Below are 461373 nucleotides of genomic sequence, written 5' to 3' on the forward strand. Positions count from 1 at the left end.
GACAATGAAGTAGCCATCAGTATGACAGAGAAAGGAGATCCTTATGAAAATGCAATAGCAGAGCGGATGAATGGCATTCTGAAATCAGAGTTTGACCTGGCAAGACAGTTTAACAACTACGAAGAAGCAGCCAGCGCTGTTACAGCAGCTATCCGGATTTACAACCAGCAACGGCCTCATGCCAGCTGTAATTATCTGACGCCGGAGCAGGCCGCTACTCAGAAGGGAACCCTACTATCCCGATGGAAAACAAGAAAAAAACGAACTGTAAACCAAAATCAGGATTACAGCAAGCTATTGTAAACTTCAAACAGGATTATTTAACCAACGTGTAAACCTATTCCAGGACAAGACAGATTGTCTTGCCATTATCTTTACCATAAACTATAGATAAGCCCTGGATAACTCACCTCTTATAAGGGGAAGCTTATAGAAGGCTTACAGGAGGAGTAGGGGACTTATCTCTTTATTGCAACCGGTTGTTTCTACTGGAACAGGAGGGAGCCGCATCCTCAGATCAGCTAACAAACCCCGATATTTTTTATAACTTACCGCCCTTCAATTAAAAGCAGTGAATGTGAGCTTACCAGCCGGCAATCGTTATTTATTAGCTATTTTATTCCTACTAGTGATAAACGGCAGCTATGCCCAAACAAAAGACCCAATAGCTTATGTAGATCCCTTTATTGGTACCGCCAAAAGCAGCGTGCTTACCAAATGGGGGAGCGAAGGAGGCACCTATCCCGGCGCCGCAGCACCCTGGGGTAATATGCAGCTAACGCCGGAAACCCGTGTTAGCGGGGCAAGAGGGTATGATTACAGTGATACTTCCATTTACTACTTCAGCTGCCTGCGCCACCACAGCGGCTTTCCCGGTGGCTCCGCAGGCCAGCTATTCATAATGCCGGTAAATAGTAACGACAGCTTTCAGCTGGGTACTTATCACCGCCGCTTTTCACATGCAGGGGAAAAAGCATCGCCGGGGTATTACCGGGTGCTGTTCCCGGATAATAACACCCTGGTAGAGGCTACGGCCACCACCCGCACAGGCCTGTTCCGTTTTACATTTGCGCCGGGCGTAATACCGCAGCTGTTCATTGGCGATGGCCGGCACTTTAATACTGTTACCCGTTTTGACCTGGCCTATACCCATAAAAAGGCCGTGGAAGGTGGTACCCTGTTTACGTTTGCAGCGGCAGCCGCCGGCCCTACTACGTTAATACTAAAGCTAAGCACCTCTACCGTAGGGCAGGAAAGTGCCGCGCGTAACATTGCCGTGGAGCTGGATAGCGCCTTTGACCGCATCCACGCACGTACCCATGCCGCCTGGGCCAAAGCCTTATCAGTAGTAGAGGTAAAGGATAGTGATGAAGCGCATAAAACTGTTTTTTATACCGCCTTATACCACGCCCTGTTAATGCCCTGGATCATTTCCGATACAGATGGCGGCTACCGGGGCGCTGATGGAAATATTTACCCGGTAAGCGGTGCCGCACAATACGGCGGTTTCTCCCCCTGGGATACCTTCCGTTCCCTGCACCCGCTGTTATGCCTGTTGTTTCCCTCCGTACAAAGGGATATGGTACTATCCATGCTGGATGTGTACCAGCAAACCGGCCACCTGCCGGTAGAGTCCATGACCGGCAACCATGCAGTACCCATTATTACTGATACTTACCTGAAAGGCATACCGGGCATTGACAGTAAGCTGGCTTACAAGGCCCTGCAAAAAAGCCATGCTGATACGCCTTTCCTGCAGCCCGACCTGGCAGTGTACCAGCAGCAGGGTTACATTCCCTATACCTTGCCGGAATCTGTAACCCGCACCGTGGAGTATGCCTATGATGATTGGGCGCTGGCGCAGTTTGCAGAAAAGGTGATGCACCGTAGCGGGGATGCCGCCGCATACCTGCAAAGAAGCTATGCCTACCAGAATCTTTTTCATGCAGGGGAAATGTTTATGCTGCCGCGTGCCGGGGATGATTATAAGCTGCAGCCCGGTACCACCGGGTATAAGGAAGGGGATGCATGGATCTACTCTTATTTTGTGCCGCAGCACCCGCAGGACTTAATAAACCTGATGGGGGGCCGGCAGCTGTTCACCCAGCGGCTGGATGCTGCGCTTACAAACGGGCAGATCATTTTTGATAATGAAACCGTATTCCATGTGCCCTGGCTGTTCAATGAGGCCGGCGCAGCGCCGTATACGCAAAAATGGATCCACGATATTTTATACCACCGCTTTGCGCCCACTCCTGGCGGGCTGCCGGGCAATGATGACCTGGGCAGCACCTCCAGCTGGTATGTGTTCAGCGCCCTGGGCCTTTACTCCACTTGCCCGGGTAAACCGGAGTACAGCATAGGCGCGCCCTTATTCCAATCTGTAAAGCTGCATCTGGAGAACGGTAAAACGTTCACCATTAAACGCAGCACAGCGCCGGGCGCTTACATCCGTTCTGTAAGCCTGAATAAGCAGCCGTATGGCCACATCCATTTGCCGCATGCACAGGTGATAGCAGGCGGAGAAATGGTGTTTAATACAGCAACAGCGCCGGTGCAGCAATGGCCGTTGCAGGATAGCTTAACGGGTGAGCAGCCGGATCTGCAGCTGAAGGAATATCACCTTTCTGCAAATAAGGTAATACCGCATGAACTTTTTTACCTGCATTTTACCCTGGGCAATAACGGCAGCATAGGTACCAAACAGGTACAGGTGCTGGTGAACGGGCAGGCATATGCGTATAAGAATTGTTTGGTGAATAAAGGAGCCAGCGTAACAGATAGTATACCGCTGCGTTTATACAAGACCGGTACAGCCAGTATAACCCTAAAAGGCTTGCCTGCAAAGGCAGTAACCGTTATAAAGCCACAAACGCCTTACCCGGCCTTGCCGGAAGTGCAGCAGCTGGCCATACAGGCCCTGGTGCAAAAAGGCGATACGCAGCGCCTTACTTTTACTGTGCAGAATATTGGCGGCGAGGCCCGCAGCTTTCAGCTGCCCATCCGCTTACAGGATAGTGTGATCAATACCCTGAAGCTTACCCTGCAACCGGGCCAGCAAAAGAACATTACGCAGCAGTTTATTGCAAAGCAGGCCGGCTGGCAGCAGCTACAGGCAGGAGATGTAAAAGAAAAGTTCAGGGTACATACCACACCCCTGGAAACCCTGCTGCTGGACCTGCAGTTTCAAAAAACAGACAGCCTGGTTACGGATCATTCAGGCTTTAATAACCACGGGCGTATTATTTCCACACAAGCCGCCACAGACACTGCAGGGCTTTTATTGGGCAAACAGTGTTATGTAGAAGTGCCCAATGCGCGCAGCCTGGATGTAATGGGTAATACCATTACCATGATGGCCTGGGTATACCCGGTAGCGTCAGGAGATAACGGGCTTACAGATGTTTTCACCAAAGGGGATGCCCATGTGCTGCAGGTAGCCGGTAATAAAGACCTTACCTTTTTTGCCGGCGGCTGGGGCCGGGGCGATGTGAGCGCACCTTTGCCGGAGAACTGGTTGGGGCGCTGGCACCATATAGCAGGGGTCTGCGATGGTACCAGCTTACGCATTTACATAGATGGTGTGTTAAAAGCCACTACCCAACTGGATGCTCCTGTGAACCTGTCCATTACCAACAAATGGACGCTGGGCCGTAATGAAGAATTTCCCAACGCCCGCATTTTTAACGGGTATATGGATCATGTAAAAGTATTTGCCGCAGCGCTTACCACACCGGAAATTATCAAGGTAATGGAAACGGCGCCCCGGCTTAGGGGCATGCAGTAAAATAGTCTAATTTTACATCCCTTAATAAATACCATGCATATGTCAACTGTAGCCGTACGTCCTATACAACCGGAAGATAATTTAAAGCTGGCCACCATTGTACGCAATGCACTGGCCGAACATAAGCTCAATAAACCAGGTACGGTGTTTACAGACCCTACTACGGATAACCTGTATAAGCTTTTTGATATTCCGCGTGCAGCCTACAACGTTGCCCTGCTGGATGGGGAAATAGTTGGCGGTGCAGGCATACACCCGCTGGATGGGGGCGAGCCGCAGGTGTGCGAGCTGCAGAAAATGTACCTGGCGCCGGCCGCACGCGGCAAAGGCATTGCCCGCAACCTGATTGAGCAATGCCTTGAGTTTGCCCGCAACAACGGCTATACGCATTGTTACCTGGAAACCATGCCGGAGCTGGCGCAGGCCCGCCGCCTGTATGAGCACTTTGGCTTTTATTACCTGGATGGCCCTATGGGCAATACCGGCCATTACGCCTGCGATAACTGGATGTTAAAGGAGCTTTGACGTACATAATACCAGCCCAATACCAGGCCAAGTATAATAGCCGTTAAATGAGGGTATATCCTGGCCGTTTCATAGCCCGGGTGAGATGCAACCACCCAAAGATCCACAGAGGGCACTAATGAGCCTATAAGCAGCATTACACCCAATGCGCGGTACTGCTTCAGGAGCAGCAGCACAATAAACATCGATCCCGAAACAAGATCGCGGCCCCCCTTAATGTAATGGAAAGAGAAATCGCCATTGGTTTGGGTATTAATGCCAAAGGCTGTTTCTGCCAGCTGCGGCATGGCAAAAAAGCGGAGGCCGATAAAAACAAGCAGTGCGCCGCTTAAGAAGGTAAGCCACCACATGGTAGCACTGGTAATTCTTTTCATAGTACTTGTGTTTTTGATCACAGTACAAAGTTCTATTCCGGCCTTCCCAATTCCGTTCACCTGGGTTAATAAATCAGGATTGTGCCAGCCGTTTGCGGATGCGGCTGAGCGAGGGTGGTTTTACGCCTACATAAGAAGAAATATAATACTGCGGTATGCGCTGCTGAATATCGGGATACAGCTGTAAGAACTGCCGGTAGCGCACTTCCGGCGGCTCGCTGTACAGGGAGGCCAGCTGTTTTTTGGCGCGTACAAAAATGCTTTCCACTATCAGCCGCCCAAACCGGTCGCCGGCAGGCACCTGTTTGTAAAAGGTTTGCAGGTCATCAAAAGAGATCGCCAGCAGGGAAGTATCTTCCAGCACCTGTATGCTTTCATCGGAAACAGATTGATCTAAAAAGCTCGCATAGTTGCAAATAAATTCACCTTCTTTTCCAAATTCATATGTAAGCTCCTGACCGTCTTTGTTCAGGAAATATCTCACCAATCCCTGCTGAATAAAACCTACCTGTTTGCAGGTATAGCCTTCCTGTACAAAGTACTCGCCTTTGCTAAGCTGTTTTACTTTGAACAGCTGGCGGATCAGTGCTGCATCCGCTTCTGTGAGCGGGATAAAATGCCGGATGGTATTCAGAAGTGCTTCCATGATGCTTACAAAATACAGGTAATAAATAATCCTGGCAAATGCGTTTTGCTAAAACATAACTGTTGTGATAAACAGTGATTTTTATAATAAATAAACTTTCACTTTAAGATAACTTTAACGGTTGGCCCTGTTAAACTTCAGGCATATGCAATGATCTAAAGAGGGAAGCGTTTAAAAGAAAAGAAGAACATGCTGATATCCGCTTCATTAAATTCTTTTACAATGAAACAGAGATCATATATACTGGGAGCGCTGCTGTTACTGGCAGCTACATTAACAGCAGGAGGCGCCTACGCACAGCGTGGGCATGTGCGTGTAGGCGTGGGAGCACATTTTTATGGCGGTGGCGGACGCATAGCATTTGGCGGCGGAGGATATTACGCACCGCGTTATTACAGGCCGGTACGGGTATACCATCCCTACGTGGGCGCTTATTATCCCTACTACCGTTATCCGGTAGGTTTTAGATTAGGGGTATTGCCTTATGGGTTTATGACCTTTGGAACGCCCTGGGGGCCTTACTTTTACTTTGATGGTACTTTTTACCGGCATCCTGATAACAACGATACGCAGTATGAAGTAGCAGAGCCGCCCGTTGGTGCAGATGTGCCCTCATTACCTGCTGGCGCTAAACAGGTAACAATTGATGGGAATACTTATTACGAATACAATGGTACCATTTACCAGGAAGTGATCAAACATAACGAGCGCCGTTATGCAATAGTAGGTAAGAACGGGCAGCTGAATATGGGCGGTGATGATAGTGATAATAACAGTAATAACGCAGCGCCTGATAACCAGGCCACACAGCCGGATGATGTAGTTTCACAGCTTCCGGATGGCAGCCATAAGGTAGAGATAAACGGCCAGCAGCTATACGTTTCACCGGATGGAATGTATTATCAACAGGTACAGCTGGATAGTAATATGACAGGGTATAAAGTAGTCGGGAAACAAACAGCAGATTAACGTATAGGCGTTACTGCAGCTGGAAAGCACTTTCTCATCATGAGGGAGTGCTTTTCGTTTTTTACAGGAAAATTTTTCAAAAAACTTATCCACTTAATGCTCACAATTGCGCTGTGGCATTTGTGCTGTCTTTCAATGCATACAAGTGGTATATACGAAAACTGTCCCCCAGGAATGGGGGACAGGGTTAGATAACTATCCTATGAAAACTTGCTTTCGCAAGCTAATCCTGTTAGTTTTGAGTTATAGAGAGTATGTTTAAATATTATTAATATGCCAGCTTTTGCCGGCATTGCATTCGCATAGCACACCAGGGGCTAGCCGGTGGTATTTTTATACTGCATTGAATACTACGCTACTTAGCTTTTTTTGGTCGTGTACAAAAATGCAAAAGAGTGGCCAACCATTTTAATGATTTTTAGCGTGTAGCCGAAAATTGAGTGCATACTCCCAATATTGGGAACTAGTACCCAAATTGGTGTAAAGCCGTTCTGTAAGCGTATAGTGGCGCCCGTTATTTGTGAACACGATTGGGTAATCAAGGGTATACAATACACCTCAAAAATTTGTAATCCATTGAATAACAAAAACTTAAAGCTATATTGGCGCTCTTTATCCCGTGCCTGTTAGTTAAACTATGGTGATAACAAAATCGAATTGCCAACACAAAATGAAAATGTTGCCCGTGTAGTCAGTTAGCTTTTTAGGCTGCCTGGAATCTTACCAATGCTAACTGCTTCAAACATATTGTCTGATGACTGACAGTTCCCGTAAAATACTGCTTGTGGACGGGAGCCATATATTCATTAAGCAAGTCAGTCAATTGCTGATCCCGCATTACGAGATAATCACCGCGTTATCGTCCGAAGAGGGGTTAGGCATTGCATTGGAGCAATTACCCGATTTGATCATTTGTGGCATGGAGCTGCGGGATGGCAGCGGTCACCACTTTTTAATGGCCCTGCGGGATGATCCCCGGCTGGCCCATTTGCCGTTCATACTGGTCAGCAATAAGGATACTAAAGAGGATATGCGCATGGCTATGAACCTGGGGGCTGATGATTACCTGGTACAGCCGTTTAAACGGCAGGACCTGCTTTCCAGCATCCGCTCCCGTATTTCCCGCTTCTCTATTTTTAATAATATGCGCCGGGCCGTTGAAACCAACCCCGAAACCCCCATGGCCATTCCCCTGGTACCGGCCGATGTTCAGGATAAGCTCAGTAAAACGGAAGCCAGGGTTATTCGCCTCATTGCAGAAGGCAAAAACACCAAGGAAATAGCCCAGGACCTGTACGTGAGCGTAAAAACCGTTGAAAATCACAAGTATAACATTGCCCAGAAGCTGGGGCTTACCGGCCGCAACTCCCTCACAGAATACGTTATCAAGAATATTATACAGCCCTATAAAAGCTCCTGATCCAACTCATTGATCTGCCAACACTTTGGGTTTCTATTCACAACAGGTGTTAATAACTTACCACATTAACGACAAATAATATTATTTTATTTAATAAATATTCATAATTTTATATATTATAATACGAATAATTAATATTTGGTTTGAGATAAACAGGGGGTGCTTTTAATGACTACAAAGTGTTACGGCAATTGTTGTGAACCGCAGCAGTTGCTTTGTCGTAAACGCTTGTTATGCTGTAACTTATGAGTGCGAAACACTATAGAACCTTATGCTGCACATTCGCTGCCTTTATACTGGCAGCCAGCCAGTTATTGGCTGCTGATAACCCCGTTAAGCTTCACAGAAAAGGAAAGCGGATCCAGACCATTAGCACCGGCAACCCGATAGACGCCAATGAGAACGGGGGATATGGAGGGATGGATATCTTATTATCCGAAGGCCCGGCCACGGAAGACATCTCCATTACCTTTACGGTTTCCGGTACGGCTACAGCCAATACAGACTATTATACCAGCATATGGACCGGCACCACCACCATCTTTGCCGGGGAAGATTATATACACCTGCCTTTAGAGGCTATTAATGATGACCTGATAGAAGGGGATGAGGACGTAGTGGTAACTATTACCGGCGCCACCGGTTTAAGCAGCGCCACGGCCTATGCACTGGATCCGCATATTACCGAAACCCTGAAGATCATTGATAACGATAACGTTATTACCGCCTATCCCACCACAGGGCAGGCCGGGGAGCCATCCGCACCCATTACCGCCAAATTTGCACTGCCCGGCTCATTACTGGCGCCGGAGGATATTACTATTAATTATTATGTAGATGGCGGTACAGCCACCAATGGGGTTGACTACCAAACACCTTCCGGGCAGATCATTTTGCCGGCGGGATCCAACTATGTAGTACTTACCATACCGGTAATAGACGATAAGACCATTGAAGGGAACGAGACCGTGAGGATCACTATGTCCAGCGCCACCGCGGCCAGCTTTAACGTGCAGCTGTCGTCCAGCCGTTCTGTGAGCTCCTCCATCCTGGATGATGACTCCGAACTAAGCATTGGCATTGTAGGCACCATTAACGGTAAGGAAAAGCCCACCACATCGGGCGCCTTTACCATTAGCCTGCCGCCGGGGGTAAAAGCCGGGGAAATTGTTACGGTGGTATACTCCATTGGAGGCACCGCCACTGCCGGCAGCGACTATAAAGCCCTTACAGGTAAAGCATTCATATCCGCCGGTAAAAGCAGCGTACTGGTGCCCATCACCATGTTCGACGACCAGGTGATAGAAGGCCAGGAGGATATTGTGATCACCGTATTAAGCGGCAGCTCCAATAACCTGGCTACCTATGCCATCAGCACTACCAATAATACCACTACAGTTAGTATAGAGGATGATGATAATGTGCCGGCCAACTGCCAGATCAACGCCATTACTGTGGCCGACGGCAGCGAATCCAGCGGCGATGGCAGCTTTAAGCTGGCCCTGCCCGGTACCTATACCTTTAAGCAGGATATGGCCGTAACCTACCAGGTAAGCGGTACTGCTATGCCTGGCACGGATTATACCACCTTAGCCGGCACAGCTACCCTGGTAGCCGGGCAGAACAGTGTGCTGGTACCAGTACCGGTATTAAATGATGCCCTGATAGAAGGGGATGAATCCGTGATCATTAAACCCCAGCCGGTAACCAGCGGCGGCATTAACTTTGCCGGCGGCGATACCTGCGTGGTAATGATCCTGGATGATGATGATGATAACCTGAAAGTTTCAGTAAGCGCCTATGATCCAAGCGCTACTGAGCCTACTGATACCGCGGCCTTCCGTTTAAGCCTGCCCAATGGCAATGCCGCATCCGTACCCGTAACCGTTACTTACCAGGTAGGCGGCACCGCCGCCAATGGTACTGACTATACCAGCCTAACCGGCACCGTTACCATTGAGGCCGATAGCACCGGCGCCTTTATACCGCTGCAGGTACTGGACGATAACCTGATAGAAGGGGACGAAACAGTGACTATTAAATTACTGACGGTAACCTCAACCTTACCGTTCACGATAGATCATACTAAAGATTCAGCCGCCATCACCATTGATGATGATGATGTAGCCAACATGGATATTATTGCCGGCACCAGTGTGAAAACAGGTGCAGAACCAGCCACCAATGGCCAGTTCACGGTAAGCATAGCCTCCGGTAAAATTACCAGCGTACCCATTACCGTTACTTATACTACCGCCGGTACCGCTACCAGTGGTACAGATTATACCGCCTTGTCTGGCACCGTAACTATTGCCGCCAATAGCAGCAGCGCTACGGTAGATGTGCCTGTGAAAGACGATAACCTGGTAGAAGGGGATGAAACCGTGATCATGACCCTTACAGGCGCCACAGCCGGCCTGCCCTTTGTAATAGGCGCCCATAGCAAAGACACGGTGATCATTGATGACGACGATGATGTGAACATGGGGATCATAATTGAAGCCAGCATCCCGGATGCAGAAGAACCGGCTACCAATGGTGAGTTCACCATTAAGCTGGCCTCCGGCAAAACACCGCTGGTACCCATTACCGTTACCTACACAGTTAGCGGCAGCGCCGTTAGCGGAACAGACTTTACACCGCTTACCGGTACAGTAACCATCCCGGCCAACAGCACCAGCGTAACCTTCCCGGTAAAAGTGATGAATGATACGATTGCGGAAACCGCCGAAACAGTGATCGTTACGCTCAATACCATTACATCCACCATGCCTTTTGTAAAAGGCGCAGCTGATAAAGATACTGTTACCATTTATGATGATGATACCGAACAGGTGATCATCAGCGCCAGCGACCCGGATGCCGCTGAACCGTCAGACGGCGGCCAGTTCACCATCCGCATAGCTTCAGGCAAACCGGTAACAGCCGATGTGGTCCTGGACCTTACCATCACCGGTACAGCCACCAATGGTACGGATTACGCCAGCATACCGCTTACCATAACCATCCCTAACGGCAGCAGCAATGTAACCATACCGGTAACGGTGATTGATGATAACAGGGTAGAAGGCAAAGAAACCGTGATTGTTACACTTACCAAGCTTACCTCAGCTGTGAAGTACGACATAGGTAAGCTGAAGACCGATACCGTAACCATTACCGACGAGGATGCCGCTAACATGGCCATAGAAATGGTAGCCACCAAGGCAGATGCCGCAGAACCGGGTGATGGCACTACAGACAAGGGCGAATTTACCGTGCGCCTGGCCTCCGGCAAGCTGGCTGATAAGCCTATTACCGTACAGTATGAAGTAAAAGGCAGCGCGCAGAACGCCGTTGATTATGATAGCATACCCGCCCAGGTAGTGATACCTGCCGGCAGCAACGGAGTTAAGATCCCGATCACTGTAATTGACGATACCAAGCCGGAAGGCGTGGAAGCTATTACGCTTATCATTAATAAAATTACCGCTTACCTGGCCTTTACCGGGTTAAACAGCTCTGCCACTGTGCAGATAGCCGATAACGATACGGTAACAACCGCTGCCTGGATGAGCACTGATGTAACCGGCAAGGTAAGCTCAGGCAACTCCATCCGTTACACCATCCACATCAGTAATGGCAGCGATACCAACCAGGTGAACGTGATCATTAAAGACCTAGTGCCCGCTTACACGGTATTCGTATCAGCAGAAGATGGTATTAAACCGGATGCCAGCGGCCTGTTAACATGGACCATTCCGGTAATTGCCCCTGGTATAACTGTTACCCGTGAGCTGCTGGTAAGGGTGGCCGATGACCTGACCGGCGCAGACAGCATTGTGAATACAGCCACCATTGACCTGAGCGACGGTGTGGGCGACCAGCCCGTGCACCCGGCAGACCCGCTGAATCCCAACTTCCCGAACCTGAGCTCCGGGCCTAATGATCCGGCAACTGTGGTGTACGTGAATAAATCCGGCGGCTTCAATACCTGGAAAACCGTGAAGAACGATGATAATACCGCCGTAGCCAAACCGGCGCAGGAGCTGTTGTACAGGATCTACATCCGCAATACAGGCGGGGTGCAGTTAGCCAATGTAACGATCGTAGATACTATACCCGCGCATACGAAGTATGTAAGCAATGCCACGGGCGGCGTGTATAATGCGGCCTCCAATACCATTAGCTGGACGCGTGCCACCATAGGCGTAAAAGTAAAAGACTCAGTGAGCTTCCTGGTAAGAACAGATGATGACCTTACCGGCGTAGCGCAGATAGAAAATATAGCAACGGTAGGCACTGCCGATACCGTGCGCCGTACAGGCATCTGCGATCCGTTTACGGACGCCAGCTGCCCCGGCACACCTGCACCGGCTGTTATACTGGTGGAAAACAAGCCGGTGAACCTGGACCTGGTATTCCCGAACGTATTCACACCTAACGGCGACGGCCTGAACGAATATTTTAAAATAGCCGGCCTGGAAAGTTATACTGCACCGGAGTTATATGTGTATAACCGCTGGGGCGGACAGGTATATGCTTCCCAGGACTATCATAACGACTGGGATGGCAACGGAGGAAAGCTGAATGAAGGAACTTATTACTATGTGCTGAAGGTAAAAACATCATCTGACGAAGAGAAACTTTATAAGGGATGGGTGCAAATACTGAAATAATGAAGCAGGCTGCCATGCCAAAAAGAGCTGTTATGCGTAAGCTGTATGCATGCATAGTAATGCTGCTGCTGGCTTACACCGGTAATGCGCAGCAGAACCTGCAGTTTAGCCAGTACATTTTTAATGAGCTGAGTGTGAACCCGGCTGTTGCAGGCAATAAGGAAGACTGGTACCTGAATGCCACTTACCGGCAGCAATGGGCCGGCTTTCCCGGCGCACCCCGTACGGGAGGCGTATCGGTTGACGGCCTGGTGCGCGGAGATGATAATGATCGTCGTGTAGGCATTGGCGTGCAAATGATGATGGATAATTTAGGGCCGCAGCATGCCTACTCCATATACGGCTCTTACGCCTACCGCATTCCTATGGATGAGGAGAACCTGAGCCGCCTGTGCTTAGGCCTGGGTATTGGTGTTACACAATATGGTATTGACGGCAGCACCTTCATGTATACAGATGCCAATGACCCTGTGATTCCCGTGGCGCCTGCAGCTTCCATAGCGCCGGATGCCCGCTTTGGCATCTATTATTACAGCCCGCAGTTCTATTTCGGGTTATCTGTAATGGATCTCTTATCTACCTACACCAATACCAGCTATTCCTGGAAAGGGTATAAGTTTGAGACCATCCGCAAAACACAGCACATTTATCTTACCGGCGGTACCCTGATACCTTTCTCAGAGAACTTTCAATTAAAGCCTTCCCTGATGGTGAAAACCGACATGAAAGGGCCCATCAGCATTGACTTTAATTCTTTTTTACTGATAGGGGAGGGCGCTAAATTATGGGTAGGCGGTTCTTACCGTACCACCAGCAACGTAAGCATTATGGGCGTGTTCAATGCGCCGCGTTTCCGCCTGGGGTATTCGTATGATATGAACATGAGTAAGCTTACCGGTACAGGCCCATCGCATGAAATATCTATCGGTATCCTGTTCCCATCCGGCAGGAATGATGATGCGGATCCGCGGTATTTCTAATTTATTTCTTTTCGTATTTCCAGTTACGGTTTTTTCCTTCCGCCAGCCATTCAATGGCAGTAGCTATGCGTTTCTCACGCGTGGCATCTGTTTTAGCTTCTGTGATCCATTCCACGTAATCCTTCTGATTGGTATAACTAAAGTCTTCAAAAGTTTTAGCCGCCTTTTTATTCTTTGCCAGGGCTTTTTGAAAGTAGTCCGGTATTTCCAGCTCCTTTTTATCTTTTTTAACAGCCGGCTTTGCACGGGGTTTAACGCCCTGCTCATTGAGCGCTGCAGCTTCTTTAATATAGGCGATCAGTATTTTATCGGCCGGCAGGTCTTTTACACTGGTAAGCTGTCCGAACTGCCCCATGCCTGAGTCCTCCTCCTTCTGCAATATTTTATGCGGATCGCTTAACATGCTGGCGCCCCAAAGCATAAAAGAGCAATGCTGCTTAAAGGCCGACATAGCGCAGAGTATGCCCTGGTGCTCAAAAAAGGGCCGGCCCCACTTGATGTTCTCTGTAGCGGAAGGGCAGGCCTTGTGTACCAATGCCCGTAAGTGTTGCAGGATGGGCTGTGCAAAGGGGGCCGCTTTTGCAATGTAGGCATCCACCCGGGGATCTGTGTGTTGCATACTATAAATTTAAAACTTCCGGCCTTATTAACATCTGATTAGGGCCCTGTTTCTTTGGGAGTAGTTAGATTTATATAAATCTTTAGTACACGCTTAAATTTTTATAGTCAGATGTTTCACTTGTATTGGAAAAGTAATAACCGCTCATTCCTGGGCGGTTTTTTTGTGGACATTCTCCACAACTATCCGAATAAATAGTTGCTAAAATTGTCAACTATACAATTTATCACACAAACGTGATATGTAATAGTTAGGGGCCTTTATATATTTTCGTCGCCATATAAATATCGTAAAATACAATTTTACATACACGGAACTTTATCACCATACCCCTGTACCCTGAATTAACCGGATAGCCTTACACCTCTGAAAAACAACGGAACACTGAATGTTTTATATATAACAGTGAACAATGAAAACGCACGAATGGAACCCCCATGCGAAGGAGCATCTTTTTTTATCTCCACAAAAAGTGCTTATATTTAATTGAAGCCAGGAATCTAAATCGTACCAAAAAGATCTAAATCGTTTTTAAATCCAAGCCAATTCGTACTAGAGCTATCTAAATCAGAAGAACCATATGAACAAAGCCCTCATGATTGCAGGTCTGCTATTGGCATGCCTGAACAGCTATGCCCAACATGTAGTAAAAGGAAAAGTAAGCGATAATACCGGCGCCCCCATACCCGGTGTAAGCGTATTTGAAAAAGGTACCAGCCGCGGCGCCACTACCGATGCTGCAGGTGCTTTTCAGCTGGAGGCTGGTAATGCCAACGCTGTAATTGTTTTCCGTGTGCTGGGTTATGCTACACAGGAAGTATCCCTGAATGGGAAAAACACGCTCAACGTATCGCTGGTAAGTGAAAGCACCGCTATACAGGGCGTGGAGGTAGTGGGTAGCCGCAGCCTGAACCGCTCTGTAACCCAAACACCGGTGCCTATTGACATTATCCCGGTTGCAAAGATCACCAACTCAGTAGGGCAGCTGGATCTGAACCAGCTGATGCAATTTGTAGCGCCCTCTTTTAACTCAAACCGGCAAACAGGCTCCGACGGTGCAGATCACATAGACCCCGCCACCCTGCGTGGTTTGGGGCCGGATCAAACACTGGTGCTTATTAATGGCAAACGCCGCCACCAGTCATCGCTGGTGAACCTGTACGGTACCCGTGGCCGGGGTAATACCGGTACTGACCTGAACACCATACCTGCTGCAGCTATTGAGCGTATTGAAATACTGCGCGATGGCGCTGCTGCGCAATACGGCTCCGACGCTATTGCCGGCGTAATTAACATAGTGCTGAAATCCAGCACAGATGGGCTTACCACCAACATTAACGGAGGCATAACCTCCAAAGGCGATGGTGAAAATGTAGGCCTGAACGCCAACTACGGTTTTAAAATAGGCGAGGGCGGTTTTATAAATGTAACAACAGATTATTTATACCGTGGCCGCACCAACCGGGCAGAGGATCCTGCCAAGGTAGGAGAAGATAATGTGCCGCGGCGCTTTTATGGCGATGCCATGATGGAGAACTATGCCGCCATGTACAATGCACGCATCCCTATTGCGGAAAAAGCGGAGATCTATTCTTTTGGCGGTTATAACCAGCGGCACGGTAACGCCTATGCGTTTACGCGTTATGCCGGCGACGACCGTAACATACCCTCCATTTACCCCAATGGTTTTGACCCGCAGATCATTTCTGATATTGGCGACCGTTCTATATCCGTAGGCGTACGCGGGGTAATGAAAGGCTGGAACGTGGATTTTAACAATACCTACGGCATTAACCGTTTTCATTATTATGTGGATCATACGCTGAATGCTTCTTTACTGGAGCAATCGCCCACCCGCTTTGATGCCGGCGGCTTTCAGCTGAGCCAGAACACCGCAGGGCTGCACTTTACCCGCTTTTTTGAAAATGTATTGCCCAAGGGTACCAACATTGCCTTTGGTACAGAGTTCCGCACAGAGAACTACCGCATTTTTGCAGGCGAGGAAGGTTCCTGGAAAGCATATGGCGCATACGACCTGGTGCCCAATGATAACGGCGGTATAGATACCGTGTACAAAGCTGCCGGCTCACAGGGCTTCCCGGGTTTTCAGCCTGCGAATATGGTGGATGAATCCCGTACTAACCTGGGCGTGTATGCAGATGGGGAGTTTAACTTCTCTTCTAACTTCATGATAGGCGCTGCCGGCCGTTATGAGCGGTATAATGATTTTGGCAGCACCATAAACGGTAAGCTGTCTATGCGGTATGAGATCTCGCCTGCGCTGGCTTTCCGTGGCTCTATAAGCACCGGTTTCCGCGCGCCTTCCCTGGCACAGATCTATTTTAATACCACCTATACCAACGTGGTAAGGGGAGAGGTCATTGAAAACCTGCTGACCCGTAACCAGAGCAATATAACCCGCGTGCTGGGCGTAGAGCCGCTGAAGCAGGAAAAGGCCGTGAACGCAAGTTTGGGCCTTACTTCCAGGCCGGCGCCGGGTTTAAGCATTACGGTAGATGGTTATTATGTGAAAATAAAAGACCGCATTGTGCTTACCGGTGATTTTACAGCGGACAATGCGCCGGAAATAGCCCCGGACCTGGACAAGCTGAATGTAAGCGTGGTAAAGTTCTTTACCAATGCGCTGGACACCAAAACCCTGGGCCTGGATGCTATTGTAACCTGGAACAAACGTTTCAGCGGCGGGCATGATTTTACCGCTACCCTGGCTGCTAACTTCAACGATCTGGAAACGGGCGATATTAAAACATCTGCCAAGCTGGCCAGCCGTAAGGATATTTACTTCAGCGACCGGGAACGCTCTTTCCTGGTAGCCTCCGCACCACCCAGCAAAATTAACCTTACGCTGGATTACCGTTACGGTAAGTTCAATACCAACCTGCGTTTTGTACGTTTCGACCGCATTCGCCTGCAGAACTATGATCTTGTATACGACATATATGACGCACGCATCGTAACCGACCTTTCCGTGGGCTACCAGATCATTCCGGCCGTTACCTGGGTGGTTGGCGCCAGTAACCTGTTTAACGTATATCCCACCAGGCACAATGCAACCCTTACCGATTCCGGTGGTATTTACGAGCCGCTGCAGATGGGCTTTAACGGCACTTATTTCTTTAGCAGGCTTTCGTTTAGATTTTAGATCTTAGATCATAAATTTTAAAGGCCTGATGGGTTACTGAAACCTGTCAGGCCTTTTTATTATATTGCTACCGGAAGCGGAAGACAAAAGAATTACGAATTAATAGAACAGCGTTTATCACCACTGTATTTAATTCGTAATTAGTAATTGAATAATTCGTAATTGAACATTATGTCTTCACTCAAAAAAGTTATTCTCCCCATACACCTTTGGGCTATTGCCGTGGGGCTGGTTATTTCAGGCGAATATTTTGGCTGGAACTATGGCTGGGGCGTAGCGGGTACCGTAGGCTTTTTAATAGCTACGTTCATTATCACTATCCTGTACCTCACTTTTATTTTCAGCTTTACAGAGCTAACCACCTGCATTCCGCATGCAGGCGGGCCCTTTGCTTACTCGCACCGCGCCTTTGGCCCCATCGGTGGGCTAATAGCAGGTTATGCTACGGTAGTGGAGTTCCTGCTGGCCACCCCCGCCATTGCGTTTGCCCTTGGTAGTTATATTCATTTCCTGTACCCATCCTTACCGGTGTTGTGGACCGCCATTGCCTTTTATGTAGCGCTTACCGGCATAAATATGCTGGGTATTAAGGAATCGGCGCTTTTCTCGCTGGTTATTACGCTGCTGGCAGTGCTGGAGCTGCTGATCTATATGGGTATTGTGGCCCCGGCATTTAAAGCGGAGAATTTTTTACATGATGCGATGCCCTTTGGTATAAAAGGCGTGTTTGCAGCGCTGCCCTTTGCCATTTGGTTATATGTGTGTATTGAAGGTATAGCCATGGTGGCCGAAGAAGTGAAAGATCCTGAAAAAAATATACCCAAAGGTTATATTTCCGGCATCTTAACCCTGATGCTGCTGGCCATTGGCGTAATGGTGCTTACCGGTGGTATTACCGACTGGAAAAGCCTTTCCGGCATCGACTATCCCTTGCCGGAATCCATTGGCATTGTGCTGGGCAGGCAAAATAATATTACCCGCATTTTTGCCGGCATTGGCTTGTTTGGTTTGCTGGCATCTTTTAACGGTATTATCATCAGCTACTCGCGGCAGCTGTTTGCACTATCACGCAGCCGGTATTTACCGGAAGGCTTATCCAAACTAAGCCGCAAACATCAAACCCCTGACCGGGCGCTTATAGCAGGCGGTTTGCTGGGTATTGTTGCCCTGTGTTTGGGCAGAACAGATCAGCTGGTGTTATTGTCTGTACTGGGCGCTGTTGTAATGTATATCCTGAGCATGGTGGCATTATTCATATTGCGTAGAAAAGAGCCTGATATGCCGCGGCCCTTTAAAGTACCGGGTTATCCCTGGGTGCCTTTGGTGGCATTGTTATTATCCATTCTATCGCTGGTTGCCATCATCTATTATAATGTTTGGTTAAGCCTGCTGTTCTTTGCCGGCATGGGACTTACGCTGATCGTATTTCTGCTGGCCGGTAAGCACAAACAAACACAGGAAGATATAACTTTATACCAGCTACCATCATAACATGGCTTACCAGTGTACTATAGGAAATACCAGCTACCGCTTTGAGGACCTGAAAACCTTACTGGCAAAAGCATCGCCCTACCGGTCCGGCGATGCGCTGGCCGGGCTGGCTGCCGGCAGTTACGAGGAAAGAGTGGCCGCACAAATAGCGCTTGCTGATGTGCCTTTGAAAACCTTTTTACAGGAAGCGCTGGTGCCTTATGAAACAGATGAAATTACCCGGTTGATCATAGATACGCATAACCCGGGCGCCTTTGCCCGTATTAGCCATATGACGGTAGGCGAGTGGCGCGACTGGCTGCTGGGCGATGAGGCAGATACCGCCACCCTGCAGCAATTAGCGCCGGGTATTACACCGGAAATGACAGCCGCGGTATCAAAGCTCATGCGCAATCAGGATCTGATCAGCGTGGCCCGCAAATGTGAGGTGGTTACAAAGTTCCGCAACACCATCGGTTTAAAAGGCCGCTTATCCACCCGCCTGCAACCCAACCATACTACGGACGATCCTAAAGGCATTGCCGCCAGTATTGTAGATGGATTACTGTATGGCAGCGGCGATGCGGTGATAGGTATCAATCCCGCTACAGACAGCCCTTCCGCCGTAATAACCCTGCTGGAAATGCTGGACCGTTTGCGGCAGCAGTTCGAGATCCCCACCCAGTCATGCGTATTATGCCATGTTACTACCGCATTGGAAATTATGCCGCAGGCGCCGGTGGACCTGGTGTTTCAATCCATTGGCGGTACGGAAAGAACGAACAGCAGCTTTGGCGTGAACATAGCATTACTGAAAGAAGCGCATGACGCCGCTTTATCATTACAACGCGGCACCATCGGCAACAACGTCATGTATTTTGAAACCGGCCAGGGCAGCGCTTTATCCGCCAACGCACATGAAGGGCTGGATCAGCAAACCTGCGAGGCCAGGGCCTATGCAGTAGCCCGGCATTTTGATCCGCTGCTGGTGAATACCGTGGTAGGCTTTATTGGACCGGAGTATTTGTTTGATGGTAAGCAGATCATACGCGCGGCGCTGGAAGATCATTTTTGCGGTAAGCTGTTAGGCCTCCCCATGGGAGTGGATGTATGTTATACCAATCATGCCGAAGCGGACCAGGACGATATGGACAACCTCTTAACCCTGCTGGGTGTGGCAGGTTGTAATTACATAATGGGCATACCCGGTGCAGATGATATTATGCTCAATTACCAGTCCACCTCATTTCATGATGCGCTGTATGTGCGTAAGGTGCTGGGTTTGCGCCCGGCTCCTGAATTTGAGCAATGGCTGTTGCAACAAGGTATTATGGATGCACATGGTAACCAGCTGCCCGTACATACGCACAGACTATTGGAAAATTTGTAATTAATAGTTAAGAATGAATAAATAATAATCGTAGGGAGATACTACGTGCAGATTTAGTGCTGCATTATTATTGTTAATTATTCATTCTTAACCATGCACAAACAACAATGCAGTGCTACAACTAAGCGTACTCCTGCATCCATTATTATTAATTATTCATTCATGGCCGATCCCTGGATACAATTAAAATCGTTCACGCCCGCACGCATAGCGTTGGGCAGAACCGGTACTGCTATTCCGTTGAAGGAAGTATTGCAGTTCCGCATGGCGCATGCCCATGCGCGGGATGCGGTATATTCCCTGGCAGATGTAAAAACCTTGCAGGATCAGCTAAGCGTATTCCAGCTGCCTGTACACGTACTCCATAGCAGTGCTGCCGACCGGCATGAGTACCTGCAGCGCCCGGATAAGGGGCGTAAGCTGGATGAAAGCTCTGCGCAATTATTAACGGCAACCAGCAGTGATGTAGCTATTATTATTGCAGATGGCTTATCTGCCACTGCAGTGAACAAACATGCAGTGCCCTTACTGCAGCAGCTGATCCCTTTGATACAGGGCGCTGGTATGAGCATTGCTCCCATTTGCCTGGTACAGCAGGGCAGGGTAGCTGTAGGTGATGAAGTAGCCGCTTTGCTGCAGGCAAAGGCCGCCATTATGCTTATCGGGGAAAGGCCGGGTTTAAGCTCCCCCGACAGCCTGGGTATGTACCTTACTTACCGCCCCAAAGTGGGGTTAACAGATGAGGCGCGCAACTGTATTTCCAATATACGGGAAGCAGGCTTATCTTATGAAGCGGCCGCAGCCAAAACTTTTTATCTGCTGCGCGAAGCAGTGCGCCTGCAGCTATCCGGTGTGCAGCTGAAAGACAATGAACATCTACTTTCCTGAAAACGTATATTTACATACGTGAGATACTCCCTTTGCATTTTCCTGTTGTTGTGTTGTACACAAACCCATGCGCAAAAGCCGCGCGTTACCTTAGTTAAGAGTGAGCTGATCATGCAAAACCCGCCCTTTGCGGCCTGCCATGCATCCACTATCACGCCTTTATCAAATAACCGCTTAATGGCAGCCTGGTTTGGCGGTTCGCGGGAGAGCGCCCCGGATGTATGTATCTATACCTCCACCTGGGAGAATGGACAGTGGAGCGCACCCCGGCGTGTAGCCGACGGCGTGATCAATGATACCCTGCGCTATCCCTGCTGGAACCCGGTACTGTTCCGCACAAGGGCCGGCCGCTTACTGCTGTTCTACAAGATAGGGAAGTCGCCCCGCGAGTGGTGGGGCGTAATGCGCACTTCCAGCGATGACGGCAAACATTGGTCGGCCGCGCAAAAGCTCCGGGATAGCCTGCTGGGGCCCATTAAGAACAAACCGGTGCAGCTGGCCAACGGCGATATCTTATACCCCTCCAGCACAGAAAGTAAAGATGAAAAACAGTGGCATATTCACCTGGAAAGGTCGGATGCAGAGGCACAGTACTGGCAATACCTGCCGGTTAATAACGATACCTTCGGCGTAATACAGCCCAGCATTTTATTTCATAAGGGCGATAGTTTGCAGCTGCTGTGCAGAAGCCGGCAGAACTATGTAGTACAAGCCTGGTCCGGTAACCAGGGAGCAACCTGGGGCCCTTTATCCAAAACAGACCTGCCCAACCCTAATTCCGGCACCGATGCCGTAACCCTGCGCAATGGCTTGCAGGTGCTGGTGTACAACCCGCTTAGCGCAGGCAAAGAGTGGTTTGAAGGCCGCAGCAAATTAAACGTAGCCCTCTCCGCTGACGGGCGGCACTGGAAAGACATCTATGCATTGGAAGATCAGCAAAAAGGAGAGTTCAGCTACCCCGCCATCATTCAAACACCGGATGGACTGTTGCATATTACCTATACGGCTGATAGAAAAAATATCAGACATGTAGTGTTACGTGTGAAATAGGTTCCTCAATATACCGTCATGTATACACACCTTTATAGGCACGCTATAGCGGTTTTATGTGGTATGTCATTTGCAGCTGTTCCCGTAGTTAATCGGGCATGAAGAAAACAATAATGATAACAGATGATGATCCGGGTATCCAGGATATTTACAAGCTAATACTTGAAAAGGCTGGTTATGCCACTGAACTGGTTCCGGATGGGGAGCGGATCATGAAGAACCGGTTTAAATGTCCTGTTATTTTTTTGCTGGATAAACAGCTGGTTGGCTTCGATGGGTTAGACCTTTGCCGCCATCTTAAAAGCCAGGAAAGCACCCGGCATATTCCTGTAATTATGATCTCCGCTACACCCGGTTTAAGCAGAGCTGCCCGGCAGGCCGGTGCAGATGCCTTTATGGAAAAGCCATTTCAACGGGATGAGCTGCTGGCCATAGTAGAGAAATATGCCGGTGCCCCGGTTTAATTACTGCAGCACACAGCACCATTTATTTTTCCATTATACTTTTGATCTCCTCAATAAAACGCTCAATCTTCCGGCTTTGCCGGATGGTTGACACTACTACTATCTGAGGCTGTTTTACATTAGGCGGTGTAAAATACATCTGCACCTCTGTGCCTGCATATACCATGTTGTAAGACTTACGCACGGTGCGGAATCCTGAGAAATCATCGAAGGCGTATTTTTTATTGCCAAGACCTATAGGGCTGATCCTTTCAATAGTACGGGCGGCAGGGTTTAATATAATACGTGTAAAAGCCGCCAGCAGGAATATCAGGCCTAAGCCAAAGCAGCAAAGGAGTAACACTATTCTGCCGGTGCTGCTGTCGGTCTTCATCCACGGAGTGCCGGTGCATTCATGAATACCTAATGCCAGCAGCGCAATACCCATAATGATGGTGCCGGCCTTTTGATTTTTTAGCGTATAAACACCGGCATTTTCATTAAAATATTGGTAGGCTGTAATAGTGCTGTTAGTATGTTCCGTTAGGGGCGCATACTGCGCTATATATTCATGGATCAGGGGAATCACTTCCTGGCTGAATGCAACTGCGTTAGGGTCTGTTTCTTTTCCGTAGCCTGATGAAATAGTAATGCCTTTTCCGTATTTATTGTTTTTGGAAAATATTCTGAAGTTAAAGCCGCCGTACTGTTGCGTAACTGTATTTACGCCATGTAAGCGGTCAAAAGGAATGTTCCTGACAGGGATCAGTCCCAATATTTTTTGCTGCATGGTGCCGGTGGCCCTGTCAAAAATGATCTGTGTTCTTGAATAGGCAAGGAACAGGATTACAATGGCTGCCAGTAAAAGGGCAACGGATCCCATAGTATTGGCGCTGCTGCGTTCTACGATTGTGAATAGAAAAAGCAATCCGCCAAAAAGAACGCCCAGCACTACACTAAAAATAAGAAATACCCGGTAGGGATAGATGATTATACGGGCGTCGTCAATAGTCCATCTTGTTTTGGTAAGGCCTTTTTGTGGCATGGGAAAGCAATAGTTTTTTATTGGTTAGAAATAAGTTAACAGTAGAAAAGATCCTGGCGTATAACAAACATCAAAAGCGTACCCTCGTTCCAGTAATATATTGTCCTCTACAATTTCGGGAGCTAATATACTTCCGTTTTTTTATAATAAAAAGCCGTTCCGGTATTTACCGGAACGGCTATACTATTTTAAGGCTGTAATGTTTAGAACAGGTTCTTTTTCACATAGTCTGCGCTTTGCTTAATACTTACGAAAGGATCAATGGTGATCTGGTCCTGCTCAACAAAAAAGTATTGTACGCCGGCGGTTTTAGCTTTTGCAAAAATAGCTTTGAAATCAATGGTGCCAGTACCTACTTCGGCGAACTTAATATCATTGGCAATTTTGCTAAGGTCTATGGTGCCGGTGTCTGCCACGGGCTGCGGCGCATCCTTGCTCATGTCTTTCACATGCCACATAGGAAAACGGCCGGGTGCTTTTTCAAATAGCTGAACCGGGTCCTGCCCGGCTTTTTTAGCCCAGAACAGGTCCAGCTCAAAATGTACCAGCGCGGGATCTGTTTCATTCAGGAGTATATCATACGCAGTAGACTTCCCATCAGCCAGCTTACGGAACTCCCAGAAGTGGTTATGGTACGCTACTTTCATGTTTGACTTTTTTAACAGCTCACCGGCCTTATTCAGCTGTGCGGCTACAAATTTATAATCATCTGCCGGCACAGGGTATTTGGCTATGAGGGCCATGGGTGGAACAGGTATGGTGAAATACTCCTGCCCCAGGGCCGCGGCCAGGTCGGCCTGCGCTTTCAGCGCTTCATCTTTACCATTGCCCAGGGTTAAGTAATCACCCAGCTGGTAATGTCCGCTGGGCGTGGTAAGGTTATGCTCTTTCAGCAGGGCTTTCAGCTGATCGGTGGTTAATCCCCAGAACGTAGAACCGGGACCGTTATACCCAAAATAGGTCTCCACCTGTTCATAACCAGCCTGTGCTACCTTTGCTATGGTATCTTTTACATCTTTGGTCAGCTGATCGCGCAGCGTATAAAGCTGTATGCCTAGTTTACGGCCACTCGCCTCTGTGGCGGGTTTACAGCCGAATATGGAGGAGGGGAGGGCTAAGCCGGCGGTCATTAATGCCACCTGCTGAATAAAAGACCTTCTGCTGTTGTTCATAACGATGGTTTTAAGCTAAGGATGAATAAAGAATGTGCACAATCTAATATTTTAATTACGAATTGTCAATTACGAATGCGAAGCATCATGAATACCATTGAAAATAATTATGATATGAATAATTACGGATTAAGGAGTGTGAAATATAACGTGTTGCGATTCATGGTAGTGTTTTGAGCATTATTGAAATAAAGCTGCCCCTTCGCACTACCAATTCGTAATTCGTAATTGACAATTCGTAATTACTCACTCCCGTCTCTATAATTCAGCGCCGGCTTCCTATCCCCCAGCAGGGCCTTGTACTGGAAATCTGCGCCTCTTACTTTCTGGTATTCCTGTGTGGCCTTTTGTATCAGTGCCGGATCAGAGAGCAGGTCTATGCCGGTTAAGGCCATGGTTTTAGCCGCTACCATCATGCCTTTGGCGCCAATGTCGGTTCCCCCGCTGGCTACCGCCTGCCAGCTATGCGCCGGTGTGCCGGGCACCCAGGTAGCTGCGCTTAACCCTACGGTAGGCACATTCCAGCTTACATCTGCCACATCTGTGGATCCGCTGATATCACCCTGGCCCCCGGATTGCAGAGTATCTATGGTAGCAGCTTCGCTGATTGCCGGTACTTTATAGGTAAAGCTGGTTTGTATCTTTTTCCCAAATTCAATTTCTGCAGGTGTGTAATTTACGCCGCCCACCTGCTGCAGGTTCTTATACATGGCTGCTATCAGCGTTTTGTTAGGTAGCAGATCATATACGCCGCCGGTAATTTCATATTCCACTTTGGTATCAGTGCCCAGAGCTGCGCCCCTGGCAGCATTCACCACTCTGTCAAAAACACTGCGCACAATATCGCGGTCCACGTTGCGTACATAATAATATACTTCTGCAAAATCAGGTACCACGTTAGGGGCTTTGCCGCCGTTGGTAATTACGTAATGGATGCGGGTAGAGGAGGGGATATGCTCCCGCATCATGTTCACCATGTTATCCATCGCTTCTACACCATCCAAGGCAGATCGGCCTTTTTCCGGTGCGCCTGCTGCATGGGCAGAGAGGCCATGAAAGCGGAATTTGGCGCTGATGTTGGCCATGGTGCTGCCCGTCATTACTCCGTTGTTATCGCCCGGATGCCAGTGCAGCACGGCATCCACATCCTTAAACAAACCGGCACGCACCATGTACACTTTGCCGGAGCCACCTTCTTCGGCCGGGCAGCCATATACTTTAACCGTACCTTTTAGTTTGCCATCGGCTATCAGTTTTTTCAGCTCTATGCCGGCAGCTATGGAGGCCACGCCAAATAAATGATGCCCGCAGCCATGCCCGGCGCTCATGCCGCTTTTAGGCTGTTTTTCCGGTACTGCTTCCTGCGCCAGGCCGGGCAGTGCATCATACTCCGCCAGGATGCCGATCACCGGCTTACCGCTGCCATAGGTAGCTACAAAAGCGGTAGGAATGCCTGCTACGCCGGTATCTACACTAAAGCCATTGTCTTTCAGCGTTTGCTGCAGCAGGGCGGTGCTTTTATATTCCTTATAGCCTACTTCTGCATAATTCCATATTTGCAGCTCGGTTTTTTTATAGAAGTCGTATTGCGACTGTATATCTGCGATAGCCGTTTGTTTTAAAGCAGCCGTACCCTTTTGCTGTGCCCAAACTGTAGAGGAAAGTAACAAGCTGGCACCGCCCAGCAATAGCAGGAAATTTTGTTTCATAGTTGCGACATTTTATTGAATAATAGTGGTCATGTAATACAGGTATAACATACCTGCATCCTTAAACCGTTTTCCTGGAAGGGAATGCTGTAAACGGTGTAGAAAGATTTTGGTTTGTGTTCTCTTCGTATAGCTGGGTACGTAACCCGGAACCTAAGTAACAAACAATTTCTCTCATTTTCACCTCCCCGGCATACATATTTATAAAGCTAAAATGTAGGGGCGAATCACCCTTAAATGACATGAATAAGCGATGTGGATATCTTTAATGTGGATAAATGTTACACGTGGAACATTTTGAAAAGTCATAACTAATTGTATTTCAGTATACAACTAAAATGTGAATAACTCTGTTGTGGAAAACATCTTTTGGTGTGAATAAGTGTAGGCGTCTTTTTCATGTTTGATGGGCATTTCCGGAAAGATGACCCTGCAAAAAGGGGATTGGTGGTGGATTTTCTGTAGAAAAAGGATCATTACAGGTAAACTATCCTGCTAAAATTTACAGCAGCGCTTCCTGAAATAACTATGGAAGTATACAACTAAACGGGGCTATTATTTAATATAGCAGTTATTTCTTACTTGTGGCTTCACCGGGAGGTTGGTCTTTGGAGTTAGACTTAATAGTAGCTGTTATACTTTAAGGTGTACAGGTGCTTCTGTACGCCTGGGAGTTAAATAATCAGCCTGTTGGTAATGTCCGGAGGAGACGTACATGCCGGTTTGCCCGGTAATACTTCAGCGTTGGCATTTCAGCTGCTAAACAGGTCCACTTACCCCTCCCTGGTTGGATCCCTCGTAAGGCCCGCTTGTGCCGGGGCTACGCTTTGTTACACCAGCGCATATAAGAATAGATCTTTGCGTTGTATATTCGCGCTGACCTGTTACTTGTCATTTATACATTTAAAACGTTCATGAAAACACTGATTTGCACTACGCCCGGGCAGTTTGCCTACGGAGAAAAGGAAAAACCGGTTCTAACAAAAGGCCAGGCTATCATCAAAATAAGCCGCATTGGCATTTGCGGTACGGACCTGCATGCATTTGAAGGCACCCAGCCTTATTTTGAATATCCCCGCATTTTAGGGCATGAGCTATCCGGTGAGTTAGTGGAAGCCGATGGTGCGCCCGGCTTTGAAAAGGGCGAAGCCGTAACCTTTATACCTTATTTTAATTGCGGCACCTGTATTGCCTGCCGCTCGGGCAAGCCCAATTGCTGCACCAGCCTGAAAGTATGCGGCGTGCATGTGGACGGGGGCATGGTAGAATATTTATCGGTACCCAGCCATACGCTGGTACACGGGCAGGGGCTTTCTTTTGATGAGCTGGCGCTGGTGGAGCCGCTGGCCATTGGCGCGCATGGCGTACGCCGGGCCGCCGTGCAACCGGGCGAGTTTGTGCTGGTAGTAGGCGCGGGGCCTATTGGCCTGGGCATTATGGAATTTTCCCGTATTGCCGGCGCACAGGTAATTGCCATGGATATTAATGAACACCGCCTGGCGTTCTGTAAAGATAAATTACAGGTTGCCCATACGGTGAATGCCACCTCCTCCGATGTGATGGAGCAGCTGAAACAGATCACTAACGGCGACATGCCTACGGTGGTAATAGATGCTACCGGCAGCTTAAAAGCTATTCAAAACGCATTTCAATATATGGCCCATGGCGCCCGTTATGTGCTGGTAGGGCTGCAGAAAGGGGAGATCAGCTTCTCGCATCCTGAATTTCACAAACGGGAATCGACCCTTATGAGCAGCCGCAACGCCACCCGTGAAGATTTTGAGCATGTAATAAATTCCATGAAAAAAGGACTGGTAAAACCAGCTACTTATATTACCCACCGCGTTGGCTTTGATGCAGTAAAGGATAATTTTGAAAGCTGGCTGGATCCGGCGAATGGCGTGATCAAGGCGATGGCATCGTTTTAATTACGGATGGTCAATGACGGTCCGCGAAACGGAAATGCCATTAAAAAATTAATTCGCATCAAAAGCAAATTAACCTTGTTTTTAGGAAAAAGATAACTACACTTGTATTGTAAGCTACAAGTGTAGTTTTGGCCATTAGAGGATCCTTTTTATATGCCTGCCGTTCGTGAAAAAGAGTATTAAAATATGTGGTAAGCCCCTGTGAAATTGTTAAACACGTCTGCAACCCCTGAATGGTCTTTTGAAGTATAATACCCAAAACTTAATATTCATGGAAGCGTTAAACCTGAGTAGCACAAATGGGATGCGCCAGCGCATCCGGTCTATCTTTTTGCTGGTTATTGCCTTTACAATATCAAACAGCCTGTCTGCACAAACATTGCCTGATTCCATCATTACAAAGATCAATGCACTTTTTGACCAATGGAATAATCCAAACAGCCCCGGTTGTGCAGTGGGCATCGTAAGAAATGATTCCCTTATTTTTTCCAAAGGATATGGAATGGCAAACCTGGAATACAGTATCCCTAATTCCGGTGAAACGATCTTCCACATGGCATCTGTATCCAAGCAATTTACGGCCTTTGCTATTGTGCTGCTGGCAAGGCAGGGTAAGCTGCAACTGGATGATGACATCCGCAAATACCTTCCCTGGTTCCCTGATCTGAAAGAAAAGATCACCATACGCCATCTTTTAAATCATACCAGTGGCATAAGGGATCAATGGCAATTGGTGGCCATCCAGGGTACCCGGCTCGATGATGTGATCACACAGGAGCATATCATCAAAATTTTGAGCAAACAGCAGGCATTGAACTTTAAACCCGGTGAAGAATACAGTTATTCCAACAGCAATTTTACCTTACTGGCAGAAATAGTCAAAGCTGTTTCAGGCCAGTCATTCAGGCAATTTACAGATTCGGCTATTTTTAAGCCCCTGGGAATGATGCATACACACTTTCATGATGATTATACAGAAATTGTAAATAACCGGGCAGACTCTTATAACCGGAAAGACAGTGCTCATTATGCGAAAAGTATCTTAAGCTATTCCAACGCAGGGGCAACCAGTCTTTTTACCAATGTAAAGGATATGTCGAAATGGATAAGCAATTTTTATGATCATAAAGTAGGAGATCAAAAGGACATTGATGTACTGACTACAAAGACAAGACTGAGCAACGGGAAGGAGCTAAGCTATGCTGCAGGGATCGTATCTGATACCTACAACGGCTGGCGGCAGTTTTCACACGGTGGGGGAGATGCCGGGTTCAGAACCTTTATTGCTGCTTTTCCGGACCTGAAAATGGGTGTTATTGTTTTCGGTAATGTGAATGATTTTAATCCTACCGGTAAAGCTCATCAGATTGCCGGGCTTTTTGCCGGCGATACAACGAAAAAGGTTCCTGACATTAAAGAGGAGAAAAAAGATGAAAGCGCTGCGGCCCTTTCAAACAATGACACGATGTTTTTACATAAATATCTTGGTAATTACGTGAGCGATGCGGGTATTACCCTTGCCCTGGAAATAAAAGACAGCAAGCTCTATTACCGCTCAGATGGCGGGCCATCGTTGATGAAAAAGGATTCAACCAACAAGTATTCCATGTTTTATGCCCCGGAGATCCGTTTTTCCTTTGACATGCATGCAAAAGACACTACCATCTCCGTTACCACACCCGACCAGAAATTTGTCTTAAAAAAGTATGTACCCATCCTGCCGGAAGATAAAGCGCTGCAGGCCTATACCGGCCGGTATTATAGCCCGGAGCTTGATTGCAGCTATGAAATAGTGCTGAAAGATCACCGCCTGTATCTGACCAATAATAAATATAATGATATGCCGCTTACCTTAGCCGGTCCTGATCATTTGCTCACGGAGTTTTGGTGGATGGATCATTTAACGGTGAAACGCAACAAATTAAATCAGATAACCGGCTTTGAAATAAGCAGCGGCCGTGTAATGCAGGTGGCGTTTAATAAAATGGGAAAGTAGCGGCTATTCGTAATTGATAATTATCTTCGCTGCATCCATTCGTAATTGACAATTCGTAATTTATGAGAAACGTCCTTCTCTACTTCTCCTGCCTCCTCCTCTGGGCCTGCAACGGCAAGCAATGCGGTAAAGCAACCGTTACAGATAAGGCCACCGATTCACTCCACACCGCTGAAAAATGGCAGGGCGTGATCCATGCCCTTACCTGCCAGGATATTGATGTGCAGCTTACCTTTACCCGCGCACGCGGCGCAGATACCGGCACTTACCAAATGAGCCAGCACTGCCGGGAAAACGATAACACCTTTACAGACAGCGGTACCTGGCAGGTGAAAAAAGGGAAGGACATGATCTATATGCTGCAAAGCAAAAGCGACGGTACCTCCCACAGCTACCGCATTAACGGTAACCGCCTGCTGGAGCTGGATGCAGACCGCAAAGAAGTGGATAGCTATTACCTGGAGAAAGTAGAGTAGCCGCGCCTTAATTAAATATCCCCTACCTTTATCCCCGTAATCCGTGAACCAGAATGGGGGGCCAATATTTACAATCTGCCATTAGGCGCTGTTCCACAATACTGTTCTTATGCCTGTTAATGATGGCGGTAATACCCACCCGCGCACAGCAGCCGGTAGCCATCAGCAATGCGCTGGAACAGCATATTTTTACTTTTGGAGAGATCGAATACCTGCAGGATCCATCCGGCGCCCTTACCATACAGCAGGTGAGCAGCCCGGCCTTTAACGGCTTTGCACCCAATAAACAAAGCACTCCGCAAAACCATCAGTTAGGAAAAGTATACTGGTACCGCATCAAAATAAAAAATGATCCCGCAGTAAAAAAGCATTTCATCCTGGAATACTTTGACCAGACCATTGATGAGCTAACGGCCTACATACCAGATGCAGACGGGCATTTTCGGCAGCTGCAAATGGGCGATCAATACCCTTTTAAGCAACGCATGTTCCTGCACAAGAACTTTGAGCTGGACCTGGATAACAGCATGGCAGGGGAGCAGGTGTATTACTTCCGCATCCGCTCTGCACAAATAGCAGACGTGATCATTGTGCTGCGCTCTGTTAACAAATTTGTGGGCTACGCCCTCAATGAATACTTCAGCTTCGGGATCTTTTATGGCATGATCCTGATCTTCAGCTTTTACAACCTGATCATGTTCCTGGCCGTACGGCAGCGCCAGTATTTATATTATGTATTGTATAACCTCAGCGTGGCGCTGTACGAGATGTGTACGGATGGTATTGCCTACCAGTACCTGTGGCCGCACGCCCCGGCCTGGAACCAGTATGCTTTTGCCATACCGCTATGCTGTATGAGCATTTTTGCCCTGCTGTTCACCCGCAAGCTGCTGTATGTAAGGTCAAGAGCGCCGTTGCTGAATAAGATCATCATGGGCATTATTGCCGCCCGCGTGTTATTCTTCCTGGCCGCCCTGGCGCTGAACCGTAGCTGGTTTAATTACAAATTCATAGAAATGCTGCCGCTGGCCGTTGCTTTTGGCACCGGCATTTATATATGGAGGCGGGGATACCGGCCGGCTCGCTTTTTTGTGCTGGCCTACAGCTTCCTGTTCGTGGGATTTATGCTTAAGTTCTTTATTATGCTGGGGTATGAGTGGCTGAATTTTGGGGTGATCAGCTATTACAGCCTGAGCTTTTGCTTTATCCTGGAAATGTTCTTCCTGTCCTTTGCCATTGGCGATAAGGTACGCCTGCTGAAAAAGAAGAAAGACAAGGCGCAGCGGCAGATCATTAGCCAGATGACGGAGAATGCCCGCCTGAAGGACACCCTGAACCGGGAGCTGGAATCGCAGGTAAAGGAGCGTACCCGGGAGCTGTTTGAGAAATCAGAGCTGATCGCACAGCAGAATGAGGAGCTGCAGCAGGCTAACCAGCTGCTGCAGGAGCAGTCCCTGGAAATATCCCGTATGAACGACCTGCTGGAACAGGATAACCGGCAGCTGCAAACCAATGTGGAAAAGGTATCCCGGGCCAGGGTGCTTTCTGCCCCGGTGGATTTTGAGGAGTTCAGCAAGATCTACCCCGATAAGGAAAGCTGCTTTAAGTTCCTGGCTGAGCTGAAATGGAGCCAGGGTTATGCCTGCCGGAAATGCGGGCACGATCATTATTTCAACGGGCATTTAATATACAGCCGCCGCTGCGCCAAATGCGGGTACGAGGAATCCGTAACCGCCAACACCATTTTACAGAATACCCGAATAGATATCAATAAGGCCTTTTACATGATCTTCCTGGTGTACTCCACCAAAGGCAAAATATCCTCCCATAAACTCTCCGAGATCCTGAACATCCGCCAAAGTACCTGCTGGTCTTACAGCACCCGTATTAAAAAAGTAATGGAGGAAAGGAAGAAAACCCTGCAAAATTCCGACGAAAAAGGATGGAGCAAGCTGGTTATGGAATATGATTAACCCCTTTTCAGGCAGGTAATCATCCGTATCAGTTTCTTGCAATTTACCCCCCGGCCGCGGGCGGAATGCCCTTGATTATCAGGGTCGTTCACCCGTTTCAATTTACGGTAGCCAAGCGTATCAAAATAATTATAACAACTTTATTATCAACAAGTTATAAAAAATATTTTTGGTTTTCAACTTAATTTTCAGATAACTTTACAGCAATAGTTCTACCGTAAGTTTTCCATGTTGTGAGATCAGAACCGCGAACGTTTATGAGATCCAACCAAAACAGATACTAAAACCAAAGACTCGTATTCTATTACATTTATGTTTATCCACATGCAAAAGAAGTTTACGCTTTTAATGGCCTTCCTGTTGCTGGCGGTGCTGTATGCCGGCGCACAGGATCTTGCCATAAAGGGGCACGTCCAGGACCAGCAGGGAAATCCCCTGCCAGGTGTGTCCATCTCAGTTAAAAATACCAGCAAGGGCGCCATTACCCAGCCGGATGGTAATTTCAGCATCCAGGCAGCCGCATCGGATGTGCTGGTATTTTCCTATATCGGGTTTGTTGCACAGGAGGTGCCGGTGAATAACCAAACCACCATCAACATTACCCTACAGGATCAGAACAAGCAGCTGAACGAGGTGGTCGTAGTAGGGTATGGCACCCAACGGAAAAAGGACATTACCGGTTCCGTATCCGTAGTAGGGGAAAAGGAATTTGCTTCCCGTCCCAATACCCAGCTGGGATCTGTGCTGCAGGGCAAAGCGCCCGGCGTGCAGGTGCTGGCCTCCTCGGGTAAACCCTCTGCCGGATTAAACATCCGCATACGCGGTACCAGCTCTATCAGCAGCAGCAGCAACCCGCTGTATGTAATAGATGGGGTGCCTACTACAGATACCCGTTCCCTGAACCCATCGGATATTGAAAGCGTATCTGTATTAAAAGATGCTTCCTCTGCCGCTATCTATGGCGCTTCCGGCGCTAACGGCGTAGTATTGATCACTACCCGCAAGGGAAAAACGGGCGATCCCCGGTTTGAGTTCAATGCCTACGGCGGTTACTCCTCTGTATGGAAAAGAATGGATGTGCTGAACGGCCCCCAGTATAAAGACCTGATGACCGAATTAGGCTACATCACCGACTGGAATAAATACAACCAGAACACCAACTGGCAGGATGAAATATTCCGCAAAGGCACTTCACAGAACTACCAGCTGTCTATGTCCGGCAAAACGGATAAAACCACCTATTACCTTTCCGGTGGCTGGGTACAGCAGAACGGTGCTATCCGTTCCGCTACCATGGACCGTTTTAACTTTAAGGTGAACCTGGAGCAAAAGGTGAACAACTGGCTTACCATGGGTACCAACGTGGCTTACAGCCGCTGGCACGATGTGGATGTTACGGATAACATTGGCGTGGATAGAGGCGGTGTGCTGTTAGGCACCCTGGCCACCCCGCCGGTAATAGGCATTTACAATGCAGATGGTACTTTTACCAGCAACCCTTTCCAGGACTGGGAAAACCCCGTTGCCAGCACCGATGGTGCGGACCGCGGTTATAAGCAACAGCGCCTGCTGGGTAATGTGTATGCAGAAATATACCTGCTGCCTGAGCTGAAGTTCCGCAGCAACTTTGGAGTGGATTATAATAACTCCGTGTACGATTATTTCCTGGACCCCTTCCGCACCAGCTATGGCCGGGCACAAAAGGGCAGAGGTAAGAATACAACCGACCTGGTAAACTACTGGATCGCAGAGAATACGCTTTCTTATAACAAAACCTTTGGCAAACATACCGTTGGCGCTTTGGGTGGCGTGGTAGCACAAAAAACCAAATGGGAAAGCGCCACTATAGAAAAAACAGGTTTTTCCGGCGGCAGCATTCCCACTACCAATGCCGGTTCTGTTTTTGTGAGCGCAGACAATACCAAATCAGAAAAAAGTAATGCCTCTTTCCTGGGCAGGATCAACTATAGTTATGCTGATAAATATTTGCTGACAGCTAACTTCCGTGCAGATGCATCTTCCATTTTCGGGCCAGCGCACCGTTGGGGTTACTTCCCCTCCGCATCAGTAGGCTGGCGTATTTCACAGGAAGAGTTTATGAAGGGCGTAACCGCTATCAATGACCTGAAGCTGCGTGCCGGCTGGGGTAAGGTAGGTAACGACCAACTAGGCGATAGCCGTTATGCATGGCTGGGCCTTGTAGGCAGCGGCAGCAACTATCCCATTGGCGGTGTGGTATTACCCGGTAGCACACCTTCCTCTTTCGAGAACAGGAACCTGAAATGGGAAGCTACCGAACAATATAATGTGGGTATAGATGTAGCCGTGCTGGATTCCCGTCTGAGCTTTAGTGCAGATGCTTATGTGAAAAATACTTCCGACCTGCTGCTGAATGTGCCCGTGCCTAAATCCACCGGTTTTGATATCTCCACCCAGAACGTTGGTAAGATCCAGAATAAAGGTTTAGAGTTCCTGGTAAGCTCCCGCAACTTTGTAGGCGAGTTCCAGTGGGAAACGGATTTCAATATTTCCTTTAACCGCAATAAGGTAGTAGACATTGTTGGGCAGGATATTTTTAACGCCAATGTATCTAACCGTGGTAACGTAAGCCTGGCGCGTGAAGGCGAGCCCCTGGGCGTGTTCTACGGTTATGTGGCTGCCGGCGTGGATCCGGAAACCGGTAACATGCAGTACCTGGATAAAACCGGTAAAAAAACCTTCGCACCTGCTGCAGAGGACCGCACGATCATTGGTAATCCCAACCCGGATTTCCTGTATGGGTTAACCAACAATTTCAGCTATAAGAACATCCGTTTAAGCGTGTTCCTGCAGGGCTCACAGGGTAATGATATGTTCAATGCCTCCCGCATAGAAACAGAATCTATGATAGACCCGCGCAACCAGAGCACAGCCGTGCTGCGCCGCTGGAAAACACCGGGCCAGGTAACAGATGTTCCCAAAGCGGTGGCTAATAATTCAGATAACTCCCGCATCTCTACCCGTTACGTGGAGAACGGCTCTTACATGCGGGTGAAATCCGCTACCCTGAGCTACGATCTGCCGGCGGACCTGCTGAGCAGAATTAAGCTGAAAAGCCTGCGTGTATACGTAACCGGTGAAAACCTGTTCACCTTTACCAAGTACACCGGTTTTGATCCGGAGGTGAATTTCCTGGGTAACAGCACCAACGCTACAGAAGCTAATACCTCTATGGGTGTTGACTTTGGTACTTACCCGCAAACGCGTAACCTGATTGTGGGCTTAAATGTTTCATTCTAATTCTTACAACTATGCAAGCAAGATATATTGTATTATGTGTGTTGGCATTAAGCCTGGGCGCCTGCAGCAAATTTGTGGACCTGTCGCCCATTTCAGATGCCACCACGGAAAATGCCTACCAGTCAGCCAGCGACGCGGAAGCCGCGCTCATCGGGGCTTACGACGCCTTTCAGCAGGAATATTATGTATGGGACAACATCAACTTTACGGATGTGGTATCCGATAACTATTATGCCGGCGGCGATAACCCGGAAATTTTCCAGATGGACCTGCTCACCTACACACCGGTGAACAGCCGCCTGTTTAATGCCTGGAGCCAGCTGTACACCGGTATTGCACGCGTTAACATCATCCTGGAAAAAGTGCCGGGTATTACGGATCCCAAGCTGGATGTGAATAACCGCAAAGAGCAGATCTTGGGGGAAGCATTTTTCCTGCGCGCTTATCACTATTACCAGTTAGTGAAAACTTTTGGTGGCGTGCCGCTGGTGCTGGAACCCGCTACCTCTTCAGATCCTGGCGAAACAAACAAGCCGCGTGCTACAGATGCGGAAGTATACGCACAGATCATTAAAGACCTGGAATTTGCTTTAACCCGCCTGCCGGATACTTATTCCGATGATGCCAGCGTAAACAAGGCACGCGCCACCAAAGGCGCCGTAAATGCGCTGCTGGCAAAGGTATACGCGCAGAAGTCGGACCGTGATTACAACAAGGTGCTGGAATACTGTAATGCTGTAACCAGCAGCCCGGCCGGTTATCAGCTTATTAATTATAATTTCCTGTTTGATGGTAACCATTATAACAATGATGAATCCATCATGGAAATACAGTACACCGGTGGGGCAGAAGCCAATTACGGCCCGCAGCTGCTGCTGCCGCCTTCTGTAAGCGGTGATACCTGGCGCAAATTCGTAACGCCCTCCCAGGACCTGGTAAAGGCTTTTGACAGCGAGAAGGACGTTATTCGCAAGAACGCCAGCATCCTGTTTGAGAACGTAAGCTGGACAGATGAATACTGGGCCATTGGCGGCGGCAGCGTGCCTTTTGCCTACAAGTGGAAAAGCGCTAATGGCTGGGCCAGCACCAACCGGCAATACCTGTTCCGCCTGGGCGATATTATACTGCTAAAAGCAGAAGCCCTGAACGCTTTGGGCCGTACGCCGGAAGCAGCCACTGAGCTGAATAAGGTGCGTGCCCGTGTTAACCTGCCTGGGACAACCGCCACTACCAAGGACGCCATGCAGCTGGCTATTGAAAAAGAACGCCGCCTGGAGCTGGCACAGGAAGGCCAGCGCTGGGACGACCTGCGCCGCTATAACCGCGCAGAAACGGTGATGAATGGACTGAATGAAATAGACCTGCGCAACAACCAGCGCGTGGACTATAAAATGACAAAGGAAAAGGAGCTGATGCCTATTCCGCAGCAGGAGCGCGACCGTAACAAACAGTTATCACAGAACCAGGGATATAACTAATATTTCCACGTCATTAATACCGCGGACCGGCCATCATTTACAAGCCCTGGCCGGTCCGCTTTTTATTTAATAGCATAACCAGTGTGTATGAAGATAATACCATACGGCATTTGCTGCCTGGTACTGGCCGCGGCTTGCGGTAAAAGCCCCGCAAAACAAACCACCACTCCGCCTGCAGATACTATAGCAGTTGCGGGTAAAGCCAAAGTTTGGGTAACCACCGGCAACCAGGTGAAGCTGCTGCAGCCGCAAAAAGACATTGACATTACTACCGGCGCTTCTTCAGCTGCTGCCATTATAAATATTGATTTTACAAAAAAGCTGCAGGAGATAGATGGTTTTGGCGCCGCCCTAACCGGGTCATCGGCCTACGTGATCAATAAGCTCAATAGCACACAGCGCCAGCAGCTGCTGCAGGACCTGTTTGATCCACAGCAGGGCATAGGCATCAGCTACCTGCGCTTAACCATGGGCGCATCGGATTTTTCCCTGGCGGATTTCACTTATGATGATCTGCCCGCAGGGCAAACAGATCCGGGGCTAACACATTTCTCTATAGAAAAGGATAAGGCCGATGTGCTGCCTGTGCTAAAGGCCATTAAAGCGCTGGCGCCCAACCTGCAGCTGATGGCCACACCCTGGAGCGCACCTGCCTGGATGAAGGATAATGGTAAGCTGGCCGGTGGCCGTTTGAAACCAGAATGGAATGCAACGTATGCTAACTACTTTGTAAAATACCTGCAGGCCATGCAGCAGGAGGGGATCACTATTAATACTATTACCCCGCAAAATGAGCCGCTGTTTGAAGCCAAATATCCCTCCATGTACATGGAGGCCGGTATGCAGGCCGCATTCATCAGAGATCACCTGGGACCGGCTTTCCAGAAGAATAAGCTTAACACCGGCATTATTGTGTATGATCATAACTGGAACCATCCGGAATACCCTATTAACATACTGAACGATGCGCAGGCCAAACAATACATAACCGGTTCCGCATTTCATGCCTATGCAGGCCAGGTAAGCGCTATGACGCAGGTGCATGCGCAGCACCCGGACAAAGGCCTTTATTTCACAGAAATTTCCGGCGGTGGCTGGGCCACGGATTTTGCATCCAACCTGGACTGGAACATGAGTAATTTATTCATTGGCGCTATGAACAACTGGTCTAAGATCACCTTGCTCTGGAACCTGGCGCTGGATAGCAACAGCGGGCCGCGTAACGGAGGTTGCCAGGATTGCAGGGGCGTGGTAACCATCGCCTCCGGCGGCACCATTACCCACAACGTGGAGTATTATGTAATTGGCCACCTGTCTAAATTTGTACGGCCCGGGGCTTTTCGTGTAACGATGACCGGTAGCGCCATTCCCGGCCTGGAAAGCGTAGCATTTTTGAATAAGGACAATTCCAAAGTGCTGGTAGTGCTGAACCGGGAGGAGGGGGCTAAAACCTTTGCCGTTACAGATGGTACGCATCGATATACATATTCTCTTGAAGGCAGGTCAGTAGCTACTTTTGTCTGGTAAGCTGCCGGGGCGCAAAAGTCGACGGATCATGGACTATGGACCATCGACTTTTTCACTATTTTTGCCCCCATAATTAACCATCTTATGCTACAGCTTTCCAACGACAAAATAAACCTCACCATTGCTGAACACGGGGCCGAGCTGCAAACCCTTACCCGTAAGGATATGCCCCTGGAATACCTTTGGAATGGCGATGCAGCGTTCTGGGGTAAAAAAAGCCCGGTGCTTTTTCCCATTGTAGGCGGCCTGCATAATAACAGCTACCGGTATAACGGTGAAACGTACACGCTGGGCCGGCATGGTTTTGCGCGTGACATGGTTTTTACAGTAGTGGAGCAAACAGCCACCAGCGCCACTTTGCGCCTGACAGATAATGCAGATACCTTAAAGGTATATCCCTTCCATTTTCAGTTTGAGGTAGCTTATATGTTGCAGGATGCCAGCTTAACCGTTACCTACCGGGTAAAAAATACGGGACAGGAAAAGCTGCTGTTCTCTGTGGGCGGCCATCCTGCCTTCAGGCTGCCTTTGGCAGATGGTACTGCTTATGAAGATTATTACCTGTATTTTAATAGAGAAGAGAATGCCGGTAAATGGCCCCTCTCTGCAGCCGGACTAATTGAGCGCACTACACAGCCTTTGCTGGAACATACGCATACCTTGCCCTTAAAACGATCCTTATTTTACCAGGATGCCCTGGTATTAAAGCACCTGGCTTCTGATACCGTTACCCTGAAAAGCGACAGAACGCCGCATGGCCTTACTTTTCATTTTAAGGGATTCCCTTACCTGGGTATCTGGGCCGCTAAAAATGCGGATTTTGTATGCATAGAGCCCTGGTGTGGAATTGCCGATCATGTGGATGCCAGCGGCAAACTGGAAGAAAAGGAAGGCATCATAGAACTGGCGCCGGATGCAGAGTTTGAGCGCGCATGGAGTGTGGAATTGTTTTGACGAGCTACTCTCTTTACCATGGATACCCATTGTATACAATACCTGTTACGCAAACCGGCAGAGTGAGCAATGCCGCACCGGGAGGCGTTTTAGCTGCCCCTTCCATAAACAGGCTGGCACTATTTTAGCGCTGTAAAAGTGGTTAAACGGAAACTATTTTTTAACATTAAAACTAATAGATATGCCGGCAAAAGACAGATCAATCGGAAGCCAGGGTTTAGAACAGGGCGGCCCTAACGTAGGGAATGATTATAGCCGCAATATTACCCGTGAGACACAAAAAAATGACATCTCAGATATTGCGATCCAGAAGAACAAAGCAAAAGACCGCCAGAAGTCCGGCCAACCGGCTAAACCCGGCAATACAAAAAGTAAATAATAACTATTATTAACCCTATACCAACATCCATCCCCAATAAAAAAGCAGGCTGTGTTCTATAAAGGAACACAGCCTGCTTGGTGTTTATCCGCTTCGTTATATTAATGATTCAATCGTCATTATTAATTCTTCATCTCCAGTAACACCACAGATTGTGGAGGTAAGCTCACATTCAGGTTATTGCCATTCTTTTTGGCGCCGTTGAATTTGGCAGGTTGCACGGTATGCGGTGCTTCAAAGGTATTTACAGCGGTGTATTTGGCTGCTGTTAATACTTGTCCGTCCACCGTTTTCCAGGAAAGATTACTGATCTGTGTAGATACATTAATGGTACGGTGTGGATCCAGGTTCACCAGTGTAACATGGATCACATTATTGGAATCCACAGAAGCAGATGCATTTACCGAGGGGATCTTTTCATCACCCATGCTGTACTCCGGGCTATTCAGTAAGATGGGCAGCAGCTTGGCATCCTGGTGCGCTTTAAACAGGTCAAACACGTAGTAGGTAGGCGTGAGCAGCATTTTTTCCTTGTCGGTCAGGATAAGGGCCTGCAGCACATTCACGGTTTGCGCTAGGTTAGCCAGGCGTACACGGTCGCAATGGTTGTTAAAGATGTTGAGTGTGGAAGCCGCTACCAGCGCATCGCGCAGGCTATTCTGCTGGTACAGGAAACCGGGATTGGTGCCGGGTTCTACGTCGGTCCAGATGCCCCATTCATCTACGGCCAGGGCTACACGTTTCTGCGGATCATAATGATCCATGATAGCGCTATGCCGGCTTACCAGCTCCTCCATATAAAGGCATTTCTTCATAGTGGTAAAATATTCCTGCTCATCAAACGCGGTGGCGGAACCTTTTTTCTGCCAGTTTCTGGGCACGGTATAATAGTGCAGGGAAAGGCCCCACATCTGGTTCAGCGGAATGTTCTGCATCTCGGTTTCCGTCCATTTATAATCATCACTGGAAGCGCCACAGGCAATTTTCTTCAGCGCGGCGCCGGGGTAGTTTTTGGCAAAGACAGCATAACGGCGGTATTCATCTGCATAGCGGGCAGCCGTCATATTGCCGCCGCATCCCCAGCTTTCATTGCCTACTCCCCAGAAATGCACATTCCAGGGCTCTTCGCGCCCGTTCTGTTTCCTCATTTTGGTCATAGGGCTTTCGCCGTTAAAGTTGAGGTATTCTACCCATTTATTCATTTCCTCTACGGTGCCGCTGCCTACATTGCCGCTGATATAAGGTTCGCAGCCCAGCAGACTGCAAAGCTCCAGGAATTCGTGGGTGCCAAAGCTATTATCTTCTGTAACGCCGCCCCAGTTGGTGTTCACCATTTTAGGACGTTGGTCGCGGGGGCCAATGCCATCGCGCCAATGGTATTCATCTGCAAAGCAGCCACCTGGCCAGCGCAGGTTGGGAATTTGTATTTTTTTCAGGGCCTCTACCACGTCCAGGCGGATACGGTCCTTTTTTTTCACCGGCAATTTTTCATCTACCCAAAAGCCGTCATAGATGCACCTTCCCAGGTGTTCGGAAAAGTGACCGTAAATATGCCGGCTGATGGTTGCCCCGGTATTATTTTGCTGAATAGTGAGCGTAGCATCGTTTTGCCCGGCTACATATAAAAAAGATAGCAAGGCCGCAAGGGAGCTGAGTATTTTTTTCATTATAACGTGAAGTTTGAGTCACTAAGCTAGGTATTATTTTTATAAATGTCAATTATACAATTAAAAGTTTTTGGTTAAGGAGTCCACAGTCGATGGTCCATGGTCCATTGCATATTACGTGGTGGCGGGACTGCAGTGGATCACAGTCAACCGGCAGCAGTCTACTGCCTGGGATAATAATCCATAGCCGATGGTTCGTAGTCCATTGCGTATTACGAAAAGCTGAAACAGCACGCAAAGCGATGATGGTGGCTGATGTGGGTGAAGGTGCGGTAATATTTACTGAACATGATGGTATTGCCTGCACAGGCAAGGCAAACGCAGTTCCATCTCCACACAACAGACCATAAACCGTGAATCACTGTACATCTATTCTCACGCGGCAGGCTGTGGCCCACGTCCGTGGACCTTTCCGCAGAAGGCCGTGACTGTGGACCGTGGCCTCCCCGCAGTAGGCCATGGACCATGGACTATGGACCATCGACTATGGACTATGCACCATTTTCCGTAACTTTAAGTAAAAGCGTGTTTTATGGCCCAACCTAACATTGAACTGATAGCCGCTTTACGTGAAACGGCCAAACGCCTGCAAAACGGGGCCCCGTATGCATGGGGCAACCATGGCACCTGCAACTGCGGCAACCTGCTGCAGGTAATTACAAACCTGAGTAAAGAGGATATCCTGTACTATGCCCAAACCGGCATAGGGGAGTGGACAGAGCTGGCAGAGGAGTACTGCGTGGTATCCAATGCCCCGGTAGCCATGCTGATCACCAGGCTGCTGGAAAAAGGACTTACGCCAACGGATATACATAATATTGAATATTTACAGGACCGGGATGTGCTGGACCGTTTACCAGGTGGTTTTCGCTGGTTAAAAAGGAACCAGCGGGATGATGTGGTGGTGTACCTGGAAACCTTTGCTATGTTATTGGAAGACAAACTGTTACAACAAGTGAACGTGCCCTATGAACAGTGGCTGCAACCCGTGGGTTTAACATATTCTTAACAGCGGGATTAACGGCCTGTTAACTACTGCTAAATCGATTAGCGTTATTTTTGGAACAGTCTACGCAATGAGAACAGCGTAATTGAACCGCTGTATTTAGCGCTATGCTTTCAGCTTCATTGTCATGGTATATTTTTCCTCAAAATGCTGTTCAAAATTTTAACTTATCACCAATTGGCACTAATCGATCAAATGGAATATACTCAGGAGCATATTTACGAATTGCTGTTACGTAAAAAGAAAGGGAACATTAACCATGCGGATAATCAGTACCTGGAACAGCTAATGGCAGGCAACGAAGACGTTAGCCGCTTATGGGACGATATCAGGCTGCACGATTTTGATGAGGATGTCTGGTATGAGATCGAGGATAATGAAGCTGCCTGGCAAAAAATTGAACCGGAATTGCTGCAGCCACAACATAAGATCAGGCGGTTCCCGATCGTAAAATGGCTGGCAGCCGCCTGCGTGTTGGGCATTATGGCCACCGGCGCGTATTTTCTCCTGAAACCGGCTGCACCCATGTCAGGTGCAGAAATGGCGGAGGCAGCCTCCCACGCAAAGGGACTGCGCTTAAAGCTCTCCAACGGTAAAACCATTCAGCTCCCTTACAACGAACCTTCACAGCAGATCACAGCCGGCAGCGTAGCGCTGAATGCCGGCGCCAGAACCCTGCAGTATACTACAGAAGACCATACCATGGGTGGTTTGAATACCCTCATTGTACCGCCTAAAATGGACTACCGCCTGATTTTATCCGACGGTACGGAAGTATGGCTGAATGCCACTTCCACCCTGAAATTCCCCTTTGCTTTCCGCGAAGGCCGCAGGGAAGTGTATTTAGAAGGGGAAGGATATTTTAAGGTAACCAAAAATGCAGAAAAGCCTTTTATTGTACATACACCGCAAACAGAGGTAGAAGTGCTGGGCACAGAATTTAACATTAATACCTACAAAACCGGCATCACCAGCACCAGCCTGGTATCCGGCGCAGTAGCCACCCACTCAGGCCCGTCTACCCTGGTATTAAAACCCGGTCAGGAAGCAGTATATACCGAGCACCTGGGCTTTACTGTACAGCAGTTTGATAGCGAGGTAGTGCTGTCATGGATGAATGGCGTTTTCCAGTTTGATAATACCCGCCTGCGCGACCTGGCGCCGGTGATCAAACGCTGGTTTGGCATAAATGTGGTGTTTGATGATCAGTCACTGGCCAACGCACCCTTTACCGGTGTGCTGGATAAACACCATGATCTGCCCTTTTTCCTGAAAAATCTGAAAAACACAGGCGCAGGAATAGATTTCTATTATGACAACGAAACCCTGCACCTGAAAGAAACGCATTAATCGTATTATTAATAACCATTACAAGGGTGAGTATGGAAGCTTGAAGCGGCTTTTATATCTCACCCTTCACTTTTTAACAGGGCTGCGATAATTAGTATATTAGTTATCATGAAAGCAGCAGCTGATGGCCCGCATATCTTTTACGAAGGAAATACCATCCTGGTAAAGTCCATTACCGGCAGGCAGGGGAAACCGGTTGCAGCCCTTCAGTCCTTTCCCCTGGCAGAAAAAGACCGCATAACCGTTCACTGCACTTTCCCGGAGCACCCGGAATGGAACTTTTCCACCCCCTTACAGCCTGTTTTACAGCCGCAGCCATCTGTTTATCCGGCTGCCGGGAAGCTGTTAGCTATTTCAGACATAGAAGGCAATTTTAACGCCCTGCGCGACCTGCTGCTGGCCAATGGCGTAATAGACCATCAATACAGCTGGACCTTCGGAAATGGGCACCTGGTGCTCACTGGTGACTGTATGGACCGTGGCCCGCATGTAACGGAATGCTTATGGCTGTTTTACAGCCTGGAAATAAAAGCCAGGGAGCAGGGTGGTTACGTGCATTTTATACTGGGTAACCATGAGATCATGAACATGACGGATGACCTGCGCTATGTGCCTGAAAAATACCTGGCCAATGCACGCCTGCTGCAGCACGACTATACGCTTTGGTACAAGCCCCACACAGAGCTGGGGCGCTGGCTGGCCACCAAGAACATTATTGAAAAAATAGGCGCCGTACTGTTTGTGCATGGAGGTATCAGCAGCCTGGTAAATGCCTTACAGCTCTCCATCCCGGATATGAATGAGCTTTGCCGCCCCTTGTACTTTACGGGCAGACCGCCCTGGCATCCGGCCTTATACCTGCTTATGTACTCACCGGCTTCACCCTTCTGGTACCGTGGGTATGCCATTGGGCAGGCCACCCCGCAGGAGGTAAACGACACCCTGCAGCGGTTTAGGGTGCAGCATATTGTTATTGGCCACACTACGGTAAATAAATTAACTACCTTTTTTGAAGGGAGGGTAATAGATGTGGATACGCTGCATGCAGAAGGCATTTCAGAAGGTGTGCTGTTTGAAAATGAGGCCATTTACCGGGTAGATAAACAGGGGAGAAGGGACCCGCTTACCGGCTAATATTTTTCCCCATTTGCCTTATTTGATTACATTTATTTGAATAATTGTCGAATTGACAATATATTAGTACCGTTAATACTGTAATTCACCGTTATGAACAAACTCGCACTTATAGACTACGTTATTTTTATTATCTACTTCCTGGTAGTAGCTTCTTACGGATACTGGATCTACCGGCGTAAGAAAAAGACCAGCATGGATACCAAGGATTTTTTCCTGGCAGAGGGTTCCCTTACCTGGTGGGCCATTGGCGCCTCTTTGATCGCTTCCAACATTTCGGCGGAGCAGTTCATTGGCATGAGCGGCAACGGTTTTTCTGTAGGCGTGGCCGTAGCCGCCTATGAATGGATTGCCGCTATTGCGCTGATCATTGTGGCAGTGTGGTTTATGCCCGTTTATCTGAAGAACAAGATCTTCACCATGCCGCAATTCCTGAAAACCCGTTATAACGAAACGGTGAGCCTTATTATGGCTATTTTCTGGTTATTCCTGTATGTGTTTGTAAATCTTACCTCCATCCTGTTCCTGGGCGCCCTGGCCATTAACAGCCTGGTAGGCCATGGTAATTTTCATTTGATCATGATCGGGTTATCGGTGTTTGCATTGCTGATCACACTGGGCGGCATGAAAGTGATTGGTTATACCGATGTGATACAGGTGGCTGTATTGATCATTGGTGGATTAGCCACTACGTACCTGGCGCTCACTATGGTGAGTGAGCACTTTGGCCTGGGCAGCAATGTGCTGGCGGGTTTCCAGGCACTCATGAAAGATTCTCCGGATCACTTTAAAATGATCATGCAAAAGCCGGCTGCAGATGCACCGCAACATGAGATCAATAAATACCTGATGCTGCCCGGTTTATCAATGTACTTAGCAGGGCAGTGGATCGTGAACCTGAACTACTGGGGATGTAACCAGTATATTACCCAACGTGCGCTGGGGGCCAATCTGCAAACAGCCCGCAACGGTATCCTGTTTGCCGGTTTACTGAAGCTCATGATGCCTGTAATTGTAATGTTACCGGGTATTGCAGCTTTTGTATTATATAGAAATGGCGCCTTACAAAATGAAATGGCGCCGGGCGGACATTTTAATGCAGATAATGCCTATTCTGCTATCCTTGGATTTTTACCCACCGGCCTCAAAGGCTTGTCACTGGCGGCTTTAACGGCAGCCATCGTAGCATCGCTGGCAGGTAAGGCCAATAGTATTTCTACCATCTTCACACTGGATATTTACAAAAAATATGTTCGTAAAGAGGCTAATGAAAAGCAGCTGGTATGGACCGGCCGCCTGGTGATCGTAGCAGCAATGTTGCTGGCTATTTTATTTACCTGGAATGATCTGTTAGGTATTGGCGGGGAAGGTGGTTTTACTTTCATCCAGAAGTACACCGGTTTTATTAGTCCGGGTGTATTTGCCATGTTCCTGCTGGGCATGTTCTGGAAGCGCACTACCGGCGCCGCCGCAGTGGCCGGCATTATTACGGGCTTCGTTTTATCAGTGGTATTTAACAACTACGCACCACAATGGTTTGGTAATGAAACACTTTTATACACCGCATTTCCTAACGGGAAGGGCAAATACGAAATTCCGTTCCTTATTTGCATGGGATGGGCTTTCTTTTTCACCGTTTTAGTGATGGTGCTTATGAGTTTAGCGGGGCCTAAAGTGAATCCGAAAGCATTTGAACTGGATGCCAGCATGTTCCGTGTAAAGCCTGCAACTATGGTGTTAATTGTAATTACATTATTGATATTGAGCGCGTTGTATGTACGCTTCTGGTAATAAATTACAAAGGCGCAATGGCTTACTGCTATTGGGTTTCAGCCGTTATGCATTCAGCATGAAGAACTTAGAGAAAATAAAAAAGGCGGTAGGAATACCGCCTAATTTTTTAACCATATCCTATGAAAAACCTATAACAAAGATATACGCTTAGCCTTACCAAACATTATACAATTGGTGAAGTGTGAGTTTTATCTAGTAAACGTGAATATTTGGCCTTTCTTAACGAGGAGTTAACAAACTTTGCGCTAAAAAGAACGACAACGTGCATACGAAAATATCCCCCATTATCCCCCGGTTATCCTCAGCGGCTCAAATCCGTTACAACGTCTGTTGTGTTTTTGTTAACTTTGCGGTCTATGAGAATAGAAGAAGCCATTAAGCAGGGCAAGTTCAGCAATAATTTCCACAAGGCCCTGGTCAACCTAATATTCACCAGCAACTGGCTTCGGGATGCAAATGCCGAAATTTTCAAAAAATATGACATCCTGCCTCAGCATTTCAATGCTTTGCGTATCATCAAAGGCCGGCATCCCAAACCGGTGTCTGCAGGAGAGATCAAAGAAGTGTTGCTGGATAAGGCTAGCGACGTGACCCGTTTGCTGGATAAGCTGGTAAAACAGGGGTATGTAAAACGCCAGCTTTGTGAATATAACCGCCGCAAAATGGATATTACCATTACCCCCGAGGGCCTGAACCTGCTGGAAGAGTTGGAAACGCCCATGAAAGCATTCTACGAAGACCTGGGCACCCGCATAACCAGCGAGGAAGCACAGCAGCTCAGCGACCTGTTAGACAAAATACGCACCTAAGGAATTAAGAATGAGTAATTAATAATTAATTTGTGCTGCAATAGCATCGGCAGCATAGTTATCTTATTAGCTGTTATTTCCTGAACCTTTAATTGTTTGCATGCATTTACCCGCACTTATTACAGATCTGGCATTAATACTGGCGGCCGCGGCCGTTACAACACTGATCTTTAAAAAGTTGCGGCAGCCGCTGGTGTTAGGGTACATTGTAGCCGGCCTGCTGGTAGGGCCGCATGTATCGCTGGTGCCTACGGTAACAGACGAAGCCAATATTCAAACCTGGTCCGAAATAGGGGTTATTTTCCTGCTCTTTAGCCTGGGCCTGGAGTTCAGCTTCAAAAAGTTAATAAAGGTAGGAGGCAGCGCCTCTATTACCGCCGTTATAGAGGTAGTTATTATGCTGGGGCTGGGGTATGCTGCCGGGCATTTGCTGGGCTGGTCTACCATGGACAGCATTTTCCTGGGTGGCATCCTGTCTGTTTCCTCCACTACCATCATCATCCGCGCTTTTGAGGAGCTGGGCATTAAAGGCCAGCAGTTTGCCGGCCTGGTATTTGGCATCCTGGTGGTAGAGGACCTGGTGGCTATTGTGTTGCTGGTGTTGTTATCCACCCTGGCAGCCAGCCGGCAGTTTGCCGGCATGGAAATGCTAGGCTCTGTAGTGAAGCTGCTGTTCTTCCTCATCATCTGGTTTGTGTCAGGCATTTTTTTCCTGCCCACTTTGCTGAAACGCACCCGTAAGCTCATGAACGAGGAAACCCTGCTGGTTACTGCCATTGGCTTATGCCTGTTGATGGTGGTGCTGGCTACACAGGCTGGTTTTTCACCGGCCCTGGGCGCCTTTGTAATGGGTTCTATACTGGCTGAAACTACGCAGGCAGAAAAGATAGAACACCTGGTAAAACCGGTAAAAGAGCTGTTTGGCGCCGTGTTCTTTGTATCAGTGGGTATGTTAATAGACCCGGCCATGATCCTGAAATATGCCATACCGGTAGCCATTATCACCGTTATTACGGTAATGGGTAAGGTGCTAAGCACCACTATTGGCGCACTGGTAGCAGGGCAGCCATTAAAGCCGGCAGTACAGGCAGGTATGAGCCTGGCGCAGATAGGGGAGTTCTCCTTTATCATTGCCACGCTGGGCGTAACATTAAAAGTAACCAGCGATTTCCTGTATCCCATTGCAGTGGCAGTATCGGCCGTTACCACCTTTACCACTCCTTATCTCATAAAAGTTTCAGAGCCGGTATACACACGTATTGCAGCTATATTACCGCATCGCTGGAAGACCACATTAAACCGCTATAGCGCAGCTACACAAACCATTGCAGTGGTAAGCGACTGGAAGCAGGTGCTGCGTTCCTACTTCATGAACATCATCCTGTTCTCCGTGATCATTGTGGCTATTGTGCTGCTATCTGCCTATTACATATTACCTATGACCGGTGGCAACACACCGGACCATCACTGGGCACGTATTGCCACTGCGCTGGTAACCTTGCTGGTATTATCGCCTTTTTTGTGGGCGCTGGTATTCCGCGGAGCCGGCAGCCAGGCAGCTGCTAACATCTGGCAGCAAAAGAAATACCGGGGGCCGCTGGTGCTGCTGCGTACTTTGCGGGTAGCAGTGGCGGTATTCTTTGTTGGGTTTTCTGTAGACCAGTTCTTTTCCACCACGGTAGCCCTGGTGGTTACATTGGTTATTATAGGGTTGCTGCTGATATTTTCCCGCAGGCTGCAGGCATTTTATGGCACTATTGAAGCGCGTTTCTTTTCCAACTTCAATGAAAGGGATGCCCGCGTGGGCAGCATCAACAAACAGGTGCTGGCGCCCTGGGATGCGCACCTGGCTGTAATTGAGATACAGCCTACCTCACCTGCCATTGGCAAAACATTACAGGAGCTGGCCCTGCGTGAAAAATTCGGGACCAATGTAGCATTAATAAAAAGGGGGCGGCAACAATTTGCGGCACCGGGTGGTACGGAACGTTTATACCCGGGTGATGTAGTAACAGTAATAGGTACGGATGAGCAGATCACGCAGCTCAATCATTTCCTGGAAGAAGCAGATGGCAGTATGGAAGGAAAGGCCATGCAGGGGCATGATATTGTATTGCGCCGCTACCTGGTAAAGGAAGGCATGCCATTGTTCCGCAAAACCATCCGCGAAGCAGGCATCCGGGAGAAAACACAGGGAATGGTATTGGGTATTGAACGCAGCGGGCAGCGTATCCTGAACCCTGAATCTACCACGGTATTGGAAGAAGGAGATATTGTGTGGGTAGCCGGAAGTGATAAGGGATTATCGGAGTTTTTTAAGAGAACAGAGATCCGCTGATCTGATTACGAATTATCAATTACGAATTACGAAAAAAAAACAGCATGCAACTAAAACATTCGTAACCCGTAATTGAATAATCCGTAATTAAATCATCCCCCCCTTTAATTAGTTCAACACAACAAAATCACATTCGTAAATTACTTCAGCATAATGCAATCAATTCGTAATTACTCATATTATAATTACTTTCAATGGTATTCATGACGCTTCGCATTCCTAATTATTCACATTCATGATTTACTTTCAATGGCGTTCATGAATGCTTCGCATTTCGTAATTCGTAATTGATAATTCGTAATTAAAACAAACTCACTCGTAGCTCAGTTGTGTTGTCTCCCTGCTCCCGTCAGCACCATAAATGGCCGTTACGCTGGTTGGATATTGAGCGGTATTATATTCGTATTTATAGCTGGTCGTTGTTTTATCAGTACCCTGTGTGCTGATGATTTGTTCGGTTAAAACATTGTTGTTGGATAAAAAGGCCGGCATAATGTCGGTAATGTAACACAGCCCATTGATGCGCTGCTGTGGATTCAGCTTTTTATCATAGCTGTACAACACAGTGCTGCTAAGCGCAAAGTTGCCACTGGTGCCCATTCTACCGTAATTATCCATCTGGATCACATTGCCTGCATTGTCCCAGGTGTAAGCCTGGTAATTATGATTTTCAAAATGATTGTTTACGTTTTTGCCGAAAAAGTAACGGGCGGTAATATGGCCGGTTTCGTTATATACCAGCGAATCATAAGCCTGGACGGTGCCTTCAGTATAATAACGGATCTTCTCTATGCGGCTGTAATCATCGGTGTAATCAAAAGAAGAAAAGAGCTGGCTGTCTTCCCCGTTCGCCCGGTCAGATACCAGGGTGCTTACCAGGCGGCCGCTTTCATACACCGGAATGCGTATATCGGTATACGTTTCTTCTACGGTGCGCTGTATGCGTGTTAGCCTGCTAATGGCATGCTGCGGATTGTAAGTGATCAGTGTAGTACTGGCATGACTGTTAATAGCTTGCAGGAAGGGGCGATCCGTATTACCCTCGTCATTGTTCCGGAATGATGTTAATGCGATGGCAGCAACTGTGGCAACCAGGGCCGCCCCCTCCTTAAAGCTGTTGGTCTTCATAGGTGTACAAGTCGGTTAATAGGAATATTGGAATAGTGACGTTTCAAAAATAATAAAAAACAGTAATATGTAGATATGGCATTTTAGTGGGATCTGTTGCCGGGCGGGATGAACATTTTATACACCGTACTGTTATAAGTATAACCATGCCACCCTAATGAAGAACTGTCGTACGCTACCATTCACATAAAATGATCGTAATGAGAAAGTTGCGGGTTGTTATGCTCGGTATAGGCATTGTTTTGGGCGCCTGCTCAGGTTCCACACGTATCACTGGCTCCTGGAAAAACCCGGAAGCCAAACCAGCTGCAAAAAGTTATAACAGCGTTTTTATTGCTGCCATGATCCGCAATCCGGAAGTGCGCGTGAAGCTGGAAAATGCCCTGGCCGTGCAGGCTGATATGCGCGATATTAAACCCGTCAAGAGTTCAGATTATTTATCTCCCCGTTTTGTAGAAATCCGTATGCCGGAGCGGCAGGAGCTGGTACAGAAGATCCAGGCCAGCGGTGCACAAGCTATTTTTACCGTATCCTTATTAGACAAGCGTAGTGAAACCCGTTATGTACCGGGCGCCATTACATATGCGCCGGTGCCTGCTTATGGATGGTACCGCGGCTTTTATGCCTATTATGCGCACTGGTATCCCTGGGTATATGATCCGGGATATTATGTAAAGGAAAGAACGTATTTCCTGGAGGCTAACCTTTATGATGCGGGTAATGAGCAGCTGTTATGGTCTGCCCAGTCTGAAACTATTAATCCTGCCAGTGTAGATCAGTTCGTGCGGGAATATCCGCAAAAGCTGGTCGCACAGCTGCTTAAGGACGGAGTTCTTAAGAATTAATACTAAAGAATGAATAATTAATAATCGTAGGAAAAGTACTTCACTAAATGTGTAGATGTGCAAATATGCAGAGGTGCAAATGATAAGTGATCTGCTCATTTCTGCATTATCAGAATAACATTCTTAGTCATCTATACATCCGCATATTTGCACACCTTCCACCTCTTCCACCTCTCGCACTCCCGCTATACGATTATTAATTATTCATCCTTAATTATAATTAGTACTTCATCGTGGTATCCTTCTTCTTCCAGTCCTTGTCTTTTTTCATTTTGTCCCCTTTCATTTTGTGTTTTCTCATGGAAGTGTCCCGCATAGAGGTGTCTTGCTGGTATGAACTTGTTGCTGCAACATTATGAGGCATGGTGCCCTGGGCTATAACAAGGCCTCCAAAGGCCATTGCCAAGCCTAAAACGGTGAGATGCTTTTTCATGACTTAAATTTTTATGATGAGTGATAAAATTCTTTTACCTATCAAAAGTTAATGCCTTGCTTTCTTTTAGAAATAACGGCTACCCGCTGCCAGGGGGAACCCTTTGTAAATTACAGGTTGTATACGGTCGCCAGGAGTAATAAAGCGGTAATGTGGAATTTTAAACACGGATTGTAAACGAATTCCCCCTTGCGTGTTAAAGCTGTACCAGCGAATACATTTACAATCCATGTGTTTTCTGAATTTGAGGTCAATCAACAAGCGAGGTTCTTACTGATCTTTGTCATTACCTTGTTTAGGGTCCCATTCAATGTTGTCAGCTTCTTCGTCTGACAGATCATTCTCTTCCAGGTCCGCTTCATCCAGGTCTGGTGTGTCATCATTTTCTTCGTCTTCCTCGTCCTCATTGGAGATATCCTGTGACCTTAGATCCTGGTCGTCCTGCGTATTAAGACCTGAATTTTTGCTGTTGGAGGGGTCCTGCAGGTCATTGTCCTGCTGACGCGGTTCGGTTTGTTTTTTCGTTTGCATAGTATAAATTTTAAAAGGTGATTGCTTTATTTTTCTTTCATAGTACCCTTCCTGCCACGGTAAGGCCACACGATATAAATGATCACTAACAAAAGGAAAATACCCAGCACAACTAATGAAGTAAGCATAACATTGAGTTTTGGTTACAATATGCTTATACAAGCATCAGGCCAGCCCAAACAGCAGCAGCCACAGGCGTAACACTCAAAATGGCCTAACCTTTTTAATGGACAATATTATTATCAGGTTACAGGGGTAAAACAGAAAGGCACCTGGAAATACCTTAATTATAAAGGGTTTTAGCCCTTTTTGCATGGCGGTGGGATGATGTACAAAAAGCGCAAGTAACAGCCTGGTAAAAATGCGGACAGGAGTAGTAATAGCGGGAAATGACCGCGCAAACTATTGTAGTGAAATGCGCGTTAATGCCTGTCAATATTGATGTTGCGGCAAAGGTGTTCATATGATTTATAACAGATCACACCTTTATAAAAGCAGTGCTGCCGGTATACATTAAAGGGCAAAAAAAATCGAAAAATTGTCCATCAATTGAAAAAGAATCTCTATTGTCAGCAGGCTGGGGGATAACGTAATTTAGCGTTGTTATGAAAAACGATACGTACAACCACCTTTACCTGTTTATTATTTCCATGATCTCCGCAATGGGCGGGTTCCTTTTTGGGTACGACTGGGTAGTGATAGGAGGGGCTAAACCCTTTTACGAACGCTTTTTTGGTATCACCGGATCACCGGCTGCACAGGGCTGGGCCATGAGCTGTGCCCTGGTAGGCTGTTTGGCAGGCGCGGCTATTTCGGGTATCCTCAGCGACCGGTATGGCCGTAAAAAACTGCTGATGCTGTCTGCTGCCTTGTTTCTGGTGTCCTCCTGGCTCACAGGTGCAGCGCATTCTTTCCAGAGCTTTGTGGTCTATCGCATTATTGGTGGCATTGGTATTGGCCTGGCCTCCAACCTGTCGCCTATGTACATTGCAGAAGTTACGCCAGCCCATTTGCGGGGCAAATATGTATCCATTAACCAGCTTACACTGGTAATAGGCATCCTGGCTGCGCAGATCTTTAACTGGCTGATAGCAGAACCGGTGCCTGCCGGCGCTACGGACGACTTTATCCTGCGGTCCTGGAACGGGCAAACCGGCTGGCGTATTATGTTCTGGGCTGCGCTGGTGCCCTCTGCATTATTCCTGCTGCTGCTGATCTGGTTACCGGAAAGCCCGCGCTGGCTGGCCACTAAAAATTATAATGACAAAGCCCGGCAGGTGCTCACCAAAATAGGCGGCGCAGCCTATGCGCAGGCAGAGCTGCAGGCCATTACACAAACTGCGGACGGCGATACCCGGGTGCGCTTACAGCAGCTGCTGAAACCGGGCGTATCGCGTATCCTGCTGATAGGGATCATCATCGCGGCATTTCAGCAATGGTGTGGCATCAATGTTATTTTCAATTATGCGGAGGAAGTATTTGCGGCTGCCGGTTACGGTGTATCGCAGATACTGCTAAATATTGTGATCACCGGCGGCGTGAATTTAATATTTACGCTGGTGGCCATGTACACGGTAGACCGTTGGGGCCGGCGCCGTTTAATGCTGATCGGGGCTGGTGGTTTGGCTATGATCTATGCCATTATGGGTCTGTTATACTTTATGCATTTCAGCGGCTGGCCTTTGCTGCTGCTGGTGGTAATGGCTATTGGCTGTTATGCTATGTCGCTGGCGCCGGTAACCTGGGTGGTGCTGTCAGAGATCTTTCCCAACCGCTTACGGGGTAGTATGATGTCTATAGCTACACTTTCCCTCTGGGCGGCCAGCTTTGGGCTTACATACACCTTTCCTTTACTGAACAGCGCCCTGGGCGCCTCCGGCACATTCTGGGGCTATGGGGTGATCTGCATTGCAGGTTTTATATTTATCAGGAGCACTTTACCCGAAACAAAAGGCAAAACGCTGGAGGAGATAGAACAATCCATTGGCACAACGGCTACTGCAGACAACCGGCATTTTGCCGCTAATTAACAAGCGTACATTATCTCATTTAAATACAACAATTTGTTATGGAAGTTAAAGCCTGGCAGCAGGCCGTTCGCATCCCAACCTATGGTATCGGGCAGCCTGAGAAACATCCGGTATTCCTGGAAAAAAGAGTATACCAGGGCAGCAGCGGTGCCGTATATCCGTACCCGGTAGTAGAGAAAATACTGGATGAAAAAACGGACCAGGAATGGCAGGCCGTTTTCCTGGAAAATGATTACCTGCTTATTATGATCCTGCCGGAACTGGGCGGCCGCATACAACGCGCCTATGATAAAGTAAAACAACGGCATTTTGTATATCATAACCAGGTTATAAAACCTGCGCTGGTAGGCCTTACCGGCCCCTGGATCTCCGGCGGCATAGAATTTAACTGGCCCCAGCACCACCGCCCCGGTACGTATGAGCCGGTTGACTGGAGCATTGAACGCTTCCCGGATGGCAGCGTAACAGTATGGTGCAGTGAGCTGGAAAGGATGTTCCGTACCAAAGGCATGGCCGGTTTTACGTTGTATCCAGATAAGGCGTATATGGAAATAAAAGTGCAGCTCTACAACCGTACCCCGTTACCGCAAACTTTTTTATGGTGGGCCAACCCCGCCGTGCATGTGAATGAGCACTACCAGTCTGTATTTCCACCGGATGTACATGCGGTGTTTGATCATGGTAAGCGTGATGTGTCGCGCTTTCCGGTAGCTACAGGCACTTATTATAAAGTAGATTATTCAGCCGGTGTGGATATTTCCCGCTACCGTAACATACCCGTGCCTACTTCTTACATGGCCATTACCTCTGACTACGATTTTGTAGGCGGTTATGAGCATGATACGCAGGGTGGTTTGCTGCATGTGGCCAATCATCACGTATCGCCCGGTAAAAAGCAGTGGACCTGGGGTAATAGTGATTTTGGACTGGCCTGGGACCGCAACCTAACGGATGAAGACGGGCCATATATAGAGCTGATGTGCGGTGTGTACACCGACAACCAGCCGGATTTTTCCTGGCTGATGCCCTACGAGGAAAAAAGCTTTACGCAGTACTTTATGCCTTACAGCCAGGTTGGGCTGGTGAAAAATGCCAGCAAAGACCTGGTGATGAACCTGGAGGTAAGTAACGGCACAGCTATGCTGAAGCTTTACGCTACCGGCGTTTTCCCGCAAAGCCGCATTGTGCTGTATGACCAGGGTACGGAGATCTGGAGCCGCACAGCAGACCTGTTGCCCGCCGCTTACCTGGAAGAAGCCATTGCGTTAACAGATGCCGGCGAAAGCACCCGTTACCGCATTGCCATTTATAACCAGCAGGGTAAGCTAATGCTGGAATGGCAGCCAGCACCGGATACTATACAAGCCATGCCCCTGGCAGCCCGCGCTGCACAGGCGCCGGCAGATATAACGGAGATAGAACAGCTGTACCTTACCGGCCTGCACCTGGAACAATACCGGCATGCCACTTTTAACCCGGTAGATTATTACCAGGAAGGCCTGCGCCGCGATCCGGGAGATGTGCGCTGCAATAATGCCCTGGGGAAATGGTACCTGCGCCGTTTGTTGTTAGAGGATGCAGAAAAATGTTTCCGCCGTGCTATTGATACTTTAACCACCCGGAACCCTAACCCTTATGATGGAGAGCCCTATTACAACCTGGGCCTGTGCCTGCGCTGGCAGCAGCGTTTAACGGAAGCTTACGGCGCCTTCTATAAAGGCGCCTGGAATGCAGCCTGGCAGCCCGCCGGTTATTACCAGCTGGCGCTGATATCTGCTACCCACCAGCACTGGGACGCTGCGCTGGACGAAGCCACCCGCTCCCTGCACGGCAACTGGCATCATCATAAAACACGCCACCTGCTGATCAGTATTTTACGGCAGCAGGGCAAACAGGCAGCAGCGCTGGAATTAGCCAATGCATCCCTGCAGCTGGATCATTTTAATACCGGTGCGCATTTTGAAAAATACCTGCTAACGAACGATCAAAAAGTATTGCAGGAGCTGCAGGTATTGTTACGCGGCAACATTCACAACTACATAGAGTTTGCATTGGATTACCAGGCCGCAGGCATGTATGCGGAAGCATTGCAGCTGCTGCAAACGGGTATTGACCAGCAAACCAGCGTATACCCCTTAGCGTGGTATTTTATGGCATCCGCTGCATGGGAAGCCGGTGATACAACAGCTGCGCACAGCTACTGGAAAAAAGCAGCACAGGCTGCGCCGGATTATTGTTTCCCGCATCAGCAGGAGGCTGCCCTGGCCTTACAGCTGGCGATACAGCAACACCCTGAAGATGCGCGTGCACCTTATTACCTGGGCAATTACTGGTACCATTTCCGCCAGTATGAAAAAGCCATTGCCTGCTGGGAAAAAGCCCGGCAGCTGGACGACCGTTTTACCACTGTGCACCGTAACCTGGCCTTAGCGCTGTATAACAAACGTAACCAGCCTGCAGAAGCCACGGCCAGCCTTGAAAAAGCTTTTGCGCTGGATGAAAGCGATGCCCGCATTTGTATGGAGCTGGACCAGCTGTACAAACGCCTGAATAAACCGGCCGCCACCCGCCTGCTAATGCTGGAAAAATACCCAGCGCTGGTAAATGACCGTGACGATCTGTTCCTGGAAAAGATCACCTTATATAACTTGTTAGGCCGCCATCAGGAAGCCTATGACCTGCTGATGCAGCGCAACTTTCATCCCTGGGAAGGCGGCGAGGGAAAGGTAACTTTCCAGTACGTGTATAGCCTGGTTTCCATGGCCAAGGCAGCCATTAACGCAGCTGACTATACGAAAGCATTGCAGCTTCTGGAACAGGCACGCCAATACCCGCATAACCTGGGAGAGGGCAAGCTGTATGGCGCGCAGGAAAATGATATTGATTACTGGAGTGGCTGCGCCTATGGCGGTTTGGGAAAAACCGCAGAAGCCAAAGCCTGCTGGGAGCGTGCTGCTACCGGGCAGGCCGTACCTTCGGCCGCTATGTATTATAACGATCAGCAGCCGGATAAGATCTTTTACCAGGGCCTGGCCCTGCTGCGGCTGAACCGTACTGCAGAAGCGCACAGCCGGTTTAATAAGCTGATAGATTATGGGGAGCAGCATTTATTTGATGATGTAAAGATCGATTACTTTGCCGTGTCACTGCCTGACCTGCTGATATGGGATGATGACCTGAACCGCCGTAACCGCCTGCATTGCCACTACCTGATCGGTTTAGGGCAGCTGGGATTGGGTAAAAAGCCGCAGGCTAAAAAAATGTTTGAGCAGATCCTGACAGCAGATCAGTATCATACCGGTGCGCATATTCACCTGGGAATGGTGTTGCAGCCTACTTTACAATTGAATTAAGCGTGTAGTTTGCTAAAAATACAAAGGGTCTTGGTGTATGCACCAGGACCCTTTGCTGTAAAAGAAAAAGGCAAAGCCTGCGCTTTGCCCTTTCAATTATTTTTACATGAACCCCAGCTCCAGCCGGGCTTCTTCCGACATCATTTCCTTGGTCCAGGGTGGGTCAAAAGTGAGGTGCACATCCACATCGCTTACCCCTTCAATAGCACGCACCTTTTGGTCTACCTCCATTATAATATCGCCGGCAACGGGGCAGCCGGGTGCAGTAAGGGTCATGGTGATGCCTATGCGGTTATTTTCGCCGATCTTAATTTCATATACCAGTCCCAGCTCAAAGATATTCACCGGTATCTCCGGGTCATATACGGTTCTGAGCGTGGCTTCTATCTGATCCCGTAAGCTAAGTTCTTCCATGTTTTCAGTATTGAATTGTACGTTAACTTTCCATTTTTGCCATGTAGGCTACTGCATACAGCTTCATTTGTTTAAGCATGCTCAGTAAGCCGTTGGAGCGGGTGGGGGACAGGTGGCTGCGCAGGCCGATGGCATCAATGAAATAAATGTCCGAAGCTGCAATATCTTTAGGTGTATGGCCGGAGAGTACGGATATCATAAGGCTAATGAGGCCTTTCGTGATCACGGCATCACTGTCGCCGGTGAAGAAAAGCTTTCCGTCCTTTAATTCCGTATGCAGCCATACTCTTGACTGACAGCCTTTTATCAGGTTATCGTCGGTCTTATACTGTTCCGCTATCAGTGGCAGCTCTTTTCCCAGCTGAATAATGTATTCGTATTTATCCATCCATTCTTCCATCATGGAAAAATCTGCTATCAGCTCATCCTGTTTTTCGTTGATCGTCATGGTCGTCGGTTATTTAGCGCAGCATGGCGGCAGCCCTGTTCACGGCAGCTACCAGCTTGTCCACTTCTTCAAAAGTATTGTAAAAGGAGAGGGAGGCGCGTACGGTGCCGGGTATCTTAAACAGGTCCATCAAAGGTTCTGTGCAATGGTGGCCCGTACGTACGGCAATGCCCTGTTTGTCCAGCAGCTCGCCCAGGTCATAGGGATGAATATCATCCACCAGGAAGGAGATAGCGCCGGAGCGGTGTGCGGCCTGTCCTATAAAACGGATGCCGGGTACCTGTTGTAATGCCTGTAAGGCATATTCTATGAGCTGCTCCTCGTATTGCTGTATTTTTTCCAGCCCTACCTGCTGCAGGTAGTTTAAGGCAGCAGCTAAGCCAATAGCGCCGGATACATCCGGGGTACCGGCTTCAAATTTATAAGGGAGCTCGTTATAGATCGTTTTGGCAAAGGTCACGGTCTTGATCATATCGCCACCGCCCTGGTAAGGGGGCATTTTATTCAGCCAGGCCTCTTTTCCATACAGCACGCCAATACCGGTAGGGCCGTATATTTTATGGCCGGAAAAGGCCAGGAAATCGGGCTGCAGGTCCTGCACATCTATGGTAATGTGCTGAATGGCCTGTGCTGCATCCAGCAATACGGGTATATTACGTGCATGCGCCTGTGTAATAATGTCCTTTACCGGGTTAACGGTGCCCATGGTATTGGATACATAGGTTACGGCTACTATTTTCACGCGCTCATTCAGCAGCCGGGAAAATTCGTCCATCAGCAGCTCGCCCCGTTCATTAATGGGGATCACCTTCAGCTCCGCGCCTTTTTCTTCGCAGATCATTTGCCAGGGAACAATGTTGGAATGATGCTCCATAGCGGAGATCAGCACCACATCGCCCGCCTGCAGGAAGGTGCGGCCAAAGCTGCTGGCTACCAGGTTAATACTGTCGGTAGTGCCTTTGGTAAAAATAACTTCGTGGCTGTATTGTGCGTTGATGTAAGCGGCGGCGGTTTTGCGGGCTTCTTCGTAAGCATCTGTAGCTTTTTGGCTCAGGTGGTGTACGCCGCGGTGCACATTACTGTTATACCCGGTATAATATTGCTCCAGCGTATCCAGCACTACCTGCGGCTTTTGGGTTGTAGCGCCATTATCAAAATACACTAAGGGTAAACCATATACGGTGGCTTGCTGCAACAGCGGAAAATCTTTCCGGATGCGTGCTACGTCCAATGCCGGAGCGGCGAGAGTTGATACGTTGTCCATACGATTACGATTTCAATTACGAACTACGAACTACGAATTACGAATTGAGGTCACAGTTGCTGCATTCATTCGTAATTCGTAATTGACAATCCGTAATTATTAATTACTGATCACAGTTCTGATCTCTTCTGTCAAATAGTGCTGCAGGGCGGGGATATGCACCTGGTCGGTGATATCAAAGGCAAATGCATTCACCAGCAGGTGTTTGGCTGCTTCTGCGCCAATACCGCGGGAGCGCAGGTAGAACAGGGATTCATCACTGAACTGACCTACGGTAAAACCGTGGCTGCATTTTACATCATCTGCATATATTTCCAGCTGGGGCTGGGAGTTGATGGTGGCCTTTTCGCTCAGCAGCAGGTTGTTGTTCTGCTGGAAAGCATTGGTTTTTTGTGCATCCTGGTGTACATGTATACGGCCGGTGAATACGCTGTTGGCGGTATCCAGCAGCACGCCCTTGTACAGCTCATTGCTGTTGCAATGGGGCACCAGGTGATCCACAAAAGTATGATTGTCCACATGCTGATTGCCGTTAGCCAGGTACAGGCCATGCAGGTCTGTTTCCGTATAGCTGCCGGTCAGCGCTACGCTGGTATTATTACGGATCATGGTAGCTTGCGGCAATGCAAAATTATAGTGGTGGTAACGGCTGTAGGTTTCCTGCCGGGCAGCGGTTTGGTTTACGTACCGGCTGTTCTGTACAGCGTTCTGGATGTTGTAATGCCATAGTTCGGCATTTTCTTCCAGCACCACTTCGTTCACGCTGTTCACAAAGGCTACTGCATCATTATGCAGGCCCAGGGTGCTTTCTATTACCGTAGCCGATGCATGCGGATGCGCGATCCACAGGTGGCGGGGTTGCAGGAAAGCATGTTGCGTAAGCGTATATACGTGAATGATATGTAAAGGTTTGTCCAGTACTGCGTTGGCTTTTAGTTCTATGAAAAGTCCGTCTGCAAAAAGCGCGGTGTTCAGCGCGGCAAAGGGCTGATCTGCCAGGTGCGGGTGCTTGTCAAAGAAGGTCTTAAAACCTTTTTGCTGGGTAGCTTCGCTTAGTTTGGAAATGGTAATGTCCTTAGCGGCAGGTAGCTCAGAGAGTTCCGGTTGCAGGTGTCCGTTCACCAATACTGCACGGTAACAGGAGAGCTCCGGGATAAAAGCGGGCGCCAGCTGTGCAGCCGTTACAGGTAATGCCTGCTGCTGCAGCACAAAGGGCTGTTCCTTTAAAACACGCTGAATGTTGGTATAGCGCCAGGCTTCTGTTTTCAGGTCGGGCAGGCCCAGTGTCCGGAACCGTGCCAGCGCATCCTGCCGCACGCCATACAGCACATCTTCTTTGGGTGTAAGCCCATTGCCCCCATCCAGGATATATTGGTAAAATGGTGTTGTTATATCGCTTGTCATCCTTTTTAATTAATAACTAATAAAGAATAATTAATAATAATGGTGGCCGGTTCACCCTGCAACATCCGTTATTGCAATTACTCGTTTATTAAAACGTAACGGTAAATAATTAATAATTAACGATTGATAATTAATAGTGAAGGCCGGCTGTTAATGGTACTACCTCTTCCTGGATTATTAATTATTCATTCTTTATTATTAATTAATCTAGACATGAACTTCCGCCTCTTTCAGCCAGTCGTAGCCTTTTTCTTCCAGTTCCAGCGCCAGCTCTTTGGTACCGGTTTTTACAATGCGGCCGTTGTACAGCACGTGTACAAAGTCGGGCACTATATAATCCAGCAGGCGTTGGTAGTGGGTAATAACCAGGAAAGATTTTTCCGGGCCACGCAGCTTGTTCACACCGCCGGCTACAATACGCAGCGCATCAATGTCCAAACCGGAATCTGTTTCATCCAGGATGCCTAATTTGGGATCCAGCATAGCTAACTGCAGGATCTCATTACGTTTCTTTTCACCACCGGAAAAACCTTCGTTCAGGGAACGGTTCATCAGGTTGGCGTTAAATTCTACCAGCTGTTGTTTTTCTTTGGTAAGCTTCAGGAACTCTTTTGCTTCCATAGCCGGTAAACCTTTATAGGCGCGTATTTCGTTCAGGGCTGTTTTAAGGAAGTTGATGTTGGATACACCGGGTATCTCTACCGGGTACTGGAATGCCAGGAACATGCCTTCACGGGCACGGTCTTCGGGCGACAGTTCCAGCAGGTCCTTGCCGTCAAAGTTCACTTCACCCTGTGTTACAGTATAATTTTCGCGGCCTGCCAGTACAGAAGCCAGGGAGCTTTTGCCGGAACCGTTAGGTCCCATAATGGCATGCACCTCGCCTTTGCGGATCTCCAGGTCTATACCCTTCAGTATTTCTTTTCCGTCTACTTCTGCGTGCAGATTTTTAATCGTCAGCATGATATTGTTTGTGTTTCTCTGTTGTTTTATTCGTTATAATTATCCTACGCTTCCCTCTAATGTGATGGACAGCAGCTTTTGCGCCTCTACGGCAAACTCCATGGGTAACTGGTTCAGCACTTCTTTAGCATAACCATTTACGATCAGTGCTACTGCTTTCTCCGTATCAATACCTCTTTGGTTCAGGTAAAAGATCTGGTCTTCCCCGATCTTGGAGGTAGTGGCCTCGTGCTCGACTGTGGCGCTTTTGTTCCGGGACTCAATGTAAGGGAACGTATGCGCGCCGCAACGGTTACCGATCAGCAGGGAATCGCATTGGGTGAAGTTACGGGCGTTGTGTGCACGGGGGCCTACCTGTACCAGGCCACGGTAGGTGTTCTCTCCCTGTCCGGCAGAAATACCTTTGGAAATAATGCGGCTGCGGGTGTTGCGGCCCAGGTGGTAGATCTTGGTGCCGGTATCTGCAATCTGTTTATTGCGGGTAACGGCTACAGAGTAAAACTCACCCATGGCATCATCGCCCTGCAGGATCACGCTGGGATATTTCCAGGTAATGGCGGAGCCGGTTTCTACCTGTGTCCAGGAGATCTTGCTGCTATTACCTTTACAGATACCGCGTTTGGTTACGAAGTTGTAAATACCGCCTTTACCGTCCTTGTCGCCGGGGTACCAGTTCTGCACGGTGGAGTATTTGATCTCCGCGTGGTCCATGGCTACCAGCTCCACAACAGCTGCGTGCAGCTGGTTCTCGTCGCGCATAGGGGCGGTACAGCCTTCCAGGTAGCTTACGTAGCTGTTGTCATCAGCAATGATGAGCGTACGTTCAAACTGGCCGGTGTTCTGTGCGTTGATACGGAAGTACGTGCTCAGCTCCATGGGACAGCGCACGCCTTTAGGAATATATACGAAAGAGCCGTCGGAGAATACCGCGGCGTTCAATGCTGCAAAAATGTTATCGGAATGAGGAACTACAGAGCCCAGGTATTTCTTTACCAGGTCCGGGTGCTCTCTTACCGCTTCCCCAAAGGAGCAGAAGATAACGCCCATTTCCTTAAGCTTGCCTTTAAAGGTGGTAGCAACGGATACACTGTCAAACACGGCATCTACGGCTACGCCTGACAATGCTTTCTGTTCATTCAGCGGAATACCCAGCTTTTCAAAGGTGGCCAGCAGTTCAGGGTCTACTTCATCCAGGCTGTTGAGTTGTTTTTTCTTCTTGGGAGCTGCATAGTAGGATACTTTCTGAAAGTCCATTTCAGGCATATCAAAATGCTGCCATTTAGGAAGCTGCATTTTCTTGAATGCCTGGTACCCTTTCAGACGCCATTCCAGCAGCCATTCCGGCTCTTCTTTTTTGGCAGATATAAAGCGGATCACGTCTTCATTAAGACCAGCCGGCGCTATATCCATTTCAATATCGGTGGTAAAGCCATACTCGTATTCCTTGTTGGCAATATCATCGATTATCTCGTTACTATTTCTCATACTGCTTTGTGTGATTTACGATCTTAGGTTGGTGATTTTAGTTTAATATAAGGATTGTTACACCCGGGCCTAAAATCGTAAACCTAAAATCCTTTAAACGGTTACTTCCTACCTTTTTAACCTTATACGGCAAAACTTTCCCCGCAGCTGCAGGTCCTGGTGGCATTCGGGTTGTTGAAATACAATCCTTTACCATTCAGACCGTCCGAATAGTCCAGTTCTGTGCCGTAAAGATATAAGAGGCTTTTCATTTGTACCACTATCTTCACGCCTTTATCTTCAAATACCTGGTCGCCGGCTTGTTCATCCTGTTCAAACTTAAGCACATATTCCAGGCCGGAGCAGCCGCCACCCTTTACGCCTACGCGTACAAAAGTGCCGGGTACATGATTTTCCCTTACCATCTGGTCCTTAATGTATTCACTTGCTTTTTCTGAAATGGTAATCATATATATTAAGCTTTTAGCTTTTAGAATTTAGCTATTGGCGGCGGTTTTCAGTTAACGGCCAACAGCTTTTATTATATGGCTACGGGCCTTGCATCGGCCAGCAGCGTTATCATCTGGTCAAATTTGGTCCGGTATAAAGGTGCAAAGGTACTGCTATCCGGCTCAAATAAATGATCTCTTAATACCGGTATTGAAAAAGGCAGCACCCATGCGCGTAATGCCTTGGCCACCGCATCCATGGCATTAATACCCTGCATGGCCTGGGTGCCATTGGCCCAACTCACCAAAGCTACGACCTTTCCCGTTAAATAGGGGCGGCCATGCCTGCTGGTAAGCTCCAGCCAGTCAAGGCAGTTCTTCATTACCCCGGTCATGCTGCCATGATATAAGGGGGTAAGCCATACCTGCAGCTCCGCTTTACAAAAAGCATCACACATGGCCTGCACGCCGGCTGGTATACCAGGCTTAGCCGGGTCAAAGAACGGTATCTCTGTGCTGGCCGGACTAAACACCTCTGTGGTAAAGCCTTTTTGACGGAATGCATCCTCAAAATAGCCGGTTACCCGCCCTGCTGTAGCATGTGGCCGGTCATCCATGGAGCCGTTAAATATCAGGACGTTCATTTAACTATCTAATTATCAGTTTGTTAATTGTTATAACGTGATAAGATCAGTTGGGATGCTTTCTCAAAGGTCGTATAACCCTACAACAATATTTTTTTGAATAGCACAAAATTACGACATTTACAATAAAACAAGCAAGTACTTGGAAAATTATATGCCAAAGATCAAAGCTGCGGCCGACCGGTTTCTGGTATTATTAAAGACCCGTGGACCGCAAACTGCTGCCTCCCTGGCTGCCGAACTGGGCATGACAGGAGAAGGGGCCCGTTTGCAATTGCTGAAACTGGCAGAAGAAGGCTTGGTGGCTGCTACTACAAGCGCCAAAGGCGTAGGCCGGCCGGTACAGGTATGGAACCTGACCGCGCAGGGGAATGCCCATTTTCCGGATACCCATGCTGCACTTACCCTGCAGCTGATGCAAACCATCCGTCATGAGCTGGGACAGGAAGCGCTGGACCAGATCATTAGCGCTCGGGAAAACCAGCAGCTGGAAAAATACCGTGCGGCTTTGGATGGTATTGCCGATGTAGGAGATAAAATCGCCCGTTTTGCTGCCCTGCGCACCGCCGAAGGTTTTTTGGCAGAGTGGCGTAAGGACGGGAACGGCTTTACCTTTATTGAGAATCATTGTCCCATATGCAGCGCTGCTGCTCAATGTGTAAATATCTGCCAATCAGAGTTAAGGACCTTCCGCACCATCCTGGGTGATGAAGTAAAGATCCGCCGTACGGATCATATTGTTTCCGGCGACCACCGCTGTGTATACCGTATTGATGTTATGGAGAACCTGGCACTTAAAGAAGACTAAGTGCGCTTTTACCGCTAAAAGATGAGCACCAATGTACCTCCTATAATTAATAATGCCCCGATGGCTGTTTTCAGGGTAAGCGCCTCATGCAGAAAGATCACAGACAGGGTGATCGTGAGCGCTACGCTCAATTTATCTACCGGGGCTACCTGGGATACTTTGCCCAATTGCAAAGCTTTAAAATAAAAGATCCAGGAAAGGCCGGTAGCTATACCGGATAATACCAGGAACAGCAGGTTGTGTTTAGACAGGCTGCTGAGTCCCTTTGCCTCCCCGCGGGCCAGTACAATACCCCAGGCCATTATTAATATAATAATGGTGCGGATGGCCGTGGCCAGGTTAGAGTTCACTGCTGATACGCCTATTTTGGCAAATATGGCTGTAAGTGCGGCAAAAAGCGCAGAGAGTAATGCATAAAGCCACCACATATTATTAAGGATTTAATGGTAATAATATGAATAAAAAAAACCTGTCTGTTCAGACAGGTTTTTGATAAATTGAAAAACGTATGAAATTATAAAGATTGCAAGAGCTTCATAAAGGTAGCGGCTTGCTCTTTGGTTTTAATTATTTTGTGCAAAGAGGACCCATTGCGGATAGCGCCTGACCCTTTAAGGTTAGCTCCATTTTCTTTGGCCTTTTTGGTGAGGGCCAATAATTTTGCTTCTATGGATTCTTTCATGAAGGTAAAGTTAAGAAAAAAATAGTAAGGCTAAAAAAATATATTGAGGGCAGGTACCTGCTATTCTGCAATTTTTGAATTGAAAATGAAATAGTTGTACATGACCGGTGGTGGCAGCCGGCTGCCTTTCAGGATCCGGTCCGGTACCGGTTGTATATCTGTAAAATCAAAAGGATTATCGTACTGGTTCTTACCAAAGCGGGTAATGCGCACATAATACTTAAGCCCATAAATATTGAAGTACTTGCTCAGATAGTCATAATTCCTTTGCAGGAACATATAATACATATAGGCCCGCGCATTGTCAGAGCCATCTATGCCCAGGTAATGACCTTTATTATTGTTCAGGAAATTAAGCCCATCGAACAGGATAGTAGAAAATACACGGGAATAATCCTTATGGGATAGCTGGGCCTTGTCATTGATCTCGCCTTTTTTATCCAGCGGGCCAAAGGCCAGGTTATACACATTGGGCAGCAGGGTATGGCATTCATTACTGATCTCCACTTTCAGCGGTAAATAGGTACCGTCTTCCAGTTCGGTTTTAAAGGTACTGATGCGGAGGTCTTCGGAAATGTGCTCTATCTCATACAGGTTCTCAAAGTCAATTTTTACGGATATGGCCATTTTACAATAGGGGTATGGTTAAAGCACACAAATTTAGGGATTGAAAGTATTGAACGATCATCCATTTAGCCCTTTACTTTTTTCCCTAATATTTTCAGGCTCCGTTTTACGCCGTCTAATTCAGCAATATCGGGCATGTGGGCCCATTCTTCAAAGCCCATTTTTTCAAACAATAACAGGCTGGGCTGGTTATGTGCAAAAATAAATCCCAACAGGGTTTCTACACCTAAAGCCGGGCATTGTTCCATGGCGTAGCTTAGTACGGCTTTGCCCAAACCCCTGCCGCGGAAATCAGGATGCAGGTAAATGCTGATCTCCACCGTGGCATTATATGCCGGGCGGCCGTAAAAAGATTGCAGGCTTACCCAGCCGGCTACCTGGCCATCTGCTTCTACCATCCATAAAGGACGCTTACCCGGTATATGGGCATGGAACCAGTTTTCACGGCTTTCAACTGTAACGGGTGCGGTATCGGCAGTTACCATCCGGGAGGGGATGGTGGTGTTGTAAATATCTACGATCAGCGGCAGATCGGAGAGGAGTGCATTACGGAAACTGAGTGACATGGTGGCCAAAAATACAAATTATCATTATGCAGGCAACTACTCTTTTAACGAATAGCGGCCGCTTAGGGATCCATGTATTTTTGGCAATGTGATGCAGCGGGGCCAGCGGCCTTATTCATCAGGTGTGGTGAGCTTTATCTTTTTCTTTTTAGGCTTTTCCGGCAGCTCGCCCAGCAGAATAGCCCAGGGCTGCATTACCTCAATGTGCTCAAAAATGATCTTCAGGATGGCAATAATAGGAATGGCCAGGAACATGCCGGGGATCCCCCAGAGCAGGTTACCGGTTACCACACCTATAATGGTTACCAGCGCATTGATCTTTACCTTGGAGCCCACAATACGGGGCAGCAGGATATTACTGTCCAGGAAATGCACGGTGAGCAATGCAATACCTACCTGCACGCTGGCGCCAAAGGTGCTGGTTGTCATGGTTACCACCATACTAATTATAATAGCGGTAAAAATACCCAGGTAAGGAATAATGTTAAAGACGGCTGCCATAATACCAAGCAGCGTGGCATACTTAATGCCCAGCGTCCAGAAAATGGCGCAGTTTACAATGGCTACTACCACCATTTCTATCATTAGCCCGCTCACGTAGCTTTTGATAATGATGCGGGTTTGTTTTATCACATCCAACAGCTTCTCACGGTGTTTTTCCTGGAAAAGCCTTACCAGGAAGGCTATGAGGAGGGAGCGGTATAACAGCAGAAAAAAGGAATACAGCAGCACAAAAATGATGAACACCAGCATGGATGATACGGCGCCTAAGGTTTGGCTCAGGAAAGTGGTGGCAGAGCCCAGGGTACCCATGGCCAGCTGCTCCAGGTAATCCATTTGCTTATGCGCGTTCATGTGGAACTTTACGTTTATCCATAGCTGTAAGGAGTCCAGGCTTTTTACCAGCTGTTGCTGTAAATGCGGAAAGTCGGATACAAAGGCTCCCATTTGCGTAGTAAGCAGGGCTACTACGCTGGATAAAAGTATGATGAAGATGAACACTGCGCAAAAAGCGGCCAGGCCCCGGGGAAAGCGGAAGCGCTCCAGCATGTTGGCCAGCGGCAGCAGCATGATGGCCACCAGAAAGGCAAACACCAGCGGAATGAGGATGGTGGCGCTGAAATGCGCAATGTAAATGATCAGTATAAGTGATAACAGGGTGAAGGCCAGGCGCGCATTAAAAGGGAGTCTGCTCTCGTTCATCTTATATAAAGATTTATTCAAAAATAACAGGATTATTGGTTAGTTGGTTTATCTATTTATTATTAGTAGTTTAAGTGCCCATCACATCATCAATGATTAAACCAATTTAACCAGATGCAAAAATTGCTATACCTGTTACCGCTATGCCTGATATTGCTGGTACATGCTGACAGCCATGCACAGTCCACGGCAAAATACAATCCAATAGACAGCCTGCCGGTGCGCGGATTCTGTATTGGCGCACCTTCTGTAAAGGGGCTGGATGAATTTATCACCTTTATTCACAAGGAGCTGGCGCCCCGCCATATTAATACTTTAGTGCTGCGCATAGATTATAATTACCAGTATAAAAGCCACCCGGAGCTGAGCGATCCCGGTGCATTATCCAAACAGGATGTGGCCAAACTGGTACAGGCCTGTAAGGAAGAGCGCATCCATCTGATACCACAGGTGAACCTGCTGGGGCATCAGTCCTGGGCAGGCAGCACCGGTACTTTGTTACGGGTATACCCTGCGTTTGATGAAAACCCGGAGGTGAAAATGCCGGCTAATTATGTATGGCCCAATGAAGATGGCCTTTATTGTAAAAGCTATTGTCCGCTGCACCCCGAAGTGCATAAGGTGGTGTTTGATGTGATGGATGAAATTTGCGATGCGTTTGAAACAGATGCTTTTCATGCCGGCATGGATGAAGTGTTCTATATAGGCAATGATAAATGCCCGCGCTGCGGCGGCCGTGATAAAGCGGAACTTTTTGCCGGCGAGGTACGTACGCTGCGCAATCACCTGGCAGAGAAGCACCGCGAGCTGTGGATCTGGGGCGACCGCCTGCTGGATGGTAAAACCACAGGCATGGGAATGTGGGAGGCCAGCATGAACAATACCCACCGCGCAGTAGACCTGATCCCGAAAGATGTGATGATCTGCGACTGGCACTATGACCGCCCGGATAAAACGCCGGTGTATTTTGCCATGAAAGGCCTGCGCGTGATCACCTGCCCCTGGCGCAAACCGCAGGTAGCTGTAGCCCAGCTGGATGACCTGGATCATTTCCGCAGGGATGCTACCAAAGAGCTGAAACCAATGTACCAGGGCATGATGCAAACGGTATGGTCGCCGGCAGAGGCTTTCCTGGATGAATACTATGGCCGCAAAACCAATGCAAAAGACGGGGAAAATACTTCGACCAACTGCTTTAAGGCAGTGTTTAAATAATGAGTTAATGTGCTGGTATTTGTTATGAATGCATCTACCAGCACATTAGTGTCTTATCAGATATTCTTCATGTAGGGAATATAGATCTCGCACAAATTGGGACCTGTGAGTGACATAAAGAAATGATTGCCGCTCATTTTATAAATGCCTTCGCGGCAGCAGCGGTTAATAAAGTCATACATGGGCACCCCGGCGCTTACAAAGTCCAGCGGCACCTGCAGGCGCAGGTAATGGCCGCCTGAAATGCGTTTCCGGATTAAATTCTTTACCTGCTCGCTTAACTGGATATTGGCCTGGGTATCCTTAACGGGAATGCATACACCGGCATACATGCTTAGTCTTTCATAATCGGTAACCGGCACGGCATCCAGGGTACCGGTAACAATTTTACCCTGGGGCAGATCCAGCAGATCCAGCATTTTGCGGAAGCGCTGCTCGTAGCGGCTCATTCTCATTACCAGCTGGGCTATGGGGTCCTGGCCGTAGGAAATGAGGGTGTAGTACATGATGGAATCGGGCAGTATTACATGTTCTGCCCTTTCAAAGCTGAAAAAGTTACCGATAGTGCTGCCTTGCTGGGCATGTACGGCTGTGATCATGGCCGTCATTTCCAGGGTTCTTTTTTCGTTAGGCAGCTCCTCAATCCGGCGAAAGTAACGTGGGCTGCCGCCGAAATGGTTGGTAAAGGCTTTGGTGAAAGCGGCCATGGTAGCGTAGCCTGAGAGGTCGCTGATCTCCCCGATATTATACCCGCTGTGGCGCAGCAGGCCGGCGGCCAGTTCCAGGCGATGGCGTTTTACGTATTGCCAGTAAGGTTCGCCCATGATCTCTGCAAAGATGTGATAAAAATAAGAGTAGGAGATCCCCAGCCAGTCTGATACTTCCTTCATGTTAAAGGACTCCATTACATGATCATCGGCATACCCCAGACCGCGCAGGGCATATTGCTCCAATTGATCTTTTGTGGGCGCTTTGGGCTTCATTAGCAGATAAAGGTTTTTAGTGAGGTTAGATTATGTTGTTGGCAAACAGTCGTTTATAGGTGTATGTAAAAAACAATAAATAATGTATTTTTGCCAATTAAAATAAAATTAATGTTTTTGGCAGGAATGGAGAAAAAATTATTAACGGGTAGCTGAAACTTATAACTTTATACTTTTTTTCAATTTTTTAACGTTATTAATAATAATTCTATTAGCCTCTTAAAAAAACCTTATCAAGTTGAAACAGATCAAATGGGTACTATTGCTTAGTTTTCTGGCCCCACTCAGCACGTTTGCACAAGACTGGCATATTGGTGGCTTTGCCGGAATCAGTAATTACAGCGGCGATCTTGCACAGCAGCGGGTAGATATGAAGTATACACGTCCTGCGCTGGGCCTGATGGTAAAAAGAGACATCAACCGTTATCTGACCTTACGGGCTGGTCTTAACTGGGGCCACATTGCAGGCGCCGACAGCACCAATGAAAGTAAGGCATTGATCGCGCGCAACCTGAGCTTCCGTTCTGTGATATGGGATGGGCATTTCATCGCAGAATTTAATTTCCTGGATATTTACGAGAAAGGGTTTACTCCCTATGTATTTGGGGGGATCGCACTTTTCCAGTTCTACCCTACTACAAAAGATTCGCTGGGCAATACGGTTCCTTTGCGCCGCCTGAGCACTGAAGGACAAAACCTTGCGGAATACCCGGACAGAAGGCAATATGCACTGCACCAGTTTGCCATTCCTTTTGGCGCTGGTATAAAGGTGATGCTGAATGATACCTGGACCCTGGGTCTGGAAATTGGTTTCCGTAAAACCTTTACCGATTACCTGGATGATGTAAGCAAAACCTATGTTGACGAAGCCACCCGGTTAAAATACTGGAGAGGGCAGGAGGCCGTTAACTTTGCCTACCGTGGCGATGAGGTGAACACCAAAGGCATTACGCCCGGCACTTACCCTGCAGACGGTACTATCCGGGGATCTGATAAAAATAAGGACTGGTACATTTTTTCCGGCTTAACCCTCACTTATCGTATAGGCGGTGGCGGTATGTTCGGCAAACAAAAGTTTTCCAGCTGTCCCAAATACTAAGTACAGCAGCACCCATTTTGGCATAGTACTTGTTGGTTATGCGTACAATCATTCGCCCCCAACAAAGTCCACAATAAAAAAAAGGTATCCCGTCAACTATCTTGTTGACGGGATTTTTTTATTTGGCATACTCTTTGAAATATATACAACAGAACAGGTGTATAAGAAGCGAATGACCCGCCGGCAACTGCCATAAGGATCAGAAAACGCGAAGAGAGTAAGAACCAGAAAGGCCCGCCAGGAGGGACGCTTCAACTACCTGTTATAAATATACACCGTATCATTGCTCACTTAAATCCATCAACCGGCAAACCGAAAAACACAATCCACCTTTGACCATTCTCTAGGTAGCATCCACCATCTGCTCACAACAATTACTAAGAACTAAAATTGAAACAGCATGAAACGCGTACTATTCATGATGCTGCTGTTAGGGGGCATCGTATTATCTGCTCAGGCACAACGAGGGGGCTGGGGTTATGGACCTCCGGGACATTACAAACATTGGAAAAGAGACCGTTGCGATGACCGCCGTTATTATGGCGGGTATTACAATGAGTGCAGGGACCGCAGGGTAGTAGTGTATGAACGCCCGGTAGTATATGGCCCGCCGGTATATGTTGCCCCTCCGCCACCACCACCTGTAGTTTATTACCCGGCAAGACCACGTGCACACGTGGTGATTAATGCGGGTGTTACATTTGTCCGTTAATTATATATTGTGAAAATGCCTTGTGCTGTCTGAAATGTTTAGATGAAGATTGAAATAGGTAAAGTCCCGTCATGGATTAGTTCCGTGACGGGACATTTTTTATTGACATATTTTTAAGCTTACTTTGTCTTTTCATTTCGCTATGTCATACAAGCATTTAAAACACTTCATTGATACGCTGGAAAAGGCGGGAGAGCTGATACGCATCAAAACTTATGTAGATCCTAAGCTGGAAATAGCTGAAATCACCGACCGGGTAAGCAAATCGCCGGGCGGGGGCAAGGCCCTGCTGTTTGAGAACACGGGATATGATTTTCCGGTGCTGATCAACTCAATGGGCAGCTATAAACGTATGTGCCTGGCGCTGGGCGTGCAGGAGCTGGATGATGTGGCCTCGGAGATCGAAGGGCTGTTTAAAATGCTGTCAAAACCCAAAGAAAGCATCCTGGATAAATTATCTATGCTGCCCAAGCTTAGCCAGTTTGCGTCCTGGATGCCGAAAGTGGTAAGCGGCAAAGGTAGCTGCCAGGAAGTAGTGATGGCCGACCCTGACCTTGCCAAACTGCCGGTAATGCAATGCTGGCCTAAGGATGGCGGCCCATTTATAACGCTGCCGGTGATACATACCAAAGACCCGAACAATGGCAGCCGTAATGTGGGCATGTACCGCATGCAGGTGTTTGATAAAACCATGACCGGTATGCACTGGCATAAACATAAAGTGAGCGCCAAACACTTTATGGAGTACAAAAAGCTTAACAAACGTATGCCCGTAGCAGTTATACTGGGTGGCGATCCGGTATATACCTATTCTGCTACGGCGCCTTTACCGGAAAATGTGGATGAATATATGCTGGCCGGTTTCCTGCGCAAGCGGAAAGTGGAGCTGGTGAAATGTATAACCCAGCCGGAGCTGGAAGTACCTGCGGATGCGGATTTTGTAATAGAAGGATATGTAGACCCCGGAGAAGAGCTGATATGGGAAGGGCCTTTTGGCGACCATACCGGTTATTATTCCCTGGCCGACTGGTACCCGCGTTTTCATGTAACCTGCATTACCCATCGCAAAGATGCCGTATATCCCTCAACGATAGTAGGCATACCGCCGCAGGAAGACGCCTGGATAGGCAAGGCCACTGAACGTATTTTCCTGGCGCCTATAAAAATGACATTGGTACCGGAAATAGTGGATATGGATATGCCGGTGGAAGGCGTGTTCCATAACCTGGTAATTGCGCAGATCAAAAAAGATTATGCCGGCCAGGCACAGAAAGTGATGAACGCCATGTGGGGCGCCGGGCAAATGATGTTCAATAAAATACTGGTAGTAACGGACGAAGGCACCGGCATACAGGATTATAAACAGCTGGCGCAATATGTGTTCCGCCACCTGAACCCCGCTACGGATATTTATTTAAGCCAGGGCCCTATGGATGTGCTGGACCATTCCTGTTCTAAAATGGGTTTTGGCGGTAAAATGTGTATTGATGGAACGAAGAAGTATGAAGAGGAAATAGATGAGAATTACGAATTAGGAATTACGAATTACGAATTGAAGGAAGCGGTTTTAATGGAGCGGTTTCCGGAAATAAAGGGAGTGAATGCAGCGCTGCTGAAAATGGATATTTCCTGTTTGCTGGTAGCAGTAGAAAAGAACCGGCCTTTTCATATTAAAGAGCTGAACGACCGTTTATATGAACTGCCGGAAATGGCAGGTATCAAAATGGTGCTGTATGTAGAGCATACCGTGGATGTAAGCGACCTGCCATCTGCCCTGTGGCGGTTTTGTAATAACCTGGATCCTAAACGCGACAGCTTTGTAGTGAACCTGCCATTGCCCAATGGCAAAAGAAGGGCGGGCATTGGCTTTGACGGTACGCTGAAAACCCGCATCCTGGATAACTTTGAGCGTGACTGGCCCAATATTATTGTGGCAGATGATGCTACCATCCGCAAGGTGGATGAAAAGTGGAAAGCGCTTGACCTGGGGCCTTTTATAGCATCGCCCTCCCTGAAATACAAACACCAGATATATGGAGAAGAAGCGGTGGTGCAGCAGTAGCCTGTTCCTGCTATTGATGCTGTGGGGCGCTACGGCTATGGGGCAGGCCCGTACCGAAAACTTTCATTATTTAAACCTGCTGGAAGGTACCTGGAACATGCGTACCCGGGAAAGTGTGATCACGGAGCAGTGGCATAAGGTAAATGACTCCACCTGGCAGGGGCACACCTGGCGTATTGTTGGCCGGGATAGCAGCCTGCAGGAAAGCATGCAGCTGGTGCGCGCCACAGACGGCATTTATTATATTCCTGTTATGACCGGGCAGGCTAATAATACACCGGCACGCGTTAAGCTCACCGTATTAAAACCCATTGGCTTTATAGCAGAGAATCCCGCCAATGATTTCCCTAAAAAGATCACCTATCGCTGGAAAAGTGAAACACACCTGGATGTGAAGGTGGAAGGCAAGCAGGGAAATACGGTGGGGGAGTTTTTGTTTCAGTATAACAAGGAAGAGAAGTAGAACGTTTTTAATTACGAATTGAATGCAGCGAATGAAGCCGTTGTATTGAATTATGACTAATTACAATTAGTACAGGAGGTTTTTGTGGTAATTACGAATTAGCAATACAATTGTGAATGTTCTCAACAAAACACAATCCATTCGTAATTTGTAATTAAGTAATTCGTAATTAAGGAAAGCCGCTCCCGGGAACAGGTGCGGCTTTTTTTGTACGACCAACTCAAATTAAACTACGTTGCTATTTCAAGAAAGCAAATTGCTTTACCACGTGTTAATTGAATGATGCAAAAATAAGAGTACACTGCATAAGGCATTTATGCATTCGGGAAAACGATTTACGCGAAGCGGAAAGATGCTTTTGCGGTAAAAGGTGTTTAGCCGTTAAGCCTTTGTGGCAACGGGTTGCGGTGCTACTGCCAGCGCCGCCATTTTCTTACGGAGCAAATAATGAGCTATTAGAATTTCTGCCAATGGAATGCATAGCAGGATGAAAAAGGTAATGAGGATACCTTTCTGAATACCTTTCAGGAAATGATCGGCCTGTATTAAGGTGATCTTTGCAAAGAACCCGGTACGTAATACTTCATCAATACGCGAAGCCATTAGTTCCTTGCTTACACTTTCATCAAGGCCCAGCTTTTCCTTTAACATTTTGTGGATGGTATTTTTCATGAGCCGGGCTATTCCCTGGCCTTTTGAAATTTTCAACGCCCAGGATAAAAGCAGGTTGCTGCCCTGTTTCAGGGAAGCTTGTTTTTCCAGCAGTATATTATACTGTGTGTAAATAACTTCTGCTACCGCATCTATCAGCTGATCTGAGCTAAGCGTTGCCAGGGAGATATGCTGATCCTGCAGGAATGCCTTTACGGCTGCAGATGTTTGCGCATCAAAGGTGGATGGAATATGACTGATATATATTGCTGTATGGGCTTTGATATCTTTCCGCATACTGTTAAAGAAGCCCCATTTCATGAAGAAGAAACCTGCCAGCAGCGGTAATAAGATAAAGTAGGTATAAGCCAGCACCTGTAAGACTTTGTGAGAGCGGGGCGCCAGTATTTTTTTACGGAAGATGATCAGTAATATCAGTGTGATCAGCAAGGCGGCAATACCATAAAATACAGCGCCTCCTATTACTTTTGCAGGGTTAAAAAACTCACCGTATTGGGATAGGGTTTGATAAATTTCCTTCATAAAAGCATACAAGATAAGCCGCCAAGATATATAAAATTACTTTATGTATCTTGGCGGTACTTATTATTTATGTATTTCCGAAGTAAAGTGAAACTCTATTTCCGGGTTGTTAGTACGTTCTGTATTCAGGTACCATTCAGACTGGGCCAGGTATACCAGGTGGCCGTCCTTATCCTCTACTATGTTAGCCTGTTTAAAACGGGTAAATTCTTCGATCTTCTGTTTGTTGCCGGTAATCCAGCAGGCTTTGTAAAAGGGCAGGGTATTGAACTGGCAGGCTGCTCCGTATTCCTGCAACAGGCGGTACTGGATCACTTCAAACTGCAGGTCACCCACGCAGCCTATGATCTTGCGGTTGCCACCATGCTGGGTGAACAGCTGGGCCACCCCCTCGTCCGTTAGCTGGCGGATACCTTTTTCCAGCTGTTTGGTTTTCATGGGATCCTTATTCACCAGCTCTTTGAACAGCTCCGGTGAAAAGCTGGGAATGCCGGTGAAGTAAAAAGATTCGCCTTCTGTAAGGGTATCGCCTATCTTAAAGTTGCCGGTATCAAAAAGGCCTACCACATCGCCGGGGTAGGCATCATCCACCACGTTCTTTTCACGGGCCAGGAAGGTGTAGGGGTTGCTGAAGCGCACATCTTTATCCAGGCGTACGTGGTGGTAAAATTTGTTACGCTCAAAGCGGCCGGAGCATACCCGCAGGAATGCAATACGGTCGCGGTGGCGGGGATCCAGGTTGGCATGGATCTTAAATATAAAGCCGCTGAACTTGTCTTCCCCTACGGCAATAGGGCGGGTGCTGGCTTCCCGGTCGCGGGGTACAGGCGCTATCTCCACAAAAGTATCCAACAGGTCTTTTACCCCAAAGTTATTCACCGCGCTGCCAAAGAACACGGGGGCCTGTTTGCCTTCCAGGTAGGGCTTATTATCAAAGGGATCATATACGCCTTCTATCAGCTCTACATCATTGCGCAGCTGGGCGGCATCTTTGGCGGAAAAGTGTTCATCCACATAAGATGAGCTGAGATCGGCCAGCGGCACAATATCATCATCTGTAGCCTTTTTATTGGGCAAAAAGGATACAAAGCTTTTGTTATAGAGGTTGTACACGCCTTTGAAATCTGTTCCGCCGTTAATGGGCCAGCTCAGAGGCCGTACTTTGATGTTAAGCTTTTCTTCCAGCTCGTCCAGCAGGTCAAAGGGGTTTTTACCGTCGCGGTCCATTTTGTTCACGAAAATGATCACGGGGGTATCGCGCATACGGCATACTTCCATGAGCTTTTCAGTTTGCTCTTCCACGCCCTTTACACAGTCAATTACCAGTACTACGCTGTCTACCGCGGTAAGGGTGCGGTAGGTATCTTCTGCAAAGTCTTTGTGACCGGGGGTATCCAGCAGGTTTACCAGCACATCGCGGTATTCAAAGGTCATCACGGAGGTAGCCACGGAGATACCGCGCTGCCGCTCAATTTCCATAAAGTCAGAGGTGGTGTGTTTCTTGATCTTATTGGATTTTACCGCACCGGCTGTTTGTATGGCGCCGCCGAATAACAGGAATTTCTCCGTTAAGGTGGTTTTACCGGCATCCGGGTGGGCTATGATGGCAAATGTTTTCCGTTTGTTGATCTCGCTGGAGTACTTCATTCGTAGTTTTTGTAAAATGGGTGCAAAAATAGGTAAAATTTTTGGGTCCATGGTCCATAGTCGATGGTCCATAGCCTGGATCGTGGTGAAGTGGCTCATGGCCTGGCCGGTAACGCAGCGGGGGTAGTATTGCAAACTGCCATGGACCATCGACTATGGACCATGGACTACTTAACTATTAACTTAATAGTTTATATTTGGAATATGTTAGCTACCCTTAAAATACTATGGAACAGCCTTAAAATGGCGCTGCTGGAGCTGAAAGTGAATAAGCTACGCACTTTTCTCTCCTTACTGGGCATTACCATTGGCATCTTTTGCATTATTGCCGTTTTTACCGTTACAGACAGTATGGAAAACAACATCCGCAGCGATGTACAGGCATTGGGCAGTGATGTGATCTATATACAGAAATGGCCCTGGGGCGGCGGGGGCGAATATCCCTGGTGGAAATACATGAACCGTCCGGAACCTGAGCACAAGGAGCTGAAGGTGATACAGGATAAAGTGCAGAGCGCTTCTTCTGCTGCATTTGCTTTTTCGGCCTACAGTAAAAAAATAGAGTACCGGGACGATTATATGGATGGGGTAGAGGTGATGGCGGTATCACAGGATTTTGATAAGATCCAGAACCCGGCGATCATTAACGGGCGTTATTTTACAGGTAATGAGAACAGCTCCAACGTAGTGATATTGGGCGCCAACATCTGGGAAGGGCTATTCGGCAGTTCGGAAGCCGCATTGAATAAGGTGGTGCAGGTGGCCGGCCGCCCCTGTAAAGTGATCGGACTGCTGAAGAAAAAGGGGGAAAGTCTGCTGGGCGGTATTAATTATGATAACGCCGTGATAGTGCCTTACGGTTACGGACGTACTATTATGGATGAACGCCGTTTTGGCGATCCTTATATTATGGTGAAAGCAGCGCCCAATGTGCCCCTGGTACAGCTGAAAGACGAGCTGCGGGGCGTTGAACGCGCCATGCACCGTTTACGGCCACGTGAGGAAGATGATTTCTCCCTGAATGAGATCACTACCCTGAGCGATAACCTGAACGGGCTGTTTTCTATCATGAATGTTGCCGGGGGGATCATCGCCATATTTGCCCTGATAGTGGGTGGCTTTGGTATTGCCAATATTATGTTTGTAACCGTGAAGGAACGTACCAACATCATTGGGCTGAAAAAGGCCATTGGTGCGCGCCGCAGCGTAATTATGATGGAATTTCTGCTGGAAGCAATTGTATTGTGCCTGATAGGCGGAGGCTTTGGATTGCTCATCGTGTATACGGGTACGTTACTGGCATCCGGCAGCCAGAGTTTTGCCATTACCTTATCCCTTAAGAACATTGTGCTTGGCCTGAGCATATCAGCTGTTGTAGGCATTGTGGCCGGGTTTATACCTGCTTTTTCTGCCTCCAAGCTGGATCCGGTGGTTGCCATCCGGAGCAATTAACATGAAAAGTGAGGGCGGAATATTAACTTCGCGCTTTCATGATCAAACATTGTCTGTGTATGAAACTTCGTATATACATTGCTGCCTTTTGCCTGGCCGCCTTTGCTTATTCCTGCTCTGCCACTAACCAGATCAATACCCGCGACTGCCGTTATGAAGGCATTGTAATGGACATGAGAGGGCTGGATGGCTGCGGGTTAATGATCGTACTGAACGACAGTGCGCATACCCGTTTGCAGCCATTAGCCATTATAGATACCAGCTTTCACCTGCAACCCGGCCAGCGTGTGCGGGTAAATTATACGGAGCTGCGCGGGCAAATGTCGGCCTGCATGTCAGGTAAGCTGGTGCGCATAGACTGTATTAAGGCGCAATAAAAGCTGCAAATGCTGTAGTTTTGCACCCATGTCCGTACATATTTTAGCTATAGAATCTTCCTGCGACGAGACCAGTGCAGCCGTACTTACTGACGGTAAGGTGTTAAGCAATATCATTGCCAATCAAACCGTACATGAACAATATGGGGGCGTGGTGCCTGAGCTGGCATCGCGCGCGCACCAGGAGAATATTGTACCTGTAGTGGATATGGCCCTGAAGAAAGCCGGCGTGGACCGCAGTGAACTGAGCGCCATTGCCTTTACCCAATCCCCCGGGCTGATAGGCTCCCTGCTGGTAGGCAGCTGTTTTGCCAAAGCCATGGCCCTGGCCTTAAATATACCGCTGATAGCCGTGCATCATATGCAGGCGCATGTGCTGGCTAACTTTATAGCCGATCCCAAACCCAGCTTTCCTTTTCTTTGTTTAACGGTATCCGGCGGTCATACCCAGATCGTGCGTTGCGATAGCCCGCTGTCTATGCAGGTAATCGGCGAAACGCTGGACGATGCGGCAGGAGAGGCTTTTGATAAAAGCGCCAAGCTATTGGGCTTGCCTTATCCCGGTGGCCCTTTAATAGATAAATATGCGAAAGAAGGGAATGCTGCCCGTTTCAAATTTCCCGAACCGCAGATACCGGGTTTAAATTTCAGCTTCAGCGGATTAAAAACCGCTATCCTGTATTTTTTGCAGGAGCACCAGCAGAAAGATCCCGGGTTTGTACAGGCTAACCTGGCCGACATTTGCGCATCGGTACAGGAACGTATTGTAAGCATACTGCTGCATAAGCTGGTAAAGGCCTCCAGGGAAACCGGCATTCAGCAAATAGCCATTGCGGGCGGTGTAAGCGCTAACTCCGGCCTGCGGAATGCTTTACAGCAATATGGCGAAAAACACGGCTGGCAAACCTATATTCCCAAATTTGAATATTGCACGGATAATGCCGCCATGATTGTCATGACGGCCTGGTATAAATACCTGGCAGGTGATTTTGCAGGGCTGGAAGCAGGGGTGAGCGCGAGAGCGGGTTTTTGAGTTAATTACGAATTGGAATGCAGCGGAGATTTGATTACAGCATGTTTAAGCCTCTGTATATTTTTTGATGGCCAATAACTATTTTCAGTTTAAGCAGTTTAGGGTTCAGCAGGATGAATGCGCCATGAAAGTGTGTACGGATGCGTGTTTGCAGGGGGCTTTTACAGCGCAATACCTGTTAACGCAGCCTGTAGGAACGATCCTGGATATTGGTACCGGTACGGGTTTGTTAAGCCTGATGCTGGCCCAGCAAATACCGGCCAGCATTACTGCTATAGAGCTGGATACTGCTGCAGCGGCGCAGGCGCGGCAAAACTTTACAGCATCGCCCTGGGCAGCGCATTTGCTGGTAACGCAGGCGGATATACGCGCATTGCCGGTTACCCAATTATACGATCATATCATTACCAATCCTCCCTTTTACGAAGGCAGCTTAAAAAGCGGCGATACCCTGCGCAACCAGGCCATGCACACTACCACACTTAGTTATGAGGCGCTGCTGCAAGCCATCAGCGCTCATTTGCAGCCGGGGGGCAGCTTTTCTGTGTTGCTGCCGTATGCGGCGTTCCCGGGCTTCAGGCAGCTGGCAGAAGCGGCTGGTTTTTATCCTCAACAAATACTGGAAGTGAAACAAAGCGTGCAGCACGGGTATTTCCGTGCCGTGGGTATTTTCAGCCGGCAGGCAGTTACGCCGGCAGTAACATCCTTAGCTATTTATGAAAAGCAAAATGTGTATACGCCGGAATTTGTGGTGTTGCTGCAACCTTACTACCTCTATTTATAAACCCTAATGTTCACTGACCGGCACATGAAAACTGCAGCTGGTAGTGCCTACGGACACTGGTACCAGGGTAGTACCGAACTCTCCGGGAACACCGGCGCCGTAAATGGTAATAGTTTGTATGCCCGTGGTGGTAAAAATGCCTACGTCGGAGAAGGTTATGCCATTGACAGTGCCGCTGACAACGGACCACCTGCCGGGAGTAATGACATTCACCTGCAGCGTTACCGTTTCATTTTCCGTTAAGTATTCACCGGAAACATACTTACCCTGCACCTGGAAATTGGCGCATTTCCCTTCGCTGACCACCAGCTCAAAGTTGGCAAAGCTATCGATGTTTACCAATGTATCCGGCGGAGTAGTGCCGGTTGTATCTGTGGTATCTGTCCCTGTGGTATCTGTAATGCCGCCGGGGTATGGTATCTCCTGGCTTAACTCTCTTTTACAGGCAAATATCATACAGCATAGCAATGCGATTACAATAATTGGGGCGTTGGCAATGCGCATAAAACTGTTCTAATTATAGAATAACGGGGAAAAGACTCTGATGTAAAGATACGTTTTCTATTCATTGGCCGGATACCCGATCCCGCACATATCCTTCCAGGTAAGCGAATCTTTCTGTGAGCTGCCCGTTTTTAGCGATGGTAGCATTTTCAATGATCGTGCTGTAGGGCTGCAGCAGCTCTTCAAACACGTATTTCATCAGCTGATCGCCGAAGTACTGGGAGGCATCGCGGGGAAGCTCATTAGGGAGGTTACTTACACACATCATGTCTATGGAGCGGGAGAGGCCTGGGGCCGTACGTTCCCGGCTAATACGGTCTACGCCGTACACGGGGTCGGCAATGGTAGAATCGCCCAGGTTGCAGGGGATGGAGCCGTTGGTGTCGTCTGTAATGTCGGCAATCACCTGTATGCGGAAGTTATCTTTAGCCAGATCGTTCCAGGAGAAAAGCGGGGCTATACCTTCTTCCCAATAGATGCCGTTCATCAAAATATCGCTGGCCGTAACGTAGGGCAGAAAGCGGCATTCATAATTTTCGGGGCTGGTGTGAAAATCGTCCCGGCTATAGGTTTTATCGGAGCGGCGCAGGTACAGCTCACCGGCTTTCAGCTGTGTGTACACGGGGTAAGCGTAGCTGTTAATGAGGAACTCCTCCGGGGTAATGTATTTTATACCCAGCATACCCATTACTTCCAGGATGCCTGCGGCTACGCGGCCGGAGCCGGTGATCACGATCTTTAGCGGCGGCAGCTTAATGCCAAAGTAATGTTTGATCAGCTCCTGCAGGTCATGGCAGGTATGCACCGGGCGGTAAGTGAACAGTCCTGTACGTTTGCCATAGGCCAGCAATCCATTATGCGCGCCTACCACGCCGGCAAAAAATCCGAAACCCAGAATGCGTTGCCCGTCTTCATGTACCAAGCACTCATAGTCCACCAGGGTAATGTGCTGGTCTATGATATGCTGTAGCATAGCCTGGTTATTAGACTGCTGTTTTTTGGTGTGGGAAAAGAAGAGGTAAGTTTTGCCGGAGAGCAGTTTTTCCTTGGGTACTTCTTTAATGCCCAGCAGAATGTGGCAGTGGGAGAGGTTCTCTGCCAGGGGAATACCCGCCTGCGTGTATTCGCTATCCGTGAAGCAGCGGTGTGGCGAGGGCTGTACGGTGATTTGTACGTTGGGATAATTCTGTAAGATCCATTGACATTGTTGTGGTGTAAATGCGGCCCGGTTATCGTGTGGTATTTTTTCTTCCCGTATAAGGCCGATGTGGATGGTGGAATCAGTTACTTGCATGGGCCAATTTACGGAATAACCTAATTCAGAATTTTTATTTGGGTTTCCGGGAAAATTTTCTACATTTGCGTCCCCGCGATTGCAGGATTGCCCAGATGGCGGAATTGGTAGACGCGCTAGACTCAAAATCTGGTTATCGCAAGGTAGTGCAGGTTCGATTCCTGTTCTGGGCACTGAAGGCGGAAAGGTCGGAGATATCTCCGGCCTTTTCTTGTTTTAAGGTATCAAGGTCCGCTCTGGACCGCGTTATTAGCTCTGTAGTACATTTTGTATCCTTTAATAGAACTTGTCATTTTTTGTTTCTGACATGGAGTTAGCTATATTTGTTTATTGGGATAATAATTAATATGTAATTAAAACTACCAGCAGGACGTAAAAAATACCAACTACCTGATATTTATAATCTGATTAGATTAATTATATTGCTCAACATCATGACCCCAGAAGAGAAAATACAACAACTGGAAGAGGAAAACACCAGGCTTAGGGATAGACTAGTTGACTTAAAGCAATTAGAAGAAGAACTTCTTGTCGATAAAGTATTCAAAAAAGCAAAGGAGAAACTCGTTAACTGGTATACAATGGGAGGCATCGCTTTGTTTGTAGCAGGGCTGATTGGTGTTAAATCTATCATTGACTACTCAAAAGACCTCGTGACAAAAAAGCTTGAAACCTTCAGCCAGGATAAAATAAATGCTATCATTATTAACGAAAGCCACAAACAAGTCGAAGTGCTTTTAATAAAGCAACAAGATACTTTATCCAAACAATTTCAAATCCTTTATGAGAATGCTAAAAGCAAATTAGATATATCGAAATATGGATATGGTAACTTCGATAAAATAGACACGACTGCTTTTTCTACGGTAAATCTCCCATTCATAGATCTCTCTCCGTTTGTAGGATCAGTAGGAGATCAGGGTGGTGAAGCAAGTGCATTAGGGTTTACGTTAGCGGATGCATTAGGGTACTATATATTCCGAAAGAATAATATTAGAATAACTTTTAGCCCACGATATATTTACAACAATATAAACCACAATTCAGACGAAGGAGCTTTCTTCTCTGATGGATTAAATTTCCTTACTAAAACAGGTGGCATTGAAGAAAAGATGTGGCCCTATAAAGCAGGCGATTTTGCTAAATCACCACCATCTTCAGCTGTTAATGCTACCCACTATAAAATTTTAGGTTGGAAAACAATAAAGACAGACCTGTCTACTTTGAAAAATTATCTCTCATCCAAAAACTGCATCATTGCTGGAATGGCAGTTTATCAATCTTTAAATTTAAGTACTGGTATCTATCCTACTCCTAAATTGAATGATCAAATTACAGGTGGCATCAGTGTGTTGCTGGTAGGATATAATGATAATTCGGAATTAGTTAAATTTAAAATGGCCTGGGGAAATGGTTGGGGAGATAAAGGGTACGGCTATATTAAATACAATGACCTCAATAAGCTTATTACTGACGCATATGTAATAGAGTAAAACTGACTAAACTGTTAGATCCGTAAGAGTTAAATTTCGGATCAAGATGAAATCTTGGGGGACCATAAGTTTAAGCACACAATTTAGCTAACCTGAACAAGAAGAATTCTACATCTCTGACCCCTCTCATAGTATTTGTAAAGGCTTTTATCTTAGAATTGAATGATTCAGCCGCTGCATTTGTAGTCCTGCTGTCAGGACTCTTTTTTGTTATGTTCATGTATCCTGCGGCAAAGATGGCGCTGCAGGGCCGCAAGGTCCTGTTGGTTCGGCTGGCCCGGAAGGCCCCAAAGGTGATAATGCCTCTGGCACTGTGATCTATTCAGAATGGCTGGATGTGCCGTTTAAGCCAAATACGATACATACAGCAGGCGGCGGTATTGATACAATAGGTTACTTTGCCGATATCGGTGTGCCTAAACTCACACCGACGCTGGTGAACACCGCAGATGTAAAGCTGTATATCAACAGTAAGGATGCAAGCGATCCTGTCATTTACCCGTTGCCTTATAATGCTCCATCAGGTCTTTACATACAGTTCTCGGCTTACGCGCAGGGGATTTCGTTGTACTCCAATGGGGACCTAGGTACTGTAACTACCAATGGTAAGAAATATCAGCAATTCCGATACATGATCGTGCCTGGGAATACCCAGGGAAGGTTAGCTGCTTCAATAAACTGGTCCGATTATGCCGCGGCAAAAGTGTATCTCGGGTTGAAAGACTAATATTTTGTCTTCGCTTGCAGGATATATGAAAACACGATTTATCGCAAAACGCCAGAGGTAATACCTCCGGCGTTTTTTGTTTTTACATGAAATTTAGCAGGGATCCACCCGCCAGTGTGCTGGTTGTGCCCTATCTTGTAAATGACGTACTCTGGCAACATGTACTGGGTGATATCCTCTTGAGCAAGCAGTTTCTTTAGCTTCACGCTGGGAAGAAAAATGTCCGGTTTCCTGTCCATTAACTACAATTACAAAGTGAGATGTAGGTACATGCTCACTTGAGGCGTGTGGTCTGTGTTCAATGTAAGATGCAGGCATAAACGTTGAATTTAATTTGTATATGGTGTGATGAATTTTCAATTGGAGAGTATAAAACTATTTTTAAGCATTGTCTGTATCTCTATATTTTCAACAATACAAATGTCATAGTTCCCCTATTTGCTTCCTTACGGTTTCCCGTAGTACGTACTATTTATTTTCAACTATTGTACTACTACAAAGATGGTGCTGCTCGAATTTCCTACAGGAGTTCCCTTAATAACATCTAGCACTCTTGTGAAATAAACCGGAGTTTTAACGAACTTAGTAGCAACTTACTGTCCATACATCTATGATGTAAGCATATATTTGGGAAAAGTAGCAATGACCTCAAACATTCTCCTCACCTGAAACGGAACAGGCTGTTGGCAAGATATAGAAGTACCTGGTTTGTTAGTACCTGTAAAAGTTGATTTGATCGGTAAAAATGGGATAGATGTTTTTGTTCAATCTATTGAAATGACCTCAAATCAGAACCAAATAATTAATGAAATATCCACCTTTTATTTATTAAAAGACACTTATAAAAGGAACAAAAAAGAGTGCAAAGACTTTATTCTCTCTCAAGAACCGCCGAAAGAATACAAAAAACAGCATGAGATATGGAATCAGCCTGTGGAATCACAACAGTTTAATTATGTAGATGTCACAGAGAGTGAAAAAATCATTGAATATGCTGAGCCCCATAATGTAAAATCTATATTTGGATCTATTGATCAGTCTAATTACGATGGATTGCCATTTTAAATCTTATCCTCAGTTAGTATAGACTTTTAGAAGTAAGAAGCCGGAGATATTTTCTCCGGCTTCTTTGCGTTCTACACTTAAATACCCGATTATTTAAACTGATCGGTATCTGACCATGAAGGATTTTTCGCCAGCGCTCTCCAAAACAACTGATCAAGGTCATTCGAGAAATTAGCCTGAAAACTGCGGGTATTCGTAAGAATAACAAAATTATAACCCTGGCTTGTGCACGCCTGTTCGGTCGCAGAACCCGGTAGGCTACCCTGGTGAAAATAATTACTGCCATTTACTGCCCATCCGCATGCATAGCCGCTGTTTGCAGCAGACGGTGTAAGCATCGTGGCCAATGTCTGACTTGATATGATATCTGGCCGTACCGTGAATCCATCTACATAAACAAGGAATTTAGCCAGATCCTTTGCAGAAGCCAGCCAACCTCCATGTGCGTCCATTCTTCGTATGTTATAGATATATGGATCCTCTCCTGACTGTCCATAATATTTTACTTCTTTAGGAAGTCTGTCGGCAAGCGTATTTCCACTGATGGTCATATCAGTAACGCCAATAGGTGTTAATACTAATGATTTTACAGCGGCTTCATAATTCTGCCCGGTGATTTTTTCAATGATCCTTCCTAAAATACAGTATCCAAAATTGGAATAGTCGTAGTGGGTGCCCGGTATATGATCCAACGGCCTGTTATTCAGCGTCCATGTAATCAATGCATCCGCCGTTAATGAAGGATTGGAAAACATAGGATCATTAATTGAGTTTCCCCAGCCACCCGAGGTATGGTGCAGTAACTGTCTTACGGTTATTTCTGTGATATGAGGGACATAGGGCGTTGTGCCATACTTTTCTCCCAGTAAACCACTTTTGCCAAATACGGTGGCGTCCAGTGAAATTTTGCCCTGCTCCAGTAACTTCAAGATGGCTACTGAGGTCAATTGTTTTGATAAACTTGCCAGGCGGTATAAGTCACCCGTGTCGGCTTTCTGGCTCTTCTCCTTGTCGGCCATACCATATGCTTTTACATAAACCAATTTTTCTCCTTTGGTGATGGCAATAGATAAAGCCGGAACATTGTAAGCATTCATGAACACATTTACCTGGCTGTCTACTGCAGTAATATCTGATTGAGTTGGCAGATGTGTGGTATCAGTACCATTGTTGTTACCTGTTGTGTCAGTACCATTTTCAGGTTTGCTGACGCCGTCTTTTTTTGAGCAGCTGGCCGCCATAATAATGTAGCAAAAGAAAATGAGTAACCATTGTGTGCGCCTAAACATATTAAATTGAATTTGATTAAACAATTTGGGGAATAATGTCACAAGTTAAAATATTGAGAGTAGCGGGGTAACAGTGTTGAGCAAATGGAGGTTTTTGTTATTAAGTGGTTTATTATTCTATTTTTCCGGTGTTAACAATACTTACATCGTGGCATGACAGCAGTATTGAAATGCTTTGATGACAAAGTGAATTACTTAAAAAAATAGTGTTTCAGATCATTCCCGGGATAATTGAGCCCTGATGATCTTATCCCTTTTATCACTCATCCCAAATAGAAACCTGGTTATACCGAATCTTTTAATAAATAAATAAACCGGTATTGAGATCATAAAGGTCGTTAAGACAATAAGAATAAATTCGAGAAGGCCATTGCCAACATATTTTATAATGAAAAAACCTCCAGCAACGATAATTGTTTGATGAATAATATAAACAGGCAATACACTTTTATTTAGCTCCGGTAATAATGTATTACTATAGTTGAACCTGCGGGAAAACAGGCTCACAAAGTACAGCGGCCAGGTGAAGGCTGAGCATCCCAGAAGGATAGAGATGATAACATGATTAATAGAATAAGATGGGTTAAAGGCTGCTTTTCTTAATGAGGGACTCAGTAAGCATCCTATCAAAAGTAAGGAGCTGGCAATGCCTGATATTAACAGCATAGTACTGTTCTTATGTAGAACAGGAAGGAGCTGTACATGCTGTTTGATAAAGAAGAATCCATACAAAAATATGATGGCATAAGTAATAAAGTCCGTCACACTGGTATATTCAGGAAAAATTGGCTTTAGCAGGATGAGTGTAAAAATGAAGGGCAGCACGAACAGCCATAGTAATTGTGGCCGCCGGGTAAGCACGCTTACGGCCGGAGACAAATTAATCCGGTTGAATAACGGATATAATGCTACCGTCATGATAAATAAAGAAGGTAAATACCATAGGTGAATGCCCAGCTCAAGCAGCCATTGAAAAATGTCGAATTTGTAAGGCCGGGATGCAATAAAACCCGGATAATGAGCTATGAAATTCAAAAATGAAGTACCGGGATACTTCTGTAATTTTTGAAAGTAATACTGGCAAGGTACAATTACAATGATCCCAAATATAAAGGGAATGATCAGCCTTTGAAACCTGTCCGTAAAAAACTTATTTCCCCGCGACCTTAAGGCCAGAAAAGTGCCTACACCGGAGACAAAGAAGATCAGGTATAGCCGCCAGGTATGGAAAAAGACCGTCAGAATATCTGCCAGCACCGTTTGGTAAGGGCTTTTTATCAGCCAATGAAAGCTATTAAATGGTTGCCACGAGTGAAAAAGTATCAGTAAAGCAAAAGCAGATATGCGCAGCCAGTCTAAATAATGGATTCTCTCTTTTTGATGCATAGGTGAATGTTTAAGGGTTAATGGAAGTGATTTTTATAAGCTGTAATAATTAAGATCTTTATCTGAGCCGGGTTAATATTTAAAACAGCCGGTGGTAATCGTCCGGCTGTTTTTCTTTAGCTAAAGATAATGTTTCTTCAAAAGCCTGTAAAAAGATTCCTTACAATCAGCATGCGAACGATAATTTGTGAGATGTTCTTCCTGGCGAGGAGGGGTTAGGATATACGGTTACCTGCGACGTTTGTTTGTCAATGGAGGAGTTGCTGACAAATGCCGGGGATGGTGATTGTGCTACGGGCATTGGCTGCAGCAGAGCCATTGGCCAGGATATCCGGAAGTGGGAGGCGACGGCTTTTTGGGTAACCTTTTAAAACAGTCATTGTTGCAATCAGCCATGAACTTTTAGGATCGCATCAGCAAATACTCCGGGAGCTTCCTGTGGTACATTGTGTCCGGCATCGGCAACAATATGCTCATGTGGTCCAACAAACATATGCGAGTGCTCAGATGTCCCGCCTGGCTTAAACGGATCTTTTAAACCGTCGATCGTCACGGCCAGAACTTTTACCCTGGACTTTGGGGCCAAACATTTTAAGATTTTTATACATTTTAATGCATCAATTGAAAATTTAGTAAATGGATTTACGCAACTTTTTCAAAAAAATGCGAAAATTGTGCACGGCTGATATTCATTACTATTGATACCGTAGTTTTTGAATATCCTGGACTCCGGAGTTGCGTATAATAATTGTTAGCGGCAATGTTGAGGCAACATTCTAATTAGTGGAAAAATACTTGACGAAAGTAGCCTCATAAAGAGTCGCAGCTAACCATTCTATCAGGTTTTTTTGAAATATTTTTGTTTAATAAAAAACAGAAAAAATGCAAACATTCAAACTTGAAAACGACGTTAAGATTTTTTATATAACGGCTAAGTCTTTTCCGGAGGGCATTCAAGAAGCCCACGACAGACTTCATGCTATGGTGCCTTTTTCAAAAGAAAGAAAATACTTTGGCATATCCAGACCTGAAAACAACAAAATCATTTATCGGGCCGGCACGGAAGAAACATACGCAGGTGAGGCTGAAAAATATAAATTCGATACACTAACTATTAAAAGAGGCGACTATATTTCTGCTATTGTAAAAGATTTCAGGAAAGATAAAACAGGCATCGCCAAAACATTTGATGAATTGCTTAAACAACCCAATCTTGACCCTGAAGGATATTGTGTGGAATGGTATGCTAATGACAAAGAAGAAGTCAGGTGTATGATAAGGCTTAACCATCATAACATATAAAACAGCCGGTAATCGATTCCGGTTCGGAGCTTGATGGAACACGGAATGCCACTACTGCTCAAAGCCTGTTCGTTAGCGGTAATACAAAAAACATTACAATCATGATTTATAATATTTAAAGTGTTCGCTGTTGAGTGGTATTATATGCCAGTTTACTTTTCTTTATTTATTCCTAAATTGCTATGCCGGATTGCTGCAAAATGTTAAGCGCTATGCAACTTAAATACCTGTTTTGCTTTTTCCTGTTATTTTTTGTTGCCGTGGGAAATAACCCAGGCTTTGCTCAGCAGGGTAGCTCAAAAGGCAAGAGTGCATATCTCCGGTTGCATGATTTGCTTGCTGAAAAAGATTACTTCCGCCTGGAGAGGCAATTATACCTCCTCCGGCAGCAAATAAAACGAGGGCAATGGTTGTATTTCCAGGCGTACTTAGATAATGCCTTCAACCGCAATCAGGCGGCCGTTCAACATATTGACTCCCTATTTGATAATTTTTCTGCTGAGTTAGAAGACACCTTAAAGGTGGAAATGTTATTGCTGAAAACAGACAGCTACTTCAAGTTATTCCAGTATGCAAAGGCAGCTGAAACAGACAATATGCTGTTAACAACCTACCGGCGCCTGCTGGAGAGCAGCAGGGCAGAGGATATTGAAAATAAGTTCATTATTCATAATGGGCTAAAAGATGTTCAGCCCCAGCAGACGTATATTAGAGGGAATACCGAGCTCCGGTGGAAGAGGAATAAGATCGGGATTGTTGAGATACCGCTGAGCCGTGACAGTATCAGGTATGACGCTATCTTTGATACCAGGGCCAATATTTCCGCCATTACACAAACCTATGCTACGAAGCTGCGGCTGAAGATATTACCTGTTTCTTATTATGAGGGAAGTGGTATTACAGGCCTCCGGTTTAAAACCAGTCTTGCGGTTGCCGATAGTTTGTACCTCGGAGATATCCTGGTTCGTCATGCTGTATTCCAGGTGGTTCCGGATACGGTTTTATACATTGCCCCGGTTGACTTTCAGATGAATATCATTATTGGTTTCCCCATCATTGCACAACTTCACGAGATCCATTTTTATCAGGACGGGAAGATGAAAATACCGGTGAATGGAACAGCTGCTGCTTTGCGCAATATGGCGCTTGATGGCTTAAATCCTGTTTTATTGCTGAAAACAACTCAGGGGGACATATTGCCGTTTGCCTTTGATTTCGGGGCGGGCAGATCGATGCTGTTTGCTGCGTATTTTCAAAAGTATAGAGGCGCTGTTTTAGCCCATGGAGTAAAGACAACAACCGAATATGGTGGTGCGGGCGGAACACAGCAAAAAGAAGTGCTAACCCTTCCTTATATTGACCTGCTGCTCGACAAAAAGAAAGTAAGGCTGGACAGTATTGATGTCCTTTCCCAAAAGATCTATCCCTCGGAAACCTTTTATGGTAACATTGGCCAGGATTTCATCAAACTGTTTAGCGAGTTGACGATCAATTTTGATGATATGTATATCAAAGGACGTTAATATATGGATCGGCTTACTTTTGGGCCTGACCAGGGATTTTGGATGTTTATCTGATATGTATTAAATTGCGTAATTACTTACGTAATTGGTTAGATGTAGCCGCTTCAACAGCTATCAGATATAAAAGGAAGGCTGGTATATGAAAATGAGCGCGCAAACAAACTTATTTAACATATGAACACAGAAAAAATAGCAATTGTAATTTTAAACGAATTGGCCGGATGGCAGAAACTTAATGTTGCATCTTTTTTAACAAGTTCTGTAGCAATAGCCTTTCCTGCTGCGCACGGAGCGCCCTTGACAGATGCGGATGGAAATGCATACCTTCCTTTTTTAAAGTATCCTGTGCTTGTTTACAATGCTGAAACGCAGGATCAGATCAAAAGGGCCTTTAATCGTGCAAAAGACCGGGAGCTGCATACCGGCATATATGTCCGTGAACTTTTTGCGACCAAAAATGAAGCAGAGAACCTGGCGGTTATTAGCCGTTACAAAACCGAAGAATTAAACCTGGTCGGCATCATTGTATATGGTGACAGCAGGAAGGTTGATAAAGCCCTGGATGGCTTAAAGTTGCACGAGTAGACAGCTATTCCGTTGTATGATCATTGCAGCTGATCACTTATAGATCGTTAAATAACGTTGCCACAAAATTCTTTTGGTTTTCGCAAAAGCCTGTATCCAAATCCGTGATGTTCGTAGTCAAATACGGTTTCAGATGATACCTGAAGTTCAATGAGCTGCTATGTCATTTAAAGATCAAAAAAAGGGATTTAGCTATTTAATATACTTTTTAGTATGTTTTTGTGGCATCAATAATTGTTTGATGACAAAGACCGCAACTTTTAAGCTATACAGAAATAGGTGAAATATTTAGCCGGAGCTTAAACAGGGCTATTGTTTACGAACAAAATAGCGTTCAGTCAATGGCAGATTTAATGGGATTAGGTGGAAGTGATCACTTTAAAAATCACCTTGCGAATGTTATCAGCGACGATCTTTTTGGTACACCGGATATGAATGATGTGATAGAAAAAATTACCGGCAACGGCCCAATGACCTTAGCTGAATTTATAGATAAGAACCGCGCGGCTTTCACCGCTTGATTTTAGTACAGCTGCAGCTTATTTTTATTGGAACAGAACGTAATAGGAACGTCTGCTGTATTTTTGTTGAAAATAAACCCCTATGAGCTTTGAATTTCCTGGCGCCGTGCCGGAGATACCGGTAAGCGATCTGAAAGCGGCTGTTGCCTACTATGAGAACAATCTTGGCTTCAGTATAGACTGGGGCGGTGAGAGTGGCGGGATTGCGGGGATCTCAAAAGGGCAATGCAGAATGTTTCTCACGAATAACGCCTTCCGGGAGCATTACCACAATGCCGGGCCGGTATTGGTGTGGCTCAATCTCGGCAGCAAGGAACAGGTCAACGAACTGTTCGGGCTTTGGAGCGCCAGCCAGGCGAAGATTGTTTCAGCTCCGGAATCAAAGCCATGGGGATTGTATGAGTTCACAGCCGCTGATCCGGACGGCAATTTGTTTAGAGTTTTTTATGATTTTACCACTCCCGAACGCGAAGGAAACATTTAACATGTAGTTCTACCGTAAAGAGGTACTGTGCACCAGTTTGCTAATGGCAGAAGGTGTTGATTAGTTAAAAAGGTTCACACAAGTGAAACTTTTTGTATTTGCTGCCAATGATCTTTGACCGGAAGATGGAAGACAAGGTTTGCTTAAACATTTTATCTTCTTAAAAAATGGATGGCAGTTGCTAACAGTGCAACATGATCATTTAAGCCCCAGTGTATCCATTAATTCGCTTGCCGCAGCCGCCCCTGCACGGTTGGCGCCGATAGTGGAAGCAGAAGGCCCGTAACCCGGCAAATGAATGCGGGGTTCTTTAGCAACCATAGTTGCCAATCTGCCGGCCATTAGAATACCGCCATTTTCTTCTCTTGGCAAAACGGGCTTTAAATGTTCCAAAGCACCTTTAAAACCGGTATTCCACAAAATGACGTCCGCCTTTTCTTCTTTCCCGTCTTCCCATTTCACACCGTCCTTCGTTATCTCGCTAAACATGGGGAAACGTTTTAGCACCCCTCTTTCTTTCATATCCATGACCTGAGGTGAAAGAGGTAATCCGGTAACAGACACTACAGATAAAGGTGGTAAACCTTGCCTTACCCTTTCCTCCACCATCGCTACTGCATTACGCCCTGCAGCATCATCAAATGCACTTTCCCTAAATTGAGGTGGCCGCCGGGTAACCCAGGTTGTGGTGGTAACCTTTGAAATCTGATCCAACAACTGAACGGCGGAAATACCTGCTCCTACAACAATCACATGTTTGCCTTTAAAATAGCCGGCAGTTTTAAAGTCTTTCGTATGCAATTGTTCGCCCTGGAAAAGGCGGGCACCGGGATATTCCGGAATATAGGGGTTCTCCCAGGTGCCGGTCGCATTGATGATGCCTAATGCTGAAAATAAGGTTTTTGATGAATCGATGTAAAACCGCTCCTGATGTAAATAGACCGTTTCCACTTTTAGTGGCCGATACACCCGGAAATCAAATTTCTTTTCATACAGATCATAATAATGAGGTACGGCCAGACTGGCTTGCACTTCTGGATTACTGGTATCAATGGTTTCTGCGAAAGACATACCAGGGAGATCATGAATCCTGTTGACGGTACTTAGTGTAAGCGAAGGCCATCTGTATTGCCAGGCGCCGCCGGGATGAGGCGCTTCATCAAGGATGATGAAACCCGGACCAATTTCCAACCCCAGCTTTTTTAAATAATAGGCAGCTGATAGTCCCGCCTGCCCGGCGCCTATTACTGCAATTTTGGTTTTGTATCGAATTTTATTTACCATCAACTACGTTTATCCAACTACGTTTATCGCCATCCCAGCCCGGGAGCTACATGCTCCAATATCGAAGAAAGCACGTGTACATTATAATCCACACCTAATGTATTGGGAATTGTCAGGAGAACGGTATCTGCTTCCCGGATAGCCTCATCCTGTGCCAATTCTTTGATCAGCTGATCCGGTTCTGCAGCATAGCTCCGGCCAAAAATGGCACGTCTGTCTGCCTCCAGGGTGCCTATCTGATCTTTGCTGCCAGACTGCTGTCCAAAATAATGCCGGTCCTGATCATTTACCAATGCAAAAATGGACCGGCTTACAGACACCCTGGGTTCACGTTGGTGACCTGCTTCTTTCCACGCTTGTTTAAACAAACGGATCTGTTTGGCCTGTTGTATATGAAACGGTTTACCACTTTCATCAAATTTCAGGGTAGAGCTTTGCAGGTTCATGCCGGTTTTACCTGCCCAGATTGCGGTAGCATCGGAACCTGAGCCCCACCAAATGCGATCTTGTAAGCCGGGGGAAAACGGCTCCAAACGTAATAGCCCGGGAGGGTTGGGGAACATAGGATTGGGGTTGGGTTCGGCAAATCCTTTGCCTTTCAGCTGCTCAAAAAATTCAAGCCCTTTCCGCCGGCCCATATCTGCATCTGTTTCCCCTGCGGCAGGCTCATAGCCAAAGTGGCGCCAACCGTCGATTACCTGTTCGGGCGACCCCCTGCTGATGCCTAATTGCAGACGACCGCGGGAAATTAAATCTGCAGCGCCGGCATCTTCCACCATATACAGTGGATTTTCGTACCGCATATCAATAACGCCAGTTCCGATTTCAATTTTGCTGGTTTTGGCACCAATAGCCGCTAATAAAGGGAAGGGAGACGCCAGTTGTCTGGCAAAATGATGTACCCGAAAATAGGCGCCGTCAATACCTAATTCTTCCGCTGCTACTGCCAAATCAATAGATTGAAGCAAGGTGTCGCCCGCCGTTTTTGTGCTATACGCTGGATGGTTCGCCCAATGACCGAACGATAAAAATCCGATTTTTTTCATCTGTTTATTTATTTCCTCTGTGCCGTGATGAGCTCATCCCGGGATCAGTATATTATCCTCAAATGTAGTAAATGCCAACATCTTTAAATAATGCAGATAGCCTTTCAATAAATTTTTACTTAAGGAGTTTAATAGTACAAATGTGCACTGCATTTTGCAGTGCACTCAAAGCCTATCAAAAAATGTGAATTTCATTAATTGTTGCCTGCTTCAGTAGATAGGAATTAGCCGGGAAAGTATGCTGATCAGGCTCTTCTTCGTATTTTACAAGAAAATCATTTTTTGTAATGAAGAACTTTGTCTTGTTAAGTATTATACAACTCTTCGTATGGCATAGTACGTTTGCACAATCTGTACAACAGCGGGCATTTGAATTCAAAACTAGTGATAATGTTAAGCTTTATGTGAAAGTTGCAGGTATAAGAAGGAACTTTTAGGTGAAAATACGGGCGTATCCGCTATGCTCAGCAGGGACAGTCTTTGCAATTAAATTTGGAGAAAATGGCTGCGCTCCGTAAACGTGGCTTAGCGTACAAGCTACTATCGGAAGATACGGCGACTATTCAAAAACAAATGGCTGTGGATGACTACGAGCATTCACAGGATTTTGCAATGGCCGTTCTATTTAAGCAAAAGCAATATCCCGAATATACAAAAGACTACATAGCCTTTACACAGCAACTAAAAATACCAGTACTTATTATTGCCGGAACAGCGGACCATGCAGTGGGCATAAAAGGTTACAAAACTTTTGCTTTCCCGGAAAAAACAGTGCGTGAGATAGAAGGAGGACACCTGCTTTATTATGAAAACAGTGCGGTTTTTAAGGCTGCAGTTTGCGATTTTGCGCAACAGCATTAAGCAATGCATAAGTAATTCCTGTTCCAGCCGGCCATCCATGATCTAAAGCAGGCTGTTAACTATATTTCTCTTCAAGCCCGCATAAAACATCAACCAATTTATCCGGGCATTCTCTCATCACATTGTGCCCGCAGTGTATTACTTCCACATGCCAGTCCTTGGAATCTTTCAAATTTTCATATTGTTTAACAAAGGGGCTTGGTTCCCAGCCACTCAGAAAAATGAATGCACGATTAAGAACCCGTTCATAATCTCCATTCAAACGTAAACTTTGCATGAATGTTGCCAGCGGATGTGGTCTTCTCCGGTCGTCTGCCCCTGGCGGAACTTCAACAGCGAAACCATCCTTGCCCGCTCCGGCTACAAAACGTTGCCTGTACATTTCAGTGGTAAGGCTCCAGCAGGAATCTCCATCCTTGGGAATGTAAGCATCAATATAAACAAGGGCATAGATCCTTTCCGGAATTTTATCTGCCACGCCTGTAATAACTAATCCGGCATAGCTATGGCCGCATAAGATCACATTCGTGATATCTTCTGTTACAAGCTTGTCTATTACGAATTGAATATGTGTATCTAAATTTATTATCCTGTTTTGGATCCCGGGTTGTGATTCAAGACCTGGTAAGGTTAATGAAATACATTTTTTTCCCAGCTGCTCCAGTTTATTAGTTATTGGATCGTAAGCCCAGCCACCGTGCCATCCTCCGGGAATAAAGACGTATGTTTTTTCATTTTGCATAATGGGTAAGTTCAACAGTTTCGCAAGATAAATAAAATACCACACTCTGAATGGCCTGAACAGCTGCAACTTATCTACCTCAAAGCTGCACTTACCCATTATACAGAATCATTTAATTCTTGATGAATTTTTTAACGATCGTCTTATGATCCCTGCTGATTACAATGGTGTATAAGCCTGGTTTTAGCGTAGATACATCAATGCTATTACCTGAAACCACTGTATTTATTACGGGCTGTCCGAGCACATTAAAAATAGCTGCTTTGGCTCCGCTAAGCTCCCCGGAAGAAAAGAAGATAGCCTGTGTTACCGGGCTGGGATAGATGGTTAGCTCATTCTTAGTGCTCAGCATCTTTTTTTCTACAGATGCCATCCTTGCTGCTGTTGGTACCAGCTTCCATTGCCCGCATAGCTGGCTGTTATTACCCCACTGACGAACATTTGCGCCATTTGATGAACTCGCATCTGCTACTTCTACTACTTTACCACTATGTTTGGGAATAATTTTATAGTGTCCATCTGTTGTGCCTACCAGCACAAATTGCTGATTAAAACCGCTTACGTAATCCCATTGATGTACATTTGCACCCTCGTCTTTACTCACTCCATCCACATCTACTGATTTGCCACTGGCTACTACATTGATCCTGTACGTTCCATCACCCAAGTGCGTTAGCTGAAACTGTTGATTATTGCCTCCTGCATATTCCCACTGCTGAATGTTTCCGCCATTCTCCTGAATATGTTCCGCTGCCAGGTCCATATATTTTCCGCTGTTCCGGTTTTGGATAAAATAGGTACCTGCTAAACCGGTTACCCCGGCTGTTCGTATGCGTAAGGAGGAAACTTTATCATTTAACCCATCTGCAACAAGACAGCTTACATTCCCGCTATATGTTTTAGAATTACCACTGAAATTTGCGTCGTCATAAAGCGTTACCTGAAATCCTTCCGCTACTGTGAGACTTGATAGCAGGTCGTTTTGTATGCCTAAGGACTGCAGCCTGTTCAGATCATAGTCGCCTACTTCCAATCCATTGGCAAAACCCTTAAAATCACAGTCATTGTAAAAGTTTGCAACCTCTTTCAGATTTTTAGTGCGGATACCGAAGATTGTGTTCACCCTGTTTGCCAGTTCCTGAAGATTAATATTGTTGTCATTATATACCCAGTAAAATCCTCCTTTGGAGTTGCAATTGTTTTTAGCTCGGGTCATTTTGTCGGTTACCGTATTTCCATTCTCATAATTCAGGTCACCTGTATGCAGTTCAATATTGTTGATGTTCCAATCACATGGATTGTTGCCGGCTCCTCCCTCATACCATTGTAAATAGATCTTATCAACGGCACCACTGCGCTGGTTGTTAACATTGGTAGCCAAACTTTGCCAGTATGGCTTGTTCATATAAGGGGCAAGCGTAGTCTTATATCCAATGTCAGCCAGCATAATGTGGAAAGCGGTAGCAGAATTAACATCATAGGCCTCTTCATCATCGTTATTGATCGCATCTATGGACGGTATAGCCGTTTTCAGGGCTTTGAAATTACGGTAAAGGATACCCGAAGTACCTGTACCCTGACTATTAACCAGGTTTCTGATATTCGTGTAAGAGTGGCTTCCCCAGCCGCCAATGCATGTTTCCACCCTGTTTATAGAGGTGACGCCGGTTTTCAGCGCAGTTACATCAGCAATGTAGTTAGGATTGGTAGAGCCGAAAACGTAAGATCCGTTTGAGCAGATGGTTTGTCCGTCGGTAGTCAGGTCACCGTTCGCTTCAACAGTGACGTTAAAGAGTATTACATAGGTAAACCCCGAAGCTTTTAAGTCAGCCACGGTATGCGTTCTTTCCCTACGGAAATGCCCGCCGACATAAATGCCTGACTGGGCGAATGCAGATTCGCTTACTAATACAATGATCAGCAGAAAAAGTACAGATAGGATTTTAGAATTAGTGCTCATAATTAATATGGTTTTTTAGGAAGTAACATGAATTTTATTAGCTAAAAGGGTGAATGCGAAAAGCGATCGTTCGGAACCGGGCATGGGTGAACACAAAGGCTTTGAGCGCGCCTCAGTTATTTGACGTGGTTTTCAGATTATGGCAAAGGATAACCATTCAACAAAGTATCTACAGGCGCAGCAGTTTTATTGTGCTGGTCAGCCTTCTGCTATTCTCATCATAAATATTTAACAGGTACAATCCTTTGCTCAAAGGTGTACTGACAGTCACCGCTACGCGGCCCTGGTTTACCACCCGCTGAGTATATACCACCCGGCCCTGCTGATCGAGCAGCGACAGAATAAATGCTCCTTCAGGAGACAGCCCGGTCAGGGTAAACTGTTGGCTAAAGGGATTAGGCGATATGCTGAGATGTTCCTGCGTGAATACGCCGCTTTTCTGCTGCGACATTGTCATGAGCGGCTGTTGGGTTGTAACGGTAAAGTTCCGGGAAATGCTGATCGTATCCAGCGGATGCCAGAAAGTTACCCGTAGGTTATGCAAACCTGCTGACAAGGCGCCCGGATCAATAATAAAGGCGCCGTTGGGGCTTACGGGTAATGCTGTTACGCTATCCAGCAACACCGCTACTTCTGTATGCCAGCGTTCGGGAGGATAGTTTGCGATCAATATGGTATCAGGGCCGCCGGCCATGCTATACTTGCTTTCCAAGGTGCGAAGGATGGGCGGGGTGTTTAAGATAGGGTATACACGCAGGGTTACAGCAGCGTCACTGGTATATGTAAGCCCGTTTGAGCCCTGCCATTGCAGCACATCAAATCCTACAATACCAGGATTGGGTGTGTACTTCATGCTGTCCAGCTCTGCCCTGGTTATTTCATTGCTCCTTTCCCAGAAAACAGTTTTTCCCTTTACAGTTAACCGGCCCCAGGTTGGCAAAGAAGTAATTTTGATCTTCTCCAGCTGACCGGCGCCGCTGGCAGGACCTGAGAAATGCTGAATAAAGTCATTCGCTGTAAACTGAATGGAGCTGTTCGCTAATCCCGTTTTATAAAAGGGCTGAATATGCATCGGCAGCGTGGAATCCGCATGGATGGCATATAAGATAGTATCCTGGCTCAGGAACCAGGCGTTCTGCTGGTTAAAAATGCGCTCGTAGGGAGTATTGGCGATCAGCTTCTGCGGGCCTGTCCGGGGCGAGTAATATAAACCGCTTGGGTTAAGGTCTCTGTGCACCATTACATCCCCGTTTGGCGACAATGCCCTTATAAAAGTAAATGCGTAAGAGTGATACTTACCACCCTGATAGTGAAATGCCTCGCGGGTGTTGCCAACGGAGTCCCGTACATAGGTCCATGAATCGGGATAACCTCCATCCTCCCTGACCACATAGGCCAGGTATCCGCCGTTAATACTGTACTGTGTTCTATCGATTACATAGGTCTCGTCGCCCAGCATGCGCAGCGTATCTACGCTTGTTCCGTTATATAACACCAGCGTGCTTAGACCTTCCTGTGATATGGCCAAGATCTTTCCGTTGTCTGCCACCGGCATCCTGAAAGTAGCATTTCTGCCGGATCGGTCTTTTATGACCTTTCTAACACCGTTTTGCCAGATGTACTGGATCCGCTGGTTATAATCATAGTACACCGCCATACCTTCCTTAGACATGGCTATATCTGTACCTACGCTATCATCAACTAATGTAACCTGCTGCAGGGCCATGTTTTTAAGGAACAGGGAATCCGTTACCTGAGACGGTATGGGGCCCTGTCCCCGTACCCAGGCAAGATAGTTACCACTAACCGATAACGTTCTTGCATGGGACTCTACTAATGTCAGCTGGCCCTGCCGCCATTCATATACCGCCACAGCATCACTCCCCGTGGCTACGGTGAATAATGCTCCAACGGGCGTTACCCAGGCGGAGTTTGTTTGTCCGGACGCAATTACAAGTCGCCGCGGAAGGGTAATTACTTCGCTGGTATTTTGCAGGGTGTTGATCAACCGGCAGGTAGAGTCTTTTACAACCAGGAGCCGGTTGTTGCTAAAATCACGAATGGTATTTCCTGTCGGTACCGTATAGTATACGGACAGGTACGGATTGGTATTAAGCTGGGCAAACGCAAATGCAACGCATAAAAGGAATACAGCAGTAGCGTAAATTTGTTTCATAGCTGAGATACGTGGTTTAATGGTTTCGCAAAAGATTGATAAACAAACGGGTCCGGGTTTTAATTCACTGAATCAGGGTTTAATTACTTCGAGAATATACAATAAATTATACATTTCTGCCTCTTCTTTTTTAACGGTTCCTCTATTCAGGAATACAGCCCGCAGGCGCCCTGCGGCCGCAAAAAAACAGGCGGCAGGAAACCCTGCCGCCTGTCAGATTGTTAGCTGATATTTTTATCAATCCGCTTTTAAACTGTTTACAGGGTTCATCATGGCTGCCCTGATGGCTTGCGAGCTAACGGTTATCAGCGCTATCACCAGTGCCGCCATACCTCCGGCCGCAAACACTCCCCAGTTAATATCTATCCGGTTCACGAAATTATTGAGCCAGTTATGCATGAAATACCATACCAGCGGGGCTGCTATCACAAACGCGATACCTATGAGCAGGATAAACTCCTTTGAGAAAAGGTATACAATATGAGCGGGCGTTGCTCCCAGCACTTTGCGCACACCTACTTCCTTTATACGCTGTACTGCCATGAATGATGCCAGGCCGTATAAGCCCAGGCAGCTGAGGAATATGGCTATGCCTGCAAAGATCTCGTACAAATGTGCCAGCTGGCGTTCTTCCTTATAATATTCCGCTATCCGCTGGTCCAGGAACTGGTATTCGAAGATCTGTTCGGGGAAGTTCTCATTCCAGAGCTTTTCAATAGCTTTTAGCGAAGCCTGTACGTCCGCACCGGCGGCCAGTCTTACGCCCACGCTGTTGAAACGCCGTTTTATGTTGCTCATGAATACGGGCGCCACGGCCTCTTTCAGCGTACCGGCGGCAAAATCCCGGACCACTCCTACAATCGGGCCTTTGATCTGGCCGTTCCATACATCTATATCTTTATTGAGCACGTCTGCTGGTTTCAAACCTAGTTTTTTCACCAGTGTTTCGTTCACCAGGAACTCGCGTACGGAATCTGTTCGGGTGAGGTTGCGGCCTGCTACGAGTTTGATATCGTAGGTGTTGAGATAGTTATAATCCACCCAGCGCGTGATGGATGGGAATTTGGTTTCCTCCGCCTGGTGATCAAATTTAAAGCCTGTCCACCAGTTACCATCATTGGAAGGCGCTGCATTGGAAAAGCTCAGCTCCTGTATGCCTTTGATCTGCTGCAGCTGGTCCCGGAGGTAAGCAATCTTTGCATTGCCTGCGCTGTCGTTACGGAAAGGTACATTCACAATGGCATCCCGGGTAAAACCCATGGATTGTTTGTTAAAGTAATTCATTTGCTGCAGGATGATGAGCGTGCCAATGATCAATGCCTGTGCAATGATAAACTGGAAAACCACCAGGCTACGGCGCAGGGAAACGCCGCCGGTCTTTTTGCTGGCTGCTATCTTGCTCTTCAACGCATTAATGGGATTGAATGCCGACACAACGATGGAAGGGTAGAAGCCTGCCAGAAAGGTAACGGCCAGGAAGATGGCAAACAGTAATGCATACACGTTGTAGGCAACCAGCATACCTGGGCCCAAAGGCAGGTCCATGATCCTGCTGATGAACGGAAGCACGCACAATGCCAATACCACGGCCAGCAGGAGAGAAGTCAGCACCAGCATGGCAGTTTCAGACAGGAATTGTATTTTCAGCTGCCAGCGGTTACTACCAAGTACCTTGCGTACCCCAATCTCACGGGTGCGGTTCACCGCCTGTGCGGTGGCCAGGTTAACGAAGTTCACACAGGCAATGAGCAAAATAAATGCGGCGATCATCCACAGCATCCTTATTCTTTCAGGTGATGCCACACGGCCAATAAAGTTCGACGTGCGGTTATCTGAATGCACGCCAGCCAGCGACTGCAGCATATGCGTGTTTTTGTTCTTCGGATCTTTGTATTTTTTCGAGAAGGCGATCAGCTGCTGGTTGATCTTTGCCTCATCCTGCCCCGGAGGCAGCAGCACATAGCAATTATGAACGTCGTCTATCGTTACCCAATCCTTTATCTCGTTTATTTTAAGCATGGCATAAGTTGCCACCATATCAAACTGGAACTCTGTGTTCTTAGGCGGATCATCCAGTATGCCCGTTATCGTTAGATTGAACTGCTGGTCAAGCTTGATAACCTGTCCCATGGCCTTGTGCCAATCGCCAAAATATTTTTCTGCAGTGGAACGTGCCAGCACGGTGGAATTAGGATCGTTCAACGCGGTGGCTTTGTTCCCTGCCAGCCATTTGTAATCAAATATGTCAAAGAAGGAGGGTTGCAGATAATATACCAGTGGTTTGAATTTCTTCTGAATGTTGCCGTGCACGTCTTCCAGTGTTACCAGCCTTTTACCCATTTGCAGAATACCGGTTACCTTTAACCCGGGGAAATCGTTTTGCAGCGCAGTAGGCACAGGGAAGGGCACCGCCGGTGTGTAGTTGATCTTGCCACTTTCTTCCGGCATTACCGTAAGCACTCTATAGATACGGTCTTTCTTCGTATGGAACATATCGAAGCTTTGCTCGTATTGAATGATCACATAGATCACCAGGCAAACGGTGATGCCCAGGGTAAGGCCGGTAATGTTGAGAAATGCATAGCGCTTGTTGCGCCACAGGCTCCGGAAAGCGGTTTTAAGGTAATTCTTCAGCATACAGGAGGGGATTATTGCGGGTGCATATCGCAAAAACAATACAAGAATAATAAGGTGTTCATTTTTAATTATTTATGATACGGTTACTAAATGGAAATGTCCGCTTTTGACATTATAATGTCCGCTTCCGGACAATCCAATAATCCCTATCTTTAAAACCCAAATTCCCGGCTATGACCTTTGCTGAATTTTTTCACATCCTTATCCTGTTGGGCTTTTTACAGGGTGTTATTATGAGCATGCTGCTCTTCTTCTCAAAAAAACGTTCCCGTCCCAACCGTTTACTGGGCACACTCATACTCCTCATAGCGCTGGCTTGTCTTAACCTATACCTTTTTGAATCGCCCCGGTTCACGGAGAATCCTATTCTGAACCTGCTGGGCAATCTTATTCCGCTGGTTATTATTATGCCCCTTGGTCCGCTCTTGTATTTTTATGTTAAAAGCACCATTGATCCCAATTTCAGGATTACACGGAAGCAGCGCTTACATTTTTTACCTGTGATAATAGACTGCGGCCCCCAGCTCAGCATCATAATATATTTTGCGGCTGCGTTGTTAGACTTTTCAATACCGGACCCCGGTTTCCTGGGCCGTTTTATTGACAACTATAATGTATATGCCGATATTCCGCGCTGGGGTTCTATTACTATCTATCTCTGGCTCTCCGCCAGGTACCTGGCCACGGTAAGCACGGAGAAAGAGCCTTACCGCCAATGGATGCGCCAGTTCATCCGTCTTTTTCTTGTTTTCCAGGTTATATGGTTTGTATACCTGGTGCCTTATGTGATACCATCCCTGACAGATAAGGTGCTGAATACGGTAGACTGGTACCCGGTATATATTCCCCTGGTGGTCCTGATCTACTGTCTGGGAATAAAAGGTTACCTGATGGCGCCTGCGGAAGCGCCGGTGGCAAGAAAAGTGGTGACCCCTCCGTCCGAAAAGCTGATAGCGGAAGCGGAACCACTCCTGAAAAAAGCAATGGAACAGGACCGCCTGTACCTGGATCCTGAGCTTAACCTGGCCTTGCTAGCCCGGCATACCGGCCTGCCCCAGAAAACCATTTCATTGATCCTGAACCAGCACTTGCAGAAAAGCTTCAATGAATTTGTGAACGGGTACCGGGTGGAGGCATTTAAGCAAAATATCCGGGAGCTGCGGCAGGATAATATGACTATCCTGGCCATGGCTTTTGATGCCGGTTTTAATTCGCAGGCAACTTTTCAACGTGCCTTCCGGAGCCATACCGGTATGTCGCCCAGGGAATATATGACCCTGCACCTGGAAAAGCAGCCAAAACCGGAAAATGAGTAGTAAAATGTTATTCAATTCCGGATTTGAGTAGATATAACAGCCTGAAATACCTTGCTTTACCCGAAAAAAGGAGATGAAACATTATTTGCGTCTTTGTTTGTTATTATTGGTTTTGACCGGTAACCAGGTTATTGCCCAGGAAAAATTCATAACGCTTTCCGGCAGGATAACCGATGCCGGTAGTCATCAACCCATTATTTATGCCAATATCCAGCTAGCCAACGGTAGTATTGGTACGGCTGCCAATATAGCGGGGGAGTTCATTTTTAAAATAGCGGAAAAATTCTGGCAGGACACGCTGCTGATCTCCTGCATCGGTTACCAGTCTGTTACCATGCCCTTGCCGAAGGCCAGCTTACAGGATATGGATATCCGTCTGGAGCCGGCTGTTTACCTGCTTCCGGCCGTATCGGTAAATGTGCGCAACGGTTTTGGGATCCTGCGGCAAATGATTCGCAGCATACCAGATAATTATGATACTGCCGATGTACGGCTGACCGCCTTTTACAGGGAAAATATCCGCCTGGCTGCAGATACAGTCAATTTCATTGAATCGGTTATGGATATTTACAAAACCTATCATACCGGCCGGGATCATAAAGACCAGATCCGCATTATCAAAGGCCGTAAAAAGAAGGTGGATTGGAGTAAAGATCCGCAGCTGTACAACTGGATCGGTAATATTACGAACACGGCTTACTCCTCCCTGAACGAAGACTTACAGAAATACCTTGACGCAAAGAATAATATACTGAATGAACGCAATTTCCGCTATTATACCTGTGATTACAGGGAAACGATCCGCGAAAGCGACCGTAATCTCCTGGTGTTATACCTGCAGCCCAAAGAAGATAGCCGCAAAGGACTGGTATGGGCAAAGATCTATATTGACGAAGCTGACCTGGCACTGGTAAGGTGTGAGATGGAGACCACCCCGGCCGGGAATGACTATGTGAACCGCCATGGGAAAGGTGGTATCAACTATATGATCATGTCTAAGGTTATAAAGGCCAGCTTTGATTTTACAAAGATCTCGATGGTGGTCACCTACAAGCAATACAATAATAAAAGTTACCTGAGCACCGTACAGCGTCACTGGGAGTGCGTGTTGAACAGCAGCAAGCGGGGAATGAAGGATGTTCCATGGACCGGTGATTTTTATCTGCTGGTCACAGACGTGAGCAAGGATAGCTTACAACGTTTTGCTACGGGTATTAGTAATGACCGGTCATCCATGAACCATGAGATAGGGAATGACTATGATCCTGCTTTCTGGGAAAACTACAACATCCTGCTGCCGGTGCTGCAGGATTCAGTAAAGCAAAAGAAGGACGCCGCGCCGCCCTCTGGCAAAGCCGCACATATTTCTAACCGTCAGAACGGCTTTACCCGGGCCGATACGCTGCGCGGCATGCTATCGACGCTTCGTAACTGCTACGACGTTAGCTTTTATCACCTGGATGTGGATGTAAACCTGGAGCACCGTTCCATTGAGGGGAGTAATAAGATCCGGTTTAAAGTAGTGACCCCGTTTAACCGGATGCAGATAGACCTGTACGCCAATATGCGCATCAGGAAGATCCTGTATGGGGATCAGCCCCTGTCATTTACCCGGGAAGATAATGCGGTATTTGTGAAGTTTCCCCTTACGCTGCCCGCAGGCAGTGAAGAAACGATCATGGTGTATTACGATGGGGTACCGCAGGAGCCTGACTTTAAGATCCCGATGTACGGCGGTATACTATGGGACAAGGACGAACAAGGCAATCCCTGGGTACAGGTAGTATGCCAGGGCTCCGGCGCCAGCTTATGGTGGCCCAACAAAGATCATTTGTCTGATGAACCGGACAGCATGCGGATCTGGATCACTATACCCAACGGCTATACTGAAATATCCAATGGCCGTTTGCAGCGGAAAACGCCGGCAGGCGCCGGTAAAACCAGGTATGAATGGCTGGTGACCTATCCCATCAATAATTACAACGCTACCTTTTGCATAGGTAAATACGCTTCTTTTAAAGATGCCTATATCAGCGGCCAGGATACATTAACGCTGGACTATTATGTGATGCCCTATAATTTAGAACGCGCCAGAACTATGTTTGCGCAGGTAAAGCCCATGCTGGCCTGTTTTGAACAACATTTTGGAAAATACCCGTTTCCCCGGGATGGTTTCACCCTGCTTGAAAGCCCTTATCCCATGGAGCACCAGAGCGGCGTATGCATGGGAAAGATCAAAGAGGGCATGCGCCTGGATTATTCGCCTTTGATCTGGCATGAATGTGCACACGAGTGGTGGGGTAATGCCATCAGCTGTAAAGATATTGCTGACATGTGGATGCATGAGGCATTTGCCACCTATGCGGAAGGTCTTATGGTAGAATGCAGCGAAGGTAAGGCGCTGGGGGTAGCGTACCTGAATGCACAGAAAGACCAGGTAAATAACCGCGAGCCTGTAACCGGTGTTTATAATGTAAATCACATCCACTACAATATCGGGGATATGTATAGCAAAGGGAGCCTGATGTTGAATACATTCCGCTTTGTGCTGGATAACGATACCCTGTGGTTTACGCTGCTAAAGGATATACAGCAGCATTTCCGTTACCGGACCCTTTCGGCCGATGAATTGGTAAGCTACATTTCACTGCGTACGGGTAAAGATTACAGCTGGTTCTTTGATCAGTATCTGAAATACACCAGCCTGCCGAAGCTGGAAATATCCCTGAAAGAAAAGGGAAGCAATCTGCAGCTAACCTACCGCTGGCTGGCAGATGCAGCGGGGTTTAAGATGCCGGTAAAAGTAACAGTAGCCCCGGGCCGCTTTGGTTTTATTTATCCCACAACTAACCGGCAGATCATTACGCTGAAGCAAATGAACGCAGGCGATTTTGAGGTAGATGAGGATGATTTTTATATAGAGGTGGCAGAGGTATGAGCCGCTTTTACTGCACATGAGGATTCGCCGGAGCATAAGCAGGTGCATAAAGAGGAGAGTAGCCATAATAGTTGCTCCTGCTTACGCTAACGCTGCCTGAAATAGAAAATGTTCTGTCGTTGCTGATATACATTACGCCTACTCTGGCGGCTGGGTTAATGCTGAAATTGTTGTTCCGCATTGAACCATAGTTCTTGTCAATGCCGGGTTGGTAGAATGCACTATTGTATTGTAAAAGAGTAGGCGTTACCGAAATACCTCCGAAAGCAAATATATTATTGGTCAATTGCCGGTTGAGCTGATATTCCAATGGAGCGGACAGGAAGGTGCTGCTGCCTCCCTTAAATCCAATAAAACCGGTGGTAATGCCGGCGTATTTTGTGATAAACCATTTTTTTGGATGGTAGCTGGTATCAGCTGCCTGGCCGGGATTTCCGAAGGCCGGTTGTATATTATGCTGGGGGCCGTAATATAAAGGAGACTGTGCCTTAGTTGCCATGGCCGCCGACATTAAAATTGCGGTAAAAATGATTGCCCGTATCATGATATGAAGATAACTATCCTTTTTATTAATATTGCTAATAAAATCCTAATATTTTCATCCCTGGGAATATGCCAGGGCGCTATCGCTAAAATATAAGGTATGGACGGCTCCAATACACAAGATCAGCGTATTGCAAAAATGATCTTTGCCTCGGTCTATCCTTTGTATCTCGCAAAGGTAGAGAAGAAAGGCAGAACAAAAGAAGAATTGCACCAGGTTATAGAATGGTTAACAGGCTTCGATAATAAGCAGCTGCAGGAGCTGATAAACGAAAAGGTAACTTTTGAAACGTTTTTCCAGCGCGCTTCGCTAAACCCCAATGCGAAGCTCATCACAGGTGTAATTTGCGGGTATCGCGTAGAGGAGATCGAAAATCCTTTGACGCAGCAGGCCCGGTATCTGGATAAGCTGGTGGATGAGCTGGCGAAGGGCCGGAAGATGGAGAAGATATTGCGCGGATCATAGAGGGTAAGAGGCGGTAAAATAAACTTACAGGAAAGGCCGGAAGTTATCTCCAGCCTTTTTTTCTTTCCGCCGGAACTTGCAATATTCTGTTTATCAATTAATTAAACTCAAAATAACCAGGGGTAAAAGGTTCCCCAATAGCGCAATCCGGTGCAATCCTACCGCAGTGAATTAAGCTAGATTTATGCAGAGAGCATTTTTTTTACCCTAAAACCCTATCTTCTCATGAGAAAAGTTCTACTCTTCGCAGCTGCATTACTATGCAGTACAATCTCGTTTGCCCAGAATTATTGGAGGCCCCACACCGATGCCGCCAGGATCACTACCGACAAAGCGGTGGCCCGGCTTGCATTTCCGGCCGAATTCCAGTTATTTGATCTGAGCTTTACCCCTTTCCGGAATGAAGCATTTAAAACGGTCCGTAATGCATCCGCACATGCAACCATTATCTCTTTGCCGAATGCAGACGGGCAAATTGAACAGTTTGAAATTGTAGAAGCTTCCAATTTCGAGCCTGCATTACAGGCCCAATTCCCTGATATAAGAGCTTTTTCAGGGAAAGGCATCACGGATAAATATGCTACATTAAAGCTGAGCATTTCTCCGCAGGGGATTCAAACAACTGTTTTTCGCACAGAAAAGGAAACAGAGTTTATTGAACCTTATTCTGCCGACCATACTGTTTATGCTGTATTTAAAAAACGGCCGAAGACCTTACCCTGGAAGTGTTCTACCCCGGAGCAAAAATTGTCAGATGATATAGCCCGCAAGGTATCTGATGTTGCTGCCAGGTCAACCGGCGATATGAAAACATTACGGCTGGCTCAATCCGTTACAGCTGAATACTCCAATTATTTTGGCGCTACCAGCGCTTCGCAGGTTGCATTGGTGCTGGCAGCTGTTAATGCTACGCTTACCCGTTGCAATGGTGTTTATGAAAAGGATCTGGCTATCCATCTTAACCTGATTGCGGCAACTACCAATGTATTCTATTATAATGCTTCAACAGATCCATATTCCGCGGCCAGCAGTGGCGCCGGCGGGGCATGGAACAGCGAGCTGCAAAGCACATTAACCTCTGTGATCGGCGCCGCGAACTATGATATTGGCCACCTGTTCGGGGCATCCGGTGGTGGCGGTAATGCCGGTTGTATAGGTTGTATTTGTGCTGACAATTCAAAAGGAAGCGGCTTTACTTCTCCTGCAGATGCTATTCCGCAGGGAGATAATTTCGATATCGATTATGTAGTGCATGAAGTAGGGCACCAGCTGGGTGCTAACCACACTTTTTCCATGAGCAATGAAGGTACCGGCGTGAATGTGGAACCAGGCTCCGGGATCACTATTATGGGTTATGCCGGTATTACCAGCCAGGATCTTGCTCCACATTCCATTGATATTTATCATGCTGCTTCCATTGCGCAGATCCAGGCTAATCTTTCCGGCAAAACCTGCCCGATAACTACCAGCATAGCCGCTAATAATGCAACCCCTGTTGTAAATGCCGGCGGTAATTTTGCGATCCCTATCAGCACCCCGTTTGCATTGACCGGTTCAGCTACTGATGCTAATGCCGGTGATGTGCTGACTTATTGCTGGGAGCAAAATAACAGCGCATCCTCCTCACAAACGGGATCTGCCAGTGTGGCCAGCGCAACCAAAGCATCTGGTCCCAACTGGATCTCATTTACGCCTACCACATCGCCAACAAGGTATTTTCCCAAAATGTCTACCATTCTTGCAGGCGGTTTAGTGTCCGGCCCATTGACTGGCGGGGATGCAGGCGCTAATACAGAAGCATTGAGCTCCGTTTCAAGAACCTTGAGCTTCCGCCTAACGGTAAGGGATAATGCACCTTATAGTTCTACCGCACCGGTAAGCATCGGACAAACCAATTTTGCGGATATGACAGTAACGGTTACCAATTCATCCGGGCCTTTTTCAGTAACGGCTCCTAATACGGCGGTAACCTGGGCTGGTAATTCATCACAAACGGTAACCTGGAGTGTAGCCAATACAACCGCATCACCGGTTAGCTGCGCTAATGTAAAAATATCTATCTCTACAGATGGAGGCGCTACCTTCAGCACATTAGTGGCCAGCACTCCGAATGATGGCAGTGAGGTGATAACGGTTCCGAATACACCCACTACCACAGCAAGAATAAAAGTAGAAGCGGTAGGAAATATTTTCTTTGATATTTCCAATACCAATTTCACTATTACATCCGGTTCCGGCTGTGCTGCTCCGTCAGGGTTAATTGCTTCTGCTATTACCACTACATCGGCTACCGTAGGATGGACCGCAGTAAGCGGCGCAGTATCTTATGATGTGGATTATAAAGCTACTTCCTCTGCTACCTGGGTGAATGCTGCAACAGGAACAACGGCTGTTTCTCTGGGCTTAACAGGACTTACCTCCGGAACTACTTATGATTACAGGGTAAGAACTAATTGCGCCAGCGGCAGCAGCGCTTATTCAGCAGCGCAATTTACTACCACCTCCACAGGCACCTGCAATTCGCCCACTGGCTTAGCCAGTTCCGCTGTAACAGCTACGGGAGCTACTGTTAGCTGGACATCCGTAAGCGGCGCGCTGAGCTATGACGTAGATTATAAACCTAATGCATCCTCCACCTGGATCAATGCCGCAACCGGAACCGCTTCCACATCGGTTAACTTAAGCGGATTAACCTCCATCACATTATATGACTGGAGAGTAAGAACAAATTGTTCAGGCGGTAATAGCACCTATGCTACTGCGCAATTCACTACCTTAACCTCATCCGGTTGTGCAAATCCGTTGGATAATTCAACCAATGGAACTATTTCCGGTGCTGCAACCATTCCATTTAATACGGATGTTACAGGCCTTATCAGCCCAAGTGGTGATGTTGATAATTATAAATTTGTGATCACTACTTCCGGTACTATCACGATTACATTGAGAACCCTGCCTGGTGATTATGATGTAAAACTGCTGAACAGCTCAGGTACACAGGTGGCTATTTCACAGGCAGGCGGCACCAGCAATGAAACGATCAGCAGAACCGTCAGCGCGGGTACTTATTATGTGCAGGTGTATGGCTACAATGGGGCCAATAGTGCTACCACCTGTTATACACTACGGGTACAATTAGGTACTGCCAGCCGCGGAGATGATGCTATTACTAGCAATGCACCCAAAATGGTTGTATTCCCGAATCCTGCCAGGGACCTGGTGAACATTAACCTTTCGGGCTACAAAGGAAAATCAGAAGTGAGCATGTTTGATGTGAACGGCCGCCTGGTATTGCGCCGTGAAATGAGCGAGGTTAACACGCAGCTTGATATTTCTGCATTGCCTGCAGGTGTTTATATAATGAGGATTAAGAATGGAGTAAATGAAGTGAATAGAACGAAGATCATTAAACAATAAAGCAGGTAGAAAACGATATAGAAAAGCCAGTGCCTATCCGGGTACTGGCTTTTTTATGATCAGATCAATAATCGATGATGTGAGCAGATAGCTGGGAGGGAGTGATGCCGGTGTATGATCTGAACTCCCGGATGAAATGAGCCTGGTCGTAATAGCCGCATTCATAGGCGATATTGGTCAGCGACATATTAGCCGACCGGACCAGCCTGAGGCTTTTGTTGAACCGTTGAACCGAAAAGAAGCTTTTGGGCGAGATGCCTACGTAATTCAGAAAAAGTTTCTGAATGTACCGTTCAGAAAATCCGCTTTCTGCTGCCAGGCGCTCAATGTCAAATGATTCACCATTTTGGCAGATGGAATTGCACAACGCTTCGACCAACATTATCTTCTCCTGGTTTTTCCTGCTGCTGAGCAGCTTATCAATTAAGAATGCTTCCAGCACTTTCACCTTTTGTTCCAGCGAAGGTTGCTCCATCAGGCGCTGGTAAAACTCCCTGGATTCCTTGTTGAGAATATCATGCAGGTCAATGGATTTGTTGGTAAAGTCGGAAACCTGGTTTGGGAAGAAGAGGGCGCCGGCGTATGGGTAGAAACGTGTTATCAGGCAAATATTACCCTTTTGGATAGAGGCCTTCGTGGGTATGTTCCAATGGCCAAGCACCTCCAAACGGGGTACTATAATTGACTGGTTTCCCCGGTGCCTAATCGTATCGCAATTCGATATATCGATACAAAATTCCAGGCACCCGGACGGATACATCAGCTCCAGGGTATCACTATCGTGGATGCAGGTCCAGTAATACTTTACATAACGGCTTAAAATAGCTGATGGATAAAAGACCTTGTCTCTCATATTGGGAGCAGAAGTTAGCGTATTTGTACGACATTGACAAATGCGCCGGAACGGGAGTAATGGGCACTACTTTTCTCAAAAATAAATTATCTTACCTTTTTATTCCTCTACCTTATAACTGTTCGCCATGTGGAGAAATGCGGCAGCTGCGCAATTAGCAGCGGTAATCCTTTATTTATTGCCGGCCACCGGCTGTAAAACCACCCCGGATCATCACCGGTATACCATTGTTGTTGTGGGTTCTTCTACCGCAGAAGGATACGGCATTAAGCCGAAAGACAGCTGCTGGGTGAACCGTTTTGCGCATTCACTGGGACCGGAAGTAGCGGTCCGGAACATCTCGAAGACCGGCTATTCCACCTATGAAGTAATGCCCACCGGCACCAGGAAAGAAGGCCGGCCGGAACCGGATACAGAAAGGAATATTACCAAAGCGCTCAGCTTTCATCCGGATGCTATCATCCTCAACCTTCCCACCAATGATGCAGCTGCCGGCTACAGCCTGGAAGAGCAGCAGGCTAATTTCCGCACGATCATCCAAGCTGCAACGGATAAGCAGATCCCGGTGTGGGTAACTACTACCCAGCCACGTACCAATACTTTCGGGCATCCGCGTAATACATTGCCACAGATGCGCGACTGGCTGCTGGCCACCTATGGCGATAAAGTGATTAATTTCTGGGAGCCTTTTGCCAATGCCGATAATACTATCAACAAGCAATACGATCAGGATGGCATCCATCTGAATATACCGGGGCACCGCATTCTCTTTGAGCGTGTGGCGCAAAAGCATATTATGGATACTGTGCGCAAAGGCCCTGTGCAGCTGTTATCTGTTGCTGAAACCCCATATGGCCTGCGCCTGCGCACCGGCGGGGAAAGATATATCGATAGCTTCAGGATACAGGCCAGTACGGATTCCCTGCAGTGGATGGATGCCGGACGGGTAAAAGCTGCCGGCACTACCGTGCATGTGCAGGATTATGAGCTGAATGTAAATGCAGCCGCGCAGTACCGTTATTATCGCATCGAGGCAAAGGATTCATTGAACAGGGTGTTCCTGCTGAGAAGTTTCAGGCTTTAAGTATAAATACTACCCAACAGAAACACATATGACGGAACCCATGGTGGCGTACTATGGTGCGTTACGGTTTATTTATAAAGATTGGAAAGCTCTTGATACAAAGTGAGGAAAAAAGCAGGATAGCGGGTTGTCTTTTTATAGCCTTGTGAATGATTATATTTGATCCTGCAAACGTAACTTATGTCTCAACACAATCCGGTTGAACCGCTGCTTTTGTACTTTAACGGCTTAATACCTTTGAAAAAGGAGGAGAAAGAATTAGTGCAGGCAAAATTCCATCACCGCCTTTACCGTAAGCGGCAATATGTATTGCAGGAGGGCGACTTATGCACGCATTTAAACTTTGTGGTGCGGGGTTGCCTGCGTTTGTATAAAATAGACGACCGTGGCAACATCCATATCCTCCAGTTTGCCGCTGAAAACTATTGGGTTAATGATCTTGGCAGCTTCCACGGTTTAAAGCCCTCTGAGCTGAATATTGATGCGCTGGAAGATACCGTTACTTTACAGATCACCCGGGACGACCTGGTGACTCTTTTTACACAGGCGCCCAAGTTTGATCGCATTTTCCGGGTGCTGATGGAAAACAGCTATGTTAGGCTGCAGCAGCGGTTACTACAAAACATCAGCTCTACAGCTGAGGACCGGTACAAGTCCTTTATAGAGATCTATCCTCACCTGGTTAACCGTCTTTCACAGGTACAGATCGCCGCTTTTTTAGGCATAGCTCCGGAGAGCCTTAGCCGTTTGCGAAATGGGTTGAGCAAAACGGCCAAACCAAAACCTTAACCTGGATCAATACTATTTCTTGACGCAGCTCATTGGATAGAACTATCCAACAGGCGGAATTTTGTGTCTGAAAATTCATCTGTAAAACTTCAACTGAATTTTATGACACAGGAAAAAACATCGAAAAAGGTTGCGATCATTGGGCTGGGCAATATTGGCAAAATAGTAGCTGCTAACCTTGTAAAAGGCAAACGCCCTGTAATAGTGGCCGGCAGGGATCTTTCAAAAGCGCAGGAACTTGCCGGAAAGCTTGGAAGCCTGGCACAACCCATGGAAGTATCCGCTGCTATCCGGGAAGCGGATATTATTGTACTGGCAGTTTGGTTTACTACCATCAAAGAATTCCTGAACAAGTATGCAGCAGAGCTGCAGGGGAAAATTATTGTTGACCCATCTAATCCCATTGCTCCGGATGATAAAGGAGGATTCAAAAAAATTATCGGGGAAAAAGAATCCGCAGGCAGTATCCTTTCTGCGCTGCTGCCTGAAAATGCAAAGTTTGCCAAGGCGTTTGGAACCCTGAGCGCCGCTTCGCTTGAAAGCGCTGCTTTCCAGAAACCGGAAGCGGCCGTATTGTTCTATGCTACTGATGATACCAGTATTAATGCAGACATAGAGCAGCTGATCCGCGATAATGGTTTTGAGCCGGTACGTGTTGGTGGGATTGATCAATCCATCCGGGTAGAAGTGTTTGGCGATCTGCATGAATTTGGCGCGCTGGGCAAAACGGTTACGTTAGCGGAGGCAAAGGAAAAGGTTTAAATTAATAACCGGCGTATTGAAGGTACGTTCTCTAAACCTATGCCAAACAAACAGGATTGCAATAAATGAAAAAGCAGGGGAGGTGGCATACTATCTCCTCTGCCTTTTGGCTTGATTTTTATAGCTAAAATAAAAACCACCTGCATGAAAATTGCAACCTATAATGTTAATGGCGTAAATGGCCGGCTTCCTGTATTGCTCCGCTGGTTAAAAGAGGCGAAGCCAGACATCGCCTGTTTGCAGGAATTAAAAACATCTGACGAAAAGTTTCCGGAGCAAAGCCTTAAAGAAATTGGCTACAGCTCCATTTGGCATGGGCAGAAAAGCTGGAATGGCGTAGCTATTCTTACAAAGGATGGTTATGAGGTGGAAGAGATCGAAAAAGGACTTCCCGGGGATCCGGAAGATGTACAAAGCCGGTATATTGAGGCTAAGATCAATGGTGTTATTATTGCTTGCCTTTATCTTCCAAATGGAAACCCCGCACCGGGGTCAAAGTTTGATTATAAAATGACCTGGTTTAAACGGTTGCTTACAAAAGCAGGGCGGTTAATAAAATTGAATTTGCCGGTTGTATTGGTGGGGGATTATAATGTTGTGCCCACAGAAATGGATGCCCATAAGCCGGAACGCTGGGTGAATGATGCTGTTTTTTTTCCTGAGCCACGTGCTGCATTCCAAAAGTTATTAAAGCAGGGTTGGATAGATGCCATACGTGAGCTTTACCCGGATCAGAAAATGTTCACCTATTGGGACTATTTTGGTAACGCATTCAAAAGAGATGCCGGCATCCGTATGGATCACTTTTTATTATCCCCCGATCTGGGAAAGCGCCTGATTGCTGGCGGAATAGATAAGCATGTCAGAGCCTGGGAGAAAACAAGTGACCATGCTCCGGTTTGGATTGAAATTTCGGGTAAATAGGAGTAGCCGTTTGCGTAGTTAAACAGATATTCTTTTTATAACTTCCGGGATTCAGTCCTGTCATCGTCTTAAAGAGACGGAAGCTATGCCTCCTGTCGGTTAAATTTTATTATATATATATCCGGCTGACTTCCCGCCAATGCCTATACGAATGCACTTTTCAAAGGATTTTTCTAATTGGGATTTAGAATTTTTACTTACTTTTCCGGCGCGAACTGCCAGTTATGTCCCTAAATACCCAGGCAACCCGAAGCGTTGCTTTTACCTATGCTTTACTTTTTGTAATGCTTTTGCTGAATGTTGTTGCCCATGCGCAGGTAAAAGCTGATTTTACCCCCGGTAAAACCAGCGATTGCGAAAGCCTCATCACCAAATTCACTGATAACTCTACTGGTAACCCTGTTTCCTGGCAATGGAACCTGGGTAACGGCTTTACCTCTACGCAGCAAAGCCCCAGCGCTTCCTATACTGCTCCCGGCAACTATAAGGTAACGCTGACTGTGAAGGATGCTGCCGGCAATACCAGCACTACGGAAAAAACCGTTACCGTATGGGACAAACCCAAACCGGATTTCACCGCCAGCCCGGCTAAAGGTTGTATACCCTTTGACGTTACTTTCACAGACAGATCGGACCCGGTGAACGGCACTATTGCCACCTATAGCTGGGATTTCGGAGATGGCGCTACCGGCTCCGGCAGCAGTCCTGTGCATACTTATAATAATGTATTGTCGCCCGTTGTTAGCCTTACCATAACTAACAGTAACGGCTGTACGGCATCAAAACAGATCAGTAATATTGTGGATGCAGGAGCTACTCTGACCGCTAATTTCAATGTATCCGACAAATTCCTGTGCACCGCCCCTGGCGCACTGACGGTTACCAATACTTCCACGGGTCCTGGTACACTTACCTATAAATGGGATTTTGGCGATGGCGGCACTGCTTCAGGCGCTGCGCCCGGCCCGCATAACTATACTGCCAAAGGTGTTTATAAGGTAACGCTTACGGTTACCAGTGATAAAGGGTGTACCGCTACCAAAACATCTGAAGATATTAATGTGGCCAATTTTAAAACGGATTTTCAGCTGCCAGCCAGTATTTGCGAAAACAGTAACACCACTTTCAATGTGGCCAACAGTCCACAGGCCAACAACGTTACCTGGAGTGTTGACAAAGGATCCATCTACAGCTATGGTGCATCCTCTGCTAATTACTATCCTAACGGCGCCGGTACTGTAAAGGTGACCATGACGGCAGACTATGGCAAGTGCCAGGAGACCGTGACCAAGGATTTTGTTGTGAAACCTGCGCCGGTAGCAGATTTTGAGACCGGTCAGCAAGCTATCTGCGATGTGCCGGCCACCGTGCAGCTGACAGATAAATCGCAAGGCGCTACCAGCTGGAGCTGGGACTTTGGCAACGGGCAATCATCCAGCCAGCAAAATCCTTCCGTTACTTACAGGAACCTGGGATATTTCTATATAAGGCTCACAGCCGGCAATGCATCCGGCTGCTCCAGCAGCACAGAGCGTTATATATATGTACAAAAACCGGAGATCTATGCATACGCAAGTGTTAGTGAGGGCTGTGAAGGACTGACGCCTGTTTTTAACAGCTCTGTAAGTACTGGCGATGCCATCGCCAGCTATGAATGGGATTTTGGCGATGGCAGTTCCAAATCAACAGACGCCACACCATCACATACATATAACAAGGAAGGCACTTATCAGGTAACGCTTTCCTATACAACCACCAATGGCTGTAAAGGAACGGTGGGCCTGCATGCCATGAACACTATCCGGGTATATAAAAAGCCAACGCCTGACTTTTCATCCCCCGAAGCTCCCCAGATCTGCGGCAACAACTGGGTGCATTTCAACGGCACTACAGACGTCGGCAACTCCTGGACCTGGGATTTCGGCGATTACGATTACGGCTATGCACAGTTTACGGCGCATAGCTACAAGGAGCCCGGTACCTACACAGTAAAGCTGACCGTTTCAAATAACGGCTGTAGCGAATCGGTTACCAAAACGGCATACATTAAAGCTGTGAATCCTTTCCCGCGCTTTACCATGCAGGGTATTGACTGCGATCACCGTACGGAAGTGAGCTTTGATGAGCAGTCACTGGGCTCTGTTACCAGCTGGAAATGGAGCTGGGGAGACGGAAAGGAGAATGCATACACTACAAAAACAAGCCCTGTTAAGCACAAATATGACGGGTCAGGCGCGTACCTGGTAAAGCTGACTATCACAGACGGAACCTGTACCAGCTCCGACTCTATGAACATTAGTGTGATTGCGCCATCGCCTATTACTATTACCTCAGATAAAACAACGTTGTGCAGCAATGAAACGCTCAAAACCAGCGTAACGTCGATTGACAGATCTATATATAACTCGTACTTTACGTGGTTCTCTTCGGACGGCACACCCGGCGACTGGTACAATTACAATTATCAAAGCGCTACTTTTACAAACCTGAAACCCGGAAAGGACACCATCCGCTTTGTAGCGTACAATCTGAAGGGATGCCAGGACACCAGCAATGGAGTTGTTGTGGATGTACACGGGCCTTTGGCTGCATTCCTATCCCCGGATGTGCTGGAATGCCGGGGTACGGAGCTAACTTTTACGGACCAGACGGACGTTTCCAAAGGAAAGCCCATAAAGACCTGGAACTGGGATTTCGGTGATGGCAACCCTGCAAAGATCTTTACTGCGCCCCCTTTCAAATACACTTATAATAAGTCCGGTTATTATAATCCAAGGCTCACTGTTACAGACGAAGATGGCTGCGCCAGCTCTGCTGTTGGTTCCTACCTGCAGGTGAACGGGCCCAATGCGGATTTTGTGCCCAGCGCTGCACTGATACCGCCGGGTGGGGATGTATGGTTCTATAACTATACCACTGAAACGGGCGGTTATGCTACCTACCAATGGGATTTTGGCGATAATACATCCTCCACGGATAACAGCCCGTACAAGAACTATCCTGATAAAGGTGTATACACCGTGAAGCTGCTGGCGAAGGACGATAACGGCTGTATGGACAGCGCCCAGAAACAGATCAAGGTATCAAGCGTGAGCGCCGGTTTTACAGTTACTACTGAATTTGTGAATAACAGCGGCTGCCCGCCGGTGATAGCCCGTTTCACCAATACATCCGTTAACTACAGCAGCACCTATTGGGATTTTGGCGATGGCAGCTTTGCCACCATCAGCAATCCTTCTCATACTTACACCTACGCAGGTAAGTATAAAGTAAAGCTGAAAGTGGTGGGCGATGCTGATACTGAAGATGAGTATGAGCAGGAAGTAGAGGTGAAGGGCCCTTACGCCACTATCGCCACTTCCTCCAATGGCGGCTGCCTTACAAAAGAGATTGAGTTTAAGGTAAGCGCACAGGCTGCGGTTAATTTTGCCTGGGACTTTACGGATGGTATTGTTATGGAAACAACGGATTCCATCATCAAACATACTTTTAAAGATCCCGGCATTTACAAGCCCCGCCTCATTCTCTCAGACCAGGCAGGCTGTAAGGGTACCGCCTTCCTACAGGATCCCATCGTTATAGATAAGCTGGATGTACAGCTGGAATCTGTGCCGGCATTTGTGTGTGATGAAGGCTGGATCACTTTTGCGCCCAAATTCAACAGCTATTCTATTGACGAGCTGCACCAGGATGCGAAATACCAATGGACCTATGAGGCCGGGCTGCCTGCAGAAAATGATACCACTGCCACTCCACGTTTTTACCTGGATAAAATACAGGGATATAATTTCTCCCTTACCACTACTACCGCCTTCGGCTGTACGCAAAAGGTAAACAAAACGGTGTATGCCTATCCTAAGCCGGTAGCCGCTATTGCCGGGCCTTTGCAGGCCTGCCAGGATATGCCGGTAAGCTTTAGCGGTACAGTAAGTAAGGTAAATGACGTTAGCTGGAAATGGGATTTTGCCAATGGCAATACCGGCAATGTACAGCAACCTGCTAACCAGGCATACAACAAAACCGGCCCTGCTGAAGTGTTGCTTACCGTTACCAGCCAGGATGGCTGCAGTGATACAGTGCGCCACAACATTAACATACTGCCTGAACCGGTGATCAATGCAGCTGCCGCGTCTGAGGTTATATGCCTGGGCAACAGCACCACGCTAAGCGCCGGTGGCGGCATCACTTATGAATGGTCGCCGGCCCTGGACCTGAGCAATCCGCAGGCAGCTGATCCTGTGGCAGCTCCCAAAGTAAGCACTACCTACCAGGTGGCAGTAACGGATGCCAACGGCTGTAGTAATACAGATGAAGTAAGCATCCGCGTAGCGCAGCCATTTACCATACAAGCCACACCAGATACAGTAATGTGCCTGGGCCATGTGCTGCCCTTACGGGTATGGGGCGCGGATCATTATGTATGGAAAGGAGTGGGGCTGGATGATGCTGACAGCCCTTACCCGCATGCTACTATCAAAGCGCTGGGCAGCTACACCTATGAGGTAACCGGCTACGATGCGGACGGCTGCTTTACGCATGATACATCACTGACAGTAAGTGTGCACCCATCGCCCACAATCAATGCAGGCCTTGACCGCACGGGGATGGCGGGTGTGCCGGTAACACTGAGCGGGCAAGGCAGCTCGGATATTACAAAATGGAGCTGGACGCCGCCGGAATACCTGGATTGTGCTACCTGCGCCACACCGGTGGCCCTGCCTAACCTGACTACCAATTATACGGTGGAGGTAGAGAACCGTTATGGCTGCAAGGCTACGGATGACGTGCTGGTAAAGGTAACCTGCGACAAAGGCGCTGTGTTCCTGCCTACAGCCATTACGCCCAACGGGGACGGGAATAATGAATGGTTCTATCCCAAAGGACGCGGCATAAAAGAAGTGGCGTGGATGCGCATTTATGACCGGTGGGGCAGCCTGGTATTTGAAAAAACACATTTCCAGATCAACAATGCCACAGCAGGCTGGAACGGCATCTGGAAAGGCCGGGTAGCGCCCATTGGCAGCTACATATATGCGATAGAAACAGTATGCGGGGACGGTACTACTTTCCTGTTCAGGGGAGCGGTTACGGTGGTCCGGTAACTTATGACTGTTATTATCCGTTTAGCAATCGTTTATTTGACTGAGGGTAATCTTCTTTTTCGTATAAAAGGGGTTCCTCTTCAAAGTAATATTGGAACAATAGCATGAACAGCTGGTTTAACCTGCTCATTCTATCCTCCCTATTAGACCAGGAGACAGCCTGAAACAGCTTCAACGGCCTGCGTGTAATCCCGTCCAGACCGGGGAAATAAGAGCCAATTACCCACATCTCTGAATAAAACATCACTTTTCTTTCAGAAAGGGGAAGGTCTCGCACATTGGAATACACACCGCTGTTAGTATAGATCCGTGCCGGTATGATCACTTCAAAATCCCGTACATCATTCCATAAATAGAAATAGAAAGTTTCGTTATACTGCGAAATAATATCCTTGTAGCTTCCGTCTGAAAAAAGTCCCCAGTAAATAGTACGACCACTTAGATCAAAGCAGGAGGAATCCTCAAAACGTTGTGCCAGCAAATCACCGTAGACCTTTTCATAAGGTGCAGTATTTCCCTTTTCCTTTTGATGAAAAATACGTTGAATGAGATCTGTTGAATACATATTTAAAACTATAAGTAGCCTAAAATTCGATTTTAAAAAGTAAACTATCCTGATCCTGACGCCAATGTAGAAAATTATACCTGAGAATTTAAGGCATTTTTGCTTTTTTAAATATGTATTGGCTTTGGCATCTTCTCATCGTCCGGTGATGCCCCGAAACAGGGAGGTATTTAAAAACCAGCCAGGCCAAAACTTTCATTATCAAGCTGTATTTTATAACTTGCTTTCATGAAAAGCGCTAAACCTTCTGTATCTGAAATGCCAGCTGATTCCGCGGGCACTCTTGAACGGACAAGAAAGCTGCTATCAGAGCTGGGGGATGATATCACCAAGGTCCGGGATAAGAACGACCTGCTGATCCTTTTCAAAAAACGGATCAAAGGCTTATATCATCTTACGCATACAATTGTTACCCTGATCGACTACAAAGACGAAACATATGTTCCTTTCCTGCTGGATAATGAAGCTTCTGCCATCCGGTCGCATCCAAGGTACCAGGAAATGGTACACTCCCGTTTTTCGTTGAACGAACCGGTGATCCAGGCTGTATTGCAGGCAGATGGCCCGATCTCTTTTTTGCTGGAGGAGATCATGGACCTGCCGGACAGTCCCGCTTTTTTCCGCGTTAATTATGAAAAAGGCGTAAGAGAAATTCTGATGACGCGGCTCATGAAAGAAGGGAAGCCCATGGGCTTTATTCATATTTATTCTGATAAACCCGGCAGCTTTAGCAGCGAGTTCAGAGATGTTATGAAAGATATTGCACCGCAGCTGTCGGGCGCTGTATCTAATATCATAAAAAATGAGGAGCTGCTTAACAAGGAAAAAGAGAAGTCGTTCCTGCTTGATTTCAGCAGCGATATTGCAACGGTAAGAACGAAAGAAGAACTTGCCCGTGCCGTTCGCGCTGCAATCAGTAAGCTGAATCAGAAGAGTGGCTACGTTATCCGCAGGATCAATGATGATAATGCATCCATGAGCCCGTATGTCTATGACCTGGGTGCATGGCAGCACGATCAAAAAATAGTGAGCGCCCTGGAAAAAGCCAGGTATCCTATTAACGACGGGATCCAGAACCGTGTGCTGAATAGCCCAATTCCTTTATTGTTTAATGTAGACAGGGAAATACAACGCGGCATTGCCGCACCTTACCTGCAAAGCTGGAAGGCCATGGGATTCCAAAACTTTTTAGGCATCCGGCTGCGCAATGCGGAAACGAATCATGGCATTTTGTTCCTGGATATTGAAGAGATCAATGTTCCGCTGCTGCAGGGCATTTGTTCACAAATATCCATTGCCCTGGCCAATATCATGGCCAATGAGCAGATCAGTAAAAAACAGGAGGAGCAGGCCTTTCTGCTGGATTTCGGAAAAGATATTACGCAGGCAAGAACAAAGCAGGACCTGCAGAACGCTGTTTTCAGGGTGCTGGATAAAACCATGCATACAAAGCTGGCCATGATCCGGGTGATAGATGATGATGGTTTCCACCTGTCTCCGTTTATGCATGACAGGACCTTGTTTGAAAAGGCAAAAGTGGATTTCGATAAAATGTCCGTCAACAAGATCACCATTGAAGAAACCTATACTGCGCAGGTACTCGCCAGCAAGGAAGGATTGATGTTTAATGTGGAGGAAGAGTTTAAGAGCGGTACTGCATATGCAAAACTATGGAAGACCACCGGGTTAAGGAATGTATACGCCCTGCCACTGCGGGCAGGTGACAAAAATATAGGCACCATCTGGCTGCTGGCTGACCGGCTGAGTAAGCTGATGCTGCAGGGAATTTGCTCACAGATCTCTCTTGCCATTGCCAATATACAGGCTGCTGAAAAACTGCTGGCCTATAAAAAGCAGCTGGAAGTAGAAAATGATTACCTGAAAGAGCAGATCAAAACCATTTATAATTTTTCAGAGATTGTAGGCAGCGGTGAGGAAATGCAGAAAGTATACCGCCTGATCTCGCTGGTAGCAGATTCCAACAGCACTGTACTGTTATTGGGCGAAACCGGTACCGGCAAAGAGCTGATCGCACGGGCTATTCACAATGCATCGCCCCGCAGGGATAAGCTGATGGTGAAGGTCAATTGCGCTGCATTGCCGGCAAATCTTATAGAAAGTGAATTGTTTGGCCATGAAAGAGGAGCTTTTACCGGGGCCATTGACCGGCGCATTGGTAAATTTGAGCTGGGCAATAATAGTACGCTGTTCCTGGATGAAATTGGGGAACTGCCATTGGAAGCACAGTCAAAATTATTACGTGTAATACAGGAGCGCGAGCTGGAACGGTTAGGCGGCAAGCATACCATAAAAATTGATGTACGGCTGATTGCAGCCACCAACCGCAACCTGGAAGAAGAGGTAAAAGCCGGCCGTTTTCGTGCGGATCTGTATTTCCGTTTGAATGTATTTCCTATTCACCTGCCTCCCTTACGTGAACGGTCAGAAGATATTGAAGCGCTGACTCATTTTTTTGTACAGAAGTACAGCCGGAACAGCGGCCGTAAGATCAGGAAAGTGGCGCCTAAAGTAATACAGCAATTACGCAGCTACACCTGGCCGGGCAATGTAAGAGAGCTGGAGCATTTAATAGAGCGCAGCATATTACTGGCAACCAACGGCACACTGGATGATGTATATATACCTCAGCATACCGGTGCTGACAAACAGGAACCGGCATATCTTTTAAATCGTTCACTGGAAGAAGTTGAACGCAGTTACATTATTGAAGTACTGAAACGTTGTGCGGGCAAGATCTCAGGCGCCGGTAGCGCTGCAGAAATATTGAAGATCCCGGGTAATACATTGCACTCTAAAATGAAAAAATTAGGCATCAGCAAGAGCGATTATTTTGCGTGAGCAACCCTCCTTCATAACCCCTTCTGTTCTCCCTTTATATGGTGATGGATCTTGTGCTTTCACGAAATACAGTGAAAAATAACAGGCTTGTATTTACTTATCTTATTGGTTATCAATTGACTTAGGTTCCTGGCATTTGGTTGGCTTTTTACGGTTATCACAATTAAAATAAAAAATTATGAAAATCGTAGTTATCGGAGGCTCCGGCCTCATTGGCAGCAAAGTAGTTGCAAACCTTCGTCAGAGCGGGCACCAGGTAATTGCAGCTTCTCCGGCAACAGGTATTAATACCATCACCGGAGAGGGATTAGCAGAAGCCATGAAAGATACCGATGTGGTTATTGACCTGGCTAACTCTCCGTCATTTGAAGATAAAGCGGTGCTGGAATTTTTTCAGACAGCGGGCCGTAATTTACTGGCAGCAGAGATCAATGCCGGCGTAAAACATCATGTTGCGCTTTCTATTGTTGGCGTTGACATTATGCAGAACATCGGTTACATGCGGGCCAAAATAGCACAGGAAGAGCTGATCAAACAATCGGGCGTGCCCTATACCATTATCCGCAGCACCCAGTTCTTTGAATTCCTGAAAGGTATCGCCGATCAGGCCACAAACGGAAGCGAAGTACATCTTTCTGATGTAAAGTTCCAGCCCATTGCTTCAGATGATGTAGCCGCCTTTGTAAGCAAATATGCCCAGGCAGCTCCTGTTAATGGTAAGGTAGAAATAGCCGGCCCCGAACGTTTTGACATGTATGAAGTGGTGGCTCGCTATCTGCAGCACATCAATGATCCGCGCAAAGTAGTGTCAGACGGCAAGCCAACCTACTATGGAGGAGAAATTACACATACTGCATTAGTACCCGCCGGGGAGGCAGCATTAGGAACCATCAACTTTGAAAAATGGTGCAGCAGCCAGCCACAACCGGTAGCCTAACGGCAAACGACAGTTGATCAACCACAAAAAAATTTAATCATATGAAAAACTATGAATCGCTTGATAATGCTTTGTCAGACCTCAGGGAAAAAGGTTATGAAGATGATTTTACAACGCAAACTTCTTGTTTGTATTGCAGTGACCTGGATATGAGACTTGATCCGGAAGATTTTCATGTGGATGAGATTGACCGGGTTGATGGAAATTCCAATCAGGGTAATGGTAAGATGCTCTATGCAATTTCATCCTCTGCCGGCGTAAAAGGTACAATTGTGGTAGATGGAGATAGCGCTGCATGAGGACACTACCATTAATTACAAAGGCTGCATTTCATGCGGCCTTTGTAGTTTTTCCGGGATCTGCCGGCAAGCAGGATGCCTGCTATTTCTTCACAGCATATCCTGCATATAGAATATTCATATCATTGCTCTCCACCAGCCGGAGGTTTTTTCCCAGGTCTTCGTAGGTCCATTCCCCTTTGACCCGCTTCCTCAAATAACGTAGCATTTTTGGGATAGAGATATTAGGTTGTGAGCCTTTGTGTTCTGCCCATTTAAAACCATTTCGAGCCAAAAGGAGTTTGATCTCGTCCGGTTTAATGAACATTTTCCATACATGCAGGTTAGGCGGCATGAATGCCCAGTGCTTCCATTCCTGCCAGATCTTTATTGCAACCAGCTTGCTTATGAAAGTACGGTTAAGCGTATCATAGAAGAAAATACCACCGGGTCTCAGCACTCTTGAGATTTCGGATATTACTTTAGGCAGGTCCCTTACATGTTCCAGTACATCACAGCAAAAAACGCAGTCAAATGATTGATCCGGATAGGGCAATTGCTCCCCCGTGCCTTTTTCATATTTTATATCCAGCCCGCTGGTAGCAGCATGGTTCCGGGCTGTTTGCAGGGAGTTGTCTGAGGGATCAATGCCAGTGGTGGTAAATCCCATTTTGCAGATCTCTTCGGTTAGGATGCCTCCGCCACAGCCTACTTCCAGCGCGGTTTTGCCCGTGGGTATAATGCCCAGCTTTTTAATGATGCCGGCTGAATAGCCTACTCTCCATGGATTAATGGAGGTTTTTAAAAGATGTAAAATGCTGTCCGGCTTCCACCAGATATCTCCGTCCGCGTTGTAAAAGTTATTGTCAATCCTGCCATAGACGTTTTGGTTTGTTTTTTCCATGATCTAATGTTTTGGGGTGTGTTGGTATTATGGGGCTTATTGAATGTACCCCATTTTTTGAAAAGCAAGGCGAAAAATATACCCTTTTTTTCCGGATCCGCTCCCCCTGTATGCAGGGTGCGCCGGATATTTTTGCAGCATACCTGTAAACCCAAAATAGCCTTTATTAAAAACCCACGATTATGAAAACATCTATTTCCTTTGCAAACACCCTGTTATGCTGCCTGCTGTTGATGATAACCCATCAGCTGGCTGCGCAATCCTTTATTCATCCCGGCCTGCTGCACACAGAAGCCGACTTTGCGCGCATGCGTACAAAAGTGAATGCCGGCGCCCAGCCCTGGAAAGGCAGCTGGGATATCCTGGTGGCTAATGGACGCTCGCAGCTCAACTGGACTGCCCGGCCTGTAGATACTGTCAGGAGGGGAGGCGACCGCCAGAACTATAGTCAGCTGATGAACGACATAGCAGCAGCTTATCAAACGGCCCTGCGCTGGAAGATCACCGGCGATGTGGCCTATGCTAACAAGTCCATAGAGATTATGAACGCCTGGTCATCCACCCTGCAGCAGGTTACCGGCAATGCGGACCGGTTCCTGGCAGCCGGCATCTACGGCTATGAGTTCGCCAATGCGGCAGAGATCATGCGTACCTATAGTGGCTGGGCAAGCGCTGATTTTGAACGGTTCAGGAACATGCTGCTTACCAAATTCTATCCCCTCAGCGACGACTTCCTGAATAATCACAACGGCGCCTGTATCACTAACTACTGGGCTAACTGGGACCTCTGTAACATGGCATTCATCCTTTCCCTGGGTGTGCTCTGCGACCGGCGCGATCTCTATAACCGTGCGATCGATTATTTCAAGAACGGCGCCGGTAACGGCTCCATTACTCATGCAGTATGGTACCTGCATTCATCAACATTAGGACAATGGCAGGAAAGCGGCCGTGATCAGGGGCATTGCACCCTGGGCATTGGCCTGATGGGCGCCTTCTGTGAAATGGCCTGGAACCAGGGGGATGATATGTACGGCTACGACAGTAACCGCTTTATGAAGGGAGCGGAGTATGTGGCCCAATATAATAATGGCGATTCTGTGCCTTATGTTACCTACAACTGGGGAACAGGCCAGAACTGCGCTGCTTCCTCACAAACGGTGATCTCTGCTTCGGCCAGGGGAAACATACGTCCTGTATGGGAAATGGTATACAACCACTACGCTAACCGTATGGGGCTTTCCGTGCCTGCTATGGCAGCTTTTGCAGCCATTCAGCGGCCGGAGGGCGGCGGAGGCAACTACGGCACTACCAGCGGCGGTTTCGATCAGCTGGGTTTTGGCTCGCTTACTTTTACCCGCGATCCCTTGCCCGACGGCGGCCCTGCCAATGGCACCTACAAGATCTTTGCCCGCCACAGCGCCAAAGCAATGGATGTAGCTAACAACGGTACTGCCAACGGCACTAATGTACGGCAGTGGACCTCCAACGACTGTGCGTGCCAGCAATGGGTGATCACCAGCACCGGTAATAGCCAGTACACTATTGTGGGTGTTGGCAGTGGGAAGAACCTGGATGTAAATGGAGCGGGTACTGCAGATGGAGCCAATGTACAGATCTGGCAATCCACCGGCGCCAATAACCAGCGCTTCACCTTTACGCCTGCCGGCGGTGGCTTTTACAGGATAACGCCGGTGCACAGCGGTAAAGCAGTAGATGTAAATGCAGGCGCGTTGACCGATGGGGCCAATATACAGCAGTGGACCTACAACAGTGGTAAGAACCAGCAATGGCAGCTGGTACCAGTGAGCAGTGCCGCCGCCAGGCTGGCCATGCCGCTCACGAAGGAAATAAATTATAACAGCGATAGTCTTTCTGTTTATCCTAATCCGCCGGTAAATAATGTTACGGTTAACATTCCTGCTTCATTGGCAAAAGGGCAGGCGGTGATCACGCTGAGCGATCTCACAGGCCGGGTCTTATATCAGGGACGGGAAACTTCACGCAAACATATTATTGACCTGAGCAGTGTTGTGCCGGGCGTTTATTTTATCACCGTTAGCAACGGAAGAGAAAAGATCACCCGGAAGATCATAAAGTAACCAGTGCCCACTCTTATGAGTGGGCATTGATCTTTATTATTTATACCAATTGTTTGCGTTTCAGGAAGCTGAGGGTGTGTGCAAGCACTTGCTCCGGATCCAATTGATCCGTATCCAGGGTAAGGTCGGGGAGGGCGGGTGTTTCAAAGGTATCATTCAGGCCGGTAAGGTTATGGATCTTATCCGGGTGGTCATTGGGCAGCAGCGCTTTCCGGTAAAGTCCTTTGGGATCCCTGCTGATCAATGTTTTCAGGTCGCATTTCAGCCAGATCAATAAAGCCCCGTATTTCAGCCGGAGCTTATCCCTTCCTTCCTCATAGGGATTGATGGCTGCTATGCAAACAAGGTCATAGTCTGCCGCAATGGATCCTGCATAAGTGCCTAAACGGGAAATATTCTCCAGGCGGTCTGCCTTGCTAAACCCAAGGTCTTTGCAAAGCGTTTGGCGGTAAACATCACCGTCTATTACCTTCACTTTTACGTGCTGCTGGTTGCCCCATTCAAACAAAGCATTGGAGAGCGTGGTTTTGCCGGAGCCTGATAAACCGGTAAGCTGGATGATATTGCCCATTTGCTTAAAGGTTAAGAAGTTTTAACTGCTCATAAGCGGCATGACAATCACTAAAAAAGAAGCGTTCATTATTTTCATGGGATCCCGGTGTAAAAACCTCCTGTGCTGATTTGCTGTGATATTTCAGGCGGTCATTTACCTGGTCCATATCTTTTACGGGAATGCCGGTAAACGCGCTGAAGGCTGTTACCATTTCTTTTCCGCCATGAGCAAAATCGAAGAAACAATTGTGCGGATGATCCAGGCGGAAGATCTCCTGCAGCTTTATGTAATACTGTTCCAGCACCTGCGCTGTATAGCGGTTAAAATCGCCTCCAAAATGCGCCGGTTGAGCTGTTTTAAGCAAGGCGTGATTCACCATTCCCGGAACGCTATGGATGCCTCTTCGTTTATCATGAGACGCAATCACCTCATCCGGTTTGCGGTATAAAAAGAAGAAAGGCGTTTGCGGGAACCATTCCCGCAACAGGTGATAGAAATGAATATGCCAGCTATCCAGCTTAATGATATAGTTGCTTTCTTTATAATTACGTTGCTGCCCCATGAGCTTCAGGGCCAACCGGAACCAGGTTTCCCGGGTAGTGGTACTGAGCCCCGGCTGCTTTTCATCGGCCCTTAAAATTTCATCCAGCAAGGGAGCTTCTGCAACCACAATATTTTCCTCCGGCGCTGAAAAGGCCTGCGACAACAGGGTAGAGCCGCAGCGGGAAACATGGAAAATGAATGCGGAGGGTTCCAGCGAAGCTAAGTCTTTACACGCCTCCCCTAAAAAATCAGCGCTGCTCAGGCTTTCCAGCCGCGACCTTTGCCGTTGTTTTAAGCGGCAAATCTGTATCGTTTCATCAAAGAAGGGTTTGATCATCCGTTCATTTCCAAGGTCCAGCCATTTCAGGGTCCATTCATCAGGATTGACATAACTAAGCCGGAAGGGGATCCAGTTTACGATTAAGGAAGCTTGCATTATTTTCCTGCTTTTAGGCTGGCAATTAAATCCCTGGCAGCAGGGGTGTTCATGTTTTCCAGTTCCGCTATTATCCTGGCTTTTGTAGCATCATCATAACTTTTCGGTGTATGCTCTGCTGAAAGGTCGTAGCCATGCGCGGCAAACAGGCTATCGGTCCAGCTGTTCCGGATGCCGTCTATCACCAGGTGTACCCTGGGTGTATCACCATCGTTAACGATACTATGCGTGGCGGCGAAATTGAGGTACCAGCATTCGCCTGCGCCCAGGTGCAGCTTTTCCTCTTCAAGGGTAAAGTATACATCCGGGTTAGTGATAATGGGAATATGGATCCTGAATACGCCATCCTGATACGCGCATCCGGGATCCTGGTGCGGTTTAATAAGGCTTCCGGGGGCCAGTGACAGCAGGCGTGCCGCTTCCTTTTCACAATGCCAGGCCTCTAAGATGCCGTTTACATAAGGCATACGGCCAAGTACGGGCGTATTGCTGTAAGTGCTGTTTGCATGGGCGTAAATGTCGTTGCTTTCCCCGCTGGCAGAGCGGAGGGAAATACTTCGCCAGTCGCCGTTAAAGTCCCGCTGATTGAAATGCAGCGGCCAGTCTTCTTTTAAAACCGCTTCCAGCTCGCTGCGAAGCGTGTCTGTATTATAGGATTGGGAGAATTTTATGTGGTTCATTGCTCTTTAACAGTGCCCTAAATATCTAAAATATTCATTAAACGGCGTTACTATTTTAGGAATTAACACTTTCGTTTTAAATGGCAGCTATAGATGAGATCCTGCGAAAGTGGCAAGGTGAAATAAAAGCACCGCAAAAGAGATCCTGCGGCGCCTAAGTGGCTATAAAACATTCATTAATCAAAAAAAACATCCGGCGGCCTTCTGTCTATATGAAAAGCCTGATCCAGGTAATAAACAACCGTTTCCGGTGCTTTGGCAGTGGGGATCAGCTCCCGTAACGGCGTTACTATTTTGGGATATTCATCAATAAACTCCAGTCCTTCAACAGGGGGCAGGTGAAATGACTGCATCAGCAGGCGAAAGCGTTCCAGCTCTACTCCCCAGTAGCGGATGTATTTACTTTCGCTTACGCCTAATTCAATGAGCACTTCCTTTGTCTGAAACAGCAATCCAAACTCAAGCTGGCATTCCTGGCTAAGCTCTTCCCGGTATTTTTCCAGCTGATTCAATACAAAATCTTTCTGCAATAAAGCGGTTGTTTCACTGCCCTCTTCATACAACCCATATACGCAGCTTACTTTCTGTGGCAGCGTGGCTGCCAGGGCAAGGAACAGCTGCCATAAACGGCCATTGTCAATATTGATGGTGGCCTGGAACCGGAAAGGCAAACGCCGGGCCTCGTTGAACTCCAGCTTATAACCCTCGCGGATATTTGCTTTTCTCCTTTTATGCAGGATCTCATCAATATCAGGCCGGTGATCCAGCTCCTGGTCAGTGGGGATCCGTATGGTAATGGGAAGCGCTAACATGCTGCAATATTAGAGAAAGGGATTCACTTATTACGGGTAAAAGTAAACGTAATAAGGTACTGATCAGGGTACGCTACCAGCCTTTGTTGTAGGAGTATTTATCAAAAGCCAGCTTGTCAAAATCTTCTTTGCAGAACAAATTCCCGGTTGTTTTATCCGGTTCTGATATAAACCAGGATTTTCCTGCATCCCGGTGTAAATAGAATGATCCTGTTTTTGGGTCAAATCTGAAAGTAATGATCCTTGTCCACCGCCAGCCACTTCCTCCCAAATGTTCAATTGAAAAGTAACCATTCTTAATGGTGATACCCTGGTAAGGATCGCCATGAACGCCGCCGCAACCCGTGCATAGCACCACATGGTCATTTCTCGCAAGTAATTTGTATTGCCCGGCCCCGTTGCCCTGTAATAGCAGCAAAGGCCTTGCTGTGTCAGCATTTAAATTTTCATAGTTGTTTCTAAGAATTAGCACTACATCTTTAATACCATCTTTATTCAGATCGCCGGAAGCAGTGTCTAAAATTGTAAAGTCAGCCGGAATGAACTTTTTAAGATCTTTGTATTGCCCGAAAGTATTTTGTATGCAGGCAAAAAAGATCAGGAATATAATTTGGTATTTGGGCATAACGTTAGGGATTTAACCATACTTCTGAACCAATAGGAACGTCCCCCTTTGTCAGGTTGCTGTCTACTAAAATATCACGATTAAGATTAAAAGTTATTCCTTTAATAGTCGTTTTCATACTTGAGCCGTCCGGCCGTACAATTGTGATCTTGTCATTAATATTTGCTTTCTTATCACGAAGACCTGGAACTAAAATAAGTCCACGTCCGGGTATCATAAATCTTTCTTCAACTTTGAATAGGAACATACAGGCATAAGTTGATAAAGAAAAATATTACAAATCCCTGTTATTGCAAACTTTTTCCCTGGGGCTCACTAAAAAAAGGCCCCGGTACGTTCCGGGGCCTGTAGCCTGATGGCATCAATCAATCTCATTTACGCACCATAAACCTGCCGGAAATATTGTTCCGCACCTGTGGGCGTTCTTCCAAGAAGGGCCGGCAGGTCCGTATGGTCAGGATAGAGCTCTCCCTGCCGGATGGCTTCTCCAAAACCGGCAAAGAAACCGGCATAAAGAGCGGGTACACCCGCTTCCACTACTGTTTTGATGTAGGTCTCGCCGTCGGGACTATTGTAAGGCACTTTTTTCCCGGAGATGTCACTGAGTATTTCAGCAATACGGCCAAAGGAGAGGGCCGGCCCTGAAATATGATAGTCTTTGTTCTCATGGCCCGTACCTGCAAGAATATTGGCCGCTGCTTCCGCCATATCGCTACGCAAAGCAAAGCCTGCGGCTCCGTCACCTGCCGGGAAAAATACGCCCTTTTCCAGCACTGTTTGTCCCAGGAACATCGGCAGCATATCCAGGTAAATATTATTGCGTAGCATTGTATAGGGAATACCGCTGGCTTTAATAACCTTTTCCGTATGAAAATGTGAGGAGAGTATAATGGACAGGGGAGAGTTTTCGCTATCTGTTCTGCGCTCAACGCTGGTATAAACCAGGTGCTGCACGCCGGCTGCTTTGGCAGCATTCACAACATTTTCCTGCTGGGCGCTGCGTTGCTCCAGCTCAGTGCCTGACACCAGCAAAACTTTTTCCGCGCCGGCAAAGGCGCTGACCAGCGATGCGTAATTATTGTAGTCGCCGGTTAGTATGGTAACGCCCCTGGCCTTCAGCGCTGCGCCTTTAGCCTCCTCCCTTACAAGGGCGCCTATGCTTGCGGCCGGAATACCTTTCTGTAATAAAAATTCAACCGTTGCTTTTCCGAAATGGCCGTTCGCGCCAGTTACTAGGATCATATGCTTCAATTTTTATTGGTAATTATGTTTAACCTTGCCCGTTATACTGTTTTAAAACACCTCTTCGCATTATGGAGAACCTAAAGCTGATGCCGGACAGGAGGCAATGCCTGGACCTGGGTACAGCAGCTTTAAAACGCGTACTCCCGTTTGTTTAGATTTCAAAACTACACTACCTTGGCTATAGAATAGTAAGTACTATACTAAAGTATAGTGCCATATAGCGTGTAAATTGAAAAGGTCTTTATGATGCAACAAATAGAAAAGCGCTCCCACCGGGAGGTTCCTAATGAGGAGATCAATATGAAAACCTGCCCGAAACAATATGTGCTTGCTGTAGGCGATGCGCTGAATGCATTTACCGGTAAATGGAAGCTGTTTATTATTGGGGCGCTGATACCGGGGAAGCAGCGGTTTAGTGAGCTGGAGAAAAACATTCCTAAGATCAACCCAAGAATGCTGTCCAAAGAATTGCGTGACCTGGAGGCTAACGGCATTGTAAAGCGAAAGGTGAATGATAGCTTACCGGTATCAGTGGAGTATGAGCTTACACCTTCCGGCTATGCTATGCGGCTGATGTTTGACTCAATGATAGACTGGGGGATGCAACACCGCGCATGGTCAATGCCGGGAAAAATTACCCGTCAATGATGATAAAGTTAATGTGCTCCAGCTTTTGGTGGTGACCACCACTCGGAAAAGGTTCATGCTTACATGCGAGGATGCCTGATAGCAGGATAAAAAATAACACTGCGGAGAAATTTCGGTTCATAGCTGACAAATTTATGTTTGAGTAAATATGATGTCATAGTTTGATGCCGCCTACCGGTGTTGGTGCTTACGGGTCACCAATACATAACCAATGACCAGCATCATTACTGAAACGCCTAAAAAAATAAAGTTGCCGGTATTATGGTTTGCAGAAAATTCTATGACATTGTGCAATTTTAAGAGCTGATGGTCAATGAGGCCCTCCACAATATTAAAGAGTCCCCATCCCAGCAATAAGCCGCCACCAAAGAGTTTACCGGAACGGTCAATGTCCCCCTTCCCGGAAAGAAGCTTCCACATTAAAATAATGCCTGCCAGCACAACCAGCATGCAAAAGAAGTGGAAGATGCCATCCCAGAACATGTTAATGCTTTTGCCGGTATACGTGGTAGCGGGAATTTTGTTGGACAGCATTTCATGTACCTGCAGTACCTGGTGCAAAACAATGCCATCCATAAATCCACCCAGCCCAATGCCTAAAACCATGGATGCAGTGGTTAAAGGAACCGGGGAAAGTATTTGCACACCAGGGTTTGCAGCCAGCCTGGACCGGTGGTTTTTTGCGGCTATTGTCACTAAAATAACCACGATCACAGCTAGTACAATAAAGGCTGACAGCATGGTGAGCAGGTTAGGATAAAACTGGCTGTCATAGATGCCTTTCAGGATCTCTTTATTGCAGAAAGGACAAGCTGAACCAGTAACGGTTATACCGGTTAAGAGGGCAGTTAACAATAACGCTTTTTTCATGGGCGATGCTTATCAATACACTTGTCAGGAGCACAATTATTATGCCCTGCCTTAACTAAATCCACTGGCACGATTTTACGCGTTCTGTTTATTATAAAGGGTTCTGCAGGAATGCAGGTAAAGACAAAGCTCTCCCATGAACATCGATTAATAACAGTTAAACCTATTTGTATGTTAGTACCTCTTCTGGCGCTTGTTTTTGTAGTAATAGCAGTAGTGGTTTATTTAGTTATGCAAAGCAGCAGGAAAACGAAAGACACCGGCAACCGGTAAAAGGGTGTGTAAGCTTCCGGTAATTTGCTAAAGGTCAGGATCAGCTCCACGTAGAAGATCAGCCCTTTTTGTGGTATGTTATCTTTCCACAAAGGGTATTTTGAACACAGTAATATGATCGTTCTGTTGGCCCGTATGTTGCACCAGCGCTAAAAAAAACAGGTATGAAATTAAGTCCGACTCTTGTGAAAAAATTAGGGCAGCTCTATGCGCCCTCTACAATGGTAGACATGGTGTTTAAAGGGAATGACCTGTCATTCAAAACCGATGAAAAAGGGAATGCCATCCTGTTATTCATCGGGAAAAAAATGGAGGATGGGAATATAAAAGGTGAACGTTATGCACGCACCTTAAAATATGACCGCAACGGTGAGCTGATCAAGGATCATTGGGAACTCAAAGGCAAGGCAACATGATCATCTTTAAGATAATTAATTTAATAATAAACGAAAGAGTCTATGGCAGAAACTATGAAAGCAGCGCTTAAAACAGAAAGCGGAGAATTTGAAATAGCAGAAGTAGCAATGCCCCAGATATCCGATCCCCACTGGGTATTAGCCAGGGTAAAGGTGGCCGGTATTTGCGGTACAGACCTGCGGCACTGGAAAAAAGAAGACCCGGATTTGAAATCTAAGATCATGGGTCATGAGCTGGCAGCAGAAGTTATAGAAGTAGGCAGCGAGGTTACCAACGTGAAGCCCGGCGACCGCGTGGTAGTGGAAACCTTGCTTGGCGATGAAACCTGCGACTGGTGCCGGGTGCAGCAATATAACTTATGCCCGAACCTGTACAAGGTACGGATGAGAACAATCTCACAGGCCTTTGCACAGTATGTGGCAGGACCTGCAGAAAAGTTCTACAAATTGCCGGATCATGTGAGCGATGAGGAAGCCACCTTACTGGACACTTTTTCCGTTTGCCTGCATGCTATCAATTTAAGCGGAATAAAAATAAATGATAAGGTGGCCGTTATTGGCGCCGGGCCCATTGGCCTGGGACAGGTGCAGCTTGCAAAAGCCTGTGGCGCGGATGTAATAGTGACGGATATTGTAGATTCTTCCCTGAAGCTGGCGAAGGAGCTGGGTGCAGATGCGGTTGTGAATACTAAAAATCAGGATGGCTATAAAGAGGTGATGGAATTTACGAAGAACAGAGGAGCAGATATTACCTTTGAGTGTGCAGGAGGCCCTTCCATGCCGGTTACCCTGCCCCAGGCAACCACCTTTACCAGGATTGGCGGAAAGGTGGTGATCGTGGGTGGTTTCGAATCCGGCAAAACCGCCATTGAGCTGGACTGGCAACGCATCCAGAAAGCGGAGATCCAGCTGATCCCAAGCGCCAGCTATTCCTTCCGCGACATTTACCCCGAAATGGAAATATGCCTGGAGCTATTAGCTAAAGGAAAACTGAATGCGAAAAAACTGATCACACACAACTTTACACTAGACGATATTAATAAAGCCTTTGAAACGGCGCAGGATAAAGAACACACCCACGCCGTTTTTGTAGCCCTCACCATCTGAGGGCGCTAGATGATCTGTAAATGCGGCCGTATTTTTATATCCACTACATCGCAGCGTTTGGGCTGCATAATGGTATAGAGCACAGCGGCCGCAATATCTTCCGCCTTCAGCATTTCAAGATCTTCTTCTTTTTGCTGCTGGTCAGGCACGCTAACGGGCTGCATATCTGTACCCACTGCGCCCGGTTCTATCAGCGTTACTTTAATGCCCATTTCATTGATCTCTTTGCGCACACTTTCGGAGAATCCCTGTATGGCTGCCTTGGTAGCTACATAAACGGAGCTGTTCTTTTCCCGCACATCTGCGCTCATAGAACCAATGTTTATGATATGGCCTTCTTTATTAGGCCGCATACGGTCAATAGCCTGGCGCGTACAGGCCATATATGCAAGCAAATTGGTGTTCACCACTTTCTGCCAGTCGGCATAGCTGCCATCTGCAATGCCCTGGTAAGCCAGCGCGGCACAGTTTACCAGCACATCCAGCTTTTTAAAATGGTTATCTGCTTCGTTAAAGAGTTTATTGATCCCCTCTTCGCCGGAAAGATCGGTAACAATACCGGTAAGACTTCCCTTCAGCTCTTCCTGGCCGGCGCTGTTAAGCGTGTCTGTAAGATGCTGCGGGTCCTGGCCTGCGATCAGCACATCGGCCCCCTGCCTGGCCAGTAAAATTGCCGTTGCACGGCCTATGCCGGTAGTGCCGCCGGTTACAACCACTGTACGCCCGGTAACGGCACCGGTTAATTGCTCATTGTATGCTGCTGTTTGCAAGGATTCCATAAGTTTATATTTTTTATTAAGATCTTATTTCCAGGTGATGTTTACTTCCTGGCTTCCATGTATACTGTAAGTGATCCGCCCTTCGTGGGAGCCGGTACTTTTTACCGGTTCATTGTCTGCCAGTATGCTTAGTTCCGGCGCCGGTGCGCCGTTTGTAGTTACAATACACATGCTGCAGGTAAGCTTTTTACTGCCCAGCACTTTAAACTTTAACTGCTTGCCGTTTTGTTCCTTTGCCGTAACCGGGTAATCAATAAATACCATAAAGGATTCATCCCGGATCTTCATATAATGCCGGGGCGCCACCCCAAAAACTAATCCTGCACCATATACCTCCTGTCCAACACCGCCGGATTTTTCCCAGCCGTCATGGATATCTTCCAGGGCTATCCAAAGGGCAGGATCCAGTTCGCCTGTTTTTGTTTCCTCCGCCAGCATTTCCCGTGGTAACATGGGCGGGTAATAATATGCAGCCCGGTGTACGGTATAACGTATGAATTCAGGTAATAATAAACTGACCGCAGGCAGCAGCTCCAGCCCCTGCGCATGCATCAGGAAATCGTGTAAGGCGGCAAACCCTTCCTGCTCTTCATATACCGCGGTGTAGGGTGCATCATTGAGGGGGAACAATGAAAAGAAGTTAGGGAAATTTTTGCCATAGCCATACCGGCATTGCCAAAGGGCTACGTTCTTGAACAGGTTGGCAATACACAGGTAAGCCAGCTTAAGATATATTTCCTCTTTACATTGTTTATACAGCCGCAGCATAGCGCCGGCCGAAAAGGCGGTGTTGTTGCCCTGGTAAAATATATCAAAGCCATAATCCTGCAATGTGAGCGCAGCTTTTTTTGCTTCCTCAAGATACCGCTCCTCTTTAGTGAGCTCCCAGGCCTGTAACATTACCAGCGCATATACGCCGGCAACATCCTTTTCGCCTCCCATCCCTGGCTGGGTTTCGGCTTTTATTACTTCCAGGGTTTCCATATTGTAAAATACCGGCCAGCGATAGTTAAAGTGATGGGCCACCTTAATGGCAAATTCAAGGGAATTTATCAGCAGCTCCTTTGCCATACTATCTCCATCCAGCGCCATTCTTGACAGGTTCAGCAAGGGGTGATGCAGGTACCAGGAATCCATTACTTTTGGCGCCTTCTGTTCTTCCGATCCATCCAGCTGGTGTTCAAGTGCCGGCAGCCATCGCATTATGGTCTTCAGCTCTTCATTGTAGAAGGTTTTCAGGTTATTATAAATATCATTGCCAAAATTTAGATAGTCTCCGCTCCATGCTGTGTAATCCCTTATAGGCAGCAGCACTGCCAGCTGCACCATAATTTCAGGCGGGGTATTATAATCCGACACGTATGCATTTAGATAAGCGTGCCCTTTATGCTGCTGCCAGCAGCACTTTTTGTGTTCCAGGTCATACAGTGATTTTGACAGGATATCCGGGTAATCATGATAGATCGTTTCCGGCTTCGGCAGGTGCAGGTACAGGGATGCCAGCTGCGTCAGAAATTGTGTGGCAATTTCAAACTGGTCGTTTGGCGCCTTATTGCTAAAACAAACAAAGGCATCTGAAATGGTTACCTGCCTGCCGGCGGGCAATGGTTTATCTTTAGTAGGAGGTAAGGAAAATCCGAACTCCGGCCACTCGCCGCCTACCGTATCTGCCACAGATGTTTCGGTTGCGTTACAATAGTCGGCCAGCGCTGTAAAGTTTTGCAGGTACAGAAATGAGCCGGCTGCAGGGCGTTCCATGGATGCATAAATAATCCCCGAGCGTGTACCCACCTGCCTGATGTGGATATGCCCCTCGCTGCTTCCGTTGTCCGGTATTACAATGTCGCGCGGCCAAAAGGGGATATCCGTATCCTCAGCGGGAGTGAAAGATACTGTGTAACGTAAAAGCGGAGCGCCTTCTTCCGGGAAGCTCACTGCGGCATGGTATGTACCGATGGTGGCGCTCATTACCATTTTTATGCCGCCTTCTATATTGGTTACCTCTTCCAGCACAATGCTTTCCGGTGCATAGGCAATGCGGAAGGCCATCCTGGCAGCGTTGGCGCAGTTTGCTACCAGCCATACGGCATCCTGCATGTAATGCACTTCAAATTGAAAATCGCTTATCGTGGTTGAATACACCGGTTCGGTTGAAATATTTGCCAGCTGTTCTGCAGCGCTGGCCGCCCAAATAGAAATTCCGGATGACATATATTTTAAGTCGTTTTAGTTTCTCATCATACAAGCTGACTAACATTGGCGCCGCCAGACCGTTTAAGCAGTAAAACGGCCAAAGCCGGATCAGGTCCGGATGCACGCGTATTACGCAGCGTTTTTTTTGCATGGTAAAACATGGATGTTATTACAGATTGATATAGCCTATAGAGCTGTATACAAATTATAATCCATATACGGCGCGGAGGCATTTTCCACATTAAGGTTGAATTTGGTTAATGATGGGCTCTATTAAATGAGCAATTAAATGGACAGTTCGGTGGGATGCGATCTTAGTCTGTTGTGCGGCTACAGCTTCTTTTTGGAAAGATGGGTTTATGGAAAAAAGAAAACCCGCTTATTAAGCGGGTTCCTTTATTATAAGTTAATATTACTTATTGTTTCAGGATCTTAACCTGTTTTTGCACACCATCTTTACGGTCTATAGTAATAATATATACACCGGGTGTGAGTGAGGATACTGAAATAGTATTCCCCGGGCTTTTAACTTTCATAACCTGGTGCCCGCTTATATCATAAATGCTAAGCGCTCTAACCTTATCATTGTTACGAAGGTGTAATTGCTCCGTCACAGGGTTGGGCGACAGTGTAACGGCGGTATTACCATCTTCCGTTTTTACTGTTTGCACGGCCATCCTGGCAGCTGATGCAACACCGGTAATGGTAAGATAATTGAGATTAAATCCGCCGGTAGCTGTGGCAATACCTATGCTATAGGTGCCTGCAGGTAAGGTTACGGTATGTGAAACATTGCCCCAGTTCTGCCATCCGCCGGTATTGGGTATGGTAACGGTACCCAGCTGTGTGGCGCCGGCATCCTTTTCCAATCGCAGGGTGGTGTTGGCGTTAGGGCTGGCCACCCGGTAATCTACCCGGTAGGTACCTGTTGCTGGAATGGTTACATTATAGGACATCCAATCGCCGGCCTCTATCCATCCTACATCCAGTCCGCCGCCTGCATCCGTAGTTGCTTCAGTGGCTACGCCGGACATATAGTTATAATCTTCTGCCTGCACAACGATCGAGGAGGTATTTGTATTTGATTCTATTTTCAGCGAGCTGGTTGAATCGTTCATGTTATTATCAACAAGGCAATTGTCGTCCGCTGTCAATACAAGGGTTGATCCGCCGAAATTATCGTGCTTGTACAGTGTAACCTTATACCCTGAGGTCACCTTTATGGAGGAAATATCATCATTAAGAATGCCCAGCGCATTCAGCTGGCTAAGGGTATAGGTGCCGGGGCTGAGGCCTACGGCATAACCGGTATAGTTGCAATCCTTATAGGCTATGGCTGCACCGCTTGCCGTGATCCCTGAAAAACCGCCTATGGTAATAGTGGTGCGCAGGGGAGAGGTAGCATTGATGGTGGACGAATGGTTAAATACATCGTCGTAGCAAAAAGCGTAGGTCAGGCTGTTAAGGCTGATATCGCTGCGGTGCCAGAATTTGCAATACCAGTTGTAAGGCGAAGTCTGGTAGTATTTGGATGCTGAGGAAAAGTCCTGCGTAGCGCCAGTGGCCAGCGTAAGATCAATGGCGTGGCGGTTAATGGCAGCGCAGATCTGCGCCTGCACCACTTTATCCCATTGTCCGCCGGTGGCCATCACCCCGCTGCCTTCCATTGCTTCCAGATTGGTGGGTTTGCGTGAGATGGTGCCTACCTGTCCGTCAGAAGTCCTGGTGAATGTGAATACGTTTCCGGATACACGGCCGCTCCAGGTACCTGCATCGCCTGCGTTGAAAACCAGGTTGCCGTTTTGGTACTTGGACCAGATGGCATCAATGTAAGAACCAAAATAATTGGCCTGTGCACCGCTTTGAAAGGCCGCTGTTTTTGAAGGGAACTTGATGATGCCATTGGCAGCATCATAACAGCCGGCAAAGTCGGCAGGTGCGGTAGATTGCCATTGTGAAAGGATCTGGCTGTGAGGGAGGAGCTCTCCAACCTTTTGGTAAAAACCGCCATTGCCCCACACTTCAAGGCCCATGGGATACTGGTAGCTGTCCACGCGGGTCGTGTTCACCCAAAGGCCGTTGGATGCATTTGTAAGCTCAATCGTTTCAAACCGGATGCCCTGGTTAGGATCCGTGGGATTGGCAAGATTAGGCGCTGCATAACCGCTTGGCGAACCGGATGCGCCGAAGAAATAGAGATACAGCTGTGAGTTGAAGGAAATCAGGATGCGGCATCCTGCAATACCGGGAATGTTGATGACCTTATTAGGGATCTCACTCAGCTTAGCAAAACAGTTAGCATACCGGCCATTTCCGCCTGGTCCCTGGTTGCCGTTGATCACCGGCCCGGGCACGGTGTTGTTCGATACATTCATCAGGTTGACCGCACCGGTTTTGGGGTCAATCCATACATGATTGTCGTTGATGATGCCTACAACAGCTACGTACACATTGCCATCAGCATACGCTGAGTTGTTGTACAATGTGAAGGGGACGGTAGTTTGGGCCTGTACTTTGCTCCCGGTTAAGATGACTACAATAAACAGCAAGGCCGCGCGGGCGCAAAGCGACCCGGATAAAGATCTGGTTTTCATTGAACAATAGGTATTAGATTAACGAGAGCACCTGCTAATGTAAATAAACTTTTTTGTAAGTTATCATGTGAAATCAATGAGATCAGGCGGCCATGTTTTGTAGTATTCGCCTGTCAGTATCCTGCCCTTTATAAACGTACTTTTTAACCACTGATATCCATACACTTGATAACAGTAATGAAAGTGCAGTAACGGCTATACAGGCTTTAAAAATATTAAAGGGTATAATGTGCATTTGATAGGCCAGTGAGCAGGCAAGGATACCAAATTCGCCGGTCTGGGATAATAGCGCCCCGGCATAAATGCTTTTACGGATGGGAAATCTGAGCATGTGAAAAATGCCTGCCGACAGCACGCTGTTAACAAGCATAATCACAACGGTAATTGCCGCAATGAAGGTCCAGTTATGAACCAGGTAGATCACATCAAAACGGATGCCCACTGAAACAAAGAACAGGGCTGTAAAAAATACTTTGAAAGGTCCCAGCGTATGCTCCAGCCAGTGAAATCCCTTAACCCGCCCTATAAAAATTCCTGCAGCAAAGCTGCCAATGGATGCGGTTAACCCCATCAGGGAAACAATCAAAGCCAGTCCCAGGCAAATACATGCAGCGGTAAACACCTGTAGCTCATGGTCGTTTTCCAGGCCCGCAACCGGGCTTGCAAAAAAGTTCCGGTTCCTGACCGACCTAAGTAAGAAGAAGAGGGCAATACAGGCTATTACTGAAACAATGAGCTTAACAGGATCCGTTTTTTGAGGTCCTATTAATTGAAAGAAGGTTAAAACCGGCGCCAGTAATACATCCTGTAGCAGCAGGATATTTAAAACAGTTTTACCGGTTAAGCTGCGTATTTCTCCGTTGCTTTTAAGAAAACCACTGACTACGGCCGTGCTATTGAAGATAAGCAGTACAGTGAACAATGCCACGGTAGTTAAGGGCCATGCGAAAATACGGCCGACCAGGTATACCAATAGAAAACTAACGATGGTTTTTACAATCTGGGCGATAACAGGTACAAACAGCAGGCTTTTCCTGTTTGGTATTTCATTTTCCATTCCAAGGAAGAACATGAGCAGTAAAATGCCAATTTCGCCCAGGCCCTCAACAGTATCCGGGCTGGAAAACACACCGGTAATATTAGGTCCAAGTACAATGCCTGCCAGGATGTAAGCAACCATGTATGGCTGCCGCGCCTTTTTTAGTACCACGATCAGCAGCAGAATAACCAGGCAAAGAACACAAACCGGTAAAAGTATATTGTGCATGAGAAGCAGACTTTTTTAGCAGCAGACAATACCAATGCCATGGCATTTCCCTGAAAATTTGGCATTGCTTCCGGTAGCAGGAAAGATCCTTCAATTGTGCTGTAGTCTTTTTCTTTGTAAAATTTTTGAGTATCCGGGAGTGTCAATTTTTCAATACGGACAGTGACAAAATGTAATTTTTTGCCGCTGGCATAACGCTTGTGAGGTGCAAAAAAAGCAGTTGCGGCCGCCGCTGCGATGATATAACCAGCTATATGATATTGTTTTTAATCAATGCAATTTCAATGTTATGGTAACCAATTTTCAAGCACAGCCACTTCATGACCGGGTCATTGTTCGCCCGGTACCCGCCGAAGAAAAAACAACCGGTGGTATCATTATTCCGGACACCGCAAAAGAGAAACCTCAGCGTGGCACTATTGTAGCCGCCGGCCCGGGGAAAAAAGATGAGCCGTTGAGCGTTAAATCAGGAGATACCGTGTTATACGGTAAATATGCAGGTACAGAGCTGCAATTAAATGGAGAAGATCTGCTGATCATGCGGGAAGCTGATATTTTAGCCATCCTCTAAGGCTGGGTTATCAGCTATTCAACTACAAATCATTTGTGGACAGTAAAAAAAACAGGTATGTCAAAGCAACTTTTCTTTGAGCTGGATGCAAGAAACAAAATGAAGAAAGGCGTTGATGTTTTAGCCAACGCTGTTAAGGTAACACTCGGTCCACAGGGCCGTAATGTTGTATTGGAGAAGAAATTTGGTGCCCCTGCTATTACAAAGGACGGCGTTAGTGTGGCAAAGGAAATTGAGCTGGAAGATCCCATTGAAAATATGGGTGCTCAGATGGTAAAGGAAGTGGCTTCCAAAACCGCCGACATTGCAGGAGACGGCACTACAACGGCTACGGTGCTGGCGCAGGCAATGATTAATGAAGGACTCAGGAACGTGGCTGCTGGTGCTAACCCAATGGACCTGAAAAGAGGGATGGATAAAGCGGTGGAATCCATTGTGCAAAACTTAAAAGAACAATCAAGGTTTGTTGGAAGTGATGTGCAAAAGATCCGTCAGGTGGCCACCATTTCAGCCAACAATGACGATACGATCGGCAAGCTGATTGCTGAAGCATTTGCAAAAGTAGGAACAGAAGGCGTAATAACAGTCGAGGAGGCAAAGGGAACCGGAACTACCGTTGAAGTAGTTGAAGGTATGCAGTTCGACCGCGGTTATATATCTCCTTACTTTGTGACAAACAGCGAAAAGATGCAGGTGGTGCTGGAAAAACCTTACATCCTGATCTATGACAAAAAGCTGTCAACGATGAAGGAGCTGATCACCATCCTCGAAAAGACTGCACAGACAGGAAGGCCCCTGCTTATTATTGCTGAAGACCTTGAAGGGGAAGCCCTGGCCACATTAGTGGTAAACAAAATAAGGGGTACCCTTAAAGTGGCTGCTGTTAAGGCTCCGGGTTTTGGCGACCGACGCAGGGAAATGCTCCAGGACATTGCTGTACTAACTAACGGAACGCTGATCAGTGAAGAACAGGGATATAAGCTGGAAAATGCTGATCTGACATCCCTGGGAAGCTGTGAATCGGTGACCATAGATAAGGACAATACAACCATTGTTGGTGGATACGGGGATAAAGATGCAATTGCCGGAAGGATTAGCCAGATAAAAGCACAGATTGAAAGCACTACTTCTGACTATGACCGCGAAAAATTGCAGGAAAGGCTTGCTAAGCTGAGCGGAGGTGTTGCCGTGCTATATGTAGGCGCCGCCACTGAAGTTGAGATGAAAGAGAAGAAAGACCGGGTGGACGATGCGTTGCATGCAACCCGTGCGGCCGTGCAGGAAGGTATTGTGCCCGGCGGTGGGGTAGCTTACATCAGGGCAGTTGAAAAGTTAAGTGAATTACAAGGCGCCAACGATGATGAATCCACAGGTATCGCCATTGTTAAACGCTCCGTGGAAGAGCCGTTACGGCAAATTGTGTACAACTGCGGCCTGGAGGGAAGCGTAGTTATAGGAAAGATCCGGGAAGGGAAAGCGGATTATGGCTTTAACGCACGTACGGAGCAATATGAGAACCTCTTTGAAGCCGGCGTAATTGATCCTACAAAGGTTACCAGAATTGCGATCGAAAATGCCGCTTCTATTGCAGGTATGCTGCTTACCACAGAATGTGTGGTGGCAGATAAGCCCAAAAAAGAGCAGCCCGCCGCGATGGCCGCACCTGGCATGGGCGGAATGGATTATTAATCCGGTTTACAGTACCGGCATAAAGCCTGCAAGCTTTTGCAGGCTTTTTTTATTTTGGCCGGTTCACGGGTATCTGGCCATTGTCATTTACAGCTATCTCCCTTAATGCCGTTTAAAATACTGTACCTCCTGCTCATGTTTTTTAGCTGCTGCAAGGGAATCAAATGTACCAAGATTACGGCGCTTGTGCGTTTTGGGATCTTTCTTAACAGAGTATAATCTGTATTGCCCTGATTTTAATTTCCTGATCATAATTATTGAGTTTTGGGTGAAAACGCTTACGTGTAGATATTTCCACACTTACTATTAAGGCGCAAAAAAACCGTACCGTTTTTAAGAAGGCTTAATAATTGCGGCACATTCAGATTGATATCGTAACCAACCTCGTGTATTAATACCTAAAATCATAATCATATGAAAGAGTTTGCAGCGTTTAAGAACAAAGCCGATCTGTTGCGTAAGTGGTCGCTGATCTCCACTACAGAGGCTACTTCAGGACATCCCACCTCCTGCCTTTCTGCGGCGGACCTTACCGCAGTGCTGTTTGAGAAATATTTCACTTATGATATTGCAGATCCGCTGAATAATTACAACGACCGGTTTGTGCTTTCAAAGGGCCATGCAGCTCCTTTGCTATATGCCTTTTTTGGTGTGGCCGGCGCCTATCCGCTGGATGAGCTGAAAACATTGCGCAAATTCGGCAGCCGGTTCCAGGGGCATCCTGTGCCTAAATTTGCCTACGCAGAGGCAGCTACCGGTTCCCTGGGCCAGGGTTTATCAGTAGGGGCGGGGCTTGCGTTAGCAGCCAAAAGGGAAGGCCTTTCATCCAAAACTTTTGTACTTACCGGTGATGGTGAGCTGGCTGAAGGACAGATCTGGGAAGCGGCCAATTTTGCCACGCATGAAAAGCTGGATAACCTGGTGGCCATCCTGGATATTAACCGCCTTGCGCAAAGCCAGCCTACTATGTTCGGCCATCAGATAGAAGAATATGTGAACCGCTTTAAGGCATTTGGTTTTGAAGTAATAGCTATAGATGGCCACAATTATGAAGAGATTGACCGGGCATTTGAAAAAGCGGTAAATAATAAGAACGGCAAGCCCACCGCCATTGTAGCAAAAACAATTAAGGGGAAAGGTATTTCTTTCCTGGAAGATAAAGACGGCTGGCATGGCAAAGCGCTGAAGAAAGATGAGCTTCAGAAAGCGCTGGCGGAATTGGGGGATGTGGATGACCAGGCGCGGTTTGCGTTAAAAAAGCCTTCCGGGAAATTAATGCCGGCAAATACAGATGTAAAATACCGGGTAGCAACCAGTTTTGAGAACGGCAAGGAGTACGCAACGCGGGAAGTGTTTGGGGAAGTATTGGCATCACTTGTGGAGCAGAACAAAAACCTTTATGTGCTGGACGGAGATGTAATGAATTCCACCTTCACAGAAGATGTAAAAAAGAAAACACCGGATCGTTTCATTGAATGCTACATCGCAGAACAGAATATGGTATCCGTGGCTGTAGGTTTGTCCAGGTTGGGCCGGGTACCTTTTGCCGCCACTTTCGGCGCATTTTTTACCAGGGCTGCGGACCAGATACGGATGGCACGGGTATCTGAAGCCAATGTCAAATTTGCAGGTTCCCATGTGGGCGTTTCCATAGGGGAGGATGGCCCTTCGCAGATGGCGCTGGAAGACATTGCGATGTTTGGCGCATTGCCAGGCGCTGTTGTATTACAGCCTGCGGATGCCTGGTGTACAGCAAGCCTGGTGCAGGAAATGGCCGCCCATACCGGCATTGTTTACATGCGTACTTTAAGGCCTAAAACAGCTTTGCTATACAGTAAAGATGAACATTTTGAGATCGGCGGCTCCAAACTTTTGCGTCATTCGGATCATGATGAGCTAACTGTGGCCGCCACCGGTATTACAGTATTTGAAGCGCTTAAAGCTGCAGACGAGCTTGAAAAAGAGAACATTCATATACGGGTGCTGGATTGCTATTCCATACATCCCATAGACGCCGCTGCATTGAACGAAAGTGTGCATGCCACCAAACAAAATTTACTGGTAACGGTAGAAGACCATTTTGAACATGGGGGCATGGGCGATTTTGCTGCAGCAGCCCTGTCAGATACCGGCGCGCATATCATTAAAATGGCAGTGCCTGACATTTCACAATCCGGTACAAAAGATGAGCTGCTGCATGATGCAGGCATAGATGCAGAGCATATAGCGCAAAAGGTAAGGGAGCTTTGTGCGGTAACGGCATAGGCAGGTGGGCCAGTAAGCCCTACTACTGCTGTTTCTCAAAAAGTATATTTTTTATTCTTCCGTTGGTAAGCCTGAAACCGTTTATCTTTTTTGGTGTGTTTGTCAGGAAATTAATAATGCCGTTGTAGCTGCTGAATTTCCCGGCATCAACCAGGTCCGGCTCAAAAGTAAAATCACCTAAGCGTATATGATGCGCAACCAGCTTACCATCTTTTACAGAAAGCCGGTAGGCGGTTTCCAGCTCTTTGCTGTAATAGGTGCCGGCATATTGATTCAGCTGTGAAGGGGTAATTTTAACAGGCATCACTCTTGGGGCAATAATACCCCGGTATTTTAATGCGCCTGCTTTCTCTTTTATTTCCCTGAAAGTAACAGATGAATTGTAGGCCGGCACCCATAATACAGTATCAGATTTCAGATCGGTGGGGAACTTATCTTCGCCGTTTGCCTGTACCATTATACGGCCGTTCTCCAATGTAAAAGTTACATACCAGCCAGGGCCTAGCTGGTAGCTGCCGATATATTTTTTCAATAACAGGGTATCAACAGCAACGTTGGGCAGGTTGCTAAGGTCTTCACGCTTCGGGCCGGGGCTGACCTTATCTTTTAAGAAAAGCCCGGCAAGGGTATTTGCATTTGTGTAAACGTCAAAATTACCGTCGTTACTGAGCAGGATGACCGCCAGCTTTTGATCCGGGAAATTGGAAATAATGGTACGGAAGCCTGCCCAGCCGCCATCATGCGCAATGTTTGTTATACCGTTACGCCGGCTCACTTCCAGGCCATAGGCATAATCAATCTTTTGTTTATTATTGAGTGTGTCTGTTTCTATCATCCTTAGATATATGGGATCTTTTTGCTCAAGCGCCTGCTGAAAATGAATGACCCATTTAGACAGATCTTCAGCCGTGGAGAATATTGAGCTGGAGCCTAAGGCCGTAAGCGCATCGTTACTCTTAAAGTATTTGATCGTTCGCATAATATGAGCTGGCCACATGGCTGATCACCATTGAATAATCGTCTTGCACCAGGGATGCGTGCATGTTCAATGGTTTAAAGATGTGCGCATCGATCCATTCCGGGAATGGGGTGCCGCTTACTTTGGCTACAATAGCTGCCAGCAGGTTATAACCGGTATTGGAATAGGAATATTGCGAGCCTGGCTCAAAATCCAGCTCCCGCTGCTGCTTCACCATTCGCATAATATCCTCATAGCGGAAGCTCTCATCCCAGCGCCAGCCGGCCGCATGCAGGGTGGCGGGCCAATCCCTTAATCCGCTGGTATGATGGATCAGATGGCGGATGGTGATTGTTTTACCAAATTGCGGTACATCAGGCAGGTATTTATGGATATCATCATCCGGTGATATTTTGCCTTCCTGTATCAAAGTTGAAATGGCAAAACCGGTAAATTGTTTTGATACAGAAGCAAGATCAAAAACCGTTGTGGGCGTAATGGGGATATCGTATTCCAGGTTGGCCATTCCATAGCCTTTTTCAAATACGGTTCTTCCATCCTTTACAATTAAAGCAGCCACCCCGGGACGGCCGGTACGGGCATAGGTGTTAAACAGGGAATCAATTTTTGCGGAAAGGGTATCAGGGGTATTTTGCGCAATACCGGGCAAGCTGCTTACAAGCAGCAACAGGGTATAATATATTTTCATGGTACGCAGTGGCTTATTATATACAATGACGGCCAGCCCTGGAAAAAGTTGCATGCCTTTATACCGTGCGGATATTATTTTATTGCACCGTTCTGTTTTGCAGGCCGCATATGCTCATTGGCCCATTGCGCCAGGTTATACAAATGCGGCAGTAAGCTTTGGCCGGCAGTGGTTAATGAATAATCTACCCGGGGAGGAACTTCAGGATACATTTGCCGGGAGATGAGTCCATCTTCCAGTAAATTCTTCAGGGTAGCGGTCAGCATTTTTTGCGATATATCTCCAATGGCCTCCTGCAGCTGGTGATAACGCAGCGGGCTTCCTGTTTGCCCAAGTGTGAGCATCACTAAAACTGCCCATTTATCGCCAATACGGCCGAATACATCCCTTACCGGGCAGAAGTCTACACTTTCAGCATTTTTAGAAAAAATTCTCATGTTAACTTTTTGATTTTCACTATTACATACCTGCGGGTGTGTAACGCACTTTAAGGTGCCATATTTTTTGATCCTTAACCTGTTGGTACTTTTGCCAGCACTTATTAAAACCGGTTATAGCAACCAAATTTATAATTATGAAATTAACTTATCGCATTACTACGGTCATTTTCCTGGTAATTATTTTCTTAACAGCCATTACGGATATTACCCGGATGGAGTTTGTGGCTAAACCGGTAAAACATCTTGGATACCCGGATTACCTCCCTATTATGATCGGTTCAGGGAAACTAATTGGTATAATTATTTTAAGCATGCCAAAGTACACCCGGTTCAAAGAATGGGCCTATGCCGGTTTTACGGTTCTATTTGTGAGTGCGGCCACTTCGCACGCCATTGTAGGGGATCCTATCGGGAATGTATTGGCGCCATTGTTTTTAGAAGCCGTGTTGCTGGTGTCTTATATCAGCATGGTAAAAACGCTTAGCATGGATAAAAGATGAATAACATGCCTGCTCCGGTCTGTTAATACTTTGAGCCGGAAGTTCAGAACTAATTTTGTCCGCTTCGGTGAATTTCCATATGCCTGGCCCAACCAGTTTCAGCACCGGTGATCTTTTGTATGGCTTATGATGAACATACGCCGGATGCCTTTAAGGCTAACGGGATCGACTATATTTTAAAGCCCTTTACAACGGAAACGCCGGAACGTTCCCTGAAAAAATACAGCCAGTTAAAAAGGTCTTTTCCACAGATCATACCCCGCAATATAATGTCCTGCTGGGCAGTCCTAACCTCAGCCCTCAGTTTTCAACCCCGACCTCAACTATCATTCCTCAACTCCTCATCCTCAATCCTCATCCTTAGTCCTCAGCCAAAACTCTCAGCCGCAACCCTTAGACCTCATTCCTCAACCACAACCCTTAGCCATCAATCCTCAGCCTCAGTCTTCAACCTCGACTTCAACCCTCACTCCTCAACCCTCATTCATCAGTCTCAGTCCCAACCTCAACCTCAACCTCAACCTCACCCTTAACCGCAACCAACCGGTGAATCCTTTTCGACAACAAATGTGATTCTATGCTACCCCTACTTTATAAATTTAATTAATTTGAAATATAATACTATATAAAGAACCTCTAACTATCTAAAATAAATTTTATACTTTTTATTTTTTTTAAAAAGATTTCTATACTTTTGAATTACCACGTTGAATTAGAGCAATAGGACTATACCGTTTATTATTACGCAATCTTATCAGAGCCAGTGAACAGATCTATACTTATGAGAGGGACAATTGTAGCAAATCACGGTCTATAAGTTGTTGAATATCAACCAATATTGAATAGCATTTATCAAACCAAATCTAAAATTAAGCGCAATGCGAAAATCTCATGCCTTTGTCATGGTGATGCTGCTGCTATTTGCCGGCACATCGCTCCTCGCCCAGGACAAAAAATCAATTAGCGGAACCATTGTGGACGACAAGTCTGCAGTAGTGATAGGCGCTACTGTAATTGAAAAAGGTACCAGGAACAGCACCTTTACCGATGAACGTGGATACTATCACTTTTCGGTAGCCCCCTCAGCTACACTGATCATTTCATCAATCGGCTATGCTACCAGGGAGGTAGCGGTAGGTAACAGTTCAACCGTTAACGTTACTATTAACCAGGACACAAAAGGACTAAATGAAGTAGTGGTTACGGGCTTTGGTGAAAGCAGGGCTAAACGAAGCCTCGGATATTCCGTTACCCAGGTTTCCGGTGACGATATCAGGAGAACAGCCAGCCCCAACCCAATTTCCGCCTTACAGGGTATGGTGCCTGGTTTGCAGGTTACTCCCAATGTGGGTGGCCCGCAGGCTTCTACCCGCTTCCAGATCAGGGGTAGCGCCAGCCTGGATCCATATGGTAACCAGCCGCTGGTAGTGGTAGATGATATTGTGATGGACGACCAGGTAATCCTTCCCAACCGTGGTGGTGAGCAGGATTTCGGGAACATCCTGAAAGACATTAACCCCGACGACATTGAATCTATTTCCGTGTTAAAAGGTGGCGCTGTTACTGCATTGTACGGCAGCCGCGCATCCAACGGCGTGATCCTCATCAAAACAAAAAAGGGTTTCTCACAGAGAGGTTTGGGGGTTTCTTTTACCCAGTCTTTTATGTTTGAAAGAGCATATAAAACCGTAGATCTGCAGAACCGGTTTGGCGCAGGTATACATGTGGACGATTGGATAAAAGGTGCCAATGATACACTGGAAACCGATCAAACCTATTACTATGCCAGCTTTGGCCCTGAAATGAAAGGGCAGATGTTTAAAGATATCACCGGCCAGTACCGCGCCAATAATCCGGGCGCAAATGATCCGCTGGCGCTGTATAAAACAGGCATTACCCGTAATACTAACATTGGTATTTCCGGTGGTAATGATAAAACTACTTTCCGTTTTTCTTACTCCAACCTGGGATCATCGTCTGCAACGCCCAACAATAACCTGGACAGGAACAGCTTTAGCTTCAGAGCCACACACCGTCCTATAAAATCAGTGTTGCTGGATGTGAATACTTCCTATACGCAAAGCGGCACCGAAAACCCCGCTTTGCAGGGCGCTAATAGCGTATTGTACGCAACCAGCTATGGCGTACCGCGTAACTACGATATTAATTACTGGATGCATAACTATGCTGATACGGAAAACGGCGGCATATCACCAAGGGATATCTCCGGCGCCTCCAACGCTTTCTGGTTCATTTACCAGAACCACTACCAGCAAAAGGAAAATAACTTCAGGGGAAGTGTGAACCTGAGAGCGGACCTTACCAACTGGCTTCGTTTTGATGGAAGCGCTTCTATCAATGCATTTGAAACAAATTACACTGCCAAGATAAGGGGTACAGACCCCGGTTTTAGCGGCGGTCAATATAAGGTTAACAATAATAGTGTAAGGCAATACCGTTACCGTGGAAGCCTGAGCTATATTAAGAAAGTGAACGACTTTGACCTGCTGGTACAAGGTGGTGGAGAGCTCAATCAATCCAAGCAGGTAGGTTATTACGCAGAAACAAATGGCCTTATTATACCGGACCTTTTCCGTCTTTCCAACTCTAAAGAAAGACCCCGTATCGACGAAGGAAAACCGAATGACCTGCAAATGGCTTCCCTGTTTTACCAGGCCAGCGTTGGTTTCAGAGACTATCTGACCCTGAACGTGTATGGCCGTAATGACTGGAACAGTACGCTGGTATACAATGATGGTCATGGTAACTATTCCTACTTCTATCCCGGTGCGGATCTGGCCTTTGTGTTTTCTGACCTGGTTAAAATGCCCAAGGGATTTGACTTTGGTAAGCTGCGCGTTTCGTATGTGCAGGCAGGTGGTGGTACATCACCCTATAAAACCAATACCGGTTCTTACACTGCTTATGGCTTGTACAAAGATGCCAGCGGGGCCGATGTGCTCAGGTATGGTATTCTTGGCAACTCATTGCCCAACCAGAACCTGAAACCGGTACGTAATGCCAAGATCGAGGCTGGTGTTGAGTTTAAGCTGTTCAATAACAGGCTGGGAGGTGATGTTACCTGGTACCAGCAGGATTCAAAGAACCAGATCCAGGACTTCACTGTACCGCGTGAATCAGGTGTTGTAAGTGCATTGATCAATGGTGGTAAAGTAAGGAACCGCGGTATAGAGCTTACCCTGTATGGAACACCTTACAAAAAAGGAAATTTCTCATGGGATGTAATGTTCAACTATACCCGCAACAGGAATACCATTCTTTCCTTACCATTTAATTCTAAGGCTGCGCTGCTGGACGGTGGAGATGGTATTTACTCTGTGGCTAACCTGGGTGGCGATTATGGTGCTATCCGCGCTAATTATCACTACGCTTCTTACCAGGCAAAAGATGGTAATGGCGCTAATGTGCAAAGTGGCCTGAACGGCATGCCGGTGGTAGGCTTTAATGCAACCGGCGGCGAATTTGGCGCACCGGTGATCTATTACCTGAGGGCCGGTACTTATAACCCCACAGTAGGTAAGGAATCTGATCCGGTTGTAGGGTCTACCATGCCTGACTTCCTGGGCAGTATCCGCAACACCTTTAACTATAAAAGACTGGCTGTAAGCATTTTCCTGGATGCGAAGTTTGGCGGTGATATATATTCCAACACTTATGGTTACGGGTCACAGTACGGTATGCTGAAACATACACTGGCCGGCCGTACCGCGGACCTTGGAGGTTTAAGCTATACCGGTACTGCAGACTACAACGGTTTGAAAGCTGAACGCCATGATGGTATTTTACCGGTAGGCGTATTTGCACCCGGCACTATAATAGGTGCAGATGTGAGCGCTGACGGCCAGGAGCACGATGTTTCCGGTATGACTGTAGCTGATGCCTACGAGAAAAAATATGTAAAACCCGTAGCCGCCTCTGATTATTATGATCGTACCTATGGCTGGGGCAGCGGTATCAGATCTGCCAGCATGTTTGAATCTTCATGGGTATCTATGCGTGAGCTGTCCATTAGTTATGACCTGCCCGTTGGCATAGCCAGCAGATTAAAGATGAATAGCCTGCGCCTTTCGCTGATAGGCCGTAACCTGTTCTTCCTGTATAACAGCGCGCCGGATAATGTAAACCCGGATAACCTGAGCTCAACCAGCAGCGGCGCCTTTATTGAGAACGGCGGTGTGCCTTATTTCAGGCAGTTTGGATTTTCAGTAAACGCCAGTTTCTAACAGGCTCTTTAACGATTGTAAAAATTAGTAATAACCAGGATTTTAAAATATAGTTATGAGGAAGACATTATTACAGGCAGCTTGTGCGCTGACGCTTTTGGCAACTTCCTGCAGCCGCGACAAATATGCGGAGCTGAACACAGACCCGGATCTGATCCAGGTAGATCAGGTGAACGCGAAAGCGCTGTTCCCTACCGCTCCACTTGCTATACATACCAATGACTTTGAAGCTTATTACGATATACACCGTAATATCCAGTACTGGATCGGCGCCTGGGTGCCGCTGAGTGGCAACGGCGCTATTATTACACGTTTTAAAACACCCATTTCAGCATCCAACTATCCTTACAGTTATGAGGACCTGTATTCCAGGGAAACCATAGGCGCAGGTGGTACGCTGGTAGAAATGAGGAATGTTATTGACAAAATGGATGATGCCACCAGGGCAAAATATCAGCACATACGTGCTATTTCCTACGTTCCAATGGCATTATCTGCTTTTATTGTTTCTGATCTTTTGGGCAGTGTTGCCTATTCAGACGCATTCAGAGCCAGGTACACAACTCCCCCGGTATTAACGCCTAAATATGATACGCAGGAAGCGTTGTATGATACGTTGGACAATCAGCTGAAACAAAGCGTGGCCATACTAAAGCAAAGCTTACCGGGACAGGAAACCCTGGGTGGATATGACCTGTATTATCACGGTGCAGGAACAGAATCACAGAACTGGGCCATGGCAGCTAATTCAATGAGGCTGCGCATTGCCATGCGTATGCTCAAAAGAAAACCTGATGCCGCAAAAGCCATCATTAATGAAGTGCTGGCAGATAACGTAGGACCTATTAACAGCCGCGCAGCTTCCTGGATCTTCAGGGCGGGCAGCACAGTGGCTAACGGAGGCAACTACAATGTTGCCGCAGCACTTTCAGGGCAGAAGGCGTCTATTGATTTCATGTATAAGAACCATGATCCCCGGATCCGGAACATTTACCAGAAAGTTGAGCTGACCCAGGACCAGTTTAATACTTTTCAGGCGTCCGGTGTTATAGCACCAGGTGAAGTGTACCAGGAATACAGGGGCCGCTATACCAGCCCTGATGCAGCCAACGAGCCTGACAAGAAATTCTATTTCAACTACATTACCGGGTCTACTGCGTATGTATCCTACATACAATACGCGCTGTTCAATTCTTCAATAGCCAGCGGGTTGGTTAACTATCCTGTGATCACCTATGCAGATGTATGTTTTATGAGGGCTGAGCTGGCCGCAAGAGGCGTTACTACTGAAGATGCAGCGGACTGGTATAACAAGGGTATTGAAGCATCCCTGGCAGATTATGATGACTGGGGAAAAGATGCAAAGGTAGTGGGTTATACACCGCTGACAGCGGATGAAGTTACCGCCTATAAGCAGTCGCCTGATATCGCGTACAATCCTGCCAAAGGCATAGAGCAGATCTGCATTCAGCAGTTTATCAATTTCTACCGTAATCCTTATGAATGCTGGGCATTGATAAAAAGAACCGGTTACCCGAGCCAGACCGGCCAAGTTTTCAAGGCAGAAAAGGTTAGAGCCGGCGGCGTAGAAGCTGTTATGCCCAGAAGATGGAGCCTGTTCGTACCTCCGATCACTGATTTCAACTACGCCAACAGAAGGGCGGCTATTGAAGAAATGCAGAAGGATCCCGATCTGGGCGACTTAACCGATATTACGGGAAGAGTTTGGTGGGATAAGAAATAAATCGTAGAATACTACAATGGATTCAGATCAGGCTTATTGTCTGATCTGGATCCATTGTTAAACTGCTTTTCATGAAATATGTGTTGCTTATTTGCGGCTGTTTGTTTTTAGGAGCATTACATGCACAGCAGCCGGCGACGAATGCGCTGAAGGCCATTAAGGTAAGAACAATAGAGGGCAAATCCTTCTCCTTATCCGGCATTCACAAGCAGCTGACCGCTCTGGTGTTCCTTTCACCGGACTGCCCGCTGAGCCGCAATTACACTATTGTATTGAATGAGCTTCAAAAGAACAAAAAGGATTCCCTGGCCATTGTGGGCGTTTTTCCAGGATCCGCATACAGTGATGATGAAATAAAAGCCTTTCAGCAAAAATATGCAGTTGATTTTGTGCTGGTACGGGATAAAAAAGAAGCATTGGTAAATTATACACAGGCAACGGTAACGCCTGAAGTTTTTTTATATGATAGTAACAGCGTGCTGGTATACAATGGCGCCATTGATGACTGGGCCGTGAGCCTTGGCAAAAAGAAAAGGCAGGCGGACCACCATTATCTGCGTGACGCCATTGATAATTTTTTACAACATAGAACAGTGAACCCTTTTAAAACAACGGCAGTAGGTTGCCTGATCAGCAATAAATGAAGCATATGCCAGCACGCTTATTTACTATAGTATTCCTGTTTACATTCACAGCGCTTCGGGCACAAACCTACTACGACGTTGAACCGGTACTGGTACGTAAATGCGGTGTTTGCCATAACCCCGGAGAGGCTGCTCCTTTTCCGCTATTGAACTATGAAGATTTTACAAAGAGGCTTCCCTTTATTAAAAAAGTGATCAGCACCGGCTATATGCCGCCCTGGCAGGCAGATACAGCGTATTCACACTTTGCCAACCAGCGGGGGCTTACAGCTGAGGAGAAGCAGGCGATTCTTGCATGGATAGATCATAAAGCGCCAAAAGGGAAAGCGCCTAAGAATGCGCCCGTACTAAATACAAATGCTGGTAAGCTGTTAAATGGCCGGGCGCCGGACCTGGTATTAAAATCCAAAATACCATTTACTGTTAAAGGAAATAATAAGGAAAGGTTTATAGAATATAAGGTGCCGTTTGAACTACCGGCCGGTAAAAGCGTAGAGGCCATTGAGTTTGTGACCAACAATAAAAAAATTATACACCATGTTAATTATGGTTTTTATAGTGTAGCAGATAGCAGTGTGGACCTGGATGCGGGTTTAAGCACCATTGATACGGACGAAGAGCCACAGAACAGGAGCGCTTTTGACCAGCTGAAACGAACCATGGTTTATTACACAGGATGGATCCCCGGAGCCTCAGCAGAATATTATCCCAATGATTTTGGCTGGACATTTCCAAAAAGGGGAGTCGTGATCTTTACCACGCATTATGCGCCCATAGCAGCGGATGAGCAATCGATCGTAGGCGTTAACATGTATTTTAAAGATGCGCCGGTAAAAAGGCCGGTGCGCATTATCAGCATTGGTTCCGGCGGCGTAGGTGAGCGGGACATTGATCCTATTTTCATGATCCCCCCTGACCAGGTAAAAACGTTTGAGCTGAAAATGAGAACGCCCGAAGAGCAATCGCTTTTATATGTGTGGCCGCATATGCATTACCTGGGCAAATCTTTTGAGGCATTTGTAGTAACACCGGGCAATGATACCATTCACCTGGTTAAAATACCCCAGTGGGACTTTCGCTGGCAGGAGCTGTACCGGTTTAAGAAGCCGGTAAAGATCCCCCGTGGTTCTGTTATTTACATGAAAGGCACTTATGATAATACAAAAGATAACCCTTTTAACCCCAGTGATCCGCCAAAATATGTTTTTTCAAAAGGAAGTATGAGATCGGACGATGAAATGTTTACACTATTGCTCATTTATGCGCAATACAATTTAGGAGATGAGAGCATTGATTTAGAATAGATAAAAGGTATATAATATTGTTAATGTTTGTGCGCTGACTTGCAATTGCAATCAGTTAGCCCTTACTTTGCCTTGTCATTTGTATGTTTTTCGGGAATAAAGAGCAGCGTTTCTGAAATATGGTAAAGAGAGATTATTACAAAACATTGGCCCTGAGGGAATTTTATTTCTCCGGCAAGCTTTCCTCCACGGATCTGAGTGAACGTATAGGAAAGAGCATACCCCATGTGATGAAGGTAATTGATGAACTGGTGGCCGGGGGCTTTATCCTGGAATCGGGATACGCGCCTTCCAGCGGCGGGCGGCGGCCGGTAACCTATGCTATGAAGCCGGATGCTATTTACATTCTGTCAGTGGCTATGGACCAGATGGTGACCCGCATTGCGCTGATGGACCTGCAAAATAATACGGTTACCCCGGTTAAGAAATTTGAGCTGCCGCTTACGGATAACCCGGCAGCCATTATACAGCTGAAGGAGAAAATGTCTGAAGTGATTAGTGCGTCCGGTATAGACAAAAAGAAGATCATAGGCGCGGGCATAGGGATGCCCGGTTTTGTAGATGCTAAAAAAGGTATCAATTATTCCTTTTTAAATACGGAGAATAAGACCATCCGGGAATACCTGGCGCAGGAGCTGGGCTTTCCTGTTTATATTGACAATGATTCCAGCCTTATTGCTTTGGCGGAATTCCGTTTTGGTGTGGCCCGGCAAAAAAAGCATGCCCTGGTGGTGAATATAGGCTGGGGGATTGGTCTGGGCATGATCCTGAATGGCGGCTTATTCCGGGGCCATAATGGTTTTGCAGGTGAGTTCAGTCACATTCCCATTTTCAACAATAACAAATTATGCAGCTGTGGTAAAAGCGGCTGCCTGGAAACAGAAGCCTCCTTACAGGTGGTGATAGAAAAAGCCGCGCAGGGCTTAAGATCCGGACGGCCCTCTACCTTAGGCAGCGATTACCCCAGCGGGCACCTGGAAGCTGATTGGGACGCCATTGTGGCCGCTGTTCATAAAGGCGACCGTTTCGTGATAGAGCTGTTATCGCAAACAGGTTATGATATAGGAAAGGCCGTGGCTATCCTGATCCATTTAATGAACCCTGAGCTGGTGGTGCTAAGCGGCAGGGGGGCTTTAGCCGGCAAGCTATGGGAAGCATCCGTGCAGCAGGCTTTGAATGAGCACAGTATTCCGCGGCTGGCTGCCAATACTACGCTGGCTATTTCAACCCTGGGTTATCAGGCAGAGCTGATCGGCGCAGTGGCCTTGGTAATGGAAAGCAAAGTACGGGAGTACGAAATAAAAAGCAAAAATGTAAATGCCAAAGCATTCATTGACGAACAGAACGGATTGGTAGGCATGCAGTAACTTTATTCAAACACCCGGATCACTTTTATAAACCGCTCCATATAATAAGGGTTGAGCGTTGTTTCTGTTACGCCGGCCGCTTTCCCGGAAGTGGAATGTATGAAAACAATGCTATCGCCCGTGTAGGTAATGATCCCCATATGTCCTACCGTTCTGATGGCACTATCCGTGCCGGTAAAAAGAATCAGGTCACCGGGTTTTGCGAGGTCCAGCGTAACAGGGATGCCCTGGTCACTGAAATCTGCGGAGCTTCTGGGAACGGCTATGCCAAAATGATTAAAAACATAGGTAATGAACCCCGAACAATCGAACCCTGCTGCCGGATCAGTAGAGGCATATTTATAGGGAATACCTTTCAGTGTTTTAGAGAATGCGATGAGTGTTGCCGGGTTGGTACCAGCGGTATGAATACCTTTTTCCCGTATAAATACCGTAGAGTCGGTCCTGTTAGGCTGTACCACACCGGAATCAATATCATTAACGATCCAGGCAAGGGTATTCACATGCTCTTCTTCAGCCGGCGCACCACAGGATAGCAGCATTGTCAATAACAGGCATAGGACAAGGGTTTCACGCATGCTTGAAATTAGTAAAAAATATAATATTAATATGTAATATTTCCAGCTGCATCCGGAAAACGCAGAAGCCGGAGATCGATCCCCGGCTTCTGTGATTATATTTTATACGAACTTTCTAATTTCCCCAGTTTACATTTATATTATGCGCCTTTGCATAAGCTTTACCCAGGTTCATGAGCTTTTCTGATTGTTCCTCAAATCGTTTGGCATACTTGCTGTTTATTTCCTGCCCTTTGGCTGCAATCTCCTCTTTAGAAGCTCCGTTATCGCAAAGTTTTGCCAGCGCCATATACTCGTTCTTGTAAACAGGCAGCACATATTCATGCAGGGCAATGGACGTTTGCAGCATTTCTTTGGTCTCATCAGTTTCCGGCAGCGCTTTTACATCATGCAGGGCTTTTTCAATGGACAATACATCATTTTCAACCACTTTGGTAGCAGTGATGTTTTGTTGTTGCACCCCTTCATGTTTTACCGTATAAGCCACCAGCATATTTGTAAAGTGGTCACTGGCAAAATCATTGAAAAGATTGGTGTTTAGCACAGCCCTGTCAAAATAATTTTCCGGGGTGGCTGTATTACAGGCGGCTAACAAAAATAACCAGCATAAAACCAACAAACTGGCAATCGTTTTTTTCATGTTCAGTGTCTTTTGATTTCGCGCAAGTATACAATATTTATTTCAGGATTTTGAATTTGGCAGGTACGGGCACAGGGCCTGCGCCCCGGGGCAGGATCCGGCTTTATGTGACGGTTATGGATAAACGCAGCGTTAAATTTTGCCGGGCCTTTTACCAATGGCATACAATATACAAGGATTCCATTTTGTACCTGCCGTTATACTACCTTATTCTGCTAAGGTAGATGTTTCAAACAAAGTGAACTGCATTCCCGATGGGTCCTGCATGCGCTGCACCTTGCTCCAGGGGGCTTGTTTAACGCCGGCAATTTTGATAGCGCCGGCCGCCGCTAACTTTTCTCCGGCCGTATCTATTGCATTGCCAACTTTAAAGGCAAGCCGTACTGGCCCGGCCACCCGTTCGCCTACTTCAATTTCATCTATGGTAGCTGCATGCCTGCTATCTATCAGCTCAAGGGAAGCCCTGCCTGCATCCAGGATAATGCCATTGCCTGTTTGCTCATGCCATTCTTTAGAAGTAGCCAATCCCAGGGAATCCCGGTAAAATTTTATGATCTCTTCCAGGTTGTCTACTGTCAGGATGATCCTTAATTCAGTTGCTTTCATATGATGCCGGTTTTATAATGAAGGTTGCTATTATTAAGTATATTAAAATTACTAAATACCTGCCGGAAGTCCAGCCCCCGCATTCCCGGTACAAAAGATTGGTAATTTATCCGGATAGCATACCTTTAGGTTATGGGGCAATAGCACAACAGGGCAGGCAGATCATTTACTGCCGGTAAAGCGTTCATGAATAAGATCCATTTGACAGGCTTTTCGTATATACTGACAGTACTATTAAACTTTACCTTTCTCACTCAATTCAATACAGCATGCAGGCTGCGGATGAAATTTAGCTGATCCTATGAGCTTTAATAAATTATTGGAAGAGCAATTAAAGAAATACCTGCCGGATGCAGCGCTACTGGAACAACCGGCATTCAAGCGTTTCCTGGAAGCGGTGAATGAGTCCTACGAATCTTATGAAAGGGACCGGATGCTGTCCGGCGATGCCGTTAGTATCACCGCATCTGAACAGCGCATGCGGCTGGCCCTGCAAACCATTGAGGATAATGTATGGGAATATGATTTTGAACAGCGTAAAATGGTATTTGCGCAGGTAAATAACTCTGTCTTAAAACTACGCCGGCTGGAGTATGTTGATAAAGAAAATGAAGAATGGTGGAGAGAGATTTATGAGGAAGATCTGCATATTGCAGTAGATACCTTCCGCAAATATAAGCAGGGCCTCATCAGCAAACATTCCGTTGAATACCGTATGCATTGTGCAGATGGCAGTATTAAGTGGATCCTGAACCGGGGCGGCGTAATAAAAAGGGACAGCGAGGGCCAGGTGCTTAAAGTTGTAGGCGCTATAACGGATATAGATGCGCTCAAGAATATACAGGCAGAGCTGCGGACCACAGCTAACCGCTTATCCAACCTGCTGGCCAGCCTTCAAAGCGGCGTGCTGGTGGAAGATGAAGCCCGCAGGATCGTTATGGCCAATCAGCAGTTCTGTAGCCTGCTTTCCATACCGGCGCCGCCGGAAGCGCTTATAGGGCTGGATTGCAGCCAGACGGTTGATCAGTCCAAACACTTATTCAAAAACCCTGAGCTGTTCCTGAACCGGGTAGCGGAGATCCTGGAAGACCGGCAGCCGGTAACGGGCGAAGAGCTGGAAATGGCCGACGGGCGCATACTGGAAAGATCCTATATCCCCGTATTCCTTGACAATGAACACAAAGGGCATCTGTGGAAATACAATGATATTACCAAGCGTAAGCAATCGGAAACTATTATAAGGCTGCAGGAAGAAAAGTACCGGAACATTATTGCCAACATGAACCTGGGGCTGACAGAGGTAGACCTTGAGGAGCGCATCCTTTATGCTAACCAGAGCTTTTGTGAAATGTCGGGGTATTCCCTGGATGAGCTGATGAATAAGGTCGCTCCCACATTATTCATGGGCAAGGGCAATGAGCATTTTACCCGGGAAAAGCTGCAGCTGCGCGCCCAGGGCATATCAGACGCTTATGAGCTGGCCGTACGTAATAAAAAAGGGCAGCTGAAATGGTGGCTGGTAAGCGGCGCGCCACGTTATAATGATGCGAATGAGCTGGTAGGCTCCATTGGCATACACCTGGATATTACCAGCCACAAACAGCTGGAGCTGGCTTTAATGGAAGCCCGGCAGGCAGCAGAAGAATCGGCGCATGCCAAAGAAACCTTCCTGGCAAATATGAGCCATGAAATACGTACCCCTATCAGCGCCATCCTGGGTATGAGCCGGCAGCTGGGTGAAACCAGCCTGGATCAGGAGCAATCCCTTTTCCTGGATAATATTAACAAGGCATCTGAACACCTGCTGGTGATCATTAACGATATACTGGATATTTCCAAAATAGAAGCAGGCATGCTGCAGCTGGAAAATATTGATTTCCGCCCGGCAGAGCTGGTTGAGCAGGCAATAACATTAATGACATTGAGGGCGCAGGAAAAAGGGCTGCTGTTATCAATGAAAATGGAGGCCGGTCCATGGCCTGTGATCATGGGCGATCCTTTCCGCCTGAAGCAGGTGTTACTGAACCTGCTCAGCAATTCTATAAAGTTTACGGAAAAAGGCGGCGTGCATATAACCTTCAATACCATGAGCTGGCGGGGTAACCAGCTAACGGCTGTTATTACAGTAGCAGATACCGGCATCGGGATGGATGAGGCAACGCTGAAGAACATTTTCCAGAACTTTACCCAGGGCGATAAGACCACTGCCCGCAAATACGGTGGTACCGGCCTGGGAATGGCTATCAGCAAACAGCTGGTAGAAATGATGGGCGGCACTATTCAGCTTCAGAGCAAACCAGGCGCAGGCACCAGCGTAGTGCTGCGCATACCCTTTGATATAGGCAAAGAAAAGAACATCCCGGTAAAGGAAAAACAGATCATAGACAGCTCCATACTGAAGGACTGCCGCGTGCTGCTGGCGGAAGACAATGAAATTAACCGGCTGATCGCCTGCAGGATCCTGGAAAAACACGGCCTGGTGGTCACCGCGGTTAATAACGGGCAGGAGGCCCTGAATGCCATGGCAAAACAACCTTTTGATGTGGTGCTGATGGATATGCAGATGCCGGTTATGGACGGCCTGGAAGCAACCGCATTTATCCGCGCCAACATTAGCCGGGATATACCGGTAATTGCCTTAACCGCTAACGCCATAAAGGGGGAGAACGAAAAGTGTATACAGGCAGGCATGAATGATTATATCTCCAAGCCTTTTGAGCCGTCAACACTGATCAGTACCATTGCACACCTGGTAGGCAAGCAGCTGAAGTAGGAATATACCCCTTACCGTTAGTGTGTAATAAAAATAGGGTAGGTAAGCGACTGAATAAAAAGATCGGCCTGGCTATGCTGCAGGAAGTTGGAAAGTAAGCTCCTGCCATAAGCTCCCATTACCACCAGCGCATGCCGCTTTTTAAGCAGGTAGGTGAATAGCTCATTACCCGGTTCCCCTTTTAAAGTAACCACATCTGAATATGCATAGTGATTGCTTAACCACGAAGCGATCATTCCCTTTTCATCAGGAGGTAGATCATCATTTTTTACCTGTACTACGGTTCCCCGGGCTTCATTGAGCTCAGGCAACAGGTAAGTGAACTGTTTCATGGCAAATAAAGCAGCATTACTGCCATCATAACAAAAAACAACTTCCGAAATAGTTGATTTTAATGCAGGGGCAATGATCACGGGGCATTTAGCAGACATAAGCAGCTGTTTAAGCAATGTGCCGGGTACCTGTTTGGTAGCTCCTATTGCAGCATCTGTAATGATCAGGTCTGCAAAACGGCTTTCTTCTATGAGTGATTCCATTAAAGGTCCTTCGAGGTAGCGGGCAGAAACAATTAATCCCTTTTTGTTACAGGTGTTTATAAAATCGCTCATATTTTCTTCAATCTCCTGTCTTTTGCTAACATATTCCGGGAGGTCGCCGGCTACAATGCTTTCCACATATGGAAAGCCCAGGGCCTTTTTCAGGACAGGTTTTTCCGCATACCTGGCAGGCTGAAAGAACAGTACATGAAACCGGTAGCGGCCTAAACCGGAGAGATAGTGAAAGAAGCTCAGCACATGATCTGTTGGTTGCTCACCGGCCAGTATAAGTATTATCTTTTCCATGGTGCTTTTTCCTCAAAACTATACCGCTTAGGGCTGGTGTTCAATGACAACCGTCAGCCGCATACATGATTGTTACCGTGAGCAAATACAGGCAATTTCCTGACCAGGATCAGCAGCGCCGTTGTCTGCCGTCATTGAATACAGGTGGCCGTGCCTGTATTTTTACAAAGCGGCGGTTATCATTACCCGCCGCCAAGCTGTTAAGACTTTAACTGATCTTTTATGAAATGCTTTTTTCATGATACCGTAAAGATCCCGGTGGGCAAGGTTATTCTGGAGGCGGAGCTGACACTGCCCCGGGGCGCTGAGTCCATCGTGATCTTCAGTCATGCCAGCAGCCGTAGCCGGTTTAGCAGGCGCTATCAAAAAATAGCGCAGGAATTGCAGCAGCATGGATTTGGCACCCTGCTTTTAGACCTGCTGACAAAAGAGGAGGACATTGCCTATTATTACACGCGCAGTAATATTGAGCTGTTAACCGGCCGGCTTACCGGGGTTACAGAATGGCTGGAAGGTTTTGCGCCTGCTGCGCATTTAGCCATCGGTTATTTTGCAGCCGGCACGGGTGCCGCCGCCGCATTAAAAGCAGCTTATTACCTGCCGCATGTACAGGCAGTGGTATGCCATGGCGGCCGGCCCGATATGGCGGAAGATGTGCTGCCGCTTATAACAACACCGGTAATGCTGATTGCCGGTGACCTGGATCAGGATATACTGGCGCACAATGTTTTTGCATTTGAAAAACTGCTATGCCGTAAGAAGCTGCTGCGGATAACAGGCGCGGGCCAGCTGTTCCTGGAAAACAATGCCATGCCGCAGGTAATAACCGGCGCTGTGAGCTGGTTTAACCATTGCCTGAAGATGCAGCATCATCAGCCTTTATAAAAGAATGTGATCAGGTAACACCACCTAAATCCTGTATTATGAAACTATATGTGAACCAGGGCAGCACACTGGGTGAGATCCAAAAGGACTTCAGGGATATGTACCCCTACCTGAAGCTGGAATTTTATAAGCGCATTCAAACCGGTAACCAGAGGGCTTCATCGAGAGACAAGCTGCAGGCTAACTATTTACCGGGGAAAATAAACACCGGCCGTGTTTATGCAACCATTGATATAAGCCCGCAAAGGAGCGCCGGTGAGCTGGAAAACGACATACTGGATACACTGGGTGTTTGTGCCCAGGTTTTCCGACGTTCCGGTAATATCTGGATCCAAACTACGGATACGGATAAGTGGAGCCTGCGGCTGCAGAATGAAGAGGGCAGGGCGTCCTACATTTCTATTTCGACAGGCGGCGCGCCGCCGGAGGAGGAAGATTAAATACCTGCAGGTACTGTATGCACTATGACGTTGATCAGGCGCCGGTATAATTACTGTCATTGCAGGCGGGCCGGTTAGCAGGTAGTTTTGCATCATAAATTAAACCATATGCAGGAAGTAATTAATAGTTCATACCAAACAGTAGACAGCGCATTATCCCTCATCAAAAGCGGCGACCGGGTATTTGTTCACGGCAGCGCAGCTACGCCGCTGGAGCTTGTAAATTCTTTACTGGACCGTGCCGGCGAGCTGCATGACATAGAGCTGGTATCCATAAGCACTTACGGAGATATTAACTGGAACCGGCCAGAGGTGCTTAAAAGCTTTTACCTTAATTCCCTTTTTGTATCCGCCAACGTAAGAGGCTGGGCAAACACCAGCAGCGGTGATTATGTGCCGGTATTTTTAAGTGAGATACCCCGCTTGTTTGAAAAAGGGCCATTGCCTATAGATGTGGCGCTGGTGCAGGTATCCCCGCCGGACCAGCACGGGTATTGTACCCTAGGCACCTCTGTGGATGCCGCATTAAGCGCGGTACGCAGCGCCAAAAAAGTAATTGCACAGGTAAACCCGCTGATGCCAAGGGTACTGGGAGACGGGGTCATTCACCATTCACGTTTCTCCGCTATGGTATGGAAAGCAGCGCCGCTGCCGGAAATAAGCTATACCGAAAAAATAGACAGCGTTACCAGGGAGATCAGCAAATATGTAGCCGGCCTTATTGAAGACGGTTCTACCCTGCAGCTGGGCATTGGCGGTATACCGGATGCAGTGCTGGAACAGCTGGTACACCATAAAGGCCTGGGCCTGCATACCGAAATGTTCTCTGACGGTGTAGTGCCCCTGGTTGAAAAGGGGGTGATCACCAATGAGCATAAAGAGATACGAAAAGGAAAAATAGTCAGCAGCTTTATACTGGGCACCAGCAAGGTATACGACTTTGTGGATAATAATCCTTATGTAAGCTGCATGGATGTTGCGTTTGTAAACGATAGTGATGTGATCCGCAGGAACCCCAAAGTGGTGGCCATTAACAGCGCCATTGAAATTGATTTTACCGGCCAGGTGTGCGCGGATTCAATTGGTACCTACCAATATTCCGGCATAGGCGGGCAAATGGATTTTATGCGGGGCGCTGCCCTGTCAGAAGGAGGGAAGCCTATTATAGCGCTGCCTTCTACTACAAAAAAAGGCATTTCCCGTATTGTTCCCTGCCTGAAAGAAGGAGCCGGTGTGGTAACTACGCGCGGGCATGTGCATTATGTGGTAACGGAATATGGGGTAGTGAACCTGTATGGGAAAAATATGGAGCAACGGGCTAAGCTGCTTATCAGCATTGCGCATCCTGATCACAGGGAAAGTCTTGAAAAGGCGTATTTTGAACGCTTTGGTAAATTATAATGGGTAGTATACTCCAGGAATACAGGGGAATTGCTTAACAGCAGTTCCCTTTTTTTAATTGTATGCAATCTTCAGGTACAAATTAAATTCTACATCCAGCAGGTCGTTTGCCCGTATCATGCCGCCCAGCTTACGCGGCGGGGTAAGATTAAAATCAGTGAACTTAATCTGCTGGTTGCCGGTGAGATGGATCACCTGCTGCTCATCCCTGGAAATGTGATAATTAATCTGGAATGTTTTTGACACGCCGGCCAGCTCAATGTTCACTGTGCCGCAGGTTGCTTCCTGCCGCAAGCCAGGCGCAGGGTATTGTTTCAGGGAAACAAATGTAATGGTGAGCCGGGGATGCTCTTTAACCTTTAATGTTTTGCGCAGATCATTGGTCATAACATTGCTCAGGCAATTAAAATCAGCTACCGGCAGTCCTATAGACCCTGAAAGGGAAACCGCAGCATTTTTACTACAGCTTCTTTGAATGGTAAGCGTATCGGGGTTGGTATAATCCTGGATGCTGCAGCTAAACTTATTCATGTTGGTGCTGCCGTTCACCCGTAAGGTGCATCCCTTTGTTATTACCCATTTTTCCGGGGCATTGGTGGCTTCATGCAGCGGCTGCATAGTTGCCAGGCAGGTAAGCAGCGCTAAGGAAAGGTGTTGGATGATCATAGCAAAGAAATTGAACAGGGAATAATAAAGAAGGTCAGCACGCAACAGCATCCTGACCTTCTTTTTTTTTATAACCAGGTGCTTAGAAGCCTACCGTGGCTTCAATTACATAACCGTTAAATTTGCCGCCTGCACGGTAGTCGGCAACCGGGAAATCTTTATACTGCTGAATAACATATTCGCCTTTCAGCATTATATTTTTGGTAAGGAACCATCCGCCTGCAAATGCCAAACGGTCCACGGAAACATTGCCATCGTATTTAATAGCGCCTGCACCCGTGCCTGTAGCATTGTTGGCCAGCGTTGCACGCACCGCGTTATAACGTACACCCAGGAACACATTTTCTGCTTTAAAGAACCGGTATACTGCATCCACTGCATACTGGCTGGCATTGCGGGTGCTGGTTTCACGGGCTGTTCTGCCGGATGCGGTTTCATAGGTGCCAAACAGCTCCAGGCCGCGTGCTTTTACAAAACCATTGAACATAAATGCATTCACCTTTTTGTTGAACCCGGGGTTAAAACGGCCGGAAAAGGCGAGGGGCGTACCTGCGCCGGTGGCGCTGCTGGGATTGGCGGAGTTCAGCTCCATAATGTACTGGTAGTTAGAGCCGGAACGGTCGCCACCATATAAAGTGTTGCTGCCGCTGCTCTGGTTACCGTAATAAGAGCCGCTTACACGCAAACGGATATCGTCTGTTAGCTGCCTGTCAAAACCGGCTTTCAGTAAAAGGCTGGGTGATTTATGACGGTCGCCATCCGGGTTTTGCGCAGCATACAGGGAGTCCACATTTCCTTTGATCATACCGTTGGTAACACCGATCATACCAAACAGGCCATTCTTCTTTACATATATTTCACCCCCGATCTCTGTTGCGAAAGCGTCCATGATATAACCTTCCATAAAGGGATTATACAGTGCATGGCCGCCATCGGTCCGGCGAAAATGCTCATCGCCGTAGTTCACTTCAAAGTGCCCGATCTTAATAGTGGTCACTTTCATAATATCGTTCCAGATCTGGCCGTTAAAAGGCAGCTTATCAAATTGTATAAACCCGCCTTTTACCCAGCTTTCATTATGGTGTTTGGAAGACAGGTAAGTGGTTACATTCAGGCGGATACCATCTGCCAGCTGCACATCCAGGTACAGGTTAGCCTGTGCGGTCTGGAAGCCGGATGTGATGACCTTTAATTTATTACCGGGTACGATCTCACCGCTGGAATAGGAGCCCACATCGTTTTTTAACGCATCGGGATTTTTATGTTTCAGGTTCTGGAACTGCTGGGTGAAACCAGCGCCGAATTTCAGCTTCAGGCCATCAAAGGTGCTAGTAGTATCTTTCGGATCTTCAAAAACATTAATGCCTTGCTGATCGTAGCTGCGCATGTTGGCGATCTTTGGTTGCCATTGCTGCGCCTTTAATGCCACAGGCAATAATAATATGAGCAGGCAGTAAATAATTGGATTGTGAATAAACGTTTTCATACAATAAAAGGTTTTAGCAGGGTGATGATGTTTTTATTTTTTTAGTGTGAGCTCAAAGCTCACGGTTACGTCGTTTCCGGTTTTAACAGTACCCATCATAAAAGAGGGAGGGTCTATGTTAAAAGTTTTCATGCTGATCTTTTTGCTGCCTTTTACAGTAATGCTTTTATCTGCATTCACTTTGGCAGTGGCCAGCAAATCTGTTTCCTGTACGGCGCCTGCAAGCGTGAGCTTTCCCTGGCATTTAACAGTGCCATCCGGCGTTACAGTTGCAGTGGTAAGCTGGTAGGTAAGCGTGGGCGCCTTATCAGTTTTTAGCGCTTTGTATGCATTTTTATCCATGCCGCTATGTTCGCTTTTAAGGCTTTGGGCTGGCATGGTAAAACGCAATGCTGTTAAGCCGGTCAGCTGCCCGGCAGCATCGATAGTAAAGGTGGCGGTACATTCTCCCTGGGACGATTCCATCTTCCAGTCATGCAGGGTAGAGGTACCGTTAACAACAGTATGCACGCCGGGTGCATGATAATTTACCTGTGCCATTGCCGCGGTTAAGGCCAGCTGCATACAAAAAAGTAATATGCCTGTTTTAATCTTCGTAAGTGAGGGACCTGTTTTCATGTGCTTGTGTTTATGCATGCAAAGAAAGGGAAGGCGTGTGTTGCAAGGAATGACGTGTGTCATAACAAACCTTGATCCTCAACACGAAAAAATGTGATTATTATCACCTCATATATACGTAGCCGTTATTTACATAAATAAAAAAGCCGCCGCTGAAAAGCGGCAGCTGTATCAAGTTGCATTTAGGAACCATTATTGTGGATTGTATGCGATCCCCACAATTTTTTATGAGATTGAGATCAGGAGCGCCCTGCGGCCTCCGATCCCATCCTTTTTCATTTCATCAAAAATTGTATTAATGTCTCCTGGTTTTGCGCTGTGTATCGTAGCTTTAAAAGCAGATGTAAAGGAACACATGGCTGGTGGTTTAAGGAATGATAGTTGTCAATAAACGGAATGATAGTTATCAGGAATGGGGCTTTATTAAACGGGCAAGCCAGGCATTGCTGCCTGGCTTGAAAAGAGATCTGAAGTTATTGAATACTAATTTGCGCTGATCACAAAATTAATATCGCTTTTTGCGCTTATGCCGGTTGACCTGAAATTGATCCTGTATATATTATCGCCCCATTTCTGCTGCACGCCCTGGTCTTCCTCAGTTAGCAGGGGCACCTTTTCCACTGCAGCTTCCAGCAGCCTTGCAGGGTAGCGCACATAAAAATCCTTAGCCCCACCATTTTTTGCCCGGCCATGCACCACTATTATGCCGGGCTGCTTTACGGTTACGGGATAACAGGTCATCAGATGTTCGGTAAGCGAATCTGCTTTCTGCAGCTGTATAACATCTCTTACCTGCACCTGTTTACCTTTGTTGAGCTGTATGGTCCTGTTCCATTTACTGATCCCGGCTTCCTTAGGGTACGCCCCGGCAATATCCAGCGCCAGCCGGCTGCTGCCATTCCCGGTATGATAGCTTACCTGCTCCGCCTTAAAACGGGGACCGGCTTCCTGCGTATGCCCGTTAACGGTAGGTATATTATGATAGTCTGAACGGTTGTACCAGATCTCATACCTTCTGCTGCTGAAGGTTTTAGCGGTATAGGTACCGCGCCCCACATCTATCAGCACAGGCAAGCCATCATAATATACTACATAACTGCCTACATCGTTGTGGTTATGGCTTTCATCGTTATTACCGCCTTTGGCAGCTACAAAATAACCGGCGGTGCTGCCTGCATGGTCACGGGCTATCATCACCTGCAGGTCGGGCCACCAGAAGTCGGCAGGCAGCGGCAGGCCTTTTTCCGCATGGTTAAATTCATCTTCCATAAACAGGGCGAACAGGTTCCTGAAGAACTGGTAATTCCCCAATGTGCCTTTGCTTTTTTCATCCAGGTAGTAAGCGCCAAAATGCATCATATCGGGATCCTGGATGTCTTTACCAAACCGGTATATCATCGTGCCGGCCATTCCGGGCTGCGGGTCTGCATCTGCAAAATCCAGGAAGTAACGCTCACTGATCTGTGCACGGTAAATGAATGCGCCCATGTTCCGTATCTTCTGATCATTGTACACATAGGTGAATGCATTGTTGCTGGCAAGGTTCAGCAATGAAATATTATCGTACAAAGATGCGGCTGCAGCGCCCCAGTAACCGGGGCCTTCGTCACAGCCGCCATCTGCAGGGTAGGGGTCCAGGAATGCATCCAGCACACCCAGGATCTTGTGCACGGCTGCCAGGCGTACTGTATCATTCTTTTCCAATAGCAGCACGGAATTAAGCCAGTTGGAACAGATCCAGGGATTCCAGTTATTGGGCCGCCTGCCGTTGGCATTGGTGCCCATCCACCCATGATATTTTGTCATAAGCGGTTTAAAAATGCGGTAGTTGGTTTCATAATAGATCCTTTTGCGCACCTGCGGGGAAATGGCATCCAGCTTATCTCCCAGGAAATAATCGACCCAGGCCAGCAGGGTGGCTGTTTCGGCAGAAAAAAGCTCCACAAAGGGTTGCGATACATCCATTAACCCGGCATATTCCTTTGTATGCGGCAGGTGTGCGGATGAGCCCCAGAAAGATTCTTCGCAAATGGACCATACGCCATTCACAATATCATCCATAAACCGGCCTTTATTTTCATACACTTCCGCCAGCAGCAGGGTACCCAGGGCTGCGCGTTTTTTATTGGCAATATCCTGGTATTCGCTCCGGTTACCATTCCGCACGATCAGCAGGGATTTTACAGCAGGTATGCCCGGCCATTCAAATCCTAAATATCCTTCCGCTCTTTTTATCAGCGCCTGGCCGGCTGCAGCATCTGCCTTAGCCCATGCAGCCCGGTTATCCGGCTTGGGAAAAGGTTGCCAGCTGGCTTGCGGTATTATTATTTTTGCTAACTGCGCTTCGGTGTACCGGCCGCTTAACAGGTGCTGCTGCGCGTGCAATGCAACCGGGATCAGGTACAGCATACAGAGGGCCAGGAATAGTTTTCTCATGTTTTTTGATTTGAGGATCTTAAAAATAAGGTATTGCCCACTGTCCTATGATATATGAATATACATCCGGCTGGTCATAGTTTCCAACCGGTAAGCAGCAATTCATTGCTTTTAAACCCTGTATATTTTTCATATTGTTTCGTGGTTTTTACCATGGTTCTCTATTTAAGCGTATAACGCTTTATGCTGATCACAGCGCTTTTGCTGCCGTTATTTACCTTGTTCATGAAAATATAAGCGCGGTATTTACCATCAGCGGTTTCTACCCACGCGCCGGCTTCTTCCTTCATGTTAATGGCATAATTGGGTGCATTGGAGATATTCAGTTTTTCAAAATCCAGATCATCAATATAAACGCCATATTTCAGCCGTGCAAGGTTAAAATCCTGCAGGTTCCACACCTTGCTGATCTTTGTGCTTCTATTGGCATTCGGCGGCAATGATACACCGGGCAGGTATTGTTTGTCTGCACCCGGCGATACCAGGGAGTGGTTAAAAGATATATTGGGTATGGAGCGGTAAAGGTACACCAGGTCTATCTTATCCGGGCTGGCAGCGGCATCTGTGCTGTTATACGCTGTCAGGTCTGCAATGGAAATAAAACAGTTCGCTGCATCTTTCACCGGTATGTCCAGCTTCATATCCATTTTGGAAATGGTATAAGGGCCCATTGCGTAGCTCACGGTTTCCCCGTTGCTGCTTTTGGCGTTGAACGTAAATCTCACGGTTTTGCCGCGCGCTGCTTCCGGTATATAATAGTAATACCGCAAGGTGGCGGCGCTGGTATCTTTAGTGAAGTTCACCTTTGTTACTGCGCCTTCATTCACGGAGGGATCGCCTACCGGGATGCCCACATCGTCGCCGCTGCCGTTGGTGTAAAAGGAATTATTCTGCAGCCAGGTTTGCGGCGCCCCGGCAATAGAGGCTTCCACCTGTGCGGAAACAATCTTTCCCTGGCCGGGTAAAATGGCCATTGCGTAGGCAAACTCAATTGGCTGCCCTACCAGGTTCGGGCCCAGGGTACGTTTAATGCAATCATTATGCAGCCCGTTTTTTGCGGTGGGCAGGGCGTATTTATCATCCTTGCAGGCTGCCATCATCAGCAGGAAAGCGGGTAGCAGCCACGTATATTTTAAATGTTTAACTGGCATGTTGCGTGTTTTAAAATGAGCACTACGGTTGCTGTACGGTAATGTATACGGTATAGGTTTTCCTTACCTGGCGGTTGCCGGATATTACCGTGTATTGTTTAGGGTGGTCCAGGTCTGAAAAGTTAACCTTGCCTGTGATCTTGGGATCCAGCTTGGCATCTGTTACCAGGGAGAACTGCGGGTAGAGGTTTGTAAGGTCTGTACCAAAAAATACTTTTGCCTTAATCGTGCAGGCGGTGGTATCGATCTGTGGCGTGCCGGTTAATACGGTCTGAAAATCGGTGCCCAGCAGCTCAAAGTTGCTTACATAACATTCGGCGCGGGTGGTGATCAGCAGCCCGTCTTCATCCACCGGGTTTTCTTTTGTACAGGCTATCCAGGTAAAGGCTGCCAGCAGCAGCAAGCCTGCTATGCTGAAATATTTTTGCATTGTATAATGATTTAACATCGCGGAAAAATTGGTTACACTTTATTATAACCAGGGTGTGTTCTGTGTCAGGTTAGGATTGCGGTCACGCTCAGCCGGGGGGATCCTGAAAATGTAACATTGCTGGTACAGCCTTTCAGAGGAGTTCTGAAAATAGCGGCTTACCTGTGCACCCTGTGTATCTATGCGCCAAACACCACTGCCGAAAGGTGGACCCCATACTCTTTCAATAGCCCGCCAGCGGCGCAGGTCAAAAGAACGGTGCCCTTCACCGAGCAGCTCTACGATACGTTCCTGCTCAATGGCGCTGAAAAAGGCATCTTTACCGGCTGTTTTGTCGCCGGTAAGCGGCGGCAGGTTACCACGGTGGCGGATCCTGTTCACCAGCTCAATGGCATCGCCCTGCGGACCATTCACAGCGTTGGTAGCTTCTGCATACATCAGGTACACATCTGCCAGCCGCATTACCGGCCAGGCATAGTCGCCATCGCTGCGCCCCTGTCCTGCATAGTTGCGCAGGAACTTACGCAGCACGTAGCCGGAATTACAGCCATCGGTGTTATAGGTAGTGTAGCTTTTACCATCAATGGTGATGGGCTGGTTCCATGTTTTATAAATGAATGGCACCCAGCCTGTTGATTTAAGCGAGATCATGCCCACGCTAACTTCATAATCCCACATTATGGACGACTTCATACGGTAGTCGCGGTTCGTATAGCTTTGCGGGTTCAGCGCTGAATTAAGTGTAGTACGGGCGCCAGGCGCAGTAGGATCCATGGGGATCAGCTTAGGCGCAAAATCGCCGGTAGCGGTTGACTGGTAACGGTCTGCTATTTCATAACGGGGCGTTACCCAGCACTGTGATCCTTCATGGGAGCGGCCGGCTACATCGCGCATCAGCTCCTCACCCTGGCCGGTGCCGGTGCCGGCATGGGTAAATGACATGATCATTTCTGCATCACCATTGGCGATGGGTGTAAACAGGTAGTAATAATTGGGCAGGTTCTCAGCCTTGCCGGGCGGGTCGCATAAACCGGGTTCGCCACCGCGGAAAAGCGTAAGGCCATAATCATTGATCACTTTTTTGAAATCTTCAGCAGCTGCATTATAAGCCGTAATAGCATCGGCCTCACTGGATTTGAAGCCGGCCAGCTCTGGCCAGCCAAAGTGATTCCAGGATGCCCAGTAAAGCTGCATTTTGCCCCGGAAGGCCAGCGCAGCGGGTTTAGAGGCACGGCCCAATTCTGCGGCTCTTTCCGGCAGCTTGTCATATGCGTAGGTAAGATCTGCAAGGATAGAATCTTTCACCTGTGCAATAGGCGTACGCGTTAGGCCGGCTACCTCGCTGTTGTTGAAGATAACATGCCCGATATAAGGCACATCGCCCCACATGGAGATCAGGCGCAGGTACACCATTGCGCGCAACAGACGGGCTTCCCCGATCACTCTTTCCAGCTCCGGCAGGGAAGTGCTGCTGGCAGTGGGCAGCATTTTGGTTACATTCTCTATTACATAATTGGTACGGTTCACACCACCGTACAGGTATTTATACATGTTATCAAAGTTGTCGCCATACCCGGAGGGGTTATAATCGGCATTATTGTAGGCGGCTCCTTTTTGCAGATCCGTGCTGGAAGTGCTATTGGTGGCGCTGCGCACACGGATGTATTCCGATTGTCCGTCGTATAAATAATCGCGGTCAAACAGTGGGCGCACATCTGCGTAAGCGCCCATCAAACCAATGGTAGCATCGGCTTCTGTTTTCCAGAATTTAGCTTCATTGAGCTCAGTGGTCGCGTCCTGGTCCAGCAGGTTTTTTACACAGCCGCTGTTAAGAACGGATATTCCTCCAAGCGCTGTTATACAGCATATTTTTATGATCGATGTTTTCATAGTTACACTTTTAAAGGCTCATGTTAATACCAAGGGAGTACGATTTCACCAGTGGATAGGCATTGCTTTTGTTACCCGTCATTTCCGGATCAAGCCCACGGTAAGAGGTAATAGTACCAATATTTTCCGCGGAGCAGTAAATGCGGAAAGTGCTGATGCCTATTCTGCGCAGCAGTTTTGCCGGCAGCGTGTAGCCAAGCTGCACATTCTTAAAACGGATGTAGCTGAGATCATCCAGCCAGAAAGTAGTTTCCTCACGGTTGGAGGAGCCGCCCAGGCGGGGCCATTCACCATCGCGGTTTTCAAGCGACCAGGGTTGGGTCCAGTGATCCCAGGTGGATGCGTAACGCTGTGCACCGAAGTTCACATTGTTGTAGTTATTGATCCAGTAATCCTTGCGGCCGGTAGCGCCCTGTATCAAAAAACCAAGATCAATACCTTTCCAGGATACGCTGCCGCCCAGAGAGATATTAGTGGTGGGCCGGTCGCGCTGCACATTAGGATGAGCTACTTTATCATTCCCATCTATCTTGCCATCGCCGTTTACATCCTTGCGGATGATATCGCCGGGTGAAGCGCCCTGCGGCGTTGCATTGTAAACATCCTGCCAGGTTTGCGCAATGCCGATGTCTTCATAGGTGTACAGGAAGTGATAGGGCATATCCAGGAACACATATCCTTTGGGCAGGAACTCACTCCATTTTTCCAATGCGGTCCTGTTATAGGAGGCATTCAGATTAAGGCCGTAAGAGAAAGCGCCGGCTTTGTCGTTCCATGAAAAGTTGCCCTCTATACCACGGTTCCGCAGGTTGCCGATATTCTTGCGGGGCGCAGTGTAGGCGCCTGTAAGCAGGTTAGACATTTCCGAAGGCCGGTTCATACCGGTGGTTAAGCGGTCGTAATAATCCAGCTCCACACCCAGGCGGCTATCCAGGAAAGAAAGATCCAGCCCCAGGTTCAGCACCCTGGTTGATTCCCAGGAAAGATCGCGGTTCACCATTTTTTTGTTCACAAAACCTTTGGCAATATTACCGTCGATCATGTAGTTGCTGTTAGCCAGGGTTGAGAGCTGCTCGTAACGATCCACGCCACTGTTATTACCTAAACCGCCGTAAGAAACACGCAGTTTACCGCTGCTGAGCAGGCGGCCGGTAACGGGCTGCATAAAATTCTCTTCTGTGAAACGCCATCCCAGCGCCACAGAAGGGAAGAAACCAAAGCGGTGGCCCGGCAGGAACTTGGAAGAGCCATCATACCGGGCGTTCACCTCCAGCAGGTATTTATCATAGGCGCTATAATTAATACGGCCAATATAAGAGCGCAGGCCTTCTGTATTGGAGCTGCCGCTGGTGCTTTGAATGCCGGGTAATGCAGCATCCACTTCGTGCAGGGTAGGGTACAGGCGGTCGTTGCGGGAAGTGCCCTGCAGCCGGTCGTACCAATATTCTTCACTATACACCACCAATGCAGTCAGGTCATGATTGCGGGTGATGGCTTTGTGGTAGGTAATACGGCTGGTCATCATTGTTTTGTAACCGGTGCTGGTATTGTTGCTAACGCCTGCATTATCGCCTACATACACGCGGCTGCCAAAGGCATTGGCCTGAAAATTATACGACCTGTTAGGAGTATTGGCATTCCAGCTGAATTGATTGTAGTAGTTTAACGAATAATCTACACGTCCCGTTAAACCTGGTATGGGCGACCAGTCGATGTACATGCTGCCATTGGCCTCCTGCCGGTTCCTGTACGTAAGGTTGTTAATGTATACGGTGTATGGATTGTACGCCTGCGCATCTTCATTGTAAGCCATTACCCCTCCGTAATACCCGCTCACAGGGTCGTACGGCGTAATACCGGCAATAGCGAACTGCAGGTCAAAGCCGGCTGTATTGCTGGAATTATCATCTGTAAAACCATCATCCAGCGCATACAGGAAATTAGACCAGTTACCGTAAAACCTTACGCCCGTATTTATATTTTTCCGGAGCTTGTGGTCGTAATTAAAGCGTGCGTTGTATTGTTTGAAATTGTTATTGATCTGCAATCCTTTTTCATCCTGCAAGCCAACGGATATAAAAAAGTTGGATTGCTCACTGCCACCGGAGGCCGACAGGTTATAGTTCTGCATAATGCCATCGCGTGTAATAATATCCCACCAGTCCGTATTCGGATAGCGCAGTGGATCTATCATGCCAAGGGCCATCCACTGGTCAATGGTACCGTCTTTAAAGAGCCATTGGGAGCGCAGTGTGTTCACCGCTGCTGCACGCTGATGCAGGGTTAGCGCACGCGGATAGTCCGCCATAAACTCATACGACCTGGTAGGCTTTTGCACGGCATAGTTACCGTTGAAGCTGAGCACTGTTTTCCGTTGTCCCTTGCCTGATTTTGTAGTGATGAGAATAACCCCGTTAGCAGCGCGGGAACCGTATACAGATGCGGACGTAGCATCTTTCAGCACGGATATGCTTTCAATATCATTCACATTCACCCGGTTAATGTCTACATCCGGCATGCCATCCACCACCACCAGCGGATTGCTGTTGTTAACTGTGCCCAGGCCCCTGATAAGCAGGCTGGATTGGTTTTTACCGGCCATACCGGTTGATTGGGTAACTGCCAGCCCGGGCACCAGGCCCGCCAGGGCGGAAGAAGCGTTGGGCAGGGAACGGCTGGTGATTTTCTGATCAACCTTTACTGCGGAAACAGCGCCCAGCAGGTTCACCTTTCTTTGGGTGCCATAGCCCACCACTACTACTTCACCCAATGCTTTCTGGTTTGATTTCAGCTGGATGTTAACAGTGGTACGGCTGCCGGAGAAAGCAGCCTCCTGCCGGTCAAAACCAAGCGATGAAAATTCGAGCGTGCCGCTTTCAACACTTACACGCAGCAAATATTTGCCGCTGGCATCTGTAACCGTGCCGTTGCCGCCGCCTTTCAGCGTGATGGTAACACCGGGTAATGGCTGATTTGATTCGTCGGTAACAGTGCCGCTTACTTCATGTGTCTGTTTTTCCTGCCGGAACAGGGCTGTAGCGGGTATGGATAGTGATAAGCTGCTGGCTGCTGTTGCAGGAAAAAGGCCGGCCAGGGGTATCATAGTAAAAAGGAGCCGCCTAAAGTTTAACCTGCTTGGCGGAGGTAAGGAGGGTAAATGTTTTAACATAACGGAAATTTTAAGGTAATGGCAAAAGGAAGCCTGGTACCGGTTTAGCCGGTACGAATGAATTAAGTGCCATACACTGCAAACGTTTGCATGCACGGCACAAACAGATGTGATTAATAGATCCTAATTCATAGTCGCATAAATGGAAAAGATTTTAGTTTTTCTGGTAACGTGGTAATTCTAGCTAACGTGGTAATCCTTGGGCAAATGTAAAAAAACAATCGATTGAAATAAAAAAATTATTATTTTTTGAGGGATGGAGTGAATTGTGGAGGAAATTACAGGTGACCTCTTAATTAAGAATGAATAATTAATAATCATAGGGCCAGTACCCGATGAAATACATTTCTGCAACCAGTACAAATAAAGAGGGCGGTACTTCAATTGAAATATCGCCCTCTCTATTATTAATTATTCATTCTTAATTATTACTTCTTCTCTATCACCGCCGCCGTTATGTAATACATCTTCACAATGGCGGCCGTATCAAACAATGGCGCCTCATTGCTTTTCAACGGCTGTTTTTTCCAGCTTTCTGTTGGAATAACTTTCAGCTTTGCGTTTTTATTTTGCAGCACCAGCGGCATGTTAAAGCCGCTTACACAATTGGTCCAGCGGTAGAACGCGTTCTTCTGATCCTGGTCTAAATAAAATTCAAGCCGCGGTATTTGCGTGGTCCGCAAATACTGATCAAACACTTTGCTGTAGTCGTAATGCGCCTGTTTGGAAATGTAATTTTCAATTTGCTGCGTGGTAACGGTTTGATGGTAGAATGTTTTATTCATGCCCCTCAGTATTTGCCGGAACAGGGTATCATTATCCAGCCCATGGCGTATAGCGTGCAGCATGTTGGATGGTTTGGGGTACATATCGCCGCTGCCCTGGTCATTCACATCATATTTTGCAATAACAGGCCGGTCGTTCTTGATACCTCTCCGTATGCCTGCATTATAGGCGTTGGCGGCATCTTTCCCGAAAATATGGTCTATGAACAGTGTTTCACTGTAATTGGTAAAACCTTCGTGTATATACATATCTGCCAGGTCTTTGCTGGTGATATTATTGCCAAACCATTCGTGGCCGCTTTCGTGAATAATGATAAAGTCCCACTTCATGCCCCAGCCGGTTCCGGAGCCATCCCTGCCGCCATATCCGAATTTATATTTATTGCCGTAAGATACTGCGCTCTGGTGCTCCATGCCGGAATGCGAAGTTTCTATAAGCTGGTAGCCATCTTCATAGAACGGGTAAGGCCCAAACCAGTACTCAAAGCTTTTAAGCATATTATGCACCTGTAGCGGCATATACTCTTTTGCCCTGGTTAAATTATAATCCAGCACCCAGTAATTAACATCCAGCGATCCTTTTTCGCCGGCATATTTTTCACTGAAGTTTACATACTTTCCAATATAGGGTATGATGCAGTAATTGCTGATAGGGTTTACCACCGCCCATTTGTAGGTAGTGGTACCGTCTGCATTATCTTTTTTCAGCTGAAGCCTGCCATTGGCAACAGCTACCAGGGTATCCGGAACAATAACCGTTAAGGAGGCGCCTTTATCCGGCTCATCACTCTGGTGATCTTTACAGGGATACCATACAGATGCGCCGGAACCCTGGCAGGTAACGGTCATCCAGGGGCGGCCCAGGGAATCTTTTGTGAAGGTCCAGCCGGCAGACCACGGCGGGCGAACAGATACCCTGACCTGCCCATGATAATAAACAGTTACGTTCCCCTCCGTAGCTTTTTTCTGTTCGGGAACCGCTACATGCCAGGCATTACCTTCCTTGGTAAAATGGAGCCTGCCTGAGTGATTAAATAAGATGCTATCGATCACCAGGGGCTCCTGCAGGTCTATCTGCATCATGCGCTTATTATTATCGTTTACCACTTTATAGGTGATGGTATTGGAGCCGCTGATGGTTTTACTTTCGTAATCCGGCTTAACGGTAATGTCATATCGTATAAGGTTCCACCAGGCGCGTTCCGGGGTAATACTGCCTCGTAATGTGTCTGCTTTGGTGAATATTTTGCTGGCAGGTGTTTGCGCTTTAGTTGTGGTAAATATTACCAGGCAAATCAGGCTGATAATTATGCCCCTTATAACTGATATGAAATTTTGCATAGCCACTAACTTAATTATTTATCCTCAGCCCGGCTTATTGTCTTTTGGCAGAAGCTTTACTAAAATTAACCTAAACCAGCTGATCATTATGATCAGAAAGGTATGAATTGTGTAGCCGGCTCTGATGTATTGGCATGATTTTGTTACCACATTTTTTGAACTAAAAACAATTGTTATGGTACAAGATGATCCTAAAAAGTTAGATCCGAAGAAAAAGCCCCAGGATTCCACTTTAAAGCCAGACCCGGAAACCACCGGGCCGGAACCGCAGGAACATATGGAGGGCCCGGTTTCATCTTTAGTTAAGAAAGTAGGGGAAGTGATGGGGGATAACGACCAGGACAAAGATGCTAATAAAGATGCGATTGACAGAACAGAGGAAAAGGATAATAAAAAGAAGCACTGATATTAGAATAACTAATTCGCAGCAGCATATTTTTATTAATGTGCTGCTGTTTTTTGTTTAATACTATTGTAAGCATAACTGTGCCGCTACTACCCCCCAATAAGCTTGCCGTTATATAATACTTCACTGTAGGTGCTTTGCCTTCTCATATAATCCTGGTCGTTTACACTTTGCCTTTTGCTGTAATATAGCGCTGTATCCCGAAGCTGCCATGTAGCCCTAAAGATGGACTTTAACTCCATTTTTTACCCCTGCGGGTGAAATTGATTGTGTTTTACACCTTTAAAGATAAAAGTACCTGTTTGTACTGGTTTTAGGGGAAATGCCCCGGCGTCCGGCGGAATGTATTAATAGTTATATTTAGGGTAATAATTCCCGGATGGACTATTTCCGCACAATCATGGATAATGTTATCAGGGAGCTGAAGTTTCTCTTTTATTAGTGATATTGTATAAGATTCTACTCATGCCAGAAGATTAACGTTATGAACAGTGTTGGCAACATTTCAAAAAAGATCAAAGAGGGGTTTATTGGTCAGCGGATGATCGTGCTTCCACCCAATATAAAAAAGATTGTGCTCCGGAATGCGCTCATCAACCGTTTTTACCTGACAGATATGGGTTTTTACCCGCATGCGGTGAACCATGACCGGGAGCGCAAGGCCGGCTGCCACCAGTACATTTTACTGTATTGTATAGAAGGGAAAGGGACCATTTCCTTACCGGGCAATACCATTGAGCTATTGCCTAATACTTTTTTTATTATACCCCGGCATGTACCGCATCATTACAAAAGCTCACAGGAAGATCCCTGGAGCATTTACTGGGTGCATTTTATGGGGGAGGCGGCAGATCTTTTAACGGCGCGGTATTACGAGGACAAAGGCAGCCTGGTTTCTATCCCTTATGATGAAAAAAGAATGCAGGATTTTGAAGAGATCTTTTCCCTGCTGGAAAGCAGCTTCGACGAAAAGCAGCTGGAAATCGCTAACATCAAGCTGTTTAACTATATATCCTCGTTCGTTTATTTTAAAGAGATTAACCCCTCGTACCAGGATGATGATGTGGTCTCAGATTCCATCGCTTTTATGAAAAGGAACCTGAGCCGCATGTTAACGCTGGAGCAGCTGGCCAAACAGCAGCATTTATCGGTATCGCAATATTCCAGGCTGTTTAAAACCAAAATGGGCAGCTCGCCCAACCAGTATTTCAGCCAGCTTAAGATCCAGAAGTCGTGCCAGTACTTGTATTTCAGCGACCGCAATATTAAGGAGATCTGCGCGGAGCTTGGCTTCCAGGACCCATATTATTTTTCACGGCTGTTTAAAAAGCTTATGGGGAAATCACCCGCGTTCTATAAGAACCAGCATAAGAAAAGCTAGATTCAATTACGAATTATTCAATTACGAATTATGAATTATGAATTGGAATGCAGCGGATGAGGCCCTTGTGCTGTATATGCATTGACAATTATAGATTATAATTAATGCATACTGTCATCAACAAAACATGATCCATTCGTAATTATTCATATCATAATGTCTTTTCAATGGCATTCCCCGTTGGGCGGGGCAGGCTATGGCCCGCTTTGGGCGGGCCGTAATTGAATAATTCGTAATTATCACTCGTAGAGCGCCCTTATCTGCGCTGCACTCACCACCGCTGCCGGGTTAAATGCCTTGCTGCTCATATACTGCTGTAAGCTATAGCACAGCTGCCTGGCTTCCGGGCGTTTTTCCCGGTTGCTGAGCAGATCAATTCCTGAAACAATTAATTTGCCTTTTCCAACCCTGCATTCAAACACAAGGCCCAGGGACCTCGCCGTTACCCAATCATCAATGACCCGTACAATAGGCTGCAGTCCTTTTTGAACAGCATCCAGCTTAATAGCGCCGGAGTGCGACATAGCATCCCACCATTGCCAGTTACTGAAGCCCTGCGTAGGAAATTGCCGGAATGCCGGATGTGCAGGATCACATAAAATGCCTAAGCTTACCGGCGGCTGCTGATGGGTCCAGGCGGTATTCCAGAAAATGCTGGAAAATCCAATGGGAATATCGCCGCCTTTATCTGCCTTCAGGGTGCCCTGTTTAAGGGTTAGTAATACTTTGCCGCCGGCTTCCAGCGCATCCAGCGCCTTTTGATCCAGCTGCTGTGTAACCAGCACCTGCGGGTCAGCAGCAGGCAGGGTAGCGGGGTAAACAAATACATCCCAGCTATTCGTGTAACCGGCAACGTTAACGGCTAAAGTAAGCCGCGACGGTGTAGTTACTGCATCCAGCGCCACGTTAATATTGCCAAGCTGAATGCCATTGCCAAACGGGATATCTTTTTTATCCAGCACACCTTTAAAAAGCACTTTCCCTGCGCTGTTGCTGATGGTCCATGAAGGCGTGGCATTCGTTAACACAGCAGGGCCAAACTGCGCTATCTCCACCGGCACACTTAAGCTTTCATTGTTCAGGTACACCATTTTAGGCAGCCGTACCAGTGGCACCACGGCATTACAAAATGTGCGGTATTCCTTCCCGGTCACGTATCCCTTATCTTTCCAGAAAGGATTTAATACACCCACTAAAGCGGTGCCCTGTCCCGGAAAATCATACAAACCCAGGAGCTGGAACCCGCCAAAACCGGGCGTGCGCAGGGCCGCCTCAATATCTGCCTTATAGCATAATACCTGCAGCCTGCCGGAAGCATATAAGAAATCATGGGCCAGCTTTCCCATGCCGTTCTTTTCCAGTTGATCCCGGAAGATCTCGAAATTTTTTGCTTTCAGCACCCCATCATATTGCTTGATCTCGTTAAAATCAGGGTACACGCACCATTGCCCGATCTCATGGCTTACGGTAGGATGCTGCCACTTTTTTATCATAGCTGACCAGTCATAATCCGTACGCGGCGGCTGGCCGTTAATAATACTTTTCAACCCTTCGCCCCAACGCTGTATACGCGGATCCGGTGTGCTGTTAAAATCACTTTCAGAAATAAGGGGCCAGCCTGCGCCAGTGGAGTACAGCCGCCGGGTATCCCTTTGTTTCCAGTATTCCACAAATTTCGTCAGGTACTGGGTATGGTGTTTACCAGCAGGTTCATTTCCATACAGCAGTATACAAAAAGAGGGGTGGTTGCCATACGCTTTTACGATCTTCCTGCTTTCTTCATAAATGTATTCATCCAGCGGTTTGCCATCGCCGATCGTGGTACTCTGGTTAGCCCAGGAAGAGCATTCTATATGCAGGTAAAAACCTATACGGTCTGCTGCTTCAAAAGCGGCATCCGGCGGGCACCAGGAGTGAAAACGTAAATGGTTTAAACCATATGACCGGCAGATCCTGAAAATGCGCATCCACGCAGCGGTATCCACAGGTGGGTAACCGGTTTTAGGGAACACTGCACATTCCAGTGTGCCGCGCAAAAAAGTAGGCCGCCCGTTAATAGTGAACTGTGTGCCATTGGCTGAAAATTCCCGCATACCAAAGAGTACACGGCTTTCATCTGTTCCCGGCTGATCGGAGCTAAGCGCCACTTTCATGCTGTATACATTGGGATGGAACTCATCCCATAAGGCAGGATGCTGCCCCATGGGGTACACCACTTTAAGCACGGTAGTTTTATCAACCTGCTCCTGCGCTGTTACCGGCTGCAGCTTTTCCGTAGCGGGTTTGCCGGGCTGCGCCTGTAAGGTTACTTTGGCTGCAGCCGGTTTACCGCTGATATTGTTCACCGTTATCAGCGCGGTTACATTGTTTGCTTTCAGATCCGGGAACAGCTGCACGTCGCTGATATAAACGGCGGGTTTATCCCTGATCACCATTTTGCCAATGATACCGTTCCAGTTGGTTTGCGTGTGGTCTGATATGCTGTGCGAGTTCTCGCCCGGGTCAATGTCCTTTACCCGGTTATCTACCCGGATGCTGAGCTTATGTTTACCAGGCGTTAACAGCGCCGACAGATCATAGGTGTGCGCAGTGGCCAGGCTGTTCTGCATGCCTGCATACTGATCATCCACCCATACGCTGGTTTCCCAGTGGCAGCGTTCTAAAAAAAGCTCCAGGTGCCGCCCCTTCCAGGAGGCAGGTATATCAATGGTTTGCTGGTACCAGGCCGCTCCTTTGTAATATTTGCCGGGCTGCAGCCAGAACGGAACTTTTACCTGGCCCGGTACCCGGTATTTACTGTATGCAGGATCCCGGAACCAGGTGGAATCTACAATGCCGCCGGTCCAGGGCGTATTTACCGTTATATCATTTCCCTTTTTATTGGTGGTCATGGAACCAGGCAGGGTAACGGTTTCCTTCAGCTCCCGGGTATACCATTTCTGCGTAACACCTTCATCCAGGGAATCGGTTTGAAAGCGCCATTGCCCGGAAAGGTTTATTTCAGCTTTTCCCGGTGGCTGCTGCGCCCGGGCCATCAATCCGGATGTTAACAATAAGCATGTACTAAAAAACAACGTGGCTGTCCTCTGCATGGTATTAATACGGTTTATAAAAAAATAACTTACCAGTTTGTATTCTGCTTCATTTGCGGGTTGGAATTTATTTCCGCCTGCGGAATGGGAAAATAATCATGTTTACCTGCTATATAAAATTGTTTGCCTACTTTATCGCTGTTGGTGAGTTCCTGTTTCAGCAGGCCCCATCTTTTCAGATCATAAAAGCGATGGTTTTCCCTGGCAAATTCAAGCATGCACTGGTGCCTGATCTCGGCCATCATCTGGTCCTGGCTTAAGCCGGCGGCCAGCGGCGCTAAATTAGCCCTGTCCCGTATTTGTTTTACGTAGGGGTAAGCTTCTGCCGGTTTACCCTGCATGGTAACAGCTTCTGCCAGCATCAGCAGCACATCATCATACCGGAGCGCCCGCTCATTATTACTGGAGGTGTAGTTGGATGCACCGCTGGCGCCTGTGATCTCATCTTTTTGCGTATAGTTCTGGTACTTTTTAATTAAAGAGCTAAAGCCAAATATGAGCTTAAAGCTGCTGAATGGCTTGTTATAAAAGGTAGCACCGGGGTAGTCCCATACGATTGTGGCATACATACGCGGATCAAAATCATTGGCCAGGGTCTTTTCTTTTTTAAACTCGTTGAACAGCTTGTCCGTTATGCTTACCTCAAACCAGCCGGCTACTTCAGCGGGGGCAAATTCCTGCGCGGTTGTAACGCCCAGGCCCTGCGCTGCGTTTTCTCCTGCCCAGGGATTGGTGCCCCCAACATCGCTCAGCTGGATCTCAAATACAGATTCAATATTGTTTTCCTTTGTAACAATAAAGTTATCGCCGTAGTTGGGCATCAGCTGGTAAGTGAAGGGCGCCTGGGTAAGCTGTGTTAAAGCGGCTACGGCGCCTGCCCAGTCTTTGGTAAATAAATTGGCCTTACCAAGATAGGCCAGCGCAGCGCCTTTGGTAGCCCGGCCAATCCACTCTGAAGGATAGGATACCGGCAAACCGGCGGCTGCTTCAGTAAAATCCTGTTTTGCCTGTTTCCACACATCCGCTTCCGGCGATTTAGCTACAAAATAATCCTCCTTGGTAACAGGCGTTTTCAGGTGAATGGGTACATCGCCAAAGTTTATAACCAGTATAAAATAGTTTAAGCCCCGCAGGAACTTTGCTTCTGCTATATAGGCGGCCTTTGCATCGGCAGCAAGGTCGCTTACCTTATCAATATTTTCCAGGATCTGGTTAGCGCGGAAAATGCCGCGGTAACAGATGTTCCAGAGGTCGTTGGCGGTACCATTATCGGGTGTATTGGTAAAGGTGGAGAACTGGTACAGTGCGGCAACATCATTGCGGATAAAGAAATCATCGCCCCGGCCATTGCCCAGCTCAATGCCCCGCACGGCCCAGAAACCGCCATTTACATCGCGCAGCAGCCCGTAAGTAGCGGCAAAAGCGCTTTGCACATCTGCTTCAGTTTTCCAGTAGGTTTCTGAAGTGATCTGGTTCGGGTTCACCAGCTCCAGGGTGCTTTTTTTGCAGGCCAGCATCAGCGTCATGGCTGCTATAAGAACGGTAATATTTTTCATACATGATCGGTATTTCTGGTTGACTAAAGTGTTAACTGCAATCCAAAAGAAAGCGTGCGGGCAATGGGGTAAGCTACGTGCCCGTAATCCACGCCGCGGTCAAAGATGCTGCCGGTACGGCCAATGTCCGGGTTAAAACCTTTATAGCTGGTAACCGTAAAAAGGTTGTCGGCGCTGATATAAGCCCGTAAAGAGGTGATCCTGAATTTGCTTTTTAATACATCTCCGATGGTGTACCCGATCTGCAGCGTTTTCATGCGCAGGTAAGAGCCGCTTTCCAGGAAGCGGGTAGAGGTACGGTCGTTAAAGTTCGGATCATTGGTTACTGCGCGTGGTATGTCGGTATGCTTTTCCGGCGTCCATGCATTAAGGGTGCTGGTGGCGTAGTTGAACTCAAGGCTCATGCTTTCCAGGTCCTGGCGCAGGCCATTATAGATCTTGTTCCCGTGTGTGCCCTGGAAATAAGCGTTCAGGTCAAAATTGCGGAAAGATGCGTTGATGCCAAACCCATATTCAAAGGAAGGGAAAGGACTACCGGCATATACTTTATCCTCATCACTGATCTGTCCATCGCCATTGGCGTCGAAGAATTTAATATCGCCCGGTGCAGCATTAGGCTGTATCAGGGTGCCGTTCTTGTTATAAGCATCAATTTCTTCCTGTGAATTAAAGATGCCATCGGCCTTAATAAGATAGAATGCGGTAATAGGACCGCCGGCTTCTGTTAAGGTACTGGAGGCGCCATGGTGAGTGGGCTGCCCGCCAAAGATCTGCTGGGATCCTGTTCCCAGCTCCAATACTTTATTATTTACTTTAGAAAAGGCACCGAACACACTGTAATTCAACTCGCCTGCATGATCTGAGTAATTGAATCCAAGTTCAAAACCATTGTTCCTTAAGCGGCCTGCATTCACTACCGGGTTAGCCGTGGAGCCGGCTGATCCCGGGATGGGTACATTCAGCAGCACATCGTCTGTTGTTTTAATAAAATAATCAGCTGTAATATTCAGCCGGCCCTTCAGGAAGCCGGCATCCAGCCCAACGTTGGCGGTTTTGGTGTTTTCCCACTTTATATTCGGGGAGGAGAAGGATGTTTGTATAGCGCCAAACCATTTCTGCTGGTCCGCACCGGTAACGTAATTAATATTGGAAGCAACCGCTGCACTATATTGATAATCACCGATTTCCTGGTTACCCAGCACCCCGTAGCTGCCTCTTAACTTTAAATGTGAGATGGCATTATTCAGGGAAGTAAAGAACCTTTCGTTAGAGATGTTCCAGCCCAGGGCAACGGATGGGAAGCTGCCATAACGGTTGCTGCTGCCAAACCGTGAGGAGCCATCCCGCCGTATGCTGGCAGTTAACAGGTAACGGTCGTCATAACTATAGATCACACGGCCCAGGGTAGACAGCAGGCTGCTTTCCGTACTGTTACCGCCGGTGGTGGAGGTGCCTGCGCCTGCATCAATATTCTTTAAGCCATCCGGCAGATCGGTTCTGGCAGAGAGCAGGTACGTATAATTGGTCTTTTGGTAAGTATAACCCACTAAAGCCTGGATATTACTTTTACCCAGTGTTTTGGTGTAGTTCAATGTATTTTCAAGCAGCAGCAGGTTTGTTTGCTCTTTGCTTTGTGTAAGATCATTGGTGGGATGGGTGAACAGGGTGCCTACTACATAACGTTTGTAATAATCATCATTGGTAATAAAGTTGCTGGTATAACCCATATTTAATTTATATACCAGGCCTGGAATAAGCGTTACCTCGCCAAATACATTCGTTAAAATGCTGGACGATGCTTTGGTAATATTCTCCAGGTTTAACTGCGCTATCGGGTTGGCCACATTCACCACAGGACCATAAGCGCCTGCATAACCGCCCAGTGCACTGGTATCATAGATCTGGAAAACCGGGATCATTTTTGCCGCAGAGCCTACGGGATTACCTCCCTGGCCACCCCAGCCGCCAGCCATATTGGTGGTTTTTTCTTTAGTGAGCAACACGGTTTCCCCAAACCGGAACCGGCCTTTGGTGGTTTCTGATTTTACGCGCAGGTTATAACGGTCATAACCGGTAACCTTTACAATCCCATCCTGTTTGGTATAGCTGCCGGATACGCTGTAGTTGCTGTACTGGTTGCCGCCGTTTACCAGCAGCTGATATTGCTGTACCGGTGCGGTACGGTAAATAGCATCCTGCCAGTCGGTGCCCGCGCCCAGTGAATCCGGGTTCCGGGCTATATCCAGCCGGGGCAGGCCGGCTGCATCATGTGCCGTGTTGCTAACCTTGGCCCATTGCTGCGCATCCAGTACATCCAGCTTATGCGCTATACGCTGTATGCCATAATTGGCATTCATTTGCACTACTGCTTTCCCGTTCTGTCCTGTGCGGGTGGTTACCAGCACTACGCCATTAGCTGCGCGGGAGCCATAGATGGCCGCTGCAGAAGCATCTTTTAACACATCAACAGACTGGATATCCAGCTGGCTAAGGTTGTTGATGCTGGCTACCGGTACACCATCTACAATATATAAAGGGGCTGCATTGCCCAGGGTGCCTACGCCCCTGATAAGGATACGGGTGCCGGAGCCCGGGTTACCGCCGGCCGATTCAATGGTTACGCCGGGCAGCTTTCCCTGCAATGAGCGGGTAACGTCGCTTACGCCCTGTGCCTTTATATCGGCTCCTTTAATGTTGGCAATGGCGCCGGTGAGGTCTTTCTTTTTCACTGTTCCATACCCGATCACCACAACTTCATTCAGGTTGCTCTGTGAAGATTCCATGACCACATTCATTAGTCCATCATTCACACTCACTTCCTGGGGAGTGAAGCCCAGGGCTTTAAACACCAGCACGCTCCCTTTCGAGGCGCTGATGGAGAATTTGCCACTGGCATCTGTAGCAATACCCTGGCTGGTATTTTTAATGCTAACAGCCACACCCGGCAGGGGAAGGCCATCGTCTTTTGATGTAACCGTGCCTGTTACTGTAAGCTGTTGCTGGCCGTAGCTGCTGCTAACCTGTAAAATAGCCAGCAGCAAGGTGATAAGTGGAATTTTTTTCCAACTACGAGTAGTAGATCTTGGCATATCAAATAAAATTGCTTGTTAAAAAATAGATTGACCGCGTTGCTTATTTCTATAAGCGGAAGGGAAGTTCTTCATTGTCCCATGTGGAATTTTTGATTGATTTTTATGGTAAAAAAGTGGAATTATTTATACCCGTAAACCTAAGCATACTGGCATAATTCATAAATGGACAAACGGTTCAAAAGGATGGATTATCAGATCATCAATGGGGCAACGCTTAATGGGAATCTTGCCGGGATATGCCCGGGCGCGGTAACGGGAGGGAATAGTTGTAGAAATGACAAGAAAAAACCATTCGTAAAGTATTAAGCGGATCTTAACACTTTACGAACAGGAGAGGGGTTACAGTTAATTGTTAGCATTAAGCCTGCGCGGTTGGCCGCACTACGATCTCACCCACATCCACATTAGCCGGTTGCGCAATGGCAAAGGCAATGGCGCGGGCAATGGCATCCGGTGGTATGGCTATTTTATCCCGCTGTTCCAGCATCTGGGCTTTTATACCGGGATTGGTCATGGATTCCGCGAAGTCTGTGTGAATGAAACCTGGTGAGATAATAGTTATGCGCAGCTTATCACCGGCCTCCTGCCGTAAGCCTTCTGAAATGGCGCGCACGGCAAACTTGGTGCCGGCATAAACCGCCATGGTGGGAACAACGCGGTGCCCGGCGGTAGAAGCGATATTTACAAAATGCCCGGAGCCCTGTTTGCGGAATACCGGCAGCGCAGCGGCAATGCCGTATAGCATACCCTTTATATTAATGTCGATCATATCATCCCAATCCTCCACGCGCAGCTCATCCAGGGGAGAGATGGGGCCAACGCCGGCATTGCTGATCAGCACATCCAGCTGGCCGTAATGCTCACAGGCAAATGCTACGAGCTGGGTCATATCATCGCGGCGTTTTACATCCGTTTGTAAATAGGCGGCTTTTCCACCTGCTGCTGTAATGCGGGCTGCCAGCGCCTCCAGCCGGTTTGTGCGGCGTGCGCCCAGCACCACCTTTGCGCCGCCTGCAGCCAGCAACAGTGCTGTGGCTTCGCCTATGCCGCTGCCTGCGCCTGTAATGGCAACTACCTTACCTTTTACATTGTTCTCCATATTGCTTATCTATTTTTTGATAAGGCAAAGGTAGTCCGCATACCTGCCGGCCTGTTAAAGGTTCTCAAACAGAATGCTAAGAAATTCAAACAATTGACGCTTACCTTAAGGAGCTGGGTGTAACGCCGGTTTGTTTTTTAAAGAAGTTGTTGAAATAAGTAGGGTATTCATAACCCAGGCTGTAGGCAATTTCATTAATGGTCCAGTCGGTATGTTTTAAAAGCGCCCTGGCTTCGCTTAGCATCCGCTCTGCTAAATGCGTGGTGGTGGTTTTACCGGTAACTTCTTTTACCGCGCGGTTAAGATGGTTTACATGAACGGAGAGCTGTTCCGCATAATCATTGGGCGTTCTTAACTTTAAGGCATGCTGCGGAGAATCAACCGGGAACTGCCTTTCCAGCAATTCAAGGAACATGGCAGTAATACGCGCTGCAGCATTCTGATGTTTGAAATAACCCGCTGATGGCTGCATTTTCATGGCTTCATGCAGCAGCAGGTTTACATGGTTGCGCAGCAGGTCAAACTTGTGAATATAATCCGTGTCAAACTCCCGCAGCATATTCTGGAAAATGGAGCTGATATATTTCAGCTGGGTATCATCAACAAAGAACACCGGGTTGGACCCTACTTTAAAAAGCGGGGAGTCCTGTAAAACCAGGTCCCGGTCCTTTGCTTTCAGGAAGTTTTCCGTGAACAGGCAAAAGAAGCCTTCCTGCTTTGCTGAAACAGGCTCCCAGGCATAGGGGATCATGGGGTTTGAAAAGATCAGGGCAGGCCGGTTCAGCTCAATTCCTTTATCAGCATAATACAGGCGGCTGCTGCCCAATGCCAGGGAGATCTTGTAAAAATCCCTCCGGTTATAAGACATGGGTTTGCTGGCATAGGTTTGCCGCTCAAATACCGTGAACTGATCTTTGAAATCCAGGGCCGGCAGGCGGTTGGCAAGAAAATCCTTTGCATTTTCAGGAGCGCTCATGCGGCAAAATTAAGGGATTGTTTGTATCTATGAAATTCAAACAGTGTTTGGGTAAGCAGTTCTGACTGGGTTTGGCCCATGGCGGGATGGCGGAATATGAATTGGGAAACATCTTCCTTACAGTATATCGTATAATATTTGATCGAAAAAAGTTAGTAAAGCAAACATTTACTATTGATCATTTACTGGAAGTGATCAGAAAGGGAACCTGGTTTGATCCTTAGGCCTGAAGATATTTAAAGCCCAAAGCCCGGTGTTAATGAGCGTGCCGGGCTTTCGCTATTTAAGACAAACCCCTCAGCAATTTTATACCTATATTTAAAAGAACATCCCTCTTTTATTCAATCACCACAAAACACTTCCCATGAGCCTCAACAGAAGACCATCCCTGGATTCCATCGGGCAATTTATTTCCCACACTGAATTTCAAACCCTGAAAACCGGTTTTGCTGCTAAGTTTCCCGACGCAGCCCCTGCTGTTTTTTTATCAAAGCAAACCATTCTGGACTGTATTAGTACCTATCCCGTTCTTTCCGGAATCAGCTTCCGGTATGGATTAGCTGATGTGAATGACCCGTTGAGCAGAAAGATAATTCTGGTGCCTTGTGAACATACTACCGATGAAAAAGGCGCGCCGGACCTGGTACTTTTAAAGGAAGGTTATGTGAGCAATAACGGGGAAAAAGTAAAAGGAGACGAGCTCTGGAAGCTTTTAGGCAACCATGCGGAGCGTGTGTACAACGGCCGCTTTCATGAAGTATTATCCAAAGTGCACCGCGGATATTTCTGGGGCATACAACGCATTTCAGCATTGCTGGCACAGGAAGGCTGTGATGGTGTAATGTTTAATTTTGGTTATAATGCTGCACACCCCTTTCCCTGTAAAAGGAACCAGCAGGTGCTGGAAGCAGTGGATGCCGGCCGGCAAAGCCTGAACATATTTATGGAGTATGGCCAATGCAATCCGCCCTGCGACATTGATCCGGGGGGCGGTGGTGGCGGTGTTGAAGGCACCGGTTGTTTAGTAAAAGAGCTGATGGGACGGTATGGCCAAAAAAGCACGGAACAGCAGCTGAACGCACTGCGCACTTTACGGGACGATTATATGCTGGAACAGCCAGGCGGTTATGCGCTGTATGAAATGTATTACTTCGTATCCCGTCCCATAATACGCGCTATGGCAGCACTGCCTGAAAAAGAGCAGGTTTACCAGGACTTATACAACAATGAGCTGCAGCAGGCGCTGGACCTGCTGAACAAGGGCGCATTTGACCAGGTGCTGAACCTGTACAAACGCACCATGGCAAAATTGATGGAGACTTACGTTTTTGAAACGGAATCCGTGATATGCTAAAAATAAAAGCTCCGGCTGTATTAAGCCGTAGCTTTTATTTACCATCGCGTCATTGCTTCGTCGCCCTTCCCACTGTAATCTCCCGGCTCCTCGCAATGACGCGGTTGATTACTCCGTTACAATCTCAATGCTGCCGCCGGTTTTAAACAGCTCATGCGGTACAAAATATCCTTTAATTGCTTTACCATTCACTTTAATAGCTGTTAATGCCCTGCCTTTTCCTCTTTTAGTTAAGGTGAGTGATTTACCGGTGCTGGTCTTCCATTTCACTTCATCAAAAAGCGGAACCGTAACAATATATTCCGGGTCAGTGGCAGAGAAGGTGTATAAGCCGGATGATGCAAATGCATACCAGGCGGACATTTCCCCGGCATCGTCCATGCCGCAGAGCGCTATGCCATCATCCCCGATGCCATATAAGCTATTCAGGATGGTATCAATGATCTTTTGTGATTTTTCCGGCTTATCTATAAAATAATAAGCAAAAGGCGCTTCATGATCCGGCTGGTTGCCATGGCAATACTGGCCTATCATGGTTTCCACGTTGCGGGCTATGTACTGCGGGTTCCAGGGCAGGGTAAAGAGGGAATCCAGCTTGGATTCAAAACCTTCTTTTCCGCCATACAGCTCAATGAGCCCCGGAATATCGTGCGGCGCAAAGAACGATACCTGCCAGGCATTTGCCTCCCGGTACATATATTCATAATAAGGGTACTGCGGGTTGAAAGGTGTGATCCATTCACCATTTTCCAGCCGCCCTCTCATAAAGCGGGTAGCAGGGTCAAACATGTGCTTATAATTTTTTGACCGCGCCATCAGGATCCTGTAGTTAGCCGTATCGCCCAGCTTTTTGGCTATCTGGGCTAATGAATAATCATCGTAGGAATATTCCAGGGTTTTAGATACGCCTGCTTTTGCCTTGGTTTCTACATGCGGATTGGGTACATCAGGATCGGAAATATAGCCTTTCTCAATATACTCCGTGATGTAAGGACGGGCGCCTCCGGCTACATTGGCGTTGCGCAGCAATACCCGGTAAGTATCCTTTATATCAAATTTATCAATGCCCCGCAGGTATGCGCCTGCAATGGAGGAAGTGCCATGGTCGCCATGAAAGAAGGTGGGGATGAACCCTGTTTTGTCGCCCACATCTTTCATAGACTTGATCACATCCAATGTAACCTGTGGCGAGATCAATCCCAGCAGCACATCTTTATTCCGGTAAGTATCCCACAAAGAAGGTTCTGTGTAATAGTTGAAATCAGCTTTCACCACATTATGCTTTGCATCGGTGAACTCGCCGTTCACATCACTGCGCAGGGCCGGCCACAGGAATGAGCGGTACAGGCAGGAGTAGAACATCCTTCTTTGCTTATCCGTTCCGCCCTTTACCTGTATGGTAGAGAGCAGGGTTTCCCATTTCCGGTTGGCCTCATTACGGATGTCTGTAAAAGACTTGTTACCGATCTCCTGCTGCAGATTTTGTTTTGCATTTTCAATGCTTACAAATGATAGGCCTATTTTAAGCTCAACCGGTTTAGCAGCGCCATCGGCTAAATGAACAATGGCATAGCCTTCCCGCTGGCCTTCTGCTTTCTTTTCCAGCTTTTCTATGTTCGTGTTCAGCGTAGCATAAAAATAGATCCTTTCCCCGGTTTGCTGGTAACCCTGTAAGGCGGTAGCGCCCACCTGCTCAATGTTCCAGCCGGATACGCGGTTATTGGCTTTAGCCAGGTCAAAGAGTATTTGCCTGCTGTTGTTGTTCTTATAGGTATATTGATGATAGCCGCAGCGTAAAGTGGAAGTAAGGTTCACATTCACATTATAATCATCCAGGTATACCTGGTAAAAGCCCGGTGACGCGCTTTCTTTTTTATGGGTGAATCTTGAGCCAAAAGTAGCGCCTGGATTGGAAAGCGGCAGAATGGGAATGTTGCACAAATTCCAGTGGCCTTTATTGGTATGGGTAAATCCGTAAATAACGGAATCCTCATATTCATACCCTGCGCCGGATCCGTATTGCGTAATGGGGCTTAGCTGTACCATGGCATTGGGCAGCGAGCTGCCGGGAAAAGTAAGCCCGGCCCATGAGCGCCAGCCTTCCGGTAACGTATATCCCAGAATTTTAGGATCGGTAAGCGGCGCCGTGCCAACAAATGTGTTTACATACTTTGTATAACCTGTTGCTGACTGGCTTTTACTGCTAACGGCAGCCAGCAGTAAGATGACGAACGTGGAGAAAAATTTGACCTGGTGTTTCATTTTTACAAGTAAGATTTCGTGGACCGGTAAAAATATAAAAAAACACCAGATTGTTTATAGAGATGCTATGAGCGGTAAATGGGGGAATGCATTGCAGAAGCGGCATTCCCCTGTATTTAGTTGCTATGGGTGATCCCAGGCCTAGTCATTCAAAAATTCCTGCACCAGCGTAGCGGTGATCTCCGGCTGACGGCTGTCTTTTTTTGCAGAACAGATCTCACCCAGCAGTGTGCCGTGCATACCGGGCAATATGGCCAGCTGCGCGCCTGGTATCAGGTGTGAGAGCTTAACGATATGTTCAGTGGTAATTACGTCTTTGTCACCGGCCATTATCAGCGCAGGGGTTTTTATAGATTGCAGCGCTGCATCCGGCCAGTTCTGAAAGACTAATCTCCTTGATCTGTCTTTCTCAAACATGTTCTGCAGCCGGTCTTTATCAGGCGTTACCTTTAAAAAACCTGCTTTTAATGGCTCCGGCATATCCTTTAACGTGGCTTTTTGCAGGCCTTCAAAAAAACCGGGTATCATGCCTTCCCTTTGATAGTTGGAGGAAACCACCACTATTTTATTCAACAGCTCCGGGTGGCTCATGGCCAGCTGCATGGTAGTGCAGCCGCCATCACTAAAACCCATGATATTTGCTTTATCTACTTTCAGATATTTAAGTAAGGCTGCTACATCACTGGCATCCTGCTCAAAAGTTTCTGGCGCGTTACGGTCGCTGGTGCGGCCATGGGCCTGCAGCTCCACGGCAATCACTTTATTATGGGCGGCCAGCATGGGCAGTATAACGCCAAAGGTGGTTTCAATAGTGGAGCCGCCTCCGTGTATCAATACCAAAGGCAGGCCGCCGCCGTTGCCATGGATCTCATAATACATTTGAATACCGTTCACCGGTGCATGGCCGGATGTTTTTAATGTTTCCATATTATTGATTTGGGCGTTTGTTGACAGGGCTGATGCAAATAAAGCTATCAGCATATAAAATTTTGTTCTGTTCAGCATGTTGTAGGTTTTTAGCTGTGTTGCCGAGATAAGCCTTCCAGGTAGGCGGCCAGTTTTTCAACATTCTCTTTTTGCCCTTCTTTTGCTTTATGGGCTTTTACTACGGCCATAAATTCTTCTGCAGAATCAAACAGCATGTGCCAGGTGATCAGCGTTTGGTCGCCCTGCGCTTCAAATTCAATGGTTGCAAGGATCCTGGGGTAGGAGATGTGTTCGTAAACGATCTTTTTAAGCGGGATGATCTCTTTAAAGATGCTTCTGTTGTCATAATCCTTTCCATCCGGTCCATGCATTATGAGGTTCCATGCACCGCCGGCGCGTACGTCCATAGTAGTGATGGTATTGCTGAATCCATTAGGGCCCCACCAGTTGGCAATATGTTCCGGTTGGGTCCACACTTCCCATACCAGCTCTATGGGTGCATTCAGCTTTCTGGACAGGAAGAGCTCCCGGTCCTGCGTGTTACTTTTTGGCCTTTCCATATCTTTCCTTTTTTAGTTTTTCCAGGTAATTTTCCATAGCGTCTAGCTTGCTTTCCCAATGCTGCCGGTATTGGGCCACCCAATGCGCTACTTCTCCCAGCTGATCCAGCCGGGCTTCGCAGAAACGGTCCCTGCCACGCTGTTTAATAACAATGAGGCCGCAATCGGTCAGGATCTTCACATGCAGTGAGATAGCCTGCCGGGTTACATCAAATTTTTCCGCAATCGTATTCACATTCTGCGGCTGGGTGGCGATCATATGAATGATGGCCCGCCTGGTAGGGTCGGCAATCGCCTGGTATACATCACGTCGTGCTTTCATAATGCGCAAGTAATTACTTGCAAATATAAGTGCAAGCAATTACTTGCGCAATTATTTCTGCATAATTTTTTAAATACTTGTCATGTGGCTCTGATACAGCACCTGTCTGCCAAATAAGATAAATGCCCTGAAACCTGTCATAGTGAAGTATTCCTCGCCCAGAAAGTCTGTTAATATAATGGGCTAAAGCATAATGTGGGAAAGCGTTCAGCATTCCACGTCCTGCGTTCCGTATTCATCTATTAGCTATTATTTGTATATTTCATTCCAGACATTCTCATTCCTATGCAAAACGAGTCCAATACTATATTTGACCAGGATTTCCTGCAGGAAACCTTTGTACGCCGCCGCCAGCTAATGCCATTGGCGCTAAAGATCTATGTTTGGTTCTATATGCTCTTTAGTGTGTATAACGTTCTTACCTTTATTTATATCAATATCCAGCGGTGGCTGGATGTGTTAAGGTATGAATCGTTTGACAAATTTCTTTTACTCACCATTTTTACCGGACTTGCATTTCCCGTACTGCGTTTTCTGTCCAATCTTTTCATCTGGCTGGAAAGAAAGAGCGCTATATTGACCGGGATAATAATAACGGTGCTGCATATACTCTATTCCTGCGTTTCCTTTGTTATCATTTACAATATGTTCGGGCGTTTGGATCTTATGATATGGACAGTACCTTTGGTGCTGCTGGAGATCCCATATTTAGTGCTGCTGCTGAATATCAGAAAGCGCTGGGAGCAAACAGGCATTTCCGGAAACGAACAGGAACAGCATTTTAAGGGATTGAAATAGGAATTTATAAAGATGAAGGCATACAGACTTTTTACAACCGCGGATGGCCATAGCGCATTTGAAGAAGGAAAGATCACCACGCTGCAGCATATTGCAGCGGATTATTTTTTTATACAGGAAGACGATGCCTCCCGGCTTGCGTTCGACTGGCATCCTGCCCCCAGAAGGCAGGTGGTTATAACGCTCAGGGGTACACTGGAATTTACCGTAACAGATGGCAGCACCTTTCTCCTGCAACCCGGCGATATCCTGGTGGCAGCAGATATCTCCGGCTCAGGCCATAAGTGGCGCAGGCTCAGCGAAGAAAGCTGGGTACGCGCTTATGTGGTGCTGGAAGACGGGAAAGATGATGGTTTTGTAGTGAATGGGAAGTAAAACAAAATATATGTCCGCCAGGATCTTCAATAGTCTCATACAGTCCAATATGGGTGGCGGCCCGCATGGTAATTTTGAAGCCGTCATCATTAACCATGAAGGAAAGCTGCAGCACTGGTGGCGGGATAATTCTGCTGCCGGCGGAGAAACCTGGAAACCAGGACAGCTCATTACCGGCCAGGTAGCCGGTCCTGCATCTATTATACAAAGTGATTTTATACAGGACGGCCATGGGAATTTTGAAGTAGTGGTTCCGTTGCAGGTTGGCAATAGAATGGAACTCTGGCATTTCTGGAGAAGCAATGCAGATGTAACTACACCCTGGCAAAAAGGTCTGCAGATAAACGGTCCGGAGGATGTTGTAGCCGGCCCTGCTTCCATTATACAAAGTGATTTTATACAAGGCGGCCATGGTAACTTTGAAGTAGTAGTACCCTTGCGGGTTGGCAACAACACTGAACTCCGGCATTTCTGGAAAAATAATGCAGATAGAACTACACCCTGGCAAAAGGGACAACGGGTAACCGGTCCAGAGGATGATGTAGCCGGTCCTGCTTCCATTATACAAAGTGATTTTGTACAAGGCGGTCATGGTAATTTTGAAGTAGTGGTACCCCTGCGTGTTGGTAACAACACAGCACTCTGGCACTTCTGGAAAAACAATACGGATGTAACTACCCCCTGGCAAAGGGGACAACGGGTAACCGGCCTGCAGGACGCGGTGGCAGGCCCTGGCTCCATTATACAAAGTGATTTTATGGAAGGCGGCCATGGCAATTTTGAAGTGGTAGTACCGCTTTTCAGCAGCAATGGCCGTAAAGAGCTGTGGCATTTTTGGAGAAGCAATGCAGATGTAACTGCGTCCTGGCAAAGGGGACAGCTGATCTCAGCATCTGCCGGCGGCAACGGCTGCATTATCCGCAGCGATTATGTTACCGGCGGGCATCCGCATAATTTTGAAGTGCTTACGGACGAATGTTCGCAATCCGTAGTGCATTACCGGCATTTGAATGAAGATGTTACTTTTCCCTGGCTGCGCGGCAAAGTAATAATAGGAGAGCCTGCGCTTCCGCAAATGAAATACGTGCAAAAAGTAGTGCAGCTTACCGGTGAGTATGACCGTACTGTGTGGAAAGATGGCCAGCCTTCTTTTGCCTTTAACCGCACGGAGACCCAGTGGGGGCTTAAAGGCACGGACCTGGGCGTTTCCTTCCGGCATAATGCTAAAGTTTTTTTCCTGTTTGGAGATTCCTGGGGCCGCCACTGGAATGAGGCTGGCCGCACTACTTTTGATGCCATTGCCCACACTACTGATCTCTGCGCAAGGGATGGGCTGCATTTGACCTTTAACGATCAGGCGCCTGTTATCAGTGGCGATGACAGTATTACCCAGGCTGAATTTGATGTGCCGCTGGATGGCTTTAGCCTGGATGGCCGGCTATACGTATTTTTCTCTTCCAATCATTTTAAAGTTGGCAATGCGGCAGTTATGGGCCGTTCTGTTCTTTGCGCCTCTGCTGATGAGGGTTTGAGCTTTCAGTATATAGGCACCTATTCCAGTGCTAAGTTCATCAATGTATCTGTGGTGGCGGAGCGGGAGCCTGCACGTTATAACATTCACAGCGGCGCGGGTTTATGGATCTGGGGTTCCGGCAGGTACCGCTCCAGCGATGTATATCTTTCCTTTTTGCCCTTCGCTAATATTTTAAACGGCAGCATGGCCGCTCTTTATTTTGCCGGTACAGACCCGTTTAACCAGCCTGTTTGGAGCGGTGCGGAAGCAGATGCGGTAGCACTTTTCTGCGCCGGGTGCATTGGCGAGTTCTCCGTACGTTTCAGCAAGTACCTGCAGCAATGGGTGATCACTTATAACGGGGATAATCCCAGGGGCATTATTCTCAGAACAGCGGATACCCCTTACGGGCCATGGCCGGAACAGCAAATGTTATTCAATCCATTCACGAACGGATATGGTAAAATTATGCATAGCGCCCATACACCGGATAAATTAAATGAACCTGCTTTTTGGGGTGGTAGCGACCGGTACGGGGAATCTGGCGGAGAGTATGGGCCTTACCAGGCAAGCGATTATGAAACCGGGATCATTGGCCGGTTTGCAAAGATCTATTTTACCCTTTCCACCTGGAACCCTTACCAGGCTAACCTGATGTATGGCATTGTGCCGGCAAAAGGCAGCACGGAAGCAGACCTTGAAAACCTGCATGTGGATTTTACACGCTTTGATACCCATTGCCTGGGAAGGATCCGGTAACATGTACCGGAAACCCTGCATCGGGGGAATGGGGGATAGGCGCCGATCAGGTATATTTTTCCAATAGCTCCTTCATTACGCCTATCTGTGTTTCCACCGTATCGGGTTTGGTCACACATTCCAGGGCGCCCAGCTCCATGCATTGGGCCGCCTGTTCCTTCATGATGTTTGTAGAGAAAATAATAACGGGTACATCCTCAAATTCTTTCATTTTGCGGATCTCCGTTAAAAATTCAATGCCATTCATCCGGGGCATGTTCAGGTCTAAAAAAATAATATCAGGTTTGGTAAAGCCATTTCCATTAATTAACTCAAACGCATGTACGCCATCCTGGGCTGAGGTTAAACTGGCAGTATTATCAATGGTTGTAAGCACAAATTGGAAGATGTTCCTGTCGTCGTTATCATCATCAACTAAAAATACATTTCTATTGCTCATCCGGGTAAAATTATATCTTATAAAAGTAATGCATTGAGCCTGATAGTTAATACGGATAAGGGATGAATGATCAGATAAAATTATTTTTCATCTGTTTAAGGATGAGCACGTTAGTTTCGTTTTCCTGCACTTTTATTCTATCTTGTTGTATCTCACGTTATAGAACATGTACCTTATGAATCGTATCATCCGGGGCGCAGCCCGTTACAAAAAAAGCAGCTTTTTCGTTTTCCTGTTGTTTGCTTTGCCAGGTTTGGCACAGCAGTATAACATTACTTCTCCCTGTAAAAATATAACCGTGCAGGTTAGTAATGATGCCGGTATCAGCTATAGCATTGTTTACAATGATAAAACGGTCATATTACCTTCTCCCCTGGGATTTGAGCTTGAAAATGAACCTGCTATGAAGGGCGGTTTTAAGGTCTTAAGCCAGGAAGAAACAACCTTTAACGAAACCTGGGAGCCTGTAATAAAAATCAAACACGCGGCTGTTGTGAATCATTACAATGAGCTGAACCTGCTGCTGGCGGAAAAAGATAGCCTGATGCGGCATCTGCGCCTTTGCTTCCGGGTGTATGATGATGGTGTGGCTTTCCGGTATACCCTCTACAGGAGCGGGAAACCGGGGAACCGGCAGATAACCGGGGAGCTTACCGGCTTCCGCTTTGCAGGCGATCAAAAAGCCTGGGTAGCTGAATATAAAAGCGGATATGCCTCCAGCCAGGAAGCTGAATTTGCAGCCAAAGCACTAACAGATATGCATATATCCACCAAAGCCGGTCTGCCTTTGCTCACAAAGGTGAATGAAAATGCCTGGGCAGCCATTACGGAAGCGGAGATAGATAATTACCCCGGCTTTTATTTAGGCGCATCCCGGCAGGCCGACAGCAGCATCACACTATTTACCAAACTGGCGCCATTGCCGCACGAGCCGGAAGATGGCGTGAAAGCCCGCTTTGATGATAGCCTGCCCACACCCTGGCGCGTGATCATGCTGGCAGCAACACCGGGTAAGCTCATTGAATCTGAAATAGTGCAGAACCTTAACAAGCCCTGTGCTATTGCAGACCCTTCCTGGATAAAACCCGGCATGAGCGCATGGGACCATTGGTGGAGCGGAGAAGTGAAAATGGATATGCCCACCATAAAAACTTATATAGACTATGCTTCCCGGGAAGGATGGCCTTATATGCTAATCGACTGGCAATGGTACGGCCCTTTCAATCAGCCGGTGGCGGATATTACCAAACCCGCACCCCAGCTGAATATGCCGGAAATACTGCAGTATGCAGCCGCTAAGAAGGTACGCTGCTGGCTTTGGCTGTATAGTGCTGATGTTAACCGGAACAACAATTTTGAAAAGGCTTTTGCCTTATACGAAAGCTGGGGTATTGCCGGGATAAAAATAGATTTTATGGACCGCGACGACCAGGAGATGGTGAACTGGTACCACCAGATCATTAAGGCCGCTGCAGCGCATCACCTGCTGGTGGATTTTCATGGCGCTTATAAGCCGGATGGTATTACCCGCACCTATCCCAATATGATCACACGCGAAGGGGTGATGGGAGAGGAGTACTACAAATTCTCCAACCGTGTAACGCCGGAACATAATACCACACTGCCTTTTACGCGCATGCTTGCCGGTCCTATGGATTATACGCCCGGCGGCTTTTTAAATGTAACGCAAAAGCAGTTCAAGCAGCAGTCGCCCACTTTGGTTTCCAATACACGCTGTGCAGAGCTGGCCAAGTTTGTTGTGTATGAAAGCCCTTTCATGGTGAATTGTGAACACCCCGGAAATGTATACGGCCAGCCCGGGGAGAATTTTTTACAGCAGGTGCCTACTACCTGGGACGATACACAGGTGCTGGATGGTTATCCCGGGGAGTTTGTTGCCATTGCCCGCCGTTCCGGCAACAGCTGGTTCATTGGCGCCTTAAATAACAGCAAGGGCAGAACGCTTAAAGTGCCTACCGGTTTTTTATCCGCCGGCAATTACCAGCTGCAGATCTGGACAGATGCAAAGGACGCGGATGTGGATCCCAAAAAGGTACAGCAATCCACCATTACCCTGAAAGCCGGTACTCCGCTAACCATCCGTATGAGCAATGCAGGTGGTTATGTAGCTATAATAAAACCGTTCACTATAAATTCTGATCATGCTAAATAGGTGGATGTTCCTGCTCGCTTTATATGCGGCGCCGCGTACTGTGTTTGCACAAAAAGATACTACCGCCTCTGCTTACCAGCTGGTATGGGCTGATGAATTTAGTAAAGATGGCCCACCGGATCCGCAGTACTGGGGGTATGAAAAAGGTTTTGTAAGAAATGAGGAGGCGCAATGGTACCAGCCGGAAAATGCCTATTGCAAAAACGGGCTGCTGATCATTGAAGCCAGGAAAGAGCAAAAGCCTAATCCCTTTTATGAAGCAGGCAGCAAAGACTGGCGGAAGAAAGATAAAATGATCCGTTACACATCGGCCAGCATCAATACTTCCGGCTTTAAAAGCTGGCAGTATGGCCGTTTTGAAATGAGAGGACGAATAGACATCAGCCCCGGCTTATGGCCCGCCTGGTGGACACTGGGCGTAAAAGGACACTGGCCGGCCAATGGAGAAATTGATATAATGGAATATTACCGGAACAAGCTGCTGGCAAATGTGGCATGCCTGGACAGTAATAAAAAAGCGGAGTGGTATTCCAAAACCAGGAGTATAGATTCGCTGGGCGGCGCTATCTGGTCCGCTAAATTTCATGTATGGCGTATGGATTGGGACGAAACCGCCATTGCCCTGTACGTGGATGATATGTTAATGAATAAGGTAACATTGGATAAGCTGGTAAATAAAGATGGCAGCGGTGTAAATCCATTTAACCAGCCGCATTACATGCTGCTGAACCTGGCCATGGGCGGCATGAATGGAGGAAACATTACATCCAAAACACCATTCCCTGCAAGGTTTGAGGTGGATTATGTGCGGGTGTACCAGAAGAAGGTGCCTTAACCTATGTAATATATATTACTGTAACAAATGGCAAAAAGCAGCTAACAAAAATGATTGTTAAATAACAGGTAACTCTCCGGATTAAAGGCAGCTATCATTTCCTGATGGCTGCCTTCTTTTTTTCAGAAAAATTCAAATTCACCGCTCCGTTAATGTGTTATTAATCGAATATTAATGCCCCCGGCTTTACTTTGCATAACCATATTCATAATTCCACGTCTTCTCCATTTATATAATAAACCATATCGTTTCACCCTTAATCAATTACTATCTTATGGTAAAAAAGAACGTACTGCTGCTGCTCGCCATTATAGCCCTTGGTGTGAGCTGTAAAAAAGAGGTCAAAGAAGATCCATTAACGGATGATCCCGATACACGGCGGGCGAAAACTGAGATCGCGCCCGGCCAGTATATTGGCGTAACCATGGGATTTGATCATGACGCCAGGCTGGGAGGAAAAACTCCGGGCGCCGGTGGCAACATCTGTTATAATTTATCCATTTTTAAATCCACTGACAATGATAATGACTGGTGGGATAACATTGCAGAGGAAATTGCATACAGCGGGGTAGATTTTGTAGCGCCTACCCTGCGTGGATACACGCCCAATAACAGCCGGGATGCGGGAGATCCGCGCAGGCTTACCAGCCTGGTGGCTGCCATGGACCGGCGTGGCCTGAGCAATGCTTTTAAGATCGCCATTTTTGATGATAACCCCGCCTCCTGGACGGCTGCCCGTAACCTGGATAATGGCGACGGCTACGACTACACGCCCCTGTTTGACTGCGGCAATACCGACAACTACAAATATATCTGGGACTACGACATTAAAGCCACTTTTACAGCGGTGCCGGATGCAAAGCGCTTTAAAATAAACGGGCGTCCGCTCATTATGTTCTGGAGCGTAGCCAATGCATTCTGCACCAACCAGGGAAATGGTAACCTGAAAAAGATAGTGCAGTATGTGCGCACTCAATGCCAGACCAGTTTTGGTTTTAACCCCTACATTGTTGTGGACCCTACCTGGCTGCAGTTTGATCAGCAGTGTAACGACCCTGCAGTAATTGATGCAGTAAACCCCTGGTTCAATATGGCTAATCCCTGGCGGGTAAGCACCTTCAATAATGTGAAAGTAGGTACCGCAGTACCGGGCTTCCGGGTAGTAACCGCCACTACCAATATGTTCATAGATGCCAATCATGGGCAAACCTTTATTACAGGGCTCAGCAATACCGCTAATGCAGGTGCTTTGATCACGCTGGTGGAAGGGTTTACGGACTGGCCGGAGAATACCAGCGTATGGCGCAGTAAGGATACTGTCTATTATGATTATCCTAACCAGCGCATTAATATTCTGCGCCGTTATACCAATAAAGCCTATGGCAATTTAAAAGTAGAAGCAGAGGGCTGTGATTATTATAATGATCTGTCGGCCGGCAACAGCGGCAATACCTACCGCGATGGGAATATTGACATTGTTAAAACCGGCGATGCAAATGGCGGTTGGCACGTAACCAACACCCAGGCCGGCGAATGGCTGGAATGGAAAGAGCTGCCCCTGCTGGCAGCAACCCGTTTCCAGGTCAGGTATTCCTCTAACCAGGCAGGCTCCGTGCGTTTTATTGTAGATGGGGTTAGCCAGCCGGTTATTAACCTGCCGGTAACCGGTAACGGCAGCTATGCTACTGCCGATGCAGGTACTATCTCTTTTGCCGGCAACAGCCTGCATACGGTACGTTTACAGATCGTGAGCGGTAACCCGGCCATTAACTATTTTAATGTAGTTGCGCAATAACATTCATCTATAAAATCAGATCGGAAAATGGAAGCACTGAAAAATCTTTTATGTATAGGGCTTATCAGCCTTTCACTGGGATGCGCCAAACAGCAGCTGTTAACGGCTGAAGGGGTTAATTCCACGAAGAATAAAGACCGGGTGAAAGCAAAGGCTGTACTTGTAATGCCCGGCGCAGTGGGCGATACCAACATCAGATATTTTGGCCGCTGGAATTTCAGCAATGCCACCCAGTATGAAAGCGACTGGGGTGGCGCTTATATTAAAGTGAAATTTACGGGGACCACCGTTAAAATTAAGGTGGGGAATAACACCAACTACTATGCAAAAATTGATAATGGCCCATGGGTAAGCTACAAAGGCGTTAGCGGCACGGTGAACCTTACATCCACACCCTTGGCCAATGGCACACATACCTTATCAGTAGCCCAGGGGAAAGACTACAGCTATGTATTCATTTTCCAGGGATTAATACTGGATGCAGGCGCTACCACCAGTGCGCCGCAGGTAGGAGCAGACCTGATAGAATACATTGGCGATTCTATTACGGCCGGTTATACGGATGACCAGGCAAATGTTTCTGATTACGCCTGGGTATGTTCGGAGGCATTAGGGGCTGAACATACGCAGATCGCTTACCCGGGTATAGCACTTACCAATAACTTTGGTATCAATGCCAATAAAACCGGCATGGAGATCCAGTATTTCAAACAGCAATCGCTGGCCTTTACGAACTCGCCGGACTGGGACTTTACCCGGTATACGCCTAAAGTGGTGGTGATTAATCTTGGGCAGAACGATCAAAGCACACAGGTGCCTGACAGCCTGTTTCAAAGCACCTACATCTCCTTCCTGGGAAAAGTAAGGGCTAAATTCCCGAACGCGCACATTTTTGCTATGAGAACATTCTTCGGCGTAAAAGCTGCGCAAACACTGGCTGCTGTAAATGCAAGAATAGCCGCCGGTGACAACAAGGTACACTATATTAATACAGATGGATGGCTTACGCGTAACAGCCCGGACTATACGAATAATACGGATGTACATCCCAGTGTAAGCGGGCATATAAAAGCTGCAGGCCGTTTACAGCCTATTCTGGCGCCTTACCTGAGCGGTGGCGCTCAACCATAGTAAACCCTGCATGGTTTATTAGTGGAGCGGTTGTACCAGCAATGGTGCAGCCGCCTTTTTTTACAGTCATACTTCATTGGCCAATGAAGTATTGATCCCTAAAGTGCTGTTACTTTGTACGTAAATCAGTACTATAATTATGAAAGATATCTTGCTGAAAATGAAAAGCCTGTTCGCCGGTAAATGGGCAGGAGAGGGGTTTGCAAAATTCCCTACCATTGACGATACCGCTTATACAGAACAGCTGGAATTTATACCGGATGAGTACAAAGACGCTATCTTTTTCCGGCAAAAAACATGGTATAAGAACAATACGGAAAAGAATGGCCACACCGTTTTCTGGGACACCGGGTTCATTATACTAAAGGAAGATAAGATCCTGCTGCACAGCGTGCAGGTAGGCGGGCGTATGGAAACATATGAGCTGATGCAAACGGAGAATGAAACGTTCACGTTTAACAGCGCAGCTATTTTAAATGATCCCAGAAGTATCCGTTCACAAAGGATTTTTACTGTAAATGGCGACCACTTTCATTATGAGCTGAATATGGCTAGCCATGCAGCTGATTTTCAAAATCATTTACTGGCTGATTTGGAAAGGGCTGAATTTTAGGGGCCGGTCAAACTGTTAAAGGACGCACAATCGTAAAACAACGCAGGCGCCGCTGCGCCTGGCCCGTATAACAGTAGAGATGCTTACCTTTGAAAAAAAACTTGTATGGCTATCCATATAAAAAGGATCTACGATCCCGTTTCAAAGACCGATGGTTACCGCATACTGGTAGACCGTTTATGGCCGCGTGGCATTAAAAAGGAAGACGCGCATATTGATGAATGGATGAAGGAAATTGCGCCTTCTACGGAATTGCGGAAATGGTTCCATCATGAGGAGGGGGATTGGGAAGCATTCCGCAAAAAGTATCATGCTGAATTAAAGGGATCACCGGCAGTGGAAGAACTGCGGTCTTGTATCAAAGAACATAAGACCGTAACGTTTTTGTATGCGGCGAAGGATGAGGAACATAATCATGCATTGGTGTTGCAGGAGTATATGGAGAAGCATAAGTGATTGTCTGCGTGTAAATATTCAAAAAAGGACAAAAAAGATTAATCCCCCCAAAAAAAATTCCATCCCCCTGTAAGTAATTCGTCCCCCTATACCTGTCCTCTATTAACAACCTGTTCTGAAAACCCGGTTCCACTGTCGTGAGCTTGCAGTACTGTTGCCCTTTGTGTAGGCTGGACCCGTCCAAACAAGCATGTAGCACAATTCTTCATTACCATAAAAATTGAAAAACATGAAAATTCCACTATCTGTAAACCGCAGCAAAGCCCTGGCTGCCCTCTTGTTCATCCTCACCTTCACCAGTTGCGCTAAAAAGGAAGTAAAAGAATTAGAAAAAATGTCCGCTGACGGCGCCAGTGAAAGCGCGGTAACTGCCAGCTCCGTACAGCCGGTAAAATCAGAAGCGCTGCTGGCCATGCAATGTTATAACAATGCCTTTTATCATGAGTACGGTACTTATGGCCCTTCTTTTAAGGCATATTATTATTCCGATATTAATCACACTGGCAGAATGGATTTCTGGAAGCAGGCAGAAGCCATTGAAACTATCATAGACGCCTATACGATCAGCAACGATCCTGATCTCAAAAACAAAATGGTATACCTGTATAATGGTATGAGGGATGGTTATGGATTGTTGTGGAGCTCTAACATCTATAATGATGATGTGATCTGGGGAGCGCTGATGTGTATCCGCGCATTTCAGTTCACCAATGATGGCGGCATGAAAGATATGGCCAAAAACAATTTTGACATGGTTTGGAATCGTGCCTGGGATACCAACCTGGGGGGCGGATTATGGTGGACCACCGCCAATAACACCAAAAATGCCTGTGTAAATGCACCTGCAGCTATTTGCGCCATGTACCTGTACCAGGCCACCGGCGACGTCAGCTACCGCGACAAAGCCAAAATGATCATGGACTGGATGGTGAGCAAATTATATAACGCCGGCACCGGGGCGCTTGCAGGGGCCATGAATGCGGCCGGCAATATTACCGAAGGCACCCGCACCTACACACAGGGTACCTTTATAGGCGCCTGCAACTTACTGCACAATGCCTATCCCTCCAATAATTACAAGGCAATGGGCGCTAAGGCCATGGACTATACGAAAAACAGCATGTGCAATGCGCAGGGCCTGTTACCGGATGAATATGATAATGAAGATTGCCAGGGCTTTAAGTCCATTTTTGCACGCTGGGCATGTAAGTTCACGCATGACCAGGGATACCAGGGCACCTATGCCTCCTGGCTTAATTACAATGCGGCAGAAGCCTGGAACTACCGGAACTCCAGTGGCCTTATGTGGGGCCAGTGGTGGCGCAGAACGCCGGACAGTTATGTAAACGCTTTTGAAACCACCTGTGGGGTAGCCATGATGAATGGGGTGTGGTTGTTTTGATGTTTAAAGAAGAAAAGGCCGGCCTTCGCGCCGGCTTTTTTTGTTCCTCACGTCATCCTGGAATTAAGCGATACAACCGCCCAACAGTCTTTTAAAATTGAGCCGGTAAGATCCACCATTAAAAATAAGGATCTGGTGCTTACCTTTGAGATTCAGGAAGTTTACAAAGGCAATAAATATATGGAGGTTGCAGTAAGTGAGATAAATTTCGACGGGCTGGATGTTCATTGATCAATTTCAAAGACTTTACATGAAAAATTTATGCTGCTTGCTGTTGATGCTCTTCATTTCTTCCGGCATTTATGCGCAGAAGCCTAAGAACGGCACTTATACTTATACCATAGCATTTGCAGAACACCAGGGCAAGTCTTTAGGCGCCACCTGCACTGTTATCATAAAAGGAGATGGTATAAAAGTGATCCACAATGGTAATCCCAACCTGAGTGGTGAAAAAGGAGAGATCATTGATGAAGGTATCATCATCAAACATAAGTCCGGCAAATGGATCATCGGGCAATCGCCGGAAGATAAAAATGCAGAAGAGATCGGGGGCTGCTCCGATGGGCCGCTGGTGATTGATTTTAAGAATAAGCGGTTGTGGACGTGTTAAAGTAATTAATCCCTATTTCTTCACCAGCGTATCCACCAACTTCAATGCCTCATTTTGGCTATAAATATACCCTTTCAGCGGTTTAGCTGATGGAAGATTATCCTGCTGGTATGTTTCCATTACCTGCAAAGTCCTTACGACCTTTAGTACAGTATGCAGATCTGCCAGCGTCAGGTTTTTTGCTTCTATCGCTTTTAGCAATTCGTTGTGGCCGGCGGTTAACCCCTGATACTTTTTCAGGCTACCGGCAACCAGCACTTTTATTTTATCTCGTAAAACAGAATCTTTTATTCCTTCAACATGCTGGCCGGCCACATTGTAATAGATCTCGTTTTTATCATTGAACCTGTTAAACGCTTCAACCGAATCATGCCGGCCGGCCTGCAGGGCTTTCAGCTTATCTTCCAATAGTTTCAGATCAGGGTTCTTGCTAACCTGCTCATCATACAAAGATTCAACCAGGTCTTCCCCTCTTCCTTTTGAAGTAATATCATAAGCAGCGCTATTATCGTCCAAAGCCTTAGGTGTGGCCGGTTGCTGGTGTTGCTGTTGTTGCTGTTGTTGCTGCGCCCGTCGGGCGGGGATATCACAGGAAGCAATTGTGAGCGCTAAAAATGTTGATAGAATGATAGCTGTTCTCATAAAGTTATACTTCGTTGGCTGTTTTATTTTTTATACTCCTCCATTCATGTTCAATATCTGTCATCAACAGCGCATTATCAAACTGAATAGTGCCTTTAGGGAAAAGGGTTTCATTTTCATAGAAGCTGGAATGTACTTGCTGTACGTCCAGTGGTTGTACCTGCCAGGTATAGGTTTGCAGATTCAGCCCTTCATATTTTTTGCCATTAGGTGAATACCCCAAAGCACCCTTTTCAAAAAAAGCAGAAGCTTCTTCCAGGTTTTCAAATATAGAACTGCTGCCCAGGCTATCTGACTTTTTTGCGTCTACGGATATACTGGTATTATCACTACTGGTAAAGCTAACATGATAATGTCCGTTACCTTCCTTTACATTGAATTTTGCAAGATAATGTTTGCCCGGAAATATGCGGCCGCCAACGAGGGTGTTAAGTCTCAGGGATGTATCGCGCCGGGGAATATATACACCTTCCTTTGTAACACCATCCTCATCCCATTCAACGGCAATACGGTGCGCGCCATTTTCTGAAGAAATCCCAAGCAGATCGGGAAACCCTTTAGGCTTGATGTGCTTTAACCGGATCAGGCAAATGCCAACAATTGCTTTGTCTTTATAAACCTTCGGTCTGAACGGCGCCGGAATAATGCGCTGAACAACTTGCGGGTCCGCTGTGAAATTAACTAAGATTCTGCGGTCAATATAACCATGTATAATTGGAAGTTTCATGTTGCATTCAATAACGCTTATACGTCCCCAGCATCCTGTCCCAGATGCTCGTATAAAATCCAAAGTTATATTCCACGTTCCGGTGATGATTATGATGAAACGTAGAAGTTCCCAAAAACTTTACTACCGGCTTATTCCGCAGTTCTTCCGGCAGCGGTTCCAGTCCCAGATGCCCGGCCAATCCAAAAATAACATTCACGGTCAGGTAAATAGCGATCGCATAAATATTAAAGGGGAATAGTATCAGTAAGCATATCCACAGGCTGCCAAACGCTATAGTCTCTACCGGGTGCAGCACAAACAGGTCAATAGGAGAGGGATCTACTGATTCATGATGCAAATGATGCACTGCTTTAAACAAAAAGGTCTTATGAATGAGATAGTGAAATACAAACATCAGCAGGTCCATGGCAAAGAACAGTAATAAGAAATGGGTAACTATCTGCCAGGATTCTTCCATGGTAATTCTTATCATACCCTTTTCCCACAGCCAGTATCCGGCATAAGTAACCACGGTGTTCAGCACATTGGTAAGCACACAGTACCACCAGTCGCGGGAGGTAATAGTGCTTTTCACTACACCAGACCTTTTCAGCACTGCATTGCCAATAAGCAGCACCAGGAAAGTGATCAGTACATTCTCCGCCAGGAAAACAGCCCAGCGGGCAGGTATAGAGAGATGTAACAGGTATTCGAGAATAACGGGCATAACTACCCGAAATTATATATTTCTTTATAATTTATATATTATTTTTTAGTTTAAAATGTTTTTGAAGGCTTACCGCCTGAATGGAAAGTAAAATGGGTGAAAGAGCCCAGTTGCTTCCGGTATAAAGCTTTGTAAAGTTCTCCATTAGTAATTAGTTCTCCATGCCACCCCATCTGTATTGGTACGATTTTTTATACATATCCACTACAAACCTAGTCAACCGTTTAAAACCATTTTTATGACCAATACTATTACCGCTACTACGCAAAAGCAGAAACTCTTAATCATTGAGGATGAAGGAGAAATGTGTTTACTGATCAACCTTTTACTGGACGGTAAAGAAATGGAGATCGAGCATGTAAAAACTATTGCTGATGCTGTAGAATATTTTCAACAACAACCGCCGGCCATCGTGCTGCTGGACAATCGCCTGCCGGATGGCTTTGGGCTGGATTTTATTCTTTTCCTGAAAAAGGAATACCCCGCCACCAAGATCATTATGATCTCCGGTATGGATCCCGCAGCAAAAGATGTCGCCATTGAAATGGGCGCAGATATGTTCCTGGAAAAGCCCTTCACAAAAGCGCAGCTTTGCCAGTGCATTAATGAGCTGCTACATTAATTAACAGCAGCAGGCATATATAATTGACTAAGTAAAGTAGAGGAATAGGTTAGGGCCGTATCATTACGGCCTTTTCCTTTTTTAAGAGCCGTTTCATTCAAACACCCCAACATTTCCACAATTTACCCCAAAAGTGGAGCCTGAACCACAGAATCGCAGCACCTTACATCCCGATGAAGGTGCTGAACCGCTATGCCATGGTACACATAATTGGTTGTGTCTTATTCCTGAGCCAACCGGTCTGGTTATATACTGGTCCGCCGGACCGGGCAGCCCTTTTTTTCTCCAAACCTATGCAGCGGGATCTTATTGGCAATGCGCTGATGCTGGGTTTCTTCTATCTCCATTATTTTATAATAATACCGCGGCTTTACTTTAAACAAAAACGCCTGCCATACCTGTTAAGCATCCTGGCGGGATTTATAGTGATCTGTTTACTGCCTTCACTTTTAACGGGCAGAAATCCATTCCTGCAGGGCGCCGCAGCTTATCCACCAATGGATGCGCGCCTGCCGCCCCCGCCACCAGGCCCTTTCCTGGCAGAGGTTAAACACCAGCTGTTCCTTTTTATAGCAGTGGTGTTCTTTTCTTTATTACTGCGGATCCGCAGCCGCCGCTATAATGAGCAAAGTACCCGGCAAACCGCGGAACTGGCTACTATCCGGGCGCAGATCAATCCCCACTTTTTATTCAATACCTTAAACAGCATATATGCGTTGGCGGTACGGAAAGATGATGCTACGGCAGATTCCATCGTGCATCTTTCCGGTCTCATGCGTTATGTGTTCAGGGAATCAGGGGACCAGAATATCCCATTGCACAAAGAGCTGGAGTACCTGGGAAATTATATTGAGCTGCAGCGTTCCCGTTTAGGGAATACCGTAGTGATCTGCTATACCCTGGAGCAGGAAGAAATAGGGCCGGCAGGTATTGCCCCGCTGATCCTGATCAGCTTTATTGAAAATGCATTTAAATACGGCGTTAACCCCGAAGCCGCTTCCCGGGTATCCATACACATCAAAGTGTCCAAAAAAACCTTATATTTATCAGTGCATAACTATAAGGTAGTGTTGCCGCAGCATTCATTTTCCAGCGGAATAGGGGTGCACAATGCCAAAGAACGTTTGGAATTGTTGTATCCCGGTAAGCATAAGCTGGAAATAACAGAAGATGCGCACCACTACCAGGTGACACTGATAATGGAACTGCTATGATAACTGCTATTGCACTGGACGACGAACCCCCAGCGCTGGAAATTATTAAAGGTTTTTGCGCGAATATTCCTACTGTAGACCTGAAAAAAACCTTTACTAAAGCCGGAGAAGCTTTTGAATACCTGGAAAAATACCCGGTAGACCTGCTGTTGCTGGACATTAACATGCCCTCTGTAAACGGCATTGACTTCTATAAAAGAGTGCCCGCCCGGGTGATGGTTATCTTTACCACTTCTTTTAGCGAATACGCAGTGGAAAGCTATAACCTCAGCGCCGTGGATTACCTGGTAAAACCCTACACCCTGCAACGTTTTACACAAGCCATAGAAAAAGCAAATATAGCGCATGAGCTGCGGCAAAAGGCCGCCGTACCGGGTAATGATCATATTACCCTGCGTGTGGATTATGGCCTGGTAAAAATTCATTTCTCCGACATTCTTTTTATGGAAGGATTGGATAATTATTTAAAGATCCACCTGAAAGATAAGAACCCCGTAATAGTAAGAATGACCCTGAAAGCCATCCTGGAAAAATTACCCGCTCCTGTATTTGTACGCGTGCACCGTTCCTTTATTGTACCCTTATCGCAGGTAGCTGGCGTGCGTAACAAAATGATCGTACTGCACTGCGGGGAAGAAGTGCCCTTAAGCAATAACTATGAAGATGAGTTCATGCACCTGCTGAACCGTTAGAACTGCCTGCCATACTGCATTTCCACTTGTTGTCAACACTATTTGTGTGCTGTAATTATTCGTATCAGGAATAATTGAGGTCTGCTTTAAAATGAAATACCACAGAAACCGGCGCATTCACCCCAATTATTAAAAGCCGTGTTCACATTTAATTCATCTTTGTATCAGAAAGAACGACAGATAGTAACCAGGATTACACAAGAGAACAGGAATTGATTGAGCAGAATGTTACCGGTTTAAAACAAGATGTTATGAAGATAAAAAGCGTGCTTGTTTACGACGGATCACTCACTATTACCACCGTGTTGTTGCTTGCCAGCTCCAAATTGGAGGATGATAATATAAGCCCCGTTGTATACCTAAGCGCGCTTCATTCCCGATCATTAACCGCTAACACCTTTAAAGAAACGGCCGACAGGCTATACACCAACAGCCAAACCTACAACATTAGCAGTACACCGGGCGCCAGCGGAGCGGCAACATTTGAGTATCTGGAGGGGCGAAAGAGTTCCCTGGCGCCAATTGTGTGTGTCGTAACCTATGCCAACATTAAGGATGTGGAATTTATTTCGAAGTGGGTCTGTCCGCCCTATGCCTGATTCAATGCGGCAGCCTTGAAAATGAAATACTGTTGGAATGCGCTGCAATGTACCGTTGCACAGCCGGTCGTTGCAGCCATCCGGCAGGGATCTGTAAAATGAGAAAAAATTAGGTGACATACATTATAACAGGGGGACAAAACCAATTTTTATTGTTTACTGGGGTGGAATGCTGCCGGCGCTCTTGATGGTACAAGTAGGATGGGGATAGTTTATGTGGAGCGCCGGCGTTTTTTATTCATCAGCTTATTTATAACATCACTATCGTGTTTTATATAGAACAGTATTGAACAACATTAGCAATCGTGGGGGCACACAATGAAAGAAGCCGTCTCAAAGATAATTGAGGCGGTTTTTTCTACTATACAGTACCCTTTTATAATCCCAGCTCCAGCTGATTTTGCACCAGGCTAAAATATTCAGACCTCCGCTGTACCAGCTGCAGATGACTGCCCTGTTCAACAATTTCACCATTCTTAAGCACCACGATCTGGTCTGCATTTTTAACAGTCGACAATCTGTGTGCTATAATCACCACTGTTTTGCCTTTAAAGAAGCTTAGCAGGTTGTCCTGTATAATCTTCTCATTCTCCGCATCCAGGGCGCTGGTAGCCTCATCTAAAAGGAAATAATGCGGGTTTTTATACACCGCCCGGGCAATCAGGATCCGTTGTTTCTGACCACCGGAAATACCATTCCCGGCAGCACCTATCTTTGTATTTGCTTTCAGTGGCAGGGACTCTATAAAATCAGTAATATTGGCTATGCGCACTGCATGTCTGAACCGGACAGGGTCCAGTTCCCCGCCGGCAATAATATTCCGCTCAATTGTATCAGAGAAGATAAATCCGTCCTGCATTACCACACCGCAGTTCTCACGAAGATCCAGGGGAGAAATGGACGACAGTGGAAGATGATCAAAGAACACAGCTCCGGATGTTGGCTCATAGAATTTAAGCAGCAGCTTCATAAGCGTGGTTTTGCCGCTGCCACTGGCACCAACAATTGCAGTAGTTTTCCCATACGGAATGTTAAGATTGATATTCTTAAGGACAAGCGGGGAAGTACTGCTTCCATACCGGAAGCTTACATCCTTCATAAAGATCCCGCCCAAAGAAACAGGCGATAAGAACGGCTGTTCCTCCTCCTGGTGTAACTGGATCTCATTCAATCTTTCCAGGCTAAGTTTCGCGTCCTGCAACGACCGGAAGAAGCTCACCAGCTGGTTAACAGGTGCATTCATCTGCCCTATAATAAAAGATACGCTCAGCAATTCTCCCAGCGTCATATGACCTTTTACAACATAGGTTGCGGACAAGAAGGTAACAATGATATTCTTCACCTGGTTGATCAGATCAAATACGGATGACTGCAGCTGATCTAATTTTAAGATCCTGATATTGATCTTAAACAGCTTCCGCTGGATCTTCTCCCAGTTGCTTCGTTTAAAATCTTCCAGCTGACTCAGCTTCATCTCAGTTACTCCGTTGATGATCTCATAAATAGACTCCTGGTTCTCACTTCGGCGCTGAAACCGGTAATAGTCAAGAATGCGGCGCCTGCGGAGAAAGGAATAAGACCATAGAACAGATAATATAGTCAGGAATAGATAAACAGAGAGGATCTTGTAGTTATAATACCAAAGCACCCCCATAAACGCAGAAAACGTCAGCATGGAGAATATCGTCAGCAAGCTTTGAGAGGTGAGGAAGATCTCTATACGCTCATGATCCTGTATCCGCTGATTGAAATCTCCCATCATTTTTGTTTCAAAGAACCGCACGGGCAACTTCAGCAGCTTACGCAGATAATCCGAGATAATGGTAATATTGATCTTTGCCCCAACATACAGCATCAGCCAGTTCCGGATCACCCCGATAAATAAGGTACCCAGGAATAATCCCAGCTGGGCCAATAGTATCAGGGAGATCAGGTTAAGATCCTTCCCATGAACGCCTTTGTCAATAAGGTTTTGGGTAAGAAAGGGTAAAGCAAAGGTAATAACGCTGCCTGAAAACAGCAGCAGGAACATGAACCAGACCTGCTTCTTATAAGGACGCAAATACCCAACCAGCTGCCCAAGCGATAAGTTCACTTCAGGAGCGGGGATGGAAAAAGAATAAAACTCCGGCAATGGTTCAAGGATCAATGCTACTCCTGTATTGCCGTCTGAGAACCATGACTTCTTAAAGTCTTCTTCTGATAAGGTGATCATCCCGTACCCCGGATCTGCAATTTTATAAACAGGTGTAGAAGAGAATGGGCGGCGCACTATCTTATGTAAAACAACAAAATGATTCTTGTTCCAGTGAAGAACGCAGGGCAGGGGCATTGTTGCCAGCACATCCAGGGTTAATTGTGCAGAAACGGCTTCCATACCAATCGTCTGGGCCGCTTCGCTGATACCGGCAAGCGACACCCCTTCCCGCGTAAGAAAAGAATGATCCCTCAGATACTTTAATGAATACTTCCGGCCGTAAAAACCTGCTATCATCGACAAACAGGCCGGGCCGCAATCCATCTGATCGTGCTGCGCGACAAACTTCATAATACCCTTATGCCGTGGTGTTTATACAACAATCCTAAAATATAAAGGCCAATGGATTCATCCCAGTCTGGCAGTACTGCCAGCAAATCACTTACTAGCAGGGGCTTACCTTCATTAATAGTATCAATCAGATTTTCAATGCAGGAGAAATATTTAAACTCCGTTTTAACACCTCTTACAAATATGTATAGTTTGGAAGAGGCTTGATAATACTGGATCTTATAGGGTTTCTCTACTTCAATAGTATCAGTAACAAGCAATGTTCTGTTATCTGTTTTGGGGAAGGGATATGTCCGGTAACCGGCATTACTGAATAATCCATACCGGAGATCCTTATAGGTTGCACGCAGCAGATCTTTGAAGCTGAGATCTTCCAGCTCAGGGGGGAGCTTATACAGGTCTAAAGTTTTATCCACCCCACCGGTATTATCCAGCGGATTGGTATCGGGCTTCAGCATGAGGGTAGATTTTTGTAAATACTGCTCTTTGATGATCGTTTGCAATCTTCCGGCAAAGTCATAATTGGCGCGGTTAAAACACCAGCAGGCAATAGCAATGGAAAGGCCTTCCTGGGTACCAACATGATAGGTGTTCTCAGGCATAAAATAAATATCCCCTTCATCAAAAGGGAATTTATTCGCATAGGGAGTGTATTTACTGATCGCTTTATTATTATATTTTTCTTCCCCTACCAGCGCCTCATATTCTGCATTATCCCAGGTATACATGGTTTTGGAACCGGGCCCCAAATGAAAATGGATCACACTCTTTCCCGGAAGGTCCAGGTGTATGCCCAGTGGAGTGCTGTCATAATTTCCTATAAACAGGGTGAAAATAATACCCTCAGTGGGCATTCCTGTTTTTTCTAACAATGGTGCTAATTTAAGGGCTATACGACGGGATAATTCCATGTTAAACCGTTCTCCTTCATTGATGATCATCCCGAACTTTTTATCCCCAAAAGTCCGTTCAACCCAGGATTCTACTGTTTCACCGGGCAGGGGAGGATGATCGTAGATCCGGAACATTTCATTCTTTTCTAATTGTTTGCCTTCTATGTATACGCGATAACCATGCTTGTCAGTACGCATACGTGCAAGATCTGCCAGTATTTCAAGAATATAGGTCCTCATAAGGGCCGTTTCATCTTTCGTCATGCAGTCTTTCATAACAGAAGTCCTGCTCATCTTTCCGGTGGTATCCAGGAACTCATCCCACCAGACCGGGCTGAATGTGGTTACTGTCTTTTCCATAATAAGTTAGTTTACTTTACGGATGCCATGAGCACCATAGATCATTTTCAGGATATAAAGACCAATCTGTTTATCCCAGGTGGGATCAAGCAGGGAAAGCAGCTCGCTTACCGAATGCTCCTGTCCTTCATTGATCTTGTTTATTAATGATCTGATACCTTCAAAATCATTGAATTCGATTTTTACGCCTCTTACATATATATGTAATTTTCCACTGTATTCAGATTTACGATAGCGGATCTTAAAAGGCGCTTCCCGGATCACCCGGTCATGGAGTTCAAATAATGGTTTTTCAGCTCCTACTAAAGGGCTGGTCCTGTATCCTGCATTGCTGGCTACAGAATATCGCAGCTCCCTGTATGCTTCCCGCATCAGATCCATATAACTGAGGCTGCTCAGCTCAGGAGGAATCGTAAATGCTTCCAGGATCTCTGCGATACCGTCAGTACTCTCAAGGGAGGATCTGTCAGGCGCCAGGATATCCTCATTTTTCTGGAGGAACTGTCTGTGGATCACCAGCTGCATCTTTTTTGCCAGCTTCTCTTTGGTAAGGTTATACTGCCAGAAAGTTACCGCCACAGAAAGCCCTTCCTGCTTGCCGATGTGGAATTCTCCTTCAGGCATGAAATACAGATCACCTTCTTCAAAAGAAAATTCAGTGGCATAAGGTAGCAGGGAATCTACCTCTTCTCTTTTATATCCCTGTGAAAGCAGGTCGGCATATAGATCCTTATCCCAGGTATACATTGTCTTGGGGCCGGGGCCTAAATGGAAATGGATTACATTCTGGCCGGTAGGGTCCTTATGTATTCCAAGAGGAGTTTTATCATAATTACCAATAAACAAGGTGAAGTTAACGCCGTCACGGGGAAAGCCTACTCTTTCAAACAGGTGTTCTGCCTTCAATGCGATTATAGTGGATAATTGAAGATTAAACTTCTCGCCGAGGTTAATGATCATTCCAAATTTCTTATCACCAAATACACGTGCAGACCATGTTTCCACATCTTCGCCTTCCAGCGGCGGCGCATCGTAGATCTGGCCCATTTCTTCCGTGTTAATGATGCGGCCATTCACATATGCCCGGAAGCCATATTTTACCGTTCTTAATATACAGAGCTCTTTGAGTATATCTAAAACAAGGCTCCTTAATAATGCTGTTTCATCCTTGTCCATACAATTTTTGAATACAGCGGTTTTGGTCTGGCCCTGTGTCACTTCAAGGAAATTATCCCACCATTCTGCACTGAATTTTTTTACATCGATTTCCTGTAATGTTTCCATTGTCATGAATTTTAAAGGATAGAATATAGTATAGAGAGCAGAGAGAGTAGTTGCCTACTCCCTCCTTAAGATTTGATTATGCAGCTTCAACGCTATCATGGTCATGATGGTGACCTACGTCAACCGGGTCTACTTCTGCAGCACCGCCTACTACTAAGTTTTCTTCCATTGGGGTCAATACTTTAACACCCAGAAAATCTGTCAGTTTTTGGATTTCTTCTTGTTTCATTTTAATTTGTTTTTGAAGTTAATAAAGGGGCATCTTGTTTTTTTTCTTTGGGTTACGAAATGCGTCAATTATTCCCGCAATTCTTGCGCAATGAATATCTTGTTGACTAAATACCGGTGGAAATATATAGGGTTAATTATTTGCTCGTTCTTTTTCTTCGTCGTTTCCGAAGCTCTTTTTTTCTATATTAATTTTTTTATTACCAAATTTGTACGTTGCTGAAATCCTTAAAAGCCGGTTATCGCTGTAATCATAATACACCTGCCTGATGCCATCCGTATATACGGTACTGTAATTCCTGGCGGTCTTCAGGATATCCTGTACTACAAACGATAGCTGTATACTATTCTTCAGCAGGGAATATCTCAGGGCCAGGTCCAGGTTGGCCCGCGACCTATACTTATACAATAATGAATATTCAGGTGCCTGATACCAGAAGTTGATAGCCCCTTTTAAATATTTATTCAGAATAAAAGAATTGTTGCTACTCACATAGCATCCCCAGCTGTCTGTATTTTTCAGATTAACCGTCCTGATAAATTTTGAGGCTGAATAATAAACATCCACTTTCGTCTCACTTTCCCACCATTTTAGCCTGTTAAAACTAAACGATTCCGAAAATCCCATCTGATTGTTCGAATAAAAGTTCAGTTGTGTGAAGTATTGTACCTTGGTCACTTCATCCGCAAAGGGTACTTCTCCAAAACCATGACTTGCATGTGCATAGTAGACTGCTGTATAAAGTATATTCTTATACCCGTATTTCAACTCCACATTATCCGTGTACCTTGGCGTTAGAAAAGGGTTTCCCTCAGTGTAATTGTACGGGCTGGAATAGAACTTAAATGGATTCAGGCTCGCATATCCCGGTCTTGAGATCCTCCTTCCATAATCTATTACCCATGAATGAATATCATCAGGAGCATAAGAAACAAAAAGGGTAGGGAAAAGCTGTGTATAGTCGTTCGTGTTCTCCTTGCCGTAGGTTACAGAATTACCTGTCGTATGAGTGTGCTCCAGCCGTAATCCTGCCTGTATCTGCCATTTCTTTCTGAATTGTTTATCCCCGGAAAGGTAAACGGCCGTTGTATTCTCTTTGTAATTAAAGATATTACTCTGCCCCGGGTTCAATACAGGCGTTCCTGTAGTTGTATTATAATATTTCAGATCGTTATTGGTGTCTGTAAATGATATTTTTGCCCCATACAGCATCTTTATCCCTCTTATGGGCGTTTCCATATCTGCCTTTGCTGTATAGTTATTCATTCCCTGTACACCAGCGTTTTTCGTTGACAGAAAAGTGGAATAGCCGGTTGTGCTAAAATCCCTGTTTGTATTGTTATTAAACTTAAAGTAGTCAAAGTTTAACAGGAGCTTACTCTTGGCAAGATCTATATCAGCATGCCAGTTCAGAGAGCTCGAATTTACTTTTCTTGCCGTGGTTGCAACGGTATTGAGAAGGGAATCTATATGATCATTACTGCTGATCACACCTGCGTCATATTCATCAATCACGGGTTTACTGTAGCTCCCGGAAAATAATAATCCCGTAGTCCATTTTTTGCCAACCCTATAATCTATACCCGCGTTAACCGTTGTGTAATTGATGTTTATTTTCTTGACAAAATCCGTGTTCCAGGATTGATCAGGGTAGTAAAGCTCATCTGTTTCCGTCCTTTTTCTGGCGCCTCTTTTATAATCCACACTGAACATAAAGGATAACTTGTCTTTCTGATAGTTGAAGTTGCCGCCAATGTTGCCCGCAGCATAGGAAGTTTGTGTGTAGCTGCTCAATACTGCGCCATTCCAGCTATTTACCTTTGCTTTTTTAAGTTTTATATTTATTAAACCGCTATTGCCTTCTGCATCATATTTTGCAGCAGGATTGGTGATCACCTCTATGCTTTTAATATTATCACTTTTAAGAGTGGCAAGAAAATTAACCAGGTCTTCTCCTGACAGCTGTAACACTCTGTCATCAATCATAACAGCTACGCTTCCTTTACCTGCCATGGATATCTGATTGTCCTGTACACGTACGCCGGGAGTTATTCTGAGTGCATCCAGGGCATCTCCTCCTGAAGCTCCAATGGAATTTTCTACATTAAAAACCATCCTGTCAATTTTTCTTTCTATGAGCTGAGCTTTCCCTGCTACCACAACTTCTTTCAACTGTTTAGCGTTGTCTGGAAGCTGGATATTGATGGTGGTATCCCGGTTAATGTGAATGATCAGGGTTACTTTTTCGTAGTCGAGGCGTGAAATGAACATTCTGTACACACCCTGGGGTACTTGCTCGAAATTATAATTTCCCAGGCTGTCAGTATAGGCCGCAAAAAGAGTAACCGAATCCTGTTTAAGTATTAATGTGACAAATTCTACTGCTCTATTTTCTTTATTGACTACCTTTCCCTGGATAGTTGATTGGGCGTAAGAAGCTGAAATAATAAAGATGAATAGGGTCATTAAATAGGATGATCTCATCTATGATCTGAATTTGTAATGGCTAAGTTAACATGAGGGCTGTTTTTTGTTGTGTTTCCCGAAAATACATTAAAAATTAAATTGCCAAAATTTTTTTTCCGTATCAGCTAAATGTGCACTGCGGCGGCCATGCAGTGTTTCAAATGTAAGCATTGACAGTATTGAGGATCAATCAACCGGACAGTAGAGTAAAAAAAAATTAAACATCAGTATTGGCGCACCTTGTTTGCCGTGGGTACAGTCAACAAAACAAAAACTCCGTCAGAAGATGCCAGCAGTTATTTGCAAGGCACGCCCGACGGAGCCAGTAATTTTTAGAAAGGGAATACCCTGTTATTTTTAGAACCTGTAAGCTACATTCAAACGGAAGTTCCGCGGTGCTTCCGGTATCCAGAAGTAATATGGCGCACCATCATTCAGAATAGATCCTGAATAGAGGTATTTGCTCAGCAGGTTGTTCACGTTCAGGCTAACGCTGTAACGGGAACCCTGGTACGAAATGCTGCCATCCATCCGGAAATAATCTTCCAGCGGGGTTTCGCCGGTAAAGGAATACCATGCAAAACGGCCGCCCTGGTATTGTGCGCCAATGGCTATACCCAAACCTTTCAGCTTGGTTTCTTCCAGGCGGTAAGAGAGCCAGCCGTTGGCAATGTTGCGGACAGTACCGGGTGTAGCCTGACCTATATTGCCTTTATTGGTATCGTCGGTGATCTTGGAATCCGTATAGGCGTAGTTGAGGGTTACATCCAGGCCTTTTACGATGCGGCCGCGGATATCCAGCTCAATACCCTGTGTGCGGGTTTGGCCCAGCTGGGTTGACCAGTTAATGTTGTTCGGGTCGCCGGTAACGGTATTGTTGCGGTAAATGCGGTAGGCGGAAAGGGTGCTGTTCCAGCGGCCCCCAAACCAGTCGCGCTTTAAACCTACTTCCACATTATCGCCGGTAACCGGTACAAAAGAGCGGCTCTTCGCGCTGTCATAACCTGCGGTAGGTACAAAAGCCTGGTCATACAATGCATATACGGAAGTATTGCGGTCCAGGCTTGCGCTTAAGCCTACACGCGGTGTGAATTTTTTAGATTCCACTTCAGAACCGTCATTATCTTTTGAGTAGGTATAACGGCCGGCCAGTGTAAGGCGGATGCGGTCCTGCAGGAAACGCAGCTCATCCTGCACGTAAATGCCTTTGTAAGACTGCAGAGTGGTGAAAACAGAGGCATTTGGCCCGGTGCGCTGGCTTACAGGAACGCTGTGGTCAAACGGTGTAATATCTGCAGTAGCGGCGTATTGCGGGTTGTAAATATTAAAAGTACTGGCAGCGTCTATATATTTAAACTGGCCGTAGTCGGAGTAGTTATTTTTTTCGCCAACATCTATACCACCCAGCAGGCGGTGGGTTACACTGCCGGTATGGGCTTCACCGTTTACATAGATCTGTCCCAGCCTGTTTACGGCGTCCACATCCCATATGGTCATAGCGCGGCGCATGTAACCGGCGGAATCGGGCTGTACGCCGGGCCATACAGAGCTGCCCCTCAGCTTGTAGTTCTCATACATGAGCTGTGCCGTTACGCTCCAGTCGTCATTGATCTGGTGGTGCAGGTTTAACAGCAGGCTGTGGTCATTGGTTTTGGAAGGGGGCAGGGTAGGTGCGGTGGTGGTAAAGCTGCGCGGTACATCCGGGTCAGCATAACCTTTGCGGGAAAACTGGTAGTTAGCGCCAATCATCTGTACTTTGGAATACTGGAAGGTATACTCCGCAGTCAGGGAAGTACGGTCGTCCAGCTTATAGGTAAGCACCGGCACTACAGAGTAGCGCTCATTGTAGTCAATTTGCTGGAAAGAGTTTTTGGATTGTCCCATCAGGTTCAGGCGGTACAGCAGCTTGCCGTCTTTGCTCAGCTTACCATCCAGGTCCAGGGTGGCGCGGTACAGGTCGTAGCTGCCAAAGGTAACGCCCACTTCGCCTTTGGTAATGCCGGTAGGTTTTTTTGTTACCACGTTATAAAAACCGCCGGGCTCTCCGTTGGCCATCATAAAACCGGCAGGGCCTTTTACAAATTCAATCCGTTCTACCATGCTCATATCTTCCGTCATCGGGCCAAAGGGCATGGTTACATTCATACCGTTGCGGAAAGCGGGGATGTTGGATCCGCGCATATAGATCCGGGCGTAGTTATCCCAGTGTTCGCCACGGGTAGCGCCGCTCACATTGCGGGTTACGCCTTCCAGCATATCGGTGATCTGCTGGTCGGCAATCAGCTTGCCGCTGATCACCTGTATGTTCTGTGGCGTTTCCAACAGGGATGTTTTTAAGCGCAGGGTATTGGAAACTTCGCTGGGTTTATAGTTGGTTTTTTGTCCTTCAATTACCACCTCTTTCAGTTTGGAGGCAGATTCTTCCAGCTTAATATCTTCTACGGTCACTATCTGACCGGCAATTACAGTTACGGTTTTTTCCTGTGTCAACAGGCCCACGGCGCTGGTACGCACGGTGTAGGTGCCTGGTTTCAGGCGGTCCAGCTGGTAGGCGCCGCTTTCAGTAGTGATGGCGCCTATTTTGGTGCCGGCAATACCTACGGTTACAAATCCGGCCGGCTGCCCATCGGCAGTACGTACCTTTCCTTTAATGGTGCCGGTTTTTTCCTGTGCGGCGGCCACCAGTGTGCATAATAAAAAGAGGGCTGATAAGTAATACTTCATTCTATTGTGATATCGTTTCAAGGCGCAAAGGTCACACGGAATGGGAGGGGCCGGTAATCCGATCCGGAAAAAGATTTACGAAATCCGGAAAAAATGGAGGCCTTTTTTGGCTTTGTATTGTATTTGAGCAAGTTAGATCCCCGTGAGCATTGTCAATAGCATACACGGCAACAGCTGCCATATCAATAAGTGGAAGCTGCGGCTAAAAAAAGTGATTTCTTTAAAAAAGCCACAGATAACTTGTGTATCTGTGGCTTTTGGTTATTGCTGATTTAAAAACCATACATACCGCCCGAAACGGAAATTTGCTCTCCCGTAATCCAGCCTGCATCATCGGAAGCAAGAAAAACGGCCGCTTTCGCAATGTCTTCGGGTTGTCCTCTGCGTCCAAGCGGTGTATTGGCAATAAACAATTTTTCATACTCACTACCGGTAGTAACACCCGCACTGCTTGCTCCTTCTGTTTCCGTGGCTCCCGGCAAAATAGAATTGATACGAATGTTTTTTGCACCCAATTCTTTCGACAAAGAAATGGTTATGGCATCTAATGCCGCTTTGGTTGAAGAATATAACGAAGCTGTGGGAAGAGGCATTTTGCTTGCACCCGAACTGATATTGATCACATTGCCACCCTTATCACTAAACAGTTTTAAAGATGCCTGGATAGTAAGTATAGCACCCAAAACATTGACGTTGAAATGCTGATGAAAACTTTCTACCGATACCTGTTCAATAGGTGTGTAACCTTGAAATGCTGCATTGTTTACCAAAATATCCAGGGTGCCGAAAGCCTTCTTTGCTTCTTCAAATAGCCTGTTTACATCGGCTTCCTTCGATACATCGCCCTGCACTGAAATTGCGGTGCCTCCATTATCGGTTATGGCTTTAACTACTTTGTCCGCTTCTGCTTTGCTTGAAGCATAATTTACAACAACCTTTGCACCTTCTTTGGCAAATGCTTTTGCAATTCCTGCACCAATTCCTTTTGATGCACCTGTAACTATCGCTACTTTATTTTTTAATTTACTCATTGTTTCCGTTGTTGATAAGTTATTTAACTGAGAAGACATTCGCCATACCGCCATCGGCTAAGATATCGGCGCCTACAATGAATGTTGAATCGTCTGAGGCTAAAAAAACAGCCGCTTTCCCGATCTCAGCCGGCGTTCCCTGCCTGCCAAGCGGCGTAAGATCTATGTAGATCTGCTTCACCTGGTCCACTACATCCTGCGGTACCATCTTTCCAAAAACCGGCGTATCAATTGAGCCAGGCGAAATTGTATTCACCCTTATTCTCCTTGACAATAAATCGAGCGATAAGCCTCTGGCCAATGAAATAACGGCTGCTTTTGCGGCAGCGTATATCGTCGCTCCGGGCGCAGCCCGGTATGCGGCGTTCGACCCGATCAGTATAATGGAAGCGCCGTCATTTAAATAAGGAAGCGACTTTTTTACGGTGAAATAGGCGCTTTTTAAATTCAGGTCCATATAGCGATCGTAACCTTCTTCCGTTACATCGGTTATCGTCATCAATGGGATCCCGTCCACAACGCCACCAGCATTCACTACCAATGCGTCTATTTTCCCAAACCTGTCAGCCGTAGTCCTAAACAAGTTCTCCAGGTCATCAGGATTTGTCACGTCTCCTTTTACACCGATAAAATTACTACCCAGGGTTTTAACAGCACTGTTCAGCGTGGCCTCATTTCTTCCGGCGATTGCACCGGCTGCGCCTTCGTTTTTAAATGCTTCAGCAATACCAAATCCAATACCGCTATTGCCGCCTGTAATCACGGCTACTTTGTTTTTTAATTTACCCATTTCCGTATTTTTTAGAATTAGTTTAGCGAAGGTACCTTTAATAGTATATTTTTGTAACCATTTAAGTATATACTGGTTACTATTCGGTAACTACAAATTTTAGAAATATGAAAGACGAAAGATTTTGTAATTCGAATTGCCCATTTACAAGGGCTATTGGTACTATTGGCAACAAATGGAAACCAATAATCATAAATGTAATTGGTACACGAACCATTCGCTTTGGGCAGTTGGATGCCATCATACCGCATATAACACGGAAAGTGCTCACGGAGCAACTTAAAGAGCTGGAAGAAGACGGGCTATTAGAAAGGATGGCTTATAAAGAATTACCACCACGGGTAGAATATAAGTTATCTGAAAAGGGGTTAGCTTTTCTACCCATATTAGAAGCTATCAAGGTATGGAATTTGAAATACGAGGTTGTGACAATGCCTTAAGAGGAATAAAAGATTTTCGGGCGATCCTCCATAGAATGCTACTGATAATTGCCCGATGTTGACTGAAAGCTCAGTGGCTAACGATTGAGGTTCAGCCGCCGTAGGTATCGATAATAGAAACCATCAGGCATATCCCCGTTTTAGCAGGTAGCTGGCGCCTGCGTCAAACGCTTTATCTGAGGGTACATAAAAATTGAAGGCGTCTGCTAACCGGTTGGTAATGTTGAATGCAAAGCAAATAGCTAAGGCATCCTCTATCTGCTGAGAAGATACACCTGAATCTAATACAGCCCGCATGTCGGCTGCATTAACCGAATTTTCCCGGGTTAGTTTACCCAGCATAATCAAGGTTGACTTCAAAGGCTGATCTATTGGCGCAGTTTTTAAATCGGCGAGTACCTCTTCTACTATGGCTGTATTATCATAAGCTTTGGCGGAAACGGCGCCGTGCGCTTTTACACAAAAGTTACATTCATTCATGCGTGATATATAGGCTGCCATTAGTTCTCTGTCACCCACTGACCACGCGGACGGACCCCGCATAGCTCTATGTGTAAAGTTTTTGGCTGGATTTCCGTAAAAATCAGGCCGGTAAAATACCAGCCTGGCCGCATCCGGCAGCGGGTAGCCGGAAAACAACCTGATGACCCCGAAAAGCAATTTAGTACCAAACTTGTAGCCACTATTTAGTATTTCAAGACGCATAAGGACCTCCTTCTTTTTTTGTTGCATCGGCTAACGCGCTTAAACCGCTTTGGTACTGCCTGGAAGCCTGGCCCACAGCCGCACAAACGATCAGTTCAAACAGCTGATCTTCACTAACCCCGGACTGCCTGGCCATATCGATATCTTTATCGGATATTTTAAAAGCCTGGTGAGCCACTTTGTCAACGAGCAGATCTAACGGCGGTTGCACGTTCTCATTGGCAAAGGCCGCCAGCCTGTCCTGTTGCGTGCTGTAACCTTCTCCTTTCAGGATGCGGTCAATCAGCGCCTGATATAAATGCTTAAAATCGGTGTTATCTGTTTTCATAATGTCGTTTTTGTCCTGATAGTAGTCCGGTACAAAGGTGCAAAACCATCTGCAGCAAAAATTGTAAGAATCGGAAGTGTTAATCTTTATAAAAGATCCGGCCAAACTCGTTCTCCGATTTAGTGTATTTCAGCGGAGACAGGCCCGTGAAGCGTTTGAATTCCTTTATAAAATGCGCCTGGTCGTAAAAGTAATGGTACAGGTTATCATTAAAATGGCAGCCACTTCGTGCCCAGGGTTCATAAAATTGCTGGAAACGTACGATGGAACACAAGCTCTTTGGGCTTATGCCTACCTTATGCTGAAATTTATCATTCAGCCACCTGCCGCTATAGCCTGTCTTTTGCTCCAATTGGCGGACTGTTATCTGACCCCGGGTGTTTTTGATCAGCATTACACAATAATCAATCAGGGGATCAGCCGCTGACCGCCGCAGCCTTCCGATCAGATACTGCTGTATGACATGCAGCTTTTTTGCAACAGATCCGTGATTGGCGATCATTTCCTGTACCTGGCGGGCTGTATGATCTAAGACCTCATCCAATAAAAAGATCCTGTTTTTTATTTCCGATTGCTTCAGCTGAAAAAAACGGTAGGCGCCGGCTGCTGAAAACTCGATTCCGATAGTACCTGATGGCTTGTCCTGCTCCACGTCTATGATCGCCGGGATATCGCCAATACCGATCAAGGTCAGGCGGGATTCCTTCGACAGGTGATACATAGTTTCGTTTTTACCTGAGACCCCATTGCGAAACGGTATCGTTAATTTAACCATGCCATTCGGAACAATCAGACGCATGTCTTCGGCGGGAATACGGCCGCTGCTTTCGAAAACCCATATTTTGCTCACATAGCCATTAAGTGGTGGATATGGATTGATATGGGTTATTCGCATATTCATATGTGGACAGTGTTGGCTTTTTTAAAGCTGCAAAACGTAAAATTCTGCACGGTGTCAAAAGGAGTGACATGATCCTCCGTAATGCATTTTATTTTTTGAAAATCTTTTGCCAGGGTTTGCTGTAGTGCTGCTTCAGAATATTGCCTGATAGGAAGCCCGCTGCATTTCTCAGGGCCCCCATTTGAAAAAGTACCAACGATAAGGTATTGCCTGACGCTTTTACCTGCAAGCTCCAGGTAGGCTGAAATCTGGGCAGGTGTGGTGAGGAAATGGAAAGTTGCACGGTCATGCCAAAGGTCATAAGTCTCTTTTGGCTTAAACTCAACTATGTCTGATACGATCCAGTTTACTTTCGATGCATCTTTGCCCAGCCGGCTCTTTGCGCGTTCTAAAGCCTTCTCCGATATATCCAGAACAGTAAGTTGCTCATAACCTTCGCTGATTAGAAAATCAACCAGCTTACTGTCGCCACCGCCGATATCAATGATCCGGGCGTTTTTGGAAACGGCAGTGTCCTTGATGAAATCGAGTGAGGTTTGTGGAACAGCCTGTGTCCAGCTAACCTGTCCAGGTGATTTTGTCTGATATACCTGTTCCCAATGCTTCTTTCTTTCATCCATATCTTGGTCTTTCTTCAAATTTACTGGTTAGTGCGCTTTTATAGTAAAAAATTTGGTCTGTCCCACTCAATCTGATCAGGTAAACGATGTAGACGCTTTGTAGTCGCCTTCCGAGGCCATGGTAGTAGATCTGTAGTCGCTTAAAAATGCAAAGAACCCCGCCTGCCACCTATTTTTGAGGAATGCTTTCACCGCATAACCCACACCTCAACACGAACAAAAAAGTAAAGAATGATCAGAAAGTTTAAACAACCAGCAGGTGCATTACTATTATTATTAGCCACAACCTCTATTCTTCAGGCACAATCCTCACCCTCAATACTCCTAGTATATGACGACTATTCCGGTACAAGAGCCGGCCTTACCTATTGGAAAAACGGAGAGATCATCCAGCTGACGGATGGTAAAACAAATGCAGGCGCATCGGCCATTGCGCTATCCGGCAATGATGTGTATGTGGCGGGTTATCAGGATAATGCTGCAGGTGAGCCGGTTGCTACCTATTGGAAGAACAAGGAAGCCACCACGCTCACCGATGGAAGCACCTATGCAAAAGCAGCAGGTATTAGTATCTCCGGCCAGGATGTACATGTGATTGGAAATAATGGTGGCCTGGCTATGTACTGGAAAAATGGAAAGGGCGTCTCATTTGGGGAAAACACTAAATTAAATGCCATTGCCCTCAGCGGGAACGATGTTTACATAGCCGGTTACCGGGCAAATGAGCAAGGGGAATATGTGGCTACCTGCTGGAAGAACGGGAATGCAAAAGCCCTGACAGATGGTACAAAGAGTGCAGAAGCCAATGCTATTGCCATATCCGGCAATGATGTTTATGTGGCGGGTTTTGCAATTAATGCAGCGGGAGAAGAAGTGGCTATGTACTGGAAGAACGGTGAGCCTGTTATGCTTGCAGGGGGCGCCAGGGCAGATGCTATTGCCGTATCAGGCAATGATGTATATGTGGCCGGGATCACCCGGAACGCGGCAGGCGCTAACATTGTTGTCTGCTGGAAAAATGGGACCGCCGTACAGCTAACCACCGGCAACGAAGCTTCCGGCGCCGGGGTAAAGGTGATCACAGTAGCAGGCAACGACGTTTATGTGGCAGGCTACCTGGATGGCAAGGCCACCTATTGGAAAAATGAAAAGCCGGTAACGCTGAATGATATAATAGGAGGGATAAAGGGAATGGTGGTTAAATAAGCAATACCAGGGTAAACTGCCCTGGTATTCTTTTTAACGCATCAACTTAATCTCATAATCCTCTAACCCGTAATCATAAAGATCATATTCATTCCCCGGTGGCTGTGTTTTTATATTGTACCATTTACCGGGATCCACTAAACCCGGCGCCGGCTTGTTATAAAAAGGTCCTAAAACATTTTTCAGGCTGCCGATCACTGTTACTTCAATCTTATTATTTCCTTTTTTTACAAATTCCCCGATAGCGAGGGTATTGGGTTCAGCAGTAATGATGCCGGCAAATACGCCGTTGACCTTTACCGCCGCCACAGTGCCTCTCCATTTACCCAAGGTTACTGTATAGGAGGCCGGGGCAGCTGCTGTAAATGTTTTCGTATAGGTGATACCCTGGCCATATAAAGGCAATCCCTGCTTGTTCCAGTAACCGGGCTGCAAGGGTTGCGGCTTAACAATGTTCCAGCCCTGTGCTGCTGTTGCCAGGTTAAAATCTCCTAAAATATACACCGGCTCAATTTCGGCATAAATACGCATGGGGGAAACGGTTACGGCCAGCTCATTATCCCCGGTTCTTACGTAGCTGCCAATACGGTACACCCCAAATGAGCGGTCCAGCCACCATTGCCCGGGTTCGTTCTTAATGGCAGTGCCATTAATTTTTACATCATGCCAAAGCCCGGGTTGTTCTATCACTGCTTTAAAATCCCGGACATCAACCCCCGTCTCCACATTAAAATGATAAACAGCCGTGTAGCCGGTGCCGGTAGCAAAAGTGTCGCGCTTAACAATAGCGTCTTTAAACTGGGTACGGTTATTCCAGGGATTGCCCACGCCATCCGTAACACCATTATGTTTGAACGCAGTATTGGAAGCCTGGCCTACATGTATATGGGTATAGTTGGAATCCGGCTGATGTAAATGAAGATCGCAAAAATCAATGGTCAGGGTATTGTATGCCGGCCTGCTCACTTTTATTGGGAAAGCGTTTACGGTGGTCCGTTGTGCTGGCGGCGCTGCGGTCTTATACCCTGGTGATTTTTTATCAGCAATAAACAGCACCTGGCTACCGGCAGGCGGAATATTAAAATCGAATTGTACTTCCTGCTCATGCTGCGAATAGCTAATACGGGAGATGCTTCCGGTATGCAGATCCATCTGTACTACATCCTGGCCCCGCATGCTGATGGTACCTGAAGATGCGCCGGTCATGCTGGCATTGGTTAACAGTAATAGCTCGCCATTGGCCAGCTTACGGCGCTGGTGATAAATGTTACCGCCAATGCTATCGCCTTTTATGCCTGCAATACTGAAACCTTCATTATGGAGCAGCCGCCGCAAGGCGTCCCGGCTTACGTTATGAGGCTGGCCGATGCCGGAAAGCTCACTGCTCTCAGCGCCATCTACTAAGCGCAATTGTTCAAAACAGATCACCTTTCCTCCGGCTGCCATATAGGCTTGCAGTAAACGGAAGGTAGCGCTGTTTATATTTTCCATGCCCGGCGGTATCACTACCACCTTGTAGGCCCGCTGGCCTACTACAAAGCTGTTGCCATCAATACGGCCATGATCTTTGATCACATTCTCAGAACCCAGATCATATTCCAGCTGCGATCTTTGCATCAGGGTCACAAAATCATTAAAGCTTTTGGTGATCCCGAAGAAACGTTTGTGCTCAGCGCGCCTGGCATAATATATCCAGGCCGAAGTGGTAGGTTCAATTACCAGGATATTGTTATACTGCTGCCCCCGGGATAACAGGTAAGACAGTCGGCTGAAGTAATAATTCATGAAACGGTAATAGGGCCACCAGGGCTCATGATAAGAGAAGCTGGGCGGATAATCGTATTTACGTGCACCCGTTAAGGTCATGAACGATAAATGCTGGTTCAAAAAATTAACCCCTAATACAAACTCCCAGTCGGCCAGGCGTTTCATATCCTTAAAAGTAAGCTCCCAACCACCGCCGCCGTACGTTTCAGACAGGGTACGTGTTTTCCCCAGCTGGTTGGCCACACTGCCCAGCTCCCGTACAGCGCGTATATTGCCAAACTGCACAGGTTTATCTTCATTGAATTGGTTAAAGAGCATATCAATACCCGGCATCTGATGCCAGGCATACATAGCCATATTATCCGGCCCATGGTAAGGGCTTGGCCAGCCATGTTCCCAGTAATGCCCGGTCCAGGTAAGCTGATGATCGCTCATGTAGGCAGATACCGGTTTAGACCATCGCTCCACAAATAATTCCAGCAATACCTGGTAATAATTATGGCGTACCCGTTTCCAGTCGCCTGTTTCTGTAAACAGGGATGGCAGCTGTAACCTGAGATCGTAGCCCCAATCCTTATAAAACCGGTCAAACAGGTCAGGCGTCCAGCGTACGCTGTTGCTCCCTTCATTGATGATGGTGGGTTCGTCAGAAAAAACACCTTTGATCGCTTTGCCAAATTCCCTGCCCATTACTTTTTCATAACTTTTGTAGGTAACATCAATAAACTTATCCGTAACGCCTTTGGCCATCAGGTCTACGTAAGACACGCCTATAGGGCCTGCAACCGAACCCCGGTTTGATCTTTGATAATTTACCTTTCTGAATAGCCGGTAATGCCCGGCCTTGCCTGCTTCATCGGGTAAATGAGCGGTAACATCCTTATAAGATCCATTTTCTTCTTTAAGACATATAAAGAATGCAGAAGCATCAGCAGGCAATTGGCTGGCTTCTTCCATAAATAACATTTGCCCCTGGTTATAGGCCTCCGGCATTTGCTCGCCTACTAATCCGCCGGCAAAACCCGTAGGGTAGGAGTTTTCATCATAGATCCAGATATTCAGCCCCAGCTTTTTCCCTTGCTGCACTGCGTATTCAAACAGATCGAACCACTCTTTTGATAAGTATTCCGTAATTAACCCGGGGCGCGCATGAATGATCACACCACCAAAATCATTTTTGCGGTAATCATTCAGCATGGAATCAATATTGCTTTTGCTGACCTTTGTATTCCATACCCAGAATGGCACGGTTCCATAATCCCGGCCCGGACTTTTAAACCTGGCGGCCACCTCTTCAAAACGTTCTGATGGCTGCTGTGCCTTTACACAGGTAGCAACAAATACCGCAGCGATCGTGAAAGCATGGAATAAGAATTTTTGCATGGCTACTATTTAGTTTTATTATCCAGTACAGTGCGCGTAATAATACTTCTGTGGCCCGCAGGCGTAATAACAATGGTTTTGAGGATAATAGTCTTCCCCCTGGGAATGGTAATGGTTACAGGTTCCGTGTATTCGTGATCGTAGTCTCCTGGCGGCCGGTTGTTCAGCGTGTAAAAGATCCGCGCTCCCGGCACAGGCGGCACTGCCTCAAACCTGAAAGTATTGGTTACGATGGTTGTATCCGCATAATTAAGCACCGCAGGCACACGATAGTTCATACCCGCTTTATCAAAGCGCTCCAGGTGTGCTGGCAATGCAGTACCGGCAAAGCGTTGATAATCTTTATCAGCCTGGGCGCTCCATCCTGTTTCCGCAAGTGCCAGCATGCGGGGCAGCAGCATGTATTGCAATTTGGATACATTGGGGATGTTCTCTGTCCATATGCAGCCTTCCACACCCATAATGTGTGTACGCGCTGCTGCGGATAATGCAGAATATTCCGGATTATACTGGTAGGCTTTCCATACCGGGGCATTACCGCCATGGCTGGATGGTTCCTGGTCGGAGGTACTTTGCGCATAATCAAAATACAAGCCGTTATTACCGGGCGCCAGTACAATGTTCAGCCCTTTTTTAATTTGCTCAAGGGCATCTTTTTCACCAAAGCGGTTCATGATCGTGATGCTGTCTTTTGCATTGCCGGCTGCTACCTCATCCCAGGCGATCAGCTTTTTGTGTTTGGATTGAATGATCTTATTTACTCTTGAAATGAAATAGCTTTGCAGCTCATGGGTATTATTTAGGTGATGTTCCTTCATGAACCGCTGCACACTGGTATCTTTCTCCCAAAAGCCTTTGTAACATTCATCGCCGCCAATATGAATGTAAGGGTATGGGAATAAGGCAGCTACCTCTCCCAATACTTTATCAAGGAACTGGTACACCCGCTCGTCAGTGGGGGTCAGCGAATTATCTTCATACATTTCAAAGCCACCTGTGGGGAACCATTTGGCAAAGGGGCTGCCCGGGTTAACTTTAGTATTAGCATTGTGCGTAACACATAGCTCAGGATAAGCTGCTATGGCGGCCATGGAATGCCCGGGTACATCTATTTCGGGGAGTATTTCAATATGCCTTTCAGCAGCATAGCGGATAATTTCCTTCACTTGTTCCTGGGTGTAAAAACCGCCATCAATGGCCCGTTCACCAGGTTGCGGCGGGAGGGTAGTGCCGCTAAACTCAAGGCGTGGCACCCGCCATGCGCCTGTTTGCGTTAGTTCCGGGTAGCTTTTTATCTCCAGCCGCCAACCCTGGTCATCTGTAAGGTGCCAGTGAAAACGGTTCAGCTTATAGTAAGCCATCAGGTTAAGCAGGTCTTTGATCTGCTGCACGGTAAAGAAATGCCGGGAAACATCCAGCATAAGGCCGCGGTAGCCAAAACGGGGCGCATCTTCTATGCTAAGGCAGGGTATGGCAGCTGTTCCGTTTGTTGGTGCAGGAATTAGCTGCAGTAAGGTTTGCATGCCATAGAACAGGCCCGCATTGCTACCCGTAAGTGTAATACGGTTAGGCGTTACTGTTAGCCGGTAACCCTCTGCAGGTAATTGTTCTGAACCGCTTGTAGTAATAAGCAGCTCTGGCCGCTGGCCCGCTGTGTCTGTTATCACCCTGTTTTTGAATTGCCAGCTGCTGAATAAGTAGTCTGTGAAATACGCAACAACATTTTTTTCCTGGACGGCTGTCCGGATCAGGGTATTGGAATCGAAAACAAAATGGCCGGTATCAATTTTTACGGAATGGGGCATGGGGATCAGTGCCGGTGTATGCTGCTGCGCAGTACTGCTTCCGGCGCTCATGCCCAGCAGGGCCAGGCAACAGGTATATATTCTAAAGTACATTACTGATAATTGTCGTAAACTATTTTTACTTTATAAAAACAAGCGCCATTTACTATTCTCGATCCCTGCCATTGCCCGCCGGATGTATAGAAATCAACCGTGCTGGATGACCAGTCGTTGAGCGTGCAGCTGATTGCAGGGCGCGGATTTTTATTGGTGTCAGGCCGCACCAGTACAAGCTGTCCGCTGGGCTGGTTCCCGATACCTTTTACAAAGGTTAGATTGTTGGTAGGGGAGGTGGAGAAGGTTTTTGTAGTTTTATTGAACACATATTCTCCGCCGTTGGTAGTTATCCATAGCAGGTTGGTATTGCCATAATATGCACTTATTTCATGGCCCCACGCAGTTGGCAGGCTAACCCGGTACTGTTTTAATTCGGTTAACTCCGGCAAGGCATCGCTGCCGCCAACTGCCAGGGCAGTGAGGATGTGCGTATTGTTGGATAAGTCCTGGCCGGTAACCCATAATCCATTAATGACCGGGTCCCATAACACGGCGTGCGCCGCGCCCAGTGAAAACTCCGCATAGGTGCTGTTATCAGCTCCCTGTGAGGAAGCATATACCCTCACCCAATTGCCGTCAGAAGCTGCCAGGGCAATATTATCATTGGGCAGCAGCTCTGCCGAATGCAGGTTGCCGCTGATCAGTTTTGACCATACGCGCTGCCCGGATGGATAAGCAATGACCGCCGCCATTCCGTTGTCGCTGATGGCTGCATAGCTGGCATCCTGCCAGATCTGCATTTTCCGCACTTTGAAATCGGTGCCTCCGCCAAAGCTCTTAATTTCATTGGCGCTAAAGCCCAGCGTAGTGGTCGGGGACCATCTCCATTTTTTTGCCTCCGCGGTATTCCAGTCTGTGATCATGGGATCATAGATCTCCAGCTGCTTGCTGGCATCATTGGTTAAAGCCAGCTGAAACCCGGGATAAGCCTGTACTACAGGCGGATTATCTATAGGACCGGGAGCCAATGGGGCCCCCGGTTTTTTGCTGCAGGCCATTTGAAAAATAATCAATGAAAAGGCAGCGCCTATCAGCACTATTCTTTGCATAGGATATGTATCAATAATAGTTAGGATCAAATGTTTTTCCTTTATAAATAGCGGCCCCGCTCACGGTACGTGAGCCCGTAGCAGCACCGGTAGTAGCGTTATAAAAATTAACAACAGATGTACACCATGAGTTGAGGGTGCAGCCTGAGCTGGGCCGTGTTTCCACAAGGGTGTTCTGCCCCGGTTGGCTGCTGATGGCTTTTACAAAGTTTCCAAATGCCGCTGTGGGTATGGAATCGAAAGTACCGGTGGAGATATGGAAAGTATAAACCCCGCCATTGGTGCTAAGCAACAGCTGGTCCGGGTTATTTACATCGGCACTAAGATCGTGCCCCCAGGGACTTGGCAAAGAATCATAAGTAGTATCTAAATGCAGCTTCGGGTTTGTGATGCTGCCGCCGGATCCAGGAGTATTATAAGTGTATTTTCTCAGCTGATTTCCCAGCGCCCAAAGTACCTGGTGCGTTTGATCCCAAAGCACTGCATGCACGGAGGTGAAACCGTATTGCGTGTACACGCCATGATTGGGTGAGGGCTGTGACGATGAATATACACGGATATATCCCTGCGGCCATGTTTTGCCGGCGCTGGCTACCACACAGTTGCCGTCCGGTAATATTTCCATAGCATGCAGGCTGGTGGTATCATTAAAACCCATTACCCACAGCTTTTGCCCCTGCAGGCCCGTACCGGTATAACGTGCAATAGTGGCCAGCCGGTAGGAGGTGGCGGTGATCACCTGCGCGGTATTTGCAAATACAGTATTGTTCCGCACCTTGATGTCTGTAGGCACATCCCAGAGTGATATTTCACTGGAGCTAATGTACGACAGGGCAGTGGTAGGCATCCAGCTCCATTTGGGCGTGGTCCAGGAAGCATCTGCAGGGTCATAGACTTCAATTTTTTTGGTGGCCTGATTGGTGATAGCTACCCAGCAACAGGTTCCGGCCAGCTCTGTTTTGGGCGCCCTTTCAGGCGTTTCGTTCTTTAATTGTACCTCATCTGTTTTCCGGGTACAGGAAGCTACCAGTACAACCAGCACAATAACACTCAAATTAGCACAGGTAGACCGTAGGCAGGAAATACCTGCCAGATTCTTGATCTGTTTCATTATTATGGGTTTTGGTTAAATGGCTTTGTTTAATATCCGGGATTTGGTGTGAGTTTATCATTCAGCAATATTTCCGCATTGGGTATGGGAAACAGCAGGCGGTCCTGGGTAACATTATAGCTGCCCGGTTGCAGGTAACTATACTGCGCCTTTTGTTTAACGCCAAAAGCAGTCATTACTGTGATGGCATTGCCGGTGCGTACCAGGTCCAGCCAGCGCTTATTTTCAAAGGCCAGCTCTACCCGTCTTTCCTTTAAAAGAATGGTCTGTAATGTTGCCTGGTCTGTAGTGCTGATATTGTGGGTTGCATCACCAAAGGCGCGTGCTCTTACAGCATTCAGATAAGGTAATGCTTCACCGGATTTTCCCTGTTGATTCAGGCTTTCAGCCAGCAGCAGTAAAACTTCTGAATAGCGGTAAACCGGCCAGTTATCATTTGTTTGGCCGCCGATGGTATGTGTATGAAGGAACTTTTTAGGAAAGGGCCGGCCCACCTTGCCTGCAGGCGCAGTATAGTTTACAGATGATACAACCGCAGTTGCTGTAAAATCATCTGTGGCATTAAAGGTGCCCTCTGCTATAGCAATAGATGCATCGAGGCGCTGATCGCCTGTTTCATAAGCATTGATCAGGTCCTGTGTAGGCGTGTTAAAACCACCTACGGTTGTAACGTTGTTAAAGTTTACACCTGTTACCACCGTGGTGTTGGTCATACGCGGTATGAAATTGTAAATAGAAGCATCGGTATTGGCCTGTGGCACGGCCAGCCCGGTGTTGAACTGGATCTCAAATACAGATTCCTTGCCGTTTTTGTTGTTCAGCTGAAATGCGTCGCCATAGTTTGGGAACAGCGTGTAGCCCATTGCAGTTACCTGTTTTAAGGCGCTTTCAGCAAGGTCATACTTTTTCAGGGTAAGGTATACATCGCCCAGCAGGGTAAGCGCCGCACCTTTTGTAGCACGCCCGGTTTGCGGAAAAGCCGGCGCATCCAGCATAGCTGCAGCATCAGTAGCATCGGCAATGATCAGGTCATATACTTCCTGCACGGTAGAGCGCGGGATATAGGTTTCTTCACGGGTAAGCGGCGCATGCTTATAGATGGGCAGCCCGCCATAGAAACGCACCAGGTCAAAGTATGTCAGGGCGCGGATAAACTTTACCTGGCCTAAAATAGCATTGCGGCTGGCATCCGGTAACTGAATATCATCGATATGATCTATGATCAGGTTCACGGCTGATATTGCGCTAAAGCCGGCATTCCATTTGGGAGGTGTCTGGTTATTATATTTATCATCCAGGAAATCAGCAACTGCATAACGGTTTACGGTGGCTACTGCCTGGTCAGATGATTTATAGTCATAGTGCGTGTTATCTGAGCGCATTTCGCCCATGATCCAGGCGCTTCTGTTATTATAAAGCCCACGCAGCTGGCTATAGGCGCCGTTCACTGCCAGGTCAAAATCGTTCTGGGTTTTGAAGTAGGCGCCCACCGTTCCATAGTTCGGATTGTTTTCAGTAAGGAACTTTTTACACGATGCCAAACTTAATACCGCTAATATTAAAAAGGAGATCTTTTTCATTTTTACTGATTTTTAAAGGCCAAGGTTCAAGCCAAACGTAAAGGTTCTTTGCAGGGGATATGCGCCCAGATCCTGTCCCTGCTGTGTTACAAATGCCAGGCCGCCGGCGCTTACCTCCGGGTTGCCCGGATAGCTGGTGAAGATGTAAACGTTTTGTGCAGACGCATACACTCTCAGGCTCCTGATATAGGGAGTCCTGAATTTTTTCAGCATATATCCCAGTGTAATATTGTTGATGGTGAGGTGAGTAGCGTCATGGATGAACAGCGTATTATCCGTACGGTAGGCCGCAGTGGTGTTGGCTAAAGTACGCGCCACCCGTCCATTACCGGGATCCTCCGGAGAGCGCCAGCGATCCAGTAATTCCGGCGGGCCGTTGAATACACCATCCAGGTTGTAAGTACTTTCCTGCATACCATTTTTCAGCTTGTTGCCGTAAGTGCCTGACATGGTAATGTTCAGATCAAAGTGCTGGTACTGGAAGGTATTGCTGAACCCAAATATAAATTTGGGATTGGGATCTCCGATCACCGTTTGATCATCCGGGAAAGTGATCCTGCCATCGCCATTCAGATCTTTAAACCTTACGGTGCCAGCCTGTGAAAGGGTAGTGGAGCCGGTTCCATAATATTTAGGTCCGGCATCAGCTTCTGCCTGGTTTTTGAAAATGCCATCAAATACATAACCATAGAATTGCCCGATAGGCTTACCAACCAGTGTGCGGTAGTCAGTGAATTCGGAGAGTGTGATGGTTGGATCGGCGGCAAAGGGTATATTGTTTAAACCAATGCGTTTAACAATATTCCTGTTAAATGCGATATTAAAGTCTGTGTTCCATTTGAGCTTTCCGGTCAGGTTCCTGGTACTCACCGTAAACTCATGCCCCCATTGCTTAATATCGCCCAGGTTATCCTGCACTTTTACAAAACCTGAAGATTGTGGAACAGGTACTTCAAATAACAATCCCGCTGTTAGCTTATTGTAATAATCGTAAGAGAAAGTAACCCGGTTGTCAAACAGAGCCAGGTCAAAGCCGGCATCAAATTGTTTGTTACGCTCCCAGGCCAGGCTTTGGTTGCCCAAACTGTTTTGCACTTTTCCGGGCGCCATGCCGTTGGAAAAAGTATAATTGCTGCTCCCAATACCCGCTATTGTAGTATAGTTGCCTATTTCGGCCATGCCGGTTAAACCGTAGCTGGTCCTTAATTTCAATAAGCTCAGGAACGGCACATCCTTGAGGAACGATTCATCACTCACTATCCAGCTTGCACCTACGGAAGGGAAAGTACCCCATTTATTCCTGTCTCCGAACCGTGAGGACCCGTCCCTCCTTATGGTTGCCTGTAAATAGTAACGGTCTTTGTAGCTGTAATTCAAACGGCCCAGGAAGGATGCCATTGACCAGGCGTTATAATCGGATACATTGGTAGTAAAACGTGTAGCTGCTCTTAAAGTGGAAATACTGTTGTCCGGGTAATCGCGGCCAACCACATCGCTTGAAAAACCGGTAGAGCGCTGTATGGTAAAGCCACCTAATACACCTAATGAATGCGCGCCAAATTGCTTCTGGTAGTTAAGGGTATTTTCATTTAGCCAGGAATAATCATTATTAACGGCTGATTCACCCAAAGCAGTATTATTGCCCGGCGGAGGATTTTCTATCGGCAATGCATTAAAGCCGCCCACGGAAGTAGATGGAATAAACCGGTTGCGGGTCATGTTCCCGATGTCGGCATTGCCAGATGTGCGGAAGGTCAGGTTATCCGTCAGCTTTATTTCTGTGAACACATTTGCCAGTACACGGAAGCGGTTTGCATCATCCTTTACTTCCAGCAGCTGCCGCAGCGGGTTTGCCCATACAAACTGGTTGGTAAAACCTGAAATGCCCAGAGCCAGTGAGCCATCAGGATTGTAAGGTGAACCCATGGTAGGCATCATAGAGGCTGCAGCAAAAATGGCGCGCTGCCCGTCCACATTAAACCCGGCTCCCTGCCGGTTATTATGTTCCAGCTGTAAGGACGGCGCTACACCCACGCCCACCTTTACGCGTTTACTCACGTTGAAATCACCGTTCATACGTAATGAAAAACGCTTGTAGCCCGTGTTTACAAGAATGCCCTGCTGATTGAAATAGCCGCCTACCACACTGTAGGCTGCCTTATCATTACCGGCATTAACAGACAGGCTATAGTTCTGTACAGGTGCATTCCTGGTCAGCGCGCTGAACCAGTCGGTACCTTCTCCATATTGATCCGGGTTTTGATATACGGCTGGTATGCCGCCGGTATAGCCTTCGTATTTGATCTTATCTTCATAAAAGCCTTTCATGTAAGTGGCCAGCTGCCTGGCGTTCATAACAGGCGGTATCAGCTCGCGCATCAGGGAGGCGCTTCCGTAATAGGAATTGAAATTTATTTGCGCAACGCCGGCTTTTCCTCTTTTGGTGGTGATGAGGATAACGCCGTTGGCTGCACGTGAACCATATAAAGCAGTTGAAGATGCATCTTTTAGAATGGTGAAGGTTTCTATTTCGTCGGGGTTAATGTTGTTGATGTTGTCAGGGTTGCCCACCATAGGCTGCCCGTCAATTACCACCAACGGACGTACGCTGGATGAGAGTGATGCGGCGCCGCGTATACGCAGATCCATTCCCTGACCGGGCCGGCCGGTGGTTTGCGCTACCTGTGCGCCTGGCAGCTTGCCCTGTAACCTTTCAGCAAAGGTGCCGGTGGGTTGATCTTTAATACCAGTGGCAGATAGCGTTGCTACGGAACCCACAATCTCGCGCGTGCTTTGTTTACCATAAGCCACTACCACTTCGTTGAGCTGTGACGTGGCTTGTTCCAGCTGCACGTTGATAATAGTGCGCCCGTTAACCGGTACTTCTTTGGACGTATAACCCAGGAATTGGAATAACAGCATACCGCCCGTATCCGGCACATTGAGTGTATAAGTACCGTCAGACAAGGTGGTTGTTCCTATCCGGGAATCTTTAAGTCTTACAGCCACTCCGGGTAATGGCTGGTCATTGATATCGGTAACGCGTCCCTTAATGGTAATGCTCACCACTGTTGGTTCCGGGTTACGCGTTATCACAATTGTATTTGCATGGATGGTATAAGTAAAAGGCTGGCTGGCGAAACTTTGCTGCAGCACTTCTTCTACTGTTGCATTGGTTACCTGCAGGGCTACTGGTTTGGCATCTTTTAAAATTTCAACATCCCACAGTACATTATAACCGGTTTGTTTGCGGATCTGGCGGAATACCTCTTTAAGTGTGATCTGTTTGGCTGATAATGTTACCTTTTGAGCATAACCGGAAGCGCTTACTTCCAGTAACGCTGCAATCATTAAAACAACAGTCAGTTTCATAACCAACAGGATTTTTTTGAGCGTGGGGCCGGTTTGTTCCGGGCGCACGCCAGGTATGTAAATTTTCATTACATTTGGATGTTTGAGTTTAATAATCAGATAACTGTGACTACAAGCGTTAGAAATTTGTTTTTCGCAGGATAAGCTCAAACTGCCCGGGGGCGCTGGAACGCTCCCGGTTTTTTATGCCCCCCTGTTTTTGTGGATGTTTTTTTATGGCATAACTGTGATCCTCCTTCCTTCTGTTTTAAAGTGTACGGTACCTGTTAATTCCAGCATATTTAATACTTCAGAAACATTTTTTGACCGCGATAAGCTACCGCCAATGGCTTTCCCTGAAACATCGCCCTGGTAGCTGATCTCTACATCATACCAGCGGCTGATCTGCCGCATAATGCTTTCTATCTTTTCATTATCAAATAAGAAATAGCCGTTTTTCCATGCAGTAGCGGCTTCTGTGTCACCATCTTTTATATTAAGCTTGCCGGAGGACTTGTTTAATATGGCAGCGTTGCCGGGCGCCAGCAGGGCATTGGCCCGGCCGCAATCTACTTTTACGGAGCCTTCAAGGAGTGTAACAATATTGTGCTGCTCATCAGGGTAAGCGTTAATGTTAAAATGGGTGCCCAATACCCTTACGGTCATGGGCGCTGCAGATCCTGTATTTACCGTTACAAAGAACGGCCTGTCTTTATCTTTAGCCACTTCAAAATATGCCTCGCCGGTGAGGGTTACATTCCTTTCATTTCCCGGGAATGATGTGGGAAAACGTAGCGTGGAACCCGCGTTAAGCCACACTTTGGTACCATCCTGCAAAGTGAGCTGGTACTGGCCGCCATAGGGCGTGTTCAGGATATTATAAACGATATTGTTTGCTGCGTTACCGGCCACCTCATTATAAAACAGGCTTCCGCTGTCTGTTTTATTTACAGCGGCATTACCCTGTTGGGATATGATCCCGTTCTTAGCATCTTCCAGCACTACTTTATCACCGTTAGCCAGGGTTAATATTGCTTTATTCCCTCCGGGGGCAATGTCTTTAAAGGCCTGGGCTATACTGGTTTGCGGGCTTGGCTGATGCTGTAGCTGCGGAGCATAAAAATAGCTTGCAATACCGAGGATGATCAGTACAGATGCAGCTGCTGACAGGTAGTACCAAAGCCGCCTGCTGGTGCGGGGTTTAGCTACAGGGATATTGATCTGCTGCTGCAGGCGCATGAGCATACGTAAACGTACCTGCTCTTCCTCACCGGCATTTTCTGATGGCCATTCAACATCGGTTTGGTTATGATCCTGGTACCAGGCCATTAACGTTCCTTCTTCTTCCGGCGTAATGCTGCCGTCCAGGTATTTTTCGATCAGCTGAGATATATCGTCTTTCAACGTACGGGTTTTATGGTTACAGGGATATGTACCATAAGGTGTTTGCTTACCCTTAGTGAGGATGGGATTTTTTTAAGAAAATTTTAGGGCATGAGGATCCTGATGAGGATGGCCATCCATAAATGGGGGCGGTTCAATTTAAGCTTCAGTACTTTCAGTGCCTTGGTAAGATGCGCTTCTGCCGTTTTTTCGGCAATACCCATTCTTTGGGCAATCTCGGGGATGCTGAGGCCTTCTTCCCGGCTTAGTTTAAATACCAGGCGGCATTTCTCCGGTAAAACCTCTACTATGCCATTAATATGCTGCTGCAGGAACCGGGTGTAGATCTTTTCTTCGTCCCAGGCGCTTATGATGGGGTCGGCCGCCTGTTCTTTTATCTGATCCCTCCGTTTCTCACGTGCGTATTGTTTAAAAACGGATAACCTCACTGCAGTAGCGAGATAGGCGTTAACATTATCTATATAAAGCGCATCCCGCCTGTTCCAAAGGCCAATAAAAACTTCCTGCACGATTTCTTCTGCAATTACTTTATCCCTGCAATGATGATATGCGATGGCTAGTAACTTCTTCCAGTAACGGTTGTAGATTTCGGTAAAAGCATCGCCATTACCCTCCCGCAGGGACATTATTAAGTCTGCATCCGTTTGTTGCTGGTACCGGGTCATACGATTGGTATGGTACGCAAGAATAAAAAAATAAATCGAGCTTTTTGTATCAGTACATGAAAAGATAATATTTGGGTAATTGCTTCCTGGCAGGGGCAAATTTGAGGATCTTTCATCTTTTTTTCATCCTGTAAGGCCATAATGTCCGTATTACTTTACTTTGTATTACTACCTGCCAAAGTGATAACTACTTGTAAATGTACTGTAACATGGCTTAATTTGCAATAAACAAAGGCGCTTCTGTTATGTCATTACAAACCATTGAGCAATATATAGCTGAACAGCTCCCCAACGTTACAACACTTGATCATTTTGGATACCGGTTCTTCTTCTATGAAACCGATCAGGTGCTCCCATTTACAACCATTGCTGCATCCGATAATGAATATGATAAGATATCAAACCTGGATCGTGACGGCGTATTCCGTGTGAATATCGGCGTATCAAAGGATACATACAATAAGCTATTTGCAGATATTAAAACCGGATGGGATTATACGGAGCTAAACCGCTTCATGCCTCACCCGGATTACGCTGCACAGTATTTTATTTGTGTGCTGAATCCGGAAGGGGAGCAGTTAGTGAAAACGATTAAGTTTATTGAAGAAGCCCACCTTGTTGCAAAGAACCGCTTTGACAGAAAGCAATCGGCTAAAATGAGGAAGCCTGAATAATTTCTTATGGCCGCATAAATCCCAATCCAAAGGCCGTACCCGCACCTAACAATGCGCCCGCTGTAACATCCGACGGGTTGTGCACGCCCAGGTACATCCTGGAATAACCTACGGTACCAGCCCATAACATAGCCGGCGCAATTACATACCATTTAGGATAAGCCCTGGCCAGCGCCGTTGCGCTGCTGAAAGCAGAAGAAGTATGGCCGGAAGGAAAGGAATAGCCGCCCGGTGTGTACACCGGCGTAAAATTCACATGCAGCTTAAAGGGCCGTGGCCTTTTGAAAATGAGCTTCAGCGCGGTATTCAGCAGGGTAGTAGTAGCTGTGCTGGTAGCTATATATAATGCGTTTTGCCGCATATCCGGGTTATGATCGATTATACCGCCTATCAGCAGACCGGCCGGTATGGCCACATTCATATAGTCGTTTGTGTTAGAGATGAGCAGGAAGAACTTCGTTTGTCCGGCAGTGCGGGTATCCGCTATATTTTGCAGCATATGAATGTCAAAGGAATCAATCCTTGCCTGTGCGGTAGCCGTAGTGGTGAACAGGAACAGGAGTGCGTACAGCCATGTATGTTGTATTAAGGTACCTTTCATTATGCGCCGGGTTAGAGGATAAAAATACGGCTTAAATGTGAAACACATCTTTATCTTACCCAGGCAGATGTGCACCTGATTGCTGACTACATTCGCAGCTTGGGCGCGAATTAATATATGTTAGTTTTTATTAATTTATTATCTTGCAACTTAGGTATAACCACATCAATCACCTTACCAGTTGCTAACCCGCTGGTTATTAAAACAAACCGCAAAAATGAACTTTGCCTATACCAATGAGCAAATAGAGGAGATCGTGAACTGGACCCTCTCCGGCCTTACTATGTACTACCGCGACAGCGAGCTGCCCGCAGATGTTATTGCCAAATACCAGGTGGGACACATCTTCCGCTCACAAACTTTTGTAGATGTATCCGGTTTTGCCGGTCAGCTTACAAAAAACTGCCGTTTCATTTTTGCAAGCAGCAAAGCCGCGCCGCTTTATAAGGTCAACCCCGAAATTGAAAAGTGGCAGCAGCATACCATCAATGCCGACAGCTATTTTAAAGTACTGGATATTTATCAGAAAGAGGGTAAAACCCAGCTGTTCTTATTACACATTCCGGCAACAGCAATTGACTTTTTTAAGAACACCGTCTTACGTTTAGGGGATGATAACCTGGAAGAGCAGTTCATAGGGAAAGCAAGGGCCAGTTTAGATCAGAAGATGCAGATGCCGCCCGCACCTGCGCTGGAAGAAGCAGAATGGGTGCATCGTACGGAGTTTCCCATTGGGCTGGATGTTAAAAATGAATTTTTTCCGATACAGCCAACCACCCCGCTGCTCCCACAGGCAGCGCCCCTGGCAAATGCCATCAGGAAAATGACGAACGATACGGCATTGAATAAAGCTGCAATCGTGGAGCCGCCGGCGGCTAAAGACACCGGCCGTTTCTGGAAGAAAATGTTTTGATAAGCAAAAGCCCCGTACACAAAGTACGGGGCCGGCGTATTACACAATAGATGGAAAAATTATAACGTTTTAGGCGAGTATACTTTGATCACGCCATCATTTTCACTACTTGCTATTAAAAGGCTCCTTTTGGTAGGGCTGTCCTTAGCCGCTATAAACAGCACGCCTTCCGGCGCATCGCCGGATTTCAGCAGCTGCAGATACACCGGAGCCGTGGGATTGCTTACATCATACACCGCCACTGCATCGGCTCTTTCCATGCCAATGAACGCAATGTTCTTGTTGCCTACCAGGCCCAGGGCAATGCCTTCCGGCTCTACACCCTTATCATCGCTGCGGCCATCATCATAATAACCCGCCGCATTGGTTTTTACTTCCAGCTCATTTTTACTGTCAAACACCATAGCGCCGGTATTGCCGTTCCATACGCTGAAAGAGCGGGCGCCAAAGGAATACAGCGTTTCATATAAACCATCGCCATTCACATCGCCCAGGGTAGTGGTAATATTCAGGCGGCCCAGCTGCTCATCTTTCTGCGGATCGGCTGCATTGGGAAAAGCAGTGGGATCCAGGGAAATGCTTTTAACGCGTTTAGCTTCTTCAAAACCATCATACTCACGCACATCGCCTTCGTTTGCCGTAAACAGGTAGGGCACAGCGCCATTCTGTAATACAGCGATCGCATCCGGCTGGTACATACCTTTTACGGGCCATTTTTTAAAGCTAACGCCGCCATCTTTGTCAGACAGGTCTACGGCATTGGCATCCACGTTATAGTCTTTAAAACCCAGCGGGAAAATATCAGTAGCGGTTTTAGTGGTTATATCAATTTTGGCAATGGCATTATTTTCCTGCAAGGTTACCCAGGCTGTTTTGGAATCCGGTGAAATGGTGATGTACTCCGGCTCCATATCCTGTGCAAAAGAAGCATGCGGGCCAAACACACGCAGTCCTTTCAGCGCCAGCGCAGCCTGCTGGGAGGCAAAACCGCTGAAGTCAATATTTACCACGCTGTAATGATCATTTACGCTGATCAGGGATACAGAACCTACGGGATCATTCGTATAATCTGCACTGGGCTCGCCTTCATTGGCCGTAAGAATGTATTTACCATCCGGGCTAAAGGTGATCATATCCGGTAAAGCGCCGGTAGGGATCGTTTTAATTTCCGTATAGTCGCTGGTGTTGTATACCGTTACTTTGCCGGGCTGCTGTTTATCCAGCGCTTCTATAGCGGCTGCCAGTTTACCATTGCTTACAGACAGGCTGTTCACTGCACCGCTGTTAGGGGTAATGGACTTGATCACGGTCATTTTGGATGGATCGGCAAAGTCTATAACATCTATTTTATTTATTTTACTCGTCTCATCATTGTGCACTACAAACAGGCGTTTGGTAGCCGGGTCATAAGCGCTGATCTCCGCGGCGCCGGTTTCGCCAATATCCAGGGAGCCAATTTCAGCAAAGGTAGACGGGTCTTCGTTCAGCACGGGGTCATGCGGTTCATCTTTGGAACATGCGGCCAGCATAACCAGCATGGCAAGCGGCAATAATTGTTTAGTTCTCATACGTTTAGCTGATAGAAGTTTTTAGCAGCCGCAAGAGTAATAAAGCCATATGAACATAAAGTAAAGAAGGTATTATCTAATTGTTAACAGTCACCGCTCATCCACTTTTTTCAAAAAAATATAACCTTGCACTTGTTTCGTACGAATTGATTCGTACCTTAGTGTCATGAAAGAAGATGCTAAGAATAATGCACCTGCAGAGCCTACCCGCTCTGAGCTGGAGATCCTGCAGATATTATGGCAGCACGGGCCTTCTACCGTACGTTTTGTGAATGATCACCTGAACGGTGAGAAACGTGCCGTGCAATATACCTCCACCTTAAAGATCATGCAGATCATGACGGACAAGGGAATGCTGGCCCGGGATGAGAGCAGTATGAAACATGTGTATAGACCGGTACTGGAGGAAAAATCTACCAAAGGCCTGCTGCTGGACCGTTTCCTGGAAACTACCTTTAACGGTTCCGCCACTACGCTGTTATTGCAATTACTGGGTAATAAAAAAACATCCAAAAATGAGCTGGATGAAATAAAAGCCCTGTTAAATAAAATAGATCCCGATAAGCTATAATCTGTAAACCGCTTTATTATGCACACCTTATCAAATGATATGGTCCGCGCCATTGGCTGGACCCTGATACACTCTTTGTGGCAAGGCCTTATATTGGCTGTGGTGGCGGGCATTCTGATCCTATTTACCCGTAAGGCCAAACCGGCGTTGCGTTATAATATATTTACCGTTTTGTTCTTTGTGCTGGTGGGCAGCGCAGTAGGCACCTTCTTTTATGAGCTGCAGCAGCTAAAGCCTGTCTCCGCCGCAACCGCGCCATTAGCGCTGGTGGCTGCTCCGCAAACCCCTGTAACACCGGTAGCAGTGCAGGAAATGAATACGCCGGCAGCACCGGGTTTTACAGAACTTTTTATCACTTATTTCAATGAGCATGCGCCTTTGCTGGTCATGTTCTGGTTCATCATTTTTGCAGGTAAGCTGTTATGGTTGTTCAGCGGCCTGGTATCCATACAGCGTATCCGTTATTATAAAACCACTGTGCCGGATGCCGCTTTAACAGGCTGGCTGCAAATGCTGGCTGTTAAATTGCAAATGAAAAGGCGGGTGCAGCTGCTGGAATCCGCTATGGTTAAGGTACCTACAGCCATAGGTATGTTAAAGCCAGTGATCCTGATGCCCATTGGTTTAATGGCGCAGCTGCCGCCGGACCAGGTAGAGGCTGTACTGCTGCATGAGCTGGCGCATATCCGCCGCCGCGATTTCCTGGTGAACCTCATACAGCATTTTGCCGAAACTATTTTCTTCTTTAACCCGGCATTGTTGTGGCTCTCTGCCCGCATCCGCGAAGAAAGGGAACATTGCTGTGATGATATGGCCATTGCTGCTACCCAAAGCAAAAAGGGGTATATAGAGGCGCTGGTTGGTTTCCAGGAATTATACCTGACCACCGGCACCCGGTATGGCATGGCATTTCCCGGTAAAAAACAGCAGCTGCTGCACCGGGTAAAGCGTATCCTGGGCCAGCATCACGACACGCTGAATGTAGCGGAAAAATCTTTCCTGCTTGTTTGCTTCAGCCTCATAGGTATGTTGGGTATGGTGTTCTCCCATCCCGGAAGGCAGGAAGCGCCTATACCGGTACTGGCACAGGTAACGGAGAAAATAATTACCGCTGCTGGTAGCAAGCCTCAACCGGAAATAAAGTTCGCAGCGGAAGATAAACACAAAGATAAATTCAAAGGCCTGGACCCCGCCGGTGTAACCAATGGCACTACCTTACAATTTGAAGAAAAACGTAAGGGGCAGCCCAATATGATCCACCTGTTTAAAGGCAACAACACATTGTTCCAGGCAGCGGCAGATGCGCAGCATAAGCTGTTGTTATTTAAAGTAAATGGAAGGGAAGTGTACATTGACGGCGATAACAAACAACAGCTTTCACCTTATCTCACCGCTTTGCAAACATTATCTACGGATTATAAGGTACCCTATAAAGGAGGCTATCAGCCCTATCAACCAGGCTACCAGCCTTACCATCCACAGCAGGATACCGTACCGGTGCTGCACAAGGCCAATGCTACTTATTCCGGTGTTATTACCAACACCACCAATGGTAAGGTGTACAAAATATCAGTAGACAATAACCGCATGACCGGCTTAATCGTGGACGGTGTGCAGGTACCGCAGGATCAGCTGCCCTTCAGGTATGCAGAGGTGAACGCCATTTTCCGGCAAATGGAAGGAGATGCTGCTGAAGCAGATCTGGGCCGTAAGAAAATGGAAATAGACCGGAATATCCAGGAAGCGGAGCGGGAGCGGGAAAAAGCAGAGCAGATCCGCAGAAAAATAGAAACAGACCGCAATATTCAGGAAGCAGAGCTGAAGCGGAAAGTAGAGGAGCTGGAGAAAAGGAAAATGGAGCTTGACCGGGAGGCACAGCGCAATGATGCCAATCAAAAGCGCGTGCAGGTACGTGAGCCAATAAACGCCCGCGAACCCCTGAGCGCACATAGCGCTTTGCAGCCGGCAGCCCCCATTTCAGCATCGCCATCAGCATCGCTATCTCCAACACATGCCACGCTGGCGCCCGTACCTGCTGTAAAAGTTGATAACAGCCTTGCAGAGGAAATTGTGGCCGATATGATGGCGGATGGGCTGATCACACAAAAAGATAATCTCCGCTTCCACCTGAGCCAGGATAAGTTTGTGGTGAACGACAAACCTCAATCAGACCAGATACTAAAACGCTATAAGCAGAAATACATTAAATCCCCTTCAGAAAGTTATACCTATTCCAGATCCGCGAAGGGTACCAGTTCGCAAATACATACCGGTAACAAAACCGTTTCCATTACTTCCAATTAACCTAACCATTCAATTCATTAGCGGGTGAGCAGATCGTTCGCCCGCATCTAAATCCGTCCTTTATGAAATTGATTCACTGCCTGCTGGCCGTCAGCATGGTGCTGTTATCCCATTGCCTGTACGCCCAGCAGAACATGGTATTAAGCGGCCGCCTCAAAGATCAGACCGGGCAGGCAGTTGCCGGCGCCACGGTTAGCCTGCTGAAAGATTCAACGCTGGTAAAAGCCGCCATTGCTAATGCACAGGGGCAATTCCAGTTCAGCCGGCTGAAACCTGCCGTTTATCGTATAACCGTTACCTATATAGGGTATGCCACCTATAACAGCGATACCCTGCAGCTGAATGCAACCCATGTATTGCCGGACATTGTTTTACAGCCGGCTACCGCCACGCAGTTAAAAGATGTGAATGTAACGGCCCGTAAACCATTTGTGGAAACCCGCATTGACCGTACCATTGTAAACGTGGATGCGCTGATCTCCAATGCCGGTACCAGCGCGCTGGATGTGCTGGAAAAATCACCCGGCGTATTGGTAGACCAGGATGGCAATATCAGCCTGCTGGGAAAATCCGGGGTGACTATTTACATTGATGATAAGCTAACCTATCTCTCCGGCAGCGACCTGGCGGCCTACCTGCGTTCCCTGCCTTCCGGTTCCCTGGAAGCCATAGAGCTAATGCCTGTGCCACCTGCCCGCTACGATGCTGCCGGCAATGCAGGCGTTATAAACATCCGCACCAAAAAGCTGAAACAGAAAGGCTTTAACGGCAACGTATCTACGTCATATACACAAGGGGTATACCCTAAAAGCTTCAATAACCTGAACCTGAATTTCCGTAATAATGCCTTTAACTATTTTGTTAGCGCAGGGTATAGCAATAACCGCAATTTCAGCGATCTGCTTATTACCCGTAGCTATTTTAATGAAGATGGCAGCCCGCTGTCAGATTTTTCACAGTTCTCCGCCATCCGCCACCGGTACCGTTCGCCTTCCCTGAAAATGGGTGTGGATTATTATAAAGATAAGAACACCACCATTGGCATTGTGCTCAATGGCAATACCAGTAAGGCAACCGGCCTGGTAGGCAATAACAGCTTCCTGTACAATCCTGCACATCAGCTGGATTCACTGGTAACTGCAGACAACCGGGATGAGCGTATGTTTAAACGCGGCGGGGTAAACCTGAACTACCGGCATCAATATGACAGCAGCGGCCGTACGCTGGGCATTGACCTGGATTACATCCGCAATGAATCTGAAACCAATCAGCTGTTTAAAAATACCAGCTATTATGCAGACAGTACGTTGAAAGGCAGGGATGAGCTGCAGGGCTTCATACCCTCCGGCATCAACATTTACAGCGCCAAAGCAGACTATACGCACCCACTGTCAAAGACGGCCAAAATAGAAGGCGGGCTAAAAACAAGCTATATCTCTACGGATAACAAGGCCGATTATGCGGTTACCATTGAAGGTATCACCACGCCGGATTACGACAAAACCAATCATTTCCTGTATAAAGAACATATCAACGCCGCCTATGGCAACTTTTCAAAAGAGTGGGCAAAGCTTTCACTGCAGGCTGGCCTGCGCCTGGAAAATACCATTATGCAGGGCCGGCAGCTGGGCAATGCCGTAAAAACAGATTCCGCTTTTAAACGGAACTACACCAACCTGTTCCCCACCTTTTACCTGGCATACAAAACAGATTCCGCCTCCACGCAACAGTTCATACTATCTTACAGCAAACGTATTGAGCGCCCGGGGTTCAATGATCTGAACCCATTCATATCCCCTCTGGATAAATTTATGTACTACGTGGGCAACCCTTTTCTGCAGCCGGTTATAAGCCACTCGCTGGATCTTTCCTGGGTGTACCGGAATAGGATCACCACTAAGGTTAATTATGCACACTATGCAGGCGAAATAGGAGAAACCATAGAAGCCCGCGGCGACCGCTTTTTTAGCCGCCCTGCTAATGTGGGCACCAGTAACTATGTTTCCCTCTCCGTGAATGCCGACCTGCAGCCTTTTAAATGGTTCACACTGCACTGGTTTGGCATAGGGGAGTACTGCCACTTTAAAGGCAACCTGTATAATAATGTGCTGAATGTAGATGGTGTGAACTATGTTACCAATGCCACCGCGCAGTTTAAGATCAGCCCTGCCTGGAATGCGGAGCTGACGGGATTATACCGTGGCAAGATCACCGCGCTGCAATTTGTACTGGGCGATTTCTGGGCAATGGGCGCCGCCGTGGAAAAGAAGATCCTGCAAAAGAAAGGCTCGCTGAAGCTCGCTGTCAACGACCTGTTCTACACCCGCCTTAATTATGGCGACATCAACAATTTAACCAATGCCAGCGGCCGTTACCGTAACAAAGGTGATAGCCGGGTAGCACAAATAACGTTCTCTTACAACTTTGGTAAGACATATGAAAAGCGTGACCGCTCCGTAGGCGGTGCGGATGCGGAACAGCAACGCATCAGGTAGAATAGATGAGCCACGTACGGGAAACTGTACGTGGTTTTTTTGTTATTGGATAAACAGGCATAATTGGACAATTCGCAGTAAATTTACCATTATGCCTAAACGCAGATCTATCCCCATTCACTCCTTAGATAAGGTTAACCAGCTGGGTATTTTAGTCCGCCGGTTCACCGGCATGGATCCTGAAACCGATGCAAACCTGGCGCACCGCGACGAAAACTACCTGTTTATGGTCATGGAGCAGGGCCGCGCCCGGATGGTGGTAGATTTTAAAACCATTACCGCCAGCGGTAAAACAATCTTCTGCATTCTGCCGGGGCAGGTGCACTACGGCATAAGCGCGCATAATGTAAAAGCCTGGGTGGTAGCAGTAAATACAGACCTGGTACACAAACAATATCAGCAGGTGTTTGAGCAGCAGCTGCCGCAATTACTACCCCTGCCGGTAGATGATACGTTTACCGGCAGAATGGGGCAATGCATAAAACTATTGGAGGAAGTATACCTGTCAGCAAACAGCAGCACATTCCGGCAGCAGGCTACCCGCTCTTTACTGGATGCGTTCATTGCCATGTTTGCAGAGGTGTATGCTGCTACAGATCCCACTACGGATAACAGCCACCCGCGTACCCTTATTATAACCCGCCAGTTCAAAGGATTGTTATCCAGGAATTATAAAACCATGAAAAGCCCGGCCGCTTATGCCGCTGCTTTAAACATTTCTACCCCTTACCTCAATGAAGCGGTTAAGGGCGCCACCGGCTTACCCGTTAGTTACTGGATACAGCAGGAAGTGGTAACAGAAGCCAAACGTCTGTTGTATTATACGGATAAAACAGTGAAGGAAATAGCCTATGAGCTTGGGTTTGATGATCATACTTATTTCTCCCGGCTGTTTACCAAAGCAGAAGGAATGACTGCATTGACCTTCAGAAAACAGTACCGCGAATAGTCCAACCAGTACTTTATTTTAATGGCAATAAGATATACCATGATCGTGTAGCATTGTAAATGCAAAAAAAATATTACTTTGGTGTTGCAAATGAAGATGGGAACATCCACATTAACATTGGGGTACGGACATTACCTTGGACATAACAACCGCAGCTTGCAAAGCAGCGGCCTGGTAGTGAGCGAGATCGCTTACCATACCAAAGTATTTGAAGGCTGGCATTCCCACGAACATGCTCACATCAGCTTCTTATTAAAAGGCGGTAACTGTGAGCAGCGGCAGGGCAGGGAAGAGGAATACACAACAGGGAATATCGTATATTATCATGCAGGGGAAATGCACCGCAATACCCACACCCGGCATCCCTCCAAAAATCTGAACCTGGAAATAACGGGTACTTTTCTAAAACAATACCAGCTTACAGAAACCTTACTGCATAAGGCTATCAGCCGGCAGCATGCTCCCTTCACTATGCTGAAGATCTATAAAGAGCTGCTTGCAAACGATACCGTGGCCGCGCCGGCAATGGTAATGCTGTTGCTGGAATTATTGCAGGAGGGCATAACAGAAAAAAGCGCTACCCCTAAATGGGTAAGCATTATCCGGGAGCTGATGCAGGATTGCTGGGATGAGCCGCTGACCTTAACAGACCTGGCTGAAGCTACAGGTATACACCCTATTACCATTTCAAAACATTTTTCTCAATACTTTGGCTGCACCTTTGGAGCGTATATGCGTAAGCTGCGCGTTGCAAAGTCAATGCCCATGATCCGAGCCGGAGAAAATTCCCTTACAGAAATTGCTTATACCTGCCGGTTTGCGGATCAAAGCCATTTTACCCGTACCTTTAAATCATTAACCGGTTTATTGCCGCGGGAGTATCGTAATATCTAGTCTTCTTACTAACCCATTATAATTCACGGGGCTGTATCTTTTGGTACAGCCCTTTTTATTTTATTAAAGCTAACGTATCTGTTTCCGGATCCTGCTTAGCGACTGCGGCGTAATACCCAGGTAGGAAGCTATATCGCTCAAAGGCACGCGCAGCGCTATATCCGGCTGCTGCTGCAGGAACTGCTGGTAGCGGGTAGCTGCGTCCTCACCCATGTAGGAATTGCGCACCTGGATCTTGGCCAGCAACGTTTGCTGGGTAATATGATTGATCAGCGGCTGAAAGTAAGGGAGCTGTTTATAAAGCTCCCACAGCTGCTCCCTGGGGAATACAATAAGGTCCGTATCACAGGCGGCTTTAATGCTTTCATGTGCCGGTACCTGGTTATTAAAGCTATTAAGGATCGTACAGAAATGATCTTCCTTTACAAAGAACTGCGTTACCTCATTTCCCTTACCATTAACAGATACAATTTTCAGAATGCCCTTGCAAACAAAGAACATTTCCCTGGCCAGCTTACCCTCCTGCAATAATAATTCACCCTCCTGCACATGGCGGGTATGAATATGCCGGCGAATGATCTCCCGGTCCCCGGCAGGGATAGTATGAAATGTTTCCAGGTAAGTAAAAACCGGTTCAAACATAAACGCGCCTTTCATCCCACTAAAATTAAGCTACATTTCACAATTTATAATTCCTGTTTTGGGCAAGCTGTGTTACTTTTAAGCGTCATTGAAATGTTTACAGGGCCTTATGGAAAACTATAGCATCGTTTTATTTATCCTGGCAATTATGATCGTACTGTCTGCCCTGGCAGATAGGGTCCGGGTGCCATATCCTATTTTACTGATCACCGCCGGTATTGCCATTGGGTTCATACCAACCTTGCCTAACATAGAGCTGAACCCGGATGTGATCTTCCTCATCTTCCTGCCGCCCATGTTGTATGATGCTGCTTTTAACATCTCTTTCCAGGAGTTTAGAACCAATATCAATACCATTGGTACGCTGGCTATATCGCTGGTATTCATTACTGCCTCCGGCATTGCGGTGGTAGCGCATTATGTAATACCGGGCATGAGCTGGCCTTTGTCTTTTGTGCTGGGCGCTATTTTATCTGCTACGGATGCGGTGGCGGCCATCAGCATTACCAAAGGTTTGGGCCTGTCACATAAAACCAATACCATCCTGGAAGGTGAAAGCCTGGTCAACGATGCTTCTGCCCTAGTAGCTTACCGCTTTGCAGTAGCTGCGGTAACCGGTACTGCTTTTGTATTCTGGAGGGCCTCTTTAGCGTTTGTGTTCATGATGGCGGGTGGCGCCCTGGTGGGCGTGGTTATGGGAATGATCCTGGCCTTCATCCTTAAAAGAGTGCATCAAAACCAGCTGGTAACTATTAGCTTTATGCTGCTCATGCCTTTTATAACGTACCTGGTGGCAGAGGAGTTCCATGTATCCGGCGTAATAGCCGTGGTAATATTAGGGCTGGCCATTTCCCGTTTCAGTCATAAAGTATTCCCCGAATATTTAAAAAAGCAGTCCCGCAACTTTTGGGATGTTATTATTTTCCTGCTCAATGGCCTCATCTTTATCATCATTGGATTACAGTACCCATATGTGGTAAAGCATATAGATAAAACACAGATCCTGCCTTACCTGGGTTACGCTTTCCTGATCACCATTGTAGCTTTGGCGCTGCGTATGATCAGGGTGTTCCTGCAGCAGATCAACCTGGAGCAGGCATTCAGGAAAAAGAAGGGGCGTATTACCGAACATGCGCTGCTGGATGTAAAAACCAGCTTGATCATCAGCTGGTCTGGCATGCGGGGCATTGTGTCCCTGGCCATTGCCATTGGTTTGCCGGCTACCCTGCAGGATGGCAGCGCATTCCCGCAGCGGGATGCCATTATCTTTATTTCCGTGGCCGTAGTATTGTTTACGTTGCTGGGGCAGGGGCTTACCCTGCCATTGGTAGTGCGTTTATTAAATGGGAAGAAACAGCCTGAAACAGCCGTTGCCGCGCATAAATAGGCATATAAACAGGTGGCCGCCCATGAATAAGCCCGCTTGTGGCATGACGATTGATATACGCTATGAAACAACAATAGCTGTTATGAAAACATTAGGTATTATCCTCGTCATTGCCGGTATTGCCATGATCCTGATCCGTGGTTTTTCTGTACAAACGGAAAAGAAGGTAGTGGACCTTGGCCCTGTAGAAGTAAACAAGAAAGAAAATAAATGGATTGGCTGGCCTACTTATGCCGGTGGTTTAGTAGCTGTAATAGGGGTTGTACTGCTGGTAGGCGGCAATAAAAAAAGTTAAAAGTCAAAAAGTAAAAATTAAAAGCTGATGCAGCGTCGATACCATTACTATCGCCTGCATCAGCTTTTATATTTATCCCGTTCATAAAGCCTTTTAAGCGGTCTCTATGAACCTCCTTCGCCGGTTTAGCATTTATGATTTTACATTCCACATTCCACTACCTATCCATCTCCCCGGCATTATTTTTAATTTTTACCTTTTTACTTTTTACTTCCCTTCCATCTCCCCGGCATTCCTTTTTTATTTTTGCTTTTTTACTTTTTACTTTCCAACGCTCTTTGGGTTGCCTCTAAGTACGCCCGCCCCCATTGCTGATCGGGTTCCAGATGATTCCCCTCTGCCCACTCATTCCAGGCATTAATAAAAACAAAATTCTCTTCCGCACTGTAAGGCTTAAACTTCTCAATGGTATTCCGCAGCCAGGCTTCATATATTGCAGGGCTGCTGTTAGTCATTACAAACGCGTTCTCTTTACGCCGGGCCGTATTATCCCACATAGGGGTAACACTGGGATATTGTTTGTAAGGGGGCATGGTCCGCGCCATCATACGTTGCACATACTCCGGGTAGCTTACGATCTTATGCTGTTTGTAAACAGAAGGTTTTAACCCCAGCTTATCCATCCACTGCTCTTTTTTAGTGCCCATGTACGGGGCCGGCATATCGTAAAAATCAGGCTGAAATTCTATAGCTGCATCAAAGCCCATGGTCAGCGGATCTTCCTTTACCTGGAAACCCTGCATATAGGCCAGGTACAGCTCTCCAATGCCCAGCTGCTGCGCCTCATTACGCCAGGTGCGCAGGGTTTGCGCCAGGTCGGGTAGCAGGGTAGGGCGGTATATGGCAAAAAAGGGCTTGCCATCTACCCGTATATAACGCGGGTCAGCAAACACTTCCCGGCACAGGTAACGGATATGTTCCAGGTCATCTTCCGGTGAATAATTCTGTTGTATCAGCACCTCCGCATCGTTACCATCCCAGCGCCGGGTCCAGTTCTCATTGGCCCAGCAATACATAAAAGGCAGGTCCGGCTGCCCGCTTTGCAAAAGCCCGTCCAGCGCAGCGTTCATCAGGCGGGTACCGTTAAACCAGTAATGGTAATAACAGAAACCATAAATACCGTATTGTTTGGCCAGCGCCGCCTGTTCCTTTCTTACCTGTTCCAGCCGCAGGTCATAAAACCCCAGGTCGGCCGGTAAGTGGGGCTGATAGTGGCCCTCGAACAAAGGCCGCGCCTTGGCAGTATTGGTCCATTCTGTAAAACCTTTTCCCCACCACCGGTCGTTTTCCGGGAAAGGGTGGAATTGCGGCAGGTACACAGCCAGTGTTCTGATGTTCATATTATGTGGGTGGTTTCCTTTCATTTAGTATCCGGCGCTTACTTACCGCTTTGAAAATACTTTTTTAAGCTGCATGCGCAGCAGCTTCCAGCGGGCATCCCGTTTCAGCGTAGCAGCCGGTATAACGGCGCCGGGCGTACGATAAAATCCCTGTTCAATAGCATCCAGTGCAGCTGGCTCAAAACGGGCCCGCTGTTCCCAGAACTGCCGGTGCAGCTTGCGCAGCGCCCTTTTATATACTTTTGCAGGTATCAGCGTTTCATGGTATAGCTTATGCAGTATGCGGGCTTCCTCTATAAAATTTAACCCGGTCCGGTAAGCCGGGGTGGATACATCGCCGCTATGGCTGCGGAAATAATTTAACACCCTGGCAGTAATGAACACATTGCCCTGCCGGCATAAATTAATCCAGAACACTCTGTCGCCGGCAAATTTATATTCCAGGTAATCCTGCTGAATGCCGGCAAACAGCTCCTTTTTCCATACCGCCATGCTGGCGTTCACAACGGCGTTACGGTCTACCATATACTGTTGTATAAAAAGCAGCCCTTCTACGGTATCCTCTAAATACCCGTGCTGCGTTTGCCAGAATACCTTATTGTCGCCGTCTATGGCGTACGACTGGCAATAGGCCAGCACGTTATGCTTGTTCTGCAGCAAGCCGGCTGTCAGGTATTGCAGCAGCGTAGGCTCGCACCAGTCGTCGCTTTCTGCCAGCCATATGTATTGGCCTGCTGCTGCCTCTATGCCTTTTTTCCACTGTTTAAATACGCTGCCGCTGTTGATGGTATTATAAATGATCTGTGAAACTTTCGGATGCTGCCGGTAACGTTCTATAATATCCCGGCTGTTATCGGTTGAGCAGTCGTCCAGGATAATTACTTCAAAATCCTGGAAGGTTTGCTGCAGCACAGATATAATGCGCTGTTCCAGGAAAGCCGCATGGTTATAATTAGGAATGATAACGGATACTATAGGTAGATTCATTACTTTTACGCGCTAAAAACAAAGATATATTGAAAAAAGTGGTTTTGTATGTCGTTCGATAACTATGCTATAGATTATTCTGTACTGATCTGCACCTATAACCCCGACCAGCGCCTGCTGCAACGTTGCCTGGAGGCGGTAAAAGATCTGCAGCGTAACGGCATCACAACGGAAGTTATATTAATTGATAATAACAGCGCGCCTGCTTTGCAAAGTAGGCCATATATACAGCATTACCTGAGCCAGGTGCCCGGTATGCAATTGCTGAATGTTACCCAGCAGGGGTTATCCTATGCGCGTATGGGTGGCATTGCTGCCGCCAGGGGTAAATACATTGTTTTTTTTGATGATGATAATGAGCCGGACAGCGCTTACCTGCTGGCCCTGCAGCAGCTGCATACCCAATACCCGCAGGTAACGGCCTGGGGGCCCGGGCAGGTGCAGGTAGATTTTATTGACGGTATAGATCCTAAGCTGGAGGCCTATGCCCGCCCGGCTTTCCAGGAACGGCACGAAAAGCAGGTAGCCTTTGCAGCTGAACATGAATGGCAGTCCTGCTATCCCTTTGGCACCGGCTTGTGCATGCCCGCAGCCACGCTTAAAGGATATATAAATGGTGTGAATACCGGCCGTTTCACCCTTACTGACCGCAATGGCGAAAGCCTGAGCAGCGGTGGCGACACCCAGATGGTGCTGTTCGGCATCCATGGCGGCGGGGCGGCCGGTACAGCGCCCGCCCTGAAGATTACACATATTATACCCGGCAAAAGAACCAGCCCCGCTTACTTAAAACGGCTGGCCTACTCCACCAGCCTTTGTTATGCCACCTGTGTGGCGCAGGTTTTCCCGGAGTACCGGCAGCAGGTAATAAGCGGGCTAAAACCGCCTGCTAAGTTCAGCCGCCAAAGTTTTAAGAAATTTTTAAGATTATTAATGGGGGCTAATACGTTAAAGCAATGCCGGCTGGCAGCCGAAATAGGGGAGATGTGCGGCCGTTACCTGTTGCTGCAGCGGCCCGTACCCGGGCTGGTACGCATGATCATACAATTCATGAAGCTGGATTAATAAGGTTATATATCTATAAACGTGTGAATTATAAGTAATAAAGTATGTTGAAATATAAAGAAAGTTTATATTTTTAGTGAAGAACAGGAATCAACGGTTGGTACAAAAAAGTAAAAAAAGATATCAAATAACCTTTATCGGGCGCTATTGATCTTATCCATTAAGAGAGCAATGTTGATATACTTCCCATTACATAGCCCTGCATCTTTTATGATCAGAGATGCCGGCGCCGTATTGTAGCCAAACATTTTCACCTGTGCTTCCCGGGAACGGTCCCTGCCCTGTTTTTAAAAAGGGTCTTTAAATAATTATTAATTTTGGAGTTTTATATATATATTTATAATAATAATAATGAAAACGTATTTCCGGCTGTTGTCTTTTGCCAAACCGATTGAAAAGTATGCCATCCCGTATATCATATTTACGTTGCTGGCCGTGTTGTTTGGGGCATTAAACCTGGCATTGCTGGCGCCGCTGCTCACAACATTGTTTAACCAGAACAACCAGCAGGTAGTAGCCAAACCGGAACATTTTTATGACGTTTTCAAAATGCTGAACTATTATTCAGCCCAGCTCAATCAGAAATTAGGGCTGCGGGATACGTTGAAATATGTGTGTCTGACCATTGTAGCGTCTGTTTTCGTTGGGAATTTATTCCGGTATTTTTCCGAACGTACCATGGAAAATCTGCGGATTCATACCTTGCTGAACCTGCGAAAGGCCGTGTTCAATAACATTATGGACCTGCACCTGGGTTATTTCAGTAATGAGCGTAAGGGGGATATTATGTCCAAGATCGCGTCGGATGTGCAGGTGGTGCAGTATTCCGTAACCGGTACCCTGCAGGTGATCTTTAAGGAGCCGTTAACGCTGATCACCTACCTGGTAATGCTGTTCATTATCTCCTACAAGCTTACGCTTGCCTCTATGATCATTATACCGATAGCGGGGTTTATCATCTCCAAGATCGTATCCCGGTTAAAGGAGCAGGCCACAGCAGCCCACGTATCCTATGGCACCATGATCAGTTACCTGGAGGAAGCGCTGGGGGGTATTAAGATCATTAAATCATTTAACGCCACACCTTTTATCAAGGAACGTTTTCACAAGGAAAACGTGCACTATTCCAATATTATCAGGGCTATGGCCAGGCGGCAGCAAATGGCCTCGCCGGTATCTGAAACGCTGGGTATTATAATGGTAGCAGGTATTGTGCTGTACGGCGGTTCGCTGGTGCTGTCCAATACCGGTGAGCTGGATGCGGCGGCCTTTATAGCCTATATTGCCCTGTTTTCCCAGATCATGCGCCCGGCCAAAGCCATTTCGGCCTCCTTCAGCAACATCCACTCCGGCCTGGCCGCAGGGGAGCGGGTGCTGGCCTTAATTGACCAGCAGTCGCAGATCAAGGATGCGCCGGATGCAAAGGCCGTAGACCAGTTCCGGGAAGCTATCCGGTTTGAGAAAGTAGCCTTTGCCTATAATGAGCGTCCGGTGCTGAACAGCGTAAGCCTTACCATACCCAAAGGTAAGTCCGTAGCGCTGGTAGGGCCTTCCGGCGCTGGCAAAACCACCCTCATGGACCTGATTCCCCGGTTTATACAGCCACAGTCCGGCAGCATACTGATAGACGGGCACAACATACAGGCCGTTACTTCAGAATCCCTGCGTTCGCTGATGGGAATTGTAAACCAGGAATCAATTTTATTTAACGACACCATTTTTAACAATATAGCCTTCGGAAAGCCAGGGGCCACAATGCAGGAGGTTGAGGCTGCCGCAAGGATCGCCAATGCCCACGAATTTATTTCTGCAACAGAGCACGGTTACCAGACGAATATTGGTGATAAAGGCGTTAAGTTATCAGGCGGCCAGCGCCAGCGCATCTGTATTGCCCGTGCAGTGTTGACGAATCCACCCATTATGTTGCTGGATGAAGCTACCTCTGCGCTGGATACAGAATCTGAAAAAATGGTGCAGGATGCATTGAACAATCTGATGAAGAACCGTACCTCGCTGGTGATTGCACACCGCTTAAGTACCATACAAAATGCAGATCTGATCATTGTGCTGGATAATGGCAACATTGTTGAACAGGGAACTCATTTACAGCTTTTGGAAAAGGACGGGTTATACCGTAAGCTGATAGAAATGCAAACTTTCAGCGCTAACTGAACCACAGCTGTAACAAATTAAATGGTAGTACGTTGTATATATCAGTGCGGATGATAAAACATCCGCTGTATTGTAAGCATAAACTTGAATGCCAATGCTATTCTATAAAAACCTTATGACCGTTAAAAATTTCTTTATTGAACACAAACCGCAAGCAGGATGGTGAAACAGAACTTTTCAGTTGGGATCTTAATTGCTACATATAACTGGCCGGAGGCGCTGGAAATAATTTTCCTGAGCCTGTTACAGCAAACGTATCTGCCGGATGAAATACTGATCGCAGACGACGGATCAAGGGAGGAAACAGAACAGCTGATCAATAAATACCGCAAGATCCTGAACATTCCCTTAAAACATGCCTGGCATGAAGACCGCGGTTTCCGCAAAGGGATTATTCTGAACAAAGCGGTAAAACAATCGGAAGCAGATTATATCATTGAAATTGATGGCGACATTGTAATGCATCCGCGCTTTATCGAAGACCATGTGAAGCAGGCAGAAAGAGGGCATTTTGTACAGGGCGCCCGCGCCATGATAGGAGAGGCCACCACCAAACACATTCTGCAAACCAAAAGCACCAGGCTGGGTTTCTTTACCAAAGGCCTTCAGAACCGCTTTAACGCATTACGCTTACCCGCTTTATCCTTTATAGTAAAAGCAAACCCCTACAGCTCAGATAATACCAAAGCCTGTAACCTGGCTTTCTGGCGTGAGGATTTTATAGCGATCAACGGGTATAATAACCTGTTCTTTGGCTGGGGATCGGAAGACTGTGAGTTTGCAGCGCGCCTTATACATGCAGGTGTACATAAAAAGCGTTTAAAGCTGGCTGCCGTATGCTTTCACCTGCATCATGAATACCATAACAAATCACAGATCACGGTGAATGAGCGCCGCTATAGTGAAACGCTTACAACCAGGCTGGTGTGCTGCTTAAATGGCTACGCGGAAGTTTAAACGAAGTGTCTTAAAATATAAATAACCAGCAGCGGGTACAACACCCACTTTACCATTTTATAAGTATTAGAGCGGTAGAAGTACACCTTGTTTATGATGCCATTATCATGAAACCGCTCCCCGATCTTTCCAAACCTTAAACGGGAAAGCTTTCCCCACAAAAGCCCCGTCTCATACACTATCCTGAGGGTAATTACATACATTAATATCTGCACATTGCCGGTACCGGACCTTTTTATGGTTTGTATAAGGCTGGCAATGATCTCAATGAGTATAACGCCCGCCATAAAAACCAGCAAAGCGCCTACCCACATGGGTTTCAGCAGGCCTGTTATTGCCAGCGCCAGTAGTGAAAGCAACAACGTTTCCGGCGTGTTGGGGAAATCATAATAGGCATATTGCGGGTTCAGATCGCCCAGCCAGCTGTTGCCTACACCATAAAAAAAGGGCTTGCGGTAATTCGGTTGCTCATTATTCCACCAGGGATGTTGTACTGCAGCCTGGGGTAGCGTTTTATAATTACGGTATTGGTTACGCTCACGTATTTTTAAGAAAAAATCCACTTCCTCACCGCCGCCGGTTTTAGGTATTTTACCGGTGAACTGGATGTTGTCTGCAGCGCTGCGTTTGATCATCATATTGGCAGTGGCGCCCCAGGCAAAAGAAGCTTTTTTGCCGGCAATGGAAAATATATCCAGCGATCCGCTAACGGTGAGCGCTTTGGTAAAAGCCGTAGTTGGTTTGGGTAAATTCACCAGGCCAATAAATCCAATTTCATCCGGATATTGTACCGCTGCACGCGCATAGGTTTCCAGCAGATCATCCGGTACTAACACATCATCATCCAGGAACAGTATCCAGTCGCCATTGCCCGCATTCATGCCGTTGTTGCGGGTTAAGCCGGAGCCCAGGTTCTCCGGGTTAACGGACAGGAATACGTTCTCATGATCTACCAGCGATTGTATTGCAGGTGACGGAACAAGAGAGGGATTATCTGCTACCAGGTAAAATTTTATATTTACATTCGCAGGCTTTCGTAGGCGGAGCATTGGCAGAATATACTTTTCGTCCAGGCGAAAAGATGGTATAACAACGTCAATACTTAGGTTCATGCATTCATTTCGAACAATAAAGATAAATACATTTCATTAATTATGCAGGTTGCTTTCACCATATGCTCCAACAATTACCTGGCACAGGCTAAAGTGTTGTGGTTGTCCTTAAAAGAACATCAGCCGGATGAGTCTTTTTTTATTTTTTTATGTGATGAGAAAAGGCCGGAGATCGACTACAGCAGCCTGGCAGATGAAGTGATCCCTATAGCGGACATCGAACCGGGTATCCAGGAGCTGGCCTTACGGTATAATATAGTGGAGCTGAATACCTGCGTAAAACCACATGTTATTGAATACCTGTTCCGGGAGAGAAAGATGGAGAAGGTGTTGTACCTGGACCCGGATATTTGTGTATATAGCCCGCTCACACATTTATATACCATACTGGATACGGAGGATATTTTACTTACGCCGCACATTTATACACCTATACCTATTGATGGTAAAAAACCGGCAGAACATACTTTCCTCAACTACGGCATCTATAACCTGGGGTTTATTGGCGTAAGCAACCGGGAAGAGGCGCACCGCTTCATAAGCTGGTGGAAGGAGCATACCTATAAGGAAGGATACATTGCAGCAGAGCAGGGCATTTTTGTGGACCAGCTGCCGGTGAACCATGCGCCGCTGTTCTTTAAAAATGTGCACATCCTGCAGAACAGGGGGGCTAATATGGCGCCCTGGAACCTACATGAAAGGCACCTGGTCCGGCAGGCCGGTAAATATGTGGTGAATGAAAAAGAGGCATTAATGTTCTATCACTTCAGCTCCTTTGCGGTAGATAAGAACGAGCTGCCCCTGCACCACTACGACCGCTTTAAGCTGGCCGCCCGCCCGGACCTGCAGACCCTGCACGCGGAATATAACGACGCGCTGAAAATGGCAGGATATACTTTTTACCAGCAGTTTGAAAGCAGCTATTCAGTGATGCGTAAGGCCTATCTGAAACAACAGAAAAAGGCGCAACGGCCGGTGCGTAAAATATTGAAGAAGTTCTTCCCGGGTTAGGTTATGCGTCCCAGTAGCCGCCTTCGCCCTGCAGCTTTTGTTTATAGCGTTTGTATAGCATTCTTATATACAGCAGCCAGCCCATATTACGGCGTATCAGCTGCAGTTTATCCTGTTTGAACAGCACGTCATTTCCCCCGGCAGAAAAGCCGGTCATATCATACCGTGCAATGGTAATGGGATGGTAAACTTTTTTAAACGTGTTATCGCCCCACACCTGTATGTTCAGCGCATAATCTGCAAAAACACGGTAGCGCAGGTCATAGGTATATTGGTGGAATACGGTGATGGGATAAATAATAGCCTGGTGGTTCATACCATGTTTGGCCAGCCGGTACCGGCTGAATTTACCGGTAAGCAGCAGGGGAGTAGTGCCGCTGTTGCCATAATACGGCTCGCTGTCGCCGTAATATACGGTGCGCTCATCTTTCAGCTGCGCGGCCAGTTGGCTGAAAGCCGGCAGCAGCCGGTCATCTGCACCCAGAAAATACACCCATTTTCCCTTAGCCTTTTGTACGCCTTTGTTCAGTGCATCATAAATGCCCGCATCAGGCCCGCTGGTCCAGGATAAGTTTAGCTTATGTTCAAATGTTTTTAAGATGGCAAGGGTATCATCGGTGCTGCCGCCATCTGTTACGATCACTTCAATATTTGCGGTTTGTGCGGCAATGGAGCTAAGACAATCCTGCAGATGCTTTCCGGCATTAAAGGTGGCAATAATAATACTGATCAGAATATTCCCCGGTGTATCCGCTTTCTGCTGCATGTGGTTGTACTGAATTGTTTGCTAAATTATAAAAAATTAGATTTGTCGCATAAAAGAAAGTCGCATGTCCAGCTATAAGGTGCAGTCCGCAGTTTTGATGCTCATTTTTAAACGGCCCGATACCACGCAACAGGTTTTTGACCAGGTAAAAGCAGTTAGGCCGGACCGGCTGTATGTAGCTGCAGACGGGCCACGGGAAGGCCACCCTACAGATGCTGCCTTATGCGCGCAAACCAGGGATATTATTAAACAGGTGGACTGGCCCTGTACGGTACGTACCCTGTTCCGCGATCAGAACCTGGGCAGTATGCAGGCCCCTGCATCCGGTATCACCTGGTTCTTTGAGCAGGAGGAGGAAGGTATTATCCTGGAAGATGATTGTTTGCCTAACACCAGCTTCTTTTATTTTTGCGATGCCATGCTGGAAAAATACCGCCATGATACCCGCATGTTTGTAGTTACCGGCACCAACTCGCAGGATGGACAAACATGGGGCCCTGCCAGCTATTATTTTTCCCGCCATAGCAGCATATGGGGCTGGGCCAGCTGGCGCCGGGTATGGCAGCAATATGATGTGGACCTCCGCGCTTATAAGCAGGAAGATGTAAAACCGCAGCTGCAGAAAATATTCAATGATCCTTTCCTGGTAGATATATGGGTGAACATTTTTGAAACCGTACAGCAGCACCGCGTACAGGCCTGGGACCATCAGCTGCAGCTGATCACCCTTTTTGAGAACGGCTTATGCATTACCCCTAATGTAAACCTGATCAGCAACATTGGTTTCCGGGAAGATGCTACGCACACCTTTAGTAAAGACAGCCATAACGCCAACAGGCCAACGCAGCAGCTTACCAACATCATACACCCCACCTATATAATGCCTGAAACAGATGCGGATTATTATTTCATGAACCGTGAGTTTGACCTGGCATCTAAATGGAGAAGGTATAATAAGCCTAAGCGGCGGTTTAAGAGATGGGTGAGGAGCTGGTTGTCCGGTGCTGGACAATAATGTTCATTTGCGGACACTCATTAACTTGTTTTATAGCATAAAGAGGCCGTTTCCTTAATAGGAACGGCCTCTTTAATTAGTTGGCACCTGATTTGTTCGACAAAATAGAAACTAATAACCTGAACTTATGCGGCGAACGTATTTAGGTGAATTTGAAGAAGTGGTTTTACTGATGGTGGCCATCCTGGACGGAGAGGGCTACGGCGTTACAGTTAGCCAGGCGCTGGAAGAGCATACCGGACGTACCGTTACATTCGGTACGGTTCATAACACCCTGATCCGGCTGGAAGAGAAGGGCTTTGTGCAATCAGAACTGGGCGGGGCAACGGCCGAACGCGGTGGACGGCGTAAACGGCTGTTCCGCATTACAGCGCTGGGAAGTCAGGCATTGCAGGAAATTCAGCAGCTTCGTCAAAATCTCTGGCAGTTATTACCACCTCACACTTTCCGGCTTAGTGGCATATGAGATCACCTGTTCAACCACCCCGCTGGGCCCACTGGCTACTAACCTGGCTGCATCCTGACAATACGTTGGAGGAGGTAGAAGGTGATCTGCATGAGCTCTATACACACTGGTATAATAGTTCGGGCAAAACCCAGGCTACACTGCGTTACCTGCTGAACGTAGTGTCGGTGCTGCCACCGTTTGTGCGCAGAAGAAAAACAAATAAACAACAACCGGAATACCGGACCACCTCTAGCTTAAACTCCATCATGATTCGGAATTATCTAAAAATTGCGTTTCGGAATCTGAAGCGGCAAAAAATTTCAACCAGCATTAATATCGTTGGTTTAGCCATCGGACTGGCTACCTGTATACTGATCATGCTGTATGTGCAGGATGAGCTATCCTACGATCGCTATAATGAGAAAGCGGACCGGATCTTCCGGGTCGCGCTCAGGTTGCGGTTAAACGGTAAGGATGTTGGTGGGCCCGTGTTAGGCGCCAACGCCGGCCGGGACTTACAACAGGAATTTCCGGAAGTATTAAAAACAACGCGGATCCGGAATCAGGGAAGTGAGTTTGTTAATTACGGAACAACCTCATTTAAACAGGATAACCTGCTTGCCGCCGACTCAGCTTTTTTTGAGGTGTTCTCCATTCCGTTCCTGAAAGGGGATCCGAAGCGGGCACTTACAGAGCCAAACACGTTGGTATTAACTGAGGGAACCGCCCGGAAATACTTCGGCAACCAGGATCCTATCGGGAAGGTCTTGTTATTTGGCAGTGATAAAACACCTTACCGGATTACGGGCGTGGTCAGAAATGTACCGGAAAACTCTCATTTCCGGTTCGATATGCTGACTTCATTAGCCGGTTATGATGAGCAGCATATAGGCTGGACCTATAGCATGAACTTTTACACCTATGTGCTGCTGCCGGAGAAATACGATTACAAAAAGTTCGAGGCTAAAATTTCCCGGCTCGCTGAAAAACAGATTGGGGGCGAATTACAGCAGTTTCTACAACTCAGCCCGAAACAGTTTCGGGAAAAGGGTGATGATTTCGGGATCTTTCTTCAACCACTCACCAGTATTCATTTGTATTCCCCGTTCGGAGGGACGGAGTTAAGACCAGGGGGAAATATTCTATACGTATACGTGTTTGCGGCCATTGCTGTTTTTATGTTGCTGATAGCCTGTGTGAACTTTATGAACCTGTCAACGGCTACGGCTGTACGGCGTTCACGCGAGGTAGGAATACGTAAAGTGCTGGGGTCCGTAAAAGCACAATTGCAGCAACAGTTCCTGATTGAATCAGTGCTGCTGGCAATGGTGGCACTGCTGGTTGGATTGCTGGTTGTAGGCCTGGCGTTGCCCTTCTTTAATCAGTTGACAGGCAAGACCCTTACCATCAGTTTATTGATCAATCCATTTGTATTAGCTGGTTTAGTAGCGGGTACGGTGCTGGTGGGGCTGTTGGCTGGTAGTTACCCTGCTTTTTACCTGTCGGCCTTTAAACCGGTTGCAGTGTTGAAAGGAGGGGGTACCGCCGGACGCAGAAGCTTTAGCCTGCGGAATGGTTTGGTGGTGTTTCAATTTTTTATCACTATTTCAATGATCATTGCCACTGTTACGGCCGACCGGCAATTACGTTACATGAGAGCGCAGAAAGTTGGCTTTGATCGTGAACAGGTGCTGGTTATTCATGATACGCACATGCTGCGCAATAACGAATCCGTATTCCGCAATCAGATCATTCAATCTCCGCAAGTCATCACGGGAAGTATTTCAGGGCAGGTACCTGTTGGAAATACAAATCTTGATAACACCGCCGTAATGTCAAAGGAAAACCCCGATAAAGGTGTCATGAGCCGGTTCTATTATGTGGATGATGCGTATATTCCTACACTGGGGATGCAGGTGGTACTGGGGCGTAATTTTTCAAAAAGTTTTCCTACCGATTCCTTCGCTGTTATTCTGAATGAAACGGCTGTACGGGCTTTAGGCTGGCAACAGGATCCTATAGGAAGAGAGCTGATCGGCCACATTGATGATAACGGTGCGAAAACATATTACCGGGTTATTGGTGTTGTAAGCGACTTTCATTTTGAATCCTTGCGGCAGAAGATCGGGCCTTTAGTCATGTTCCTGGGCAGGAACTCAGGCAATATCCTGGTCAAAACCCATACGGATAAGCTGCCGCAGTTCCTCGCTTCATTGAAGCGGCAGTGGGAATCATTTTCGCCCGCAGCACCTTTTTCTTATTCATTTTTAGATGACCGGTTTGCGCAGGTTTATGTCAGCGAGCAAAAAATAGAACAGGTATTAACCCTCTTCTCAAGCCTGACCATCTTCATTGCCTGTTTAGGATTATTCGGATTGGCTACCTACACCGCTGAACAACGTACCAAGGAGATCGGTGTGCGAAAAGTGCTGGGTGCATCCGTTGGCAGTGTGGTGGCTTTACTCTCCAAAGACTTTCTTAAGCTCATCCTGATAGCGCTGTTGCTGGCTACGCCTATTGCCTGGTGGGGGATGGATCAATGGCTGAATGAATTTGCCTATAAGGTTACCATTGACTGGTGGATCTTTGCGCTGGCAGGATTGCTGGCAATCGGGATTGCCTTGCTGACAGTGAGCTTTCAGAGTATTAAAGCCGCGTTAACGGATCCCGTGAAGAGTTTGCGCAGTCAATAGTGGAGAGGATAGTATAAATTATTTTTTATCCATTTTCGTCTTATCTTAAATTCCCATAATCTCTTATGACATTTAAACTGGCCGCTTTCCTGCTCCCGCTCTTTTTCTTCCTTTCACACATCGCCCTTGGCCAGGACTGGCGGTATGTCAAAGAGAAAAAAGTATACCACAGCCTGGAAGAAGCCCTGAACAATAAAGACGATGTATATAACCTGCTGTTGCTCCAAAGGGTTAACCGCGAAAAGCTGCATCTCATCGGAGAAATGAAGCACATACAGTACCTGGGGCTGCCGGAAGCGGATCTTGATTCATTACCTGCTTCGATCTTTTCCCTTCCCAATATTCGAACGCTCAATCTATGCGGAAACAGATTCACAAAGATCCCGGAAGGAATCAGGCGCCTGAAGAAGCTGGAATACCTGGTGATGTATGATAATGAGATCAGGGAAATCCCTGCATGGATAGGGGAACTTACCAACCTGGAAACATTGATCCTTCCAAGAAATAAGATCGACAGCATCAGTCCGGGAATAGGCAGATTGTATAAATTATCTGACCTGAGTTTGGGGGAGAATATGATCCGGCATTTGCCGGCAACAATCGGGGAACTTCATTCTCTGCGTGAGCTTGGACTGCACCAAAATAAGCTCTCCCGGCTACCGGAAGAAATTAGCAGACTGAAAAAATTGGAGATACTGCATGTTAATAATAACCAGCTGAGCTGCTTTCCGGAAGAACTGGGTTGGTGTAGCAATCTGGAACTGATACAGGCCGGTTCAAATTTGCTTACCCATCTGCCGGTTTCTCTTTCCCGTCTGAACAACTTGAAAACGCTTGGGTTGGAGAACAATCCCTTCGATAGCATGACCGAAAATTTCATATTTCCTCCGCAACTGAAAAGCCTCAACCTGACAGGTAAAGCTATCCGGCAAATGCCCGCTTCCCTGCGGAACTGCAAAAGCCTCCAACATCTTGAAATCACGAAAACGGCTATCACTTTCCTTCCTCTTTGGCTGAATGAGTTGAAAGAACTAAATTGGCTCGTGCTCGATGATAATCGCCTTGTAGCTATTTCCGATCTGCAGGGACTACGCAAACTTAGGGTATTTCGTGTGTCAGGTAACCTGTTAGATACACTTCCGGGCAATATTCTCCTGCTGCCTGAACTGGAAACTGTAGATATCACTAATAATCCAATCAGACATTTCCCCGTGCAGATCAAGAATGCGCTGAAACTGACATACTTCAATATTCAAAGCACGGAAATCACCAACGCAGAATATAAGACATACAGAAAGTTTTTGGGCAAGAGCATGATCCTTCCCCATGACAAGATCATGTATTTTGAAGATGAGGACGGCCCTTGTTATATTGATTCCCTTACGAACACCAATGACGTATTTACACATATAGAGGTATACCCCTCCTTTATGAAAGGCACTGCAGCCTGGCACAATTTTGTGCGGAATAATCTTCATGAAGACAGTATTGCCGGAATGCAGGATTCTGTTGTGCTGAAATATATTATCCGGGAAGGCGGCGGCCTGGCCAACCTCCGGGTCCTTAACTATAAATTTGAACAGACGAGGAATGAAGCAATACGCTTAATGAAGCTGTCCTGTCCTTACTGGGTGCCTGCAAACATTAGCGGTAGGAAGGTTAGTCTATGGCGGCGCCAGGTTTTTGTTTTTGATGGACAGGGAATAAGGGTAATGGATCATCCTGAAGATCCCCAGACCGAGATGCGTTTTCTGTATGAAAGCTCTTTTATTGTAAGGTGAAAACATCGCAGATCATTACCTAATCAAACCTTACACCCGTAATTCCTTCACAAACTGAAAGAAATTGCTCCTGCACAGCACTATCCTTAGCCTCCGCTAAGTAATGCGCCTGCTTTTTATGATGGAAATACTCACCGCTTACAGTGGCTTCTGCATCGTCGCTCACGGCCAGCCAAACCTGCGTGGCAAAACCTTCTTTAAGGCTATCCGGCGCGCCTGCGCCACCCATCTTTGTTGGCACCCAGCCGGGATCCACTGCATTCGAGTATACGCCCGCCCATTTGCGGGCAACGGCCATAGACAATATCAGGTCATGCAGCTTGGTATCAGAGTAAGTAACAGGTGTAGCCGCTGAAAGATCATCCAGGTTTGGATTGCCATGTAAATGCATGCCGGAGCTCAGGTAAATGAGGCGTTCCGGTTTGTGCATCAAACAGGTGAGTATATAAGGCGCAAGGCTGTTTACAGCAAATACTAACGGCCAGCCATCAACGCTTTTGCCCGATACCCGGTACACACCGGCATTGTGGATCACTACATCAAAAGCGCCTGAAGTATTGGCTTTTGCAGCCAGCGCCCTGGTTTCCGCAATACTGGAAAGGTCTGCAATTAATACATCTTCTGCACCGGGTACTTTCTCTAATGCCTGTTTTCCCCGCTCTGTATTGCGTGCATGCAGCACTACCTGGTGCCCCAGATCTATCAATGACTTTGCAGCCAAATGCCCCAGCCCATCTGCTGAGCCGGTGATAAAGATCCTTGCCATATCAGGAGTTTTTGCCATTATACTGTTCATCCGTAACCTGCTCCATCCAATCCACCACTTTTCCGTTCAGGTTTTCCTGGATGGCAGTATGCGTCATGCCGGTAGTAGCGGTAGCCCCATGCCAGTGCTTTTCATTGGGTTCAAACCAAATTACGTCTCCCGGGTGTATAGTTTCAACCGGGCCGCCGTCACGCTGTACCCAGCCACAGCCGGCCGTTACTATAAGGGTTTGCCCCAGCGGATGCGTGTGCCAGGCTGTTCTAGCGCCCGGTTCAAAAGTCACACTGGCAGCTGCAGCTCGCCTGGCCTCATTAGCATCAAAGAGGGGATCTATCCGCACAGCCCCGGTAAACCAGTCTTCCGGCCCCTTGACGGAAGGCCGCGAACCTGTTCTTGTTATTTCCATTGCCTGTTCATTTAAGTCTTTCCAGCAAATTTCAATCCTGATAAACTAATGTGCAAAGTTACGGTTAGCGCATGCTTTACCGTTTGCGAATATCAAACTAATCATTAAGAATTTCAAACCAGCGTCTCGCGGAAGAAATTATTGCGCTAACATGATAAAATTATGTATTTTGTTACGGGGGAATAATAACTATGAAAACAACCAGCTTAGGACTTTGCATCCTTTTAAGCCTTTCTGTACTATCATGCAAAAAAAAGGATATCCCTCCGGTATCCGATCCGTCATTCAACTTCAGCGCAGTAGATAAAGTATTAAACGATTCCGTTCCGCTGCGGTTTGGTGGTAAGGCGTATATCCTCATCAACGTAAATGGTAAAACAGCCTATGCCAAAGGTTTTGGCGGTTATGATAGTAACACCCGGCAGCTCATAGCCTCCTGCTCCAAATGGCTCTCCGGCGCAGTGGTTATGCGTATGGTGGATGAGGGTAAGTTTAAGCTTAGTGATACTGTAGGCAAATACCTGCCTGTTTTTACTGCCTATGGTAAGGGCAAGATCACCCTGGCGCAGCTGTTCTCCCATACTTCCGGTTTCCCAGGTAATTCAGACCAGGGCTATGAATCCAATACATCGCTTACGCTGGAGCAAGCCGTGGACCTGATTGCGAAAAATGTACCGCTCATTAACCCGCCGGGTACTAAGTTCTATTATGGCGGCGTAGGTATGCAGGTAGCCGGGCGTGTATGCGAGGTAGTGAGTGGTAAAAAATGGGCGGCCTTGTTTGCAGAAAAAATAGCTACCCCGCTGGGCATGACCAATACGGATTTTGGCTTAACGACCAATCCCATTATTGCAGGCGGCGTACGCAGCACTCCCAACGACTATATGTTATTCCTGAATATGGTGCTGAACAAGGGCGTAGCTGCCAACGGTACCCGTATATTAAGCGAAGCAGCTGTAACTGCTATGGAGCAAAGCCAGATCGGCAGCGCCACGGTACAGTATTCACCTTACCCGCTCATATGGATCAACACTAATAACATATACGGCATTGGTAACTGGCGCGACCTGGTGGGCGCTAATGATGTATTGGTGGAAAGCAGCAGCCCCGGCGCCTTTGGCAGCCATCCCTGGATCAACTATGATAAAAAAGTGACTGGTTTTATCTTCACATTTGTAGCATCTGACGGGAATTTATCGCCAACTGTGCCTACCTGTTTAAAGGTGAGGAGCTTAGTGCGGGAGATTGTGCAGTAAACAACTATTCGTATATCAGGTCCATTGCCTCATCAACTTTGTCAAGTAAAGAGGTGGTGGTGCTTACATCATCCATCGCTGCTTCGTCTTCAGAATCTGTATCCAGGTCGGTTTCATGTGTCAGGTCATCATCATTAAAGGTACCGGACTTGCCTTCATAAAACCGCAGTTTGTTGATACGGCTATCCAGTATGGATTTTATTTCCAGCAGGTATTCTGTTACTTTATCTGCGTCAAAACCTAGCTGGTTCATGGAAGATTCAGATAACCAGGCAAAGCTGGTATTATCGCCTAATAATGCTTCCTGCTTTAATTTTGTATAATAGGCCTGGCAGGCAGTACAGGCCACTTTGGTGCCGCCAACTGCAACTATTATCTGGTCTGCCTGGTTCTTTAAGCTTTCCAGGATAGCTGATTCTGCATGAATATCCCGGCTGTTCGAGGGCACCCTTACCTGCACATTTTTCAGTTTTGTGTTACGCTCTTTTTTTACAAAGTGCCGGGCGCCTTTTCGCTGGCGGTTCTGCGGGCCGGTCTTTGTTTCCTTATGCGAGGAAACGGCCAGGGCTTTTGCCACGTTCTTTCTTAATTGCTTCCTGGAAATGGGTTGGCCGCTTCCGTCCTTTAAAACAAACTCGTCTTTTTTCTTAACTTTTTTATAATCGCTTAGCCTGCGGTTGTTGTCCAGCTTAAGCCGTTTTACATCTTCTGCTTTCCTTTTCTTAACATTTTCTTCCAGTGCAGCGGCTTTCCGTTTAATATGAAAAGGCCTTATCGTATCTGTATAACCCTTTTCCAGTGTTTTTTTACCTAATTGTTGCTGCAGCAATAGATTGGCTCCGCTGTTATTCCCGGAAATATGCACACTTAATCCCTGCGTATTCTGGTCTTCCACAATAGCGGTTTGTATTTCCGGTGTGCGTTTATTGGTGCTAAGCTCTTGTTTTGTGTATTCAAGCAGGGAGGTGCTGAAAAATGCCAGCCGGGAGTGCTCCCGGTCCAGCTTTACGCCTACTGCATCTGCCAGCTTGCTGATCTTTACCCGGATGTTGGCCGGTAAAGAGGTGAGCTTTTCAAAAAAAGCCTGCAGGGCCCCGCTGGCCTTTAGTATCTTATCATTGGCAATATCTACGCTATCATCCAGCTTTTGTTTCCGTTTCTGCCAGTTTATAGCAGCAGCGCTGGGCCCCCCGGTTGTGGTGGTAGCGCCGGTAGTTTTTTTAGGTGTGGTTTTTTTCGCTCGTTTAGGACCATCCAGCTCCGCTTCAAGCTCCTGCCAGCCTTGCTTTTTGCCTTTTATATAAGCTCTTATTTCGGGCGCGCGGGGCATATCGCTCCAGCCGTTAGGGTAACCTGATTTATCACTGTTAACCTTAACCCAGTCCCTTGCCTCCGATATAGTACGTTGTACCGGCGGGTTCGCATGAAAGGGTTGTACCGGACGTAAAGGGGATGTTACTGTTTGCGCAACAGGAGCTGTATTAAAGGAAACAGGTACTGCGGGCCTGCTTGCTCCTTTTACCGATGGAGTAATAAGGCGGCTATGCTTAGCTTCTATTTGAGGGATGGGTGTTCTCATGACGGTTACGGTTACTAATTTAACCTTTTTATTCTAATTCTGCATTTTACACCACCTTCTTCAATATCTCCACCACCTCGCTCAATTCTTTTTCATTCAGCGATGCAAAGCCCATGCGCAGCGCATTGTGGTTCACTGTACCGTAGCTATACGCGCTGCCGTCGCTCATAAACAGCCCTTTGGCCGATGCGCGGGCCGCAATGGCCGGTAGCGGATATTTTTTGTGAAACTGCGCCCATACGGCCATACCACCGGCCGGCCGCTGAAAAGTAACTATATCCGGCAGCTCCTGCTGCAGCAGTGTGCACAGGTGGTCGCGCCGCTCATGGTAAAGCTTTACGGATTTTTTCAGGTGCCGCTGCATATCCCCGTTCTTGAACAGCAGGGCCAGGGCCTCATCCAGCAGGTTATCGCCGCGTATATCGATCATCCTTCTCATCAGCGCAGCTTCGGTGATAAAGTTCTCCGGCGCCACCATATAACCCGCACGTATGAACGTAGCCAGCGTTTTGGTAAGGGAGCCTATGTATATCACATTGCCATCATGGTCGGCGCTGGCCAGGGGCAGTATAGGGCTGCCGCTGTAATGGAAATCATAGTCATAATCATCTTCTATCACCGGCAGCTGGTACTGGCGTATCAGCTCAAGCAGCTTCATACGCCGCTCTGCGCTTAAGGTTACAGTAGTAGGGTGGTGGTGGTGCGGTATAATATACAGCAGGTCCGGTTTTTTCTGTTTGCAGATGCGGGCAATAGCATCAATATCCAATCCGTTCTCGTCCAGCGGTATGCGTACCAGCTTAGCCCCGAATTGCTGGAAGATCATATCCGCCATAAAATAATTAGGCTGCCCCACCAGCACCGTGGATCCGGGTTTCAGTATCAGCCTGGCAGCAACATAAATAGCCATTTGTGCGCCATGGGTAAGCAGCACATTATTAGGGCCAATGTTCAGGCCCCGTGTTTCTGTTAAGAACTGGGTCAGCTCATTACGCAGGCTCACCGGGCCGGCCATGTTGCCATAGGTGGCATAACGTTTTATTCCCGGGCTGTGGAACAGGCTCCGGTATTCCCGCATCAGCAGGTCTATAGGCCCTATACGGTGGTCCGGGAAGCCGTCATTGATCACCAGGCGGTGCTCGCCGGAGCGCCCGGCAGTTGCAGGATAGGCGCCTATCTTATTAAAGGTAAAACCGGTATTACCTGCATAGGCAGGTATTTTAGCCGCCGCTTTAAAGGTGCGCGGTTTTATTTCCGGCAGGCGCTGGGATACGATCACGCCCTTGCGGGGAATGGTCTCTATCCAGTCCTGTGTAAACAGCTCCTGGTAGGCAGCAATAATAGTTTTACGGTGCACTTGCAGCAGCAGGGCCATTTCCCGGCTGCCGGGCAGCGCTGCGCCGGGTTTAATAACCCCCTCGCGGATCAGGCCTACCAGGCCATTGGCAATCTGCTGGTACACCGGCATAGCCGATTCTTTATTAATAGGAAGCAGGGTGGAGAATGGAAGCATCTGGACTACCTGGTTTGTTATAGCTGGACTATAAAGATAGCCCAATGAGGCGATACTTTTGTTAAGTCAATTTCAAACAACAGTATATGAAAAGCAATTACGCATACGTACAGCTCTATCTTCGTTTAGCCATAGGCGCCAGTTACCTGGTAGCCGGGCTGGATCGCTTTGGCGTATGGGGCCCGCCGGGCGGCGCCCGCATCAGCTGGGGCGACTGGAGCCATTTCATGCAGTACGCCGGCCAGCTGCTGTCCTTTTTACCGTATAAGATGGCCGAAGTATTTGCCGCCATCGCCTCTGCTGCGGAAATTATTTTTGGCGCATTGCTCATCATTGGGCTATGGACCCGCTGGGCCGCCATTGGGAGTGGGATATTACTCTTCACTTTTGCGCTGTGTATGACGCAGGCCTTTGGCATACAATCGCCGCTTAATTATTCCGTGTTCACTGCCAGCGCAGCCAGCTTGCTGCTGGCCTGCTTACCGGCATATAAGTGGAGCCTGGATGCAATGCGCAGCAGGCAAAAAACTACGTATCAAACCAACAATATCTGATAAAATTAAAACCGTAAGACGATGTCAAGATTCTTAATGGGTAAAGTGCAACCCGCTGCGTACACCGCAATGCATGCACTGGACAAATTTATGCAGGAAAGCAGCATTAATAAAAACCATTACGAGCTCATTAAAATAAGAGCTGCCCAGATCAATGGCTGCGCCTATTGCGTAAATGCCCATACTAAAGAGGCGCTGAAGCTGGGTGAGAACCCGCAAAAGCTTTACCTGGTAGGTGTTTGGCGCGAAGCTACCAACGTGTTTGACGAACAGGAGCAGCTGGTGCTGGCTATTACAGAAGAAATAACCCTCATTCACAATCATGGCTTAAGCGATGAGCTGTATAATAAAGCGATCGCTGTATTTGGCGAAGTAAAAACCGCTGAGATCATTATGGGTGCTATTACCATTAATGCATGGACCCGCATAGGCGTATCTCTTAATATGCAGCCTCAAATTTAAATCAACAGATATGCACCAGGTAAAATTTGCACAAAGCGAAAAAGAGATCAACGACTGCTGGGAAGTGGTGCAAACCCTGCGCCCTCATCTTAACCAGGATCATTACCTGCAGCAGGTAAAGGAAATGCAGCAGGAAGGGTACCACATGCTATACATAGCAGGGAAAGATAAGGTAGCTGCCTTTGCCGGTTACCGTAACCTGTATAACCTGCTGTTTGGACGCTTTATTTATGTAGATGACCTGTGCACCCTGCCGGAATACCGTGGTAAAGGCCATGCTGGCGCGCTGCTGGATTATGTAAAGGCATTGGCTAAGGAAACCAATAAAACAGCCATAGTGCTGGATAGCGGGTTCCAGTTAAATGATGCGCACCGTTTGTACCTGAACAAAGGGTATAAATTATCGGCCCATCATTTTATGCTCAAATTTTAATGAGTCTCCTTCCGCTGATCTATAAAAAGCTGTCTTAAAAGTAAAATTCTAAGGCAGCTTTTCATGTGCCGGTGAATTTTTGAAACCGGACAGCCATGTACTATAACCGGACATTTCAAGCCCTGATCCTTCATGTAAATCATTGATAAGCAATTGTATCCCTTTCTGGCATTTTTTTGGTGCTCACGCCAGTATTCCCCTGATTTAATACCATACAATGCTCAGAAATCATTTTAAGATCGCAGTGCGTAACCTGATCAGGAACAAGGCGCATTCATTCATCAATATCACAGGGCTGTCTGCCGGTATGGCCATTACAATGCTCATAGGCCTGTGGATCTGGGACGAGCTCTCATTTGATAAATACCATCAGCACTATAACACCATTGCGCAGGTAATGCAAAGTCAGACGATAAATGACGAAGTAAGATCACAGGTGCAGGTGCCAATACCATTGGGGGAGGAGCTGCGGATGACCTATGGAAGTGAATTTAAAAGAGTGGTAATGTCATCCATGCCTGAAAGCCATATCCTGGCAGCAGGGGAAAATAAATTCGTAAGAACCGGGAATTATATGGAGGCCGGCGCGCCGGACCTGTTTGCATTAAAGATGCTGAAGGGCTCCGGAAACGGGCTGAATGATCCTGCATCCATATTGCTTTCCCAATCTACCGCAACGCTGCTGTTTGGCAATACAAACCCCATAAACAAAACGCTGAAATTTGATGATGAGCAAAGCCTGACGGTTACCGGCGTTTATGAAGACCTGCCACGTAATACCACCCTGAATAATCTTTTATTTATTGCACCCTGGAAGCTGATGCCCAAATTAGAAAAGAACCTTCAGAACTGGGGCAATAACGGGTGGCAGATCTATGTGCAGATGGCAGATAATGTTGATGTGGATAAGGCCTCCCTGAAGATCCGGGACGCCAAATCTAATAAGGATAACAGTGAGGAAAGGTTTAAGCCCGTCATTTTCCTCCATCCCATGAGCCGCTGGCATTTATATTCAGAATTTAAGAATGGTGTGAATACCGGCGGAAGGATCCAGTATGTTTGGCTGTTTGGTATTATTGGCGTTTTTGTATTGCTGCTGGCCTGCATTAATTTTATGAACCTGAGCACCGCCCGCAGCGAAAAACGTGCAAAGGAGGTAGGCATACGGAAAGCGATCGGATCATTGCGCACACAGCTGATCTATCAATTCTTCAGTGAATCATTGCTGGTTGCTTTCATCTCATTTATTTTCTCTTTGTTGCTGGTATTTTTATTACTGCCCTTCTTTAATGAGGTAGCAGGAAAAAAATTGTCTATCCTCTGGGTCAATCCTGTTTTCTGGATAACAGGGATCGGTTTCAGTCTTCTCTCAGGCATCATTGCAGGTAGTTACCCGGCCCTTTATCTCTCCGCTTTTCAGCCGGTTAAAGTATTAAAAGGTACTTTCAAAGCCGGCCGTCTGGCCGCTGTTCCGCGCAGGGTGCTGGTAGTGCTGCAGTTTGCAGTATCTGTTATACTGATCATTGGTACCATTGTTGTTTTCCGCCAGATCCAGTTTGCCAGGAGCCGGCCGGTTGGTTATAGCCGGGATGGATTGATCAATATAAAGAACCTGACCCCTGATATTTACCAGCATTTTGCCGCATTCCGGGAAGATCTTATCAGGACCGGCGCTGTAACCGAAGCAGCAGAATCTTCCACACCGGTAACGGAATCAAATAATGAACAATCAAATTTTGACTGGCAGGGCAGGGAGGCGAACGGTAATAACCAGGGCTTTGCAACCGTAGGCGTATCCAAAGAATATGGGAAAACAATCGGCTGGCATTTTGTAGATGGCAGGGATTATCAGACAGGGCCGGAGGGTGCCGATGCACTGGCTTTTGTGGTGAATGAATCAGCGGCAAAGCTGATGGGATTCAAAAACCCTGTTGGTGAAACGGTACGCTGGATGGGCTATACTTTTCATATTATCGGCGTAACAAAAGATATGGTCATGCAGTCGCCGTTCGATCCTGCTTTACCTACTATTTTTTATATGGCTCCCTGGAAGGTGAATGTGTTAAATATCAGAATAAACCCTGCAGCCAATGCTGCTGATGCGCTGAAAAAAATTGAGCAGGTATACAAACAATATAATCCCGGCCAGCCTTTTGAATACAAGTTTGCCAGCGATGAATATGCCCGGAAATTTGATGTGGAAGAGCGTGTGGGAAAGCTGACAACCTTCTTTTCCATCCTGGCCATTTTCATTTCCTGCCTGGGTTTGTTTGGTATGGCATCTTTTATGGCGGAGCAGCGTACAAAAGAGATCGGCATACGCAAAGTGCTGGGCGCCTCTGTATTGAATGTATGGGGATTGTTATCCAGGGAATTTGTAATGCTTGTGCTGGCAGCCCTGCTAATTGCAACGCCGCTTGCTTATTATTTTATGCATATCTGGCTGCAGCGTTACCAGTATCGCGCAGATCTTTCATGGTGGATCTTTTTTGCAGCTGCTGCCGGGGCTTTGCTTATAACCATCTTAACCGTAAGCTATCAAAGCATTAAGGCAGCGCTCATGGATCCTGTGCGAAGCCTGAAAACAGAATAACTACATGCCACCCATTACCATCCTTGCCGGGTAAATGCGTAAGAACACTTCCAGCGCCAAGGGGTTTTTACCGTACAGGCTATTCAGGCGCTCATCCGCATGGTATATGCTGAACTGCCCGCCAACAGCCATATTCACCGGTTTTACATGCAGCAGGTCGTAGCTTACGCCGGCAACTATTTCATTCACCGGGAACAAAGTATGCTCCCCGTATATGCCTTTGTTAAGATCTAATTCTTCAACGGATTTCTGTACCCATTCATACCGCATATAAAAGGCGGCCCGCTTACAGTTAATGGATGCTTCTGCCAGCGCAGCGTTTTCACCGTCGTGCCCTTCACTTTTGTTTAAACCCCATAAGGCAGTAGCATTAAACGTGCTGTGCTTACTTAAAGGATAGCTGGCTATGGCCGATGCAGTAGTACGGTGCACATTTTCATCCGGGTGCAGCGCTTCCGGCCCTTTTACATAAGCATGGGATACCTGTAAGGCCCAGTTGGCAGTGGGGTTATAAGAGAAACGCCCGCTCCAGGAATCAAACCGCGGTTTGTCAAAGCTGTAGCGGTTTTCATTGGGCTCCCGGCCGGTAAAGGAAGAGGCTTCCAGCTTAAAATTATCATAGCGGTAGCCTACCGTCACTACGCCAAAGGTAATATGCGTACCATCGTTCCAGTGGTGGGTAATGGGCGCATCCGGCCCATTCAGGGAAGAAGGCCGGTGCATAAATGCTACGGAACCTATGGAGGGTTCGCCGGGGTATCCCACGTAAATAAACACATCTGACCTTTTGGATAATGCCTGCGTATACCCTACGGATAAACCGGAGAACAGGTCATGCGGGTGCTGCCGGTCCACCAATGCCTTACCCTGCCAGCTTTCACCGGATTGAAATAACAGCGGGTAACCGTTACCGTTTTCCGTGATCCGGTCAAGCGACAGCATTACCTCATAATGGAATAAGCCGTTCTTACCCACTTTTCTTTGCGCCATTAACATCAGCCAGTTAGGTGCATCAAATTGGTCATCGCCCCGGCTGCCCTTATTAGTAAGGTCCTGTTTGGTATAACGGAGAAAAATGTTCCCATGGATCATATACATCCACTTGTTGCTATGCACCATGTAACCATACATGGGCGATGCATCCGGCAGCCAGCCCGTACCGGATCCATTGCGGTTCATGGGCAGCTGCAGGGAAAAGGCATGGCTCATGGGAGGGCCGTCATGCATACCATGCATATTCTGCATACTCGTATCATTGTCCGTCATATGATGTTCATGCTGGGCAAAAACACTCAATGAAGCTAACATCCAGCCCAGCAGCAGTAGAAATCTCTTGCGCATAACAGGGTTTTAAAATAAAGCAGAAATTATTATACCACAATTGCTTCCGTAAGCGTTTTTCTTAACATAAAGACAATTTACATCTAATAATTTCTTTCTATATCTTGGGGCTTAAACCTTTTTTTGCCCGCATAGCCACAGCGGCTATATTTGTTATTAAATTAAAATGTTCGAACCTTGCAAACGACTTACATTGATACTAAGGAAGTAATAGATCTGCAAAAATGGAACAGTGAATTACCCATCCTGGGTAAGCAATACCAGGAAGCCAGCCCTTACCCGCATATCGTGCTGGAAAATTTTCTGAACCCGGCTGTGCTGGATGCCTGCATTAAGGAATTTAATGAGCTGAATAAGGCAGATGGCTGGATCAATTACGTACACTACAACGAGAAAAAGAAAGGGCTGAATAAGCTGGATATGCTGCCGGCCACCATTAAACATACTATTAACGAGCTGAACTCACCGGCGTTCCTGCAGTTCTTAAGCACCCTTACCGGCATTGATAACCTGCAAAAGGACGATCACCTGGAAGGCGGTGGCATTCACCAGTCCGGCCGGGGCGGTTACCTGAACATTCATGCAGATTTTACCGTACACCCACACCACCGCAACTGGCAGCGCCGGGTAAATGTGCTGGTATACCTGAATAAAGACTGGCAGGAGGAGTGGGGTGGTAAGCTGGAGCTGTGGGATACGGAAATGAAGGCCTGCGAAAAAAAGGTGCTCCCCGTTTTTAACCGCTGCGTGATCTTTAATACAGATGCAGATTCCTACCACGGCCACCCGGAACCCATGACCTGCCCGGAAGATCAGTTCCGCCGTTCCATAGCCTTGTACTATTATTCCGTGGAAGATAAACCTTTCCGCAGGGCTACGCATTATATGGCCCGCCCCGGCGAAGGCAAAAAGAAATTCATGGTAAAGCTGGATAACGCCATGGTAGCCACGTACACGGAGATCAAAGGCTGGCTGGGCTCGAATGATAAGATCGTGAGTAATATACTGCGGTTCCTTTCCAGGAAAAAATAATTAATAATGAAGAATGCGGCTTTACCGCACAGTTACCTTATAGCATTCCCTCGCCCAGGCGGGGGAATGTCATTTTATGTAATGCTGCATTCGATCATGGGTATTGTGTATTTAAAGGGTTACACAATAGTTTTTATTTGCGTGCAAATGCAATACAGATTTTTAAAATATCAATGTACCTTCGTCTCCATTTTATAATCAGCACATGAAACTCGAAGAACAGCTCCTGGAGCGAAGTGGAAACAAATGCGAAATATGTCAGTCGGCCGGCCCTTTAAAGCCCTATGAAGTGCCGCCTGCTGCGCAGAACAATGCAGATAATATGATCCTGATCTGCGATAAATGCCGTATGCAGCTCGATAAAAAAGAGGAGCCTGACAGCCAGCACTGGCGCTGCCTTTCAGAAGCCATGTGGAGCGAGGTACCCGGCGTGCAGGTAGTAGCCTGGCGTATGCTGAACCGCTTACGGTCAGAAAGCTGGGCAGCCGACAACCTGGAAATGATGTACCTGAGCGATGAAAACCTTAGCTGGGCCAAGCTTACCGGTGATCATGAGAATGATGGCACCGTAGACCTGCATAAAGACTGCAATGGCGCACAGCTGCAAAACGGCGATTCCGTGATCCTTATTAAATCGCTGGATGTAAAGGGTTCAACACTGAATGCCAAAATGGGTTCAGTCGTAAAGAACATCCGCCTGGTAGAAGACAATACAGAACAGATCGAAGGAAAGATAGAAGGACAGCAGATCGTGATCCTCACCAAATATGTACGGAAACAGAATTCCTAAGCCCGGGGGGCTTAGGAATTAATTAAACTTTTCATTACCGGTATTCGTTGGGGATACTTTTGTCGCCAGGATGGATTCAAAGGCCGATCGAAAACAAAGGGGTACTGGTTGTTCACAACCTGCTTTGAGCAGGTGAGGCTAAGCAAGCCGGTGATCGTAAAGATCGCTGATGAGATCAAAACATTTGCCCAATTTCAACCAGTGCCGGGAGATTATTCTTAAAAAGTTATTAATTTTTGCCGGAGATCTTATAATCATCCGGCGTAATCCCCTTCACCCCCTTCGGCTTTTTATCCACCGGTTTAATGCTGATGGAATCAGGACGGTAGCCCTGGATCCTGTCGTAACGGAAAGCTTGTGAATCTACTTTAAGGGGCGGTACATCCTGTACCGGCGCCGGTTCTGCACTAATGCTGTCTTTTACTAAGGGGCTATCTTTTTTAATCTTTAAAGGCTTAACAGGAACCGCTTTCTTTTCAATGTCTTTGATCATTGTGCTGGTATCCGGGGCAGGCAATGGCGCTTCCGCAGCCGGTATGTTTTTAGGCGGCGCTGTATGCTCCGGTGCGGGATCTTTATAACTATAATACCAGAATAAAGCGATAGCCGCCACCGTTATTCCGGCAAAACCATACCAGCCTTTACCGGTAAATTTTTGAGCAGGCTTTTCCTTTGGTGTATCCACAACCGCATCCAGCTGCATTTCAATGCTGGCCCAGATGCTGTCGGACATATCCGGCACAGGAACCTCATCCAGCTTTGCTGCTATTAACTTTTCGTATGGTGTGGTTGTGTTCAAATCTTTATTGCTGTTAATTTTTGTTGGAGGATCTTCCTGGCTTCGCTCAAATGCCATTTACTGGTGCCTTCGCTTATACCCAGCTGCGCTGCTATCTCTTTGTGGGCATAACCGTCAATGGCATACAAGACAAACACGGCGTGGGTAGCCGGCGGAAGCTGCCTTACCAGCTGCAGTATAGCGGCTGCATCTGTTTTTTCGATAACGCTGTTGTTAACAAATGGCTCTTCCGCCACTTCCAGCTCAAGACTGGTAAAGCGGCTGTGTTGTTTTATATGATCCAGTGCTTCATTAATGACGATCCTTTTCAGCCAGCCATGGAAATTCCCTTTTGCCGCATCGTAAGTGTGCATGCTCCTGAACATCTTTACAAAAGCGTGGGCCACAATATCAGCCGACTCGTGCTCGTCGGCAGCATAACGCATAGCAATCCCTATCGCAAACCCATAAAGCTGGCGGTATAGCTGCTCCTGCGCTTTTCTGCTGCCATTCCGGCAATCGGCAATGATATTATTTAGATCCTGTTCCAGCCCCACAAATGAATTACCATTTAGCGTCGTTCACTTTCCTTGCAAAGATTGCTGTTCCTATGGCGGCTATATTTAATTTTTCCGCTCCATCCAGCTCATTGTAAAACCAGATATCCCGGTCAATCAGATCAATGATGGCCACTACACCGCCACTGGTGCTTAATTCATAGCCAGATAGCATTTTGAACGGCAGCTGACCTGTTCTGCCATCAGGCGTTGTTGTTTTTTTAATGCTTAATGGGTTTATAAAAATGGTATCGCTGCCATTGGTTGCCAGCCCGCTGTCTTCCTGCTTTATGAAAGTAAATGGATTGTTATCATGTTCCGCTGCGCGGTCGTAGATATTGGTCATCAGCAGTTCCCAGTTTTTGCTTTCCTGTGTGGTATCGGTGCTGATGATGGCGGAGAATACATACTTGTGCTGCTGCAGCACCTCAAAAGGGTTGAAGATCTTTGTGCCGTTAATACCCTCAAAGTCCACCGCTTTGGTAAGCTCTTTTTCGTCGGCGTACACGGCCACATCATTTTTTCCATCTGTTAACATATAACGGAACTTGGCTTTTTCCTTGCGTACCGTTTCCACTTTCTGAACGCCGATCTTGTTCCATAATAAATTCTCCAGGAAAAAACCGCGTCCTCCCCAGCCGGGATATTTTAAATGGATGCCTCTTTTTATCTTGGAAGTGGTAAAATTCGCAAACGACATCCTGTTGCCTCTTGCCCCGCTTACATGCTGCATGGTAGCCTGCTGTTTAAATGCTTCCGGTATAGAAAGCTGTATGGTAGTACTACAGCTCATTAAACAGGCCACTCCAATCGCCGGTATTATACTTTTCATTTTATTTCCAAAATGCCGCAATTTATTCTATTTAAGTGATGAATGTTGTTCCAGGGCAGCCGCCGCATTATTATTACAACTTTGGTGGGATGCCTCTATAACAGGTAATACCCCCGTTTTTTGATAAAGGTTGGGTAACCCCAAAAAAATATTTTTCTTTTTTCAGCCCAACCTTTCAGACCGGTAAGGGGGTATTACTGTAAACAAAACATATGAAAACATCTACAATGAAATGGTTTTTTATGGTAATGGTATCCGGCAGCATGCTTTTCTCCTGCAAGAAAGAAGAAGAAAATAACAGCCCGGCATGCGGGATCAGCCTGGCCGGCCTTTCCGGTTCCTACAAGCTTACGGCTTTACAGTACAGGTCCGGTGCAAATGCTACCCCTCAGGATTACCTGGCTTCTATGGATGACTGTGAAAAAGACAATATCCTGGTGCTGAACAGTGACGGCACCTATGATTACAAGGATATGGGAACCGTTTGCACAGATGCCGACAACCCCGCACATGGCACCTGGGCGGTACAGGGCAATACTTTAACCAGCGATGGTGTGCTCAATGGCACGGTTGCCAGCTATGACTGCAAAACAATGGTGTATTATATAGATAATGCAATTGAAAAGGGCGACCGGCTTACCTATACCATGGTGAAGCAGTAAGAATTAACAATTAAGAATTAATAATTAATAATCGCAGGGAGATATTGCGGGTAAGGCTGGTGCTGCATTATTATTGTTCTTGCTATCTTATTATCTATTAAATGCCAATACCGTATCGCGCAATTGCAATACGGTATTGGCATGATTAATTAAACGAGAATGAAGTACCACAGTTAAGCGAACTCCTGCATCCATTATTATTAATTATTCATTCTTAATTATTAATTATCCCTGAAGTTCTTCGGCGCCACGCCCATCACCAGCTTAAACGCCCTCGAAAAAGTATAGGCATCAGCGTAGCCCATTTGCCCTGCAATTTCTTTTACGGTAAGCTGCGTTTCCTTCAGCAGCTGGCTGGCTTGCTGCATACGCAGGGAGGTGAACAGCTGGATAGGGCTATACCGCGTTTTTTCTTTGAACAGCGCCGAAAGATAAGAAGGGGAGAGGTGCATTTCCTTCGACAGGTCTGCCAGTGTAAGCGGCTGATCCAGCCGCTGTTTCATCAGCTGTATGCATTGCTCTATAATATTATCAGCCCCTTTTTTCATGTAATTGAATACTGTAAGCCGGAAAGTGCCCAGGAAGCTGTAAAAGCGGAAGTTGGCGTACAGCAGGTTTTCAATATTATTCATCAGGTCAAGGTGATGCAGTATATCATCAAATTGCGCATTGCGGCCCACCAGCGGCGGAATGGTGCGCGGTTTCATGCCGTTGCCCAGATAGCTGAAAATATCATCCGCCAGCCTGCCGGAGAATTGTACGGTATAAATGCGCCAGGGCGCCTGTGGGTCGGGCCAGCAGCGGAAGCGCGTATTTTTCGGGATCACCAGGTACTGACTGGAATGCACCCTGCTCTTTTTTTTGCCCGTTTCCAGCCAGCCCTTTCCCTGCGCAGCATATACCAGGGTATATACCGGCGCCCCTTTGGGCTCGCTGATCTCTTTTGCAACATGCTCCGGATAGAACCCCATCGCTGTTATAAAAAGGTTCTTCCCAAGCGGATGCTTTTCCAGCTTGCGTTTCAGATGATCCGGTAAGATCCGGGTAATGGGAGCGCTGATAGCCAGTTGATTCATGTGGCAGTAATTTAAGCCATCCTTTTCATAATTGAAAACATTGTTTGCCCCGTAAAAATTGGCAACCTTCGCATAGGGAACCCAAAAGAATGTAAGGTCATAAACACCCTTTGGGGTCATCCCGTCCACGTATGAAAATTGGAAACTGATATGCACCAATTGCCATTAATTGACCTGGCTGTAATTGCTATTTACCTGTTGGGAATGATCCTTATTGGAGTGCGGTTTTCGCGGAAGAATAGGAATGCGGCACAGTTCACCACTGCATCGGGAACCATTCCCGGCTGGGCACTGGGGCTTTCTTTATACGCTACTTTTTTAAGCAGCAATACTTTCCTGGGAGTGCCGGGTAAGGCCTTTGGCAGCAACTGGAATGCGTTTGTTTTCAGCTTGTCCATGCCGCTGGCAGCCTTTATTGCAGCAAAATATTTTGTACCGTTTTACCGCAGAAGCGGGGTAGTAAGCGCATATACACACCTGGAGCGCCGCTTTGGCCCCTGGGCCAGAACCTATGCTACCGTATGTTTTATACTAATGCAGCTGGCGCGGATGGGCTCCATTTTCTTTGGCGCAGCGCTGGCCCTGCAGGCGCTTACGGGCCTGGATATGCGTACCATCATTTGTGTTGCAGGCGTCTGCATTATTATATACACGGTATTGGGTGGCATGGAAGCAGTGATCTGGACAGAGGTGCTGCAGGGCATCGTTAAAACAACCGGCGCAATTGTGATCCTGTGCCTGGTGATCGGCGGCATGAATAACGGGGCCGGGGATATTTTCCGTATAGGCATAGCCGATGGAAAATTTTCGCCGGGCAGTTTCAGCCTCAGTGATTTCAGCCATTCCACTTTCTGGGTGGTATTGCTCTACGGGTTCTTTATTAACCTGAATAATTTCGGAATGGATCAGAACTATGTGCAGCGTTACCATACTGCCCGCTCAGAGAAGGAAGCTTCCCGCAGCATCTGGTTATGCGTATACTGGTATGTGCCGGTGAGCATGGTGTTCTTTTTTATCGGCACTGCATTGTACGCCTATGCGCAGCAGCACCCGGAAGTATTGCTGGCCGTAAAGCAGCAGGCAGCGGCAGAGCGGCATGTGCCGGTAGCTTCGCTGCAGCCGGCGGATTATGGCGATAAGGTATTGCCCTGGTTTATGGTTAATAAAGTGCCGTCAGGGCTGATGGGGCTGATCATTGCTGCCATTTTATCTGCAGCCATGAGCACCGTCAGCAGCGGTATGAACAGTACCGCTACTGTGTTCCTGAAAGATATTTACCAGCGCTATATTAATCCGGGCGTTACGCCCAAAAGGGAAATGAACGTGCTGTATGCCGCCTCCACACTGGCCGGCGTGCTGTCTATAGCAGCCGGTATTTCAATGATAGGTGTAGGCAGCATCCTGGACATGTGGTGGGAGCTGTCCGGCATCTTTGCCGGGGGCATGCTGGGATTATTTCTCCTGGGTATGGTATCCGGGATTAAAAATGCTGCGGCAGCAACAGCTACTATCATCGGCATCCTGATCATTATCTGGATGTCTTTGTCCAAATACCTGCCTGCGGAATGGGTGCATCTACGCAGCCATTTACACGCAAACATGGTTATAGTGGTGGGCACCCTGTCTATATTCCTGGCAGGTATGCTGCTCACACGCCTGCAACGTATTAAAACTTCCTGAGTATAAAAACCGTTTGTTATGCAAAAGAAATTTGTCCCGGTGATGATCACCCCTTTTAACCTGAAAGCGCAGATCGACCTGGAGATGGTGGAGCACTTAATAGATTTCTACCTGGCTGCGGGTGTGAAAGGTTTTTTTGCCAATTGTTTGTCGTCCGAAATGTACAGCATCAGCGAAGACGAGCGGCTGGCGCTCACCAGCCATGTGGTACGTTATGTAAATGGCCGGGTACCTGTGGTGGCCACCGGTTCCTTTGGCCTTACCATAAAAGATAAAGCCCTGTTCACACAAAAGATCTATGATACGGGAGTGGATTCCGTGATCATGATCACAGGGCATTTTGCCAATATAGATGAGCCGGACAGCACGCTGCTGCAGCGTTTTGAGGAGCTGTTCTCCCTCACTGGCAATATTCCGCTGGGATTGTATGAATGCCCGGCGCCCTATAAACGCATCATCACGCCGGAAATACTGAAAACCCTGCTGGCCACCAACCGGCTTATTTACCACAAGGATACCTCCTGCAACGTGGAGCAGGTAAGGGCTAAGCTGGCGGTTACTGCCGGCAGCCGGCTGGAGTTCTACGATGCGCATACGCCTAATGCAGTTGCTTCCATGCAAATGGGAGCCGCGGGCATGTCCTCTATCTCCGGGAACTTTTATCCTGAAATACTGGTATGGCTGTGCAATCATGTGAATGATGAAAGCAGGCAGGATGATGTACGCTGGATCCAGTCTGAGCTGCAAAGGGTGGATCCGCTGATCCATGTGGCTTATCCGCTGAGCGCAAAATATTTCCTGCAGCAGCGGGGCATTCCTGTGCGCACCATCAGCCGCGCGCATGCGCTGGAGCTAACCCCGGAACAAAAACAGATCCTGCAGCAGATCCACAACGATTTTAAAGGATGGTGTGAGCGTTTACAGATCCAGCCGGCAGCAACTTTATTGCCGGCCTAGCAGATCAGGCTTCGCCTGTAACATAACCCTTTGCAGTAGCATACCGGCCGCCGCAAAGGGTTTTTTAATGCCGGTTAAAATATTATACCAGGCAGGCAACCCTTTTTAGAAAAACCTCGTAATATCCATGCCGCCCCAATTATGGCTTTATAAGTCCCTTTTACCCCAAGTACCTATCGCCTTGCATAATGCATCCTATGCTGTTCCAGTGAATAAGTTTCATCAATGAAAAATTCTTAATCCTTTAGATTGTATCATATGAATGGATAGCTGGCCTTCCCCGATGGTTTATGGAGTTTTATTTGTTCATCATTTAAACCTGTAAAATGAAACCAATGTTATTCAAAAACCTGTCCCATTTAAAAATGGGTGCGCTCTGTTTATGCCTGCTGCTTAGTACAGGTTGTAAGAAAATTGCGCAGCATTTTATTCCCAATGATTACGACCAAGTTAACCTGGTAGCGGATGTGTCGGGCTTTGGAGCAGCGCACATCGATTCGGGCCTGGTGAATGCCTGGGGCATTGCAGTAGCGCCCAGTGGCCCTATCTGGATCTCTGCTGCTGAAACAGGCCTTAGCCCTATCTACGACAAAACCGGCGCTACTTTAAGGCCTTCGGTTGCTATTCCCACACCTACGGATTCAGTTGGAGGAGCTCCTACCGGTATTGTATTTAACAATACCACAGATTTTGCTTTTTGGAAAGATAAGCAGGCTACCGCAAGCCGCTTCATCTTTGCTACGGAAGATGGTACACTGGCTGCCTGGGGTGGCGGAAATACTGCTACTATTGTTGCAGACAGGTCAGCATGGCATTCAGTGTATAAAGGATTAGCACTGGCAAAAGACGGCGGCAATAATTATCTGTACGCTACGGATTTCCGTAATGGCAAGATTGATGTTTTTGATAAGGATTTCAAGTATGTAACCGGCAAGCCTTTTCATAGCAGCGGCATTCCGCAGGGTTATGCGCCATTCAACATCAGGAGCATTGGCGGGTACTTGTATGTAACCTATGCTAAACAGCTGCTGCCCGAAAAGGAAGACGACGAGGCAGGACCAGGCAATGGATATATAGATATTTTCTGGCCAAATGGAATGCTGGTGAAACGTTTTGCAACAAGAGGGCCTTTGAATTCGCCCTGGGGCATGGCAGTAGCGGCGCCAGGCTTCTGTGCTACAAAAGATGTGATCCTGATCGGGAACTTCGGCGATGGAAGGATCAATATGTACACTACTTCCGGCATCTTCCTGGGACCTTTGAAAAAGGGATGGCAGCCCCTTGTTATTCAGGGATTATGGTCGCTGGAAAATAATGTGCCAATGGCAGATCCTGCACAGCTGTTCTTTACCGCAGGACCCGATGAGGAAGAGCATGGACTCTTCGGCTATCTGAAAAATAATCAATGAGCTTTTGAAGGAAAACAGTCTTACCCTGGAAGGTAACAGGGTAAGACTGTACTCCCGCATTTTGAGGAGGGCAATATTTGCTTTAAAATAATTTATTATTTTCATGCCTATATGGAAAGCAATAAATTATCACAAGAAGCGGAAGCCCGTAAAGCACGTACAGAAGCGCTGCTGCAAAGTAAAGGCGTTAAAATAAACCCCGGCCTGCCCCTTACCAGTAACGAAGAAGACATCCAACTCCGCACTAAGCAGGAAGTTATTGAAAGAGCCTACGCCCTTATGGCCACCGCTTCAAAAGGCGAAGGTGTGGAACAGGAAAGCGTTGAAGAATTTGTAAATAATAACGCGGTAAACGGCTTTTCCCCAAAAGAACGGGAGCTGTTTGAAAACCTGCGGCCCGGGGAGCAGGCCATTATCAGCGCCATGTGGCGCTATGAAAGCCTGAATGCTATTTTATGGTCACTAGGTTTTGTGGAAGAGTTATCTTTTCCCGATGAGGTAAGTGATGTATTTAAGGTTGTGGAGATCATGACAAGCCAGCCGCGCGCCGCTTTAGAGCAGCAGGCAAAGCTGCGCAGCAAAGCGGAGATCCTCGAAGAGCTGGATAAAAGCTACCGCATGCACTGGGCTTGCGTAGATGCCGGTACACGGGCTGAGGAAGAAAGCTGTGGTCTTAACACTAATGTGGTGCACGAACGTTACTATACCCTTAACTGGCTCACCTGCTATCAGAATTCAGACTGGGACGATGTAAAAACAGATCTCTGAACCTCATTACGCCCTTGCGGAACGGAACAAGGGCAATGAGCAAAGCGCTATAATCAGCCCTGTAAAAAAAGCCACACCGCCGCCGGTAGCCACAAGGCCCAGCATGGCTATACCTGCACCCACTATAGCAATGGCGGAGGCAATCACTTTCATTCCAAAAATGTTCTGGCTCCTGGCATCCATGTCCTGCACGGGTGAATGGGTAGCCTTTACCTCCGAAGTTTGCAGCAAATAAGGCGCAGCTTCTTTTTTGGCAAGCAGGTAATAAATTTCCCAGCATAGCAGCACAAACACGGGAATGCCTACACCCAAAACTGTTTCCCACATGCGATCCAGCTTGTGGCCTAGGAGCTCAGTGCCAAAAAGCTTTAAGGCAAGGCTTATCACCAGGCCGCATAATGATGCGCTGATCACCGATGTACCGGTTTGCCGCCTGGAATATAAGGTCCAGATAATAGGTGCAAACAATGCGCCGCCTGCTATGGAGGCCGTGCTCAGTACCATTTCAACAATACCGCCTATCATGGGTACCATCATGGCAATGGCAATCGTAATAAACCCAAACAGCACAGTAAAGAACCTGGCCGCCCGCACCAGCGTTTTTTCTGTAGCCTGCTGGTTAAACGCTTTCTTATATACATCATGTGCAAACACCACCGCCATTATATTAATGGTGGTATTGGCCTTGCTTGCGCTGGCGGAGATCATACCTGATAACACAAGGCCTATCAAACCTGCGGGCAATACCTGCTGGCAAAGCATCATATAAGCGCCTTCCGGCTGCAGGCCGCTGAGGCTGGGGTTAATAACCCGGTATAACATAGGGGGCAGCATCCATATAAAGGGGCTCACCAGGTAAAGGATGGTGAACAGCCAGGCTACTTTTTTTGAATTGCGTTCAGTGGAAACGCTGGTGTAGCGTTGCACATATGCCCAGTTGCCGCCAATGTATACGGTTTGATAGGCAAGGAACGCCAGGAAGAATCCAAAGGAATATTCTGAATTAAAGAAGTTGAAAAAGCCGTCCGGTGCCTTATTTACAAAAGAATGTACGCCGCCTGCCTCCTTAAAGGCCATTGGAATCACGATCATTACTGCTGCCGTAAGGATCACAAACTGCACCACATCCGTTACCAGCACTGCCCATAAGCCGCCCGCAGAAGTGTAGAGCACAATAATGCCGCCAATGATCAGGATACAGGTGTTCAAAGAAAGGGGAGTAGCTACGCTCACCATTTTACCAACAGGATACAGCACAGAGGCCGTGGTAAAAAGGCCATGCAGCATAATAAGAAAGGTGTAAAATTTTTGCGTGCCTGTCCCCAGCCTTTTACCAATATATTCCGCTGCTGTTACAGCGCCGGTGCGCTTCCATTTGGCGGCAATGAACAGCGCTACCAGCATGCCCCCAAATACCATGGTAAGCTGTATGCCGTTGGCAACAAAACCGCTTTTATAGGCAATGGAGCCCCACACCACAAAGGTGCCGGCAGAAAAATAGCTGATGAATAAAGAAATGCTATTGATCCACCACGGCGTAGCACCGCCTGCCTCAAAAAAAGCCGATGAATTCTTGCTGCCTATGCGGGTGAACATCATGCCAATGCCCAGGATCAACAAAGCAAAAACGCCCATTACTATAAAATCCAGTTGCCCCATTCTAGTGATTTAGGTTGTTAGTTTATCATCAATACTTTTATGCCGTAGCCGTCCAGCGCTACCTCCAGCTCACTGGCTGCCTGCAGCTGTTTATTGGCTGTCAGGTCCGTTATTGCGCTAATCTTGTCAATATTCAGCTTCACATGGCTTTTCAAGGGTTCGCCAATATCATTCATCAGTATTACAAACATATTTTTTTTATCGCTGCTACGGGCAAGAATATACTCTGTATTTGGATTGCTGCATTCAACAAGGCCCTGGTGGTTGATCAGGCTGGCCTCATTTCCATAGATGCTGCCTGGCGCAAAACCATACGATTCATGCGGCCCCACCTTGGGTGTAACAAAGCCTCTGGGGAAAGCAACCTGGTTGCCGGAGCGCAGCTGTGCTTCAGACAGCAGGTAATCCGTGATCCATCCTATTTGCCACCATGCATGGTGCGGGTAAGGGCCTGCACCTTTATTCATGGCATTCCAGTAATAGGATGCAACGCTTGTTTTAGCATCCACAAATGCATCCCTTCCAATGGCGGCCGCCCTGGCCATTTCAATAAAAAGGCTGTCGCCCGTTAGCTGGAACATGCGTACAAACATACCTGCATGGCTGCAAAGCATAATGGGGCCTGCGCCGTTGGCTGAGCCAATAATGCCGCCGTGCTCAAAGCTCAGGCCTGCCTGCGAAATTTGCCAGTCCCGGCGCGCAATACCATTCACCTGCTTCATTTTTTCAGAGGGTACCGGCTGCGTATAAATGGAGGTCAGGTACATGCGGGCGGTGCTGATAGCGGCATCCTGGTATTTTTTATCCTTTGTAAGATCGTAGAGGTCCAGTAATGCCTGCGCAGATTGGGCGGTTGCAAAATCCGGCGCATAACGCGCATCCCCGCACACGCCTATGAAATGGCCTTTGTTCACCGCATTTTGAATAAACCAGTCAGCGCCTTTTTTAGCTGCGGTTAAATATTTTTCATCTTTCAATACCCGGTAGGCAACCAATAGACCGTAGAACGTAGGCCGCAGGTCTTTAATATCCGTGAAAAGCGGCTGCTGCGTGTGCCGGTCATAGGCTACTTCCCAGCTGCCATCCGCTTTTTGCCAGTTCATTAACAGCGCTGCGCCCAGTGCCAGCCTTTGCTTTAGCGTATCATTGCCCGGTTCAAATAACAGTATATTACCTATGTCCAGCATTACATAATAGGTAAGGCTTACCGGTTCCACAAAGTCGCCCCATTCTTCTGTAAATGTTTTGCTTTTGGCAAGATAGTACTGCCCAATGGCTGCGCCCTGGAAAAAGCCGGGGCCTGTTTGTTGCTGTGCAAGCTTAAAGTTTAAGGCAAAAGGCAGCACACTGTCTTTAAGATATTTATCATCGCTGGTGTTGGCAAGCATCCACATGGCCCCGTAATCTGCATTTTTTATGGCATCACGGTTTGAGCCTACCACGCCGCCCAGGTAAGATTGTCCGCCGATTGTAAGTCCCTGATATTGCTCTGTATTCCAGAGGGAAGTATGCCGGTCGCGCAGGTAGTGCTGCATATGCTCAACCCTGCTGGTAAGCGATTGCGTATTTTTCCGTAAGGCAAGCGCCTGCTTAAAATCATACACATCATTCACCGCATGGGTCAGCAAATGATACCATTCACCTTTGTTAAAGCTGTAACGGAATCCATAGCTGATATTATCTCCCTGCTTTTTCAGTGAGGTGGGCTCGCCCAGCACAGGATAATAAACAGTGGGTGAAAGCTGTGATCTCCTGTTCTTATGTGAAAGTGCCAGCTGCCATTTCTGATGCGTGTTCTTGCCGCTTTCCCAGGGATCCCTGCCAAGTCCCGGGTTGGGTATCACGGCAAAGGATATATTTTCTTTTGTGGTGATGATGGGGCAAAAAGTGCTGGCGCAGCGTTCCCGGTAAAGCACCGGCAGCTCCGGCACGCCCTGGCCATACGCATAGCTAAGCACCATGTTCTGCTGCAGCTCTTTACCCTGAAAATAACCGGGCATTACCGCCCATGCCATATCCTGCTGATCAACGGTTATTGCAGAAGGGCTTGAAAGGGAGTAGTAGCCATCCTTTTTACATTGCATTTCCATCTTCACCGTAATGTCGCCGGCAAATTGCGGGTCCAGCTGCCATGTGGCTGTAATAATGGCCAGCGCGGATGTATAGGTGAAAACAATTTGCGTGGCTGATACCTGTTTTGCGCCGGAAGGGTAAAAATGAAAAGCTTTGCCCGCAGTATTTAAGGCCACCGGCGAGGATGCCTGCTTCCAGGCATTGATCTGGTATTTGTAAGCCGTATCAGGCCAGGCTTTGCCATTAATGGTCTTAAAGATAGTGCCGTCGCTGTCTGCAGGTTTTTCTGCCGTGTACAGCAGGGTATATTCACCGGAGGGATGCGCTACCTGCTGCCATTGACCGTTAATAAAAAAACGCAGTCCGTTTATTTTCCAACCCTCCTTTGTTTGCTGCCATTGAATGCGCAGCTGTTTATTGGCAAGTGACAGGGTCTGTGCTTGTATGGTTACAGATAAAAATATTTGGATGCTTACAATAAGCAGGCATATCTTCTTCATAACACTTCATTAATTAACGCCTTATTCAAAGCAGCGTATTTCAAAAATAGCAGCCGGTGTATTGGCAGATGGATGTTCCGTTTTAATGCTAAGGCGGGACGTAACAACCGCGTCGGGAAGCTCAATCTCGTTCCTGGTCTGGTAATTTCCCTTTTTTTCATACACCTTGTTCCCGCTTTCATCAAAGATGGTATAATTACGCACGCAGAACGGCATTACATTTTCCGGGTGCGACATCAGCACAGATTCCATCGGGTGGTCAAGATCAGTATCAAAAGATAAAATAAGCTTTTTAATGCGCTTCGGTGCTGCCCACTGCAGCGTAAGGGTAGGGGCAGCATCGTTCAGATCCGCTACCCATGCATTGGGCTGCGTGGTAGGCCTTGCAACGCCGTTGCTGATATTAGCAGCAGCAAAAGCCCGTAAGGGACTGCCGAACTGCAGGGCAATATTTTGTCCTGCCGGCCTGCGCTGGGGGCACCAGAACTCAAAGCTGTCTATGCCAATGCCATCAGGCGCCTCCTGCTTACCATAGTTGGATACAGCCGGGTTAGTAGTGCTGAAAACCGACAGGATGCCCGTGATCCTTTTATCTGAGCGGCTGATCTTTACCAGTGGGTTCTTATGCAGCACAATAAATACATACTGCATTTGCTCAATAGCAGCATCGGATCTTAGCTCCACGCAATTTTTGCCGGGTTCAATGGCAAACTCAAATTGAGCGATAGTAGTATCCGGCGTATAGCTGCCCCTGCGTGAACTGATCCTTATTTCAGCACGCAGGGTAGTGGGCGCATCGCTGTATGCATGCAGCTGAATGGCCGGCAGCTTTCCTGCATTCAGCGGCACCATTTGCGCTACTGCAATATCAAGCGGCTGTGGTACGCTGTCTTCTTCCAGCCCGGAAAGCAGCAGCTCACTGCTGGCAGTAATTGTTGCCTGCTGTACAAGATCATCGGTGTCTTTTGCCACCACACCAGGAATATGTTGCCCGCTGCGCAGCAGTAATTGCTGCAGCGTAGCTACGTTACCGTTATCATTAAGCGCTGCAGGGTTGCATCCTAATGTTTTACAAAGTACGGCAGCCATGGCCGATGCCTGCGAAACATAGGCGCTGGTAGCCATTACGCGGCATGATCCGAATGCCACATGCGATGCGCTGATAATGCGCCCTGCCAGCAAAAGATTATTGATGTTCCTTGAATACAGGCTGCGGAAAGGTATCTGATAAATGCCCTTGCTGTGCCATTGGGTGCAGCCCGGCCCAGCGGCATAAATACCATCTGAAGGGTGCAGGTCAAGGCTCCAGCCACCAAAGGCTACGGCATCATCATGCAGGCGTTGTTCAACAACATCCTGCTGCTTTAACATATAGTCGCCTTCAAAGCGGCGGCTCTCCCTTTTGCCGGGTATCATGCCTACCCATTCAAGGGTCAGGGTTTCCGCTTCAGGGAAATTACCGGAGTTCTTAATATAGTTCCATACACCATATACTATTTTCCACAGCTCCCATTTTATTTTCTCTGTATCATGTACGGTATCCATACGCCCGCCGTATTCTATCCACCAAAGCTTACAGCCGTATTCCTGGGAGTTAAAGCTCCGGAATTTGGGGATCTGCGTAATATCCGTAAGCGCAAAGGAGGGGGGCGTAAAACGTACAGGCCTGCCCGTATCTTTTGAATAAAAGTAAAGGGAATGGCCCAGCAGCTCGCCATAGGCCTCTGTAGGTGCAAACAGCTCGTTGAATTCTTCCATGCTTTCTGCGCCCATTCTGAATGCTGCACCGGAAAGGAATCCTACCACACCATCGCCGGAGGCGTCACAGAACAGCGGCGCCTTTAATTCATATTCGGTCTGGTTCTGGCTGCAGTAAGCTTTTAAAGAGGCGATGGTGGCGCTGTCCTGCTTCTCTGCATGGTAAACAGTAGTGTTCAGCAATAAGGTGATATTAGGTTCGCTTACTACCTTGTCAAGTAATATCGCGTCCAGTATCACGGGGTTGCCTTCCGGGTTCCGGTACATGTTCTCCACCAATATCTCATCTACAAGGCCGCCTTCTCTTGCCCAGCGGTTGTTATTGCCCATGTGTGAGGTTGCGCCCAGGATCCATAAACGTATCTCGCTGCTTGCATTGCCACCCAGCACGCTCCGGTCCTGCACCAGCACTACTTTCAGTCCATGCCTGGCAGCGGTAACCGCACAGCAGATGCCTGACAGCCCGCCGCCTGTTACTACCAGGTCGGCTTCCAGTTCTACCAGCGGGAACGAACGTTTTTCTATGCTTTCTGATCTTATCATGGCTATTTAAGGGTTTTTTGGATGATGGTAAAACCGCCTGGTTTTATCAGCGCAATATCTGCTGCGCCCCCGGCCAGGGCAATATCCAGCAGCACGCTTTCACCGGGGTGCAATGTTTTTACAGGCATATAGGCGCCGTTGTATTTTAACTGGTAACCCTTCAGGGTATACGACGGAAAATCTTTTCTTGCAGTAATGCGGATGCTGGCATGGCCCGCAGTTTTATTAACCAGCTCAATAGTAGCGGGTGCAAATTCTTCCTGCCATGCGGTGTACATTCTCCGTAGGCTGCGGTCAGGTTCTATCAGGCCCCAGGGCCGATAGCCGTTTGCATTGGTGCCGGGAAAGCGGCTCAAATAATCGTTGAAGGTCCACACAGAGGCGCCTACTAAGAAATCGCATTGCCTGAAATCCTGCATAGCTTTTTTAAGATAGGCGATCCGTTCTTCCTCAGACTTAACCGCATCTGTTCTGATACCAAATTCACTTACATAAACAGGCTTTGAAGGATACAGCTCATGGATATGCTGCAGGATCTTTAAGTGATTCCCGTAAATATTCGCACTTACAAAGTCAACGTACTGGGAAGCTTCATCTTCCGGTTTTTTGATGCTGCTATGCGATAGGATCATGCTGGCAAAGGTGAGCAGGCGAGAATTATCCAACGATCTTACATAGCTGCTCATATCACGTACCCAGGCTTTACCCTCTTCTGTTTGCGACTGAAATTCATTACCTACGCTGTAAGCAATTACGCAAGGATGGTTCCAGTCGCGCTCCATCATTTCCCGCATCTGTGAGCGGAACTTATCACGCATCCCGCTATCACTCATTTGTTTGCCGGTCATTTGCCAGTTGCCTGCTTCCTCAATGATCAGCAGTCCGTGTTTATCTGCCCAGTCAAGCAGGCCTTCCGCCACCGGGTAATGGTTAATGCGGGAAAGCTCCATGCCACCGCTTTTGATCAGCGTAAGGTCTTTTTCCAATACTTCTTCCGGGTCCATGGAACCATAGCCGGGATAGTCCAGCGGCCGGTTGCAGCCGCCCATTTTTATGGGTTCGCCGTTCAGTAAAAGCTGGGTGCCGCTTACTTCAACTTTCCGGATGCCAAAGCTGGTTTCAATAGTATCCCTGCCGCATGTGATTGCTGCGCTATACAATGCAGGCGCATCCGGGTGCCATAGGCTTACTTCAGATGCAGGCATGGTGCCCGTTAGCTCCACGGATGTAACCCCGCCTGGTTCCACCTTCACGGATTGCGGTTTAAAACGGATGCTGCTCTTTACGCCATTGCGGTAAATGCCCGCGCTAACAGCCTGTGTAAAGGCAGCGGTGCCACTGTTCCGGATAAATGCTTTTATGCTGATGCTTGCATCTCCCTTTTTCAGGTCAGGTGTGGCAATGATCTTACTGTTGCTGATATATGCCGCGGGCCGGGTAATAAGATGTACCGGCCGGGTAATACCTCCGTAATTGATCCATGGGTATAACTGGCGTTGGTTGGCGCCTGAATAAGGAACATTGGTTTTGGCGCCGGGTATGGTAGTGGTATCCCAGGAATTATCCACTTCCAGCGCCAACGTATTTTTGCTTTTAAGCAAGGTAGTAACATCAAATTCAAACGGCGTATAGCCGCCTTCGTGGGTGCCCACCAATACGCCGTTCAGCCATATTTTTGACTTGTAAAAAACAGCGTCAAATTTCAGGAACACATGGTCATCGCCGGGTGTGGCGGCCTCAAATTGCTTAAAGTACCATGCTGTGCCGGTATAAAAAAAGTACCGGGCATCTGTGGAAAAACAATGCGGCACTTTTACCTTATCAAAATTACCGCTTGCGAATGAAGTGTCGTTCCAGTGTTCCTGTTCTCCCACCTTTACCGGGTCTGTGGCAAACGTCCATTCACTGTTTAAGCTGTTATCAGTGCGGCGCTGCCCAAAGACTAAAAGTGGAATGCTCAGTAACAAACAAAATAGTGTTCTCTTCATGGTTTCTTTTTTTCTTTAAGTACAACCTGTTTTGCAACGGCTGATCCAATATCGTTCAATGCGGTTTGGTTATAATGGATCTCATCTTTCATCCATCCCTTTTCTTTAAAGCCTCCTGTTTCCCGGTACACAATAAAAACATGTTTCATTTTCCCTGCAACATTTTCCTGCGCTTTACGGATGGCATCAAAGCCCTGGGAAGGATGGTTCAGGTAATAGCCGGTTTGTATAATATAAAAATTCAGCTCCTTGCCCAGCGCTGCTCTGAATTGATTGATCAGCAATGTTAGCTGCTGCTCATATTCTTCTGCAGTGAGCTGTTGTGCATTCACTGCATTGGCATCCCGTTCCCCCTGGCTCCATAAAATTCCGGCAACCGGCAGGCCTGTTTTGCGGGCAGCCGCCCTGGCCTTTATAACAGCGCTGTCAAACAAAGGCAGCCTGCCCCAGTTGTCCCAGGTACCATAGTTGCTTAATTCGGCTTTATAGTGGCAGGAGCTGCCGCCTCTTGCTGCTGCTACAATCACTACCTGGCTCCCCGTAAGGTCATGGTACGCTTTTGCAAAAGCCGGCCAGGCGCTGCCGCTGTTTGCTTTTTGGAACTGCAGCTCAGCGTAGCCAACGGGGTCTTTTAAAGGAACCAGCGCATCACCTGAATACCTGTATTCAAGGGCAGTACATTGTACGGAAGCAGTACTGTCGCCCATGCCAACAGCATTGCTTTGGCCGGCTGCCAGGAACAGCGTTTTATGCTGCGCCATTGTAGTCTGTAAAGTAAGCAGGCAAATAAGCAATAGCATCCACCTCATTTCCATTCAGGATTTTGTTCCAGCTTCGTGTTAGCATTGATCTCATCCAGCGGAATAGGAAAGTAGCGGTTCTTTGGCTGTGGTGCACGGGTAGGGAATACATCATTCACCACTTTTGGAATTACCTGTAAAAAGGTGTTCGTCCGGGTGAGGTCATACCAGCGGTCGCCTTCCCCAAAAAGCTCCCAGCTGCGTTCCTGTAATACGGAATCAACAAAGGCCGCCTTGGCAAGTCCGGTAGTTAAGCCGGGAAGGCCGGCCCTGTTCCTTACCGTATTAATATAACCATATGCCTCAGTGGATGGACCGTTTTGCTGCGCAGAAGCTTCTGCAGCGATCAGATAAACATCCGCCAGGCGCAGAATGGGTATGTTAGTGGCTCCGCTGCCGCCAACAGAGTTCGGATCCATATATTTTTTAACCAGCACGCCCTGTTTCGTAATGGGCGTAATATCTTTCTGATGTACTATCTGCCCCAGCTTGTTGATATAAAAAGTGTCCAGCAGCAGCCGCCTGCGGTCTGCCGGGTTAAATGAATTAAAGAAGGATTGATAGGCAAATGCAGAGCCAAAAGAGGTCACTGCATATTGCGGCCCGTCGCTGTTCTTAGGGCCATATAAGCTAATGATCTGCGTAGAAAAACCCGGAGAAGTGCTTTCACATTCAAAAGCCCACATGTTTTCCTGTCTTGCTGCATCTTCTTTGGTAACATTATACACATCCAGTACATCCGGCATCAGGCTGTATTTGCCGGAGCTTAGTACCTGTTTTGCTTTGTCCAGCGCGGCTGGCCAGTCCTGTGCATACAACGCTGTTTTTGCATACAGCGCCATGGCCACTTCTTTTGAAGGCCGGCCTTTCTGGATATTAGCAGAATAAGAAGGCAGCCTGGAAATAGCCTGGTCCAGGTCCTGGTAGATCTGTTTAAAAACATCCGGCTGCAGGGTTTTGCCTATGATGGCAGTATCAATGCTGGTACTGGGAGTGGTTTTAACCACTATATCCCGGAAGTTCTTGGTCAGCATCCAAAAATAAAAGGCCCGCATGTAATACGCTTCTCCAAGAATAACATTTCTTCTGGCAGTGTCCATATTGACTGCCGGTACGCGCAGCAAAACCCAGTTTGCTTTTTCAATACCCTGGTAGCAGGATTGCCATATTTGCTGAGGCGATTCATTCTGCCTGTTAAAGCTTTTTTGCGTAGTGTAGTTAGGATCATAGCTGAATAAGGTGTAGGTATCCCTGCCAACTACGGGGCGGGGATAGATCTGATCTGCGCTGAAGTCAGATGCACCTGTGGCCGCGGTAAGGTATAAATTAACCATAGGCCCGTAAACCGCTGTTAACGCAGCTTCTGCATCTGATGCCGTTTTATAGAAATTGTCCGTGAAAATGGAAGAGTAGGGTTGTTCATCGAGCTTGTTGCAGGATGTATGCACAAGCAGCAGCAGTAATAAACCACCCAGCAGGTATTGTATGTTCTTCTTTGTTTGCATATACATCATTTTTTATAGTCCAACCTGTAAGCCAACGAGGAAAGACCTTGCCATGGGATATACGAGGTTGTCAACCCCGATCAGTGTGTTTGAGCCGCCAAAGGAATTTACTTCCGGATCGTAGCCGCTGTAATTGGTGATGGTGAAAAGATTGTTGCTGCTGATATAAAGCCTTGCATTGGTGATATATTTTATGGCAGGCAGCTTATAACCAAGGGTAATATTCTTCATCCGGATATAGGAGCCATCTTCCACAAAACGGTCTGATACCGGAAGCCTGCCTCCCTGGAACCCGCTTGCATACTCATTATTAGGGTTCGTGGGTGACCAGCGGTTAACCACACCCGAAACCACATTCCTGCCTCCCAAACCATTTTCAAAAGTATAGCGGCTCAGGTTAAAGATCTTATTGCCCTGTACACCGGAAAGAAAGAAGGAAAGATCAAAACGGCCGTAGCTGAAGTTGGAGGAGAACCCAAAAATATAAGAGGGATTTGCATTGCCGCTGATCGTTTGATCGGCGCCGGTGATCTGGTTGTCCTTATTCAGGTCTGCGACCTTTACACCGCCTGTTCTGCTGCCGCTACCGGCCAGCACGGTTTCACCGGTTTGGTAAATACCGTTAAATACATAGGTTTTGAAAATGCCCAGCGGCTGCCCAACCTTAAGCACACTGTAGGGGTTCAGCACATATTCATTGGTGCCGCCCTCCAGGCTTAAAAGCTGGTTGCGGTTCACAGAAATATTTGCATTCACATTCCATTTGAATTTGCCGGTAAGCAGCCTGGCATCCGCAGCAACCTCTATGCCTTTGTTCCGGATGCTGGCAAAGTTGCCCGTTACAGAAGCATAACCGGAAGAAAGCGGCAGGTTCTTCACAAACAGAAGGTCCTTTGTTTTCTTATTATAATAATCCACCACAATGTTCAGGCGGTCCTGCAGCAGCCCTATGTCAAGGCCAACGTTGGCCTGAGTCGATTTCTCCCAGCGCAGGTCTGCATTGGGAATACCCGTAGGACTGATGCCCACTGTATAAATATGGTTGAACTGGTAATTACTGCCGGAACCTTCCAGTGACAGTGACTGGTACGGTGCAATAGCGCCCGCATTCCCGGTTTGGCCGTAGCTGGCCCTTAATTTCAGATCGCTGAACACTTTGCTGTTTTGCAGGAAAGGTTCTTCAATAATGCGCCAGGCGCCGGCAATAGCCGGGAAGAAGCCCCATTTATGATTTTCACCGAACTTGGAAGCGCCGTCATAACGGGCGGTAATATCCAGGAAGTATTTATTGGCATAGCCATAGTTAATACGGCCCATGTACGAATTAAGCGCCTCTTTATTGCGGTTGCTGCTCACCGTTCTGTTCACCGCCAGCTGCACCGCTTCATTGGCGGTAGCATCATTCGGAAAGCCGTTTGCATTGATGGTATTATCATTATACAAATTGCTTTGAATGGCATACACGCCTGTGAACTTGATGGTATGATCGCCAAAAGCATGATCGTAGGTAAGAATGCTTTCATGCAGCCAGGAGGTAGTGTTCACATTCCCTTTGGATGCAGTGCCGGAGTTGGCGTTCACTTCCGCCTTACCAAGAATGTAAATGGGCGAATAATAATCATTCAGCGTGTTGCTTACATCCGCGTTGAAAGAAGCGCGGTAGCTTAAGCCGGTAATGATCTTTGCTTCAGCATATACATTGGCCAGCGTGCGTTTAATAGTATTGCGGTTCAGGATATTGGCCAGCCCCACCGGGTTGGCAATTTCCCGGTAACGGCCGTTGAACTGGTCGGCAAAAGGATAAACACTGCCATTATCCTTATAAGGCACCAGGGTAGGAGGTGCGCCCAGCGTGGCGCCCACAATGCTTTGCGTTACCAGCGGCCCGTCAATGGAGCTAACGCCCGTAGGAATATTGTTATTGATGGTGTAGCTGCTGACAATACTGGTACCCACTTTAAAGCGGCTGCTGATGTTGTGGTCCAGCGTGGCTCTTAAAGAATAGCGCTTGAAATCCGAGGAAATAATAATACCTTCCTGATTGAAGAAGTTGCCGGATAGGGAGAACTGGGTTTTATCCGAACCACCGCTTACAGATGCCTGGTAGTTTTGTATGCTGGCCTGGCGGTACACAATATCCTGCCAGTTGGTTCCCTGTCCTAGGGAGGCCGGGTCAGGATAGATCTGCGAATTATAGATATCATTTTCCAGCTTCGCAAACTCCGCAGCGTTCATCATGGATAGTTCTTTGGTAATATTTTGTACGCCCCGGTACATGTCCAGCTGTACCCGTGTAGCGCCGCTCTTTCCGCGTTTGGTGCTGATCAGTACAACACCGTTGGCGCCTCTTGCACCATAAATGGCGGTAGAAGATGCATCCTTCAATATTTCCACGGATTCAATATCATTTGGATTGATGGTAGATAAAGGGCTTACATCACTCACGCCGCCGCTGTTGGAGATCTGGATCCCATCAATAATGTAAAGCGGTTCAGAGGAGCCGTTGATGGAATTGGTACCGCGGATCCGTACGCTGATGTTACCTCCCGGGGCCGCATTATTTTGCGTAATTTGTACGCCAGGCACCCTGGCAGAAAGGCCCTGGGCCACATTCGTAACAGGCGTTTGCGTAATATCCGCCGATTTAACGGATGCTATGGAGCCGGTAGATGCCGCTTTGCGTTGCGTACCATAGCCAACAACCACTACATCGTTCAGCTTACTGATATCAGGCTTCAGGGACACGGTAAGGGACGACTGGCCGCGGACTTCCACCGCGCTGCTTTCATAACCCTGGAAGGTGATGGTGATGGTAGCATTGGAGGCTACATCTTTCAATGTAAACACGCCGGTGCTGCTGGTAACAGTTCCTTTTGAAGTGCCTTTTACCGCAACAGTAGCTCCCGGCAAGGCCAGCCCGTTCTCATCCATCACCTTTCCGGTAACAGATGGTAAAAGGGATTGTGCATTTGCCGGCAGCGCAAAGAAGGAAAAAAGCATAAGCAGCAGGATACTGACACAGCCCGGTAATTTAAACAAGGGACTTGTTTTTTTCATAACGTAAGCATCTTTAGCTTTTAAAAAAGTTAGTCATAAAGTGGTTCCGCAATGTTAGAGAAGAATGTTAAACAATGGAAAAATTCCCGGCCTTTTGGAAAACAGAATCTATCGGGAACGTAACCGCAAACGATACCGGTAGCAGCAGGAGGAAAAAATCTTATTACCGCACGTTAAAAAAACGTGCTTTATTTTAGCATTAGCAATCAAAATCTTTTTGTTTTAGATGATAAAATGTATCCGGTGCAGTCATGTGCACGCGATCACAAAATCAGGTATTGTAAGGGGGAAACAACGCTATTATTGTAAGGATTGTAACATTCATTTCACCCTGCCGGGGGAGGCAGCAGTGGAGGTGCGGCAGCAAAAAAAGCATATGGCCACCATCGTGGATATTGCAAAAGCGCTGAACATCTCCAAGTCTACCGTATCCAGGGCATTACATGAACATAGTGATATTAACCCGCAAACAAGAGCCGCAGTGCTGGAAATGGCCCGGCAGCTCGACTATCAGCCTAACCTGCTGGCCAAAAGCCTGGTAAAGAGTAAAAGCAACACCATTGGCATTATTGTGCCGGAGTTCCTGACCTATTTTTTTCCTACCATTATTATGGGTGCGCAGCAGGTAGCAGAGCAGGCCGGCTATAATGTGATCATCTGCCAGTCGCAGGAATCCTTTAAAACAGAAGTGGCCAATGCCAGCGTATTACTGGCCAACCGGGTGGATGGCGTATTGATCTCCATGACCAGGGAAACTAAAAACTTCGAGCACTTCAAGGCATTTGAACGGCATGGCATTCCCGTGGTATTCTTTAACCGCATCTGCGATGAAATGGATACCTCAAAGGTGCTGGTAAATGATTATGAAGGCGCGCTCAAGGCGGTGGAGCATTTGATTGAGAACGGCTACCGCAATATTGCACATATCGGCGGCCCGCCGGCACTGCGTATCACGCATAACCGCTTAAAGGGCTACCGGGATGCGCTGGAAAAACACGGCCTGCCTTTTAAAAAAGAGCTGGTGGTGCATTGCAACCTTTCAAAAAAAGATGCCATTCACTGCGCTGAAAAGCTGCTGAACGGGAAGCGCCGGCCCGATGCTGTTTTTTGTGTGAACGATCCCGTAGCCATTCAGCTGATGCTGGCCGCCAAAAAAATGAAAATAAAGATCCCTTCAGAAATGGGTATTGTGGGCTTCAGCAATGATCCTATTTCGGAAGTAATTGAGCCTGCCCTTACAACCGTACAGCAGCCGGTAGCAGATATAGGCCGTTCAGCCATGCACATACTGCTGGATGCCATCAAAGAGGGCGATGCTTATTCGCCGGTGCTGCAGTCGCTGGAAACAACCCTTATTATCAGGGGATCCTCATCCCGGAAATAGCGGCAGTATTATGAAAGTCGTATCTATGGCTGGTGTGGCGTGCAAATGTCGCCTCAATGACGTGCTCACAAATTGCTTTATATTTGAGCCATTGCATACTTTTGAATGACACCAACTAAGAAACAAATGATTGCCGGCTGTATCAGGGACGCAAGACTTGCCAAAGGTTATACCCAAAAGGAATTGTCAGATCTTGCCAATATCAGTGTTCGTTCCATACAAAGGATTGAGAACGGTGAGATCGTCCCAAGAAGCTATACTTTAAAAACCCTGTCCGGAGTGCTGGAAATTCCTTTTGAAACCTTCCAGGACCAGCCCCTGCAAACGGACACTGTTGAGCCGCAGGAGCCATTGCCCAAACCCGTTCCTAAAATAAACAAACCTCAAAAGATCATCCTTACCATAGGATTGCCCTTACTGGTTTTTTTCGGCTGCTGGGCGTACCTTGCCCAATCACGCAGCTTTCCTGAAACACAGTTTGAATTATTAACCTTTATAACGATTGTCCTTCTTTTATTAATCGTATTGCTGTTTATGATCTGGAAGGTCAAATGATCGCTTTCACTTAATTAACTACTGAAAATGTATAAGATTCTGATCCGAAGCCTGCTATTCTGGGCTTTGTTTGTTGCACTATTTTATGGGGTCGGCCATTTGGCGGCAATGGTTCCTGGCCAGTGGTCACGGCTGGTGCTGGCTTTCCTGGGCGTAATGGCCGGGTTTTTCCTGATGTGGACCTTTCTTAAAATTGAGAAAAAAACGTTTAAGGGTGTTGGATTGGTGCTGGAAAGCAGCACGCTCCCCAAATTTCTACTGGGTATACTGATCGGAGCTGTATTCATAGCACTGGCCTTGTTTGCCCTGACCTGCTTCACCGACCTTGAGCTTAAAAGAAGCTCAAATGCAATTCAGCTGCAAACATGGCTTTGGTCTTTAATGGTCATTATTCCATTGGCTTTTTTGGAGGAGCTGATGTTCCGTTCCTATGCTTTTTTACAATTAAATAAAGCCTATGGATTGCTGTGGGCACAGTTTATTGCAGCTATTGCTTTTGCGTTATACCATGTAGCAGGTGGATGGAGCTGGCAGGTTGCTTTTTTAGGACCCGGTGTATGGGCTTTTGTATTCGGCCTGGCAGCCGTATGGTCAAAAGGTATTGCGCTGCCTACCGGCATTCACACCGCGCTGAATTTTTTGCAGCTATTAACCGGCATGAAAAAAGATAAAGCATCATTATGGCTGCTGGACCTTAAAACGGACCATGCCATCAATGCCCAGGCCCAGGTTAGTAAAATTGGGATCTTTATACAGGTCTTTATTCTGATTGCTGCACTATTTGCTACCTGGCTTTATATCCGGAGAAGCAGGCATCCGCTTCAGGAACACAAACCCGTTCTTCCGGTATAGCTCTTTCAGGCTGGGATTGTTTTTGGTGTATTCCTCCACCCGGTCTACCTTACTGATGAAATAAGTGGGCTTATCAATATCTCCCCACTGCAGCCACGATTCATCATAGGAGTTGGGATTAGTGGGTTTTTCTTTCTGTGCGTAAAAGAAGGGTGCATAACTCCAATATCCCAACGTAGTTACATAACAATCTTCACCCTGCCGTTGTATTAAAAAGTCAATGGCCGCACCCTGGGAGTAACGTTCTACCTTGGGTACAATAAGCGCTGCCGCAAAAAATATCACCAGCGCAGTGCCGCCAAAAAAGGTCCAGGCAGCGCGGCTGAAAGCGCGCTTTTTCAGCCACCACAGCCCCAGTACTACGGTTAGCAGCATAAGTACGCCGGCCGTGCCTTCCCAGCCGTTCCAGTGCACATCTGCTTCCATATTGCCTTGTGCAAACCGGTCGTGCACATAGGGGATCAGCTTTTTTATGTTCATCGCGATCACCGTTACAGAGATCAGCACTATAGAAATTAAAATGCCCAGTATGGCAGCTATCACCCCGGCATACTTTTTATACGCAGCCTCCTTATGTTCCCATTTATAAAAAGTATAGGCTGCCAGGAACGTTACCGGGAACCAGGCCATGGAAGAGTAGTGGATAATGCGCGATTGCACAATGGTAAAGAGCACGGTCACTACCCAGAACAGCATTACCATCCACATCTTAAAGTCTTTATCATACCGGCTGCTGTAACGCATACGGAAGAATGCGGGGATGGCAAATACCGAAGCCGGAAAACAGCCGATCAGTATCACGATGTAGTGATAACCGAAAAAGCCTTTCTGTCCGGCATCGTGCGTGGAAAACAGGCGGTACTGGTATTTCAGGAACTCCGTAATAAACCAGGGCCCGTTCTTCATAGTCTCATACCCGTACCAGGAGCAGGTGATGAGCGCAGCCACTACCAGGAACAGCAGCGCATGCAACCAGTTAAAGTATTGCTTAAACCGGTTGTAAATAAAGTATACTCCCAGCACCAGTAAAAAGATCATCAGCGCTACCTGGCCTTTGGTTAAAATAGCCAGGCCCATGAAAATACCTGCCCATGCAGCATAGGTTACCGGGTCTTTGGCCAGGCGTACATGATCAAAGCCATTTCGTTTCCAGTGGTATAAAATGAAATAGTATAAGGAAAGAAAAATAAACAGGTTAAACCAGGGATCTATTAACCCGGATTTAAAGTACATATTCGGGAACAGGGAGCCGGCATAGGCCAGCGCCCAGTAGGCGCCGAATTTACGGTCGTACACTTGCTGTCCGCACAGGAACAGTACCACCAGCGTAACTATACCGCAAATGGCATTGGGCAGGCGCGCTGCAAATTCCGTGTAGCCAAAGCATTTCATAGCCACCGTTTGCATCCAGAAGAACATGGGCGGCTTTTCCCAGAAAGGTTTAAAATTCACATAAATGCGGGAGTAATCATCCAGTTTGATCATTTCCCGGGAGCATTCCGCAAAATTGATCTCATCCCAGTCAAATAAATGTACACGGCCCAGGAAAGGAATGAACAGCAAGGCTGCAATAATGGATATTAGTATGATGATCACTGGTTTTGGCAGGCGCATATTTCCGTGTAGCTCTTTGCGGCAAAGATAGATGCATCTGCGTTTTTTAGCAAATCGGCCGGAAAAAGATAAAGATAAGATCATGTGCCGCGCACGCTTACCGGGTAACGGGGAGGTATATACGCCAGGGGCGATGGTCTATAGTCTATAGTCCATGGTCCATTGCGCAGAACACGGTGGCGGGAAGTGTTTTCCCTGCCTGAAGTCCATATCAAGTCCACATCAAGTCCACGTTATGCCCACAATGTATTGGTGAGCAATGGCATTACGCTTAGTGTAATACTTGTATAAAACTGCTGTCCTATATACAATCATCTGTATTGCAGGGCTATAACATTATATGACATCTGCAATAACAGGCTTAAAAAGACACCATAACGGCTAATGGCTAATACTGTTATATGGGCACATCCATCCCCGCGCTCTATACAATAGATCATTACACTATCCCCAGGCAGTGGACCGTGGACTGTGTTCACTGTAGTCCTACCAATACGCTCCATGCAATGGACCATGGACCATCGACCATGGACCTCAAACAAAAAAAACTTCCCCATCCACCCCCCCGCTTAACGGCAGTGATTGTATTTAGAATGAACCTGAAGCCCTTTATTCATTAAACCATTAACAGTAACACAACTACGGTAACCCTATAGCCGTTCCGTCGAGTTGCATTGGCGCCAACCAAAATGATGAGCTAACAACATGAAGACCATATTTATTATTGTGCTAACGCTGGCGGTATGCCCCGGCATGGGAAAGTTATATGCACAAACATACACCCCCGTAGCTATTACAGGGTTTAATAACGATGTTGTTGCAGATACTGGCACCAGCGCTGTTGCTGTTACCACTACGCCGCTGGACCTGAGCTTTAATGTGCTTTACAGCGCGGCCTTTGGCGTAAAGAATGTTTTTCCGGGCGGCCTGCCCAATACCGGCACTATTGTAAGCGGCGTGCGTACTTACCAGCTGGCGCCTTATGATACCAGTAATGGTTTGTTCCTGTCGCTTAACGGCGCAGTGGCCAACAGCGCTGCTGCCGGCACGCTTACATTGGTAACGCCCGCGTCCTTTAGTAAAATAAGCCTGCTGCTGTTTTCAACAGAAGGTTCCAGCACGCTGCGCGTTACATTGAATTTTACAGACGGCACTACCGCAGTAGCCGGCACCGCCACGGTGCTGGACTGGTTTGGTGGTGGTAATGCTGTGTACTCCGGTTTTGGCCGTACTACACGTATTGCAGCGCCGCCTTATGTTGCAGATGGCATTGCCACTAATGATCCGCGTTTTTATAAGTACGATGTTTCGCTGGCCTGCGCAAACCAGGCAAAACAGCTGCAGTCCATAACCATTAACTTTTTAGGCGGTGGTACCACATTTCCTTCAAGAGCCGTAATACTGGCGCTTTCTGGCATGTCCATCACACCGCTCAGCATAACGCCCACCATTACACCGGCTATTTGTGGTTCCTCCAACGGTGGTATTGAGCTGGCCGTAACAGGCGGCGCACAGCCCTTATCCTACAGCTGGAACACGGTGCCGGTACAATCGCAGCCCAGTATTACCAATCAGCCGGGCGGCCCTTATACCTGTACTATCCTGGATGCCAATGGTTGCACCACTCTTTTCCAGGATACCATTCCACAGCAATCTGCTTCCACGCTTAGTGTTACGGCCAGTGCAGATACGGTTTGCAACGGTACTGCAGTAACGTTAAATGCCAGCGCCAGTGGCGGCACGGTAAGCAATTACCAGTGGCAGCCCAATAATGCAGCAGGACAAAGTATAACTGTAACACCGGCAGCTACTACCGTGTACGTGGTAACCGCACAGGATGCATTTGGCTGCAGCCTGAAGGATTCCGTGGAGGTAGCCATAAAACCCATGCCAGTAGCTGGTTTTACCGTAACGCCGGCTACCGTATGTTTGGGTGCTTCGCAAACTATTCAGTTCACCGGCACAGCAGCAGCTACGGCTACCTATAACTGGAACAATTTTTCCGGCGCCACCATACAGAGTGGGAGCGGGGCCGGGCCTTATACCATTACTTTTAACACGGCCGCTAATTATACGCTGCAGCTGCAGGTAACAGATAATGGCTGTGCATCGGCCACCGTTACTCAGCCGGTTACCGTAACCGCTGCGCCGGTGGTGAGCTTTGATGTAAGTGATCTTACGCCCTGCGCAGGTGATGCTGCCACCATTACCTTTACCGGCAACGCAGGTGCAGGCGCTGTACCTGTATGGGGCTGGGGCGGAGGCACGGTGCAAAGCGGCAGCGGGTTTGGGCCATACAAGGTTCAGTACAGCAACAGCGGCAGTATATCCCTTGCCGTTACTAACGGCGCCTGTACGGTAAATGCTACTCCGCGGCAGGTAACGGTTATACCGGTACCTGTAGCGGCTTTTAGCCAGGATGTTATCACCGGCTGCCCCGACCTGCCGGTTACCTTTACCGATCAATCACAGAATGCTGATACCTGGTTATGGCGCTTTGGGGATGGCAGTGTATCATCAACAGGCAGCCCGGTACATAATTTCACCACACCCGGCACTTATACCGTTACCCTGATTGCCGGCGCGCAGCAGCAGTGTTTTGATACGCTGGTGCAAACTGCGCTTATTAACGTAGTACCGTCGCCGGTAGCTAAGTTCACCACGCTGCCCGGTGTAAATGTGCCGCTGGAATTTAGCGAAGCGCTTTTCAGCTTCACCAATCAATCCACAGATGCTACCTCCTATGCCTGGGACTTTGGCGACGGCACTACTGCCGCCACGGCCACAGCCAGCCACCAGTATGCCCTGCCGGGCGAGTACCGGGTAGCGCTGCTGGTAAGCAACAGCATTGGCTGTACAGACAGTACCAGCCAGGCCTGGCTAAAAGTGATCCCGGATGCCGTACTACGTATACCCAATGCCTTTAGTCCTAACCGCGACGGTGTAAATGACTTTTGGGAAATACCCGGCCTGGCCGGTATTCCTGGCTGTCATGTGGAGATCTTCAACCGCTGGGGGCAACGCATTTTCGAGAGCACCGGGTACCGGCAACCCTGGGATGGCACCTGGCACGGACAGCAAATGCCCGTGGCCACGTATTACTATGTGATCAAAGCAAAGCCGAAAGACAAACCCTATGCGGGGTGGGTAGCATTACTCCGCTGATTCACTTCATATCACATCAACCAGAATAAAAATGAAACCGAGCATGGTAAACATTTCTCACACGGGACATGTACAGGCGAGGTTCCATCTGACCCTTTAAAATTAAAAATGAACAGATGAAACTACATCTACTCAAACTCCTGCCCCTGTTACTGGTATGTGCCGGCGTACAGCAGCTGGCGGCGCAAACCTATACCCCGGTTGCCGTTACCGGCTTTAACAATGATATAGTAGCGGAATCGGGCACCAGCAGCCTGGCGGTAACCACCACTCCGCTGGACCTCAGCTTTTACCTTTTATATTCCGTGAATTTTGCCACCGCCAACAGCATTTCCGGTGGTATACCGGATAACGGCCTTCTTACCAACGGGAACCGCACTTACCAGCTGGCGCCTTATGATGCACCGAACGGGCTTTACCTTTCCGATGCAGGCCATGTGCCCAATACCGCGGTATCCGGCACGCTGGCATTAGCCACCCCTGCGGCTTTCAGCAAATTAAGCCTGCTGCTGTTCTCCACAGAAGGCAGCAGTGTGGTAGGGGCCACCCTGCACTTTACAGACGGTACCTGGGCAGATGCCGGAAATGTGCATGTGGACGACTGGTTTAATGGCGCCAATGCCATCGTGAGCGGGGTAGGGCGTATTGCCCGTAAGGCCACCCCTCCCTACCTGGTAGATGGTATGAGCGGTAACAATCCCCGCTTTTACCGGTTTGATGTGCCTATGGCCTGTAAGAACCAGCCCAAGCTGCTGGACTCCATCCGCCTGAATTACATATCCGGAGGCGATACCAGCTCCCGCGCAGTGATACTGGCCGTTGCCGGCGTAAGTTATGTACCGGTAAGCATAACAGCGGACATAACACCTGCCATCTGCAACAATGCCAACGGCAGCATTGCCCTGAGCGTAACGGGCGGCACCCCGCCTTTATCCTACGCATGGACCTCCTCGCCCGTGCAGGTAAAAGATACCGCCACCGGCCTGGCCCCGGGTAATTATTCCTGCACCATCCTGGATGTTTACGGCTGTGCTACCACCTACCGGGGCACGGTGCCTAAGAAAACAGCCGCGGTGCTTACTGCCACGGCCAGCAAAGATTCCCTGTGCGCAGGCAGCAGCGCCACACTTACGGCCAGCGCCACCGGCCCGGTAAGCAATTACAGCTGGCAGCCCGGTAGCGGCAATGCCAATACCGTAACCGTATCGCCCGGCGCTACTACCAGCTACATTGTAAGCGCGGTAGATACGCTGGGTTGTACTATATCCGATACCGTTAAGGTAACGGTAACGCCTGTTCCGGCAGCTCCGGAAGCAGGCGCCGTAACCGCCTGTGCAGACAGCACCGCCATTTTAGCGGTACAAAACGCTACTGCCGCCTATACCTACCACTGGTACACGACAGCTGCCGGCGGCACTGTGGCCGGCACAGGCAATACCTTTACGGCCCCCGGCGCCACTACGGACGCCACTTATTATGTGGAGGCAGCAAACGGCAGCTGCATCAGCCCGCGTATATCCGTAGCCGTAAGCCGGCTTACACAGGTGGCTGTACCCGTGGTAACCGCAACGCAGATCACGCCAAACAGCGTAATTTTTGTATGGCAGCCCGTTCCAGGCGCCACCGGTTACCAGGTATCGGTAAATGGAAGCGCTTATGTAGCGCCAACTTCCGGCCGTGCGGGCACCACGCACCAGGTAACGGGCGTATCCCTGGCAGAAGGGGTTACCATCAACGTTATTGCTTTGGGAGGGGAAATTTGCCAGAACAGCGCACCGGGGAATACCACTGCCAAGCTGCTGAACCAGGATATTTTTATCCCCAATGCATTCACACCTAATAACGATGGCCATAATGATATTTTCCGGGCGCAGGGCAACATTATTACCGGGCAGGAAATGAAGATCTTTAACCAGTGGGGAGAGCTGATCTTCGCCACTAGCGAGCTTTCCAGGGGCTGGGATGGTACCTCCAACGGCAAGCGGCAGCCCATGGGTGTGTACGTGTATACGATACGGTTAAAGCTGGCCGATGGGAAAGAAACTGTTCGGAAAGGCACCATTAACCTCCTTAGACCCTGATGAAAAAAGTGTTAGGATAGGCTTTATTTTTCGCTCCGTGTTAAATATTATAAAAAATATTATTATTTTGCCTGTCGGATGCTTGTAGGATGTACCTGCCCGGCAGCCAAAAAGTGAGCGATGTGAAGCCTATCCTATGCCTATGAGGTTGATGCTGATGTTGTTGCAATGTATAATTGTCTTCCTGATACCAATGCTGGTACAGGGTCAGACAGCTACACCTCCAACTCAGCCGGCTACTGCCCCTTCCACACCTCCCGTTACCAAAACCAAACACGAAACAGAATTTAAGATGCAGCGCGGCAGTTACCTGGGCTTTGGACAGGTATACCTGGGCATGGGTGAGATAGGTTTCCGCGTAGAAGTAACCAATGACAAGAAAAGCGAACCCACGCTGGAGTTCCGTATAGATAAACCTAAGGGAAAAGTGATAGGCACACTTAAAATACCGTATACAGGAGATACGACGTACGCCCTGAAGGTACCGGCCAGTTTAGGAAAGCACTATGGTACGCACGATCTGTACCTGGTGGCCAAAGGGAGCGGGGAGTTTATTATCTCATCGTTTTCATTCATCCACGTGTATTAAAAAGTTAAAAGTAAAAAGGTAAAAAGTAAAAGATCGGCGGCTATTGTTCACTTTTACTTTGCTTTTACGTTTGGGATTTTAAAAGAATGTAAAATGCAAAAGTTGGCATGCCCATCCGCGGCATTATTTTTAATTTTTACTTTTTGCTTTTTGCTTTTTTACTTATCCCAGGCATTATTTTTACTTTTTGCCTTTTTACTTTTTACTTTTTCACCTTCCACTGTTCACTGTCTATTTATGATTTGGTCCATTCTTCAATAAACCCCGCATAACTATCCCCGATCGGCAGCTCCGGGCCGGTACCTATACGCACTTTTTTATTCACAATAGCGGTGATCTTATTTACCGGCACTATGTAGCTGCGGTGTATGCGCCGGAACCGGTCGGCAGGCAGCTTTTCCTGCATGGCTTTCAGCGTCATCAGCGTCATTATTGGTTTGCCCTGGGTAAGGTGTATCTTGATATAATCCTGCAACCCTTCAATGTACAGGATCTCAATTAAGTTTATTTTGATCAGCTTATACTCTGCCCTTACAAAAATACTTTCCTCCTGTGCAGGCAGGCTCTGTTTACGGTATTGATGATAGTCCAGCGCCCTTTGTACCGCGCGGGAAAAACGGTCAAAATCAATAGGTTTTAACAGGTAATCCAGCGCCTCCAGCTCAAACCCTTCCACGGCAAATTTGCGGTGCGCGGTAATAAAGATCACCACCGGTTTTTCTGCCAGGGAACGTACCAGGTCTATGCCGTTAATGTCCGGCATGTTAATATCCACAAAAAGCAGGTCCACGGGATTATTACGGAGAAATTCTGCAGCGGAGATGGCGTCGTCAAATGTTTGCACCAGGCGTAAGGCCGGGAATTTAGAGACGTATTGTTGTATCAGCGCCAGGGAAAGCGGTTCATCATCTATAGCAATACATCTCATTTGCATAAAGCTTGTTTTTTCATTAAACCTGTAATGTTAGCTCAACGGTGTACAGGCCGTCACTATGTATAATTACGGTATAGCATGGTTTGTCCCTAAACCTGTAATGTTAGCTCAACGGTATATAGGCCGTCACTGTCTGTAATATTCAGTAAATACTTATTACGGTATAAATGGTCTAAACGTTGCCTGGTGTTTATAATTCCAATGCCGGTGCGCTCCTGTGCCGGCCGGTCGCTGAATAAAGGATTCTGGCTAAAAAAAGTAATAGTGCGCGCTTCTGCAAATATCCTTATAATCAGCGTAGATTCCGCATGATTGCTTAACCCGTATTTGAACACATTCTCAATGAACGTCATTAGTATTAACGGTGCAATTTCCTTGCGGGAAAGGTCGCCGCTCACTGAAAAATCCAGCTTTGTTTTTTTACCCAGGCGCAGGCGTTGCAGGTCAATGTAATCACGTATGCAATCCACCTCGCTTTCCAGCGATACAAAATTTTCCGCAGCATCATCTGTCACATACCGCATAATGTTGGATAGCTTCATGATGCTGTTGGCCGTATGTTCATTGCCGGTAAGGGCCAGCGTATAAATGTTGTTAAGGGTATTGAACAAAAAGTGCGGGTTGATCTGCGCTTTCAGGAAAGAGAGTTCTGCATGCGCACGGTCGGCCTCCGCGAGTATGGCGCGTTGTTCGGTAAGCCGCCAGCGCTTGGTAAGCTCCACGGCAATAGCCAGCGTTACCACTACCAGGAACAGGAATATGCTTACCATATCCGTATGTCCGCCATTGCCCCCCGGCCCTCTGCCGCCTGGCCCGAAGCCGCCTCGCGGTCCCGGTGGTGGAAATCCATTGTCCCCCGGTGGCCGCATACCGTAGGGCCCTCCCGGAGGCGGTTTCAAAGCTCCCTGGTTAAAACCATGCTGCGCGCCATGCCCCAGCAGCCGGTCAAAAGGCTGCAGGTAATACACCAGCACCAGGGCCGCCAGCAAAATCCCAAAATAGGCCAGCCACTTTTTCTGAAAGAACAGCTGCGGTATCAGGTAGGTAGTGTTACCGTAGAACAGCATCATGTACACCAGCACAAACAGCCAGTAAGGGCGGGACAACAGCAGCTCCCACCAGTTAGCATCCGAATGCGGCTGCCCGTTTATAAAAAGTAAAGGCAGGCTCAGGAAAATGAGCCAGCCTGTTATATGGGTAATAATGATGGATACATTGCTACGGAACATATATAAAGGAACGAATAGTAAATGTACGAAATAGGGGATGTACCGACGTTCCGCAGGAATGTACCGACTAATTTTTATTCTTTTTCTTTATTGGGGGGAGGGACTGCTGCCGAAAAGATCGTTTAAGTTATAGGTAATGGAGCACTGGAAACGGTCTATCCTGAACTTTTTATTGTACGCCAGGTCAATATCCTCTTTATCCGTATAAACCTGGCTGAGGTTCACTTTACCGGAAAGCATATTTATGAAGCCTGCGGCTACCCCGGCATTGATGCCGATACGGTTCTTTTTCCCGATCAGGATACTGCCGCCTAACAGGTAATTTAGCGTAAAATCAGACTGAAAGGGAACTCCCAGGCCAATATGCGCGCCCATTTCAAATCCCGCCGTTATCTTATAGGTATAATGCATAAGGGCTGTGGCGCCAACCGCCATTTTGGGATGGTAGTCTTCCGTAATGCTGTAACCGGTAATGGTATCCTTGCTGAAGCCTGGTACGGTCCGGTAATTCCTGGAGGTTAAGGCAGAGGTAAAGAAACCGGTTGAAAAGCTGAAATGTCCATAATGTTCTACCGGCCAGCTATAGGAGCGTATGGTGGCAGCATTAATGGCGGCTTCCTTTTGTTTGTCATCGGCGGCTATGGGACTGGTTTGGATGGATATCTGCATTTCGTCGCCGGATACAGCTACATTATCGCTTGTAAAGTTAAAGTCTTCAACCGCATTAATATTTAGCTGTTCTGAAAAGTAGGTCTTGAATTTAGCCGGATAATCTTCTTTTTTGAACGCTTCATAACGTTCTTCTAATGCATCTTTCGCATCGCCCGCAGCCATATTTGCAATAACCACAGGAAATAATGTGGCTGCTCTTTTTACATTGTCTTCAGCTTCATTAAATTCACTGAAGATCTTTTGGGGAGTAATGCCGCTTAGGGCATCCGTACCAAATTCGTTTGAATTGTTGAAGTCTAAATATTTGTATTGTAATGCAACACTACGGTTATGGAATTTATCGTCCAGCTCTGCTATCTTTGCCAGCGCATGCATTAATGCTTTGCTGTTAGCATCCGCGAAGTCCGCCTTTTCTGGGCCGCCAACAGCTAAAAGGGCTTTCAGATCACCAGAGGGCCCTGAAAAGAACGCGCTTAAAATAGTAGGGGGCGTATTATTAAATACCTGTTTGGCAATGTTCACTGAAATGCCGTACCGGTATTTATTAATGCTTTGAATAATTACCGTTACTTTATCGCCCTTATTGAATACAATTGCTTCAATATCTCCTTTAACAGGTAATTCAGTACCACCGTCTACCTGGGTGTAGGTGATCCCTGCTATTTTCTTTTTAATATAGTCGTAATAAATTCTGTAGGATCTTTTTTGTGCAAGCACCTGCATGGTCAGCAGCAGTATAAAACAGCTAAGAATGATCTTTTTCATGGGGGTAATGTATAAAGGTGGATAAAAAGGATTACTTATAAACTAGGGGAATAAATAAAGTATATACCGGTATAAGGTAGGCGCTCAGCATTTGAAAAGTCTTGCTAAACTCCGGCACCGGACCTCCAAAGGAAAATACCCATAGTATAAAGGCAATGCCGGAGATCAGGAAGTCCTGCCATTTAACTACGCCGGCCTGTTTTTTATACAACACATCTGCAAAAAGCAGTAATGCAAACACCAGCAAGAACACCCAGTGAGGGGCTTTCCCTTGTTGCATTAACTGGAAAACGCCCAGATATACAGACACTACTTCCGCAGGTATCAGTTTTAATACACGGGATTCATATGGTGTGGGCTCCAATGGCTGCCCGTTTAGGGAGGCTTTTAAAGCAATAGCTCTGGTAATAACTTGTCTTGACATACAATTAAGATTTAAATCATAATGAATAAATAAGTGTAGGGGGTGTCAGATCAACGCAAGAGACTTGCTGATGGCTGAATGGGTAATGTCTTTGAGATCCTGCTGCAGGCTGGTCATGTCAAAGCCAACCGGTGACTTGTTATTATCCGGGTTTATCCAGTCAATAGAGAGGACGGCATAGGCTTCGTCACAATACGTTTGAAAGAATCCCCAGGTCATGAATTTGATCTCACCCCAGGTTACAACGGCCAGGTAACGGCTGTCGTATCCAACTACAGGTATAGCATGCCCGCCCCAGGAACCGGGCGCACCCTGGCCATACGGGCCATAGGGAGGTATGCTCCATACCTTTTGATCTTTAGCGGAGTTAGGGAGCGCTACGCCCAAGTAACAGCCACCAAACAGGTATACGGCTTCTTTAACCTGCTGTATGTTCTGGTTTTCCAGCCCGGCAAAAGCAGTTATTTTATCATTATTAATGCCGGTGTTCCTCCAGTATTTAAGTACATCCAATACCACTGCACCATTGTCATTCAGTCCGGTCACAGGATCAAAACCGGTAATAGCGGCATAGGCGTCCAGTATTTGCTGATCACCGGGGATCCTAATGGTTTGTACGTTTACATTGCCGGTCCAGTTCATGATCATATGGCCGGCAGCTGCACAGGTGCAATCGCCGTAGCTATCATTTTGCATCATACCCCAGCTTACAGGAATATTATCCTGCCAGGCAATTTTTTCCGGGATGGGTGGCAGTGCCGAAGGAATAATGTACTTTTCAAACTGCAGGGTGCGCAGGTCATGCCTGGCGGGCAGTTTACCCAGTTTAATGTTGCTTTGCATTTTTTGTTTTTTTAGTGTGATGATTGATGGGATTTTTAATACGCTTGTGAATGAAAGGTCAGGGATGCTTGGGATCTTTATTTACAGACAAAGTTAGGTGTGCTTTAAAAGCCTGACAATGGGATAACCACTGTTTTCAAGGGGGTATTTTTCCCGGTATGGTCAGGGAGGTATTTCCCGTTTATTGCAGTTGTTTTATGATGTGGTGTTACCCCTGAAAAGTAGGTGTGGTAAAGGGTTTTGTAGCCTTTGTATAATGTGGGTAGGTAGCCTGTCGGTATATTTAGTACTTGGTAGTGATGTGTTTTTTTACCTACATTCGATGCATTGTAAACCTCAATTTTTAACCTTCAAAATCACTTATCTATGAACACAGATGTAAAAACCACCGCTTCAAATGGCAACCCCAAAGTATCTGAAGTTGATCATGCGGGAGGTCCTATTAAAAGAGAAGACGCCAACAAATTGTTGGACCATTACCTCAAAATCAAAAAAAAATTTCAGCTAATAGCTCCTGCGTTAGACCCAGAGATTAAAGGGTTGTTAGGTTCTGATGGAAATGGTTTCGCTTTTAGCTTAAATGAAGTATTACGTGTTTTAAAAATCGAGCAGCCGCCTTCAATTGAAAACCAGTATTTATTAGTTTTAATGGGAGCGAATTTACAGGAAAGCAAGCCACCGACTGACCCTCATACACCTACAATTATATTAATTGGTGCTTCAAGTGATGACGAAAAGACATATTTTGCTTATAAGGATGTTAACCCTACCGAGCACCCTCCCAAGGTCTACGAACCAGTACTTAAAGAAGTAGAAGAGCTTATTCTTGTAACTCAATAAACAGCTTCCACCTCAAAGTGCCTGCCACCGAAATATTAAGCGATATTTCCATCTGGTCAATTCTATTGCCCTTACTGGTAGCCCTTTGTTATATCCGGAAGCTGTCTGCTGATTCTTTATATGTTGCCGGGATAGTGTTGCTGGCCACTATCCCGCAACTTTTACGCTTCTATATTAAAGAAATGCCAATGCTGTACTTTGCCTATAACATCTACACTCCGCTGGAATTTGCGGGATTATATGGCCTGTTCCATAATAAGTTCTTCAGTCCATGGGCATTGCGTATCTTTAAAATAGCGGCTATCGCTTACGTGTTTATTACAATAGTTATTGTAGGCCTGTTAGGGCTAATACACAGGTTCCTGAATGAATGGGTATGTTTAAATAACCTGGTATACACTATCTGGATCCTGGTTTTCATAATACAGGAGTATTATGAAGAACCGCTGTACCAGGTGAATTTACGCCGCCCTTTCTTCTGGTACCTCAGTGGTCTGTTCTTTTATGCACCCTGTACCTTATTAATATTTTCCCTCTGGCATTATATTAAAAGTATGCCGGGATCATCCCTGTCATACCTGCTGATCATACATTCTGTTTTCAATATAAATATGTACCTGCTGTTCACCATTGGTTTTTGGATGGATGCCGGCAGAAAGCAGTTCAATATTCGTTAATCCTATGCAGCCCTTGAAAAACTACGATATTGTTATAAGTGTAATAGCTGCAACATCGCTTTTCCTGCTGTTGTGCAGCTTTTCCATTGCCTTCCTTTTCATTTACAGAAAAAGAAGGCAGCAATACAAAATGGAAAAACAGCAGATGAAAGACGATTTTGAAAAACAGCTGCTGCAGCTACAGCTGGAAATACAGGAGCAAACCTTAAATAACATCAGCCAGGAGATCCACGATAACGTAGGGCAAATGTTAAGCCTCGCAAAAATACAGCTGAATATTATGGAGCAGCGGCAAACTACGGATACAGAGCTGTTGTACATGGTAAAAGATAATATTGGCCGCGTAATGACCGATCTGCGGGATATCGCCAAAAGCCTTAACAGCGAGCGTTTGCAGGCGCTAACCCTATATGAGGTAATAGATCAGGAGATCCAGCGCTTTAACCGCGGCGATTTTATAAAGGCCGTACTGGTACAGGAAGGCACGGAACAAAAAATGGATATGCAAAAAAAGCTCATCCTGTTCCGTATCATCCAGGAATGTTTGCAGAATGTGCTTAAGCATGCTAATGCCGCCAATGTACACATTACCCTCCGCTACGGGCCGGAACATCTGGAAATTCATGTACAGGATGACGGTGTTGGTTTTGACGTAGCAGCAGAACAGCACCAGGGCAAAGGCCTGGGCCTGGATAATATCACCAACCGGGTAAGGCTCATTAGCGGCCTGGCTTCCGTTCATAGTATTATCGATAAAGGAACACTCATTATTATAATTACACCGTATGCCTGATTACCGGTACATAGCTATTGTAGATGATCATACCATGTTTAGAAAAGGGTTGTGTGCGTTAATAGACCTCTTTCCCCGCTACCGTGTACTGTTTGATGCCGCTAATGGCAAGGATTTTATTAACCGACTGCATCCCGGCCAGCTACCGGATATTGTATTGCTGGATATAAAAATGCCGGAAATGGATGGCTTTGAAACCGCCCGCTGGATCAATGCCCATTACCCGGATATGAAAATACTGGCCCTTAGCACCATGGATGCAGATACCGTGATCATAAAAATGATCCGGAGCGGGGCCAAAGGATATGTGCTTAAAGATGCAGATCCTAAAGAGCTGAACCTGGCCTTTGACGAGGTATTGGCCAAAGGATATTTTTATAATGACCAGCTGTCAAGAAAGATCCTGCAATCGATCAGCGGTCTCACAGATGAAAAGAACATGCTGGGCACGCTGGTAAAGCTAACTGATCGTGAGCTGCAGTTCCTCAAACTGGCCTGCAGCGAAAAAAGCTACCAGCAAATAGCCGGTGAAATGTTCCTGAGCGAGCGTACGGTGGACGGTTACCGGGAAAGCCTTTTCAAAAAGTTAGGCGTTAATACCCGCGTAGGCCTGGTCATCTATGCCATTAAAAACAACATGGTGCAGCTATAACACGTATTTTTACGCTTTATTATTTCAAAAAAAAACCTCACCTTGCAGCAGATAACTGTTCCTTTGAGCGGAAAAGACGCCAATACCCCAAAACATTAGCACGGAAATATTTAAGGTACCCCAAATAACTTTCACTAAAACAGTGAACATATGTCCCCCATTACTCCCAAGAGCTACATCGGGAAAAAACCACCGTTCCGGAAACTACGCGGTTATGCTTTTGATCCCAGCTTATCATTAAAGTTAGATACCGTAGCCATTAACAACATTGTATACAAAGTGGCCTGGGAAACCCTGGAACCCGGTCCCATAGGCGAATACGTGGAGGTGATAGACTTTGACCCCACCGTAGGTAAATTCTACCGCGCCGTAGACCTGGACGATGATTACATCCTGGCGCAGGACGGCCTGGATCCCAGCGAAAGCGACCCGCAGTTCCACCAGCAAATGGTGTATGCAGTAGCTATGACCACCATCAAGAACTTTGAAAGGGCGCTGGGCCGCAAGATCCTCTGGGAATCGCGCCGCGGCCTGAATGTAGCCGTGGAGGATGAATATGTACAGCGCCTGCGCATTTACCCCCATGCCATGCGCGAGGCCAATGCCTATTACAGCCCGGTGAAAAAATCGCTGCTGTTCGGCTACTTTGCATCCACCCCGGCAGATGAAACGCTGCACATGCCCAACTCCGTTGTATTCACAGCCCTGAGCCATGATATTATTGCGCACGAAATTACCCACGCCATCCTGGATGGGGTGCACAACTATTATAACGAAGCTACCAACCCCGATGTGCTGGCCTTTCACGAAGCCTTTGCAGATATTGTAGCCCTGTTCCAGCACTTTAGCTTCCCTGATGTACTGAAACACCAGATCTGCAAAACACGCGGCGACCTGGGCGCACAGAACCTCTTAGGCCAGCTGGCCCAGGAATTTGGTACTGCCGTAGGCGATTACGGCAGCCTGCGCGATGCCATTGGCGAGGTAGATGAGGAAACCAAACAATGGAAGCCTAAAGAGCCTAACCCGGAAGACTACCGCACGGAAATGGAGCCCCACGCACGCGGCAGCATACTGGTAGCCGCCGTGTTTGAGGCTTTCCTGAGCATTTACAAAAGCCGTATTGCCGACCTGCTGCGCATTGCCTCCAACGGTACCGGCATCCTGCGCCAGGGCGATATTCCGCCGGACCTGGTGGACCGGTTGGCCAATGAAGCCGCCAAAGCGGCCGGCCATGTGCTCACCATGTGCATACGCGCTATTGACTATTGCCCGCCCATTGATATTACGTTTGGTGATTACCTGCGCGCCATCATCACAGCAGATATGGATATTGTGGCCGATGACAACCGCGACTACCGCCTGGCTTTTATTGATGCCTTCCGCCGCCGCGGCATTTACCCTGATGGTATTAAAACGCTGAGTGTGGAAAGCCTGCGTTTTCCCCTGCAGGATATTGGCTATATGGCCGATAAGCATGGCACCATGATGAAGAAATATGATGAGAAAAATGATCATAGCCTGAACGAGACCACTAAAGAGCTGCTGGCCATAGTGAACGGCTTTTTACGGGATTATGGCGATGAGATCAAGTATGTGAACGACCGCAGGAAGATCTATTATAAAACACGCGAGTACATTACCGGTTTGTATGAGGAAGGCCGCCCGCATATACCTGGCCTGCACCGGCGGCTGAATGAAAAGTTTGCAGAATCGGCCGACTTTGCCCGGCTCACCGGCCTGGCCTTCGTGGATAATTTTGCTGACCTGGGCCTGCGCCAGTCAAGCCAGTACCAGGGCGCCTCTTTCCAGATCTTAAAACTAAGGCTGGTAACACGCGTAGGCCCCAACGGCACGCAGATCAACAACGTGATCTTTTCCCTTACCCAGCGCAGCGGCGTAATATTTAAAGATGGAGAGATCACCGGGTACTTCAGGCCTAACGCCAATGCGCTGGCCAACACCACGGAAAGCGGGGATCCCATTCCTGAAGGCGGTTTTGAGTTCCGCGGCGGCTGCACCCTCATCTTTGACCTGGATACCCAGGAGCTGAAGTACGCCATCTCCAAACCGATCATTGACCTTCACAGCCTGGATGCGGGACAGACGCCCAAGCTGAACATGAAAAGGATCCGGGCGCAGTACATGTACCAGAACGGCGAAGCAGATTTTGCCATTAATGATTATTTCCAGTTCTTCGGCAACGGCTTCCATCATATGACAGAACCTTTTGCATTTCTTCACCAGCATTAACTGAAACCCCATGACCACGCAAATAAAAAAAGCACCTAAAAAAGTAGCAGCCCGCACCAAACGCGTTGCCAGCGTAACGCTTACCGGTAAGCTGGATCGCGCCTCCATCCGCATGTACTGCTTGGGTACCGGCGATTGTTTTGTGATCAAGTTCTTTAGCCGCAAAACCACCCGCTTCACCATGATGATAGATTGCGGCAGCTGCCAAGGCACCCCCGGAGATTATCAACCTTACCTGAAGGAGCTGCTGGAATATGTAAATGGTTCTGTAGACCTGCTGGTGGTAACGCATGAGCATAATGACCACGTAGCCGGTTTTGCAAAAGACCCTTCTATTTTCAGGGAGCTGGAAATTAAAGAAGCCTGGTTTGCCTGGACCGAGAATCCCAAAGATCCTAACGGCCACGCACAGGAGCTGTTAACCAAACGCACCAAAATGCGCGCTGCCCTGCAAAACGCCATCACGGCCTTTAAAGACCGTCATGAGAACATGAAGATAGGCGCCGGGGGAGATGAGGATAACAGCGAGTTTAACCGCATTATGCTGGATAACAGCAGGGCCTTTATTAATGGGCTGGATACCCTGGCCACCATTAACCTGGACGGAGAAGAGGATACCGGCGGCAAGCCCCTGCCCGGTATGCGCATCATCAAAGAAATACTGGAAGAAAAAAATGTAAAGATCCGTTACCTGAACCCCGGCGATATTGTAAGCCTGCCCAATGCCCCTGGCATAAAGTTCAATATACTGGGCCCGCCCACGAACCGCGATTTTATATTTAAGGATGGTAAAGCCGGGAAGGATGTTTTTCAGAAGAACCTTACCTTAAATGACAGCGCCCTGTCTGTAAACGCCTTTCTTTCCCTGAATAATACAGAACGTAATGATGTGCCTTTCATCAGCGATTACATTGCAGCAGATGAAGCGCCGGAAGCCATTTATAATGCTTCCGGTAACCAGTGGCGCAAGATCAATGACGACTGGCTTTCCAGCGCAGGCTCACTGGCGCTGCGGCTGAACAGCCATATCAATAATACCAGCCTGGCCATGGCCATTGAGTTTGAAAAAACCGGTAAGGTATTATTGTTCCCCGGCGATGCGGAGTATGGCAGCTGGGAAAGCTGGCACCAGATAAAGAAATGGGAAAAGAAGGGGAAAGATGGCAAACATCTTACGGAATGTTTGCTGAACCGTACTGTGTTCTACAAGGTAGGGCATCACCTCAGCTACAACGGCACTGCGCTGGAAAAAGGCATCCTCATGATGGAAAGCGAGGAGCTGGCCGCCATGGCCACGCTGGACCGCCACCGCATTGCAGAAAAGTGGAAAACCACTATGCCTAATAAGCTGCTGCTGCAGGAGCTTATTAAACGCTGCCAGGGCAAGCTGTTCGTGATGGATGAATTCCAGTTCGCCAACCGCCCCTCTCACCAGCTGGACCCGCATACGCTGGGTAAAAAGGTGTATGAGGAAGGGCTGGCGGAAGATGAATCCACCATCCTGTATAAACAGTATACTATTACTAATCTTTAGGCAGGGGCCATACATTGTTGTCTGTATCGGCATCCATAAAAATGCCGCCATCCAGCACCAGGGATTGGATCTTCTTTTTGGTGGTAATGTGTACCTGCGTTTCCTTTTGGCTGGCCTCCCATACCCGCGACGTTTGGTGCAGGGTTTCCGTGCTGCCGTCAGTATAGGTGATCTTCACATCAAAAGGTGTGGCCATACCGCCAATATTCTTAATGTGCAGCGTATAACCCTGTGCGTTAGCTGCCAGCTGTTTTACAGCCAGGTCTATATAATAATTGGAAAAGAACCAGTTAGCCCAGAACCAGTTCAGGTTCTTACCGGATACATTGTTGTACGTATTAAAAAAGTCCCATGGCAGGGGATGTTTGCCATGCCAGCGCTCCATAAAGGCATGCAGGCATTTTTTAAACAGGTCATCGCCCAGCATATCCTTCATAGCCAGGTAACCAAGAGAGGGCTTGCCGTATTCATTATTGCCTAAGCCTGCGCCACCTAATATATCGCCGGGTGTAATAATGGGCAGGTCCTGTTCTGAGCTGGCATCATGGATCCAGTTATCAACACGGAACTGTTTGTACAGCGCTTCCGCTTTTTCCGTGCCCTGGTCTTCACGTCCTATCAGCAGCTCAAAGGTAGTGGCCCAGCCTTCATCCATAAAGCCATAGCGGGTTTCATTAATGCCCATATAAAAGGGCATGTAGGTATGTGCAATCTCATGCTCTGCCACAAACTTGGTAAAGGTAGTGTCGTTGGTAGCGCCGTCATTGGCCATCATGGGGTATTCCATATCCGCATAGCCCTGGAACACGGTCATCTTTTCATATGGGTAAGGTACGCCCGGCCATTTGCGTGATAACCAGCTGAGCGCATGCCGTTCAAAGGATACCATGTGGTGAAAATCGGCCGCTGTGTCATTATACATGGCCTGCACGCTGGCGCGGCGTTTAGTAGCATCGTCCACCACCACGCTGGCGGCATCCCACACAAAATGATCGCTGATGCCAAAGGCCATATCCGGTATGTTGGTGGCCTTGAACTGCCAGCTGTTCATCTCGTTCTGCGCAGTTACGTTCTTCGCCTGCAGGTCCTGCAGGGTAGCAATATGTATCACCTCATCAGATGTTTGGGATGCCTGCAGCTTTTGTGCAAAGGCAGGTTGCAGCAGCTTTTCCGGCTGCTGTAAGGTGCCGGTGCCGCCTACAATGTAGTTTTTGGGCACATTGATGGTAACGGTATAATCATTAAAGTCGTTGTAAAATTCAAGGGCATCGTTAAAGGTCATCTGGTCCCAGCCGTTATAATCATCGTACACGGCTACACGCGGATAAAAATAGGCCAGGAAGTAAGTGGTGGAATCTATCATGCCTTCCCGGTTGCTCACCTTGGATACCTGGTAATGCCAGTCGAACGTAAGCTTTACGGAATCGTTCGGCAGCAGGGGCTCCTGCAGCAATATGGGCTGCCAGGTAAAGTAGCCATTACTTTCCCTCCACCTGCGGGTTTGCCCGTTCACACTAAAGCCATCTATCTTCACACCTTCTGTAAGGTAATCAGCAGGAGTGCCACCCAGGCGCGGTGCGCCGGGTTTATGAATGTTCAGCAGCAGCTTTATCACCATATGCTCCAGCGTATCCGGGCTGTTGTTTACATACGTGATCTCTTCCTTACCCCGTATGGTACGGTCGGGCGGCAGGGCCGTAATGTTAATATTATAACGGGCATGGTTTTGCCAGTAGTTCTTACCGGGTTGCCCATCCATAGCGCGGGTGCCTTTTTTAAAAGCCTGAGTAATATCCCGGGGCATATAAAGGCTTTGGGCATTCACATAAAAAGAGCCGGCAACAGCCAGCATCAACAATAGCGTATAACGGAACATGTACGATCTGCTTTGAGTAATTAGCAGCAATGAAGATATAAATAATTTGCATCGGCTCAATGCCTATCTGGATGACCGGTGCTGGGAACGGTTAAACCGTAAAACACGGAAACTTCACCGCCATTCCAGGGCTTTTTACCGGCAGAACGCAGGTTTTCACCTTTTTATCATATGGCGGTATCAAAGGTAATGTATGTTTGCAGCGTTATCTGCCACACCAAAATCCCTTTTTAATGAACCATCAATCACATACGCCCATTCTGGAAGTAAGCGGCCTGCATGTGTACTACGGTAATTTTCACGCTGTAAATGATGTATCCTTTACGGTGAATGCCGGTGAGATCTTTGGTTTCCTGGGCCCTAACGGCGCCGGTAAAACCAGTACACTCAGTGCCGTGGAAGGCCTGCTGAAACCCCGTTCCGGTAGTATTTCTGTAGCCGGGTTTGATATTCACAAACAGCCTTTGCATGCCCGCGCTAATATGGGCGTACAGCTGCAGGCCACCAGCTTTCAGCCGGAGCTTACCATTTCAGAGATCATCAGCCTGTATGCCGGTATTTACGGCGCTGCTATCAGCTATGAGCAGATCCTTTCCATTCTGCGGGATATTAAGCTGGAAGATGCTGCCGGTAAGCGTTTCGGACAGCTCTCCGGAGGGCAGCAGCAGCGTGTATCACTGGTAATAGCCACTATCCACGATCCGCACCTGGTATTGCTGGATGAGCCAACCACAGGCCTGGACCCGCAATCGCGCCGGCAGTTATGGGAACGTATGGAATCCATCCGTGAAAAAGGACATGGCGTACTACTTACCACGCATTCCATGGAAGAAGCAGAAGCGGTGTGCGACCGTATAGCCATCATTGATCATGGCAGGGTAGTGGCCATTGACACGCCGGAGGCATTGATAGACCATTACCGCCACGATCCGGAAGTGATCAGCGTTTCCCGCAAAGGAAAGATCACGCTGGAAGATGTATTTATTGGTCTTACCGGCCGCGCCATCCGTTCATAACCTTTAACTATTACGAGCCATGAGAAATAATATTCCCGCAACTTCTACTGTTTTAAATGCATTGCTCCGCGCCGATTTTACCACGCAATGGCGCAACCGCCGTTCCGTTGTGCTGGTGTTCCTGGTGCCATTGATCATACTGATGTCCTGGAAAGGACTGGTCGATAAATTAGGCGGCGCCTTTGTATTATCCATCTGTATCACCATCGGCCTAACCGCCATTGGCTTAATGGGCTACACCAACTCCATTGCCCGCGACCGCGATAAAGGCATTTTCCAGCGCCTGCGTGTAGCGCCCCTTTCCACCTGGACCATTATGGTAAGCCGCTTAACCGTGCAGGTAGTTATGATCCTGGCGCTTATCATTGCCGTATTTATTGTAGGTTTTTATGTAGATAAAATATCACTGACCCCGGCAGGTTATGTGTTCGGGTTTACCATGGGATTGGTAGGCAGCGCCGTGTACCTGGGTTTGGGGCAGATGATAGCCGGGCTTATTAAGAACCCGGAAACCGTAAACGCCACCACCCGTTTGGTATACTTTGCCTTTATTATGATCGGTATGTTCGGCGAGTTGGGCATGCTGGGTACGGAAGTACAAACCATTGTAAGGTGGTCGCCTTTTGGCAGTGTAAAACGTATTGTGTCTGATAGCCTGCAGCCGGCCCACTGGACCATACAAAGTACGCAGGCTTTGCTGGCAACCATTGGATATGCCTTTGTGTTCTCCTTGCTGGGTATTAAATGGTTCCGCTGGAATACGAAATAAAATTGCTGAACTAACTGGGAAATTCAGCTTTCACCACTATCTTTGCGGCAGCTTGAAACAAGTTGCCGCAATATTGTTACTGATAGGCGTACTAAGCCAAACATTCAGCAAAATGCTGATAGTGGCTGAGTATGAGCTGAACAGGGACTACATTGCAAAAAACCTGTGCGTAAACCGCAACAAGCCTAAAATGCATTGTAATGGTAAATGCCATATGATGCGTAAGATGAAGCAGGAAGAAAAAAGCGAGCAGGAAAACCCTGAGCGCCGTGCAGAGAACAAGCTGGAGATCATTTGCGCTGCTTTCAGCCCTGCACGTCTGAACCACTCTTTGATTGTTAGTACTATACAATATCCCAATTTGCAGGTTAATACCTGTACCGTGTTTGTTGCCGCTCCTTTCCACCCACCACAGGCGTAAAGCCGAAAGCAAAAAGCATAAAGCTTAATACTACACATTGCATGCATAACGATGAAGGCATAATGCCTGCCATTGCTCTGCTGTGCCTCGTTAACTATTGACTATTAGCGCATTTGTTGATATGCATTGCATCTGGTTTTTACCGGCTGTTATTGCGTGCCGTTAACTTTTTGTCTTTGAGTATTCCGCTTTATGCTTTATGCATTCCGCTTTCCACATCCGCGGCATTAAGCTTTTTGCTTTCTGCTTTAAGCTTTAAGCTTTTCCTCACTTGAACTTATTGTAATGAAAAAGGGATTATTATCTATTATACTAACATGCGTAGTAGCGATAGCTGCTGCACAGGATACAACCACTATAAAAGAGCTGCAGCAGGTGATCGTAAGCGCCAGCCGCACGCAGCAAAAAAGGAGCGATGCGCCTATTGCCATCAGCACCATCAGTACTAAAACCATACAGGATACAAAGGCCAACCGTTTAGACCAGCTGCTGAATAAAGTAAGCGGGGTATTTATGGTAAGCCTTTCCAATGAGCAGCATGAAATGAGCATCCGCCAGCCCATGACCACCAAAAGCCTGTTCCTGTACCTGGAAGATGGTATTCCTATACGCACTACCGGCTTATATAATCATAATGCACTGCTGGAAATGAATATGGCTGCCGCCAAGCAGATAGAGATCATCCGGGGGCCGGCATCTTCTTTATACGGCGCCGAAGCCGTAGGCGGTGCAGTAAATATTATCACGCTTACGCCGCCACCCGTAAATACCGGAATGGTAAGCCTGCAGGCCAATAACAATGGTTACAAACGGGTAGATCTGCAGGCCGGCGGCACCTATGGTAAGTGGGGCCTGGTAGTAAGCGGTTACTACGCCAACCGCCACGACGGGCCGGTGGATTACAGCGACTTTCACAAAACAGCCCTTACCTTCCGGGCCGATTATAAAGCCAGCGATAAAACCACCTGGAGCAACAGCATTACGTATATTGACTACTACAGCGATATGACCGGCTCCCTGGACAGTGCCCATTTTGCGCAGAAGAATTATACCACGCCGTACTCCTTTACCTACCGTAAAACTACGGCCTTACGCATCCGAAGCGGTATTACCCAGCAATGGAACGATAACAGCCAAACGCAGGTAACCGCTATGTTCCGGGATAATTCCGTAAAGCAGAATCCATCCTATTACATTACCAATAACCGTACAAATGCTTTGCTGGCCAACGGGCAACTGAACAACAGCTCTTTTAACAGCTACCTGCTGGTAGCGCAGCACCAGCAGCAATTCAAATGGATGGGCAGTAAAGTGATCGGCGGCATCAGCGCAGACCTGAGCCCCAGCACCTACATAGCCCGTTACATACAAATTAACCGGGATGGCAAAGGTAATTACACCAATTACCAGCAAACGGATTCTACGCTCAGCAACTACAACACCGGCATCAGCAACCTGGCATCTTATGTACATTATGAAATGAGCCCCCTGCCGGGATTAAAGCTGGTAGCCGCTTTGCGCTATGACTTTTACCACTTTGATTTCGATAATCATTTACCCGCATCCGCCTCCACCGGTGCGCCATCCACCAAACAGGATTTTACCCGCTTTACGCCCAAAGCAGGTTTTACCTATAACTACAAAGGCATTGGCGTATATGCCAACTACAGCCAGGGATATGTGCCGCCGCAGGTATCTGAACTGTTTAACAGTGTAAAGGTGCCTTACCTGCAGCCACAAACTTTCTTCAACTATGAAGCAGGAGGGTGGTTCTCTTTACTGGAACACAAGCTGTATGCAGACTGGAGTGTGTATCTCATGAACGGCGCCAACGAGATCATCTCCGTACGGGAAGATGATGGCACCTTCCAGAACCAGAATGCCGGCAAAACCCGTCACCGCGGCGTGGAGTACGGCATTACTTATCGTCCCTCCCAGCAATGGATGTTCCGGGTAAGCGCCACCAATGCCAAGCATACCTTTACAGACTACGTGGAAAAAGGCGCTGATGTGAGCGGCAATGAAATGAGCGCTGCCCCGCATTTTATCAGCAATACAGAAGTCATGTATCATCCTGCTTTCATTAAGGGATTTCGTATAGGCATGGAATGGCAGCACCTGGGTAAGTACTGGATGGATAATGCCAATACGCAATCCTACAGCGGTTTTGACCTGGTGAACCTGCGAACAGGTTATACAGTAGGCCGCTGCGAAGTATGGGTGAATGCCCTGAACCTGTTCAATAAATATTACTCCACCTTTGCCAGTAAGTCGGCTTACGGTTACAGCTACAACCTGGGCGATCCACGGGAATGGAATGTAGGTATGGCTTTCAGGATGGGTAAAAAATAAGATGTCATGAAGAAGAATATATACAAGCTACACCGTACACTATCACTCATTATAGCGCTGCCGGTACTGTTATGGGCCATTAGTGGTTTCATGCACCCGTTAATGACCAATATCCGCCCGCAGGTAGCTACGCAGGTATTGCCGGCCCGCACCATTGATAGCGCACATATACAAACCACGCTAACGGCCGCTTTACAAAAGCACCATATTGACAGTATCAGCAGCTTTCGCCTGGTGCATATTGATACCACCTGGTTTTACCAGGTGCAGGCCCCCGGCAAAACAGAGCCCTTATATTTCAGCACTATCAACGGCAAGATCCTCACTGCCGGCGACTGGCTCTACGCGCAGTACCTGGCCCGCCAGTTCCTGGAAGGCCCGGCCATAACAGACAGCGCTGCTGCCCTGCCGCCCGCACGGGCAGAAGCCGGCAGCACGGCGCATGATTGTTGCGATGCCGCTACTTCCTGCGTGTTAAACAACGTAAAAGGCGCTAAAGTGCATGATGCTTCCATGCTTACTGCTTTCGATCCTGAATACAAGGAGGTCAACCGTTTACTGCCGGTATATAAAGTATCCTTTGAACGGATGGATGGTATCCGCATTTATGTAGAAACTACCAGCGACCGCTTTGCCTTTGCCATGGATAACCGCCGCGCAGTATTTGACCGCGTTTTCCGCTACCTGCATACCTGGGACTGGCTGAACCTGTTAGGCAAAGCCAAACACTTTGTGCTGGCCTGTATTGCGGCAATAGCATTCATTACCTCCATACTGGGTCTCTACATTTTCTTCACTACAAAAAGCAACGGCTCAAACGGCAACAGCCTGGTGAAAGCCAGGCGTTATCACCGCTACACCGCCGTAATAGCGTCCCTCTTTACCCTGATGTGGACCCTCAGCGGCAGCTATTATGCCTTCAGCAAACTGCAAACAGATACCCGCGACCGTTATTTTGTAACGGGCCATTTGGCCGCCACGGATGTAAGCATTCCCTTTGGTATGTTAGCGCAGGCAATAAAAGCCCCTGTTAACAATGTAAGCATGGTACACCTGCAGGATGGCAATTACTGGCAGGTATATACGAAAAATGGTATTCAATATGTAGCCGCAGCCACAGGTGCTTTATTGCCGCACGGCGATGCGCAGTATGCACAATACCTGGCTACGCAGTTCAGCAGCAACCCTGCAGCAGCCATCACAGATACATCCTACGTTACCCAATTCAACGACGAATACAACTTTGCCGACAAACGCCTGCCCGTATGGAAAGTCGGTTATAACAGCCGTCATCATGAGCGGTATTATGTAGAAACCTCCACTGGCAGGCTCTCCGTTCGTGTTGATGACCTGGAGGTACCGCAGGGTTATTCCTTTGCGCTCTTTCACAAACACCACTTTATGGATTGGGGCGGCAAAGCCCTGCGCGATTTCAGCACCATGTTCTGGGTACTGATGCAGGTGATCATGGTGGTTGTAGGCTTAACGTTATACGTAGTGTGGAAGCTGAGAACGCGGAAAGGGCGAAAGGTAGGTACTGCGAGTGCTGCTCACGGGTAAGCCGGCATTGCATTATTCCTTGGGCTTGTAGGTCCATAGTTCCAACTCGGGTCTGCGCTCACGGGTAAGCCGGCATTGGCATCATTTATTGGGCTTATCAGGTCCATAATTCCAACTCCGTCCTGTGCCCGCCTTTGATGAAGTCTATGGGGCTTTATCAAGCGTACCTGCTTTAACTTTTTATCAGGCTTCACCGTTCGTGTCACGCCGGCCAAGGTCCGTAGTTTGGAACTATGGACCTTGGTATTACCGCGTGGAAATGTGATACCTCAGTTGCTCACTTGCGGTACTATTGTAACACTGGTATTTCGCTGGCAGGTCCGGGCAGAGGCCCTTGGCCGGTGTGATGCGCTTGATGAAGCCCAATAGCGCAAGTGTGCTAATACGATACCACCTCGTTCAATAGAGAACTAAACAGGCGGGCACCAGGCCGTAGCCGGACCTGTAAGAAATGTCCTCATGTAATATTAAGAATACACTTTTATCGAAGTACTATAGTAACGCTGGTATTTCGCTGGCAGGTCCGGGCGGAGGCCCTTGGCCGGCGTGATGCGCTTGATGAAGCCCAATAGCACACTCATGCTGATACGATAATCCCTCGTTTAATAGAGAATCAAACAGGCGGGCACCAGGCCGTAGCCGGACCTGCAAGAAATGTCCTCATGTATGTTTATATTAACCAGGATTAAAACAAACAGCAAACGGTTTACCGGGAAATGTTAGCTAACAATATTACTCCACAAAGCGATAGCTGCCATGAGTATCATAGTCGATATTATGCTTCTTTTTTAGCGCTTGTATATAGTTTAAGGTACCAACTGTATGAGGACTTGCAACGGAATCACCAACCCGTTCAAAGGTGTGCAGCAGTGTTTCTTCCAGGCAGCTGCTTACGGTCATGCGCTTATGCTCGGCAAGGTCTTGCAATAACGCAGCCAACCGCTTTTCAAGCCGTACAGGTACATCTACCCGCTCAATTTTAATGGGAGGCCCCTGGTTATAGATGTATCTGCCAAAAACCAGGGAATTGCCGTCAGCATCTTTTACCCGATAATCGCGTATTCCATATTCTCTGTCTTCCATCGGAACTATTATCTCCACGCCATTAGCCTGGTGCAATTCATAGAGCTCTTCAGCATTTTCTGTAATGAAACATACTTCAGATGCTCCATCCACAAAGGACTCACCTTTTTGCAGATGCAAATTCACCTGACCCAGCCCTACACCGGCAAACGTGGGAGGATCACCCCAGGAGAAGCGATGTGAAAACCCCAGGCGGTTAACATAAAAATCAATCGCAGACGGTATATCTTTAACTAATAGGGTAGGAAAAAGCTGGGAGCATTCAATATTTGGGATCATGGCAATTACTATTTTAAAGTAAGAGAAATAATATTTGCATTAAGTTATGAATAGTGAGAGTAGTTTCCAACTTCCGGGGAGAGCTACACCCCGGGTGATAAACGTGGAAAACAGTATAAAGACTATAATGTAAACAGTTTAAAGCCTATAATTGATCTTGCCTTATTGCAGTACTAATATAAAGCTGGTATTTCGCTGGCAGGTCCGGGCGGAGGCCCTTGGCCGGCGTGATACGCTTGATGAAGCCCAACGGCACAAATATGCTGATACGATACTACCCCCGTTCAATAGAGGTCTAAACAGGCGGGCACTAGGCCGTAGCCGGACCTGCAAGAAATATCCCCCATACAATGTAAGAAACCACCTTGACACAATTAATCTACGCCGGCCCCGTATAATGCAGCTTCACCAGCTGCGCAACCGCGTCCCGCGATGCTGCCGCATCAGGCTCTTTATCTTCTATTTTCTCCACCTGCTCTGCAAGCGTTTCATCATTTACACTGTTCCGCATCCAGGCAGAGTAATCGTGCCGTTGCAAATGATACAGCCAGGTATCATCATCCACGCCTTCTGCAATTTCTACAAAGCGCAGCAGGTTGCTGGCTTTGAGCTGCAGCTTTGCTTCCGGTCCGGTGAAGATGAAGCTGTCCGGTCCCATATCGCCAATAGCGTATTTACGTTTATGCCGCTGCAGTATTTTTTGAGGAACTAAGGTGCGTATCAGGAAAGGCGCTTCGCCGGAGGGGCGGTGCCATACCAGGGCTTCGCCCTTTTGCAGGTCTGCAATAGGTATTTCCGGGAGGGCGGCTTTAATGCAGCTCGCGTAATGATGAATGGTCTCATGCGGTGCTTGCCCTACCGCCATTATGGTGGTAGCCTGGTCCAGTAGTGACTGATGTAACAGCTCCGGACGGGTAGTAATAGCAATATAATTAGTGAAGGCATGTAGTGGAGTAAAGAAGTGCGGATTAGCTTCAGCAGGCGCCAGGTGGTGCGCTTCATCCAGTAGTATCCAGTGTGGGCGGCCTTTGTGCTGGCGTAGCTCTAAAACGGCAGCCAGCAGCTGTTGCAGGAAAGCGGGCTTTTCTTCCATAGATAAAGCCAGTGTGCATACTATCACGCTTTGATGCGGCCTATCCAGCAGCTGCATCAGCGGTTCCAGGGCAGGCGGCTGCGCTACATCGCCGATGGTTACCGTTCCCTGCAGCTCCAGGTAATCGCCTTCCGGGTCTATCATGATGAACTGGTAGCCGCGTTGTAGCAATATCTCCATAAAGGCGGCGGTGAATGTGGTTTTTCCACCCCCGCTGCTACCGGCAAGAATAATGTTGCTGCCATAGGGGCTCACCAGGAAGGGGGCATTATCATAGCGGTCGCCAAGCGGCAGGTAGTGTCTTTTCAGTACAGAGTCCAGCGTCAGCAGGTCGTCTTCACGCATGCGGGCAGCCAGCTGCATTACCCCTTCACCATGATCGGCCGGTGTTACCCAGTCGCTGATCTTTTGCAGGGTAGGCAGCGCGTTGGCCACACTTACTGCGCATTCAGCTACCTGCAGCATAGCGCTGTCATTTTCTGCATCACCTACGGCCACTACATTATGCATGGAAAATCCCATGGCATCTAAAGCTGCATTGAGGCCTTTGGATTTGTTGATGCCCGGTGGTAATACCATTACGGCGCCTTTGTTAAAGATGATCTGCCGTTCTATGCCAAATTGTTTGATCACTTCCAGCACAGTATCCTGGTGCGGTTCCCAGGTAGCAACTATAACGCGGCCTGCGGAAAGGGGCTGCACGCCGCGCTTACGCAGCTCGGCAACAAAAGCTTCGGGAGGTGCATCGCCCAGGGTGGTTTCTTCCAATGTAGCGGGATTATATATTAAGGCGCCATTTTCTGCTACTATACGGTCAAATACCGTATGTGCCGGGAATAGCGCTTTCAGCTCATCCAGCTCGCGGCCGGTTACCAGCAGCAGGCTGCGGCCACTGGCCTTCAGCGCTTTCAATGCTTCTACTACTTCATCGGTAACGCCGCCGTGGTGAGCCAGCGTACCATCATAATCGGATGCCAGAACATAGTATCTCATAACAGTTTAAGAGCAGTAATTATGCCACTGGATAAGCTAAATGTGGGGAGTAAAGGGGCAGTTCTTAAATATTTGCAAAAAACAGCATAAATTGGATGACCGGCTCATTGGAATGTGATGAATATCCCTATTTTTGTTTACCTACACTTTGTTTATGAGCGCAGCTAAAGGAGCAGTAACTGGTCATCATGCTATCATCCGCGAATGGGTGCAGCTGTACACAAACGGAATGTACGCCTGGGCCTATCATAAAACTACCGACAAGGCGCTGGCAGAAGATCTGGTACAGGACACGTTCCTCGCCGCGTTACAGTCATTCGATAAGTTTAAACAGGAAAGTCAGCCTAAAACCTGGCTCTTTTCTATCCTGAATAATAAGATCAGCGATCATTTCCGTCAACAATTCCGCCATCCGGTTGTTAACGAAGCAGAGGGCGGCTTATCTTTTTTCTTTGATGAGGAGGATGAGTGGCGCAAAGAACGCAGTCCGCAAGCCTGGAATACTACGGATACACATATCCTGGACAACCCGGATTTCCGGAAAATTCTGCAGCACTGTATGCATCTGCTGCCCGGCAACTGGCTGGCAGCAGTAAAATTAAAATACCTGGAAGAAAAAGAAGGGAAGGATATTTGTCAGGATCTTCAGATAACACCGTCTAATTTCTGGCAGATCATGCACCGCGCTAAGCTGCATCTGAGGAATTGTCTGGAAATTAACTGGTTTAAAAAGTAGATCGGGCATGAAAAGAGTGTTAAAAAAAATATTTCTTCCCTGTACGGTAGCTACGGAAATGATTGAGAAGGACATTTACTTTAAACTGTCCGCGTTAGAGAAATTACGGCTGTTCCTGCATACCGGTCTCTGTGGCCTGTGTCACCGGTATCAAAAACATAGCCGGCTGTTGCATCGGATCCTGATGGAGCTGCATCATGAGCATGAACATCCTCAAGCACCCAAAGAAGAGGAGCAGACTGCACTGAAAGAAAAGATCACAAACCGCCTGGAAAAGAATTAAAAATTTGTTGGTTACGGTGTCAGGTTGGTATAAATGTGCCGGCTATACGTGCAAAGATTCTAATCACATATAAAAACTGACAACAATGGAGAACAAAAAGAAAGTTCTGTTAACCGGCTCTCTGCTGGCCGGCGCCTTATTGGCTACTGCAAACCTGCAGGCAAATGCTGCAGACCTGTTTAGTTTCAACAACCTGGGTACCGGCGAAGCCGTAAGAACCCGCCTGATGGACGGCGCCAGCCATGCCCGTACCCTGGAGCTGAACTGTGGCGAAAAGAAAGATTCCGCTTCCATGAAAAAAGGTAAAGACGGAAAATGTGGAAAAGATGGTAAGTGCGGCGAAGGCAAGTGCGGCGATAAAAAAGGTGGTAAGAAAAAGATGAAGGCCGACTCCGCCAAAGCAAAACCGGCTAAATAGTTGGCAGTCCGCAGTTGGCAGTGTGCAATCCTTGTAAATAGTTGGCAGTTGGCAGTGAGCAGTTGGCAGTCTGCGAAGATTGTTTACTGCTACCTGTCCCCTGCCAATTCTAAAAGGTAGTTTGTATCAGCAGCAACGCAGCAATCTCCCTTACTGCCAACTGCCTGCTAACGACTGTCAACTCTTAAAAGTCGGTTCGTAAGAGCACCACGCAGTAGTCGCCACTACTGCCAACTGCCCACTGCAGACTGCCCACTCAAAAAATCTTCACGCTCAAATTGCCTCCTCATGGTTGGAATTGGTTTTAGAAAAGATTTTGCAACCACACTGTTGCAAAGCCCTTCATTCAACCCGGCCTTCATTGAAGTAGCGCCGGAAAACTGGATAGGGGTGGGCGGTTACTGGAAAAAACTGTTTAACCAGGCGCTGGAAAAATATCCGCTGTATACACACGGCCTTTCACTTTCTGTAGGCAGCCCCGACGAGCTGGACCTGAACTTCCTGCAAAAAGTAAAAACCTTCCTGCGGGATACCAATGCGCAGATCTATTCCGAACACCTCAGCTACTCTAAATGTGATAACGCGCATTTATATGACCTGCTGCCTATTCCGTTCACAACGGAAGCGGTGCGTCATGTAAGCCGCCGTATCCGGCAGGTGCAGGATTTCCTGGAAAGGAAGATCGCCATTGAGATCGTAAGCTATTACACACCGGTAGCACCTGAGCTTACAGAGATCGCTTTCATTAATGCCATACTGGAAGAAGCAGGTTGTAACCTGTTGCTGGATGTGAACAATGTGTATGTGAACGGCTTTAACCATCAGTACGATGCCAAAGCATTCATAGACCAGCTGCCCATGGATAAAGTAGCTTACATCCATATGGCCGGCCATGAAAAAGTATCGGATGACCTGATCATTGATACCCACGGAGAAGCTATCATAGACCCGGTGTATGACCTGTTTGCCTATACCATGCAGCGCCTGGACCGTGATGTACCGGTGCTGCTGGAAAGGGATTTTAACATCCCTGAGCTGGATGAGCTGCAGCAGGAGATCAACCGCCTGCAGCAGATCAAAAATGTGCACCTGAAAAACCCGCGTTATGCAACTGCCTGAAACTACCCACCAGCACCAGTCGGCCCTGGCAGATTATTGCCGCACCGGTAAGTACAGCGCTATTCCCGGTGTGCGGGAACAGCATGTAACGCAGTACCGCCGCCTGGTATACAATGTGGTGGATGATATGTTGCAATCAGCCTATCCGCTCACACATCATTTGCTTACAACAAGAGAGTGGAATGCGCTGGTGCAGGAATTTTTTTCCAATCATCCCTGCCAGTCGCCGCAGGTATGGTACATGCCCAAAGAGCTCTACGAATATCTATCGCCCAAAGAACATAAGCTTAAAAACAAGTACCCGTTCCTGTTAGAGCTGCTTTGGCTGGAATGGCTGGAAGTGGAGCTGTTTATGATGGAAGACCGGCCGGCCGCTTACACCACCATAGGCGATCTTTCAACAGATGAATTAGTCCTGAATCCCGAACATCATTTACAGCAATTCCAATACCCCGTTCACCTGAAAACGGCTAAACAGCTCACGCCTGCTGATAAAGGCGATTATTTCCTGGTATTATTCCGCAAGCCCGACAGCGGGGAGGTGAATTTCATGAATCTTTCGCCCGCGCTGGTAGCCATGCTGGAAATATTACAGGAAGGCCCGCAAACAATGGATGCCCTGATCCGGCAATGCTGCGCCGCCTGGCAGCTGCAGCTTAGCCCGGAAATACAGGCTGCGGCGCATGCTTTCATCACACAATCGCTGGACAACCGGCTGATCATCGGATTTAAAAGCAAACACTAATGAGCATCTTATCATCCTACGCCCGCACGGCGGCATCCCTGGAGAAAGCCAGGGCAGTACCCTTATTGTTATTACGGCTTGTACTGGCCTATGGTTTTTACACACCCGCCAAAATGAAATGGTCCGATATTAACAGTATTGCACAGTGGTTTGGCAGCATGCACTTTCCCATGCCCACGCTGAGCGCTTACCTGGCTGCTGCTACGGAAGCCGCAGGGGTGGTATTGCTTACCCTGGGCCTGGCCACCCGCCTTATTACCATCCCATTAATGATCGTAGTGCTGGTAGCTATTTTTGCAGTGCACTGGCCCAATGGTTTCAGCGCGGGCGATAATGGTTTTGAGATCCCGCTGTATTATTTCCTGATGCTGTTTACATTATTTATTATGGGACCAGGCAGTATAAGTATGGATGAACGGCTGCGTAGAAAATATAGAAACTAACCCTTAGTTTTGCTATACAAATTTCCTGTATGGCACTCCGCATCAACCCATTTTCCAAAATAAACAACGATACCGGTTTTGGCAGCAGCTCCAGCGGTTCTGTAGGGCGTTTTGTGAACAAGGATGGTTCCTTTAACCTGCGCAAAGAAGGCCGCCCGTACTGGGAGCGCATGAGCCTTTATCACTTCATGCTGAACCTGTCGCCGCTAAAATTCTTTTGTGCCATCCTGCTGTTCTTTTTTTCCATTAACCTTATCTACACCGCTATTTACCTGGTATTGGGCGCGCATGAATTTGTAGGTATTATAGGCCAAACTAAGTGGCAGGTGTTCAAAGAGATCTATTTCTTCAGCACAGAAACCTTTACTACGGTAGGTTATGGCCGGGTAAACCCTATTGGCGACGGCGCCAACCTGGTAGCCTCCCTGGAAGCCCTGAACGGTTTCCTGTACCTGGCAGTATTCACCGGTTTGATCTACGGGCGTTTTTCCAAGCCCAAAGCTTTCCTCATGTTCAGTGATTACGCAATAATAGCGCCCTACCAGGATAAAATGGGGCTTATGTTCCGTTTTGCATCCTATAAGAACAATCATACGCTTACAGATGTAGAGGTAAAGGTAACCGCGGCATTACTGGTAACTGAAAATGGTAAAACCGCTTTCCAGTTCTATGACCTGCCCCTGGAACGCAGCAAGATCCAGAACCTGCCCATGAACTGGACCGTAGTGCATCCTATAGATGAGAACAGCCCTTTACAGGGACTAAACCCGGAAGATCTGAAGGCCGCTGACCTGGAAATTTATGTGCTCATCCGTGCCTTTGATGATGTGTTCTCCAATTTTGTATTAAGGCGCACCTCTTATACATACGAAGAAATTAAGTTCAACCGCCGCTTTGTGCCTATGTACCGGGAAACTGGTACCAGCACTATCCTGGAGCTGCATAAGCTCAGTGACTCCAAAGAGGTGGATGTTACGGTAGCAATGCCGTTCAGCCCCGTTGAACGGTCTTAATACATTCTAAAACCCTCAACATGCCGCAAACCCAGCTCGCACACCCCGGTCAGCCGGTTATGGCCACTTCCCTGGAAAATTTCTTTCCTGGTTATTTTGCACTGGTAATGGCTACTGGTATCGTATCCATTGGTATGTTCCTGTGGAAGTATGCCTGGTTAGCCGGCATTTTCCTGGGCCTGAATGTATTTTTTTATCTTTTGCTCTGGATCATTCTTATCCTCCGGATTGTGAAGTATCCGCTGGTTGTATGGAATGATCTTCACCATTCCGCCAGGGGCGTAACATTCCTGACGCTGGTTGCCGGTAATAATGTGCTGGGAAGCCAGATAGCCATTATTACCGGCCGCATGGATATAGCGCTGGTATTATGGATAGCGGGATTTATACTCTGGGCGCTGATCCTCTACACTTTTTTCCTGGTCAATATCCTCAAAGAGCCCAAGCCTGCGCTGCAGCAAAGCATTAGCGGCGCCTGGCTGCTGATAGTGGTTGCCACAGAATCGGTAGCTGTTTTAGGCGCCATTATTGCCAACAGCAGCTCCTATCATTGGCTGATCGCATTTATTTCGCTGTGTTCGTATATGACAGGCGGCATGTTCTACTTTGTGCTTATCGGTCTGATCCTTTACCGCTGGCTTTTTTTCAGCATGAAAGCAGAAACGCTTACGCCTCCATACTGGATCAACATGGGAGCCGTAGCCATCATTACGCTTGCCGGTTCCCGCCTGGTAGCGTATGCCCGTGTACATGAGGAATTAAAAGAGTGGGCGGGTTTCATACAGTCGTTTACGATGTTCTTCTGGGCTTTCGCCAGCTGGTGGATCCCCTTACTTTTCCTGATGTTTGCCTACCGCCATTTTATAGCCCGGGTACCCTTAAAGTATGATCCCCAGTACTGGTCTATGGTGTTTCCGCTTGGCATGTACGGCGTATGTACTTACACCTATGCAGGTATAACAGGGTTTACTTTCATTAAACCTATTTCGGCATTATTTGTTATATTAGCTTTACTGACCTGGGTCATTGTTTTGATCGGTTTGTTTATTGACCTTGCATCAGCGAGGAAAAGATAGTGTCATTGTTTTCTTCCGGATAACCATAAAAAGGTGCTTATGTATTTTTCTCTCAATAAAAAAGCCGCCTTTATTGCAATTGTTGTTACTCTTTTTTGCGTAATAGTTTCATTTTACGGGTCCAGGAAACTGCAGAATTTTGACCCGGCATTAATTGCTTATTTATTTGGTACCCTCTTTGCCGTGTTCGGCGTTATTTACCGTTATTGTGTATGGCTGCAAAGACCGCCTACCCGCATGTATTTCAGGCGTACCTGGCAGCTGATCTTTACCGGCAGATTTTTCGTGCACGCCTACACGCTGTTAATAGATTCCATCAAAAACCTCCTGTTCCAGCACTTCATTTATCCCAGGGGCAAAAAACGGTGGCTGGCCCATTTTATGCTGGCTACAGGCTGCCTGGCGGCTTTTGCCATCACCATTCCGCTTACGCTGGGCTGGATCAACTTTACGCTGGACCCCGCCACCGCGCTGGACCCTGGCGCCATTAAATTATATAACGCTAATTTTTTCGGCTTTAAAGTGATGAGCTTTGAGCTGGGATCTGTACTGGCATTTTTAATTTTCCATGCCCTCACCTGGTGCTCATGGCTGGTAATTGCCGGCGCGGTTATATTTCTTGTAAGAAGGCTCACCAATGCGGGCCTCATCGCTTCCCAAACTTTTGAAGGAGACCTGCTGCCGCTCATCCTGCTCATCTTTATAGCCGTTACAGGATTAGGGCTCAATTTCAGCTATGCATTTATGAAAGGCATTGCGTACGATTTTATGTCGGTAACCCATGCTATTTCCGTTATTCTTTTCCTGGTATGGATCCCCTTCGGCAAGTTCTTCCACATTATACAGCGGCCTGCACAAATAGGCGCGCATATTTATAAACAGGAAGGAAAGAAAAAAGGCATGGCCGTGTGCCCGCATACCGGCAAAGAATTTACCACGCAGCTGCATGTAGATGATCTGAAGATAGTGACTAAGCAGCTGGGGTTTGATTTTACCCTGGAAGATGGCACCTCGCATCTCGACTACAGCCCTGAAGGCAAACGCTCACTCCTGGCAAAGGCGCACCTGAAAGCCCGGCAGGAGGGAGGCACCTTTTTTGGATAACCATCCCGGCATCACCGGGAAAATAATACGACCAGCATGGCAAAACTACCCGTATCCCCCGAAAAACTTATTACCCGTTTTGGTCCTCACCTCAACTTTGCCCCGCAGGAAGGTTATCCCGGAAGGGATGAGCCGGATGCCACGGTGAAAACGCATTGCTGCTTTTGCGGCATGCAATGCGGTATACAGCTGCTGGTTAAAAATAATAAGGTGGTAGGCTTTGAGCCATGGATGGAGTTCCCCTTTAACCAGGGACGCTTATGCCCCAAAGGCGTGCAACGTTACCTGCAGGATAATCATCCCGACCGCTTGCTGGAGCCGGTGGAAAGAGTGGAAGGCGAAGGCTTTAAACCTGTTTCCTGGGATCATGCGCTTAACAGGGTAACCACAGAAATTAAACGCATACAGGCCGCCAACGGCAAAGATGCATTTGCTGTGCTATCCGGCGTTTCACTCACTAACGAAAAAAGCTACCTCATGGGCAAATTTGCCCGCGTAGCAATAAAAACAGCTAACCTGGATTACAATGGCCGGCTATGTATGGTAAGCGCCGGCGCCGGTAATAAAAAGGCATTCGGGCTGGATCGTTCTTCCAATAACTACGAAGATCTTGAACATGCAGAGGTGATCATAGTAACAGGAGCCAATGTAAGCGAAACTTTTCCCACCCTTACACACTGGATCTGGCGGGCAAGGGATAACGGCGCTAAGCTTATTGTGATAGATCCCCGGGTTATTCCCCTGGCCAGAACCGCAGATCTGCACCTACCGGTAAAACCGGGAACGGATTCCGCCCTGTATGGCGCCATGCTGAAATACCTGGCAGATCATGATATGCTGGACCACGATTTTATCAATAACCATACTTCCGGTTTTGAAGATACGCTTGCCGCTGTACAGGACTATACCCTGGAATGGGCCGAAACGGTTACAGGCATCGAAAAAGAAAAGATCCGGCAGGCAGCAGAGTTATGGGGTAGTGCCAAGACCAGCTTCCTTTTGCATGCCCGCGGCATAGAGCACCATTCCAAAGGTGTGGAAAATGTGCTGGGATGTATTAACCTGGTGCTGGCCACCGGCCGCATTGGCCGCCCATATTGCGGTTACGGCACCATTACCGGGCAGGGTAACGGGCAGGGCGGCCGGGAGCATGGGCATAAATGTGATCAGCTGCCGGGCAACCGCGATATTACCAACCCGGAGCACAGAAAATATATTGCAGAGGTGTGGGGCATCCCTGAGCCGGAGCTGCCGCAAAAAGGGCTCACCGCATGGGAGCTGATAGAAGCCATACACCGGGGAGAGGTAAAAGGCCTGTTATCTATTTGCTTTAATCCGCTGGTATCATTACCCAATAATAATTATGTAAGGGAAGCGCTGGAGAAGCTGGAATTTTATGTGTGCATAGATTTCTTTTTAAGTGAAACCGCCCGCCATGCGGATCTTGTGCTGGCAGGCTCACTACATGAAGAGGAAGACGGCACTGTTACCACTGCAGAAGGCAGGGTAGTACGTATACGCAAGGCCGTTAGTCCTCCAGGGAACGCCCGTACAGATACTTCCATCATCCTGGACCTGGCTGCAAGGCTTGGCGAGGCTGATAAGTTCAGCTATGAAAATTCGGAAGCCATCTTCAACGAATTGCGCATCGCCTCCAAAGGAGGTACGGCAGACTATTACGGCATCACCTATAAAAAGGTAGAAGATAATATGGGTGTGTTCTGGCCCTGTCCTTCGGAAGATCATCCCGGTACGCCCAGGTTATGGGAAGATAAAAAATTTGCCACACCGGATGGCAAAGCGCATTTTAACCCGGTAAAATTCCGGGAGCCTGCAGAGGTAACAGATAGTGAATATCCCATAGTGCTCACCACCGGCCGGGTAGTATCACAATACCTCAGCGGCACACAAACCAGGCGCATAGGAAAGCTGGTAGGGTTGATGCCGGAACCTTTACTGGAAATACATCCTGAGCTGGCGCAGCGTTACAACATACGGCAACGTGAAACCGTGCGGGTAAGCACCCGCCGGGGCACCGGGGATTTTGCCGCCAATATCGTAGAAACCATCCGGAAAGATACCGTGTTCATCCCATATCACTGGCCCGGCAGAAAATCTGCCAACCAGCTTACCATCGGCACGCTGGACCCCGTATCCAAGATCCCGGAATTTAAAGTATGCGCCTGCCGGCTGGAGCCGCTGGGCGTGTTTACCCAGCCTGGAGAAACAAATGCATTTGACAGTATCTGACCACATTAAATACGCTCACAATGGAAGTCACCTCCTATAAAACAGACATGGAATTCTTTGTAGACATGCAGCGCTGCATCGGCTGCAAAGCCTGTGAAATGGCCTGCGCGGAATGTGAGACGAATGGCCACGAAAGCATGATCCATGTTAATTATGTGGAACGGGCCGTTACCATACAAACCACCGTACAGGTATGTATGCATTGCGATGATCCGGTATGCGCTAAGGTATGTCCTGCAGATGCTATCTCGAAAGATGATTTTGGCGTAGTGCATACTGCCAACACGGCCCGTTGCATCGGCTGCTCCAATTGCGTGATGGCATGCCCCTTTGGCGTGCCTATAAAAGAGGAGAAGTACGACATGATGATGAAGTGCAACATGTGTTACGACCGCACCAGCGCTGGTAAAAAGCCTATGTGCGCAACCGTATGCCCCAGCCAGGCACTGTTCTATGGCACCCGGGAAGAGATCAGCCGAATGCGTCCTAACAGTACGCCGGTAAATACATTCATTTTTGGGCAACAGGAAGTTACCACTAAGGTAAATATCATGATGCCCAAAGGAAGCACGCACCTGAAAATACATTAAACTGAAAGGTATGTCCGACCAAACTGAAAAAGAACCGAACTGGAAACAGGATTTTCCAATAGAAAGAACGCAATCCACTAAAGTAAGCCGGCGCGATTTTGCCCGTTTCCTGTGTCTGGTATCCGGTGGACTGGCGGCAGGCAGCGCTTATGTAGCTGTAAAAGCTAACTTTTTTCCGCCGGAAGAGGTAAAGGGTGAACATTTTGTTTGCAAGGCAATGGAGGTACCCCTGGGAGGCACAAGGTCTTTTGTTGTAGAAGGCAGCAATATCCCGTATATCCTTATCCGTTTGGAAGATGGTAACTGGAGGGCTTATGAGCAGAAATGCACACACCTGTCCTGCGCCGTGTATTACAAGCCTGGCAGCGGGCAGATCGTATGTCCCTGCCATGAAGGTTTCTTTGATGCTATGACGGGTGAAGTGCTGGCAGGGCCGCCTCCAAGGCCGTTACCGGCCCTGGAAGTGCTGCTGAATGGCGATGATGTATATGTGAAAGCCGCCAGCCCCGGACATAATAAAAATATAACACTTAAAACATGAGCAATTTTAAAGACGCGCAAAATAAGGCGCACCCGAACAAGACCAACACCCTCATGTCTGCGCTGATCGTTATACTTATTTTAAACGTCAGCATGCAGATCTGGCTGTTGTATACCGGTCTTAATAATGCACTTGGGCAGAACAGGGATATTGCATTGCCTGCCTTCATTGCCTCGCTGGTCTTGTTCCTGATAGGTTTCTTTTGGTTATATTTTCTGCCGATGGGCTACCGGAAGAATAAGAAGAAATAACCGCTTACAGCTCCAAACAAACTACCTTTCCATCTGCCGCTGTTGCTATCAGTGTTTTCTCATTCACCGGCTGCACCGTATTTACCAGGCAATTGGAAAATTTATGCATCCATTTTAAGCTGCCATCTTTAGCAGACAAAGCATACACCACCCCTGACTGCGTAGGCACATACACTACACCCCGGTATTCGTTAATAGGAGACGGGCAGATCTCATAACCCAGCGCCACCGGCGATTTCCATACTACTTCCTGGTCTGCGGAATGCGTGTTAAAGGCAATTACTGCGCCCTGCATGGTTTTGGCATATAAGCGGTTACTGTCCGGCGAAAGCCCCATGGATTCCCGCACGCGGTTAGCAGTATCACGGTGCCGCCATAGCTGCTGCCCGGTATTGGCATCCAGCGCCGTCATGTACTGATCCGGCGCTACAATAAACAGCTTATTGCTGCAGGCTGCCGGCCAGCAGGCAGCAGGGGAGAACATACGGTTGCTGGCGCCATTGTTCCAGGTCCAGCTGCGATGGCCGGTATTTGCATCCAGCGCATACAGGTCATTTCCCCAGGAGCCAAAGTATACCTTGTTGTTATAGATCAGCGGTTTGGTTTCCACAAAATTGCGCACGCTGTCAAAGTCCCATAGCTGCTGCCCGCTGTTAATGTCCCATGCCCGGCAATGCCCGTCAGAACCGGCTATAATGGCCGTATTGCGGTACAGCGCTGCGGAGCTTACAATGGCTTTTTGCGTGGCCTGCTGCCAGCGCAGCTGTCCGTTACGTGCATCCAGGCAATATACATTCCCATCTGTACAGGGCACAATTACATTATTGCCCTGTACTAACGGGGTGGCATATATTTTCCCTTTGGCGGAGAACTGCCATACAGGCTTGCCGGCTTTCAATGTTACGGCTTTTATATCGCCATTGGTGTTGGTATAAATTACTTTGTCTTTGACGATAGCTACACCGCTGCCGATATCTCCCTGCTCCTGCAGGCTCCATTTTTCATGTACCTGCGGAAAGGTTTGATTCACCTCAAAGCGGGGGCGGGGCGGGTTAGGCATCCACTGTGGCGTTTCGTTGGTATGCAGAGCCACGGCATGCCAGACGGGTAAGGTGGCCTGTTCAGGCCTGCGCTCATTAAACACCAGTGAATCATGCACCATAGATACAAGGTTGTAACCGCCAATGGCAGCCTTTGCACGGAGGTTAGAGCGGCACATGATGCCGGGTATGCCTTCAAAATTATATTTGTGATTAGCATGGCCATGCCCGCAGATGATGGCTTTCAGGTTGCGGTCCTTCATACGGTCCAGCACTTCGTACCAGTTATTCAGGCTGCTGTCCTGCGGGTAGTGGTTCACAAAAATGATGGGCATTTTTTTATCCGGCTGTTGCTGCAGTTGTTGTTCCAGCCACACAATATTTTCACGCGGTATTTGCCCGGGGCCCATGCGCATGTTAGGCCCGCAGCTGGTGCCCAGGAACCAGTAACCCTTATATTGAAAGCTAAATGTTTCCGCGCCAAACACAGTACGGAAGGTATTACACCCGCTCTCCGACCATTTGGCGTCATGATTGCCCGGCACAATATACCAGGGCTTATTCAGCCGGCTGATGATGCTTTTAGCCAGCTGCAGCTCCTCATCCGATCCAAATTCTGTAATATCACCTGAGAACATTACAAACGCGACATCCGGCTGTGCATTAATATCCCGTATGGTCCTTTCCAGATCCTCCTTCGCTGTTTCACTCCCAATATGCGTATCAGACACCATCGCAAACCTGAACAGCGTATCCTGTGCCGATAGCGGCATACACACAGCCCCACACAACACTATCATCCAACAAAAACAGGCAACAAAATATTTCATATACATCAGTTTATTTCCACCTCGCACGCTCTCTTAATTATTAATTCTTAATTATTCATTAATTCTCCCATCCCGGGTTCTGCGTCAAATTCGTATTCAGCAGCAGCTCCGTCCTTGGCAGCGGGTACAAATACTGCTTGGGATCTACAAACTTCTTATTTGCAGATGGGTGTGCAATAATATTACCGCTGGTACCCTCACTCAGCGCGTGATCCGGCTGCAGGGAAAGGTATTGCAATGTTTTATCCGGGTTGGCCGGCATGGTGTTTACAATGGCCAGGTCGTTCTTACCATCACCATCCAGGTCGTAGGTGCCTACACCGGGGAAATAAGCGCCTTTAAAATTCTCCGCCAAAAGCGGGCCTCTTTTCCAGCGCAGCACATCCTGGTAGCGGAAACCCTCCATGGCCAGCTCTACCCGGCGCTCGCGCCGTACTTCCAGTATAGCCGCATCCGTTATATTGTACTGCGCCTGCAGCAGCGGGTCTGCGGTGAGTGTAGCTATCTGCATGGCCGGCATGCCCACACGGGCGCGCAGCAGATTTATGGAAAGGTCAGCATCGGCCTGGGTGAATTGCTTCAGCTCTGCCTTGGCCTCTGCGTAGTTCAGCAGCACTTCTGCATAGCGGAATACCGGCAGGTCGTTGGAATTAGTGTTGTTGCCGTCCTGGTCTGTGCTGGTTACAAATTTTACGCACTGGTACCCTGTCATGGCATTGGAGTAATCCGGTACCAGGGGAGCGGTGGTGCCAATACGTTTGTAACCTGGCGTGCGAATGGTTTGCGACAGGCGTGGGTCGCGGTTCTTCACCTCTTCCCAGTAAGGCATGGTGGCATAACCCGGCTGGCTGGAAAACGGTGTGCCATCCTTCATGAGGTAAGAATTAATAAGGCTTTTGGTAAGCCCGGGCGCGCTTAAGGTAGGTACCAGGAACATACCGTTGGCCTGGTGTGTTTTGGTAAGCGTACGGTCGTATACCCGTGCGAGTATGTATTCATCTGTATTGGCCGCGTCGGCAGAGAACAGGTTAATGTAATCGCTTTCCGGTTTGCCGGTGCTGTATAATTTATACGTACCGCTTTGCATGATCTGCTGTGCAGCCACAATACCCTGCTGCAGCAGCTGGCTGCCGTCGCTTAATCCCAGCTCTGTATGATAAATGCGGTAGCTGCCTTCAAATACGCATACCCTTGCTTTCAGCGCCAGCGCTGCCCATTTGGTAATGCGCGATACGTTTTTGGCGGCCTTCACATGTGCGGCTGCATAATCCAGGTCGGCCAGTATGCTGTCTGTAACCAGCTTGCGGGGATCACGGCCTTTGTATAGCTCCTGGCTGTTAGCTTCCAGGGGTAGGCTGTACCAGGGCACATCGCCAAAGCGCTGCATCTTTCTGAAGTAAAAGAATGCGCGGAAGAAACGTGCAATACCGGCATAGTGCGCTTTAACGGAATCTGCTACCTCTGCCTTGTTGTAATGCGCCAGAAAGTAGTTCACATTGCGCAGGGAGCTCCAGGTCCAGTCTGCGGCAGCAGCATCTGTAGGCACTACTAGGCGGCCGGCTATCAGGTCGCTGATCACGCCGGGTTCCACGTTGTCGCTGGATATGTCGTCCGAGTAAATGCCCGTACCCGGCAGGTCAGCATAAAAGCTGTTCACATACAGGTCCAGGTCTTTTTCCGTATTAAAGAATGCAGGGGCGGTAATATCACTTAAAGGACTGCGGTCCAGGAAGTTCTTTTTACAGGCACATAATGCCGCTACGCCCAGTATTATTAAAAACTTTTTCATTGCTGACGGTTTTTCAGATCATTTAAAAATTCACATCCAGCCCAAAGGTGTAGGTACGCTGCACTGGGTACACATACCCGTTACCGTTAGCTACCCCGCTGTCGGCTTCGTCGCCAATACTTTCCGGGTCAAAGGCTTTGGATAGCCTGGTGAACTCAAACAGGTTCTGGCCGGAAAAGAACAGGCGGGTGCTGCTCAGGCCTATGCTGTGCATCCAGCGGGCAGGCAGCGTATAACCTACGCTAACATTCTTCACGCGCAGGTAAGCGGCGTTTTGCAGGTAGCGGGTTTGTTTTACGCCCAGCTGCCGGGTATCGTTCAGCGCATCGTATGCCCGTGGCCGTGGGAAATAGGCATCCGGGTGCTCCGGCGTCCAGTAGTTGTTGTAAATATGGTCATACACCGGCTGGTTCCAGCGGTTATAAAATCCCCAGAAAATGCCGGATTCTGCGCCTGGCCAGAAGTCCTGCTTGCCAATGCCCTGCAGGAACACATCCAGCGAAATACCGTTCCAGCTGGCGCCTGCGCCTATGCCGTAGCTGTAACGCGGCAGGCTGTTGCCTATCTTCATCATATCCCCCGGATCATCTACCGTATTCTTTCCATTGTCAATTTTCTTGTCGCCGTTGCGGTCCTCAAATTTAATGTCGCCTGCCAGCGGGTGCCCGTTCAGGCTGTAGGAGGTGCTTTGCACTTTCTGCTGGTTTACGCCGTACTTGGCATATTCATCGTCCGTAGCAAAAAAGCCCAGGGTATTATAACCCCATATTTCGCCCAGCTCCTGGCCTACATAATAATCAACCAGCGATCTATTGGGGTTATCAAACCGGGTGATCACAGAGCGGCTGTCGGCCAGCACTACAGATACATGGTAGGAGAAAGGCTTGCTGCCCAGCTGGAACTGGTCGCTCCATTTCATGGAAAATTCCCAGCCTTTGGTGGAGAGGTCGGCTGCATTTTGCCGGGGCTCACTGGCGCCCAGCACTGCAGGCAATGTTTTGCCTTTGGTAAGCATGTTAAGGGTGCGGCGGTTATACCAGTCAAAACCTATATCCAGCCGGTTATTCAGCGTAGTCAGGTCTGCGCCAAAGTCAAGCGTGGTTGCTGTTTCCCAGGTAAAGCCCAATGGCACCAGGCCGGGCGCTTTAATACCTAAGGGTTGCGCGCCGTCCAGCACATCTGTAACCTTGTACACACTCATGGGCTGTATATAATCATATTCACCTACCAGCTGGTTACCCAGGGAGCCGTATGATGCGCGCAGCTTAAAGTTGTTCAGCACCTTCTTCACTGGCTCAAAGAATGGCTCCCTTGAAACCAGCCATCCTGCTGATACAGAAGGGAAGAAACCAAAACGGCTGCTGTCCGGGAAGCGGGAGGTACCATCATAACGCCCGTTAAATTCCAGCAGGTAGCGGTCTTTATAATCATAGTTCAAACGGTAAAACACACCCTGGGTAGCCCATTCCCTTTTATCATCCCCCACAGTGGCCACACCGGAAGTAAGATCAATGGAACCCTGCGAGGGTGTAATATTATCATCCCTGCGGGAAGAAAAATAGCTGTACTTATACAGCTCCTGGTTATAACCTACCAACCCTTTCAGGTGATGGTCGCCAAAGCTGTGTGAATAGTCTGCATACAGGTTCACAATATGGTCATACACTTCGCCCAGCGAGGATTGGTAATAATCCGGGTTAGAGTAATTGCTGATCACACCGGGTTTGCTTTCATACTTTAAACGCAGGCTTTGCACATCATTACGGTTCTGCGTAACCAGCAAAGTATAATCGCCATTAATGTGCAGGCTGTTGTTCAGGAAGTTGGTCTGGAAGCCGGCTGTATTTTTCAGGAGCTGGTTTTTCAGCTTGGAGCGGCCGCCGTTCTCCAGCTGTCCGAAGGTGAGCATGCCTGCCTGCGTATAGTTGCCGCTGGGCGTTTTAATAGCCTCGTAAGGGTTGGCAAATAACGACAGGTAGCGGTATACGTTAAAGCCGCCGGAAACGATCTTGTTAGGCGCATCATAAATGCCCTGAACCATTTCCACGTTATCATACAGCTTTATCCAGCCGGCCAGCTGGTTTTCCAGCTTTAAGCGAAAGCTGTATTGTTTATAATCATCCGTAGCCACGCGGAAAGCGCCGCTTTGCTTCAGGTACCCGGCCGACAAATAATAATTCGTATTGCCTTTGCCGCCAGCCACACTCAGGAAATGTTTGGCAAAGGGCTGGCGGTCGTTATAAAATTCATGATACCAGTCGGTATTAGCGCCGCGTATATAGTTACCTGTAGCATCCACACCCAGCTCCGGCAGGGTAGGGTCTAACTGCCGCTGCTGAAGATAGGCTATCACGGCCGGCATACCCGGCTGGTCGGAGCCGGCATATCCTTTATAGGCCTCATTCTGCAGGGTAGCTGCTGCCAGTGGATCGTTCAGCAAATGCGGTAAGCGGGTAGGGTTGCTCCAGCCAAAGTTGGCGGAATAACGTACCTGCACCTGCCCGCTTTTTGCTTTGCGGGTGGTAACCAGTATTACGCCAAAAGCTGCACGGGCGCCGTAAATGGCAGCAGAGGCAGCGTCCTTCAGCACGGTTACGCTGGCCACATCTTCCGGGTTCAGCAAATTAATATCACCTGGTGTACCGTCAATTAAGATCAATGGACCGCCTTTATTAATAGAGGTAAAACCGCGTACGTTAAAGATGCCACCGCGTCCGGGCTGCCCGTCGCTGAAAGTAATATTCAGGTTGGGAATGGCGCCCTGTAAGGCCTGCGCCACGTTGGTCACAGGCCGGTCTTCAAAAACCTCCGGTCCCACCTGCGAAATAGCGCCGGTAACATTGGATCTTTTTTGTGTGCCATAACCCACCACTACTACCTGCGCCAGGGAATCATCGCGCAGCTTCATGCGTATGATCAGGTTAATGGGTTCATTCCTTTTAATGGTGTAGCCATCCAGCTGCTGGGTTTTATATCCCACAAATGAAAAGCTGAAGCTGTAACGTTCGCCGGGTGTGAGGTTCATAAAACGGAACCAGCCCTTTTCGTCCGTTACCTGGAAAGCCGGGCTGTTGCTGCCGGCCGGCGTGGCTTTCACAGAAACGCCGGGCATTTTTTCGCCCAGCTCATTCTGCACCACACCGGTCACATAGGGTTTGTCCTGCGCCAGTACCATTGCCGGCGCCAGCAGCAATGCCGCTACGTATAACCGTAAGAGTGAAAGATGTTGGTAGATGAATCTCATATGATCGATTTTTAAGACAATACTTCCCCATGACCGCTGTTGCGGCCTTTTTTTAATGTAGTGCTGTGACAGTTTATTTCTTTAAAATGTACCCGCCCGCCGTATCACGTGTTAATGTAAGCTCATTCAGTAAGGCAATGGTTTGTAATACCTGCTCCGGCGTATCGGTATCGCTGAACTCCGCGGTTACACGTATGCCGGATAAGGCTTTAGCGTTATAGGTGATCTGTATGCCGAAATGCTGCTCCAATGCTGCCAGTACTTCCGGTAACGGCCGTTTGTTATAGACCAGCGCCTGCTCGTGGTCTGTTGTATTATTAATGGTTTTATCGGTTGACAAAGTTGTTTTGCGTACCAGCATTTTCCCGCTGTGGCCTGCATATACCAGCTCATCGCCGGGTTGCAGGTATTGGGTGCTGAATGCCGGGATGGTTTTTCCGTAAGGCTGCACCCTTACTTTACCGCTGTATAGTTTTACGGTTACCCGTTGTGTGACGCTATCTGCCGTAATCCTGAAACTGGTTCCCAGGGCGGTGGTAGCGGTATTGGCTGCGTACACCGTAAAGGGCCGGCGCTGATCCTTTGCTACATTAAAACGGGCCGTACCCCGTAACCACAGCGCGCGTTGGGTGCTGTCAAATCCCTGCCGGTATTGCAGCCGGCTGCCGGGCAGCAGCTGTACGGTGGAGCTATCGTCCAGCACCAGCCGTAAAGCGGTTTTACCGGTATTATTATATTGCCGGTATATCACGGCTGCCGGTGTCGTTTCTGCTAATTGCGCAGGGGGATTGTTATTAGGATAACGGCCTACCAGCATCCAGCCCAGTGCTATAAGCCCGGCTATGAGCGCAGCGGCAGCGACACTACGCAGAGCTATCTGCCAGTGTTTTCCCTGGGTGATACGGTGGCGGATGCGGTCCAGCACTTTTTCCGTTACCACCGGGTGCAGCCTTTGTTCCGGCTCAAAAGCTTCCCAGTCTGCTGTTTGCAGGTATTCCTCCATCTCGTCCGGATGTTCGCTGAAGTATTGCAGCACCATTATTTCCTCTGCTTCCGTACACTGCCCGTTCAGGAACCGCTGGTATAACTCCCGTGATAACGCCATAACAACTTGCACATTTATACATACACTACGTTCAGGCAGGAAATATCCCTTACTGCTTAACAATTTATTTAAATAGGGAAGGGTAGGGTACTAGCAAAGAAAGGTTAGCAGGGCACGGCGTAATTGCTTCAAAGCCTTGGTAATGTGCACCTCTACGGTTTTAGGGGAGATGGCCAGCAGGCTGGAAATTTCTTTGTGGGAAAGGCCGTCTATGCGGCTTAGCATAAAAACTTTTTTGCGCACAGGCGGCAGCTTATCCATTTCCCGGTGCAGCTGGTGAATGGTATCGCGGCTGGCCGGTTCTGCGCTCAAACCTTTTTGCAGCAGGTCTGCCGTGTAGGATTGCAGGAAATTCTGATGGTGCTTATTATGGCGCACCATATCAATCAGGGAGGTTTTGGCAATGCGGAAGATCTGTTCGGAAAGGGTATGGGTGGTAGAAAGCTGCTGCCGGTAATGCCACAGCTTAACAAACGTAGTTTGCAAAAGTTCTTCGGACCATAGCTGGGAGCGGGTATGCTTCAGGAAATAGAAATATAATTTTTCGTGATAGGTATGATATACCTGCTCAAATGTTTCCGTATGTCCCTCTTTTAATGCAAGTATCTCTTCCACGTACCTTTAGATTTTCGTAGGCAAAGTTTGCAAAAACTGAAGATAGTGTTTATTAAGGAATAATTAATTCTATTTAAAACGGGATTTGGATTTTGTTTTTTTTCCTGTTATTTTGGTGATTAATAGCATACTATGTAGCATATTAGGATAGGGAGAACGTTATGGAAAACGATAGTCGTCGTATTCATTCCCCGTATATATAATACTGTATCAATCATTGAAGAACTCTTAACCAGGCACTATCTATGCATAACCAGCAAGCTATAAAAGACTTGTTTGATAGCATCTGCCAGCAGGATGATATGGCCGCCTACCAGCAGTTATTCGGGATCATGGAAGCCCCCCTTATAGCTTTTATTAAGGCTTTGGTAGGAGCGGAGGAAGTTGCAGAGGAGCTCTATTCCGATCTGTTTGTAAAAATATGGGCGCGCCGCCATACGCTGCCTGCTGCCGTGCAGCCACGTAACTATATTTATACCATGGCCCGCAACCTGGCCCTGGATTTCCTGAAAAAAGAACGCCACCTGCACAGCATAGAATTTAATGATATTGATCCCCTGCTGGTGCAGGATCAATCTCCCACACCGGAGGAGCAGGTTATTTCCAAGGAAATGATCCGCAAAATAGAAAGCGCCATCAACATACTGCCGGCCCGCTGCCGCCTTATTTTTAAAATGGTAAAGGAAGATGGGTTTAAGTACAAGGAAGTAGCAGCCCTGCTGGGCATTTCCGTAAATACGGTAGAGGTGCAGATGTCCATTGCGCTGAAGAAGGTAGCGGCATCTGTGAAGTTTAAGACACTGGCTTAGGTTACGGGGATTATCGTTATATTCGGTATAGGTAAGCCCCTTAAGATAACCAGTCACTATTGTCATGTTGAAGCAAAACTATCCTGCTGCAATAACGCATATCTCTACACCGGCTGTAGCGGAAAACAGTACCTCCAAAGGCATAAGCCTGCCTGCAGTATCGCCCCTGCAAAAGATGGATGCCGCAATGGAAGAACCTTTAGGGGAACCAGCTCTCATACAAATGAAAGCACATTTACCACCAAAATTCATTCTGCAAAAAACAACACCTGTTGAAAATAATGTACTGCAACCCTTTCAGTTAAGGGCCGGCGCCCCTGTGGTGCAAAGGACTATTAACATTTTGCCGGGTCCACATTTACAGAGAGCTGAAACCGCTCAGAGGTGGAATGCGCAACAGGCTTATGCCCGGCTACAGGCAGATGACAGGGCTAATGGGTTAGATCAACAGCTGCTGCTGAATGTATTGACGGCTATGGATACGCAAAACTGGTTCGGGGCAAGTTACCAGGGCTTTTGCCAAGAGGTCGTCTACCGCTGTAACGCAGCAGCACAGCAACAACAACAACAAGTACCGCAGGATAATAACCCTGTTGCGGCAAACAATGCAATGGAAGACCTGGAAGATGATGAGGAAGAAGAAGAACAGGAGGAAAAAGAAAGTGATCAGGAAGGGCATGACTTTTATGATGAAGATGAGATGATAGATGATGATGAGAAAGAGGGGGAAAAAGAGGAGATAGAGGAGGGAGAGGAGGAAATTGAAGAAGAGGAAGGAGGGGAGCCCGCATATCCTACAGGCATTGAAAGGTCTGAGATAGTAATGGCATTTGACGAGGAAAGTGGTATCTACGGAGCCGAATTTTCCAGCGGTTTTATCAGCTCCAGCGGAGATACGGAAGACCTGGTGGGCATCCAGATCAGAGAAGTTGTACAGATAGGACGTAATGACCTGCAAGCTCCGCCAGCAATTGACACACAGGAAACCGTTATTGACGAGGAAGGTGGGCTCAATGACAAAATTGCCACCAATGCAGCACGTATTCATAGATCAGTTCCCGGCATTACAAATTTCCCCGCCGTGTATGAAACTCCTCAAAAGTTATATTGGAAATATGCTGAAGAAAACGACACCGAGTGGAAATTCCTGGTCAATGTTCCCATCACCGTAACCGTGGTAGACAAATCTAAAGAAGGAGATGAAGAACGGGACCTTCGTGTAATAACAACCTATAACGGGAAGTCGGTTAAACAGCCCTATAGAGGCGACCCTGTGCCACGGCCATAAACCTGTCATAATGTAATGATCACCTTTCCAAATGCCTGGCCGGATTTAAACCGCTGAAAAGCATCCTGCACTTTTTCGATGGGGAAAACACTATCTATAACGGGCCTGATGTTATTCTTTTCAAGAGCGTTTACAAAGTCATTTAATTCCTGCGCATTACCAACCGAATACGCCTGCAGCCGCACATAGTTCGTAATCAGCGGAACCAGGTCTATAGTCAGTTTGGTGCCTGTCATCAGACCTATCAATCCAACAAAGCCATGCTGTTTTACAGAGAGGATGCTTTGTTCAATGGTATCTGTGCCGGCTACATCCAGCGTTACATCTACGCCCATACCGCCATTCAGGCGTTTTACTTCATTGCTCCATTCCGGGTACGTTTTATAATCGATCACTTCATCTGCACCCAGGTCCTTCAGCCGTTGTTTTTTTTCCTGGCTGCCGGTGGTGGCAATCACTTTCAACCCTAACATTTTGGCTATTTGTATAGCAAACAGGGACACACCGCCACTGCCCTGTACTAGGATCGTTTGCCCTGCCCGGATATTCGCCTGTTCAACCAGGCAGGTCCAAACCGTTAGCCCAGCCACCGGCAGGGGCGCTGCTTCTTCATCTGTAAGATTGTTGGGGGTTCTCACCAGCGTATTCTCCGGCTGCACAGTGTATTCTGCTAAAAGCCCGGGCAGTGAAAAGCCGGTCCTCAGCTGGTCGTTATAAGGCGTATTTTTCCCTGCTTCCCAACGGGAAATAAAAGGGATCATAACACGGTCGCCCTTTTTCCAGCGGCTTACTTTACTACCCACACTTTCCACGATGCCTACTCCTTCGGAAACCGGAATATGCGGCAGCGGTATGCCAAAAGGGATCCGGTTCTCCACCACGATCAGGTCATGGAACTCAAGGGCTACGGCAGTGGTTTTTACCAGTACTTCATTTTCACCTATGGCAGGCGTAGGGATCTCTGTGAGCTGTAAATGTTCAATACCAAACTGGGTTAACTGTATTGCTTTCATATGTGAGGTTTTATGTGGTAAAGGTAGTGTCTGAATATTCCTCAATAAGGGGGGTAAATAGAATTTGTGGTAGGGCTGTTTAGACAGCATGCATAGCGGGGCGGCCGCCTACCGGACTCGCTAGCTTTACACCGCTGCCAATAAGGCCATAACGCCCGGCAAAGAACCGCCGCCAGCTGATTGCGCGGGTCCAAATAACGGACCTTGCCCGGCGTGCCCGGCTTGATGCCGCCCTAGATCCCTATAAAACTCCAGATGGCCCCAACGCCGCAGCCATCCAACCAGGCGCAGGCAGGAACTATTATTGTTTATTTTGTCTCGTCCTGGAATAGATTTACACAGATGAAGGCCATAATGCCCGGGAAGAGAACCACCGCCCGGCTGATTGCGCAGGTCCAAATGACGGACCTTGCCCGGCGTGCCCGGCTTGATGCCGCCCTAGATCCCTATAAAACCCCAGATGGCCCCAACGCCCCAGCCATCCAACCAGGCGCAGGCCGGAACTATTATTGTTTATTTTGTCTCGTCCTGGAATAGATTTACACAGATGAAGGCCATAATGCCCGGGAAGAGAACCACCGCCCGGCTGATTGCGCAGGTCCAAATGACGGACCTTGCCCGGCGTGCCCGGCTTGATGCTGCCCAATAGCCGCAAAAGCCTACATGCCCTCCAACGCTTAATAGCCATCCAAACAGGCGGGCGCAGTCCGGAATTGGACCTACCAATCAGCCGTACCCACACCCTCAACCCGCATTAAGCTATCGCCATCCAAACAAACGAACCATACCCACCATCCCCCCAAAAAAAAACTTTCCTCCCCTTTAATGGTAACTCTATTTTCCCGCCGTCTATATAGTTACAAGCATATGTTGTTTAAATGAACGGACCGGAGTCTATCTTTTACAAACTGTTGTTGAGAAAGATCAGCGGAGAGCTAACAGCCAAAGAAAAGTTGTTGCTGGCGGATCTGCTAAAGGCATACCCGGAATTCTCAGAAGCGTATGAAACCGTGCAATGGCTCTGGAACGATGCGGAGATCAGCTCCGTACCCCGGCCAAAAGAAAAGTCGAAACGCCTGCTGGATCAGCATATGCAACGGTTACAGGCAAATGGCCTGTTGCCGGAAACAGAACTTTTACCATTAAAAGTGTCAGACGGACACGAAGCGCCTCAGCGGCGCCGCTGGTACTGGTTAAGCGCTGCCGCCGCAGTGGTGTTATTAATAGGATTGGTTCTGTTTAAACTGCCACAGCCACCCACAAAACAGGTTGCGGAAAAGCGGCATCCCAATATGGTGATGACCCGCCCCGGCTCCCGCACCAAGCTGATATTGCCGGATGGCACTACGGTTTGGCTCAATGCCAGCAGTAAGCTTACCTATGGCGATGATTTTATGGAAAAGGAACGCCGCGTGCAGCTGGATGGGGAAGCGTTCTTCGACGTGGTGAAAAATGAAGGGAAACCGTTTATAATCAATACAGCCGTTATGAGTGTACGGGTGCTGGGTACTTCCCTCAACGTACGCGCTTATGCCGGCGATAAAAAAGCGGAAGCCGTGCTTATCAGAGGTAAGATAGAGGTGCAGGTAAAACGCCGCCCGCAGGAACGTTACCTGTTAAGCTCCCTGGAAAAGCTGAGCGTAGCCGCGGCCGCGCCCAATGTACATCCCAGGAAAGAGCTTTCGATTACGAATGTGGACGTTATCGGGAAAGACAGCACCATCGCGGAAACCGCCTGGATAGAAAATGAGCTGGTATTTACCGGGGAACCGCTGGCAGAGCTGGCAGGCAGGATGGAGCGCTGGTTTGATATGAAGATAACCATTACGGGCACACGCTTACCGCATTTCAGGATGAGCGGCTCATTTAAGGATGAATCGCCGGAACAGGCATTGAAAGCCATCAGCCTGATCACCGGATGTAAATATAAATTCAAGGACCACGTTGCCGTACTTTATGAGGAAAACTAAAGCAGTAAACAAACATAAACCGTTTATTAAACTTAAAAGCCACGTTATGTTACCATCAGCCAGACATAAATAAAAAACGGGAAATGTGGCCGCATTTCCCGTAAAAGCCAAAATCTCATGCTGGTAAGCTGAATCCTTACCAGGCATGCCATTTTATTAATCTTTCAAACCAAATGTATGAAAAAATTTGACTTGTTTGAGGACAGGCATCCTTATGCCTGGAAGTCAATACTGTGTATGAAGTTAACTGTTCTCTTTCTACTCGCCACCGTTCTACAGGCAACTGCCAGTACCGTTTATTCGCAGGAAGCCAAAGTAACGCTGAAGCAGGAAAATAAAAGCATTAAGCTGCTGTTCCGGAGAATAGCGCAGCAAACCAGCTACCGTTTTATTTACCAGGAAGATGCTGCTTCCCTGGATAAGCTGGTATCTGTAGACGTGCAGCAGAAACCCGTATCTGAAGTGCTGGACATGGCGCTGAACAATACCGGTTTCGGCTTTCGCATGGTGAATGAAAATCTCATTGTAATATCGCCCAGGGGCAGTGAAATGCAGGATATTGTGCTGAAAGGCCGTATCGTGGATAAGAACAAGCAGCCCGTGCCTGGCGCCACTATTAAGTTAGAGGGTACTAATAAAGGCACCACCACAGATGCTACCGGTGCATTCACCTTATCCGTACCTGCATCCTCAAAAGTAACAATAACGGCTATTGGTTTTTTAGCGCAAACCGTCACCGTAACAGACGCAGGCCCGCTCAACATCGTGCTGCAGGAAGATACCAAAGGCCTCAGCGAAGTAGTGGTGGTAGGGTATGGCGCACAGAAGCGGGAATCCGTAACAGGCGCTGTAGCTACTATTAAAGGCGCCGACCTGATAAAATCACCCGCCACTAACCTCAGTAACTCCATTGCCGGCCGTATGCCCGGCGTAACCGCCATGCAAAACACCGGTGAGCCGGGGTATGATGGTTCCACCATCCGTATCCGCGGTTCCAATACCTTAGGAAATAATGATCCGCTGGTGGTAATAGACGGTGTGGCTGCCCGTACCGGCGGCCTGGAACGTTTAAACCCGGCTGATATTGAGAATATGTCTGTGCTGAAAGATGCCTCTGCAGCCATTTATGGTGCGCGTGCAGCCAATGGCGTTATACTGGTGACTACCAAACGCGGTAAAAGCGGCAAGCCGGTGCTTACCTATAACTTTAACCAGGGCTGGTCACAACCAACGCATATCCCGGAAATGGCCAATGCACCAGAGTATGCGCAGATCAGGAATGAATTAAGTCTGTACAAGAACGTAGCACCCGCAGAATGGAGCAACGCCTGGAGCGCCTACAAACAAAACGGTAGCTATACCTCGCCCACATCCGGTAATACCTGGACGCCACCTTTCAGTAAAGACGACATTACAAAGTATGCAGATGGTTCCGATCCCTGGGGACATCCGAATACAGACTGGTATAAGTCTACCCTGAAAACCTGGTCGCCCGTATCCAATCATACTTTACAGCTCTCCGGCGGTACGGATGCTATCCGTTACCTCACCTCTTTCGGTTACCAGAAACAGGACGGTTATTACAAACAATCCGCCACAGGTTTTGACCAGTACAGCCTGCGCATTAACCTGGATGGTAAGATCAATAAATACATGAGCGTAAGCGTGGACATGTTAGGCCGCCAGGAAAACCGCAACTTCCCCACCCGCAGCGCCGGAGATATTTTCCGTATGCTGATGCGTGGAAAGCCCACGGAGCCTGCCTTCTGGCCTAATGGCATGCCCGGTCCGGATATTGAATACGGTAACAACCCGGTAGTGATCACCACTGCCCAAACCGGCTATAGCCACGACCGTCGTTATTACGTGCAAACCAACGCCCGCCTGGATATCACCATTCCCTGGGTAGAAGGGCTGAAGCTGAGCGGTAACATTGCATTTGATAAATACATTAAACGCACCAAAGACTGGCAAACACCCTGGTACCTGTACACCTGGGATGGTACCAGCTATGAGGCAGATGGTAAAACGCCTAAGCTGAACCGCAGCAAACGCGGTACCGACCAGCCTACGCTGGAACAGGCTGATGAAGACCAGGCCAACAAGCTGTTACGCGGTTTGGCCACCTACGACCGCACCTTTAAAGGCGGCCATACGGTGAACCTGGTATTTGGTATGGAAAAGGAAACCGTGAATAACGATAACTTCTCCGCTTTCCGCAAATACTTTATCTCCACTGCCATCGATCAGCTGGTAGCCGGCGGCGATGCAGAGAAAACCAATGACGGCGGCGCCTGGGACCGTGCACGCCTCAACTACTTTGGCCGTGCAGCCTATAACTACAAGGAAAAATACCTGGCGGAATTTGTTTGGCGGGTAGATGGTTCCTATATGTTCCCGGCTAACAAACGCTTCGGCTTTTTCCCCGGTGTGCTGGCAGGCTGGCGCATTTCCGAAGAAAATTTCTGGAAAGACAATGTAAGCTTCATGAACTACCTGAAGCTGCGCGCATCCTGGGGTAAGCTGGGTAACGACCAGATCTATTTTGATGATGATAACGATGGCACCCTCACCTTACAGGAATACCAGTACTACGGCACTTATGGCTTTAACAGCTATATCCTGAACAACACGCTCACCAAATCCATACTGGAAGCACGTTTGGCAAACCCCAACATTACCTGGGAAGTAGCCAATAACTACAACGTAGGTTTGGATGGCCAGCTGCTGGATGGTAAGATCTACTTTGAGCTGGACGCGTTCATTAACAAACGCTCCGGCATCCTGGTGCGCAGGAATGCCTCTATTCCTCAAAGCACCGGTATGACGCTGCCCGCAGAAAACCTGGGTAAGGTAGATAATAAAGGCTGGGAGTTTAATGTAGGCTATACCAACAAAGCAGGTGAGCTAAGCTATAATGTAAGCGTGAACGGCGGTTATGCCAAGAACACTATCAAGTTCTGGGATGAGCCGCCCGGCGCACCGGACTGGCAGAAATCAACCGGCCGTACCATGAATACCCAGATCTATTATGAATACGATGGCGTGTTCAAAGACTTTAATGATATCAAGAACAACACCATTGATTATAGCGCGCTTACCAACGACCTGCGCCCCGGCGATATGAAGTTCAAAGATGTTAACGGCGATGGTAAAATAAACGGAGATGATAAGACGCGTATGACAAAAAACAGCCAGCCTACTTTTACCGGTGGCTTAAATGCAAACCTGCAGTTTAAGAACTTCGATTTCTCTATGCTGATCCAGGGCGCTACCGGCGGGGCTATCCACATCAATACAGAATCCGGCGAAATCGGCAACTTCACCAAGGATTACTTTGATCACCGCTGGAGCCCGGATAATCCCAGCAGTGTAGATCCGCGCGTGAACGACCGTAATGATACCTATTGGGCCACCGGCAATACCTACTGGTTCCGCAGCACCAATTACATACGCCTGAAAAATGTGGAGCTGGGTTATAACCTGTCCGACCTGGTGAAAAGACGTGTAGGCATCAGCTCCCTGCGGATATATGTGAACTGTTTGAACCTGTTTACGGTAGACAAGCTGAAGATACTGGATCCGGAATCCATTAATGGTAACGGGCAGTACTATCCGCAGTCAAGAGTGATCAATGCAGGGTTTTCATTAACATTTTAAAGACTAACAGTATGCAGCACACAATAAAACGTATATACATGGGGGTGGCCTTAGTGGCAGGATTGATGATAACCGCGTGTAACAAGGATTTCCTGAACACCCAGCCCCGGGACGAAGCCGCAGAAGACCTCGTGTTCAGCGATCCCGGTTTAACAGAAGCATTTGTGAACGATATCTATAACGGCTTAAGCAGCGGCGGTTTCCTGGAAACCATGCTGTCATCTGCTACAGACGAATCTATGTTCACCCACGGTTATGGAATGAAGAACATGGTAGAAGCTACCATTAACCCAACGGATGCGGAATATATAACCAACCGCAGCACCATGAAGTGGGATGAAATGTATAAAAGGATCAGGGCCTGTAATAAATTCTTTAGTAAAATAGCCGACGTACCTTTTGATGATGCCAGCGTAAAAGACCGGCTAAAAGGGGAAACCTATTTTCTGCGCGCCTATTTCTATCACCAGCTGGTACGCGGTTATGGTGCCGTGCCGCTGGTAACGGAAGTATACAAGCTGGGGCAAACAGACTACACCATTGCCCGCAGTACTTTTGAAGAGTGTGTGAACTTTATAGTAAAGGACTGTGATTCCGCCGCTTATTTCCTGAAGGCCAAAGAAGGCATCACCGTAAAAGGCCGTGCCACAGAAGGTGCAGCCCTGGCGCTGAAATCACGTATACTGTTGTATGCAGCCAGCGACCTGCATGATATACCCACGGCCAAAAGCAAAGCAACCACTATTGCAGGCTTTGGCCAACCGGAAGTGCTGGGTTATGTAAGCGGCGACCGTACGGCACGCTGGCAAAAGGCCAAAGACGCTGCCAAAGCGCTCATTGACCGCAACATGTACGCTCTTCAAAGCCCGGACCCTGCCAGCAGGGAAGAGGCTACCGCCAATATCCAGGGTATGTTCCTGAAAGATAACAGTGAAAGCATTTTTTCCCGTTACTTTAAAAATGATAAAGATGAACCGGGCGGTAACATTGGTTTGTACAATGGTTTGAACGGTTATCATAACTGGGCCGGCAACACGCCCACGCAATTGCTGGTAGATGATTATGAAATGAATGATGGCACTGCGTTCGACTGGAGTAATGCTGCACACAAGGCTAATCCTTACCAGAACCGCGATCCGCGTTTTTACGCCACCATCATCTACGATGGCTCACACTGGCGCAAACGCCCCGCAGATGTGCAGGCCAAAGATCCGTTCAACCAGGCGCAAACCGGCCGCTACGAAGTATGGAACGGCACTCAGATCGTACCCAACCCCGGACTGGATACCCGCTCCGGACCCGTGGAAGACTGGAACGGATCCTTTACAGGCTACTACTTTAAAAAGTTTATTGATACTACGGTAGATGCACAGTTCTATAACCAGGAAGTACCTTACCCGTTCTTCCGTTATACGGAAGTGATCCTGAATTACGTGGAAGCCTGTATTGAGCTGCACCAGGATGCAGAAGCGCGCACCTATCTGAACATGATCCGCAGGCGTGCCGCCATGCCGGACATCACCGCCTCCGGCGATGAGCTGCGCACCCGTTATCGCAAAGAACGCGAAATTGAAATGGCTTTTGAAGAACAGCGTTTTTACGACGTGCGCCGCTGGATGATACCGCAAAACACCGTGGGCCGGCCATTGAAAGGCATTAGTATTACCGCCACCTTAAAACCCGGCAGCAAGATAACGGTGTACCGTTATGATCCCACAAATTATAATTACGTGTACACCCCCATTACCATGGAAGCGGAAAAGCGCCTGTGGCAGGATAAAATGTATTTTATGCCCATCCAGCGCGATGAAATAAACCGGAATAGTAAGCTGGTGCAGAATCCTGGCTATTAATAGTCCATGGTCCATAGTCGATGGTCCATGGCCTGTTGCGTAGCAATAGCACAGCGCGGTATGCTATGGACTATGGACCATTGACCTTATTTCCATCCATCAGTTGTAACACTCTGTAATGTCCTGCTCCCCCCGCAGGACATTACTATTTAAATAATTAGTAGCTACCTGTTATAAAGCCACCTTTATAGCCTATTCTTGTACTACAGTAGGCTGCGCAGTAGGCAATGGCCCATCGACTATGGACCATGGACTGCAATCTATAGTCCGTGGACGTTTGCAAAATGGAAAAATCAGCTTAATTTGATACCTCAATCAATATCTTATGAAGAAAACATGCTTAAGGCTGGTACTGGTATCATTGGCCGGTACCGTTTTGCTTACTTCGTGTGGGCATCAGGGTGGGGAAGGTTCCGGTAAGGATACCACTGCCCAGGTTGGGTTAACACCTGATGCAGACAATGTAGGTTTAAAGCTACCCGCTGGTTTCGGCGCTATTAAGGTAGCTGACAGCCTGGGTAAAGCACGCCACCTGGTGGTAACGCCCCAGGGCGATATTTATGTAAAGCTGAATAGCTTAAAAGACGGTAAAGGCATCGTTCGCCTGCACGACGCTAATGGCGATGGTAAGGCCGACGAGCAAACTGCTTTTGGCGATTACGGTGGCACCGGCATCACCCTTAAGAACGGCTATTTATACGCCTCTTCAGATACAGCCGTGTTCCGTTACAAGCTGGATGACAGCAGCCATGTTACCAACCCGGACCAGCCGGAAAAGATCATTGGCGGTTTAATTGACCGTCACCAGCACGAAAGCAAATCCATTGTGCTGGATAACAATGGCAATATTTACGTGAACATTGGCGCGTACTCCAATGCCTGCCAGGAAAAAGACCGTACCGCTGGTTCCAAGGGCATGAAACCTTGCCCCATCCTGGATTCCGCAGGCGGCATCTGGCAGTTTAAAGCCGATCAGCAGAACCAGACCTACGGCACCGGTAAGCGTTATGCCACCGGCTTACGCAATGTAGTAGGGCTGGATTGGAACCAGGATCAGAACGCGCTGTTCGTAATGCAGCACGGCCGCGACCAGCTGCATGATATGTGGCCCAAGCTGTTCACGGAAACACAATCTGCTAACCTGCCTGCAGAATGTATGTACCGCTTAAAAGAAGGCGTAGACTGCGGCTGGCCTTACATTTATTACGACCAGGAGCAAAAGAAGAAAATACTGGCGCCTGAATTTGGCGGCGATGGTAAAAAAACAGCCGGTGAAAATGCAGAAGATCCGCAGATCGCGTTCCCTGCACACATGGCGCCAAACGGGCTGCTGTTCTATACCGGCGATATGTTCCCCGCAAAATATAAGAACGGCGCTTTCATTGCTTTCCATGGCTCCTGGAACCGCTCTCCTGAAAACCAGCAGGGTTACTATGTGGTGTTTGTTCCTTTTGAAGGCGGCAAACCTACCGGTAATTTTGAAGTGTTTGCTGATGGTTTTGCAGGAACAGATAAAGTAGTTTCTCCCGGCGATGCCAAACACCGTCCCTGCGGCCTGGCACAAGGCCCGGATGGTTCTTTGTATGTCTCAGACGATACAAAAGGGACCATCTACCGCATTATCTACAAAAAATCATAAATCCCTTCGGGTGTTGTACAAAGTAAAATGCCGCAAATGTTCGCGGCATTTTACTTTTATATTTGCAGCAATGAACTTAAGACAAGCAATCGTTACTTTCCTTTTTATAATTTTTTCTACACAACTTTTTGCACAAGCAGAAACGGTCCCGGCTAATGTAATACCTGCATATAAATGGTGGAACCTATTGCATTACACTATTGATATCACACCTGATTATAAAACAAGATCTATCAGCGGTACTAACAGTATAGAGTTTACTGCTTTACAAACCAGCAAAATAATGCGGATTGACCTGCAGGCGCCAATGATCATCACCAATATCGCCTGGAAAAATTCACTCCTTACATTCAAAAAAGAAAAGAACGCTTACATTATTACTTTCCCCGAAAATATCATCAAAGGCAAAACAGAAACCATTATAGTTTCCTTTAAAGGACATCCGCAGGTTGCGCACAAGCCGCCATTTGGTAGTGGATGGATTTGGGCAACCGATAAAAAAGGAAGGCCCTGGATCAGTGTTGCATGCGAAGGGTCCGGTGCAAGTATCTGGTTGCCGTGTAAACAAGTGTTGTATGATGAACCTGACCATGGAATTACATTTGGCATTACGGTTCCCGATACCCTCATAGCAATTGCCAACGGGCGTCTGCAGTGGAAAATCAATAATAACAATGGGACATCAACATACAAATGGAATGTAACAGCTCCTATCAACAACTATAACATCATTCCATACATTGGAAAATATGTAACCTGGCATAAAGACTATGCCGGCATCAAAGGCAAGCTTGATTGCGATTATTGGGTATTGGATTACAGCCTGCATAAAGCGCAAAAGCATTTAAACCAGGCGGATACTATGTTGCGCTGTTTTGAATATTGGATGGGTCCATATCCATTTTATGAAGACAGCTATAAGCTGGTAGAAGCACCCATGCCTGGAATGGAGCACCAAAGCGCCGTAGCATATGGGAACGGTTTTGAGAACGGCTATTCCGGCAAAAATCTTTCAGGAACAGTATGGGGTTTAAAATGGGATTTTATATTGATACATGAAAGCGGGCATGAATGGTTTGGCAACAGCGTTACTGCGGCCAATGATGGGGAAAGCTGGATCCACGAAGGCTTTACAAAGTACCTTGAAGTGCTTTATACGGATTATGTCTTTGGCAAAAAGGCAGGTAATGAATATGCAGCCGGTATAGCGAAAAGAATAAAAAATGATGCGCCCGTTATTGGCAGCGGTTCATCTGATGCCTATTATAAAGGCAGTGCCATGCTGCACATGATAAGACAAATAATAGGCGACACAGCATTCAGAAACTGGCTGCACAGCTTAACTGCTGAATTTTCGCATCATACTATTACTACACAGCAGATCCTGGCGCATCTCAACAGTTACACTAAAAAGGATTTTACATCAATCTTTAATCAATACCTGCGCACAACACAAATGCCTGCGGCATTAGTTCCATCCCGCCATTCCCCGCAATAACATCCCATCGCAGTAAGCTATGGACCATGGACTAAATAAACCGTCCACTCCCAAATCCCATCCGTTTTCCCCCTGATCCCTGCCATTAGGAAAAATAAATGCTCGTTTTTTCCACAATTTTCTACCTTCGTAATTGTTCAGTGAAAATATTTTGACGAACCCCAAATGCTGTAACCCCAAAATGAAAGAAGGAAAAACCTTTGCCTCGTCAGCTTTTGCAGGAACTGAACCCCCATCAAAAGCAACGGCCGCATCAGAGAATAGATCCGCCTCCGGCGGCATTCCCACGCTTGATAAATTAACAGCGCCGCAAATTTCTTTGCCTAAAGGCGGAGGTGCCATCAAAAGTATTGATGAGAAATTTTCCGTGAATACCGCCAACGGCACGCTGGCATTTTCAGTACCGTTACCTGTAACGCCTGGCAGGGGCGGATTTCAGCCCACTTTATCCTTAGGTTATAACAGCGGTACGGGCAACAGCATTTTCGGCATTGGCTGGGCGCTGCAGTATCCCGCCATACAACGCAGAACAGATAAACAATTACCCCGCTATAATGATGCGCAGGAAAGTGATGTGTTCATGTTCAGCGGCCAGGAAGACCTGGTGCCTTACCTGAAGGCCGCAGGCAATGCCTGGACGTTGGAGGAGAAAACAGCAGGCGGCTTCCGTGTGAAACGCTACCGGCCCCGCATTGAGGGCGATAACGCCCGCATAGAAAAGATCATACACCTGGCCACTGGCAGCTGTTACTGGAAGGTTACCACCAAAGATAACGTGGTTACGTTCTTCGGCCTCAGCCCATCACACCGCCTCACAGACCCGGAAGATGCCACACGCATTTTCAAATGGCTGCCGGAGATCAGCTTTGACGATAAAGGCAACTGCATCCTGTTCACCTATAAAACAGAGAACAGTGATAATGTGGCCCCCACACTGTTTGAAAAGAACCGCCTGAACGGCCGTGCCGCTGCTACCAACACTTACCTGAAAACAGTGCGGTATGGGAACCTTACACCATATTATGCAGATGTGGAGCAGCCCTATGCGCCGGTAATTCCGCTGCCAGAGGAAACATTCTTATTTCAATTGCTATTTGATTACGGTGAGCATACCACCAATGAGCTTACGGAAAGCCAGTCCTGGACCGCACGCGCAGATGCATTCTCCGACTACCGCGCCGGTTTTGAGATCCGCACGCACCGCCTGTGCAAACGCGTAATGTTATTCCATCATTTTACGAACCGTGAATTTGGCCTGGCAGATAATGATACGCGCGTGCCTTACCTAGTAAAGTCCTTAGACCTGTTGTATCAAACAGCTGATGATACGCCGCAACCCCTGGAAGTAGCCTACCTGGCCGCCATCACGCAAACCAGCTATGTAAAGGAAGGTAATGTATACCGCGCGGCTTCATTACCGCCGCTGGAATTTGCGTACCAGCCTTTGAGCTGGAATAAGGAAGTAAAAAGTATTACCAAAGAAAATATCATTAACGATCCCGTTGGCCTGAGCCGGGATTACCGCTGGGTAGATCTATATGGCGAAGGCATTGCCGGCATCTTAACAGAGCAGGCAGGGGCCTGGTACTACAAGTACAACCTGGGCAACGGCGCCTTCACCAACGCCCGTGCCGTAGCGCCCAAACCTTCAGTGATGGGCTTTTCCAGCGGTAGCTTACAGCTGCAGGACCTGGATGCCAATGGCAACAAACAGGTAGTGGTGCAGTCGCCCGGCCTGCAGGGATATTTTGAGCTGGATGATGATAAGGACTGGCGGCCTTTCAAAAGTTTTGAGCACATCCCGAACATAGACCTGGCTGATCCCAACCTTAAAATGCTGGACCTCAATGGCGACGGGCGTGCGGAGCTGCTGATGTCAGAAGAGAATGTTTTTACCTGGTATCCGTCACTGGGCACGCAGGGTTATGATGCGCCGGAGCTGGCGTCAAAACCTTTTGATGAGGAGCAGGGACCGGCCATTCTGTTTGCAGATGAAACACAAAGTATTTTCCTGGCAGATATGTGTGGCGATGGTTTAACGGATATCGTACGCATCCGCAATGGGGAGATCTGTTACTGGCCCAACCTGGGCTATGGCCGTTTTGGCGCCAAGGTGAATATGCCTAATGCGCCGCTGTTTGACAGCACAGCGCTGTTTAATCCTGCCTATTTACAGCTGGCGGATATCAGCGGCACCGGCGCTACAGATATTTTATACCTGGGGCAAAACCGTTTCCGTGCCTGGTTAAACCTGGGCGGCAATGCATGGAGCAACGTTTGCGAAATAGATCCCTTCCCGGTTACAGCGCAGCCCAGCCAGCTCTCAGTAGCAGACCTGCTGGGCAATGGCACCTCCTGTATTGTATGGTCATCACCCTTACCCGGATTCGCGGATAGCCCTATGCGTTATATTGACCTGATGGGTGGAAAGAAACCGCATATCCTGTACGGCATTAAAAATAATTTAGGTAAGGAAACCCTCATTGAGTATAAAAGCGCTGCAGCCTTTTACCTGCAGGACAAAGCTGCCGGCCAGCCCTGGATCACGCGTTTACCCTTCCCGGTGCAGTGCGTGAGCAGGGTAACCGTGCAGGATAAGATCACTAAAGTAGTATTTGCCAATACCTATAGCTATCACCATGGTTATTACGATCATGCGGAAAGGGAGTTCCGTGGCTTTGGCCGGGTAGACCAGCAGGATACAGAACAGTTTGAGCACTGGGTAAGAAAAGACGCCTCCAACATTGTAGAGCAGGACCTGCACCAGCCGCCCGTGCTTACCCGCACCTGGTTCCATACCGGCGCTTTCCTTGACAGGCAGCGCATATTAACCGCTTACGCAAATGAATACTGGCCCGGCGCCGCAGCCCTGGAACATGCGTTACCGGATGCATTGCTGCCGGATGGCCTTTCGCCCGAAGAGCTGCGGGAAGCCTTACGCGCCTGCAAAGGCATGGTATTGCGGCAGGAAACATTTGCGCTGGATGGTACACCACAGGAGAAGGTGCCTTACCAGGCCGCCACGCATAACTGCCATATTAAGCTGCTGCAGCCCCGCGGGCAGCAGCCGTTTGCCGCCTTCCTGGTACATGAAAGTGAAGCCATCACTTTTCATTACGAACGTAACCCCGGCGAGGTGCGTGTGCAGCATGTGCTGAACACCGTGATAGATGAACTGGGTAATGTGCTGGAAGCAGCTACCGTAAGCTATGGCCGTAAAACACGGCCGGATGGGCTGCCGGATGAAGTTTGGAATGCCCAGAGCAAAGTGCGCATCACCTATGCGCAAAATACTTTTACCAATGATGTGATCACCGATACCGCTTACCGTCTGCGTGCAACAGCCGGCACCCGTTTGTATGAATTAACAGGCATTGCAGCAGCACAAACTTATTTCCAGGTAGCAGCCATCCGCCAGGCCTTTGCCACCGCAGCCTTGCTGGCCTATGAGGAAACACCGGGTGATACGCCTGCCAAAAGATTGCTCAAACATGCACGTGTGCTGTATGCCAAGGATGACCTCAGCGGCCCCTTGCCCAATGGTATGCAGGAAAGCCTGGGATTACCGCATACCGGCTACCAGCTGGCCTTAACAGGCGCCCTGGTTACTAAAGTGTATAACACTCCGGATACTAAGGTGGATGAAAGTATGCTGCTAACAGCTAAATATATACGCAGCAACGAGCTGAAGATCAGCAACCTTTTCCCTGATACAGATGCGGATAATGAATGGTGGGCGCCCTCCGGCACCGTGGAATATGCAGCCGATGCCCCCCAGCATTTTTACCTGCCGGAAAAGTATGTGGATGTTTTCGGCAATAAAACAACCGTACAGTATTATAGCAATTATCATTTGCTGGTAGGCAGTATGACCGATGCGGTCTCTAATGTTACCGCTGTTACCGCATTTGATTTCCGGGTGCTGCAACCCCGCATTCTCAAAGACAGCAACGATAATATAACGGGAGCCTGCTTCAATATCCACGGCTGGGTAGCCGGTTTGGCCGTAAAGGGAAAAGGGACTGAAGCAGATGACCTGGATGCTTTTGTAGCAGACCTGCCGGCCCCCGCTGTGGCTGACTTTTTTACGGATCCCTTGGCGCATGGCGCAGCGCTGTTACAGCATGCCAGCAGCCGTTTTGTATATGATACAGAACGCTACCGCAATACCGCCGGCGCACAACCCTGCGCCGTAGCCACTATTGTGCGGGAAGTACATCATAAGCAGAATGCCAGTAGTCCCTTACAATATAGCTTCACCTACTCCGGTGGCATGGGGCAGGAGGTAATGAAAAAAGTACAGGCCGCACCCGGCGATGCCTGGAAGCTGAACCTGGCCACCGCGCAAAAGGAATTAGTGCAGAATGTGGATCCACGCTGGGTAGGCAATGGCAGAACCCTTTTTAATAACAAAGGCAAAACTGTTAAACGGTATGAACCTTACTTTGCCGTAACACACAACTATGAAAGCGCGCAGGCGCTGGTAGAGATCGGGTTCTCGCCCGTACTGCACTATGATCCTTTAGGGCGTGTTATACAAACGGACATGCCGGACGGTACTTTTTCAACTGTAGTATTTGATACCTGGCAGCAGCAAACCTTTGACGTAAATGATAATGTAAAAGCCAGCACCTGGTACACCCAACGTTTGGGTGGCGCCATGGGCGCACAGGAGCAGGCCGCAGCACAGCAGGCAGCCGTGCATGACCATACACCCCTGCAGGTGTACATTGATAACCTGGGCCACCCCTTTTACACCATTGGGCACAATAAGTTCCTGGACGATAATAACCAGGAGCAGCAAGGTTTCCAGGTTACCCGCGTAATACTGGATATAGAAGGGCAGGAGCTGCAGCATATAGATGCCCGTGGCAATACCGTGGTAACATATGCTTACGATATGCTGGGCAAAAAGCTCTATCAAAAGAACATGGAAGCCGGCCGTCGCTGGACATTCAGCAATGCCGCATCAAAAGAAGCATATGGCTGGGACGATCGCAAACACCGTATGCGGGTAGAATACGATGGCCTGCAACGCCCGCTGAAACAATGGCTGCTGGAAGATATAACGCAGAACGTCCCGGAAAAACAGGTAAGCCTTACTGTATATGGCGAAGGCCAGCCGGATGATAAGCAGCGCAACCTGCGCGGGAAAACCTTCCGGCACCTTGATCAATCCGGCTCCGTACAAACGGATAGCTATGATTTCAAAGGTGCGCCGCTGGCCACTTTACAGCTGCTGGCCAAAGAGTATAAACAGGTAGTGAGCTGGAATACGCCCCAGCCGGAAACCTTGCTGGAAAACCAGGGATTTGCACAGGCATTCAGCTATGATGCTTTAGGCCGGCCTACACAGATCACGCATGCAGACGGCAGCAAAAGCACGCCCGATTATGATGCAGGCGGCCTGCTGCAAAAAATGAAGGTGCTGCTGGTACGCCGTAATGAAACTATTGAGTTTGTAAAGAACATCACCTATAATGCAAAAGGGCAGCGGGAAACTATTGTGTATGACAACAACACCGCTACCCGTTATGAGTACGATCCGCAAACCTACCGCCTGATGCGGATGCTCACCACCCGCAATGCCGGCGCAGATATTTTGCAGGACCTGCGCTATACCTACGATCCCACGGGCAATGTAACCGCTTTGCTGGACAATGCCCAGCCCACTTTTTATTTTAACAATGCCGTGGTGGAACCGCACCTGCAATACGTGTACGATGCTACTTACCGCCTCATAAAGGCCATGGGCCGGGAACAGGCCGCACAGCCATTCCCCGGCCAGTTTGATAATAACATACAGCCCTTACCCAATGGGAATGCCAATGCAACCCAACGTTATATTCAAAGCTATATGTATGATGATGCCGGCAATATGCTCAGCATGAAACATCAATCCGGTAACGGCCAGTTCCAGCTGCGCTGGACCCGCACCTTTGAATACAATGCTGCCAATAACCAATTGCTTCATAGTACAGTGAACAATACGCCGCCCACGGATTACCTGTATGATGAGCATGGCAATATGCGCAATCTGCAGAATGGAAGCTTTAACCTTACCTGGAACTTTGCAGATCAGCTACAAACCGTAAACCTGGGCGGTGGCGGTATTGCTTATTACGTATACGATGCTTCCGGGCAGCGGGTGCGCAAAATAATAGAGAACAACGGGCAGGTGAAAGAGCGCATCTACATTGGTAGCTACGAAGTGTACCGTGAAAAGCAGAACAATGTTATCTCTTTGGAAAGAGAAACCCTGCACATCATGGACGATAAAAAACGTATTGCCATTGCAGAAGCACGCACACAGGGTAATGATGCGGGCCTGAAGGACCTGCTGCGTTACCAGTACGCCAACCACCTGGAAACCGCCTGCCTGGAGCTGGATGGCGCTGCCGGTCCTGCCATTATCACTTACGAGGAATATTATCCTTTTGGCAGCACAGCATACCATGCAGCCCGCAATAATACGGAAACGCCTAAACGGTACCGTTACAGTGGTAAGGAGCGCGATGAGGAAAGCGGCCTGTATTACCATGGCGCGCGCTATTATGCGCCCTGGCTGGCCCGCTGGACGGCCACCGACCCGGCAGGGATGGTAGATGGCGGTAACCTGTACCGCTACTGCCGCAATAATCCCATTATGCTGCATGATCCGCAGGGAACAGATCCTGCTACAACCGCCACACCGCCTAAAAAGGAGGATAACACTTTTAAGCTGGGACCTTTAAGGGGCACCCGCTTATTATCCACCTCTTCTTCAGACAGTCCGGAGCCGGGCGTAACTAACTTCCATGGCCGAACTGGTTTCCTGCTAACCCTACCGCCGCTTAAGCTAAGCACTACCGGCTCCGCGCTGGGAGATGCACGGGTAAGTAATTTCGGGGAAGGGGTAGCAGATGTTAAAGGAGAGGGATTTTTAACCTTTGGTACGGTGGGCAGCGGGTTATGGGTAGGTACCTACGGAAAAGGTTCCTTATACGTAAAGGACCAGGGGCAGCTGGCTTCCGGCGATCCGGAGGCTATTGCCGGCCAGGTATTGTATACCGGCCGTGGCAATCTGCACTTTCTTACCAATATCTCTGCCGGCAGTTTTACACTGGCCACCGGCACCACTGATCTTAAATTATGGGGCGGCCACCTGCAGCTGGATTCCAGCTTTGCCTCCGTTGGCAACCTGGCTAAGCTGAAGCTGAATGCAGATGCAAAGCTGCAACCCGGTGGTAATGGTACTTTCAGCGCCAACCTGGACCTGAACGCTCTGTGGATGGTGCAGTTTGGCGCAGGCGTAAAAGGCACGCTGCTGGATGGCACCGGCTATTTCACCGGCCAGGGGCAGCTGCGCTTATTTGGCATTCCTTCACTGAAGGTGAGCGCCACGGGCACAGCATCTACCTCCGGTTATGATATAGGCGGCACCGTATGGGGCTACGTACCCCCCTTAACGTATGCATGGGGTGGTTTCAGCGCCAGCTCAACAGGAGGCTTCTCTGCACGCGGTCATGTGTTTGGGTTATCATATATGCCGGGAGTGGATAAGCTCAAGGATCCGTCGCCCATACCGCCAATTATGAGCCAGCAGCTGAAATTACCATCCGATATAGAAGCGCCCAGCGGCCCAATGGTAGGATACTCTTTCTTTAGCTTCCGCCAGGGACAGCTGAGCCACTTTGCCGTCGGCTTTGTGCCTAATTTCTCTGATTTCAGTAAGAGCCAGGTAGGCCTATCAGCCGTAGGACATTTTTAAAACATGTAAAAAACCACAATTCCATAAACTCCAAAAAAGATTATTATGGCTAATCCCGTTAACCTTCAAAAAGGCTTCCGTGGGCAACCGGTTACATCACTGCACAAGCAAATGAACAAGCTGGGGCTGGTCATCCACCCCAAAGAATATAAATCCGGTACGTTTGGCCCCGATACTTCGGCCAAGATCAGCGCTATACAAAGAAAGTATGGTATTAAACCAACCGGCAAGCTGGATGATGCAACGGCCACGGCTATCCGTAATGCCGTAGCTGCCGGCGATGTGGTGCAGGATGCCGTGATCAAGGGAAAGATAAGTGATGAGAACAGCAAGCCCGCCGTAGGTTATAAAGTAGAAGTATTTAAAGTGACCTTTACTGCCCGTACCAGCCTGGGAGTAGCCACCACTGCGGCAGATGGCGCTTACCAGGTTACCTATAAACCGGCCGGTGAAAGGGTGGATATCGTGATAGTAGTAACCAATCCCGCAGGCGTGCCGTATGAAACACCCACCATTTTTGCTGTAAGCCTGGAGCTGGAGCAGAATGTGGTATATGGCGGCGGTAAATACCTGGGCCGGTCTGAGTTTGAATCCTGGGTAGATATTTTGCAGAACAAGATCGGGAAAGATAAGGCCATTGCTTCCCTGGGCACAGGGCAGGACCCTGCCGCGTTTGAAAAGGATATCCTGTTCCTTTCAGGCGCATCCTCCATCACCACGCAAAAGCTGCTGTTCCTGATCATTGCACATAAAATAGAAGCCGTTAAAAAAGTACCCGCAAAAGTCATCTTTGGTTTCCTGCGGCAAAAACAGCCGGGCGATATGCCGGCCGATCTGCTGGCAGAAAGTAAGATAGCCGGGCTGCAGGCCGTAACGGATTTCATTTATTTCCGCATACTGTCTATTTCGCCGGAAATGCAGCAAAGAACATTACGCGCCGCAGTAGATATTAACAGCTTTCCTGTATCCCGCGTAATACCGCCTAATACCAAGCTAACGGTAGATGCAGTGATTGATGCGCAGATCGCTGATTTTGTAAAACAGCTGCAGGACCTGGAAACGGCCGAAGCCCTGAACATACCTTTCATTGTAGGTAAAACGCCTTTAAAAACCTTACTGGATATAGCCAAACTACCGGCAGAAAAACAGCAGCCGCTGGCAGGTTTGCTCACCAAACACGATGCAGCATTATCCCTTTTCTGGGATAAGGAAGAAGTGAAGAGAATGCTTACCCCGGAAGAAATAAAAAGTGTACGCACTACACTGGAAATAGGTTCCCTGGTAAAGAACCATCCGCCGGTATTAACAGCCATCAAAGCCCAGCTGGATGCAGATCCTAAAATGGAGATCGCAGATTTTGCAAAGTTCCTGCTGAAAGATTGGGTAGCCATTATTACCAAAGTGCACCAGCCGCCCGGCAGCCCCGGTTTCCCGGATAATATCAAGGATGGGCAAATGACGGATGCAGAAGCCATCAACATTTACGCCACCATCATAGATAGCAATTTTGACACTGCTTACCTTACCGCAGGCATCGCCAAAAAGCTGGCAGATGAAGCAGACTTTAACATACCTAACCGGGAAGAAACCGCCAAGTTCCTGGCAGCTAACCCGGACTTTGACCTGAAAAAAACAAACATAGATAGCTATCTCACTGACCCGGCTAATAAGGAAAAGCTCAATGGCCTGGACCCCGCTGTGCTGCGCATTCCGCTGAAACAGCTGCAACGTGTGCTGCGCCTTACGGATAATAAAGACACGCTGAAAACACTGCTGCATGATAATATTCACAGCGCCAAACAGATCTACCGCATGGGCCGCACCGTGTTCATGGACCGTTATGTGATCAAGGGCACCGAAGGGGAAGATACCACCGGCAAGCTCACGGCTACTGAAGCAGCCCGTGTATTTGAAATATCTGAAAAAAGCTATGCAGGCTCCGTAGCGTTGTTCTCCCAGCTGAACTATGCCTTTAACGTGGTGAACCCAGCAGCAGTAGGCAATTTTCTGGATGCAGCCAAAGACCAGCTAAAAGATAAGCTGGTAAATTTTCCAAACCTGGAAAAGCTGTTCGGCTCTAATGATTTTTGTGAGTGTGCGCATTGCCGCTCCGTATACAGCCCTGCAGCTTATATGGTGGACCTGCTGCAGTTCCTGAAAGAACGCAATACAACAGATAATAAACCTGTGCGGGATGTGCTGCTGGCGCGCCGCCCGGATATAGCCAGGCTAAAGCTGAACTGCGACAATACCAACACACCATTGCCCTACATTGATGTGGTGAATGAAATACTGGAAAGCGCAGTAGCCGGCGTGGCCGGCGGTTTCCAGACCATTGGCACCCAGGAGGAATTACGCGCCAACCCCGCTAACGTAATACCCGCTGCATATGATAAGCTGGCCAATCCACTAACGGCAACGGGTATACCCTTTGAATTGCCTTTTCACTTGTGGGAAGAGGAGGGCAGAGCTTACCTGGATCACCTGCAGATCTCCCGTTCCGCACTCATAGAAACCTTTAAACCGGTGAATAACCCGCTGAATGAGGATGCCTGGAAAAAACAAATGGCCGCTGCCTGGTTTGGCTGGCCGGGTATGTCGGCAGACCTGGTGGTGAATGATGCCGCCATTACACCGGTGGTAGACGCGTTATCCCTGCAAAAGAAAATATGGGGTACTGCCACGCTTACCGACATGAATAATGTACGTGCTTTCCTGGATCGTACCGGTCTTTCTTATGAAGAGATGTTAGCGCTGCTGAACATGCGTACTGTAAACGGTGGGCAGCTCATTACGATTGATGATGGAGGTACCTGTAATACACAGGTACATACTATAAAAACCATTGTAAAAGATGCCAATGATGTAGCTACTTTAAGCATTATCAATAAAGTATTGCGCCTGGTGAAAAAGCTGGGCTGGGCCATGTGGGAGGTGGATAAGGCGATCCAGTGCGCTAAGGTAGGCGCCGGCACGTTGAACATTGCTTTCCTGCACAACCTGCGCCTGTTTGATGCGCTGAAGAAACGACTGGCCTTACCGGTGGATCAGCTGCTGGCTTTTTATGAAAATATTGACTTCAGCTCAGGGGATGCTTTATATCAAAGGCTGTTCCTTAACAAGGCGGTGCTAAACCCGGTGAACGCGAATTTTGAGGTAGCGAAAGTAACCGCCGCACCGGTGCTTGCTAAAATAGATGATCAGGCAGTAGATAACCGCTCTGTGATCCTGGCAGGGCTGAACATTACAGAAGCAGATATGTTCAGCATTTTGCAATTGCTGAATATTCCGCCCGCAGCAACTCCCATCTACGAGCTGTCGCTGGCTAACCTGAGCCACTTATTCCGCTATAGCACTTTGGCCGCCGCATTGAACATCAGCATAAAAGAGCTTCTGGTTTTCACAAGCCTGCAGGGCGTGGTAAAACCATTTGACAGCCCGGATAGCACGCTGCAGTTCATTCAACAGTTTGAAACGCTGCAGGCCACCGGCATCACTATTCCCGAAGCGCAAACCCTGCTGAAATATTATCCCGCATCGCCATTAGCGCCTGCGGATAGCGTGATCACAGACCTCATTAACGGCTATCGTACCAGTATACGCATTATTAAAACAGAAGCGCAGCTGGCAGGTACCGCAGCGGCAGATGTGAAGCTGAAAGTAGAGAACCAGATCACACAATCCATCTCCGACTGGTTCACCATTGAAGTACCGGTACTGAAGAAGGTATTGTCCGGCTTAAAGCTGAGCGGCGTAAACAAGCTGCTGCTGGATATTCTGAACGATGACCGCCTTACTGCACCCTTGCCGGCCGACCCTAAAAAGTTCCAGTTTGAAACCAATAAGACCAACTTTGCAGACGTATACAAAACGCTGTACCTCTTGTACAAGATCGGTTTCCTGATCAGCAAGCTGCGTTTGAACGTGCGGGAAATGGAATGGCTGCTGGCTAATGCGGCCATCTTTAACCTGATGCCGCTAAGCGATCTGCCGGTAGCAGACGGCCAAACCACGGGCATCGACAAGCTGTTTAACATCAGCACCATCATAGGTTATAACAAACTATTCGCCCAGCAGGACCAGCTGGACTTTTTACAGGTGCTTTCCGGCGCTGCCGCAAACCCGCTGGATGTGCCGGCCTGGCTGGATGGCCTGGCATTGCTTACCGGCTGGGATAAGGCCGCCATTACAAAGCTGAACACCCTGCTGAAATTTGTGAATGCCGATTTCATAAAACCCGCTTACTACCAAACCTTATACAAAGTATTCAGCTGGTTAAGGATCACCGGCGTAGGGCCTGATAAGCTGGCAGAATGGTCTAAAGCGCAGGACCTGAATAAGGACAATGCACAGGCCATTAAGCTGGCTGTAAAAGCCAAATACAGCAATACACAATGGTTAAACATTACCCAGCCTATACAGGATGTGCTGCGGGAACAAAAGCGCGATGCGCTGTGCGCGTACATGCTGGCAAACCTGGCTACCCCCGCCAATAACTGGAAAACAAAAGATGATCTGTATGCCTGGTACCTGGTGGATGTGGAGATGAGCTCATGCCAGCTCACATCGCGCATGGTGCAGGCCAATGGCTCCATACAGCTGTTTGTACAGCGTGGTTTTATGAACCTGGAAGCCAATAACAAGGTGATCATCGACAGTGAAAAAGATCCGCAATGGAACCAGTGGAAGTGGATGAAGAATTACCGCATATGGGAAGCTAACCGCAAAGTGTTCCTGTACCCGGAGAACTGGATTGAGCCGGAGCTGCGCGATAACAAAACGCCCTTTTTCCAGGAGCTGGAAAATGACCTGCAGCAGAATGAGATCACCAATGAATCCGTGGAAACAGCTTTCATGAATTACCTGGAAAAGCTGGAAGCCGTATCGCGTCTGGATATTTGCGGTATGTACGAGCAGCAGAAAGGCCCGCAAAGTATTATGTATGTAGTAGGCAGAACCAAAGGTATACCACATAACTACTATATGCGCCAGTTCCTGAATGGCGACCGCTGGACCGCCTGGGAAAAGATTGATGCAGACATCACGGGTGAACATATTATGCCTGTAATGTTCAACAACAAGCTGCACGTGTTCTGGCCCGTGTTCATGGGCGAGCCCAAACCTAATATCACTATACCGCCCGCCGCAGCAGGTGCGTTACCCAACGCGCAGCCGGACAAATTCTGGAAGATCCAGATTGCGTGGACGGTATTCAAAAATGGTAAATGGCAGCCCAAGAAAATATCCAAGGAAATACTGCCCACCATCCACTACCGCCCGGATTACAGCTATCACCTGAAAACTACCAACTACGATAATTCCGGTGAGCTGCGTTTTCATTTGTACTACAGTGTATCGCCGGAGTTTGACGGCGCCGGCCAGTCGCCTGTAGGTAAGCAGCTGCGGCATATTTCCGAATTTGTTTTTAACGGCCTTACGTTTGAGCTGTTCAAAACAGACACCGCCAATACCGACATTTACGGTGAGCTGGGCCGCCAGGTGCAAACCCTGCCTGCCGGCTTTAAGCAGCCGGATTTTATTTTACCCACGGGTGTGCATCATAAATACAACGATCTGGTGAATGATGCCTATGGCAAACAACCCGTAGTAGCAAAAATTGCAGACGGCAACCGCCTGGATGATGGCGTGGTATTTAAAACATCGCGCACGCCCTTCTCACTGGTCATCCGCCACCAGGACAGCCAGTTTGATTCCCTGCATCCTTTTGTGTTCAAAGACCGCAAGCGCAGCTTCTTCATCAGGCCCACGGTGTATTATAAGAATGGTTCACAGTTCACAGTAACCAGGCCCGTAAGCAGCACTGCCGTGCAATACAGGGTAGGGTATGAGTGTTTTGCTTTCTATCATCCCATGGTGGAGCTGTTCATGCAAAAGCTGGCCGGTTTGGGGGTAGATGGTATCTTAAACCGCGCTACCCAATTGGCAAATACAGGCTTTGATTTTAAAACGGAGTACGGCGCAACTTCGCTCATCAAAGGTCTGTATCCAAAGGAAACCGTTGACTTTAACATGAGCGGCCCTTATGCTATTTATAACTGGGAACTGTTCTTCCATATTCCATATTTCATTGCCAATAAGCTGAGTCAGAACCAGCGTTTTGATGAAGCATACCGCTGGTACAACTACATCTTCAACCCCGCAGGTACTTATCATACCGATCCGGTTACGCATGCAGAAATACCAACTCCACAGCGGTACTGGATCACGCGGCCATTTTATGAAACCACTTCTGCACAATATTACCAACAGCAGATAGAGAACCTGATGCTGCAGATCTCTAAAACCAATTCTGAGCTGGAAAAGCAGGTAGATGAATGGCGCGATAATCCTTTTAACCCCCACCTGCTGGCGCAATACCGCACTGTAGCTTATCAGAAGAACATTGTAATGAAGTTCATTGACAACCTATTGAGCTGGGCCGATAATTTGTTCAGCCAGGATTCAATGGAGTCTGTGAACGAAGCTACGCAGCTGTATGTAATGGCCGCCGTGCTGTTAGGCCCCCGGCCAAAGATCATTCCATCCAAAGCGCCTTTGTTCGAAGAAACATACGAATCGCTGGAACCTAACCTGGATGAGTTTTCCAACGCGCTGGTAGAAACAGAGAATTTTGTACCCGTAAATAAAACCGGCGCCGTAGTAGATTCACAGCGGGTGAACCTGCCGGATGTAGATACTTTGTATTTCTGCATACCGCATAACGATAAGCTGCTGGATTACTGGGATAAGGTAGCAGACCGTTTGTATAAGATCAGGCATTGCCTGAACATAGAAGGTGTGTTCCGCCAGCTGGCATTGTTCCAGCCGCCTATTGATCCGGCATTGCTGGTAAAGGCCGCAGCCGCAGGTATTGACCTGGGCAGTGTAATGGAAGATGCCGGTGTGAATGCACCCATCTACCGTTTCAACATCATCTTATCCAAAGCGCAGGAGCTGTGTAATGATGTAAAAGCATTAGGCGGCGCGCTGTTATCTGTGCTGGAAAAGAAAGATGCAGAAGGCTTGTCCCTGCTGCGCGCTACACAGGAAATAAAAGTGCTGGAAGCTAACCAGTACATCCGCAAGCAGCAGATCAGCGAAGTGAAAGAGCAAATAGAAGGATTGAACCGCAGTAAGATAACCATAGAAGCCCGGCGCGATTATTTTGCCAGCCGTAGTAAAGTATTGCCACAGGAGCAATTGAATATTGATAAGCTGAATGAAGCGCAAACCTTTCAGGAAGCCGCACAGGGCGTACAGCTGGCCGCATCGCTCATAGCCCTTATCCCGGATATTGACCTGGGCGTATCAGGCTTTGGCGGCAGCCCGCTGGCCAAGTTCAAGTTTGGCGGTTTAAACCTGGCGCAGGCCGCAAAAGCTTCAAGCGATGTGTTGTCATTCCTGTCGCTTATGAGCCAGCATTCCTCTAACATGGCTGGCATCAAAGCCGGCCATGAACGGCGCTGGGAAGAATGGCAGCATCAGATAGATATGGCTAACAAAGAGCTGGACCAGATAGAAAGCCAGATCACCGCAGCTGAGATCCGCCTGAATATTGCCACCCGCGAATTGGATAACCTGGGCCTGCAGATCAGCAATGCACATGCAACGGATGAATACATGCGGGGCAAATACACTAATCAGCAATTGTATGATTGGATGATCACGCAGATCTCTGCCACTTATTTCCAGAGCTATAAAATGGCCTATGAAGTAGCCAAGAAAGCAGAGAAGGCCTACCGCTTTGAATTAGGCCTGCAGGATTCTGATTTCATCAGCTTTGGTTACTGGGATAGTTTGAAGAAAGGATTGCTGTCAGGTGAAAAGCTGCACTATGATCTGAAACGTCTGGACATTGCTTACCTGGATCAGAACAAACGTCAGTACGAAATAACCAAGCATATTTCACTGGCTAACCTGGCCCCGCAAAAACTGGCAGACCTGAAGAATAAAGGCACCTGCGAAATACCCCTGGCTGAAATGCTCTTTGACCTGGATTATCCCGGTCACTATATGCGGCGTATTAAATCCGTAAGCATTTCCATTCCCTGTGTAACAGGGCCGTACACCAGCATTAATGCAACGCTTACATTGCTTACCAATAGCTTCCGTACTAAAACAGATCTGCAGCCGGCCAGCCTGGTGCAGGACTTTGCAGCCATACAATCCATCGCAACCAGCGGCGCACAGAACGATAGCGGTTTGTTTGAGCTGAACTTCCGCGACGAACGTTTTCTGCCGTTTGAAGGCGCAGGCGCTATCAGCACCTGGCGTTTGGATATGCCAAAAGAATGTAACCAGTTTGATTTTAACACCATTGCAGATGTGATCATTCACCTGAAATACCAGTCACGTGAAGGCGGCAGCGCTTTCAAACAAACCGTGATGCAGCAGGTGGTGACCAAGCTGCCGAAAGAAGGTTATCTGTTGCTGGATGCCAAGCATGAATATGCAAGCGCATGGTATAAGTTCCTGCACCCGGAAAACAATGCAGATCAGCAGCTGGACATTGCGCTTACCAAAGACCGCTTCCCCTTCTTTACCCGCAGCCTGAATGTGAAGATCAGTAACATTACCTGTTACGGCTATATGGATAATATGGATGAATACAAGATCCAGGTGAAACCTTTGTTTGGCGATGCAGATGCCGATCTGCTCACCGCCGCCAGGGTAGCAGGGGAGCAGTGGCATATTGCGGATAAAGCGCTGCCTGCGCCCGCCGCATTGGCCCCGCTGCAAATTAAGATCAAAAAAACAGCTGCTGCCAGCTACAAATTATTAACGGAAGATGAGATCAAAGAAATGTTGATCGTGATCAAATACCAGGTGAACAGTTAACGTATGATCGATAGCTTTATAGACACCATTACCAACCGACTGATACAGCGTTATGATCCGGATAAGATCTACTTATTCGGATCATACGCCAAAGGCGTGCAAACCAGTAAGAGTGATATAGATATACTGGTGATCAAACATAGCGACCTGCCCAAACACTTGCGGGGACTGGATATCCGGCGTACGTTCTATTCTTCCGTAACAAGAGTGGACTGTTTGTTCTATACACCGGAAGAGGTTGCAAATGAGCTGCGCACACCGCATTCATTCATTGCAGTTATTTTAAGATCAGGGAAAATTTTGTACGAGAAAAAGTTGTGAGTAATTATAAATGTAGTATCTTTGAATTACTACAAAAGGACAGCATGGTTGCTGTGATAAACGCCCCGAAGGTCACTTATCTCAACGGGTTCAAACCCCGGAAGTCCTCAGCTTTTGACAAACAAACAAGACAAGCATTTTTTAATTTTATTGCATTTTTTTTCATTTTATTTTAGTTGTACACATTCGTCCCCGTTCTTCACAAGAGTGCGGGGGCTTTTTTTTGCGGTCGTCATGCTATAGAGGATTAACTTTACTGTTCTACCGTAACTGCATCATGCGCCTCAGCCTCAATACTCTTAATCGCAGCATTCCTGTCCGCCGGATTGGCGAATAATACACTCTTCGCAATTGCTTTCCCATTCGCGGCTTTTATAACGAAGTAGAAATGGTCGTCTGCGGACTTCATTCGCTCAAATTTGTTGTCGTCCCTCGCTACTGCCTTTAACGCTTCTATGCCTGTATTGCAGGCAGCCTTGGTATGGAATGCTTCGCTGGAAAGGATAGTGTCCCCGGTTTCTGTTTTCAGATCAAAGAAGAACTGATGATGCTTGCCAGTTCTGATAATAAATTTACACATGGAATTTGGGTTTGAATGTTGCTGAATATAACATTTTTCCGGGAAACTTCGTGGATTTAACTGGTTGCCACTAAGGATCGGCCTTTGGTATAACAGATCTCCCGCCTGCTGGTTCCCGTTATGTGTTGGCATCATACCGTATAATGAAGTGACAGCTGTGTAGAATGAGGTCTTCAGCAAGTTTATAATGCCGGTAAGCGTATTTCACGATTTTCATTTATTTTTTTCTTTTCCTCAGAAATATTTGTAGTTTTAAATCAAGTTCGGAATTGCTACCCCAATAGACAGGCTAACACTGAATACCCCAAATTCTCATTCCATTTAATCAAGGACACCATGACGGAACCCCAATTAACGTCGTTGCTGGAAGGCATTACCGGCCATTTGCATGCTGCTACGCCGGAGCAGGAAAAAGCATTACAACAGGCCCGCCGGCGCATAGCCGCATCCCTGGTGCATAGCGACGATACAGGTAGTGAGCAGCTCTTTGCCAACTCAGATCTTTATGCCCGGGAAAAGATCAGCGCTGCCAATCTTGATAACATTGCAGCTATTGCCAAACAGGCATCCCAACAACAAACAGATGATGGTTTACGCGTGTATGTACGCACCGTACCGGTACGCAGCGCCCAGCTGTCAGGCAGTGTGCCCGAATGGGCTGCAGGCGCAAAAGCCGTTGATACCATGGGACCTTTCCTTAATAATGAAGGCAGGGAAATATGGATCGATGTGTACCGCGTAGTAAAGCTCATTACATTATATATGGGCACACAGCCGGTATTATTGTTCTCCGCATCTGTAGGCCGTGTGGTGCCTATTGGCACTGCTGCCAGCAACTATACCATTGTAGCCGGCAGCATGTGGATCAATGCACGGCTGCTTTCCTCCACTGCGCCCGTTGACCGCTTTGTGGGGGTAAAGGTAAAAGGCGGTACGCTGAAACTAAGTCTTGCGCCAACCCTGCAGAATGGTAAGATCACCCTGAACCCCAGCACCAGCATGGACTTTGCCCTGCAGCTAGTACAGGATGCGGATGATGGTGCAGCAGGTACATCCGTCTATGGCAGTGATGCGCGTGCAGCTAAATACCAGCTGCCGGATGCCTGGAACTTTACCTGGAACGGCAATACAAAACGTATTTCCACCATGACCATCGGCAGCGCGGTGTGTGAGCTGTATGGCAGCTCCCTTAAATTTGATTACCAGCCCGTACCTAACCCGGCCCTCATCTATAACGATACTTTTCATCAAATACTGGTACCCTGGAAAGCCAGTGTAGCAGAGCTTTCCATTACATCCAGCAAAAGCCCCTTTGTTACTTTTTCCGGTACAGCGCCTGTGTTAAATAGTTACTGGAGCCTGCCGGCAGCAGTACTGGATGTAAATAACCCGCTGGAAGCAGAAGGCAACGGCGGCCTGTTATTACAATGTGATGCAGGCCTGCGGGCTGTATGGACCAACCTACAGGAAGAAGATGTTCGTTTAACCCAGCCTGTTATAGCAGGCGCACCGGGCGCAATTGTGATCATTGACCTGTTATCCGATATCACCGGGGCTTCCCAGCACCTGGATCTCTGGAAAGATGCACAGCACCCGCGCCGTTCTTCCGTTGACCTCACATTCACCGCTAATTCCCCTTTCTTTTACAGCAGCAACAGCCCGCAGGCACAGGAGTTTGTGAGCACCGTATGTAACAGTGATTTTAAAACAGACCGGCCGGTAAAGGTGAACGGGGAAGTGTTTGATATCCGTTCCCGCTCATCGCTGCTGATGCTGGGCGCCAGTGATACCCGCCGTTTAATTTATTTGTATGATGATAACATTATTGCCGATAATACCATTGCCACAGCAACCGCAGCGCCGGTTATAAAACCGGTAGCCATTGCGCTGGAAAATGCCGTGTTCACCGTATCCCCGGTGAATGCATGTTTGTTATTCGGTGAGTGTAATGAAACCTGGCAGCAGGTAACCCGTGCCAACTTTTTTTTGGCGTTTGTACTGTACCGTTACCTGCCTACCTTACCCGATCCTTACGTAGGCAACCTGCGCACCTGGGAGCGTTTGTTTGGCCGGGAAGCCGGTACCCGCAGCAACCTGGCAGCCACACCCATCAGCATGCTGCTGTGCGCCGTGAGATACAGTCCCATTGACCAGGAAACAGATGATGTGAATACCGGTTTCCACTTTGGCGCATTACCTCCGGGTGATATTGTCAACCTGCCTGGTACCCCGGCAGCAGTACCCACACCTGCGCCCACGCCGGCACAGAACGCCAATATGCTTACCCGCAGCGCCGCGCTTAGCCGTAATGCAAGGTTAACTGTTACGCCGCGGGCATTAAAATCTTTTGGCGCAGTTAGCACCGCCGTAAAAATTAATGCCGCCTCTTTAGAAAAAGTAAGTGCAGAAAATAATGCCTTCCTGGAAAAGCTAACCCTGCGCCCGGACTTTACCGCTACCATACCAGACAAGCAGCAACCTGCACTGGATACTACGCTGGACGGACAAGCCTTACAGGGCCAGATCGCAGAAGCCAACAAGGGATATACCTACGGCAACCTGTGGGACAATGCCATTGTAGGCAACCGACTGAATGCAGAACCCTTTGCCCTGCTGGATGTGAGCAGCAATGCCAATCAGTTAGGCATCAGCGTTAGCGGGCAAATGATCATTGTGAAAACAGGTACCGTGGTGCCGGGCACGCCGGGCATTGCCGGTGCCGCTGTGAATGAAGCCGCGGTAGTAGCCACCAATACCGGTTTTCCGTTCATTGTGGAAGGCATGCAGGTAAAAACACCAGGTGTGCTGGTACGTTCCTTTACGCTGCCGCAATTTGCCTGGGAGCCGGTTATTAACCTTACACCGCCGGACCGGGATAACCCGCTGGACAATACCTCGCCCAAGCTGCCCATGGACCCCGAAGCAGGGTTTATGTACTTCCCGGATGATGGCGGTCCTACCCGCATCTGGAACAACAACCCCAAACCCGTGGCCCTGGCGCCTATACCGGTAGTAAATTCTTTGCTGGATGAGTTTAAGAACAACCCGCAGAATTTCACCGTATCCGCCTTTACGCTGCCATTTGGTTTAAAGGCGATCAATTATGTATCCAAACACTTTATAGAACCGCAAAAGCCGGATATGGCCAATATACGGCCCGTATTCCGCAAGCAGGCAGATGGCACCTACAAGTTGCAGGGCGGCATACAGCTGCGCATGACAGCCGGCACCTTTGGTAAAACCGATCCGGAGCTGGGCAACGATTCGCCGATGTTCCCGGGATATGTAGTGCAGCTGAATAACCTGTTAAACGTTGTGGGCCAGCCCACGGTAGGCAGCAACCTGGGGCATCGCGTAACGGAAATATTCAATAATGAATTTCTGACCGGTGTGCTCAGCTTATCCAACCTTATAAAAGATTCCAGGGGCGTGCCCGTAAGCCGTATGGATATTACCGGCTACGGCGCCAGTATGTTCAGTAACTGGCTAAGCCCCTCAGCTGCTATGGCCCAAACCAGCCAGGCGCGCTTTGATGTGATGCTGGGCCGCACCGCTCATGAGGTGATCCAGGTAAGAAGCATTTTGTATCCCTGGGGCATCCGCGTGGTGCGCACCATTACCCTGTTCCGTACCGGCACTGGCTATGTGTACCGCACAGACAGCGGCTGGAAAGCAGAGAGCGACGGCAAGTTTGATTTCTCTTACCGGTATAAAAAGAAAGGGGTGGACCCATACACCACCAACCCCAATGATTTTGTAACAGAGCATGAGCCTTATGAATTTCATCCCGGTATTATCAAAGGCCTGTTCAATGTGCGCAACATCAAGGATGCGCCATCTGTAGCAGAGTATACAGATACCAATGATATACCCAATGGCGCTGATTACCTCAATGGTATTAAAGGCCAGATCTATACCAATACCACCGGCAATACCCTGCACGAACCCGTAAAATGCGGCGGTGTATATTTTGATGCGGATGTGGAAATAGAGAATGTAGTGCAGGGACATATTGAGCACCGCGTGGTATCTAAGAAAATATTGGGTTATGTGCAGGTAGCGCCTGCCGGTAAACCGCTGACCGTAGACCAGCTGCGGGAGCTGCTGGCCTTGCAGAACGATAGCATTGGCGGCGACCTGGATTGCGTGGTGGATATTAACAACAGCGATCAGCAGATGCGGCTAAACCGCTTTGATGTGAACCCCTCTGTAGATGCCGGTGGCAACAAGGTATTTGTAGTAGCTGCACGTGGTAATGTGTTCCTGCCGAAAGACGGCAGCTGGGCCATGATAACGCATAATGCCGGCACAGGCGATGTAACGCCGCTGCCCACCGGTACCACGGTACCGCTTATACGTACCGGTAAATGGAAAAAAGATGTAGTGGTGGATCCTGCAGTGGTTACCAGCCAGTTATTACGCATTGCCCATCCGCTGGAAATACTGCGCGCGCCAGGTAGCAGCACGATTAACTTTGGCTACCTGCAAAGCACGGCCACGCAAAAAGCATTGTTCCTTACACCAGCTTATGGCAAGCTGCAAAAAATGCTGCTGAGTAAAACACCGCCCATTTTTGCAGATGCTTACCGCCTGATGACCGGCAACGGCATTTTCCCCAACATTGGCAACGCCATAGATAATTTCGGCAAGGCCATGCCTATGCTGAATGGGATAGACAGCGCCGGCAATGCAGCTGTGGCTTTTGTTACCAATGCCTTGTCAGATGGGGGCACACAGGTGCTGGAGCTGTTAAAGGTAGAAGCGGAAAAAGTAGGCGAAGCCGTAGTGAAACAGGGTATGAACCTGTTGCAGAAAGGCATTGACGGCCTGGTGGATAAAGCCATGAACTTTGATATACCACCGTTTGATATACCGCTGGTAGATACGGAAGCCCTGCGTATTTACATTCACTACGCCACCACCAAGAAAAAAACACATCCCCAGCCGGATAGCGCTTACGGCGATGGCAAGCTGAATTTTGATGTGGATTCTTTTGCCAGCGATATGGGTAAACAATGGAAAAGCCGTTTAAACAATCTCTCCATGATCGTGGACCTGGGCGATATGAAAAAGCTCATGACCATCAAAGGGAACTTTGATGCCAGCAAGAACAAGGAGAGTGGCTATGAAGGCGGCGATAGCGGCATAGGCCTGCCGGTGCCGGAAATTGAGTTCAGCGATGCGCTGCAGCCGGTAATAGATATCCTGGAAGTGCTGGCGCAGCTGAGCCAGGGCAATTATGCAGAAGCCATGAAACGCGGGCTTAAGATTGCCATGAGCAACAGCGGTGAAATATGGGAATATAAATTTGAAGCCACCAAAGACATTCCGCTGGTACGCTTTCCGCCAACCGACGAGCTGTATAACAGCGCGCAAACACCTTTGAAGCTGGAAGCCTCTTTAGGTATAGGTGTGTACTTTAACGCCGCATTAAAGGTTACTACTGATCCCGGGCAGCTGTTGCCCACAGCAGGCGCTTTCCTGAAATTCCATGGCGGCCTCAGTGTAATGTGTATGTCCGTAGGCGTGGGCTCCATTTTTGCCCAGGGCTCTGTGGATGTAAAGATAGCCTGCGATACCAAGGTAGGCCCCAACCTTACGCTGGCTTTTGCTTTTGGCGTGCAGATAGTAGTAAGCCTGCCGGTGGTAGGCCATGCCAGCGTAACCTTTATGGTAGGTATTGAAATGTATGCAGATAAGGATAAGGTAGTGATCACCGCCATGATGCTGTTCCGCGGAAACGCAGAGCTGCTGGGGGGCCTGGTATGTGTGACCATCAGCATAGAAGCCAAAGGGATTGTAGAAAAGACCGGCGATAAAACAGAAACCTCCGCACAGGTAACCTTTGCGCTTGACATCAGCATTTTCCTCATCATCGATATCAGCTTTTCAAAAACCTGGGGTGAGGACCGGCAGATTGCATAAGCGCCGCCATACATCACCTCCTAATCATTCATTACAAAAACAGCACACATGGAAGCTAAGAGAAGATATACAGTAATGGTGTTTCCCCAGGGATTTGACGGGAAAAAATTAGCCCTGAACATTGTATTGATCCCCCGCAACCAGGACCCGTTCACCCCTTATGCCACCGGCTTACCAGCCCCGGATGACAATGCCACACCCTTTGCCGACCTGGTACCACAGTTTGAAATAGGCGTGGTAAAAGGCCTGGATGAATGGCCTTTAAGCAATGCCACCGCAGCAGGCCGTGTGCCGGTGAAAATACCGGTAGCCATCGCAGCAGCGGCCAACAAAAAAGCATTGCTGCAGGCTATTGCCGCTGACCTGGGCGCAAAAATAAACGTAGATAACACCACCGATAAAGCAGAAGCAGTGATCCCCGAATCAACCAGCGTGCGCAAGTACCTGCCGCTAAGCTACCGGGAATCCTTCAACTTCACCAGTCCCCGCCATCCCAATGCCCGTACGGATGACAGCTATCATTGCGCGATCCGTAAAGACACCAAGAAGAAACCCGGCTGGGCTACTAAAGATGATCTGAGCTGGGGCCAGGTGTTTGCTCACATCCTGCGACAGCCCCTGCTGGCAAGGGCTTGCGGAATGATCTACCAAACAGAGGTATCTGTGGAAGATAATGCCGCGTTGTTTGAAAAAGGTTGTTACCTGTATGCCGACCTGGTGAATGCAGACTATGTACCCATTCAGAATGCATTGCTGGAAGATGCAGACGGTCCTTTTGTAAAACGCTATGCCGCCCGCATTCCGAAGCTGAAGGTAGATACGCCAAGGCCCGTATTTGCACCGTTATTGTTCCCGGTGTTGTACCGCAAAACCATTGATGCAGTAGACCCTGAGCCCAAAGGGGAGTGGGACAAAATTTTTGCAGAGCTGAATGAATACAACGATGGTTTTGCCAAGATCGTGCATGTAACCCAACCCGTGAGCAGCAACCTGCTAAGCGAACAGCAGGACGGCGCACACCCGGTAAAAGACGCAGGCATACGCCTGGCCTGGGACGATGAGCAGATCCTGATCTGGTACATTCGCCAGCTGGCTCAGAACCCGCTGGAGCCGGGTAAAAGGGTAGATGCACCTTTAGGCGTTTTCGGCTACCGGATAGACGTGAAACAGGAAGGCGTGGATGCCTGGAACAGCCTGAACCTGGTGAGAAGCAAGCAATCCTATAACATAGGCGGCGCCAGTGTAGGCAATGCCGCCAATGAAGAAGTGGAGCTGCCCTTCCAGGTATTTCCTACCCAGCCGGATAATAATACTGCCGGCGCTTACTGGCTGCCCATGTATTTTACCAACTGGATAGGCAAAAGCCTGGTGCTGAAAGATCATGACGCAGTGCTCATTTACCAGAATGAGCAGGGGGTAATAAAAGACGATGGTGGTGATATAATAGCACAGCAAAATGTGCCGCCGGATAATTTGTTTGATGAAGTAGCTACTGCCGCCAAACTCCTATACGGCAATACTTACGAGTTCCGCGTACGTATGCAGGACATCAGCGGCGGCGGCCCCGCCATAGGAGAGGAGCTGTTTAACAACGCAGCATCGCCAACGGCTAAACGCCTTTTTAAAAGATACATAGCGCCCGGCCTTTGCCGCATAGATAAACCCGCGCAGCTGATCAGCACACAGGTTGATTATTTCAATGAATCTGTTGATGAAGCTAACGTACATACTTTTGATGCCAGCCCGGTATTGCATATACGCCGCCCGCTGCTGAACTACCCCGCAGTGGTATTTACCGGTAAATACCAGGCCGCCGGGCAGGACCCCGTGCAGCTGCTCATACAATCCAATGCAGCGCAGGGCGAAAGTAAAACCCCTGCCATTGCCGACCCGGATGTAGTGAAGGCTGAGGTAAAAGTAGAAGTGGAAACCCTGCGCCTGGACAATCTTTTAAGCGATAGCGGTGAAGAGAACTATGTAACCTTGTACCGCACCACGCGCGCTTTTCCTGCCGGCTTTGACGATGAATTAACACTGCCCGTTGTTTTTCATGATATAGCTTCCCTGAACCTGGGTAACCTGGATGATCCGTTTAATGATGCCACGCTGAACAAGCCGGCCATTGATGCCATGACGGATATTCCCTTACCCACAGCAAGGCGTATACGCGTAACCGTGCGTGGTGTATGCGAGGGCGACAGCGCTTATTATGGCTTTATTAATGATGCCAATCCCGACCTGGATAGCCGTTACGGCAAAACCACGCAGTTCCGTTTTTACAAGGAATCCGGCACAGAAGCAAACCTGCTGCTGCCCAAAGCCAATGTAACACCAGTACAGGGGGTGTACCTGCAGCCCGATCCGCCTTATGTGAATGATGGCACCATTGCTTCCCTGTTCTTCATCCGCGAAAGTGCGGACCGTATGCCGGATATGGTGCAGCGCCTGGCGCAGCAGCTGGGCGTGGTATCACGCAATCTTACATTGGTAGGCAAAAAAGGAGAGCGGGTGGTATTTGGCTGCAATAACAAGATCCGCCACCATCTGGCGCCGGATCATAGCAGCATTACGTTTTCGTCCAAAGGGGATCTGTCTAACCACTGGATAGGCTGTGTGGTATACCGCCTTAACCGCGACTGGAGCTGGGATGCGCTGCAGGATGTTGGTTTTACCATTAGCCGTAAAAAGAAGTTCAAACATGATACCGAAGCGGAAGCTGAAGTGCTGGATGTGCTGGGCGATATAGAGCTGAAACACTATGCCTCTTTTGAATCCCTGATCCCGGACGAGTTTGGGATAGTGAACCGCAACAGCACCACGCTGGTGTTCATTGATGCTATTGAACCTAAAACCGCGCTCAAACAATCCAACGGGCAGCTGCGCTTCCCGGATGAGCTGCAGGTAACGTATACGCTTACACCTAATTTTAAACCTAACCACGGCGCGCCCGCCACCTTTACACAGGAACAGCTGGACCTGCCGGCAACCGTAATACCGGCGCAGGTGCCAAAGATCGCCAGTGTGGGTATAGCATTTTCGCCTTACCGTAAAAATGAAAGGTACAGCGCCACAGAACCACGGCAGCGTTATTTGTGGGTAGAGCTGGAAGAACCGGTAGCAGACCCGCATGATACGGTTTTCTGCCGCCTGCTGCAATATGCGCCGGACCAGATGCTGAGCAACAATATCGGCATTGCCAATGATGTAACAGAAGACCCGCCGCTGCCCATTGACCCGGAATATACCCGCAGCATTGCGCCTAACCAAACGGATGATATGGCCGGCCTGAGCGCCATGCAGGCCATGGAAAAAGCCAGCGATAATGATAATGTGCACTACCTGCTGCCGCTGCCCCCGGGCCTGCATGCAGAAAGCGCTGAGCTGTTCGGCTTTTTTACATACGAGTTCCGTATGGGACACGGGCATTGGAGTAATGCGGAAGATAATAAGGAAAACCTGTGGAGCACTGCCCAGGGCCGCTTTGGCCGTCCCTTGCGTGTAACGGGCATTCAGCATCCTGCGCCTACTTTGCTGTGCAATGTAGACCGTGATAAAGATCGTGTGTATGTAAATGCGCCTTATGCAAAAGCTGTGTGGAAAGGTAAGGATGTAACACCGGACCCGCCCCGCACGCAAATGCACGCTGTATTATATGCACAGGTGAAACAGGCCGATGGCCTGGCCTACCGCAATATTCTGCTGGATGAAAAGCTGATGCAGCTCTCACGGCCTCCGGTGGTGAAAATACCTGACCGCGATTTTGGCGTGTTGTATAACGCCGGCCGCCAGGAGCTACACCGCTGGACAGTAGAGCAAACCGACGAACCTGCGCGTGCAGGTGTGCTGCTCACTAACCTCACCATGCTGAATGAAGTAAATACCCTGCGCCTGGATCCCGTAACCCAGCGCAAGCTGGACCAGGTGATCCAGGAACGTGCAGCCGGTAAGGTAGTTGACCTGGACCGGGATACCTCCCGTAAGTTGTTAAAGGCTTATGATGCGCTGCAGGATGCGCCGTTGAAAGTAACGCCGCTGGCTACACAAAGCTTTACCACGGCCTCACTGGTTGCCGGTGCGCTGGTAGCTATTTTTAAAGACCAGGTAAAAACAGCCACCATCACCTGGGAGAATAAGGAAATAGCTGCGCTGCTCATGGCCCTGGGGCTTCCGGAAGATTCGCCATTAAGTGTGCTTACGGTAGAAGTGTTTGGCAACATCACCAGCCTGTATGAGCATATCGGATTATCACTGCCTGAGATCAAGAAGCTAACGGCCAATAACCCGCAGGTATATGCTGCTATTGAATCCCGGCAGCTGCAAAGCCAGTATGCGCTAACGAATGCGCTGGGTAAGTATAGGATCTTGCGTACATCGCCGTTGACGGAGGTGCCGTTTGTGTGCTGCCCTACGTGTGCGGAGTAATTATATGTATTTGTTCAATAGAAAGAGGCTACTCACTTGAGCTGCCTCTTTTTGTTTTTAATTATGTTTTTCAACGAAAGATCTTAACAGTGGTCTGGCACCGGTATGTCATTCACTGCCACCAGCTTATCCAGCCTTATTACCTGCCCGTTATCCAGCCGCATATATTCTACCTTATGCGCAGTGTACACATCTTTAATAATAGCTGAAATTTCCTGCTGTTGGTCATTTTCATCCCGGTACAGGATGCGGCAAACGGTACGCAGGGTAGCCCAGGCTTCCAGGCGGTCGTAGTAGTTGCAGTCAATAGGCAGGTATGGTAGTTCCGGTGTTTGCATAAGTTACTTTAAAGTTAAATACTGTCAGGCGGTTTTGCAACTATTTCCTTTGTCACACTGTTTCCACGGGTATTCACAGTCCCGCCGGTATAAACTCAAAACATGAGTTAACAGAACAATTAAAAATATTTGCCTTAGTCAAATAATTTACTTGACAAAGTCAAATATTATCCCGAGATTAGCCTTCCAATTCAAGTGATCTATGTCAGCCATTATGGAAAAGGTTAAAACCATCCGGCAGTTCAACCGTTTTTACACCCGGCAGATCGGCCTGCTGGACCAGCACATCCTGGACAGCAATTTCTCTTTATCAGAAGTACGGGTATTATATGAAATAGGCAATACCGACAACTGTACGGCGGGCCATCTTACAGAAAGCCTGGTAATAGACGGCGGTTACCTGAGCCGCATTTTAAAGGCCTTTGAAAGAGATAAGATCATGAGCCGCCGTCAGTCCGCTACAGACGGCCGTACCTGGTATTTACAGCTCACCGCTAAAGGTAAAAAGCTGCTGCAAACCCTGGAGGCACGCTCTAACCAGCAGATAGCCGATGTGCTGCAGCCGCTTGCAGCAGATCAGCAACAAGCCGTAATAGAAAGCATGGAAACCATCCGGCAGGTTTTGTCTGAGCCGCAGCCCATCACCTTAAAAGATCTTGTTTTCCGGCATGAATTATTACCCGGCGATGTGGGATACCTTATTTATTTGCATGGTGAAATATATGCCAAAGAAACCGGCTACAACCTGGAGTTCGAAGGCTATGTATGCAAAACGTTTTACGACTTCCTGCAAAACTATCATCCTTCCAAAGACCGTGTATTCCTGGCTACTTATAAGAACCGCATTGTAGGCGCAGTGGCCATTTTAGGACATTCCAAAGAGCTGGGGCAGCTGCGCTGGCTGCTGGTGCATCCGGATATGCGGGGAATTGGTTTGGGTAAAAAACTGGTAGATGATGCCATGGCCTTTTGCCGTGAGCAGCAATATAAAAAGGTATACCTGCTCACTACTGATCAGCAAACCACCGCCGCCAAATTATACACGCAACACGGCTTCATTAAAACAGAAGAAGTACCGCAGGAGATGTGGGGCCACCGCTTAAGCGAAGTACGCTACGAATTAATAATGAAGAATGAATAATGAATAAGTAATTCTTTTTTTCCGGCTGTTTTTTATGCAAATCACCCTTCTTTTTTGGCGTGATCACCCCCACAATATCATGGATCATCTGCTGATATTTGTGATAGAAAAAACACTATCACTTTTAAAAACGATTTCCATGCGAAAATTAAAATTACAGGTACAAATGACCCTTGATGGGTTTGTAGCCGGTCCGGATGGCCAGCTGGACTGGATGTGGATATCCGGCAAACGGGATGAATCCCTTATTCAGTACGTAATTGATCTGGCCGACAGCTGCGATACCATTTTGCTGGGACGCAAGATGACCCGGGAATTCATCGATCACTGGGAAAATGTAGTTGACAACCAGCCTGACAGCCCGGATCAATCTTTGGCGCAACGGATGGTAAATATGCGCAAGATTGCTTTCAGCCGCACAGAAACAGCCATTACCGGCAGAAACTTGACAGTGGAAAACGGAGACCTGGCTACTGTAATACAGGCGATGAAGAAAGAACCGGGCAAGGATATTATGGTTTATGGCGGCGCCAATTTTGCAAGCTCGCTGATCAGCCTGAACCTTGTTGATGAATATTATATTTTCAGTAACCCGGTTGCAATCGGGGAAGGACTTTCAATTTTTAAGGAGAGGAAAATTCTGGAATTGAAGAGTTCAACCACTTACGGGAATGGAAAAGTGCTCAATAAATATGTGCCCGCCTCCCTTTAGGAGTTAATTATTAATTAAGCGGAGCGGCATACTTCTCCAATAAAACTATCTGCCCTAAATGATAAGCCGAATGCTCAATCACCCCATGAAAATAATAAGCGGCGGGCTGGTTGGTGCCGGGAAAGTTTTCATATAGCTGATCTTCCGGAAATGTGCGGATAGCGGCTGCCAGCTGTTCTACCGAATGTTGCAGGCGGTGCTGGGTGGCCTGCCAGTTCTCTTCCCCATGGTTTTCCGGCAGGTAAAAATCAGGCAGATCGCCATCCTGTTCGGGTTGTTCGTTCTGGATATAGCGGAGTACCCGCTGGTTCCAGTAAATAATGTGGTTTACCAGCTGCCAGATGTTATTGGACCCGTTAAAGTTCTGTACGGACTGCCGGGCATTTACCCGCTTCAGGTGTTCCGTATAAATAACATCTATCCAGGGAGTACCATTATACAGGTTTTCCAGCGATTGCGCCAGGAATTGCAGGTGCGACATGTTACATGCAGTTTATAGGTGACCGTCTTTTTAAATTTAAATTATTTCAGCTGATCCATCAAATATCATTCCCGCGCCTTTCCTTTTTTCATCATGTCTGTATTCTTCGTTACATTTAGCAAAATAAAACTGAGCTATGGATCAACAACAGTTGGAGATCAACCGGAATGAGGATGCCATGCGCATGGCCGTTAGCACATTAAAGCAGCGCCTGGCAGTGATTGAGCAGGGAGGTGGTAAAAAGAACCTGGAAAAAGTAAAGCAGAGAGGTAAGCTAACCCCGCGGGAGCGCATTGCTTACCTCACAGATAAAGACATGCCTTTTACAGAGATCGGCGCTTTTGCAGCATATGAAATGTACCCGGAACATGGAGGCTGCCCCGCCGCAGGTACCGTAGCCGGTATAGGTTATGTAAGCGGCCGCCAGTGTATGATCGTAGCCAATGATATGACGGTAAAAGCAGGGGCCTGGTTTCCGCTTACCGGTAAAAAGAACCTGCGCCTGCAGGAAATAGCTATGGAAAACCGCCTGCCCATTATTTATTTAGTGGATAGCGCCGGTGTATACCTGCCCATGCAGGATGAGATCTTTCCGGATAAAGAACATTTTGGCCGCATTTTTTACAACAACGCCCGTATGAGCGCCATGGGTATTACGCAGATAGCTGCTGTAATGGGCAGCTGCGTGGCAGGCGGCGCGTACCTGCCTATTATGAGCGATGAAGTGCTGATGGTAGAAGGCAACGGCTCCATTTTCCTGGCAGGCCCATACCTGGTAAAAGCCGCTATTGGCGAAACCGTTGATGCGGAAACGTTAGGCGGCGCAGTAACCCATACGGAGATCTCCGGCATTGCAGACTATAAGTTCAAAACAGACGAAGAATGCCTGGATCATATCCGCAAGATCATGAGTAAGCTGGGCCACCCTGCTAACGCAGGCTTTGATCGCATTACCCCCGTAGCCCCGGCCAGGGATATCAGCACCTTATACGGCGTGCTGCCCTTCGACAGCACCAAGCCATACGATATGCTGGACCTCATTGCCCACCTCACCGATAATTCTGAATTTGAACAATACAAACAGGATTACGGTAAAAGCATTTTATGCGGTTATGCCCGCATCGATGGATGGGCCGTAGGTATTGTTGCCAATCAGCGTAAGATCATTAAAAACAAACGTGGCGAAATGCAGATGGGTGGCGTGATCTATAATGACAGCGCCGACAAGGCCGCCCGTTTTATCATGAACTGTAACCAGAAGAAAATTCCTTTGGTGTTCCTGCAGGACGTAACCGGTTTTATGGTAGGCAGCCGCAGTGAGCATGCTGGTATTATTAAGGATGGCGCCAAGCTGGTGAATGCAGTAGCTAATTCCGTTGTACCTAAGATCACCATCATAATAGGCAACTCTTACGGCGCCGGTAACTATGCCATGTGCGGCAAGGCGTATGGCCCGCGTTTTATTTATGCATGGCCCAGCGCTAAAATAGCCGTAATGGGAGGGGAGCAGGCCGCCAAAACCCTGCTGCAGATCCAGGTGGCTTCCCTGAAAGCCAAGGGACAGGAAATAACGCCGGAAGAAGAGAACAAGCTGCTGTCCGCCATCATGGAAAAATATAACAGCCAAACCACGCCCTATTATGCCGCTGCCCGTTTATGGGTAGATGAGATCATTGATCCTGCAGATACCCGCCGCGTAATTTCGGAAGGCATCACGGCCGCGAATCAGGCGCCACTGGAGGATGCGTTTAAGTTAGGCGTGTTCCAGGTGTAATTAATAATGAATGATTAAGAATTAATAATCGTATTGAAGCATAACAAGTGATAGACGTAGCTTTTCAGCGGCATGCAGTGTGTACCTTGAAAGTTGCTGATTTTCACTGCTTCAATTTTATAATACTACCTGCCTCCGAAATTATTAATCATTAATTATTCATTATTAATTAATATTGCGCCTTATGTCGGAAATTACCATCTACACAGACGGCGCAGCCCGCGGCAATCCCGGAAAAGGCGGTTATGGCGCCATATTGATGTGGGGCACATTACGCAAGGAGCTTTCACAGGGATACATGCATACTACCAATAACCGGATGGAGCTGATGGGCGTTATTGTGGCCCTGGAAGCGATGAAAAAAGAGGGACAGGATATCACTATATATACAGATAGTCAATACCTGGTGAACAGCATAGAAAAAGGCTGGTTGTGGAACTGGGTAAAGACCGGTTTCAAGGATAAAAAGAACAAAGACCTGTGGATGCGCTTTATCCCGGCCTTTAAAAAACAGAAGGTAAAAATGGTATGGGTAAAAGGCCATGCCAGCAACCCTTATAATAACCGTTGTGATGAGCTGGCCACCTATGCCGCGGATAATGGTCCCTGGCTGATAGATGAAGGCTTTGAACAAAACGCATAAATAAGTTATTCTGAATAGAAAGGCCTGTACATGCTAACACGTACGGGCCTTTATTTATAAGATTATACGCTGCATTTTAGCGTTAAGCATTCAGCGTTCCGCATCATTACTCTGTAACGGTAATCTTCCCTCTATAATTCCCATTCACCATCTGCTCATTCCCAAACTGCAGACTATAATCAAACAGGTACTCATCGCCTTGCTTGTTCACGGTTAGCTTGCCGGACCTGATATCCAGGTTCACAGTGCCGATGCTTTTATCTATCTCGCCTCTTTTGATCTCCCCGCTGTACACGTACCCGGCTTCGGAGAAGTATTTCGTACGGTCAAAGCCGGTAGAATCTTCCGGGTAAAAAGTATAGGTACGGCCGGAGATAAGGGTGTCTATTTCAAAATAGATCAGGTCTACTTTCCCTGAAACAGAATCATTTAACGGAATGCTGGACAGCCACAGCTCGCCCATATCGGTCCTGTAATTCTGTAACAGCCCATAGGTGACGCTAAAGCTTTGACCATTAATGCTAAAGTAATTGGATGTGGGCATTTTACTATCCTTACCACATGCCATTAGCAGCATAGCTATGGCAGCTATGCCCGGGAGAAATTTTTTCATAGGTGCAGGTTTTCTGGTAGTTAAAATTTTAATAATATAAAGTAAGGGTTTTTTCCTTAAAAATTATAATTATATCCCAGTGTAGCGGTCAGGTTGCTGTTATTGCCTTTGGGCGTCCAGCGGGTTTGGTGTACCGCATTCATATTAAAGTTGTGCTTTTTCATGAACAGGTAAGCTGCGTTCATGCGCAGGTTCAGCACCTGTCCCTGTTGCTGTCCGTCGTTTGTGCTGGTATTATAGGAAGTGCTGAAACCGCCCGTTACCTTTTTATGAAACAGTTTGGCATTAAGGCCTAGGGTGGGGCCCAGCGTCAGGAAGTCGCTGCGGCCAATGGTATTATAGCTTGCGTTAAATGCGCTGGTAAAGCTGATCTGCTGCGGTATCAGCAGCAGCGTATAGGCGGTGCTGCTATTATAAAAGCGTGAGCCATTGCCTTTCCATAACACCCCGTTCTGAATATCGGCTGCATCTTGCACACTGAGGTTCATGTTAATGTTATGGCTTTTCGTTTTATTCGCCCGCAGACTGTAATTCAGGTTCAGGCCTGCGTTCTGGGAGATCTGTTTAAAGTTCAGGGTATCCATATCCACATAAGGGCCGGTTTGGTTAATATATTCAAACTGCGGCTTTATATGAGTATAGGTTTGAAAGTTTGAGTAGCTAAAGTTGGCGGTGAACTTTTCATTCGGCATATAGTTAGCGTTCAGGGAGCTTACCATGCGCGAAGTGGCGCCTGACTTAGTATGGTTCAGATCATCCCGCTGGTAGCCAACGCTGGCGGATATATTAGCCTTGTCTTTCAGGAACGGCTGGGAAAAGTTAACGGTAATATTTTCCAGGTCATTGTTCATATAATAAGCGCCCAGGGTCTGGTAACCTGGATCCACACGCTCGTAACCAATGCCGATGGTGCTTTTGTAGAACGAGTAGTTCATACCGGCCTTAATGGCTTTAAAGAAATAGGTACGGCGCTGGTCATACATAAAAATACTTCCCAGTATGTTACCGCCGGATGCTTTGGATACGCCGGCGTTATCGCGTTTATCCAGCTTCATAGCGCTGTTGGTATATTCCGCAGTGATCTCCAGTCCCTTCCGCGGGCGGATCATGGCTGTTAAGCTTACCGCCAGGTTGGCTTTAGGGAAAATGTGCAAGGTATCCGGCAGATACTGCATAGGGTCTACCTTATCCTCTGCACGTATAAAGCTGGCGCCCAGCGCATATTTCTCCTTCATAAGCCCCAGCTTGGCGCCGTAGCCCATACGCTTGTAGCTGGGCAGCACGCTGCGGTTGGTGCTGTCATAATCCACGGCGCGTAATAACCGGCCATACATTACACTTACGCTCCACTCGCTTTCCGGCATAACGTCAATGCCTACCCCGGTGAATTGGTGTCCGTTCAACGTATAGGGGGAGAACGACATAGATACATCGCCTATATGCGCGGTTACCCCTTTATAAGTGGGGTGCAGGCTTAAACGGTTAGGCATGTTGGGATAGGAATAACCTGCACCCGCATTGGTAAGATTAAAGGAAAAGGGCAGGTTAAGCTGTCCAAACAGGTTAGTATTCAGGTTACCGTTCAGGAACCAGGTAAAAGGCTGCCGGCTGTATCCGCCGCCGCTGTTCAATACTGTGCTGGCATTCAGGCCGCCGTTCACTTTAATGGGTTTGCCTTTACCAAACATATCACCAATGTGTTCCAGGTCAAAGCTCTGGGCAAATGTGCACATGGGTAACAACAATCCCATACAGAGGGATAGGATGCGGCCCTTATTCATACTTCTGTATTTTAATGTCCGCTAATATGTAGGCGGTGCTGCCTTCCAGTACGTAGTCCTTTATTTTAATGGCGCCTTTCCGCCCGTCTGCTGTTTGGAACAATACTATGCGGGGCAGCAGGTCGCTGTTGAATTGTATGGTGCCCGTAGCATTGGCCGGCACCTGCAGGGTTTGCAGGGGCGCGTCGTTCAGCATGTTGTCAAAATCTGCAACAGTAAATGGCGTAGTGCAGTTACACAGCTCTTGTTTGTTAATGAACCGGGTGGCCGTGGCGCCGGGTATGGCCGGGAAAGTATAGCTGCTGGCCGAATCCGGCGTAATGAATTTGTTAAAGGTGAAGCTCCGGTTCAGCCCAAAGAATACAATGTCAATCTCTTTACCTGCCGCAGAAAGATCATCCCCTTTCTTAAACACTTTCCGTAACCGCGTGGAGTAAAAGCAGCCAATATCCGTATGGGCGGTGCTGATGCCCAGCTGCACATCTGTAAGTGTACGCAGCTTAGTATTGGGTTTTACAGTAATGTTTTTGGTAACGGTTTGATTGTCTTTATTGTTGCCGTTGGTTAAAGTAATGGTATAGGTACCGGGATCTTTAAAATACACGGTAGTATTGGAGGAGGTATCGCTGGCCAGCACCCCGCCGCCGGACGACTGCCATTTTTGAACCAGGTAGCTGCTGCTGTTGCCTTTTAGTATAGCCGTTAGCGGTGCTTCCATGTCATCATCCTGGAAAGAGGGGCTTATCTCAAAAGCAGTATGCAGGGCTGGTTTTACAGTAATGGTTTTGCTGATGGAAAATTGCTGTCCGCCATTACCCACCTGCAGGGTAATATTATGCGGGCCGGGTGTGGTGAATGTAACCAGGGGAGGGGCTGCTGCATCCGCTGTGGCGGGCGTACCGTCTTCAAAGGTCCAGTGGTAGGTGCTGGCGCCTATTGTGCGGTTGGTGAATTTTACCTGCACCGGCGAAAAATCATTCACCTGTATCTCTGCATCAAAAGCTACCTGCACAGCGCTGTCCAGGTGTATATCAATGGTTTTGCTCTGGCGGGTATCATCATTCCAGGCTTCCAGCGTGATCTTATAATTACCAGCCTGTTTAAAGGTAACGCTGCCGGGATTCTCATAGTCAGAGGTGCCGGGCTCCCCGCCTTCAAAGGTCCATTTAAAACCGGTAGCGCCCACGCTGCGGTTAGAAAAGTTTACGGTGGCAGGCACGGTGTGCGAGCTGTCTGCCAGCACAAAAGTAAAGTCGGCGGTCAACGGCCGGTCCACTTCTTTATAGCAGGCGCTGAAAAGAAGGGCCAGGAGAAATAGGGTATAGGGTATAGTTCGGATCATAGGTGTAGGGTGTGTAAACGCTGTCTTAAGGGTCAATATTTGGACGTATCAAACCGTACATTCTGCCTATTGGCCTTCATCCATACTCTTGCCTTTTTAAGAGACGTTTCGTCTGTAATACCCCCGGCTTTATAAGAAATGGGAAAATTCGCTACATTCAAAGCCAATATGTTTAGGGCGCTAAAGGCAAATGGCTGGCCTGCAATCGTTGGCTTTAACGGCTCCTCTATTTCATTGGAATATAGTATCTTTTCAATGATTGGCAACACCGCCGGAATTTTCAAATAAAGAAGGTCTTCGTAATGGAGCCGCAGTAGGTCTCCAGTATTATCTATCCGCTTTAATGAATCAACTACACTTTTTGCTGCCGCTGCCTGTCCCATTCTTGCCAACGCAATAGTGGCTGTAAAAGCATCAGATGGTGTGCCGGATGAATGAGAAAGCTGCAATAAAATCGGAGTGTATTTTTCATCTCCTAAGAAGCCGGTAAGCTTTGCAAAACCAGTATTAAACCGGGGGCTGTTCATTATCTTTAGCAATTTTTCCCTGGCCGTTGCATCAAAATCTGGTTTTAAAAAAGAGCGTAAAAGATCCGATACATACAAGCACGCATAAGAGGTAGCAACAGAGTCCGTGCATGCTTCTAATAACTGGTTTACCATGTTCTGCCTCAGTGGCAGGCTTTTGGCGTGTATGCCGTAGTCATAATAAACTTCATATATCTTTTCCTGAACATCGGCTTGCGGCCATGTTCTGTAGGGAATAGTTTTTTCAATAAATGATTGCGGATATTGGGTTAACCCCAACTCTTGCACAATGCTGTAAGGCTTGTAGGTGCCATTTGTAATTTTTTCAACCAACTCTTGCAGCTGAGTACCCAAAGTATCCTTGCTCTGTGCACGGGCCCCCAAAGTAATAAGCAATAGCAACCAGATTATTAATTTTTTCATATAAAATATTTTATCGTACTATCTCATCCCATTGATATTTCCTGATAAGGTCACGCAGCCAGCCGCCGTCCCAGTCCATCAGGTTATTAATATCCTTCGGAGCCCAGGCACCGGCGCCACGTGGCGGATAGCAACCGGGAAATTGGCTATGTGGGTGCTGAAAACGGAAGGCGCCGTGCCCAATTTCATGACCTACCGTTTTGGCAGCATCTGTGGGAGCGGGGTGTCCTGGCATTTTCCCTATATGTATAAAGCCAAACCGCTGTCCCATTCCCATAAACCCATTAGAATGGTCATCCGGATTATCAACCAAAAATATATTATAAGATCCATCTTTTGTATCGCAGGTATCTATAATTGCCTGCATTTCAGCAGATGTCCATCTGGATACATCAATCATGGAATCTCTGTTAAAGTCGTAATTCATGGTTTTGGTATATGATGTAGCATCCACCTGCCATTCCACAACCCCCTGCGTATAAATTTTATCTAATGTTGTTTGAATAGTAGCCCGTGAAAGATCGTGACTTACAATATTGATATTATTGGCTTTGGTATCACAGGTACGGTTAGGGCCGGCCACAATCACGCTGTCTCCTTTTGAACGCCGGTATATTACCCGGTCATCTCCCCCCAATTTGGAGTCCAGGAATTTGTTGGCTCCCCATGCCACTACTGCAGAATCAGGATGCGTAGTATCGCCTACTGCTACTAACTGTATGTCATCATTACTTTCTATGAGCCGGATTACCTTTACCTTTTTTGTTATTTTTTTATAACTCTTGACCTTCATTTGCATGGTATCATTGGTAAAAGCGCCTACCCTTGGAATGAGGGCTGTTTCTTTGTTCACAACAGTACCTTTCAATGTTAAGGTTTGGGTGGCTGCAGTTGGTATGCGCGGCGTTACTGAGAAAGTGATAGAATCGGATAATATGAATTTTACCTTATTCTCTGCTCCCGCAGGTGTTACCTTAATCTGAACATAGTCGTTAGTACTGTTGCCGTTAATGGCCTTCCACATAAGACCCTTTTTCGGGGTAGTATTTTTATAGGATGGATAGCATTCCTCCTTAGTAGAGTCGTTTTCGTCAAACCCATACACTTGCGTGGCATCCTGAGAGAAGCTAATCTCAACTGTAACAATATTTACTGTGAGTGTGTCTGGTGCTTTCTTAGTTGAATCTGTTTTATAGGACACCGAGTCAATTACCCGTATTAAACTACCGGCAAGAGATAGAGAAGTTGTGCCAGGCGCATATTTTACGGTAGCGGAATCTACAATATGTTGCTGACCTGTCCAAACAGCCCCTTTTCTTACGGGCTTACCATTGGCTAAAAACGCCTTTATTTCATATTGCTGATTTGATTTAGGTAAATAAACCGTATCGCCGCTATTGAATCTGATTGTATTAAAGGTGAAATAATTTTTCTTTGCGGCTGCCGCAGCAGTTGTATTGGCACCTGTAGTGCTATTGTCTTGGTTTATCAGCTCCTTCAGCTTTTGTAGGGTTCCGGATGCCTTTGCTTTGGTATCGTTATCCGTGTTGGCCGGCGAAGTTTGCGCTTCCAGTTGTTGGATTAGTTCTTTGGCTGAAGTTGTATCCGATATTTTTCCCGCTGCAATAAGGTTTTCAACTTCTTCTTCCAGATCTTTTACGCCCTGCTGAACATTGTCTCCATATACCGGGTTACTTTGCTGATCTGTTATAAGCTTGCCCAGGCTATTGATGATGCCCAATAAGTTTGCCATTATATTATCCACATCCACGATCTGCGTGCCCAAAGAATCAAAGGTGCTCATGATCACCCCGCTCATCAGCTGCCGGTCTGTATTCACCCGGATATTGTCAAACTTCACCTTTAAGCGGTTGTAACCCAGGAAGGGTATGGTGATATAACCATAACCGGTAAACGAGCCTGCGCCGCGTACCTGTAATAAGCGCACAGGGAAATCACCGGCCATGATCTGGTCATCGGGCTGCAGCTCCTGCAGGGCCGTTTGGTTGGTCAGCTTAATATCCGGCAGCAGGCCGCAGTTCCTGTTAGCGGTTGTATCGCGGGAGGGTACGGTAAAGCCATGCACATCGCCCAGGGTTTTATTGCCCAGGGTACAATAGCCGCCTACGCGGTAATCATACTTGCGGCCGGGTACTGCATCGTAAATAGTTACTTCGCTGCTGGTGGTTTTTACGTTGAACCATTCCGCGTTATCCTTGCCCTGCTCCCGGTATTCTACCAGGTATTCAAACATTTTAGGCTGCGGCAGCCAGGTAATGGTTATGCGGCCATCCTGTACCGTGGCCACCGGCTGTTGCGGTGGTGCACAATCTTCCTGCAGGGTGAAATAAAAGATCTCCGTATAGCCGTTATTGGTAAATACATCAAATTCATCTATGCCCTGTTTGGCTTTAGCGCGTATGCGCCAGGCATAGCGTTTGCCGGGCAGCAAGGGCGGTTCCGCGGGACCGTATAGCAGCGTAGTGCTGGCCGTGGTGGTCTGGTACAGGGGAGGGGTGGTGCTAAAAGCTGCTTCCGGTAAAATGCCGGTATCCCAGATCTCAACCAGCGTAAATTCATATTCTGTCTGGAAAGCGGCATTGGGACTCCCCATATGGCGGGGCGTCCAGTTAAAAACAATGTTCAGCGGATCACGGAACGATACGGCTTCGCCCTTGCGGGGCAGGTTTAGCAGCGGCGGTTCGCTGGTGCTGATCCACACCGGCGGGGCGCAGCCCAGCTTATCATTGCTTACCAGCTGTCCGCTGTTCAATTCCACTACTTCTATACAAAAGTTATAAAAGCCATCCGGCAGCTTGCCGCTTTGCTGCAATTGCTGCCGCGGTACGCCGGAAACCTCCATGTTATCAATATTAAAATACGGCGCCAGGTCGTTCAGCGATAGCTGCACCGGTATGCCTGCTTCCAGCGATATGAGCGGGTAGGAGCCATAGTCGCGGTTGCGCAGCGCTACCGTGGTGCCTTTGATATTCAGCCGCAGCCGCACCTGCAGCACCGGCTTTTGCAGGTCGGTGTTCAGCAGGGTAACAATCATGCGCGCCTGCGTACCGCTATACAGGTTGCTGAGCTGTGCCGATACCGGCTGCAGCGTTTGCACCTGTACCCGAACAGGGTACTGCTGCGCTGCCAGCGGCTGGCACAGAACGAACAGTAGTAGTATGCTGACTGCTATTTGAATAAAACGTGTAGCTGTCACCGTATCTTGTTTAATGATTATTGACTGATGATGATCTTCCTGATCGCATTACCCATAGGCGTTTCCAGCAGCAGCAGGTAAGTACCTGCGGTGATGTTCAGCTGGTAACCCACGTTGAACTGTACGGCCGGGCTTTCTTTCCGGTCGTTCACCAGCTGGTTGCTGATAATGTTAAACAGGCGTAAACGTATGTCCGATGCCTTGTCCAGCGCAATACGCACATTGAACTGTCCCGTATTGGGATTTGGCAGTACTTCAAAGGTTTTAATGAAAGGTTCTGCTGCGCCGCCGGGTTGCGTGAAGGTTTGTTTTTCCAACACGGCAATATCCTTGCTGAACAATTTCTCACAATCTCCCACACGGGTACGCAGCTGTATGCGGTACACACCGGTATCTGCAAAGCGCAGCTCTGCCAGCAGGGGCGAGTTTTGTACTATTGTAATGTTCCGGTTGGCGGGTATTACCCATTCAATTTTTTCCGGCAGCGGGTTGCTGATGTTCACAAAAGAAACGTCCTCATTCTGGAAGATCTGCGTAGCAGCCACAAACTCTGCGGAGATGGCTACCTTATTCTGCTGTATGTTAATAGTATCCGCACCTTTACAGCCTTTGCTGTCTGTAACATTCACCCAGTACCGGCCGGTTTGGCTAAGCATTACCTGCGGCGTAAGGGCCTGCAGCGCAGGGTTACCGCCCCATACATACTTAGCCTGTGGGTCGGCAATAGCCGCATCTACCAGCCAGGTTTGATCATTACACAAAGTTTTATCAGGCCCCAGCTGTACCTGTAGCGGTGCAGGATCGGCCAGGTTAAAGGTTTGAACGCGTTTGCAGTTATTGGCATCCGTAATGGTAAGGGTGTATTTGCCGGCGCACAGCTTATCCAGCGCAGTACCGGTTTGCCCGGTGCTCCACTGGTAGCGGTAAGGGGCTACCCCGCCACTGATGGTGGTTTTAATATAACCGTCACAGTCGCTATGGCAGGTAGGCGCTTTAATATCTGCATCTATGGTAATGCCGCCGGGTATAAAAATGTCTACGTTGTTCTGTGTTTCGCAGTTATGCCCGTCTTTCACAAACAGCAAGTAAGCGCCTTCTGTTAAGCTGTGAAGGGTGCTGGTAGTATCGCCGGTGGTCCACTCATAATGGAAGGGGGCCGTGCCGCCGCTTACCAGGGCTGTAATGCTGCCATCCTGGCCAGATGCGCAGGTTACTGCAGTTGCATTCAGCGCTACGGTTAATTTATCCGGCTCCACTAAATGAAAAGTATCTGAGCTGCGGGTAATATTATTGTAGTCTGTTACCCTCACCAGGTATTTGCCACTAGGCATGCCTGTTATAATGCTGTCTGTTTGCGGAACGGGCTGTAAGCTGCCATTTACCACCTTAAACCAATGGTAGGCATAAGGCAGCCCGCTGCTGAAGGGAATGCCGCCGGTAGCATGCGCTACCATCTCTCCATCGCTATCGCCTTTACAGGCTACATAACGGTGTTCTGCAATGCTGACTTTTAACAAGGGCGGCTCATGCAATGTATTGGCTACAGACACATAGCAGCCACTTGTGCTGTTATTGGTGCAAATGCTGAACTGCGCATCTTTTACCTGTAAGGTATAAGTGCCGTCGCCAACATTTTGTAAGGTCGTGGTGTACTGGCCGGGCTGTATCTGCTCGGTATGAGTGGTTAATACCTGGTTATTGCTGTTCAGCCATTGTACGCTGTAAGAGCCGTCTGCAGCAGGTGTACCGCCATTCAGCGTAATGCTGATGCTGCCATCTGTATAAGTATAAGCTTTAGGGTCAATAGTAGTAACATTTACCACTGCCAGTGGCGCTGCCGGTTGTGTAATAACAGTATCCGGTTGCTGCTCACAGCCATGAGCATCTGTCAGTAACAGGGTGTAATGGCCGGAGGGCTGATCCAGTATATCCTGTGTGGCATCGCTATTGCTCCATGCCCAGGTGTAAGGCAGGGTGCCGCCGGTAACCGTTGATCTTATAAAACCATCGTTACCGCCGTTACAGCTTACATTGCGGGTAGTGAGCGCTACCTGTAAAAGATCCGGCTCTACCAGGTGAAAGGAATCCGATTCTTTGGTGATACCGTTCCAGTCTGTAATGATCACTTTATAAAAGCCGGTGTTCAGCCAGTGTGCAGTATCATTTGTTTCCCCGATGGCGTGATACACGCCGCTGTTATCTGCCTTATACCATTCAAACTGGTAAGGCAGGGGGCCTGAAATGGGTACGCCGCCGCTGGCCGTTGCAAACAGCACGCCGTCCATATCGCCTTTACAGGAAACGTAATGTTTTTCAGCAATGTTCACTACTAGCGCCGGAGGCTCTTTGAGAGTAAACCGGGCCGTTACAGTACATCTTTGCATGTTAGGATCAGGGCCGGTGTAGTTGGCATCTGTTACGGTAATGGTATAATCGCCCGCGCCTAAATTGGCCAGCGAGTCTTCATAACCACCGCTTACGACCTGGCCGGTATGGCTGGTTAATACAGTGCCATCGGCCTTTTGCCAGGTTACATTATATGCGCCGCCGGCTAAGGCAGTACCGCCTTTCAGCAGCACTTTAATGCTGCCGTCCGTATACCCAAAAGCTCTTGGGTAAGTAAGCGTGGGTGTTACGATCTGTAATGGCTCTGCAGGTTGTGGTACATAAGCCACATCCGTAAGCTCACAGCCATGATAATCTTTTATATGGAGTGTATACGTGCCTGTTGAGAGTGCATAAATATCTGCAGACTGTGCGCTGTTGCTCCAGCTATACGCGTAAGCCGGTGTGCCGCCTGTTACAACAGTGGTTAAAACGCCGTTGCTGCCACTGTAACAGCTTACAGGGGTAGTGATGAATTGTATGTTCAGCGGATCAGGATCAACCAGGTTTACAATAGCCGACCATGCTTCTATTCCATTATAATCGGTCACCTTTACCTGGTACTGTCCGGTGCTTAAACCATTGGCTACCGTGCCGGTTTGGCCGATCGCAGTAGGCGTGCCGCTCACAACCTGGTACCATTCATAGTCATAATAAGGCGCTGCCGCCTTTTTAATACCACCCTTGGCCAGCGCGGTTAAAGTCCCATCACCTTCACCGTGGCAGCTTACACTGTCAGTTATAATGGGGGTTACCACCAGCAGGCTGGGTTGGGTAAGCGGATAAGAGGCGGTTACCATGCAACCGGTTTCGCTGCCACTGGCCGCTAATGTATAATTGGCATCCGTAACCTTTACCGTATACATACCATCTGGCTGGTTATCTAACGTGGTGGTATATACGCCACTGCCCACCACGCCTGTTTGTGGCAGTATGGTGCCGTCGGCTTTTGTCCATTGAACATTGTAGGAGCCATCGGGGTTGGGTGTGCCGCCTTTTACACGAACTACAATACGCCCGTCTGAATATCCGAAAGCTTTGGGATCTGTTATGGTATAGGCATCAATCACCAGCGGAGCGGCCGGTTGCGTAATGGTGGCCGTGCGTAGTATCTCATCATTGGTTGCAGCATCACGCGGCATACAACCCTTGCTGTCCCTTAACCATAAGGTATAGTTACCTGGGTTTAAACCATTCAACGTATAGGTGCTGGCGTTACCCATGGCTGTCTGGCGGGTAACACCGTCTGCATCATTCTTATAGTACAGGATATTGCCACCGTTACCACCGCTGGTAGTAATGGTAATAGCCCCATCTGTGCCGTTGAAACAACGTACATCATTTTGTTTGACCGCATTAAAAGTGATAGGCCCGGGTTGCCTGATCTCAAAGTTAGCCTTATGCTGCGCACCGCTGGTATAAGTGTTAATAACAGGATTTGAGTTCTCTGGATAAGCGCCTCTTAATACAATACGATATAAACGTGCGCCCCGGTCGAAAGTCCATTGAAAGTTATTACTGCCATCCATTACTACCCGCTTCTCATCTATCATGGCCCCGGTAGTGTTAACCGGCACTTCCTGTTTATCCAGCTGCATTACCAGCAGTTCATTCGGCTTTAGCCCACGGCTGAAGTTCACAATAAAGCTTCCGTTCTGATCACCATAACAGGTAGGTTGTACCGGCGTAACAGATAAGATCCTGGGCGCCCCTAATCTTGGCGAAAGGTTAGCGGGGGGACCGTATAGATCGCCGCATCCATAGTAGATACGGATCTGTATGTTTTCCCTGTTAGCAATGGCCCTCAGGAAAAAATCGTTTGGAAGATCGTTGCCGGAGAACTGAATAGTAGGTTGTTTTGGAAAACTGGCGGGAAAATTATACCAGCCCATGGAAGCAGTACCATATTGCCATTGATAGGTACTGTTTGGAAACCCTCTGGTGGCGTTGGTAACATTCATCGTAAGCTTATCCTCGTCAGACAGCTGCGCACTTGCAGGCGTAACAGCAATCGTTTTGGGATAAATTTTTATGTTCATCTCCCCGGTGAACCTGGGTACAAAATCACCATTGTAGTAGGTATAACAGGGCTGCGAAGGTGTAATATTTATCTGCCGCGTTTCCTCCACACCGTTCCGCTTACAGCCACCTACGGTTCTCTTCCAGCTTCTTCTGCCAAATACATCAAATCTTACCAGTCTTTTGGTATTAATGAATTCAAGTGTATTTGTATAATGCCTTACTTCATTTTCCCTTAGCCCTTCCAGTGACTGTACCCAAAAGCGGCTGGTGCTGCCGTCGCTAAAAACGGCTGTTACCTCAAAGCGGCTGCTACACTCAATAGAGCTGGCATTACCGCTATACCAGATGTTAAGGTCAAAGTCTACTTTATAGTAACCCTGGCCATTTGCCATCGTATACATGAAAATGAAAAAAAACAGGGGTAAAATTTTTTTCATCCTTTATAATTTAGTTGTTGTAATGAGCCGCAACGGCAGTCCGTTACATGTTGTCATTAATATTGTACGCTGATCATTTTTGAGTGGCCTGTGGCCCCGCTGTTCAATACCGCCCGTATGCTGTACTGGTATTCGGTGTTGATCCTGGGCTGGTCATCCGTAATGCGGTTAGTACCGGGTTTTAAGATCTTCCACAGGGTTACTGCCTGTCCCTTTTCGCCTTTATAGAGTTGATATTCCACTACATCGGTCAGATCATCTTTCCAGAACAATTCTATATAACGGTCCTGCCGGTTCACGGTTGCATTAAAAGAGCGCACCATACCTTTGGCAGGGTTATAGGGTACTGTTACCGTTAAAGGCTGCATGGGTTTTGATTCCAGGCCGCTGCTGTCTTTTGCCAGTAACAGGTAGGCATAGGTAATGCCCGGCGTTATGGTTTGGTCGGCAAAATTGTTTACAGGCGGCGCCAGTTTTTGTACGGGCTCCCAGCTGGTATTGGTTGCAGTAACGGTTTTGCGGTATAACACCTGTTGGGCTATATCTTTATCGGTGCTGGGTATCCAGGTGAGGTACACAATATCGTTGGCTACTTTATAACCGGTAAGCACCGGGGAGGTAGGCGGTATCACGTCTGGTTTTTTAAGCTCAAACACAGCAGAGGGAGGCGACTGATTATATCGTTTATCCAGCGCTGTTACCTGATAGTACACTTTACTGTTAAGGGATTGAATGCCTACAGAATCGCGGAAGGTAGTGCGCATCCAAACAGAATCTACCAGCGCTGCGGCTTCCTCACCGGCCATGTTGGCGCGGAACACTTTATAACCTAGTATATCTTTTTCAGTATTGGCAGCCCATGAAAGTTTTACCACGCCTGTGCTGTCTATAGTACCTGTAAGACCGGTGGGCGCTACCGGCGGAATAGAATCTACCGGCTGCACCAGCACAGGAAAAGAGGTTGATGATTCACCTTCCAAAGCCACTGCAGTAATGGTAAAATAGTTAGAGGGTTCTAATTTATCGTATAGGAGTGTGCGTTGGTCGGGCATAATATTGTTCAGAACCGGTTTATAAGGCCCATCCGCTTTTGGGGCCTGGTTGAGCGTAAAACCTTTAATGAGTTTGTTACCGGCGGTTTCAAATTCCCAGTTCAGTTCCAACACTCCCTTTTCATTGATATTATTACTGCGGATGTTGGGCGTATATACCAGCAGGTGTTTGCCTTTACCGGTAACGGGGTCTGAGGGCGGGCCTGCTTCACCAAACGGTGATACGCCACGCACCCGGTAGCGGTACATGATATTATTATCCTGCAGCGAGTCAATAAAATACATACGGGGCGATGCCTTTTTCTCCTTACCGTTAAAGTTGGTTACCGGCAGGTCAGCCGCGCGTTCGTAGGTAATGCCATTATCTTTTGAACGCTCTACAAACCATGAGTTGTAATAGTGCTTCAGCAGGCTGTAATCCCAGCTCAGGATCACATTTCTATCGCCAAACACGGCGCCTATATTAGCCGGTTTGGGTAGTTCGCGTTTATCGGCCATGCCAACAAATGCGCTGGATGAATCAATACGCATACGGTTAGCAGGCGCCAGCGCACGTACACGGTACAGGTATTTTTCATTTGGTTTTGCAGTATTATCCTCGTAGGCCCAGCCGGCCATTTTTGCGGCTTCAAAACTGTTATCTGCCGCATATAATGAAAGGGCAAAACGCTGCTCCAGTTCCTGCGACTGATTCACTAACTGTGCGATACCATTATTACCACCGCCGCTTACTTCAAAATCTTTTCCGTAGATGGCCTGTGCAATAATAACCGCGTAATTATCTTTCTGGCATATCTCCTGCCAGGCCAGCAGGGGCTGTGGTTTAATGGGTTGTGTGTTCAGCAGCTGTGCTTCCGGTTTGAGCAATACCTGCCCGTTACGCAGCACCGTGTAACGCCACAGCTCAAAGCCATACTGGTTACACAGTTTCCATGCGCCGGCTTTGGTAACGGCCCAGCGTAACAGAATGCTGTTTTGCTGCGCCCTGGCCATTACCTGTATGCGGGCAGTATCTTTCCGCTGTGCAGAGAGGGCGCCTGCAAGCATGAGTAAAGGCAATAACAGTTTAAGAATATTCTTAGCTCGCATAGGTCGTTATCACAGGGTTTTATTGTATTCAAAGTTGACGGATGTACCCTTGGTGCCGCCTGGTAACACGTACTGACAGTTGATCTTGTACTTACCGTTACGGATATACGGGAACCAGCCGTTGATCATGTACAGGTATTTGGCCTGTAAACCAGTACCCAGGTATTTTTGCACCACCTGCAGCTGCAGGTCTTCCATGTCCAGCTTATAAGCCAATGGCAGATCGTATGCAAAGGGCAGCCTTACCGCCAGCTCTGATGCCAGCGGTTGTTTACCGGCAATACTGGCCAGGTAATCGCTCATAACGGTAATGGCTTTGGTGGGTATTAATCCACCCAGGTCTTCGGGCTGACGGTGTGTTAAAAAGATCTCCTGTTCTATCGGGTAATCGCGGTATACCAGCGGGTTCACATCCTGCTGGAAATAAACATCATCGGTAATGGCCGTTACATCTATCAGTGGTGTGTAAGCGGTGAAAGCAGAGCCCTGCAGTTCCTGTACATCAAACAATTCGTAGTTACCTACTTCTGCCTGCAGGGTTACCACATCATCCATTACGCGGCTGGAAAGCCCCCGTTTCAGTGGCATGGCATTCAGCTTGGCCGCAAAGGTGCTGTAACGGCTGGTATGGAAGCCATAACCCAGCAGTGATTTGGTTACATCGCCCCGGCTTACTGCGTTGGATTTATTTGCTTTTACAGTATAGTCGCCGTCTTCCCCGTTATCCTGTTTGGCATAGCTTACTATTGCATCTTTGGAAGCATCGCCTCCGGGCGGAATAGCCACTACATCATAGGTATAATCCGTATTAGGCTGTATTGCAGGCATGGTGAAGTCTATGCGCTGGTTCACGCTGTCGTACTGCATGGCCTGTGTGGCAAATGCAGCCCCGTTGGTGGCAAATTGCAGCTGGTATTTCCAGCGCGCATCAAACAGGTAGCTCTGGCCGCGCTGTAATACTATATAGCCGCGGTTAAGCTCATCACGGAACAGGTTGCGCTGGTCTACTACCGGGTAGCAATAGGCAATATTGGTAAGCGGTATAAAGTCAGGAGCGGTACCGGTCGTAAAGGTCACTACCTTTTCTTCTGTGCTTTGCTGCCCGTTCATATATAGCGTTTGCCAGCTGCCGTTCTGTAATTCTTCAAAGGTTACTTTTACCGTGGCCTTTAAGGTATGTTTGGTAGGTAATACTTCTTTGGAGTAATAAGTGGCTACGTCATTGTTGGCATTCCATTCTATTCTGCCGGGTACCGGTTGCCCGTTATCCATTACGGTAAAGGCTTCCAGCCTGGTACGGTAAGTTTTGGTGCCTTTATCATCCTCCACATCAAACGGCTGTCCTATACGCATGTTAAACGCTGCCTGCGGTGCGGCAAATACATCTACATCTGCGGTATTGTCTGCAGGCGTAACATCTGCTATCATCTTTACATCTATGGGGCTGCTGCTGCCGGTTACAATTTCACATTCATCGCCAATGGTTACTTTCATGCGCATGTTACCTTTTACCAAGCCACCCAGGATCTCAAACTTCACGGCCATGTAACCCTTTAGCCATGTGGGGTTGGGCAGCTTGGCCTGCATAAGCACGGCGGCTGCACCCGATATAATGGGGAAGCGGCCTTTAATAAATGTCAGGTTCACTTTTACGCCTACTTCGCCCTGCAAATACACATAGGCCTGCCCGTTAGCATACCATCCGTCAATACCAATTTTTTCTGTTTTACCGGCGCAGTGTGCATCGCCGTAATCTTTCAGCATAATGTCAAACCCTACACCACATTTGAAGTTGGCATACAGGATCAGGAAGGTAAGGTCGCCGGTTTCAACGGAGAGGTTGGCGCCAAAGGCAAACCCGCGTCCGTCGCCCAATGCATTCAGGTCGCGCATGTAATCCAGCTCCTTCATGTCCACACCCAATATGTCCGCAACTTCCTGCGGGGGTGGGGGAGAGCCGGGTATTTTATCACCTACCATGATGTAGGCGCCTGTTTTAATAGCTATGCTGCCCAGGGCAAACTTAACGCCTAAACGATTGGTGGGCGTACCCATATGGAAATACCACTCACCCGGCGCAATATGTATCACCGCCCAGCCGGCGCGGTTGCCGCTGGCGGTACCGGTAAGTAAGCCACCGGCTACATTCAGGTATACATCGAAGTTGGCGTGGAAAGTAGATTGTGTAAAATCATATTGAATGCCTACATAGGCAGAGAGGCCGCTTTCACCGGTCTTGAAATCATCGCCGCTCAGGCTTTCTGCTGCGGCAGACGGGTTGGATACTTTGAGGCCCTGCAGTTTTTCACCTAAGCCTCCCAGCTTGCTCACCGCCTTTTGTTCTGCGGCTTCCATCTTGCTGAACGCCTTACTCATCTGATCGCCCATGTTGCCCGCTACGTTGGGCAGCACGCCTAATATTTTGGCATAGCCATAGAAGCCAATGAAGTTAATGCCACCACTTTTGTTGAACGCTACTTCAAAAGATACCTCCCCGTTCACTACCTGCTTTTTCACAATGCTGAATAACACGGCAGCTTTAATACCCAGGCCTGTATTCTCATCCGGCACATAATTTACACCGGTAGGAGAGGCCAGCATATCCGAGCCCTGTTTTTTCATGCGGTAGTATGCGCCGCCGCCAAAGCCCTGTATGTTAATGGGAGGCACCAGCGGAATACCCAGGCCCAGATCGGCTTTTGCATCCACATACCAGTAGCGGAAATCCTTACAGCCAAACATGGCGCGCGCTTCTATCTTTATCTTATCATCCATGAAATCGGCTGCCACCATGCCGCTTACGGCATTGCCATATACGGGATCATCATCATAGAACTTAATGCGGCCGTTAATTTTCAGCGAACCACCAATTTTAGCGTTAATGCCAATTTCTTCCAGCTTCAGCTTTTGAAACTTCCAGGTTTGTATGCCTTCCTGTTCATTGAACTTGCCTACCAACCCGATTTTGGTATCACCGCCAAAGTTCCCTTCCATCAGGTTCAGGCGGATGCCGAAGGTAAGCGTGGCTTCCCCATCCTGCGCACGTAGCGATATTTCATTAATAGATACCGGGAAGTTGGAAACCGTGTTGGTATTCTGATAGCCGAAATAAGAAGTAGTTAAATATGGCGGGTTGGTTTCAAGATGAAGGTCTTTGAATATAATACCTTTAAAAGTGGCAAGGGGTTTACCATCATCTCCCTTGGTAGTGGCCGAGATACCCAAACTGCCGTGCAGCATGGCTTCCGGCTGAAAGCGCCCATCGGCCAGCTTCAGCTGCACCCAGGAGTTAGGTTCCAGCACACACTTGGCCTGCCATACGTTAAAGCTTAGCTCATTAATAGTACTGAGCTTAAGGATGTATTCATTATCTGCCGTAATAACAGCCGTATAACCTAAGGGATCTTTGGCTACCGGCAGGCCCACCATACCGCTGAAACCCGCGCCTACCAAGTGGTTGGCTTCCAGGTCTATATTAAAATGATCTACTGTGAATTTCCAGCCGGAGGCGGTGCCATCCGGTAATATGTTATTGGCAAAGAAAGAGCCGGTTAAACCATTGTTGTCAATGATCATATGCGTGGCGCCAAAACTTACGCGCTTGCCCGACTGTTCCCGTTTTGCAAATTGTTTGGGCAGTATTACTTCCAGGTCCTCCACGTACACGCCCCGCCAGGTATTGGGATTATCGGCCGGCATGTAACGTTGCTCATACCCTGTGGGATAAACAATATCCGGTGTATTTCGGATGTCGCTGCCATCAAATACGGCCTTGCCTATATGAAAACCAACGCCTTTTAAAGGCGCTATTTCGAAGGCGGGAAGGCTCAGGCTCACCAATATATCATTCCAGTCAGCTACTACAGTTTTAAACGCGGCAGTTACCTGCGCTTTAGGATCTTCATTACGCTCTCCATCAGCCTTTAAAGGCACCAGCATGCTGCGCGGAAAAGCCACTTCGGCAGAGATGCCCAGCTCTTTAAACCCGTTACAGTCCATGGTTACATAGGTAAGATCCAGGCCTTGTCCGGTTTCCATGTTCATGCCGCCTTTCAGGATCAATGCGGCGGTACCTCCGTTTATGCGTATGGGTATGTCGCCCAGTAATACCAGCTTGGCATCGCCCAGGATGCCGCCGTTATAGGAGAGCTTAATGCCTTTGATACCAAAAAAGATCTCATGCGGCTCCTGCGGTATTTCCAGTTTGGCAAATACCGTTAGCTCTGCATAGGTAGGGTAAAAGATAGCATTGCTGATGGCGATCTTCACTGATGTGTTGTTCACCTTACGGAAAAGCCCTATGGGCAGCTCGTTCAGGTCATCCGGTGAAAGAGAGGAAGTATAACGGTTATCCTTATCCATTTTCAGGAACTCCGCTTTGGCCTGTTCCCGGTAAGGATTCGTAGTATCGTTACCGTAGGCAGCCTGCAAATATGCATCCGTGAACAAACCTTCGGCTGGTGCAGGAATGGTATTGGCTAAGAGCTGCCGGTCTATTTCCGGGAAACTGCGGGTTTCGGCAACGGTATTCATAATAGCTACCGTTGGTACCGCGGGTGCTGGCGTTTTAAGGGAATCCGTATCGCCGGCTATTGCAATAGAGGCGCTGCCTAGTAACAGGAAGGCAAGGCTTAGGGACCGGCAATAAAAGTTACGCAGGTAAAGTTTTACCATAGGCCAAATAGGGTATAGGGTATGATGAGGGGAGGGGTTTCATCTCTCTAGTTAACAAATGTGCTTGTGCTACTTGTCTCCCCCGGACATTACCGGTTTTCTATTGTAAGTTTACGCAATATTACAATTTAAAATCAATTAAAGAAAAATTTTATTTGTCTTGTAAGAGGGGCGAAAGGGCTTATAACCATTGAGATACGTACCCGGGAGAGGTGGGAAGATGGTTAATTGGTTGTTAATCAAATGTAAATGAGTTGTTAATAGGAGGAGTTTTTTTTATGGGGGAAGTTTGAAATGATGTTAATTGTTTTGTTACTGAAGCACGTAGTGACTGAAACGCTAACATTCAACAGAACCGATGAAAAGACTCATTAATGCGTGTCTGTGATTAGTAATTATGAGTATAGTAGGGGTTTATAATTCTGCTTGTATTGCTCTATATATGCTTTGAACTCTATTGATGTTAGGGTGTCCTTCAGGTAACGTTTTTTTTAAAATTGAAAGGCTCTTACCTGATAATTCGACGGCCGCAGTAGCTTCGCCCAAGTCTTTAAGTACGGTTGCCAGATTCGAATATCTGATAGCAGTGGTAGGATGGTCTGAGCCAAAGTTTTTCTCATCCAAACGCATGGCTTTTTCCAGCAAGACCCTGGCTCCGGTATAATCGCCCAGGTCTCGAAGTACTAATGCCAAATTCGAATAACTCACAGCGGTGCTAGGATGGTCGGGACCAAAGTTTTTCTCATCCGAATGCATGGCTCTTTCCAGTAAGGCCCTGGCCCCGGTATAATCGCCCAGGTCTTGAAGTATTAATGCCAGATTCGAATATCTCACAGCAGTGCTAGGATGGTCGGAACCAAAGTTTTTCTCATCTGAACGCAGGGCTTTCTCCAGCAAAGCCCTGGCTCCAGTATAATCGCCCAGGTCTTTAAGTACTAACGCCAGATTTGAATAACTCACAGCAGTAGTAGGATGGTCGGGGCCAAAGTTGCTCTCAGCTGAATGCATGGCTCTTTCCAGCAAGGTCCTGGCCCTATTATAATCGCCCAGGTCTCGAAGTACGGTTGCCAGATTCGAATATCTTATAGCAGTGGTAGGATGGTCGGGGCCAAAGTTTTTCTCATCCGAATGCACGGTTTTCTCCAGTAAGGCTTGAGCTCCGGTATAATCGCCCAGGTCTCGAAGTACTAATGCCAGATTCGAATAACTCACAGCAGTGGCAGGATGGTCGGGGCCAAAGTTGTTCTCAGCCGAACGCAGGGCTTTCTCCAGCAAGGCCCTGGCCCTGGTATAATCGCCCAGGTCTTGAAGTACGGTTGCCAGATTCGAATACCTCACAGCTGTGGTAGGATAGTCGGGACCAAAGTTGTTCTCAGCCGAATGTATGGCTTTCTCTAGCAAGGCCCGAGCCCTGGTATAATCGCCCAGGTCTTGAAGTACTAACGCCAGATTTGAATAACTCACAGCAGTGATAGAATGGTCGAGGCCAAAGTTGTTCTCATTCGAACGCACGACTTTCTCCAGTAGGGCCCTGGCCTTGGTATAATCGCCTAGATCTTTAAGTACTAATGCCAGATTCGAATAACTCACAGCAGTGGTAGGATGGTCAGGGCCAAAGTTGTTCTCATCCGAACGCACGGCTTTCTCTAGCAAAGCCTTGGCCCCGGCATAATCGCCCAACTCTTGAAGTACTAATGCCAGATTATTTTGCAGACCAGAAATTTTTGCTCCCGTATCATTTTGAAAATTATTGAGCATAGTATTACCATAGGGTATCCATATAAACTTATCTACTGGGTTATCCTTGTTTTGATCTATCCTTAAATTTCCGATGATCTTATCCATCAATCCTTCAACATCCTCCTCTACAGGCAACAACTGCCTCACTGTAACTTCTTTTACAATCAGGTGCATTTTGTAGGCATCCGTTTCTGTGTTATACAGTAACCAGCCCTGTTCCAGCAACCTGTTAAGTATTTCAGGAAATCTATCTTTTTTATCTTCACCAGGATCAATCAATTCCAGCAATACCGCATAGGAATGAAATTCTGCAGGTAAACAGGAGAATTGCTTCATCAACCAGGTCTCCTCCTCGTTTAATCTGCTGAGATTAAAAATGGATGATAAGTAAGAACGTACTTTATCTATCTTTTCACCTTTATGTTTTATATAAACATTGGATTGCAGATCTTCTTCGATAGCTCTTTTCAATGTCTGAATATCGGTCCTTCGCAACTGAGCTGTTTTTGCAAGTATCTCTATAGTTAGCGTATGAAAATCGATGACTTTTACCAGCTCAGCTATTTGATCATCTTGTTTGATGTGCGTGCAATGTTTTTTAAATAAAGCGATCGCATTTTCTGCAGATAAAAAATCTAACTCTTTTGGATAAAATTCTTTGATTAGTTCCCGGGAAGTTACCAGCACATGCCAGTCAGGCTGCCCAGGGAGAAGATCTTTCAGTGCTGTCAGCGTTTCATCAGCATTGTCAATGATCAGTAAATTAGGACTATGCGGTATGGCTCTCAATTTAGAGAGCACTTCATGAAATAGCTGCATTACTTCTTTGTCCTGCTTAACTATTGATAAGTTTTCTAACAACCCTTCTGCATTGATGATGTCACTGGCTATATTCTTAGTCAGTTGGGAGATCCAGACAATATGCTGGTAGCTTTTGTAGTATTTACTGAGGTATCCCTGTACCAGGGTGGTTTTTCCAACACCCCCAATGCCATTAACCACTACAACACGTTCGTTCTTAAACAATAAATTATGAAGTTCAAGTAGTTCATCTGTCCGGCCAATTATATCGTCTTGATGGATCCTCGGTATTTTTAGCGTAAGCTCTTTGGGGAATGAGATACCTGTATTTTTTTCGGCCATTTTATCCTTTTGCCGCAGCATATCTATTATGATGGACCGGATCTTTTCTTGGATTGAGGTTTTATTGTCGTCTTTGACTTCAGGTTTTTTCCCATATACAGATTCAAAAAAGACATCATCCAAAGAAAAGTATGTTTTGACATTGCTTTCAGGTGTCCAGTATTTTATTGGAGCTTGTATTGTATCTGAAAGCTTGTTAAGGATGTTAATATTTATGTTGGAGAAATTTACATGAGGAGACAGGGCTATATACCCATCCGGCCGATGACTGGAAGCATGTAACTCCTGTATCTTTACAGCAATAGCATTCCAGGATATTTCGGTTTTATAATCCTTACATTCAAAATAGAAATTCCGCTCACTTCTATTGTCATCCAGAAATCCTATTCTGATATCGAAACCATTCTGTGTTCCTGTTCTTTGTTGTCGTGCTTCTATTACAGGAAAGCCTAACTGTTCAAACAAGGATCTTAAATAATCCAGGGCCTTTTCTTCAAAATCGATTCCTTTAGCCATTAAGGACATTTTTTTAATTCATGGAATTATATCTCAAAAGGAGGAATGGGGTACTGATTACTGAAGTAAATTCTCAAATAAAGATATGGATTAAAAAATTATTGGCAAATGGAATTTATCGCTGATACGCCTTATGAATCGAGGCTTTCAGGTGCCTAAAAGTTTGTAAATGATGTAGTCATAATATCTTAGGACTAGCTAGACTATTGAAGAGAGTCCATAATTTGAGGTACTTTTTGAAGTAAAAGCCGCGTCCATTCAAGGTCTTTTGATTTAAGTATACTTTGCTTAAGAGCCATCAATTGTGCAGATACGTAATTCCCATTTTGTATATAGTTTTCGAATAATTGTATGCATTCATCAATTAAGGGTATTGATGCCGTTACAATATCATCTTGATGTGGTAAGTCGACGAAGTAATATTTTATTTTGCTTAATCTCAAAACGACAGCCGCGTTATTCATAAGGCATCTGGATATTATAAGTAGCTAACCTGTAACATCAGCGTTTTTAATCTCAGTCAAGCTTTCATACATACAGCTCAATGGCCTCGGCGAATTACTACTGTGTAAGTGTAATTAACACTCATCCAATCCCCTTAATTATAAAAATCATGCAAATTACTCGCCAGCTGATCATAAATCGGCCTGGTAAATAACATAAACAGATCCTGCGGCGGGGGCGGAGGTGCATCTACACCACCTATCAGGCGTTTATCTTCATCACTTAACGCCCGTTCATCACCTTTAAAAGTACCTACCTGGTTCACCCAGGTATAGCTGCCGGGAATACGATCCTGGCGCAGCACCTGGTTGTTGGCTACATCTATGATACGGTAGTCCAGCGCACCGCGGGATACTACTGTTTTACGGATGGTATAAATGGTGGCCTTTACCGTCATGTACCGTTTAATTTCCTTGCCGCTGGTATCTTTCAGCGGGCGGTCCTCTATCTCGCGCGATACATCACGGGAGGTACGGTCTATATAGGTTTGCCCTACTTCAAAATCATAGAACTGCATTTCCAGGTATTGGTCCGGCTGCTCCTGATCATTACGGGCGAATTTTTCGTCGGTGAATTTTACAAAGAAGTTGATGTTACGGTTCTGCAGGTTGCGCACCAGCGCATCGCGGAACTGGTCTGCGCTGAACTGGAAATACGGGCTGCGGATAGCGATCTGGCTGATCATCACGTTCACTAATCCCTGCTGGTAGGATTCATCCATTTTTTGTTTGGCATCCCGGTAATTGTTCACCAGCTTCAGGGATGCGGCAAATTCATTGTAAGCCTCGCGGGCACTGGGTTTGTCGCCACGGTTCAACAGCTCCATACCGCGGTCATAACGTACCTGTGCAGCATTTTCCTGTGCGCCGGTAATTGCATTGCGGTAGTCTTTGGGCTGCACTACTTTTTGTGCTGCCGGTGAGGCATAAATAATATCGTATAGGCTTTGCAGTGAGCGGTACTCTCTCCGTACATATTCCCATTTCAGGGGATTATCGGAAACAAGGTAACCATTCACTTTATCCTCATGTCTTAACTGAGATTGCTGGTATGCTTTAGGGAGCAGCTGAAGGGCAATGGGATCATTGGGCTTTTTTTGCAGCTTCTTTACAAATGCGGCTACTGCTTCATCATAGCGGCCTTTGTTATAGAGTTTTTCGCCCGATTTACAGGAAGATATAAGGAATAACAGGATAGCGGCTGTTAACAGCCTTAAATAGTTGCGCATGCGGTGGTATTTATGGTATGCGGTTCCGGCTTATTTATTTTACAAAGCGCCGGAGCTCGCGGTCTGTTTCACGTTCTTTGATGCTTTCCCGTTTATCATGCAGTTTTTTCCCTTTCCCAAGGCCAATTTCCATTTTGGCCAGTCCCTTTTCTGAGAGAAAGATACGGAGAGGTACAATGGTATAACCCCTTTCTTTTAACTTGTTCTCCATTTTCCGCAGCTCGCGTTTGGTAAGCAGCAGCTTGCGTTCCCGCAGCGGATCATGGTTGGCATAGGTCCCATGGGAGTAAACAGCTATGTGCAAACTTTTTACATACAACTCTCCCTTGGAAAAATAACAAAAGGCGTCATTAAAGCTCACTTTACTGGCCCTGATGGATTTTATCTCCGTTCCTGTCAATACCATTCCTGCAATAAACTTATCCTCTATTGCATATTCAAAATAAGCCGATCTGTTCTTTAATTCCGCCATCTCTATTTTAGATTTACGATTTTAGATTTACGATTTAATGATCCGCGTTAGTCAAATCTAAAATCGTAAATCTAAGATCGTAAATATAGTTTAGTGTTTAAACAGCTGCAGCAATGTTGCCAGCTGTTGTTTTAATTCCTTCCGGTCTATAATAAGGTCCAGGAAGCCATGCTCCAGCAGGAACTCTGCGCTCTGGAAACCTTCCGGCAGGTCTTTCTTAATTGTTTCTTTAATTACGCGCGGACCAGCAAACCCGATCAGGGCATTGGGCTCCGCAATGTTCAGGTCACCCAGCATAGCATAGGAGGCTGTTACACCGCCGGTAGTGGGGTCTGTCATCATGGAAATGTAAGGCAGCCTTGCACTGGCCAGCTGGGTAAGCTTGGCCGATGTTTTAGCCATCTGCATCAGTGAAAATGCGCTTTCCATCATACGGGCGCCGCCGGATTTGGAGATCACCATCAGTGGCATCTTGTGCGCAATACAGTAATCAATAGCACGGGCAATCTTTTCACCAACCACGGAACCCATGGAACCACCTATAAAAGCAAAATCCATACAGGCTATTACCAGGTCGTTACCCAATACCTTGCCTACGCCTACGCGCATGGCATCTTTGAGCCCGGAGCGCTTTTGCGCATCCTTTAAACGCTCGCCGTAAGGTTTCAGGTCCTGGAAGCCCAGCATATCCTTGGGATAGATGTTGGGAAACAGCTCTTCGTATTGATTATTGTCAAAAAGAATTTCGAAATATTCTGCCGAGTTGATACGGTTGTGGTAATTACACTTATCGCAAACGTAGTAATGTTCCCGCAGGTCCTTTACAGTGGTGGTTTTCTTACAATTAGGACATTTATGCCATAATCCGTCCGGCGCTTCCTTCTTTTCACTGGTAGTGGTATTGATGCCCTGTTTAATGCGTTTAAACCAGCTTGACATATTTTTCTGTTAGGTTAAAAAATAGTGGTGCAAGATACGAATTAAAATCACATGCACTTTTTCCGTTCGCAATATTACAGGAAAAGAAACTGGTTCCCAATAGTTTACCCCATAAAATTATATATTTTCTTTATTTAATAGAATAAGGGGCGCTGCACCGGGGTTAAAAGGGTATCTGAGAGACGGGAAACGGCCCGGACAGGCCGCTACGGCTCAGTGGCAAGGTCCTGCACGACCAGGAAGGAGAGACGTTCCCCCGCCGCTGTAATTAAAAAAGGGTGAAAGGCCTGAAACCCTTCACCCTGCGGTAAATTTGATCCCTGAATGGGCGTGAATTAAGCGTTCTTGTTGATGCAGTTCAGATCAGCAAATGCTTCTTCCAGGCGTTTTACAAAGGTTTCTTCACCTTTGCGCAGCCATACGCGGGGATCGTAGTATTTTTTGTTCGGCTTATCTGCGCCTTCCGGGTTGCCCAGCTGAGCCTGCAGGTAGCCTTTTTTAGCTTCGTAGTAGTCGTGGATGCCTTCCCAGAATGCCCATTGCATATCGGTATCAATGTTCATTTTGATCACGCCGTAACCCAGGGCTTCGGCGATCTGGTGTTTGGGAGAGCCGGAACCGCCATGGAAAACGTAGTATACGGGTTTAGCAGGCGTTTTATATTTCTCCTGGATAAAGTCCTGGCTGTTCTTCAGGATCTCAGGGCGTAGCTCCACGTTACCGGGAGTGTACACACCATGCACGTTACCAAAGGCGGCAGCCACAGTAAAGCGGGGGCCTACCTGTAGCAGGGTTTCGTAGGCAAAAGCCACATCTTCCGGCTGGGTATATAATTTGGCATTGTCAACGCCGGAGTTGTCCACACCATCTTCTTCACCACCGGTTACACCCAGCTCAATTTCGATGGACATACCCAGCTTATTCATGCGCTCAAAGTATTTCTTGGAGATCTCGATGTTCTCGTGGATAGGCTCTTCAGACAGGTCCAGCATATGGGAGCTGTACAGGGGCTGGCCGGTTTGTTTCATGAAAGCTTCGCCGGCATCCAGCAGGCCGTCTATCCAGGGCAGCCATTTTTTTGCAGCGTGATCGGTATGTAAAACTACCGGTACGCCGTAGTATTTGGCTACTTCGTGTACATGTTTGGCGCCGGATACACCACCGGCAATGTTAGCCTGCAATTTGTCATTCGGCATGCCTTTACCCGCAAAGAACTGCGCACCACCGTTGGAGAACTGGATAATTACCGGAGAGTTCACCTTGGCAGCGGTTTCCAGCACTGCGTTCACGGAGTTGGTACCTACCACGTTCACGGCAGGCATAGCAAATGCGTTGTCCTTAGCATCCTTGTACAGCGCTTCCAGCTCTTCGCCGAATAACACGCCGGCTCTGTATTTTCCCATATTTTATGATTGTTTACTGTTTACGGAGGGCAAATATAGTAGGAAAAAGCAGAAAGCGCAAAGCATAAAGCAGAAAGCCCGAAATTAGGGCCGAGCGCTGGAGGCGGAATGCTTAACGCTGATGACCGGGTAGCTGGAGGCAAAAAGGCAGAACGTGGAAGGCTGTGCTACGGGGGAAAGGGGAAAGCATAAAGCCGAAGGTAAAAGGACTTAATGCGGAATGCAGAACACTGAAAGCCCGGAATAGAACATGGAGCGCTTAACGTCAAAACTTTCCAAAGACCAGATAAGCTACAAATTAAGGCCTCCCCGGATGATGCCAGTTAATTTAAATAACAGCACACCGGTAACCAGTCTTACCACCAGATAACCGCCACAAACAACTTGCAACAAGCGCCAGCAGTGTTTTGTCATCAGCACATGCACACAACAAACAAAAGTAAACCCACAATAAAAACACCATCAGCATCCGGTGTTCAACGCATTTGCATATCAAAAGACAAGCCTCAAAAAAACAGAAGCAGCGTTCAGCGTTCGGCCTTCAGCATTCCGCATACTAAAGCAAAACACAATCAGCTTTCTGCTTTATCCTTTCAGCTTTCCGCTTAAAAAAAAGCCGCAGGCAGAAGCCTGCCGGGCTTTTTATATGTGGCTGGTTTGTCGTGCAAAGAATTTATCAGCTAACACTTAATGTGTTCCCGTTAATAGACACCGTCATCTTGGGAAGTGCAGCAGTTGCGGGGCCTGTCTGCACAGCGCCGGTGGTAGTATACCGGCTGCCATGGCCGCAGGGTGCATTACATTCTATCAGGTCGCTGCCAGTGTTAAAGGTAGAAACAGTGCAGCCCTGATGAGTGCAGGTGCTGGACAGGGCAGAGAATGCCGACGGCGTATTGCCTGCTGCAATACGGATCAGGATCACCCCGCCGCCTATTTTAAAATTGCCAGTGTTTAACAGTTCTGTGCTCAGGTCTGCGGTGAGCTTGGCGTTTCCGCCACCGTTATTATTATCCGGCGCATCGGCCATATGTTTTGTACAGGCGGCTAACCCTCCGGCACATGCGAGTGCCATAGCCATACTAAGATGGCTTACAAAGTCCCTTCTTTCCATTTTGGTCGTACGTTTAGTGAAAGAATTAAGCGTGATTGAATAGGAATAAATGTGTTTATATATAGTTACGTGGAGTGATCATAAAAGGTTGCCTGTTGAGCCAGGATATGAGGAGGAGTGCAGCAGCTCCCGCAAATACTCCGGTGCTTCCAGTAAGCGGCTGCCATACCAGGAGAACATTTCCCCATCCACCAGCCGTATTTGTGCGCCGGGCAGCACGGCCTGTATTTCTGCTATATGCTGCTCCTTAAAAGGGTAGGGCTCTGAAGAAAGTAATATTAGCTGCTGTGCCGGGGGCACATCTTTAAAAAGCGTCGTTAACTCCTCCAGCGTAACTGCCGGGTACCGGGGCATATCTGCCAGCACATTCGTTAAACCACATGCAGCCAGCATATGATGAATGAAAGTATCTCCGCCCGCCACCATCCATGGATTACGCCAGATAAAATAAGCAGCATGCAATTCCGTAACCGGTAAGGCTTCATGCAAACCCTTAAACTGTTCCTGGATCTGCATGCTCAATGCCAGTCCCTGTTTTGCATAGCCGGTTATTTCACCCACCCGCCGTATCATTTGCAGGGCCTCATCCAGGGTATGAATATCACTTACCCACACGGGAAATTCCATCTGCAGGGCAGTGATCTGTTCCTGCTGGTTTTCTTCTTTATTGGCGATGATCAGATCGGGCTGTAAGGCCCTTATCTTATCCAGGTCCAGCGTTTTGGTGCCGCCAATGCGCGTTTTATTGCGGAACCACTCTTCCGGGTGTACACAAAACTTCGTGATGCCCACTACTTCTTCCTCCAATCCCAAATGATACAACAGCTCCGTTTGCGATGGCACAACCGATATGATCCGCCGCGGCCGCGCAGGAATGGATACCTCGTTATGCAATTGATCTATGTGAATACGGTAGCCCATGGGAGGATGGAATTACGAATTACGAATTGAGTAGATCGTAGTTTTAAAATTTCGCCTAATTCAAGACAATTCAATACATTGTTTTCAACCACTTCAATCCAGTCATAATTAGTTACAATTTATTTTCGATAACGTTCCCACTAAGGCCGGGCAGGCTATAAATGCTTCATATTTAATAATCAGCTGAATCAACTCCTGATAATCATCCCCTGCATTCCAATTCGTAATTCGTAATTCCATAATTCGTAATTGCCTCAGCTCCCCAGTGCCTGAATAATATCATACTTCGTAACAATATGCCAGCTGCCGCTATCATCCTTCGTTAGCACAGCGCCATTCTCTTTGTTAATATACACCGCCAGCTTTTCAATAGGCGTATCCATGCTCACTTCCGGGAAAGCTGCATGCATCACCTGTTTCACCGGTGCATCTTTCAGGTTTACATCATCCATCAGCTTATTAAATAATCCGCCTTCGGAAATAGCGCCTATAATGTCACCGTTATGCAGTACGGGAATATGCTCTATTTCAAACTTCTTCATTTTGGCAATGGCATCGCTCACTTTCTCTTCGCCGCCAATGGTTACCAGTGGCAGGTTGCGGCGGCCGTTCACCACATCTTTCACGGTTTTTACATCCAGGAAACCGCGCTCCATCATCCACTGATCATTATAGATCTTGCCTACATAACGGCTGCCATGATCGTGGAATACCACCACTACCAGGTCCGTTGGTTTAAGCTGCGCTTTCAGCTGCAGCAGGCCTGCTATGGCAGAACCGGCGGAGTAACCCACAAAAATGCCTTCTTCCTTGGCAATGCGGCGGGCCATAATAGCGCCGTCTTTATCCGTTACTTTTTCAAAGTGATCAATGTACCGCATGTCGTAGTTCTGCGGCACAAAATCCTCGCCAATACCCTCGGTAATGTAAGGATACACTTCGCTCATATCAATTTCACCGGTTTCATGGTATTTTTTCAGCAGGGAGCCATAGCTGTCAATAGCCCATACTTTAATAGCCGGGTTCTTTTCTTTCAGGTATTGTCCTGCGCCGGTTACGGTGCCGCCGGTACCGGTAGCTACCACCAGGTGGGTAACCTTACCATCGGTTTGCTCCCATATTTCCGGGCCGGTTTGCTCATAATGCGCATCCCGGTTAGCCAGGTTATCATATTGGTTTACGTAAAAGGAGTTCGGGATTTCTTTGGATAAGCGCCGGGCCACAGAGTAGTAGGAGCGGGGATCTTCCGGCTCTACATTCGTGGGGCATACGATCACTTCCGCACCCACCGCCTTCAGGATGTCCATTTTTTCTTTGGACTGTTTATCCGTAGTAGTAAAAATACATTTATAGCCTTTTATTACCGCAGCCAGCGCCAGGCCCATACCAGTATTGCCGGAGGTGCCTTCAATAATGGTGCCGCCGGGTTTTAACAGGCCCTGTTGTTCTGCTACCTCCACCATTTTTACCGCCATACGGTCCTTAATGGAGTTGCCGGGGTTAAAAAATTCCACCTTTGCCATTACGGGGCAGGGTAGCGCTGCCGTTACACGGTTTAGTTTAACTAACGGGGTATGACCTATCGTTTCCAGTATGTTGTTACAGAATTGCATAGCGTGATATTAATATTGCAGCGAAAATAAGGGAAAAAATCGGGGCAGGAATAAAGGGCATGGCGCATTAAACAACAATCATCCGTTATCTTTGCGCGTTATGAGTAACCGGATATTCATTACAGGCATAGGCACCGGTGTGGGAAAAACCATTACCGCAGCCTGTGTTACGCAAGCCCTGGGGGCTGATTACTGGAAACCTGTACAAACAGGATTGCTGGAAGGCACGGATACGCAAACCGTGCGTGCGCTGCTGTCCAATACCACCTCTGTATGCCATAAAGAAGTATATTGCCTGCAGGAGCCTGCATCGCCGCACCTGGCCGCGCGGCTGGAAAACGTGACCATTGATCCGGCCCTTATCCTGCAGCAGGCGTCTATTATACAACCGCCTCAGCGCAGCCTGGTAATAGAAGGCGCCGGCGGGTTAATGGTGCCGCTGAATGAGGACGTGTTTACGCTGGACCTCATTCGTCAGCTGCAGGCTAAAGTGATTATTGTGGCGCAGAACTACCTGGGCAGTATTAACCACTCCCTGCTTACCGCCCGGGTACTACAGGCCAGTGATATACCGGTGCTGGGCTGGATCTTCAACGGCGATCATCATTCCAATGAAGAGGATGTTGTGCGCTGGAGCGGTTATCCTAAGCTGGGCCGCATACCGCACGCCACTGTGGTTGATGCTAATTTTATTGCCTTACAGGCCAAACAGCTGATGTTTTAAATAAGCACACACAAAGTAAACCGATTGTTCACTAAAACGGATATACGAAAGCAGTTCCTGGAACGCCGTCTTAACATGCCGGCAGAGGACGCTGCTGCACTTAACCAGCACCTGCTGGAAAACTGTCAAAAGGTGAATTATAGCCGCATTCGCTGGGCGCACATCTTTCTTCCCATAACAGAAAAAAAGGAGGTGAATACCTGGCCCATAGTAACATGGATGCGCCAGGCTTATCCGGCCCTGCAATGGGTGCTGGGCAAGGCTTCCCTGGCCACCGCCGACATGGAGCATTTCCTGTGGGAAGAACATACCCCTCTGGTTAAAAGCCGCTATGGCATACCGGAACCCGCCGGCGGCATACCCGTGGAACCCGGTACGCTGGACCTGGTATTTGTACCGCTGCTGGCCTTTGACCTTACCGGTCATCGCGTAGGTTACGGCAAAGGCATGTACGACCGCTTTCTGAAACAATGCCGGCCGGATGTGCGCACCATCGGCCTTTCCCTGTTTGAGCCGGTAGATGTGATCATGGATGCCGATATCCACGATGTACCGCTGCAAACCGTTATTACACCCGTTACTATCTATCAATTTATTGAAAAACAATGAAAGTACTGCGATACCTGAAATTCCTGCTTTACCCCTTTTCCCTGCTATACGGCCTGGTAATGTGGATACGGAACCGCCTATACGATGCCGGCACCCTTACCGCTGTAAGTTTTGACCTGCCCATTATTGCCGTGGGCAACCTGTCTGTAGGCGGTACCGGTAAAACCCCGCATGTGGAATACCTCATACGCCTGCTGAAAGAACATTTTACCATAGCCACCCTCAGCCGCGGGTATAACCGCCGTTCCAGGGGCTACCAGCTGGCCAGTGAGAACAGCACAGCTGCGCAGCTGGGCGATGAGCCCATGCAATTTCACCAGAAGTTCCCGGATATCAGCGTATGTGTAGGTGAGGAGCGTATGCTGGCCATTCCCCAGCTGTTAGGCGAAAAACCGGAAACCCAGGTCATTCTGCTGGACGATGCCTTTCAGCACCGCTCCATTAAACCTGGCTTCAACATCCTCGTTACTGAATACAACCGCCCCTTTACCCGCGATCATGTGGTGCCTTTTGGCCGCCTGCGTGAGGGGCGTAAAGGTTATGAGCGGGCCAGCTGCATTATTGTATCCAAATGCCCGCCCAATATGGGAGAAACGGAAAAACAGGCCCTGCAGCGGGAAATAAATCCCCTGCCGTACCAGCGCCTTTTCTTTACCAGCCTGCAATACGGGCAGCCCTATGACCTGTTCACCCAGGCGCCTATGCTCATAAGCCCGGATGCTACTTTGCTGCTGGTATGCGGTATTGCCCGCCCGGCCCCCCTGGTACAACATTTAAAAGAGGGTTTTAAAGAGGTGTTCCTGCTGCCTTTCCCGGATCATTATTACTATAGCAATAACGATCTGGAAAAGATAAGCAAAGAGCTGAAAGACTTACCCGGTGCGGAAAAGGTGGTGATCACCACAGAAAAGGATGCCGTGCGCCTGCACCTGTTACAGGAGCGTTTGCAGGAGTTGAACCTGCGCATAGCAGTGATACCTGTGGAAATATCTTTGCTCTTCGGCGAAGGGAATTCATTTAATAATTATATTTTTGACTATATCGTGGGGACTGGAACATCATATATTAGAACTTAATGGGACATGAGATGAATAAAAAGAAAAAACAAAAAAAAGGCAATCACAGTGGCCCGAAGAAGACTTTTCGCGGGATGATTGAAGTGACGCGTTCGGGAATGGCCTTTGTAATAGTAGAAGGATTAACAAAAGATATACTGGTAAAACAGAAGAACCTGAATACCGCGCTGGATGGCGATGAAGTGCTGTTAGATGTGCTTAAAGACCACTCCAATAAGAACAACGGCCGTATGGAAGGCGTGGTAACGGACATCCTTAAACGAAAGAAAACAGAATTTACAGGCACCCTGCAGGTTAACAAAGGCTTTGCCTTCCTGGTACCTGAAAAGGGCGCTTTTTTACCGGATATTTATATACCTGCCAACTCACTGGGCGAAGCCAAAACCGGCGATAAAGCCGTGGTACGCGTAGTAGCCTGGGGCGAAAAGACCCGCAAGCCGGTCGGCGAGATCATAGAAATACTGGATGCCAGCGATACCAACGACCTGGCCATGAAGGAAATACTGGTGGAAAGCGGTTTTCCGTTGTCGTTCCCGGATGAGGTGATAGCCGAGCTGGCAGAGATCAAGGAGAAGATAACGGCCGCGGAAGTACGAAAAAGAAAAGATTTCCGCAAACAGCTCACCTTTACTATTGATCCCGTAGATGCCAAGGACTTTGACGATGCCATTTCCATCCGCAAAATAAAAGGCGGTTATTATGAGATAGGCGTGCACATTGCCGATGTAAGCCATTATGTGCTGCCGGATACTGCGCTGGATAAGGAAGCCGATAAACGCGCTACCTCCGTATATCTGCCGGACCGTGTACTGCCTATGCTGCCGGAAAAGATCTCCAATGAGCTGTGTTCCCTGCGTCCTAATGAGGATAAGCTTACTTTCTCCGCCGTTTTCCAGATGAATGAAAAAGGCGAGATCAAACAGCACTGGCTGGGCCGCACCGTAATCCATTCCGATCATCGCTTTACGTATGAAGAGGTGCAGGAGATCATTGAAGGCAACAGCGAAGGGCCGCATAAAGAAGAAGTGATGCTGCTGAATAAAATAGCCCGCATTCTGCGTAAAGGCCGTTTTGATGAAGGCGCTATTAATTTCTCCTCACAGGAAGTACGCTTTCAGCTGGACCCTGACGGCAAACCTATTGGCATTGTTATTAAAGAAAGCAAGGAAGCGCACCAGCTGATAGAAGAATTTATGCTGCTGGCCAACCGTACGGTGGCGGAGTATGTATCTAAAATAAAGGTCAATAAGCAATCCGTTCCTTTCCCTTACCGTGTGCACGACACGCCCGACGAGGAAAAGCTGCAGGTGTTTTCCATCTTTGCCCGCAAGTTCGGGCACAAGTTTGACCTGGATAACCCGGACCATATTGCCCGTTCTTTTAACAAGATGCTGCAGCTGGCCAAGGGTAAACCGGAGCAGCATGTGCTGGAAACCATCGGCATCCGTACCATGGCCAAAGCCATTTACACACCGGATAACATTGGCCACTATGGGTTAGGATTTGCGCATTACTGCCACTTTACCTCCCCCATACGCCGCTACCCCGATGTGCTGGTGCACCGCGTGCTGGCACAATGCCTGGCAGAAGATATACACCCCGACAAGTACATGGAAAAGAAGTGCCGCCACTGCTCTGAAATGGAACGTAAGGCCATGGAAGCAGAGCGAGCTGCCAACAAATACAAGCAGGTGGAGTACATGCAGCAGTTTATTGGCGATACGTTTGACGGCGTTATCAGCGGTGTGGCGCACTTTGGTTTCTGGGTAGAAACTATTGATACAAAGTGCGAAGGCCTGGTAAGCATTCACAATATGATGGCCCGTGATGAGTTTAAGCATGATGAAAGCGAATATGCCCTGGTAGGCCTGCACACCGGCCGCCGGTTCCGTATAGGCGATAAGGTGAAGATCCGTGTAATGTCGGCTAACCTCACCAAACGCCAGCTGGATTACGACCTGGTAGAAGACCTGGAAGAACAGCAGCCAGCCTCCAGGCCCGGCAACATCGGCAAGCCCAAACGCAAAGAGAAGGAAAAGGAAAGAGGAGAGCGGGTGCAGCAGGGACCAGGTAAAAAACCGAAGCCTAACAAGCCCGGATCCAAACCTAAACCTAAAGCCGCAGATAATAATAATGCCAGCAAACCTGCGAAAGCAAAACCACGGCCCCGTAAAAAGGAATTATAATTTTGCTTTGATCAATATATCCGACTTCAGACTTCATTTTATACCATGCACTCTTTTCAGGAACTTATAGCACAATTTATCCAGCAATTTGATCAGCAACGTTTCCCCGACCAACCTTCTACGCTGTATAACGCAGCCTCCCACATACTGAAAATAGGAGGTAAGCGCATACGTCCGGTATTGGCCCTTATGGGAAATGAGCTGTTTGATACCATTCATGCAGATGCCTGGCAGGTAGGCAACGCCGTAGAGCTGTTCCATAATTTCACCCTCATTCACGATGATATTATGGACAAGGCGCCGCTACGCAGGAACAACCCTACCGTACACACCCTTTATGGCGAACCGGCCGCTATCCTGGCGGGCGATGCCATGCTCATATATGTGTATGAATACCTGAACCGGGTGCAGTCGCGCTACAAACAAAAGATCGTATCCGTATTTAACCGCGCTGCCATACAGGTATGCGAAGGGCAGCAGCTGGATATGGATATGGAAGCTATGGACCCAGCCCAGGTGAAGTATGATGATTATGTAAGCATGATAGCCCTGAAAACGTCTGTACTGCTGGCTGCATCCCTGCAAATGGGCGCTATTATTGGCGGTGGCAGCGAAGGCAACCAGGGCTACTTATATGAATTTGGTAAGAACATAGGTATTGCCTTCCAGATCCAGGACGATTACCTGGATGCTTTTGGCGATCCGGAAAAGTTTGGCAAACAGCAGGGCGGCGATATCCTGGCTAATAAAAAAACCTTCCTGCTGCTGAAAGCATTGGAGCTGTGCAACCCTGCACAGCGTATCCGCCTGCAGCAGCTGTTGGATACTGCCCCGGATGATAAAGTAGCGCAGGTGCTGGAACTCTTCCACGACTGTAGCATTGATAGCTGGGCCGAAAAGGAAAAAGAACGTTTTCAGCAAAAGGCGTTCGACAACCTGGAAAGCATCGCCGTATTATCTTCCCGTAAAAAGCCCCTGATGGAGCTGGCCGATTTCCTTTTAAGCCGCCAGCATTGAGATTTTAGATTTGGGGATTTACGATTTTAGATTTATTGGAGCGATTGGGGGAAATCCCCCAAATCTAAAATCGTAAATCTAAGATCGTAAATCTGATTATATTCGCAGATCACCAAAATTGAACTTGCTTTGTCTAAGTCGTTATTCCGCAGGAAGTCATTATCCACTATACTTAAGGATGCAAGGGAAGGGTTAACAGACGCGCATGGAACAGGATCTCTGCACAGGGTACTAAAAGTAAAAGACCTCACCGCTATGGGTATTGCCGCCGTAATTGGCGCAGGCATCTTCTCCACCATTGGGGAAGCCTCCTTCCATGGTGGTCCGGGCGTATCTGTCCTGTTCATTATCACGGCCATAACCTGCGGTTTCTCTGCCCTTTGTTATGCGGAATTTGCATCGCGTGTGCCGGTATCCGGCAGCGCCTACACTTATTCATATGTAACGTTTGGTGAGCTGGCTGCCTGGGTTATCGGGTGGTCGCTGATCCTGGAATATGCTATTGGAAACATAGCCGTTGCCATTTCATGGAGCGGCTATTTTAATAATTTATTGAGCGGTATCGGTTTGCCGCTGCCCGGGTGGCTGATCAGCAATTACGACAATGCTACCCCGGAAACCCTGGCTGCTGCCCCGCATATCGGCAGCATTCCCGTTATAGTGAACCTGCCGGCTTTCCTGGTGGTGGTGTTCATTACCTGGCTGGCCTATGTGGGCATCCAGGAAAGTAAGCGCAGCGCCAACTTCATGGTGGCATTTAAGATCCTGGTTATTCTTTTTGTGATAGTGCTGGGTGCTTTTTATGTGAATACAGATAACTGGCATCCCTTTATGCCTAACGGTTTTTCCGGTGTGTTAAAAGGCGTGTCCGCGGTGTTCTTTGCCTATATTGGGTTTGATGCCGTAAGCACTACCGCGGAGGAATGTACGAATCCGCAGCGCGATCTGCCCCGGGGCATGTTCTACTCCCTGATCATTTGTACCATATTATACATTCTTATTTCACTGGTGCTGACCGGTATGGTGCCTTTCACTGAGCTGAAGGTATCGGATCCGCTGGCTTTTGTGTTTGACAGGGTGAACCTGAAATGGGTCAGCTATATTATTTCCGTGAGCGCCGTAATTGCCACCACCACCGTTTTGCTGGTATTCCAGATCGGGCAGCCCCGCATCTGGATGAGCATGAGCCGCGACGGCCTGCTGCCAAAGCGTTTCAGCAAAATACATCCGCGCTTTAAAACACCTTCCTTTGCCACCATCATTACCGGCATACTGGTAGGCGTACCGGCCCTGTTCCTGAACCTTACTATTGTAACAGACCTTACCAGCATCGGTACTTTATTCGCCTTCATACTGGTATGCGGCGGCGTATTGCTGCTACCCCGTGAGGAGAGCAATACCCAGCGGTTTCAGCTGCCCTACATTAACGGGCGATGGATCGTGCCGGGGCTCATTGTGCTGTTCATTATCCTATTCCATACCCAGATACAGGAAAAGTGGTCCTTTGCCGGTGGCTGGGATGTTTGGAAGCATAACATACCTTTCTATCTATTTACCATCGTAGCAATCCTGATCACTGTATTCTCATTCCTCCGTAAACTGTCACTGATACCGGTTTTAGGCCTTTTAAGCTGTTTTTATCTCATGACAGAGATGGGCCTCAAGAACTGGATCGTTTTCGCTATCTGGCTCCTCACTGGCCTGGTGATCTATTTCAGCTACAGCTACCGTAATAGTAAGCTCAGCACGGCTGAAGCATAGCGGAAAGCAGAAAGCGCAAAGCATAAAGCATAAGGCACAATGGCTTGGCCTTCATCCGCTTCTTCCTTGCAGATCCAAACGACGGACCTTTGCCCGGCGCCACACGCTTGATAAAGCTCCATAGCACACCAACGCCGGTATGCTTCCTCATGCCTCATCATCATCCAAACAGGCGGGCGCAGTCTGGAGTTGGAGCTGTAAGGATGAAACGCCAATCAATCAAACCAGAACAAAGATACCCGCCCAACCGCCAAGCCTGTCCTGAATGCGCTCCTTTTTTCGTAACTTCAGTACAGTAGTTCTTTGATCCTAAAACTGAATGTTATGAATCTGCTACAGAAAATTGAGATCTGGGGCGACAGGCACCATCCCAAGTGGCTGGATGCTGTACGCATTGGCTTAGGCATTTTCCTGTTCTGGATGGGCGTTCTGTTTGTGCAAAACCGCGATGCACTAACCGCCCTGATCAACGAAAATCCAACATTAACAGTCGTATCCTTCTGGCTGGCGCATTACATCGTGTTTGCCCACCTGGCCGGCGGCGTGCTCATTATGTTGGGATCGTTAACCAGACTGGCAGTATTAGTGAACATACCGGTGTTAATAGGAGCCGTGTTCTTTGTACATTCCCCTACAGGGCTGTTTGCAGTACACAGCATTCCCGGCATTTCCATTGTAGTCCTGTTATTGCTGGTCTTTTTCCTGATAGAAGGCAGCGGCCCTCTTTCCGTGGATGAATATATGCGGAGGCACCCCGCCTGACATATAGGAAATCCGATTTTAGATTTACGATTTTACCATTTAGATTTGAGGTTCGGATAAAGAGAATGTAAACTTCAAATGTAAAAGCGCAGCACGGTCAAAGTGTAGTCAACTTTTACGTTTTACATTCTCCCAAAGCATCGTAATCTAAATTGTCAGGGGAGAGAATGCAATCATGAAATATGAAATAGGCGATAAGATCATCTTACTCCATTCAAAGGAGGAGGGCACCGTAGTGGATATTGTGAACCGGGAAATGGTAATGGTGGAAGTTGGTAAGACCACTTTCCCCGTATACCTTGACCAGATAGACTTCCCATACTTTTACCGTTTTACGGAAAAGAAGCTGCCTGCAGCAGCGCCCCGCAAGGTACCCGGTGACGAGCTCCCCGTAGAAAAGAAAAAGCACGAAACTTTCAAAACAGATAAAGGCATGTTCCTTTCCATACTGCCGGTATACCAGGCAGATGGTTATGAGGAAAATATACAGCTGCTGAAGTTCCATTTACTTAATGAAACCCAGCGCAGCTACACCTTACACTTCCGCGTGTGGCTTAAACAACAGCTGGACCTGGAAATTAAGAATGATCTGCAGCCCTTCAGCCACTTTTACCTGTCGGACCTGTTATTTGAATCTTTGAACGACAGCCCGCGTTTTGAATTTACTTTTTACCCAAGAGAGAAAGACCCAAAGCTGGCGCCTTCATTCAATAAGGTCTGGAAAATAAAGCCTAAGCAATTATTCCAGCAGCTCAATGAGCTGCATATACGCCGGGATGCCATGCTGAGCTTCCCGCTGTTTGAGAAGTACCCCGACAAACAACCCGATACCCGTTACGGTTTTGAAGCGGAGGATATCAGCAAATTATCGCCCTTATACAGTAAGATACAGCTGGCGCCCGATGCGCCCCTGGAGCCAAAATATGAAGTAGATCTGCATATAGAAAAGCTCATTGATGAGTGGCGGGGCTTAAGCAATATAGCCATCCTGGCCATTCAGTTAAATGAATTTCAGCGTTATCTTGACCTGGCCATTGCGCATAAACAACCAAGCATGATCGTGATACATGGCCTGGGCAAAGGAAAGCTGCGCGATGAAATTCATCAGCTGCTGCGGCAAACCCCGGAAGTAGGCAATTTTGTGAACGAGTACCATCCCCGGTACGGATATGGGGCCACGGAGATATCCTTTAAATATTAGTAACTTTAACGCGAATAACGTAAACTACAAACCGTGCTATCGTCTTTCCCGTTAAACGGAAGGAAGGAAAGTCCGGACAGCATAGGGCAACGCACCACCTAACGGGTGGGATCCCGGCGCAGGCCGGGATACAGACAGTGCCACAGAAAATAACCGCCACGGCTTGCCGGGGTAAGGGTGAAAATGTGGGGTAAGAGCCCACGTTCTGATATGGCAACATGTTGGAAGGGTAAACCTTGCGTGCTGAAATGCCATGTATACGGTCGTTTGAGGGCTGCCCGCCCGATGACCGAGGGTAGGCAGATACAGGTAACGCGTGAGCGTTATCGCAGATAAATGATAGCAGTTCCGGTGCAAACCGGGAAACAGAATCCGGCTTACAGGTTTGTAGTTTTATGTTATTTGTTTGTACCTATACCGCAGCAACCAAACTAAAACGCATATACTTTTATGGATCAGAATCAAGAAAGAACCTGGGGCGCCCTGGTACACCTGGGCGGACTAATAGGGATGTTCATCTTATCGTTTGTAGGAAATATTATAGGAGCCCTGGTAATGTGGCTCATTAAACGCAATGAATCCGCCTTCATTGACGATCAGGGTAAGGAAGCCCTTAACTTCCAGATCACTTTAAGCCTGGTAAATGTGGCCATTGGCCTGCTGATCAGCCTGCGGCACGGCATCTGGGCTTTCCGTTCCATCTGGCGCGATCATGATTTTGACGGCTGGCATGGCTTTGGTTCCGCCATCAGCTTATACGGCATTGTATCACTCCTGAATATCATTTTCTCTATTATTGCAGCCGTACGCGCCAATAAAGGCATCCGCTACCGTTACCCGCTTTGCCTGAGAATAGTGAAGTAGTTTAGTCCATGGTCTATGGTCGATGGTCCATAGACTTTTGCGCAGATACTAGTATAAACGAGAAGCGCTAAATGAGGTGAATTGATCACTACATTTAGCGCTTCTCGTTTTATATATCTTTTCGTTCTATGCTATGGACTATGGACCATCGGCCATGGACTCCAAAAATCACCCCTTCTTCACCGGCTGTAACTTAGGCTTGCCCTTCTTTTTATCTCCATTCACCATGCTGTCTGCCAGCTGCAGGGCATTGTAAGCATTCACAATACCACCGGTTACAGACAGGCTGCTGAACGGTACTTTTTCTTCTGTACCGGGTTTGGTTACCATGCTGTCTGTTAAAGGCGATACGCTTTTTTCCAGCACCATTTTCAGCTGCTGCGCAGTCAGGCTGGGGTAGTAGGAGAGTACCAGGGCTGCTACACCGGTTACTACCGGGGCGGCCATGCTGGTACCGCTGGCGCTGCCGTACTTGTTACCACCGGGTACAGTAGAGTAGATCTGCACACCGGGTGCAAACAGGTCTACCTCTGTTTTGCCGTAGTTGGAGAAATTAGCCACTTTGGAAGTGCGGCGTCCGGCGCCGGAAGCGCCTACCGTGATCACGTTGGTAGCCCGGCTATGATCGTTATAATGTGCGCTGGGGAAGTTATCCACCACATCATTATCACTGGCATCATTACCTGCTGCATGTATCAGCAATACGCCTTTTGATTCGGCATATTTAATAGCATCATCTACCCAGTCCTTATTAGGGGAAAATCCTTTACCAAAGCTCATGTTAATAACCTTGGCGCCATTGTCCACCGCATAACGGATGCCCAGGGCCACATCCTTATCACGCTCATCACCGTCCGGTACCACTTTTACTGCCATAATGCGTACGTTATCCGCTACACCGTCAATACCTACGTTGTTATTGCGGGCAGCTGCAATAATGCCGGATACGTGGGTGCCGTGGAAGGCAAATTCGCCCATTACATCATTATTGCCGTAGTATTTGTCGTTAATATCGTCTGTATTATCGCCTACAATTTCCTTGCGTTTATCTACTTCGCCCTCGTCTGCTCTTTCAGCTTTCTTCTTCAGATCGTCAATATACTCTTCAAATTCTGATTTAAAGTCCAGGTAGGCTACGTTCTGCTCGCCGGTGCTTTGCAGCAGGCGGGTCATAAAGTTCTTAGCCACCATTACATCCTGGTCAGTAGTTTCTATACTATCCAGGCGCGGACCGTTAAAGTCATCCTGTTTCAGGTAAGTGGTCAGGATGTTGGCGCACTTCAGCATGTTATCATGCAGCTTGGTCATGGTGCGGTAAGAGGCTTTATACTGGCTGGTAGGTTTTACAACCTTCTCCACCAGCTTTTGCCAGTAGGCATATTCCCGGGAGCTGCGATCCATGGTAGAATCCGGGTTGCCGTAAATGCGGCGGTAACGCAGGTATTCGCGGGTAGCTTCATCAGAGGCTTCCTTTACGCTGCGGCCGTCTTTACCGCCCAGGAAGTTCCAGCCGTGAATATCATCCACATAACCATTACCATCATCATCTATGTTGTTACCGGGAATTTCCTTTGGGTTGGTCCAAAGGATGGATTTAAGGTCCTCATGGGTAGTATCAATGCCTGAATCTATTACGGCTACTACTACCGGTGTGCTCTTTTTGCCTTTTAATAGCTCTTTGTAAGCTTTTTCTGCGCCTATTCCCAACACACTGTCCTTGTCATAGCTTAATAAGTGCCAGTTCCTGGGAATTGATGTGCCTTGTGCAAATGTGCTGATCGAGGCTGTCATTAGCACAACACTTCCCGCCAGTACGGCCACTGCTCTGCGTACAATCATTTAAATTTTATTTTAAGTCAGATGGAACCTGGTATTATAAACAGGTTCTCAATGAAAAACACTTGTAATATAATACAGGTAAATAAACGTCTTATCATAAACAATTTAAATACCATATTTGGTTAAAGATATGTAAAATGGAATTACTACAAGACAACATTCTGACGAGCGTTCAAAAAAGCTGATCACTGACAAGCGAATTGCAACCGCGCTTTTTAATTGCAAAAATTCTTGCTTTTTTTTCCATATCAGCATTGTTGAAACTCATTCAATACCTCAGATAAATATCGGCAAGCAGTTAATAACCAATATATTAAAAAAAAGAAAGGGCTCTGCCTGCTTATTTGATATTAAATGCGAAGTGAAAAAATAGGACTTTTAGAACCCACAAGGAAGGATTATAGCACAAAAGTAGAATATGAATTGTCGGAAAAAAGTATAATATTTATTGCTAGAAGAATGTTTGAAAGCCATCTCAGGCTGACAGACGTTTTTCTCATAAGCATGGTTTCCGTTTAACGAAAAAGCGAGGTTCTCTAACCTCGCTTCTTTTTTTTATAGTCATATATACAAAGGGAAAAAATCAAACATCTAAAACGCCCAGGATCACTACTTTATTGTTGAGTTTGCACTATTGTTATTAAGCGGCTTACAAAAATTAAAATATTATATATATTATTTAGTTTAATGCAATTGCAGTTTTGTTGCAAAGCAGCCTATCGCTGGAAGAAAGGCATTTTGTTCCCGTATAGGGCTCTCCGGTAGAGCCTTGCAGGAAGCAGAGAGCTGAGTTCTTAAGCATGCCTCCAGCAGCTTCGGATTCAACTTCAACCGGTATAATCTTGCCGGTAGTACCTCCCTAAAAAGCCTGGCGCCGGAGCCATGTGTTTCGCACACATAACTCCGGCGCCAGGCCATTAAAAAACATATCATTACAGGTCAAAAGAAATACCCTGTGCCAGCGGCAAACTGTTGGAATAGTTGATCGTATTGGTTTGGCGGCGCATGTAGTTCTTCCACGCATCGGAGCCGCTTTCGCGCCCGCCGCCGGTTTCCTTTTCACCGCCAAAGGCGCCGCCTATTTCCGCACCCGAAGTACCAATATTTACATTGGCAATGCCACAATCGGAGCCTGCGCTGGAAAGGAACTGTTCCGCCTCCCGCAGGTTCAGCGTCATAATAGCAGAGGAAAGCCCCTGTGGTACGCCATTCTGTATGTCAATAGCTTCTGCCAGGGTTTTGTATTTGATCACGTATAATATAGGCGCAAACGTTTCATGCTGCACAATGTCAAAATAGTTCTGTACTTCAGCAATGCAGGGCTGTACATAACAGCCGGATTCAAAACCCTTTCCTTCCAGCACGCGGCCTTCTACCAGGAAACGGCCGCCCTGCTTTGTTACCTGTTCCAGGGCCTGCTGGTAGGCCTGCACGGCCTGTTTATCTATCAGTGGGCCTACGTGATTATTTTCATTTAACGGGTCGCCTATACGAAGCTGTTTGTAGGCATTCACCAGCTTTTGTGTAAAAGCATCATACACACTTTCATGGATAATGAGGCGGCGGGTAGAGGTACAGCGTTGTCCGGCAGTACCTACGGCGCCAAACACACATCCTATGAGCGACATATCCAGGTCGGCTGCCTCAGAGATAATAATGGCATTGTTGCCACCCAGCTCCAGCAAAGCCCTGCCTAAACGGGCGCCTACTGCGCTGCCCACGGCCTTACCCATGCGGGTAGACCCTGTGGCGGATACCAGTGGTATACGGGTGTCATGTGTTAACCATTCACCCACCTCACGGCCACCGGTTACCAGGTTGCAAACCCCTTCCGGTACCTGGTTGGCGGCAAATACGCTTTGTACAATATGCTGGCATACCAATGCGGTAACCGGTGTTTTTTCAGATGGCTTCCAGATGCATACATCGCCGCATACCCAGGCCAGCATGGCATTCCAGCTCCATACTGCTACCGGGAAGTTAAAGGCGGATATAATGCCTACCACCCCCAGCGGATGCCACTGCTCATACATACGGTGGCCCGGCCTTTCAGAGTGCATGGCAAGACCGTAGAGCTGCCGGGAAAGGCCCACGGCAAAATCACAGATGTCTATCATTTCCTGTACCTCGCCATAACCTTCCTGCAGGCTTTTACCCATTTCATAGGACACCAGCTTACCCAGCGATGTTTTATGTGTGCGCAGCGCTTCACCTATCTGCCGCACCACCTCGCCACGTTTGGGCGCGGGCCACTGGCGCCATTCTTTAAAAGCCTCTTCTGCAGCGGCTACCACCGCATCAAACTCCGCTTTGCTGCCGCTTTGCACCTGGGCTATTTCCTTTCCATCAACCGGGGAAAAGGAGCTGAGCACCTCACCTTCGCCTTTCAGCCAGTGTTTACCGGTGCTTACCCCGCTATGCCGGGCCGGTATATTAAATTCTTTCAGGATATCTGCTATCATGGGTTGCAATTTAATGATTATTTAGTCCATGGTCCATAGTCGATGGTCCATAGCATGTTGCACAGTTTCCTGTGCTCCAGTGATATTACTTGTAAAGCTACCTTACGTTCAAGGCCATGGACCATCGACTATGGACCATGGACTCAACTATCTCCCCGTTTGCGAACTATACGTACTCTCAAAGATCTTATCCGCATTACCGGCTTCAAAACCATCCCGGCGGTGTTCCCGCTTTACCTGGTCTGTGGGCAGGTGTGCGAATTGGGGTAGTACCTTTCTTTCTGCAAACTCCACATAAGAGCCGGCAATGGGGTGCGTTTCATTATTGGCAAATGTGGCGGTGATCATATTGGCTACCGTAGCGCTTTGCAGCAGGCCGCCATCAGGGCTTACCTTCATTTTGCCGCCGGCATTGTTCAGGGTAAAACCTTTACGCTCCAGGAAAGCATTAAACTCGGGAATGGTATTATAACCCGGGGGCAGGTTATGTACGCTGATAGTAAAGTGGTTCAGGTAATAACGGTTGTAAATGACCCAGGCGGCATACTCGCTTTCAGCTGCCAGCAGCTTATAATCCTCCAGGGTAGGCAGGCGCCATAAGCCACTGTGCAGGAAACTATCTACTGCACTGGCATCGTCCAGGTTCAGGGCATCTACGGGATCGGATTTAACTTCATTAGTGTAGCTCCGGATAAGCTCCTGTGCCTTCGGGCTCAGGTCCTGCACGCGCAGCTCACTGATAAAAATGCGGGGAAAATGAGGTGCAGGCGGTGCGTACCAGAAAGCATCCAGCTTTTTCTCGGGGAAGTGGTAGGCGCTTTTTTTCGTGTAGCCGTAATGCAGGAAGATCTTTTCCAGGGATTGTATGCCCAGCTGCGGCACGCCCATGGTCCGGAATGCAATATGGTCATTTTCCACATCTTCCGGCTTTGCAATAATACCTTCCTGTATCATGGCTTGTATAATGGCCTTTACATCGGGCACCCGCTCCATGTAGCGCTGCATAAGGCCGCTGAGTACTTGCTCTAGCATAGCGTGTTCAATTACGAATTATTCAATTACGAATTACGAATTGCCTGCGTTTTGTTGAAGAGCAGTTTTTTCATTCGTGGCTTGTAATTGATAACTCTGTTTTGGTGTATTAAATAAACAATTTATTATAGATCGCTTTTCGTTCTAATCAATTTATAATATTAAAACTATTTCGTCATCCGTACCCATTCAATCCTCCATAATTAACAACCTTCAATCCCTTCGTAATTACCCATATCATAATTACTCCAATCGCATTCCCCGCTGGGCGGGGCAGGCTATGCACCGCTTTAGGCGGTGTAGTAATTCCGTAATTCTTAATCGAATCAGTATTGTTCATTCTCACTCGGAAAATCCCGGCTCTTTACATCTGTTATATACTGCTGGGTAGCGTTCAGGATATCTTCATACAAATTCAGATAGCGGCGTAAAAAGCGGGGTTTAAACTCTTTGTTAATACCCAGCATATCGTGCATTACCAGCACCTGCCCATCCACATACTTGCCGGCGCCAATACCAATAATGGGTATTTGTACGGTTTCCGCTACTTTTTTGGCCAGCAGGGCGGGGATCTTTTCCAGCACTATGGCAAAACAGCCCGCGTTTTGCAGCAGCACAGCATCCTGCAGCAGCTTTTGCGCTTCTGCTTCTTCGGTAGCACGCACGGCGTAAGTGCCAAACTTGTAAATCGACTGGGGGGTAAGG

The 461373-nt window shown here is 47.7% G+C and carries 348 protein-coding genes, 1 tRNA gene and 1 other RNA gene (1 of these 350 only partly in view); 186 read left to right on the forward strand and 164 right to left on the reverse strand.

The features are described 5' to 3' along the window. The 3 genes from BMZ54_RS19490 to BMZ54_RS19500 all read left to right on the forward strand — a co-directional run. A partial coding sequence (locus tag BMZ54_RS19490) for an integrase core domain-containing protein (protein ID WP_143081073.1) occupies positions 1-303 on the forward strand: 303 nt, incomplete at its 5' end. Between the two features lie 274 nt (positions 304-577). Beyond that, positions 578-3787, forward strand: coding sequence for a GH92 family glycosyl hydrolase (locus BMZ54_RS19495; protein WP_089915837.1), 3210 nt, complete (start codon positions 578-580; stop codon positions 3785-3787). 39 nt (positions 3788-3826) lie between these two features. Continuing rightward, the gene (locus BMZ54_RS19500; RefSeq protein WP_089917113.1) at positions 3827-4312 is read left to right on the forward strand and encodes a GNAT family N-acetyltransferase; all 486 of its coding nucleotides are present in this window, start codon (positions 3827-3829) and stop codon (positions 4310-4312) included. Here BMZ54_RS19500 and BMZ54_RS19505 read toward each other — a convergent pair. After that, entirely contained in the window at positions 4276-4686 is a 411-nt protein-coding gene (locus BMZ54_RS19505) for a DUF4267 domain-containing protein (protein WP_089915840.1), read from the reverse strand. The two genes, BMZ54_RS19500 and BMZ54_RS19505, sit on opposite strands and share 37 nt — an antisense overlap. A gap of 73 nt (positions 4687-4759) precedes the next feature. Beyond that, positions 4760-5332 (reverse strand): Crp/Fnr family transcriptional regulator, encoded by a 573-nt coding sequence (locus BMZ54_RS19510; RefSeq protein WP_089915843.1) that lies wholly within the window; start codon positions 5330-5332, stop codon positions 4760-4762. 222 nt (positions 5333-5554) lie between these two features. Here BMZ54_RS19510 and BMZ54_RS19515 point away from each other — a divergent pair, with 222 nt between their 5' ends. The 4 genes from BMZ54_RS19515 (at position 5555) to BMZ54_RS19530 (ending at position 13359) form a co-directional block, all read left to right on the forward strand. Further along, entirely contained in the window at positions 5555-6301 is a 747-nt protein-coding gene (locus BMZ54_RS19515; RefSeq protein ID WP_143081074.1) for a DUF6515 family protein, read from the forward strand. Between the two features lie 754 nt (positions 6302-7055). Further along, complete coding sequence (locus tag BMZ54_RS19520) at positions 7056-7721, forward strand: response regulator transcription factor (protein WP_089915850.1); 666 nt, start codon at positions 7056-7058, stop codon at positions 7719-7721. Positions 7722-7966: 245 nt separating this feature from the next. Continuing rightward, complete coding sequence (locus BMZ54_RS19525; protein WP_089915852.1) at positions 7967-12379, forward strand: Calx-beta domain-containing protein; 4413 nt, start codon at positions 7967-7969, stop codon at positions 12377-12379. Positions 12380-12411: 32 nt separating this feature from the next. Beyond that, complete coding sequence (locus BMZ54_RS19530) at positions 12412-13359, forward strand: PorP/SprF family type IX secretion system membrane protein (RefSeq protein ID WP_162277611.1); 948 nt, start codon at positions 12412-12414, stop codon at positions 13357-13359. A gap of 1 nt (position 13360) precedes the next feature. Here the strand turns inward: BMZ54_RS19530 and BMZ54_RS19535 are convergent, their stop codons facing one another. Beyond that, entirely contained in the window at positions 13361-13978 is a 618-nt protein-coding gene (locus BMZ54_RS19535; RefSeq protein ID WP_089915858.1) for a YdeI/OmpD-associated family protein, read from the reverse strand. A gap of 580 nt (positions 13979-14558) precedes the next feature. Here BMZ54_RS19535 and BMZ54_RS19540 point away from each other — a divergent pair. The 6 genes from BMZ54_RS19540 (at position 14559) to BMZ54_RS19565 (ending at position 22403) form a co-directional block, all read left to right on the forward strand. After that, on the forward strand, positions 14559-17141 hold the full coding sequence (locus BMZ54_RS19540) for a TonB-dependent receptor (RefSeq protein WP_089915861.1): 2583 nt from the start codon (positions 14559-14561) through the stop codon (positions 17139-17141). A gap of 171 nt (positions 17142-17312) precedes the next feature. Further along, positions 17313-18632: an ethanolamine permease gene (gene eat / locus BMZ54_RS19545; RefSeq protein WP_089915864.1), complete on the forward strand. Its 1320-nt coding sequence runs from the start codon at positions 17313-17315 to the stop codon at positions 18630-18632. 1 nt (position 18633) lies between these two features. Next, positions 18634-20001, forward strand: coding sequence for an ethanolamine ammonia-lyase subunit EutB (locus tag BMZ54_RS19550; RefSeq protein WP_089915867.1), 1368 nt, complete (start codon positions 18634-18636; stop codon positions 19999-20001). Between the two features lie 93 nt (positions 20002-20094). Beyond that, positions 20095-20889: an ethanolamine ammonia-lyase subunit EutC gene (eutC, locus tag BMZ54_RS19555; RefSeq protein ID WP_238386627.1), complete on the forward strand. Its 795-nt coding sequence runs from the start codon at positions 20095-20097 to the stop codon at positions 20887-20889. Between the two features lie 18 nt (positions 20890-20907). After that, positions 20908-21939, forward strand: a complete 1032-nt coding sequence (locus BMZ54_RS19560) for a sialidase family protein (RefSeq protein WP_238386628.1) — start codon at positions 20908-20910, stop codon at positions 21937-21939. Between the two features lie 98 nt (positions 21940-22037). Further along, positions 22038-22403 carry a response regulator gene (locus tag BMZ54_RS19565; protein ID WP_089915876.1) on the forward strand — a complete coding sequence of 122 codons (366 nt, stop codon included), beginning with the start codon at positions 22038-22040 and terminating at the stop codon, positions 22401-22403. A 22-nt stretch (positions 22404-22425) separates the two neighbouring features. Here BMZ54_RS19565 and BMZ54_RS19570 read toward each other — a convergent pair whose 3' ends face one another. From BMZ54_RS19570 to BMZ54_RS19580, 3 genes are all read right to left on the reverse strand, one after another. Next, complete coding sequence (locus tag BMZ54_RS19570) at positions 22426-23427, reverse strand: hypothetical protein (protein ID WP_089915879.1); 1002 nt, start codon at positions 23425-23427, stop codon at positions 22426-22428. Positions 23428-23630: 203 nt separating this feature from the next. Further along, a complete protein-coding gene (locus BMZ54_RS19575) occupies positions 23631-24599 on the reverse strand; it encodes a sugar phosphate isomerase/epimerase family protein (RefSeq protein WP_089915882.1) in 969 nt (322 codons plus the stop codon). Between the two features lie 242 nt (positions 24600-24841). Next, positions 24842-26308: a M20 family metallopeptidase gene (locus tag BMZ54_RS19580; protein ID WP_089915885.1), complete on the reverse strand. Its 1467-nt coding sequence runs from the start codon at positions 26306-26308 to the stop codon at positions 24842-24844. 914 nt (positions 26309-27222) lie between these two features. On the opposite strand from BMZ54_RS19580, the gene BMZ54_RS19585 reads away from it, so the two are divergent. The 9 genes from BMZ54_RS19585 to BMZ54_RS19625 all read left to right on the forward strand — a co-directional run bounded on the left by BMZ54_RS19585 (position 27223) and on the right by BMZ54_RS19625 (position 40298). After that, a complete protein-coding gene (locus tag BMZ54_RS19585; protein ID WP_089915888.1) occupies positions 27223-28236 on the forward strand; it encodes a zinc-binding alcohol dehydrogenase family protein in 1014 nt (337 codons plus the stop codon). Between the two features lie 271 nt (positions 28237-28507). Then, on the forward strand, positions 28508-30232 hold the full coding sequence (locus BMZ54_RS19590) for a serine hydrolase domain-containing protein (protein WP_089915891.1): 1725 nt from the start codon (positions 28508-28510) through the stop codon (positions 30230-30232). Positions 30233-30294: 62 nt separating this feature from the next. After that, positions 30295-30708: a copper resistance protein NlpE N-terminal domain-containing protein gene (locus tag BMZ54_RS19595; RefSeq protein ID WP_089915895.1), complete on the forward strand. Its 414-nt coding sequence runs from the start codon at positions 30295-30297 to the stop codon at positions 30706-30708. A 119-nt stretch (positions 30709-30827) separates the two neighbouring features. Then, entirely contained in the window at positions 30828-32681 is a 1854-nt protein-coding gene (locus BMZ54_RS19600) for a 7TM diverse intracellular signaling domain-containing protein (protein WP_238386629.1), read from the forward strand. A gap of 324 nt (positions 32682-33005) precedes the next feature. After that, the gene (locus tag BMZ54_RS19605; protein WP_089917115.1) at positions 33006-35960 is read left to right on the forward strand and encodes a SusC/RagA family TonB-linked outer membrane protein; all 2955 of its coding nucleotides are present in this window, start codon (positions 33006-33008) and stop codon (positions 35958-35960) included. An 11-nt stretch (positions 35961-35971) separates the two neighbouring features. Then, on the forward strand, positions 35972-37438 hold the full coding sequence (locus tag BMZ54_RS19610; RefSeq protein WP_089915901.1) for a RagB/SusD family nutrient uptake outer membrane protein: 1467 nt from the start codon (positions 35972-35974) through the stop codon (positions 37436-37438). An 87-nt stretch (positions 37439-37525) separates the two neighbouring features. Beyond that, positions 37526-38965, forward strand: a complete 1440-nt coding sequence (locus tag BMZ54_RS19615) for a glycoside hydrolase family 30 protein (protein WP_089915904.1) — start codon at positions 37526-37528, stop codon at positions 38963-38965. Positions 38966-39049: 84 nt separating this feature from the next. Beyond that, complete coding sequence (locus BMZ54_RS19620; protein ID WP_089915907.1) at positions 39050-39919, forward strand: aldose 1-epimerase family protein; 870 nt, start codon at positions 39050-39052, stop codon at positions 39917-39919. A gap of 181 nt (positions 39920-40100) precedes the next feature. Further along, positions 40101-40298, forward strand: a complete 198-nt coding sequence (locus BMZ54_RS19625; protein ID WP_089915910.1) for a hypothetical protein — start codon at positions 40101-40103, stop codon at positions 40296-40298. Positions 40299-40420: 122 nt separating this feature from the next. Here BMZ54_RS19625 and BMZ54_RS19630 read toward each other — a convergent pair whose 3' ends face one another. Beyond that, on the reverse strand, positions 40421-41965 hold the full coding sequence (locus BMZ54_RS19630; RefSeq protein WP_089915913.1) for an alpha-N-arabinofuranosidase: 1545 nt from the start codon (positions 41963-41965) through the stop codon (positions 40421-40423). Positions 41966-42497: 532 nt separating this feature from the next. On the opposite strand from BMZ54_RS19630, the gene BMZ54_RS19635 reads away from it, so the two are divergent. From BMZ54_RS19635 to BMZ54_RS19660, 6 genes are all read left to right on the forward strand, one after another. After that, positions 42498-42974 (forward strand): hypothetical protein, encoded by a 477-nt coding sequence (locus BMZ54_RS19635; protein WP_089915917.1) that lies wholly within the window; start codon positions 42498-42500, stop codon positions 42972-42974. Positions 42975-43166: 192 nt separating this feature from the next. After that, entirely contained in the window at positions 43167-44321 is a 1155-nt protein-coding gene (locus BMZ54_RS19640; RefSeq protein ID WP_162277612.1) for a FecR family protein, read from the forward strand. Positions 44322-44429: 108 nt separating this feature from the next. Continuing rightward, the gene (locus BMZ54_RS19645; protein ID WP_089915922.1) at positions 44430-45455 is read left to right on the forward strand and encodes a metallophosphoesterase; all 1026 of its coding nucleotides are present in this window, start codon (positions 44430-44432) and stop codon (positions 45453-45455) included. Positions 45456-45548: 93 nt separating this feature from the next. Beyond that, on the forward strand, positions 45549-47246 hold the full coding sequence (locus BMZ54_RS19650; protein WP_089915925.1) for a sodium:solute symporter family transporter: 1698 nt from the start codon (positions 45549-45551) through the stop codon (positions 47244-47246). Positions 47247-47605: 359 nt separating this feature from the next. Beyond that, positions 47606-48058, forward strand: a complete 453-nt coding sequence (locus BMZ54_RS19655) for a MarR family winged helix-turn-helix transcriptional regulator (RefSeq protein WP_089915928.1) — start codon at positions 47606-47608, stop codon at positions 48056-48058. 100 nt (positions 48059-48158) lie between these two features. Further along, positions 48159-50396 carry a monovalent cation:proton antiporter family protein gene (locus BMZ54_RS19660; protein ID WP_089915931.1) on the forward strand — a complete coding sequence of 746 codons (2238 nt, stop codon included), beginning with the start codon at positions 48159-48161 and terminating at the stop codon, positions 50394-50396. A 312-nt stretch (positions 50397-50708) separates the two neighbouring features. Here BMZ54_RS19660 and BMZ54_RS19665 read toward each other — a convergent pair whose 3' ends face one another. Beyond that, a complete protein-coding gene (locus tag BMZ54_RS19665; protein ID WP_089915933.1) occupies positions 50709-51524 on the reverse strand; it encodes a hypothetical protein in 816 nt (271 codons plus the stop codon). Positions 51525-51724: 200 nt separating this feature from the next. On the opposite strand from BMZ54_RS19665, the gene BMZ54_RS19670 reads away from it, so the two are divergent. Beyond that, complete coding sequence (locus BMZ54_RS19670; protein ID WP_143081075.1) at positions 51725-52369, forward strand: DUF4136 domain-containing protein; 645 nt, start codon at positions 51725-51727, stop codon at positions 52367-52369. Positions 52370-52589: 220 nt separating this feature from the next. Here the strand turns inward: BMZ54_RS19670 and BMZ54_RS19675 are convergent, their stop codons facing one another. Together BMZ54_RS19675 and BMZ54_RS19680 are read right to left on the reverse strand one after the other, a co-directional pair. Next, on the reverse strand, positions 52590-52802 hold the full coding sequence (locus BMZ54_RS19675; RefSeq protein ID WP_089915939.1) for a hypothetical protein: 213 nt from the start codon (positions 52800-52802) through the stop codon (positions 52590-52592). A gap of 270 nt (positions 52803-53072) precedes the next feature. Then, on the reverse strand, positions 53073-53333 hold the full coding sequence (locus BMZ54_RS19680; protein WP_089915942.1) for a hypothetical protein: 261 nt from the start codon (positions 53331-53333) through the stop codon (positions 53073-53075). A 605-nt stretch (positions 53334-53938) separates the two neighbouring features. On the opposite strand from BMZ54_RS19680, the gene BMZ54_RS19685 reads away from it, so the two are divergent. Further along, positions 53939-55363, forward strand: coding sequence for a sugar porter family MFS transporter (locus BMZ54_RS19685; protein WP_089915945.1), 1425 nt, complete (start codon positions 53939-53941; stop codon positions 55361-55363). Positions 55364-55401: 38 nt separating this feature from the next. After that, positions 55402-58716: a DUF5107 domain-containing protein gene (locus BMZ54_RS19690; RefSeq protein WP_089915948.1), complete on the forward strand. Its 3315-nt coding sequence runs from the start codon at positions 55402-55404 to the stop codon at positions 58714-58716. A gap of 102 nt (positions 58717-58818) precedes the next feature. On the opposite strand, the gene BMZ54_RS19695 is transcribed toward BMZ54_RS19690, so the two are convergent. The 8 genes from BMZ54_RS19695 to BMZ54_RS19730 form a co-directional block, all read right to left on the reverse strand. Beyond that, positions 58819-59130, reverse strand: coding sequence for a DUF59 domain-containing protein (locus BMZ54_RS19695; protein WP_089915949.1), 312 nt, complete (start codon positions 59128-59130; stop codon positions 58819-58821). A gap of 22 nt (positions 59131-59152) precedes the next feature. After that, complete coding sequence (locus BMZ54_RS19700) at positions 59153-59578, reverse strand: SufE family protein (RefSeq protein ID WP_089915954.1); 426 nt, start codon at positions 59576-59578, stop codon at positions 59153-59155. A 13-nt stretch (positions 59579-59591) separates the two neighbouring features. Then, a complete protein-coding gene (locus BMZ54_RS19705; protein ID WP_089915957.1) occupies positions 59592-60842 on the reverse strand; it encodes an aminotransferase class V-fold PLP-dependent enzyme in 1251 nt (416 codons plus the stop codon). Between the two features lie 99 nt (positions 60843-60941). Continuing rightward, complete coding sequence (gene sufD, locus BMZ54_RS19710; RefSeq protein ID WP_089915960.1) at positions 60942-62246, reverse strand: Fe-S cluster assembly protein SufD; 1305 nt, start codon at positions 62244-62246, stop codon at positions 60942-60944. 207 nt (positions 62247-62453) lie between these two features. Then, complete coding sequence (gene sufC, locus BMZ54_RS19715; protein ID WP_089915964.1) at positions 62454-63209, reverse strand: Fe-S cluster assembly ATPase SufC; 756 nt, start codon at positions 63207-63209, stop codon at positions 62454-62456. 39 nt (positions 63210-63248) lie between these two features. Next, positions 63249-64694: a Fe-S cluster assembly protein SufB gene (sufB, locus tag BMZ54_RS19720; protein WP_089915967.1), complete on the reverse strand. Its 1446-nt coding sequence runs from the start codon at positions 64692-64694 to the stop codon at positions 63249-63251. 122 nt (positions 64695-64816) lie between these two features. Beyond that, positions 64817-65143: a HesB/IscA family protein gene (locus BMZ54_RS19725; protein ID WP_089915970.1), complete on the reverse strand. Its 327-nt coding sequence runs from the start codon at positions 65141-65143 to the stop codon at positions 64817-64819. 71 nt (positions 65144-65214) lie between these two features. Next, the gene (locus BMZ54_RS19730; RefSeq protein WP_089915974.1) at positions 65215-65766 is read right to left on the reverse strand and encodes an NADPH-dependent FMN reductase; all 552 of its coding nucleotides are present in this window, start codon (positions 65764-65766) and stop codon (positions 65215-65217) included. Positions 65767-65920: 154 nt separating this feature from the next. On the opposite strand from BMZ54_RS19730, the gene BMZ54_RS19735 reads away from it, so the two are divergent. Continuing rightward, positions 65921-66574, forward strand: a complete 654-nt coding sequence (locus BMZ54_RS19735) for a helix-turn-helix transcriptional regulator (protein ID WP_238386630.1) — start codon at positions 65921-65923, stop codon at positions 66572-66574. Positions 66575-66588: 14 nt separating this feature from the next. Here the strand turns inward: BMZ54_RS19735 and BMZ54_RS19740 are convergent, their stop codons facing one another. The 5 genes from BMZ54_RS19740 to BMZ54_RS19755 all read right to left on the reverse strand — a co-directional run bounded on the left by BMZ54_RS19740 (position 66589) and on the right by BMZ54_RS19755 (position 69652). Then, positions 66589-67002 carry an EamA family transporter gene (locus tag BMZ54_RS19740; protein WP_089915978.1) on the reverse strand — a complete coding sequence of 138 codons (414 nt, stop codon included), beginning with the start codon at positions 67000-67002 and terminating at the stop codon, positions 66589-66591. A gap of 86 nt (positions 67003-67088) precedes the next feature. Beyond that, complete coding sequence (locus BMZ54_RS32970) at positions 67089-67256, reverse strand: hypothetical protein (protein ID WP_156093021.1); 168 nt, start codon at positions 67254-67256, stop codon at positions 67089-67091. A gap of 60 nt (positions 67257-67316) precedes the next feature. Further along, on the reverse strand, positions 67317-67883 hold the full coding sequence (locus BMZ54_RS19745) for a DUF6934 family protein (RefSeq protein ID WP_089915981.1): 567 nt from the start codon (positions 67881-67883) through the stop codon (positions 67317-67319). Positions 67884-67948: 65 nt separating this feature from the next. Continuing rightward, positions 67949-68449, reverse strand: a complete 501-nt coding sequence (locus BMZ54_RS19750) for a GNAT family N-acetyltransferase (RefSeq protein ID WP_089917117.1) — start codon at positions 68447-68449, stop codon at positions 67949-67951. Between the two features lie 111 nt (positions 68450-68560). After that, on the reverse strand, positions 68561-69652 hold the full coding sequence (locus BMZ54_RS19755) for an AI-2E family transporter (RefSeq protein WP_089915984.1): 1092 nt from the start codon (positions 69650-69652) through the stop codon (positions 68561-68563). 114 nt (positions 69653-69766) lie between these two features. On the opposite strand from BMZ54_RS19755, the gene BMZ54_RS19760 reads away from it, so the two are divergent. Further along, positions 69767-70867 carry a family 20 glycosylhydrolase gene (locus BMZ54_RS19760; protein WP_089915986.1) on the forward strand — a complete coding sequence of 367 codons (1101 nt, stop codon included), beginning with the start codon at positions 69767-69769 and terminating at the stop codon, positions 70865-70867. Between the two features lie 56 nt (positions 70868-70923). On the opposite strand, the gene BMZ54_RS19765 is transcribed toward BMZ54_RS19760, so the two are convergent. After that, a complete protein-coding gene (locus tag BMZ54_RS19765; RefSeq protein WP_089915989.1) occupies positions 70924-71850 on the reverse strand; it encodes a helix-turn-helix domain-containing protein in 927 nt (308 codons plus the stop codon). 238 nt (positions 71851-72088) lie between these two features. Here BMZ54_RS19765 and porG point away from each other — a divergent pair, with 238 nt between their 5' ends. The 4 genes from porG (at position 72089) to BMZ54_RS19785 (ending at position 76186) form a co-directional block, all read left to right on the forward strand. Beyond that, a complete protein-coding gene (gene porG, locus BMZ54_RS19770; RefSeq protein WP_089915992.1) occupies positions 72089-72949 on the forward strand; it encodes a type IX secretion system protein PorG in 861 nt (286 codons plus the stop codon). 400 nt (positions 72950-73349) lie between these two features. Continuing rightward, positions 73350-73661 (forward strand): hypothetical protein, encoded by a 312-nt coding sequence (locus BMZ54_RS19775; protein ID WP_143081077.1) that lies wholly within the window; start codon positions 73350-73352, stop codon positions 73659-73661. 142 nt (positions 73662-73803) lie between these two features. Continuing rightward, positions 73804-75723: a menaquinone biosynthesis decarboxylase gene (locus BMZ54_RS19780; protein WP_089915998.1), complete on the forward strand. Its 1920-nt coding sequence runs from the start codon at positions 73804-73806 to the stop codon at positions 75721-75723. Continuing rightward, positions 75695-76186, forward strand: a complete 492-nt coding sequence (locus tag BMZ54_RS19785) for a DUF6265 family protein (RefSeq protein ID WP_089916002.1) — start codon at positions 75695-75697, stop codon at positions 76184-76186. The genes BMZ54_RS19780 and BMZ54_RS19785 overlap by 29 nt, the downstream gene beginning before the upstream one ends. 381 nt (positions 76187-76567) lie before the next feature. Here BMZ54_RS19785 and BMZ54_RS19790 read toward each other — a convergent pair whose 3' ends face one another. Further along, a complete protein-coding gene (locus tag BMZ54_RS19790) occupies positions 76568-77380 on the reverse strand; it encodes a hypothetical protein (protein ID WP_143081078.1) in 813 nt (270 codons plus the stop codon). Between the two features lie 63 nt (positions 77381-77443). After that, positions 77444-79027 (reverse strand): peptide chain release factor 3, encoded by a 1584-nt coding sequence (locus BMZ54_RS19795; RefSeq protein ID WP_089916008.1) that lies wholly within the window; start codon positions 79025-79027, stop codon positions 77444-77446. Positions 79028-79231: 204 nt separating this feature from the next. Here BMZ54_RS19795 and BMZ54_RS19800 point away from each other — a divergent pair, with 204 nt between their 5' ends. The 4 genes from BMZ54_RS19800 (at position 79232) to BMZ54_RS19815 (ending at position 82673) form a co-directional block, all read left to right on the forward strand. Continuing rightward, positions 79232-80479 (forward strand): ABC transporter permease, encoded by a 1248-nt coding sequence (locus BMZ54_RS19800; RefSeq protein ID WP_162277613.1) that lies wholly within the window; start codon positions 79232-79234, stop codon positions 80477-80479. Positions 80480-80538: 59 nt separating this feature from the next. Beyond that, on the forward strand, positions 80539-80856 hold the full coding sequence (locus BMZ54_RS19805; protein ID WP_089916014.1) for a hypothetical protein: 318 nt from the start codon (positions 80539-80541) through the stop codon (positions 80854-80856). Positions 80857-80884: 28 nt separating this feature from the next. Next, positions 80885-81889, forward strand: a complete 1005-nt coding sequence (tsaD, locus tag BMZ54_RS19810; protein WP_089916017.1) for a tRNA (adenosine(37)-N6)-threonylcarbamoyltransferase complex transferase subunit TsaD — start codon at positions 80885-80887, stop codon at positions 81887-81889. A gap of 124 nt (positions 81890-82013) precedes the next feature. Then, positions 82014-82673 carry a tRNA1(Val) (adenine(37)-N6)-methyltransferase gene (locus BMZ54_RS19815; protein ID WP_202909307.1) on the forward strand — a complete coding sequence of 220 codons (660 nt, stop codon included), beginning with the start codon at positions 82014-82016 and terminating at the stop codon, positions 82671-82673. Between the two features lie 3 nt (positions 82674-82676). Here BMZ54_RS19815 and BMZ54_RS19820 read toward each other — a convergent pair whose 3' ends face one another. Together BMZ54_RS19820 and BMZ54_RS19825 are read right to left on the reverse strand one after the other, a co-directional pair. Next, complete coding sequence (locus tag BMZ54_RS19820; RefSeq protein ID WP_089916021.1) at positions 82677-83129, reverse strand: hypothetical protein; 453 nt, start codon at positions 83127-83129, stop codon at positions 82677-82679. Between the two features lie 109 nt (positions 83130-83238). Continuing rightward, positions 83239-84471 carry an NAD(P)-dependent oxidoreductase gene (locus BMZ54_RS19825; RefSeq protein ID WP_089916023.1) on the reverse strand — a complete coding sequence of 411 codons (1233 nt, stop codon included), beginning with the start codon at positions 84469-84471 and terminating at the stop codon, positions 83239-83241. Between the two features lie 89 nt (positions 84472-84560). Here BMZ54_RS19825 and BMZ54_RS19830 point away from each other — a divergent pair. Beyond that, positions 84561-84644: transfer RNA gene (locus BMZ54_RS19830), tRNA-Leu, on the forward strand. A gap of 261 nt (positions 84645-84905) precedes the next feature. After that, positions 84906-85964, forward strand: a complete 1059-nt coding sequence (locus tag BMZ54_RS19835) for a C1 family peptidase (RefSeq protein ID WP_089916025.1) — start codon at positions 84906-84908, stop codon at positions 85962-85964. A gap of 70 nt (positions 85965-86034) precedes the next feature. Here BMZ54_RS19835 and BMZ54_RS33480 read toward each other — a convergent pair whose 3' ends face one another. Beyond that, a complete protein-coding gene (locus BMZ54_RS33480; RefSeq protein WP_143081079.1) occupies positions 86035-86184 on the reverse strand; it encodes a transposase in 150 nt (49 codons plus the stop codon). A 93-nt stretch (positions 86185-86277) separates the two neighbouring features. Between BMZ54_RS33480 and BMZ54_RS19840 the strand changes: the two genes are divergently transcribed. Beyond that, on the forward strand, positions 86278-86691 hold the full coding sequence (locus tag BMZ54_RS19840; protein WP_089916027.1) for a hypothetical protein: 414 nt from the start codon (positions 86278-86280) through the stop codon (positions 86689-86691). Positions 86692-87399: 708 nt separating this feature from the next. Beyond that, complete coding sequence (locus BMZ54_RS19850) at positions 87400-87756, forward strand: hypothetical protein (protein WP_143081080.1); 357 nt, start codon at positions 87400-87402, stop codon at positions 87754-87756. Between the two features lie 89 nt (positions 87757-87845). On the opposite strand, the gene BMZ54_RS19855 is transcribed toward BMZ54_RS19850, so the two are convergent. Both BMZ54_RS19855 and BMZ54_RS33575 read right to left on the reverse strand, forming a co-directional pair. Then, positions 87846-89045, reverse strand: coding sequence for a serine hydrolase domain-containing protein (locus BMZ54_RS19855; protein ID WP_089916034.1), 1200 nt, complete (start codon positions 89043-89045; stop codon positions 87846-87848). A 216-nt stretch (positions 89046-89261) separates the two neighbouring features. Further along, positions 89262-90431, reverse strand: coding sequence for an acyltransferase family protein (locus BMZ54_RS33575; RefSeq protein WP_089916036.1), 1170 nt, complete (start codon positions 90429-90431; stop codon positions 89262-89264). Between the two features lie 882 nt (positions 90432-91313). Here BMZ54_RS33575 and BMZ54_RS19870 point away from each other — a divergent pair. The 5 genes from BMZ54_RS19870 to BMZ54_RS19890 all read left to right on the forward strand — a co-directional run bounded on the left by BMZ54_RS19870 (position 91314) and on the right by BMZ54_RS19890 (position 94846). Next, on the forward strand, positions 91314-91733 hold the full coding sequence (locus BMZ54_RS19870; RefSeq protein ID WP_089916041.1) for a transcriptional regulator: 420 nt from the start codon (positions 91314-91316) through the stop codon (positions 91731-91733). Between the two features lie 212 nt (positions 91734-91945). Beyond that, positions 91946-93256 carry a pepsin/retropepsin-like aspartic protease family protein gene (locus BMZ54_RS19875; RefSeq protein WP_162277614.1) on the forward strand — a complete coding sequence of 437 codons (1311 nt, stop codon included), beginning with the start codon at positions 91946-91948 and terminating at the stop codon, positions 93254-93256. Positions 93257-93430: 174 nt separating this feature from the next. Further along, positions 93431-93841 carry a DUF2000 domain-containing protein gene (locus BMZ54_RS19880; RefSeq protein ID WP_089916046.1) on the forward strand — a complete coding sequence of 137 codons (411 nt, stop codon included), beginning with the start codon at positions 93431-93433 and terminating at the stop codon, positions 93839-93841. 341 nt (positions 93842-94182) lie between these two features. Continuing rightward, a complete protein-coding gene (locus BMZ54_RS19885) occupies positions 94183-94362 on the forward strand; it encodes a hypothetical protein (protein ID WP_089916047.1) in 180 nt (59 codons plus the stop codon). A gap of 82 nt (positions 94363-94444) precedes the next feature. Further along, a complete protein-coding gene (locus tag BMZ54_RS19890) occupies positions 94445-94846 on the forward strand; it encodes a VOC family protein (protein ID WP_089916050.1) in 402 nt (133 codons plus the stop codon). A 198-nt stretch (positions 94847-95044) separates the two neighbouring features. On the opposite strand, the gene BMZ54_RS19895 is transcribed toward BMZ54_RS19890, so the two are convergent. Next, positions 95045-96130 carry an NAD(P)-binding domain-containing protein gene (locus BMZ54_RS19895; RefSeq protein WP_089916053.1) on the reverse strand — a complete coding sequence of 362 codons (1086 nt, stop codon included), beginning with the start codon at positions 96128-96130 and terminating at the stop codon, positions 95045-95047. A 23-nt stretch (positions 96131-96153) separates the two neighbouring features. Then, positions 96154-97176 carry an LLM class flavin-dependent oxidoreductase gene (locus BMZ54_RS19900; RefSeq protein WP_089916057.1) on the reverse strand — a complete coding sequence of 341 codons (1023 nt, stop codon included), beginning with the start codon at positions 97174-97176 and terminating at the stop codon, positions 96154-96156. A gap of 501 nt (positions 97177-97677) precedes the next feature. Between BMZ54_RS19900 and BMZ54_RS19905 the strand changes: the two genes are divergently transcribed. Next, complete coding sequence (locus BMZ54_RS19905) at positions 97678-98037, forward strand: alpha/beta fold hydrolase (protein ID WP_089916062.1); 360 nt, start codon at positions 97678-97680, stop codon at positions 98035-98037. Between the two features lie 55 nt (positions 98038-98092). Here BMZ54_RS19905 and BMZ54_RS19910 read toward each other — a convergent pair whose 3' ends face one another. From BMZ54_RS19910 to BMZ54_RS19925, 4 genes are all read right to left on the reverse strand, one after another. Then, a complete protein-coding gene (locus tag BMZ54_RS19910) occupies positions 98093-98779 on the reverse strand; it encodes an alpha/beta fold hydrolase (protein WP_162277615.1) in 687 nt (228 codons plus the stop codon). 112 nt (positions 98780-98891) lie between these two features. After that, positions 98892-100739 carry an RICIN domain-containing protein gene (locus BMZ54_RS19915; protein ID WP_089916067.1) on the reverse strand — a complete coding sequence of 616 codons (1848 nt, stop codon included), beginning with the start codon at positions 100737-100739 and terminating at the stop codon, positions 98892-98894. Between the two features lie 169 nt (positions 100740-100908). Beyond that, entirely contained in the window at positions 100909-102915 is a 2007-nt protein-coding gene (locus BMZ54_RS19920; protein ID WP_089916070.1) for a T9SS type A sorting domain-containing protein, read from the reverse strand. A gap of 237 nt (positions 102916-103152) precedes the next feature. Then, a complete protein-coding gene (locus tag BMZ54_RS19925; protein WP_089916075.1) occupies positions 103153-105552 on the reverse strand; it encodes an ABC transporter permease in 2400 nt (799 codons plus the stop codon). Between the two features lie 173 nt (positions 105553-105725). On the opposite strand from BMZ54_RS19925, the gene BMZ54_RS19930 reads away from it, so the two are divergent. Together BMZ54_RS19930 and BMZ54_RS19935 are read left to right on the forward strand one after the other, a co-directional pair. Next, positions 105726-106868, forward strand: a complete 1143-nt coding sequence (locus BMZ54_RS19930; RefSeq protein ID WP_089916079.1) for a helix-turn-helix domain-containing protein — start codon at positions 105726-105728, stop codon at positions 106866-106868. 73 nt (positions 106869-106941) lie between these two features. Then, on the forward strand, positions 106942-109806 hold the full coding sequence (locus BMZ54_RS19935; protein ID WP_089916083.1) for a M1 family metallopeptidase: 2865 nt from the start codon (positions 106942-106944) through the stop codon (positions 109804-109806). 7 nt (positions 109807-109813) lie between these two features. Here BMZ54_RS19935 and BMZ54_RS19940 read toward each other — a convergent pair whose 3' ends face one another. Further along, on the reverse strand, positions 109814-110305 hold the full coding sequence (locus BMZ54_RS19940; protein ID WP_143081081.1) for a hypothetical protein: 492 nt from the start codon (positions 110303-110305) through the stop codon (positions 109814-109816). Between the two features lie 144 nt (positions 110306-110449). Here BMZ54_RS19940 and BMZ54_RS19945 point away from each other — a divergent pair, with 144 nt between their 5' ends. Together BMZ54_RS19945 and BMZ54_RS19950 are read left to right on the forward strand one after the other, a co-directional pair. Continuing rightward, complete coding sequence (locus BMZ54_RS19945) at positions 110450-110815, forward strand: DUF2200 domain-containing protein (protein WP_089916093.1); 366 nt, start codon at positions 110450-110452, stop codon at positions 110813-110815. A gap of 225 nt (positions 110816-111040) precedes the next feature. Next, positions 111041-114232, forward strand: coding sequence for a reprolysin-like metallopeptidase (locus BMZ54_RS19950; RefSeq protein WP_089916098.1), 3192 nt, complete (start codon positions 111041-111043; stop codon positions 114230-114232). 64 nt (positions 114233-114296) lie between these two features. Here BMZ54_RS19950 and BMZ54_RS19955 read toward each other — a convergent pair whose 3' ends face one another. After that, the gene (locus BMZ54_RS19955) at positions 114297-115085 is read right to left on the reverse strand and encodes a helix-turn-helix domain-containing protein (RefSeq protein ID WP_089916101.1); all 789 of its coding nucleotides are present in this window, start codon (positions 115083-115085) and stop codon (positions 114297-114299) included. Between the two features lie 127 nt (positions 115086-115212). On the opposite strand from BMZ54_RS19955, the gene BMZ54_RS19960 reads away from it, so the two are divergent. The 5 genes from BMZ54_RS19960 to BMZ54_RS19980 all read left to right on the forward strand — a co-directional run bounded on the left by BMZ54_RS19960 (position 115213) and on the right by BMZ54_RS19980 (position 123746). Beyond that, positions 115213-116169, forward strand: coding sequence for an SGNH/GDSL hydrolase family protein (locus BMZ54_RS19960; protein WP_089916104.1), 957 nt, complete (start codon positions 115213-115215; stop codon positions 116167-116169). Between the two features lie 180 nt (positions 116170-116349). Next, entirely contained in the window at positions 116350-116958 is a 609-nt protein-coding gene (locus BMZ54_RS19965) for a Crp/Fnr family transcriptional regulator (protein WP_089916107.1), read from the forward strand. A 63-nt stretch (positions 116959-117021) separates the two neighbouring features. Beyond that, a complete protein-coding gene (locus BMZ54_RS19970; RefSeq protein ID WP_262487616.1) occupies positions 117022-117720 on the forward strand; it encodes an NADPH-dependent F420 reductase in 699 nt (232 codons plus the stop codon). Between the two features lie 144 nt (positions 117721-117864). After that, on the forward strand, positions 117865-118644 hold the full coding sequence (gene xth, locus BMZ54_RS19975) for an exodeoxyribonuclease III (RefSeq protein ID WP_089916114.1): 780 nt from the start codon (positions 117865-117867) through the stop codon (positions 118642-118644). 224 nt (positions 118645-118868) lie between these two features. After that, positions 118869-123746: a PKD domain-containing protein gene (locus BMZ54_RS19980; RefSeq protein ID WP_238386631.1), complete on the forward strand. Its 4878-nt coding sequence runs from the start codon at positions 118869-118871 to the stop codon at positions 123744-123746. A 13-nt stretch (positions 123747-123759) separates the two neighbouring features. On the opposite strand, the gene BMZ54_RS19985 is transcribed toward BMZ54_RS19980, so the two are convergent. Further along, complete coding sequence (locus tag BMZ54_RS19985; RefSeq protein ID WP_089916117.1) at positions 123760-124311, reverse strand: hypothetical protein; 552 nt, start codon at positions 124309-124311, stop codon at positions 123760-123762. 228 nt (positions 124312-124539) lie between these two features. Here BMZ54_RS19985 and BMZ54_RS19990 point away from each other — a divergent pair, with 228 nt between their 5' ends. The 3 genes from BMZ54_RS19990 (at position 124540) to BMZ54_RS20000 (ending at position 128406) form a co-directional block, all read left to right on the forward strand. Then, positions 124540-127170, forward strand: a complete 2631-nt coding sequence (locus BMZ54_RS19990) for a sigma-54-dependent Fis family transcriptional regulator (RefSeq protein WP_089916125.1) — start codon at positions 124540-124542, stop codon at positions 127168-127170. A 178-nt stretch (positions 127171-127348) separates the two neighbouring features. Beyond that, entirely contained in the window at positions 127349-128107 is a 759-nt protein-coding gene (locus BMZ54_RS19995; RefSeq protein ID WP_089916128.1) for an SDR family oxidoreductase, read from the forward strand. A gap of 41 nt (positions 128108-128148) precedes the next feature. After that, entirely contained in the window at positions 128149-128406 is a 258-nt protein-coding gene (locus tag BMZ54_RS20000) for a hypothetical protein (RefSeq protein ID WP_089916132.1), read from the forward strand. An 82-nt stretch (positions 128407-128488) separates the two neighbouring features. Here BMZ54_RS20000 and ubiG read toward each other — a convergent pair whose 3' ends face one another. After that, positions 128489-129289, reverse strand: a complete 801-nt coding sequence (gene ubiG / locus BMZ54_RS20005; protein ID WP_089916136.1) for a bifunctional 2-polyprenyl-6-hydroxyphenol methylase/3-demethylubiquinol 3-O-methyltransferase UbiG — start codon at positions 129287-129289, stop codon at positions 128489-128491. A gap of 182 nt (positions 129290-129471) precedes the next feature. Here ubiG and BMZ54_RS20010 point away from each other — a divergent pair, with 182 nt between their 5' ends. Continuing rightward, positions 129472-131391, forward strand: coding sequence for an RICIN domain-containing protein (locus tag BMZ54_RS20010; RefSeq protein WP_089916142.1), 1920 nt, complete (start codon positions 129472-129474; stop codon positions 131389-131391). A gap of 40 nt (positions 131392-131431) precedes the next feature. Here the strand turns inward: BMZ54_RS20010 and BMZ54_RS20015 are convergent, their stop codons facing one another. From BMZ54_RS20015 to BMZ54_RS20045, 7 genes are all read right to left on the reverse strand, one after another. Next, positions 131432-131962, reverse strand: coding sequence for an adenylyl-sulfate kinase (locus BMZ54_RS20015; protein WP_089916145.1), 531 nt, complete (start codon positions 131960-131962; stop codon positions 131432-131434). A 4-nt stretch (positions 131963-131966) separates the two neighbouring features. After that, the gene (locus BMZ54_RS20020) at positions 131967-132923 is read right to left on the reverse strand and encodes a hypothetical protein (RefSeq protein WP_089916148.1); all 957 of its coding nucleotides are present in this window, start codon (positions 132921-132923) and stop codon (positions 131967-131969) included. Beyond that, entirely contained in the window at positions 132923-133603 is a 681-nt protein-coding gene (locus tag BMZ54_RS20025; protein ID WP_089916151.1) for an aspartyl/asparaginyl beta-hydroxylase domain-containing protein, read from the reverse strand. Before BMZ54_RS20025 ends, BMZ54_RS20020 begins: the two co-directional genes overlap by 1 nt. Before the next feature lie 176 nt (positions 133604-133779). After that, positions 133780-134415 carry a hypothetical protein gene (locus tag BMZ54_RS20030; protein ID WP_089916155.1) on the reverse strand — a complete coding sequence of 212 codons (636 nt, stop codon included), beginning with the start codon at positions 134413-134415 and terminating at the stop codon, positions 133780-133782. 73 nt (positions 134416-134488) lie between these two features. Next, positions 134489-135040 carry a hypothetical protein gene (locus BMZ54_RS20035; RefSeq protein ID WP_089916158.1) on the reverse strand — a complete coding sequence of 184 codons (552 nt, stop codon included), beginning with the start codon at positions 135038-135040 and terminating at the stop codon, positions 134489-134491. Positions 135041-135044: 4 nt separating this feature from the next. Beyond that, a complete protein-coding gene (locus BMZ54_RS20040) occupies positions 135045-135287 on the reverse strand; it encodes a hypothetical protein (protein WP_089916161.1) in 243 nt (80 codons plus the stop codon). A gap of 128 nt (positions 135288-135415) precedes the next feature. After that, positions 135416-136282 (reverse strand): SDR family oxidoreductase, encoded by an 867-nt coding sequence (locus BMZ54_RS20045; RefSeq protein ID WP_089916166.1) that lies wholly within the window; start codon positions 136280-136282, stop codon positions 135416-135418. 246 nt (positions 136283-136528) lie between these two features. Here BMZ54_RS20045 and BMZ54_RS20050 point away from each other — a divergent pair, with 246 nt between their 5' ends. Then, complete coding sequence (locus BMZ54_RS20050) at positions 136529-136933, forward strand: winged helix-turn-helix transcriptional regulator (RefSeq protein WP_202909308.1); 405 nt, start codon at positions 136529-136531, stop codon at positions 136931-136933. Positions 136934-137104: 171 nt separating this feature from the next. Here the strand turns inward: BMZ54_RS20050 and BMZ54_RS20055 are convergent, their stop codons facing one another. Further along, entirely contained in the window at positions 137105-137803 is a 699-nt protein-coding gene (locus tag BMZ54_RS20055; protein WP_202909309.1) for a DUF2243 domain-containing protein, read from the reverse strand. 437 nt (positions 137804-138240) lie between these two features. Here BMZ54_RS20055 and BMZ54_RS20060 point away from each other — a divergent pair, with 437 nt between their 5' ends. Both BMZ54_RS20060 and BMZ54_RS20065 read left to right on the forward strand, forming a co-directional pair. Beyond that, complete coding sequence (locus tag BMZ54_RS20060; protein ID WP_089916171.1) at positions 138241-138492, forward strand: hypothetical protein; 252 nt, start codon at positions 138241-138243, stop codon at positions 138490-138492. Between the two features lie 42 nt (positions 138493-138534). Continuing rightward, the gene (locus tag BMZ54_RS20065; protein ID WP_089916176.1) at positions 138535-139599 is read left to right on the forward strand and encodes a zinc-dependent alcohol dehydrogenase; all 1065 of its coding nucleotides are present in this window, start codon (positions 138535-138537) and stop codon (positions 139597-139599) included. A gap of 5 nt (positions 139600-139604) precedes the next feature. On the opposite strand, the gene BMZ54_RS20070 is transcribed toward BMZ54_RS20065, so the two are convergent. From BMZ54_RS20070 to BMZ54_RS20085, 4 genes are all read right to left on the reverse strand, one after another. Next, positions 139605-140378, reverse strand: coding sequence for an SDR family oxidoreductase (locus tag BMZ54_RS20070; RefSeq protein WP_089916183.1), 774 nt, complete (start codon positions 140376-140378; stop codon positions 139605-139607). A gap of 24 nt (positions 140379-140402) precedes the next feature. Further along, a complete protein-coding gene (locus BMZ54_RS20075; RefSeq protein ID WP_089916187.1) occupies positions 140403-142589 on the reverse strand; it encodes a hypothetical protein in 2187 nt (728 codons plus the stop codon). Positions 142590-142987: 398 nt separating this feature from the next. Continuing rightward, complete coding sequence (locus BMZ54_RS20080; protein ID WP_089916192.1) at positions 142988-145165, reverse strand: beta-1,3-glucanase family protein; 2178 nt, start codon at positions 145163-145165, stop codon at positions 142988-142990. Positions 145166-145247: 82 nt separating this feature from the next. Then, positions 145248-146432: a cation:proton antiporter gene (locus BMZ54_RS20085; RefSeq protein WP_089916195.1), complete on the reverse strand. Its 1185-nt coding sequence runs from the start codon at positions 146430-146432 to the stop codon at positions 145248-145250. Between the two features lie 289 nt (positions 146433-146721). On the opposite strand from BMZ54_RS20085, the gene BMZ54_RS20090 reads away from it, so the two are divergent. Together BMZ54_RS20090 and groL are read left to right on the forward strand one after the other, a co-directional pair. Continuing rightward, entirely contained in the window at positions 146722-147003 is a 282-nt protein-coding gene (locus BMZ54_RS20090) for a co-chaperone GroES (RefSeq protein ID WP_089916198.1), read from the forward strand. 57 nt (positions 147004-147060) lie between these two features. After that, positions 147061-148692: a chaperonin GroEL gene (groL, locus tag BMZ54_RS20095; protein ID WP_089916202.1), complete on the forward strand. Its 1632-nt coding sequence runs from the start codon at positions 147061-147063 to the stop codon at positions 148690-148692. A gap of 102 nt (positions 148693-148794) precedes the next feature. On the opposite strand, the gene BMZ54_RS33180 is transcribed toward groL, so the two are convergent. Continuing rightward, a complete protein-coding gene (locus tag BMZ54_RS33180; protein ID WP_202909310.1) occupies positions 148795-148944 on the reverse strand; it encodes a hypothetical protein in 150 nt (49 codons plus the stop codon). Between the two features lie 162 nt (positions 148945-149106). On the opposite strand from BMZ54_RS33180, the gene BMZ54_RS20105 reads away from it, so the two are divergent. Beyond that, a complete protein-coding gene (locus tag BMZ54_RS20105) occupies positions 149107-150957 on the forward strand; it encodes a transketolase (protein WP_089916206.1) in 1851 nt (616 codons plus the stop codon). A 22-nt stretch (positions 150958-150979) separates the two neighbouring features. On the opposite strand, the gene BMZ54_RS33485 is transcribed toward BMZ54_RS20105, so the two are convergent. From BMZ54_RS33485 to BMZ54_RS20120, 3 genes are all read right to left on the reverse strand, one after another. Beyond that, entirely contained in the window at positions 150980-151936 is a 957-nt protein-coding gene (locus tag BMZ54_RS33485) for a serine hydrolase (protein ID WP_162277617.1), read from the reverse strand. Next, on the reverse strand, positions 151914-152624 hold the full coding sequence (locus tag BMZ54_RS33490) for a serine hydrolase domain-containing protein (RefSeq protein WP_162277618.1): 711 nt from the start codon (positions 152622-152624) through the stop codon (positions 151914-151916). The genes BMZ54_RS33485 and BMZ54_RS33490 overlap by 23 nt, the downstream gene beginning before the upstream one ends. Before the next feature lie 74 nt (positions 152625-152698). Next, a complete protein-coding gene (locus BMZ54_RS20120; protein WP_089916220.1) occupies positions 152699-153061 on the reverse strand; it encodes a winged helix-turn-helix transcriptional regulator in 363 nt (120 codons plus the stop codon). A gap of 137 nt (positions 153062-153198) precedes the next feature. Here BMZ54_RS20120 and BMZ54_RS20125 point away from each other — a divergent pair, with 137 nt between their 5' ends. The 6 genes from BMZ54_RS20125 to BMZ54_RS20150 all read left to right on the forward strand — a co-directional run bounded on the left by BMZ54_RS20125 (position 153199) and on the right by BMZ54_RS20150 (position 162867). Further along, positions 153199-153564, forward strand: a complete 366-nt coding sequence (locus tag BMZ54_RS20125) for a DoxX family protein (RefSeq protein WP_089916224.1) — start codon at positions 153199-153201, stop codon at positions 153562-153564. An 878-nt stretch (positions 153565-154442) separates the two neighbouring features. Next, positions 154443-157808, forward strand: coding sequence for a SusC/RagA family TonB-linked outer membrane protein (locus BMZ54_RS20130; protein WP_089916227.1), 3366 nt, complete (start codon positions 154443-154445; stop codon positions 157806-157808). A 55-nt stretch (positions 157809-157863) separates the two neighbouring features. Next, entirely contained in the window at positions 157864-159552 is a 1689-nt protein-coding gene (locus BMZ54_RS20135) for a SusD/RagB family nutrient-binding outer membrane lipoprotein (RefSeq protein WP_089916230.1), read from the forward strand. A 71-nt stretch (positions 159553-159623) separates the two neighbouring features. Beyond that, the gene (locus BMZ54_RS20140; RefSeq protein WP_089916233.1) at positions 159624-160196 is read left to right on the forward strand and encodes a redoxin domain-containing protein; all 573 of its coding nucleotides are present in this window, start codon (positions 159624-159626) and stop codon (positions 160194-160196) included. A 5-nt stretch (positions 160197-160201) separates the two neighbouring features. Further along, positions 160202-161500 carry a monooxygenase gene (locus BMZ54_RS20145; RefSeq protein WP_202909311.1) on the forward strand — a complete coding sequence of 433 codons (1299 nt, stop codon included), beginning with the start codon at positions 160202-160204 and terminating at the stop codon, positions 161498-161500. Between the two features lie 119 nt (positions 161501-161619). Then, on the forward strand, positions 161620-162867 hold the full coding sequence (locus BMZ54_RS20150; protein WP_089916244.1) for an ROK family protein: 1248 nt from the start codon (positions 161620-161622) through the stop codon (positions 162865-162867). A 2-nt stretch (positions 162868-162869) separates the two neighbouring features. Here the strand turns inward: BMZ54_RS20150 and BMZ54_RS20155 are convergent, their stop codons facing one another. The 3 genes from BMZ54_RS20155 to BMZ54_RS20170 all read right to left on the reverse strand — a co-directional run bounded on the left by BMZ54_RS20155 (position 162870) and on the right by BMZ54_RS20170 (position 164691). Beyond that, entirely contained in the window at positions 162870-163445 is a 576-nt protein-coding gene (locus tag BMZ54_RS20155; protein ID WP_089916246.1) for a C40 family peptidase, read from the reverse strand. A gap of 115 nt (positions 163446-163560) precedes the next feature. Further along, positions 163561-164085 carry a hypothetical protein gene (locus BMZ54_RS20160; protein ID WP_089916249.1) on the reverse strand — a complete coding sequence of 175 codons (525 nt, stop codon included), beginning with the start codon at positions 164083-164085 and terminating at the stop codon, positions 163561-163563. 207 nt (positions 164086-164292) lie between these two features. After that, the gene (locus tag BMZ54_RS20170; RefSeq protein WP_089916256.1) at positions 164293-164691 is read right to left on the reverse strand and encodes a VOC family protein; all 399 of its coding nucleotides are present in this window, start codon (positions 164689-164691) and stop codon (positions 164293-164295) included. Between the two features lie 301 nt (positions 164692-164992). Between BMZ54_RS20170 and BMZ54_RS20180 the strand changes: the two genes are divergently transcribed. Continuing rightward, positions 164993-167464, forward strand: coding sequence for a PAS domain S-box protein (locus BMZ54_RS20180; protein ID WP_089916260.1), 2472 nt, complete (start codon positions 164993-164995; stop codon positions 167462-167464). A 17-nt stretch (positions 167465-167481) separates the two neighbouring features. On the opposite strand, the gene BMZ54_RS20185 is transcribed toward BMZ54_RS20180, so the two are convergent. Further along, on the reverse strand, positions 167482-168306 hold the full coding sequence (locus BMZ54_RS20185; protein WP_089916263.1) for an adenine nucleotide alpha hydrolase family protein: 825 nt from the start codon (positions 168304-168306) through the stop codon (positions 167482-167484). Between the two features lie 222 nt (positions 168307-168528). Here BMZ54_RS20185 and BMZ54_RS20190 point away from each other — a divergent pair, with 222 nt between their 5' ends. From BMZ54_RS20190 to BMZ54_RS20200, 3 genes are all read left to right on the forward strand, one after another. Then, positions 168529-169191 (forward strand): dienelactone hydrolase family protein, encoded by a 663-nt coding sequence (locus BMZ54_RS20190; RefSeq protein WP_089916266.1) that lies wholly within the window; start codon positions 168529-168531, stop codon positions 169189-169191. A 38-nt stretch (positions 169192-169229) separates the two neighbouring features. Then, positions 169230-169631 carry a hypothetical protein gene (locus tag BMZ54_RS20195; RefSeq protein ID WP_143081083.1) on the forward strand — a complete coding sequence of 134 codons (402 nt, stop codon included), beginning with the start codon at positions 169230-169232 and terminating at the stop codon, positions 169629-169631. A 108-nt stretch (positions 169632-169739) separates the two neighbouring features. Then, positions 169740-171032, forward strand: a complete 1293-nt coding sequence (locus tag BMZ54_RS20200; protein ID WP_089916273.1) for an acetyl-CoA hydrolase/transferase family protein — start codon at positions 169740-169742, stop codon at positions 171030-171032. A 54-nt stretch (positions 171033-171086) separates the two neighbouring features. Here BMZ54_RS20200 and BMZ54_RS20205 read toward each other — a convergent pair whose 3' ends face one another. The 9 genes from BMZ54_RS20205 to BMZ54_RS20245 form a co-directional block, all read right to left on the reverse strand. Beyond that, a complete protein-coding gene (locus BMZ54_RS20205) occupies positions 171087-171698 on the reverse strand; it encodes a YceI family protein (RefSeq protein ID WP_162277619.1) in 612 nt (203 codons plus the stop codon). 82 nt (positions 171699-171780) lie between these two features. Further along, positions 171781-173184, reverse strand: coding sequence for a hypothetical protein (locus tag BMZ54_RS20210; RefSeq protein WP_089916281.1), 1404 nt, complete (start codon positions 173182-173184; stop codon positions 171781-171783). A 33-nt stretch (positions 173185-173217) separates the two neighbouring features. Beyond that, positions 173218-173802 carry a YceI family protein gene (locus BMZ54_RS20215; RefSeq protein WP_162277620.1) on the reverse strand — a complete coding sequence of 195 codons (585 nt, stop codon included), beginning with the start codon at positions 173800-173802 and terminating at the stop codon, positions 173218-173220. A gap of 483 nt (positions 173803-174285) precedes the next feature. Continuing rightward, positions 174286-176238: a heparinase II/III domain-containing protein gene (locus BMZ54_RS20220; RefSeq protein WP_089916290.1), complete on the reverse strand. Its 1953-nt coding sequence runs from the start codon at positions 176236-176238 to the stop codon at positions 174286-174288. Between the two features lie 161 nt (positions 176239-176399). Further along, entirely contained in the window at positions 176400-177389 is a 990-nt protein-coding gene (locus tag BMZ54_RS20225; RefSeq protein WP_202909312.1) for a DUF4466 family protein, read from the reverse strand. Positions 177390-177411: 22 nt separating this feature from the next. Next, positions 177412-177819 carry a hypothetical protein gene (locus tag BMZ54_RS20230; protein ID WP_089916294.1) on the reverse strand — a complete coding sequence of 136 codons (408 nt, stop codon included), beginning with the start codon at positions 177817-177819 and terminating at the stop codon, positions 177412-177414. 42 nt (positions 177820-177861) lie between these two features. Then, positions 177862-179709, reverse strand: coding sequence for a RagB/SusD family nutrient uptake outer membrane protein (locus BMZ54_RS20235; RefSeq protein ID WP_089916297.1), 1848 nt, complete (start codon positions 179707-179709; stop codon positions 177862-177864). Between the two features lie 10 nt (positions 179710-179719). Next, the gene (locus tag BMZ54_RS20240; RefSeq protein WP_089916300.1) at positions 179720-182878 is read right to left on the reverse strand and encodes a SusC/RagA family TonB-linked outer membrane protein; all 3159 of its coding nucleotides are present in this window, start codon (positions 182876-182878) and stop codon (positions 179720-179722) included. A gap of 428 nt (positions 182879-183306) precedes the next feature. After that, complete coding sequence (locus tag BMZ54_RS20245) at positions 183307-185004, reverse strand: M1 family metallopeptidase (RefSeq protein WP_089916303.1); 1698 nt, start codon at positions 185002-185004, stop codon at positions 183307-183309. Between the two features lie 175 nt (positions 185005-185179). On the opposite strand from BMZ54_RS20245, the gene BMZ54_RS20250 reads away from it, so the two are divergent. Both BMZ54_RS20250 and BMZ54_RS20255 read left to right on the forward strand, forming a co-directional pair. After that, the gene (locus tag BMZ54_RS20250; protein WP_089916306.1) at positions 185180-185410 is read left to right on the forward strand and encodes a hypothetical protein; all 231 of its coding nucleotides are present in this window, start codon (positions 185180-185182) and stop codon (positions 185408-185410) included. Between the two features lie 484 nt (positions 185411-185894). Continuing rightward, the gene (locus tag BMZ54_RS20255) at positions 185895-186791 is read left to right on the forward strand and encodes an AraC family transcriptional regulator (RefSeq protein ID WP_089916309.1); all 897 of its coding nucleotides are present in this window, start codon (positions 185895-185897) and stop codon (positions 186789-186791) included. Positions 186792-187030: 239 nt separating this feature from the next. On the opposite strand, the gene BMZ54_RS20260 is transcribed toward BMZ54_RS20255, so the two are convergent. The 5 genes from BMZ54_RS20260 to BMZ54_RS20280 all read right to left on the reverse strand — a co-directional run bounded on the left by BMZ54_RS20260 (position 187031) and on the right by BMZ54_RS20280 (position 196606). Further along, complete coding sequence (locus BMZ54_RS20260; protein WP_238386632.1) at positions 187031-189826, reverse strand: sugar-binding domain-containing protein; 2796 nt, start codon at positions 189824-189826, stop codon at positions 187031-187033. A gap of 86 nt (positions 189827-189912) precedes the next feature. After that, the gene (locus BMZ54_RS20265; RefSeq protein ID WP_089916317.1) at positions 189913-191439 is read right to left on the reverse strand and encodes a RagB/SusD family nutrient uptake outer membrane protein; all 1527 of its coding nucleotides are present in this window, start codon (positions 191437-191439) and stop codon (positions 189913-189915) included. Positions 191440-191462: 23 nt separating this feature from the next. Continuing rightward, positions 191463-194528 carry a SusC/RagA family TonB-linked outer membrane protein gene (locus tag BMZ54_RS20270; RefSeq protein WP_089916322.1) on the reverse strand — a complete coding sequence of 1022 codons (3066 nt, stop codon included), beginning with the start codon at positions 194526-194528 and terminating at the stop codon, positions 191463-191465. A gap of 361 nt (positions 194529-194889) precedes the next feature. Next, positions 194890-195630 carry an SDR family oxidoreductase gene (locus tag BMZ54_RS20275; RefSeq protein ID WP_089916330.1) on the reverse strand — a complete coding sequence of 247 codons (741 nt, stop codon included), beginning with the start codon at positions 195628-195630 and terminating at the stop codon, positions 194890-194892. 100 nt (positions 195631-195730) lie between these two features. After that, positions 195731-196606 (reverse strand): helix-turn-helix domain-containing protein, encoded by an 876-nt coding sequence (locus tag BMZ54_RS20280; protein WP_089916335.1) that lies wholly within the window; start codon positions 196604-196606, stop codon positions 195731-195733. 364 nt (positions 196607-196970) lie between these two features. On the opposite strand from BMZ54_RS20280, the gene BMZ54_RS20285 reads away from it, so the two are divergent. Further along, positions 196971-197960: a hypothetical protein gene (locus tag BMZ54_RS20285; protein ID WP_089916339.1), complete on the forward strand. Its 990-nt coding sequence runs from the start codon at positions 196971-196973 to the stop codon at positions 197958-197960. A 108-nt stretch (positions 197961-198068) separates the two neighbouring features. On the opposite strand, the gene BMZ54_RS20290 is transcribed toward BMZ54_RS20285, so the two are convergent. The 4 genes from BMZ54_RS20290 to BMZ54_RS20305 all read right to left on the reverse strand — a co-directional run bounded on the left by BMZ54_RS20290 (position 198069) and on the right by BMZ54_RS20305 (position 202031). Then, on the reverse strand, positions 198069-200222 hold the full coding sequence (locus BMZ54_RS20290; protein ID WP_089916341.1) for a GH92 family glycosyl hydrolase: 2154 nt from the start codon (positions 200220-200222) through the stop codon (positions 198069-198071). Positions 200223-200363: 141 nt separating this feature from the next. Beyond that, a complete protein-coding gene (locus BMZ54_RS20295; RefSeq protein ID WP_089917131.1) occupies positions 200364-201149 on the reverse strand; it encodes an alpha/beta fold hydrolase in 786 nt (261 codons plus the stop codon). A gap of 89 nt (positions 201150-201238) precedes the next feature. Beyond that, positions 201239-201709, reverse strand: a complete 471-nt coding sequence (locus tag BMZ54_RS20300) for an SRPBCC family protein (RefSeq protein ID WP_089916343.1) — start codon at positions 201707-201709, stop codon at positions 201239-201241. Continuing rightward, the gene (locus BMZ54_RS20305) at positions 201690-202031 is read right to left on the reverse strand and encodes an ArsR/SmtB family transcription factor (protein WP_089917133.1); all 342 of its coding nucleotides are present in this window, start codon (positions 202029-202031) and stop codon (positions 201690-201692) included. Before BMZ54_RS20305 ends, BMZ54_RS20300 begins: the two co-directional genes overlap by 20 nt. A 285-nt stretch (positions 202032-202316) precedes the next feature. Between BMZ54_RS20305 and BMZ54_RS20310 the strand changes: the two genes are divergently transcribed. The 3 genes from BMZ54_RS20310 to BMZ54_RS20320 are packed head-to-tail and all read left to right on the forward strand — an operon-like array spanning position 202317 to position 205476. Beyond that, the gene (locus tag BMZ54_RS20310; protein ID WP_089916347.1) at positions 202317-202829 is read left to right on the forward strand and encodes a hypothetical protein; all 513 of its coding nucleotides are present in this window, start codon (positions 202317-202319) and stop codon (positions 202827-202829) included. A 12-nt stretch (positions 202830-202841) separates the two neighbouring features. Continuing rightward, a complete protein-coding gene (locus BMZ54_RS20315) occupies positions 202842-203204 on the forward strand; it encodes a cupin domain-containing protein (RefSeq protein ID WP_089916350.1) in 363 nt (120 codons plus the stop codon). A 10-nt stretch (positions 203205-203214) separates the two neighbouring features. Continuing rightward, complete coding sequence (locus BMZ54_RS20320; protein WP_162277621.1) at positions 203215-205476, forward strand: DUF4185 domain-containing protein; 2262 nt, start codon at positions 203215-203217, stop codon at positions 205474-205476. A gap of 46 nt (positions 205477-205522) precedes the next feature. Here the strand turns inward: BMZ54_RS20320 and BMZ54_RS20325 are convergent, their stop codons facing one another. Then, positions 205523-205915, reverse strand: a complete 393-nt coding sequence (locus tag BMZ54_RS20325; protein ID WP_089916360.1) for a response regulator — start codon at positions 205913-205915, stop codon at positions 205523-205525. A 175-nt stretch (positions 205916-206090) separates the two neighbouring features. Between BMZ54_RS20325 and BMZ54_RS33185 the strand changes: the two genes are divergently transcribed. The 9 genes from BMZ54_RS33185 to BMZ54_RS20365 all read left to right on the forward strand — a co-directional run bounded on the left by BMZ54_RS33185 (position 206091) and on the right by BMZ54_RS20365 (position 214930). After that, the gene (locus BMZ54_RS33185; protein WP_202909313.1) at positions 206091-208088 is read left to right on the forward strand and encodes a glycoside hydrolase family 97 protein; all 1998 of its coding nucleotides are present in this window, start codon (positions 206091-206093) and stop codon (positions 208086-208088) included. Then, a complete protein-coding gene (locus BMZ54_RS20335) occupies positions 208078-208923 on the forward strand; it encodes a glycoside hydrolase family 16 protein (protein ID WP_089916371.1) in 846 nt (281 codons plus the stop codon). The genes BMZ54_RS33185 and BMZ54_RS20335 overlap by 11 nt, the downstream gene beginning before the upstream one ends. A 274-nt stretch (positions 208924-209197) precedes the next feature. Beyond that, entirely contained in the window at positions 209198-210718 is a 1521-nt protein-coding gene (locus tag BMZ54_RS20340; RefSeq protein WP_089916376.1) for a DUF5010 domain-containing protein, read from the forward strand. A gap of 27 nt (positions 210719-210745) precedes the next feature. Continuing rightward, the gene (locus BMZ54_RS20345) at positions 210746-211849 is read left to right on the forward strand and encodes an SGNH/GDSL hydrolase family protein (protein WP_089916378.1); all 1104 of its coding nucleotides are present in this window, start codon (positions 210746-210748) and stop codon (positions 211847-211849) included. Positions 211850-211988: 139 nt separating this feature from the next. Then, positions 211989-212462 carry a heme-binding beta-barrel domain-containing protein gene (locus BMZ54_RS20350; RefSeq protein ID WP_089916381.1) on the forward strand — a complete coding sequence of 158 codons (474 nt, stop codon included), beginning with the start codon at positions 211989-211991 and terminating at the stop codon, positions 212460-212462. A gap of 105 nt (positions 212463-212567) precedes the next feature. Then, a complete protein-coding gene (locus tag BMZ54_RS20355; RefSeq protein WP_089916383.1) occupies positions 212568-212918 on the forward strand; it encodes a DUF488 domain-containing protein in 351 nt (116 codons plus the stop codon). 229 nt (positions 212919-213147) lie between these two features. Further along, the gene (locus tag BMZ54_RS20360) at positions 213148-214320 is read left to right on the forward strand and encodes a glycoside hydrolase family 76 protein (protein WP_089916386.1); all 1173 of its coding nucleotides are present in this window, start codon (positions 213148-213150) and stop codon (positions 214318-214320) included. Between the two features lie 57 nt (positions 214321-214377). Next, positions 214378-214551, forward strand: a complete 174-nt coding sequence (locus tag BMZ54_RS33640; protein WP_449384816.1) for a hypothetical protein — start codon at positions 214378-214380, stop codon at positions 214549-214551. A gap of 19 nt (positions 214552-214570) precedes the next feature. Beyond that, on the forward strand, positions 214571-214930 hold the full coding sequence (locus BMZ54_RS20365) for a hypothetical protein (RefSeq protein ID WP_143081084.1): 360 nt from the start codon (positions 214571-214573) through the stop codon (positions 214928-214930). Between the two features lie 12 nt (positions 214931-214942). On the opposite strand, the gene BMZ54_RS20370 is transcribed toward BMZ54_RS20365, so the two are convergent. Genes BMZ54_RS20370 through BMZ54_RS20380 form a run of 3 tightly spaced genes read right to left on the reverse strand, consistent with a single transcriptional unit; the run spans position 214943 to position 217008 of the window. Beyond that, positions 214943-215572, reverse strand: coding sequence for a hypothetical protein (locus tag BMZ54_RS20370; protein ID WP_089916394.1), 630 nt, complete (start codon positions 215570-215572; stop codon positions 214943-214945). A 4-nt stretch (positions 215573-215576) separates the two neighbouring features. Then, positions 215577-216299: a DUF2071 domain-containing protein gene (locus BMZ54_RS20375; protein ID WP_089916401.1), complete on the reverse strand. Its 723-nt coding sequence runs from the start codon at positions 216297-216299 to the stop codon at positions 215577-215579. 7 nt (positions 216300-216306) lie between these two features. Then, positions 216307-217008: a sterol desaturase family protein gene (locus BMZ54_RS20380; RefSeq protein ID WP_089916406.1), complete on the reverse strand. Its 702-nt coding sequence runs from the start codon at positions 217006-217008 to the stop codon at positions 216307-216309. Between the two features lie 238 nt (positions 217009-217246). On the opposite strand from BMZ54_RS20380, the gene BMZ54_RS20385 reads away from it, so the two are divergent. The 4 genes from BMZ54_RS20385 (at position 217247) to BMZ54_RS20400 (ending at position 220135) form a co-directional block, all read left to right on the forward strand. Next, entirely contained in the window at positions 217247-217630 is a 384-nt protein-coding gene (locus BMZ54_RS20385) for a response regulator (RefSeq protein ID WP_089916411.1), read from the forward strand. 197 nt (positions 217631-217827) lie between these two features. Continuing rightward, positions 217828-218844, forward strand: a complete 1017-nt coding sequence (locus tag BMZ54_RS20390; protein WP_162277622.1) for a sensor histidine kinase — start codon at positions 217828-217830, stop codon at positions 218842-218844. Beyond that, the gene (locus tag BMZ54_RS20395; RefSeq protein ID WP_089916418.1) at positions 218841-219536 is read left to right on the forward strand and encodes a LytR/AlgR family response regulator transcription factor; all 696 of its coding nucleotides are present in this window, start codon (positions 218841-218843) and stop codon (positions 219534-219536) included. The genes BMZ54_RS20390 and BMZ54_RS20395 overlap by 4 nt, the downstream gene beginning before the upstream one ends. 251 nt (positions 219537-219787) lie before the next feature. Next, positions 219788-220135 carry a hypothetical protein gene (locus BMZ54_RS20400; protein WP_089916422.1) on the forward strand — a complete coding sequence of 116 codons (348 nt, stop codon included), beginning with the start codon at positions 219788-219790 and terminating at the stop codon, positions 220133-220135. 376 nt (positions 220136-220511) lie between these two features. On the opposite strand, the gene BMZ54_RS20405 is transcribed toward BMZ54_RS20400, so the two are convergent. From BMZ54_RS20405 to BMZ54_RS20435, 8 genes are all read right to left on the reverse strand, one after another. After that, positions 220512-222683 (reverse strand): peptidase domain-containing ABC transporter, encoded by a 2172-nt coding sequence (locus BMZ54_RS20405; protein WP_089916426.1) that lies wholly within the window; start codon positions 222681-222683, stop codon positions 220512-220514. Further along, positions 222680-223936: a hypothetical protein gene (locus BMZ54_RS20410; RefSeq protein ID WP_089916432.1), complete on the reverse strand. Its 1257-nt coding sequence runs from the start codon at positions 223934-223936 to the stop codon at positions 222680-222682. The genes BMZ54_RS20405 and BMZ54_RS20410 overlap by 4 nt, the downstream gene beginning before the upstream one ends. 6 nt (positions 223937-223942) lie before the next feature. After that, positions 223943-225220, reverse strand: a complete 1278-nt coding sequence (locus BMZ54_RS20415; RefSeq protein ID WP_089916437.1) for a hypothetical protein — start codon at positions 225218-225220, stop codon at positions 223943-223945. 76 nt (positions 225221-225296) lie between these two features. Beyond that, positions 225297-225449: a hypothetical protein gene (locus BMZ54_RS32975; RefSeq protein WP_156093022.1), complete on the reverse strand. Its 153-nt coding sequence runs from the start codon at positions 225447-225449 to the stop codon at positions 225297-225299. A 132-nt stretch (positions 225450-225581) separates the two neighbouring features. Then, positions 225582-227933: a TonB-dependent receptor gene (locus BMZ54_RS20420; protein WP_089916443.1), complete on the reverse strand. Its 2352-nt coding sequence runs from the start codon at positions 227931-227933 to the stop codon at positions 225582-225584. A 339-nt stretch (positions 227934-228272) separates the two neighbouring features. After that, the gene (locus tag BMZ54_RS20425) at positions 228273-230639 is read right to left on the reverse strand and encodes a TonB-dependent siderophore receptor (protein WP_089916447.1); all 2367 of its coding nucleotides are present in this window, start codon (positions 230637-230639) and stop codon (positions 228273-228275) included. 272 nt (positions 230640-230911) lie between these two features. After that, entirely contained in the window at positions 230912-231670 is a 759-nt protein-coding gene (locus BMZ54_RS20430; protein ID WP_089916450.1) for an SDR family NAD(P)-dependent oxidoreductase, read from the reverse strand. A gap of 19 nt (positions 231671-231689) precedes the next feature. After that, positions 231690-232460 carry an SDR family oxidoreductase gene (locus BMZ54_RS20435; RefSeq protein ID WP_089916453.1) on the reverse strand — a complete coding sequence of 257 codons (771 nt, stop codon included), beginning with the start codon at positions 232458-232460 and terminating at the stop codon, positions 231690-231692. A 107-nt stretch (positions 232461-232567) separates the two neighbouring features. Between BMZ54_RS20435 and BMZ54_RS20440 the strand changes: the two genes are divergently transcribed. After that, a complete protein-coding gene (locus tag BMZ54_RS20440; protein WP_089916456.1) occupies positions 232568-232900 on the forward strand; it encodes a winged helix-turn-helix transcriptional regulator in 333 nt (110 codons plus the stop codon). A gap of 123 nt (positions 232901-233023) precedes the next feature. Here BMZ54_RS20440 and BMZ54_RS20445 read toward each other — a convergent pair whose 3' ends face one another. The 4 genes from BMZ54_RS20445 to BMZ54_RS20460 form a co-directional block, all read right to left on the reverse strand. Beyond that, complete coding sequence (locus BMZ54_RS20445; RefSeq protein ID WP_202909314.1) at positions 233024-233632, reverse strand: carboxymuconolactone decarboxylase family protein; 609 nt, start codon at positions 233630-233632, stop codon at positions 233024-233026. Then, positions 233595-233933 carry a hypothetical protein gene (locus BMZ54_RS20450; protein ID WP_089917135.1) on the reverse strand — a complete coding sequence of 113 codons (339 nt, stop codon included), beginning with the start codon at positions 233931-233933 and terminating at the stop codon, positions 233595-233597. The genes BMZ54_RS20445 and BMZ54_RS20450 overlap by 38 nt, the downstream gene beginning before the upstream one ends. A gap of 79 nt (positions 233934-234012) precedes the next feature. After that, entirely contained in the window at positions 234013-234834 is an 822-nt protein-coding gene (locus BMZ54_RS20455) for a helix-turn-helix domain-containing protein (RefSeq protein WP_143081085.1), read from the reverse strand. Next, the gene (locus tag BMZ54_RS20460; protein ID WP_238386633.1) at positions 234831-235472 is read right to left on the reverse strand and encodes a class I SAM-dependent methyltransferase; all 642 of its coding nucleotides are present in this window, start codon (positions 235470-235472) and stop codon (positions 234831-234833) included. Before BMZ54_RS20460 ends, BMZ54_RS20455 begins: the two co-directional genes overlap by 4 nt. Positions 235473-235685: 213 nt before the next feature. Here BMZ54_RS20460 and BMZ54_RS20465 point away from each other — a divergent pair, with 213 nt between their 5' ends. Then, positions 235686-236660, forward strand: a complete 975-nt coding sequence (locus BMZ54_RS20465; protein WP_089916465.1) for a hypothetical protein — start codon at positions 235686-235688, stop codon at positions 236658-236660. A gap of 33 nt (positions 236661-236693) precedes the next feature. Here the strand turns inward: BMZ54_RS20465 and BMZ54_RS20470 are convergent, their stop codons facing one another. From BMZ54_RS20470 to BMZ54_RS20505, 8 genes are all read right to left on the reverse strand, one after another. Next, positions 236694-239810: a glycosyl hydrolase gene (locus tag BMZ54_RS20470; RefSeq protein ID WP_089916468.1), complete on the reverse strand. Its 3117-nt coding sequence runs from the start codon at positions 239808-239810 to the stop codon at positions 236694-236696. A 5-nt stretch (positions 239811-239815) separates the two neighbouring features. Next, positions 239816-241708: a beta-N-acetylhexosaminidase gene (locus tag BMZ54_RS20475; protein WP_089916471.1), complete on the reverse strand. Its 1893-nt coding sequence runs from the start codon at positions 241706-241708 to the stop codon at positions 239816-239818. Then, positions 241708-242760, reverse strand: coding sequence for a DUF6528 family protein (locus tag BMZ54_RS20480; protein ID WP_089916474.1), 1053 nt, complete (start codon positions 242758-242760; stop codon positions 241708-241710). Before BMZ54_RS20480 ends, BMZ54_RS20475 begins: the two co-directional genes overlap by 1 nt. Positions 242761-242770: 10 nt before the next feature. Further along, positions 242771-243871 carry a DUF6528 family protein gene (locus BMZ54_RS20485; protein ID WP_089916477.1) on the reverse strand — a complete coding sequence of 367 codons (1101 nt, stop codon included), beginning with the start codon at positions 243869-243871 and terminating at the stop codon, positions 242771-242773. Positions 243872-243900: 29 nt separating this feature from the next. Continuing rightward, positions 243901-245451 carry a RagB/SusD family nutrient uptake outer membrane protein gene (locus tag BMZ54_RS20490; RefSeq protein ID WP_089916481.1) on the reverse strand — a complete coding sequence of 517 codons (1551 nt, stop codon included), beginning with the start codon at positions 245449-245451 and terminating at the stop codon, positions 243901-243903. A 12-nt stretch (positions 245452-245463) separates the two neighbouring features. Next, positions 245464-248823, reverse strand: coding sequence for a TonB-dependent receptor (locus BMZ54_RS20495; protein ID WP_162277623.1), 3360 nt, complete (start codon positions 248821-248823; stop codon positions 245464-245466). A gap of 213 nt (positions 248824-249036) precedes the next feature. Continuing rightward, positions 249037-250206 carry a FecR domain-containing protein gene (locus BMZ54_RS20500; RefSeq protein ID WP_089916492.1) on the reverse strand — a complete coding sequence of 390 codons (1170 nt, stop codon included), beginning with the start codon at positions 250204-250206 and terminating at the stop codon, positions 249037-249039. A gap of 83 nt (positions 250207-250289) precedes the next feature. Continuing rightward, positions 250290-250871: an RNA polymerase sigma-70 factor gene (locus BMZ54_RS20505; protein ID WP_089916499.1), complete on the reverse strand. Its 582-nt coding sequence runs from the start codon at positions 250869-250871 to the stop codon at positions 250290-250292. Between the two features lie 245 nt (positions 250872-251116). On the opposite strand from BMZ54_RS20505, the gene BMZ54_RS20510 reads away from it, so the two are divergent. Then, positions 251117-251545, forward strand: a complete 429-nt coding sequence (locus tag BMZ54_RS20510) for a DUF6194 family protein (RefSeq protein WP_089916504.1) — start codon at positions 251117-251119, stop codon at positions 251543-251545. A 4-nt stretch (positions 251546-251549) separates the two neighbouring features. Here the strand turns inward: BMZ54_RS20510 and BMZ54_RS20515 are convergent, their stop codons facing one another. Beyond that, positions 251550-252146 carry a phosphatase PAP2 family protein gene (locus tag BMZ54_RS20515; protein WP_089916507.1) on the reverse strand — a complete coding sequence of 199 codons (597 nt, stop codon included), beginning with the start codon at positions 252144-252146 and terminating at the stop codon, positions 251550-251552. A 217-nt stretch (positions 252147-252363) separates the two neighbouring features. Between BMZ54_RS20515 and BMZ54_RS20520 the strand changes: the two genes are divergently transcribed. Next, the gene (locus BMZ54_RS20520) at positions 252364-253059 is read left to right on the forward strand and encodes a hypothetical protein (RefSeq protein ID WP_089916510.1); all 696 of its coding nucleotides are present in this window, start codon (positions 252364-252366) and stop codon (positions 253057-253059) included. Positions 253060-253118: 59 nt separating this feature from the next. On the opposite strand, the gene BMZ54_RS20525 is transcribed toward BMZ54_RS20520, so the two are convergent. Then, complete coding sequence (locus tag BMZ54_RS20525) at positions 253119-254627, reverse strand: choice-of-anchor I family protein (protein ID WP_089916513.1); 1509 nt, start codon at positions 254625-254627, stop codon at positions 253119-253121. Positions 254628-254793: 166 nt separating this feature from the next. Between BMZ54_RS20525 and BMZ54_RS20530 the strand changes: the two genes are divergently transcribed. The 5 genes from BMZ54_RS20530 to BMZ54_RS20550 all read left to right on the forward strand — a co-directional run bounded on the left by BMZ54_RS20530 (position 254794) and on the right by BMZ54_RS20550 (position 261840). After that, positions 254794-255198, forward strand: coding sequence for a BlaI/MecI/CopY family transcriptional regulator (locus tag BMZ54_RS20530; protein WP_089916516.1), 405 nt, complete (start codon positions 254794-254796; stop codon positions 255196-255198). An 18-nt stretch (positions 255199-255216) separates the two neighbouring features. Beyond that, positions 255217-257502 carry a M56 family metallopeptidase gene (locus BMZ54_RS20535; protein ID WP_089916522.1) on the forward strand — a complete coding sequence of 762 codons (2286 nt, stop codon included), beginning with the start codon at positions 255217-255219 and terminating at the stop codon, positions 257500-257502. Between the two features lie 62 nt (positions 257503-257564). Beyond that, positions 257565-259997: a TonB-dependent receptor gene (locus BMZ54_RS20540; RefSeq protein WP_089916525.1), complete on the forward strand. Its 2433-nt coding sequence runs from the start codon at positions 257565-257567 to the stop codon at positions 259995-259997. 91 nt (positions 259998-260088) lie between these two features. After that, on the forward strand, positions 260089-260946 hold the full coding sequence (locus BMZ54_RS20545; protein ID WP_162277624.1) for an AraC family transcriptional regulator: 858 nt from the start codon (positions 260089-260091) through the stop codon (positions 260944-260946). Positions 260947-261036: 90 nt separating this feature from the next. Beyond that, positions 261037-261840: a helix-turn-helix transcriptional regulator gene (locus BMZ54_RS20550; RefSeq protein WP_089916531.1), complete on the forward strand. Its 804-nt coding sequence runs from the start codon at positions 261037-261039 to the stop codon at positions 261838-261840. Between the two features lie 69 nt (positions 261841-261909). Here BMZ54_RS20550 and BMZ54_RS20555 read toward each other — a convergent pair whose 3' ends face one another. Then, positions 261910-262497 carry a Crp/Fnr family transcriptional regulator gene (locus BMZ54_RS20555; RefSeq protein ID WP_238386634.1) on the reverse strand — a complete coding sequence of 196 codons (588 nt, stop codon included), beginning with the start codon at positions 262495-262497 and terminating at the stop codon, positions 261910-261912. Positions 262498-262591: 94 nt separating this feature from the next. On the opposite strand from BMZ54_RS20555, the gene BMZ54_RS20560 reads away from it, so the two are divergent. Beyond that, positions 262592-263869, forward strand: a complete 1278-nt coding sequence (locus BMZ54_RS20560) for a Na+/H+ antiporter (protein ID WP_089916535.1) — start codon at positions 262592-262594, stop codon at positions 263867-263869. A gap of 22 nt (positions 263870-263891) precedes the next feature. Then, on the forward strand, positions 263892-264164 hold the full coding sequence (locus BMZ54_RS20565; protein ID WP_238386635.1) for a hypothetical protein: 273 nt from the start codon (positions 263892-263894) through the stop codon (positions 264162-264164). Between the two features lie 254 nt (positions 264165-264418). Here BMZ54_RS20565 and BMZ54_RS20570 read toward each other — a convergent pair whose 3' ends face one another. Next, on the reverse strand, positions 264419-265504 hold the full coding sequence (locus tag BMZ54_RS20570) for a glycosyltransferase WbsX family protein (RefSeq protein ID WP_089916543.1): 1086 nt from the start codon (positions 265502-265504) through the stop codon (positions 264419-264421). Positions 265505-265546: 42 nt separating this feature from the next. Beyond that, the gene (locus BMZ54_RS20575) at positions 265547-266491 is read right to left on the reverse strand and encodes a glycosyltransferase family 2 protein (protein ID WP_089916547.1); all 945 of its coding nucleotides are present in this window, start codon (positions 266489-266491) and stop codon (positions 265547-265549) included. A gap of 48 nt (positions 266492-266539) precedes the next feature. On the opposite strand from BMZ54_RS20575, the gene BMZ54_RS20580 reads away from it, so the two are divergent. From BMZ54_RS20580 to BMZ54_RS20590, 3 genes are all read left to right on the forward strand, one after another. Beyond that, entirely contained in the window at positions 266540-267556 is a 1017-nt protein-coding gene (locus tag BMZ54_RS20580; protein WP_089916551.1) for a glycosyltransferase, read from the forward strand. Positions 267557-267907: 351 nt separating this feature from the next. After that, positions 267908-269728, forward strand: coding sequence for an ABC transporter ATP-binding protein (locus tag BMZ54_RS20585; RefSeq protein ID WP_089916556.1), 1821 nt, complete (start codon positions 267908-267910; stop codon positions 269726-269728). 159 nt (positions 269729-269887) lie between these two features. Beyond that, the gene (locus tag BMZ54_RS20590) at positions 269888-270685 is read left to right on the forward strand and encodes a glycosyltransferase family 2 protein (RefSeq protein ID WP_089916561.1); all 798 of its coding nucleotides are present in this window, start codon (positions 269888-269890) and stop codon (positions 270683-270685) included. On the opposite strand, the gene BMZ54_RS20595 is transcribed toward BMZ54_RS20590, so the two are convergent. Then, on the reverse strand, positions 270682-271797 hold the full coding sequence (locus tag BMZ54_RS20595) for a glycosyltransferase family 2 protein (RefSeq protein WP_089916566.1): 1116 nt from the start codon (positions 271795-271797) through the stop codon (positions 270682-270684). The two genes, BMZ54_RS20590 and BMZ54_RS20595, sit on opposite strands and share 4 nt — an antisense overlap. Before the next feature lie 42 nt (positions 271798-271839). Here BMZ54_RS20595 and BMZ54_RS20600 point away from each other — a divergent pair, with 42 nt between their 5' ends. Continuing rightward, positions 271840-272808 carry a glycosyltransferase family protein gene (locus BMZ54_RS20600; protein ID WP_089916572.1) on the forward strand — a complete coding sequence of 323 codons (969 nt, stop codon included), beginning with the start codon at positions 271840-271842 and terminating at the stop codon, positions 272806-272808. 1 nt (position 272809) lies between these two features. Here BMZ54_RS20600 and BMZ54_RS20605 read toward each other — a convergent pair whose 3' ends face one another. Continuing rightward, a complete protein-coding gene (locus BMZ54_RS20605) occupies positions 272810-273574 on the reverse strand; it encodes a glycosyltransferase family 2 protein (protein ID WP_089916575.1) in 765 nt (254 codons plus the stop codon). A 64-nt stretch (positions 273575-273638) separates the two neighbouring features. On the opposite strand from BMZ54_RS20605, the gene BMZ54_RS20610 reads away from it, so the two are divergent. The 4 genes from BMZ54_RS20610 to BMZ54_RS20625 all read left to right on the forward strand — a co-directional run bounded on the left by BMZ54_RS20610 (position 273639) and on the right by BMZ54_RS20625 (position 279511). Then, on the forward strand, positions 273639-274589 hold the full coding sequence (locus tag BMZ54_RS20610; protein WP_089916577.1) for a nucleotide-diphospho-sugar transferase: 951 nt from the start codon (positions 273639-273641) through the stop codon (positions 274587-274589). A gap of 127 nt (positions 274590-274716) precedes the next feature. Beyond that, the gene (locus BMZ54_RS20615; protein WP_089916580.1) at positions 274717-275055 is read left to right on the forward strand and encodes a PadR family transcriptional regulator; all 339 of its coding nucleotides are present in this window, start codon (positions 274717-274719) and stop codon (positions 275053-275055) included. Further along, positions 275052-277730 carry an ABC transporter permease gene (locus tag BMZ54_RS20620; protein WP_202909315.1) on the forward strand — a complete coding sequence of 893 codons (2679 nt, stop codon included), beginning with the start codon at positions 275052-275054 and terminating at the stop codon, positions 277728-277730. Before BMZ54_RS20615 ends, BMZ54_RS20620 begins: the two co-directional genes overlap by 4 nt. A gap of 65 nt (positions 277731-277795) precedes the next feature. After that, positions 277796-279511, forward strand: coding sequence for a leucine-rich repeat domain-containing protein (locus tag BMZ54_RS20625; RefSeq protein ID WP_089916584.1), 1716 nt, complete (start codon positions 277796-277798; stop codon positions 279509-279511). A 19-nt stretch (positions 279512-279530) separates the two neighbouring features. On the opposite strand, the gene BMZ54_RS20630 is transcribed toward BMZ54_RS20625, so the two are convergent. Beyond that, positions 279531-280277, reverse strand: coding sequence for an SDR family NAD(P)-dependent oxidoreductase (locus BMZ54_RS20630; protein WP_089916587.1), 747 nt, complete (start codon positions 280275-280277; stop codon positions 279531-279533). Position 280278: 1 nt separating this feature from the next. Further along, positions 280279-280683, reverse strand: a complete 405-nt coding sequence (locus tag BMZ54_RS20635; protein ID WP_089916590.1) for a (R)-mandelonitrile lyase — start codon at positions 280681-280683, stop codon at positions 280279-280281. 191 nt (positions 280684-280874) lie between these two features. On the opposite strand from BMZ54_RS20635, the gene BMZ54_RS20640 reads away from it, so the two are divergent. Next, positions 280875-281939 (forward strand): serine hydrolase domain-containing protein, encoded by a 1065-nt coding sequence (locus tag BMZ54_RS20640; protein ID WP_089916593.1) that lies wholly within the window; start codon positions 280875-280877, stop codon positions 281937-281939. 4 nt (positions 281940-281943) lie between these two features. Here the strand turns inward: BMZ54_RS20640 and BMZ54_RS20645 are convergent, their stop codons facing one another. Continuing rightward, the gene (locus BMZ54_RS20645) at positions 281944-283518 is read right to left on the reverse strand and encodes a hypothetical protein (RefSeq protein WP_089916595.1); all 1575 of its coding nucleotides are present in this window, start codon (positions 283516-283518) and stop codon (positions 281944-281946) included. 46 nt (positions 283519-283564) lie between these two features. Continuing rightward, positions 283565-285031: an aminotransferase-like domain-containing protein gene (locus tag BMZ54_RS20650; RefSeq protein WP_089916599.1), complete on the reverse strand. Its 1467-nt coding sequence runs from the start codon at positions 285029-285031 to the stop codon at positions 283565-283567. Positions 285032-285117: 86 nt separating this feature from the next. Here BMZ54_RS20650 and BMZ54_RS20655 point away from each other — a divergent pair, with 86 nt between their 5' ends. The 4 genes from BMZ54_RS20655 to BMZ54_RS20675 all read left to right on the forward strand — a co-directional run bounded on the left by BMZ54_RS20655 (position 285118) and on the right by BMZ54_RS20675 (position 289073). Next, positions 285118-285585, forward strand: a complete 468-nt coding sequence (locus tag BMZ54_RS20655; protein WP_089916602.1) for a DoxX family protein — start codon at positions 285118-285120, stop codon at positions 285583-285585. A gap of 21 nt (positions 285586-285606) precedes the next feature. Then, entirely contained in the window at positions 285607-286047 is a 441-nt protein-coding gene (locus tag BMZ54_RS20660; RefSeq protein ID WP_089916605.1) for a carboxymuconolactone decarboxylase family protein, read from the forward strand. A gap of 10 nt (positions 286048-286057) precedes the next feature. Continuing rightward, on the forward strand, positions 286058-286480 hold the full coding sequence (locus BMZ54_RS20665; protein ID WP_089916608.1) for a GNAT family N-acetyltransferase: 423 nt from the start codon (positions 286058-286060) through the stop codon (positions 286478-286480). Between the two features lie 217 nt (positions 286481-286697). Beyond that, positions 286698-289073 (forward strand): ABC transporter permease, encoded by a 2376-nt coding sequence (locus tag BMZ54_RS20675; protein ID WP_089916614.1) that lies wholly within the window; start codon positions 286698-286700, stop codon positions 289071-289073. On the opposite strand, the gene BMZ54_RS20680 is transcribed toward BMZ54_RS20675, so the two are convergent. Then, positions 289074-290414, reverse strand: a complete 1341-nt coding sequence (locus BMZ54_RS20680; RefSeq protein ID WP_089916615.1) for a porin family protein — start codon at positions 290412-290414, stop codon at positions 289074-289076. Between the two features lie 177 nt (positions 290415-290591). Between BMZ54_RS20680 and BMZ54_RS20685 the strand changes: the two genes are divergently transcribed. Both BMZ54_RS20685 and BMZ54_RS20690 read left to right on the forward strand, forming a co-directional pair. Next, on the forward strand, positions 290592-291446 hold the full coding sequence (locus BMZ54_RS20685) for a 2OG-Fe(II) oxygenase (RefSeq protein WP_238386637.1): 855 nt from the start codon (positions 290592-290594) through the stop codon (positions 291444-291446). Positions 291447-291651: 205 nt separating this feature from the next. Continuing rightward, positions 291652-292236 carry a PhnA domain-containing protein gene (locus BMZ54_RS20690; RefSeq protein WP_089916620.1) on the forward strand — a complete coding sequence of 195 codons (585 nt, stop codon included), beginning with the start codon at positions 291652-291654 and terminating at the stop codon, positions 292234-292236. Between the two features lie 229 nt (positions 292237-292465). Here the strand turns inward: BMZ54_RS20690 and BMZ54_RS20695 are convergent, their stop codons facing one another. Genes BMZ54_RS20695 through BMZ54_RS20705 form a run of 3 tightly spaced genes read right to left on the reverse strand, consistent with a single transcriptional unit; the run spans position 292466 to position 294403 of the window. Continuing rightward, positions 292466-293035: a hypothetical protein gene (locus BMZ54_RS20695; RefSeq protein WP_089916623.1), complete on the reverse strand. Its 570-nt coding sequence runs from the start codon at positions 293033-293035 to the stop codon at positions 292466-292468. Then, complete coding sequence (locus BMZ54_RS20700; protein WP_089916625.1) at positions 293032-293571, reverse strand: RNA polymerase sigma factor; 540 nt, start codon at positions 293569-293571, stop codon at positions 293032-293034. Before BMZ54_RS20700 ends, BMZ54_RS20695 begins: the two co-directional genes overlap by 4 nt. 7 nt (positions 293572-293578) lie before the next feature. Then, a complete protein-coding gene (locus BMZ54_RS20705) occupies positions 293579-294403 on the reverse strand; it encodes a hypothetical protein (protein WP_143081086.1) in 825 nt (274 codons plus the stop codon). A gap of 212 nt (positions 294404-294615) precedes the next feature. On the opposite strand from BMZ54_RS20705, the gene BMZ54_RS20710 reads away from it, so the two are divergent. Continuing rightward, positions 294616-295065, forward strand: a complete 450-nt coding sequence (locus tag BMZ54_RS20710) for a lipocalin-like domain-containing protein (RefSeq protein WP_089916631.1) — start codon at positions 294616-294618, stop codon at positions 295063-295065. Positions 295066-295286: 221 nt separating this feature from the next. Here BMZ54_RS20710 and BMZ54_RS20715 read toward each other — a convergent pair whose 3' ends face one another. Further along, the gene (locus BMZ54_RS20715; RefSeq protein WP_162277625.1) at positions 295287-296141 is read right to left on the reverse strand and encodes an AraC family transcriptional regulator; all 855 of its coding nucleotides are present in this window, start codon (positions 296139-296141) and stop codon (positions 295287-295289) included. A 150-nt stretch (positions 296142-296291) separates the two neighbouring features. Here BMZ54_RS20715 and BMZ54_RS20720 point away from each other — a divergent pair, with 150 nt between their 5' ends. The 4 genes from BMZ54_RS20720 (at position 296292) to BMZ54_RS20735 (ending at position 300955) form a co-directional block, all read left to right on the forward strand. Further along, the gene (locus BMZ54_RS20720) at positions 296292-297821 is read left to right on the forward strand and encodes a sodium:solute symporter family protein (RefSeq protein WP_089916642.1); all 1530 of its coding nucleotides are present in this window, start codon (positions 296292-296294) and stop codon (positions 297819-297821) included. 18 nt (positions 297822-297839) lie between these two features. Then, on the forward strand, positions 297840-298778 hold the full coding sequence (locus BMZ54_RS20725) for a dihydrodipicolinate synthase family protein (RefSeq protein ID WP_089916645.1): 939 nt from the start codon (positions 297840-297842) through the stop codon (positions 298776-298778). A gap of 326 nt (positions 298779-299104) precedes the next feature. Further along, positions 299105-300187, forward strand: coding sequence for a TIGR03118 family protein (locus BMZ54_RS20730; RefSeq protein ID WP_089916648.1), 1083 nt, complete (start codon positions 299105-299107; stop codon positions 300185-300187). Between the two features lie 111 nt (positions 300188-300298). Beyond that, on the forward strand, positions 300299-300955 hold the full coding sequence (locus BMZ54_RS20735) for a DUF4272 domain-containing protein (protein WP_089916651.1): 657 nt from the start codon (positions 300299-300301) through the stop codon (positions 300953-300955). 6 nt (positions 300956-300961) lie between these two features. Here BMZ54_RS20735 and BMZ54_RS20740 read toward each other — a convergent pair whose 3' ends face one another. Genes BMZ54_RS20740 through BMZ54_RS20770 form a run of 7 tightly spaced genes read right to left on the reverse strand, consistent with a single transcriptional unit; the run spans position 300962 to position 314838 of the window. After that, the gene (locus tag BMZ54_RS20740; protein WP_089916656.1) at positions 300962-302614 is read right to left on the reverse strand and encodes a sodium:solute symporter family protein; all 1653 of its coding nucleotides are present in this window, start codon (positions 302612-302614) and stop codon (positions 300962-300964) included. 17 nt (positions 302615-302631) lie between these two features. Then, positions 302632-305187, reverse strand: coding sequence for a glycerophosphoryl diester phosphodiesterase (locus tag BMZ54_RS20745; RefSeq protein ID WP_089916662.1), 2556 nt, complete (start codon positions 305185-305187; stop codon positions 302632-302634). A 21-nt stretch (positions 305188-305208) separates the two neighbouring features. Beyond that, entirely contained in the window at positions 305209-307488 is a 2280-nt protein-coding gene (locus BMZ54_RS20750; RefSeq protein ID WP_089916665.1) for an FAD-dependent oxidoreductase, read from the reverse strand. A gap of 2 nt (positions 307489-307490) precedes the next feature. Next, positions 307491-309476, reverse strand: coding sequence for a glycoside hydrolase family 2 protein (locus BMZ54_RS20755; RefSeq protein WP_089916668.1), 1986 nt, complete (start codon positions 309474-309476; stop codon positions 307491-307493). Then, entirely contained in the window at positions 309473-310285 is an 813-nt protein-coding gene (locus tag BMZ54_RS20760) for a sialate O-acetylesterase (protein ID WP_162277626.1), read from the reverse strand. Before BMZ54_RS20760 ends, BMZ54_RS20755 begins: the two co-directional genes overlap by 4 nt. Next, a complete protein-coding gene (locus tag BMZ54_RS20765) occupies positions 310282-311781 on the reverse strand; it encodes a RagB/SusD family nutrient uptake outer membrane protein (RefSeq protein WP_089917145.1) in 1500 nt (499 codons plus the stop codon). Before BMZ54_RS20765 ends, BMZ54_RS20760 begins: the two co-directional genes overlap by 4 nt. Positions 311782-311793: 12 nt before the next feature. Further along, entirely contained in the window at positions 311794-314838 is a 3045-nt protein-coding gene (locus BMZ54_RS20770; RefSeq protein WP_089916676.1) for a SusC/RagA family TonB-linked outer membrane protein, read from the reverse strand. A gap of 226 nt (positions 314839-315064) precedes the next feature. Here BMZ54_RS20770 and BMZ54_RS20775 point away from each other — a divergent pair, with 226 nt between their 5' ends. The 3 genes from BMZ54_RS20775 to BMZ54_RS20785 all read left to right on the forward strand — a co-directional run bounded on the left by BMZ54_RS20775 (position 315065) and on the right by BMZ54_RS20785 (position 317629). Then, entirely contained in the window at positions 315065-316222 is a 1158-nt protein-coding gene (locus BMZ54_RS20775; RefSeq protein WP_089916680.1) for a LacI family DNA-binding transcriptional regulator, read from the forward strand. A gap of 105 nt (positions 316223-316327) precedes the next feature. Further along, entirely contained in the window at positions 316328-316777 is a 450-nt protein-coding gene (locus BMZ54_RS20780) for a helix-turn-helix domain-containing protein (RefSeq protein WP_202909317.1), read from the forward strand. A gap of 27 nt (positions 316778-316804) precedes the next feature. Continuing rightward, entirely contained in the window at positions 316805-317629 is an 825-nt protein-coding gene (locus BMZ54_RS20785; RefSeq protein ID WP_089916683.1) for a CPBP family intramembrane glutamic endopeptidase, read from the forward strand. On the opposite strand, the gene BMZ54_RS20790 is transcribed toward BMZ54_RS20785, so the two are convergent. Next, complete coding sequence (locus tag BMZ54_RS20790) at positions 317555-319225, reverse strand: glycosyltransferase family 39 protein (protein WP_162277627.1); 1671 nt, start codon at positions 319223-319225, stop codon at positions 317555-317557. The two genes, BMZ54_RS20785 and BMZ54_RS20790, sit on opposite strands and share 75 nt — an antisense overlap. A 723-nt stretch (positions 319226-319948) precedes the next feature. Between BMZ54_RS20790 and BMZ54_RS20795 the strand changes: the two genes are divergently transcribed. The 3 genes from BMZ54_RS20795 to BMZ54_RS20805 all read left to right on the forward strand — a co-directional run bounded on the left by BMZ54_RS20795 (position 319949) and on the right by BMZ54_RS20805 (position 325078). Further along, on the forward strand, positions 319949-322408 hold the full coding sequence (locus tag BMZ54_RS20795) for a PKD domain-containing protein (protein ID WP_089916692.1): 2460 nt from the start codon (positions 319949-319951) through the stop codon (positions 322406-322408). Between the two features lie 116 nt (positions 322409-322524). After that, positions 322525-324489: a T9SS type B sorting domain-containing protein gene (locus BMZ54_RS20800; RefSeq protein WP_089916697.1), complete on the forward strand. Its 1965-nt coding sequence runs from the start codon at positions 322525-322527 to the stop codon at positions 324487-324489. 193 nt (positions 324490-324682) lie between these two features. After that, positions 324683-325078, forward strand: coding sequence for a carbohydrate-binding protein (locus tag BMZ54_RS20805; protein ID WP_162277628.1), 396 nt, complete (start codon positions 324683-324685; stop codon positions 325076-325078). Between the two features lie 235 nt (positions 325079-325313). On the opposite strand, the gene BMZ54_RS20810 is transcribed toward BMZ54_RS20805, so the two are convergent. The 5 genes from BMZ54_RS20810 to BMZ54_RS20830 all read right to left on the reverse strand — a co-directional run bounded on the left by BMZ54_RS20810 (position 325314) and on the right by BMZ54_RS20830 (position 329945). Next, positions 325314-326012: a LytR/AlgR family response regulator transcription factor gene (locus BMZ54_RS20810; protein ID WP_089916707.1), complete on the reverse strand. Its 699-nt coding sequence runs from the start codon at positions 326010-326012 to the stop codon at positions 325314-325316. 89 nt (positions 326013-326101) lie between these two features. Further along, positions 326102-327241 carry a sensor histidine kinase gene (locus BMZ54_RS20815; RefSeq protein ID WP_089916709.1) on the reverse strand — a complete coding sequence of 380 codons (1140 nt, stop codon included), beginning with the start codon at positions 327239-327241 and terminating at the stop codon, positions 326102-326104. Between the two features lie 87 nt (positions 327242-327328). Beyond that, complete coding sequence (locus BMZ54_RS20820) at positions 327329-328678, reverse strand: hypothetical protein (protein ID WP_089916713.1); 1350 nt, start codon at positions 328676-328678, stop codon at positions 327329-327331. Between the two features lie 31 nt (positions 328679-328709). Further along, positions 328710-329102 (reverse strand): hypothetical protein, encoded by a 393-nt coding sequence (locus BMZ54_RS20825; protein WP_089916719.1) that lies wholly within the window; start codon positions 329100-329102, stop codon positions 328710-328712. 45 nt (positions 329103-329147) lie between these two features. Beyond that, positions 329148-329945 (reverse strand): C1 family peptidase, encoded by a 798-nt coding sequence (locus BMZ54_RS20830; RefSeq protein WP_089916725.1) that lies wholly within the window; start codon positions 329943-329945, stop codon positions 329148-329150. A gap of 366 nt (positions 329946-330311) precedes the next feature. Between BMZ54_RS20830 and BMZ54_RS20835 the strand changes: the two genes are divergently transcribed. The 6 genes from BMZ54_RS20835 (at position 330312) to BMZ54_RS20860 (ending at position 336694) form a co-directional block, all read left to right on the forward strand. Next, positions 330312-330785: a hypothetical protein gene (locus BMZ54_RS20835; protein ID WP_089916729.1), complete on the forward strand. Its 474-nt coding sequence runs from the start codon at positions 330312-330314 to the stop codon at positions 330783-330785. A 17-nt stretch (positions 330786-330802) separates the two neighbouring features. Further along, entirely contained in the window at positions 330803-331462 is a 660-nt protein-coding gene (locus BMZ54_RS20840; protein ID WP_143081088.1) for a hypothetical protein, read from the forward strand. A gap of 4 nt (positions 331463-331466) precedes the next feature. Continuing rightward, a complete protein-coding gene (locus tag BMZ54_RS20845) occupies positions 331467-332255 on the forward strand; it encodes a sensor histidine kinase (RefSeq protein WP_162277629.1) in 789 nt (262 codons plus the stop codon). Then, positions 332248-332907, forward strand: coding sequence for a response regulator transcription factor (locus tag BMZ54_RS20850; protein ID WP_089916737.1), 660 nt, complete (start codon positions 332248-332250; stop codon positions 332905-332907). The genes BMZ54_RS20845 and BMZ54_RS20850 overlap by 8 nt, the downstream gene beginning before the upstream one ends. A 150-nt stretch (positions 332908-333057) precedes the next feature. Beyond that, positions 333058-335160 carry a gluzincin family metallopeptidase gene (locus BMZ54_RS20855; protein WP_089916742.1) on the forward strand — a complete coding sequence of 701 codons (2103 nt, stop codon included), beginning with the start codon at positions 333058-333060 and terminating at the stop codon, positions 335158-335160. 10 nt (positions 335161-335170) lie between these two features. After that, a complete protein-coding gene (locus BMZ54_RS20860; protein WP_089916745.1) occupies positions 335171-336694 on the forward strand; it encodes an MBL fold metallo-hydrolase in 1524 nt (507 codons plus the stop codon). Here BMZ54_RS20860 and BMZ54_RS20865 read toward each other — a convergent pair. Continuing rightward, entirely contained in the window at positions 336684-338570 is a 1887-nt protein-coding gene (locus BMZ54_RS20865) for a M1 family metallopeptidase (protein WP_089916750.1), read from the reverse strand. The genes BMZ54_RS20860 and BMZ54_RS20865 overlap by 11 nt on opposite strands. A 233-nt stretch (positions 338571-338803) precedes the next feature. On the opposite strand from BMZ54_RS20865, the gene BMZ54_RS20870 reads away from it, so the two are divergent. From BMZ54_RS20870 to BMZ54_RS20890, 5 genes are all read left to right on the forward strand, one after another. Further along, positions 338804-339586: an ABC transporter ATP-binding protein gene (locus BMZ54_RS20870; protein ID WP_089916755.1), complete on the forward strand. Its 783-nt coding sequence runs from the start codon at positions 338804-338806 to the stop codon at positions 339584-339586. A 19-nt stretch (positions 339587-339605) separates the two neighbouring features. Next, a complete protein-coding gene (locus BMZ54_RS20875) occupies positions 339606-340355 on the forward strand; it encodes an ABC transporter permease (protein WP_089916758.1) in 750 nt (249 codons plus the stop codon). 52 nt (positions 340356-340407) lie between these two features. Continuing rightward, on the forward strand, positions 340408-340776 hold the full coding sequence (locus BMZ54_RS20880) for a hypothetical protein (protein ID WP_143081089.1): 369 nt from the start codon (positions 340408-340410) through the stop codon (positions 340774-340776). A gap of 285 nt (positions 340777-341061) precedes the next feature. Then, on the forward strand, positions 341062-343128 hold the full coding sequence (locus tag BMZ54_RS20885) for a TonB-dependent receptor (protein ID WP_089916764.1): 2067 nt from the start codon (positions 341062-341064) through the stop codon (positions 343126-343128). Positions 343129-343134: 6 nt separating this feature from the next. Then, entirely contained in the window at positions 343135-344688 is a 1554-nt protein-coding gene (locus BMZ54_RS20890) for a PepSY domain-containing protein (RefSeq protein ID WP_089916767.1), read from the forward strand. Between the two features lie 732 nt (positions 344689-345420). On the opposite strand, the gene BMZ54_RS20895 is transcribed toward BMZ54_RS20890, so the two are convergent. After that, positions 345421-346050, reverse strand: a complete 630-nt coding sequence (locus BMZ54_RS20895) for a VOC family protein (RefSeq protein WP_089916772.1) — start codon at positions 346048-346050, stop codon at positions 345421-345423. Positions 346051-346429: 379 nt separating this feature from the next. After that, positions 346430-348136 carry an HAD-IIB family hydrolase gene (locus BMZ54_RS20900; protein ID WP_089916776.1) on the reverse strand — a complete coding sequence of 569 codons (1707 nt, stop codon included), beginning with the start codon at positions 348134-348136 and terminating at the stop codon, positions 346430-346432. Positions 348137-348290: 154 nt separating this feature from the next. On the opposite strand from BMZ54_RS20900, the gene BMZ54_RS20905 reads away from it, so the two are divergent. The 13 genes from BMZ54_RS20905 (at position 348291) to BMZ54_RS20965 (ending at position 358705) form a co-directional block, all read left to right on the forward strand. Continuing rightward, on the forward strand, positions 348291-348872 hold the full coding sequence (locus tag BMZ54_RS20905; protein WP_089916780.1) for a sigma-70 family RNA polymerase sigma factor: 582 nt from the start codon (positions 348291-348293) through the stop codon (positions 348870-348872). A gap of 7 nt (positions 348873-348879) precedes the next feature. Beyond that, positions 348880-349155, forward strand: coding sequence for a hypothetical protein (locus tag BMZ54_RS20910; RefSeq protein WP_089916784.1), 276 nt, complete (start codon positions 348880-348882; stop codon positions 349153-349155). An 85-nt stretch (positions 349156-349240) separates the two neighbouring features. After that, positions 349241-349573: a hypothetical protein gene (locus BMZ54_RS20915; RefSeq protein ID WP_089916788.1), complete on the forward strand. Its 333-nt coding sequence runs from the start codon at positions 349241-349243 to the stop codon at positions 349571-349573. Between the two features lie 288 nt (positions 349574-349861). Beyond that, the gene (locus BMZ54_RS20920) at positions 349862-350692 is read left to right on the forward strand and encodes an HvfB family MNIO-type RiPP peptide maturase (RefSeq protein WP_089916794.1); all 831 of its coding nucleotides are present in this window, start codon (positions 349862-349864) and stop codon (positions 350690-350692) included. Continuing rightward, positions 350679-351437, forward strand: coding sequence for an HvfC family RiPP maturation protein (locus BMZ54_RS20925; RefSeq protein WP_089916798.1), 759 nt, complete (start codon positions 350679-350681; stop codon positions 351435-351437). The genes BMZ54_RS20920 and BMZ54_RS20925 overlap by 14 nt, the downstream gene beginning before the upstream one ends. Next, positions 351437-351880, forward strand: coding sequence for an HvfX family Cu-binding RiPP maturation protein (locus BMZ54_RS20930; protein WP_089916803.1), 444 nt, complete (start codon positions 351437-351439; stop codon positions 351878-351880). Before BMZ54_RS20925 ends, BMZ54_RS20930 begins: the two co-directional genes overlap by 1 nt. A gap of 29 nt (positions 351881-351909) precedes the next feature. After that, positions 351910-352893: an ion channel gene (locus BMZ54_RS20935; RefSeq protein ID WP_089916806.1), complete on the forward strand. Its 984-nt coding sequence runs from the start codon at positions 351910-351912 to the stop codon at positions 352891-352893. A gap of 20 nt (positions 352894-352913) precedes the next feature. After that, positions 352914-353969: a tellurite resistance/C4-dicarboxylate transporter family protein gene (locus tag BMZ54_RS20940; protein WP_089916809.1), complete on the forward strand. Its 1056-nt coding sequence runs from the start codon at positions 352914-352916 to the stop codon at positions 353967-353969. A gap of 39 nt (positions 353970-354008) precedes the next feature. Continuing rightward, complete coding sequence (locus BMZ54_RS20945; protein WP_089916813.1) at positions 354009-355073, forward strand: MFS transporter; 1065 nt, start codon at positions 354009-354011, stop codon at positions 355071-355073. 36 nt (positions 355074-355109) lie between these two features. Further along, positions 355110-357323 (forward strand): molybdopterin oxidoreductase family protein, encoded by a 2214-nt coding sequence (locus BMZ54_RS20950; protein WP_089916821.1) that lies wholly within the window; start codon positions 355110-355112, stop codon positions 357321-357323. A gap of 20 nt (positions 357324-357343) precedes the next feature. Beyond that, a complete protein-coding gene (locus BMZ54_RS20955) occupies positions 357344-357913 on the forward strand; it encodes a 4Fe-4S dicluster domain-containing protein (protein ID WP_089916824.1) in 570 nt (189 codons plus the stop codon). Between the two features lie 10 nt (positions 357914-357923). After that, a complete protein-coding gene (locus BMZ54_RS20960; RefSeq protein ID WP_089916828.1) occupies positions 357924-358454 on the forward strand; it encodes a QcrA and Rieske domain-containing protein in 531 nt (176 codons plus the stop codon). Further along, the gene (locus BMZ54_RS20965; protein ID WP_089916833.1) at positions 358451-358705 is read left to right on the forward strand and encodes a DUF6755 family protein; all 255 of its coding nucleotides are present in this window, start codon (positions 358451-358453) and stop codon (positions 358703-358705) included. Before BMZ54_RS20960 ends, BMZ54_RS20965 begins: the two co-directional genes overlap by 4 nt. 4 nt (positions 358706-358709) lie before the next feature. Here BMZ54_RS20965 and BMZ54_RS20970 read toward each other — a convergent pair whose 3' ends face one another. From BMZ54_RS20970 to BMZ54_RS20990, 5 genes are all read right to left on the reverse strand, one after another. Next, complete coding sequence (locus tag BMZ54_RS20970) at positions 358710-360575, reverse strand: outer membrane protein assembly factor BamB family protein (protein WP_238386639.1); 1866 nt, start codon at positions 360573-360575, stop codon at positions 358710-358712. A 58-nt stretch (positions 360576-360633) separates the two neighbouring features. After that, the gene (locus BMZ54_RS20975) at positions 360634-362364 is read right to left on the reverse strand and encodes a RagB/SusD family nutrient uptake outer membrane protein (RefSeq protein WP_089916843.1); all 1731 of its coding nucleotides are present in this window, start codon (positions 362362-362364) and stop codon (positions 360634-360636) included. A gap of 22 nt (positions 362365-362386) precedes the next feature. After that, positions 362387-365608: a SusC/RagA family TonB-linked outer membrane protein gene (locus tag BMZ54_RS20980; protein ID WP_089916847.1), complete on the reverse strand. Its 3222-nt coding sequence runs from the start codon at positions 365606-365608 to the stop codon at positions 362387-362389. 73 nt (positions 365609-365681) lie between these two features. Then, the gene (locus tag BMZ54_RS20985; protein ID WP_089916852.1) at positions 365682-366713 is read right to left on the reverse strand and encodes a FecR family protein; all 1032 of its coding nucleotides are present in this window, start codon (positions 366711-366713) and stop codon (positions 365682-365684) included. 90 nt (positions 366714-366803) lie between these two features. Continuing rightward, positions 366804-367328, reverse strand: coding sequence for an RNA polymerase sigma factor (locus BMZ54_RS20990; RefSeq protein WP_089916855.1), 525 nt, complete (start codon positions 367326-367328; stop codon positions 366804-366806). Between the two features lie 245 nt (positions 367329-367573). Between BMZ54_RS20990 and BMZ54_RS20995 the strand changes: the two genes are divergently transcribed. Further along, positions 367574-368137: an RNA polymerase sigma-70 factor gene (locus BMZ54_RS20995; RefSeq protein WP_089916857.1), complete on the forward strand. Its 564-nt coding sequence runs from the start codon at positions 367574-367576 to the stop codon at positions 368135-368137. A gap of 64 nt (positions 368138-368201) precedes the next feature. After that, entirely contained in the window at positions 368202-369425 is a 1224-nt protein-coding gene (locus BMZ54_RS21000; protein WP_089916860.1) for a hypothetical protein, read from the forward strand. 5 nt (positions 369426-369430) lie between these two features. Here BMZ54_RS21000 and BMZ54_RS21005 read toward each other — a convergent pair whose 3' ends face one another. Continuing rightward, entirely contained in the window at positions 369431-370438 is a 1008-nt protein-coding gene (locus tag BMZ54_RS21005) for a zinc-dependent alcohol dehydrogenase family protein (protein WP_162277630.1), read from the reverse strand. A gap of 878 nt (positions 370439-371316) precedes the next feature. On the opposite strand from BMZ54_RS21005, the gene BMZ54_RS21015 reads away from it, so the two are divergent. The 8 genes from BMZ54_RS21015 to BMZ54_RS21050 all read left to right on the forward strand — a co-directional run bounded on the left by BMZ54_RS21015 (position 371317) and on the right by BMZ54_RS21050 (position 397967). Beyond that, positions 371317-372408 carry a FecR family protein gene (locus tag BMZ54_RS21015; RefSeq protein WP_089916867.1) on the forward strand — a complete coding sequence of 364 codons (1092 nt, stop codon included), beginning with the start codon at positions 371317-371319 and terminating at the stop codon, positions 372406-372408. A gap of 177 nt (positions 372409-372585) precedes the next feature. Next, entirely contained in the window at positions 372586-376068 is a 3483-nt protein-coding gene (locus BMZ54_RS21020) for a TonB-dependent receptor (RefSeq protein WP_143081090.1), read from the forward strand. An 11-nt stretch (positions 376069-376079) separates the two neighbouring features. Then, complete coding sequence (locus BMZ54_RS21025) at positions 376080-377921, forward strand: RagB/SusD family nutrient uptake outer membrane protein (RefSeq protein WP_089916872.1); 1842 nt, start codon at positions 376080-376082, stop codon at positions 377919-377921. 325 nt (positions 377922-378246) lie between these two features. Next, entirely contained in the window at positions 378247-379560 is a 1314-nt protein-coding gene (locus tag BMZ54_RS21030) for a PQQ-dependent sugar dehydrogenase (RefSeq protein WP_089916876.1), read from the forward strand. Between the two features lie 70 nt (positions 379561-379630). Beyond that, positions 379631-381058, forward strand: a complete 1428-nt coding sequence (locus BMZ54_RS21035; RefSeq protein WP_162277631.1) for a M1 family metallopeptidase — start codon at positions 379631-379633, stop codon at positions 381056-381058. A gap of 181 nt (positions 381059-381239) precedes the next feature. Then, positions 381240-388808, forward strand: coding sequence for a SpvB/TcaC N-terminal domain-containing protein (locus BMZ54_RS21040; RefSeq protein WP_089916881.1), 7569 nt, complete (start codon positions 381240-381242; stop codon positions 388806-388808). A gap of 45 nt (positions 388809-388853) precedes the next feature. Further along, complete coding sequence (locus BMZ54_RS21045) at positions 388854-397646, forward strand: Tc toxin subunit A-related protein (RefSeq protein WP_089916884.1); 8793 nt, start codon at positions 388854-388856, stop codon at positions 397644-397646. 3 nt (positions 397647-397649) lie between these two features. Next, positions 397650-397967: a nucleotidyltransferase domain-containing protein gene (locus BMZ54_RS21050; protein ID WP_089916886.1), complete on the forward strand. Its 318-nt coding sequence runs from the start codon at positions 397650-397652 to the stop codon at positions 397965-397967. A gap of 253 nt (positions 397968-398220) precedes the next feature. On the opposite strand, the gene BMZ54_RS21060 is transcribed toward BMZ54_RS21050, so the two are convergent. Beyond that, on the reverse strand, positions 398221-398547 hold the full coding sequence (locus BMZ54_RS21060; protein ID WP_162277632.1) for a YegP family protein: 327 nt from the start codon (positions 398545-398547) through the stop codon (positions 398221-398223). 336 nt (positions 398548-398883) lie between these two features. Here BMZ54_RS21060 and BMZ54_RS21065 point away from each other — a divergent pair, with 336 nt between their 5' ends. Together BMZ54_RS21065 and BMZ54_RS21070 are read left to right on the forward strand one after the other, a co-directional pair. Further along, on the forward strand, positions 398884-404472 hold the full coding sequence (locus BMZ54_RS21065; protein ID WP_143081092.1) for a hypothetical protein: 5589 nt from the start codon (positions 398884-398886) through the stop codon (positions 404470-404472). Positions 404473-404520: 48 nt separating this feature from the next. Further along, a complete protein-coding gene (locus BMZ54_RS21070; protein WP_089916898.1) occupies positions 404521-408894 on the forward strand; it encodes a hypothetical protein in 4374 nt (1457 codons plus the stop codon). An 83-nt stretch (positions 408895-408977) separates the two neighbouring features. Here the strand turns inward: BMZ54_RS21070 and BMZ54_RS21075 are convergent, their stop codons facing one another. Beyond that, positions 408978-409232, reverse strand: coding sequence for a hypothetical protein (locus tag BMZ54_RS21075; protein WP_089916901.1), 255 nt, complete (start codon positions 409230-409232; stop codon positions 408978-408980). 202 nt (positions 409233-409434) lie between these two features. On the opposite strand from BMZ54_RS21075, the gene BMZ54_RS21080 reads away from it, so the two are divergent. Together BMZ54_RS21080 and BMZ54_RS21085 are read left to right on the forward strand one after the other, a co-directional pair. After that, positions 409435-410373, forward strand: a complete 939-nt coding sequence (locus tag BMZ54_RS21080) for a bifunctional helix-turn-helix transcriptional regulator/GNAT family N-acetyltransferase (RefSeq protein ID WP_089916905.1) — start codon at positions 409435-409437, stop codon at positions 410371-410373. A gap of 139 nt (positions 410374-410512) precedes the next feature. Then, positions 410513-411085, forward strand: a complete 573-nt coding sequence (locus BMZ54_RS21085) for a dihydrofolate reductase family protein (RefSeq protein WP_089916908.1) — start codon at positions 410513-410515, stop codon at positions 411083-411085. A gap of 10 nt (positions 411086-411095) precedes the next feature. On the opposite strand, the gene BMZ54_RS21090 is transcribed toward BMZ54_RS21085, so the two are convergent. Next, positions 411096-411566 (reverse strand): DinB family protein, encoded by a 471-nt coding sequence (locus tag BMZ54_RS21090; protein ID WP_089916911.1) that lies wholly within the window; start codon positions 411564-411566, stop codon positions 411096-411098. Between the two features lie 136 nt (positions 411567-411702). Between BMZ54_RS21090 and BMZ54_RS21095 the strand changes: the two genes are divergently transcribed. Then, a complete protein-coding gene (locus BMZ54_RS21095; protein WP_089916913.1) occupies positions 411703-413340 on the forward strand; it encodes an acyl-CoA carboxylase subunit beta in 1638 nt (545 codons plus the stop codon). Between the two features lie 184 nt (positions 413341-413524). Next, entirely contained in the window at positions 413525-413983 is a 459-nt protein-coding gene (gene rnhA / locus BMZ54_RS21100; protein WP_089916916.1) for a ribonuclease HI, read from the forward strand. A gap of 106 nt (positions 413984-414089) precedes the next feature. On the opposite strand, the gene BMZ54_RS21105 is transcribed toward rnhA, so the two are convergent. From BMZ54_RS21105 to BMZ54_RS21190, 16 genes are all read right to left on the reverse strand, one after another. Next, the gene (locus BMZ54_RS21105; RefSeq protein WP_089916922.1) at positions 414090-414596 is read right to left on the reverse strand and encodes a hypothetical protein; all 507 of its coding nucleotides are present in this window, start codon (positions 414594-414596) and stop codon (positions 414090-414092) included. A 56-nt stretch (positions 414597-414652) separates the two neighbouring features. Beyond that, on the reverse strand, positions 414653-416377 hold the full coding sequence (locus tag BMZ54_RS21110; RefSeq protein WP_089916927.1) for a hypothetical protein: 1725 nt from the start codon (positions 416375-416377) through the stop codon (positions 414653-414655). Next, positions 416370-417719, reverse strand: a complete 1350-nt coding sequence (locus BMZ54_RS21115) for a PKD domain-containing protein (RefSeq protein ID WP_089916932.1) — start codon at positions 417717-417719, stop codon at positions 416370-416372. The genes BMZ54_RS21110 and BMZ54_RS21115 overlap by 8 nt, the downstream gene beginning before the upstream one ends. A 32-nt stretch (positions 417720-417751) precedes the next feature. Next, the gene (locus BMZ54_RS21120) at positions 417752-418669 is read right to left on the reverse strand and encodes a hypothetical protein (protein ID WP_089916935.1); all 918 of its coding nucleotides are present in this window, start codon (positions 418667-418669) and stop codon (positions 417752-417754) included. Positions 418670-418679: 10 nt separating this feature from the next. Then, entirely contained in the window at positions 418680-421886 is a 3207-nt protein-coding gene (locus tag BMZ54_RS21125; RefSeq protein ID WP_089916939.1) for a fibronectin type III domain-containing protein, read from the reverse strand. Between the two features lie 17 nt (positions 421887-421903). Then, entirely contained in the window at positions 421904-426730 is a 4827-nt protein-coding gene (locus tag BMZ54_RS21130) for a hypothetical protein (RefSeq protein WP_089916942.1), read from the reverse strand. A gap of 56 nt (positions 426731-426786) precedes the next feature. Continuing rightward, the gene (locus BMZ54_RS21135) at positions 426787-428871 is read right to left on the reverse strand and encodes a fibronectin type III domain-containing protein (RefSeq protein ID WP_143081093.1); all 2085 of its coding nucleotides are present in this window, start codon (positions 428869-428871) and stop codon (positions 426787-426789) included. A 9-nt stretch (positions 428872-428880) separates the two neighbouring features. Then, the gene (locus BMZ54_RS21140) at positions 428881-433545 is read right to left on the reverse strand and encodes a hypothetical protein (RefSeq protein WP_089916949.1); all 4665 of its coding nucleotides are present in this window, start codon (positions 433543-433545) and stop codon (positions 428881-428883) included. A gap of 414 nt (positions 433546-433959) precedes the next feature. Next, positions 433960-436944, reverse strand: a complete 2985-nt coding sequence (locus BMZ54_RS21145) for a tetratricopeptide repeat protein (protein WP_162277633.1) — start codon at positions 436942-436944, stop codon at positions 433960-433962. 598 nt (positions 436945-437542) lie between these two features. Further along, positions 437543-438676 (reverse strand): outer membrane protein assembly factor BamD, encoded by a 1134-nt coding sequence (locus BMZ54_RS21155; RefSeq protein ID WP_089916957.1) that lies wholly within the window; start codon positions 438674-438676, stop codon positions 437543-437545. A 34-nt stretch (positions 438677-438710) separates the two neighbouring features. Then, positions 438711-439148, reverse strand: coding sequence for an SsrA-binding protein (smpB, locus tag BMZ54_RS21160; RefSeq protein WP_089916960.1), 438 nt, complete (start codon positions 439146-439148; stop codon positions 438711-438713). Between the two features lie 90 nt (positions 439149-439238). Next, positions 439239-440087 (reverse strand): acetyl-CoA carboxylase, carboxyltransferase subunit beta, encoded by an 849-nt coding sequence (accD, locus tag BMZ54_RS21165; protein WP_089916964.1) that lies wholly within the window; start codon positions 440085-440087, stop codon positions 439239-439241. 335 nt (positions 440088-440422) lie between these two features. Beyond that, entirely contained in the window at positions 440423-441490 is a 1068-nt protein-coding gene (gene fbaA / locus BMZ54_RS21170) for a class II fructose-bisphosphate aldolase (protein ID WP_089916967.1), read from the reverse strand. Positions 441491-442166: 676 nt separating this feature from the next. Beyond that, a complete protein-coding gene (locus BMZ54_RS21180) occupies positions 442167-442601 on the reverse strand; it encodes a QcrA and Rieske domain-containing protein (protein ID WP_089916975.1) in 435 nt (144 codons plus the stop codon). A gap of 78 nt (positions 442602-442679) precedes the next feature. Further along, complete coding sequence (locus BMZ54_RS21185; RefSeq protein ID WP_089916978.1) at positions 442680-443522, reverse strand: helical backbone metal receptor; 843 nt, start codon at positions 443520-443522, stop codon at positions 442680-442682. A 254-nt stretch (positions 443523-443776) separates the two neighbouring features. Next, on the reverse strand, positions 443777-445135 hold the full coding sequence (locus BMZ54_RS21190; protein ID WP_089916982.1) for a pyridoxal-phosphate dependent enzyme: 1359 nt from the start codon (positions 445133-445135) through the stop codon (positions 443777-443779). 100 nt (positions 445136-445235) lie between these two features. Between BMZ54_RS21190 and bioD the strand changes: the two genes are divergently transcribed. From bioD to BMZ54_RS21240, 10 genes are all read left to right on the forward strand, one after another. After that, positions 445236-445859 (forward strand): dethiobiotin synthase, encoded by a 624-nt coding sequence (bioD, locus tag BMZ54_RS21195; RefSeq protein ID WP_089916988.1) that lies wholly within the window; start codon positions 445236-445238, stop codon positions 445857-445859. A 24-nt stretch (positions 445860-445883) separates the two neighbouring features. Next, positions 445884-446468 (forward strand): 5-formyltetrahydrofolate cyclo-ligase, encoded by a 585-nt coding sequence (locus BMZ54_RS21200; RefSeq protein ID WP_089916991.1) that lies wholly within the window; start codon positions 445884-445886, stop codon positions 446466-446468. Next, positions 446465-447544, forward strand: coding sequence for a tetraacyldisaccharide 4'-kinase (lpxK, locus tag BMZ54_RS21205; RefSeq protein WP_089916993.1), 1080 nt, complete (start codon positions 446465-446467; stop codon positions 447542-447544). The genes BMZ54_RS21200 and lpxK overlap by 4 nt, the downstream gene beginning before the upstream one ends. A gap of 11 nt (positions 447545-447555) precedes the next feature. Next, positions 447556-449730, forward strand: a complete 2175-nt coding sequence (gene rnr, locus BMZ54_RS21210; protein WP_238386640.1) for a ribonuclease R — start codon at positions 447556-447558, stop codon at positions 449728-449730. Between the two features lie 45 nt (positions 449731-449775). Next, complete coding sequence (locus BMZ54_RS21215; RefSeq protein WP_089916996.1) at positions 449776-450747, forward strand: polyprenyl synthetase family protein; 972 nt, start codon at positions 449776-449778, stop codon at positions 450745-450747. Between the two features lie 129 nt (positions 450748-450876). Continuing rightward, positions 450877-452508, forward strand: coding sequence for an amino acid permease (locus BMZ54_RS21220; protein WP_089916999.1), 1632 nt, complete (start codon positions 450877-450879; stop codon positions 452506-452508). A 324-nt stretch (positions 452509-452832) separates the two neighbouring features. Further along, positions 452833-453270 (forward strand): DoxX family protein, encoded by a 438-nt coding sequence (locus BMZ54_RS21225; RefSeq protein WP_089917003.1) that lies wholly within the window; start codon positions 452833-452835, stop codon positions 453268-453270. Between the two features lie 175 nt (positions 453271-453445). Further along, entirely contained in the window at positions 453446-454471 is a 1026-nt protein-coding gene (locus tag BMZ54_RS21230) for a Smr/MutS family protein (RefSeq protein ID WP_089917006.1), read from the forward strand. A gap of 23 nt (positions 454472-454494) precedes the next feature. Next, positions 454495-454867, forward strand: an RNA gene (gene rnpB / locus BMZ54_RS21235) — RNase P RNA component class A. Positions 454868-454921: 54 nt separating this feature from the next. Beyond that, positions 454922-455335, forward strand: coding sequence for a DUF4870 domain-containing protein (locus BMZ54_RS21240; protein WP_089917011.1), 414 nt, complete (start codon positions 454922-454924; stop codon positions 455333-455335). A gap of 168 nt (positions 455336-455503) precedes the next feature. On the opposite strand, the gene BMZ54_RS21245 is transcribed toward BMZ54_RS21240, so the two are convergent. From BMZ54_RS21245 to panB, 4 genes are all read right to left on the reverse strand, one after another. Further along, a complete protein-coding gene (locus tag BMZ54_RS21245) occupies positions 455504-457174 on the reverse strand; it encodes a S8 family peptidase (protein WP_089917013.1) in 1671 nt (556 codons plus the stop codon). A 932-nt stretch (positions 457175-458106) separates the two neighbouring features. Continuing rightward, complete coding sequence (gene amaB / locus BMZ54_RS21250; protein WP_089917016.1) at positions 458107-459636, reverse strand: L-piperidine-6-carboxylate dehydrogenase; 1530 nt, start codon at positions 459634-459636, stop codon at positions 458107-458109. Positions 459637-459783: 147 nt separating this feature from the next. Then, entirely contained in the window at positions 459784-460668 is an 885-nt protein-coding gene (locus BMZ54_RS21255; RefSeq protein ID WP_089917021.1) for a DUF1338 domain-containing protein, read from the reverse strand. A gap of 326 nt (positions 460669-460994) precedes the next feature. Beyond that, positions 460995-461373, reverse strand: partial view of a 3-methyl-2-oxobutanoate hydroxymethyltransferase gene (gene panB / locus BMZ54_RS21260; protein WP_089917024.1) — the final stretch only. The gene runs 437 nt beyond the window's last position; 379 of the gene's 816 nt are visible here — the last part of the coding sequence; its start codon lies off the right edge, out of view — the gene reads right to left on this strand; its stop codon occupies positions 460995-460997.

It is taken from the genome of Chitinophaga rupis, from assembly GCF_900109685.1.
Taxonomy (GTDB): Bacteria; Bacteroidota; Bacteroidia; order Chitinophagales; family Chitinophagaceae; genus Chitinophaga; species Chitinophaga rupis.

Excerpts from the sequence above, each read along its gene's own strand:
- BMZ54_RS19500 (WP_089917113.1), top strand. The coding sequence starts at position 3,827 with ATGTCAACTGTAGCCGTACGTCCTATACAACCGGAAGATAATTTAAAG.
- BMZ54_RS19505 (WP_089915840.1), bottom strand. The coding sequence starts at position 4,686 with ATGAAAAGAATTACCAGTGCTACCATGTGGTGGCTTACCTTCTTAAGC.
- BMZ54_RS19510 (WP_089915843.1), bottom strand. The coding sequence starts at position 5,332 with ATGGAAGCACTTCTGAATACCATCCGGCATTTTATCCCGCTCACAGAA.
- BMZ54_RS19515 (WP_143081074.1), top strand. The coding sequence starts at position 5,555 with ATGAAACAGAGATCATATATACTGGGAGCGCTGCTGTTACTGGCAGCT.
- BMZ54_RS19520 (WP_089915850.1), top strand. The coding sequence starts at position 7,056 with ATGACTGACAGTTCCCGTAAAATACTGCTTGTGGACGGGAGCCATATA.
- BMZ54_RS19525 (WP_089915852.1), top strand. The coding sequence starts at position 7,967 with ATGAGTGCGAAACACTATAGAACCTTATGCTGCACATTCGCTGCCTTT.
- BMZ54_RS19530 (WP_162277611.1), top strand. The coding sequence starts at position 12,412 with ATGCGTAAGCTGTATGCATGCATAGTAATGCTGCTGCTGGCTTACACC.
- BMZ54_RS19535 (WP_089915858.1), bottom strand. The coding sequence starts at position 13,978 with ATGCAACACACAGATCCCCGGGTGGATGCCTACATTGCAAAAGCGGCC.
- BMZ54_RS19540 (WP_089915861.1), top strand. The coding sequence starts at position 14,559 with ATGAACAAAGCCCTCATGATTGCAGGTCTGCTATTGGCATGCCTGAAC.
- eat (WP_089915864.1), top strand. The coding sequence starts at position 17,313 with ATGTCTTCACTCAAAAAAGTTATTCTCCCCATACACCTTTGGGCTATT.
- BMZ54_RS19550 (WP_089915867.1), top strand. The coding sequence starts at position 18,634 with ATGGCTTACCAGTGTACTATAGGAAATACCAGCTACCGCTTTGAGGAC.
- eutC (WP_238386627.1), top strand. The coding sequence starts at position 20,095 with ATGCACAAACAACAATGCAGTGCTACAACTAAGCGTACTCCTGCATCC.
- BMZ54_RS19565 (WP_089915876.1), top strand. The coding sequence starts at position 22,038 with ATGAAGAAAACAATAATGATAACAGATGATGATCCGGGTATCCAGGAT.
- BMZ54_RS19570 (WP_089915879.1), bottom strand. The coding sequence starts at position 23,427 with ATGCCACAAAAAGGCCTTACCAAAACAAGATGGACTATTGACGACGCC.
- BMZ54_RS19575 (WP_089915882.1), bottom strand. The coding sequence starts at position 24,599 with ATGAACAACAGCAGAAGGTCTTTTATTCAGCAGGTGGCATTAATGACC.
- BMZ54_RS19580 (WP_089915885.1), bottom strand. The coding sequence starts at position 26,308 with ATGAAACAAAATTTCCTGCTATTGCTGGGCGGTGCCAGCTTGTTACTT.
- BMZ54_RS19585 (WP_089915888.1), top strand. The coding sequence starts at position 27,223 with ATGAAAACACTGATTTGCACTACGCCCGGGCAGTTTGCCTACGGAGAA.
- BMZ54_RS19590 (WP_089915891.1), top strand. The coding sequence starts at position 28,508 with ATGGAAGCGTTAAACCTGAGTAGCACAAATGGGATGCGCCAGCGCATC.
- BMZ54_RS19595 (WP_089915895.1), top strand. The coding sequence starts at position 30,295 with ATGAGAAACGTCCTTCTCTACTTCTCCTGCCTCCTCCTCTGGGCCTGC.
- BMZ54_RS19600 (WP_238386629.1), top strand. The coding sequence starts at position 30,828 with ATGATGGCGGTAATACCCACCCGCGCACAGCAGCCGGTAGCCATCAGC.
- BMZ54_RS19605 (WP_089917115.1), top strand. The coding sequence starts at position 33,006 with ATGCAAAAGAAGTTTACGCTTTTAATGGCCTTCCTGTTGCTGGCGGTG.
- BMZ54_RS19610 (WP_089915901.1), top strand. The coding sequence starts at position 35,972 with ATGCAAGCAAGATATATTGTATTATGTGTGTTGGCATTAAGCCTGGGC.
- BMZ54_RS19615 (WP_089915904.1), top strand. The coding sequence starts at position 37,526 with ATGAAGATAATACCATACGGCATTTGCTGCCTGGTACTGGCCGCGGCT.
- BMZ54_RS19620 (WP_089915907.1), top strand. The coding sequence starts at position 39,050 with ATGCTACAGCTTTCCAACGACAAAATAAACCTCACCATTGCTGAACAC.
- BMZ54_RS19625 (WP_089915910.1), top strand. The coding sequence starts at position 40,101 with ATGCCGGCAAAAGACAGATCAATCGGAAGCCAGGGTTTAGAACAGGGC.
- BMZ54_RS19630 (WP_089915913.1), bottom strand. The coding sequence starts at position 41,965 with ATGAAAAAAATACTCAGCTCCCTTGCGGCCTTGCTATCTTTTTTATAT.
- BMZ54_RS19635 (WP_089915917.1), top strand. The coding sequence starts at position 42,498 with ATGGCCCAACCTAACATTGAACTGATAGCCGCTTTACGTGAAACGGCC.
- BMZ54_RS19640 (WP_162277612.1), top strand. The coding sequence starts at position 43,167 with ATGGAATATACTCAGGAGCATATTTACGAATTGCTGTTACGTAAAAAG.
- BMZ54_RS19645 (WP_089915922.1), top strand. The coding sequence starts at position 44,430 with ATGAAAGCAGCAGCTGATGGCCCGCATATCTTTTACGAAGGAAATACC.
- BMZ54_RS19650 (WP_089915925.1), top strand. The coding sequence starts at position 45,549 with ATGAACAAACTCGCACTTATAGACTACGTTATTTTTATTATCTACTTC.
- BMZ54_RS19655 (WP_089915928.1), top strand. The coding sequence starts at position 47,606 with ATGAGAATAGAAGAAGCCATTAAGCAGGGCAAGTTCAGCAATAATTTC.
- BMZ54_RS19660 (WP_089915931.1), top strand. The coding sequence starts at position 48,159 with ATGCATTTACCCGCACTTATTACAGATCTGGCATTAATACTGGCGGCC.
- BMZ54_RS19665 (WP_089915933.1), bottom strand. The coding sequence starts at position 51,524 with ATGAAGACCAACAGCTTTAAGGAGGGGGCGGCCCTGGTTGCCACAGTT.
- BMZ54_RS19670 (WP_143081075.1), top strand. The coding sequence starts at position 51,725 with ATGAGAAAGTTGCGGGTTGTTATGCTCGGTATAGGCATTGTTTTGGGC.
- BMZ54_RS19675 (WP_089915939.1), bottom strand. The coding sequence starts at position 52,802 with ATGAAAAAGCATCTCACCGTTTTAGGCTTGGCAATGGCCTTTGGAGGC.
- BMZ54_RS19680 (WP_089915942.1), bottom strand. The coding sequence starts at position 53,333 with ATGCAAACGAAAAAACAAACCGAACCGCGTCAGCAGGACAATGACCTG.
- BMZ54_RS19685 (WP_089915945.1), top strand. The coding sequence starts at position 53,939 with ATGAAAAACGATACGTACAACCACCTTTACCTGTTTATTATTTCCATG.
- BMZ54_RS19690 (WP_089915948.1), top strand. The coding sequence starts at position 55,402 with ATGGAAGTTAAAGCCTGGCAGCAGGCCGTTCGCATCCCAACCTATGGT.
- BMZ54_RS19695 (WP_089915949.1), bottom strand. The coding sequence starts at position 59,130 with ATGGAAGAACTTAGCTTACGGGATCAGATAGAAGCCACGCTCAGAACC.
- BMZ54_RS19700 (WP_089915954.1), bottom strand. The coding sequence starts at position 59,578 with ATGACGATCAACGAAAAACAGGATGAGCTGATAGCAGATTTTTCCATG.
- BMZ54_RS19705 (WP_089915957.1), bottom strand. The coding sequence starts at position 60,842 with ATGGACAACGTATCAACTCTCGCCGCTCCGGCATTGGACGTAGCACGC.
- sufD (WP_089915960.1), bottom strand. The coding sequence starts at position 62,246 with ATGACAAGCGATATAACAACACCATTTTACCAATATATCCTGGATGGG.
- sufC (WP_089915964.1), bottom strand. The coding sequence starts at position 63,209 with ATGCTGACGATTAAAAATCTGCACGCAGAAGTAGACGGAAAAGAAATA.
- sufB (WP_089915967.1), bottom strand. The coding sequence starts at position 64,694 with ATGAGAAATAGTAACGAGATAATCGATGATATTGCCAACAAGGAATAC.
- BMZ54_RS19725 (WP_089915970.1), bottom strand. The coding sequence starts at position 65,143 with ATGATTACCATTTCAGAAAAAGCAAGTGAATACATTAAGGACCAGATG.
- BMZ54_RS19730 (WP_089915974.1), bottom strand. The coding sequence starts at position 65,766 with ATGAACGTCCTGATATTTAACGGCTCCATGGATGACCGGCCACATGCT.
- BMZ54_RS19735 (WP_238386630.1), top strand. The coding sequence starts at position 65,921 with ATGCCAAAGATCAAAGCTGCGGCCGACCGGTTTCTGGTATTATTAAAG.
- BMZ54_RS19740 (WP_089915978.1), bottom strand. The coding sequence starts at position 67,002 with ATGTGGTGGCTTTATGCATTACTCTCTGCGCTTTTTGCCGCACTTACA.
- BMZ54_RS32970 (WP_156093021.1), bottom strand. The coding sequence starts at position 67,256 with ATGAAAGAATCCATAGAAGCAAAATTATTGGCCCTCACCAAAAAGGCC.
- BMZ54_RS19745 (WP_089915981.1), bottom strand. The coding sequence starts at position 67,883 with ATGGCCATATCCGTAAAAATTGACTTTGAGAACCTGTATGAGATAGAG.
- BMZ54_RS19750 (WP_089917117.1), bottom strand. The coding sequence starts at position 68,449 with ATGTCACTCAGTTTCCGTAATGCACTCCTCTCCGATCTGCCGCTGATC.
- BMZ54_RS19755 (WP_089915984.1), bottom strand. The coding sequence starts at position 69,652 with ATGAACGAGAGCAGACTCCCTTTTAATGCGCGCCTGGCCTTCACCCTG.
- BMZ54_RS19760 (WP_089915986.1), top strand. The coding sequence starts at position 69,767 with ATGCAAAAATTGCTATACCTGTTACCGCTATGCCTGATATTGCTGGTA.
- BMZ54_RS19765 (WP_089915989.1), bottom strand. The coding sequence starts at position 71,850 with ATGAAGCCCAAAGCGCCCACAAAAGATCAATTGGAGCAATATGCCCTG.
- BMZ54_RS19775 (WP_143081077.1), top strand. The coding sequence starts at position 73,350 with ATGAAACGCGTACTATTCATGATGCTGCTGTTAGGGGGCATCGTATTA.
- BMZ54_RS19780 (WP_089915998.1), top strand. The coding sequence starts at position 73,804 with ATGTCATACAAGCATTTAAAACACTTCATTGATACGCTGGAAAAGGCG.
- BMZ54_RS19785 (WP_089916002.1), top strand. The coding sequence starts at position 75,695 with ATGGAGAAGAAGCGGTGGTGCAGCAGTAGCCTGTTCCTGCTATTGATG.
- BMZ54_RS19790 (WP_143081078.1), bottom strand. The coding sequence starts at position 77,380 with ATGAAGGAAATTTATCAAACCCTATCCCAATACGGTGAGTTTTTTAAC.
- BMZ54_RS19795 (WP_089916008.1), bottom strand. The coding sequence starts at position 79,027 with ATGAAGTACTCCAGCGAGATCAACAAACGGAAAACATTTGCCATCATA.
- BMZ54_RS19800 (WP_162277613.1), top strand. The coding sequence starts at position 79,232 with ATGTTAGCTACCCTTAAAATACTATGGAACAGCCTTAAAATGGCGCTG.
- BMZ54_RS19805 (WP_089916014.1), top strand. The coding sequence starts at position 80,539 with ATGAAACTTCGTATATACATTGCTGCCTTTTGCCTGGCCGCCTTTGCT.
- tsaD (WP_089916017.1), top strand. The coding sequence starts at position 80,885 with ATGTCCGTACATATTTTAGCTATAGAATCTTCCTGCGACGAGACCAGT.
- BMZ54_RS19815 (WP_202909307.1), top strand. The coding sequence starts at position 82,014 with ATGAAAGTGTGTACGGATGCGTGTTTGCAGGGGGCTTTTACAGCGCAA.
- BMZ54_RS19820 (WP_089916021.1), bottom strand. The coding sequence starts at position 83,129 with ATGATATTTGCCTGTAAAAGAGAGTTAAGCCAGGAGATACCATACCCC.
- BMZ54_RS19825 (WP_089916023.1), bottom strand. The coding sequence starts at position 84,471 with ATGCAAGTAACTGATTCCACCATCCACATCGGCCTTATACGGGAAGAA.
- BMZ54_RS19835 (WP_089916025.1), top strand. The coding sequence starts at position 84,906 with ATGACCCCAGAAGAGAAAATACAACAACTGGAAGAGGAAAACACCAGG.
- BMZ54_RS33480 (WP_143081079.1), bottom strand. The coding sequence starts at position 86,184 with ATGAACATAACAAAAAAGAGTCCTGACAGCAGGACTACAAATGCAGCG.
- BMZ54_RS19855 (WP_089916034.1), bottom strand. The coding sequence starts at position 89,045 with ATGTTTAGGCGCACACAATGGTTACTCATTTTCTTTTGCTACATTATT.
- BMZ54_RS33575 (WP_089916036.1), bottom strand. The coding sequence starts at position 90,431 with ATGCATCAAAAAGAGAGAATCCATTATTTAGACTGGCTGCGCATATCT.
- BMZ54_RS19870 (WP_089916041.1), top strand. The coding sequence starts at position 91,314 with ATGCAAACATTCAAACTTGAAAACGACGTTAAGATTTTTTATATAACG.
- BMZ54_RS19875 (WP_162277614.1), top strand. The coding sequence starts at position 91,946 with ATGCAACTTAAATACCTGTTTTGCTTTTTCCTGTTATTTTTTGTTGCC.
- BMZ54_RS19880 (WP_089916046.1), top strand. The coding sequence starts at position 93,431 with ATGAACACAGAAAAAATAGCAATTGTAATTTTAAACGAATTGGCCGGA.
- BMZ54_RS19885 (WP_089916047.1), top strand. The coding sequence starts at position 94,183 with ATGGCAGATTTAATGGGATTAGGTGGAAGTGATCACTTTAAAAATCAC.
- BMZ54_RS19890 (WP_089916050.1), top strand. The coding sequence starts at position 94,445 with ATGAGCTTTGAATTTCCTGGCGCCGTGCCGGAGATACCGGTAAGCGAT.
- BMZ54_RS19895 (WP_089916053.1), bottom strand. The coding sequence starts at position 96,130 with ATGGTAAATAAAATTCGATACAAAACCAAAATTGCAGTAATAGGCGCC.
- BMZ54_RS19900 (WP_089916057.1), bottom strand. The coding sequence starts at position 97,176 with ATGAAAAAAATCGGATTTTTATCGTTCGGTCATTGGGCGAACCATCCA.
- BMZ54_RS19905 (WP_089916062.1), top strand. The coding sequence starts at position 97,678 with ATGGCTGCGCTCCGTAAACGTGGCTTAGCGTACAAGCTACTATCGGAA.
- BMZ54_RS19910 (WP_162277615.1), bottom strand. The coding sequence starts at position 98,779 with ATGCAAAATGAAAAAACATACGTCTTTATTCCCGGAGGATGGCACGGT.
- BMZ54_RS19915 (WP_089916067.1), bottom strand. The coding sequence starts at position 100,739 with ATGAGCACTAATTCTAAAATCCTATCTGTACTTTTTCTGCTGATCATT.
- BMZ54_RS19920 (WP_089916070.1), bottom strand. The coding sequence starts at position 102,915 with ATGAAACAAATTTACGCTACTGCTGTATTCCTTTTATGCGTTGCATTT.
- BMZ54_RS19925 (WP_089916075.1), bottom strand. The coding sequence starts at position 105,552 with ATGCTGAAGAATTACCTTAAAACCGCTTTCCGGAGCCTGTGGCGCAAC.
- BMZ54_RS19930 (WP_089916079.1), top strand. The coding sequence starts at position 105,726 with ATGACCTTTGCTGAATTTTTTCACATCCTTATCCTGTTGGGCTTTTTA.
- BMZ54_RS19935 (WP_089916083.1), top strand. The coding sequence starts at position 106,942 with ATGAAACATTATTTGCGTCTTTGTTTGTTATTATTGGTTTTGACCGGT.
- BMZ54_RS19940 (WP_143081081.1), bottom strand. The coding sequence starts at position 110,305 with ATGGCAACTAAGGCACAGTCTCCTTTATATTACGGCCCCCAGCATAAT.
- BMZ54_RS19945 (WP_089916093.1), top strand. The coding sequence starts at position 110,450 with ATGGACGGCTCCAATACACAAGATCAGCGTATTGCAAAAATGATCTTT.
- BMZ54_RS19950 (WP_089916098.1), top strand. The coding sequence starts at position 111,041 with ATGAGAAAAGTTCTACTCTTCGCAGCTGCATTACTATGCAGTACAATC.
- BMZ54_RS19955 (WP_089916101.1), bottom strand. The coding sequence starts at position 115,085 with ATGAGAGACAAGGTCTTTTATCCATCAGCTATTTTAAGCCGTTATGTA.
- BMZ54_RS19960 (WP_089916104.1), top strand. The coding sequence starts at position 115,213 with ATGTGGAGAAATGCGGCAGCTGCGCAATTAGCAGCGGTAATCCTTTAT.
- BMZ54_RS19965 (WP_089916107.1), top strand. The coding sequence starts at position 116,350 with ATGTCTCAACACAATCCGGTTGAACCGCTGCTTTTGTACTTTAACGGC.
- xth (WP_089916114.1), top strand. The coding sequence starts at position 117,865 with ATGAAAATTGCAACCTATAATGTTAATGGCGTAAATGGCCGGCTTCCT.
- BMZ54_RS19980 (WP_238386631.1), top strand. The coding sequence starts at position 118,869 with ATGTCCCTAAATACCCAGGCAACCCGAAGCGTTGCTTTTACCTATGCT.
- BMZ54_RS19985 (WP_089916117.1), bottom strand. The coding sequence starts at position 124,311 with ATGTATTCAACAGATCTCATTCAACGTATTTTTCATCAAAAGGAAAAG.
- BMZ54_RS19990 (WP_089916125.1), top strand. The coding sequence starts at position 124,540 with ATGAAAAGCGCTAAACCTTCTGTATCTGAAATGCCAGCTGATTCCGCG.
- BMZ54_RS19995 (WP_089916128.1), top strand. The coding sequence starts at position 127,349 with ATGAAAATCGTAGTTATCGGAGGCTCCGGCCTCATTGGCAGCAAAGTA.
- BMZ54_RS20000 (WP_089916132.1), top strand. The coding sequence starts at position 128,149 with ATGAAAAACTATGAATCGCTTGATAATGCTTTGTCAGACCTCAGGGAA.
- ubiG (WP_089916136.1), bottom strand. The coding sequence starts at position 129,289 with ATGGAAAAAACAAACCAAAACGTCTATGGCAGGATTGACAATAACTTT.
- BMZ54_RS20010 (WP_089916142.1), top strand. The coding sequence starts at position 129,472 with ATGAAAACATCTATTTCCTTTGCAAACACCCTGTTATGCTGCCTGCTG.
- BMZ54_RS20015 (WP_089916145.1), bottom strand. The coding sequence starts at position 131,962 with ATGGGCAATATCATCCAGCTTACCGGTTTATCAGGCTCCGGCAAAACC.
- BMZ54_RS20020 (WP_089916148.1), bottom strand. The coding sequence starts at position 132,923 with ATGCAAGCTTCCTTAATCGTAAACTGGATCCCCTTCCGGCTTAGTTAT.
- BMZ54_RS20025 (WP_089916151.1), bottom strand. The coding sequence starts at position 133,603 with ATGAACCACATAAAATTCTCCCAATCCTATAATACAGACACGCTTCGC.
- BMZ54_RS20030 (WP_089916155.1), bottom strand. The coding sequence starts at position 134,415 with ATGTTAGCGCTTCCCATTACCATACGGATCCCCACTGACCAGGAGCTG.
- BMZ54_RS20035 (WP_089916158.1), bottom strand. The coding sequence starts at position 135,040 with ATGCCCAAATACCAAATTATATTCCTGATCTTTTTTGCCTGCATACAA.
- BMZ54_RS20040 (WP_089916161.1), bottom strand. The coding sequence starts at position 135,287 with ATGTTCCTATTCAAAGTTGAAGAAAGATTTATGATACCCGGACGTGGA.
- BMZ54_RS20045 (WP_089916166.1), bottom strand. The coding sequence starts at position 136,282 with ATGATCCTAGTAACTGGCGCGAACGGCCATTTCGGAAAAGCAACGGTT.
- BMZ54_RS20050 (WP_202909308.1), top strand. The coding sequence starts at position 136,529 with ATGATGCAACAAATAGAAAAGCGCTCCCACCGGGAGGTTCCTAATGAG.
- BMZ54_RS20055 (WP_202909309.1), bottom strand. The coding sequence starts at position 137,803 with ATGAAAAAAGCGTTATTGTTAACTGCCCTCTTAACCGGTATAACCGTT.
- BMZ54_RS20060 (WP_089916171.1), top strand. The coding sequence starts at position 138,241 with ATGAAATTAAGTCCGACTCTTGTGAAAAAATTAGGGCAGCTCTATGCG.
- BMZ54_RS20065 (WP_089916176.1), top strand. The coding sequence starts at position 138,535 with ATGGCAGAAACTATGAAAGCAGCGCTTAAAACAGAAAGCGGAGAATTT.
- BMZ54_RS20070 (WP_089916183.1), bottom strand. The coding sequence starts at position 140,378 with ATGGAATCCTTGCAAACAGCAGCATACAATGAGCAATTAACCGGTGCC.
- BMZ54_RS20075 (WP_089916187.1), bottom strand. The coding sequence starts at position 142,589 with ATGTCATCCGGAATTTCTATTTGGGCGGCCAGCGCTGCAGAACAGCTG.
- BMZ54_RS20080 (WP_089916192.1), bottom strand. The coding sequence starts at position 145,165 with ATGAAAACCAGATCTTTATCCGGGTCGCTTTGCGCCCGCGCGGCCTTG.
- BMZ54_RS20085 (WP_089916195.1), bottom strand. The coding sequence starts at position 146,432 with ATGCACAATATACTTTTACCGGTTTGTGTTCTTTGCCTGGTTATTCTG.
- BMZ54_RS20090 (WP_089916198.1), top strand. The coding sequence starts at position 146,722 with ATGGTAACCAATTTTCAAGCACAGCCACTTCATGACCGGGTCATTGTT.
- groL (WP_089916202.1), top strand. The coding sequence starts at position 147,061 with ATGTCAAAGCAACTTTTCTTTGAGCTGGATGCAAGAAACAAAATGAAG.
- BMZ54_RS33180 (WP_202909310.1), bottom strand. The coding sequence starts at position 148,944 with ATGATCAGGAAATTAAAATCAGGGCAATACAGATTATACTCTGTTAAG.
- BMZ54_RS20105 (WP_089916206.1), top strand. The coding sequence starts at position 149,107 with ATGAAAGAGTTTGCAGCGTTTAAGAACAAAGCCGATCTGTTGCGTAAG.
- BMZ54_RS33485 (WP_162277617.1), bottom strand. The coding sequence starts at position 151,936 with ATGCGAACGATCAAATACTTTAAGAGTAACGATGCGCTTACGGCCTTA.
- BMZ54_RS33490 (WP_162277618.1), bottom strand. The coding sequence starts at position 152,624 with ATGAAAATATATTATACCCTGTTGCTGCTTGTAAGCAGCTTGCCCGGT.
- BMZ54_RS20120 (WP_089916220.1), bottom strand. The coding sequence starts at position 153,061 with ATGAGAATTTTTTCTAAAAATGCTGAAAGTGTAGACTTCTGCCCGGTA.
- BMZ54_RS20125 (WP_089916224.1), top strand. The coding sequence starts at position 153,199 with ATGAAATTAACTTATCGCATTACTACGGTCATTTTCCTGGTAATTATT.
- BMZ54_RS20130 (WP_089916227.1), top strand. The coding sequence starts at position 154,443 with ATGCGAAAATCTCATGCCTTTGTCATGGTGATGCTGCTGCTATTTGCC.
- BMZ54_RS20135 (WP_089916230.1), top strand. The coding sequence starts at position 157,864 with ATGAGGAAGACATTATTACAGGCAGCTTGTGCGCTGACGCTTTTGGCA.
- BMZ54_RS20140 (WP_089916233.1), top strand. The coding sequence starts at position 159,624 with ATGAAATATGTGTTGCTTATTTGCGGCTGTTTGTTTTTAGGAGCATTA.
- BMZ54_RS20145 (WP_202909311.1), top strand. The coding sequence starts at position 160,202 with ATGCCAGCACGCTTATTTACTATAGTATTCCTGTTTACATTCACAGCG.
- BMZ54_RS20150 (WP_089916244.1), top strand. The coding sequence starts at position 161,620 with ATGGTAAAGAGAGATTATTACAAAACATTGGCCCTGAGGGAATTTTAT.
- BMZ54_RS20155 (WP_089916246.1), bottom strand. The coding sequence starts at position 163,445 with ATGCGTGAAACCCTTGTCCTATGCCTGTTATTGACAATGCTGCTATCC.
- BMZ54_RS20160 (WP_089916249.1), bottom strand. The coding sequence starts at position 164,085 with ATGAAAAAAACGATTGCCAGTTTGTTGGTTTTATGCTGGTTATTTTTG.
- BMZ54_RS20170 (WP_089916256.1), bottom strand. The coding sequence starts at position 164,691 with ATGAAAGCAACTGAATTAAGGATCATCCTGACAGTAGACAACCTGGAA.
- BMZ54_RS20180 (WP_089916260.1), top strand. The coding sequence starts at position 164,993 with ATGAGCTTTAATAAATTATTGGAAGAGCAATTAAAGAAATACCTGCCG.
- BMZ54_RS20185 (WP_089916263.1), bottom strand. The coding sequence starts at position 168,306 with ATGGAAAAGATAATACTTATACTGGCCGGTGAGCAACCAACAGATCAT.
- BMZ54_RS20190 (WP_089916266.1), top strand. The coding sequence starts at position 168,529 with ATGAAATGCTTTTTTCATGATACCGTAAAGATCCCGGTGGGCAAGGTT.
- BMZ54_RS20195 (WP_143081083.1), top strand. The coding sequence starts at position 169,230 with ATGAAACTATATGTGAACCAGGGCAGCACACTGGGTGAGATCCAAAAG.
- BMZ54_RS20200 (WP_089916273.1), top strand. The coding sequence starts at position 169,740 with ATGCAGGAAGTAATTAATAGTTCATACCAAACAGTAGACAGCGCATTA.
- BMZ54_RS20205 (WP_162277619.1), bottom strand. The coding sequence starts at position 171,698 with ATGATCATCCAACACCTTTCCTTAGCGCTGCTTACCTGCCTGGCAACT.
- BMZ54_RS20210 (WP_089916281.1), bottom strand. The coding sequence starts at position 173,184 with ATGAAAACGTTTATTCACAATCCAATTATTTACTGCCTGCTCATATTA.
- BMZ54_RS20215 (WP_162277620.1), bottom strand. The coding sequence starts at position 173,802 with ATGAAAACAGGTCCCTCACTTACGAAGATTAAAACAGGCATATTACTT.
- BMZ54_RS20220 (WP_089916290.1), bottom strand. The coding sequence starts at position 176,238 with ATGAGAAAACTATTCCTGGCCCTCTGTATGCTGTACCTGATCCCGGTT.
- BMZ54_RS20225 (WP_202909312.1), bottom strand. The coding sequence starts at position 177,389 with ATGCCAGTTAAACATTTAAAATATACGTGGCTGCTACCCGCTTTCCTG.
- BMZ54_RS20230 (WP_089916294.1), bottom strand. The coding sequence starts at position 177,819 with ATGCAAAAATATTTCAGCATAGCAGGCTTGCTGCTGCTGGCAGCCTTT.
- BMZ54_RS20235 (WP_089916297.1), bottom strand. The coding sequence starts at position 179,709 with ATGAAAACATCGATCATAAAAATATGCTGTATAACAGCGCTTGGAGGA.
- BMZ54_RS20240 (WP_089916300.1), bottom strand. The coding sequence starts at position 182,878 with ATGTTAAAACATTTACCCTCCTTACCTCCGCCAAGCAGGTTAAACTTT.
- BMZ54_RS20245 (WP_089916303.1), bottom strand. The coding sequence starts at position 185,004 with ATGCAAAATTTCATATCAGTTATAAGGGGCATAATTATCAGCCTGATT.
- BMZ54_RS20250 (WP_089916306.1), top strand. The coding sequence starts at position 185,180 with ATGGTACAAGATGATCCTAAAAAGTTAGATCCGAAGAAAAAGCCCCAG.
- BMZ54_RS20255 (WP_089916309.1), top strand. The coding sequence starts at position 185,895 with ATGAACAGTGTTGGCAACATTTCAAAAAAGATCAAAGAGGGGTTTATT.
- BMZ54_RS20260 (WP_238386632.1), bottom strand. The coding sequence starts at position 189,826 with ATGGCCCGGGCGCAGCAGCCACCGGGAAAAGCTGAAATAAACCTTTCC.
- BMZ54_RS20265 (WP_089916317.1), bottom strand. The coding sequence starts at position 191,439 with ATGAAAAATATTACCGTTCTTATAGCAGCCATGACGCTGATGCTGGCC.
- BMZ54_RS20270 (WP_089916322.1), bottom strand. The coding sequence starts at position 194,528 with ATGCCAAGATCTACTACTCGTAGTTGGAAAAAAATTCCACTTATCACC.
- BMZ54_RS20275 (WP_089916330.1), bottom strand. The coding sequence starts at position 195,630 with ATGGAGAACAATGTAAAAGGTAAGGTAGTTGCCATTACAGGCGCAGGC.
- BMZ54_RS20280 (WP_089916335.1), bottom strand. The coding sequence starts at position 196,606 with ATGAGCGCTCCTGAAAATGCAAAGGATTTTCTTGCCAACCGCCTGCCG.
- BMZ54_RS20285 (WP_089916339.1), top strand. The coding sequence starts at position 196,971 with ATGAGCCTCAACAGAAGACCATCCCTGGATTCCATCGGGCAATTTATT.
- BMZ54_RS20290 (WP_089916341.1), bottom strand. The coding sequence starts at position 200,222 with ATGAAACACCAGGTCAAATTTTTCTCCACGTTCGTCATCTTACTGCTG.
- BMZ54_RS20295 (WP_089917131.1), bottom strand. The coding sequence starts at position 201,149 with ATGGAAACATTAAAAACATCCGGCCATGCACCGGTGAACGGTATTCAA.
- BMZ54_RS20300 (WP_089916343.1), bottom strand. The coding sequence starts at position 201,709 with ATGGAAAGGCCAAAAAGTAACACGCAGGACCGGGAGCTCTTCCTGTCC.
- BMZ54_RS20305 (WP_089917133.1), bottom strand. The coding sequence starts at position 202,031 with ATGAAAGCACGACGTGATGTATACCAGGCGATTGCCGACCCTACCAGG.
- BMZ54_RS20310 (WP_089916347.1), top strand. The coding sequence starts at position 202,317 with ATGCAAAACGAGTCCAATACTATATTTGACCAGGATTTCCTGCAGGAA.
- BMZ54_RS20315 (WP_089916350.1), top strand. The coding sequence starts at position 202,842 with ATGAAGGCATACAGACTTTTTACAACCGCGGATGGCCATAGCGCATTT.
- BMZ54_RS20320 (WP_162277621.1), top strand. The coding sequence starts at position 203,215 with ATGTCCGCCAGGATCTTCAATAGTCTCATACAGTCCAATATGGGTGGC.
- BMZ54_RS20325 (WP_089916360.1), bottom strand. The coding sequence starts at position 205,915 with ATGAGCAATAGAAATGTATTTTTAGTTGATGATGATAACGACGACAGG.
- BMZ54_RS33185 (WP_202909313.1), top strand. The coding sequence starts at position 206,091 with ATGAATCGTATCATCCGGGGCGCAGCCCGTTACAAAAAAAGCAGCTTT.
- BMZ54_RS20335 (WP_089916371.1), top strand. The coding sequence starts at position 208,078 with ATGCTAAATAGGTGGATGTTCCTGCTCGCTTTATATGCGGCGCCGCGT.
- BMZ54_RS20340 (WP_089916376.1), top strand. The coding sequence starts at position 209,198 with ATGGTAAAAAAGAACGTACTGCTGCTGCTCGCCATTATAGCCCTTGGT.
- BMZ54_RS20345 (WP_089916378.1), top strand. The coding sequence starts at position 210,746 with ATGGAAGCACTGAAAAATCTTTTATGTATAGGGCTTATCAGCCTTTCA.
- BMZ54_RS20350 (WP_089916381.1), top strand. The coding sequence starts at position 211,989 with ATGAAAGATATCTTGCTGAAAATGAAAAGCCTGTTCGCCGGTAAATGG.
- BMZ54_RS20355 (WP_089916383.1), top strand. The coding sequence starts at position 212,568 with ATGGCTATCCATATAAAAAGGATCTACGATCCCGTTTCAAAGACCGAT.
- BMZ54_RS20360 (WP_089916386.1), top strand. The coding sequence starts at position 213,148 with ATGAAAATTCCACTATCTGTAAACCGCAGCAAAGCCCTGGCTGCCCTC.
- BMZ54_RS20365 (WP_143081084.1), top strand. The coding sequence starts at position 214,571 with ATGAAAAATTTATGCTGCTTGCTGTTGATGCTCTTCATTTCTTCCGGC.
- BMZ54_RS20370 (WP_089916394.1), bottom strand. The coding sequence starts at position 215,572 with ATGAGAACAGCTATCATTCTATCAACATTTTTAGCGCTCACAATTGCT.
- BMZ54_RS20375 (WP_089916401.1), bottom strand. The coding sequence starts at position 216,299 with ATGAAACTTCCAATTATACATGGTTATATTGACCGCAGAATCTTAGTT.
- BMZ54_RS20380 (WP_089916406.1), bottom strand. The coding sequence starts at position 217,008 with ATGCCCGTTATTCTCGAATACCTGTTACATCTCTCTATACCTGCCCGC.
- BMZ54_RS20385 (WP_089916411.1), top strand. The coding sequence starts at position 217,247 with ATGACCAATACTATTACCGCTACTACGCAAAAGCAGAAACTCTTAATC.
- BMZ54_RS20390 (WP_162277622.1), top strand. The coding sequence starts at position 217,828 with ATGGTACACATAATTGGTTGTGTCTTATTCCTGAGCCAACCGGTCTGG.
- BMZ54_RS20395 (WP_089916418.1), top strand. The coding sequence starts at position 218,841 with ATGATAACTGCTATTGCACTGGACGACGAACCCCCAGCGCTGGAAATT.
- BMZ54_RS20400 (WP_089916422.1), top strand. The coding sequence starts at position 219,788 with ATGAAGATAAAAAGCGTGCTTGTTTACGACGGATCACTCACTATTACC.
- BMZ54_RS20405 (WP_089916426.1), bottom strand. The coding sequence starts at position 222,683 with ATGAAGTTTGTCGCGCAGCACGATCAGATGGATTGCGGCCCGGCCTGT.
- BMZ54_RS20410 (WP_089916432.1), bottom strand. The coding sequence starts at position 223,936 with ATGGAAAAGACAGTAACCACATTCAGCCCGGTCTGGTGGGATGAGTTC.
- BMZ54_RS20415 (WP_089916437.1), bottom strand. The coding sequence starts at position 225,220 with ATGGAAACATTACAGGAAATCGATGTAAAAAAATTCAGTGCAGAATGG.
- BMZ54_RS32975 (WP_156093022.1), bottom strand. The coding sequence starts at position 225,449 with ATGAAACAAGAAGAAATCCAAAAACTGACAGATTTTCTGGGTGTTAAA.
- BMZ54_RS20420 (WP_089916443.1), bottom strand. The coding sequence starts at position 227,933 with ATGAGATCATCCTATTTAATGACCCTATTCATCTTTATTATTTCAGCT.
- BMZ54_RS20425 (WP_089916447.1), bottom strand. The coding sequence starts at position 230,639 with ATGAAGTATTACTTATCAGCCCTCTTTTTATTATGCACACTGGTGGCC.
- BMZ54_RS20430 (WP_089916450.1), bottom strand. The coding sequence starts at position 231,670 with ATGAGTAAATTAAAAAATAAAGTAGCGATAGTTACAGGTGCATCAAAA.
- BMZ54_RS20435 (WP_089916453.1), bottom strand. The coding sequence starts at position 232,460 with ATGGGTAAATTAAAAAACAAAGTAGCCGTGATTACAGGCGGCAATAGC.
- BMZ54_RS20440 (WP_089916456.1), top strand. The coding sequence starts at position 232,568 with ATGAAAGACGAAAGATTTTGTAATTCGAATTGCCCATTTACAAGGGCT.
- BMZ54_RS20445 (WP_202909314.1), bottom strand. The coding sequence starts at position 233,632 with ATGCAACAAAAAAAGAAGGAGGTCCTTATGCGTCTTGAAATACTAAAT.
- BMZ54_RS20450 (WP_089917135.1), bottom strand. The coding sequence starts at position 233,933 with ATGAAAACAGATAACACCGATTTTAAGCATTTATATCAGGCGCTGATT.
- BMZ54_RS20455 (WP_143081085.1), bottom strand. The coding sequence starts at position 234,834 with ATGAATATGCGAATAACCCATATCAATCCATATCCACCACTTAATGGC.
- BMZ54_RS20465 (WP_089916465.1), top strand. The coding sequence starts at position 235,686 with ATGATCAGAAAGTTTAAACAACCAGCAGGTGCATTACTATTATTATTA.
- BMZ54_RS20470 (WP_089916468.1), bottom strand. The coding sequence starts at position 239,810 with ATGCAAAAATTCTTATTCCATGCTTTCACGATCGCTGCGGTATTTGTT.
- BMZ54_RS20475 (WP_089916471.1), bottom strand. The coding sequence starts at position 241,708 with ATGTACTTTAGAATATATACCTGTTGCCTGGCCCTGCTGGGCATGAGC.
- BMZ54_RS20480 (WP_089916474.1), bottom strand. The coding sequence starts at position 242,760 with ATGCAAAGAATAGTGCTGATAGGCGCTGCCTTTTCATTGATTATTTTT.
- BMZ54_RS20485 (WP_089916477.1), bottom strand. The coding sequence starts at position 243,871 with ATGAAACAGATCAAGAATCTGGCAGGTATTTCCTGCCTACGGTCTACC.
- BMZ54_RS20490 (WP_089916481.1), bottom strand. The coding sequence starts at position 245,451 with ATGAAAAAGATCTCCTTTTTAATATTAGCGGTATTAAGTTTGGCATCG.
- BMZ54_RS20495 (WP_162277623.1), bottom strand. The coding sequence starts at position 248,823 with ATGAAACTGACTGTTGTTTTAATGATTGCAGCGTTACTGGAAGTAAGC.
- BMZ54_RS20505 (WP_089916499.1), bottom strand. The coding sequence starts at position 250,871 with ATGACCCGGTACCAGCAACAAACGGATGCAGACTTAATAATGTCCCTG.
- BMZ54_RS20510 (WP_089916504.1), top strand. The coding sequence starts at position 251,117 with ATGTCATTACAAACCATTGAGCAATATATAGCTGAACAGCTCCCCAAC.
- BMZ54_RS20515 (WP_089916507.1), bottom strand. The coding sequence starts at position 252,146 with ATGAAAGGTACCTTAATACAACATACATGGCTGTACGCACTCCTGTTC.
- BMZ54_RS20520 (WP_089916510.1), top strand. The coding sequence starts at position 252,364 with ATGAACTTTGCCTATACCAATGAGCAAATAGAGGAGATCGTGAACTGG.
- BMZ54_RS20525 (WP_089916513.1), bottom strand. The coding sequence starts at position 254,627 with ATGAGAACTAAACAATTATTGCCGCTTGCCATGCTGGTTATGCTGGCC.
- BMZ54_RS20530 (WP_089916516.1), top strand. The coding sequence starts at position 254,794 with ATGAAAGAAGATGCTAAGAATAATGCACCTGCAGAGCCTACCCGCTCT.
- BMZ54_RS20535 (WP_089916522.1), top strand. The coding sequence starts at position 255,217 with ATGCACACCTTATCAAATGATATGGTCCGCGCCATTGGCTGGACCCTG.
- BMZ54_RS20540 (WP_089916525.1), top strand. The coding sequence starts at position 257,565 with ATGAAATTGATTCACTGCCTGCTGGCCGTCAGCATGGTGCTGTTATCC.
- BMZ54_RS20545 (WP_162277624.1), top strand. The coding sequence starts at position 260,089 with ATGCCTAAACGCAGATCTATCCCCATTCACTCCTTAGATAAGGTTAAC.
- BMZ54_RS20550 (WP_089916531.1), top strand. The coding sequence starts at position 261,037 with ATGAAGATGGGAACATCCACATTAACATTGGGGTACGGACATTACCTT.
- BMZ54_RS20555 (WP_238386634.1), bottom strand. The coding sequence starts at position 262,497 with ATGAAAGGCGCGTTTATGTTTGAACCGGTTTTTACTTACCTGGAAACA.
- BMZ54_RS20560 (WP_089916535.1), top strand. The coding sequence starts at position 262,592 with ATGGAAAACTATAGCATCGTTTTATTTATCCTGGCAATTATGATCGTA.
- BMZ54_RS20565 (WP_238386635.1), top strand. The coding sequence starts at position 263,892 with ATGAATAAGCCCGCTTGTGGCATGACGATTGATATACGCTATGAAACA.
- BMZ54_RS20570 (WP_089916543.1), bottom strand. The coding sequence starts at position 265,504 with ATGAACATCAGAACACTGGCTGTGTACCTGCCGCAATTCCACCCTTTC.
- BMZ54_RS20575 (WP_089916547.1), bottom strand. The coding sequence starts at position 266,491 with ATGAATCTACCTATAGTATCCGTTATCATTCCTAATTATAACCATGCG.
- BMZ54_RS20580 (WP_089916551.1), top strand. The coding sequence starts at position 266,540 with ATGTCGTTCGATAACTATGCTATAGATTATTCTGTACTGATCTGCACC.
- BMZ54_RS20585 (WP_089916556.1), top strand. The coding sequence starts at position 267,908 with ATGAAAACGTATTTCCGGCTGTTGTCTTTTGCCAAACCGATTGAAAAG.
- BMZ54_RS20590 (WP_089916561.1), top strand. The coding sequence starts at position 269,888 with ATGGTGAAACAGAACTTTTCAGTTGGGATCTTAATTGCTACATATAAC.
- BMZ54_RS20595 (WP_089916566.1), bottom strand. The coding sequence starts at position 271,797 with ATGAACCTAAGTATTGACGTTGTTATACCATCTTTTCGCCTGGACGAA.
- BMZ54_RS20600 (WP_089916572.1), top strand. The coding sequence starts at position 271,840 with ATGCAGGTTGCTTTCACCATATGCTCCAACAATTACCTGGCACAGGCT.
- BMZ54_RS20605 (WP_089916575.1), bottom strand. The coding sequence starts at position 273,574 with ATGCAGCAGAAAGCGGATACACCGGGGAATATTCTGATCAGTATTATT.
- BMZ54_RS20610 (WP_089916577.1), top strand. The coding sequence starts at position 273,639 with ATGTCCAGCTATAAGGTGCAGTCCGCAGTTTTGATGCTCATTTTTAAA.
- BMZ54_RS20615 (WP_089916580.1), top strand. The coding sequence starts at position 274,717 with ATGCGGCGAACGTATTTAGGTGAATTTGAAGAAGTGGTTTTACTGATG.
- BMZ54_RS20620 (WP_202909315.1), top strand. The coding sequence starts at position 275,052 with ATGAGATCACCTGTTCAACCACCCCGCTGGGCCCACTGGCTACTAACC.
- BMZ54_RS20625 (WP_089916584.1), top strand. The coding sequence starts at position 277,796 with ATGACATTTAAACTGGCCGCTTTCCTGCTCCCGCTCTTTTTCTTCCTT.
- BMZ54_RS20630 (WP_089916587.1), bottom strand. The coding sequence starts at position 280,277 with ATGGCAAGGATCTTTATCACCGGCTCAGCAGATGGGCTGGGGCATTTG.
- BMZ54_RS20635 (WP_089916590.1), bottom strand. The coding sequence starts at position 280,683 with ATGGAAATAACAAGAACAGGTTCGCGGCCTTCCGTCAAGGGGCCGGAA.
- BMZ54_RS20640 (WP_089916593.1), top strand. The coding sequence starts at position 280,875 with ATGAAAACAACCAGCTTAGGACTTTGCATCCTTTTAAGCCTTTCTGTA.
- BMZ54_RS20645 (WP_089916595.1), bottom strand. The coding sequence starts at position 283,518 with ATGAGAACACCCATCCCTCAAATAGAAGCTAAGCATAGCCGCCTTATT.
- BMZ54_RS20650 (WP_089916599.1), bottom strand. The coding sequence starts at position 285,031 with ATGCTTCCATTCTCCACCCTGCTTCCTATTAATAAAGAATCGGCTATG.
- BMZ54_RS20655 (WP_089916602.1), top strand. The coding sequence starts at position 285,118 with ATGAAAAGCAATTACGCATACGTACAGCTCTATCTTCGTTTAGCCATA.
- BMZ54_RS20660 (WP_089916605.1), top strand. The coding sequence starts at position 285,607 with ATGTCAAGATTCTTAATGGGTAAAGTGCAACCCGCTGCGTACACCGCA.
- BMZ54_RS20665 (WP_089916608.1), top strand. The coding sequence starts at position 286,058 with ATGCACCAGGTAAAATTTGCACAAAGCGAAAAAGAGATCAACGACTGC.
- BMZ54_RS20675 (WP_089916614.1), top strand. The coding sequence starts at position 286,698 with ATGCTCAGAAATCATTTTAAGATCGCAGTGCGTAACCTGATCAGGAAC.
- BMZ54_RS20680 (WP_089916615.1), bottom strand. The coding sequence starts at position 290,414 with ATGCGCAAGAGATTTCTACTGCTGCTGGGCTGGATGTTAGCTTCATTG.
- BMZ54_RS20690 (WP_089916620.1), top strand. The coding sequence starts at position 291,652 with ATGAAACTCGAAGAACAGCTCCTGGAGCGAAGTGGAAACAAATGCGAA.
- BMZ54_RS20705 (WP_143081086.1), bottom strand. The coding sequence starts at position 294,403 with ATGAAAAGTATAATACCGGCGATTGGAGTGGCCTGTTTAATGAGCTGT.
- BMZ54_RS20710 (WP_089916631.1), top strand. The coding sequence starts at position 294,616 with ATGAAAACATCTACAATGAAATGGTTTTTTATGGTAATGGTATCCGGC.
- BMZ54_RS20715 (WP_162277625.1), bottom strand. The coding sequence starts at position 296,141 with ATGAATCAACTGGCTATCAGCGCTCCCATTACCCGGATCTTACCGGAT.
- BMZ54_RS20720 (WP_089916642.1), top strand. The coding sequence starts at position 296,292 with ATGCACCAATTGCCATTAATTGACCTGGCTGTAATTGCTATTTACCTG.
- BMZ54_RS20725 (WP_089916645.1), top strand. The coding sequence starts at position 297,840 with ATGCAAAAGAAATTTGTCCCGGTGATGATCACCCCTTTTAACCTGAAA.
- BMZ54_RS20730 (WP_089916648.1), top strand. The coding sequence starts at position 299,105 with ATGAAACCAATGTTATTCAAAAACCTGTCCCATTTAAAAATGGGTGCG.
- BMZ54_RS20735 (WP_089916651.1), top strand. The coding sequence starts at position 300,299 with ATGGAAAGCAATAAATTATCACAAGAAGCGGAAGCCCGTAAAGCACGT.
- BMZ54_RS20740 (WP_089916656.1), bottom strand. The coding sequence starts at position 302,614 with ATGGGGCAACTGGATTTTATAGTAATGGGCGTTTTTGCTTTGTTGATC.
- BMZ54_RS20745 (WP_089916662.1), bottom strand. The coding sequence starts at position 305,187 with ATGAAGAAGATATGCCTGCTTATTGTAAGCATCCAAATATTTTTATCT.
- BMZ54_RS20750 (WP_089916665.1), bottom strand. The coding sequence starts at position 307,488 with ATGATAAGATCAGAAAGCATAGAAAAACGTTCGTTCCCGCTGGTAGAA.
- BMZ54_RS20755 (WP_089916668.1), bottom strand. The coding sequence starts at position 309,476 with ATGAAGAGAACACTATTTTGTTTGTTACTGAGCATTCCACTTTTAGTC.
- BMZ54_RS20760 (WP_162277626.1), bottom strand. The coding sequence starts at position 310,285 with ATGAGGTGGATGCTATTGCTTATTTGCCTGCTTACTTTACAGACTACA.
- BMZ54_RS20765 (WP_089917145.1), bottom strand. The coding sequence starts at position 311,781 with ATGCAAACAAAGAAGAACATACAATACCTGCTGGGTGGTTTATTACTG.
- BMZ54_RS20770 (WP_089916676.1), bottom strand. The coding sequence starts at position 314,838 with ATGAAAAAAACAAGTCCCTTGTTTAAATTACCGGGCTGTGTCAGTATC.
- BMZ54_RS20775 (WP_089916680.1), top strand. The coding sequence starts at position 315,065 with ATGATAAAATGTATCCGGTGCAGTCATGTGCACGCGATCACAAAATCA.
- BMZ54_RS20780 (WP_202909317.1), top strand. The coding sequence starts at position 316,328 with ATGACACCAACTAAGAAACAAATGATTGCCGGCTGTATCAGGGACGCA.
- BMZ54_RS20785 (WP_089916683.1), top strand. The coding sequence starts at position 316,805 with ATGTATAAGATTCTGATCCGAAGCCTGCTATTCTGGGCTTTGTTTGTT.
- BMZ54_RS20795 (WP_089916692.1), top strand. The coding sequence starts at position 319,949 with ATGAAGACCATATTTATTATTGTGCTAACGCTGGCGGTATGCCCCGGC.
- BMZ54_RS20800 (WP_089916697.1), top strand. The coding sequence starts at position 322,525 with ATGAAACTACATCTACTCAAACTCCTGCCCCTGTTACTGGTATGTGCC.
- BMZ54_RS20805 (WP_162277628.1), top strand. The coding sequence starts at position 324,683 with ATGCTGGTACAGGGTCAGACAGCTACACCTCCAACTCAGCCGGCTACT.
- BMZ54_RS20810 (WP_089916707.1), bottom strand. The coding sequence starts at position 326,012 with ATGCAAATGAGATGTATTGCTATAGATGATGAACCGCTTTCCCTGGCG.
- BMZ54_RS20815 (WP_089916709.1), bottom strand. The coding sequence starts at position 327,241 with ATGTTCCGTAGCAATGTATCCATCATTATTACCCATATAACAGGCTGG.
- BMZ54_RS20820 (WP_089916713.1), bottom strand. The coding sequence starts at position 328,678 with ATGAAAAAGATCATTCTTAGCTGTTTTATACTGCTGCTGACCATGCAG.
- BMZ54_RS20825 (WP_089916719.1), bottom strand. The coding sequence starts at position 329,102 with ATGTCAAGACAAGTTATTACCAGAGCTATTGCTTTAAAAGCCTCCCTA.
- BMZ54_RS20830 (WP_089916725.1), bottom strand. The coding sequence starts at position 329,945 with ATGCAAAGCAACATTAAACTGGGTAAACTGCCCGCCAGGCATGACCTG.
- BMZ54_RS20835 (WP_089916729.1), top strand. The coding sequence starts at position 330,312 with ATGAACACAGATGTAAAAACCACCGCTTCAAATGGCAACCCCAAAGTA.
- BMZ54_RS20845 (WP_162277629.1), top strand. The coding sequence starts at position 331,467 with ATGCAGCCCTTGAAAAACTACGATATTGTTATAAGTGTAATAGCTGCA.
- BMZ54_RS20850 (WP_089916737.1), top strand. The coding sequence starts at position 332,248 with ATGCCTGATTACCGGTACATAGCTATTGTAGATGATCATACCATGTTT.
- BMZ54_RS20855 (WP_089916742.1), top strand. The coding sequence starts at position 333,058 with ATGTCCCCCATTACTCCCAAGAGCTACATCGGGAAAAAACCACCGTTC.
- BMZ54_RS20860 (WP_089916745.1), top strand. The coding sequence starts at position 335,171 with ATGACCACGCAAATAAAAAAAGCACCTAAAAAAGTAGCAGCCCGCACC.
- BMZ54_RS20865 (WP_089916750.1), bottom strand. The coding sequence starts at position 338,570 with ATGTTCCGTTATACGCTATTGTTGATGCTGGCTGTTGCCGGCTCTTTT.
- BMZ54_RS20870 (WP_089916755.1), top strand. The coding sequence starts at position 338,804 with ATGAACCATCAATCACATACGCCCATTCTGGAAGTAAGCGGCCTGCAT.
- BMZ54_RS20875 (WP_089916758.1), top strand. The coding sequence starts at position 339,606 with ATGAGAAATAATATTCCCGCAACTTCTACTGTTTTAAATGCATTGCTC.
- BMZ54_RS20885 (WP_089916764.1), top strand. The coding sequence starts at position 341,062 with ATGAAAAAGGGATTATTATCTATTATACTAACATGCGTAGTAGCGATA.
- BMZ54_RS20890 (WP_089916767.1), top strand. The coding sequence starts at position 343,135 with ATGAAGAAGAATATATACAAGCTACACCGTACACTATCACTCATTATA.
- BMZ54_RS20895 (WP_089916772.1), bottom strand. The coding sequence starts at position 346,050 with ATGATCCCAAATATTGAATGCTCCCAGCTTTTTCCTACCCTATTAGTT.
- BMZ54_RS20900 (WP_089916776.1), bottom strand. The coding sequence starts at position 348,136 with ATGAGATACTATGTTCTGGCATCCGATTATGATGGTACGCTGGCTCAC.
- BMZ54_RS20905 (WP_089916780.1), top strand. The coding sequence starts at position 348,291 with ATGAGCGCAGCTAAAGGAGCAGTAACTGGTCATCATGCTATCATCCGC.
- BMZ54_RS20910 (WP_089916784.1), top strand. The coding sequence starts at position 348,880 with ATGAAAAGAGTGTTAAAAAAAATATTTCTTCCCTGTACGGTAGCTACG.
- BMZ54_RS20915 (WP_089916788.1), top strand. The coding sequence starts at position 349,241 with ATGGAGAACAAAAAGAAAGTTCTGTTAACCGGCTCTCTGCTGGCCGGC.
- BMZ54_RS20920 (WP_089916794.1), top strand. The coding sequence starts at position 349,862 with ATGGTTGGAATTGGTTTTAGAAAAGATTTTGCAACCACACTGTTGCAA.
- BMZ54_RS20925 (WP_089916798.1), top strand. The coding sequence starts at position 350,679 with ATGCAACTGCCTGAAACTACCCACCAGCACCAGTCGGCCCTGGCAGAT.
- BMZ54_RS20930 (WP_089916803.1), top strand. The coding sequence starts at position 351,437 with ATGAGCATCTTATCATCCTACGCCCGCACGGCGGCATCCCTGGAGAAA.
- BMZ54_RS20935 (WP_089916806.1), top strand. The coding sequence starts at position 351,910 with ATGGCACTCCGCATCAACCCATTTTCCAAAATAAACAACGATACCGGT.
- BMZ54_RS20940 (WP_089916809.1), top strand. The coding sequence starts at position 352,914 with ATGCCGCAAACCCAGCTCGCACACCCCGGTCAGCCGGTTATGGCCACT.
- BMZ54_RS20945 (WP_089916813.1), top strand. The coding sequence starts at position 354,009 with ATGTATTTTTCTCTCAATAAAAAAGCCGCCTTTATTGCAATTGTTGTT.
- BMZ54_RS20950 (WP_089916821.1), top strand. The coding sequence starts at position 355,110 with ATGGCAAAACTACCCGTATCCCCCGAAAAACTTATTACCCGTTTTGGT.
- BMZ54_RS20955 (WP_089916824.1), top strand. The coding sequence starts at position 357,344 with ATGGAAGTCACCTCCTATAAAACAGACATGGAATTCTTTGTAGACATG.
- BMZ54_RS20960 (WP_089916828.1), top strand. The coding sequence starts at position 357,924 with ATGTCCGACCAAACTGAAAAAGAACCGAACTGGAAACAGGATTTTCCA.
- BMZ54_RS20965 (WP_089916833.1), top strand. The coding sequence starts at position 358,451 with ATGAGCAATTTTAAAGACGCGCAAAATAAGGCGCACCCGAACAAGACC.
- BMZ54_RS20970 (WP_238386639.1), bottom strand. The coding sequence starts at position 360,575 with ATGAAATATTTTGTTGCCTGTTTTTGTTGGATGATAGTGTTGTGTGGG.
- BMZ54_RS20975 (WP_089916843.1), bottom strand. The coding sequence starts at position 362,364 with ATGAAAAAGTTTTTAATAATACTGGGCGTAGCGGCATTATGTGCCTGT.
- BMZ54_RS20980 (WP_089916847.1), bottom strand. The coding sequence starts at position 365,608 with ATGAGATTCATCTACCAACATCTTTCACTCTTACGGTTATACGTAGCG.
- BMZ54_RS20985 (WP_089916852.1), bottom strand. The coding sequence starts at position 366,713 with ATGGCGTTATCACGGGAGTTATACCAGCGGTTCCTGAACGGGCAGTGT.
- BMZ54_RS20995 (WP_089916857.1), top strand. The coding sequence starts at position 367,574 with ATGCATAACCAGCAAGCTATAAAAGACTTGTTTGATAGCATCTGCCAG.
- BMZ54_RS21000 (WP_089916860.1), top strand. The coding sequence starts at position 368,202 with ATGTTGAAGCAAAACTATCCTGCTGCAATAACGCATATCTCTACACCG.
- BMZ54_RS21005 (WP_162277630.1), bottom strand. The coding sequence starts at position 370,438 with ATGAAAGCAATACAGTTAACCCAGTTTGGTATTGAACATTTACAGCTC.
- BMZ54_RS21015 (WP_089916867.1), top strand. The coding sequence starts at position 371,317 with ATGAACGGACCGGAGTCTATCTTTTACAAACTGTTGTTGAGAAAGATC.
- BMZ54_RS21020 (WP_143081090.1), top strand. The coding sequence starts at position 372,586 with ATGAAAAAATTTGACTTGTTTGAGGACAGGCATCCTTATGCCTGGAAG.
- BMZ54_RS21025 (WP_089916872.1), top strand. The coding sequence starts at position 376,080 with ATGCAGCACACAATAAAACGTATATACATGGGGGTGGCCTTAGTGGCA.
- BMZ54_RS21030 (WP_089916876.1), top strand. The coding sequence starts at position 378,247 with ATGAAGAAAACATGCTTAAGGCTGGTACTGGTATCATTGGCCGGTACC.
- BMZ54_RS21035 (WP_162277631.1), top strand. The coding sequence starts at position 379,631 with ATGAACTTAAGACAAGCAATCGTTACTTTCCTTTTTATAATTTTTTCT.
- BMZ54_RS21040 (WP_089916881.1), top strand. The coding sequence starts at position 381,240 with ATGAAAGAAGGAAAAACCTTTGCCTCGTCAGCTTTTGCAGGAACTGAA.
- BMZ54_RS21045 (WP_089916884.1), top strand. The coding sequence starts at position 388,854 with ATGGCTAATCCCGTTAACCTTCAAAAAGGCTTCCGTGGGCAACCGGTT.
- BMZ54_RS21050 (WP_089916886.1), top strand. The coding sequence starts at position 397,650 with ATGATCGATAGCTTTATAGACACCATTACCAACCGACTGATACAGCGT.
- BMZ54_RS21060 (WP_162277632.1), bottom strand. The coding sequence starts at position 398,547 with ATGTGTAAATTTATTATCAGAACTGGCAAGCATCATCAGTTCTTCTTT.
- BMZ54_RS21065 (WP_143081092.1), top strand. The coding sequence starts at position 398,884 with ATGACGGAACCCCAATTAACGTCGTTGCTGGAAGGCATTACCGGCCAT.
- BMZ54_RS21070 (WP_089916898.1), top strand. The coding sequence starts at position 404,521 with ATGGAAGCTAAGAGAAGATATACAGTAATGGTGTTTCCCCAGGGATTT.
- BMZ54_RS21075 (WP_089916901.1), bottom strand. The coding sequence starts at position 409,232 with ATGCAAACACCGGAACTACCATACCTGCCTATTGACTGCAACTACTAC.
- BMZ54_RS21080 (WP_089916905.1), top strand. The coding sequence starts at position 409,435 with ATGTCAGCCATTATGGAAAAGGTTAAAACCATCCGGCAGTTCAACCGT.
- BMZ54_RS21085 (WP_089916908.1), top strand. The coding sequence starts at position 410,513 with ATGCGAAAATTAAAATTACAGGTACAAATGACCCTTGATGGGTTTGTA.
- BMZ54_RS21090 (WP_089916911.1), bottom strand. The coding sequence starts at position 411,566 with ATGTCGCACCTGCAATTCCTGGCGCAATCGCTGGAAAACCTGTATAAT.
- BMZ54_RS21095 (WP_089916913.1), top strand. The coding sequence starts at position 411,703 with ATGGATCAACAACAGTTGGAGATCAACCGGAATGAGGATGCCATGCGC.
- rnhA (WP_089916916.1), top strand. The coding sequence starts at position 413,525 with ATGTCGGAAATTACCATCTACACAGACGGCGCAGCCCGCGGCAATCCC.
- BMZ54_RS21105 (WP_089916922.1), bottom strand. The coding sequence starts at position 414,596 with ATGAAAAAATTTCTCCCGGGCATAGCTGCCATAGCTATGCTGCTAATG.
- BMZ54_RS21110 (WP_089916927.1), bottom strand. The coding sequence starts at position 416,377 with ATGAATAAGGGCCGCATCCTATCCCTCTGTATGGGATTGTTGTTACCC.
- BMZ54_RS21115 (WP_089916932.1), bottom strand. The coding sequence starts at position 417,719 with ATGATCCGAACTATACCCTATACCCTATTTCTCCTGGCCCTTCTTTTC.
- BMZ54_RS21120 (WP_089916935.1), bottom strand. The coding sequence starts at position 418,669 with ATGAAAAAATTAATAATCTGGTTGCTATTGCTTATTACTTTGGGGGCC.
- BMZ54_RS21130 (WP_089916942.1), bottom strand. The coding sequence starts at position 426,730 with ATGAAAAAAATTTTACCCCTGTTTTTTTTCATTTTCATGTATACGATG.
- BMZ54_RS21135 (WP_143081093.1), bottom strand. The coding sequence starts at position 428,871 with ATGCGAGCTAAGAATATTCTTAAACTGTTATTGCCTTTACTCATGCTT.
- BMZ54_RS21140 (WP_089916949.1), bottom strand. The coding sequence starts at position 433,545 with ATGGTAAAACTTTACCTGCGTAACTTTTATTGCCGGTCCCTAAGCCTT.
- BMZ54_RS21145 (WP_162277633.1), bottom strand. The coding sequence starts at position 436,944 with ATGGCTAAAGGAATCGATTTTGAAGAAAAGGCCCTGGATTATTTAAGA.
- BMZ54_RS21155 (WP_089916957.1), bottom strand. The coding sequence starts at position 438,676 with ATGCGCAACTATTTAAGGCTGTTAACAGCCGCTATCCTGTTATTCCTT.
- smpB (WP_089916960.1), bottom strand. The coding sequence starts at position 439,148 with ATGGCGGAATTAAAGAACAGATCGGCTTATTTTGAATATGCAATAGAG.
- accD (WP_089916964.1), bottom strand. The coding sequence starts at position 440,087 with ATGTCAAGCTGGTTTAAACGCATTAAACAGGGCATCAATACCACTACC.
- fbaA (WP_089916967.1), bottom strand. The coding sequence starts at position 441,490 with ATGGGAAAATACAGAGCCGGCGTGTTATTCGGCGAAGAGCTGGAAGCG.
- BMZ54_RS21180 (WP_089916975.1), bottom strand. The coding sequence starts at position 442,601 with ATGGAAAGAAGGGACTTTGTAAGCCATCTTAGTATGGCTATGGCACTC.
- BMZ54_RS21185 (WP_089916978.1), bottom strand. The coding sequence starts at position 443,522 with ATGGGCTACCGTATTCACATAGATCAATTGCATAACGAGGTATCCATT.
- BMZ54_RS21190 (WP_089916982.1), bottom strand. The coding sequence starts at position 445,135 with ATGCAATTCTGTAACAACATACTGGAAACGATAGGTCATACCCCGTTA.
- bioD (WP_089916988.1), top strand. The coding sequence starts at position 445,236 with ATGAGTAACCGGATATTCATTACAGGCATAGGCACCGGTGTGGGAAAA.
- lpxK (WP_089916993.1), top strand. The coding sequence starts at position 446,465 with ATGAAAGTACTGCGATACCTGAAATTCCTGCTTTACCCCTTTTCCCTG.
- rnr (WP_238386640.1), top strand. The coding sequence starts at position 447,556 with ATGAATAAAAAGAAAAAACAAAAAAAAGGCAATCACAGTGGCCCGAAG.
- BMZ54_RS21215 (WP_089916996.1), top strand. The coding sequence starts at position 449,776 with ATGCACTCTTTTCAGGAACTTATAGCACAATTTATCCAGCAATTTGAT.
- BMZ54_RS21225 (WP_089917003.1), top strand. The coding sequence starts at position 452,833 with ATGAATCTGCTACAGAAAATTGAGATCTGGGGCGACAGGCACCATCCC.
- BMZ54_RS21230 (WP_089917006.1), top strand. The coding sequence starts at position 453,446 with ATGAAATATGAAATAGGCGATAAGATCATCTTACTCCATTCAAAGGAG.
- BMZ54_RS21240 (WP_089917011.1), top strand. The coding sequence starts at position 454,922 with ATGGATCAGAATCAAGAAAGAACCTGGGGCGCCCTGGTACACCTGGGC.
- BMZ54_RS21245 (WP_089917013.1), bottom strand. The coding sequence starts at position 457,174 with ATGATTGTACGCAGAGCAGTGGCCGTACTGGCGGGAAGTGTTGTGCTA.
- amaB (WP_089917016.1), bottom strand. The coding sequence starts at position 459,636 with ATGATAGCAGATATCCTGAAAGAATTTAATATACCGGCCCGGCATAGC.
- BMZ54_RS21255 (WP_089917021.1), bottom strand. The coding sequence starts at position 460,668 with ATGCTAGAGCAAGTACTCAGCGGCCTTATGCAGCGCTACATGGAGCGG.